Source organism: Stieleria neptunia, assembly GCF_007754155.1.
Lineage (GTDB): Bacteria > Planctomycetota > Planctomycetia > Pirellulales > Pirellulaceae > Stieleria > Stieleria neptunia.
This window is the reverse complement of the sequence record NZ_CP037423.1, coordinates 9,110,809-9,572,181: the sequence shown is the minus strand read 5'-3', so window position 1 is coordinate 9,572,181 and position 461,373 is coordinate 9,110,809. Positions and strand designations below refer to the sequence as shown.

The window sequence follows — 461,373 nt, the reverse complement described above, 5'->3', positions numbered from 1 at the left end:
GACACCAATGGATGCGACTGTTCGCTGCGTAAATCGATCCAATGAGCATTGGGAATGTTGCGTCCCTCCGGGGTCCGCTCGCCGACCGCCACGAATCGCTGGCCGTCGGGATGGAATGCGATCCGATCCGCGTTGATGCTGCGATCGGTGGGAATCGGTACCAGAGAGTCGTCGGCAATCCGCAACAACTTCATCGGGCCGTAGGGAGAACCGAATGCGAGGAGCTGACCATCGGGAGAATAGGTTGCGCTGGTGAAAAACGTGTCGTCGGCCGATGGATCGATACGCCGTGTTTCCATCAGCGTGGCGGTTTCCATGTCCCACAACTGAACGTTCCGTCCACGAGGGCTGGCGAGAATCGGCTTGTTCGGATGTACGGACGACCGGCCTCTGGCAGCTAAGAGCAATCGAAATGCTTTCAGCTCTGCCCCCGGCGCTTGCAAATTCAGTCGCCAGTTCTGTTGCCCACCCGATTGAGAAACCTCCATCGACGGAACAACCAGATCGGGTTTCGGTCGATCTGGCAGGGGCACGGCCAATGGCGAGTCGGCGACTGGAGGATTCCCCCTGGCCGGCCCAGCCGGAGTCACGCGATTCGTCGCAACGGCATCCGGTCGCATTGTTGCGACATCACCGCGGAAGTACGAACGGCACAGCGGATACGCAAAAGGAAACGCCACGAGCAAACTCACCAACACGATTAAGAGTTTCGCGGTGCGCGACATGTGGTGGTTTCCGTCGATTGTCTTTCGATGTCGAGGAATTGCGGCGCTGGTTGTCGATTGGTTCTGTCGCGACTTCCGTTACAGCCGTTTCGCTTTGAGCAACACGATGGTGTTCATCGTAACCGCTTTCGGTTCGGCCTGCTTGAATGTCTTTTGCAGGTAGGGAAGGTTCGACAGGATCGGTGTCCCCGCGACGGCGTCGGGGCGATCGGTGGACTGAAAATACGGATCGAGCAGTAGCGTTTGCTTGGGCAACAATCTTGCCGTCGCGGTCGCCTGGCGCACTTCATGGCTGGGCACCTGGATCGTCTTTTGTCCTTCGCCGACACCGTAGACGTGGTGTTGTTGAACATCGGCAACGCGTGAATGTTGGATCTTGGTCCGCACCTTCAACGCTTCGCCGTCGACCTCGCCCAAGACTGTCACGTCGGTGCCTTCGCTGAGCACTTGGATGCCGGTTTGCACTGCGACCTGGCCTTCGTGCTCGACCTCCTGCAGGTCCGACAGAAACGGACGTTGCACCTGCTGCTGCAGCGAGGCCGCTTGTCCATCGCCGGCGATGATGTTCGGTCGCGCGAGCACCTTGCTGTTCCCGCTCTCGTTTGCCAACGCGTACAACCGTTCGACTTGGTCAGGGCTGATCACGGCGGTGGAGACAATGCTGCTGGTCGTCAAGGTGTGACGGCTGCCGAGGGTCAGTTCATCATCGGCGATCATCTCGACGGACGGATCGGTCACCTGCGTGATCCGCGTCTGCACTTTCTCGTCACCCAACTCGGCGTAAATCTTGTCGCGTGTCTCGGAGTCAACCGACAGGATTTGAACCTCAAACTTGATCTGTCCCTTGGGGGCGATAAAAGACGTCTTCTGCAGCACACGCGAAGCGGCCGTCCCGCTGCCGACCGCGTGAATCACCTTGCCATCGGCGAACGGTCCTGAGCTGGTGACCGGCGGATCCGCACCCTCCGCGGTGCAAACCCCGAGGACGACGACACACGCAAAGCTAGCAATTCGGGTGAGAGACATCATTCCTTCCATGGCGAGGCGGTTGGTGGCGAAGCGACGGTAAACGAGCCCATACCAAATCGAGCGTCGATAGCGGAAGACCCGTTCCGCTTGAACGTGGGGGACGCATCCTGGTCGACATGTCCGTGGGAGCGGTCAGGTGGGTGCGTCACCGACCAAGGGTTGTTCTGAAATCGACCATGCCGCACATCAAACGTGACGGCTTCGACGCAATCCCTGCGACGAGGCGTTTGCGTTGCGCTCTCGTATCCGAGTGCGACGTCGGATCGGCATTTGACTTGCAACACATCCGGACGGAATGCTTGAGAGGACAACACGCATGAGCAACTGGATTCACGATATTCTTGATCAATTTGGTCTTGTCGGCGTCGGTCTGATGATGCTGGTCGAGAACATTTTTCCACCCATCCCGTCTGAAGTGGTCATGCCGTGGGCCGGCTACGCCGTCAGCCAAGGTGACCTGTCGTTTATGGGCGTGGTCACAGTGGGTAGCGTCGGTTCCTTTCTCGGTGCCCTGTTGTGGTACCTCTTCGCCAACTGGTTGGGGCAGGAACGATTGACCGCGTGGGTGCAGCGGCACGGCTGGTGGCTGACTCTCTCCTGTTCCGACATCGAGCGAATGGACAAGTGGTTCGAGCGATGGGGGCATTGGGCGGTGTTCAGTTGTCGAATGATCCCGGGGTTGCGAACCCTGATCAGCGTGCCGGCGGGATTTGCCGCCATGCCGATCGGGAAATTCTGTCTGTACACCGCGCTGGGAACGGTGCTCTGGACCGCGCTGCTGGCCGCATTGGGGTGGTGGTTGGCTGATCATTACGAGCAATTGGTGGCACCGTTGAGCTGGGTGAGCACTGTCGTTGTTGCCGGTCTGTTTGTTTGGTGGCTGGCCCGGTTCGTCAAAGACGGGTGGGGCCGACACGTGGCCAAGCCGTGATGAAACGCTTTGTCTGCAACCTCGCCGATCCAAAACTTTGCATCTGAAACGATTTAACCATAGGAGCTAACGAGCATGTCAAACTTAGACACGGCCAAATCAATCGAAATCATCTCCCTCGATTCTCCGCAGGTCGAGCGTATCGCTGACTTTGTCCGCGATGGCATCGACCTGGATTCGCCACCGCACACGGTCCAGTCGAGTTCGTTCTGGCAACGAATCAACGGTGCTGAAACATCGCTTTGGATCGATAGCGGAGACATCGAGTCGATCGATCGGCTCTGGAACGAACAGTTCAGTGGGCTCACGACCAACAACACGTTGTTGAACCGCGAGATTCAAAACGGAATCTATGACGACCTGATTCCGTCGGCTCAAGACGTGGTTGGCAACCTGTCCGAACAAGCGTTGGTGCGCGAGATCGCATTCATCCTGAATGTCCGTCACGCGTTGCGGTTGGTCGAGCGGTTTCGCTGCGACGTGAGTGTCGAACTTCATACCGATGTCGCCAACGACAGCGAAGCGACCTTGGCTTATGCGAGACGCTGTCATCAGATCTGTCCCGAGTTTTTTGTCGTCAAGGTGCCGCTCACACCCGCGGGCCTGATTGCGATCAAGCAACTCCGTGACGAAGACATTCGTGTCAATTGTACGCTCGGGTTCAGCGCCCGGCAGAACTACGTTGCCACCGCACTCTCGCGGCCGTCGTTCGTGAATGTGTTTCTGGGGCGATTGAACTCCTATGTCGCTGAGAATCAATTGGGCGACGGAAATCTGGTCGGAGAGAAAACGACGTTGGCCAGTCAAGGCGAAGTCGCGACGTTCACCCGCGGCTTGCCAACGACCGACACGCGACAGATCGCCGCCAGCCTCCGCGACGCTTCGCAGTTGCCGCGTCTGGCCGGTGTCGATGTGATCACGATGCCTACCAAAGTCGCTCGCCAGGCGGAGGAGGCACTGCAGGATCCGTGGCAATCTCAACTCCACGACACGTACGATGTCTATCTCGATGACAAGGTTGATCCTGAAACGGTGCAATTGGAAAAGTTGTGGGCGGTGCGAAAGATCGAGCGGTCGTTCGTGCAGAAGGCGATCCTCTCCCCTCCGACGGATGCTGCGGAGTTGAGGTTGATGGCCGCTGATTACGATCTGGAAGACTTGTTCCCGGTGATGGCGGACGAGGAGTTGAGCACGATTGCCGAAGACGGAAAGATTCCCAACCACCAACGCTGGCAAGAGCGGATCGTCCGCGGCGACATCGCGATTGACAGTCTGATGACCTTGGCGGGGCTGGCGTCGTTTGCGGACGCTCAAGCTAAACTGGATCAGCGGATTTCAGAGCACCTGCGTTGATTTGACGCACGCGTTGCCGTGTAAAACCGACCGAGCCAAGTTGCGGGAACAATTTCCATCGTCCCTTGCAATCGCTGGACATGATTTGTCCAGAGCGATCATAATAGGGGAAGCGTTCCATCGATTAGCCATCCCCAGCGAAGGAGACCCATCCATGCCAGGCCACGTCTACAAAAAGATCGAGATCACCGGGACGTCCAAAACATCCATCGAAGACGCCGTGGCAAATGCAATCGCTCAGGCGTCCAAGACCGTGCGTGAGATGCGTTGGTTTGAAGTCACCGAAACTCGCGGCGACATCATTGAAGGCAAAATCGGTCATTGGCAAGTCACCATCAAGATCGGCTTCACGCTCGAGCAGTGAACGGGGGTCCAAAAAATAGATAGCCTGTCGAGTGCGGCGCCTTCTAAAATGCTCTCCGTTTCGGGTCAGCAAGAAAGTGGCGTAAGCGTCCAGCTTGCGTTTCACGAGTGAAACGAGACGGCAAGCTGGAAGCTTACCCCACCGCTAGCCTGTCATCTCAGCATCGACCGACAATCGAGCTACAATAGGCCGCAGCCTACCAACCTCGACCCGCCGACTGTGTGACCACGATGCTGCGCCAAAGCAATTGCCTACTCGGCTGTTTTCTGTTCTTGATCGCGATTTCAACCGCTGTGGCGCAAGATCACGGTGACGCCCGCCCCGTCGTGGGACTCCGTGAAAATCCCCCGGACCGTGTGTTTTTGAAGGACGCCCGGGTTGTTGTTCAACCCGGTCAGGTCTTGGAATCCGCGTCGGTCTCGATTCAGGGTACGACGATCGTTGCGGTGGGCACCGGTCTCACCCCTCCGGACGGAGCCCACGTCATCGACTGCACCGGAAAGTCGATCTACGCCGGTCTGATCGATGGCTATGGGGAAGTGGACACGCCGGAGCCGCCGACCGGCGGTACCGGACACTGGAACGGAAACGTGCTGCCACGGCGTGCGGCCGCAACGGCGATCCAGTCGGTCTCGGATGTCGCGGCATCGCGGACGCAAGGCGTGACCATGCGGTTGATCGCGCCGCGGGGGGCGATCGTCAAGGGCTCGAGTTGTTTGGTGTTGCTCGATGGGAACAGTCGCGTCAGCCTGGTCGATGATGACGTCGCGCAGCATCTACAGCTGACCGTGCCGCGCGACAAACGCCGCGACAGCTATCCGAATTCGCCGATGGGGGCGATCGCACTGCTGCGTCAAACGCTGGCCGATGCGGATTGGTACACGCGGGCGTGGCAAGCCTACACCGCCAAACCCGAATTGCCGCGACCAACCCGCAACGACGACCTGGCCCGTCTGGCCGATGACCGAACCGATGGCCTGTTTGTCATCGATGCGCCCAATGAACGGATGGCATTGCGGGCCGAGCAGATCGCCGGCGAGTTTTCGCTGGATCTGTTGATCCGTGGTTCGGGGCGGGAGTATCGCGACTTGAACGCGATCGCCGACACCGGCCGTCCGCTGTTGATCCCCGTCGATTTCCCCGACGCACCCGATGTCAGCTCCGAAGCGGCGGCCGACGATGTGACGACGCTGGAATTGATGCACTGGCATTTCGCACCTGAAAACCCCGCCTTGCTGGCGTCGGCCGGTGTGACGTTTTGCTTGACTTCGGATGGGCTGGACGATCCCAAGTCGTTTCTGAAAAACATTCGCGCCGCCGTTGAACGTGGCTTGTCGGCCGATACCGCCTTGGCCGCGGTCACGACCACACCGGCGCGCCTTTTCGGTGTCGACGAAATCGCCGGTCGAGTCCGTGCCGGTTCGCTGGCCAACTTGATCGTGACCGAGGGAGACCTGTTCGACAAAGAGGGCAAGGTCTTGGAGACCTGGGTGGCGGGAAAACGATTCGAACACGACGCTGCGTCCAGTCCGCAGCCCGACGCGTTGGAGGGAACTTGGAAAACAAAGGTCAGGGTCGATGGAAAACGTATTCCGGTCCGATTGGAATTGAAACGGGAAAAGAAGAAGTGGTCCGGCAACGTGATCAGCGAGAACCCGCCCAAAACACAGCCCGACAAGAAGAAGGACGATTCGGACAACAAGGACAGCGACCAGGCCTCGGCCAGACTGAACAAGGTCACCCGTGCCGTCGATCGCTTGACCGCCTGGGTGGATCTGAGCGGTGCCGACAGCCGAATGCCCGCCGGACCGACGCGGATCACGATCGTCAGTGTCGCCGAAGCGGACGCGTTGAACGTGTTCTCGACTCTAACGATGCCCGATGGGACGCCGCAAACGCTGGACTGGCAACGTGCCGAGGTCGCCGAGAAAGATTCTGTGGAATCGGACGCGGACGATCAGGAAGGCGACGAAGACGAAGATTCCGACGATGAGAAATCCGACTCGGAGCAAGCCGACGATTCGCTCTTGGATGAAATCGCCATCACGTACCCGCTCGGCGGACTCGGCGTGACCGAACCCGTACCCGTTGCACCCGCCGTTCTGTTTCGCGGCGCGACCGTTTGGACGTGCAGCGATCGCGGCGTGCTTGAAAACACCGATGTGTTGGTCGTCGCGGGCAAGATCAACGCCATCGGTGTTTCGCTGAAGCCGCCCAAGGACTGCGTGATCGTCGATGCAAGCGGCAAACACCTTTCACCCGGGTTGATCGATTGCCACTCACACATGGGCACCGACGGCGGTGTCAACGAATCGGGGCAAGCGGTGACGGCGGAAGTTCGCGTCGGCGACTTCATCGACAACAGCGACATCAATGTCTACCGTCAACTCGCCGGAGGATTGACGACGTCTAACATCTTGCACGGATCGGCCAATCCGATCGGCGGGCAAAACCAAGTCATCAAGTTGCGCTGGGGCGATGGCATGCAGGCGATGAAGTTTGCCGAGGCCCCGGCGGGCATCAAGTTCGCGCTCGGGGAAAACGTCAAACGCAGCAACCGATCCGAGTCACCGACTCGCTACCCGGCCAGCCGCATGGGCGTCGAACAGTTGTTCCGCGACAGGTTTCTGGCTGCGAAAGAATACGACGAACAGCATCGGCGTTGGCGTAGCGGCCGCCGCGACGGATTGCCACCGCGGGTGGACTACGAACTCGACGTGGTGGCAGAGATCCTCCGCGGCGAACGTTGGATTCACTGCCACAGTTATCGCCAAGACGAGATCGTGGCGCTGTTGGATTTGCTGGACACATTCGACGTCACCATCGGGACGCTGCAACACATCTTGGAAGGTTACAAGGTCGCCGACCGTATGAAACAGCACGGTGCGATGGCGTCGGCGTTCTCGGACTGGTGGGCGTACAAGTTCGAAGTCTACGACGCGATTCCTTACAACGGGGCGATCATGCATGACGTCGGCATCGTCGTTTCCTTCAACAGCGACGATCGCGAACTGGCACGGCATTTAAACACCGAAGCCGCCAAGGCGGTTAAATACGGCGGCGTGCCGGCGGAGGAGGCATTGAAGTTCGTGACGCTCAATCCGGCTATGCAACTGCGGATCGACGACCATGTGGGTTCCATCGAAATCGGCAAAGACGCCGACGTTGTTTTATGGAGCGGGCCGCCATTGTCGACGCTGTCGCGCTGCGAGCAGACGTGGGTTGACGGCCGGAGGATGTTTTCACTGGAACAGGATCGCGAGCGTCATCAGCGTGATGCGCGTTGGCGCTCGTTGCTGATCGGGAAAATACTCGACAAGGGTTTTGGACGCTCCAAAGGAGGAGATGAAGAGATCGAAGAAGAAGATCGCTGGTTCAGGTACGACGAGTTTTGTCACGGGCACGACCACGACGACGAACAAGACCAACACGCCGGACACAACCACGGGGGAGTGCAACGATGAATCAACGCAACTCAACGCGCGGCGACGCCTCGCAAGACACTTTTACCTTGTTCCCAGGCTCCGCCTTGGAACACACTGTCATGGAGGCTCCCGCCTCCAGGCCGCCATCGGTGCGTGGCGGGAGCCACAACGGGCTAACGTTGCCAGGCGAATCCTGGGGACGAGTTGAAGACGATGGTTGGGAGGCGGAGCCTCCGGTGCATTGCGTTGCCAGGCGGAGCCTGGCAACGAGGACGCACGTCACGCTCTTGCCCGGAAGGGCGAGCGAAGCGAATGGAGGTCGAACCGTGAATCGCCACTCACCGATCCACCGTCTGGCGACGGTCGCTGCGATGATCCTTTGCTTCGCCGGCACCGCCGCCGCCCACGACCAGATCCCCGGCGCTCCGCAAACCAAACCGATCGCGCTGGTCGGCGGGACGATCCATCCCGTCGACGGCAAACCCATCGACAACGGCACCGTCGTCTTTGACCAAGGCAAGGTCACCGCGGTGGGGAAAAAAGTGACGTTGCCGAAGGGATGCAAGACGGTCGACGTCGCCGGCAAACACGTCTATCCCGGGTTGATGGAATCGCTGTCCAACATCGGACTGGCGGAAGTCAACGCGGTGCGTTCCACCATCGATACCGACGAGGTCGGAGACGAAAACGGAAACCTGCGGCCTTGGGTCGCGGTCAATGCCGACAGCGAATGGATCCCGGTCGCCAGGGCCGGAGGCGTGCTGCTGGCGTCGATCGCGCCCAAACGCGGGGACATCCGCGGCCAGTCGGGCGTGATTCAATTGGACGGCTGGACGTACAAGGACATGCTGATCAAGGGCGATACCGGGCTGGTGGTCGACTGGCGCGGCTACGATTCGCGCAAAAGCAACGAAGCGGATCGGGCCAAGGATCGTGATGAACGATTGAAAAGACTTTCGGATCGATTGGAGACCGCGGCTCGCTATGCGATCGCCCGGCAGGCACGCCCGGACGCGACGCCGACGGATTTGCGTCTGGAAGCGTTGGTGCCGGTGCTGGAAGGCACGACGCCGATGATCATCGACGCCGATTCGCGACGTGAAATCGAAGCGGCGGTTTCGTTTTGCGTTTCGCGCGGGATCCGACCGATCATCTATGGCGGCTATGACGCACCGCTGTGTGCCGCGATGCTGAAGCAATACGACGTGCCGGTGATCGTCCACGCGACGTATCGATTGCCACTGCGACGGTATGATCCCTATGACCACCCCTACACGCTGCCGCGTCGGTTGATGGATGCGGGGATTCGTTTCGCGATCGGTGGTGCGGGGTCGGGCAGTCCCGGTGGCGGGGCGGCGGCCAGGAATTTGCCGTACCATGCCGCCGTCGCGGTGGCGTACGGGTTGCCGGCCGATCAAGCGATTCGGGCGATCACGCTCGCGCCGGCGGAGATCATGGGCGTGGGCGATCGCGTCGGTTCGATCACGGTCGGCAAAGACGCCACGTTGATCGTCGTTGACGGCGATGTCTTGCAGACCGAGTCCCATGTCACCGCGGCCTACGTCGCCGGCGCGGAAGTCGACCTGGGCAGCAAGCACAAGACGCTGGCGGAGAAGTATCGCCGCAAGTATGAGCAGCCGTGACAAACGTGGGAGTGAACGGTAGGGCATGCTGTGCATGCCAATTGTCACGCACAGCGTGACCTACCCAGCAACTCGTTCCAAGGCTCCGCCTTGGAGCGCAATGTCGGTGTGGCTTCCGCCACACGCGGTTGGGGTTAGGAGGCAGGAGCCTCCGTTGCAGTGTGTTCCCAGGCGGAGCCCGGGAACAAGTGGAAACTCGTTCCAAGGCTCCGCCTTGGAGCGCAATGTCGGTGTGGCTTCCGCCACACGCGGTTGGGGTTAGGAGGCAGGAGCCTCCGTTGCAGTGTGTTCCCAGGCGGAGCCCGGGAACAAGTGGAATGACAGGCTGGAAGCCTATCCCACTACTTGCGCCAGGGTTCTCTTGCGTTGGCGGTGACTTCGGCGTCCAGCTCTTCCATTCGGGAACGCATCGACGCGACGAGTTCTGGTTTTTCCGCAGCCAGATTCGTTTGCTCGCCGATGTCTTGTGACAAATCGAACAACAAAATCTCCGGCGGGGGCACTTTGGCGTTGGGCCGATTGCGTGGTGGGGTTTTCTTCTTGACCAGCAGTTTCCATTTGCCTTTCCGCAGCCCTTCGATGGCGCCTCGCGAGGTGTAGTACAGGTACTCCTCACGCGGCGTTTGGTCCCAGGTTCCGGTCAACAGTCCCGAGACATCCATGCCGTCGATCTTGCGGTCTTTGGCAAGTGGCGATTCGGTGATCGCGGCGATGGTGGGCAGCAAGTCGATGGTGCCGACAAGTTCGTCGCATTCGGTTCCGGCGGGAATGCGGCCGGGCCCCCACATCACGCAGGGCACCCGTTGGCCGCCTTCGAACGTCGTGCCTTTGCCGGCCCGCAACGGTCCGGCCGAACCGCCGTGGTTTTTAAATTGCAACCAGGGGCCGTTGTCGGACGTGTAGATCACGTAGGTGTTGTCGGCCAAGTCCAGTTCGCGAATCGTGTCCATCACCCGTCCGACTTCGGCGTCGATGTGCTCGATCACGCAGGTGTACGCGTTTTGCGGATCGGGGTCATAAACATCTGCGGGGACATACAGCGGAATGTGCGGCATCGAATGCGGCAGGTACAGGAAAAACGGGGCGTCTTGATTGGTTTTGATGAAATCGACGGCTCGGTCGGTGTAGCGCCGCGTGACGGTGCGTTGATCGACCGGCAACTCGACGATCTTTTCATTTTCCATCAGCGGCGTGTTCCACAACGTGATCGCACTTTCCTGATTCTTCCACAATTCGTCCGACGGCACCCGGGGCTTGCCCTGGTTGTCCGGATGGTTCATGTCGTTGGAGTAGGGGATCCCCAAGTAGGTGTCAAACCCGTTTTGCTGGGGCAGCGTTTCGGGATGATGTCCCAGGTGCCACTTGCCGAAGCATGCCGTTGCGTAGCCTTGGGCTTTCAGGTGGTCGGCGATGGTGTGTTCGGTCGGATTGAGTCCCTTGGTCGACGCGGGAAACAAGACGTGTTGGTGCATCCCGACGCGTTTGGGGTAGCATCCGGTCAGCAGGGCGGCCCGAGACGGGGTGCAGACCGGGGAGGCGACCATGAAATTGGTGAACCGTCGGCCTTCGGCGGCCATCCGATCGATGTTCGGCGTTTTGATCTTGGTCGAGCCGAAGCAGCCCAAGTCGCCGTAGCCCTGGTCGTCGGCGAAGATGATCACAAAGTTCGGTTTGGTGTCCGCCGCATCGAGATAGCGCGGCAGGAGCAAGGCAAAGCAAATCAGCGCAAAGCGGATCGCGGAGACACGGGGCATGGTTCGTTCTTGGTGGGCGGGAGGTTCATTTTCAGCACCTGGACTTCACGGTGCGAGTGAAAGAACCCAACAGGATAGACGAAATCGCGGGCATGAGTGGGCGGTCCAGGTGCCGCCACGGGGCCTCAGCGGGCTGTTGATTGATTCGGGATCTGCTGAGTCAATGGTGAGCCGCTGGCCGTAAGGCCTCGGGCGGCCCCCAGAATGCCCGGCCGCTTACGCGTCACGGCTCACTCAATCAACAGACCGTCAACCAGTGGCGGGCGGTTGTGTTTGCTCCCCGTCACGCGCCGCTCGCTAACGCTTCCCGCTGGGATGTGCCGCTCGCTAACGCTTCCCGCTGGGATGGGGGGCTCGTCCATGACGGATCGCGTCACCAGATCTCGCTCATCGGGACCCGCACCTGGGGATCGATCGTCGGGCAGAGCGGATCCGAAACCGGCTGCATTTGGTAACCGCCTGATTGCAGGACCCACTGTTCAATCAAGTGCTCAAACGGGTCGGCGATCCAGTATTCCGTCACCCCGACTCGCTCGTAGAGTTCCTTCTTTAGCTTTCGATCGTTGTCCGAGCTCGATGGCGAAATAATCTCGACGATCAGATCCGGTATGCCCTTGATCTTGGTCGGAGTGATCATCTGGGTTTTGGCGTTAAGAATGACGACCAGATCCGGCTGGACGATGTCGTGTGCCGTCAATTGAACATCAACAGGAGCATCAAAAACGAGCCCCTTACCTGCCAGTTCGAATTGGGTGTAAAGCTGATACTGCAGTCGCTTGGAGACGGTTTGATGATACGTGCTCGGAGCAGGATTCACGTAGTGGTCTCCATCGATGATTTCATGACGGCGGCCATCATCGGGGAAACCCACGTAATGTGCATAGCCCAATTTGCCGGGTGTTTCCGTTTGAAACGACATCGAAAATTCCAGTTGTTTCGTGCTGATGATCGGAATACCGATGATCTTACTCTCGCCGAGTTGGCGTCGCAAACCAATCGGAATCCGTTGTCGCTTGGAATCTGTCGACGGTTTCGGGGCGACCCTCCCCTCGCTTCGCTCGACCCTCCCTGCCTGGGAGGGTGACTTTAAGTGGGAGCATGAGCGTAGGCTGTCAGGTATCGTTGATCCTGGATCGACAGGCTGGAAGCCTATCCCACGGTTGACAGGCTGGAAGCCTATCCCACGAACGACAGGCTGGAAGCCTATCCCACGAACGACAGGCTGGAAGCCCAGGGCTGTAAGGGTATCGCGTGACCGCGATTTTTGTGTATTCCCGTGTTTTACGCTACACGGAGGTTCGCGATGTCATCGAAAGTTTTTGATCGGTTTGTAACCAAGGCACCATTTGCTGTCATGACCAGGGCGCTCACGCAGGACTTTATCGGGAGCGATTTGCAACTGGTTTTCGATAACAATCGAGAAAAGCAGTATGAGTACCTCGCCACATTCCAGGCAGTGGCGATGACGGTCGCTGACGTGGCCTTGGATTTCAGCGAGAATTTCAATCAAGCCTACAAGGAGCACAAAGAGAATCTCGACGTTTCTCGACAGTCATTCTATGCCAAAACCAGAGGCATAGAACCAGCGGTAAGTGAGTCGCTCGTTTCGCACGCGGCAAAGCGGACTATCCAAATGCAAGACGCGATGGGGTTCACACCCTGGGAATTGCTTCCAGGTTATCGTTGCTTGAGTATTGATGGGAATGTCTTGGCGAAGTCTGACAAAAGATTGAAAGACCTTCGAGACGTCAAGGGTGCACCGTTGCCGGGTAAACTAGTCGCGAGGTTTGACCTACAGCGACAGGTGTTTGACCGCGCGTACGTGCTGCTTGACGGCCACGCGCAAGAGTCGACGTGTTGCGATCGGATCGTGGATGATATCCAGCCGAATGATGTCGTAATTGCGGACCGGCATTATTGCATCGTCCCATTCCTCAACAAACTCGCTCAATCCAAAAGCTTCTTCGTGATCCGCCAGCACGGGCGTTTGAAAGGCGTTTTACTGGGAAAACGCAAACGCATTGGCCGCAGCAGCACAGGCGTAGTCTACGAACAAGCGTTGAAACTATCTGCTGCCGAAGATGCCATGGTGGTTCGCCGAATCACTGTCATATTGGACTCGCCAACGCGAGATGGCGACGAAGAGATTCACGTGTTGACGAATCTTCCCGCCACAGTTTCGGCTAAGGACGTGGCAGAGGTTTACCGGCATCGCTGGGAAGAAGAAACCGCGTTCAATATTTTACAGATGACGCTCACTTGCGAGAAATCAGGTGTCGGTCATCCCAAAGCAGCAACGTTCCTGTTTTGTATGTCGCTGCTCGCGTTCAATCTTCGACAAACCATCTTTGCGGCTTTGTTTGCGACCCATGACGAATCAGAGGTGGAAGCGATCAGCCACTTTCACGTCTCAAAAAATGTCTCCGATAAAACCGAAGGGATGTTGATTGCGATCACCGAGGACGAGTGGGCAGAATTGATTCCGACGACAATCAAAGGCCTCGTCGCGATGCTGAAGAAGATCGCTCGGACGATCGACCTAAAGGAGTACAGAAAATCGGTCCGCGGCCCGAAGAAGAAAAAGCCGCACCGATCAAGGAATGTAGCCTCGTCTCATGTTTCGACCGCGAAACTGCTAGGATTGACCTAGCAGGATACCCTTACAGCCCTGGGCTGGAAGCCTATCCCACGAACGACAGGCTGGAAGCCTATCCCACTGTTAGTGCTTGGCGTCCGGGGACTCGACGGTCACGGCCATCACGATCGGTGCGGTGTTGTCGGGGCCTTTGACCAGTTCGATCGTTTCGATCACGTCGTGCTTCTTCGGCATGACGGCCAGATAACGAATTTGTTGTCCGCCGAGGGCAAACGCGAATTCACTCTCGGGGACATCGACGCGATGAATGTAATCGGCGAAGTGGACGCCGTTGACGAGTTCGTGGTCTTCGGTTTCACCGCCCGCATAGTGCAATCGCACGATCATCGACACCGTCTTGCGGCGATCGTAGGGGAAGCTCCAACCGCCGACTCCGCTCAGCAAATGAATCGCTTTGGCGGGGCTGTTGCACGGCAGCGAAACCGACTTGGGCATCTTCGGCGGCAAGGGGCCATTGGGGCCGTGCAGCAAGATCAGGTTCGGCTTGGTCTTACCGAGCGGATCGGTCAACAGGAAAGGAACATCTTTGAACGTCTTCGGTTTCCAGTCATCAAACACCATCCGATCCGGGCCGTTGTCCGTCATGCTGAACAGGCCCTTGGTGCTGACTGCGGTGGCGAATTTGTCCAGCGGCAGTGGAACGAATTTGCCCCGTTGGGTGAGGAATTCCAACAAATCAGTCATCGATTCGGGGGAGATCGATTTCTCGAATCCTTCGGGCATGATCGATTTGGTCGACATTCGCAACTGTTCGATGTCTTCGCGCAACACGCTCTTTTTCTTGCCTTCGGTGTCGATCAACTCGACGGCCGTCCGCGATTCGGAGGCCAGCATCCCCGTCAGCACGATTCCATCAACGCTCAGCAGGCTGTATGCCCTGAAGTTGCCTTCGACGTTGCGGCTGGGATCGAGGATGTGCGTGAGCAATTCCTTTTTGGGGTGAACCGCCATCCCGGTCAGGTTGGGGCCGATCGCGACGCCGAGGTCACCGTGGACATGGCACTTGGAACAATGTTCTTTGAAGACCGCCAGCCCCTTGTCCGCGTCACCTTGTCGCTCGGTCGTCACGAGGTATTTGTCGAGAACTTGCTGTCGATCGGCGTTGGGCAGCGAGCCGCCTTGTTCAAACAGTTTCTGGGCGCGGCGTCGAAGTTGACGGTCCGGGTGCGCCGCGAGCGATTGTTTTTGATCGAGCGCCAGTTCATCCAATGACACATCGCCCGACTCGGCGGCGTCCAACAGGGCGGCCGTCGACGACGGGCGTTTAAGCAATTGAGAGAACGTCGCTTTTTTGAGCGCCGGCGTCATGGTTGCCAAACGGTCGACCAGTTCGGCACCGATCTCATCCCAACGACTCTTTTCCAAAGCGGCGATGATTCCCAACGAGACTGATGGCGGTGTCTGGGGCGTGACTTCATCGAGCAAGTCCATCACGACGTCGCCGTCATCCTGCAAGAATTCGACCAACTGGGCTGCGGCAGCCATGCGGTCCGCTTCGGCAGCCTTCGAATCACGAACCACGTCCAACAATCCGTCAGCGATCTCTTTACCGTAGCGTGAAAAACGTTTGCTGCCCCAGCGGGTTGCCAGTCGAACCAGCAAGCCCTTGGATCCCGGCGAGACTCGATCGACCAGTTTCTCCAAGTCGGCTTCGATGGTTTCGTCGAGCGCGACCGATTGCCCGGGTTTCCAACCTTGACTGAATCCTTGCAACACCGCTTCGACGATGGCGGGATTGGCGGCGTTCAACGCGGCCAGCAATGCGGCCGCGTCCTCGTTGTCACCACCGCGGGCGTGGTGTTCGCCGACGATCGTGATCAGTTCGATGGTTTGATCGGACACCTCGGCGACGGACGCCAATGATTTCAGAAACGGACCGCTGCTGTTGGCCGCGGCGCTGGTCAGCGCATCGCGTGTCCAGCGGTCTGCCATCGAGACCGGATCGGTGGTCACCGCCGTCAGCGCCGTTGCGGCGTTGGATCGGGTCGGTAAATCAGACAGGGCCAGCAACGCGGCGACCCGCACATGGGCGTCTCGATCGGCGAGCAGGTTGGCGTCCAGGATCGCTTGGGTCGAGTCGACCGACGGGGGCAGCACGGCGACGGCGTTGCGACGAACACCGGCCGAAGGATGCCGGAGCGCGGAGACAACGGCTTGATGGGACGCTGCGTGGTCACCGTCCAGCAAGCCCAGACCGTGCATCGTCCAGAGGGCATGGATGGCGCCGACGTTCAAGCCGATCTCATCGACCTGCTGGTCACGCACCAGTCCGATCAACGCGTCGGCAACATCGCGCTGGCCGCGTTCGACCAACAACCGCTGGGCGTGTTTGCGAACCAGCATGGTCGGGTGGGTGAGCGCGGCAACGAGTCCGGCCGCATCGGCTTTAGACAGATCGGGTACGGGGGCGCCCGCAGACCCATCCGGGACGACGCGGTAAATCCGACCGTGCTTTTTGTCTCGCAGTTCGGTCTCGTACGCACGGCCCTTGCCGGTTTTAAAACCTTCCGGCGTCGGGTTGTGCTGCACGATGTAGTTGTACCAGTCGATCACCCAGACCTGGCCATCGGGGCCGACTTCGGCCATGATCGGAGCGGTCCATTCGTCGTCGCTGGCCAGCAAATTGAAGGGGCTGGTGGATTGGAAACCACTGCCCTCGCTACGGAGTACAAAGCTGCCGACCAGGTGTCCGGTCGGACCGTTGACGAAGGCGACACGGTTCCAGTATTCGCGGGGGTATTCGCGGGCGGTGTAGAGGGCGTGACCGGCCCCGGCGGTGTATCCGCCGTGATGATCGACCTGCCGCACCTTGTCGGTGATCGGTTCGAAATCATTGGTGTCGGCGATCGACTGCAGCGTCAACGACGGCGTCCAACCGCGGACGCGTTCGTAGTAGCGGTTGGGGATCGGCATGAACACGCTCGGGCAACCGTTGGCCGTCGAACCGAAAATCAATCCCTCTTCGCTGATTCCCAGCCCCCAGGTGTTGTTGTTGGTCGAACGGATGAATTCGATTTCGCTGCCGTCGGGACGCATGCGAAAGAATCCCATTCGAAACCGCTCGGTTTGGCCACCCGCGACGGGCTGGGAATTGTTGTACCCCTGCATGGCCCAAATCCAGTTGTCCAGACCGTATTGAAAGTTACTGACTCCGCCATGGGTGTCGCCGAGATCCCATCCGGAAACCAACACACGATGTTCGTCCGCCCGATCGTCACCGTCGGTGTCTTTCAGGTAAAGCGTCTCGACCGCGTTCTGGACGATCACGCCACCGCGAGAAAATGCGATGCTGGTCGGGATGCTGAGGTTTTCGGCGAACACCGTGAACGTGTCGGCCCGGCCGTCGCCGTCGCTGTCTTCGCAAATGCGGATACGATCGCGTCCCGTGCCGGGCGGTTGCAGTTCGTTGGGATAGTCCATGGTCTCAGCGACCCACAACCGTCCACGCTCATCCCAGGCCATGCAGATCGGCTTGCCACCGAGTTGCGGTTCGGCAACGAACAGTTCGACGTGAAAGCCTTCCGGGACCACCAGGTGTTGCATCGACGCTTCGGGCGTGAGCGGTTTTTGCATCAGGTTCAATGGTTTTCCCTGAACGCCCCACTGCTTCGACGGCGTGTAGTTGGGGATCTGGCCACCGACGTCGACGTATTCAAATTCTGCCGCGTCGCTGGGAATCTTCGTCATCGCGGGGACGGGAAAGGCTTGATCGGCCAGGTAGGTGCCGGCCGCCGAGGGGTCCCGTTTCGCCGCCCAGCGGATCCCGCGTTCGACCAGGTTCTGGAATCCCGGGTTCGTCCAGGTCCGCGAGTCATGTCCCCAAGCGGTATAGAAAACGCGGCCTTGTCCCTCGGTCCGAATCCAAGTCCATGGTTCGCGACCTTCGGCGTCGGTGCGGTATTCCAAGACGGTGCGGTTTTTGTCGTTGTGCAAATGATGCACGTAGGTCTCGTCCCAACTCTGGAATCCGCCGTAGCCCTTCATCAGTTCGTGGTTGGGCGCGGCGACTTGGGAGCGAAAGACGCCGGTGCCGTGACGCTGGAACTGGGCGCCCATCAAGGCGACGATTTCGGGGGCGTTGCGAAAGCAGTACGTCGCACAGTGCAGCGGCACAAATCCGCCGCCGCCGCGGACGTAATCCAAAATGGCGTCGGCCTGGTCGGCAGCGATTTCGTCGATGTTGGCGTACACCGCCAGGACGTCGTACTGATCCAACTTGGCAGGCGTCAAATCCGACATCTGGTCGGTGTATGTCATCGCGATGCCGCGCGTCCGCAAGACCGGTTCGAGTTCGCGGAATCGGACGCCGGGTTGATGGTGTCCGTTGTCACCGAGAAACAGCACCTGGATGTCGTCGCCGCAGGACGACTGTCCGGGCAAGAGCATCGCGCTGGCGATCAGGAGACTGAAAAAAGACGTCAGGGTTTTCATGGGCGGATGAGTCAACCTGCTTGGACAATTCGCAGTGACTGGATGGGGAGACGGGGAGAGAGAGGACCGTGAGGTGCCTACAGTGTACGCGTCGCCGCCGCGGAGGGTATGTATTATTGCGCACTGGCCCTGTGGTATTTTACGTTAAGAGAGAGGCCTGGAGCGAGCGCCGGACCGTCAAAAATGTTGCAGCGAGCCAGAGTGTTGGGGGAGAGGGGGATTCCAATCCATCGTGACACGTACGGGCAGAGAAGACCCGACAGCAATCACGCCTCAAAATGATCGGCGATTTAGCACGTCAATCGATGTGAAGCGTCTCAGTGCTGAGCCCCTCACCCCCAGCCCCTCTCCCCAAAACAGATCGCGGTCAACGTCACTCTGCGAACAAATGTCTTTCGCACGATCTGTTTTGGGGAGAGGGGAGCCATGTTCCAAATGATGCGTCTTCGTACATGCAAAACGGTCGATGGCGCGGGCAGCGTCGGTGAGCCGAGCGCCATCGATCGAGTTTCACGCGCGAGCGATAGTCGGGTTGCGAGTTGATTCATAGAGCTCCCAAACTCGCGCCGTGGACTCTTCTTCAATAGGCCAGGCTGGAAGGCTATCCCACGTAGTTTCCGCTGGTTGCTAACTTGTGCGTCAGGAACCTGTCTCTTCGGGATCGACCGTCAGGGCTTCGTGGGCGACGGGCAGGTCGGGCAGGTCCAGGACCTTGGGCTTGCGAATCCGCCGCGTCTTTTTGGGGATCAGGCCGCGCATCAGTTCCAATTTTCCGAAGCACAGCAGCCGATCGCCGGCCATCAGTTCGCGGTCGGAGCGTGGGTTGGGGATGACGGTCGAACCGCGGTAGAGTGTCAGCGCGTTGATGTCTTTTTCACGCAGTCCCGAGGACTGGACGGTCTTGTTGACGAACTCGGATCCTTCGGGGATATGGATTTCGGCCACACCGTAACCGCGGCTGACGGTCAGTCGTTGCCGCAAATCGATTTCGGGGAAATCGACTTGGGCGGCGATGTAGTCGATAATCGAACCGGCGATGTCCAGTTGGGTGCAGTGCTCGATCCCCTCCAGTCCCGGGGAGGAATTGACTTCCATGATCTGGGGACCGTCTTTGCCTTCGAGCATGTCGACGCCGGCGACTCTCAGGCCCATGATTTGGGTGGTTCGGATGGCGGCCTCGCGGTAGTCGTCGGCCAGATCGACCGGTTCGGTCACGCCACCCCGGTGCACATTGCTGCGAAACTCTTGGCCTTGGGCGACACGCCGCATGGCGCCGACGACTTGGTCCCCGACGACGAACGCGCGGATGTCTTTGCCCTTGCTTTCGGCAACGAACTTCTGGATCAGCACGTTTTGCTTTTGGCTTTGCAGCAGTTCCACAATCGCCTCGGCGGCCTTGACCGATTCGGCCAACAGCACCCCGATGCCCTGGGTGCCTTCCAACAGTTTGATGATGACCGGGGATCCGCCGACGCGTTCGATGGCCGGCAGGACGTCCCGTTTGTCGCGAACGAAGGTCGTTTCGGGGATCCCGATCTGGTGTCGACTGAGGATTTGGAGGCTGCGGAGTTTATCGCGGGAATTGGAGATGCCGGCGGAGGAGTTGGTGGTGAAGATGTCCATCTGTTCGAACTGCCGCACCACGGCGGTTCCGAACTGGGTGATCGAGGCACCGATGCGTGGCAGCACGGCGTCGTAATGGGACAGCTGCTTGCCGCGAAAGAACAGATCGGGTTCGGCGGGTTTCAGGTCGATCGCGAACTTCAATGTGTCCAGGACTTTCACCTGGTGACCGCGTTGGATGGCGGCCTCACGCAGTCGGCGGGTGCTGTAGCAGCGGATGCTTCGCGAGAGGATTCCGAGTTTCATGGCGATGCGGTCGGGGGTTGGGAGTCAGGGTCAGTTCGGATCGACGATTTGGATGTTGGTCGAGAGATGTTCTTGGGCGGTCCGTTGCACGTCGTCGGCTTGGGAGTGTTTTTCGACACGGCGGGCGCTTTTGGCACCGGCGAGTCGTCCGAGGTGAACGACGGGCTCGCCGGGCTGGACCGCGGGCAGGGTCGACATCCCGATCACGATCCCGTCAAAGGGCGCGATCAGTTGGTTCTGGTCTTGGTGCACCAGCGTGCTGTTGGTCGCGATCGGCTGTCCGGCGGTGACGGTGCTGCCGGGGGAGACATGCAAGTCCATGAATCCGCCGCGTTCGGCGCGAATCCACTTGGTTTGTTTGATCTTGACCTGCCCGATCGGCAGTTCGGGCTCACCCTCCATCATCTCCAGGTGTTTCAGCACGTTCAGGACGCCGCGTTTCATGCAATCGACGATCGACGGTTCGACTTTCCAGACTTCGCCACCCTCGACCACGATCGTCGGACAGTCCGCCAGGGTCGCTTCGCGGCGCAACGACCCTTTGGGGCCCTTGCCATCGAGAATCACGCCGGCGCCAAAGGCTTCGGCCAATCGCATGCAGTCGGGGTTGCGAAAGTCGGCTCGAACGTTCGGGTAGTTCGTTCGCCGCACCGCGGCGGTGTGCAGGTCGACTCCGTAGTCACAGCGGCGTACGATGGCATCAAAGATCACCTTGGCCATCCGTGTCGCCATGCTTCCGCTGGCGTTGCCGGGAAAACAACGGTTCAGATCCCGGCGGTCGGGCAAATAGCGTGAGTGTCGCTCGAACCCCAGCACGTTCAAGACCGGAATCAGGACGACCGTGCCCGCGGTGAGTTTCAGATCGTCGTCGGCGATCAGGGACCGGATGGCACCGGTGCCGTTGATTTCGTCGCCGTGGAGGGCGCCGGAGACAAACACGGTCGGGCCGTCGCCAAGGCCCCGAATCACGCGCAGGGAAATCCCAACATCGCGACTGCTGTAGCTTTCGGTGATCAACAATTCCGAGTTGACTGATTCGCCTGGGGCGACGGACTTGCCGAACCAAGATTGGCTGGAAGAATGAGATGAACCTGAGACCATTGGGGTGACGATCGCAAAGCGCGCGGCTTTCAGTGAGTAGGGGGCAAATCATCTTCTATTATAGGGCAGCGGGTGCATACTTTGCAGCGGGCGTTTCTTTCCGTCGCGGGCGGTCCACCGCTCGCCGTTGCCGCCGGATGCACGCTACAGTGATGCGAAGCTGAAACGACGAGCGACGACAAAGGCATGGCAAAACGAACTGACTACCCCATCTCCAGCGATGCCCCGCGACTTCGAGTCGGAAGCCGTTTGGGAAAATATCGGCTCAACCGACGGATCGGACAGGGAGGATTCGCCGACGTCTACGCCGCCACCGATACCCTGCTGTCGACCAAGGTGGCGCTGAAAATCCCGAATTCACGCTGGGTCACGCCCGAACTGATCGACGAGTTTCGCCGTGAGGTCAAGTTGACGATCGAGCTGGATCATCCCAACATCCTGCCGATCCGTGACGCCCGGTTCATCGAGGGGCATTTTGTCATCGTGTCGCCGCTGGCCAAACGAACGCTCAATGATCGATTGGCCAAGCGAATGCGGTTCGAGCTGGGCTTCGAATTGATGTCGCAATTGCTCGAAGCGGTCTCCTACGCCCATTCGATGGGCGTGATTCATTGCGACATCAAACCCGAAAACATCCTGCTGTTCGATGACGACTGGTTGCGGCTGGCGGATTTCGGCATCGCCAAGGTCGCCCAGCAAACGATCAACGGTTCGGGCACCGGGACGCTCGGCTACATGCCGCCGGAGCAGGCGATGGGAAAACCGTCGACCCGCAGCGATGTGTTCTCGCTCGGCTTGATCGCCTACCGCCTGTTCTCCAGCAAGTGGCCGGAGTACCCCTTCGACTGGCCGTTTCCCGGTGCGGCGACGATTCGCAAACGCGTCCATCCGGACCTGATCGGCATCATCCGCAAATCCGTGGCCGTCAAGCCGCGCGATCGGTACGCCGATGCCGGTAAAATGGCGTCGGAGTGGGAGAAATCGCGGATGAAAGCGATTCGCCACGTTCTTCGTAAACGAAAATCGAGTTAAATCGTTTCCGGACGCCTTGTTTCCACACCGCCGCCCAAGGGCTCCCGTTTGCTCCCCGACCATTCACCATCACCGACTCGGCTCTATCTCGAAAGCGAGATGGGCGAACCAGAGGTCTTCGACCACGGCCAAGGCCATGTGTTGGCGTTTGCCCGCACCTGCCCCGGCAAACAAGACCCCAATGACGACAGCGCCGCGATCATCCGCACCTTGGATGACGGATTGGTGTTGGCCGTCGCCGACGGCGTGGGCGGTTCCCCGGTGGGGCACAAGGCGTCGGCGATTGCCATGCAATGTCTGCTCGAGAGCGTCTCGTCCCAATCCGTCAGCGGTGACCTCAGACCGTTGATTCTTGACGGCATCGAGCGGGCCAATGCCGCCATTCTGGAACTCGCGATCGGGGCCGCGACCACTCTGACGGTGATCGAAGTTCAGGATCGCGTCGCCCGCGGGTACCAGGTCGGTGATTCCATGGCCCTGGTCGTCGGACAGCGTGGTTTGGTCAAGTGGAAATCGACGTCCCATTCACCGGTCGGCTATGCCGTCGAATCCGGGCTGATGGGCGAAGACGAAGCGATGCATCACGACGATCGACACTATGTCTCCAATCTGGTCGGTTCCAAGAGCATGCACATCGAAATCGGTCCGACCGTTCGTCTGGCCGCGCGCGATACCGTCTTGCTGGCAAGCGATGGGCTGTTCGATAACTTGCATCTGGATGAGGTTTGCGCGCTCGCCCGGGTCGGCCCGCCGATCAAGCGCATGCGATCGCTGGTCGATCAGGCGACCGATCGGATGCACTCCGAGCACGGCAAGCCGGATGATCTGAGTCTCGTGATGCTGACGCCCTAGCGTGGGCGATAACGACAGGCTGGAAGCCTATCCCACAATCAATCCCCGCCACTTATTCTTCCGGCGGTCCTAAATGGTGGTGATCAGCGAGAAGGATCGGGAAACAGCCGTTTGAACTGGACCTGAAATCCGATTGTTTTTTCTTGTAACAATTGACGTCGAGACGTGGGTAACTGGTGGAGACAAATTGTGCAGGACCCCAAAACACGACCGTCGTTGATCGGCCAGCTCCATGATCCGGCGTCACACGATGCCTGGGCGGAGTTTGTCGGTTTGTACCAGCCGGTCGTCTATCGGGTCGCCCGCGCGAGAGGGCTGCAACATGCCGATGCCGAAGATTTAGCGCAGGAAGTTTTCGCAACCGTCGGCCGCAAGGTTGGCGAGTTTGATTTTGGACGAGGCGGTTCGTTTCGTGGCTGGTTGTTGAAGATCACTCGCGACCAGGTCGTCAACAAACTGACTCGCGGCCCTCGTGATGTCGGCAGCGGCGATTCGGAAGTGCAAGCGATGATCGGCGAGCAACCGGCACGCAGCGAAACACTGACCCTGCTGCGGGTGGAGCACCAGCGAGCCCTCTTGGCGAGGGCCGCCGAACGGTTGCGTGGTTCGATCAGCCCACCGATTTGGGATGCGTTCTGGATGACAGCCGTCGAGGGAATCTCGATCGCGGAAGCCGCCGAGAGATTGGGGAAGACCGAAGGAGGCGTTCGCGTGGCCCGCTGCCGCGTGTTGGCAAGACTACGAAAAGAGGTACAGGATGATGATTGCCCGTTTTCATTATGACCGCAAAACGCTGACTCGCTTTTTGGACGAAGAAGCTGTCTCCGAAACGGCTGAGATCGCGTCGCACGTCGAACAGTGCGACGAGTGTCAGTCGGCGTTGGAATCGCTGATGGAAGATGGATTGACGATGGACAAGGCGGGTGAGTTGCTGCGTGGTGGCGCAAGTTTTCAGCTTGCGGAATTGGAAGACGGCAAGCCGGAAGCTTGCCCCACCTTCCTTCAATCGTCCGACGATCCCGACACCCTCGGCCGTTTCGCCCGCTACGAAATCAAACGGATTCTCGGTCGCGGTGGCATGGGCATCGTGATGCAGGCGTTCGACACTTCACTCGGGCGACACTGTGCCGTGAAAGTCCTCGCACCTGAACTGGCCAGCAGCGCGGCTGCCCGCCGGCGATTTTCACGCGAAGCAAAAAGTGCCGCCGCCGTCGTTCATCCGCACGTCGTCCCGATTCAAACGGTCGATGAATACAATGGGCTGCCGTACTTGGTGATGCCTGTCGTCGAAGGCCAAAGTCTGCAACAACGCGTCGACGCGGACGGCCCGTTGTCGATCCTCGAAACCGTCCGCATCGCTTCGCAGGTCGCCGAAGGTCTCGCCGCCGCCCATGACCAGGGCCTCGTTCACCGCGACATCAAACCCGCCAACGTGTTGCTGGAAAATGGCGTCGAACGCGTGCAAATCACCGACTTTGGTCTCGCCCGCGCCGTCGACGACGCCAGCATGACGCGGTCGGGCGTGATCGCCGGCACACCGCAATACATGTCCCCTGAACAAGCCCACGGCGACACGATCGACCACCGCAGCGATCTGTTTTCACTCGGTAGTCTTGTTTACTTCATGCTTGTCGGCCGCAGCCCCTTCCGCGCCGAGACGACGATGGGTGTGCTCAATCGGATTGGCAATGACGAACCACGCAGTATTCGGTCCATCAACGCCGACGTCCCCCAATGGTTGGAACAAACCGTGTTGCGGCTGCTTTCCAAATCGCCCGATGATCGCTTTCAAACGGCCGCCGAAGTAGCCGAGTTGCTGCAAAACTGGCACGCCCACCTGCAACAACCGAACATCATGGTCCGTCCGCCTGAGCCGACGGCGCTAGCCGCGGGCCTTTCAACTCACCCGTCGACTTTCAAAGGTAGCGCCAACGGTTCACGGGGCCGATTCACCCATTGGCTGATCGCCACCGCCGCATTCGCCTTCTTTGCAGTCCTCGCAACCGTGATCGTGCTTGAAACGAACAAAGGCACCCTTCGTATCGAAAGTAATTCGCAGGCAGACGTTCCGATTCGGATCATTCAAGGCGAAAAAATCGTCGACCAACTCAGCGTTTCTCTCGATGGTGCCACAACACGTTTAAGTGCAGGCAACTACCGCATCGAAGTCGATGGCCAAGCAACCGACGTTCATCTCTCAGGCGGTCGCGTGACGCTGAAACGCGGCGAGACTTGGTTGGCGAAGATTGATGTCCGCTTGGCACCGGACAAGGTGCGTGAATTGGATGTGTATGGCTTCGACGATCGAAATGGCCCGAATCCAAATGCCGGACCAGCACCGGTTTACCAGAGAGCAAACGCAATTGCGACCCAGCAGCATCCCCTCGCCAACTTCGTGCCAATCCCCGGCCCAACAACGCAAGGCGGCAACGCGATTGCCCTTGATCCTCCCAGCGATCAGGAAATCCTCCGCGTTCTAGAGTCGCAACGTTTTGCAAAAGGCAACATTGCATCGATCTGGAAAACGCGGCGAGAGAATGTGCGAATAACGAAAGAGAAAATCGCAGACTACATCGATCCTCCTCGCGTGTATCCTCTGATTGGTCCAGCACAACTCCACCACGCGCACTATAAATGCACGGTCTATTCCGACGAGAAACAAGAAGTCGATTATCCAATCCCCCATTCCATTGACGAACGCGATGCAATCAAAGTGGTCTACATCGACCACCATCATTTTCATTTGATCGGCGACGCAGCATCAAGACTTCATGGTGACGGCAAATTCCAAGCATTAGGTGCGCCCGCGGACCCCAGCACATTGGCTGGCAAAGTCGAAGCGTTCAATCGCAGAATGATCGCAGCCGGTGGCGACGATCACCAGCCTCCGCTCACCGTCGACGAATTGCTTTCGCTAAGCCAATGGAAACTGCAAACCGATGGCGAGCTATCCGTTGAAGTCAAGGGTTTCCTAACCAACCTCGGAATCGGACGCTATTTACCGGAGCAATGGGCAATCGCAGGGGGCGAATCGGAAGTCGTGACGGATGATGGAGAGATCAAGATTTACAGCATCGAACTGGTGAATCGCTACTCTCAATCAAGGGTTCTCGTTCGCAAACGTTACCTTGCTCCACCCGTGAACTTCCGGGCCCCCAGACTGCCCGCCGCGATTGAACGGGCAACGCCGCTGGCCGCTGCGATCACCGAATTCAATGCGATGCATCATTCGGTCGATGGCAAACGTCAGCCGCCATTGACAGTCGACGAAGTACTGGCGGCAATCGTTAATTGGAAGTCTCGCCGCCATGAAGCTTCGGTCGACAACAAAACTTTCGCAAACTTTCAAGAGATCAAAAACACTCATCAACTGCCAGTAGACTGCAAGTTGGATGTGATCGCACGTTTCGGGAGCCTAGGCGGTGACACCTTCAAGATTTGGTCGGTACGAATGGTGATGCCGCAAGTCGCGAGGCCTGGCAGCACTTATGCATTCCAAATACGTCAGCAGTACATTTCGGTCGACTCGGCGACGGACGGTGTGATTCATTCCGCTGAGGCAAACCCCGGTTTCGCAACTCCCGAATCGCTGATGACGTATTACGCCGACTGTCAGTTTCGCGACGACGTGGCGGGTTGTTTAGAATGCTATTCGGACAAGGTGATCGATCAGTTCGCGGCAAACTATCTTGTCATCGCGACGGCCATGTTGGAAATGTACCGAAAAATTCCAGATGACGAGTTGCAAGATAAGCAGCGCAGGAAGGCTGACGAACTCGAAGCGTTACTCGCTCGGTCGATGATCGACAACGTGCCGTCGATCGCCAAGGCAGGGCTGTACCAAGCTGCCGCCAGTGTTCGCGAGCGACTTCAAGGCGATGCATCTCGCGTGCCGACGCAAAAGGAGCTGATGCTGACAGCGACCACGCCTTCGATGTTGAAGAACCCTCGGCAGTTTGTCCTTGAATTCGACGCGGCGGACGAAGCCGTCCCTGACGAAGCCGAAAGGCCAAAGCGACGTAAGAAGTTCGAGATCGAAACCAACCCGAAGGGCGTTTGGGCAATTGATGCCAATGAACGCAGTCGCATGGAACTGAAAAAGATCGATGGTCGCTGGTGGATCGACGACCCCTGGGCGGAAGGCGAGGGGACAGGGTTCTGAAACTAGAAACAAGTGCTTCACTGCGTTGCCACGTCAAAGGTGTGGTTTCAGGGAATGACGCTGTGACTGATGTGCGTGGGTGTTATTCCCCGGATCCATTATCGCATAGCCTTTCCAGGTCCGTGTTGAATCAACGCTCCAACAGTTCCGCGGTTACGGCTTCAGCTTTCTTTTGTTGTCGCGCGTCCGCTGACTCAGCAGGATCATCTGCAGCTTCTGGGGATTCTTCTTGCGACGACGACGTGGCGGGGCGACTTGAGCATCGTGATGCGTAAGCGTTCTATCTGCCCGGGTGCCGCTTCGTGGCTCGGCCGGCCGGCGACTGCTTTTCACCAATCCGAAGATTCATCGGAACGGTGTGGCGAATTGGGCGCAGTGGCGGTGTCGGCGTATCAACATTTGGGGCCTGTGACCAACGCAACGACGCCGGAGACATTGATCGCCACCGCGGTCCAAAATCACGCTTTGTGTTTGTAGCCTAACCGATGCGCCGGCAGCAGCTTCAAATGTCTTCAGCACGCAGTTCATCGGCGCTGCCCCGGATACTGCGTTTTGATCTCACTGGGGTGTCCCTGAGTTCTTTTTCCGCTCGACTCCCAAGCGAACGCGCGAAGTGCGGTCAACAGATTCAGTCTTTTGCTAAAAGGAAGAACCGCTGGATCACACCTCGCATGTCACGTTGGTCAAGCGCCCTTCGATCCGCCATGTGCCACAAGAGTTCAAGACGCTGCCGCTTTTGGATCGCTGATCAACTACGGCCAGTGGATTCTCGAAGCTGGCGATAGCTTTGCTCGTCGTAGCGTCTGCCACTTGGGCTGCTCAAATGGCAGAGATCCGATCTGACGTCACCATAGAATGTCGAGATCACCATCCCCGGTTTGCTGGGCGTATTCGAGGTGGTCGCACAGGTCAGCAACCGCTTCGACATCGGAACCCGCTTTGCCTTTGACGCATACGTGACTCAGGTCGCCGATTAGCCACTGCAGCTCGACCCGAGTCATTCCCACTCGGCGAATCACTTGATCCTTCGGCCAGCGACGCAGCGACGTCTCCAAACGGCCTGAGACGTAGCCGTACTTCAGGATCAAGTCACGATGTTCGCGCGTCAGTTGGATTCGCTCGGTCAGGTTCGCCATCACGCCACCCTCGCCTCGCGGCGACGCGTTCGACGTTGTTGTGTGGTCAAGCGTCGCGCCTTCTGCTCGGCGTCGCGGTACGGACGGATCGACTCTGGGTGTTCCTTTCGCCACACGTCTGGAAGCAGGCGTTCGTAATCTGTGCTGCCACTTGCCAACTGGCGAAGACAGTCGTCCACATAGGCCCACACATCCAAGTGATGCCGTGCCGCCGAAGACACCAGGCTATACATCGTCGCCGCCACGTGCCCTCCTCGGTTCGAGCCGACAAACAGCCAGTTCTTTCGACCGATCGTCAAACGGCGAAGTTCGTTTTCAGTCGCATTGTTGTCAATCGGGATTGCACCGTCGCCGAGGAACACCGACAACTCGTCCCACTGGTTCAATGCATAACGCACCGCCTTGCCGATCGAGCTCTTCGGAAGCACACGGCGATCATCATTCATCTGCAGCAACCAGTCGTGAAGGCCGTTCATGATCGGCACGGAGTCGCTCTGGCGCAGTTCCAGGCGTTCAGCCACCGATGCTTCCCGCGCGCGATCTTCAACATTGTACAAGCCACGGTAAAACGCCAGTGCCTGCGCAGCGGCGACCGGGTCGTTCGGTCTGGCTTCGACGAACTTTCGACGTGCGTGCGCATTGCAGCACGCGGCAAAGATCTGATTCTGTGCTCCCAGATAGACTCCGTCGTTGACTCCATAAGCATCGACCACCGCGTGGCCGCGAAAATCACGAAGGAATTTGCCGGGGCCGTCGCGCCCGCGGCTTTCTGTGAAATCGAACACGTTATACGGATGATCCTCACGGCCTCGGTACAGCCAGAATCGTGCAGTCCGCATCTTGCCCGGCAAACTGTGATCCTGCAGACGAACCGACGTATCATCCACACCCAGCACATCGCCTGAGACGATTTGCGACTTCATCAGTTCCACCACCACGCCGGCCAATGCCGCGATGTTCGCAAGCATCCCAAATTGTGTGTTGCGAGGGATCAGCATCCCGGCGCGGGCGAAGATGTCTTCTCCGCGATAGAGCGGTAGATGATCGGCGAATTTATTGACGATCAGCTGCGTGTAAACACCGAAGCCATAATCGCTGCCGGGGATCGGCGTTGTCAGGCCGCAGGGTTCCTCGCCGGCAGGCACCTGAGCGATCGATTCTTTGCAATTGCAGCATGCACGTTTATGGCGATGGATCTCCCAAACGAAAAACTCTGCGGGGATAAAATCCAATCGATTGCTGATGTCGGTGCCCACAATCGGCATCTCTTCATCACAGCAAGGACAGATTCGCTGTTCGACCGGAACGTCCGCTTCGATGACCTTGCGTTTGAGATGGTCTGGCAGCTTCTCAGACTTCTTCTTGCGACGACGTCGGCGTGGCTGGTTTGCTTCATCGTCTTCGGCATCGTCGTTCTCGGCTTGCTGCTCACCTAAGTCGAACAGATGCAATTGCGAGTCATCTTCGACGTGCCTTTCGGAAGACCTGCCGAAGAACTTTCGACGATAGAGTTCCAGTTCTTCGCGGAGTTGTTGGTTGGCTTTCTGCAATCGTTCAACCGTTTCAATCAGCTCAGCGTTGACCCTCAACACGCTTTGCAAGTCGTCTTTGTTTTCCGAAGTAGCCATGCCGCTGTTATCGCCATCAAAACAAAAAACGCAAGGCTTCGATCAGCCTTGCGTTGACGCTTTTAAGAAAGATTTGCTTGACGTGGTCAGGCCGCCTGCGGCTGATCGATCGAGTAACGTTTGCGTCGTTGCGATCCTTCAATCTGCACACCGCGGAGCATCATGACCAGGCCGGCGGAATCGATTTCGAAGCTGCCTTGTTCCTCGGAGACAACCTTCTCGAAGCTTCCACTTTCGAGTCGCTTGGACCAGAGAGCCAGGCCATCACAGTCCCACATCAGAATCTTGACATAGTCGCGCCGGCGGTTGAAAAAGACGAACAGATGACCAGAGAACAAGTCGACCTGGAAATGTTCTTTGACGAGTCCGGACAAGCCATTGAAACTCTTCCTCATATCGGTCGCCTCGGTGTAGACAAAGATCCGAGTGGTGGGTGCAAGTGCGATCACGATGCCACCTCGCTGAGTGCCTCGACGACGTTCTTGATCAGTCTGCGTTGCTGCTCGTCGGTGGCGTTCTGGTCGAGGCGAGCAACGGCCCCACCAGGCAATTCAATTTCCAGGCCATTCAGTTGGGCCGCTTCCATCGCGACGGGCTGAAGCTCAACAGCGACGAACGAGGCCGGTCGATCGCTGGGGGCTGACGGATCAACGAGAACAGAGGAACGCAGCTTACGCCGCCACTGATAGAATGAGGCAACCGAATAGCCTTCCCGATCACAGAAATCGGCGACCGTTAGGTCGGATTGGGCGAACCGTTCAATACGGTCACGCCACTGCTGTGCGAGCTGCGGGTTGGGAAACTGCGGCATGGGTTTCTCCTGAGAGTGGAAAGAAACCCATCACGCTAACCAGTCGGTCAACATGGGCAGATAGAACGCTTACCTCTCGCGTGACGGAAGCATCCTGCCCGCCATGCGGTGTTGATGGGGAACCGCAAGCTGGAAGCTTACGCCACTTGGAAGCTTACGCCACGGTTCAGGCCACCAGCCGCGAGAGCAGCAGCGTGGCCAAGCCCAACACGAGGAAGAAGCCGCACATGTCCGTCACCGTGGTCAGTAACGGCCCGCTGGCGACGGCGGGGTCGAACCCGAATCGTTTCAGCACCAGCGGTACCACGCCGCCGATCGAGACCGCGACGATTGTGTTGGCGAACAACGCGACGCCGACGACCAGGCCCAGGTAGCCGTTGCCGTCAAAGATCACGGCGCAGATGGCGACCAACAACCCCAAAACCGCTCCGTTGATCAATCCCACCGAAACCTCTTTCCACCAAACGCGAAAGACTTCGGAGGGGCGTACCAAACCGAGCGACAGTTCACGCATGCTGACCGCGACCGCTTGATTGCCGCTGCAACCGCTCATGTCGCTGATGATCGGCAGAAACACGGCCAGCGCGATCACCGCTTGCAGGGTTTCTTGAAAGTAGGCGATCACCGCGGCGGCACCGATGTTCAGCAAGATGTTGATGCTCAACCAACTCAGTCGCCGGCGGGCACGAAGCCACAGCGGCATTGAACGCAGCTCCTCGCCGCCGACGATCCCCTGGCTCTTGAGATAGTCGCTTTCGGCCGCGCGGGTTTCTTCGTAATTGACCGCTTCACGGTGCAGGACGCCCTTCAGCCGTCCGTCGTGATCGACCACCGGAACGCCCAGAAAGTGATGGGCATCGAATAGTTCGATCAATTCATCCAGCGGCGTCGTGTCGGGCACCGAAATCGGTTCGGTGATCATCAGATCGCGCAGTTTGGATCCACGCCGGACGAACAACAGGTTTTGCATCGGCAGCACACCGACCAGCGAACCATCCTGTTCGCACACGTAGGCGTAACGGACATCAAAATCGCTGTAGATCTCGGCGTTGGAATTCAGCTCGGCGATGACGTCCGCGACGGTCATGTCGGGGGTAAAGCGAAGCATCTCCAGCACCATCATTCCGCCGGCGACGTCATCTTCATAGGACGCCAGTTGGCGGGCGGCGTCGGCTTCGATGACGGGCAAGACGTCCAAAATGGCCGCCGCCTGTTGGTCGTTCAAATCGCCCAGCACGTCCGCTTGTTCGTCACTGGGTAACTCGTGGACGATCGCCGCGGCGGTGTCCGGTTCCAGGGACGCGATCGCCTCGGCGGCCTGGACCTCGGGCAACGCCGCGATCAAATCCGCCGCGTCCTCGGCATCCAACCCCTCGAGCACCTGCACGCGATGGACTTCGTCCAAGCGACTCAGCGCCAGCGCCTGGTCGGTCGTCGAGAGTTCCGAGAGGAATTCTTCCAGACGCTCGGCGTCACCCTGTTCGGCCAAACGGGAGAGTTCTTCCCAAGGGCGGTCGGAAACGGCAACCTCGTCGGCAGCAGAATCGGAGGGGGCGATCGTGTCGAGAACGTCCGGTTCGTTTGGAGTGGTCAAAGTGGCAGCCTTTCATCTAAAACGGTCGAGTGGCACTCCAGTCTGACGCCGATTCGCGCCTTGGCAAGCCGCGTTGACCGCGGAGCAGAAATAGATGGCAGTTGCGTAGGGCATGCTGTGCATGCCACCCGTCACGCACAGCGTGACCTACACCGCATGAGGTTTTAGCGGCAGGGCGCAAGCCCTCCGGTTCTTCATTTCTGCCAAAACACCGGAGGGCTCGCGCCCTGCCGCTAAAAAATGCTTCATCGGGTCAGCCCACCAGGGGTTACGCATGGCCATGCACGTCAACCCCGTCCGATCCAACCCTTGCGCCAGAAGAAGATGAGCATGCCGACGGTGGTGACGGTCATCACCGCCCACAGCAGGGGGTACGAGTAGCGGTAGTGCAACTCGGGCATGTGTTCGAAATTCATGCCGTAGATTCCGGCCATGAACGTCAACGGAATGAACAAGCTGGCCATCACGGTCAGCACCTTCATGACGTCGTTGGTCCGGTTGGCGACCGATGACAAGTACGTGTTCATCAAGCCCGTCGCCATCTCGCGATACATCTCGGCGACCTCCGACGTCTGGATGCAGTGATCGTGGGTGTCACGCAGGAAGACGCGAACGTCTTCGCCGATCAGGGCGTAGTCCCCCCGGACCAAGGAGTTGACCGCTTCGCGTTGCGGCCAGACCGCGCGGCGAAGATTGATCAGTTGATTTTTCAACGTGTTCAGCTCACCCAGAACCTCCGGCGAAGGGTTGCGAATCACTTCGTCTTCCATCGCCTCCAAATCATTGCCGACTCCTTCCAGCACCGGGTAATAGCCGTCCACGATCGTGTCCGCGATCGCATAGGCAAGGTAGTCCGTCCCGCGGTGTCGAATGATGCCCTTGCCGCCCTTGATCCGTTTGCGGACCGGGTCCAGGATGTCGCCGTAGCGTTCTTGGAACGTGATCACGTAGTTCTCCGCCAGAACGATGCTGACCTGTTCCATGTCGACACGATAGCGAGACTGGTCCTCGGGGTCTTTCAAGCGGACCATGCGGACGACGATCAAAAGCTGGTCGTCGTACAATTCGGTCTTGGGCCGCTGCGGGACGTTGACGACATCTTCCAGAAGCAGCGGGTGTAATCCGAACACCGACCCGACTTTATTCATCACCGATCGGTCGCCGAATCCCTGCACGTCGATCCAGGCGATCGTCTCCTTTTTGAACGCTTCTGTTAACCGATCCAGATCCTCGATGGGCTGGTCTTCGAAACTCTCTGGATTATAGAAGATGCCGCGAACGACTGGCCGCGGTGACTGTTTCGAGATCACCAGGGTGCCGGGACGGGCGCCAATTCGGGTGTGTCGCTTCTTGAAGATCTTTTGACTCACTGACCCATTCCTGGCGTTGGATGCCGACCGCAAACGTGGTCGTTAAAAACTCTCGAGGTGCCCGCGATCAAACCGTCGTCATCTCATTCCACATCGTCCCCGAGATAGCTTTGCAATGTGTCTTCCCAGCTGGATGAGGAGGTCCAGTGAAGTAGACTTTGATTGATCGGTTCACGCAATGGACTGCCGCTGGGAAGGGCAAACGCATAGCTTTGGCGTTCGAAGGTGACCGGCAGAACGAACTGGTCGCCGGCTTCGGCTTGGAACACCAGGTGCCGAAGAATCGGGGCGTCATAGACGACCGCATCGCAGCGTCCTTCTGCGAGAGATTGCAACGCCAGTTCAACGCTCTCGTGGGACCGAAAGCGGATGTGACGCGAGCGCAAATAGCCGGCCGATGTCGAACCGGCCACCGTCGCGACCTTGACCCGCGACAGGTCCCCCGGTCCGGCGACCCGCGAACGAAGTTGGTTGACGGTCAATGCCGACGTCACCGCCGCGGTGAAACTGGCGATGATGAACAGCCCCGAAAACATCCAAATCAATCCGATCATCCGGCCCGGCAACGTCTTGGGAACCTTGTCGCCATAACCGACGGTGGTCAGTGTCACCGCCGCCCACCACAATCCCGCTCCGATTCCCCGCACGATGCCGTATTCAAAATCGCCGTCGTGATGCTTTCGTTCGAAAAAGTACACCGCGATCGCGCTGATCAACATCGCGAACATCAAACCCGCCAGGATTCGCAAAAACGTCGGTGAGAGGACCGCCTCGATGATCCCTTGCCATGCCGCGCGCCGCTGCGAGCTGCCGACGGCGATGCCGAGCCCGGATTGGAAGAACGCATGCGTGAAATCCATCCGCCGTTCACGTTCTGCGTTGACGGTGATCGCGGCGACGGCAACGTCCACCCGTCCGGCCGCGACCGCATCGAGCATCTCGTCGAGCGGATAGGATTCAAAGCGAAGCTGAATCTTATGCTTCGACGCCTCTTCCAAATCCGATTTGATCTGACGCATCAGGTCGATGCTGATGCCCTCCCAATCGCCGTCCCCGTTTTGCATCGCGAACGGCGGAACGTCCCGCGTCGCGACGACGATTTCATCGGGAACCTCCAAGCTCTCCGGCGGATCATCGGGTTGAGCCCAGCAGTGGCCACCGCCCAGGGGCAAGCAGATCAACAGCACGATCAAGGGAACGGCGCGTCGGTGGATCACTGCACGTCTCCCAAATAGCGGTACAAGAGATCGCTCCAGGCATCGGTCGCTCGATAACGCAGCAATCCCTCGTTCAGCGGTCGTCTCAAGTCGCTGCCCCGTTTCAACGCGATCGCGTACTCCTGCAGGTTGAACGAGACGGGTAAGACGTCGATCTGATCATGAAATTTTTGCATCGCCAGATGCCTCAGCAGCGCCCGGTCGTACACCGCCGCGTCCGCTTTGCCGGTTTCGACCGCACGGACCGCGTCCTCGGGTGTCGGGTAGGCGCGAAACGCAATCCGTCGATTTCGCAGATACTCGGTGCTGGTGCTCGATGCCACCGTCGCGACCTGGACATGACGCAGATCACTCGGTTGGGCGATCCCGATGTCCAATTCCCGGACCGTCAACGCCGACGCAACGACGCCCGTGATCAGGCTGATCACGGCAATGCTGGCCAACATCGAAATCGTCGCCAAGACCCTGCCCCAAATGCTGACCGGTACGACCCCCTTGTGCCCCAACAGCACCACGATCGACCACCAGACGCCCATCGAGACCCCCTGGCGCCGTCCGCTGCCGAACACCGTTTCGTTGCGTTTGCGTTCAAACAACCAGAACAACCAGCCGCACAACGCGACCACGCACGCCATGCAGACGACAAACAACACCATTCGAAAGCTGAAGATCTGTCGAATCGATGCCCAGACACTGGACCGATGGTGTCGGGCGACGGCGATCCCCAGGCCGGTGGAATAGTGTGGGTGGCAGAACTCCATCTGTTGGTGGCGTTCCGCCGTGACGCTGATCGCCGCCACGCCGGCATCGATGTCACCACGCTCCAGCCCCTGCAAGATTTGCTCGAGCGTCATCTCCCGGAATTCATATTCCAGATCCAATTCGGTGCACAGGTTCTTCCACAGTTCGATGCTGATGCCGCTCCAGGTCCCGTCGTCGTTCTTGATCGCAAACGGTGGGCTGTGCTTGGTCCCGACCACGATCGACGGCCCTGATCCCTGTGCTTCGGCTGCAGGTTGCGCGGCTGCCGGTTGCGCGGTTGCGATGTCGCCGAGGCAGCACAGTGTGCCCAGGACCAACAGTTGGATCATGCAGACGCGGCCGATGTGATTCATTCCAGTGGCCCCGTGTCATCCAGGTTCAGCGTTCGGGTTTGTTGCTTGATGATTTGTTTGGCGAGCCGCTTTCCCAGATTGCGGAGCATCACGTTGCCCAATCGTGGCAGCCGCCGCGTCAGTTTGCCGAATTCCTTGCGGCTGATCACGAGCACGCGGGACGGTTCGATGGCGACAAGCGATGCCGATGATTGAACCTCGGTCAGCAAGGACGCTTCACCAAAACAGTCCCCCGGACCGAGTTCTCCCTCGATCACATCGTCGTCGATCACGCGAAACCGACCGTCCAGGACGACAGACAGACCGGGCAGTCCGTCATCGATAGAAATCAGCTCTTTGCCGGCGGCACATTGGATAATCGTGGTGATCGAAACCAAGTGCATCAGACGACGAACCGACAGCTTTTCGCACAGGAACACACCCTGCAGGCATTCGATTTTCTTTTGGACGTCCGCGGCCGGTTGATCGGTCACCTCACCCTGCACTTCGACCACGATCGCGGTGATGTTGTCGGCACCGCCGGATTCCTTGGCGAACTCCACCAGCCTGTCGGGTTGTTCGATCAGGTCCGGTTCAGACAGGAAACCGGCGACGCACGACGTGCTTTCGAAATAGTTGCTCAGTCCGTCGGAGCACAGCAGCAGTCGGTCGCCGGGAATCAAATCGAACAGCAAGGTGTCGACGTCGACGTACTCGTGCGGGCCGATGCTGCGCGTCAGGACGTGTCGGTAGCGGCTGTTGCTGGCTTCTTCTCGGGTCAGGTCCCCGGATAGAAAGAGCTCGTTGGCCAACGTGTGATCGCTGCTGAGCTGATGGACTTCGGTTTGGCGCAGTAAATACAAACGCGAATCACCGACGTGGGCCATCACCCCTTTGTCCTCCACGACGACCAATAACGTCAACGTGGTCCCCATCCCGGCATAGTCCGGCGTGGTTCTGGCCAGCAGATTCAGCCCCTGGCTCGCCTGCTGGACGGCTTCTTCGACGACCTTCAGCACCCGAAACACCCCGTCGGGCGACTCGCCGGCCGAGTGGATCAGGTCGCGGTTCTTGGATAGGTGCTCCGACGCGAACTCGATCGCCCGCTCGGCTGCCACTTCGCCGGCCGCATGGCCGCCCATGCCGTCGCAAACGACGTACAACCCCAGGCTCTCGTCGATCAGATACTGATCTTCGTTTCCGTCGCGTTTCAATCCCTTGTCACTGATTGCCGTTGCGACGATCACCATGAGAACAGACTTGTGGTCAGCAGCTTGGGGCGGATCGGCCACGACGTGGTGAGGGCGTTGGCTCGGAAAACACCTCGCAGCGAACTTCACTATAACCGCTACCTAAGCCGTCTAACACCACCGCGCGGGCTTGTGGATCCCGAAAGGGACGTAGTCACGTAGCCGGCGGTCGAGCGCAGTGAACACGCCGGAGTCGAAACGAAGCGACAGCACAACCCGAGGACCGTCGATTGTAAATCGCGACGGATTTGATCGTAGCGGAAGCCGTCAACAGCCTGTCAAGGCTTTCGGTTTCTGGGGCGGCGGCGACTTTTGCAGCGTGGGCCCTCTCTGGCGTTTGCTTGCTGCGCAAACGCCGTCTCTCCCAGAGGGAGAGAGAATCTAAATGGGTTGCGAAAAGCTGCAGTCATACACCGCAAGCTGGAAGCTTACGCCACTCACTCTTCCGAACCCCCTACGCCGCTTCGCTGATCGACTTGGTCTGCTGCCGATCCCCCTCCAGCCCCAACGCCACCGCGGCCGGCATCGTGCGAATGTGCAGATCCCGTTGCGGGAACGCGACCTCGATTCCGGCCCGGCGAAACGCTTGATCGATCTCGGTATGCAGCTGATGAATCACTTCCAGCCGATTGTCCAGGGTCGGAAGATAGGTCCGCAACGAGAGGTTCAGTGCGTTGTCGCCGAACCCTTCAAAGGTGGCCAGCGACGGCGGGTCGTCCAGAATCAGCGGGTGGTCGTTGGCCGCTTTGAGCAGGATCTCGCGGGCCCGTTCGGTGTCGGATCCATACGCCAGTCCGACCTCGATCACGATCCGATTGACCTTGTCCGAGAGCGTCCAGTTGAGCAACCGGCCGGTGATGAATTCCTTATTGGGAACGACGTATTCCTTGCGGTCCCAGTTGGTGATCGAGGTCGCTCGGATGCGGATCCTGGAGACGACTCCGGTGACATCATCGACCGTCACCACGTCGCCGACGCGGATCGGACGCTCCAGCAAGATGATCAGACCGGCCACGAAGTTCGCAAACATCTCTTGCAAACCGAACGCCAAACCGAAGGTCAACGCCGTCGCCAGCCATTGGATTTGGGACCACTGCAGCCCGATCGTCGAACAGGTCGCGATCGTCCCGGCCAGCACGATCGCATAGCTGACCAGGGTGGTGATCGCATACCGGACCGATTGATCGACCGGCAACTGCTGCAGCACCGAGATTTCCAACAAGCCCGGTCCGTTTCTGGCCAACACAAACGTGACGAAAGCGAGCAGGATGGCCAGCGCCAAGTCCGACGCCGTGACGACATCGGTGGACTCGTCGGTCGCGTCGCCGGTCGCCGCGGAGCGATCCAAGGCTTCTTGCCCCGGGACCAATCCGACCGCCGGGGCTGCCGCCGCGGCGACGGTGGGTGTCTTCGATCCGCCCCACAGTTCGTATTTGTCCAACATCCCCAGCGCGGGCAAGACTTGCACCCAGATGCACCATAGCCCGATCACCGATGCGGCGATCAACGCGCTGTTGACCAGGCGTTGGGATTGCAGACTGTGTGTCGAAATGTCGCTTTCCGGTGTCGAGGTCACGATGCCGGCGACCGATTGACGCCCCTCGTCATCGCTGCCCGACGAAGCGGCCGCCGCGGCACGCTGACGCGATTGGGCGATGCTCAGCGAACGTCGACGCAGCATCAACATCCTCAGGAACATCGAACGCAACACGAACAAAGCGGAACCGAACAGCGCGGTCGCAAACACACGCCAAAACAGCACCTCGGCTGTGTAGTAATAACCGAACGTCGCCAACAGCCCCAGTGTCAACGGCACGCTCGCCGCCGAAATTCCCCAGACGTGACGGAGCCGGCTGGCCCATTCGGATTTGTGGGTCGCCAAGTAATCGCGCAGCACCCCGCCGGGGCTGAGGATCCGATACAGAAACACCGCCAAGACGAGCATGCCGGCGATGTAGGCCACCCGCTCGACCGAATTGCGACCGTGCGACGAATCGGTCACCGACAACATGCCGGTGACGAACATGATCGGCAACGCGAAACCCATCAGTTGACGGAGTTCACGACGCACCGTGGTCGTCACACTGCGGCTCCAGCGAAAGTGGTTTTCCGCCAACCCCAACGGCCGACAGACCTGACGCAGACTCTCCAACGCCAACCAGATCGCGGCGACGCCGATCAGCCCGCGCGAGACGCCCTTGATGAACAGGTCGTCGGCGTGGGAGACACTCAATCGCCAGCCCAGAAACAGGCACAACAGTGGCCCGGTCGCGGAAATGACGATCGTCAAGGCCAACGTCAGCACCGTCGGGACCATCGATCGGCAGTTCGCTTTGAACGCAATCTCGCCCGCATCCTTGATCCGCCCACGCATCCGTTTGCGCCGCAACATCAACACTCCGATCACCGCGGCGGCCAACAGGTACAGCGGAAACCTGTCACGTGCATCCTTGGCCAGATGAGTTCCCAGACCCAGCCAGGCTTTCGCGTCCAGCAGCCGTTTGTCGGTCGATTCGATCGCGAAATCATCGGACAGGAATCGTGCGCTGCGGATCCACAGGACACGCTCGTCAATGTAGTTTTCGTACTCGGCGGTCAACGTGATGATCTGGCGGTCTTCGAAATCGAGTTCCACCAACGCATCGAAGTACTGGTTGCTGGTTCGAATCAACGCGTCCAGGTATTCCTGTTTTCGGGCCAGCAATTCTTGGGCAGCCGACTTGAGCACGGCGGTATCGCGGCCTGTGGTTTCGCGGCCGCTGGTCGGGGGCTGGATCATCTCGGCGATGCAGGATTCGGTGTCCGCGATCGCTTGACGTTCATCATCGAATTCAAACAGTTCGTACTGGGCGTCATTGATCAACGTCTGGCGGTTGGCGACCTCGATCTTTCGCTGTCGAACGTCGGGCAAGGTGGAGCGTTGTTTGCGCAGCAAGGCGCCCACCGAGCTGGTCAAACCCACCAACTCCACTTTGGTTTTCGTCGTTTTGAATTGCTTGGCCAGTCGTTCGTGGACGTCGGTGGCGGCTTTCAAGTCTTGTTCGGCCGTCGCCAGCGAATCGGCGACCCGCTTGGCACTTTCGGCCAACTCCTGATTCTGTTGGGCGAACGCCCGCAGCGAGGGCGCCGCTTCGATCGCTTCAAGCTTTGCTTTGCGGACCGATTCGGCCGCGGCCAGTTCTCTCGCCGCCTTGATGCGAACCCCCAACGCCTCCAGGCTCTTTTCGGTAAACATCACCTGCTTGGCTGCCAAATCCGATCGCAGCTGGACGATGCCGAGCGCTTCTTCGGCGTCATACTTGGCCAGTTCCGCCTCGAGCGTCGGGATCTCGATCTCCAGAACATGCTGGCTGGTTTCGGCGCGGGCTTGCCGGGCCGTGGTCAATGGCGTGGGCTCGGCGGCGGCGTCGGGCACGCGGCTGCGTCGCGTCTCCTCGAGTTTCTGCTGCAACAGGACCAAATGTGATCGAATCTCTTTGCGACGTTGCGAACGGGTCTGCGATTCCGATTCGGCCGTCAGTCGGTTTTGTTTCTGCGTCGCCAGTTGCAGCTCGAGCTGTGCCAGTTGCTGTTCCAATTCGACCAATTTCAATTCGGAATCGATCACCGGTTGTTTGGTTTTGAGTTCCTCCAGTTTTCCGCGAATCCGTTCGGCTTTGGCACCGGCCGCTTCCGCTTCCGCGGCGAACTCTTCTCGTCGACGGGTCAAGTCTTGGGCCGTTTTCAAGTCCGCCAACGCGGCTCGATAGGATTCCGAGACGGAGTTCCGGACCTCGGGCGGGAGTGATGCGTCCTGGTCAACCGTTTGCAGCCGCTGGTTGATCTGTTCCACCGTCAGCGTGGGAGACTGCAGGCTTGGTTCGGCCTGCGCTGGACCCGCCGGGAGGGGCTCGTCGACCGCCGACACACCGACCGATGTGGCCAATCCACAGCTGAGCGTCAACGCGAAGAAGATCCGGCACTTGATCGAATGAGACAACAAAGCAGGCCTCCTGCCTGAATCGTGATGGGGAACGTGCGGCGGTCCGCCAGTACCGCAGCGTCGACACTACGACAGAAGGGCAGATCGCGGCAAGTCGTTTCAGCGATCCGACAGGGCTTTGGCGTTGTTGTTGGCATCGGTGGCTGCGGGGCCGCGGAAACCCTCCCCTCGCTGCGCTCGACCCTCCCGCACACGGGAGGGTGACTTCTGAACCTCGTTCCAAGGCTCCGCCTGGGAACGCCAGGCCGCGGTGGCTCCTGCCACGCGTTGGTGGCAGCTAGGAGGCGGGAGCCTCCATGACAGTGTGTTCCCAGGCGGGAGCCCGGGAACAAGGCAATCTCCGACCCCATCGACCTGCCCGCGTCAATGACGCACTTCGAATCCTGGACGGTCCCGCTATGATGCTCCGACCGGTCGCACGAACCGGACAAAGAATGCTGTTTTGACTCCAAGATCCCGCCATGACACCCGCCCAAATGCCGCTCGCCCGACCGATCCGTCGTCCGCATTGCTTGCAATGTTTGACCCTGCTGTGGGTGCTGGTCGCTTCAGTGGCTTGCACGGGTCAGGATGCGCCCCCTGCGCCCCCTGCGCCCCCTGCGACACCGGTTGTCGCGTCCAACGGCCCCACCGCGGATTCGATTGATGCCGATTTGGCGGCACTGGAATTGAAGACGGACCTGGACGAGGCGACCAAGGCTCGGCTGGTGGCGATGTTGCAACAAGCGAAAAAAACGTTGCAACAAGGGCAGTCGCAGCAGGAATTGGCCAAACAGTATTCGCAGATGATCGGCAGCGTGGCGGCGCGTCAGGCCGAGCTGCGGGCAAAACTGGATGCGTTGGCGGGCCAAGAACCGAAACTCGCTGCCGATCTGACGCTCGCCGATGCGACACAGAATTTGGCAACGCTGAACGCCGAGCTCGCCGCGGCCTCCAAACAGGTGACGGACCTGACGGCCGAATCGGCGCGGCGGCGGACTCGGCTGACCGAAATTCCCGGATTGCTGACCGCTGCCGAAAACGAACGCGCCGAGGTCGTCAAGCAGCAGTCTCAAGCGGCACCGGTCAATGAGTCTGCGATCGAGTCCCAGACCCGCAAGACGTTGCTGGCCACCCGCGCCGAAGAATTGTCCACCCGGATCGAGTCCCTACAAAACGAGCAATCGGCCTACACCGCGACGGTGGATTTATTGCCGCTGGAGCGAAAATTGGCCGAGGCGAACGTCGCACAATTGCGTCGCCAAACCGATCTGCTGCAGGCGGCGGTTTTGGAAATGCAAAAAGACCAGGTACGGGCGACCGCGGCGAATTTGGAACAAACGGTCAACGCCGTGCCAGTGAATCTGCGCGGATTGGCGAAGAAAAACGTCGAACTCGCCGAGCTCCAAAAGAAATTGATCGAGCAAGCGGCCGAAACGCAGCAGAACCTGTTGGGGGTGAAAGCCGCGATCGAGGACGTGAAGGCCGATCAACAATCATCCAAAGAACGGATCGACGCGGTCGGGCTGACCGACGCGTTGGGCGTAATCCTCCGTCAGCAACGCGACGAAGCCAAAGCGTTGAAAAACAAGTTTCGTCCCCGCGACGATCTGAATGCAAAGGTCGAAGAATACCAAATCAGCACGTTTCGTTTGGAAGACGAACTGTCGGATATCAACCAGGGGCTCGCTCAACGCGAAGTCCCGCAGCTCGATTCGGATGCGACGGAGTTTGCTTGGAAGGATTTGAGCCAAGACGAGGCGGAATGGGTGTTGTATCGCAAACGGCAAGAGTTGATTGAGGAAACACTGCAATCACAAAATGCGGTCTTGCAGTCGATGTTGAATAGCGACACGCAGCGGCGCGAATTGGTCCTGTTGATCGACCAATTCATCGATGCCATCGATGTGCATTTGTTTTGGACCAAGGATGCGCCGACGATCTCCCTGGGCGAATTGGCTGTCGCGCCCGAGTTGGTCCAATGGGTCAGTTCGCCGACGTCCTGGTCCAAGGCGGTCGAGCAAATGGTGTTGACGGTCACGCTCAAACCGTTGCGATCGCTGGGGCTGATCGTGGTCGCGTTTGCCGTGTTGTTCGGACGTGCTTGGGCGCGGAAACGGATCAAGCATGAGGGCGAGGAGGCGACGAAGATCAACGTCGGATTTGATTCGACCCTGCGGGCCTTGGCGGCCACCTTTGTCGTGGCGATGGTCTGGCCCGTTTGCCTGGGCACGTTTGCCTACCTGATTCTAAAAACGACTCCGGCGGATCCCTTCGTCCACGGATTCGGGGACGCCCTCGCGATGGTCGCACTGTACGTCGCATCGCGAGAACTGCTCGGCAAAGTGTGTCGTGACCAGGGCGTGGCGGAGTGCCACTTTGGATGGACCGACGGATTGCGGCGGCACCTGCGACGACACCTGCGTTGGTACACGTGGGTGGGCGGATTGATCGTCTTTCCGATGGGCCTGTTCTTTGAGCATCCCGATACCGACGTTCGGATCTTCGCGATTCGGGTTTTGTCGACGGCACTGTTCCTGGTCACCGCGGTCTTTCATCACGTGATGCTTCGCCAACGAAGTCCGCTGTATGTGCAACTCATTCTCGATCATCCCAGTTCATTGCTGTATCGCATGCGGAAGGTGCTGTGGGGCCTGGCCGTCTTACTGCCGGTCCTGTGCGCGCTGATGGCGTTGGCCGGTTATTTGGAAACGACCTTTCGGCTGGGCCACTCGCTTCAAATGACGTTCCTGTTACTCGTGGCGACGGTCCTGATGCACGGACTGCTGACCCGCTGGTTGATGCTCCGGCGGCGGGATTTGGCACGGCGGAAAGCGATGGAGTTGCGGCAGCGAAGACTCAAGGAAATGGAGGGGACCGAAGGGCAAGCGATTGCAAGTCAAGCCGGCATCGTTCTTGAGGAAGAAAACGCGGCGGATCTCGATAAACTCGACGAACAAGGCCGTCAAACGGCCGTTGTCTTTGCGTCGCTGTTGGTCCTGGTCGGGATCGGCTGGATCTGGAGTGATCTGGTTCCCGCGTTGACCTATTTCGACGACGTTTCGCTTTGGAATGTGGGGACCGGCGAAAACATCGAAACGGTCAGCTTGCTCGATGTGATGTACAGTTTGCTCGGCTTGACGTTGATGATCTATGCGACGGGAGTGGTGCCGCGCGTGTTCGAATTGATGGTCCGCGGCAGAACGTCGCTCGATGGCGGAGCACGCTATGCGATCGCCACCCTGATGCGCTACGTGATCGTTGTCGTGGGCAGCTTCATCATCTTGAGCCTATTGAGCGTTCCCTACAACCAACTCGGTTGGCTGTTGGCCGCGGCATCGGTCGGGCTCGGTTTCGGATTGCAGGAAATCGTGGCGAACTTCGTCTCCGGGATCATTCTGCTGCTCGAACGCCCCGTGCGAGTCGGCGATGTGGTCACGATCGACGGCACCACCGGGATCGTTTCGCGCATTCAAATGCGGGCCACCACGGTCACCAACTGGGACCGCAAAGAACTGGTGATTCCGAACAAGGATCTGATCACCCAAAAACTGCTCAACTGGTCGCTCACCAACGTCATCAATCGGCTGACCATCGAAATCGGCGTGGAGTATGGAAGCGATCCCGATCAGGTCCGCGAACTGCTTTACAAAGTCGTGCGGTCTCACCCGCTGGTGCTCACCGACCCCGCTCCCTTGATCAATTTCGACACCTTCGGAGACAGTTCGCTGAACTTTGCCGTTCGCTTCTTTCTGGAAAAGCTGGACAACCGAATCGAAGTGACGCACCAAATCAATACCGCGATCGCCGAGGCGCTCGAGCAGGCCGGCATCACGATCCCGTTCCCCCAACGCGATTTGCACCTGGACGTCAACGGAGACGGCACGTCGTTGCCGCTGTCGATCCGACGCGACGAGGACCGCTAGGCCGCCCGGTATCGCACACGAGGCCGGGTGGGGTGGCGTCATTGCGTCTGTCAGCCAAACGGTTTGCCAGGGACGGCCAAGACAATGGGCGAGTCGACCCGGCGGCTATTCGAAACTTTTCGAAGGCAATTGGTGATGGCCTCAGGTATGATCGGTATTCCAAACCGCCGGAATTCAGCCTCCAACTGTGAGAGTGACACGATGACCATTTGCTTCAGGGGAGTCATCGCATGTGTCTTTGCTGCGACGATCGCTGCCGTTTCGGTGAACGCGGCAGTCGTCACCAACGGGTCGTTTGAGACTCCGGATATCCCGGACGGATCGAGTTTTGCGTTTTTTAATCCGGGCGATCCCATCGGGGCGGGCTGGGTGGTCGATCCGGCGTCTGGCTCCGCCGTCTTGATCCTTAAAGAAGCGGCGGGGGTTCACCCGGCCGTGCTCGACGGGGACCAGTACGCGTTGATTGGATTGGCGCCGGACTTTGCAACGATTCGCCAGGACGTCGCGCTCGATGCTGCCATCTACCGGCTTTCGTTTCAACTGGCCGCCGCCGATACCATTTCCGATGCAGGCATCAGCGTCGATATTCTGCGAGGCGGTACCTCGGTCGTTGGCGGCCCTGCCGGCTTCTTTGTTCCAACGGGAAGTGGATTCATGGACCAGTCACTCGACTTCACGACGTCCACGGCAGACAACTACCGGATCGTCCTGACAGCAACCGCTGGCGCTGCGGCCATCGATGCCTTTCAAATCACCGCCATCCCGGAACCCTCGTCGGTGGCAGTGTTAGCCGCCATCGCGCTGCCGCTGGTGATTCGCCGTCGGCGTTGACCAGAGCACGCGACAACTGCTCGTGTCTCGGGTACGCCGTTCATCGACGACGGGTTAGAGAATCCGCTTCGGCGGAATGACCACGTTGGAAACGAGTAACCCGCCGACCAGGCTTGCGCCGACCAGCATCATTTCAAATCCGAACTGAACGCCTTCGAGCGTCTGGTGTTGCCACAGCGCCGACAGGGATCGGTAACCGAACGAACCGGGAACCAGGATCAGCATGCCCGGCGTCAGCGAAACCAGCGCCGGGATGTCGCGGATCCGGGCGTACAGATTGCTGACACATCCGACCGACAAGGCTCCGAAGAACGAACCGACTTCGATGCCGAATCGCGGTCCGATTCCCCAGCTGGCCAGCACTCCCAGGGTCGACACCAGGGAGATGATCGGCCATTGCCGCCAGCGGGCACGAAACACGATCGCAAACGCGATCGGCGCGAGCGCCAGGGCGATCCATTGCCAATAGGGCTCCGGCAACGGCCGTGGCCCCAGTTGCGGATGAAGCCGATCCAGCAGACGCCAGACCAGGAACACCCCCACGACCAACGTCGCCAACGAAACCAACGCCCCGGAAAGTCTGGCCACCCCGGCCGACAAATGCCCGACCGCCAACTCCGTCAGCGCCACCGTCAGACGCAGACCCGGGATCAAGATGATCAGACCGGCCAACGTGACCAGGCGATCATCGATCGGCACCAGGTAGGCCGCGACCAACAGGGAACAGGTTGCCGCCGCCACACCGGCCAGCGGTTCCAAGAGCCCCGATTCCCAACGCCAATGTTCGTGCAGTAATTCGATCCCCGCGACGAGCGCCCCGATCAGACCGGCCACGGCGATTTCCCAGGGCGTGCCGCCGAAGAAAACGGCGACGGCGGCACAGGCGATCGCGCAGGCGGAGATGTAAACCGGGCGGCGGTACAACGGCGTCGCTTCGTCGATCTGTTTCAGTTCCGCCATCGCCACGTCGGTGCCGATCTCCAGGCGGTCCACACGGCTGAGCAATTGGTCAAAGCGAATCAATTTGTCGACGTTCACCGGTCCACTGTCGACACGCCGGACGACGGTCATTTCGTTGCCTGATCGATCACGCAATGAAATCACCAGCGCCGTCGGGGTGTACAAGAATTCGCCGTGGATCGCCAACGCCTCGGCCACCCGACCCATCACACGTTCCAGGCGGTGCGACGGAGTGCCGTAGCGATGCAGCATGATCGCCGCTTCGATCAAAAACGCTTGTGTCGGGGGAGTTTTGGGGGAGTTTTCCATCCGCGGGGTTGTAATCCGCCGCACCCGTCGGTGTCTAGGCTCCACCGCGTACCACAGCCCTTCCGGGCGGTCGCGTGAATCACCATTGCTCCACCGCGTACGACGGCCCTTCCGGGCCGTCGCGTGAATTGCTTCGACGACCTGGAAAGGTTGTCGTCACGATCTGCTGAGTGACTTGCACTGCAATGCTGATATGTTGCGTACAATCCACCGCATGAGCAATACAACGAAACGACTTATCTGGATTCCGACGGTGTTGCTTACGAACGCCGCGGTTTGGTACGCCTTGCAAGGCTTCGCTCCGCTGGCGGTGCTCATTGCTTCGTTGTTTGCGTCGTTCGTTGCTCGTGAGATCGTTGGTACCTTCTTTCAGTTGCACCAGATCTATCACGAGACCTACTCGGATGAATACGCAAGGCTTCTGGCTCAAATTGACGATCTGAACGACGATTCTCTTGATGGAGATTCCAATCCATCGTGACGCAGACGAGCAGAGAAGACCCGAAGACGAGACTTGATACCCAGGCGGTGAAACCCGACAACAATTACGCCTCAAAATGATCGGCGATTTAGCACGTCAATCGATGTGAAGCGTCTCAATGCTGAGCCCCTCACCCCCAGCCCCTCTCCCCAAAACAGATCGCGGTCAACGTCACTCTGAGAACAACTGTCTCTCGCGCGATCTGTTTTGGGGAGAGGGGAGCCAGAATCATTAGGTGACTGTGAAACTGTCGCTCCAATTCGGGTCGCTTACGGTGGTCGCTGCAGCGTTTTTGACGGTCCAGGCTGAGGGTGAGGGGCAACACATCAGGGCCGCAATTGTATCCAGTGCAACCTCCCCGGTCGTCGGGGCGAGCCCGACGGGCGACGGCCCGGAAGGGCCGTCGTACATGCGGAAAGCAGAACGCCTGAAGGCTGGAGATTAATGGTGGCTGGATTCCCTGCGGGCACCGTGCCTGTTAGTTGGCCGACAGGAACGCCAGGAGCAACAGTCCGACGAGCAGGATTCCCAGGCCGAGCAGGACGAGGGAGAGCAGGGGCGGTTTGCCGGTGGCGGTGGACACGTTGATCGGAATCGGGGCCGACGCAGGTGACGAGGAAGCCGTCGCCGGCAGTTCGGCTGTTTCGGTCAGGCTTTGCCGCCTCGCGTTTTCCTGGTACTCGGCTTCGAGTTGCTGCTCGATTTCCGCCAGCGTCATCGCGACTTCGCGGGCCGTTTGCGGGCGTTTGGCGGGATGTTTCGCCAGCAGCCGATTGATGATTCGACCGAGCGCCGGATTCAAGTGCGGACAGACTTTCTCCACCGGCGCGAATTCGGCTTGGGTGACGTTGATCAAGGTGGACGCAGAGTCTTTGCCGCCGAAGGGCTCGTGGCCGCTGAGCAAATGGTACAGCACGCTCCCCAGGCTGAAGAGGTCGCTGCGATGGTCAACGGTTTTCGCCGTCGCTTGTTCGGGTGACATGTACTTGGGCGTCCCCAGCACCATGCCCGACTGCGTCAGCCGCATGTCTGATTCTTGAGTCCGGGCGAGCCCGAAATCCAGGATCTTGACCCGCCCCGTCTCCGCTTCCAGCCAAAGGTTTTCCGGTTTGATGTCGCGATGAATCAAACCGAGTTGATGGGCGGCGGCCAGTCCGGTCGCGACTTGACGGCCGATGTTTGCGACGATGCGTGGCTCGATTCGACCTTCGCGTTTCAGTTTCTGTCGTAGCGATTCCCCGACCAGATAACCCATCGCGATGAACGGCACGCCATCGTGCTCCCCGACCTGGTAGATCGTCACGATATTCTCGTGATCGATTCGGGCGGCGGATTCGGCTTCGCGGAGGAACCGTTTGCGGGCCATCGCGTTGGCCGCCACTTCGGGTTTCATGACCTTCAGCGCGACCGTTCGGCGCAGTCGTGCGTCTTCGGCCCGATAGACGATCCCCATCCCACCGACGCCGATCACGTCGATCAAGCGATATTCTGCCACGTGCCCCGATCCCAGCCCGTGCTGTGGGCCATTGGGTGACCTGGCAGACGCGTCCGACAAGGTTCGCGACGCATCCCCCACCGTTTCGTTCGAGGCGATCGTCAGTTCATCGTCGGGTGATGGGCCCTGACGCCCGCGGGGATCATTTTGTGTCATCCCCCCGTCCCCGACCCGATGCTATTTTGGGGCGGGCGGACAAACGGTGATTCGCAGTGATGACAGTCTGACATTTGCATCGTTCATCACTCCGCGGGCGACGGTCCCGATTCGCTTCCTGTTCGGCGGATCGCCCCGCGATGATGGCGGGGTAGAGTTCACAGCCGACGATCGACCGAATTCCTTGAATATAACATCTGCTGGGGATCATGGCCCAATGGTGCCGCAGAAGACCGAGCTTCTTCCGGGGAGGGGCATTTCGTCAGCGAATCAAGTCGTCGGTCGATCCCCATCGTGAAATGACGTTGCCGTTGGCATCCAGCGTGATTGCGGAATCGATCTGGTCCAAGACGATGGACCAATGGTGTTGACCGGCGCGGTAGAAGTGAACAGCCGAGAGCGACTCCCCGAACGCCAGCATGTCACCGTCGGCAGACCAGTCCACGCACGTGCCGCGCCGCAACTGCCGACGTTGGGAAAACTCTCCCGTAGCCCCGATGCCAAAGATCCCCAGCGGAGTGACGGCCAGTTCCTGTCCATCGCCCGCCCAACATAGCGATAGGGGTTTGACCCAGGGTGAATGCATCCCCGCCAGCTCGCTGCCACTGTCCACGTCCACGATTTTGATGTGGCGTTGTTCATCCACAACGGCGATTTGATTTTCGGTCGGGTGCCAACGGACCTTTCGGATCGCTCCGCCCCCGTCCGCGGACACGCCGTCCGCGGACACGCCGTCCGCGGACACGTCGCGCGGGGACACGACGGTAGCGAGCGTCGTGAGTGTCGGATCTGCGATCCGGAGAGTGCCGTCCTGCAGCCCCATAGCCACGTGATTTCGGTCGGGAGAGACGGCCAGGGTGCGAACAAAGCCGCCGACGTCGTGTGACGCGGAAATCGTCCCGGATCCGATGTCCCAGTGCCGGGCGACTCCCGCTTCGCCGACGGTGATCAACGTTTGCTCATTCAACCAAGCCAATGTGGTCACCGAGTTCGGGGCATCGATGGCATGCCGCAAATGCAGCGTGTCCGCGTCGGCCGAATCGAAGCTCCAAATAGAAAGACGTCGCCCTCCCCAGCCTGCGACGGCGGCCAGACGGTTGCCATCGGGAGACCATTGCAATTCTTGGAAACCACCTTTGTCGCCGCGCTGTCGGAATCGAATTTTTCCCTGCGTGTCGGCGACGGTGATGCCAACGGTTGAACAGAAGGCCAAGTGGTCCGATTGAGGGCTGATGTCGATGTCGGTCAGAATCTGCTCGGTACCGGTCAGCAACGTCGAGGGTTGGTCGGCAGAGAGGAACGGCGAAAACCGGACATCGCCACCGGCGAACAAGACTCCGGCACTGGATCGTTGTAAAAGAACGGGAGACCGGTGGTTGCGATTGTCTGGAATCGTGACGTAACGGCCTGTCTGCAGGTCGAGCCGTTTGACCTGGTCCGCCGAAACAACGATCTGCGTCGGTTGATCCCCCATCACGATGCTGTGTATCGGCCGATCGGCGATCGAGTGCACCGCAATCGTTTCAAAATCGCGATCGACGTGATGAACCTTGCCGTGTGGGTCGCCGAAGCACCATTGGCCTTGCGGAAGTGAAAGGATGCAGGTGGTTGATGTGGATCGGTCGATGATTCGTGTGTGCGACAGTTCGTCGGTGTAATGAACCAGCTTCGTCGCGGTGGTCGCAATCAAGAGGTCGGAGGTCTGGCCGGACCACGAGACGGACGTCGCCTTCAGGTCTTGCGGAAGCGACCATTCTTGCACGACCTGGCCGTCGGCATCGTAGACGCCGATCCTGCCGTCGGTATCACAGACGACCAGTCGGTCCCCCGAGGCGTTGACGTGACCGGCCAGTGCGTCCGTGAACGGGCGCGTTTCGGCCCGGAACTGTTGTTGATGCACGTCCCAAAAAAGGACGCGGTCGAACGCCGATCCTGTCACCGCGATCACACGGTCCTGGTCCATCCAATTGATCTGCGGATGATTCACGTTGGTCGACTCATAACATCGCACCAGTTGAACCAGGTTCGGTTCAGAACTGCGGACGTCATAGATGCGTAAGTTTCCGCCGGTTCCAAAACAGGCAAGGTACCGGCCGTCACGGGAAAGTTTTGCGTTGACCACCACGGGACGCGGCAGTCGGGTATCAAGCTTGGTCGAGGCACCCGTTGGCAGCAGACCGGAAGCCTGCAATCCAGGACGCTCAAACAGACGAGAGCGCGTGGGGGTATCTCGAGCGGTTTTGATCGAAGCCGCATCGGGTGATTCCCATCGCAGTGCGACGGTCGTCAGTACCACGGAAACGATCCCGATCGTCACAGCGAGCGGGATCTGCCACCGGTGTGATGATCGGGGTTTGATCATCGCCAGCCGCGCCGCGACCTGTTCGGCGGAATCGGGACGGTGCCCCGGATCCTCGTGAAGCATCTGTGACAACAGAGAACGCAATTCGTCGGGCAATGGCTTGCCGAGATGATCGCAGGTGATCATCGGAGCGTCCGGTTCAGGCGGAGCCCCGGAGAGCATGAAGACGATTGTCGCGGCGAGTCCGAAGAGATCGGTCCGGCGGTCGGTTTCTCTCGCCTGGCGTTGTTCGGGTGAAATGTAGTGGGGCGTTCCGACCGATTCTCCGGCAGCCGACAAGCCATTTTCACCGACATCGAGCGCGAGGCCGAGGTCCAACAATTTGATTTTTTGATCGCCGTCGATCATCACATTGCCCGGTTTGACGTCACGATGAATCAGTCCGGATCGATGCAAGACCGCCAGACCTTCGGCGATCGCTTGACCGATGCGGCAGGCATCACGCCAGGGGATCCCAGGCCGAATTGATTGGCCCTCGGCGGGTGCAGATTGATCTCGCACCCAGCGGGTCAGTGTGACGCCGGGAAGCTTCTCCATCACGATGAAAGGCAGGTCGCGGTCAACGCCGGCATCTAAAACGGCGACGATCGAGCGGTGGCGAAGACGTCCCATCAACTGCTGTTCGGCCAACATTCGCTGGCGGGCATCCAGCCGCATCCTTCGATCGGGCTTGATCGTCTTGATCACCACATCGCACATCAAATTCGGATGCCAAGCCTCATAGACGACGCCCATCCCCCCGACCGCTAGCTCGCGTTTGATCGGGTATTTTCCGATCCGCTCAGGCACCGCCGGCTTCCAGAAGTCGCGCGAAAGGAATTGCAATTCCGTTTCGGAAAGGGTGTCAGAGAAACAATCGGTGGTGACTTGGGCGATCGGCAGGCCCGCTTCGTTTTCCTGCAGAAGATCGACACAGCGTCGGCAGGATTCGAGATGCTCGGAAACGTCCGACAGCAGCGTCTCGTCCACCTCGCCTTGAAGGAAGCGAATGAGGATCTCGTGTGGCGGACAAATTCCTCGTTCATGAACAGCCACGTGACGTCCCTCGCACGGCATTGAAACAGACTCGGTACACCCTCTCTACGAATGCACCTTACATCGTCCACGTATGATCCGCTTGTTGCTTCCGTCTCTTCACTCACGAACTCGTATCGGATGGACTCCGCTCGGGTACGGGAAAAAACTCCAGTTCGTTGAGGGATTCACGCAACAATTTGAGGGCTCGTGATCGATTGGTGTAAACCGCTCCGAGTGAAACATTGAACTGTTGGGCGACTGCGGCGGCCGGTCGGCCATGGACCAAGACTTCGATCGCGATTTCCCTGGTCCGCCCTTCGTATCGGTCCATCAAGACTTCGATCGCACGCCGTGCAACGGCTTGGGGGATTCGGTTGCTGGTCGCCGAAGCCGGTTCGTCCATCGACCGGACGTCCATCGCGACCTCGCGGTGGAAGGCATCGTCGCGTTGACGCTTGCGAAACTGGTCGATCGCAAAGTTTTTTGTCATTCGCCACAACCAGTGACGGAACCGTCCCTGTTGCTGGTCATACGAGGCAATGTTTGAAAACAGTTTGATGAACACCTGCTGCACATTGTCGAGCGCGTCGTCGTGCCCCAGCCCCACACCTCGGCTCCACTGATAGACCAGCGGGCAATAAATTTCATAAATCTGCTCCTGCGCCAGCCGGTTTCCTTGCCGGGTTCGGTGGAGCAACGTGGAGGACGTCGATTCGTCGTGGTATAGCTGAGACATAGGGGGAAATCGACCAGGACTGTCGGGCCTCTCAGTGAGAATTGTAGTCAGTTGTTCAGTGTCTTTCCACGGTCTGTGGACACGTCCGGCAACCTCTGTCTGGGCTGTAAGGGTCGTTCGTAATCTCTGTGTGGTCCGCCCGATTCTCCCCAAGATGGTTCTCCAATGGCTCGTCGGTCTCCAGCACAGTTGCGCAAACCGTCCAAGCGGTCCCGTTTTCGCAGCCTGTTCTGCGATCCGTTGGAACCACGATTGCTGCTGGCGGCGAATTTGCACAACGAAGCATTACCGGCGGACGTCGATGGAAACGGGGCGGTGACGCCGTCGGATGCCGCAGCGGTGATCGAGTACCTGAGCGGCTCAACAGAGACGAAGGAGATTGTGGCTCATTTTGACGTCAGCGGCGATGGTTCGGTGACGCCCCGCGACGGTTTGCTGGTGGTCAATTATCTGGCGAATTCCGATCCTGAGAGCGATGGCGGGACGTTTGGCGCGGCGGCTGCCTCGGCCGGACCCGATCGGCCGGCCGTGGTCGTGCCCAACGGCCCTTCGGCGGATTGGTGGTTCGATTTGGATTCCGATCCAGACGTCGAAGCCGACCAAAGCTATGGGTTGAGCAACGATTTCGGCGCCGATTCGGTGTTTTTGGCGGCCGACTGGAACGGAGACGGCGAAGACGACTTGGTCGTGGTCCGCAAGGACTACGCCGCCGGCAAATGGCAGTGGTTCGTCAATACAAACGAAGATCCCTTTTACTTTGGATTGCTGGAAAATCCGTCGACGGGGCAGCCGGCCGACATTCCGGTCGCCGGCGACTGGGACGGTGCCGGCGGCGCCAACGCCGGCGTCGCACGACCCAACGGCGAGTTTTTGGACTGGTACATCACCACCGACGACAATGAGACCGCCGAGATCGGACCGGTGCTGTTCGGACTCAGCGGCGACATTCCCGTCACCGGCGACTGGGGCGTCCGCGACCCGGTGACGGGCGATTGGGAGGGCGACGGCCGTGATAAGATCGGCACCGCCAGGCGCGGTTCGGGGTTGCTGCAATGGTACCTGGACATCGACGGCAATGGAGGCTTCGAGGCGGCGACCGAAGGACCGTTCGAGTTCGGTCTGAGCGACCCCACCGACACGCCCGTTGTCGGCGACTGGGACAACGACGGCGCCGACGATTTAGGAGTCGCTCGCAACGTCCCGGTCGCCAATCGGATCGACTGGTACCGCAACACCGATCGCAACGATCCGTTTGCCCATCTGCCGGTCTATCAGTACGGATTGACGTCCCACACGACCGTCGTGGCCGGTCGCTGGGGAAGTAAACCCGAAATTTCGGTCACGGAGTCGGGGCATGAGATTGGGACGGGGCAGCGAGTCAATCTCGCCGAATCCGGACTCGATCCGACATCAACAACACTCTGGATCAACAACACCGGCAATCACCCACTGACGGTGACGCCCGGGCTAGTTCCAGCCGGATTTTTGATCGCGGATTTTCCGCCAAGCCCGATTGAACCCGGTCAGTCGGCTCCCTTCACCGTCGAGCTGGATGTGGCGGTTGTCGGATATCAGAGCGGTGACTTCACGATCTCAACGAACGATGAAAATGAATCGCAGTTTTTGTTGCGTTTGAATGAGTCTGCACCACGAATCAGCCTGCCGGAAGTCGTCGCCGACATGTATCCGTTTGGCACCTTCACGGTTGGCCAATCCCTTAGCCATACCTTCGAAGTCCACAACGATGGACGCGCCGATTTGGTCATTTCGAATCCCTTGATCGAAGGGGATTTCGATCTCCAACCCGACGCTTTCCCGACAACGGTTAAACCCCGCGGCAAGTATAAAACGTTCACGATCACGGCCGACACGTCATCCCCCGGCCCGAGAACGGGCACCCTGACGTTCGAAACAAACGATCCGGACGCGAATCCGTTTGTCATTGAATTCAGTGCCGACGTCGAGGTGCCCAAGCCGGATATCGAAGCGAGCGTTGCAAACGGGGAAGCGTTTCCCTTCGGAACGGTCACGCCGCTATCGGAGACACTGCTGACGCGCGTCATTCGAATCGACAATGTCGGGAACGCGCCGCTGGTGTTGAACTCGTTCACGCTTCCCGGAAATGTTTTTTCAATGGACGGATCACTGTTCCCCATCACGATCCAGCCGAAAGCCCACACCAACCTATCACCGGCATTCCATGTCGACCAGGCTGTTGAAGGTCTCAATACATCGCTGCTGACTCTGGACATCAACGACGCATCGGAAAATCCATACGTGATTCGACTGGAAGGAACATACCACTCCAACCCCGCATCCGGCGCCATGCTGGTTGTTGATCGAGCTTCCAACGGCGGAGCCTATCCGTTTCCAGACGGACAAGAATCCCAACCCAGTCGCGTGCCCTTTACGATCAGCAACTCCGGTGATGCCCCGCTAACGTTGACTGCAGCTTCGACCGCGACGGCAGACTTCAGCATTCCCGCGAGCGGGAACCCCGGCTTTCCACTTTCGATTCCCCCAGGCGATAGCGAGGTCATTTTCGTCGGAATGGACACGTCCAGTTCGGGCCCCAAGTCTGGACAGCTTCGGTTGCACCATGACGCGACCCCAGGCGTCTACACGATCAATTTAAGCGGCAACGTTTCCTCGGCACCGGTGTTCGTCAAATCAACGCACCTATTTTCTTTTGAAAAGTCCGGGGTTCGGCTCGTCAACACAACGGCCGATCGTTCGATCATCAATCCCGATCGGTCTGACATTGTTCAGTTGACGGAATTCAGCAACGGTGAGTACTCCTTCGAAATCGTGTTCACCGCTCAATCGCTGGGGCTAACCGATGTAAATGAAACCATCGATGCGTTTGCTTATCCCTACCCTGGCGGGCTGTTGTACTTATCGACTGAAGGACGGGCGACCGCCGGAAACGCTCAGAGCGGTGAAATCACCTTCGGCCCTGGCGACATCGTCAGTTACGATCCCGGCCGCGGTCGATGGTCCAACGTGTTTGACGCAGCGTCTGTTTCTTTGGACGGTAATATCGACGGAATCGACTACGTTGGAAGCAGTCAGTTCGTGGTTTCCCTTGAACAAGATGGTCAACTCGCACTAGGCGGCCAAAATCAATCGGTTTCAAGGAACGACCTTTTGACGTTGTACGTGCAGACGGGAGAGTTCAGCAAACGTCATTCGGCCAGCGACATCACGACCTCTCTGGCGAACGTCGACGCGGTTTCATCGACCGTCGGCAAACCGATCGTCTCGCTGGACAAGTTTGGGGTCGGTTTTGTTGACGGTTCGACAACCGCGGAACCTCAGGACACGGTTCGGTTATCGGAAGGTCGCTGGGAGATGTTTTTGGATGGAACTGATTTTGGGATTGAAGGGGGAAATGCAAATGTGAGTGGATACCAAGCGGTTTCGCAAGTTGGTCGGTCCAGTGCGGTGTATGGCGACTACAGCGACGCACCGCCGCGCTATCCGCAAACCTCTCACGCAACCGTTCCGGGAGCACCGTACTTCGGTGCGACCGTTGACGAGGAACCCGGTGCGCAGCCCGAAGCCAATGCCGATGGCGATGATCGAGACATTTTCTTTCTCGGCGAATCTTTCCAGGGCGGTGCCGAGAATGGTCTGATGATTCCGGCGTTGCCCGCGGGCCACGTCATGGAAATGGGGGGCCCTGTCGGTGCTGCCCCCGATGCCGAGGACGGTTTCACAATTCCGAAATTGGTCGCGGGTCAAACCATGGAAATGGGCGTCCATGTCGGCGGCGCCCCCGGAGTCGTCGACGGCTGGATCGACTTCAACGGCGACGGTGATTGGGATGACGATGGTGAACACATCCTCGATGCACTCAGCTTGCCCGTGGGAATTTCCACGGTCTCGTTCGTCGTGCCCAGCGACGCCCGGCCCCGAGACACCTTCGCGCGTTTTCGCATCGCCGAAACCGCCGTCCCCGATGCCGCCACCGATGTCGTCGGAGGCGAAGTGGAAGATTACAAGGTCAGCTTCGAACAGACCGATTTTCTGGTGACCCATACATCCGATAGCGGTGCCGGCTCGTTGCGACAAGCCATCCTGGATGCAAACGCTGCATCCGGCCCGGCGACGATTCGCTTTGAAATCCCCGATACGGACGAGGGATTGGTCGACGTTGATTCCCTGCTGCCGGGCGGCGATGCCACGCCGGATGTCTTTCGGATCGCGCCCGAAAGTGCCTTGCCGACCCTCAACAACGCATCGGGCCACCCGGTCTTCATCGACGGATCCACTCAACAAACCTTCGGCGGAGACACCAACGCATTCGGACCAGAAATCGAAATCAGCGGACTGTCAGCGGGCGGCGGAAGCCACGGGGTCGTGATCGAATCTGATTTCGCAACCCTGCACGCCTTGGTGGTCAACGATTTCGGCAATACGGGCGTCGTGATCCGAGGTGATCACGCCATTCTGACGGGCAGCTTTGTCGGCACCGATGCGATAGGAGCGACCGCCAAGCCGAATCGGGGAACGGCAGGCGTTTTCATCGACGGCGCCGAGGATGTCATCGTCGGAGGCCACAGCATCGCAGATCGAAATGTCATTTCAGGGAACACTCGAGACGGGATCGCCGTCGACTTGAGTCGCCGCGTGGACGTTTCGGGCAACTACATCGGCACGACGGCCGACGGCATGCAGCCGCTCGCCAACGATGAAAAGGGAATTGAGATCGGCCGCAGCCACCAGGTGCGCGTCGGCGGAGACCGGCGGATCGGATCGGGCAACGTCATCTCGGGCAACACGCGTCACGGGATCAGCGTCACCCTGGGAAGCTCAGAAATCGACATCAGCGGCAATTTCGTCGGCGTCGATTCACAAGGTTACAACCCACTCGGCAACGGAGAACGCGGCGTGTCGATCAGCAATTCGGTCGACGTGGCTGTCGGTGGAAACAAACTGGAAGGTCTGGGGAACGTCATCTCCGCCAACGGCAGCCACGGCGTGATCGCGGATGCGGGAAGTTCATTGATCACCATTTCGGGCAACCTGATCGGCACCGATTCGACCGGAGTGATTGATCTCGGCAACTCGGGGCGTGGCATCACTGTCACCGATGTGTCCGAAGTCTTGATCGGCGGCCCGATACCTGCCCACGGAAACGTGATCTCAGGCAACGTCACCAACGCAATCGGAAACAATTTTGGTCAGCTGATCCAAGACATCACCATCACCAGCAACATCATCGGGCTCAACGCGGCCGGCAATGCCGCGATCCCCAACGGTAGCCCCACGGGAGACTCGCAAGGGATTCGGATTAGAAACGCCTTCAATGTGACGATCGGAGCACCGGGGGCTGGCAACGTGATTTCGGGAAACGCGGGAAGTTTCGCACGCGGGATCGGGATGTCCCAAACTACCAATCTGACCATCCAGGCAAATCGGATCGGGACCGATGCGTCGGGAACCGCCATGATCGGGAACACTCGGGACGGCATTCATATTGATTCGTCGAGCGTCGTGTTGATCGGAGGAGCCGCGGAAGGCGAAGGAAATCTGATCTCTGGAAATGATCGAGATGGAGTGCTGATCGAAGACAGCATTGGAGTGGATCTGCTGGGAAACAAGATCGGAACGGATATCACCGGTATGCTGGATTTCGGCAACGGCGAAGACGGGATCAGCGTCTATGGGACCACCAACCTTCGCATCGGTGGGAATCTCGGCGCCGCATCCAACGTGGTTTCGGGCAACGATCGCACTGGAATCGATCTTTCTGGGTATGGACACAACGATGATTTTAACTCCGGCATCACCATCGCCGGCAATTTGATCGGCACCACGGCCGACGGGAACAGCCCGCTTGCCAATCGGCGTGAAGGGTTGTTGATCTCACGCACGTACCGCGCCATTGTTGAACAGAACGTGATCAGCGGAAACGGTGTCGAACCCAGCGGCGTACCCAACAGTGCCCCCGGCGTGTCGATCCAGGACGCCCGCCTGGATACGACCGTGTTTCAGTGGCCGGTCTCGGAAGGTGGAAACGACCACTATTACCTGATCGCGCCTCCGATGCTTTGGGCGGACGCCGAATCAACCGCCACGGCAGTTGGCGGACATCTGGCCAGCGTGACCTCTCAGGACGAAGCCGATTTTATCCAGGCGGCGTTTCGGTCCACCGATGCCTTTCACCGCTCCGAAGATCTCTACATCGGACTCAACGACCGCGATGTCGAGTCCGTGTTTCAATGGACGACCAACGAACCCTTCGATCCGGTCGGCTTCGCACCGTGGCGGTCAAACGAACCCCATGCCAACGGAAACAACGACGATGCGGTTTTGTTGAAGACAGACGGAACTTGGGACAACGTGCGCGACGATTCGGTGATGTTTTCTCTGTTCGAATTCGAATTCGAACCGATCTTCTCTCCGGGCACGGCAACGTTGCAGGATTCTGAAATTCGATTGATGGACAACACGATCGGTCTCGGTCTCGATCGCCTCACCCCGCTCGGCAATGGCGGATTCGGCGCATTCATTCGTCGCAGTGAAACGGTTTGGGTGCAAGGGAATTTCGTGGCGGACAATGGCGGAGCCGGGATCGAGTTTGATGACACGTCCGTCGCGATTGTGGGAGGACCGCTTTCGGACGCGAGGAACCAGATCTTTGGCAATGCTGCCGATGGGCTGAGCATCACAGGCAGCAGCGAGGGGGTTTTTGTGGGCCCCAACAGCATCTTCAACAACGGTGGTCTTGGAATCGATCTCGGCAACGACGGACCGACGCCGAACGATCCTGATGACGTCGATGCCGGGCCCAACGGGCTGCAAAACACGCCCACGATCCAGCGCGTCGCGATTTCAGAAACCAACACGGTAATCTTCGGCACGCTGCAAAGCGATCCAGATACAACGTTTTCGATCGAACTGTTTGCCAATGATGTCGCCGCTGCGGAAGAAGCCGAGGGTGAGATTTACTTGGGGACTGCGTACGCCAGCACCGGTCCAACGGGTCTGGGGACCTTTCAAATGACGGTGCCGGACGTCGTTGCCCCGGATCTGTACCTGACTGCCACCGCGGAACACCAGCTCAGGGGGACATCCGAGTTTTCTCCGGGGGTGCAGCTCAGCCAACTGGTCGTCCCGACCGTCGAGTCGATTGCCATCAATCGCGGCTCGGCCAGTCGTTCCCAAGTCACATCACTGGAGGTGATGTTCGACGATGAAGTCGATCATGCCGCGCTGGCGACGGCGTTTAGCCTTGAGAATCTCAGCACTCAAACCCAAGTGACGTCGCTGGTGGTCACGGCAGCGGTCAACGCCGATGGCAAAACATCCGTCGCGCTGACCTTCGGGGCGGGGCCGTCGGTCGATGGACGCCTCGGGGAGGGATCACTCGGGAACTCGCTTGCCGACGGGCATTACAAACTGACGATTGCTGCCGCGTCGGTGCAGTCGGCGAGCGGAGGTCCGGGCATGGTTGACGATCATGTCTTTGGTGCCGAGGAGGCCGACGGATTCTTCCGGCTCTACGGCGACACCGACGGTGATCGTGACGTCGATGGTCAGGATTACGGCCGATTCGGGCTCGCGTTCCTCAAGTCCAGCGGCCAGAGCGGCTTCGACCCCGACCTGGATCGCGATGGAGACGGTGACGTCGATGGACAGGATTATGGCAGTTTCGGGATCCGATTTCTCAAGAAACTGACATTCCCTTGATCGACGTCGAGCCGTCTGGATGGAAGGAACTTTGAAACGGGCGATCGGCTATTCTTCCGATTCCCCCGCGCCGTCCTTGTCTTCGGAGTCCTCGTCTTCGGCTTCCTTGTCTTCGGCTTCCTTGGAGGCTTCCTTGGAGGCTTCCTCCTCGTCGGCCGGATCCGGTTTGTCTTCCAGTTCGATGTCGAATTTCTGTTCCAGCTGAGCTTTGATGAAATCGCTCAAGCCGGGGCCTCGTAGTTGTCTTGCGGTGGCCAGGATTTCACCGCTGTCGCCGTCGACGAGCAGGACAAAGGGAATCCCGCTGACGTCGTGCATGTTGCCGAGCGTCGTGTCCCACATCTTCCCCTCGTAAATCTGTGGCCAGGGTTGCTCGTTTTTTTCCAGGAACGCCAGGATCTTTTCTTCCATGTCGGCGCGGTCAAAACTGATGCCGAGGATGTCGAATCCGTTTTCGTGCCAGTTCGCATAGGCTTTTTTCATGTGCGGGATTTCGCCGATACAGGGGCCGCACCAGGTGGCCCAAAAATCCAGCATCACGATCTTGCCCGCGTAGGAATCGGGGAAGTTGATCTCGTCGCCGTCCATCGTCGTCGCGGTGAACGTTAGGGCTTGCTTGCCGATTGTCAGATCCGGTGGCATCTGCATTTGCTCCAGTTCTTCGGCGGCCTCTTCCAGCGAGAGTGCTCCGTCCTTCAATTCGAAGACGTAGGTCGTGCCCGTGAAATTGAAAGGCTTGCCGACCGAAGCGGTTTCGAATCGACGGCTGATCTTTCCATTTCCGTCGCGATCGACTGGGAATCGAGTCGATTGCGAGGGCGACCCGCTGACGAACGTGCTGAACTCTTGTCCGTCCAATTCGAACGTGTATTCGTATCCGAAATCGGTGTAGAACAGGATCGTGTCTTTGAGAGATTGGCGGCGCTCGTCGTTCGGATCGAAGCGAAAGAAATTGATCGTGCCGATCTTGTCATCCCCCAAATCGATTTCTCCGCTTCCGCTGTACATCGTGTATTCACCTTGCTTGCTGGACTTCCATTCCGCTTCCGGATCATTGGTCAAGTCACCGTCGCCGTTGGTGTCGATGTAGAGTTTCGAATCGCCCTCTTCGGGCTCATCCAAAATGTAAGCCCACTTCTGGTCGCCAACTTCGAAGAATCCGTAGCGGGCGGCTTGCAGGTCTTCCGGTGCCGCCTCGACGATGTCCGCTTCCTGGTCCATCTGAGATCGTATCGGACGATAGCCGCCGATCTTTCGCGAGACGCCACTGGAAAGAAAATCTATTTTAAGCGTCTGAGCTTGGACGTCCGATTCGCCGCAGCAGAAAAGGACAGAGCAGCAAAGAAGGGCCGGCACAACAACCGCGAGACGCGGACCATGCGAAGAACTCATGAATGGGATTCCAAGAAGTCGGGATGACTGGTTTGATCAGACCGGTGCGAGTGGGGCACTCGCTTACGATCCTTGAACAATGGACTTGAACAATGGAATCGATCGCGAGTGTTTTCGTTCACCGGTCGATGAAATTGTATTCTAGCGATCTGCGGCGCCAGCGGGGCCTGCGTGGTTGGGCCGCAAACCTCGAATGTCACACACCGGCGACGTCGGACGGAGTGGGGTTGCGTCCACCACCGCAACACTCGCAAGCGGGAAGCTTACGCCACCGGGTTGATCGCCCGCCGCAGCAGATTGTGGGTGATTTGTTGGACACGATCGTCCGGCCCGTGGGGGCGACTCCAGTGCGACCAGGGGATCCAGTGCCCCGGCGGACTGGCCAGGTCTTGGCACCACCAGATCGTCGAGGCGTTGAAGACAAAGTTGCCTTTGGGGCCGGGATAGACCGTCGACGTCCACGCCTGAGGATTCACGCCGCCTTGCAGCGCCGTTCCTTTGCCGACGACCTGCAGACCGGGAATGTCCCTCGGCGGGTCGCCGTGATACTCCCAGCCGATCAAGCCGGGAATCGCTTCGCCTTGCTTCATGCCCGTGCCTTCGAAGATCCAATGGTCCGGCAGCGCACAAACCCAATCGCCGCCACCGTTGACGGGATCAACGTTTCGCGAGCCCATCAAGTAACCTTCGTCGGGGCCGCGATGCGGAAACGGCCCGTGCTGTTGCTCGCGAAGTTCCGCCCATTTGTACTCACCGCCGTACGGCCCCCCGCGAAACAGAATCCGGTTCGCACGGCCATCCATGCTGCCGCGAAAGGGGCTGACCCAGCACACCGAGTTGCCCGATAGGAACAACAAGCTGACACCTTCGTCACGCAGTTTGACGACGCTGTTGTATTGCCGGATGTCCCAGTATTCATCGTGTCCATTACTGATGAATGTCTTGCACGTTAAGCCTCGATCGGGCGTCAGCATGTCGCTGTTGGAGCAATAGGTCACATCGTAGCCATGCTTTTCCAACCAATAGGCCAACGGATACTCAAAGCACAACCACTCGCCCGATCCGATCGTTTGTGGATTCTCAAAGATCTGCGGATACATGCCGTAGGGGCGGTCAAAGCTGACGTCGGCCCAGGGACCCTGGTTGCCTTTGGGGTGCGTGTAGACGGAGTCGCGATCGGGCCATTGGTTGTACGCTTGCCAAGTGTTGTCGCTGCACTGCAGCAGGATGTCGGCGGGGCGGTCGTCCCGGACGATGAAGACGACGTAGTTTTGCCAGTAACCAAACCCGGTCGAATCGGTCAGCGTGGAAAGCCGACCCAAGTACACGCCGCTGGGCCAGTCATCGGGAATCGTCAGCGTTACCGATGGCGTCCATTGACATTCCCGAATCCGCTTGTCGCCGGCCTCCGGCACCGGTTGCACCGAACCGTCAAAGGGCCCGAGTTTGGTCATCAGCCGCGCCCCGCGACCGCCGTAATACCCGGTGCGAAAGATCTCGATCACATACGCTTGCGCCGGGTCGGTCGAGACCATGATGTCGATCGATTCGCCCGCCGCCACACTCTGCCGCGAACAATACCCCTCGATCTTCGACGCCCGAACCCCGTCGCGTGAATCCAGACGCACCCGCGTGAGTTGCCAGTCGCGCGAGCCCGGTTTGGCGTTCTCCTCGCGAATCAGTGACGAACCCGCTCGCGCAATGACGTCATCCCTGTCGTCTGCCATCGCGGTGGATGTCAACGCACCGATCGCGGGTGTCATTGACACGCTCTTGAGCAACTCGCGCCGACTGATTCTCGATCGATTAGGCTTGGTCATGGCATTTCCTTCTGGGCGGTCAAGCAGTGACTAAAGTCACCCTCCGCGACCTCCAAGGTGTGGAGTGAAAAGACCACGGATGGCAAAGCGTACCCACGGATCTTAACGCGGTTGCCAGTTCGGATGCGGCGTGTGGGCGTCGGCCATCATCGCTTCCATGCGTTCGACCATGTCGGGATGCTTGTCGGCCAGATTCTCGGTTTCGCCGATGTCTTGGCTGAGATCGAAAAGCTGTGTCTTTCCGGTTCGCATCGGGATTCGGATCGCTTTCCAGTTGCCGGCCCGCACGGCTTGTTTGCCGCCGCGTTCGTAGAATTCCCAGTACAGGTAATCATGCTTGGCCTGCTCGGTGGCGTTGCCGGTGATCGTGGGGACGAAGCTGACCGAATCGGTATTCTCGGGGCAGGGGACGCCGGCGAGTTCGGCGGCGCTGGCCATCAGGTCGCCGAAGTAGCCGATGTGGTCGGACGTGGTTCCGGCCGGCGTCGTTCCGGGCCAACGCACGATAAACGGCACGCGGATGCCGCCTTCATACAAATCGCGTTTCATGCCCCGCAGCGGTCCGGCGGGGTCAAAGCGTTCGGTGTCATGGCCGCCCTCGTCGTGCGGGCCGTTGTCGCTGGAGAACATCACCACGGTGTCTTTGGAAATCTGCAGTTCATCCAGCAGGTCCAACAGCCGGCCGACGTCACCGTCCATCCGTGTGATCATCGCCGCTTGGCCCTTGTCGTTGTCGCTCCAGTCCTTGTCCGCGTAGGGCCCGTCGTCCGGAACCTCTTGACCGTTTCCGGTGCCCCCGGTGCCTTCATTGTTGGCGTGGGGGATCGTCAGCGACAGGTACAGGAAAAAGGGTTTGTCTTTGTTTTCCGCACTCCGCTTGATGAATCCCAACGCCTCTTCGGCGATCAAGTCGTGGCTGTAGTCGACTTTCTTCGTCGCCCAGCCGCCGGTGAACCCGCCGTAGCTGCGATTGTTTCGCTGCACGACGTTGCGGAGCGGCGACTTGGTCTCGTTGCGCCACAGGAATTCGGGGTAGTAGTTGTGGGCGTGAACCTGATTCAGATAACCGTAAAAGAAATCGAAACCCTGCCGTCGCGGCAATCCCTCGCGTCCACCGAGGGCGTCATCGCCGAGTCCCCACTTGCCGCACAGTGCCGTCTGATAGCCCGCGTCTTTCAAGACCTCCGCCACCGTCACGTCCTCGCTGCGCAGCGACTGTTTCGACATGTCGGGGCCGCCGGCGTTGCCGCGGACGTGGGTGTGCCCCATGTGTTGCCCGGTCATCAAGACGCTGCGCGAGGGGGCGCAGACCGTGTTGCCGGCGTAGAAATCTGTGAACCGCATCCCTTCAGCAGCCATCTGATCCAAACGCGGCGTCTGGATCAGTTTCTGGCCATAACACCCCAGGTCGCCATAGCCCAAGTCGTCGACCAGGATGAAGACGATGTTGGGGCGAGTGGTCGGCTCGGCCCTCAAGCTCGGAGTCGCGACGGTTTGCCCGAGTAGCGTCGCAACCGCGGCAACGGCGAGTGTTGCGATGTTGCGCCATGAACGTCGTGATCGCGTCCGTTGACAATCAGGCCGCGTCGAAGCAAGTAGTTGAATCATGTTGAATTCCGCTGGAGGACGGTTTGGAACCGAATCCGGTTCCCGCCAACAGTCTCTTCGCCGACACCACGCAAGTCAAATCACGGCGTCCAGTGATCAATCAGCGACGCAAGGATAGAGATCGCCAGTCGCTTCGGTGAAATGCGAGCAATGTGAAGCGTTTCGAGAAATTTTACCAAATGAATCGACGTATCGACTTGGAGAAACCGAAAGATGTACCTGTGGTGCAGGTTTCGGCCGCTCGGCACGTCACCATCAAGTTTTTGGAGAGCATCACTCGAGACCGCTGGAGGAATGCCGATGAAGTACGATTGCTTCGATACCTACGCGACCGATCCAGACGGAACGGTGTTGCATTTTGATGCCATCGTTCCCGCAGGGACCAGCCAACGTGTTGTGCGGCGTCTGATTCACGATTACGTCGGTGGCGACGACCCCGAAATTGAAATCCAACGGAATCGCTGGAAGTCGTCGGGTCATGGGCGGATCGGCGTGGCCGCCCTCGCCGAGTTGCAGCAACATGGCTTCGCCGTCGTGCCACTGGTGAATCGTCTTTGCGACGCCGGTTGAACCGGAAGCGTCCGAGAAAGTACGACGGCCTTTCCAGGCCGTCGAAACCAGCGACAGCCTGGAAAGGCTGTCGTCCATGAGCCTGCAAAACCCCTGATGATGTGCTTGGATCTGCGGCGTTCCTGCATAGCGCCGTTCGCCAACCGCGGCCAGGGAAACTTCGAACCTCCCTCGGACACCTCTTGACGCGCCGGATTAATTCTATACCGTTTGGTGTAGATAAGGGTCGGCATGAAAATCCAACCACACTAGAAACCCACACCCATGAAAAAACTTTGGCTCGCGTTTGCGGCAGTGATGATCGTTTCCTTCCTGATCCTGGGTTGGATTGGGACGCGTATCTTCCAGGAGATGCCACCGATTCCCGACCGGTTCGTCACGACCGACGGCGTGACGCTGGTCGACAGCGGGGAGATCGGCGAAGGCCAAAATGTCTGGCAGTCGATGGGCGGCATGCAGGTCGGCAGCGTCTGGGGACACGGCAGCTATGTCGCGCCCGATTGGACGGCGGATTGGCTGCACCGCGAAGCCGTCTTCATTCTCGACAAATGGGGGACGGAGGAGTTTGGCAATCCCTTCGCGGAACTGAACGCCGAACAACAAGGGCAACTCACCGGTCGACTGGCCGAACAATTGCATGAGAACAATTACGACGCGTCCACGGGGATCGCGACCGTCTCCCCGATCCGCGCCGAGGCGTTCGCCAGCAACGTCGAACACTACAAAACGGTTTTTATCGACGGCAACGCGGACTACGCGATTCCCGCCGGTGCGATCTCCAGCGAAGAGCGATTGCGCAAGCTCTCGGCCTTTTATTTCTGGACGTCTTGGGCGGCGGTGACGACTCGGCCCGGTGACATCGCGAGCTACACAAACAATTGGCCGCACGAACCACTGGTCGGCAATCGACCCACGGGCGACAACATCGTTTGGACGGGTGTCAGCGTGATTGTGTTGTTGGCCGGAATTTCCGCGATGGCTTGGTGGTACGCTTCACGAAGAGAAGAAGAGGAAGAAGGTCACGCGCACACCTCCGATCCGCTCTCGCTATGGGAAGCGACTCCATCGCAGAAGGCAACGATCAAGTATTTCTGGGTCGTCGCTGCGTTGATCTTGGTGCAAATGACACTCGGCATTGTCGCGGCACACTACGGTGTGGAAGGGGACGGGTTCTATGGGTTCCCGCTCGCGGAGTACCTGCCGTACACGGTGGCGCGTACCTGGCACGTGCAGATCGGCTTGTTCTGGATCGCCACCGCTTGGCTGGCCGCCGGGTTGTTTATCGGGCCGCTGGTCAGTCATCACGAGCCCAAGTTTCAACGACTGGGCGTCAACGTGTTGTTCGCGGCGTTGTTGTTGGTCGTGGTCGGATCGCTGGCCGGGGAATGGTTGAGCGTGATGAACCGGATGACGGACGGACAATCGTTTTACTTTGGACATCAAGGCTACGAATACGTTGAACTGGGACGCTTTTGGCAGATCCTGCTGATGGTCGGATTGTTGCTTTGGTTGGCACTGATGATTTGCGTGCTGCTTCCGGCGCTGCGGAAGAACGGGGTTGGGAATTTGCCCGTCGCGAATCCGGATGTCGCCACGGCGGGGTCTGAATTCAGCACCAGCCATTCCCTGGCCGCTTTCAATGCCGACGGGGGCGACCGTCACGCGTTGGAAGCGAACAACCAGCGGCATCTGGTCATCCTCTTGGCGGTCGCCACCGCCGCGATCGCCCTGTTTTATGGAGCCGGTTTGACGTGGGGTCAGCATTCGCACCTGACGATGGTCGAGTACTGGCGTTGGTGGGTGGTCCATTTGTGGGTCGAAGGTTTCTTTGAAGTCTTCGCGACCACGGTGATCGCGTTTGTGTTCATGCGATTGAATCTGGTCAAACCCGGAATCGCCGCGGCGGCGGCACTGTTGGCCGCCACGATCTTCCTGTCCGGTGGCATCATCGGCACGTTGCACCACCTGTACTTCTCCGGCACGCCCACGGTCGCGCTGGCTTGGGGGTCGGTGTTCAGCGCCCTCGAGGTCGTCCCGCTGACCCTGATCGGATTTGACGCGATGGAAGATTTGCGACGCAGCAAGGCGACGCCGTGGGTGCAGCGATACAAGTGGCCGATCTATTTCTTTGTCGCCGTCGCGTTCTGGAACATGGTCGGCGCGGGATTGTTCGGGTTCATGATCAATCCGCCGATCGCGCTGTACTACATGCAGGGGCTGAACACGACGCCGCTGCACGGGCATGCGGCATTGTTCGGCGTCTACGGGATGCTGGGCATGGGATTGATGCTGATGTGCCTGCGGGTGCTGATCCCGGCGCGGCAGTGGAAGGACGGTTTGTTGCGGATCGGTTTTTGGGGCATGAACATCGGCTTGTTCGCGATGTGCGTGTTGAGCTTGCTGCCGGTCGGGTTGTTGCAAACCAAAGCGTCGGTGGAGACCGGTTACTGGTACGCCCGCAGCAGCGAGTTCATGCAGACCGATCTGATGCAAACGCTGCGTTGGATGCGAGTCCCCGGCGACACCATTTTCTTCTTCGGGGCATTGGCACTGGTCCTGTTTGTCGCAGGACTGAAAACCGGCCATTCGTTCAAGAAGACTGACGAAGCGATTTAGGAAATCGCCGAACCGCTCCGCCGGTTCGTCTTTTTTTGAATGCCGACCGGCGGAGTGGTCGGAGAACGATAGAGAAAATCGATGCAAACCGTTGATATACAAACCACCGTCGGTGAACTCGTCCGCGAACTTCCTGATCGCGCCCGCGTGTTCGAATCGCTCAAGATCGACTATTGCTGCGGCGGCAAGATTTCGCTGGCAACCGCCTGTGCCAAGCGAAAGGTCGACCCCGAGGACGTCGTTGCGCGACTGGGGCAATGCGACTCGCAGCGAGATTCAGTGCCCACCGTTGACGCCGACGCGATGACCTTGACCGAGTTGGCCGATCACATCGAATCGACCCATCACGCCTATCTGCGCGAGGAATTGCCGCGACTGGACTTCATGACCGAAAAGGTGTCGCGAGTCCACGGTGACAAGGAGCCTCGACTGGCGACGGTTCGCAAGGCGTTCGTGGCTCTCAAGAACGAACTCGAACCGCACATGATGAAGGAAGAGAAAATCCTGTTTCCCATCATTCGGCAATTGGAAGCGTCCACCGACCGACCCGAGTTCCATTGCGGCAGTGTCGCCAATCCGATCCGGCAAATGGAACACGAACACGACCAAGCCGGCGATGCATTGGCCATTTTGCGCGAGGCGACCGACGATTTTGTTCCGCCCCAGTGGGCCTGCAACACCTACCGCGCAATGCTCGACTCGCTGGAGAAGTTGGAAGCCGACATGCACCAGCACATCCACAAAGAAAATAACGTGCTTTTTGTCAAGGCGCTGGAAATCGAGTAATCTTTCATACAGACGATTCTTCGTGGATTTGAGTGGCTAATCGCTCAGGCCCCAGGTTTTTCGAGGCATTGCTGCGATGTCCGAATGGGGAGAGCGAGGACAAACGCTCGGTTCAAACGACCCTCCGCCGACACGGGGGCCGGCCGAGGGCACGAAGCACCTTCGGCGCATCGCAGACCAGGTGATTCCTTGGCGGGTTGCTCCTCAGCCGCCGCAGGCCACAAGTGACCAAATGATTCCGAGGAACTGGGTGTGAGGATTATCATGTCGGATACGCGGCGGGTCGTGGAGGCCGTTCTCTACGTGGTGCTTCGTGCCCGCTTCTCAGCCTGGTCCCGGGAGTTTGCTTGAAAATGACATTGGTGGCTCGCCTCACGGCGTTGACCCCGTTTGAGAGAATAACAGAGCCCTACTCCCGCGCCTGCCGCGTTTTTCCGTTGAAGTCACCTTTCGGAGTTCCGCCATGGCCAAGAAGAAATCCTCTGGGAAACCTAAGCGTCGATCACGTGGTGGGTTTCCGATTGACAACGCACCCGTTCCACAATCACTTGACACAATCAACTTGAACGCTGCCGGCATCGATATTGGTTCGACCCAGCACTATGTTGCCGTGCCCTCCGATCGCGACTCATCACACGTTCGCTGCTTCGGCACCTTTACATCCGATCTGGCGTCGCTCGCAGATTGGTTGGAAGAGTGCGGAATCAAAACGATTGCAATGGAGTCAACAGGGGTCTATTGGATTCCAGTTTTCGAGCTTCTCGAAGCCAGGGGGTTTGAAGTGAAGCTTGTTGAGCCTGGCAAGCTGAAGAGCGTTCCTGGCCGAAAAACGGATGTCTTGGATTGCCAGTGGATCCAGCAGCTTCACACATACGGTTTGCTGGCCGGATCGTTTCGACCGGATTCGGCAATTTGTGTTCTGCGTTCTTACATGCGGCAACGAGCCATGCTCGTCGCCAACGCGAGCGAGCATATCCAACGGATGCAGAAGGCGATGATGGAAATGAATGTCCAGCTCCATCACGTCATTTCGGACATCACCGGCACCACTGGCCTTGCCATTTTGGATGCCATTGTTGCGGGCAGTCGAGACCCTCACCTACTCGCAAAACTTCGCGATCCAAGGTGCAAAAATGACGAGTCGACGATCGCGAAAGCTCTGGAAGGCAATTGGCGTGAAGAACATGTATTTGCGTTAAAACAGGCTCTGGAACTGTACCGTTTTTACGGTTCCAAACTGTCGGAAGTCGATTCCAAGCTTGAAGAACATTTGGGTACATTTTCCGACCGAAGTGACGGTGAGATTCTGCCGAAGCTGAAGGCTCCTAAAGCTGGAAGCAATAGCCCCCGGTTCGATATGCGCAATCAGCTCTACCGGGTGCTGGGCGTCGACATGACGACCATTGATGGGATTAGCGGTCAATCCGCAATCACACTGATTTCTGAAATCGGTACCGACATGAGTAGGTGGGCAACAGAGAAGCATTTCACTTCTTGGCTTTGCCTATGTCCGGGCAGTAAGAAGACAGGTGGGAAATTGCTCAGTGGTAAAACACGTACAAGTGCGAACCGAGCCGCCGCCGCACTTCGAACAGCCGCCGCGTCCCTGGCACGATCAAACTGCGCCTTAGGAGCGTTCTTTCGCAGGATCCGTTCCCGTCTTGGTTCACCCAAAGCGATCACGGCGACGGCCCACAAGCTCGCGAAAATAGTTTATGGGATGCTGAAGTACGGGAGGGAATATGTCGATGTCGGCAACGACTATTACGAACAGCAATACAAGAAGCGAGCAATGGAAAACCTGGCGAAACGGGCAGCTGCACTCAACCTGCGAGTGGTCCCCAATGAACTAGCTGGGTAGGAAGTTCCTTGAGAGCAGAGCCCGCCTCCGCTTCACCTGGCTTCGCCGTCCTACCGAACAGAACCATCGGACATCGCAGTCATCCCTCAAAAAACCTTCCCCGAGTATTCGAGAGCACCCACTAAAATCCGCGAAGAACCCATACAGACAGGGTCGTCATCTCGGCCCATCCGCGATTGTGCCGGGTACAAAACGAAGAAAGCAATCATGATTTCAGAAGACTCAAGTGCGATTGTCGCCACCTATCGGCGCTGCATGAGCGGTGAAGGGTTCATTGACACGTTCTACCAACTGTTTCTGGCCAGTTCGGACGAAGTGAGAATCAAATTCCAGTTCACCGACATGGTGCATCAAAAACTGGTGCTTCGGGAATCGCTACTGGTGTTGATCCTGTTCAGTGAGAATCAGGATCGCAATCACGCCGAATTGCTGCAGCTTGCCGAGCGTCACGATCGCAATCATGCGGAGATCGCTCCGCATCTGTACGAACTTTGGCTCGACACACTCTGTAGCGCCGTCGCGCAACACGATCCAGAATTTACGCCCCACGTCGAACAATTATGGAGACGTGCGATGCAACCGGGGATCGACCTGATGATTTCAAAGTATTGAAGCGTGTGACACCCGATTGTGGTCGCGATGCTTGGAAAGATGGCCAAGCGTGCGTTGAGGACGAGGTTGGTGGAGGTGCGAGCGTTTTAGCGCGGCACCGGGAGTGCGGCGATGTCGAGGTGATAATCGGTGTAGGAATTCAGGGTTCCACGTGTCCACAAGATCACTCGCGTGTCTGATTCAGTCTTCGGAATGACCGGACGCAATTGATCCTGCGTCGAATCCTTCGTCAGGGCGGTCCACGTCCAGGTCTCGCCCCCGTCGCTGGTTGTTCCTGCGAACAGCTCCCAATGCCGTTGCCCGTCGGTGCGACTAACCAGCGGCATTCCGGAGACCGGATCTGCGTTGGTGGAGATGACGACGTAGTTGGGGTCTTGCGGATCCAGCGCGACCAACCCGGTGTAGTCGTCTTCGCCGGAATACAATTTGGTTCCCGCATGAGCCATTTCGTGCACGTGCCACCGCGATCCATCCCAACGGCCATAAAAATCGCGGTGATCCATCCCACCTGCACCGCGGCGGTTGCGCATCGCGGCGCCATCGACCTGGACGGAGAACGCGATGAATGGGTTGCCGAGCGCGTCGATTTCGATGTCACTGGCCCAGGCGACTCGAGCCGCCGTCCCGGTAAACACTTCGGTGAAGTCACGCGGTTTCAGCGGTTGGCCGGCTGCGGTGGGGGGTGCCAAGATCGTGCCGTCGGACGCCAGCAGGTTTCCGGCCTTGTAGTATCCATGATACAGGCTGTTGTCATACGCTCTGGGATGATCGTCGGTCGCGATGAAGTGGATTTCGTCGCGACCATTACTGGCATAACAAACATAGGGTCGCCGGCCGTCCATGCCCGTGTATCTGGGGTCATCGCTCAGGTCAGCAGACGTCCGCTGCATCAATCGCCAGCCGTACTTCCAGGTGGATCCGCCGTCATCGGAAAAGTTGCAGTTGGGATTAAAACCACGTCCGCGATGGAAATTATAAATGCGATCGTCTTCGCCGGGCAATCGGTAAACATTGGAGTACGTGTAGCCCGCCCCGGCATCAAACCGTTGTTCTTGGGTCCACTCGCTGATATCACCCGGACGAAGCGTGATCCGTGACCGTTGGAAATGATCGTTGCCATGTTTTCCATAAACGGCAAGCAATCGCCCATCAGCGAGCAGGCAGAGTCCCGCGACGGCATGGTCGTCCCGTTGAAGCGTCGCATGCAGACAGAAATGCGAGGTTTCACCGCTCGACAGATTCAGCTCGGTCACCACCAGGTCGCCGGCATTCCAGTCTCCATGGTCGTCGCCGGAAATGGACGTGAAAAAGACCTTGCCATCCGATCCGACCGCACGTTTCCCCTGGAACCAGCACCATCCGCCGTTCTCTTTCACCACGATCGGCTCTGCTGCGTGCAGGCAGCCGACCGAAAGCAACGTGAAGAGGACGGAATAGAAACCGGACGTTTTCAGACTAGAGGTCTGTTTAGTGTGCATCAAATCACTCAAAGAAAGTTTCGTCAAACAACAACGATCATCCAGACGGCAGTGACCACGGTGCCGACAACCAGCGTCCATCCGACCCGCTTGAGGTGTTTGGCTGGCGGCGGCCAGATTATCAACCATCCACTCATCGCCAACATCGGTAGAGTGACGATCGCGAGTGAACTGGATGAAGTATAACGTCCAATCACGAGCACACTAAGCGCACAGATGGCCAACCAGTGAATGGTCCGCGGGTGCCGTTTCTGGGCCGCGATCACGCCGCGAACGGCCATCGTGGTGGCGGCAAATCCGATCAGCCACGTCGTCCAGATTTCGATCGCGAGGTCGCTGGGGATCGCTCCGGCCAACAGAATTGGTACGCAGGGAACGGACAAGCCGACGATTCCCCATAATTGGCCGAGCAGCGAGCGGTGGTTCCCCGCGACGGCCAGTGCAAAGCTGGTCGTCGCGAGCCCAAGGCATCCCAGGAGCGAGATTCGTACCGGGTTGGATCCCGTCAGCAATGCGACACATCCGCAAAGGATCGTGAACCCGGTGAGAATCACCAAGCGTCGTGTTGCCGTCGGCGTCGAACGCTGCGCACGCGAACCCCGATGCCCCCAGGCAACCAGCAGCGGTTCGTGGGCCAAGAAACCGGTCACGCTGGCGATCGCCACGCAAACGCCCGGTAGGGAGATGCCCGCGATCAACAGCGAAGTCGCGATCGGAATTCCAAGGATCGCGTACGCGCCGTGCTCTTTCGGTTTCAGCTTTGCAGCAGAAGCGACGGTGTCTGGTTTTGCGTTCGACAACGTTGCAGTACTCATCGAAGCCCATCCTCGCGAGTTGTTCCAGTGGAGTTTTTTAGTTGCAGCCAAAGTGGCGTAAGCTTCCAGCTTGCGATTGCCCAGCCCTATGACATGGCAAGCAAGATGCTTACCCCACTTGCACGGGGACCGTCGAGGTTTTTCGTGTCGCGGCAACAATCCGCTCGGCGGCTTTCTGTCCGCTCTCGATGCAGCTCGGGACCCCAACGCCGCTGAGTGAGCCGCCGGCCAACGCGAGCGTCGGGAACCACTCCAGACGCTGATTGATCTTTGCGATTCGATTCCGATGGCCGACGTGATATTGTGGCATCGCATGCCGTTGTCGGGTGATGTGACGCATCAATGGTTCACCTTCAATGTCCAACAATTTTGCGACTTCCCAGTGAGCCAATTCCAGCAACTGTGTGTCGGGTAAACGCAGCAATCCGCTCTGGCAGGCACCGCCGATAAAGACTCGCATCAGCACTGTGCCATCGGGGGCGCGGCCACCGTACTTCACGCTCGAAAAGCTGCACGACAAAATGAAGTGACCTTCGATCGCCGGCACGACGAATCCAAACGAGTTCAAGTCATGGCCGATTTGTTCGCGGCGAAAGGCGAGCGACACGACCGCACAACTGGCAAATTGAATCTCGCCTAGCAGCGCCGATAATTCCCCATCGACGGTGGAGAGCATGCGTGAGGCGTGGCTGGCCGGCGCGGCAACGATCACGGCATCGGACTCTTCACGTTGCGGATCCTTTATTCCGCTGCTGATCGACCATCGCGAGCCGCTCGGGACGATGAAATTGGCTGGCGTATTGAGCCGCACGGACTCTTTTGGCAAGCTCCTTTCCAGTGCCTCGATCAATTGAGACATCCCGCCGCGCAGCGTCATGAATTGACTGTCTCGCGCTCCGCCACTTTTCTCGGTCGGTTGCCGGCTCGATCGACGTTGGTTCAACATGCCGCGGATCAGACTGCCGTATTTTTGTTCCATGTCCAGAAAACGTGGCATCGTTGCGGCAATACTCAGCCGATTGGGGTCGGCGCTGTAGATGCCGCCGACCAACGGTTGGACCAGACGTTCAAACATTTCGGTTCCGAATCGCCGGCACACGAACGATTTCAACGATTCATCGACTTGTTCTCGTTTGCGCGGCACAAAGACTTCGCATCCCGATCGCAATTTACCCTTCGGGCTCAGGATCTTGGTGGTCAGCAGCGGCCACAAACGCGAGGGGGCCATCACGTAAAAACCCTCGGGAATCTTTTCCAATTTTCCCCGGCTGAGCACCATCGCGCCGCGCTCGTTGGGATTGGTGCCGATCAATTCGTCACCCAGGCCGACGTCCTGGCAAAGCTGTATCGCGGTGGGCGACGTCGTGATGAAATTGTCCGCCGCTCCTTCGATCAAGAATCCGTCCTTGTGAGTTGTTTGGATCACGCCGCCGAGGCGCGGCCCGGATTCCAGTAAACGCACCTCGATTTCGGGCGCGATCCGGCGTAGATGGGTTGCCGCGGCGAGGCCCGAAATGCCACCGCCGATGACGGTCACGCGACGATTCATGGTGGGTTCCCTTTTACGTGGTGGCCATTGCGTCAGGAATGTAAAACACCAGCATCGGACTATGGTCAAACGACTTGCGAGACCGCAGATCGGACGGTCGAGTCGCGAACGGCTGGGAAGCAATCATGGTCGTAAAACCTGTGCACGGTCGGTCGGGGACGCTGCGATGAGACTGAGTCTAGCATATTGTGCACCTAAGTGTATAGAATTGGGCGACTAAAAACGCGACGTATTGTCGCTGAACGCCACCGCATCGCGACGAACAATGCCGATCGGTTGCAGCGGAAGACTCGATCCTGGTGGCGGTCGTGCTACTTCAGCCAGTGATCGAAGAATGAGTAGATCATTTCATTCGAGTCGGCGTTGGGGGAATGATCGGGGCGATTGGTCATCATCACACGATCGCTGTGGCCGAGGATTCGGTTGACCGCCACGGAGTGATTCAGGGCGTGCCAGCGACCGATCGGGTCTTCGCTGCCGCCGGAAACCAGAAACGGCCGGGGGGCCATCAAGGCGTGCAACTCGTGCAGGTCATGTCCTTCGGCGACCAATCGCGGATAGAGGCCGCGGGCCGGGTTGTCGTCCGTGATCAAGCCGCGCTTCCGCCAAGGTTTGACGTGATAGCCCAGGTACCAGGGTTCCCAGTAATTCACACTCGGTCGCGATTGGTCGAACACGATGCCGGGATCGGACCATGCGGCGCAGGCGAATTTGTCGAACAGACACGAGGCAAACATCGCCCACTTGCCGCCGAAGGAATGGCCGACGATGCCGATCCGCTTGGAATCCACTTCCGGACGATCGGCCAAGACATGCCAGGCGTTGGCCGCCGCGTAGCCGAGCATCGACAGCGGTTGGACCTCTGCATCGTCGATCGAGGGATGGTAGAGCGAATACGTCTTGGCCGCGGTGGCATCACTGGTGCCGATCGACAGGGTCACGAAGCCGCGCCGCGCGAGTTGCAACGCAAAGTCACGATACGGATTGCCCTCACCGATCGCGGTTTCCGGTTCGTAGTACACCGTGACCGCTGCGGGGAATGGGCCCTTGCCGTCGGGCACCAGCAGGTAGCCGGTTGTCTTTTCATTCGGCGTCCACTGAAAACGCACTTGATGCTCGGTGAAGTTCTCACGCTGCCGAGAGTCCAGCATTTCCACTTCGGGTTCGGTGATCAGCGGCGGCCACTTGCCGAGCAGGCCTTGCCAGGTCGAAAGGATTTCAGCCCGACGGCGCTGCCAATCTTCGGAGTTTCGGACCTGGGAACCGTCGGCGAACACCAGCGGCGATCGAAAGTCACCGAAGTCGTCTTGATAGGCTTTCGGAGGATCGGTGTAAGGGGGTAACTCATCGCTCGGTCGGCGATGTTCGGATGAGACGACTGCGCGATGATTGGGCTGACTCCATTTCAGCTTGGCAACAAAGATGCTGTTGTCGCTGCCGTGTTTTTCGACGCCCAACGGCTGCATCCACTCGGTCACCGTCACCCAGGTTTCATCGGCTGACACATCCACCACGCCAAAATTGCCCAGCCGCGCGCCACGCTCGGGCACCAAGATTTGTTCGCTGTCGCGAATCACGTGCAGCGTTTCCGGGTCGATACGGGCGATGAACAAGGGCGCTCGATGACGAAACACGTGGTCGTTGTCGGCACCACGTCGCGTGTAGACCAAAAACAAACCGTCGCTGTGCGTGACCCAGTGTTGCTGGGTGTTGTAGTTGCCCAGATCGCTGCCGTCGTCAAAGGTCCAAGCACGCGGCGGCCCGAAGTTCAACCCGTCATCGCTGACGCTGACGTAGCCCCGATCGTCGTTTCGCAGAGTCAGATAAAAACGACCGCCGAATCGTGTCAGCGAGGGTTCGTAGAGTCCCCGCTTGATGGGAACGGTCAGCGCGTTGCCGACTTCGATGAAGTGCAACGTTTCACCGTCGAAGCGGCAGCGGCAAACCGCGGTGGAATATTGTTTGGTCGTTGGTTCTTTGAAGTAGAACGGCACCAAGACGTCACCGCCGGGGAGATCGACACGCTGAACGCTGCCCGATCCGGCATCTTGAAACCGCGGTTCGTGGGGCAGATTGACGGTCTTCCATTTCGACCACTGTTTCGCCGGCGCGTCGTAGACGGCGTAGGCGATGCCTCGCGGGCGGACATGCATCACGCGGTTGTTGCGGTACCACACCGATTGACCGATGCCGAGCAACCGTTGGCTGGCCGCGTGCCACTGGGGTTGAAAGTCACAAACGGTGGTTTCATCGCCCGGCTGAAGTAGTTGCGGCGCGATCGAGGCGCCGGTCGGCAGCGCGTCTGACTCTCCGCCGACCCGCTCGCGGGCGAACGAGTCGATCGGCGCGAGATCTGTCCAAGTCGCGGCCGAGTCTTTCGAAGTGGTTTGATGCAGTCGATAAAAAATGTCTGAACCGGTCAGCAACAGCTTTTGCGTCGTCATCACGACCAGCGGCTGATCCGAATCGTTGCCTTTCACGCCCGCGGGAATCGCCCCGGCACGGGCATGGACCCAGCATGTCTGTCCGTCAAACCCACGCTGGGCCGTCGATCGCGCGATCGTGAAGGAGAGGTCGTTGGCGCTGGCAAGGGTGATCAGGAGCAGACTGGACAGGACGATCGATAGCGGGGATTGTGCAAGGCGGGTGAGCATGGAGTGGCAGAACGATGGGGGCAGAACGATGGGGGCAGAACGATGGGGGCAGAACGATGGGGGCAGAACGATGGGGGCAGAACGATGGGGGCAGAACGATGGGGGCAGAACGATGGGGGCAAAACGATGGGGGCAGAACGATGGGGGCAGAATGATGGGGGCAGAATGATGGGGGCAGAATGATGGGGGCAGAACGATGGGGGCAGAACGATGGGGGCAGAACGATGGGGGCAGAACGATGGGGTGGCAGAATGATGGGGTGGCAGAATGATGAGATGGCAGAATGATGGGGTGGCAGAATGATGGGGTGGCAGCCGAGGCGACACCGGTCAAGAACCCTCTCCTTGTCTCCTTGTCTCCCCACCTCGTCCCGAAGACGAGTGGCATGCCAGCTTGTCGCGCGCGGCCTGACCTGCGGTTCAGAGTTGTCCGGCCAACAGTTCGTCGGCTGCTTGTTCGGCGGCTTGCATCACCTCGGCGATCGTCACGGATTTGCCATCGCGTTTTCTGCTTTCGGCGGCGGCTTCCATGAACGCGTACAGTTCGATCGTTTCCTGCGGATCGATCGGCAGCTCGCGGGTGCGGAAGAACTTGGCGATCTGGACGACCAACGGTTTGTAACCGCCGTAGTCGCCGATCGGTGCGATGCCTTTCTCGCCGAACGCCGTTCCGCCGTAACCCGTCTTTCCCTCACGCAGGCCATGAAAAGTTCCGATGCGTCCGCCCGACCAGACGCCGACGACCAATTCGCGGCCTTCACCTGACGTCTGACTGACTGACTGGCAACCGGCTCCCATGCAGGTGTACAACGATTCGACGCCGTGAATGCCGTACCAGAACAGATCGGTATGGGACGGTTCGGTCGACGCCGGGCTGTAGGCGTTGCAGCCCAACACGGCCCCGACTTTGCCGTTGCGGATCGCCTGCGCACCGTCGCTATAGCGGAGTGATGAACTGGAAAACATCGGGACATCATAGTGTTCCGCCGCGCGATAGATCGCCACGACTTCGGCCAGATTCGATGCCACCGGTTTGTCGATGAACACGGGCTTGCCGGCTTTGAAAACTTCGAGCGCCTGTTTCAAGTGTGGTTTTCCGTCGTTGGTTTCCAACAACACACAGTCGACGCGGTCGAGAAGGGCGTCGATCGAATCGACGATCTCGATGCCCATCGACTGCATCTGCTCGGTGTACTTTGGAATCCGGCTGTAACTCGATTCGATTGTCCGGCTGCCGTAGGGATAGGCCGCGACGACACGACAGTTTTGCATTTCGGGATTCGCCGGTTCCTGGTTGAAGGATTTGGTGAATGCCGGGACGTGCGAGGTGTCCAGCCCGATCACGCCGATGCGGAGTGTTGTTTGCGCCGCTGCGGCGTCTTGGCTTGCGGCGTCTTGTGCCACGGCGGTGGACGCGATGCCCAGGCTGAATGCGAACAGGAACGCCAGGGCCTGGTGAGCGTGGCGACGGAGAGAGTTGTGATTGGTTTTCATCAGACCACCGGCTCCCATCCCTTGGCGTACTCTCGTGACCACAGTTGATTCGCGGCGTCGTTGTCTTGTGGACGGCCGTCGGTCGGGTCGGTGTGTAACACGCTGCCGGTCCGGTAGGCGATGTTGCCCAGGTGGCAGAGCAGGGTACTGCGATGGGCTTTTTCGATGTCCGCGTTGGTGCGGTGTCCGTCACGAACGGCGCTGATGAAATCGTCGAAGTGATCTTTATCGCCGCCGGCGCCGGTGCCGCTGGCGACTTCCTTGTTTCGTATGTCGTACTGGGTGTATCCCGAACCGCGGATCACGATCGATCCTTCGGTGCCGTGGAAACTGACGCCGAATCCCGAGTCGTGCGGTCCCAGTGGCGACCAACTGAGGCCTTCCCAGGTGATGGTTTTGCCGTCGGGAAAGTCATAGGTGACCATCATCGTGTCGGGGGTTTCCTGGTCATCGTCGTGGCGATACTTTCCACCGCCGGCGGTGACACGATTGGGGAATTCGACTTGCATGCCCCAGCGGGCGACATCCAAACCGTGGACGCCGTTGTTGCCCAGTTCGCCGTTGCCCCAGTGCCAATGCCAGTGCCAGTTGTAGTGGACGAGGTTGTCTTTGAAGGGACGATCCGGCGCCGGGCCTTGCCACAATCGCCAGTCCAACCAGGAGGGAACCTCGGCCGGTTTCCCGACGCCGATCGGACCGCGTCGGTTGTTGTACCAGGTCCTCGAATACAGCGTCTTTCCGATCGCCCCGCCGTGAATTTTTTCGACCGCTTCGGCGATCCCGGGCCAGCTGCGGCGCTGGGTGCCCATCTGCACGACGCGATCGTTTTTGCGCGCCGCCGCGACCGCCATCTCGCCTTCGGCCGGCGTGTAGCTGCAGGGTTTTTCGACGTACACGTGCTTGCCGGCGCCGCAGGCCATGATGGTCGCCGGGGCGTGCCAATGGTTCGGTGCGGCGCAGATCAGGGCGTCGACTGATTTGTCATCCAGGATGCGGCGAAAGTCTTTGACAGATTGAGTCTTCGTCGACTGTTTCTCGTTGACAATCTTGGTCACCCGTTCAGCCGCCCGCTCATCGACGTCACAGATATACGCGATGTCGACTTGTCCGCTGGCCATCATGCCCTTGACGATCGCGCCGCCGCGGCCGTTGACACCCATCACACCGATCGACAGCTTTTCCGACGGCGCCGCCGCGGCGGGTGTCTCTTGGGCACGCACGGTGTTCGTCAGGCCAAGGGCGGTCATCGAGGCGACGCCGGTCTTTAAAAACAGGCGACGGTCTCGTTCCAAGGTCTCGATGTCTTTCATTCAAATCGGTCCGGTGGGAGGGGAGGGAAGTGGACTGTGGGATAGGCTTCCAGCCTGTCGTTGCCGGTTTGACAGGCTGGAAGCCTATCCCACGGGGATGACAGGCTGGAAGCCTGGTGTGTGATTCTAGGCGATCAATTCGGGGATGGGTTTGCCGTGGTTGACGATCGGTGTTGGGCGTCCGTTAAAGTCTTTGATCATGACTTTGGACGCGTCGATTCCGAGGTGGTGGTAGATCGTGGACAAAAAGTCGCCGGGTCCACAGCGTCGATCGATAGCGTCTTCGCCCCGCTTGTCGGTCCCGCCGATGAAGCGACCGGTCTCGATGCCGCCGCCGGCCCAGAGGTTGGAAAAGGCGCGTGGCCAGTGATCGCGGCCGGGTTGTTTCGTCCCCGAGGGGGCGCTCGCATTTCCGGCGCCGGTGCTGGGTTGGTAGTTGATCTTGGGCGTGCGACCGAACTCGCCGGTGACCACGACCAGGACGCGTTGGTCCAATCCGCGCTCGTGGATGTCTTCGATCAATGCGGAAACCGCTTGGTCGTAAGCTTGGGCGCGAAAACGCAGCGCGTCGAAGACGTGATGGTTGACCGCGTGGTCGTCCCAGTTGTTGACGCGTCCGCACAACGGGCCTCGCAAGCTGGTCGTCAATACATCGACGCCGGCTTCGACCAGACGACGGGCGAGCAGCAATTGTTGCCCCCACGTGTTTCTGCCGTATCGGTCTCGGGTCTTGTCGTCTTCACGTGTCAGATCGAACGCTTCTTTGGTTTTCGGGTTGGTCAACAACGTCAGTGCTTGGGCTTCGAATTGATCGAGTGCCCCGAGTTCACCGTAGGTGTCAAAGGCTCGGTGCAACGTGTCGAGATTCTGCCGCAGCGTCGTGCGACGTTTCAGACGTTCGACTTCGCGTTTGTCGCTCAAGCCGATGTTGGGGACGACGAAGTTGGGCGCATTCGGATCGCCGGTCACCGAAAACGGCGAGTAAGCGTCGCCCAGGTAGGCCGGGCCGTTGTAAGTCGTCGGCGGGTTGATGCCGACATAGGCCGGCAACGGGTTGGTCCGCGGGCCTTCCAACGACCGCAGGTAGTTGGCGACCGACATCCAATCGGGCAACCGCGGTTTCGGTTTGTCACGGGTGTCGCTGTCACCGGACAGCAACTGCATCGATCCGGCGGGGTGTCCGCCGGCGCCTTGATACATGCTCCGCAACACCGTGAACTTGTCGGCGATCGCCGCTTGCCGCGGCAGCAATTCGGTGAACTGCATGCCGGGGACTTTGGTGGGGATCGTTCCGAATGGTCCGCGATACTCGCTGGTCGCTAGCGGTTTCGGATCGTAGGTATCGATGTGGGAACAACCGCCGGGCTTCCAGACCATGATCACGGCGGATCGCTGTTTCGGGTCCTGATCGACCGACTCGTTCGCGCTGGCGGCCCGCAGTCGCAGGATGCCGGGAAGGCTGATGCTGGCCATGCCGGCCAGCCCCATTCGCATGAAGCTACGTCGGCCTTGCGGTAAGCCAATCTCTTCAGACCCGCAATCGTCACAATCGTGATGGATCATTTTTTCGCCTCGGCGGGGACCACGTGAATCGAAATCGGTTCGGAAACGTAGATGTCAACGATGTCTTTGGGTTTGGCGTCACCGTAAGCGTACTTGGCAACCGCACCGCCGTAGAACGCGAGGGTGTAGTCGCCCGGCTGCGGCTTCAGCCTCGCCAGATCGAGAACCACTTCGGATTGATCTTCGGTCAGTGACAATTCAAACGCCGCGTTGCGTTCAAATCCGGCGCCGAAGGTTCGCAGCGACATCGTTTTGCCCGAGAACTCTCCGCGGCGAATCAATCGCAACGGAATCGTCAGTTTCTCTCCGGCGGTGACCTGCCAGACCTTGTCTTCGGCCGGTTCGAACGACAGTCCGGCCTGTTCGATCCCGCCGACAGAAACGGGGATCTGGTCGACCAACCTCGGGTCGGGGATTTCGCTTTTCGCGTTCGTCACGGGCCATTTCATCGAAGCCCAACGGCAGTGCCGGACGACGTCTTGTCCGTCGACGCTGGCCCGACCGAACAGGCTGGCCATCTGTAATCCGCGCGGTGCGTTGTCGGCGGCGGAGACCAGCATGATGCCACGCGTTGCTCCGGCGGCGATCTTCAGTCCCGTCGCGGTGACGCCTTCGGGAAGGTTTTCCATGAACAGGTCGATCTCGCCGTCAAAGCCGTCGCGTCGGACGACGACGATTTCGAGCGGCATCACGGCACCGCCACGCAGCGCGATCGGTTTGCTGAGCGCGTTGCGGTCGCCATTGCGGAGCCCCATGTGCAGCGCCCAGCCGACCAGTGCGAAATCCGGTGCCGCCTTGCGGACGATCATCCGATAGCGATTGGATGGATCGTTCCGTGTGCCCCCGAACAGATCGGTCACGCGGATTCGGTAGGTGCCGTCTTGCGGGACGTCGAATTTGCCCAACGCATCGGAGGAACCGGCGTTGTAGGGCGGTCCGTCATAGGAGTAGCCGTTGGAGGACCGTTTGACCGGGCTGGGCACGTCGGCCAGTTCCGCGACATCAACGACGTCACCCCCCTCGACCACACGTTGCACGACGACCGACGGATCGGTCGGGTGACCGAGACGCTCCGACGCGATCTCGACCCACCACGTTTCGCCTTTCTTGGCAGCGAACTGATAGGTGTCGACGTCCGCGGCGGGATAGAAGCTGCCGCCGATATCACAGGGCAGCGAAATTTCCATCGCGTCGTCATCGATCGCGGTTAGCGCTGTTTCTTCCGCGGCGGGGAACTCTTCCAGGCCGGTCGGCGGCCACGAGAAAGACGTGACGCTTTGGGTGGCAGGCAAACGTGACGCGATGACGTCCTCGGTCGCTTCGGTCAACGCCAGGCGAAAGAAATAATACGGTCCACCCTTGAACGTCAGATCGTGGACCTTGATCACATAGCGACCCTCGGCCGGCGCGGTGAAGTCGATGATGCCGCCGCGCCGCTCGACGATCAAATCACTGCCCGAAGCATCGGCGACGACCAACACCGGATTCATTTTCGAATCGATGCCCTTGGCGACACAATCGACAATGATCCGCTGGCCTTGTTTGGCATCGAAGGCATAGAAGTTCACCGAGCGGTCCACCAACGTGGCATTGACGATCGAGCCGACGGCGATCTCAAGTGCCGTGTCGAGCGACGTGCCGGGTTTGGTTTGCGTGACTTCGGGAACGTTGCTGACCGAAAACGCGCGTGCCGAGGAGATGCCCAGCCCCGCCATGATCCGCGCGTCATAAACGCCCGGTGCGCAGTCTGCGGCGATGCGAACGAGAAACTGATTGGCCACGACCGTGCCGTCGTCGTTCAACTTGGGCGTTGCGCTGATCGAAGGGTTCGAAAAGATCAACTGTTCGCTGCCTTCGAGTGATTGCCCGGTGATCGTGACTTCCAGTTCCGTTCCCGCTTGGCCTCCCATCGGCATCGTCGTCAGCAATCTTGGAGCCGGCAGACAAACCGATTGGGCGTGCAGGAAGGCGGGCAGCGCCGTCGAAGCGAGCAAGCACAAGCACGCGACCAGTCGGAAGGGCAGGGGAGGGGTCATGTGAAAATTCCAATCGATGGTCGTAGAAAGTGGGAGAGGCTTCCAGCCTGTCATGGGCTGGTGGGATAGGCTTCCAGCCTGTCATGGGCTGGATTTGACAGGCTGGAAGCCTATCCCACTGTTGTTCCCTAGTGGTTAAACAAAAACTCTTTGGTGTTCAGCAGAGCCCAGGTGAGATCTTGTAGGTTCTCGCGCAGCGTTTTCGTTGCATCAATCGGTTTGCCATTTCCGTCGGTGCGCGGTTCATTGATGTATTGCAACGCGGTTGCCAATTCGGCATCGCTTGGGGAGCGCGAAAAGGCGGCGAAATACAATTCGGTGACTTTTTCATCGGCGGGCGTTTTCTCGCCGACCAGTCGGTTGATGCGTCCACCGCCGGCGGCGAGCTTTGACTTGATGTCGCCGGCATTCATCAGGTGCAGGCTTTGGGCAAGGCTGCCCGATTGCACCCGCTCGCACTCGCACACGCTGGTCGCTTCGGGGCGGCCAAACACTCGCAGGAACGGCGACGCTTTGTTGTAGCTGTTGTCCGGCAGTGCCACCGCGCGGGTGCCGATCGGCAGATTGGCGAACGAGGTTTGGGTGCCGGCGACTTGATCGATCGCATCGAGCATGACTTCGGCTTGCAATCGCTTGGGATAGAAGCGTGAGTAGTTCTGTGAATCGACCAGATTATGATCGTTCGGAATCGCACTCAACTGATACGCTTTGGACGTCGTGATCACGCGAATGAGCGCTCGCAGGTCAAAGCCGCTTTCGACGAAGTGTTGTTCGAGCGCGGCGAGTAACTCGGGATTGGTCGGCGGATTGGTGTCGCGGATGTCGTCTTCCGGTTCGATCAAGCCTCGGCGAAAGAAGTGTTTCCAGTAGCGATTGACCAGCGACTTGGCAAAGAACGGATTGCCGGGACTGGCCATCCAATCGGCCAGACGCAACCGCGGGTCTTCGTCGGCCGGGATCTCGCCGACCGAATCGCCGAGCGCCGCCGGGGGCACATTTTCGCCGGTTTTCATGTTGACCGCTTGCGCGGCCCCGCGTCTGTGAAAGATCAAATCTTCGCCCGCGGTGTCGGTCGGCTTTCGTCCGATCCGACTGAAGAACGCGGCCAGCGAATAATAATCCGTTTGGCTCCAACGTTCGAAGGGATGATGGTGGCACTGGGCACACTGCAGACGGACGCCGAGGAACAATTGGGCGACGTCTTCGATTTGTTGTTTCGGTTCCTTGACACGCTTGTACCAGGCGACCGGAGGATTGGCGATCACGGTGCCGGTGGCGGCCAGTAATTCGCGCACCAATTGATCGTACGGTGTTCCGGCCAGCAGGTTGTCGCGGACCCAGGCGTGAAATGCAAAATTGGACGTGATGTCACTGGCGTCGTCACGACGGTTCTTCAACAACGCCGTCCACTTGTTGGCAAAATAATCGGCGTAATCAGGGCTTCGTAACAAGCGATCGACCGCCTTGGCACGCTTGTCGGGCGAATCGTCTGCCGCGAACGCTTGCGATTCACGTTCGGTCGGCACGCGTCCGCCGATGTCCAACGAGACGCGGCGCAGGAACGTGGCATCGTCACACAGATCCGACGGTGGGATCCCGAGCTGTTCTAAATTGGCAAAGACGAGTTCGTCGATAAAGTTGTTGGGTGTCGGAAGTGCGTCGACCGGTTGGCCCAGCGGAATCGACGCGTTGTAGACCGCGACACGATCTTGGTGACGCACCATCACGGAGACCTTTCCCGGTAAATCCATTGCCGTCACGTGACCCGATTCGCTGACCGTCGCCATGGCCGAGTCGTTGGATTCAAACAGCGATGTCGCCGTGACGTCGCGGGTTGAACCATCCGAAAACGTGGCGATCGATCGCAGCGTCAGACTCTCGCCCGGCTGGAGCGTTCCGGCCGGCGGCTCGACGCGAATCGAAACCAGTTCGGGATCGTCGTCCGATCGATAGGGTGATCCGGCTTGGATCCAGCGGAGCAGCGTGTTGTAGTTCGGGGAACCCTTTTCGATGCGAACACCGCCGCCGTGTGGCACTTCGCCGGCCGCTTTGGCAAGCAACAGGCTGCGCGCCGGATCGAGCGGAAACAGACGGCGGCCGCGGCCTTCATGGACCAGATGCTGGTAGTCCTCCAAGGGCTCGAATCCAAGCAGTGACAATTGAAATCCGTTCTGTCCGCCGCCGGCTTTGGCGTGGCAGACACCGGCATTGCAACCGGCTTTGGTCAGCACTGGCACCACATCATTGACGAAGCTGATGCCTTCGCGTGGCGTATCCGCGTCACAGGGCGTGGCGGGAGGAAGGACGCACCAGCCGAGTAGGAAGCAAAACGGCAGCAGCCATCGGTGGATTCGTTCGTGAGTGGACACGTTTGTCATGGGCCGAGCAGATGGGCCGAGCAGCGGCAGGGTGGGACAACGGCGCGTTGTCGAAGTGGGAGGGGACATCAGTTTACCGTATTCGGATCGCCGCGTCCAATTTTGATCCACGACGAGCAACGCTATGAAGCATTTTTAGCGGCAGGGCGCGAGCCCTCCGGTGTTTTGGCAAAGATGAAGAACCGAAGGGCTCGCGCCCTGCCGCTAATACCTCAAGAAACACATGGGGAAAATGCTTCACAGCGTTGCCCAACGGGGTTGCAGCCAGCAGCCGGTGGTGAGAGAAAGCGACACCTCGCGGTGCTCGCTGCAATCCCACGTCGCCATCAAGTGAAGAAGTCACCCTCCTGGCAGGAGGGTCGAGCGAAGCGAGGGGAGGTCCAATGGTGAATCGCGGCGTTCACGTCACGCTTGATGGGCCACCCCAAGCAACAACGCAAACCCTCTCCTCGCGACGCTCGACTCTCCCAGGGGATGTCAACTGAATAAATGACGGATTGGATCGTCGCGCAAGGTCGCTAAGGCTTTTGCGGCGCGAGCCCTCTCTGGCGTTTGCTTGCTGCGCAAACGCCGTCTCTCCCAGAGGGAGAGAAACTAAATGGGTTGCCAAAAGCCGCAGCAAAAGAATCGACGTCCTCCGGGATCGCGAGACGCTCGCGATCCCGCCTGTTGTCACTCACCAGCGACGAGTTCTTGCAACTGCTTTCCGGATTTGTCGACTCTTGTTGCGACGCCGTCGGCGCCGCCGACGATGAACTGCGTCCCGTCGCGGTTGGCGCCGAGAGCGTAGAGGTAACCGCCGGGAAGTTTGGCGTTGGTTTCTCGGCCGCCGTTATCGGTGCGATAGACTCGGAAGTAGCCGTCGCCAGAGGTGATGCCGATGCGGTCGTCTCGCCCCACGTAGACCAGACGCGTGATTTCCGATTTCAGTCCGCTGATCGTCCGCGTCGATTTCCCGGAATCGATGTTCCAGATCTTGACGGTCTCATCGGCTGAACCACTGGCCAGTTCACGCTGGTTGACGTTCCAGGCGAGCGCGCTGACGTGATGGGTGTGGCCTTCGAGTGACTTGATCAACGTTCCCGTCGCGACGTCCCACAATTTGATCATTCGGTCGGCGCCCCCGGTGGCCAAGGTCTTGCCATCGGGAGAGAACCGGACGCACAGCACCGTATCGCTGTGCGGCGATTCGATGCGACGGACCAGGGAGCCGTCCGAAAGATTCCAGATCATCAGCTCGCCGGTCCGCGAGGGTTCTCCGCCTCCGGTGGCCAGCCATTGTCCCGACGGATCGACGTCGACGCTCAACACACGATCGGCAAACGGACTGTCCGCGGTCGCCGAACCGATCGTTCGCTGATGCTTCCAGATCTGCTCGGACGCTTGCAGCGCGTGCAGTTGTCCGTCGGCCGCCTGGATCAACACACCGCTGTCACCGGCGGCGACCAACCGGCCACCGACCGGCAATTCGGGCAACTGCCCCAACCAGTCGCCCGCGCCGGTCCAAAGGCTCCAGGTTCCCGCTGTTTGAGATCGCGTCAGAACCCGTGTGCCTGACGCGGTCAGAGCAACGGGTTGGTCGGTCGCTGGCGATTGATCCATGCGTGTTTTCGACGCTGCCGCCTTCGCCTGTTTCGTTTCTTGTTCCGCCTTGACGTTTTCGAGAGACTGCTGGCGACGCTTCAATTCTTCGTCGAGCCGTTTCAGCCGTCGCTGGCCGCGGGCTTTCGTTTCTTCGGCCAATTGCAACGCGGTTTGTTCGTTCGAGAGTTCGCTGTTCTTCGTCGCGAGTTCTTTGGCGGCTTTGTCAGACGCTTCACTGAGCGTCTTGGTCGTGTCGGCCAGTTTCTTGGCGTCGGGCACCGCGGCGAGCTTTTGTTCGGCGTCTGCTTTTTCTTTTTTCAATGCTTCCAATTGCTCGGTCAACTTTGCAATCGACGCATCCAGTTGCTTCACCGTTGCGGTGAGTTCGGTTCTCTGTTTCTTCGCCGCTTCTTCTTCGTCGCGGGCCTGGGCCAATTTCGCTTGGGCGGTCTCCGCGGCTTTCTTCGCGTCGGCCACCGTCTTTTGTTTTTCGGCGACCGCAGTCGACTTGGCGGTGATGTCGCCGGCGATTTTTTCCAGACTCTTCTTTTCCGCTTCCACGTTGGACTGGGCCTGTTTGACCGACGCGTCGTGGGCCGCGATCAATCGTTCTCCCACCTGCGTTTCCCACTGGTCCGACGCGTGCTGCGCAGCGGCAAGGGGATCCGTTTTGGCGACTTCGATAAACGTCTTGTCCGAGAGATTAAACGTCCCCAGTGCACCGGATTCGGCCGTTACCCAAAGCAGATTGTTTGAGCCGGACAGTGCAACCGAAGCGGGTACGGCGGGAAGCTTTCCGAGTTCGACGAATTGGTTTTTCGCTGCGTCGAACTGTGCGACTTTACCCGAGCCATCGATCGCGACCAGCGGCGCGTCGTCACGTGCCGCCGAGCAAAGGAATGCGATCGGTTGATCCGAAACCGCTAACTCGCTGCTGGTCCACGCATCGTTTTCTCGCTGCCATCGATTCACCTTGCCCGACGCGTCGCCGGTGACCAGACGATCGCGATCGAGCCAGATCATGGACGTGATCGGATGGGCGGCATCCATCGTCTCCGGTTCTCTGCCATCGATGCGGACGACGCGGACTGTTTTGTCCCATACGATCGACACGCAATCGCCTTGAGGTCCGACGGCGAGGTGGACCAGCGGCGGTTGATCGGATTGGAATTCGGCCGGGACGTCAAACCCTTTCATCCATCGCCAGCGATTCATGCCGACCTCGGCCACACTCAGTTCACCCCGGGGGGACAAAGCCGCGACGTGACGTCCGCTGGGGTTCATCGCGATAGCCAGGGTTTCGTTGCGATCAATGTTTGGAATCGAAGTCGGTTCGAACGGAGCCATCTGCCAGAGTTTGACGTTTCGATAGCCGCTGGAGAGGACGCGTCTGCCATCGGAATCGAATCGCAAGTCTTGAACAAAGTCGTCGTGGGCGGGTTGGGGTTGGTTTCCGACGTGACGCTCGAGTGAGTCGATCGGTTCGGATGACTTGGATCCGAACAAACGAATCTGGTTCCCGAATCCGACGACCGACAACCGGCCGTCAGGCGTCATGCCGGATCCGTATACCGTTTGCAGGCTGCTCGGCAGCGGTTGCCATTGCCGCGGCGCCGGTGTGCCGCTCGCCTGGTCGATTTCGGCGCCCGAATCGATCCAGCGGCGCAGCAGAGCAAGTTCAACCGGATTCAGTGCCGCGGCCGAGACATCGTTGTCTTCGGGCGGCATCACCGGATCTTCGGCATGGGATGCGAGCAAGAACAAGCGGCTCTTTTGAGCGTCGCCGGGAACCAGGACATCCTCGACGTCGGATGCCTTCATCTTTTCGACCGTCTCCAAATTGACGCCGCCTTCTTCGCTGCTGGCGTTGTGACAGGCGACGCAATTTTTGGTCAGCACGGGCGCGACGTCGCGGCTGTAGACGACCTTGCGGTCTTCGGGCAGTTCTGCGATCTCGCGGGTGTTGGCCGACACGTTGGTCGACAGACCTGATGCGATGGCCAACAGGAACGTCACCGCGACGCGGCGATGCGGGCTGATTCGGGAACGGGATGGGTGAGGGATCATGGCGTGGCCGATGGGGGCGAAGCGTTGTCGGTCGAGGTGTCGTCGGTCGGTGCGGGTGGGATCGTCAACCAGACTTCAGTCAGCGTGTGGAAGGGACGCAGCGGGTAGGTTGCCTCGGTCTTCTCCTCGGTCGGTTTGCCGTCGGCGTCCAAGAACGTGCCAACGATTTGGAACGTCGCGTGACCGCCGGCAGCTTGACCGGCGGTTAACTTTAGTTTGACCGATTTCGAAGTGTCGCCCTTGGGTTCGGAAAGGACGCTTTCGACCGTCACGCCCGGGGGCAATCCGAGTGCCGTGATTTGGACGTTTTCGCTGAAGCCCGCCGTCCGCGTGACCGTGACGGGGATTTCGAGGGGTTTGTCACGCGGCAGGACAAATTGGCCGTCCGTGACGGTCAGTTGGCATTCCGGCTGACTTTCACGAACCGTTAATTGGTAGAAGTGTCGGGGGCCGAATCCATCGATCATGTCGGACACCGTCACGTCAACCAGGCCGTCTTGCTTGGCCGTGAAGTCGACGCCGGCGTCGTAGTTGCCCCGTGAGAGGTCATCGTTGCTGGCCAGCACCCCGCCTGTCTTTTGATCGCTGATCGTCAGTTTTGAATCGAGCAAAAATCCATCGGCTTTGGATCGCACTTCGGCACGGTACTTTTTGCCTTTGACCGCGGCAAACGAATAGCTGTGCGTTTCTTTGGGATCGCGGATGTGTCCGGTCAACAACGCGGGGAGCGTGACGTCAACGTCGTCGCCGTGATGGTGTGGCACCGCTTCATCGCCCCGGCCAGGGACCCAGGACCAACCGAGTCCGCCAGGCACCGTCGCGGTGGACGGGGCCACCCGGGTCGCGGGAGACAGAACGACGGGGCACGACGGGGGCAGATTGTGGCCGAAGGGCAGGGCGGTGTTGCCGCTGATGGCAAGATGGTCCAAGAACGGGCCAGTGGTCATTTCGCAGACGTAAATAAAACTGCTCGATCCGCTGAAGCCGACCGTGCTGTTGGGCGTTTCGGGAAACGCAAACAAACGCACCAGCACGTCTTGGTCGGCCTCGCATTGATAAACCAGTTGCGGGTCCAGGCCGCGGACATCGTCCACTTGCGCCAGCACGTTGCCGCGAAGATCCGTCAATTGCAAGACGGCGTCCATCGGTGATTGAAGCAGCTGATTTGCGGTGACCGAAGCGACGAGCTGTTGACCGGCTTTGAGCGAGACGCGGTAGGCATCGCTGTCACCACCCTTGGCCAATCGTCCGGCAACCACCGCCGGCAGGGTCACCCGATGGGCGTCGTCGCGTTTGTCGTTGGGTTCGGTTTCACGGGTCACGGCGATCGGCGCGATGATCAGCGGATGGAGCTGCGTGGCCGTTTGCCCGTCGTGAAGCCGGATCCAGGCCACGCCGGGCGGCGCGGTCGCCGCGATTTTGACGGTGAACTTGCCGGAGTCTTTTGCGGCGGTGATTTCGATGTCGTCTCGATCACAATCGACTGACGCCGGCCAGTTGGGAAACTTTCCTTCGGCGGTGACCTCGGATTCACTCCCCACGGCAACCGTAGGCGGGAAGATCCGATCGAGCTTGAGTTGTGCGTGAGCAGTCTGTGACGGAAGGATGCAAAGCGCAATCGTACAAGCAGCGATCACCCATCTCAGCGGGACGCGTAAGCGAGCGGCGCGTGCAAGCTTCAGGATCGGCACGTGCCACTGGCTGACGCCACGTGCCGGGGCGGTCGATTGCCGCTCGGTCTCACGCAACGTCACTACGACGACCGAGCGTGCCGGCCGAGATTGAAGCAACGACATCATCACTAACCCATCAACTCGTCGATCGGGGTGGCGTCGCTGACCAAGTGGGTCGGGCGGCCTTCCGGCGTGTACATCATTTGGCCGGGATCGATTCCGAGTTTTTGATAGATCGTCGAGACGAAGTTTTCCGGCGACAACACACGCTCGATTGCGGCGTAGCCTTGTCGATCGGTGGCTCCGACGACCTGGCCTCCGGGGGTCTGTCCGCCGGCGAACATCACGCTCATCGCGTTGGACCAGTGGTCGCGTCCGCCCCGAGCGTTGATCTTCGGCGTCCGTCCGAACTCGCCCAACACGACCACCAGGGTGCGCTCGAGCATGCCTTGTTGTTTCAGGTCCGCGATCAGGGCGGCGATCGTCGCTTCGAACGGGGGCAGTTTGGTGTCAAGGGCTTTGAAGATGTCGGTGTGGTGATCCCAACCGCCTTGATAAAGCGTCACAAAGGGAACGCCCGCACCGACCAGTCGTCTGGCCAACAAGGCTTGCTGGCCGAAGGTGTTGCGGCCATAGGCATCGCGGACTTCGTCGGATTCCTGATGGATGTCAAAGGCCGCTTGAGCCTCTTTGCTGCTGATGATCTGCATTCCCTGTCCGTAGAACTCGTCGACGGCCAAGGTCGGATCGGCGACCGAGGCATCGTTGAAGCGAAGCATCGTGTCGATCTGCTTGCGGATTTCCTGTCGCGACGCAAACCGCTCGCCGGTTAATCCGTCGGGGATGGTGACATCCCGGACGCGAAAGCCGGAACTGTTGGGGCTGTCGGGAACGACGAACGGCGCGTACTTGCTGCCCAAGAAATTGGGGCCGCCGGAGCGGGACATGCGGGGCAGCGAGAAATAGGCGGGGATGCCGTGGGGCGCGCCGATTTCTTTGGCCACCACGCTGCCCAGGCTGGGGTGGAAACTGACGAAGGCGCCACAACCGACCGGGATTCGCGGCGGTGCCCCGGTCATCATGTAGTGGTTTCCTGCACCGTGGTTGCCCTGGTCGTGGCGAATCGAGCGGACGATCGCCAGTTCGTTGCTGATCGCCGCCAGTTTCTTCATCGGCTGAGCGAATTGTACGCCGGGGGTTTGGGTCGCGATCGGCTGGTACGCACCGCGGATTTCGACCGGCGCGTCGGGCTTGGGGTCAAAGGTTTCGTAGTGGCTGGGACCACCGTCTTGCCAGACCAAGATACACGCATCGGCCTGGGCGCTCGGGCGGCTTGAATCCGCTGCCGAAGAGGCTCGAGCGCGGGCGCTCAACGCGCCCGAAAGGCCTCCGGCGATCAGCCCGCCCAGCCCCAGTTTCAACCCATCGCGGCGGGTCAGGCCTTCGCAATTCGTCCAACGTCTAGCCATGGTGGTTGATCTCAATTTTGAATAATGAATTCGGGAGCGTTCATCATCGCCCACATCAAGTCTTCGATCGCGCCGCGTCGTTGCTCGCCCGCTGCGGTGATCAGTGATTCGCAGTATCGTTGCTCTTCGGCGGTCGGCCGACGAGAAAAAATCGCCAGGTACAGTTCGGTCACGATCTCCGCCGCCGACAACTTGCTGGCGGCCAGTCGCGCGGCGCGACCGGAGTCGTTGCGAATGCGGCCGTCGAGTTCACGCGAATTCATCAGGTGCAAGGTTTGCGTGACCGACGAATCCTCGATCCGTTCGCAGGGAGGATCCTTGTTCGGATCGGGGCGGCCGAACGTGTCCAGGAAAACCGATCCGATCCGGTGCGTCCAAACTTGATTGGAACGCGACTCGGGGGCCAACGCGGAAAACGATTCGGTCGTCTCGGTGGCATTGGCAACCGCTTCGGCCAAAACTTCGGCACGCAAGCGATGCCGATAGTGACGCGAGTGATTCAGCCGATCGCCCGCGTTGGATTCGTTGGGCGTTGAGCTGGCCGAGTACACGTTGGAGAGCACAATCGTCTTGATCAGTTGTTTTTGATCGTAGCCGGACTGTTGAAAGTGTTTGCCCAATGCATCGAGCAACGCGGGGTTGCTGGGCGGATTGGTGCTGCGCAAATCATCGACCGGATCGACGAAGCCGCGTCCCATCAGTTGAGCCCAGATGCGGTTCACCTGGACTTGGGCAAAATAATCGTTTTCCGGGGAAACCATCCAATCCACCAGGGCTTCGCGCGGGTCGTCATCGGCGGCCAGGTCGACCGTTCCGAACAGCGGAGCCGGTTCGAGCACTTCTTCGGTCACCGGATGCCGGACGTCGCCCTTGGTGGAAACGTAAACGATCTCTTCACCACCGGAGATGGGCGGGGACAGCCCCGTGCCCTTGCGACCGACTTTTCCGAAAAAGGCGGCGAAGGAATAGAAGTCGTGCTGGCTCCATTTTTCAAAGGGATGATGATGGCATTTTGCGCAGTCCAACCGCACGCCCAGGAATAGCTGGCTGACCAGCGTGGCGACTTCATCGGGGCTGCGACGGTCGCGAAACAACGTGACCGCACCGTTGTGCCAGGTGCTGCCCTTGGCGGTGATCAAGCGGCGGGCAAACTCGTCATGGGAAACGTTTTCGCGGAATTGCTGGCGGATCCAATTGTCGTAATTGAGCACCGCCTTGATGCCGACCCGGTAGGGATTCGGACGTAACAGATCCGCCCATTGGTTGGCCCAGTGATCGACGTATTCGGGTTGTTCCAACAGCTGGTCGACCAGTTGCCCGCGTTTGTTGCTGTCTTGGCGATCGAGAAACTGTTCCGCTTCCGCAGCCGATGGCAAGCGGCCGATCACGTCGGTGTAGACGCGGCGCAAGAAAACGGCGTCGCTCGCCGGCTCGGAGACTCGGATTTGCAGTTGGCTCAGTTTGTCATAAACCAAGTCATCGATAAAGTTGGCGCGTGGTCGGTCGTCATAGAATCCATCCGGCAACGCTTCGGTGCGCGGGATGCTGACGTTGGCGACGCGAATGTGATTCATGTAGCGGGCCATCACCGCGGTCTCGCCCGGAACCGGACCGGCCTTCAATCGGCCCTCCGAATCGACTTGCACGATGGCGGCATCGTTGGACAAGTAACTGGTCATCTTGGTGACGTCACGCGTCGTCCCGTCACTGTAGTAAGCGACTGTCGACAGCCCGGCGGTGCCCGAGGGGGGGAGCGCAAAATCAGTCTGTTTCAGTTCGACCGATTCCAGCACGGGTTCGTCCGCCAGCCGGCGTGGTGCGCCTTGGCGGATCCAGGAAACGAGTGTGTGGTAGGCATCGGAGTCGACTTCGATTTTTCGGCCACCCCCGTGGGGCAACTCGGCCGTCGCTTTCTGGATCAATAAACTCGACTCCGGCGCGGTGATGCTCAGTCGCCGTCCCCGCGCCTGACGGGCGATCGCGTCGTGGTCGAAGTCGGAATCAAAGCCGAGCAGTGAGAGCTGGAAACCGTTTTGCCCGCGTTGCTTGCCGTGACAGGCTCCGGCGTTGCAACCGTGTGCGGCCAAGATCGGTTGCACATCGAGTTCAAAACTGACGGCGGCGTTCGCCGAGTCTTGTTTCGCCGGCAGCTCCGTGCCGGCCGCTCGGGGAGCGCACAAGGCGACCAGTATCAGCGCCGACAGAACGGCGCGACGGTTCGACAACCTCGATTCAAGGCGATCGGGCATGGCGGGACGGCGGGCAGGGAGGGGGAGGGCAGGGTAGGGGAGGGCCTCTCAGTATAACCGCTCGCCAGCTGCAGTTGGGCGTCAACTTGGGGACGGGCAGAGATGGTGGCAGAACGATGGGGCAGGAGGTCGTGCAACTATCGAAGTCACCCTCCCGTGTGCGGGAGGGTCGAGCGCAGCGAGGGGAGGGCTTCCGACATTGATGCTCCATCGTTGTTAGCAACTTTGGCTTCGCAACAACCCTCCCCGCGTCGTCGCACACTCCTCCGCGACCCTCCCGGAGGGAGGGTGACGACAACTTCGTTGATGAACGGATCGGTTAACTTGGTGCCTTTGGGGTCGAGCGACGCGAGGGGAGGTCGATCGGTCAATCGCGGCGTTCACTTCGCCGGTCGGTGTCACGTCATTTGCTTTTGCGTCGCTGGGTGATCAACGCGTGCATGACGTCGCTGCGCCGCACCACTCCCAACAATTCGTGGGGGCTGGCGCGTTGGACGACGGGGATGCAGTCGTCCGTTTCGCCTTGAAACAATTCGAACGCTCGTGCCGCCGGGTCGTCTTCGTGCAGACAGGAATCAATGTCGCTGACGAGGTCTTCGGCACGCACCAGTTTCGCGGCGCTGTGATCGAACAGGACGTCGCTGAGCAGCGGGTAGCGAATCACGCCGACGACACGCATGCGGTCGTCGACGACCGGGTAGGTGTTGTCGTGGCTGTGTTCGATATGCGCGACGACTTGGTCAAAGTCGGCGGATTGGTGGATGCCTTTGGTTTTTCGCAACAGATCGCTGACCTTGACTTTGCCGATCACCGCCGCCGCGGGGGCGGTGCCGTTGACCGCCGCACGGAACCGGTCGACGACTTCGCGCAGCTGTTCCAGCGGCGTGCGGCTGGTGTGGTGGATCGCCTGGGCCAACGGGACTTCGCCGGTTTGGATTAGCGAATGTCGGATGAACAGCGGCCCGATGATTTCGAACAAGACGACCGATCCCAGGATGATGTCTTGAATCGGTTTGCCCAATTCGGGATTGCGGTTGACGGCAATGGTGGACAGTGCGATCGCGGCGCCGGCCTGGGCGAACAGACACGAGCCGCCCCAATTGCGCACTTCCGGCGGTTGCCGGGTGGCTTTGGCGGCGACGTAGACGCCCAGCCATTTGCCGACGATCCGAAACGCGATGTAGACGATGCCCAGTTTGCCGGCGGCGATGAACGCGCCGGCATCGAGTTCGGTGCCGTGGGCGACGAAGAACAGAACCGCCAGCAAGCCGGACAAGTGATCCAGCTCGTCGACGATTTTCTGTTTGTAATCCGACGTGTTGGCAACCGTCACGCCCATCATCAGAAAGGACAGCATGTACGGAATCTCGAACGATTCGTCGACGCCCAACAGGAACGTGACGGCGGCGACCAACAACACCAGCCAGCGTTTCATGTTCAGAAACCCGCAGCCGTAGCTGACCACCAATCCGCCCACGATCCCCAGCCCCATCGATCCGCCGACGTTCAGCAACACGCTCAACATCTGGCTGCTGAAGGAAACCTGCAGTGTTCCCTGGGACCATCCGATCGCCAGGAATGCGAACTCGAACAGGATGATGCAGGCAAAATTATTCATCGCGACCATAAAGCCCGTGCTTTCGGTCACCGGGCCTTCGGAGCGGAATTCTTTCAGCACCAGGATGGTGGTCGCCGGTGCGGTCGCCACGGCCAAGCACCCCAGCAACAACGCCATGCTGCCCGAGCAGCCGAACAGGATCAAGCCGATCGAGACCAGGACGGCGGTCGCCGTGATTTCCGCGATCGAGAGCGCCATGCAATGCGCCGCGACACGCCGGACCTTGGAAAACGTGAACTCGCAGCCCAGATTGAATAGGACCAACGCCATCGCCAGTTTCAGCAACGGTTCGAACAGCTCGACGTGTTCGGTCGGGACCCAGTCCAGGGCGCTCGGGCCGACCAGCAGCCCCACCAACAGAAACGCCGTGACCTTGGGCAAATGGACGAAATCGGCCAGGACACCGGCAGCCAGACAAACCGCCAGCAACAGTCCAATCGTGCTGGTGATGTGCAGATGAAATTCACCCATGAGGATCGCCATGAAAGGTCGTCCGTGGACACAGTTGGAAAATCCACAAAGAGTGTCAAATTTGGTGCGGCGTGGGCTTGCCGGGCACCCTTTGTTTACCGAATTGATTGCTCAGGGGCCCAAGTTTAGCCGAAGAGGGCCATTGTTGTCGCGGGCGATTGGGGGGGCGCCCGTACCGAGTCCGTCGCGACGGGGATAAGAGAGCGGATTCATCCCGACGGGATGCGTAACGGCGTGTTGCATTGTTTGCGGAACGGCGCGAGCGGGCTATCGTTTTTGTGAGCCGCGCGCCGCGTCAGCGGCCGGGCACTGCGACGCTGCCCGAGGCCTTACGGCCAGCGGCTCACCATTGACTCAGCAGATCCCGACTCAATCGACAACCCGCGAGCCGTCCGGTTTCCGCGTGAAAGACCGGAGGGCTTGCGCCCTGCCGCTGACAAAAAACACCCCGCCCTTAACGTCCATGTCGATGACATGGGGCGTCAACCATCCGGGCCATCGACCACGCGGGCGACGGCGAAGATCGTGTTGTCTTGCGGAATCGATTTGGCGTTCCACTGGATCCAGCGATAGTTTCCGCCGGAATCACGGTAGCGATTGCAGAACGCCGCGATCGAATCGCCCTGGGCCAGCGTGCCGATCGCTCGGATCGTTTGCTGGACGTCGTCGGGGTGAAGGAATTCGATGAACGGTTTGGAGATCAATTCGCTATCGCTGTAGCCCAACACCCGGGAAAAGTTCGAATTGACACGTTTGAAGTATCCGTCCAAGCTGGCGATGCAGAACAGATCCATGCTGAGTTCAAAGAATCGGCAGAGGTCTCGTTCGGCACGCTCCTTGGAGGATTCCAGGTAGGTGGTGATCTGCGTGGCGATGGTTCCCGCGTCGGCGGGCCGAGCATTTTCCTCTCGGGCCAAACAGCGTTTGGCCAACGCGATGATCGCCGGATCCGCGTCGCAGGCGTCCAGGCGTTGGTACGTTTTGTCGAGGGAACCTCGTGCGGCGCGACGATAAATGCGACGAAAGCTCGATCCCTCGTAGGGCGGTTTGCCGGTCAGGATTTCGCACAGCAACGCGCCCAAGCCGAAGACGTCTGAACGCACGCTGATGTGATGGCCGCGCGCCTGTTCCGGAGCCATGTAGCTCGGCGTGCCGATGATCTTGCTGTTGGACAGGATCATCGAGAGCTGCTCGTCAGAAATGTGTTCCACCGCCGCAGGGCAGATCGGGGTCAGTTCAATCGGGGATTTTCCCAATTGACGGCTCAATCCCCAATCCATCACGTGGACTTCGCCGTACGCCCCCACCATCACATTGGACGGCTTGATGTCCAGGTGGACGGTTTGGTGCGAGTGTGCATAGGCGATCGTCTGACAGACTCGGGCGAAGACATCCAGCAGACGCGAATACTGCAGCTGGGTTTTATTTTCCGTCTTCATCAGCTCACTGAGCGTCCTGCCCTCGACCAGTTTCATCGCAAAGAAGGGCTGTCCATCGTCGCTGATCCCCATGTCGTAGACCGAGACGATTCCCGGATGCTGCAGCCGTGCGGTCGTGCGGGCTTCTTGGAAAAAACGTTGGCACGCTTCGTCTCGGCCCTGATAGTTCTTCAGCAACACCTTGATCGCCACCTCCCGATCAAAGGTGCTGTCGTAGGCGTGATAGACCAACCCCATGCCGCCCTTGCCGATCTGTTTGTCGATCGCATACCGTTCCATCTGGGCGATCGATTGCTCTTGGCAATCGTCGTGATCGAAATCTCCCGCCGCCTCGCTTTCCACACGGTCTTTCGAGATCGATGCGGTGGGCGCCGAGGAGCGGTCGGGGATCATCGATTCCGGATCCTCATGATTCGGTTCAAGGGCAACATCGCCGCAGAGTTGGATCAAGGTCATCGAATGCAAACTCTTCATGGGAGAGTTCGCGCAGCCTTGATCGATCCGTTTGCCCCACACCCGCCGTGGCCGCATCAGTCGGCAGCCCAACAGGAGATCGCCGGAGAACCTGAGTGGGGTCCGCCGATGATCAACGATTCCAATGCTGCACAAACCACCCACTGTGATGCGAGCCGCTGACGCGACCGCAGTGGAGCTGAAACGCTGTGCAATTTTTCGTGTGTCCGCTGGTCCCCATTATACCCCTTATTCCAGGGGGCGGGTAGGGAAAAGTCCCCCAGAATTTGAACGACGCTTTGATCGGTCGCGGCGGTCAGTCGGGGTGGGACTGGAGAAGCTGGTTCAGTTCGGCCAGCATGGCGCCGGCAGCGGTGTTCAGCTGAGCCAAATCGGTGACGGTGGCGGCCAAGTCGTTGTCGCGGGCTTTGGTTTCGATCCGCAGCGCCGTTTCGCGAACCGCTTCGGCGAAAAATAGGCTGGCGGACCCTTTCAAGGTGTGGGCGCTGCGGGCGACCACGACGGGATCGCCATCGGGAATGCTGTCATTGAGGACTTGCAACAGGCCCGTGCATTCGGCGATGAACACTTCGGCCAGCCGCGCAAGTCCCCGTGATCCGCCGGGGATTCGGCTGGCCGCCGCTTGCAGATCGATCGTGTGGAAGGCAACGGAGCCAGAGTCGCTGGAGCCGGTGCCATCGGCGTCACTGGCCGCCGTCGGTTGCGGGGTTGCCGGCGGCTGGCGGGGCGGATCCGTCGCCGCCGGCTCGTTTGGTCCGCCGGGGTCAGGTTTCGCAGCGGCAGCGTTCCCCGAGGCCGCGAGCACGGACGTCTCGGGGGCAAACCGGGCCATCGTTTCTTGCAGCCGCCGCTGGTGGATCGGTTTGGTCAGGTAGCCGTCCATGCCCGATTGGGCGCAGGCCTCGGCATCCTCCTTCATCGCCGCGGCGGTCAGCGCGATGATCGGGATGTGCCGACCGGTGACGCGCTCGTGCGCGCGAATCGCCTTGGTCGCGTCGATGCCGTCCATCACGGGCATGTGCATGTCCATCAAGATCATGTCAAACGGTTCGGACTCGTACCGGGCGACCGCTTCGCGTCCGTCGCTGACGACGATGGGTTGATGGCCCGAAGCGCGGAGCATTCCGACGGCGACGTGTTGATTGGCCAAGCCGTCTTCGGCGACCAGGACACGCATCGGCAGACATTCGGGCAGATTCGCACGCGGATCGATCTTCGCGGCTCGTTTCCGCTGCATGACTTGCAGGATCGTGTCCAGCAATTCTGATTGCACGGCGGGTTTGGTCAGGTAGCGGGCGATGCCGATGTCTTGGCAACGTTGCAGGGCGTCGCCGCTGGAGGACGACGACAGCATGATCAGTTTCAGTTGCTCGCTGGAGAACTGGCTGCGGAGCTGCGTGGCGAGTTCGAATCCGTCCATTTCCGGCATCATGCAATCCAGGATCGCCAGCTGAAACGGTTGGCCGCCTTGAGCCGCGTCGGCGACCGCCTGCAGCGCGCTGGCGCCACCGGCGGCCAGCGTCGGGGTCAACCGCCAGTTGGTCAGGATCTCTTTCAGGATTCGCAGGTTCGTCGCGTTGTCGTCGACGACCAGCACGGGCAGTTCGGCAAGGCTGCCCAGGTCGCCTTCTCGGTCAACGGTTTGGTCTCCGGCGAGCGGAAAGAACGCTGTGAAGTAGAACGTCGTGCCTCGGCCGGGTTGGCTTTCCAGCTGCAACTCTCCGTGCATCAACTGGACCAGTTCTTTCGAGATGGCCAGCCCCAGTCCCGTGCCGCCGAATCGGCGGGTCGTCGATTCATCGGCTTGCGTGAACGGGTCCAGGATTGACGCGTGTTTTTCTTTGGGGATTCCGATTCCGGTGTCTGTGACGCTGAACCGCAGCGGCAGGTGATTCGGCGGCGCGTCCGGGCCCGCTTCTCCGGCACAGACTTCGACCAGCACCTCGCCTTCGTCGGTGAATTTGATCGCGTTGCCGATCAGGTTGAGCATCACCTGACGCAATCGTCCGGGGTCTCCGATCCAGCGATCGGGAAGATCCGGTGCGACGCGACAGGCCAGTTCGATGGTTTTCTTGGCGGCGCGGATCGCCAAGGATTGACTGGTGCGCTGGATCAGATCACGCAACGAGAACGGGATCGATTCCAGTTTCAGTTTCCGCGATTCGATTTTCGAAAAATCCAGGATCTCGTTGAGCAACAGCAGCAGCGATTCGGCCGAATCACGCACTAGGTTGATGTAGTCGAGTTGTTCGCTGTTGAGTTTGGTTTGGGCCAGCAATTCGGACATGCCGATGATGGCGTTCATCGGGGTGCGAATTTCGTGGCTCATGTTGGCCAGGAAATCGCTCTTGGCCCGGTTGGCCGCGTCGGCTTCGTCGCGGGCTTTGCGGAGCGCTTCTTCGTACTTGATCAGTTCGGTGATGTCGCGTGAGATGCCGAAGGTGCCGATCACTCGCTCGTCGTCGTCTTCGGTCAACGGCATTTTGGTGGACATGCACCAGGTGTCGTCTCGGTCGGGCCAGGTTTCGCGTTCGACCAGATCGACGACGGGTTCGCGGGTTTGCATGATCCGCAATTCGTCTTCGCGGGCGGCGGCGGCGTGTGTTTCGGTGAAGATGTCGGCGTCGGTTTTGCCGATCACTTCGGCACTGGCCAGACCGAACTTTCGCGCCATCGCTTCGCTGATCCGAACGAACCGGCTGTCCGGATCTTTGAAGTAGATGCTGTCGGGAATGTTTTCCAACAACGCGGTGAGCAGGTAGCGTTCGTATTTCAGTTCGCTTTCGGCGAGGTGTCGATCGGTGACGTCCCAGAAGATCAGTTGGATCCCGATGACGCGTTGATGGGCATCCAGGACGGGGCTTTTGATCCGCTCGATCCATTGCCGTTGGCCGAATTTGTCGACGGACTCTTCGACGCTGTGCAGCGATTCTCCGGTGCGGATGACTTCCTGGTCGTCCTTCATGTAGGCCCGTGCGATGTCGGGCGGAAACAGTTCGTCGTCGCGTTTGCCCAGCACGTCTTCGAGCGTGCAGCCGCGGGTCTTGAGATACGTTTCGTTGGCGAATAACCGTCGGCCGTCGGTGTCCTTGATCAACAGACTCAACGGCAGCGTATTGACCAGCGACTCATACGCGGCGAGCGAGTGATTCGGGGCCAAGGAGTCAAGGACGTCGCTTCCCGAGTCATCCGGGGCCGGTTCGTCCGTCTCTATGCCGTGCAGATCTGCCATCGGACCGGTTCTAACAACACTTCTTGATCATCGTGACCTCGTTTCCGATTTCGTTAAAACTCAACTCGTCGGCAAAGCTTTTCATCAACACCAGCCCCTTGCCGGATTCGGCGGCAAACAGGTTGGCGTCGACTTTGTCAGGCACCTTGGACGTGTCAAATCCGTTTCCTTCATCGCGGATCACGATCTTGATCTCTTGCTTGCTGGCCGTGGCCTCGACGTAGACTTGGCGATCCTTGTAGGGGGCTTCCTGTTTGCGCCGTTCAATCAAATCCGAAGTCGCGTCGTCGTAAATGATCGCGTGATGGGCCGGGGTCACCGAAGGTCCCAGTTGCAGGTTGCCCCGATACATGGCGTTGATCAACGCGTGTTCGATCGCCACGCCCAGTCGATTCATTTCTGCGCCGCTGATCAATTCCATCCCCGAGACGACTTGCATCAGCAAGCCGACCAGCGGTGAAATCAAATCACTCTCGTTGGACAGTCGGAATTCGAAAACATTTTTGGTCAGCTTGGAGATCAGCTTGGCAAAGCTGGCGTCGGTTCGGATCACACCCAGCACGTCGACGATCGTGTCGTTGAGCAGCGATTGCAGGTGGTTTTTGGGCACATAGCCGGCCGCCCCTTTTTGCAACGCTTCGGCGGCTAGGTCTTCCGATCCACGCGCGGTGACCAAAATGGCCGGAATGTGCGCATAGTCGGTCCGCATCATTTCCACCAGTTCCAAACCGTTGACCTCCGGCATCTCCAGGTCGGTCACCACGATGTCCAACGGTTCTTGGTCCAAGATATCCAGCGCCAATCGCCCGTTGGCCGCATGGCGTACCTCGTGACTGCCTTCCTCCAGCAGCATCCGCATTTCGACCGCCTGAGTCGGGCTGTCTTCGACCAATAGTACCTTCGCCATGATGCCGTAATTCCGAATGGTGTGTGCTTGAACAGTGGTCCTGCGACCGAGCCACCCCCCATCCTACACGTTTTTGTCGATCAGAGATCCGAGAGAACTCACAAACTGGCAGCAGTTTGGGAACTTCCATTTTGCGGTGAGTTTTCCGGTCCTCCCGGTCGGCCGGGCTGGCCAGTTTGGCCGGGCAAATGTCTTGCCAGAAACGTAAAAAATCTAGTTTAATCGGTCCGGATCGCCTGGTCCGGACCTCCTGCCATCTTCCGATAGGCTAGGGAGACAAGGGCTCGCTGGTCGACTACACTGTGTGTGCGTTTTGACCCGCAGCACACCCCCGTGTCGCTCTGCCGTCAAGACGTCCCGCCACGACCCACCGTAATCCCACCCGCAACCCCTGCCTGCACCCATCGCACGTGCAATGTCGACGAAACCCATCATTTGATGGTCGTCGGCATACGAATTGCCCCGCAATTCAACGTGACCGCATCGCACGCGCTCGAAGGATCCGCCAAGCCTGTTTCCGACGCGATGGTCGGTCAGGGCGGTGCTCCGGAGGCCGCGGCGGGTGCATTCCGCACACCACCCACCCACCTACCTAGCCCACCTACGACGCCATGTCCCTCTGCATCGATACCCGGCCGATCTCGGCCGAACCAGCGTTTCGATCCGAACACGATCTCAACGTCGCCCAGTCCAGGCGGTGCGGCTCTGGGCAACGCGGCTCTAGGCGGCGCGGCGTGGTCCACTTGCTGCCCCTGCTGGCCGCCTTGATCGCCGTTCCGATCCTCGGCTTCTCGCTCTCGGCGTTTTTCTTCGGCAACGGCGGCCAGGTCGACGAGGACGTGCTGCTGCACACCGTCGGACGGGAACACTTGCAGGTCACCGTGATCGAACGGGGAAATCTGCAAAGTCAGTCCAACCGCGAAGTCCACTGTATGGTCGAAGATGTCCAACGCGATGGGATCAACGGCACCCCGATCCTGTGGATCATCCCCAACGGCAGCAGCGTCAAAGAAGGCGACTTGTTGGTCGAATTGGAATCCGCCCCGATGCGCGAAGCACTCGACGAGCAAATGTTGGAGACCGAAGACGCACGCTCGACGCAGATTCAGGCCGAAGCCAACTACAGCAATCAGATCGTCCAGAACGAAACCAGCAAGGCCGAGGCCGAATTGAAAGTCCAGCTCGCCAAGCTGGAACTGGAGATGTACACCGACGACGAAAGCGGGACGCTGAAGCTGGCGGTCGAGGAAATCAAGCGTTCCATCGACGAGGTCAACAACGAAATTTTGGAAGCCCAAGCGACGTTGGAACTCCGGCGCGACGATCGCCGCGGTATCGATTCGCTCTACAAACTCGGTTACGCCAACCGTAACGAGCTGCGCAAAAGCGAACTCGCGTTTCTGCAAGCCGAAGGCAAGTATGCCGCCCAGCTGAACAAGCTGGAAACCTCGCTGGCAACGCTCCGCAAGAAGGAGAACTACGAACGCGAAATGGAGCTGTTGCGTTTGCGTGGAAAGTTGCAGACCGCCGAACGAGGGCTGGAGCAGACGCTGCGGAACAACGAAGCGCGACTGGCCCAGGTGAAAGCGATTCTGCGTGCCCGAACCGAATCGCTGAAAAAGGAAGAGGAGCGGCTCGAACGTTACACCGAACAGCTCGCCGCCTGCAAGATTTTCGCGCCCGAAGCCGGGATGGTCGCCTATGCGTCGGACCGCAATGATGAGATCCGCGAAGGCATGCCGGTCCGATTTCGCCAGCACCTGATGTCGTTGCCGGCGCTCGACAAGATGCAGGTCCAAACCGCCGTTCACGAGTCGGACCTGGAACAGATTCGCGTCGGCATGAAGGCACGCATCACCGTCGATGCCTTTCCGGAGAACGAGTACGTCGGCACCGTCCAATCGATCGCCGTGTTGCCGGATCAAAACGGATGGCGCGGCAGTGAAACGAAAGTCTATGCGACGACCGTGACGATCGATCAAACCGTCGATCACCTGAAACCCGGGATGACCGCGGTCACGGAAATCATGATCGATTCGATTGACGATGCGTTGACCGTTCCGATCCAAGCGGTGATCGAACGAGACAAGCAAACTTGGGTGCTGGTTCGAGAGAACAACCAACTCGTCACCCGGGCGGTCCAGACGGGACGCCAGACCGATTCGGTCGTGCAAATCACCGACGGGATGACCGCGGGCGATCAGGTGGCTCTCAATCCACGCCAATTCATCGACGATCTACTCGGTGGCGATTCCTGATGTGGTGGGCGACACTCAAACTGGCGATCCGCAACCTGCTGCTGCACAAAATGCGCAGCTCGTTGACGTTGTTGGGCACCATCCTGGGTGTGGCCTCGGTGATCGCGATGTTGTCGATCGGCGAAGGCAGTAAGCAGGACGCGCTGGATCGCATTCGTGGGCTGGGCGCGAACAACGTTATCATCCGCACGGTCCAACCCTCGTCAGGGCCGGACGCCGGAGGCAGCAGCGGGACACAGCCCGCGATGGTCACCACCAGTCGCTACAAAGTGAATGCCTACGGTTTGACGTACGCCGACCTCCGCGCGCTCAGCCAATTGCCGACCGGGGAAAGTGTCGTGCCGGTGATGATGAAGCGACAGGAGGTTTCCCATCATCGCAATCGGATCGCCCAGGCCAAGGTTCTCGCGACCACGCCACGGCTGCGTGACGTGCGCAGCATCTCGGTCGCCCGCGGACGTTTTCTACAGTCACATGACTTGGAAACGATGTCCAATGTCGCCGTGTTGGCCGACGGCGCCGCCCGCAAGTTGTTCGGGTTCAGCGATCCGCTCGGCCAGCCGATTTTGATCGGCGGCACGGCGTTTCGAGTGGTCGGAGTGCTGACCGAACGCGACAGCGGTGTCGCCAGGGCTGGACAAGCCGAAGGCGGTGATGCGAACCAAGACATCTTCATTCCGCTCGATACGGGACGCGGCCGGTTCGGATTCTTGTCCCGCGCCGGTTCCAGGGGCAGCCGCGAATACGACCGTGTCGAACTGACCGAAATCACCCTCGCCGTTGCCAGCGGTGAAAGCGGCAAGGAAGCATCGGATCGGGTCGTTCCGACCGCCAACATGGTCCGTGGGCTGCTGGAAAAGAGCCACGCGTCAAAATCCGATTACCAGGTGCTGGTGCCGTTGGAATTGATGGCCCAGGCGGAGCACGAGAAACGGATCTGGAACATGGTGCTCGGCGCGATCGCGGGCATCTCGCTGCTGGTCGGTGGGATCGGCATCATGAACATCATGCTGGCGACGGTGACCGAGCGGACACGTGAGATCGGGATCCGCCGCGCGATCGGGGCCAAGAAACGCGACATCATTCGCCAATTCCTGCTGGAGACGACGGTCCTGTCCGCGATGGGCGGCGTTCTGGGCATCGTCCTGGGGATCGCGATCCCGATCATCGTGACGGTGTTCGCGGGAATGAAAACCGCGACCAGCGTCTCTTCGATCGGATTGGCCTTCGGCATCTCCGTCGGCATCGGGATCGTGTTCGGAGTCTATCCGGCTTACAAAGCCGCCTCGATGAACCCCATCGAAGCCCTGCGAAAGACGTAGACGTGTCAGTCACGCTGTGCCTGGCAACAGCCGAGAAAGGGGCGTAGGTCACGCTGTACGTGACAATCCGCCGAAAAAGAGTTGGCAGAACGATACGGGGCAGAATCATGACAGCCTAAAATCATTCTGCCCCGAATCATTCTGCCATCCATCTCTTCATTGTCTTGCCCCTATCGTCTTGCCCCACCGCCATGACGTCTCGCCAATCATCTCTTTTTTAATCGCGTGCGTTGCGTGTAGACATAACCGTAGTCGCTCATTGCCTTCTCCATTTCGCGGGATATCGGGCAATCTCTTTCGGTGTCGTACTCCCATCCAATCATTCCCGCCACAAAAAGGTCGCATCTCTGCCCTACCAATAATAAGGTTCCGATCAATGCTCCAATCAGGATCTTACACAGGGTAGACTGAACGTTTCAGCCTGCCATCACAATCGGATGCGTGACGAGTCGCCAAGTTGTGGTTGTTGAAGGGGAAGATCGCTCGCGGCGATTGCATGATCCGATCCTTGGGAGTCGAGTGCCTGTTGATGTGTGAAGTGCACCCCCGAGATCAAAACGTGGGCTTGTACTGGGACGCTGATGAAGGGCGTGCAAGAGGCTTCAGAAGCGGACGGTGAGGAGGGAGCGACGCTCGTAGCGAACTTGGGGCTTCGTGGATGCCCGGAGGGCAGACACAGTGTCTGCCGGTGGCGTGAGCCGCCGGGTGAAAGTCTCCACTGCCGCGACAGCCCTGGAAGGGCGACACCGTTCATGCTGTGGCGACGCGCCGGCCTTTCTGGCCTGCGCCGGATCGGCATTTGAAGACCGGGCCCTGACGGGCCCGGCAAGCACTCTGTCAGCCCGCTGGGCTTTCGGAATTCGCTGCGACCCCGTCCGGGGTCGAGGGGTGGATTCAGGGCGTGGTCCGGAGGTGGCGCTGCGCTGACCTCCGGCTACTCGCTGTGGTCACTTGGGGACGTCGATTCTTTTGCTGTAGCTTTTAGCAACCGATCTCGTCTCTCTCCCTCTGGAGGTTCTTCGTGGATTTTAGTGGCTAATCGCTCAGGACCCAGGTTTTTCGAGGCATCGCAGTCATCCCTCAAAAAACCTTCCCCGAGTATTCGAGAGCAGCCACTAAACTCGCGGAAGAACCCCCTCTGGGAGAGACGGCGTTTGCGGAGCAAGCAAACGCCAGAGAGGGCCGACGGCTTGCGAAAGTCTTGACGACTTCCGCTACGATCAACTCCGCCACTTAGACAATCGACGTCCCCCGGGATACCGTACACGACGCGGTGGGTGAAGGATTTTCGCACTCGGGACGATGGGTATTTGAAAAGTGAACAAGAAGGTGCAAAGGAATCGGAGTCCAGACCGGACCGTGCTCCAGCCACCCAGCTTGAGTTCGCCTGGGTCTGAGAAACTGGCACCGTCTGGCAGGATCCGTTCTAATCAAGTCCTGGGGCCAGCCCACCTGAGGGGCGACAATGTTTTCTCGCCCGATGGATCCCCGTTCCTTTGCGTGCGCGGAGAGAACACAATTTGTTCTGTCAGCCTTTCGATGAGATTTTTCTGCACGCTATTGCTGGTCATTGGATTCGCATTCGGATGCAATACGAAGAGAGTCGCCGTCACTTCCTCGGCGAATCCAGACTTTGATCGCGCGCTTGGTGCACTTGAAGCTTCCGCCGACTGGGATGCCGCGAATAGCCAAGCGGCATCACTTTGTGCTGGCGTGTTGCCTGCAATCGAGACCTTGCGTGGACATCTCGCAAACGATCGCGTTATCTCACGGGAACACTCCTTTACGTCTTCTGTTGGAACGATGGGAGACCATGCTTTCGGAGCCATCCGTGACGCAATCTATACTCACTTGCCCAACCGTTATCTCGCATACCATGCATTCTCAAGGAGCGACGTTGAAGATTGGCTCGATCGTCACCAAGGCAAAACACTTGTTGAGCTTCAAATCGAGGCGGCGTCCACTTCGTTGGAGCGTGCAAAACGCCAGTACGAGTTGAATGGGAATACGGATGCAGATGCCGCGATTGCAGTCTACACGGAGCTGTTGCAGGCCAGATTACTGACCCGCGCGATTCAAGATATCCTTGGTTCGGATGATGCGTTTTCTGGACTCGCCGTTATCGTAACTCGCGTGAAGACCGTCAATTTCAAGATCTACGGCACGATCCCGTCACGTTCGGACTTGGACCGATTGCATCGTCGCCTAAAAGAAGAGCTCGATACCTATCTATCGCTACACTGGGACGTGCGACTTCAGGGTTCACTCGAGACGATCGTTGGCCTGGACCGTTACGTGTACCGCGAACACCAAGAAGCATCAGAACAATGAAATGCACGTGAGAACGGGAGTCGAATGCCTTTGGGTTTTTGAAGCGCACCCATGAGATCAAAACGTGGTTTGTATTGGGACGCTGATGAAGGGCGTGCAAGAGACTTCAGAGGCGGACGGTGAGGAGGGAGCGACGCTCGTAGCGAACTCGGGGCTTCGGTGATGCCCGGAGGGCAGGCACAGTGTCTGCCGGCGGCGTGAGCCGCCGGGTGAAAGTCTCCACTGCCGCGACAGCCCTGGAAGGGCGACACAGTCCATGCTGTGGCGACGCGCCGGCCCGCACTGTGTCGGCCTATCTGGCCTGCGCCGGATCGGCATTTGAAGACCGGGCCCTGACGGGCCCGGCACGCATTCTGTCAGCCCGCTGGGCTTTCGGAATTCGCTGCGACCCCGTCCGGGGTGGAGGGGAGGATGGGGGGCGTGGTCCGGAGGTGGCGCTGCGGTGACCCCCGGCCGCTCGCTGCGATCCCTCCGGGACGTCGATTGTATAAGTGACGGATTTGATCGTAACGGTAGGCGCCAAGACTTTGCAGCGCGAGCCCTCTCTGGCGTTTGCTTGCTGCGCCAACGCCGTCTCTCCCAGACGGAGAGAAACTAAATGGGATGCCAATAGCTGCAGCAAAAGAATCGACGTCCCCAGGGATGACGTCGCCCCGGGATACTGTGGGCGCTCGGCGCGACGCGTTTGTCTCAAGTGCAGCTTCCCAGGTTGATGCTCTATGACGAGCGATGTAGCCCGGCAAAATTGGTAGCCCGCAAAGTCGACGTAGCCGATACGACTGCGAGAGCCGGGGAATCCGTCAAATCGCCGACAATCCGGTGACGATGATCCTCCCAAAGGGTCTTTCGTTCTCTCGCCGGGGTGTTTCGGTTTTGTTTCGCAATCCAATTTTCTTGTGTTTCACGCTGCTGGTCGCCGCTTCGGTTTCGGTCATCACGGGTTGCTCGCGCAAGTATTACCGGACCCAGGCGGATCGCGACGTCGCGGTGATCTATGCCGAGAAGCGGGCGGAAGAGGCGTGTACCCTGCCGCCGCTGGCGGGGATCGATGTCGATCCCCGTTCTCGATTCTTCGATCCTTCGCCGGACGATTGCCCGGCGCTACCGGTGCCCGAACCCCAACTGTTCGGCTACGCACTTCCCGAACTTGTGACCGGTGATCCTCATCTGGCACCCCGGCGATCGGATCTGGAAACGGATGACGAGGTGCAGGAGTTGCCGGCACCGGATGCCGAGAGTTTGGAGTTGGGGCCGCTGGCGGGGCTGGAGATTGAATTCGAGCCAGGGGCGGAGATCACTAAAACGAAAGCGGCGATTGTCCGTTCGACCTCCCCTCGCAGCGCTCGCCCCTCCTACCTGGAGGGCGACGTGAAAACCGCAGGACCTGCAAGCGGGAGGGTGACGACTGGGCTTGATGCAACTGATGTGAGCGACGCTCGCCCTGGCAGCCGGGAGGATGTCGATCCGACAGGCGCGATCTTATTGACGTCTGGTGAGGCGCCGGAGCCTGTCGAGGGGGCTGGTGTGGATTCGGCGACCGGCGAGATGGCGCTGGTGATGCCACGGTCTGCCGATGCGGTGACGGCGGAAGTCCGGTTGGCCGAATTGATTCGCGAAAACGAACAGGCTGACGGCGAACGGCATGGCGACGAGTTGAGCCTTGATGGTGCGGACGCAGGGGACGATCCCGATTGGGATCCGACCGAGGACAACCGCAGCGACACCGAGCAGCTTCGGATTGTCCCGATCCCCCAGCAGTTCTGGGAGCAGCTTCCCGAAACCTGCGTGCCGCGGATGTTGGAGTTCGAATCGGTTCGCGAGGAGTTTCGCAGGTCGTACCCCGAGGTCACGTCCGGCGGGATGGCGGGCATGCTCAGCGACGCGCCGCGGTTGACGTTGCCGATGATCACGGAACTTGCATCGTTGAACAATCGAGCAATCCAAACGCAAAAGGAGCGTTTGTACCGAGCCGCACTCGTGTTGTCGGCACAGCGCTATGAATATGTGATTCGTCCGAGGCGTCGCGGGAACGGATCGGCCGCGACCTACACGCACGTTCGCTTGGATAGTACGACGCGTAACGGATTGGTGGTTCCGACCGAAACGGGGGTGCAGGCGACGACGGCGATGGCCGGGCAGTTCCTGGCCAGTTTCGCCAACAGCGTGGTGTTCACGTTCAACGGACCGCAGGGCTTTGCCGCGGACATCGGGTCCGATTTGGTCTTTGATTTTCAGCAAACCATTTTTCAACGCGACGTCGTCTTTGAAGGGCTGACACGAGCCGAGCGGAACGTCATCTATGTGGCCCGCGATCTGATCCGCGCCCAGCGTGCTTTGTTTGTCGATTTGGCGACCGACTACTACCAACTGTTGCTGACCTATCGCGCGATCGAGATCAGCTCACAGGATTACTTCAGCAATCTGCGTGCGTTTTTGCAGGGCAGGGCAGAGTACTTGCAAGCCGGTCGCATCCCGCGCGTGCAAGTGGACCAGTTCGAACAAAATGCACTCGGCAGCCGCAGTTCGCTGGTCGGCGATTGCAACAGTTTGGAAAGTGCGCTCGACCGGTTGAAGTTGCGGATCGGGTTGCCGCCGGAGATGCCGCTCAATCTGAACCTGGAAGAGCTCGAATCGCTGACGACCAGCGATGAGCTTACGGTGACGCGCCAGTTGGTGATGCGGACGCGGCAAACGTTGCTCGACGCGGCGCAAACCCGACTGGGGGATCGCGATGCCGCGGTCAACGGTGCGACGGTGTTGATCAATCGTCTGCGCGAAACTCTTCGCGTCCGCCGCAAGATCGAAGGGATCACCGAGGAGTCGCAGGCCGAGCGTGAAACCGAGCAATTGGGACTGCGTCTGGCGTTGCTGGAAGCTCGGCTTCAAAGTGATCAGATGGAGTCGATTCGATCGCGCGAGCTGAAGTCGGATCTGCCGCCGGCGCCGTTGATTCAATTTGCCCGCACGATCGATCTGGTCGAGTCGAAATTGTCTCAAGCCGAGCGGGCCGCGTTGTTGCGAGAGAACCTGGACTTGGAAAACGACGTCGCCGACGCGGTGGAAGTCGATCAGTTGGACGAGCGGTTTCGAAAGCTGCGTCGCCAATGGGATTCGGCGATCGAAAGTCGGGAACTGGATCGATTGCCCGACTTGGTCGAGGCGGCCAATGAGTTGCTGGAGGTCACCAACGCCCTGACGACAAAACTGGTCGGCGACCTGTTGCCCGCCGATGGTATCGAATTCGAGAACGTGATCGTCCAGACGGTCGCCGATACCGTGGCGTTAGTGGATCGCGTGGAGACCAGTGATGTCGGCGGGCTGGATGAAGTGGAGGTCGATGAAAACAGTGCGATGCTGTTGGCGCTGTATCAACGTTATGACCTGATGAACCAGAGAGGCGAGCTTGCCGACGATCGACGTCAAATCAAACTGGCCGCGGATGATTTGAAGGCGATTTTGGATGTCCGTGCGACGCAGACGTTGTCGACGTTTCGCAGCGAAGAAGGCCTCGTCGACTTTACGGCCGACGGCGGAACGACGCGACTCGGACTGTCGCTCGACACGCCGCTGAACCGTCGCCTGGAACGCAACACCTACCGTGCCGCGCTGATCGACTACCAAGCCGGACGCCGCGCGTTGATCGAGTTGGAAGATCAAATCAAACTCGCCGTCCGCGAAGATTTGCGGCAGCTCCGTTTGCAACGTAACCAATACGAGATTTCCGTGGCTCGCGCGGCCCTCGCCTACGAACGTGTCGTCAGCACGCGTTTGCAGCTGCGGTTGGCCGTCGGCAATGTCGTCGCGCGGGACTTTCTGGAAGCCCAGCAAGCGTTCACCTCCGCACTCAACTCGGTCGCACGCGATCACATATCGTTCATCCGAGGACGTATCGAGTTGTTCTTTGACACCGAGTCGATTCGGTTGGATGCCAACGGGTACTGGTCCGGCGGGCAAGACGAATCGTTGGAGCTGCCGCCGCTGCCCGATTTCTATGACGCCAACCCGAATCCGTATGGCCGACTGCCGGCACGCGTGCGTTACAGTGACGAAGTGCGTCAGAATCACTAGTCGAGCGGAAAAGGGGGCAGGTACCAAAAACCAAATGGCCCGTAGGGTGCTTCGCATTTTTGGTACCTGACCCCTTTTCCGCGGCACTGGGTGTGATGCGGTCATCGGACCGTTGTACGACGTCCTTTCTAGGTCGTCGTCAGGAGTCCGACGGACGACAGCCCGGAAGGGCCATCGTACTCGAAAAGCCGGTCGTCCTAAGCTGGACGGTCCCTTTCGCCGCTCACCGTCGCTGCGACGCAGCGACCGGGAATCGCCTCAAGGCTAAACACCAACGGTCGCCGAATCCCGTGTAATTTATCCTTGTGCCGTTTGTACATGGCCCCCGTTTCCGCTCGATATAACTTCTGCTCCATGTCAAAATTTGTTAGCACTGATTTCCGCCTCGTGGTCGCGGTGCTGCTTTCCGTGGCGGTCGGTTGTGGCGATCGCGGGTCATCGACGTCGACGCGCGAGGCCGAACGCGAGAATGCGGCGGAAATCGATCCCGCATCGCCTGCACGCGCGGCGGAGTCTCGGCTGGCGAATCTTTCCAAAATCCGCCGCTTGATCGCCGTTGGTGATGAGGCCGGCGCGATGCAAGCGGTTCAGTCACACCTGCTGCGTTATCCCGACGACTCCAATGCGATGGTGTTGGCGTCCGGATTGTTCAACCGACTGGGGCAGGTCGACGATGCGGTCGCGATGCTGGATTCCGCCGCCGAACTTTCGGCCGATGACGGTTGGAAGTGGCGGCAGCGGGCCGCAACGATGCTGTCCCAAGCCGGGCGGTGGGGCGAAGCGATCGCGCGGTTGGAGGGGTTGCTGCAAGAGCAGCCCGAACTGGATGATGTACGTCACGCGTTGGTGGCGGTATTGAATCAACGTGGTTTTCGATTCGATGCCAACGAGCACGTTCGTCGGTTGAGTCGGACGGGAAACGCGACGCTGGATGAATTGCGTGGGCTGATCTTTCCCGCCCGATCGTTTACCGGGATGGCCGAAAAACCGAAGGTGGAGGATGTGGAACAACACCGCGTCGACGGTGAGATGAATGTGGCCCGGGCGATGTACGGTGAGGGCGATGTGCGCGACGCATCGCAGGTGTTAAGAATCAGCCGCTTGCTCGCCCAGCATCATCCCGCGGCGATGGCGTTTTACGGCCAGCTGTTGATCGAATCGCAGCAGTTCGATGCGTTCCAACAGTGGCTCGGCGACGTTGATCAGGCGTCACATCGCTATCCGGCGTATTGGTTGGCCCTGGGAGGCTGGGCGATGCGGCAGCGGCAGTTTGATCTGGCGGCCGGCCAGTTTGGCCAAGCCATTTTAAGAGAGCCGGGAGATTTGGCGGCAACCGACCGGATGGCGCAGGCGCTTTCCGCCGGCGGTCACCTTGACGATTATGAACGGTTTCGCCAGCGGGGCGTGCTGATCGATCGCTTGATGCGAGTGACGAGAAAGTTGTTGACGGGCAAAATCGATCCGGCGGCGATCGACCAGATCTCGAAATTGCTCAACGAATCCGGCCGCCCCATCGAGGCTCTCGGTTGGTATCGCATTGCCCTTCAAAACATGGGATCGCCTGCCAATGGATTGCGGCAACTCAATCAGGCGCTCGCGATGGCGGACGACGAAACGTTTCAACGCAACAACCGCGCACTGGTGTTGTGCGGTGTGGATTTGGACCGCTTTCCCAGCGACGTGGAGGGGGTGGCGTTGAAGACCGTGATGCCGAACGCAACGCCGTCACCGGCGGAACCGTCAACCGTCCAATCCCATGATCCGGTGTTTGCCAACGTCGCGTCACAGGTGGGGTTGGAGTTCACGTACTACAACGCCCCGCAGCAGCGGCCGCGTGAGCTGCGATTGTTTGAACAGTTCGGGGCCGGAGTGGCTTGCATCGATTATGACTTGGATGGGAACGTCGACTTTTATTTGGGACAGGCATCGAGCGATCCGCCGCATGGTCGCGGGACGCGCCCGAACATGTTGTCTCGCTCGCTGGGTGATCGATTCGTGGACGTGACCGCGTCGGCGCAGTGTGACGATCGAGGTTACACGTGTGGGATCACGGCGGGAGATTGGAACCAAGACGGTTTCCCGGATCTGGTCATCGCCAATCTGATGGGAAACACCTTGTTGATCAATCGAGGCGACGGAACGTTTGTCCCGCATGCCGGTGACAGCGTCTGGGACGAACCGTTGTACACGACGAGCTTGGCGATCGGAGATGTCAGCGGTGATCATTTGCCCGATCTGGTCGAGGTCAACTACGTCGACGATGCGAGCGTCTTTGATCCGATCAAGTACAAGGCCGACGGGACACCGGTTCGGCTGCCGGCTCCCTTGGATTTTCGTCCCTCGCGCGATCGTTTGTTTCTGTCCGCCGGGGACGGGACGATGGCCGGTCAATGGATCGATGAAAGCGGACAGGTCGAGCCGGGGACCGGGTTGGGGGTGATTCTGACCGATCTGGATGGTGCGCCGGGGAATGAAATCTTGATTGTCAACGATCACTTGGCCAATCATTTGTGGCAGCGAGGCGTTGCGGACGTCGGTCGATCGAATGTTTGGCACGACACCGCCGCGGCGAAGGGGCTCGCGTTTGGTGCCCGCGGCACTCCGCTGGGTTGCATGGGGGTTGCCGTCGGCGATTTCGATCAAAACGGCCGACCGGATTTGCATGTGACGAATTTTGAACGGGAATGGAACAACCAGTTCATGCAAGACCAGAGCGGGTTCTTTGATGATTTGGTAGTCGCCTTTGGTTTGGATCAACCGACCTTCAAGATGCTGGGGTTCGGCGTCCAAGCGTTCGACTATGACAACAATACGAAGGACGATTTGGTGATCGGCAACGGACACATCGACGACTACTCGGCGGAGGGGCGGGCGTTCGAGATGCCGACGCTGGTGTTCGCGCTTGATCAGTCGAGGTTTGTCTTCAAGGATGTCGGTGGCGATCCGGCGTATTGGAATGCGGGGCACCTTTCACGTGCACTTGCCAGTTGTGATTGGAACAACGACGGACGGATTGATTTTGTCGTGACCGATCTGATCGAGCCGCTGGCGTTGCTGGAAAACCGCACGCAGGCGCCGCACCATTGGGTGCAACTGCAACTGGTCGGAACCACGGCCGAACGCGATGCCATCGGCGCGACGGTCACCGTGTCGATCGGAGACCAGACGCTGACGCGGGTGGTGCAGTCGGGCGATGGCTACATGTGCCGAAATCAAGCGATCGTCAGCTTCGGGCTCGGCGAGCACGAGGCGGTGAAGCGTTTGGAGATTCGTTGGCCCGATGGTGAAGTCCAGCGGTTTGCCAATCTTGCCGCCGACCGCCGCCTGATCATCGTGCAGTCTCAAGACGATGCCTTCGAGCTGGACTGATACGGGGCAGGGGGCTCGCTTGGCATCGCAGTCGGATCGTGGGGCGAGATCCGGGGCATTCGCATCACGTTAAGCAACGCACGATCAATAAGTGTCGGTTTTCGTCGTGGACGAGGTGACGAGTCCCTCGCGATAGGACTCGTAACCTCGTCCACTACGCCTGTAATCGACCTCCCCTCGCTTCGCTCGACCCTCCTGCCAGGAGGGTGACTGTAAAATTGCACCAGCTCGCCAGGGGGGGCTTTGTTGACTGGATGCGAATGGGGTGAGAGATCGGGGGAGGTGTGCCGGTAGGGTTGCGTGACTGAAACACCTCTGGCGGGTGCGGTTGGATTTGCGGCTTTTCGTCGTGTTTGTTGGACACGCCGTTTTGGGCTTGCTATCTTGATAATGGGTCGGTAGCCGATAGTGGCTGAATCGGATCCGAAAATCACTTCTTTGTGTAGCTTAACCGTTCTTTGTACCTTTCTGTTCTTTTTTGAGAGACGACTTATGAGTCAACGTCCGAATCGACGACCGGGTTTCACGCTTGTGGAACTGCTGGTCGTCATTGCCATCATTGGCATTCTGGTGGGATTGCTCCTGCCTGCTGTCCAAGCCGCCCGGGAAGCGGCTCGGCGAATGAGTTGCAGCAACAATTTCAAGCAACTCGGATTAGCGGTCCACAATTACCACAGTGCGTTCAAGCAGTTGCCGATTCACGGTGCCGGAACGGGCAGCCCTGATGCCGGCACGGCACCTGGTGGATACGGCAGGACCGATCGAACGCGAGATTGGTGGACCAATTACAGCGATGCCAACGCATGGCGTTTAAGTTGCTTGGTCGGCTTGACCCCGTTCATGGAACAGCAAGGGTTGTGGGATGAAATCAGCAACCCGAGCACGGTCGACGCGCTGGATCCGAACGTTCCGGTGACGCCGCCATGGCCGCCGATGGGACCGACGATTCAGTTTCTTCAGTATCGCCCTTGGGTGACCGAGATCCCGATGCTGCGTTGCCCCAGCGATCCCGGCGTGGGGCTTCCCGCACAGGGACGCAGCAACTATGCGGCATGCCTCGGAGATTCGATGTGGTGGGCCGTCCGTGGTCCGACCAATGCGTTGAACGCCGGCGAGTCACCCGATGGTGAGCAAAAATTGAAGAACGCGGGCTACGCACGTCACTCGCAGGCGGCTGACCGCGGGATGTTTGTTCCTCACAAGGCCGCGAAGTTCCGCGACGCGTTGGATGGATTGTCCAACACGATCATGATGGGTGAAATGATCACCTATCTTGGCGACCGGGACAATCGCGGGGTTCAGACGAACAACTCGGAAGGCAACCCGCCCGATGACGTCCGTGATAACCCGATGTGGTGCCAGGACCAGGGTGACCAAGTCGATCCGGAGCGTCCCAAATTCTGGTTGGGGAGTCATCCGATCTCTGGCGTCAACGACGCCCGTGGCTACAAGTGGGCGGACTTCCGTCCCAACTACACCGGGATGTTCACGATTCACGGGCCGAACGCGCCGATCTGCGGTGGCAACAACGCAGGGCAAACGGGAATGTTTCCGCCGTCGAGCCAGCACCAAGGTGGTTGTCATGTCTTGATGGGCGATGGAGCGGTGGTCTTCCTGACCGATTCGATCGAAGCCGGCGACTCACGTCACCCGATGGTTTGGCTCAATGCGACCAATCCGAAAGCGGTTCCTGGTTCGCAAAGTCCCTATGGGCTTTGGGGAGCTTTGGGGACCCGAGCGAGCAGCGAAACGATCCAAGAGCAACTGAACCAGTAGGGTTCGGCAGACTCTGGTTTGAGAAAAATAAAATCTCGGCTCCGCAAGGAGTCGAGATTTTTTTGTGTCAGGTCACTCGCTGGCAGGACCAGCGGCTACTTCTTTGCAGCTTTGGGATCAAGTCCGGCTTCCATCTCACCGGCAAGTGCCGCTTGTTCCGCCGCTTCCCGGGCCTGATACTCTTCGATCGCTGACTGTTCCGCGCCGGAGATCGCATCGGACGGAGGCGCGGGGCATCCGGCCAGTGAGAGGAAGAAAACGGCAAGAAAGGATGTAGCGAGAAGGCTTTTCATTCTGGAGGTCCTCGTTAGGAGCGCGGTGGGAAATTGAACGTGATCATTGTAGCCCATCAATCCAATCGGAGTAGGCTGCCTCGCATCCTTCTGTCTTCCCACCGACACCTAACTGCTACAATCCTGGCTTCCGAAATTCTTTGACAGACGATAGGAACCTGAGATGACGATGCGACGGGCTGGATCGAAACGGCGGATCGGTTGTTGGTGTTATGCGGCGGTACTGGCGGTCGTTTGCCAGGCGGCCGGCGCCGAGGACTGGCCGCAGTGGCGCGGTGTGGGGCGTGACGCGACGATCGACGACCCGTCGTTGGTGCGGCAATTGCCTGACGGTCCGATACCGCTGCGTTGGTCGGTTCCCGTCGGGCCGGGATACAGTGGGCCGACGATCAGCGACGGCGCGGTTTTCTTGACCGACCGCCAGGGAGAAGCCCCCGAGATTCGTGAGCGGGTGCTGTGTTTTGATGCCGCCACGGGCAAACTGATTTGGCAGCGCAGTGATCCGGTCCGGTACGAGATCGGTTACGAAGCCTCGGGGCCGCGGGCCGCGGTGACGGTGCACGCGTCGAAAGCGATCGCGGTCGGTGGCATGGGGCGATTGAATTGTCTCGATGCCAAGACTGGCGCTGTCATTTGGACCCGTGATCTGGAGCGGGACTATCAGATCCGAATGCCGAATTGGGGAATCACGGCGGCACCGTTGGTGTTCGAAGACCTGGTCATCCAAGTGACCGGCGGACGGGGCGCGTGCTTGGTCGCGTTGGATCTGGCCAGCGGAAAGGAACGCTGGAGAGCCTTGGACGAGAAAGCCGGCTACAGCGCGCCGATCATGATCCGCCAGGGCGACCAGGATGTCGTCGTCTGCTGGACCGGTGAAAGTGTCAGCGGGCTTGATCCGCGCAGCGGCGAAACGTTTTGGTCGATCGAAATGAAACCACGCAACATGCCGATCGGTGTGCCCACTCCGGTGGTCAGCGGTGATCGACTGTTCGTGTCGTCGTTCTACGACGGATCCATGCTGATCAAGTTGGATCTCGATGCACCGAAGGCGACGAAGCTTTGGCATCGCATCGGCCAAGACGAAAAAAACACCGACGCGCTGCATGCGATGATCTCGGGGCCGATCATCAAGGGGGATGCGATCTATGGGGCCGACAGCTACGGCGAGTTTCGCTGTTTGGATCTGACGACCGGTGATCGGATCTGGGAAGATCGGTCGGTGGTTCCGATCAATCGCTGGGCGACCGTTCACACGATTCGCAATGGTGACGATGAAATCATGCTGAATGATCAGGGCGAATTGCTGCTGACCACTCTGTCGCGCGACGGAATCGAGATCCGATCCCGTTCCAAGTTGATCGCACCGACGCTTCAACAACTCCGGCGTCGCGGCGGCGTGGTTTGGTCGCATCCGGCGATCGCCAACGGCATGATCTATGCACGCAATGACAAGGAGCTGGTCTGTGCGTCCCTGCGGGCAGAGCGGGAGTGAGCGTTCGTTTAGTTTGCAGCTTGGTCCCTCTCTGGCGTTTGTGTTTCTAGCGAAACGCCACACCGCAGAGCGGTGCCACAACATAGCCCGGGGTCGCGGAGCGCACCCCGCGTTGTGTCGAAATGGGAACTGGAACCCCAGCGGGGTTCAACAAATGACGCGTCGCGATCCGGGGGGCAAACTGGGTGAATCCGGCAAAGCACCTTGTTCAACCCCGCTGGGTTTGGCGGCCTTATGGTGGCCGGAACTTGGGGTGCGCTAACGCGACCCCAAGCTTTGATGTGGCACGCCGCTGGCGTGAAACCGCTGCCGCGGAGGAACGAGAGACGCCCCACCGCTTTTCAGTTGCCGTCATCGGGACCGGGCACGCGCCACCGCGGTCCGTTGGGCGCTTGGAATTCTCGGAACAGTTCGTCCATGTTGAATCGTCGCATCCCCGGCGGGAACGGGTTGAGGTTGGGGTCGATTTCCATGGGGAACAGTTGTCCGTCTCTGAGTTCGAAGGCCTGTTGCGACGGGAGCATGCCGCCGTCTGGCCTGTTTTGGGCGATCCGCTGGTCGGGGTGTTCGGTCAGCGTGACGGACAGCGTGAGAGTTTGATCGCCGCGAAGGACGACGAGTTGGAGAGTCTGGCCGGCCCGCGCGTCGGCGACTGCGGCGACGACATCGGAGGCGTCGCGGATTGCCATCGCGTCGACCTGTTGGATCAAATCTCCCGGCTCGATACCGGCTTGTTCGGCGGCCGATCCCGGACTGACTTGCTGCACGAGCGGGCCGCTGCCTTCGAATTGGATGCCGATCAGGCCGCGTTTCAAATCGTGTGGTGTGGCAGCGATTGCCGCTTCAACCAGTCGGAGGACGTGTGTCGAACGGGCACAGACCAGGCCGCCGTTTCGGCTGGGCACGAGCACACCGACGACGATGCCGGTCGCATCGAGCACGGGGGCACCGGTCATCTGTCGGCCCGCACCGAAATCAATGGTCGCAGTCGTCCCCACGCCCGACCCGGTCGCCACGGGGCGTGTTGAGACCATTCCCGAATCGGTCACCAAGCCTTGATCGGCGATCCAAGCGGCGATGACCGGCATGCCCGGTTCGGTCTCCGCGGCGCTGACGATCAATCCGGATTCGGGGGCCAAGTCGGTTTGGATCGCAGCCAGTCCGGTGACATAGTCCAGCGCCACGACCGTGCCCTCGGCTTGCTCGCCGCTTGCGTTTTGGACCGTGACGGATTTCACTGCGCCGCCGACTTGCACTGCGCCGCCGACTTGCACTGCGCCGCCGACTTGCACTGGGCCGCCGACGAAAGCCAGAACGATGGAGTCACCGACGGCGAAGGCCGCACTGGTGGTCGGGGCGGGGCGTGTGTCGGCCAACCGTCTCGCTTGGCCGTCGCGGAACCGATTCAGCGGCTGGCCGTCGGGGCGAAGGATCTCAATCCGTCGGCCCCTGGGCGGCTCGGCGTCGGCCACGTCCTCGGCGGCATTGGGATCGGGGGGGGCGTCGACCGAGTCGACGATCACGGTCATCAACGACGGCTCGCTGGTGCGGACGGCGTCGCGAAAATCGACGACCGTTTGTCCGGCGGACCGGGATGCCAGGGGAAACGTCAAGAACAAAGCAATGACGACAGACATCTGTGTTCGATTCACGAGAAGGGCTCTCCGATTTGATTTCAGGGACCGGTGATGGGCGATCGAGAGGATCGCCGTGTTGCGTTTCGCAACCTTACCCATTGTCTCGCGATCGGCCGCAATGATCAAGTCAAACGGCGATCCGGATCGCGAACGCGGTGAAGCATTTTTTAGCGGTAGTCTGCAAGCCCAATGCTCTACTGTTACGACGCCAAGCGGGGTGTTTTTTGTTAGCGGCAGGGCGCGAGCCCTCCGGTCTTTCGCGGTGTTTTTGAAGCGCGACCGGACGGCTCGCGGGCTGTCGGTTTTGTCGGGATCTGCTGCGTTAATGGTGAGCCGCTGGCCGTAAGGCCTCGGGCAACGTCGCAGTGCCCGGCCGCTTACGCGTCGCGGCTCACAAAAGCGACAGCCCGCTCGCGCCGTTCCGCGAACACCTTCAGCGCCAAGGTCGATGGCATTGTGCTCGCGGCCTACTGGGGCATCGAGAAGTTTGGCGGCAGCGCGAACTTGCCGGAGGAACCTTGGTCGCCAGCAGTCGGTGCAGCAGTCGGTGCGGGGACAGACGCAGACGTCTGATTGACGCCACTGCTGGGGGCGGGCGTCTTGTACGACGCGTTCCCGAAACTGACGTTGGTGTTGGCGGTGGAGGCGGGACGAATGGCGTTTTGGAAACCGGGGACATCGGTTCCCGGCGTGAAGCCTTGAGCCGCCTGTTGGACCGCGGTGTTCGCCGGTGCATTGGCGGCCGGTGCGTTGGCGGCGGGTTGTGCCGCGGTGGCCATCGAGACTCCGGGGGTGGCTCCGGGGACGTTTCCGATCTGGGCCAGCAGTTCGCGGGATCGTTCGACGGCGCGTTTGGTGGCCGCGTCGGATGCGGCTTGGGGCTCGTAGGCGAGCGCCTGGTTGAGGTGTCGAGTCGATTCGGCTTTCTGGCCATGCTTGTAATGCAGGTAGGCCATGTTGAAGTGTGCCACGGCGGGCTTATTGTTTTGCACGAGGACTTCGAGGGCACCGGAGGGATCACCGGCTTGGAATTTCACACTGGCCAAGTTGTTGGCGTATCGCGAGGAGCCGGGCGAGAGCCGCAGCGCCTGTTCGATGGTGGCTGCCGCCGCGCTGTGGTTGCCGAGTTTGCTGAGCGTCAGTCCCAGATCGTTGTACAGACCGGCGTCGTTGGAGTTTTGTTGGATCGCCTTGCCGAAGTACTCGGCGGCTTTTTGGTGGTTTTCTTGGCGGAAATGCAGTCGCGCGATGTTGGCCAGTGCGGCCGCGTCGTCCGGTCGTTTTTCGAGCGCCTTGGCATAGCTTTCCATGGCTTTCTCGTAGTTGCCGGTCGATTCCCACAGTCGACCGTTGGCGACGAAGACTTCCGGGGTCACTTCGGCTTTGTGCGTCAGGCTGGTCGGGTCGGTGGCGTCGCCTTCGGTGACATCGGGGTTCGTTTTATCGCCGCGTCCGAACCAACTTGCGACGGTGGTACGAGATTTCGAGGCGGCGCCTTTGGCACCGCTGGCAAGCGAGGTGCTGACGTTCTTGGGGCCGCTCAACCAGTTCGATCCCGTCGCTTCGCCGCTGGGAGTGGCCGGAGCACTTGAAAACGGGTTCAGGGATGCGACTCGGGGGCCGAGGGAACTGGAGCAGCCGGTTGTCGCAGCGGCGCTGCCGATCACCAGTGAAGCCGCGAGCGCGGAGTGTAGTTGATTTCGTCGTCGATTTCGAAACGTCTTGGTTCGTTCAGTCACGTCTAAATTTCTCCCGTGACACTGGAGTCAACGAGTAGGGCGAAGCGGCGGCGGTGTCAACGCGAGTCCGATGGCACCGATTGTAGGGATCGACCGATTGTCAAACTGACTTCAACTCGGTCCGCCTTCTCACCCGGATTCGACGAAAAAAGGCGGTTTCCCTTGAGGGGAAACCGCCAGTCGGTATCGGTTGTGGCGTCAGCCGGGCTGGCAGTGGCGGCCAGAGGCCGCGCGTCTTACCAGTGCGACGCTCGGATTACTGTTGCGTGACGGCAGAAGTGCCCGCGGCGCTGCTGGAGGGCAGTTTGGGCGGAGCGAGTTCTTCCAACCAGGCGCGGTTGACTTTCGTCGCCCAGGCACCCGAAGCGGTCGGGGGCACGCGGTCGGTGACGGCGACCGTCGGTTGGGGCCCCGGGCCCTGGAACTGCGACAGGATTTCACGCACCGAGGCCACGCGTGCTTCGGTTTCGTCGGCCGTCGCCGCCCGCACGACATAGACTTGCCGTCGTGAAGCGGGAGCCTGACGCGCGATCCACGCCACGGTCTCTTGCCCCGAGGTCTTCAAGGCGCCGTCCCCATCGCGGAATTGATGCGGGCCGATGGTATTGTGCAAGACCCAGCCGTTCTGCTTCATCGCTTCGAACGGGGTGATCACGGCCATGGCATCCATTTCATTGAAGGGATCAGGCCACGCATTGTTGCGTTCGTACCCGACGCCGACTTTGTGCCAAAAACTGTTCCAGTGATCGTTCCATTTCGCGCTGACCGATGTCGTGGTCACCGACATCAGGGCAGCAACGATCAGCAAACGTCCATAAAAGCTAGTGCATCGCATAATAAGGCAGTTCCTTCCGCCGGTTGGGGAGATTGCAATTGACGGTTGGCGGTGCGTTTCCGACCGCAGGGGTTTTGATGAAGGCTCGCAATCGTTCGGGACACCGGTTCCATGACGGCCTGTTCAATGCCAGCCCGCATGCGTTAGCAAGGGGCCACGCGGCGCCCCTCGCTTACGCGTTCGGGCTGGCGTGATCGCGTTGATTTGGGAACATCGATTCAATCAACAGGCCGTTGATTCTCCGGAACGACAAACCGTTCGCTCGCTGCAATCTCATCGGCACACCGACGCGCCACTCTTTGCCTGTCGATTCGGCGACGGCATAACCGCTACAGCTCGATTGAACGTCTGCCGAACCGGTGAACGGATTTCGACGCAAAACAGGGGCCCTGGCAAAATGAAACGGCGACCCTGCATGGCGGGGCCGCCGTCGCGTCGGTTGAATCAGGTTTGGCCCAAGCAGGGCTGGTGGGTCAGTTGACTTCGGCCTTCTTTTTCTTTCCCCTGGCCTTTGCTTTCGCGTCGCCGCCACGTCGGGTCGTCATTTTGACCAGACGCTCGGGCAGTTTCGCTTTTTGGTCGTCGGTCAGCAGGGCGACGGCGTTCTTGATCAGCGAGGCACGCATGCTGTTCGACTTTTTCAGCACGGCGATTTGGTCCTTCGTCAGGCCGAGTTTCTCGTTCACCGCCGCGAAGATTTCGGCCGGATCAAGGTACTGCGAATTGCCACTTTTTCGTGGCTAATCGGTGATCACGATCGGGGCCCGCGTGCGGCGGGCCAGGATGATCAGCCCGACAAAGGTCAAGGCGATGCCGAAGGCCAGACGGGTCGTGATCGGTTCATCGAACAGGATCACGCCGGCCACGCCCGCCATGGCAACCTGCGACGCATTGATCAAGTTCACCGCCACGACCGGCAGCAACCGAAGTGCCGTGGTGATGGCGACAAAGGCCGAGAAGTTCAAACATCCCGCCGTGGCCATCAGCATCCATTGCGACGGGCTGGTCGACGTGATCGTCGCCGTGCCCAGGGTAGCAAAACAGAACCCCCACAGCGCCACGCTGCCGGTGACGCCGCTGATCAGCATCAGATTGCGAGCCGGGAGTCCGGTTTGGAGCGTCTGCCGCATCGAGACGCCGAAGAAGGCATAGGCCAATCCGGAAACCGCGGCCCAGAGCGAACCGACGACCAGATCAATCGGCCCAGGCAGGGTTGGCCCAGGCAGGGTTGGCGTCCCCGTCGGGTTCGTTTCCGCGTTCGCGGTGATCGGTTCGGTGACGGGCTGATCGGGTAAGGACAGCACCACGACGGCGACGATCAAGGTGATCATGGCGATCACTTTGCGTCGGCCGACCGGTTCTTTCAACAAGACCGCTCCGAGGATCGCCCCGCCGACGATCAACGCGCCCAGCGTGATCGGGACCGAGGCGGCCAATCCGATCCGCTCAAGCGCTTTCTGGAACCCGGCGTTGCCAAAAAACTGTGCCAGGAAGGAGGCCAGGATGAATTGTGGCAACCGGCGGAAGCCGGATCGGGAGCGGTCGGCCGACGACGGATGGGTTGCGGTCGGGCGAATCGACAGCCAGCCGACCAGCGGCCCCAAGACGAACACGGTCGGAGCCGCTTTGACGGCGGAGACGAGGTAGGCATCGACGTCGACACAATGGCGCAGCGCGATATTGGTCAGCGTGTAGAGGACGGCGGAGGCGATTCCACAGGCGGGGCCCTGCCATGAAATCCGACGGGGGGAAGGCGAAACGGCAGGCAGTTGACTGATCCTTAGCTGTCCTGGTCATTCTCGACGACGGGAAACGTCTCTTTGCAGGCGGCGTCGCCTGTGATCACCGATCCGTTGGCGGCCAATCGATTTTTGGGCGTCGGATGGGAAACCACCACGGTGATGTTATCTTCGCCGCCGCGGTCGTTGGCAAGGTCCACCAGTTCTTTGCACAGCACGGACGCATCGGGTTGCTTGCCGAGCATGGACGAGATTTGATCGCCGTCCACGTAGCGATACAGGCCGTCGCTGCAGAGCACGATAGAATCGTTTTCGCATAAATCGACGCGATGCACTTCGGCCAACAGACTTCGTTGGGCGTGGCCTCCGACGACGTTCCAAAGGATGTTGCTCCAGCGACTGGTCGCTTCGTCTTCGGGCTTCATCCCGCCGGCCTCGACCATCTGTCGCGCCAGCGTGTGGTCGGTGGTGATTTGCCGAGCGACACCGTCTCGAATCAGGTAACAGCGGCTGTCGCCGGCGTGCACCACGTACATCGCCGGCCAGTGAATGTAGGCCATGGTCAGCGTCGTTCCCATCCCGGTCGCGGCCTGGTTTTCCCGAGATTCCGCCAGGACGCGACTGTGTGCGTCGCGCAGCAGATTCCTCAGACCGTTGATAAACTCTTCTTCCGATCCGGTGTCGGATTGGAAGAACCAATGGACGCTGTTGAGCAGTCGACCGATCAAGTGCTGCAGCACGATGCTGCTGGCTTTTTCACCGGCCGCGTGCCCGCCCATCCCGTCGGCGACCAGCAACACCTGGCCTTGGATGCCGCCAAAAAAACGACCGACATCGATCTCCGCCAGACTCGACGCGGAGACGAGCATCGATTTGCTCAACTCTGCGATCAAGAACTGGTCCTGATTGACGGTGCGTTTCTTTCCGACATCGGTTAATCCGAATGTCTCGGATTGGGTGAATTCGAATTCTGAATCGAGCATCTCCAAGACCTTCGCCGAGGACGAACGTAGACATCAACCAGGATTGTAGCGAGGTTGACTCAATTGGAAGCGATTCGGCGGGCAAGAATTAAGTTTCTGTGCCCAATGCGACGATCGATCAGGCTTGTTCGCTCAGCTCGGCTTCGACGAATGCTTTCGCAAACCCAGCGTAAGCAGCCTCGAATTGTTTCGCCATCGAATCGGGGAACACATGGAACTGGTCGTCGCGGAGTGCCGCAAAAATGGCCTCAGCGACCAGGGCGGGTGATTCGGCGACGTCGGCCAGACCGACGGCCTCGGCCATCTCGGTCTTGATCGGACCCGGGTGAACGCTGACCACCGAGGTCTGCTGCAGGGCCAGCTTTTCACGCAATGCCTGGGTCAGCGAATAACTGGCCGCTTTGGAGGCGGAATAGGTGGCAAAGTCGACGAAAGATTTGATCGACACGACCGAGTTGAGTTGCACCAACGCCCCGCCTCCGTTGGATTTCAGCACCGGTGCGAACGCTTGAGCGAGATGCAGCAATCCGAGCACGTTGGTCTTGTGTTCGGCTTCATAGTCGCTGAAGGCTTGAGGTGAGAGCAGATCATTGGTCCGGGCAATCCCTGCATTGTTGATCACGATGGTGACGTCGGTCGCAACACTTGCGGCGTCCGCAATCGTTTGCGGCAGTTGCAGGTCGATGACGATCGGGACGACCTTGTCGCCGTGTTTGTCCACCAGGCCGGCGACCGAGTCGACGTTTCGCACGGCCGCATAGACTTTCTCGGCTCCCTGCTCGATCGCGGTTTCCAAGATCACTTTTCCGATGCCGCGATTGGCGCCGGTGATCAAGACGGTTTGATTTCGAACGTCGATTGACATGGGGATCTCCCAGAAAGCGGTGATTGGTTTAAAAGTCGTCTGCAATCGGCTGCCATGATCTCGCAACGATTCGTTCGGATTGCCAAGGCGATGGCCGGTCGTCGTCAACACAGGGGACTACCTGATCGTCGTGCGGGTCTTACATCGGCCGGCATGAAAAGGGCACACGTCGCGGACGTCGTCGGCTGAAAGAACGCGTACCGTGCTTGCCAGAGTGCTTGCCAGAGTGCGTGCCAGAGTGCGTGCTAGAGTTGGTTGTTGGCGTCATGATCCGCGTTATCGACCGGCAAGGTTTTTCACCGCGGCGTCGTGGTTTACGACTCACCCTGCGGCGACCAAGTCGGTATCTTATCGCGATTGGACGCGGGGGCGACGCAATCCAGTTGCCTGGTTTTTAAGCTTGTATTGGTTTGATTTGGACGAGACATGGAACTGTCAAAGAAACGACGTAAGAAACTTCAGTCGGCGGTCGATCAGGATTACGGGTATCGTCAATACGAAGACCGAGACGTGTACGTGTATGATCACGGCGGAAAACTGGGGTGTGGTGTGTTTGCATCTCGCCAATTTTTTCCCGGCGAGCTGGTGATCGAAATCAAGGGGCAATTGATCCCCGCGGATGAATACGATGGGTCGACCTACGCCATGCACTTGGAGGACGATTGGTATTTGGAACCGACCATCCCCGGAGCGTTCATCAATCACTCTTGCAGCCCCAACTGTGACCTGATTCAGGTCACCGACACGACCAACGGACTGATCGCTCGATGCAACATCGAGCCGGGCACCGAGATCTGTTTCGATTACCAGTGGGAAGCCCAGTCTTGGATTCCCCGCTGCCGATGTGGTTCGCGGGATTGTCGCGGTTGGGTCGTCGGTCAGGACGAGGTGAAGAAGATGAAGAAGTTGGCCGCGCGGAAGAAGAAGGCCAAGTAGTCGATCGGCTACAGCATGTCCATCGGGTCGATGTCGATCACGTATTGCACGTCATCTTTCTCGGGGATCTTGAAGGTCTTGGTCGCCATCCGAATCGTCGCGCCCAGTTGCAACGGGTCGAGTGATTGCAGCAGCAGGTGAAAGCGATACTTGCCGCGGAGTTTGGCGATCGGTGGAGGGGCCGGTCCGAGCAGACGGACTTCTGCGCCGAGCCGCTCGCGCGACGACTCCAGTCGCTGCAGCAAGGAGTTGGCGGTCGCTTCGGTGACGTCCTCGACGGCGCCGCGGATGATGATCCGGGCGACGCTTCCCAGCGGCGGGTAATTGAATTTTCGCCGATTGGCGATCTCGGCTTCGGCGAACTGCAAGTAATCGTGACGCGAGGCGGCTTGAATGGCCATGTGCTCGGGCGAAAAGGTTTGCACGATCACCCGTCCGCCGCGGTTGCCGCGTCCGGTTCGACCGGCGACCTGGGTCACCAATTGAAAGGTCCGCTCGCCGGCACGGAAATCGGGGAAGTGCAACGCGGCGTCGGCGTTGATCACGCCGACCAGCAGGACGTTGGGAAAGTCCAAGCCCTTGGCGATCATCTGGGTACCGAGCAACAGGTCCAGTTCGCCGCTTCGAAACGCGGAGAGGACTTTTTGATGGCTGCCCGGCCGACGCATCGTGTCGCTGTCCATCCGCGCGACGCGCGCCTCGGGGAACCGCTTTTTGACTTCGACCTCCAGTTTCTGCGTGCCCAGTCCGCCGTATCGGATACCGTCAAAACGACACTCCGGACACCAGGGCGGTGTGGCGATGGTGTAATCGCAGTAATGGCAGACCGCTTTGCCGCCATCGCGGTGATGGGTCAGCGGCATTTCACAATCGGGGCAGGCGACGACGTGTCCACACGACGGGCATTGGATCGTGGTCGCAAAGCCGCGTCGGTTGAGCAGCAGGATGACTTGCCCTTTTTCCCGCAGGGTTTCGTTGACGGCCAGGTGCAATTGTCGGCTGATCGCGCCGCCCCGAGAGCGTTCGTCCTTGATCCGCAGGTCAACCAGTTGGACGTCTGGCATGGGGCGATTGCCCACGCGGGAGGGCATGGAGATCAGTTCGGCGTGACCGGACTGGGTCGCGTACCACGATTCCAGCGAAGGGGTTGCACTGCCCAGCAGCAGCGGAATTTGCAAGGATTGGGCGCGGGCAAAGGCCACTTTGCGTGCGTGGTAACGCGGTTGGCTGTCCTGTTTGAATGATCCGTCGTGTTCTTCGTCCAAGATAATCAGTCCCAGACGCGGCAGCGGAGCGAACACGGCGCTGCGGGGGCCGACCACGACTTGGACTTCGCCGCGGCGGATGCGTTGCCATTGGAAATGGCGTTCGGCCGGCGTCATCTGACTGTGCAGCACGGCGACCGAAGCGAAACGTCGTTCGAAGCGTCCCCGCGTTTGTGGCGTCAGGCTGATTTCCGGCACCAGCACGATCGCCGCGCGGCCGAATTTGACGACGTGTTCGATCGCGCGGATGTAGACCTCCGTTTTTCCGCTGCCGGTCACGCCGTGCAACAACAGGGTTTTGGCGGCGGCCGAATCGAGCGCCGCGGTGATCCGCCCGAGCGCGTTGGATTGGTCGTCGGTCAGTTCATGCGTTTCTGTTTTTTCTCCGTCGCTGGTTTGCCAGCGGGTCGGCATCGAAGTCGTCATCTCGCGGCGCGTGTCTTCGCTGAGCAGCCCTTTCTTGCGAAGGGCGTTGATCGGCCCGGCGGTGCATTCGGCGTGGACCATCAATTGCGACGCGGTCATCGGTTTCCCCGCGGCGATCAACAATCGCAACGCCCGCTGCTGTTTGGCCGGCAGGGCGTCGACGACCGATTCGTCGGCACTGGCGGGGGCGGGAGACAGGTACGTCCGCTCGCGCGTGCCCGCGCTGGCGCGAACGCTGGAAGGGATCAACGCGTCAAACACCTGCCCGGCCGGGGATTGATAGTAGTGGCTCATCCAGGTCACCAATCGCACCAACGGCCGATCGCACAGCGGCGCATCGTCGAGCACTTCGGCAACGTCGCTGAGTGTTTTGCCGGTCTGGTTGCCGAGTTTGGTTTCGATACACCAACCGACCGTCGGCCGTTTTCGTCGGCCCAGCGGCACGTGAACCCGCATCCCGGGGTGCAAGCGATCGCGCAGTTCCGCCGGGATCCGGTAGTCGTAGGGGCCGTAGGGGGCATCGCGGAAGACGACGCTGGCGACCGCCACGTCTTCCTGGACGGTCAGTTCCCAGGGCGGGGGATCGGTTTCGAACAGTTGGCCTTGTGTCGCCTGGTCCGGGACGGGTTTGCCGTCGGGGATGGGTGAGTCGTCGTCCGCGTTCTCACAGGCATCAAAGAACCCGGGAGCCGACAGGCTGCCGGAGACTTCCGCCGCGGCGTCGTTTTCGCCGGCATCGGGCTCGGCTGGACGTGTGTCGGTCCGGGGCGTGTCGCTGGGGCGCTGGGGGGGAACGGCGGACGGCATGGGAATCGGGCCGGCGGGAATGTCGGGATGTGAAGCTTCGCCTGTCAGCATAGAGCATTCCTGGAGATTTTGGATCGTCTGATCTTTTCAAGAATCGTTCCACTCGGGCTGACACGGGTGGTCAAACGGGAATCGGAACGCGAGAATTTTTGAACCACCCCAGGCAGGTGATGGCCGCGGCCCGAGCACCCAGGCAAGGCAATGCTGAGAAGCATTTTTTAGCGGCAGGGGTTCAACATCCTGCACACAACATCCTGCACACAACGAACGTCGGCGATGATCAACCGGATTCCCCAGATGCGAATTGGAGTTTTCGGCGGCTCGTTTGATCCGGTGCACGTGGGCCATTTGTGGATCGCCGAGTCGGCGACGGAACGTTTGGACCTGGATCGGTTGCTGTGGATACCCACGGCGACCCAGCCGTTGAAACCCGGCGGGCCGGTGGCCACCAACGAGCAGCGTGTCGAGATGTTGCGGCTCGCCATCGCGGGGCGTCCGGGTCACGACGTGGACCCGCGGGAACTGCACCGTGCGGGGGTCAGCTACACCGTCGACACGATCGCCGAATTGGAGCGGGAGCATGTCGGTGCCGAATTCTTTTTGATCATCGGCAGCGACTCGCTGGCGTCGATGCGTCGCTGGCATCAGCCGGGGGAGTTGTTGTCGCGTGTGACCTTGGCGGTGGTACAGCGTGGTGGCGAAGGGGCGATCGATTTTTCCGTGTTGGACGGGCTGGTCGGTGAAGACCGGATCGATCGTTTTCGACGCTGCGTGATCGAGATGCCGTTGATCGAAATCTCGAGCAGCGAGATACGCGACCGGGCAGCGCAGGGGACCAGCATTCGTCACCGCGTGCCGCGGTCGGTCGAGGCTTACATCGAGGCCAACGGGGTTTACCGGGGGTAGGTCCCAACGGCGCTGGTGTGCAGGCTTTCGCCGCGGCTTTCGCTGCTTCGCAGCGAGCGGGGGATCGCCTGATGGGACCGTCCAACTTGGGAAAGACGCGAAACGCGAGAAGGACCAACGATCTGGTCGATTGAGTGTGATGCGGTTAGCGGGCCGTTGGACGACGTCCATTCTCGGTCGTCGGGGCGAGCCCTCCGGACGACGGCCCGGAAGGGCCGTCGTACCCGAACAAGCGGTCGTTGGGGCGAGCCCTGCGGACGACGGCCCGGAAGGGCCGTCGTACCCGAACAAGCGGTCGTCGGGGCGAGCCCTGCGGACGACGGCCCGGAAGGGCCGTCGTACCCGAACAAGCGGTCGTCGGGGCGAGCCCTGCGGACGACGGCCCGGAAGGGCCGTCGTACCCGAACAAGGGGTCGTCGGGGCGAGCCCTCCGGACGACGGTCCGGAAGGGCCGTCGTACCCCGAAGAAGCGGTCGCCTTGAGCTGGGCGGTCCCTGATGAACCTGCTACGGCGTTGTTTTGAGGGCGTCGGCCAGGTGCAGGGTTTCGGTGACGAGCAACTCGACGCGCGACTGGATGTCATCGTCGGCCAGATTGTCGCCTTCGAAGGATTCGCCGGTCGCGTAGACGAACCGGGGGACGATGTGGCAGCGGAAATCCAGCATCAGGCTGTTGGCCAGTCCCATCGCACTCATGTAGCTGCCGGCGCCACCGGCGGCCAGCATCATCGCGACGACCTTGCCGGTCCATTTTTTTCCCGTCAGCTCGACGGCGTTCTTGATCGCCGCATTGACATCGAAGTTGTACACCGGGGAGGCGATGAAGATCGCGTCGGCCGTTTCGATCAGGTGTCCCAGATCCACGACTTTGGGGTGACCGTAGGCGGCCGCACCGTCGCAGAACGGCAGCGGCGTGGCGGAGAGGTCAAACCAGGCGACGTCTCGATGAGCGGCTTCAAGTCGCTCTCGGCACGCGTTCGCGAGGATACGGCTGCGGCTGCCAGGGTTCAAGCTGGCGCTCAAGACCAAGATCATGATGGCGAAGTCCTGGGGGGCGAGGCGGATGACTTCGCGAATCGTAGTTCAGAGAGGCTGCTAGCAGCAACCCGACAAGTCGTCGCTGTCCATGCCCAGGCGGTGTTTCAGCGTGTTGAATCTGTCGAAATAGGCTTCGCTGCTGCTGTGGACATGTTCCGCTTCGGTGATGAACTTGATGTTTTCGTCGGGATAGACGTCCGACGAAATCAAGGTTTGTTCAAATTGCTCCAGCGGCCGCCCGTAGATGATCATCAGTTTGTGTTCATCCAGCTGAACCTCTTGGCGTCGTCCCGGGTTGATCACCGCGATCCCCGTGCAGCCGTCGTTGAGCAGCAGGTCTTCGTGATCGAGCAGGATGCTTTTCAGGACGGGCACGTCGATGTGCTCTCGATACAGGTCCTGTTGGTTCGGTGCAAAGTGGTGGCTGGTTTCCAGCACCACATCGACGACGGGGCCGAGTCGGTCGATCAGATCCAGGAACAGATCCATGATCCGATGCCGCGTCGCCGCGGCCATGATGACCGGCGTGCGGATTTGGCTGTTGTCGTCGACGTATTCGTCAAACCGGAATCCCTGGCGCGGCACGACTTGCAGGTCATACGAGGGGCGGATCGCATCGGTCAGGTCAAAGGCACCATAGGTGTCGATCCCCATGTGCGTTTGCAGTTCCTCCTCCGTCAATGCTTCAAAGCTGCCCGGTGTGAAGATCGACCCTGTGTCTTCGACGGTGTTGTTACGGAGGATGCGTTTCAAAAAGCCCATGTCAGGCGGTCCGGTTCTTGGCGCGGGGGGATTGTTCACGGGAATGTTGAAGATCGGGCGAAGGCAAGCTGTCGCTCGGTCTACAGCCAACGCTAGGTCATGTGATGGTCCGGGCGCATCGTTTCGCCAATCCGGAAATCCCGCCCCATGAAATCGCTGAGGCATGTTCGGATCAGGCGGATCAACCGGATCGACCCCTGCAATCGGACTCCTTCGCTAGGGTTGAAGGCGTTGTCCAAAGGCAACAGTTCAGGGCGATCGATGGGGACCCGGGGCAATCGATGTTGCGTCTGTGCCATAGCGGGCGATCGCCGGATATAGTGCAGGGCAGCGATGACTCGTCGCGATCCGTTCTTTTTCAGTGAAATCCGATGACACGTGTTTTGAATCCGCTCCGGTTGGTCTGTCTGTTCGGTTGCCTGTGCGTCACCTGTCTGTGTATCGCGTCGGGGTGCGGCGATGTGATTCCGCCGCGGCCGCCGATCGGGCAACCCGCTCCGCCGCCCGCCGAGCCGGAGGGGGCCGTTGGGTCGGATGTCGATGCGGTCGCCAGCACAGACCCATCGATGCAGGAGTCGTTCGAGGGGGAATGGGACGCGAGGTACGTCTACCGATTCGGCAGCCAGGTGGTGGGCGTGAGCGAAATCAAAGCGACACCGCGGATCGATCGCGTGCGGTTGGCCGCTGCGACCGAAGTGGAATACCGTCGCATCGAGCGTTTGATCTTTCGGACCGGCAAGGCGTCTTTTGTTCGCCGTATCGCGCTGACGAGTGTCGAGTCGGTCGAAGGGGCGCTGGAAAGTTTTCAAAGCGACGTTCACGCCGGCCCGATCTCCTCGACCGCACGCGGGACACGCGGTCCACAGAAGCTGGCGATCGAGATGTCCAGCGAGGCGGGGCAGGAAAGGCGTCAACTGGATTGGCCGGCCGAGACGCGGGGGTTGTTCGCCCTGGAACAGACGCTGCGGCGACGTGTGATCGAAGCGGGCGAAACCCGCCGGTTGCCGGTCCTGATGCCATCGTTGCAATCGATCGGGCTAATCGAATTGCATTGCACCGGTGACGCGTCGGTTCCGATGTTCGACGGCACCTATCAAACACTTCGCGAAGTGGAGGTGTCGACGTTTCAGGACGGTCAGCAGGTCGATTCGCTGGTGGTCTGGATCGATGATCAGGGCGTGATCCAAAAAACATTGCACCTCGAATTGCGGCTGGAATCGTTTCGGACCGATCGGGCGTCGGCCGACGCGTTGTTCGATCGGCCTGACGACAGACGAGTCAATTTCAGTGTGACCGGCTCGCTCCGGGCGGACGCCGATCCGACGGAAGTCGCGTTTGTGATCCGCGATGCCTCGCGATCGACATCCGCGGAGGGTTCTGGCGAAACCCGCCCGGCCGATCCGGACCCGGCCGCGATGATGACGTTGCCGGCGGTTGCCGGGCAATCGGTGCGGCACAGCGGCGATGCGGTGCAGGTGATGGTTTCGACGCAGGCGAAAACGCCGACGGGATTTGAAGCGGACCGTTCGGTCGCCGAACCGATCGATACCGCCGCGACGAAGTGGATCGATGTCAGCCATCCATCGGTGACCCGCATGGCCGGCGCGATCGGCGAGTTGCCGAAGCGAGACTTGATGGAACAGCTGGCGCGTTTGGCACAGAACAATTTGTCGTTGATCCCCCAAGCCGAGCTGCGGCCGGCGTCGGCGATCATTCGCAGCGGGCAGGGCGGTGTGATGGATCACGCCGTGTTGATTGCGGCCTTGTTGCGCGCCAGGCAAATTCCGGCACGGGTCGTGTTCGGGCTCTCGCGTTCCCACGCGGCGGAAAGTTCCGCGGAGAATCGCGTGACGATGCATCTGGCCGCCTGGGTGGTGGCGTCGATCGAGGGGCGATGGATTTCGATCGATCCGATGACGTCCCAGATCAACCGCGCCGATCAACTGTGTCTCAGCCGACCGGCCGGGGACGCGGATTTGGATGCCGAGCTTTTCGAGGTCTTCCGGCGGCTGGCCGAGATCGACGTCGAAATCCGCGGTGCCAGTTACTCAGACTGACGCAGACTTCGGGAGGCGTCGCGGGAAACAGGTACGAAGATTTCACCTCGTTCCCAGGCTCTGCCCTACGCCGTGAACGATTTATGTCCTGTGTTTGACGAGGTTTTAGCGGCAGGGCGCAAGCCCTCCGGTTCCGCTGCTTTGCCAACACACCGGAGGGCTCGCGCCCTACCGCTAAAATGTCGTTCACGGCGTAGGGCTCTGCCTGGGCTGTGCGGAATTGATTGTTGCAGCCGGTCCGAACCGAGTGAATCTTGATCCACCACGGAACCAAGAACGACCAAAGTCTTAACCGGCTTAAGCTTCGATTGTTCCGCTATTGCTGCTCCAAATGGATTGCGACGGCGTCCAGCAGCGGATCGATCGTTTGGTTTTGGATGCGGTGCGGCGGGTTCCAGGGGAACCATTGAAACCCCGGGTGTTCGGTCAGGGTCGGTGTGAACGCCGAGTCGACCCAGCCGAGCAGGTAGACGACGGTTTTGTGAAAGACCTGGTCGCCGTGGCGTTTGTATTGAACCGGATAGCTCAATTCGAAACGAAAGCCGGGATCGATCTGGATGGAGTCGGGGGAGATTCCCGTTTCTTCTTCGGTTTCGCGGATCGCCGTTTGCAGATCGGTTTCGCCGGGATCGCAATGTCCCTTGGGCAAGTCCCAGCGGTCGTGATGACGCATCAGCAGAAATTGTCTCGGCGGGGATCGCGTGATCAGCAGCATGCCGGCGGCCCGTTTGGTCGGTGATGCGAGGGGGTCAGTCATGGATTGGTTGTTTGAGTTTTCTTTGCCGCAGCGGACTTGTCGTCAGGGCGAATCGCCCTAAAAAGAACGGCGACAGGATTGGAACGAACTTGAGCGAGTGGGACATGAAAATCTATACGCGAACCGGTGACGCCGGGAGCACGGGTCTGTTCGGGGGGCCTCGGGTCTCCAAGGACGATGCCCGGATCGAGGCCTACGGGACGGTCGACGAACTCAATGCGGCGTTGGGTTGTGTGCGTTCGTTGGGCGGGGTGCGTTCATCGGGCGGTGTGCGTTCATCGGGCGGGGCAAGTGGCGTGAGTGAAGCCGTCGATGAGCAGCTGGAGCTGATTCAGCGCGAGCTGTTTTCGATCGGTGCCGAACTGGCGACTCCGAATCCCGACGAGCACGATCTGCGGGTGATCGGCACGACCCATGTCGCCCGTCTGGAAGCGTGGATCGACGAACACGAGAGCGGGTTGAGTCCCCTGAAGCAGTTTATTCTGCCAGCTGGGACCCAGGCCGCATCGATGTTGCATCTGGCCCGGGCGGTTTGCCGCCGTGCCGAACGCCGTGTGGTGACGTTGGGCGATCAGCAGGGGGTCAAGATTTCTGACGCGGTGATCGTCTACCTGAATCGGCTCAGCGACTATCTGTTTGTGCTCTCACGCGAAGTGAATTCGCAGGCGGGGATCGGCGATGTGCCCTGGCAGCGGCCGGGTTGACGATGGCCACGCATCGGGTGATGCCGGCTCTCGGGTGATACCCGCTGGATGGAGTTCGGCCGGCGAGTGTACAATAGGTTCGACAGTAGGCTGCCGGGATTCACTTGGCGGTACAAGTACGACCTCAGTTCACCCTATGGGACTGGATTTCCAGCCGCATCCTCCGAGGCATAAACGTGAAAAAAGTTGAAGGCATCGTTCGGCACTTCAAATTGGAAGATGTCAAAAACGCGTTGACGGACCAGGGCATCCACGGGATGACGGTCAGCGAGGTACGAGGATTCGGTCGGCAAAAGGGCCACACGGAGATTTATCGGGGCACGGAATACGCGATCGATTTTGTGCCCAAGGTCAAAATCGAGGTGATTTGTACGGACGAGAATCTGCAAACGGTGGTCGACACGATTTTGCAAACCGCGCAAACCGGGCAAATCGGCGACGGCAAGATCTTCGTCACCAACCTGGAGGATTCGATCCGCATCCGAACCGGCGAGCGGGGAGAAGAAGCGCTCTAACGCGGGCGCGGCCTGCCAAGCGATTCCCGCACGGTGCATTTCGGGTTCGAGCTGCCGCGGCCGGAGTCGCGGCGGCGTGTTGATGAAGCGGCGTGTTGATGGAAACGCGATCCTGTGAGGCGCACGCGTTTCAGCGTGGGGCGCCGCGGGGCTCGTTGCTGACGCATGCGGGTATGATTCAACAAGCTGGCCGGCCCAGGGGAGGACTGATTTCGATCACCCGAATCTCGGCGAACCCTCCGACGCCGGCATTCCTGGACCCTAGGCGGCGTGTTCGTGATGGCTGGTTCTTCGCTCTCGGATGTTGTGCTACGCGGCCGCGCGATGCTGCGCGAGGGACGCGAGCGATGCCGCCGTCAGCATGATGCGGGGTCACGTGGGACCCAGGTTTCCACCCTCGTCAGTGACCTCTACGACGACTTGGTGCTGGAGGTTTGGAATCAGGCCTGTGTCGAACATTTTGGTGGAGAGAATCCGGCGGGGGTTGCCTTGGTGGCCCACGGCGGATTCGGCCGTCGTGACCTGGCGCCGTACTCGGATGCCGATCTGATGCTGATCGTCCGCGGGCGTTCCACCGCGGTCGCCGAAAAACTGGCCCAGGCGCTGACGCGCGATCTGGTCGACATCGGGCTGGACGTCGGGTTCGCACTGCGGACGCCCCGCGAAGCCTGTTCGTTGTCCTGGTCCGACCCCGTCATCTTTACTTCGCTGACCGAATCGCGGTTTCTGGCCGGCAGCTTGAAGGTGTTTAAACGTTTCTTCCAATCGTTGCGACATGGAGCGGTTCGCCGAGGCGGACGTCTGGTTCGCGATCTGATCGAAGCGCGACGCGAGGAACGAAACAGGTGGGGGGACACCAACTATCTGTTGACACCCAATTTGAAGAAATCGCGCGGCGGGTTGCGCGACATTCAAATGATTCGCTGGATCGGATTCGCCAGGTACGGCGAAGTGGATTTGGAACGGCTGCTGAAACTCGGAACGCTGACCGATGAAGACTACCGAATGCTGCGTCGGGCCTATGACTTTTTGATCCGGTTGCGGAACGAATTGCATTTTCGCGAGAACCGAGCCCAGGACGTGCTGGACCGAACGACGCAAGTGGTGATCGCCAAAGCATGGGGTTACAAAGGACGTGAAGGGGTGCTGCCGGTTGAAGCGTTCATGCAGCAGTACTTTGATGTCACGCGGGACGTCCGCTATGCGGCCCGGTTCTTTGCCGATGACAACCGCAGCCGTCCGCTGATCGGTCAGATCATCGAACGGATTCGGGCCCAGCGAATCGGGACCGATGTTTTGATGGGGCCGACTCACATTTGGGTCGAGGCGTCTCAGTTGCGGGAATTCGCTTTGAGCCTGCCGCGGATCTTGCGGTTCATGAGTTTGGCCAATCACAACAATCGGCGCATCGGGCACCACACCTGGCAAACGATTCGCAAGGCCATGCAGGAACGCGAGCCGTCCACCCCGGACGCCGAATCGGTCGGCGCGTTCCTGTCGCTGCTCAGTCGTGGCGGGCGGTTGGCGCCGTTGCTTCATCGATTGCACGAGTTGCGAATCCTGGATCAGTTGATTCCGGAGTTCAAGCGAACGCGCGGGTTGTTGCAATTCAACGCCTATCACAAGTACACCGTCGACGCGCATTGCATTCGCGCCGTCGAGGCGGCGACCGATTTTGCCGATGACCCGACCGCCATGGGCCGCCGCTATCGACGATTGAAAGACAAAACGCTGTTGCACCTGGCGCTGCTGATTCACGACATCGGAAAAGGATACGAAGAGGACCATTCCATCGTCGGTGCGAGGATCGCGCGAAAGACCGGCGAGCGGTTGGATTTGGACGCCAGCAGCATTGAGATTTTGGAATGGCTGGTCTTAAAACACTTGGCGGTCAACACGGTCGCGTTTCGACACGATTTGAACGATCCCGAGATCGTCATCGCGTTCGCCAAGGAAGTCGGATCGATCCGCCGGTTGGAACTGTTGATCATTCATGCGGTCGCCGACTTGGCGGCCGTCGGCCCGGATGTTCTGACCGATTGGAAAATGAAGCTGATCGAGGATCTCTATTTACGCACCCGACGGTATTTCGAGACCGGTGACTTGGATGCGGATCAGGCGGAGATGACCGATGAGATTCGGCATCAGGTCCGCGAATACTTGGGGGACGAGAATTCCGCGGGGACCAGTTTACAGTTGCTCAAGCAGATCCCGTTGTCGATGCTGCGTCGGGAAAAGCCGGAGGATCTGGCGACGCAGCTGATCCACGTCGCCGCGGCCCTGGATGCCGGCCAACGGACACTCTGTTTCGCCCAGTACGATCCGATCGCCTCGGCGATGCGATACGTCGTCATCTTTCGCCAGGATGACACCCGGGTCGGCATCTTCGCCAGGGTCGCCGGCGCGTTCATGTCTTGCGGGATCGGCATCCTTCGCGCGGAAATCGTGAGCTTGGAAGAGGTCGTCTGGGATGAGTTCTGGGTCGCCGATCCCGAATACCCCGATCAGCCTCCGCCGAAACGCGTCAAGACGGTGTCCGCGCGGGTGACGCAGTTGCTCGATTCGCCGGAGACACCGCTGCCGGCACGCAAACGGAAGTGGTCGGTCGGCAAGAAAGACGATTCGGAGACGGTCAACGTGTTGCCGACCAAGGTCGACCTGGACAACGAGACCTTGGATCGGTTCACCATCTTGTCGCTGTTCGCCTATGACCAATCCGGTTTGCTCTACCGCGTCGCCTCGGCGCTTTCTGATCTGAATCTGGTGCTGCACTTCGCCAAAATTGATACGCACTTGGACCAGGTCGCCGACGTGTTCTACTTGACCGAAAACGACGGCCATCAAGTGGAGACCAAGGAGCGTCAAGCCGAAGTCCGGGCGGCCGTGCTCGGTGTGATCTCCGCGGATGAAAAAGATTCACACGAATGATTGAAACCGCAGTGCAATCCGCGGTTGCCCGGCCGCTTACGCGTCACGGCTCACTCAATCGACGGCCCGCTCGCGCCGTGCCGCTAACAATGCTTCACCGCGTATTCCGGGTGGGGTTCTGACGGTCCGGCAATGCCGACGCACCGTTGCTGGTTTAACGGCTGCAGAAGGCGACCGAGTCGAGGCGGTTGCAGGGCCCGAGGGGGAGGCGTTTGGCAAAGTTTTCTCGCTTGCGATTTGCGTCCGGGCCGAAGCGCGGGAAAGCTTACAGTGATAGAACCGCAAAGGCATGGATGCTGCGCCGGCGAGAGCCGCGAGCGACATGTCGTTCGTCTCCCTCTCCACCAATCACATGGATGTTTCTCATGCGTACTCGCAACCCCTTAGGACGATTGGTCCTGACCGCTCTGCTTGCCGGGTCCCTCTCGTTGGCCGGGCATGCCCAAGCAAAAAGCGACTTCGACGCGTTGTTGGCCGACGTCAATTTTGACAACGCTCCCGCCGCAGCATTGCCTGCCGCGTCACAGCCCGCGCCGATTCAAGACGCGGCGACCACCCTGGTCGACGAAACCGTGCAAGCGGTGGCCGAGGCGACGGAATTGACCACCACGCCGGCCGCCGAAGCGCTGACGATGCCGGCCGACTCGGAAGCCTTGCCGGCACCGCCGATTGCGGAGCCGATCGTGGACCAGCAAGCACCGGCCGGGTCCGCCGGGACGGTTCAGGCCTCGGCGTGCTGCCACCAATGCACCCCGAGCTGTGGCAAACACTGTCGATTGACCGGACTGAAGCACCGTGACTTTGTCCAACCCGGAGCCTGCCAGCCCTACATGCCGCCCCAAATGCCGACGTCGACGTTCTACCAATACTGGCGCTCCAACGCCTGTAACACCCACGTTTGGGATGGCTACCGAAACCAGTGCAAGCCCCACATCGATCTGTCGATCCACGGCAAGTCGCACGGCTGCAACAACGGCTGCGACAACAGCTGTGACAACGGAGGTTGTGCGGCGACGCCGACCGATTGCGGACCCCTGCCGGCCGAATGGTCCGGCGGCGGCACGAAATGATCGCAGGCCGGATTCGGCTTGCTAGCAAATCGCCTGACCTGGACAAAGAAAAAAATCGGACGACGCCGCGAAACCGCTACAGGAATCGCGGTGGACTAGCCGATACTCCAGGTACCATGGATTGGGAGGGTGGAACGATCGGTGCCATCGTTCCAGCACTGATGGGCCATGGTGAGGCAGGGAGGGCTTCACCATGGCCCTTCTCCTTTCCTCAAGAGCAATCTTGAACGGAGGAGCAATGCAGCCCAGTCACCCGACCCGCAAGCCCGACGTGTTCGCACGTCGGGCTTGTTTTTTTATAGACGGACAGTTTTTTTAGGCGAACAGGTCTTGGAGGATCGAGCCGTCGCGGACGAGGGTGATCGGACGCCCGGTAGTGCTGTCGTATTCCAACGTGGGGTCGATTCCCAGGTTGTGATAGAAGCTGGCCGCGACGTCATCGGGCGAGATGCCTTCGTGGCGGGGCCCGGAGGCGGTGTCATCGCTTTCTCCGATCACCTGGCCGCCCCGCACGCCGCCACCGGCCATCAGCATGAACATGCAGCGGGGATAGTGGTCGCGTCCGCCTTCGGCCGATCGGGTGTTGATCTTGGGGGTCCGCCCGAATTCACCGGTCACGTAGACGGCGGTCGACCCGAGCAGTCCGCGTTGTTCCAGCCCGGTCAGCAAACCGCTCAGGCCGGCATCCAGCTTGGGCAGGTTCTGGGTCTTGAGTTTGGTGAAGTTATCGGTGTGCGTGTCCCAGCCGCCCAGCTGGACGGTGACGAACCGCACACCCGATTCGACCAACCGCAGTGCGAGCATGCAGCTTTGGCCGAACGAGTCTTCGCCGAACTGGCGGGCAAAGCTTTCCGGTTCTTGGCTGATGTCAAATGCCGATCGGGCGCGTGACGAGGTGATCATCGAGTACGCTTGATCGCCGAACTGATCGAGCCCATCGAGCAGCTGGTCGTTCTTTTCCAGCGCGGCGAAGCGGCGGTCGAGTTTTTGCAGCAGCGATTGGCGGCGTTTCACTTCGTCGACGCCGATGCCACCGGGAAGCGAGATGCCACGGACGTTGAAGGGTTTTCCGAAGCTGGGCGAGGAATTGGTTTCCAGCGGCGAATAGCGGATGCCCAGGAACCCGGCACCCTGGCTGGCTTTGGGAACCGCGACGGCGCTGGGGATATCGGGATCGGCGGGTTGTTCCTTGGACATCACGGCGGCAAAGCTGGGGTATTCCAACGCGGGAATCGGTTTGCTGCCGGTGTTGACGTATTCGCGGCCCAGGCGGTGTGCGGCCAAGGTGTGGCTGACGCCGCGAAGGATGGCGAACTTGTCCATGCACTGGGCCAATTTGGGCAAGTGCTCGGAGATTTGAATGCCGGGGACGTTGGTCGAAATCGGTTTGAAGGCACCGCGATGCGTGTCCGGCGCGTCGGGTTTCAAGTCAAAGGTGTCCATGTGCGAAGGACCACCGGGCAGCTCGATGAAGATCGCTCGATCGGCATGTCCGGGGGCGACTTGTCCGGCGGCGGCCAGTTGGTTGTAACCGGCCAAGGTCAGGCCGCCGACCGACAGGGTGCCGATCTTCAGGACATCGCGTCGTCGAACGCCATCACAGGTTTTATGGAGTTTCATGTTTGGGATCCGGAGAATGATGGGAAGGATTGGGTGGCGGGGTGGGTCAGTGGCTGATGATGAATTCTTTGGTGTTCACGAGTGCCCACATCAAGCCCTCGATCCCATTGGTTTTGTTTTCCGACTCGTTGATGTAGTCGATCGCGATTTGTTGTTCGTCGTCGTCGGGATAACGACTGAGCGTTCGCAGGTAGGCCTGGCGGACGACGTTTTCGAGTGATCGGTCCGACTCGATCGCCCCGTCGGCGCCCTCGGTGGCGATCGGAGGCGTCAACTCGGTCCAACCATTCGGGTCGGCGACCAGTTCCTCCAACGGTGGCACGTGGTAGTTCTTGCGAAGCTTCTTGGCCAAGCTGTTGTATTGCTGGACCAGCCTCTTTTGGGCTTGTTCACGGCGAGCTTCGGGCAGCTTGGCGAACTGCCGGATGCGACCGATCATTTGCCGTCGCATCGAATCGGCGGCACGCTGTGCCGCAGCGGCTCGTGGGTCGGCACCGGCACGCGGCGCGGCGATACCGAGTTCCTTGCAGGCTTCGGCGACCCAGCCGTCGCGGGCGGCGATCCGACCATACATTTCCGCATCGTTTCGCAAGTAGATCGATTGCAACAGGCTCGGCGCGTCGCTGCGGTCGCAGTCGCAATTGCTTTCTCGGATCGATTGGCCGAAGACTTCGAGTGCGAAATCGGAAGCATTGCGTCGTCGGGCTTTTCCATCGGCGATCGCCATTTGGTCCAGTTCGCCGCGCAACTGATCCGCTTTTTGCGTCGACCCGGTCGCCAGGACCACCATGTCGTAGACGACTTCGGCGGGCAGGCGTCGGGGCAGATGGTGTGAAAAGTTTTTGCGGTCGGCGGCGTTGGTGGAATTGGTCGCGGAACTGCGCTGGTAGGTGTCGCTGGTGACGATCTCGCGATGCAACCATTTCAGATCGAAATCGTGGGCGATGAATTCGCTCGCCAGGTGATCCAACAGGGCGGCGTTACTGGGCGGATTGGCCAGGTTCATGTCGTCGGTCGGATCCACGATGCCGATGCCAAAGTAGTTGCTCCAGACGCGATTGACGATCGCTTTGGCGAAGTACGGATTGGATTCGTCGCGCAACCATTGCATCAGCGCCGGCCGCGGGTCTTCGTCGAGTTCAACGGCTTGCTCGACGCCGAGGATCTTTCCGGTCGCAACACGAACCGGCGGCAGCTTGCGCCCTTTTTTCTTGGCATTGGCACGTTGTTTCTTTTGAGCGTCCGTCAGGCCTCGGGCGGTGATATACAGTTCGCCGAATGGGACGACTTCACCGGATCGGGCGGCCTGTTGAATTTTGCGACGCAAGTCGCCCCCTTTTAGTTTTTCGCCCCCGGTCAGTTTTTCCATCAACTCCTCGCGAGCCTGTTTGGAATCGGGCGAGACTTGGTTGGCGTTGCCGGCTCGGACCACGCCGAACAGTGTCGAGAAGTCGTCGAAGTCTTGCTTGGACCACTGATCGAAGGGGTGTTTGTGGCATTGGGCGCACTCGATCCGAACGCCCAAGAAGGTGTAGGCGAATCCGATCGCTCGGTCTTCGGGTTTTTGAAAGTTGCGGCGTGCCCAAAACAACGGCATGTTTTCGCGCTCGGCGTATCGGTCGAAATCGCCGCCGCAGATTTCGGTCATTTCGCGGCAGTACTCGAGGTAGCTTTCGCCCTCTTCGAGCGATTCGGCGTTGACGATGCCTTCGATGATTTCATCATAGGGCATGTTGTCTTGAAGACGTTTTCGCAGCCAGCTGAACCACAGTTTGGTGCCGATGTTTTGGATCGGCAGGACATTGTTCAGTTGTTCGGCGTTGTTGCCCGTCCAGTCACTCATCCGAGTGGCCCACCAGGCGCCATAGGCCGGCGATTGCAACAATTCCTCGACCAATCGCTGGCGTTTATCGGCCGCGTCGTCGGCCAGGAAGGCTTCGACGCGTTCTCCCGAAGGCAGGACGCCGGTGATGTCCAACGCCGCCCGGCGGACGAACTCGGCGTCGGTGCAGAGGTCCGACGCAACAATCCCGAGTTTGTCCAGTTTTTGCTTGACGAGCACATCGATCGGTTGGGTCGGTTCACGCTGGGCGATCGACTGGGTGGTGTCGACCGTCGGTGAAGAAATCGGACGCAAGACCGGGACCGGCACAACCGCGTTGTCATAGTAGACGACGACGTGGGTATCGCCGGCGTCGCCGGATTGGAGGTTGCCGTCGGCGTCGATCGCCGCGATCGAATCGTCATTGCTGCTGAAACGGCACAGCGCGGTGACGTCTTCGACGGTTCCATCGGCCCAGTGGGCGATGGCGGTCAGCTGGACGGTTTCTGCGGTGTCGCCAAAACGGATTTCCGACGGTTCGATTTGCAGCTTCTTGAGTGCCTGAAAGGATTCTTTGTCGAACCGTGCACCGTCGGCGATCCAGTTCCGCAGCACGCGGTATTGCCACTGGCCTTTTTCAAAACGCTTGCCGCCTTCGTGCATGTCGGCGTCGGTCGGTTTGGCGAGGATCAGACTTTCTTCCACATCATCGACATCGACGCGACCGGTGTTTTCGGCCATCAACGCGTCGTGGTCCCCGGAGAAGTCGTAGCCGAACAACGACAACTGAAAATCGCCGCGACCTTGGAACGAACCGTGACAGGCTCGACCGTTGCATCCCAGTCGCCCCAGCAAGGGCATCACGTGTTTTTGGAAATCGGGGACTTCGTCGATATCCTCGTCAGAGAAACGGGACTGGATCGAAGCCGCCGGGATCGCAGTGGCCTCAGCGGCCTGGTCGGAACGAACGGGCGCAATCGGCTCCGCCAACGCGACGCGAAACCCGGCCACGGGAATCGCGGCGGCTGCGAGGCAGCAAACAAACAGGCGTGTTGAAAGCTGTTTCATAAGATTCAGGTCAGTCGGTGGGAGAGGGGTGGGGAGAGGTAGTGGGTTACTCTTTTCGACCGGACTTTCGCAAATAGATTTGGAAGGCCCGTTCAATGTTCTTGTCCCGTTGGGACTGTTTTTCACCGAGTCGTTGCTCGGCGGCTTGGAGTTGTTGGTGAAGCTTGTCCAGCCGCGATCGCATTTGATCGACGTCGTGTTTGGCACGCGCCAATTCGGCCAGTTCCAACCGTTTGGTCGCGTCTCGCAACGCCGCTCGATCGGCCTTGTTGTCACGGACTTTTAGTTTTGCGACCAACAGGTTGATCGCAGATTGTGCTTGGACGACTTGGACTTCCAGTTCAAAGGCGGCTTCACCGCGTTTCTTGGCCGCTTGCAACCGCCGCGAGGACTTGGCCAGGTTCATGATGGCGGCGTCATATTGCCGGGGCTCTTTTTCACGCAGTTGATCGAGCAAGACTTTGATTTCGGGCAGGTGGTCATGGACCATCTGCAACACGCCACGTTCTTGTTCTTGATCCAGTTTGCGTGGCGGCGCCTTTTTCGCGGCCTTCGATAGGGAAGGGCCATCGGCGGCGACGACGTGCCCGCTGCCGGCGGAGAAGGCGATGCAAAGAACGCCGAGCAGACCCAGCGCGGACAGGGATGAAAGTGGTCTAACCATCGTTGCGGTCTTCCTCACCGATGGCGGCTTCGAGGGCGACCACCATCCAAGCAAAGGTTTCGTCATTGACCGCTTCGCCGAACTCGGCCAGCAGGCTGTCCTCTTCGATTGGATCCGATGATGCCTCCACGTCGGCTGACCAACCGGCCGTGTCCCAGTCGACGGCCGGCTGGACCCAGGTTTTGGCCAGTTCAAACTCGAACGAAGTGGTGGGCGATGCCGGTTCCAGATTCAACGCCGTCGCACTGCGATTGATTTGATTTCCGCGGAGATGCATCGAAGCGAGGGAAATCACCAAAACGGTTGCCGCCAACGCCGCGATCACGATGGTGATTCGTTGCAGTGTCGCGGTCCCGTGTGCAGTGGCGGGGGAGGGAAGTGGAAGCGATCGTGGGGCAGGGCCGACGATGTCGCTCGTCGTGTCCCCGGTTGCATCGACTTGAGCGTGGGCGATGCGGCACAGGAGTTCGCTTTCTCGGATCAGGGCTTGGGCGACGGCGGGGGAATCCAATTCGGATTCGAAGCGGGCGGCTTGTTGCGGCGTCATCTCACCCAACAGGTAATCCGCGCAGCGTTGACGCAGCAGGGGATCATGCGGGGAGGGGGCAGTGTCGGATGTCATGGGGGATGCCCTTTGAAGTCAGGGCTGCGAGGGTCAAGGGAACTGCGTGGTCAATGGAACGGTTGGAATCAACGGGCGGCATCGTCATCAAGTTCGTTTCGCAAGTGCTGCATCGCGCGACGCATGCGTGTCAGGACGGTTCCCAGGGGTTGGTCGAGTCGATCGGCGATGGCTTGAAAGGTCATGCCTTCGGCAAGCCGCAAACGGATCACTTGCTGAGTGTGTTGGGGTAGTTTTTCGATCGCTTGATGAACGTGTCGCAGGGTCTCTTGGGTCTCAAGATCGGATGGGGGTTCGGTGTCGATGCGAAAGCTCGCATGGGCGTGCTTTTCCAGCACTCGGTCGGTCGTCGATTTGTTTCGCCACCACCGGGCGGCTTCGTTGGCGGCCACCCGATACAACCAAGCTCGTCGGGCCGCGTGGGGGATCTTGGATTCGTTGCTGAGCATCGCGACCATCACAGACTGCAGGCAGTCTTCGACGTCGGCCGCTTGCGGCAGCTTTCCGGCGAGGAAGCGTCGCAACCCCGATTCGGCTTCCCTGAACACCTCACGCCAGACGTTTTGATTCCCCCCCTCGGTCGCACCGTCACCGGGCTGCGGGCCGCCCGATGCGTCGGGCGCGGGTTCGGGGGAGGGGGCGCCATCGTCGGCGGGAAGGTTGCTCATGTTCTGCGCTTGCCGCGACTTTCATTGCGCACCGCTGTCGATTTATTTCATGGATTCGACAGGATTTTGATTTTTTCTCGGCGAATTCGCACCAAATCGGTCGATGCCGGAAAGAAAATTCGCTCGCCCTACTAACGCGATCCGTTGCGTGGTGGGAAGATGTAGCTTAGCCGAACGTAGAGAGACATGCTGGAGAGATCATGGCAGAGAAATCAAACGACATCTGGATCGGATTTGACCTTGGCGGCACCAAAATGCTGGCGATCGCCTACGACGACGGGTGGAATGCGTTGGGCCGCCGCCGCCGCAAAACGCGAGGTCGTGACGGCAGCGATAGCGGCATCGCCCGGATCGGATCGACGATCGAGCGTTTGATCGATGAAAACGATTTAAATGGCAAGCGGATTCGGGGGATCGGGATCGGGTGTCCCGGGCCGATTGATCTGGACAAGGGCCGGATTCTGACGACACCCAACTTGGGCTGGGACGACGTCGACATTGAGCAGTTCCTGCACAAGAAGTTTGATTGTCCCGTGGTCGTGCTCAACGATGTCGATGCCGGCTTGTACGGCGAGTATCAGTTTGGGGCCGCGACCGGGTCACGTTGTGCCGTGGGGATTTTTCCCGGCACCGGCGTCGGCGGCGCGTGCGTGTACGAGGGTACGATCTTGCAGGGCGCGGGGGTTAGCTGCATGGAGATCGGTCACACGCGGATCAGCAGCGGCACCCGCAGCAGCGGCTACGAATTGCCGGGGACGTTGGAAGCCGAGGCGAGTCGATTGTCGATCGCCGCCGAAGCGGCCAAGGCGGCGTTCCGCGGCGACGCGCCGGCCCTGGCCAAAAACGTGGGCACCGATCTGTCCGATATCCGCAGCGGCGCGTTAGCCGACGCCATCGAATCGGGTGACAAGGTCGTCCGGCGGCTGGTCGAAGAGGCGTCCGAGTCGATCGGCATCTCCGTCGTCAACATCATCCATCTGCTCTGCCCCGACACCATCGTGCTCGGTGGGGGAATGGTCGAGGCGATGGAAGAGCTGATCGTCGGCACGGTCGCCAAGACGGCGCGCAAGAGCGTGATGAGCGTCTACAAGGACCGCTTCAAAGTCGTCGCCGCAAAACTGGGCGACGACGCCGGAGTGAAAGGCGCCGCCGCCTGGGCTCGGCGGAAGGTTGGGGAATAGGTTTCAAGTTTCAAGTTTCAAGTTTTGAAACGCAGGTTCAATACCCGAGTTCCAGCTAAGGTTGGAACCTGAAACTCTCAAACCTAAAACTCTCAAACCTAGACGCGATCGATGTAGCGGTTGACGACGCTTTCGAGCAATTCTTGGCGTCCACTGACGTTCGGCGCGGCGTCGCCTTTTTCCAGCATGTAGGCTTCCAGGTCGGCGAAGGAGACTTCGCCGGCTTCGATCTTGGCCCCGATCCCGCTGTCGAAACTGCTGTAACGCTCGCTGATGAATCCTTCCAGTGCATTGTCGGCGCGGATGGCCGCGGCGATCTTGAGCCCCTTGGCGTAGGCGTCCATGGAGCCGACGTGGGCGTAGAACAGATCGATCGGTTCGAACGATTCGCGACGGACTTTGGCGTCAAAGTTCACGCCGCCGCTACCGAGCCCGCCGTGTTTGAGGATGTAGTACATCATCTGGGTCGTCAGGTAGTAATCGGTGGCGAACTGGTCGGTGTCCCAGCCGAGTAGCAGGTCGCCGGTGTTTGCATCGATGCTGCCCAATGCGCCTTGGGCGCCGGTGTAATCGATTTCGTGCATCATCGTGTGGCCGGCCAGCGTCGCGTGGTTGGTTTCCAGGTTCAGCTTGAAGTGGTCGGTCAGGTCATAGGCCCGCAGGAAGTTCATGCAGGCGGCCGCATCGCTGTCGTATTGATGCTTGGTCGGCTCTTTCGGTTTCGGCTCGATCAGGAATTGTCCCGTGAAGCCGATTTCTTTGGCGTAGTCGACGGCCATGTGAAAGAACTTGGCCAGATGGTCCAGTTCGCGCTTCATGTCGGTGTTGTAAAGGTTTTGGTAACCTTCGCGCCCGCCCCAGAACACGTAGTTTTCGCCACCGAGTCGATGGGTGACGTCCATCGCTTTCTTGACTTGGGCCGCGGCGTAGGCGAACACGTCGGCGTTGCAGGTCGTCGCCGCACCGTGCATGAAGCGGGGATTGGAAAACATGTTCGCGGTGCCCCACAGCAACTTCACGCCGCTGCGTTGCTGCTCTTCCTCGAGCACATCGGCGACCGCATCAAAGTTCGCATTGGTCTCCGACAGCGAGGCGCCTTCGGGGGCGACATCGCGGTCGTGAAATGCATAGTAGGGGGCCTGCAGTTTCTCGAACAATTCGAATGCCACCCGCGCCCGGTTCTGAGCGTTTTCGACCGACTCGGTGCCGTCGTCCCAGGGACGGACTGCGGTGCCGGGGCCGAACGGGTCGCTGCCGGTGCCCCGGAACGTGTGCCAGTAAACGATCGAGAACCGGAAGTGGTCCTTCATCGTCTTGCCTTCGACGACTTCTTCGGGGTTGTACCAACGAAACGCGAGAGGGTTGTCGCTCTGGGGGCCTTCGTATTGGACGGTCGAGATGTCGGGAAACGCTGGCATGACGTTGAGGGGGAAGTGGGGTGTTAGGAAAGAATCGTCAGGGAACGATCGGGAATAAGAAACGCCCAGTTTTGGAACCTTGACGCCTGCAAACAAGCCGATAAGCCGGGAAGTTGGTGCACAGGCTCAACCGGTCGGGAAAGGATCTCAATCCAGGCCGGCATTTTAGCACGCGGCGTGAGCCAGTGGGGTGGCGGATGTCAGCACGTGGCGTGAGCCAGTGGCGGAGGCAACACGTGCCGGTCGCTGACCAGCATGTCGATCGAATCGGGATCTGCGGAGTCAATGGTGAGCCGCTGGCCGTCAGGCCTCGGGCGGGCGCCGAAATGCCCGGCCGCTTACGCGTCGCGGCTCACTCAATCAACAGCGTTGCCCGCTGGGGTTAGCGATCTTTCGCTGCGCCGCTCCGCTGGTTGAGTGCGTCCTTGTATTGTTTGATCGCTTCGGTACGGGTGGCCATGAACTTGCGTTTATCCTCCTCGCTCATCGTTTGCCACTCCTCCGACGACGGCTTGCGGAGCTTTTGGGCGTACTCGGCTTTCCGCTCGGGCGTCCAGAAATCGGCGTCGGCTTTCTTTCCAAACTCCTTGCCGATCGAAAAGCCCTGTTTGGAGAATTCGGAGGCGGAGGAGGCGGTTGTTTGCGAATCCGTCTGGAACGCTGACGCCGATGACGTGAGATCCGGATCGGACGCTTCGCCGGTCAGGGACGTGGGGCTCGCATCGGGCAGTTCGGGACGATTGAGCAGTGATTCTTCGTCCGGGCGTGCGATCAGCGACCAGCGGTGCAACATGCCGAAGCGATCGCTACGGGAACAGCGGATGGTCAGCTGCCAAACGCCGTGAATCGTCTTGCCGTTGAAGGCGTTCAGGCTAGGCTGTCGTTTGGTCAAGCCTTCCGGTTGGAAGGAGCCTTCGAAGGGCGGGCGGGCCTTGACGATCGGCGTCGATGCCTGGTCGTCGAAGACGGTACGATCGAAGTGATCGTCGCGTCCGCCGATTTCGGTGAACAATTCGATCCGCGTCCCGTCGGGCCCCGTCAGGTAGCCGTCCAGGCTGGAAACGTTGGTGTGCGTCAGCGACAGTTGCAGGTTCAGGTCGGCGATCAGGAAGTTTTCGGTGATGTCGATTTCAGAAACGATGGTTTTCTTGGGTGGCAAAATTTCGGCGTCCGTGTTTTCGAACACGCCGCCCATCATCGACTTGGACGCCATCACTTCCTGAGCTGCCAGCAAACCGTCTTGATTGGTGTCCAACGCGACAAACTCCGCGACCCGGGCGTCGGTCAATTCGGTCGCGAACTCGGTCAGGTCAACCTGTTTGTCGCGGTTGAGATCTAATTCGTAGAACCATCCGGGCAGGCCTTCGACTTGATCGCCGGTTTGATCCTGCAGGTTGCTGAAGTAGGCGAACAATTCGTCGCGGGACAGTTCGCCGTTTTGATCGGCGTCGACGGCGCCGGCGGGGATACCGAGTTCGACCGTCTCTTCCATCTCCAGCCGGCCGTTGCGATTGTCGTCAAAGCGTCCCAGCACGGCAGCGGTCAGCCAAAAGCGGTCGCCGCCGGTTCTCCACCATTCGGACCGTTCACGTCGCCGACGGTCGTCATTGCTTTCTTTTTCGCTGGGGCGAACGCCGCTGCCGGTGCGCCGCCGTTGTTGGATCAGCTCGCTGGAATCGTTGCTCAACATTCGCCGCCGCGCGTACCGTTGGGCGAGTTCGAGCCGGCTGAGTTGATCGTCGTTGTTCAGGTCCATGCTGAAGGGATCGCGGTGCGTCCAGCGGGCGCGGGAGGCTTCGTAACGGTTCAGGTAACCGTCGCGGTTGCGGTCGTAGCGGTCCAGCGTTTCGTCGGCTTCTTCAAGGTCCTGATGTTGATAGGGATACTTGACTTGCGGCAGACCGAACTCGGGGACCACCGGATCTTCGTCTTGCGGCCGAAAGCTTTTGACCGCCCGATCGTCGCTGGCACGGACCCGTTCGCCCGCAACGCCATTTTTCAGCGCGTGGTAAATGCGAGCGGCTTCCTGCCAGTTTTCGATTCGATTGGGACGGTCCAGGGACATCCGTCGGGCTTCGGCGATTCGTTCCAGGTAAGGCCTGGAGAGGGTTGTGATCTCGTCGGGATCGATGTACCCGTTCTCGTTGCGGTCGAGCAGGTCCAGGGATTCCCGAAGGCCGGATTGGGCGAGTGCGGTGGTGGTCGCGAGGCCTTGAGCGGCGATCGACACGGCCAACCACACCGTGCACGCGAGCAGGCGTGAACCGGCGTTTCCGCGGCACCCTAAGTGGAAAAGTTGACGAAGCATTATTTTTTACCGTTGGCCGGGTAGGGCGAGCGGGAAGACGTCGTCCGTGTTGACGTTCGCGAACTCGATCGGGACCGGCCGTCGGACTGGCCCAAGAAAATCTCTTGCAGCACGGTTTCCAGCACTTCGCTGTTGCTCGGCGTGATGACCTGGATCATTTGTTCGCCGCGGACATCGATCGTCTTGACCAACGCTTCGACATCTTTGAACAGCGGATCCGGTGCGGTCACGATCAGTGAATTGCTGGGCTCGTGAACGGCCAGAGTCATCTTCGGCTCCAAGTCGCGAGCCTGTTGTGCCGCGGGTTTGGGGGCCTGGTTTTTGCCATCGGACTTTTTGTCTTTGCCGGATTCCTGCTGTTCATTGCGAGCCACGTCGGCTCGTGACGCACCGCCGCCGGGGGCACCGGGTGCGCCGGTGGCCGCTGCGACCCGTCCGGCGAATGCTTGCCGGATCGCCGCTTCGACCTCCACCGCTTTCGAGTTTTCCAACTCGATGATGTGAGACGTGCCGTAGGTTTCGATCGAGGTGATGCTGCTGTCTTTTTCGATGATTTGCAGGTAGTTTTCGATCAGCTCGACATCGTCCACGGTGCCTTGAACGATCAACCGATTCAGTCGTGAATCCGCGACCACCGTTGCGGTCCCAGCGATCAAGGTCATCGTGCCTTCGCGGTTGGTGACCAGGCTGCCCAGAAAGGAACTGCTGGGGGAGGAGATCGATGCGTTGACCAGCGTGTCGCTGCTGCTGGCAACGGCCTGGCCGCCATCGAGCAATTCGGCCAGCATCCGAATGGCATCTTCGGGGCGGGTGAATTTGAGGTAGAACACGACCGGCTCGGCGGGGATGGATGTACCCGGTCCGGCGAGGGTTTCCAGGTGATCTTGGAACTGGTTCAAAACGTCGATGTCGTCGCACTGGATCAACAGACCCCGCGTCGTCAGTTGGCATTCGATCGCCGCCTTGGTGACGTCCGGTGATGGGGTCTGCAGCAGTCGACCACGGTCGGACACCGACACGAACTGGGCGGGCGTTTTGCTTTCCAGGGCATCCAAAAAGTCGTCGCGCTGGTCCGCTGATGGGTCGTCGGAATCGAAGGCCACGCGTTCCCGCCGCGCACTGTCCATCGATTCATCCGATTCAAAGAACACGATCGGGTTGGGCAGTCTCCAGAATCGGGCCGCCAGCACCAGCGATTGTTTGGCGTGATCGCCGGTCAGGGGGAGCAGTCGAATGCTTTCGTTGGACGCCGTCGCGTTCTGCTTTTGATCGATGCCTTCGACGATCTGTTTGATTTCGGCGATCTGCGCGGGGCGGCCACGAACGAACAGGCGTCGGTTTTCGGGGTCGGCGTCGATTTTTGGCGGCGGCAGGGGCTTTTCGTCTCGATCCCGATCTCGGTCTCTTCGATCGCCGCTGTCGAATTCCAGTGTCAGGTCGAGCATTTGTTCGATCAGGGCGATTGCCACGTAGGGATCGACGGACTTGAGCTGGATGACTTCGAATTGGGCTTCATCGGCGGCCATCTGCTCGACCGTCATCGCGATCTCTTCTTGAATCGATGGGGGCGCCAGCGCGACGATGGTTCCGGCGGTGTCATCCTTGGAGATGCGGACATCCTTGCCGGCCAGCAGGGTTTGCAACACGTCATAGGCCAGGTCGACATTGCCGCCGGCGACGACATGCGTTTGGAACTTTGCATTCGTCTCCCCATCGGTTAGCGAAGGCGTCGGAACGTCGATCGATTCGACCAGCTTTTCGATCAGTTTGACTTTGTCTTCGATGCCGGTCACGAAGATGTTCTTGCCTTCCAGATCCGCCGACAGGCTGACGTCGATTCCGATCATTTCGCCGGTGGCCAGCCCCAGGTGGGGGCGGGCGACCAACAAGACGTCCTCCGCTTCGGCGTACTGCAGCGGAAAACTTTTGACGATCGTGCCGTTGTCCAGCTTGGAGGGTTCAAAGGAGTCCAGGATGGCTTTGACGTTCTTCAGCTTGGCGACCGTGTCGGTGACCATCAACTGATTGGTCTTTTTGAAAACCGCCGGTGTCATCATCAACTTGATCGCGCCCAGTTCTTCCACCGCCTCTTCGGCCGAAAGGGCGCCGAGCGGGAACAGGCATTTGACGACGTCATGGTTGGTTCGTTCGGGCAACTCCTCGGCGCGAATTAATTCGGCCAACGCGTCGAGCTGTTGAAGACTGCGTGGGTCGCTGAGGTTGATCACCGAGAGCAGATTTCCGCTTCGCACCAGGGTGTAACCCTGTGGCAGCAGGAACAGGTTGATGCGATCGATCGCCTGCTGATGTGTGAACGAAGAGGGGTCGCTGTAGGTGAAGCTGCCGGCGGGAACACCATCGATGTGCAGGGCCAGGTTGGCTTCTTCGGCGATCCAGTCAATCACTTCCCGCCAGGGAACACCCGTGAACGCGAATCGGACTTCCGGCTCTGGGGTGTCGACCGAGCTCGGCTGCCGATCGGTCTCCGGTTCTGTTTCCGCCAGAGGCGGTTGTGCTGCCGGCGGCTGCTGGGCGGGCAGCCGAGCCATCGAGGTAAGCGGGCCGGCCAGCAAACCGGCCATGACGAAGCGAAAGACGCGTGGGCCCGGGAGGAGCAAGCGGGCATGCCGTGATCGATTCATTCGGCAACTCGTTAGTCGTTGGAAACGCCCGTGTCTTGCGAGTCGGACGTTGTGGAGGGGGGCAGGATGCTGGCGGGGAACCGGTGGGGGCCGATCGCAGCAGCGGCGGGATAGTATAAAGGTTAGTGAAGCTGGCGACGAAGTCAATCTTGAACTGGTCGTCACCGTCTCACTCGCGGAAACAGGGGCGAGGGTCGTGATCAAATCGACACAAACTGATACAAGGGTTCAGCTTGTGAATTTGAGCAGCAGCCAGTCACCGAGTCGCGGAAAGGCGTTTCCCAGCACGATCAGAAGTCGTAGATAGCCCGGCAGAATGACATCGGTGCGCCGTTTTTGAGCGCAGGCGAGCACGGCGCGGGCAACCGTTGCCGCTGGCAGGCCCTTGACTTTGGTTCCCCCGCCGGGGGCGGAGGCACTTGCCGGTAACGTCGCGTCGGTGCGATCGCGGTAACGTGTGCCGGCATCGTCGCGGCGAATCGGGCCGGGGCTGACCAAGGCGACGTGGATCCCCTTGTCCCGCCACTCCAGACGCAATTGTTGGGTCAGTCCGGCGAGCGCGTGTTTGGCCGCGTTGTAGCCGCCCAGGTATCGGGCGCCCACTTTGCCGGCGAGCGATCCGATGTTGACGATGCTGCCGCGTGATGATTCCAACAGCGGCGCAAACGCCTGGCAGCAGAGCAGGGTGGTGACCACATTTTGATCGATCAGTTCATGCAAGCGATCCGCGGTCAGCTCGCCGGCCAGTCCGCGGTCACTGGTGCCGACGCAATTGACCAGCACATCGAGACGTCCGAATTGATCCTCGATGGTGCTCGCGATTCGATCGCAGTCCTCACGAACACCGACGTCACCGGCCAGGGTGACAATGTCTCTCCCCGGTTGCGTGTCCAGTTGTTGCTTTGCCGCATCGAGTCGTTCGCTCGATCGCCCGACCAGGACGACCCGGTATCCGGCGTCGGCAAATGTCGCCGCGATGACCTGGCCCAAACCGGCCGAGCCGCCGGTGACGAGCGCGGTCGAGACGTCAGCAGTTGGGGGTGGTTCGGGCAAGAGGGCGGGGGAGGGCAGGGAAGGGAAGGGCGGCCAGAAAGTGAGGTGATCACGACCATTCGGTGTATGGGAGCGATCGGCCCATTGTAGGCAAAGTAACGGTGATCGACAGTGACCCCGCGGCGCGCTTTCTTTGCAGATACGGCTTGGGACGCTACAAAATGTCACACTCCCGGACGGAAACGCTACTCACGCTCCAACATTGACCATGCCCAGTCCGACGCTTCATCAGTCCTGCACCAAGATCGTCGCCACCGTCGGCCCGGCCTGTGATTCGCCCGAGCAGCTTGCCGAGTTGATCACCGCCGGCGTGGATGTCTTTCGCATCAACACCGCTCACGGGGAGATCCCCGATCACGAAAAGAAGGTGGTGGCGATCCGTCAGGCGTCCGAGCAGACGGGGACTCCGGTGGGTATTCTATTGGACTTGGCCGGTCCGAAGATTCGTTTGGGGGAATTGTTCTGCGACCCCCTGCAGTGCGATGTCGGGATGGAGCTGACGTTTCTGCGCGACGGCGAGCCGACGACGGCACACGAGGTGACGGCGAGCTACCCCAAGCTGATCGACGAATTGCGTCCCGGTAATCGCGTCATGTTGGCCGACGGATTGGTGGCGTTGGAGGTGGTTTCGGTCGACCGCTCGCGCGCCGTCTGTCGCGTGACCGCGGCCGGCGAAGTCCGTAGCCGCCAGGGAATCAATTTGCCCGGTGTCAAATTGTCCGTTTCGGCACTGCAACGCAAGGACATCAAGAACGCGATCTGGGCCGCCGATCACGAGATCGACTTCATCAGCCTTTCGTTTGTGCGTACCGCCGAAGACGTCTATTCGCTCAAGAGTGTCTTGTCGGCGCATGATTGTGAGGCGCTGGTGATCGCCAAGATCGAAAAACCCGAAGCGATGGAGAACCTGGAAGAGATCGTCAACGTCGCCGACGGAATCATGGTCGCTCGCGGTGACTTGGGCGTCGAAATCGATGTCGCCGAAACGCCGATGGCGCAAAAGCGGATCATTGACGTCTGCAAGGAAAAGATCAAACCGGTGATCGTCGCAACGCAAATGTTGGAATCGATGCATCACAGTGCGCGACCGACGCGTGCCGAAGCGAGCGATGTCGCCAACGCGATTTTGGATGGTGCCGATGCTTGCATGCTGAGCGGTGAAACGGCGGTGGGGGATCATCCGGTCAAAGCCGTGCAGATGATGAGCCGCATCATGCAGTTCACCGAGAAATCACTGCGGCACGACATGTCCGATCGCACGATCACCAACCGCGTGCACCCGATCACGACAGCGGTCACGTACGCGGCGACCAATATCGCCGAAGCGATCGGTGCGGCGATGATCATCATCGCCACCAAGAGCGGCGGGACCGCCTGGGTCAAAAGTAAATCGCGGAGCCTGATTCCCACCCTGGGCGTCAGCGATTGTCCGGAAACCCTGCGGCGGATCAACCTGTTTTGGGGCATCAAACCCCGTCGGGTGTCACAGATGGAACATCCCGCGCTGATCCGCGCCGAGGTGTGTGATTGGGCGAAAGGCAAAGGCTATCTCAAGACCGGCGATCGCATCGTCTTTGTCAGCGGCAGCGGCGTGACCGAGAATGCGCACAATTCCGTTGTCGTTCATACGGTGGAATGAACGAACAGGAATTACAGTCGTTCGTCTGTCGGATGGTCCATGCCGACGGCGTGATCGCCACCGAGCCGATCCAATCGCTGTGGAGCGGGTACGGTCAAATCCTGCGGATGTCGCTCCGCGGCGACGACGTGCCGTCGTCGGTGATCGTCAAACACATCGCGCCGCCGGGCTTCGGCGTGGCCAATCCGCGGGGCTGGTCCGGTGATGTTTCGCATGCCCGTAAGTTGCGTTCCTACGAAGTCGAAACGAATTGGTATCGCGATTGGTGTCACGAGTGCAATCCGCGATGTCGCGTCCCATCCTGTCACGCGATCGAGTCGTTTGCCGGGGGCCGTGTGTTGGTGTTGGAAGATCTCGACGCGGCCGGTTTTCCCAGCCGTTGCGGGCGGCTGAGTGATCGGCAACTTCACGCCTGCATCCGCTGGTTGGCCAATTTTCACGCGACGTTTCTGGGGCGAGTCCCGACGGGGCTGTGGGAAACCGGAACGTACTGGCATCTGCAGACGCGGCCGGAGGAATGGTCAGCGATGCAAGCCGGTCCGCTCAAGAACGCCGCCGCCAAGATCGACGACCGCTTGTCGGCGTGTCGCTTCCAGACACTCGTGCACGGGGACGCCAAGGTCGCCAACTTTTGCTTCGGGGATCACCATGACGCCGTTGCCGCGGTCGACTTTCAATACGTTGGCGGCGGTTGTGGCATGAAGGACTTGGCGTACCTGATGGGCAGCTGTTTGAGCGACGAGCAATGTGACCGTCGCGAAGCGGAGTGTTTGGACGTCTATTTCGGCGAACTGCATGCGCGGCTCGATCCGTCGATCGCCGAGGACCTGGAGCGGGAATGGCGCTCGCTGTTCCCCTGGGCTTGGGCCGACTTCCACCGCTTCCTGTGCGGCTGGTGCGCGACACATCCCAAGCTGACCGACTACAGCCGACGCATGGTCGATCGCGTCTTGGGGTATTAACGATCGGATTCGTCGATCAGTTCGCCATCGGCTCGGTTTCCGAGGTAGCGGTAGACCTGTTCGTCGATGTTGTGCGTCAAGAAAACGACCGCGCCGTCGGCCATCGCGAAGTTGCCTCCGCCGGCGTGGTAGCTGTCGTAGCCGCCGACCTCCAACGCGCCGAGTTCTTGGTTGATGTGATCGTTGTAGGTCAGCTCGACGAATTCCCCGGTGTTGCGCAAGGTCGCCCGGGTTCCGGTGATCCAGCCCAACGTGTCTTTGTCGCCCAGGTGTTCGCCGATCATGATCGTGTTGGTCGACCCGTCGGTGATTTGGGCAAAGCGGAGTGAGCTGTTGAGGAAAAAGATGCCGTTGTTGTCGGCGTCGATGGGGGCTTCGACGTCGTGATAACAGCCGGCGTAGTCCGAGGTGCCGACTCGGTTTATCCCATCGCGTCCGAACGTGGTTGGGTTGGACGGGCATCGAAACGTTGGGATTTCATAGGCACGCACTTCTGCGTTTTCGGGGCTGTAGGCACTCTTGCGGAGGTCCAGTCTTGCGAACGCACCTTGTTGTTCGATGTAAGGCAAGATGCGTGCCATCCAGCCGATATGGTTGCCGGCATTCTCTTCGTTGCGGACCGGGCCTTGGTCGTCGGTCACTCCGTCGGGCAGATGTTCCATCGAGAATTCGTAATGATGGACCGAAAGAGCGATCTGCACCATGTTGTTGGAGCAGGACATGCGGCGTGCGGCTTCGCGTGCGGCTTGGACGGCCGGCAACAGCAAACCGACCAGCACGCCGATGATCGCGATCACGACCAGTAATTCAACCAGGGTAAATGCGTTTCGTTTCATTGGACTTCGCTCGATGAGTAAACGTGGGATTGGGTGGTGATGTGGGGCGCGGTGCCGAGTTTGGCGGTCACGGTCGTTTGGTCGTCGTCGACAGAGATCGTGACCGTTGCCGCGGCGTCTCGTCTGGCAAATGACAGCTGCGGTTGCCAGGTTTCGCCGCGGTAGTCGGGGTTTCGTTTCGATTGAATCGCCGCCCGCAGGATCCCCGCGTCCAGCAATCGCTGGGATTGGTGCATTTGCAACCGGATGCGGGTTTCACGCCGGGCAGACACCGCGTCTTTGGCGATCAGCCCGATCAGCGACCCGACCACGATCAGGCAAGCGAGGACGCCGATCATCAGCGTGCCACGCCGTCGGCGTTTTGGTTGGAACCTCATGATGCGATGTCTCCGTTTTGATGGCGTAACCGCAACCCGATCGACATTCGCAGCGATCGCCAAAGTGGGACTTCGGATTCGGCGAAGGGCGTGATCGATTTGACGTCCAGTTGAAGCTGGTTGTCCGCTTCTAATCGTGTCAACTTGAGCGTCCGCGGACGCTTGAATCGATAGACTTCGTTGCGAACCACCGCATCCTCGCCACGTTCGGTGCGCGTGACGGTAACACCCGTGATGGTGTAGATCACCTCGTTGCCGTTGACGGCAAGTCGCAGGGACTGGCCGGACGTGTCGCCGGAATCCAGGTCAGCCTGGTTGGCGAGGTGCAGGTCGTCGCGGAGTTGGCGGCTCAGATGAAAAAACGTCTGGTCGTCCAAGCGTCGATGTCGCGCCAGTGTCGACCAGTCAAAAGCATGGTGTACCAAGCCGACGGCAACCATCATCACCGAGCTGCCGATGGCGATCGCGACGGTCAGTTCACGGAGCGTGAATCCGCGGCGTGCTGCTCGGGTTCGGGGCAACGATTTCACTGGAGATCCTCCGGGTCGTTTTCGGCAGCTTCAGCCTCGCCAGACTCAGCACCGCCGGAGGCGGCGTCGCCGGGGCTGGGGGATTCCGCGGAGGTTGTCGGCATCGGATCGACCCAGGCGACCAGTCGGACCGGCAGCGGGTCACCGGCGCGTGTCCACTGGATTGACAACTCGATCCGTTTGCCGTGTTCGTCGTTGACGAGCGTTCCGTCGATCGTCGCGTCATGGAGGACTTCTGCGATCACCGGTGAGACGGTCAGTTCTTCCAACGCTTGCCGTCTGGGTTCCGCCGACATCGCGATCAGGCGATCCATTTGTCCCGACAGTTCATCGGCGGCGACCTGTTGGTGGCGGGTTTGTTTCCAAATCCGTGCCGAGCGGATCACCATCGGGACTGCGACCGAGAGCATGACCAGGGTGACGCCGGCGGCGATCAACGTTTCGAGCAGCACAAGCCCGTTGCGTCGGTCGCGTTTTCGTTGGTGTTGGTGTTGGTGTTGGTGGAGCATGGAAGCGGATTTTGATTAGGCGAGTGAAGTGACCAGGCTGGTCAGGGTTTGCATGACGGCGATCGTGATCCAACCGACGAACAGCCCCAGGACAAGGATCGGAACGTGTTGCAGCACGCGGGCCAGCGATTCCGCTTTTTGGGAGGCATGTCTTCGTTGTTTGACGGCCAAGGTGTTGAGGGTCCAGCCGCGTAGTGGCGGCGATTCGATTTTGTTGATCTTGTCGGCCTGGTTTCTGCTGATCAAACCTTGGTTAGCCAATTGAATCCAGATGTCCGCATCGGTCTGGGCATCGGTGCGGGCGCGGAGCAGGCGTTTTCGGGTTCGGCGGTCGGGATGGAACTGGGCCGCGGCGGTCAGCGTCGGCGCAATCGATGTGCCTTGCCGGGTGGGCACGGTCAGCAAACGCAGCAGACCGGCGGAGCGTCGCTCGGCGGTCGTCGGCATCAGTCGTCCCAGTAGGGAAAGTCGAATGCCACGCCGGACGTCCTCAAAGAGCATCAGGAAGCAGACGCCCAAGACGACCATCAGTGCGATCGGAAACACGGCCGCGAAGGTGTCGCTGAATTGGACCAGGGCTAGCATCAGCGGGGGCAGTTCCATCGCAAATTCTTCGAAGATCTGCTCGAAGGTGGGGACGATAAAAATCATCAAAAACGAAGCGACCAAGAGGGCAAAACCAAGCACCCCCAGGACGTAGCCGAGCATGCCGCGGATGATTTCACCGGCCGCGGTATGGGACGCGTCATCGCTGCGGTCCAGCAAGAACGCAAACGTTTCATCCAGCGTTTGGGTTTCAATCGCACACTGAATGGCCAACGTGTCGTCTTCATCCAAAACACCCGGCGTGTGCGTCAGTGCGGCGCTCATCGAACTGTCCGCGGCGATCCAGCGCTGAAGCAGCATCAGTTTTTTGCCGTAGCGTCCGGGATGCTCGGCCGCCAAATTCCGAATCAGCGTTTTCGGATCCAAACGTTGCGAGTGGGACAGTGCCAGAATTCGAAGCAGCGCGTTCTGTTTGCTGCGCGTCGAATTGCCGACCAGACCACTGGGAAGCATCGATTGAAGGAGTCCGGATAGAAAATTGAACATGGGAGCGATCAGGAGGAGAGAGACGAGACCAGGCTGACCATCGGCGAAAACAGCGCGAGGACGAGAAAGCCGATCATCAAACCGACACTGATGACGGTGAACTGTCCGAGGATGAAGGCGACCCAGTCCTTGCGACGCATCGACAGGTCACGATAGCTGGCGGCCAGTTCGCGAAGCATCGTCGTGTTGGGCGTGGCGGTGACGGGCTGCGCCGATGGTGCGACGGGGTGCAGTGCAAACAGAAAGTTCGGTGGAAAGATCAGGGCGGATCGCGTGCGGTGCAAGTGACTGGTGTCATGGCCGGCTTGGATCGCCAGATCGCCGATCAGGCTGCGCATCGCGAGGTCGGGATTGGATTCGGCGGCGATCTTGAGTGCCCGGTCCAATCCGATGCCTTCGTCGACCAATTCCGCCACTTGCAATGCAACCTTGGCCAGCGATTGCCTCATCATCGGGCCGTGCGCCGACGTTCCGAACAGCCTGCGTTTGATCGGGTTGTCGCCGATCCAGACCCACAAGACACCCGCCACAGCGGCCAGAAAGGTGCCGAGCAGGGTGAGGGCCAGCAGGGGATGGGCGTTGATCCCGCGGGAGAGATTGATCAACGCCTCGGTCGGCGCCGGCAGTCGCAACTCGAACTCCTGGTACATTTCATCAAACGTGGGCACCAGCAATGCGATCACCGCCATCAGCAAGGTGATCGCGATCAGCATCAGGACCACCGGATAGGCGATCGTGCGTATCTTTTTGGTGCGCAGGCTGTGTTGAAAGGCGGACTGTTCGAGCATCGCGGTCAACGCATCGGTCGTCGCCGCCGAAGACTGGAGCGTCAGCAGCCAGCAATGCTCTGGGAATCGGGCGACAAGCTGTGCGGGAGTCGCGTTGTCTTTCAGGGCGGCGGCGAGTTGGCGAAGCGTATTACGCGTCCAAGCACTCGGGATCTCTTGGGCGATGTTTTGCAGTTGCGCCGGCAAGTCCTTCCGCGCCGCTTTCACCTGTTCGATACGATCGTACAGCGACTTCATCGGGATCAGTGTCGGTTCGCCGCGCGAGTCGTCGCCTTGGGATTCAATCCTCATCGGTTCAAGGCCTCCGTGACGCCGCCACTTTGCAGGATCGCGATCCAGGGCAGAAACGTGGCCAGGCCGTAGCCGAGCACGATCAGGCCGGCGAACAACAAACCGAGAAATGCGGGCACTTTTGCAAAGAGGGTCTGACGGCGGTCACCGGCCAGGAAATGGTAAAACCCTGCCAGACGGGTCAACGCTCGCGATCGCGTCTGTGGGGCTCCGCTGCGCACGATGCTTTCGGCGATCGGTCGGATCGGGACACGTGGAGAAACACCGGAACTGGCCAGCGAGAGAGCCGTTTCTTGTTCGACACCCGATGCGATCAGCACCGCCAAGTGCCGCGATTGTGATTCGGCAGCCAGCAGACGCGAGTACGCGTTGCCGCCCGGAAAGAGTGCCAACAGCGGGCCGTTGGCCAGTTGACGCCAGATCCACCAGCCCGCGATCAGTAGGACCGGAACGCCGATGATCCAATACGGCATCGCCCCACGGATCGCAATCAACCATTGCGTCACACCGCTGGGGGACAACCCCTGTTGGGTGTATTGGGTTTCGATCGACGGAACCGAGAACGTGCAAAAGAGGATCATTCCCAGGTAGGCGAGCCCGGCGACGAGCAGGGGTTCTTTGATCGCTTGGCGGAGCGGGGTGGCTGCCGCGTCGCGATCAAGCTCTTGGATCGCGATCGACTCGAACACCGGAACGGGATCGTCGGACGCCAGCAGCATCCGTGCGATCGCCCGATACCGCTCCGGCAGGTCATGCTTTTCCAGCAACGCCTCGGGCGAAAGGTCTCGCCCCGCGTCGGCGAGCAACCGCTCGTTGATGTCACGAAGCCGTTCGGCCGTCTCGCTGCCGAGTCCGAAGTCCAACGGGATGTTCAGGCCAAGAATTGCGATCGCTTGCTGGTTGAGAGAGAGCAGTCGCGCAGCGGTGGTGTCGGACATGAAAATGCTTGCCGGCGGCGGAAGAGATCATCAGGGCAAAAGGCTGATGCGCCGGCGTCGCGAATTTGTCTGATCGATTAAAAATTAATCGTGAATGCCGCCAGAGGCGGGCACGATTTTTTGGCGGCAGGGTGTAGGTCACGCTGTGCGTGACGAATGGCATGCACAGCATGCCCTACTGACTGCCGAACTCGCCGGCGGAGCCGGCGGGGATGGCAAGCAGGATGCTTACCCCACTTTGTCCTTGGAACGCATTGTCCTCTACTGGACCGGAACCAGTCGGCTGGTCTTGCCGAGCAATCCGTTGGCGGCCGACGCACTGTGATCGAGCAGGAACGGTCCGACGGTGCGATCAAAGTGGTGCAACAGCACGGTCGACGCGTCGGGCTCGTGGCGTTTGACTGGCGTGAAGTCGTCACCGTAGCGGACTCCCGTCGACAATCGAAACTCGTCCAATTGGCCCACAAACGATCGCGTCGGATTTCCACCCTGATCGGGATCGGCACCGAGAAACAACGGCAACCGATTGGGTTTGCGTTTCCCCTTGGCGGGCTTGGATGCAACCCGTTTGCCGTTGATGTACAAGACCACGTTGTTTCCGTCGTAGACGCCGGCCAGGTGCGACCACTGGTTCAACGGCAACGCGTCGGGGCTGATCGCCGACACGTAGCGGCCGCCCAGGTGCACGTCGAACTGGACGATTCCGTGGTCGGAGAAAAACGCGTAGTCCGAGCTTTGTGTTTTCGCAATGATCGCGTCAAAGCCATCTTGCCGTGTCGGTTTGATCCAAGTTTCGATCGTGAACGGACCGGCGGGCAACTCGAACGCGTCGTCGCGGATCGCGATCGCGGACGATTCGTCGCTGACGACGAGCGATCGATTGGTCGACGGATCGAAAAAGTCAGCCGGCACCTCGCTCAATTGCAGCCCGATCGGATACTCCGTCTCGGGCAAGTCGACCGCGACGTTCTCGCCGAGGTAGCGTTTGGCGAGGGTGACCGCCGGGGTGCTGTTTCCGACGTCGGTGTTCGAGCCACGGCGGAGCAGGAATTCCACGGTTTTCGTTTCACCCGACTGCAGCGTCACGTGTTGGTGATCGAGCGTCGATGACCACTGGCTCTCCAACGATTCGCGGGACAGCAGCATGGTCAACTCGACGGGGTGCCCGGCGGAATTTTTTAATTCCAGTTTGACTTCACCCGTCGCCGAACCGTCGAAGGAGAGCATCACATCTTCGGAACGTTGTTTCGGTCGAATCGATTGGGTCAATTCAATCTCTTTCAAAAACTCGGGCGTGAATTGTTTGGGGTCAAACACCGCGCCGACCGGCAGGGACGAGACGGTGATGCGTTTGGGACGCACGGTGACCACGTTGAAGTGATGCAGATGGCCGGCACCGGGGATCGGCGTATCGCCGGGGATGTGTCCGCCGGTGGTCGCCAAGGCGTAATATTCGATGCCGTCCTTGACGCCGTCGTAACGCATTTTGTGAATGTGCCCGGCGAAGACTGCGGAAACATTGCCCGCGTCGGCCAAGCGTTGGTGGACGGTGTTCCAGTTGGATCCGGTGTAGCCGCCGCCGATCCAGCGGGGATGGTGCAAGAACACGAACACATGATCTTGCCCGGACAGATCCTTCAACGCTTGGTCGAGGAAGTCGAGTTGTCGCTGGCTCATCTGTTGCAATGCGCCGGCGTTGAAGGCTTTCAGGTTGGTCGTCGGGTCGCCTTCGTCGCTGTACAGGACGATGAACCCGGCGTTCTTGTGGCGGAAGGAATACCAGAGCGGACCGAAATGGTTTTCGTAGTTGGATTCGTGGTGTCCCGGCGGCGCGGGGGTTTTGCCGCGCCAGTAGATGTCGTGGTTTCCCGCCACCGGGAACCACCGCATCTTCAGACGATTCATGATCTGTTTGTACTCGTCGGCTTGCTCCAGCCATTCGGGGCTTTCGTTGTAGCCTTGAATCAGATCGCCGACGGTCATGACCAGATCGGGGTCTAGCAAATTGGTATCGGCGACGGCCTGTTCGAGCACCTTTAAACCGGCGGGAACGCCCCCGGTTCGATCGCCGTAGACGATGAACTGAAATCCGTCTTCGGCGACCGTCGGCGCGATGACTTTTGCCGCCGACCGCGTCGTCAAGACGCTTGGCGGGGTGTCGTGGTCGTGCGGGTGATCGCCGCCGGTTTCATGCGCCGATGCGATCACGGATGTGAACAGCGCGGTGGCAACGAACAGTGAGACACGCATAGCAAGATTCATGGAAGCGATGGGAGAGAGGGTGGGAGAGAAATGGGAGTGAAACCGATTCCGATCGATGTTTCAATCGACACGGTCATTAGAACGCCGCGATGAAACCGGGAAACGTCTGTTGGGAAAACTAAACGGAACCTTCATTCCCGTCCGGGGGTGCTTCATCGGGTCCGTTGAGCACTTGAAAGACGTCGCCCAAGGGAATGGAAAGACCCGGGATCACGTCTTCGCCGTCGAGCGATTGCGTTTCATCGAGCACGCGGTAGTCGGTCATCGATCGCCACACCGCGACGCTGCGTTGATCCGGATCGACCATCCAGATCAACTTCACGCCACGCGCGAAATAGTCTCGTCGCTTGTTGGTCATTTCGGTTCGCGTGTTGCCCGCGCTGACCACTTCAACGACCAGGTCGGGGATCACGGCGGGATAGGCTTCGGCGGGAACCTTGCGGTCGGGAAGACGATCCCAGGAGGTGAACGCGACGTCGGGGCCGCGGATCAGCGAGGGGGACAAGCGGAAGAATCCGTCGGCGCCCGAGACGACACCGAGCTTGTTTGTCCGTACGATCTGGTTGAGCAGTTCGATGAAAACGGCCGCAATCAATGACTCGCGATACCCCATCGCACGCTCCACCAAGTAGCCATCAATCAATTCACACAAGTTGCCTTGCCGGTGCGCCGCGAGTAGTTCGTCGGGGCCGGCGGGTTCGGCGAGTCGCGAGTGCAGGCGATCGGCGGCAATGCCGCCCAAATCCGTCAGCACGTCCGCCACGCGATCGGAGACGGAAAGGTTCCGCGGCGGGTGGGCAGGGGGCGAATCGGCCGGCGGCGATTTCCCCGCCAGCGGATCGGTGACCGCCGGGGTGATCGGCGGCGAGGCATCGGGGTTGGGGACGGTGCTCATCCCACCAGTTTAATCCGGCCGGCCGCCGCGCGGCAAACGACGGCTATTGCTGTCGAGCGGAAAAGGGGTCAGGTACCAAAAACCAAATGGCCCGCAGGGTGCTTCGCATTTTTGGTACCTGACCCCTTTTCCGCGGCACCCTCGGTTGAACATTTGACGCACCACTATTCCAATTCGATCGTGTCCATGACTTGATAGGTCGGTCCGGTCTTGTCAAGAAAACTGGCCATCAGGTGGACTTCGTCGACCACCATTTCGCCCAGTCCGATGTCGGCCAGATCCTGCATCGCGTCGACCAGCGCATCGCCGCCCCGCCGGGAATTGCTGCGGGTGCGTCCGAGGGTCAGGTGCGGGGTGTAGTCGCGTGGTTCGGGTTTGAAACCCAGATCGGCGAGTTGCTTTTCCAGGCCGGCGACCAGTTGGACCAGGTTTCCGGTGGGGTCGTCGACCCCGATAAAGACGACACGCGGTTTCTCGGCGTTGGGAAAACCGCCGATCCCGGCAAACCCTAATTCGAAGGGTTCGATGTCGTCGGTCACGCGGCGAATCGCTTTGCAAACCGCGGGGACCTCGACGTTGTCGACTTCGCCGAGAAACTTCAACGTTAAATGAAAGTTGTCGATCGGCACCCATTTGAAGCTGTCGTCGAGCGGTTTGAGTCGTTTCATGATCTTTCCGGCGGCCGAGGTGACGGCGGGGGGGACCGGAATGGAGATGAAGGATCGGATCGTTTGCATGAATCCAACGCGTTTCTTTACACTGACCGGGAAATGAAAAACTTTGTGCCCCCGCCGTTTAAGCCCGACCTGTTGATCCGCGGCGGGCATTTGCAAACGCTCGCATCGCTTCGGGCACCCGGGCAACAGATCGCCCCTGACGCAAACCACGTGGTGGAGTTGCCCGACGGGGATGCCATTGTGCTGCATGAGAACGCTGCGGTCGATGGTGGGGCGGTCGATGCTGGGGCGAGACGCTCGGTGGTGCTGTTCCACGGGCTCAGCGGTTGTCACGGTTCGCCGTACATGATTCGTCTGGCCGGCCGGTTCGTGCAGTTGGGCTGGACGGTTTACCGCGTGGACATGCGAGGTTGCGGTGCGGCCCGGGATTTGTCGCGGGGTTTGAGTCACGCCGGCCGCAGCGAAGACGTGTTGGCGGCGTTGGATTTTGTCGCGCGGCGGGATCCGAGTGCGCAGTTGGCCGCGGCGGGCGTGTCCTTGGGGGGCAACCAGTTGCTGCGTCTGGCCGGTCGGATCGGTGCGGGGTTGGATGCCAGACCGGAGTGGTTTGATCGGCTGGAGCGAATTGCGGTGGTCGCCCCGCCCATCGATCTGGTCCGCTGCAGCGAAAACATGGAGCGGCTCTCGAGAAGGTTGTACAACTACTACTTCATCCGCACCCTGTTTGAACGCATCGCGCCGGCGGTCCGCGAGCGTGAGCCATTTCAAAAAATCGCGTCGCTCGGTCGCCCCAAAACGCTGCTCGAGCTGGACGATCGGCTGACCGCCCCGTTGAGCGGTTTCGAGGGGGCTTTGGCGTATTACCGACAGTGTGGGGCGACCCACGTCACCGCGTCCAACCCCGTCAAAACCTTGGTTCTGGCGGCAAAGGACGATCCGATTGTCCCGGCGGACTGCTTCACCAATGCGCACTGGCCCGAGCAAACCCGGGTGCTGTTGACCGCAACCGGGGGGCACGCAGGTTTTGTCGGCCGGCGGCGATCGCATTGGATGGATGATTGTTTGATCGCTTGGCTGAATCGACTTTGATTGTGCCGCCGTTCTTCGTGTAAGCTACTGACTGAATCAATTGAGTTTCGGGTCGTTTGGGACTGAGGCATAGCAATGGCTGGTGATTACCACGGCTGGGACCAGGAGGGCGACCGATGGCGTTTCGCGGATACCGTGGGACGTCCCAAGAATGAGTCGGTGTTCGTGATCGAAGATTTCGGGGAACCGACCTCTGCCCGTCAGGCTTTGTCCGCGATCATGTCTGCCATGGCTCAATTTAAAAACCGTGTTCAAGTGGTCCAGACCGACAGAAACGATCGATTGATTCGGAAACTCAAGGAAGCATCGCTGTTGAGAGTGGCCGATATCAAGGTTGGCGAGACGCAACAGTGGGGCGTGTTAGGCGTGCAACCCAAGCGACCGACTCCCAAACGGTCCAAGTGGAAATTCTGGGCATCGTAAGCACGTCGTCCGAGACGCTGCGGGCCGGCTTCGAAACGGGGGAGATGAAACATTGGTTCGGCCACGATCAGAAACGGCAGATCAGATGCTTCCCCGCCACACGCCCCTGAAGGTGCCGTTGACGGTCGCCACCGCGGTTGCGTTGATCACGCTGGGCGTCACGCTTCAGCCCCAGGCGGAGCCACTGACATCACGGGCAGCGCCGCAAACGATGCCGCAGCGGTCGGCTTCGGTTCAGGATTCCGAGACGCAGCGGCGTGTCGCGCGGGCGCGGTTTTATGACGCCGAAGTGATCCCGTTGATCACCGAAGTCGATGCATTGAACCGGTCGGCCGCCGATCGATGTCTGCAACGAATCGATCGAACCTTGCAGCGCTACCACGCGGGGGTCGAACCGTTTGTCGCAGACATGACCAGCCTGTCCACGCGATTGGGCGTGCTGAAACGCATGCCCGGCGGCTGGTGGACCAGCGATGGCCGCGTCGAAGCGTACGTGCAGGAGAAGTTTGAATCGCATTTGTTCTCCGAAGCAACGCTGCTCGATGACATCTCCACCGCGCTGCTGCAATTTCGTCGCGACGTCGACGCGAATCAGACCTTGATGCTGACGCGCGTCCAGGCCGCTCTGACGACGTCCGACTTGCCGGGCGTGCAATTGGAACAACACGACGCCTTTTTTCGAGAATTATCGACCGACCTGGGCCGTTACGCGGCCGGTCAGGGAACGACCAGTGTGGAAAACATGCTCGGCGCGTTGGTGCTCGGCGAAGTCGGCGCGTTTGCCGCACGATCGGTGGTTGCCGGCTTGCTGGTCCGCTTTGCACCCTCGGTGGCGATCAGCTCGGCGGCCGGTGCGAGCGCGACGGTGGGGGCTTCGGCGACCGGTGCCGGCGGCGGATCGGTCGGGGGGCCGGTCGGTGCGGTTGTCGGTTTCGGGGCGGGATTGGCGATCGGTCTGGTGATCGACTGGTGGATGACCGAACGGTTTGAAACGGAATTAACCGGGCAAATGCACGTCTACCTGAACGATCTGGAGGCGACCTTGATTTCGGGTGGGGCGTCGCCAGTCGACGCGACGACAAACGAAGCAACGGGTGTCGCCGCGCGGCCGCGGATCGGTCTTCAGGATGCCTTGCCCAACCTGTGCGGCCAATTGCGTGACGCCTATCGTGATCGTTTCTATCAGCAAATTGTCGACGGAGAATCGTTGTGATGATGAATGCCAGTCGCCGTTTGACACTCGCGTTGATCGGAATCCTAGTCGCCCTGGCCACGATCGGTCCCAGGCCTGTCGCCCGCGCGGGCGCACCGTTGGGGGTGCTGTCGGGAACGTCGGTCGCCCGCGCGATCCTGAAGTATTTTGGTAAAGAAGGCACCGAGGAGGCGACCGAGTTTTTGGCTCGCCAGGGCGGACGCGAAATGGCCGAGCGGGTCGGCGCCGCGGCCGTCCGCGAAGGCGGCCAGGAGGCGGCCGAACAGGTCGGTCGGCTGGCCAGCAAGTATGGGCCCGAAGCACTCACGGCGCTGGACAACGCCCCCGAGTTGGCACCGCTGTTGGCCGCATTGGATGAATTGCCCGAGTCCCAAGTTCGCGCGGCACTGGCACGTCTGTCGGCCGGGCCCGCCGGACGCGAACTGGCACAAACCGTCGGACGCGTGGGCGTTTCGGCGCTGCGAAGCGAGTTGAAACATCCGGGCGTGGGAGGGATGCTCGCCCGCGTGCTGGGCGATGACGGGGCGGAGCTGGCGACCAAACTGACCAGCGATCAAGCCATCGCCGTCGGCCGGCACGCCGATGATCTGGCGGCGCTGCCGACCACGCCACGCAACGGCGTGTTGTCGCTGTTACGCAATGATGCCGAGCGGATGGTCGGCTTCATGGGCCGGTTCGCCGCCGACAATCCCGGCAAGACGCTGTTCACCGCCGCGACGACCACGATCATCCTGACCGAGTCGGAACGCATTCTCGGCGGTGATGAAATCGTTTTCGACGCCGACGGAAACCCGATCGTGGTCAGCAAGGCCGGCATCGCCGGGCGGACGATGAAGGCCGGCGGTGAAGCCATCGCGCACGTCTCGGTCAATTACCTGCAGCCACTGTTTCTGACCGTGATCGCGTTCGTCGTCACCTTCGCCACCCTGTTTCTGTCGCTGAAACTGTGGCACACCCATCAACGAGAAAAACAATTGACCGCCACGATGTTGAAGCAGCCGGAGACGATCGAGGGCTCGGTGGTGGGGAAGGAGTGAGCGGGTGCGGCAAGACGATGGGGCAAGACGATGGGGGCAAGACGATGGGGGCAAGACGATGGGGGCAAGACGATGGGGGCAAGACGATGGGGGCAAGACGATGGGGGCAAGACGATGGGGGGCAAGACGATGGGGGGCAAGACGATGGGGGGCAAGACGATGGGGGGCAAGACGATGGGGGGCAAGACGATGGGGCGGCAGAATGATGGGGCGGCAGAATGATGGGGCGGCAGAATGATGGGGCGGCAGAATGATGGGGCGGCAGAATGATGGGGCGGCAGAATGATGGGGCGGCAGGTGGTGTCGTCCTGGGTGGCTTGACATTGTATTGCCTCCATCGTTTTGCCACGTCCCGCACTGTTCCAATCGCGTCCCACGCGACTCTCCTACGCCTTCACCTGACCTCACGGAATTCCCCGTTGCTGGGTTCGCTTAGGTTTCTCAAGAACGTCGCCATCAGCGGTTCGACGGCGATCGCGATCGTGTTGATCGTCACATTGTGGACTTCATTGCGGCGCAGGATGTCCAGCAAGATCGCCGACGGGTTGACGACTTGTCCGTACGTCGGCTCGCCGTCGGTCAACAGGAAGACGGCTTCGAGTTGTGGGTCAAAGTTGAGCGATCGACGCAGCGCGGCGTAGGTGTTGGTACTCCGACCGGCGGACAAGTACTCGACAAATCGGATCGCATTGCGTTTGTTCGTCTCGTTGGCTTCGACCAACTCTTCGCGCCAGGCACGCACATCGTTGTCGAACACCAGGATGCCGAACTGGCACTGTTCGTCCAGGCCGTTGATCGCGGTGATCAATTCCATTTTGGCGCGTTGGATTCTGGCATGGCCGCCCACCACCGTCTTCATGCTGCCGCTGCGATCGATCACGAACAGCAATCGCTTGGCATAGATATTGATTCCGTAATAGTGCGACGGCTTCAATCGTTTTTCGCGTGCGTACGAGGCGGCGGATTTGGCCGGCTGCAATCCCATCCGCTGCGGTAGCGGCAGTTCCGGTTTGCCGTCTTGGCGAAGGATCTCGGCGGCCTTGTCCAAGGCATCCGGCGAGGGAGACTTCGCTGCGGGTGTCAATCCGACCAGACCTCGCCAGGCCTGGAAGCGTTCCTCATCGCCCTCGAAATCTTCGCTCGTGACGCGTTGGAATTCCTGGTCCAGTCGGTGTGCCAGTTGTCCATCGACGCGCTCGAAGAGTTTGGCCAGGCCTTCCCACGCGTCGGGATGTTTCATCTCCGTCAGTCCGCGTGCGAGCGTGAACCGGAATCCATAGCTGGCCTCAAAGGCTTCGGAATCGATCAGGCCGATGACGTCCTCGATGGCGGTGTGGTGTTGGTGTTTGCAGAGGGTTTGGATCGAGGCCATCGCCCAGGTCAGACGACCGCAGTCGAGTAAGTCGACGAGTGACGCGGTCGCCTCGGGGCGATCGATCGTGCCGATGAAATCAATCATCAATCGCACGCCTCCGGGCAGTTCTGGCTGGCCCTGTTTCATCGCCCGGTCGAAACGGGCGTCTTCGCAAAGCGTTTCCAAGGCGTCGGCGACGATCGGCAACGCGTACAATCGGCTTTGGAAGTCGCTCGGGACCGACCGCAGCGCCGCGACACGGGCTTCGTCATGACGACCGGTCAGCAAGCGACGAAAGCGGGCTTCGTTGCGATCGGCCGCGGCGGATGGATGCGGAATCGACGCAGCAATCACCGCCAGGCAAACCGCGATGGTCATCGGCCAGACGACGGACCGACACCTGACCCGACAGGAGACGCGACACACGGCGAGGCGAATCGGTGTCGCTGGACCGGGTGGCATGGCGAGGTTCTCCGCTGAAAAGGATTACCAAAAGCAAAACGATGGACACGCTACGAACGTGTCCATCGTAACGCCCCGATCACCCCACGGCAAAGCGGTCGGGTTGGACCGCATCCCCCGAGTGCTTTCCGCGGCTAAGCAACGCACGGAAAATAAGTGGGATAGGCTTCCAGCCTGTCGACGCTGGAATGACAGGCTGGAAGCCTATCCCACTCACAGGATCCGACACTTATTTTCCGTTCGATCCTAGGAATCAACCGATTCGATCTCCAGCGTCACCGCGCCGTCGAGTGCCGCGGGCGACGATTCACTCGATTTCAGCGTGATGGCCAATTGATTGGACGTCTGCAGATCCGCGGTGATGTTGACGCGGATCGGCTCGCCGGCGGTCGATCGGCTGATCAGCGTGTCATTGATTCGGACTTCGATCGCGTCCGCCGCGTAATGCGAAATCGACAGCCAGACCCCATCGGTCGGCGTCAACCCGGTGGGACGGTTGAAGGCGCGCCGATACGTCACCCGATCGCCTCCGGTCGCAGCCAGCGGTGCGGTGTCGGGGACATCCACCTTGTCGGGCGGGGATTGCGGATCGATGGAACGCAACCAAGGACGGCGGAGGCGAATGGTGTGCACGGTGGGTGATGGCGGAAACGTCGGGGGCAGGAAAAGGGAATCCCGGAGGGACACGGAACCACAAAAAAACCGCTGGTGAATTGTCACCAGCGGTTTCGTTTTACGAAAGGTGTCGGGGCGTCGGATCAGAAGCCTGACGCCATCGCACGGTCGATCGCATTGCGATAATCGTCGAATTCTTCTTGGACCAAGTCTTCGCTGGTTTCGACGAAATCGAAGTCGTTCACCGAGCCGAAGAATCGCACGCCTTTTCCGTCGCTGGTGACGACGAATTGGTCCAGTGTCAATCGCGCGGACTTCACTTTGCCGTCAGCCGAATCGATGATCGTCAGCAGGGCTGCGTCGCGGGCTTCGTTGAGCACGAGTTCGGCGAATTCCGGGTCGAAGCCTTCACCGGCGACCAACATCTGCATGCTGCCGTCGGCGTTGAGTTGGACCGATCCACCGGCAAGGCCTTCGGGCAAGTTGCTGGTGTCGATGATGCCGGCATCGATGTAGGACTTGGCCAGCAAGTCCAAACGTTGTTGAACACCGATCAAGCCGGTCGCATTGAGGGCGGGGCCGGATGCCGCTTCACCGCCGGCTTCGCTGATCACGACTTGGCCACGGGTGCTGCCGCTGTGATGAACCGAGTCGGGGATATCGTATTCAACGATGTAGGTTCCCGGCAGCACGCCGGTGAACGAGTACGCACCCTGCATGTCGGTCAGTACCGATGCGATTTGCATTTCGCCCGACGAAGTGACTTCGATCAGTCGAATGGTGACACCGGTGAGGGCTTTTTCGTCGTCATCTTTGACCCCGTTGTAAATCGGTGAGGCACCGCCACGGACGGCGTCGCGGTTTTCGAGGTGGTCGATGAACAGCTGGCCGGAGATCGACGAGGGGACGAGCGTCTGGCCGATGATCGTCACCGTCGCCACACGCGGGGCCGAGTTGCCGTTGTCATCGCTGACGCGGTAGTCGACGATGATGACTTCGGTTTCGCCGTCTTCCAGATCCGCATAGGCGGACGGATCCACCACCAATCGATTGTTCGCCGCGTCGATGGTCACGCCACTCGCGTCACCGCTACGGATGCTGGCTTCGATGACGGACAGCGGGTCGTTGTTGGGGTCCGTCGAACCCTGGAGGAGATCGACGAATTGGCTGGGGTCGTTTTCATCAAGCTCGATGCTGATGTCTGGACCGGGGATCGGGATGTCGGCACCGCCGGTGATCGTGACGGTCGCCGTTTGGTTGACGGTCGCGGTTCCGTCGGTGACCTCGTAGGTGAACACGATTTGGACCGATTCGCCTTCTTCCAGGCTATCGTAGGCGGCGGTGTTGATGCTCAGGTCGGCACCGGTTCGCGTGATGCCGCTGTCGTCGCCGGTCACGGAGACGTTCTCAACGGTCAGCACGTCATTGGTGTCCGCGTCGCTGGCGCCGAGCAACAGCGAGAGCGCCTGGGTGCCGGCATCTTCGGAGAACGTCTCGTCGATTGCCCCGGAGACGACCGGTGCGTCGTTGACTCCGGTGACCGTGACCGTGACGGTTTGGGCGGCGGTGCCACCGTTGCCGTCGGCGACGTCGTAATTGACGATGACTTCAGCGTCTTCGGTCGCACCGAGTCCGTTGAAGAAGTTGGGGTCAAACGTCAGTGTGTTGTCGTTGACCAGGGTGAACGCGGACGCATCCCTGCTGAAGGACAGGCTTTCGGCGATCAGGGTGTCGTTGGTGTCGGGGTCGGTCGCACCGCTGAGCAGATCGATGGACTGTGCCGCGTCGTCTTCGCTGACGGTCAGGGTGAGCGGTTGACCGACCGAGGGTGCGTCGTTGACACCGGTGATGGTGATCGTCGCCGACTGGGAGATCGTGCCACCATTGCCATCGGTCAGGTTGTAGTCGTAGATGATGACTTCTGATTCGCCCGCCGCCAGGCTGTTGTAGGCGGAGGGATCGATCGTCAATCCGCTGGTACCGTTGGCCGAGATGCCGCTGTCATCACCGGATTGGCGGACCAGGGAACCGTTTTCGACCGAGACGGTGTCGCCGTTGTCGGGATCGGAAGCCCCGTCGAGCAGGTCGACGTCGGTGCTGGCGTCGTCTTCGGTGACCGTCGAGGTGACCGCGGCGGTGACCACGGGGGCATCGTTGGCTCCGGCAATGGTGATCGTTGCGGTCTGCTCCACGCTGCCGCCTTCACCGTCGATGACGTCATAGGTGTAGGTCACCACCTCGGTGTCCGTGGCGGCCAGCGAGTTGTACGCGGAGGGGGTGATGTTCAGGAAGTTGCCGTTGACGGTGATTCCCGATGTGTCGCCGGTCGTCACGATGGTCGCGGCGTCGACGGACAGCGTGTCTTCGGGGTCTTGGTCGGTGACGTTGGTTCGCAGGTCCAGCGAGGTATCGGCGTCGTCTTCGGAAACCGCCAAGTTCACCGGCCCGCTGGCGACCGGAGCCCGGTTGGGCGTGTCGCCGTTGATGGTGACGGCCACCGTCGCCGTGTCGGTCCCGCCGTTGCCGTCGGAGACTTCGAATTGATACGTCACGGTGACGCTTTCGCCCTGCTCAAGATAGGCGTAGGCTGCCGGGTTGACGGTGATTTGGTTGTTGGCCTGGTCGGGGGTGACGCCGGAGGTGTCATCGCTGCCGACTTGAGTGATGCTGGAAATGCTGAGCGTGTCGCCGTCGGGGTCCGAAGCGTTCTGCAGCAGATCGATGTCGAACTGGGGATCAAACTCGTCGTTGGTCGCCGTGAGATCCGCCCCGGCATCCGGCGCGTCGTTGGCCCCGTTGATCGTCAAGGACAGTGTTTGCCCGACGCTTCCGCCGTTGCCGTCGATGATGTTGTAGGTCGCCGTGACCACCTCCGATGCGTTCACCATCAAGCTGTTGTAGCTCGACGGCGTGATCGAGATGGTGTTTCCGACGAGCGTGACTCCCGTTTGATCCCCACCGGTGAAGGTGAAGCCACTGACCGACAACGTGTCACCGTCGACATCACTGGCACCGGTCAACAGACTCGGCGACGAGTTGGAGTCGTCTTCGGACACCGTGATTTCCAAGGGAACCGGTGAAACGGTGGGCGGGTTGTTGATCGCAACGGCACCGGTGCTGATCGTCACGCGGGCGTCATCATCGATCAAAATCAAGTCTTCGGTGACGACGTCGTTGCTGCCGTAGAGTGTCAGCGGGTCGACGCCTTCACCCGGATTGACATCGATGATCAAGGGGCCGGAATCGGACAGTTCCGTATCCAGGAAGACCTCGATCCGGAACACATCGACGACGTCCGGCATCGTTCCACCGGTGGCCGCTCGCACTCCATCGGTGAAAACGCCACCGCCACCACCGATGTCGGTGAAGCCGACCGCCTCATCAAACGAGCCGCGATTGATGAAGTTGTAAAACTCTTGGTTGTTGGGCAGCGTTCGGCTTCGCAAGTCCAGATTGAAGCGGACCGCGGAGGAATTCGGGGTGACGCCGTCGGCCTCAAACGGTGCGAATTCGCGGAAGGTAAATGGGACCGTGTTGTCAAAGTTGGGGGTGAACGTCAGGTCGGCAATGTCGACGTTGCCGAAGGCGTCTGCTTTGTAAAAGATCTCGAAACCCAGGTCCTGTCCGTTTTCGCCCTTGAGCGCGGTCGGTTCGCTGATTTCAAAATCGTCGGCGGTCAACCCGAAGGTGTTGACCAACGCGCCCGCCAGTGCCGTGGAAAAGCCGCCTTGGATGTCACCAATGCTGATGTCAACGGTGTCGGTGGTGCCTTCACGGCCGATGGTCACCGAGCCGGAGACTGTCGAACGGATTTCTTCGCCGATGATGATCTGTTGCGTTTCACGCAACACCGGTTGCAAGATGCCGCCTTGGCTGACGCCTAGATCGGGAAAGACCGTGAACGCCCCTTTGTCATCACCGAAGGTTCGCAGGTCGTCGTAGGCGACTTCCAAGTAGAACGAATTGTCGATCCCGACGCCGGGCGCTTGGACGACGCCGTTGCTGGTCGGCAACAAGTTGTCGTCCTCGTCGCGGGCGCTCAACAAGAATTCGACCAACTCACCCAACTGCTCGCCGCGAGCCAACGCGTTGATCACGCTCAACGCGTCGCTGGGGGTCACGTTGCCGTCGGCGTTGACGTCCACTTTCCGGCCGGCAAATTCTTCTACCGTGCCGCCCCCCACCTGCTCGCCGTTGGCTTGCGAGGTCGCCAAGTAGTTGATCACGCTCAACGCATCGCTGGGCGAGATCTGAAGGTCCTGGTTGACGTCGTAGCCGTTCCAATAGTTGTGGGCGACTTGCAAGTCACCTGCGAGTAGCTGACGCTGTTCCAGGGTTTGAGTGCTCAGCCGTCGTGTCATTTCGCCGCCGTGTTGATGCTTGGTGGCTCGACGCTTCTGGGGGCGTTCCACACTGGAGGAGTGCAAACGGCGGCGGAGCAACTGACGCAGGCTTTTCATCTGGGGTTCCGGAAAGATGAAGTAGAACGTGGTTTGCCGGTGACTTGGGGTCTGTCAAGTGGCGAATCGGAGGAGTTGGATTCTGCAGGCGCAGAGCCCAAATATTGGAAGACTAGAGGGGTTAAAAGCTCTCTAGGCTGAATATTGGCCCTATCTTATCTCCCCTTCCTGCTTTATCAACGTTTCGATCGGATGGGAATTGGGCCAATCCGCTCGGCGTTTTAGACCGCGACCACGCCGCAAAGTTCCAGTAATTCCGATCAAAACAGTTGTTCCGATGAAGGGGGTCCCGCGAAACCACTCTCAATCTCGCCGTCGCGAAGCAAAAAACCCATCAATGGACGCTCAAAACCCGTGTTTGCCCGGGTTTCAACGGGCCACTGAACATCTGCCCCGGTGGGTCTATCGGATCGCGCGTCGCTGAGACTTTGGTCGGATGTCCGTTGGCCCGCACAGTTCAACATTTCCGGATCTTCACGATTTAGACTGTTGTCCTGGTGGGACGCGAGCTGCGGATTTTCGGGGCTGAAAACCTGGTCCACGGCGGGTGCAGAGAGCGGTTGGGCGGGTCGAGGTGATGGGGTTGCGACGGCGGTTTGGTTTGCAGCGGATATCGAGGCTGGGGATGCCGAGTTTTCAGAAAATGATTCACCCTCACTGAAAACGGCCCGTTCGAGCAGATTGATCACGCGTAACGCATCGATCGCGGAGACACGTCCGTCGTTGTTGACGTCGATGTGAAAGCCGGAGGTTTCGTCGGCGGCGAGGACTCGATTTCCCAGTCGTTCCAGGTCGTTGATGACCGCCAGCGCGTCGCGCGCGGTGATCTGTTGATCGCCATTGACGTCGCCCGGCAGCGAGTGGTTGTAGCGTGGGCTGTCGACGCGCTGGGCGGCGATGGCTAGGGGGGCGACTGTTCCGGCGTTGATTTCAAAGACGACCGGTTCAGAGGGGAACTGATAAATCAGGTTCGGCGTGGCCAGTTCGACGGAGTAGTGGCCGTCGGGTAAACCGTCCACGGAGAAGGCACCGTTGTCGTCGGCCGAGACCAGTGCGGCTTGGCCGATCTGGATGCCGGAAATCAAGATTTCGGTTTCCGCGTGTCCGTACACGACGACTCGCGAGATCCGGCCTAGGGAGTCTTCGATGACGAGTGTGTCCCTGGTGCCGGCCGGCACCAGGGGGCTGGTGACCCGATCGATGCGATTGCCTTGGGAGTCGTAGGCCTCGACACGCGCGTAGCTGCCGCTTTCGAGTCCATAGGTGCCGGTGTCCAGGGCGGTGAAATCGATTTCAACCCGCCCGGTCGAGCCCGAGAAGGCGACTTGCAGTCGTTGGTCGGAGTTCCAGGTGTCGCTCCATTGGTCGGACTGGGTCTCGTAGTGGTGGAGGACGCGGCCGGCCTGTTCGTCGCTGATCGCTGCCAAGGTCGCCACACGGCCGTCGACCTGGCTGCCCAAACTGGACAGCGTCAACTCGCCGGCGGGTGTGACCACCCCATCGGGCGAGTTCGCCGCCTGGAACGAGCGGGTGAACAGATCGCTGCCATCGTCGCGACGCACCGTGAACTGGGTGCCATCGACCAGCGGCTCGTCGAAGTCGCGTTGTCCGTTTTGGTTTTGATCAAGGTAGGCAAAACCGCCGCCGATCCCGGACCAGACCGGCGTCAGCAGGTCACCGCCGAGCACGTCGCTGGTGATCCCGGTCTGGGTATCGATGGCCCGCCAGGAGATCTGGTTGAAGGGGCTGGAAAGCTCGATTTCCAAATCAAATTCGGCGTGGGTCGCATCGGGTGCGAGGGCGGTTTGCCAAGGGCCGTCGTCGAGTCGGTATTGCAATTCGCTGACGCGGGCGAGCGTGATGTCGCTCTGCGTGCCTGCGGAGTTTTGGTTGGCCAGGGTGTCGACGGTCGCCGATCCGCGGATCGAATAGACCCCCGACTGGACATCAAAGGAGCCGACCGCGTCCAACACAAGCGGCACGTCGGCGAGATCAAAGATGCCGTCCCCGTCGCTGTCGCGCCAGCCGATCATGGCCAGGGTGGATGCCGGGGAAACCAGGTTGTCATACGCCCGCGTGGTGACCACGCCGCCGCGCATGATGCTGTCTTGCTGGACAAATCCCGGTGTCGGATTGTCCGATGCGTTCAGATTCTGTGCGTTGTAGTAGCCCCGCTGGTCGGTCCAACTGCCGGCCCCCGGGTATTCGTCTCGGGCCCAGAAAATGTGTCCCATTTCGTGGGAGAACGTGGAAACCGGACGCCCCGAGGGGACCACCATGAACAGCCCGCCGGGGTAGGCGAACGCGCCGATGAAGCCGCCGTTTTCGAACAATCCGTTTTCATCGTCGGACGAATCGACGACAAACATCGTGAAGGCCCAATCGGTTTGGTGGGTTTGCCGCTGGGAGTCGTTGAACAGCGACACGGCCCGTTCGATCGAGGGGGCATCACCGTAGCCCAGATCGGTCAGCCAGTTGCCGACGTAGCGTTTGAAGACGTTGCTGTCGTTGTCGATCGGTTCGTAACCGGTTTCGACGGGATCGCGGGCGTAGCGGTCGTCGATGACGAAATCCAGCGTGTGGACCGACGTCTGCGTGGCCAGTAAATCGCTCCACCAGTCCACGCTGTCGCGAATCTTGGCCAGCGTCTCGTCGATTTCTGATTCGGTCCAATTCTGGGTTTCGGCATCGATCGACCCGTCGCTTTCAAAAAAAACGGGGGTCACGGTGACGGTGCCGAGCAGAAATTCGCCGTTATCGATTGGGGTGGCACCGAAGGGCAAGTCGCCGGCCAGCAACCGACGGTCTTCCACGGTTTGGAAAGCGAGGCGCCGGCGGCGGGATCGTCTCGTCGTAACTCGGTTCATCGGCGATTGAAAACTCGCTCCGGGGGCGCCTGGCTCCGGATTCTTGTTTGGACGGTGGGGTGGGGTGCCCCGCGTTGGAGCGCCGGATTGCGAAAACCGTGTCAAAGACAGGCAGCGCAACCACAAAACGAACCGCAGTGGATTTCGAACCCATCCTAGTTGGCGGTCCCGCGTCTTGCGGGGACGCTCTCCATCGTCGGTCGACTTGTCCGCGGATCCACTCGCGGGCTGACCGTTGTATCGGCTGGCAGGGCTGCAACGCGCCCGTGAAAGTTGTGGATTCGGAGCTGCCAGCCCCGGGGTTGGCAGCTCCACACTCTCCTTGCACCGACGGTTGGACGTCTTCGGGGGACGAAAAGTTCAACTCAATCAGAGCGAAGCGAAGAAAAGGTCGAGGCCGTTTTCGTCTCCCGAGGTTTCATCGCCCGATTGGATCCGATCGGCAACCAGGTCATCGACGATCGAGTCGAGTTCGATCGAGGCCGGGGAATCGAAGACGCTGGTCTTGCTGGGCTGCTCGGCGACGGTTGCCACTTCGGCGGGCGCGGGTTCCGCGTCGGACTCGGATTTCTCGGGCTGCACGTCGGCGGTGACGCTTTGGTGAATCAGCAGATCGCCCACTGCGGTCGGTCCGCTGGCCAGCACACCGGGTGCGGCGGCCACATAACTCATCGCCGTCGCCTCGCCTTCGCCACCGATTCCGGCGACGATTCGACCGAGTTCGGTGATCACGGCATTGGCGTCCGAGGGGGACAACAGCCCGTCTCCGTTGACGTCGGGGAACTGGGGATTCGTCACCGGGGTGGTTTGCAGATCCACAAATCCGGTGGCGGCGGCGAGGCGGCCGATCGCATTGATGATGTTCAACGCATCCAGCGGGGTGACTTCACCGCTGTTGTTGACGTCATAGCGTCCGACCGGGTTCTGGTACGGATTGGTGGTCACGAAGATGGCGTAATCTTCGACTTCACCGCTGGTCGCGTTTCCGGTCGGTCCAGTCGTCGGCGACTCGCTGATTCGGAATCGGACGTACGTTTGCCCGGTCGCCGCATCGGCGGGGACATCGATCGCGACCGTGGTCAAGACGTTGTTGAAGACCGGGGTCAGGTTCGTGCCCGGCGTTCCGAATCGATGTCGCTCTTGGACTTCGAACTGGCCATCTTGGTCCCAATCGAACCAGGCGTCCACGTAGACCGGATTGTCGCTCAACAGTCCGGCGTCGGTGTTGCGGACGAACAGGCTGATGTTGCTTTCGAATCCGGATTGGAAGGCCGACGGCAGGGTGACGCCATCGTCGCCGGCATCGGCGTTGGGCAATTCGGCATCCGAATCGGCGGTGTTGAGCTGTCCCAGGCTGAGCGTGGGATCGACACGGTGGCGGGGGCCGCCATCGGCCATCGTGCTGGTGTACGGTGCCGGCGCGTCACCGTAATCGAATCCGGTTCCGACAAAGATGGTCAGTTCGGTGCGTCCGTCGGCCTGGTTGCTTTGCAGCAGGTTGCCGACTTGGTCTTGGACCACGACGACGTCGACGGCGCCGAAGCCGGACACTCCGCCGGTGCCCTCCAGGAACACGCGGACGTCGACCAGCGAGGTGCTGATGCCGGCCAGGTTCTCCGCGTCGATCGCGGCTTGGATGATTTTGACGATCTCTTCGGCGGGCTGATCGATCGGGATATTGATCGGAACCGTTGCGGCATCACCGGGCAAGCCGATTTGGGTGGCGCTGGAGTTCGTCAAGTCGATCGAGTAGTTGCTGTCGCCGCCCAGGAAGATCCGTCCGAATCCGGCGTTGGTCGGTGCCAGACCGAGTCCCGAACCGCCGATCGCGATCACCAAAGCGTTGATGACCTGGTCCAGCGTTGCGTTGCTGGCCAGGGGGACCGCCGTGGCGTTGGGATCGTTGAGCAATCCGTTGTTGTCGAATTCAAACACCACTTCGTTGACCGCACCCAGGCGGACGGTGATCGATTGACCATCGACGGCATCGGCGACGGTGCTGTTGTTGATCGGCGGGATTTGGAACCCGAAGCCGGTCGCGGTGCCGATCCGGCCTGCGATTTGGACAAAGCCGCTGGTGCTGGTCGCGGTCGACAACGGGGTGCCGCCGACCAGTTGGACGGTTTCGCCGGAGGCGCGGGCGGTGAAGCTGAGCAGCGTGTCGGCGTTGATCGCCGCGGCCAGGGCGGTGGCGAAGTCGGCGGTATCGCCGGCGGCCGGGATCGTCACGGCGGTCGAAATCGGGCTCGATGCGCCGTTGACGTCCAGCTCGAAGGATCGCGTGACCGAGCCGTCGTAAACCGTCACCGTCAAGCCGTCCGCGGCGGTCGGCGTCAAGCCGGGCAGCAGGTCGATGATGATCCCGGAATCATATTCAAAGACGGTTCGTTGATTCAGTTCGTCGATAACCGTAACGGTTTCGCCGTCGGGATACACGACGCCATCGGCGGCTTGGATGATCGCATCGCTGCTGTCGATCATGCGAATCACGTACGTCGAATCGTCTTCCCAAACACCGGCGATCGGTGTCAGACGAATGATGTTGGTGCTGGGGTTGTAGGCGAATCGATAATCGGTGCCTTCGACCAACGCCACGCCGTCTTTGAGCAGCACCAGGGAACTGGTGGAGATCGATCGATCGTCGATCCCGGTGCCGGGAACAATGTCCGCCGGCGAGATGCCATCGATGAGCTGGATTTCGAACGCTTGCGGGGCGGCGCCGAGCACCGTCACGCGTCCGGCGTCGAGTCCGATTCCGGGGGCCAGCGGCGACAGCAGGGTCACGCGGGGACCTTCCAAATCGCCGCGGTCGAATCCGCCACGATCCTTGAACACGTTCTCGCCCAGTCCGCTCGGGGGCTCCACCGTCGGATCGTCCACGCGGAACTGTCCGTTGACGTCCAATCGCGGCGCGAGCACCGGTGACGGATCGATGCCGATCGCGTTGCGGACGGTCGTCAAACTGAATCGATCGGGCAGCGAGTCAATCGAGCTGTCGATGATACGCGAGCCCGAAGCCGGGGAGAACGAGAAGTTGCCCGGATCGACGAAGACCGATTCGCTGTTTGTCAAAACCTGGGCCAAAGTGCCCAGCGTGACATTCGTTCCGGTGTTGTTCGTGTTCTGATAGTACGAGTTTCCACCAGACACCAAGCCGTCATTGCCACCGGTCAACTCGATGCCGGTTTCCGAGTTGGCGATCACATTGTTGAGCACCGTCGGTGACGAACCGCCGACGATGTTGATCCCGATCCCGCCTGGGGTGAAGGAGTCCACCGGAACCGAACTGATGGCGCCGACGGCATCGATGTCCGCTCCGAGCGCGCTGCCGGTGTCGCCGCCTTGACGCAGATCGGTCAGACGGACGAAGGCGAATCGGTCGTTGGGACCGAATCCGTACCGGTCGATGTCCAATTGGTTGGTCAAGCCACCGACGATGCCGACGTCGACGAAATCGATGCCATCGCGGCTGATCTCGACGAGAACGGATTCGATCTCGCCGGTTTCAAAGACGACCAAATCGTTGGTCGCATCGCCGCTGCCGGTCAGGAAGTTGTCGACGAATTGCAGCGTCAGGGTGCCGCCGAGACCGAGCGAGACGGCAAATTGACCGTCGGCCGGTTCCAGTCCGCGGCCGCTGCCGTCCGGGGCGCCCAACGCGGTGTTGGGCGTCTGGTGGGTCAGCGTCGGAGCGCCGTTGCCCGCGTCGGGGGAGTAATCCACCACGGCGTCGGCAAACGAGATCTGGCCTTGGTCGAACAGGATCCCCGCGAACGTTTCCGAGGGGGCACTGACGCCGGGCGTGATCGTTCCGCCGATGATCGTGTTGTTGACGATCCGTTCAATGGCGACCGGATCCAACGAGGTCTCGTCCAGGGTGTTGTCGATGCCTTGCAGATTGATGCCGCCGACGGTGTTGAAGGCGATGATGTTGCTCTGCACGACGACACCGGGAACCAGATGCTCGGAGTTCAGCTCGATCAGGTTTCTCGGGTAGCGGACGATCGAATCGGTATCGTTGCCCGCGACCGTTGCCGAGAGGTCATGCTGGATGTTGATGCCGTATTCTTCGTTGAACAAGAAACGGCTGTTCTCGATCATGATCACGCCTTGAGCGTCGCGTTCACGGTTGCTGTCGCCACGCAGTTCGGATCGGTCCACCGCGGCGAGTGCACGCGTGGGATCGGACACGACGACGTCACCGACCAGATTGATCCGCGGATCGATTCGGGAGATCTGTTTGATGCCCGGCAGGGCGACCACTTCATTTTCAAATCCGCTGCTGGGGACCGCTTGCACGTCCAACACGCTGCGGACATCCGAGCGATTGATCGCCGCGATCAGCGACTTGGCCACTTCGGTCGCCGTTTGTGGACGGTCCACCCCGGTGTCTTCATCGGGGACGTTCATCGAGAACGGGACTCGCACGCGTCCCGGCGTGACCGTGTTGTCCGAATCGAACTCGAACTCGACGACTGCGCGGCCGTCGGTGATCGTGAACATTTGCCCGTCCACAATGTCGGTCGCGCTTTTGGCGGTGATCGAGATCGCCGAACCCAAGCGGTCGTTGCTGTTGAAGGTGCGGAACTGGGTGGACGTCGCCGATTCGATGTACTCGCTGGCGTCACGGATTTCGACCTGGTAGGAACCGGTGTCCAGGTTGCTGCGCGGGTCATCGGGTTCGGGGAATGCGAAACGCGTGTCGGTCACAAACGCGGTATCCAAGGGCGCGTTGACGCCGCGTGGATCGGTGACCTGTTCCCCGCGTTCGGCCAAACCGATGACGAAGTCGTCCAGGTAGATGCCTTCAAAATCGTTGTCACGCGATCCGTCGACGGGCGAGCCGCCGAATTGGTCGGCGTATCGCTGCGCCGTGTTGGCGAACGGCCCGGCATCGGACACGCTGAACCCGGGCAAGGTGACGATCGCGTTGGAGGTCGGGATGTAGTTGGGGCCGGCCGCACCGACCGCGTCGGGCACGAACCGCTCCAGGATCGCGGATTGAACCGCCACCGCGACTTCGCCGGCCGACATCGCCGCGCGGACGTTGATCAAGTTCGCCCCGCCGGCCGAGGTGTTGCGGACCGTGAACAGCGTGGAACTGGAACTCAAGTCGACCGCTTCACCAAACTCGACCGAGTTGTTGTCGACCACAAAGTCGTACAGATTGAAGGTCGCCGGCGGCGTCGCCGTGACGGCCGCTTCGATCAAGGCGCCGATTTGCGACGGCGTCAGATCGGCAACCGTCGCCGTGCCCGTCAGTCCGGCGGTCAGATCGATCGAGATTTCATTGGGCGCCGAATTGGGATTGTTGGGATCCGACGGCGACGTGTCGACCGTGCGGGTGCCGTCGTTGAGCACGTAGGTTTGGCCATCGAGCACAAACGTCGCGCGGGTATTCGGATCGGCCACGTAGGCGACGGCCACTTGCGACCCCGCCGGGGCGATCAGCGTCGGTGGGAAATTGATGGTGAAGGTTTCACCGCTGACACGAATCGTTTCGCCTTCGACCAGATCGGAGGCGTCGACGGTGCGGATCGAGGTCGATCCGGTATCCAATCGGCCCGCGGTCGCGAACTCGATCCGCAGACTCAAGCCGGCCTGTCCGGCGAACTCGGCCAGCGGCACGCGAGCCTGCCGCCAGGTCGACGTGTTGTCAAAGAGTTGTTGCTTGTCAACATCGATCACGTCGTTGTAGGGGGCAACGGGATCGGGGTCGTCGAATTCGTCGTTCGCACCCGGGATCGCGTTGCGGGCCGTGGTGTTGAGCGCCACGGCGTGCTCGGTCCCGTCGGGCTGGACGACGTAGACCCGCAGTGCGTCGGTGCTTCCGCCGCCGTCGGCTTCGATCAGGTAGTTGAAGTACAGGACCGGGACATCGCTCGGCGAGTAGTTTTCCAACGAGAACGGCTTGCTTTGAACCTGTCCCTTGGCACCGCCGGGGAAGTTGTAGGTGCCGTTGACACTTTGGCCATCAATCCGCGCGGTGTTGGTCGGGTATTCCGCCTGACTGGAGTAGTTGCTTTGGAACGACGTTTCGTAGGTGAACGCCAGCGAGGTGCCGCCGTCGTGCCCGGCGTCACCGCTTCGCGAACCGGTGTAGTGCCAGAGGTTGTAATCCAGGGTGCTGAAATCCAGGCCTTCGGCGTTGGCGATTCCGGTCGAGATGCTCGAACGTCCGCCGGCGAAGTAGGGCAGGAATTCACCGGCCGTGTTGAAGGCGTAGATGTCGCCGTTGCCCGTGATCCCGAACAACACATCGGCGAAGGCGCCGCCGTCGACACTGTTGGGACCGGCGCGAAGGCCGGTGAAGCCGCCGGGGACGCGCAGCAGGTCGGTTGCGGTTTCGACGTAGGTTCCGATTTGGCGGTTGCCGTTGAGGAACTGGTTGCCGCCGCCGGTCAGTTCCGCGTCGGTGACTCGGAACAATCCGCCGGCGTCGGTGACGGCGTACATGTCGTTGCCGACGATTTCGACGCCGGTGATGGTCCCGCCTTGCGGCACGCCGCCGGCGACCAGATTTCCGCTGGCCCCGCCGATGAATCCGCCGCTGATGGTGACGCTGCGGTTTTCCGCGACCGCACTCGCGTTACCGCCCAGAGTGTTGATCGCATCGGCGACCTTTTGAGCGACGTCGGCGGCGGTATCGGAGAGTTCCAGTTGGATCGCCGTGCGACCGACTTGCACGCCGGGGCTGCCGCCGCTGACGAGGGCTTGGGAATTGACGCTGATCGAGGTCGCGCCGGGGACGGAGAACGATTGGCCGACGACGGTGTGGGCGATGCCGTTGGCGGTCAAGACATCGACGATGGCGTTGAGCACCTCGGTCGCACCGAAGGACTCGTCCACCGGGATCGCGATGTTGCCGGCCGCCACGCCGTTGGCGCCGACGATCGACATGCCGGCCCCGTCGAACGTGAAGGTTGCGTTGTCCAAGGCAAGATCGGTGTTCAACACGGTGGTCGTCACGCCGCTCAGGTTGCCCTGGATCGCGAGTGCCAGGTCATTGTTGATTTGACCGGTCGTGCGGGCTTGCCCGCTGGCCAGACGGATCGTGATCGGGATATTTCCCGCCGACGGCGTGTCGCCTTGGTTGACGAACTCAAACGTCGCGCTGACGTTGCTGGCATCGGTCACCGTGAATGTTTGTCCGACGTCCAGTCCGCCGTTGGCCGAGACGCCCGCCAGTCGCAGACGCGGGCCGGCGTCAAATTCAAACACGCTCGATCCGATCGTCATCGTGTCGCCGTCCAGAACCGGCGATCCGGTCACGGCCACGTTGCCGGCGATGTTGAATTCGAAGGACGTCGTCGTGGTGCCGCTGATCAGCGTGAACGTATCACCGTCGAAGAGCTGTTGTTGCAGCAGACCGCTGCCGACCACTTCGACCACGTCGGGAACACCCAACTGAGTCGAAAACGCCGTCGCGGGGGCGGTCGTGTCGATCTGGCCGATTTCGCGTGGGATCGTTCCCGCACCGGAGTTGAACAGGAAACGGTTGAACGAGGGGCCGACCGCCAGACCTGTTTGCGGGCTGAACTCCCACAGCACGTTGTCGCGGTATTCCAATCCCGACGCACCGTTGAACGTCGGGCGGCTGCCGACGAACAAACCGCGTTCGACGTTCTTGTACTCGCGGATCGAGATGGCTTCGACAAAGATCCCTTCGTCGGAAACACCATCCAGAATCTGTTGTGAATTGACCTCGAACAGGATGTCGCCGTAGGTCGTGATGCCCGCCCCGGTGCTGATTTGGTTCAGCGCCGCGGTTCCCGTGTCGATTTGCACATAGAACCAGGTGTTGTCGCTGCGGACCCGGTTGGCGAATCCGGTGTAGGCGAACAGTTCGCCGTTGCTGCGGAACGCCACGTCGTAGATGTCTTCGCTGCCGAAGCTGCCGACCAGACCGTAGTCTTGTCCGGTGAAGGGGTTGACGACGTGCAATCCGGAATTCGTGTTGACGTACAGAACGACGTCGTCGAGCGAGTACGGGACGATCGAGGTTTCGTCGAACAGCACGCGGTCGTTCATGTCGTCTTCGGCAATCCGATCGATCGCATCGATCGGCGCCAATCGGACCAGCGGGTTGTTGCTGGCCGGATTGAAGAACTGATCCAGCGCGATCGGGACTTGCGTCTGATTGGAGATCGCGACGTAGTAGGTGCCTTCGATCAACTCGACGCTGCCCAAGAACGGATCCTGGACTCCGGCACCGCCACGGCTGAGGTCATCGCTGCTGTTGTTGGAGCTGGAGGCCGGCAGGTCATTGGCGACGTTGCTGTCGGTGGCGGTGTAGATCAAATCGCCCAGTGCGTTGAACACGTACAGCGCCATGTCGCTGCGGGCAAAGTTGGACGCGTAGTCCAGGTCGATCACCGTCGACAGATACAGCGGGTCGTCGTCGCGGGTCAGGTTTTCGTATTGGATGTCGAACGAATACCAGTCCACGTCGGTTGCCGAATCGATGACGCCGGCAAAGGATTTGGCCAGTCGATCGCTCTGCAGCGGCCCGGCTTCGATTCCCACATCGGCCGTGGTGCCGTAATAACCCAGTCGCTGTGCTTCGGAGGCGGTTTCGTTGCTGGCCGTCGTCTCGGCGTCTTCGCCGGTCAACGGCGAGTGCAACGGTTGGCCGATGACTTGCACCCCGTTGGTCGCGTAACGGACGTCGGTCAATCGGATCTGCGTGCCGGGGCTTTCGTCGGTTTCGCCCAGGCGGATTTGCATCGAGTAGCGGCCCTGTGTCAGTCCGCCGAGGACGTTTCCGTTGACCAGGGTGTCCAGGTCACTGCCGTCACGCGTGTTGCTGCTCCGGACCCGCACGTGATACTGGTTCAACGTGCCGGATTCACCCGGCAGGCGAATCCGCATGCCGGCGTCTTTGGCGTTGTAGGAATACGTGTCTTGGAGGACCGAATCCAAAACGTCGGTTTCAAAAACGAGACTTCCGATCGCCGGGAAAATCGGGTTGGCGGTCCCAATGATCTCGGGGACTTCCAGGGCCGTGAAGAAGGCGGCGTCGAAACGGACTTCGATGACGAAGTCGCCGGTTTCACCTCGCGAGAGCAACTGCGTGGTGACGAATCCGAGCTCGCTTTGGAAGGCGCCGTTGAGCGCCGCGGCGATCGACCCGGCGGGATTGGCGATGAAGTCCGCCGCGTCGACGTCGACGGTCGTTCCCGGAACACTCGCCAGCCCAAACGTCAGGTTCCCGCTGGTGGCGTTGACGATTTCGTAATCGACCGTGATACGTTGGACCGGAATCCGCTCTTCGTTGACCGTCAACGGTTGGGCGGCATCGCTGTCCAGCCGTGGCGAAACATAAATGCCGGTCGCGACGTCCCGTTCGGCCAGCAGCGAGTCGTTCGAGGAGGCCAGGATGTCGCCGTTGAAATCGATCAGCTCGATCACCGTATCGAGCCCGCTGCTGGTGCGGTCGATGTCCAACCAGACTTCCGTGTTGCTTTCGGCGATGAAGGTGTAAACATCGACGTCATTCCGCGTCGTGATCGCACCGTCGACGATGAATCCGAGTCGTCGGTTTTCGTCGCCCGACTGCTCATCGGGGGCCAGTTCACCCAGGAACTGAGCTTGTCCCGGGAAGGAATTGGTGTCGAACACGGTCGTTCGCACCGGTTCTTGTTCGGCCACCGCGGCGACGTTGCGGTCATTGGCCGCTTCGCGGATCGTGACGCCGTTCCACTGGCCGGCTTGGACCAACGTGCCTGGGGTCTGGACGGTCGTGTCGGAGGCCAGCAGTTCCAAGAAACTGGTCACCCGGGCGCTCGATGCGTTGGAATCGACGACCCAGGAGTGGGCCGTGGTGATGTCGTTGGGGCCGAAGGTTGTGCCGAAGATCGGGTCGTTGCCTTGTGGCAAGTCATTCAGGTCGATCACGCCGGGAATCGAGTAGGTTTGGGTGCCGGCGGTGATTTGGGCCAACAGTTCGGAGTATTGGTCGGCCGCCCAGCCTTCGTAGGTGGCGCCCAACTGATTGACGCCGTCGTTGGTGTAGAAGCCGGCGTGGGAGAAACCGATCCGCAGCGGACCATCGATGGTGTAGACTCGGAAATCCGCTTGACCGGGCGTCCCCACGGTGTACAGCAAATCGTCCGAAATCCCTTGCACGTCCTCGTCCAAGTAGCTGACCACTCGGATGTCACCCAGTGTTGAGCTCGATTGCAGGTCCAGCGTGGAGAACAACGTCGGCAGTCCGTTGATGAAGTAGCTGGTCGCGATCCAGTTGACGTCTCCATTGGGACCGGTGTAGGTGCCGCGGCTTTCCACTCGGTCATCCGCGATCAGGGTCGCGGCTTGAGTGATCGTCGTCGCACCGAGGGCGGTGGTGTTGCCGCCGCTGGTCAGGAAGGTGCTGTACTGAAAGACGAAGTCTTGGTTGAGCAACTGTTGGGCGGTCGGCGTTTCGACGGTGGTGGCACTGGTCAGCACTTCGTTGGCGTCACCGATCGTCGCGGTGAACGACCCGGTGATGGTCGCCGCGACGTCGTTGTCGATCGTGTTGCCCAAGTTGACTTCGGGGCCGGTCGGCAGCGTTCCGACGAATTGGCCGCCCGTGCCGGTGTCGGTGTCATCGTCGTCCCCGGTGATGACGCCGCTGATCACGCCGTCGTTGTCGGTGTCGACTTGTGCGAAGCCGTCGATGGTGAATCCGGCGCCGGAGAAATCATCGGATAGCGCGGTCATGATCACGGGGAAATCGGGGTGGCCGATCAATTGCAACGACCCGCCGATGCGATCGGCGATGTCGGTGAATTCATCCGCCGCGGTGAGCAGTGATCCGCCGACCACGATCCCGGCCGGGTTCGTGTCTTCTTCGCCCTCCTGGGTCTGCAACTTGACGACCAGCGATCCGCGGGCATCGCTGATCAGCCGCAAACCGCCATAGATGTGTTGGTTGGGGATCTCGATCATGTCGGTGACGACGTGCACGATGTCGACGTCATCCCACACCCCTTCGGTGACCAGTTCGCCGCCGCGCACGGCCAGGCCGTTGATCGCGTTGCGTGTGATCGAGTTGTCTTCGATCAGCGGCCCGCTGTTGCCGATGACGTCAAACTTTTCGATCGAACCGGTCGATCGCCCGCCGTCAAAGACCTCTTGCGAGTTGAGCGAGTTGATGTCGATCGAGATCGCCGCGGCTTCGTTGTCGATGAAGTCGTTGTCGACGATGATCGGGGTTGCCGCACGCACGAACACGGCGCCCGATGCGTTGTCGCTGCGTCCCACGCGGGTACCGTTCAGCGAGCCGCGGCCGTCGGCGCTCTGCTCGATGCGGCTGTTGGTCAGACGCAACTCGCCCTGATGGACTTCGATCGCGTTGAAGGATGCAAAGCCGCCTTCGATCCGGGTCGTTCCGCCGCCGCCGGCGATCACGGCATTGTCGATGCTGGCCGAAGAGCCATGGCCGATGTACAGTCCGCCCCAATCGCCGGGCGCAATTTCAGCGGCGTTGCCGCGGTCGTTGGTGTCAAAGGTGCCGCCGGCGCCGTACCGCTGGTCTTCCAAGCTGGTGATCACCACGGGGTTGCCGGAGGTGCCTTCGACAATCAGGTTGGCGCCAAAACGGGCCTCGATTCGCGCCGAGTCGATTTTCACGACGGTCGACGGATCGATCACCAAACTGGCGTCCAGGCGGCTGCGCAGCGGGCTGGCGGTGAGCTGCATTTCCGCGCCACCGTCGGCCAACCGGTCGGTGAACGACGTGCTGCTGGCGTTGAGCTCGGCGACCAGTTCGAACGGGCCGGGGACGCCGCCCACGACGGTCGCACGGTACAGGCGTCGGGCGACGGTCGCGCTGCCGGGTTCGACCGTCGGCAGCTGTTGCAAAAGGATGCCGCCGGTGCCGGTCGTCGTGATCGACACCGTCGCGTCGCTGGCGGCCGACTCCAAATTGGCGTCGGTGACGTTGGTCAATCGGTAAACGTAGGTGCCCGCCGGGACGGCACCATCGGTCGGCCGGGCCGACAATCGGACCAGAAACGATGAGGGGGCATCGGACTGCAAGATCGGACCGCCCGGGGTGCCGGCGACCACCAGGTTTTCGGTCAGCACGTGCGTGATGTCGCTGTCGTCAAAACGCGTGCTGGTGGTGACCGATTCGAGGGTCGAACCGCTTCGCGTTTGCAGTCGAACGAACAAGCCGTTGATGCTGTTGTCGATCACGGTGTTGCCGTGGATCTCCGGTCCGACACGGGTGTAGTCGGGAGTGAAGTGTCCGGATTGCTGATACTTCGGGTCGGTGAACCGATCTTCGCGGAACGTGTCCGGGGTCGCAGCGATCGCCGCGTCGGCGCTATTGCTGATCGTCGAGTTGATAATCGTCGGTCGCGTGATCGCCATGTCGATCGGCGAGACGACGACATTGCGGCCACCGATCGGCACGGCGCTGCCGCCGTATCGAATGTCCGCATATTGGATATGGTTGTTGAAGATGCCTTGGTCTTCCGGATTGACCCGCAACTCGTCGGCGGTGTCGAGATCACCGCGGAAATCGATGCCGCCCCAATCGCCGGGTTTGGCCGCCGGCAACACGCCGATCTGGTTGCCGGTACCGATCGAATCATCGTTGACGCTGGTGAAAAAGACGCTGCCCGGGACGATCCCGCCGGACTCATCGCGGGCCGGCAAACCCGTGGCGGTGACCAGCGTCGGCGTGCCGAGCACTTGCAGGTTGGCACCGCTCAAATCGATCGTCGGCGCGATGCTGCCGACGCCCAGACGCGTGTTGCTGAACTTCAGGATCGCGCCGGCATCGACCATCATTTGGACGCCCGCGGGAAGGGTCAATCCGGCGCCGTCTTCCAGCGGCAAGCCGTTGTTGTTGACGCCGATGTTGTAGCTGAAGTTGTCGCCCGCGGTGTGCACCAATCCGTCACGACCACCGTTGCCGAGCACGCGGATGGTCAGGTCCAATTCGGACAGGTAGCGGGTGATCGAGTCGGCCCGCTGGATGTCGTTCAGATTGCCCGACAGTCGCAACTGATTCAGTTCGGTCAGGGTGCCGTTGAAGGCCTTTTGTTTGAGGATGGACATTCGATTGGCGTCGGCAAGCGCCAGGTCGATTTCATCGTAAGCGTTGTTGACATAGCCGATCGTCCGCGTCTGGAAGGCTTCGATGAAGGCCAGGTCACCCAGGCCCGACGGCAGGAACCCGCCGGCCTGACGCAGCGTCACGTTGCCCTTGTCGACGTAAAGTGTCTCGGAGGGATCGGACGGTTTGAACCAGTAGTTGAACGTTCCGCCCGGTGTTCCGTCGGCGTCGCCGTCGAGCGGGATGCCGGTGCCGTCGACCATCGTGCTGACCGCCGACGGTGTGAAATCCACGCGCAGCTCGTAGCTGCCTTGGCTGAGACCGCCAAAGCCGGTGCCCGGAATCACGGGATCGTAGGTGTCATTGCCCTTGGCGCTGACACCGATCATGTAGTTGCCGGGGTTCACGTTGTCGATTCGGATCAACGAATCGTTGCTGAAGTAGTCGTCATTCTGCGCGATCTCGACGAACTGCCCGTTGGCGTCTTCGACGTACAGGCGAAGCTGGGTGTCCAACAGGCTCGGGGTGCCCAGCCGTTCGGCGATGGTTTCGATCGCGATCGATCCGGTCTGGTCGACCTGGAAGCGATACATGTCGATGTCGGTGCTGTCCGGCCGATACAGATACTGGCCGTGGACGATGTCCGCGTAACTGGGATAGGCCGGCTCGTTGTCGGTCCCCGGTTGAAAAATGAAATCGGTGCTTTGCGTGACCGGTTGCGGCAGGTCATCGGCATAGCCGTAGCCGAGCAATTGGCCGACGCCGAACATCGCCCCGCGGAAGAACTCGCCGCCGAATTGATCATCGATCGACTCGTCGAAGTCTTGGAAGTCCATCACGACCAAGTCATCGACGCCGTCGCCGTCGCGATCACGCGTGACCACGGCCAAACCGCCTTGGGCGCTCGCCTCGCGTTCATCTCCCCCGTACAAGTCGCCGACGACGATTGAAAAACCACCGATGTCGGCGGGGTCGCGATCGGAAACTTCGACGAACGCGACACCCAAGTACTCGCTGAACAGCGACATCACTTCGCGAACACGCTGTTTCTGTTCTTCGCTGATGATGTTGAAATAATTGGTGTCCGCGGTGATCCCGGGACGATTGGGATCATCGCCCAACCAACTGGCGACGAAGTCGTATTCGATCGTCGTGATCCCATCGACCGTGTCGGCGAATTGACGGACGTAATCCAACGGCACGACGCGATCGAGCCGTGACGGGTCTTCCGACCGGATGTCTCGCGTGCCCGGGACGTCGGGGCCGGGAAGATCCAATTCGAACGGCGTCTCGTTGCGGATCTCGCTGACCAGCGTCGCCGAACGGGTCGTCGTCGCTCCGCTCAAACTCCACGTCGTGTTCAAATCGTACGCGGTCAGGAAACTGTCGCCGGCACCGTCGGGGGCGTCCGGCGTGCCGACCGGCAAGGCGATCTCCTGCGGCTCGATCGGCAAATCTTCCGCCGTCCCGATTCGCAGCCGCGCGTTTCCGGTCAGCAGTTGTCCGGGGTTGTCCGGATCGGGGATGCGGGACAGGGCCCGCTTGTAATCCAGCGTGGCGATGTTCGTGATGTTGCTGTAGGTCACGCTGCCCGGATCAAGCCGAACGATCACGTCGTCGGTGTTGTCGACCGTGTCTCGGGTGAAGATCAGCTGATAGAAATCGGGGTTGGTGGCCGCCGACTGCAACAGATCGTCGTCGTTGAAGTGGACTTCGATCTTGCCGGATTCGGTGCTCAGCGTTCCGTTGGGTTGGCGACGGACCGGTTCGGGGACGACCGCGACCACCTGGGGGCCCAAGTTGATGTTGAACACCCGTGTCAAATCGGTGCCGTCTTGGAACGCTTCGCCGTCTTCGCCACGCAGCGCGAATGTTCCGCTGCCCAACACGTCGATTTGGTAGATGTCGTCCGGCAGCGGTTCGGAAAATCGAAAGATCACCTCGCGCGAGGAATCGCCCAGCCCGACAAAGCCGGGCTCGACCACCACGTCGCTGACACCACTCAAGTTGATCGGTGAATAGTTGACCGTTCGCTGTCCGATCGGGGTCGCCCCGTTGCCTTCCTGAATGGTCGCCTGGACCAGGGCCGAGGCTTGCGGGTTGGAATTGAGCGCGGTGACAAACTCGTCGGCCGTCGTCGGGTCAGCGGCGAAGCTGTTGACCTGGACGCGAATCGTTTGGTCGCTGACGACGACGACCGGATTGGCCGGGCCGCCGAAGTTCCGCTGTTCGACGACCAGGTTGGTGCCGCGGCCGTCCAGACCGGGAAGCTGCGAAATCAATCGCACACGGACCGCGCCGTTGGTCCCAAAGTCGGTCACCGCTTGCGCGGCGTTGGCCCCGTCGAGCACCAGCGTTTTGTCTTGCACGCTGGCGGACGAAGCGATGCGTTGCCCCGATGGACCGCTGATCTGGATCGCTTCGATCAGATCGCCGGCCAGTTCCGGGTCACTGGTGCTGGTTCTCAGATTACCGTTGATCGCCGAAACCAAATCACGTGCCAGCGTCCGCTGCAACGGGTTGGTGTTGATGTCGATCGTGATCGTGCGTCCGTCGGTCGTGATGATCGGAGCCGACGTGTCGACCCGATTGGTCTCGGTAAACTCCACCGTGATGCCGTTGCCCAGGCTGCCCGATTGACGGGCGCGGAATTCAAACAACGCCGTCCCGCCGGTCCCCAAGTCGCTCGTCACCGACGCCGATTCAAACGTCCGATCCTCGCCCGCTCGCGTGATCCGAATCGCATCCAACGTGCTCTCGTCGATCCGCGTGTTGTCGTCGAATCGGAACACCAATTCCTTGGGCGAAAAATTCAACGTGTCGCCGTTGAACAACAAATCGCCCTCGTTGGGCTGGATCCCGATCAGCTCGGGGCCGGCCAACAATTGGCGCGTCTCCAAGCTCTCCATGAGCGACCGGCGTTTCTCGTCACGGCGCTTCACGCTGCGGCGGTTGCGGCCGGCACGCGGAGTGGCGGCCGGCGGCGTCGTACCATCGGAGTGCAACCCGGAGTTGCGGCTGAGATGTGTGCGAAGGGAATGCGATGGTTTGCGGAAGGTCATCCAGAGGCCTCGTCATTATGCCCGGGTTGCGGGCAGTCAGTCTGTTGGGGCAGCACTTGTGGGGTTGAGTCCGGCAACAACACTTCGGTTGTCGGAGTTGACCCGTCTTAGGTCAAAAGTTGCAAAATCGATAAGCTAGGGGATCTGCGCTGTTGCGCGGCGGTACCTGGCACGAAGTGTAATTAGGTCGTGTGGAACCGCAATGAAAAAGGCGTTTTTCACGGGGTTTGGGCTGTCTCCCATGATTGGTACGACCGTCCTAATCCGTGCAGATTGGCATTGCGAGCTCACGCGTGCCCCGTTCGACGTGGTTTGCGGCACGAAAGTTCCTCTCTTGCGTGGTTTCGGCGCGTGTTGATAGGGTTCCCCTGCACAATGCGACGCTCTTCGGACCGCGATGCCTCCGGCGGGTCTGAGTAGATCCCCCCTGAAGGTGCGGTCGTAACATGTCAGGATGGCAGTTAAATGACTTTTCAATCTGAACAGAAAGCCACCCATCAAGGCGGCGGCTCCTGCTCCGGATGTCGATTTTTCACCCGTCGGCGCGCAGCGATTCTTTTGCTGGCGCTGTTGCCAGTCCTTTCATCGGCCGGATGCAGCTGGACCGCGAGTGGAAAAAACGTCTTGGGTGCCCAGCTTCACCAGCAGGGGCAGTACACCGCGGCGCTGCAGCAATTTCAGCAGGTGGTGGCGGAGGATCCGAGCAATCCAGACGGTTATTACAACTTGGCCGCCACGACGCATCGGCTGGCCAGCCAGCGGAATGACGAGACGTTGTTTCGCAATGCCGAAGCGCTTTACAACCAATGTCTCGATCACGACCCCAACCATATTGAGTGCCATCGAGGGTTGGCCGTGCTGCTGATGGACACCGGCCGTCCGGACCGTGCGTTCGCGTTGGTCAAAAATTGGGCGTCCAATCATCCGACGGCGTCGGAACCGCGGGTGGAATTGGCGCGGTTGTACGAGGAGGCCGGCGAGTCTCAGACGGCACTGAAGTATCTGGAAGACGCGGTTCAGCTGGACGCCAATAACTCCCGAGCCTGGTTGGCGCTGGCGCGGTTGCGGGAAACCGATGGCGATCTGCCCCAGGCGCTGCAGAATTACCAGCGGGCCTTGGCGCTCAACAACACCCAACCGATGATCGCCGAACGCGTCGCGGCGCTCAGCCGCCAAATCAACTCCAATTTGGACGCCGCCCGCACCAACGCGAACAGCCAGATCGCCACCCCGCTGCCTTATCCGACCACCTCGCGGTACTAGGGCGTCCGCCGGACGTTCTGCCGATCAACGTCTGAAACGTCGCCAGGGTTCCGATCCCCAAGTGGGCGGATTCAGCGCACCGGCCCCGACGTCCGGACTCGGCAACTTGGCGGGTGGGTCAAAAAATGGGTGGCTGAGAGGGAGGCCCCCTGTCGGCGATCGGTAACGTCGGCGTCTTCTGCTCTTACGTCGCGGGTGCTTAGCGGCACATTCCGAACCCTCGCGCCGCCCAATTGGATTGAAACCCGCGGGCGACCGATCTATTGAATCTCCGTGGCCTAGCTTTTTAAGCACCGTGAGCGCCGCGTGATGAGAACGGCGTGGGTGAGTTTTCGGGCTTGATCGAAGGCATCCTTGATTGAAGGCATCCCTGGATTCCGTTCGAGTCTGCCGATTTCCAACACAATGCGGAACTGGGGGCTGATTCAGTGGACTACGAAGGTTTTCCCGTCCTGGAGGCTGACGAGGTGGCCGGCCTGATCCCCGACGGGGCGATGGTGGCATTCAGCGGTTTCACTCCGGCGGGGGCGGCCAAAGCCGTGCCGGAGGCGCTGGCCCGTCGCGCGCGACAGGACCACTCCGCCGGGCTGCCGTATGCGCTGCGAGTGCTGACGGGGGCTTCGACCGGCCGCAGTCTTGACGAAACGCTCGCCCAGGCCGAGGCGATCCGCTGGCGCGCGCCCTATCAATCTTCACGCACGCTTCGCGACCAAATCAATCGGGGCGACGTGGACTTCGTCGACATGCACCTGTCGGACGTTCCCCAGTTCACCCTGTTCGGTTTTTTCGGAAAGATCGATTTTGCGGTGATCGAAGCGTCCGAGATCACCGCCGACGGACGCGTCTATCTGACCAATTCCATCGGTGCCTCCCCCGCGTTTTTGCATTCCGCCGAACACGTCATCATCGAACTCAATCGCGGGCAGTCTCGGCGGATCGCGGAGATGTCCGATATCGTCATCCCCAAGACCCCCCCGTATCGCCCCGCCATCGATCTGGATCATCCCCTGCAGCGGATCGGCAAACCCTACGCACGCGTCGACCCCGACAAAGTGATCGGGATCGTCGAAACGAACGAGCCGGATGAAGCGACGGCTTTTACCGAAGCCAATGACGTCAACAAGGCCATCGCCCGTCATGTCGCCGAATTCTTTGCCGCTGAAATCGCTTGCGGCCGGATCCCCCGCGAATTCCTGCCGATTCAAAGCGGGGTGGGAAACGTTGCCAACGCCGTTCTGGAAGCGATCGGCGAGCACCCGGATCTGCCCGATTTCACCATGTACACGGAAGTCCTGCAGTCCTCGGCGTTCGAATTGATGTTGCAAGGTCGGCTGAAAGGGGCCAGCACCTGTGCGTTGGTGCTCTCGCCGAAACAGATGCAACAGCTCGACGAGCAGCACGACTTTTTCTCCTCGCGGCTGGTGCTCCGCCCGCAAGACATTTCCAACAATCCCGCGGCGGTGCGACAGCTCGGGATCATTTCGATGAACACCGCGCTGGAAGTCGATATCTTTGCGCACGTCAATTCAACCCATGTCTGCGGCAAGCGGATCATGAACGGAATCGGCGGCAGTGGCGACTTCACGCGCAATGCGTACACGTCGATCTTCATGTGCCCGTCGGTCGCCAAGGGCGGAAGCATTTCGGCGATCGTCCCGATGTGCACCCACATCGACCACAGCGAACACTCCGTTCAAGTGATCGTCACCGAGCAGGGGCTGGCCGACCTGCGTGGTCTGGCTCCGAAACAACGCGCCTTGAAGATCATCGAACGTTGTGCCCATCCCGACTATCGCGATTATCTGTATCGCTATTTGTGCGATTCGGGGGCCAGCCATATTCAGCATGATCTGACACGCTGTTTCAAGCTGCACCAGAATTTTCTGCAATACGGTTCGATGCTTCACGAAGACGGGCCCGCGTCGGAAATCGACCGGATCTTTTCGGCCTCATTCTGAATGTTGCCCCGCAGGTGGCATTGGAAAGGGGCAAGGGCGTGCCGACGCGTCCCACCGCGATTCATTGACGCTCAAGCTGGTCGCTGCGGGGGCTGGTCAAAAAATGGGCTGGTCAAAAAATGGGGGCAGAGCGGCCACGGCCTGAGCGGGGCCAATCGAATCTGCGGCGCCGCGGCAGACGTTTCGCTGACTGACCTTGCTCTCATTTTTTGACCCCTCCATTTTTTGACCCTTTTTCGGCTCAGACCCCACCAAAACCGCTCGGCGGGGGCGAAGCTGACCTCCCGCAAGTCACGCATTGCACGTACATTCTCCCAATTCGAGTCCTTTCCCCCCCTTTCCACCAACGTTTCGATCCTTCCGACCATGAAATCGATGGACAAAATCGTGTCGCTGTGCAAGCGACGTGGCTTCCTCTTCCAATCCAGCGAAATATATGGCGGTGTCCAGGGGTTTTGGGACTACGGTCCGCTGGGGGTGGAACTGAAACGCAATTTGAAGGAAGCGTGGTGGCAGGACATGATCCGCGGCCACAACGATTTGGTGACGCCGCCGGGCGCTCCGGCATCCTTTGAAATGGTCGGGCTGGATTGCACGATCATCATGCACCCCCAAGTTTGGAAGTGCAGCGGCCACTACGATTTGTTCCACGATCACATGGTCGATTGTCGCGAATCAAAAAAACGATATCGATTCGACCAGGTCCGTGGACGCTGGTGCGAACGGGGCGACCGAAAGATTTTCGTGTCCACGTTGGCCGAAGTCGAGCAGGAATTCGATGAGGTCCGTCGCCGTGCGATGAAGTTTTTCAAGCTGCGTGCCAAGAACGCGGACGAGCTGACGATTTCCGATGAATCGTTGACGTTGGACAAACTCGACGACACCGATTCGGTGCTGGCCCCCGATGCGAAAACGCTCGGCACGCTGACCGAGCCGCGAGAGTTCAATTTGATGTTCAAGACGACCCTGGGCGCGCTCGGTGGCGAGGACGACACCACGTTCCTGCGGCCGGAGACCGCTCAAGGTATTTTCGTCAATTTCAAGAACGTGCTGGATTCCTCTCGCGTCAAAGTGCCGTTCGGCATCGGCCAGATCGGAAAGAGTTTTCGCAACGAAATCACGCCGCGGAATTTCACGTTCCGATCGCGTGAGTTTGAACAGATGGAGATCGAGTTTTTCTGTCCGCCGGATCAGTCGCAAGCCTGGTACCGTTATTGGCGCGACCGCCGGATGGCCTGGTACACCGAACTGGGACTGTCGAGCGATTCGTTGATCATGCGTGAGCACGAGCCGGCGGAACTGGCGCACTACAGCGTCGGGACGGCCGACATCGAATACGCGTTTCCGTTCTTGCCGCCGGGTGAATACGGTGAATTGGAAGGCATCGCCCACCGTGGCGATTTCGACTTGCGAAGCCACATGGAAGGCAAGTTGAATCCCAATTCACCCGCAGGCGAGCCGATGCAGGTTGAACTGAACGAACACGGCAAGCCCAAGTATCGTGGCAGCGGCAAAGACCTGTCGTACCGCGACGAAGCGACCAACGAAAAATTCATCCCGCACGTGGTCGAACCGTCCGCCGGTGCCGATCGCGGCGTGTTGGCGTTCCTCTGTGAAGCCTACACCGAAGATCAAGCGCCCGACGACAAGGGGCAGATGCAGACACGCACGGTGATGAAACTGCATCCGCGTTTGGCCCCCATCAAAGCCGCGATTTTTCCGCTGGTCAAAAAAGACGGCATGCCCGAAGTCGCGCAAGAGATTTACGGCGAACTGAAACAGCACATGAATGTGTTCTACGACGACAAGGGCGCCGTCGGCCGACGTTACCGACGACAGGATGAAGCCGGCACCCCGTTCTGTATCACCGTCGATGGCGAATCCCTGAGCGACAAGACCGTCACGATTCGCGATCGAGACACATTGGAGCAGACACGGGTCAAGATCGATGAGTTGTCGACCGCACTGATCGAGCGGCTGGGTTGAGCCGGATCGCGACGGCGTGGATGCCCCGAGATTGACGACGTGTTCGCGGAACGGCGCGAGCGGGCTGTCGATTTTGTGAGCCGCGACGCGTAAGCGGCCGGGCACTGCGACGCTGCCCGAGGCCTTACGGCCAGCGGCTCACCATTGACTCAGCAGATCCCGACAAAACCGACAGCCCGCAAGCCGTCCGGTCGCGCATCAACAACACCGTGAACGACCGGAGGGCTCGCGCCCTGCCGCTAAAAACTGCTTCACCGCGTTGCCCGTCATTCCGGTCCTGACGATTGCTCCGACGGCCTCTTGAACCTCTTACGCCGTCCACCGCTGGGGCGGTTGCGATGTCCATCCCGACCTGCGATTGCTGAGCTACGGTTTTCGACCTGACGTGGAAATCCGTCCGTAATCACATGCCGGCAATCGCAACCATGGAAACCATCAGCGTAGAACAATTCTTAGCACTCGGAGCAATCAGCCTCGCGGTGATTGCAGGGATCTTGCTGACAACGGTTGTGTTGGCGGCCGGCTCTCTGAAACTTTCGATCCATTGGATTGGCAACGCTTCGCCGGGATTCTTGGCTTGCTGCGGATGGTTGGTAGCGATGTATTTCGTCAATGGCTTCATTGCTGTCGCGGTACAGGACATGCTCGGGCAGCTCGGCGCCTTGATCGCGATCCCACTGACCTTTTTCGTGACGCTTTACATGATTGCGCATGTCGCAAACTGCGGGCTGTTCCGCGCCTTCGGGATCTGGATCGTCAATTTCATCCTGAACGTGATCGGATCGTTCGTGGTCGTTATCTTTGCGATCATTCCTCTGTTGGCGATGGTTCCGGACCCCGACAAGGGCTCCCAAGCTGAAATTCACAGCGTCGATGAGATGCTGGCGGAGATGGAACAACAGATGCAAGAACTCGATTCGCAGATTGAAACGTTGGATCAGACGAAGATCCCTGAAATCAAAGAGGTCCAGTTTGAATCGGAGCAGGCGGTGACCGAAACGCGGAATTCCGAATCCACCGTCACGCCGCAGTCGTTTGCCAAGCCGAAACAGCTCGCTCCGGTTGCACCGTCTAATGAGCAAACCAAAACGCCCCGTCGCGCCGCCGATGGCAGCATGGTGAACCCGTTTTTCCAAGACTGATCGCCGGCCCGTGGACGTGCGATCGATCCGAAACCAGGAAAGCTGATGTCCAGCGTCGTCTTGCGCACGGTTGACTCGGAGGTGTGTCGCATCCGCTGCGGCCCGCCGTTGCAGGCGTTTGCGATGCGTTGGAACTATGTCGTTCGCCAACGGCATCGTTGGGCCGACGACCCGGCGGCCCGGCAGCGACAGACGGTTCGGCTGCAGCGTGAGCTTCGCGGGTTGGGAGTGACCGCCAAACACCTGCGGCGATTAAACGGGATCGTGGAGGTTTCCGTTCCCGATTCCCCGGTGGATGAATTCTGGGAGGCCAGGATTCTGCCCTGGGAATACGTGCTGGCCGCGGCCACCAAACCGTATCGCGACAACGAAGCCATTTTGGTTGTGCGGCATCTGAAAACGGGGCGTCGCAAACGCAAGCGGACGCCCAAACGTTTGGTCGTGATCGAGACGGCGCCGGGGGAGCTCGCGCGGCACTTTAATTTTTCGGCCCAGCGTCAATTGGTCACCGGAGGGTTGCGGGCGTTAAGTCCGGAGACGACCGGGGTGCTGGAGAATCCGACCGAAAGACAACTCGGTGAGGAAATCGAATCCGTGTCGCCGGACGTCGTTCACGTCACCGGCTTTGACAATCGGAGCGGCCGGGAACGACTCGGCGGCAATTTGTCAGGACTCCGCGATGGGCTTTATTTGGCCGATCCATCCGCGGAGGCGAAGGAGTATCGTGCCGAAGTCATCGCGCGGTTGCTCAACCGGGGTTCACCCAATCCGTTGCTGGTCGGTTTTCATTGCTGGGACTCGGCGGCGCGATTGGCCCCGATGACGATCCACGCCGGCGCCCGCGCCGCGATCGGGTTTCAACACACGTTTGATGAAGCCGTTGCGGAGATCTTCTTTCTGCATTTCTATCGTGCTTACGCCGATTCCCAGTGGAATCTGCTGGCGGCGTTTTGCAGCGGATGGGAATCGATCGCCGCCTATCGGCCACGGATTCGTGGCAGCAGCATCGTGTTGTGGTCGGCCGATTCGCTCGTCTCGAAAGCCACGGGGGAAACCGGGCAGAACCGCTTGAGCATCGGGGCGACCACCACGCGACCGTTGACTCGGTATTCCGCCAGGCCGCGTGCGGCTGATCCGCGGCGCGTTTGCATTCGCGACCTGGTCCAGGTTTCTGTCCGACCCAAGCAGCAGATCAACTACTCCTCGCTGCACAACGGCCAAAGCGTCTTTGAGCAACTGACGCTGCGGCTGCATCCGGACCACTCCGAATCGGAAGCGATCACGCAGATCGATGATCTGGAATTGGAAGTCCAATTGCATGTCGGCGTCGACTCATATCCCTTTCGGTCGCGGCTGAGATTAGACATGGAAGCTTATCGCTATGACTTGGCCGACCGCGTGACGCTGCCGTTGACCGGTGAATTGTTTCGCGCGATCAACGAGCGGATCCAGACCAGTTTGTTCGTCGATCTGCGCTGGCACGATCAAGTGCTCTACCGCCACACGCATGCGGTTTGGTTGGCGCCGATCGACCAGTGGACCTTGGACGATTCTCAACTCGGTTGGCTACCATCGTTCGTGCAACCGCGTGATCCGGCGGTCGCGCGAACGATTGATGTGGCCCAGGGTTATTTACAGTGTTTGCAAGATCAGGTCGGTGCCGGCTTTGACGGCTATCAAAGCTACGACGGGTTCGCTTCGGGGCTCGAGTGCTGGGCGGGCGTGGATCGACAAGTGCGATCAATTTGGGCGGCGTTGTTGCTGGGCAGCACGCTGCGTTACATCAATCCGCCGCCCTCTTACGCCGAATTCACTCAGCGGTTGCGGACGCCCGGGGAAACCATCGGCGGCGGCTTCGGAACTTGTGTCGACTTGGCGATTGTGATGGCGTCGTGTTTGGAGTGGATCGAAGTTCATCCCGTTTTGTTTTTGTTGCACGGCCATGTGTTCGTCGGCTATTGGAAGGATTTTCAGGCGCATCAACGATTTTTGGACGTTGCCACCGACGACATACCGGCGCGGTCGCCCGACGGCGAGATGCCGCGTGACGATGCGTTGCAGCGATGGGTGTCGGGGCCGAAGACCTATGCCGAGATCAAAGGGTTTGTCGATCGGGGCGAATTGGTGCCGATCGAGACGGTGGCGTTGACGCGTGGAAAAGGCTTTGCAGCTGCGATTGACGAGGGCCGCGCGCACTTCTACAAAAAACGCAGTCGTGCCTTTCGGGCCATGATCGATTTGGTCAGCGCCCGCGCCGACGACGGTGTCACACCGCTGCCGCTGCGCTTTTCCGAGTCTCACGTCGACTGACAGGTCAAAACAATGGACGGCAAATTTCTGGAAATCGCGCGCTCGGCAACCGCCGGCAGCAGTCAGGTCCGGCCGCTGGTCCAGCGGCCCGATCGGACGCGGATTCGGACCAAAGCGGCGGCACCCTCCGGGCCGCTGCCGCCGCGGGTTCGCCTGCAATTGGTCGACGACGACGGCATCCTGGACTGGGAAGACGTGACCGCGCTGCCGCCCGATCTCGGTCGATTTCGCGGCGCGCCGACGATCAAGAGCCGCGAAGCGTTCGAAACCTTGGAGTTGGAATTCGAGCGTTTGCCGCCATCAAAGATCACGCAGTTTCTCAGCAGCCGCGACGAGAAACTGACGCCGTATCGAGGTCTGCGGCGTTTGGACAGTGAAACCAAGACGCTTCAGCCGGCGAGTTTTCCGGCCACGGGCGACGTGTTGATCTTCGTCCACGGGACGTTCAGCAACAGTGACAACATGATCGCCGGATTGCTCGACAAAGAGAACGAACACGGCGGCGAGTTTCTCGATCAAGCCCTTCGCCGTTACAGCGGCAATGTCTTCACCTTCGATCATCCGACGCTCTCGGTCGGGCCGATCTTGAACGCCTGGGATCTGCAGCGTGTGATCGGCGAGAGTGACGCCAAAATCCACTTGGTCAGTCACAGCCGCGGCGGTCTGGTTTCGCGTTGGTGGTGTGAAACGTTTGACCCGCAGGGCCGGCAATGCGACAAGTCGATTTTTGTCGGGTCGCCGTTGGCGGGAACGGGGCTGGCCGCACCGCCGAATATTCGTGAGACGATTCACTTGTTGACTCAGTTCTCCAGGGCCTTGCAAGCCGCCGCGGGTTTGACCGCGCTGGCCATGCCTGTCTTTTCGGTCGTCGAAGCGATGTTGCGGGTGGTCACGTCGATCACCAATCTGGCCGCACGAACGCCGGTGGCCGATGCGGCGATGGCCATGGTCCCGGGTTTGTTCGGCATGTCTCGGGTCGGCAACAATCCCGAATTGCTTCGCTTGCTGGAAACCCCGTCGCCGCAAACCGATCGCTACTATGCCGTTCGATCCGATTTCCAACCCAGCGATCCGGCGTGGAAGTTTTGGCGGATGTTTCGCAAAGAACGCCTGGTGGACGCGGCGGCGGATGTGTTGTTCGACGGTGCCAACGATCTGGTCGTCGATACACCCTCGATGATCGATTTGGCCGCGGATGTGAAGATTCCCGACTCGCGGGTGATGGATTTCGGCCAGTCAAAAACGGTGCACCATCTGAACTACTTTTACCAGGGCGACACGGCCAAGTTCTTGGGCGACACGCTGTTGTAGGGGGCTAATGGGCGGGGCAATTCTTTGTTCGTCGCGATGCGATGGGCAAGAAGATTGGTCAAAGTCGTCCAACGGGCGTATTGCATTAAATGTGGTGGCGTTCAGCGAAAAGTGTCAAAAATCGGAATTGGTTAGACAAATCCGCCGCCGAAGCGCATCATGGGCAGTGTCATGCCGAACGATGCCCCCTTTAACGCCAAGATTCGCCAAACGGCCCGCGAGATCGCCGGGGGGCGAGAATCGTCTGCCGAGACGCTGGCGATGGCCCAATTGTATGACCTGACGGCGGATCGTTTGGTCCGGTTTGCCGCATCGATCACGCGGCGTCAGCATGACGCCGAAGACGCGGTCAGCACCACGATGGTGAAAGTCGCTTCCCGCCCCAAGTTGCTCGTCGGCGCCGATCAGCCCTGGCACTATTTACTCCGCATGGTCCGCAACGAGTCGTTGGTGATCCTGCGTGCGCGGAGCCGCTGGTCGGCAATCGGTTCGATCGCAGAACGCTTGATCGGTCGAACGTCGGACGTCGTCGAACGCGATGATGAGAACCGTTTGGTTTGGGAGGCGCTGGCCAGTCTGCCGCCGTCGCAAAGTGAAGTTGTGGTGTTGAAAATCTGGGAACAGCTGACGTTCGCCGAGATCGCCGAAGTGCTGCAGATCACGCCCTCGACGGCCGCCAGCCGCTATCGCTACGCGCTCGAAAAACTGGCCGGAAAACTATCACGCGCGTCGAATTCCTCTCCTGCCGATGTCGCCGCATCGTCTGACTCGGTTGTGGAGCTGGGCCGATGACGATGCACCACGATGGCAAACGAGGGCGTCCATTCCGTGACGACCATGCGGCGATCGAACGCCAGATCGCTGCGCTGGGCGGGTCGATTTTGCCCGGACGTCGACATCGCGATCAACTGCTTGAACACACCTCCGACTCGGCGGGACGGGCGCGCACTCAACTGCGAACCGCACGGGTCACGATCGTGTTGTCGTTGCTGTTGGTCGTCGTCTCTCCGCTGATCAGCGCCCTGACTCGCGTCCAAGCACCGTCGCCGCAGACGGCGGACCAGACCAACGCCGCGGCCCTTCGCCACGCCGAAGCGAATCGCATGAGCTTTGACTGGGCGCTGGTTGATCTGTTTCGCCAGTTCCGTGAAAGCAAACGGCCGGCACGCTAACGCTCTGTCCAAATTTGAAGTTGGGGTTGCGATTGTCGAGCGGAAAAGGGGTCAGGTACCAAAAACCAAATGGCCCAACGGGTGCTTCGCATTTTTGGTACCTGACCCCTTTTCCGCGGCACCCTATCGGCTCGTGTCACGTTAACGGATTTCGAACGGAATGCTCGATTGCCCGTACTTCTTTCCGACGATGTCTTCGATCGTCAATTGCAATCGATAGGTCCCCGGCGGCAATCCTTTCGGCAGGTTCATTTGATAGGCGACGAAATAGTCACGCAGGCGATTGCGCGATTGTTGTTGGTCGACCGGTAACAGTTGGCTGATGACCTTGGTCCCGTTGGTGCTGTAGATGTCATAGCTTCCCTGCAATTGCGTTTGGAAGTACCCGTTCAGATCCTCGGCGGCAAAGTTTTCGATCTCGCAGTACAGAATCACTTGTTGGCCGGCGACGAATCGGTTGCCTTCGAACGGTTTGATCTGGCCGTAGGATTCGATCTCGGTGCAGAACTCCAGGCTGCTAAGAGTCAGCGAATCCGTGGCGGTCGCCATCAGACGCGTCGCTTCGCGGAACTTCGGCAACGCTTCGGTGATCCGCCGGCCGGAGGACGGATGGCCTTCGGGATCAATCATCGTCCACAACCCCATCAGCTGATTCTTCAAATACAGTTGTTCGGTCGGGTTCAACCCTTGTGTGGATTCGAGCGCGCTTTCGGGGTCACCGGCGAGCACCATCAGGTGACGCATCACGAATTCGCGTCGCTCGCGCTGAGTCGGGCTTTCGCCGTCCGGTGGCTGAGACATTCGGTCAAGCAGTGCCCGATAAAGTTCCGCTTCGCTTAGCTGTTGCATCACAACGGTCGTCGGAATCGATTCAATCCCCGACGCGTGACGGTTGCCGGCGATTTCCAAGTGGTCCTCGCCTTCGTCACCGGCGTGCGACACCGGCAGCACCTGGTTCGCGTTCATCACCACGCTGGGGTCCTCGTCGGCGGCGAGCATCGGCCCGGTGGGCGGCGAGCGTTTCGGTTCCAGCGTTTCGGCAACCGGCTGCGTCGTCTCCGTCGACCGAGTCGTTTCCGGCAGCGGTTCGGTGGGCACGGGTGGTGAAGCCTTCGCGACCAGGTCGCCGACGTGGGGTGCCGCCGCTGGTTCGGCGGCTGGGGGTGGTGACGGATCGTTTTGCTGGGCCAGTTGGACCATGCCGGTGCCGAGCCGCACGGGGGCTAAGTCGTTGGCCGCGACGCGTGAATCGGGTAACGCGGGCAGCCGGGCAAGCGATTGCTCGATCGCTGCGGTCACGTCGTTGGGCAGGTCGGTCTGATTGAAGGGTTGTCGTCGGGCGCGGGGCGGCTGGGGGGCGGAAGCATTGACCAGTGTCTTGGTCGCCGCGGTCGACTCGCTGGTGGCAGCCGGCGGCGCGGCCTTGGCGACCGGTTCATCCGTGATCGGCTTGTTGGCTTGTTGGGTCGCGCTCAGATCGGTCAGGGAAGCCGAAACGAGTCCGGCCGGTGAGACGTCGACGTTGGTCGCGTCGGCGTTGTCGTTCTGTTTGGAGGGAGCTTGGGGCGCTGACGACTTGGGCTCGGGGTTCGCCGCGGCGATCGATCGTTTGGGCGGCTGGGCGGGTGGCCCGGCAGCCGTGCGGTCGGTTCGGGATGCATCCGACAGGCTCATTCGGGTCGTCGCACCGGCCGCCGTGGTGTTGGGGGACGGTTTTGACGCCGTCGGCTTGGGTTGGCTGGTCGCCCCGCTGGTCGTCGCACTGGCGAGTTCCGTTTTCGTCGTCGTTCCCCGATCAACCTTGACCAGCCCCCGTTCTTTGCCGGTCGTCGATGTGGCCAACCGCTGTTCCGGTGGCGGTAGTTTGGCCACGACCGCCGTCGGATCCTCGGTCACCTGGACCATGGAACCGGTGGGGCGTCCGCTTCGGCAACCCAGTAGGGACAAACCGATCGCTGCGACCACGAAAACGCGGGCGGCAGCAACCACTGACGCACGAACGGAGGTAAGTTGGGGATCGTTTAAGTGTCTCGCCGAGTGCATCCGTGCCTCGCAGGTCCAATTCGTTAGGTGTTGCCGCCTTCGGTGACGTCCGATCGACGTCTCACGCTGCGGCTTTAGCGCAATTCAGAACTTCCAATACAAAACATTGCCACCGACCGGCAATGTCAAACCACGGGGCATGAATCTTTGCTAGCAACCTATGGCCGACAGGACGTCGACTGAATGGTCGCATCGTCCAACTCCGATTGACGTTCAACATCTTTTTTTCCGACGAGATCATGTCTGACCAGAATCCGTACGAGTCCTCGCAATCGGGCACCGCCGAATCAGAGGTCAAGCCGTCGTCGATGCTTTGGTCAATTGGTATTGTGTTCGTCGCGTCAGGGATCGGCGGTGTGTTTGGCTTGGCGATCGGTGCTGCCCTCGGCTCGCTGCTGCCCGGCTACTATCGATCGGTGTTCTCCGGCGGGGATTCACCGAACTTTGATCCGTTGGCCGTTGGGATCGGGCAAGGCATCACGCAAGGTGTCGTCTTTGGCGCGGTGGTGGGGTTGGCGGTTGTGGCGCTGTTCTATTGGCGTCAGAGGTTGAACCGTCCTTCGTCGTCGGACCAGTAGCTCAAGACGCCAAGAGTTTTGTAGCGCCGGCCCTCTCTGGCGTTTGCTTGCTGCGCAAACGCCGTCTCTCCCAGAGGGAGAGAATCTAAATCGGTTGCCAGATCTTGCAGCAAAAGAATCGACGTCCCGATGGGCAACGCTGTGAAGGATTTTTCCCATGTGTTGCTTGAGGTTTTAGCGGCAGGGCGCGAGCCCTCCGGTTCTTCATCTCTGCCAAAACACCGGAGGGCTCGCGCCCTGCCGCTAAACAACGCTTCACAGCGTTGCCCAAAGGGATAGCCGCAAGCTGGAAGCTTACGCCACGTTAGGCGATGATTTCGCGTTTGTTTTGGACGTAGTCCCAGAGCACGAAGCGATCCAGGTTGTTGCCGCTGGTGAAGAACACGCGTCCGGAAGTGGATTGTGCCATCCGGTTGGCGAATCGGATGTCTTCTTCGGATTGCGACCAACTGGGGACCAGAAAAATGTTGATCGTGATTCCTTCCTTGGAGCACAAGGCGGCTTCACGCATCGTGGCCTGTTCGGTCCGCGGATCCGGCGGGTACAGCATGTACAGCCATTCGTCTTCGCAGTGCGCCGTCGGCAACCCGTCGGTGATCAACACGATCTGGCGGTTCGGCGTGTCGCAATGGACCAGATTTTGACGAGCCAGTTGCAACGAGCGTTGGATGTTGGTGAAGTGCGGATGGATTTGTGCTTCGCTGACATTCTGGTCACTGAGGTCCGCTTTCAGCCGCACCCAAGGATCGTGGATGGTGACCGGTTTGGGCATCAGGTTGATGATTTCGCCGGGGGCGCGCAGTTTGGCGAACGTGTACATCTCGATGAACCGCAAGAAATCACCGGGGTACTCCGACTGGATCAATCCCTGCAGCGCCAGCGCCATGCGTTTGACGTTCATGTATTGGCCGTCGTAGCGCATCGAACCGCTCATGTCCATGATCACGCACGTGGCACACTTGGGGTGATTGCGTGTTTTGTGGATTTCGATGTCATCGCCACGCAGCCGCAACGGCCGCTCATCGCCTTGGCGGAGCAGGGCGTTGATGACCGTTTGTGGGATGTCCATGTTGGCGACCGAATCGCCGAACTCGTAGGGTTTGGTTTGCTGCAATTCCACCGCGCCTTCACCGACGACGTTTCCGTGATGGCGTCCGGACCGCGACGGGGCCAACTCGCTGAAGATCCGTTCCAGCAGCCGGCCTTGAAAGATCTTGTAGGCGTGGGGCGTCAGACGAAACTGTCCCGTCGAATCACGTTGTAGCCCCTGACGTTCGGCTTCTTCGCGGATCAGGTTCTCGACCTGACGTCGCATCTCTTCCAGCTGTTCCATGTCGCCCGGTTGAGCGAACTCGCTGAGCATGTCCATGTCGATCAGCCCGATCTGGGCCGACTTGGCAGCCTCTTCGAGTTGCTTGAGCAGCTCGTCGATTTTTTCGAGTTCTTCCTTGATCTCGAGTGCCTTGGGAACCGACATCGACTCGTTGCCGGTGAACTCATACTTGCTGGCGAGTTCTTCGATGTTGTGTTTGTCGCCCATCCGTGCGGCGACCTTCAACAGGTCCGTCGACAGTGATCCGCCGTGATCTTCGGCGCGATACCAGAGCGATTCGAGCAGGTAGGGCTGCTCGCGGTTGATCGCTTGTCGGTAGGTTTCGGCCAGCTTTTTGGGGATCCGTACGTCCTTGGCCGCCGAGTGAAACGCTTTGCGGGCTTTCTTTTGGACCGACCGCGATTCGTAGGTTTCGAGAATCTTTCGTTTGCGTTCTTCGAGCATCGCTTTGAGAAAGTCGATACTCGGGCCCAGTCCTTGGATCTGGCTGGGATCCAGACGCACCGCACGGGCGAGTTCTTCTTCGCTCAATTCGCGAAACTCACCATACATCAGCGCTTGTTCAAAGGCCGGCGTCACGAGGTCCGGCGGCGGTTCGCTCGGTGGCGGAAACGAGGCCGGATCGTACTTTTGGTACGCGTGAATGATGCCGCCGAGTCGTTTGTTCATGCGATTAAACTTCGTATTCGATTTTGCCGTGACGTTGGGCTCGGCTGATCCGGTCCATGCTATACAGGCCCGCCAAGACAAACTCCACGCAACTGGCCCGAACCGCCTCGTTTTCGCTGGCGTTGACCTCGAACGCCAGGTCCCAGGCCGGCGGGACACTTTGCAAACGTTCGGCGTAATCGCTGCTCGGTAACAAGTCTCCCACTTCGACGCGGACGCCGCTGCGAAAGATTTCGGCGATCTCACCGAGTCCATGTTTTTCGACGTATTCACCGAAGATGACTTGGACCGCTTTGGCGACGACCGCGTCGAGCACCTGTTTTTCACTCATCTGATGGGTGCCCATCAGATCCAGTTCCAGCTTGCCGAGCGAACTGGAGTACAGATGTCCCAAGTCGCTGATTCGTGGGACGGCCGGTTTTTCGTTGTGCAGGATGCCACGCTGGCGTGCCGAGGCGACCATCGTTCGGAAGTTGGCCAGTGAAAAGCGTGCCGACACACCCGACGCTTGATCGATGAACTTGCTCCGCCGCGCCTGTTCGGTGATCTCTTCGACCAATTGGAACATGAAGTACGGCACTTGGACCGGATACTCCCCCTCCAGGTCCGTGCCGATTTCTTGCCGCAGGATGTCGATTCCCTGATCACGTTCGGTGGGATAGTGCGTTTGCACGATCGTCCCGATGCGGTCTTTCAACTGGGGAATCACCTTACCGCTGCGGTTGTACGTCGACGGGTTGGCGGAGAACAGAATCATGATGTCCAAATCAAATCGGATCGGAAAGCCGCGGATTTGCACATCCCGTTCTTCGAGAATATTGAACAAGCCGACTTGAACCAGGTCGTCCAGTTCCGGCAATTCGTTCATGGCAAAGATGCCGCGATGCATTCGGGGGATCAGCCCGAACGACAATGCTTCTTCCGCACTCATGCTGACGCCGCCGGTCAGTTTGGCCGGGTCGATTTCGCCGATGATGTCGGCGAACTTGGTGCCCGGTGACAATCGTTCCGAATAGCGATGGTCGCGATGCCACCAGGCGATCTTGATGTCTTCCGGATCAAGCGTTTCGACCAGTTTTCGGCCGAGTGACGTGACCGGGTGGGTCGGGTCTTCGTGGACGGGCAACTCGGGATGGTCGATGTAGGGGATCCACTCGTCCAAGAAACGGGTCAGCATCCGCATGATGCGGCTTTTGGCCTGGCCCTTTTCGCCCAGGAACAGCATGTCGTGCCCGGCCAGCAGGGCCAAGTTGATTTCCGGGATCACGGTGTCGTCATAGCCGACGATTCCCGGAAACAGTTCCTCGCCGCTGGCCAGCATCTGCGTGAAGTTATCGCGGATCTCTCGCTTGACCGTTTTCGATTCCCATCCGCTGTCGATCAACTCTTTCAAAGTCGTTGCGGTCGGAGCTGCCGTCGCGACGTTCATTCACAATCATCCGTACGTGGTTAAGAAACGAGCTTTCGTCGTGACCGATTGTAGTCTCCTGCAAACCCGGGGAAGGGGCCGATCAACGACTGTTCGCCACCGGCAGCGGTCGCTCGGGCACTGCGTTTCGATGGTGCCCCCAGTTCCACACCGCTCCGGCGGTCAACAGCAGGGTGACGATCATCGTCAGGATCAGGCTGGGACGAGTGGCAATGCGTCGCAGGTGAGCGAACCAGCCGCGCGGTCCATCGATCGGCCGATCGACCGGCGAATCGATCAGGTTGCGGTCGCGTTGCAGCGTCATGGTTGGCTTTGCCGTCGCCGGTCGGACGTCTTGGAACGTCGACACATCCGAGGCAAACGCTCGCCCCTGGCAAACTTCGTCGACGTGATGGGTCGTGACCGAGGACTCGGACGCGTCGCAGGATTGGATCAGAATCTGACCATCGGCGAATTCTGCTCGGCCGGCCCGATACAGGGCGGCGGGACGAATGCGACCGACGTGGGCCCGGGAGTGACGATCCATTCGCTGTCGCGGGTCCAACAGCCGATACGTCGAAACGGCGATTCGCGAGAGCTGTTGTTCGGTCAACGGGTTGGGGGCGCTCAGCTGTCGCCTGGCCAGCGATTTGGCGGCGCGGCTGGCCGCGTGACGGATCACTGCCAGTCGCGTTTCAGTGGGCTGGATGCCGATCCGCTGAAAATCGTCCGGTCCCAGGGTGACGACATCCTCCACCACGTCCGCGTCGCCGACGGGTGGGGCAAGAAATTCGAATTCAGCCGGTTTGGACAAAATGCAAGTCGCAGGATGGGGAATTCAGTTCGCCGCACAGGCCACTTGATGGGCCGATCGAAGGTGGGGGACTGAAGGGACGGTGGGAATCTGACGTCGGCAAGCGTTTTTCGGCAGCTTGGGTTTTCAACGCCTGACTAATGGGAGCCCAACAACCTCGTAACGGTTCGCGGCCAAACTTGGACCTTTTTTCTTGGGCGCCATTCGACAGATTTAGTGCCATATTGTCGGTGGCGGGAATAGGTTCGTCCAGTTTTTTTAGTGCCCCGCGACCCGTCTCGCCGTCAGGACACCGGCACGGTGCAAATCGGGACCCTAGTGCTTTGCCAGCTTTTAATTTTCGAGCCTGCGTTTGTCGAGCGGAAAAGGGGTCAGGTACCAAAAACCAAATGGCCCGCAGGGTGCTTCGCATTTTTGGTACCTGCCCCCTTTTCCGCGGTACCCTAAGTATAAAAGTTGACGAAGCACTCGGTCAGTCATTCATGGGCACTCGGATCCTGGCCCAAAAGGGGCGTTTGCGGTCGGCTCGCCGCCGTGTGTCTTCCAGCAGGGGTTCCAGTTCACCATCAAATCGGTAGTAGTCCGGCACCCGATCGCGCGCTCGCCGAATCACGATTTGCTCGTTCAGATCGACCCCCATATCGGGGCGAAGGCACAGCATGTAGGTGTCGGAGGGGCCGTTGACGCGGATTTGGTTTCCGCCAAGGACCGCCGAGTCGATTTTGCCGGATCGCTTGCGTTCGGCTTGCTCCCAGAGCACCGGATTGATCTCCACCAGCGGTTTGAGCGGCCCCAATTCCAGCCACCAAAAGTACTGGTCCCCCTTTCGCATCGTGACGGTGTTGAGTTCCTGGGGGATGGGTTTACGCACGTGCGTGGAAACGTTCAACCATTCAAACAGTTTGGGGATTTCTTCGTAAAAATCTTCTCGTCCTCGACCGCGATACATCACCACGGTCGCGTCGTTTCTCGCATTCATGTAGTCATCTAGCACCGCGCCCATACGGATCAGTGGCGGCTTGGGGCCGGAGGCTTCCCCCATCACAAAGTACAGCGGGATGTGTTCCGCGTTGGGAAAGTAGTGCTGAATCGTCTTGTCGGGTTCTCCGTTGATGCTGATCAGGCCCGCCCAATGATCGGGATGAGACAGTGCGATGTCCCATGCGGCCGTCGCGCCGTCGCCGTGTCCGGCCAGGAAGACGCGATCGGCATCGATCGACGCACGACGCATCGCGTGCCGGAGCGACGAGAGCACGGCGTGGTGTTCACGCGGCGTGTACTCATACGTCCGCTGCGTCGCCCGTCCCCACTGGGGCGCGACGACGATGTAACCGTTGCGGGTCGCATGTCCGATCCGTGTGCCTTGGGAGGGATCGAAATCACCCGCCCACCAGGCCAGTTCCAATTCCGGTGACGCTCCCGGAGGCGCCAACACGACCAGGCACGGATACTCGCGATGCGGATCGTATTCCGGTGGCAGTTGAACCAAGTATCGGGGCTGGTCGATCAGCGATTGCTGCTCTTGCTCGGCACCCGCAACGTTTCCGACACGAAACATTCCGGGGATGGTCGGATCCTCTGAACCGTCCGGCCACTCCTTGACAGGCAGAAGTTGTGGCAGCAATCGTGCGACATACTCGATCTGAGAACCTTCGATTCCCCGCAGTTCCTCAAGAATCTGTGGCCGACGCGCCAGATCCGCCGGCCCCAGGTACTCGGCGACCAGGTCACGGACTTGGACCAGGGACGATGCGACGACCAGGTTCTGTTCACCCGAGCCCGGGCCCATCAACCAACCGGCAACCGCCAGGGCGACGCGTTCTTCCAGCGTCACGGTTTCGGAGGCTCGCAACCGCGAGTAGTCGTTCAAGCGGGGCAGGGTTGCCGAGCTGAGACCGTTTTCAATTTCGCCGAACACCTCTTGCAAGGAATCCCGCTGGCCTTCGGGAAGTTTTGCCAGATCGGCACGCAACGCTTCGACCAGGTCTTTGACTTGTTGATCGGTTTCGGCCAGTTTCTCCGACGCGATTTTGACTTTCTCACGCGTGATCCTGCCGACGGCGTTCATCGGAAATCGTTGATAGACCGTGCGGGCATAGTTTTCTTGCCCCACGCTTGCCCGCAGCGCGGCCTCGTCGATCAATTGATTGGCTTGTCGATTGACGATGCCGATCAACTGGGTTTTCATGTCCTTCAGTTCGGGAAAGGCGCGAATCGTCCGCGTTAATTCTTCTTCGGCGGCGCGAAATCGTTCGGCTTCGATGAAGAAGCGGACCACGGTCAGACGTTCATTGACGTCGGTTTGGTCGATGCGTTGGCGAAAGATGCGTTGCAGGGTTTCGGACATGATCGAACTGGTCGCGACGCGCATGTCCCAGATGTAGGAGGGTTTGGCCTTGAGCGCCTCGACCTTTGCATACCGCGAGTTCAATTCGGTGATGCCTTGAACGATATCGATCGCCGCGCCTGTCGGTCCACGGACTGTAATCGTCCGACGTCCGTATTCATTGAAGTCCGAAACGCCCAGGATGTCGCCGATGCCCTGGATGTCGCTACCGCCGAGCGGAAGGGATTGTTTGAATTCGATGGTGCGTTCGATGCCGCGGACATCTTGCGGCGGACCGGCGACCATGCCGCGCTCGTGGATGTAAACGCGGCGCAGGCCGTCATCGACTAACAGGATGGGGCGAGACTTGGGTTGCCCCTGCCCGCCGACATAAAACGGATCTTGGTTCAGCGACGCGATTTCGGCGAACAGACCTTCCAGCGCGATTCCGCTTTTGAGCACGATCCGTTGATCGGCGCTTGCAAACGGGCCCAGCACCATGATCGCAATCACGGCGCCGGCGAGCGAGGAGAGTCGGAATCGTCGCAGTCGCATCATCATTCGATTGCCCTGTTCGTCCACCTGAGAGTCATCGGTGACGCTGTGCGTCAGACCATGGCCAGTGACGCACAGCGTCACCTACCCCCGTTACCCCCCCGATTATACCAGCGACGCGAAATCGATGTCTGGATCGAAGGTGGAGGTCTGTTCTTGGAAGGGTTCCGGCTGGATGGTCGGCGTCAGGTTCGATGCGTCGATCCTAGTCGCATCGGACTGGATCATCAGAATCGCGATCGCCTGTTTCATCGAACGACCGATCGGTGCGACTCCGATTCGAACGGAGTTAACGGCTGGAAGGGTGTGGTGCACCCAGGGTTCGTCCGAGACCACACTCCACCACTGGCTGGTCGGCAAACTGATCGCCGCGGTCGGCAGTCGCGAGGGTTGGCCGAGGGAGGGATCTGGGGCACTCTTGACGGCGCCGGGGGGGGCCGGGGTTTGGTGCGCGAGGGTTCCGTCGGTGACCACCGATGCGATCGCGGAAGATTCGGATTTGTCCGTCAAGGAATCACCGGATAGCCAGCGACCGGCAATCGCCACGCACACCAGGACGGCGGCGGCGGTCGCCCAGGTTCGGGTCGCCCACGCCCCGGTCGTTGCGATCGGGACGGAGCCTGGAGCGGACTTTGGCGGTCCAGCGCAAACCGGCGAAACGGGTTCCTGCGGCGAAACGAAATCATCGATCGCGGACCAGATCTGCAGACTGTCGCGACAGGTTTGGCAATGGCTGGCATGGTCGCACAGCAAGCGGTCTCGGCCGACATCCTGTCGCGCGTCCAAGAGCTGATCCAACCGATCGTGAAACTGGTCGCATCTCATTTCAAAGCTCCTTTGTGCTGCGGCGCGGTGCCGGCCGAGTCGCCCGGCACGACGTCTCGTTGCCTGAGTTGTTCGATCAGGGAGAGTCGGGCGCGATGCACGAGCGTTTTGACGGTGCCGATCGGGCATTGCATCTGACGAGCGATCTGGACGTAAGACAGCGATTGCTCGTGGAAGAGTTCAAAGGCGGCGCGTTGCCTGTCGGGAAGATTTCCGAGGGCCAGCGTGATCTCTTCGCGCATCGCATCGGCGGCGTGTTGCTGACGTGTCGCCAGTGTTTGCGGTTCGTCGTCGGCGGTCAGCGGCGCGAAGACTTTGCGGCGGGCGAGATGGCTGCGGGAACGATTGCCGGCGACGGTGGCGAGCCAGGGTTCGAGCGGCCGTCGGGGATCCCAGCGGTCGAGGTACTTGGCGACTCGGCTAAAGGTGTCTTGCGTCGCGTCTTCGGCGTCTTGGCGATGACGCAGGATGGCGAAACAGATGCGGAAGACAAAATCGTGGTAGCGTTCGACCAGGAGGGCAAAGGCGCCACTTTCCTGGGCCATGATCCGCCGCGCCAGCGAGGCGTTGGATTCGAGGGTTGCACCGCCGGAACCGTCCATCGATGGCGTCGCGTCGGCGGGCTCCGATCGGCCACGCATCCGAAGGTTCTGGCGTGGGGACACGGTTTAACGTCCGCTGAAGAATCGTTTCAGTGCGTCGTCGGCGGCGGCCTTGGAGCTATCCGTCATCGACTTCTTGAGTCCTTCGGGCAGTTTACCCTTCTTGGTTTTTCTCTGCTCACGCAATCGATCCAGCAGGGAACTGTCGTTGGCCGAAAGCTCCGTGCTATCGCTGGAGGGATCCTTGGAGGACGAATCGTCGTCGTCCTCCGCCTCCAGTTCGGCTTTCTTTAAATCATCGATGCGAAACTGACGGGTGTCGGGATCGGAGAGTTTTCGGACACGGTCGATTTGGTCTGCTTCGTCCAGCCAGCCGGTCACATCCACTTCTTCGAATCGGCTGTCGCTGTCTTGGACGGTTCGCGCGGCGGCTTCGCCGACATCGGCGACTTGCGGTTTCTTGGCACCCTTCAATCCGTGTTCGATGACGACTTCAAAGAGCAGTTTGCCGATCTTGAGCGCATCGCCGGCGGAGAGGATTTTTGCACGATCGCTCGGTAAACGTTTTTCGTTGACGTAGGTTCCGTTGCGACTTTTCAAGTCCTGAATCAACAACCGACCGTCACGGATCACCAAGATGCAATGTTTCCGGCTGATCGAATCACTTTTGGGGCGCAGTTGACAGGACTCACTGCGGCCGATCAAAAATTTATCCCCGCTGATCGGGATCTCCGTCCCCTCGTGGCTCCCCGTCATGACCCTCAGCTTTACTTGCATACGGCACCTGTTCCTATCTTGACTTCCGCTGAATCACGGTTTGCGCAACTTGACTTGTCAGCAGCTGATCTGCGATGGGGCCACGGGAAAGCACGTGGCTGGGGCCGACAAGGGTGGTGGTATTGTAGACGGTTGCAGAGGTGGGGAAAATGCCGTAATTGCTGTTTTGCGCTCACCCGCAGCTTTCTCGATACCCGCCCGCAAAAGGGGGTTGGCGTAAACGCGCACTGGAACATCTTGCTCGGCTCACCCTCGGTCGCACCCTGAGTCTCTCTTTCCGGCGGTCAGGATATCGTATTCTGGGCGCCCGTGTGCGGTTGGTGAGCCGACTCACTCAATCTTAACGACGGGCCCACCAATCGGATCGACCGAATCGGCTGGCCACGATCTCGTCGGCCCGGGTCGCTTCGGCTGCTGACAAGACGTCGGACTGGAACGCGACGCCCGACAACGCTTCAAATTCTTCACTGATTCGCGTCAAAAACGTCTCGGGGTTGAGAGCGATCGAGGTCAGGTCGACAAGGCCCGGTAATTCGCTGGCGTACTCACTGGCACGCAATAGCAGGCTTCCGTGTTGCAACAGCGAGCGTTTGAACCGCCGTTGGGCGCTGCCGAGCACCTTGTACCCGCTGACGATCAGGTCTTCGTCGGTCCGCCGTTGAAAGCAGAGGAAGGGATCCTCGTCGACCGCGAGCGTTGGGGCCGCGCGAGGAGGGGCCGCGGGGGTTTTGTTCAGGTAATGGGGTCTCGCGTCGATCCCCTGACGGTGCAGTGCATTGATGATCGCGGCGTGGACGCCGCGGTATAAATCCGTTCGTGCCCCGTGTTCACCCGCTGAGCTGGGCACGGTCAAACTGTATGTCAGTTCGTGGTGATGCAAGATCGCACCGCCGCCCGTGCTGCGGCGAACCCGCTTGGTCGTGTCAAAGCGTGGCGACGCATCGCCGCTGGATTGAAAGTACCCCAGCGAGAGCGTCGGTGCGGCCCAGGTGTAGAACCGCAGCGTGTACGGCCGAGCCGATCCGGACTGGGCGTCGCCGCTGACGGATTCGGCGATCGCTTGGTCCACCGCCATGTTCCAGGCCGATTCGCCATCGCGATGAAACAGCAGTCGTCCGGCGTGTGGATCAGCCATGGGATCAACCGGATTCGGCGCACTGCTTTTCGTAGGCCGCGAAATCCATCAGCTTTTCCAATGCGGATTCATCATCGATTTTCAGTTTGACGATCCAGCCGAAGTCATAGGGATCGTCGTTGAGTTGATCCAGATTGTCCGGCAGTTCGGCATGGACTTCGATCACTTCGCCGCCGACGGGGCTGTACAGCGGGCTGACCGCTTTGACGGATTCCACTTCACCGAATTCTTCGCCGGCATCGATCGTCTTGCCGACTTCGGGAAGTTCCATGTAGACCAGATCGTTGAGTTGCTCGATCGCGAAGCCCGAGATTCCGATCGTCGCGATCTTTTGACCGCCTTCGTCGGCAACGTCGACCCACTCATGGGTCTCGGCGTACAGAAGTTTGCTCTTGTCGCGTGACACTTTGGCTGGTTCCCTTTGCAGTGGTTTGGAATGGTGGGTTGTCAAACGGGTCGGCTGAGCGTCGCCGCCGGCCGGTGGATTGATTATGGCAGACGCCGCTACGATTTGGCACGCCGGTAAAAGGGTAACTTTGTTCGGGTCGCCGGGGAACGTTTGCCTCGAATGTCGATCTCAAACTCCGGCGCGGTCGCGTGCTCGGCGTCGACCATCGCCATCGCGATTGGGTGACCGAGCGTCGGGGAAGGGCCGCCGCTGGTGATCTTGCCGATGACCTGCCCGTCCGCCGACAGCACGTCGCATCCCTCGCGGGCCGGCCGACGTCCGCCCGGCAGCAGTCCGATGCGAACCCGCCGGGGGCCGGCGGATTTGACCGCCGCGATCGCATCGCGGCCGATGAAGTCTCGGTCTTCCAAATTACAGGCGAAATTCAAACCGGCAGAAACCGGATCAACCGTTTCGTCCAGCTCATGCCCGTACAGCGGCATCGCGGCTTCCATCCGCAGCGTGTCGCGGGCACCCAGTCCGGCGGGGGCGAATCCCGCGTCGCGACCGGCCAGCAAGACGTTCTCCCAAACTCGGGTCGCCTCTTCGGCCCGTACCACCAGCTCGAATCCGTCTTCGCCGGTGTAGCCGGTGCGGCTGACGATGACGGGTTTGGAGAACTGGTCGGTGATCCGCGCCTGGTAATACTTCAATCGACTCGGGTCGAAGGTAAACAGCCGCTTACAGGTCTCCATCGCCAGCGGGCCCTGGACCGCGATCATCGCCGTCAGTTCGGTGCGATCGGAAAACGTGACCTTGGGGAAATCGTCGAGGTGGGGTTTGATCCACTCCACGATTTTCGCCCGGTTGGACGCGTTGACGACCAACAGGTGGTAGCGCGATTCGCTGGGCGTTTTCAGGTGGGAGACCAACACGTCGTCCAGAATCCCGCCGTCTTGGTTGCAGATCATGCCGTAGCGAACGCCGCCGATCGGCAGGTCCGTCACCCGCCGTGTCAGCAACCGGTCCAGCAACGCTTCGCTGCCATCCCCGTCGAAACGCAGCCGTCCCATGTGGGAGACGTCAAACAGGGCCGCGGCGTTGCGACAGGCCTGGTGTTCGCTGACGATCGATTCGTATTGAATCGGCATCTCGTATCCGGCGAACGGAACCATCTTGGCCCCCGCCGAGCGATGCCAGCCGTCGAGCGGCGTTTGCGAGTACGTTTGGGATGAAGGGTCGGCCTGACTCATGCGTCACTCTAAAAGTGGGTGATGGCGTGGTCGCTCAGAAAGCGGGGCAAAGATGTCAATGATCGGCTGGGGGGCGGAGCGAAAAACACGCCGCGAAAGCTTCCGCGGTGTCCGCCTGACGAAAAGTGTACCGAATTCACAACGCCGTTCCAGGGTCGGCAAGGCCGGAAAGGGGGGGGAAGTTGTGCAGTCGGTCCTGTCACCCTCCCTGTCAGCATTAGCGTCGTTTGCGTTTGCCCTTTTGGCGACGTTCCTTTTTGCGTTTGTCTTTGTGCTTCGACTTGCCGCCGCCGGAATTGGCGGCTTTCACGCCTCGGTCGTTGGGGTTGCTGTTGCCGACCGAGTGATTCTTGACCGGTTCCAGGAACAGTTCCCGTTGGATCAGGTCGACGCGGCTGATTTTGACCGTCAATTGATCGCCCAGCCGATAGCGATGATGCGCTTTGAATCCGACCAGCATCTGACCGCGACGTTCGAATCGATATTGATCCGACGGCAGCTGGTCGACGCTGACGTAGCCGTCGACGGGAAGTTTGATACAGCGTGCCAGAAAGCCGTCGGCGAAGACCCGGCTGATGACGGCGGTCATCGTGTCGCCGAGGTGTTTCTTTAAGTAATGAAGTAGCTTCAGTTCGGTCAGTTCACGCTCGGCTTGCGCCGCGTTGCGTTCCATGTCGCTGCAATGGTGCCCCAGTTGCAACAACGCACCGACCGAATCATCCGGGGTCTTTTCACCGGCGTGAAGTCGGTCGATCAGACGATGCACGGTTAAATCCGGGTAACGCCGGATCGGACTGGTGAAGTGGCAATAGTGCTGCATGTCGAGCGCATAATGCCCGTCGGTCTGGGGGCCGTAGACCGCTTTGTTCATGCTTTTGAGCACCGCGAAATTCACCGCGTCTTCCAGCGGTGTGCCGGCGACGCGGTCGAGCACGTTTTGAATTTCGAAACGGCTTTCGACCGAGTCGATTCCCAATCGCAGGTCGCGAACGAAATGGGACAGCTGGCGCAGTTTGCGTCGTTCCGGCGGCGGGTGGATGCGGTGCAGGAATTTCAGCCCGGCGTCGTCCAGCCACGTCGCGACGGCTTGATTGGCCGCCAACATGAACTCTTCGATCAACTGGTGGCTTTCGGTGTTCTCCGTCCGGTACGCGCCTTTGACTTTGCCGCTACGGTCCAGTTCCAGTTTGACGTCGGGCATGTCCATCGAGATCGCACCGCGTTTGAAACGACGCTTGCGGATCGTCATCGCCAGGGAGTGCATGTCGCGGAGCATGTCACAAATCGCATCGCCCCACTTCTCGCGATACTTGTCCGGGGCTTCCAGGAATTGATCGACCAGGCGGTAGTGCAACCGCATGTCACTGCGGATCACAGTGTTGTGAACTTCGCTGTGAATCACGGTGCCGTCGTCGGTCATTTCGATCTCGACCGATTTGGCCAGCCGGACTTTTTCTGGCTGCAGGCTGGCCAAGTGATTGCTGATGATTTCCGGCACCATGGGAATCACGCGGTCGGGCAGGTAGACGCTGGTCGCCCGCTGGCGCGCTTCCTGGTCGAGTTGGCCGCCGGGATGGATGAAGTAGCCGACGTCGGCGATGTGCACCCACAACCGCCAGCGGCCTTCGTCTTCGCGAACCAGCGAAATGGCGTCGTCAAAGTCACGCGCGTCGTAGGGATCGATCGTCAGCGTCAGCTGTCCAGTCAGATCGAGCCGATCGGCGGGAGGGTTGTCTTCGTCAAATTCGTCGGCGCGTTGCCGTGCTTCGGCGATCACCGCTTCGGGGAACTCATCGGGCAAGGCGTATTGCCGCATGATGGTCAACGTGTCGATCCCGGGGTTGGTGGAACTGCCCAGTCGTTCCAGCAGAACCGCTTCGCCGCCCTTGCCGTTTTCGCCGGGAAACGTCACCACTTCGACAAACACCTTGTCGTCTTTCTCGATCGGCAAGCCTTGGATGTCGCCGATGAAGACCGGTGCGTCGTGTGGTGTGCCGTCCAAATAAACGGCCGGGCGGCCATCGACCATGTTGAACGTGCCGGTGAATTGGCGGCGCGATCGCTCGATGATTCGGCTCACGCTGCCTTCGCTTCCGCCGCGACGGCTCGGCCGGACTTTGACTTCGACCAAGTCACCTTCGAACGCCCCGCCGGTCTGTCCCGGCGGAATGAACAGGTCTTCGCTGACCGCTCCGTCGCCGGAGTCGCCCGGCCGGACGAAACCGAATTGGCCGCCGGCCGCCATCCGAAAGACGCCGCGAATCCGGTCCAGGGGGCCGCCGATCGCCCCGGTGCTGATGATCAAATGATTCGACGCATAGATCAGACGCCCTTCCAAGACCAGTTGCTTGATCGTGCGCCGCAGTTCCCGGTAATCGTCCGCGTCCAGATTTAACGTCGCGGCGATCTGCTTGGGTTTGCTCGGCCGGTATTCCGGCGAGACGACCAACCGCATCACGCGGTCGGCGAGTTCTTGTGAGATTTCCATATCAGGAAGGTAACGTTGTAAGTTGTTTGTTGTAAGTTGCGGGTTTCAAGTTCCAGGCGTTTGGGTTTCAAGTTGCGGGTTTCAAGTTTCAAGTTCCAGGCGTTTGGGTTTCAAGTTGCGCGTTTCAAGTTTCAAGTTCCAGGCACTACGTCAAATCCCAAACTTGGAACTTGAAACTTGAAACTTGAAACTTCAGTTCCGAAGCGTGACCCATTTCCAGGTCGTGAAGTCTTCGATCCCCGTCTCCATGCCTTCGCGGCCGAAGCCCGCTTGCCCGTCGCCTCCGAACGGGACTTCGGGTTCTTGCTGGATCGTCATGTCGTTGACGTGAACCATCGCAGTGCCCAAAGAATCTGCGAACGTCATCACCGCATCGAGATCCGAGGTGAAGACGGCTGCGGCGAGCATGCCGGGGGAGGCATTGGCGAGTTGCAATGCGTGCTGGCGGTCCTGGGCAGTCTCGATCGAGACGACCGGCCCGAAGGTTTCTTCGCGAAACAGCTTCATGGCAGACGTGACACCGGAAACGATCGTGGGGTTCACTCGATTGTTTGTCCACCGATTTCCGCACAAGAGGTTTGCCCCGCCAGCGACCGCATCGGCCAGATGATCGCGTATCCGTTGGCGGGCTTTCGCCGTGATGATCGGTCCGATCATCGTTTTCGGATCCGTCAACGCTCCCATGCCCAGTGACCCTGACGCGGCGACAAAACGCTCCGTGAACGCCTGTGCCAGGGATTGGTCGACGATCACGCGGCTGGATGCCATGCAGATCTGGCCCTGGTAAATGAACCCGCCGCGCACCGCCGCAGCGACCGCGGCGTCCAGGTTCGCGTCGTCGAGCACGATCAGCGGGTTCTTGCCACCGAGTTCCAACGTGACCCGTTTTCCGTGACGGCCGCACAGCGATTGCACCCGCCGTCCGACGGCCGCCGAGCCGGTGAAACTGACCGCGTCGATCCGCGGGGCGCTGACCAAGTCGTCCCCGATCTCTGCGCCGATCCCCAGCACCATGTTCAACGCCCCGGCGGGCAGCCCCGCGTCGTGGTACAGCTGGGCGATCGCGGCGGCGATCATCGGCGTCTGTTCCGATGGCAGCCAGACGACGGTGTTGCCCGTCGCCAACGGCATGCTGCTGTGTTTGATGCCCTTGATCAGCGGGACGTTGAACGGGGTGATCGAGGCGACGACGCCGAGCGGTTTTCGAAACCCCAGACTCCAGCGGCCCGGAACGTCACTCGAATACGTGCGCCCGGTCATCCGTCGGGCCATCGCCGCGTTGGCTTTTAACACTCGGGTCGCGATCCCGATTTCCATCGACGCTTTGCCCAAGGGCGATCCGATTTCGCGAATCAATAAATCGCGAAAGTCTGCCGATCGCTGTTCCAACAGGTCCGCCGCCCGCAGCAAGATGGCTTCACGCTGCGACGGCCCCAGCTCTTGAAAACGCTCGAACGCCTTGGCGGCTGAATCGACCGCCAACGCGACATCGCCGGCGTCGCCACGGGGTGCCGTCGCGATCACCGAGTCGTCTTCGGGGTTGAGCGATTGGAAACTGCGGGCGGACGACGCGGCGTGGTGCTGGCCGTCGATCCAGTGGTGCAGGGTAGGGTGGTTCAATGGGCTTTCGGTGCGGTGATGGCGGCAAGTTTTCCCCAAGTCGTCTTCCAGGATTCGATCTCGAAGTGCCGCTGGAACGTTTCGCGGATCACGTCGGGCATCCCCAGCCATTGTTCGTACGTCACGCGTTCTCGCTCGGTCATGATCGCCAACGCGTCGCCTTTGGCATACAGCTTTCGCATCAACGACAGCTCGGTGACGGCGTGGGCGAACACCAGGAACGGCGTCTTCCACGGTTCGATGACGTAAAACTTTCCCGAAGGTTTTAGGATTCGATGCACTCCCGCGAGCGATCGATCCAAATCCGTCGGCATGTCCGGCAAGTGGTGCAGACCGCCCTGGACGATCACCACATCATAGCGGTCCGATTCCAGCGGCAGGTCCAGGCAATCGGCCAAGTGCAGTTGGGCCGGCCCGCGATACTCTTCCAACAGGCTATCGCTCAGATCGACGCCTTCGAGATTTCGGAACCCCATACGCTGCAGTGCAACGAGCCCGTTGCCACGGCCGCAAAAGATTTCGACGATGCGGCTGTCGCGGTTCAGTGTTTCGAAACCGAATCGCCGCAGCCGTTTGATGAACTTTGCGATCTCCTGTTCCGGCGTCTCAAACCGCTTGTACGCGGCTTCCCAGACGGGGTCACAGCACAATTGCCCCGCGGCGACGTGGCGGATGATGTCGGGGCTGGCCGAATCGCTCATGACGGGGTCTCCTCCGCCGGGGCGGTGTTTGTCGGGTGATCGTCGCGTGTTCCCGCGACCGGGCGATCGAGCCGGCGGGAACGTTGCATCATCAACACGCCGCTCATCAGTGATGCCATGGCGGTTTGGAAACCGATCGCGACCAGTGTCACGCCCGGTACGACCCAACGCATTGTGAACGGATAATTCAACGCCCCGAAATCCTGTTGCCACCATCGCCAAACCACGAAGCCGATCATCGCCACGCCGCCGATCCCGGCCGCAATCCCGAACGCCAGTCCGCGTTCGACGGTGACGTGTTCCAGTTTTTCGTGGGGCGGCATCATGCCTTCACGGCCGGTGAAAATCCTCGCCAGCGTCGCCAGCAACACGCACTGCCATCCCATCAACACCAACAGGCTGGCGACCAACAGCGTGTGGACGTCCAACGCCGCGCCGAACACTTTGACTTGCGGCAGCGCCAAGGCGTAACCGACCAGCCCGACCATCAACAGAACCATGCCGGGGCGGAAGAACGTCCACGTGGGGCTGAAGGCCAAGAACAAACGCAGCGTTCGCCAGCCGTCGCGAAAGGTCCGTAAATGCGGCGGATGCGCCTGGCGGCCGTCGGGGTGAAGCGTGATCGGAACCTGGCTCCAAGACGTGCCATGGGAATCACGATGCAGTCCGCTCTTGATGATCATCTCCGTCGCAAACTCCATCCCCGGCGAACGAAGGTCGAGCTGGTCGTAGTGTTTCCGCGTGAAGCCGCGCATCCCACAATAGATGTCGTTGATCGGGATGCGAAACATCAATCGGACGAGCCAGCTGAGCACGGGGTTGCCGAACCAACGATGCAAAAACGGCATCGCACCGGGTAAGACTTTGCCGCCACCGCGGGGCAGTCGGCAGCCTTGGACCAAGTCGTGTCCCTGACGCAGTGAGTCGATGAATTTGGGGATTTCCAGAAAGTCGTAGCTGTCATCGGCGTCGCCCATCAGCACGTACTTGCCTCGGCTGGCTTCGATGCCGTGCATCAACGCCGCGCCGTATCCTCGCTGGGGAACGTCGACGATCCGCGCTCCTTGTTCAATCGCCAACTCCTGTGACCCGTCGGTGCTGCCGTTATCGGCGACGACGACTTCGCCCACGATGCCCGCTTCCTTCATCGCCCGGACGGCTTTTTCGACACACGTTGCCACCGTATCGGCTTCGTTCAGACAGGGCATGACGACCGACAGCTCGATCCGCTTGGTTTCATCACTCGGCCTGCTTTCTCCTGAACTGCTCATTCGGATTGGGTCGCTTCGGTAGGATCGTCGTTGGGGAACAATGGGTCAAAAGATGAGTGGGTCAAAAGATGAGTGGGTTAGAGTTTGATGAGATTTCTTCCTCGTTCTCTCTTATTTTTTGACCAATAAATTTTTTGACCAAACACCCCGCCAAACTTTCAACCCCCCATCGCAAGCCGAAATCGAGACGATTGCCAGCACGATCACCAGCAGGACAACCGGCTCGACGATCATCCGGTAGCGGTACGCGGGAATCTCCAGTACCGCGGTCACCGTGGCAAAATAGCCGAGGATCGCTCCCAGCCACAGGCCGGCGGCGCGTGTGGGACGCCGCCAGATCAGCAGCATCGTTGCAGCGAGCGTCGCCAACATCAACAACGTGTTGCCGGCCAGCCAATTGCTCCATCGATGGCGGAGGGCTGTATCGACAGGTGGGACTTTAACGCCCCAGACCGGCTGTCCGACATAAAACTCCTGTGACAACGTTTCACGCGTCACGGTTTCGTCCGCTGCCAGATCCGCCAGTTGAGCCGGGATCTGTGTCGCCCGTGTGCGCCAAAAGTTGATCAGCCGACGCAGTGTTTTTATTCCGAACGGCAACGGTGACTCCGCGATCGCCTCGGTCGCCACGCGTTTCATCAATCGGTCTGCCGAGGGGTCGTCCATCCCCGACGTGGTCAGTGCGTTGGAGACGGTCCAGGTATGTCGCCAACTCTGGTCGACCGACAGATTGCCCCACACGTCGTCTCCCAACTGTGTCTTCAGCCGCGCAGCACCGGCGGATTCGGGCAACCCCAATCCGGCGCCGCTGCCGTCCTGGAAGGTGACGATCCAGAGGTTGCGTCCGACGAATTCGGTCAGCATTGCTTTGCCGAACAGGGCGTGATTGCGGGCCAGCCAGGGACTGACACAGCCGACCGTGACGATTCCCGCCAACAGGACACCGATCCAACCACGCCGATGGCACAGGTGCTGCGTCGCCGGATTGGCAATCCAGTACCAACTGGTGATGACATAAATCAGGTCGGCGATCCACACCAACATCGCCACCGGACGCGTCAGGATTGCCAACCCGAGTGTCAATCCGACCATCAACCCGCCCGCCACCGTCGGCCGGCGGGTGAACCGAGCGACCGACCATAGATGCAGGACGATCGAAAAAACGAACAGCGTTTCGGTCAGCACCGTCGTGACATACACGGCCGAGCAGAGCATCGGGATCGCCAGGGCCACGACGACCCACACGACACGCCGGTCTCGCGAAATCTCCGACGCAAGCGCCGCGATCAATCCGATCGTGGCCATCCAGAGCACACCTTGGAAGACAACCAGGGCGAACAGCGGATCGCTGGAAACGGCGCGGAACAAACCGATCAGCCACGGGTAGGCCGGTGTTCGGTAAGCGATCGGGCGTTGCATCAACAGCCAATCGCCGTCGGCGACCAAGCCGCCCAATTCCCAATAGAACCCGGCGTCAAGCACCATCGGACTGGGGCCGCGCATCACAACACCGACCACTTTGGCGATCAGCAATCCGATGAGCAAGAAGAGCCCGATTTTGCGCGGCAAAGACAATTTGGTCGATTCGGTAAAGGTGCTCGGTAAAGGTGCCTGGTGTACCTGTCTCGCGACTGCTACGCCGGTCGCTGGCAGAAAGTTCTTGATCGCGGGCGGATTCGGCGGCGATTCCGGGCTGGCGGTTGCACACACCGCGTGGGCATTGTCTTATCTTTTGCACTGCCCCTAGCTCCGTCGCTCCCATTCTTGCTGCGTCCATGAAATCACTGTTGCCGGTCATCAACGCCGGTCTGCCTACCAATCTTGTCCAGCCGTTCGCCGCCCGGGTCGCCCGCGAAGCCTCGCCGCTGCGGCGAATCGCGGTGGAACAATTGCAAATCAACCTCGGTAAACTGTGCAACCAGACCTGCACGCACTGTCATGTCGACGCCGGGCCGACGAAAACGCGTGAGAACATGGACGCCAAGACGGCGGCCCGTGTCGTCGAACTGTCACGCGATTGTCGCTCCCTCCGAACCGTCGATCTGACCGGCGGCGCGCCGGAGATGAATCCGAGTTTCTGTGACCTGGTCCGTGAGTTTCGCGGTCGCGGAATTCGGGTCATCGATCGATGCAATCTGACCATCCTGCAACAACCGGGCTATGAATGGGCCGCGCCCTTTTTGGCAAACCACGGCGTCGATGTCGTCGCTTCGCTGCCGTGCTATTTGGAACAAAATGTCGACGGCCAACGCGGCGACGGAGTGTTTCGACAAAGTCTCGATGCGCTGCGCCAGTTGAATGACCTCGGCTACGGTGACGATTCCACCCGACTGCGGCTGGATCTGGTGTTCAACCCCACCGGTCCGTCTCTGCCCCCGGACCAAGCGAGTCTACAAGCCGACTACAAACGCGAACTCCATGCACGCTATGGCATTCGATTCAACCAGCTGCTGACGATCACGAACATTCCGATCAAACGCTACGCGATGTTCCTGGCCAAAAAACAACGCCTCGAGCAGTACATGCATCTGCTGGAGGAAAATTTTAATTCCGATGCGGCAGAGGAGGTGATGTGCCGATCGCTGCTGTCGATCGCCTGGGACGGTGCGATTTATGATTGTGACTTCAATCAAATGATCGAGTTGCCCGCCTCCAGTTCCGCCGTTGGATCCGGTTCGTCCGCGCCGCCGACGATTTGGAACACCGATTCGCTGCACCAGTTTGCCAACCGCCGCATCGCAACCGCAGACCACTGCTACGGGTGTACCGCCGGTGCGGGCAGCAGTTGCAGCGGCGCGTTGTTGTAGTTGTTGTAACACGACCCTTTTCCTGACCGACCAACCTTCGTCCGCCATGTCAGCATTGAATACCGAATCTGCCGTTCGTCAACGTTATTCCTCGGCCGCCGAGACGCGTGAACCCGAACTGTGTTGCCCGGTCGACTACGACCGACGCTACCTGGAAGTCATTCCGCAAGAAGTGATCGATCGCGATTACGGATGCGGTGACCCATCGAAGTATGTCCGACAAGGCGAGACGGTGTTGGACTTGGGCAGCGGTGGCGGAAAGATCTGTTTCATCGCCGCACAAGTCGTCGGTCAGTCCGGCGCCGTGATCGGTGTGGATATGAACGACGACATGCTCGCGTTGGCCAGAAAAAGCCAACACGTCGTCGCCGAACGAATCGGCTACGACAACGTCCGGTTCTGCAAGGGCAAGATCCAAGACCTGCAGATCGATCGAGATCGCGTGGATGAGTACCTGGTCCAAAACCCCGTCAACAGCGAAGCCGCGTTGCAGCGGTTTGAAGCGTTCGTCGCGGACATGCGATCGCAACAACCGATGATCCCCGACAACTCCGTCGATGTCGTGGTCAGCAATTGCGTGTTGAACTTGGTCGACGCGGCGGAGAAGGAGAAACTGTTCGCGGAGATCTTTCGCGTCTTGCGGCCCGGCGGCAGAGCCGTGATCAGTGACATCGTCAGCGATGAACCGGTCCCGGTGCACATGCAGCAGGATGGTCGTCTGTGGAGTGGCTGCATCAGCGGATCGCTGCAAGAAAAAGCGTTCATCGACGCGTTCACTCACGCGGGGTTTCAAGCCGCCCAGATGCCGGCCTATCAAAACGAACCGTGGCAAATCGTCGAGGGGATCGAATTTAGATCCGTCACGGTCATCGCCTACAAGTACCCCGACACGCTCTGCTATGAACACAACGAAGCGGTGATGTATCGGGGGCCCTACGCCAGTGTGAAAGACGACGACGGCCACGAATTCACTCGCGGTGTCCGAGCCGCCGTCTGCCGCAAAACGTTCGAGAAAATGCAGAGCGAACCCTACACGCAAGACTTCGTCGGTCTCTCACCGGCAACGGAAATCCTGCCACAAGACGCGGCGCACTACGACTGCACCGGCGGCCGGGTCGAACGCTCGCCGAAGGTCACCAAAGCCGGCGGGAAATCGGTGCAACTGCCGATCGGGGATTGCTGCGGAGAGGGAGGGTGTTGCTGAGGGGAGGTTGGTCAAAAAATGGGTTGGTCAAAAAATGGGTTGGTCAAAAAATGGGTTGGTCAAAAAATGGGTTGGTCAAAAAATGGGTTGGTCAAAAAATGGGTTGGTCAAAAAATGAGTTGGTCAAAAAATGAGTTGGTCAAAAAATGAGTTGGTCAAAAAATGAGTTGGTCAAAAAATGGGCGAGTGATTTTCCATGAACGTACTGCCCTGTTCTTTCTTATTTTTTGACCACTAAATTTTTTGACCAAACCTCTCCACCAAACCTCTCCACCAAACCTCTCCACCAAACCTCTCCACCAAACCTCTCCACCAAACCTCTCCACCAAACCTTCAAACCACCGTCACAAACCGAACCTCTTTAAGCGAAATATTGATCCAGTGAATCGCCTCGAACGGACTATGGCGAAGTAGCTTACGCAAATTCTGTTCGTACTGGCGATGACCGTTCAGCAACGCCGTCACCTCAAACGCCGACCGATTGCTCAGGACATGGAACCGTTGCCTTCCCAGTGGCAATCCATCGCGATTCATTGGAACCTGTTTCACCACACGCTCTTCACCGCCGAGCAAATGTGTCAACGCCTGGTAGTACAAGGGCAGGCTCAGGCCGGTCCCCCAATCTCGGAGAATGTCGATACACAGGCGTCTCAACGGTGATTCGTCGCACCAGCGAATTCCATCGATAGCGAAGCTCTGACGTTGTGATCGAGTCGTCCCCGAATTGACAAATTGACATTCCACTCGATCTGTCCTGAAGTTGATGAGTTTCCCGCGTTCAATATCCAGCAGGTAGAGATAGTTCAGCAGTTGCATTTCGTGCTCCGGCGTCAAGGCACGTGCCACTTTGAGTTCATAGACACCACATTTCCCGACGACCGCGTCTAGGACGTAGCGTTTTTCAAAGGTGTCGAAGGTCACGTAGACCGGAACCTCGATCTGCGTGTCCAGTCCGGATTCGCGTAGTCTGGCGGCAAAGTCGGCTTTGTAGACGAATTCGTCCGCCAGAGGGCCGAGGCAATTGTGGGTGCAGAATGCTTGGGGCATCACCTTGCAGTAGTCCAAGGCTTTGAATTCTTGATAAGACGGGCTGCGAATCGCCAAGGGGCATGAAATGGGCATGATCGATCCTTTGGATGAGCAGAAGAGGATTGGATTTTATAGAATTCTCGTGCCCGTTTGATCTCCTTTGCCCAAGAGTCGTTCGATGAAATTTGGTTACACGCTGCTTTATGTTGCCGATGTAGAGCAGTCCCTGGCGTTCTATGAGTCCGCGTTCGGCTTTGCTCGCAAATCCATGCACAAGGACGGTGACCAGGAATATGGCGAACTGGACAGCGGTGCCGTCACGCTCGGGTTTGTCTCCCATGCCTTGGCCGGGTCACACGGGTTGGACTATGCCGAAACGCGTCCCGATGGCCCATCGGCCGCGTTTGAAATCGCGTTCACAACCCCAGACGTCCAGGCGGGCTATGACCGCGCGATCGAAAACGGTGCCGTCGCCGTGTCACCGCCGAAGACAAAGCCGTGGGGGCAAACCGTTTCCTATGTTCGCGACAACAACGGTTTCTTGATCGAGATCTGTTCGCCGATGGGCGGCTAAGAGTCGTCGCCGCCGCGACTGGTGGGGGGCCCCGGATTGGAGCCAATTGGCGTACACTCGCTGAGGCAGATAAACTCAGGGGCATCCGGCCGCTATTCCTTCTAACCTCCAAATTCGCATGAGTTCCGCGCCTCGATACCGTCCGGCTTACACCGTGGAGGATTACGCGCGATGGGAAGGCGAATGGGAACTTTGGGATGGGATGCCCGTTTCGATGAGCCCCAGTCCCTTTGGTCGGCACTCTCAGCTGCTCGTTCGCATCGCAACCCAACTGGAGCTTGCGGTCGAGTTAAGCGGATGCCGTGCCGCGGTGCTCGCCGAGATTGATTGGATCATTTCGAACGATACGGTCGTGCGCCCCGATGTGTCGGTGGTTTGTGGAGACGCCCCGGTCAGGCATGTCGAACAGCCGCCCGCGCTCGTCGCGGAAGTTCTTTCGGATGCGACCCGCAGTCGAGACGTCGGAGAAAAGAAAGACCTCTATCGCGACCAAGGCGTCCGTTGGTATCTGGTCATCGACCCCGAGGCGAACAGCCTCTCGGCGTGGTCGCTCGATGCCGGCGGGCGCTTTCAGTCGGTTCCCGCAACCGAATCTCTCGCTATTGACATTTGTGGTGATTGCCGATTGTCTCTCGATTTGAAACGCATGCTGCGTTAGCGGATTACAGCTGCCCAATCGAAAACACCAGTCGGTGAAGTCGTCGACGTTGCGACTGGTGGGCGGAACGATTCGTCGGTCCCATCGGGCAAAACAATGGGGGCAAAACGATGAGTTCGCAGAACGATGGCCTTCCGACTCCCTCGTTAACGCGACTCTGTGGTCAAAAGAAGCCACCCAAAAACTTTTACGGCTGAAGGTGACCCGCAGGTCGCTCACAATCCATGGACGCTGCCAGTCCGGCGAACGGTCGACGAAAATCAAACCATTTGCAATCGTCATCGCAGCAGGTCGCACCCTCTGCTGCAGTGTACTGCGTGTTCCGTGGATCAGTTAGAGTGACCTGGCGTCGTGGTCGCGACGTTGCACGTGACAATGGTTGCAGTGAAAACGTTGGGGGCCTCGTAGTCTCCGGCGGCCGACTGGTCGTCCGAACCGACCGACACTCCGTCCTTGGGTTGCACCGTGATCAATCCGGGTGAGGGCAGCGTCGTCGCCGTCCCGCCGTTGATCGACAGGCTGATCGATTGGCCATCGAGCGTTGCGACCAGGCGACTTTGCCCACTGACTTTGATGTTCGATTTCAGCCGCGTGACGTTCCCGGATCGGCGGACATCAAAGACCGGTTCTCCGTCGATCACGTGCAACGCATAGCCGTGTTCGCGTCCACCTTGCGCCACGACCACACCGTGCGGTTTGGGGCCTTTGATCGTCGCTTTGATCTCCAAGTTTCGGTTGGCGATCGGCGGCGTCTTCAGGACCGGGAGGTTTTTTTGCGAAGATCGCGATGGCACGCGGCGGTTCCTTGGGACCGCTTCGGGATAGCCGGCGAGAATCGCTTTCAAGTCTGCCAGGAGGTCCGGTTTTTCATTCGCCAGATTCTGTGTTTCACTCGGGTCGGCTTCATAGTCGTACAGTTCGTACTCGGCATCGGTCGAGTCTACACCGGGTGTTTTCCATTCGACCAACCGGTAACGTTCGGTGCGAATCGCTCGCCCCATCTTGCGTTTGGGGTAGGCGTGAAAGGCGTGTCCCCGCACGCGAACGCTGGGATCTTTCAGCACCGGTACCAGGCTGACGCCGTCGATCGATTGGGGGCCGGTGGGCTCGGGCAGTCCAGCCAACTCGGCCAGCGTGAGATAAATGTCGACGCTCTCGGCGGGCTGGCCGGTGGATTGATTCGGCTTCGTCGTCCCCGGCGCGATGATGAAGATCGGGATCCGATTGGCTTGTTCGTAGTTGGTGTGCTTGGTCCAGATCCCCAGATCGCCGAGGTGGAACCCGTGGTCGCCCCAAAGCACGATGATGGTGTCATCGGACAGTTTCAGTTCATCGAGTGCGTCGATGACCTTGCCGATTTGTGCGTCGACGTAACTGGTGCTGGCATAATAGCCGTGAATCAGGCTGCGTTTCAGCTGGTCGGAATACTCGGCATCGCGATCTTCGGGGACGGGTTTGTAATTGGTGATTTCACCGCCGCGTTTGTGCGCGACGGTCGGCGAGTCTTTGGGCAGGTCTTCGTTGTCCGGCATCGGCAACTCGTCCGGATCAAACAGGTCCCAGTATCGCTTGGGTGCGGAGAAGGGCAGGTGGGGGCGGGCGAACCCGGCGGCGATCAAGAACGGCGTTCCATCGGCGTCGCGCCGTTGTTTGGCCGCGCGCAGGCGACGCATCGTTTCGGCGGCGACACGTCCGTCGGCATAGGCTTCGTCGTCGGCGACGGGCGATTCGTAGGCCGCTCCGCGCGGCAGCGACTTGATGCGGTCGAGCTGTTGGTTGGTGAAGTACGCTTCTTCACGCGTCAGCTGTCCTCCGCCGGTGCTTTCCGGATCGACGTACTCAATCACTTTTTCTTTGAAGTGCTCAATGGAAAACGATTCCGGATCGCCATGGTTGCCGTGGCCGATGTGAAAGATCTTGCCGAGCGATTCGGTGCGATAGCCGTGCTCGGCAAAGTGTTGCGGCAGCGTGACCGCGTCGGGCATCACTTGCCGCAGTTCGCTGCCCAGCCCATACAGCCCCGTCGACGTGGAGTGTGAGCCGAGCATCAGGGTGAACCGTGAGGGAGCACAGACGGCTTGGTTGCAATAAGCGGCATCGAATCGCATGCCCCGCGCGGCGAGTGCGTCCAAATTCGGCGTCTTGGCGATCGGGTCGCCGTAGCATCCCAGCGCCGGTTTCAAGTCGTCGACCAGAATCATCAGGACGTTGGGCCGCTCGGCTGATACGTTCGTCGTGGCCGACCAAAGGACGAGCAGACAACAGAGTTGTAGGGACAGGAAACGGGGGCGGGTATTCATCGGTGCCGTGTGGGGAGGGGGCGGTCGGGAGCGAGACGCTCTATTACAGCCTGTCATCGTCGCCCGTGCCATGTAATCAGGCGTTTTGTTGCTTTGAAATCTTGTCAGGCGGTGGGAGGAGATTGTTGGTCAAAAAATGGGGTGGTCAAAAAATGGCGGGGAAAGGACCACGGATCGCAAAGCGTACCCACGGATTTCAGGGGACGAGAACTCCGCTGGCACGATTTCTGATATTTTTTGACCCACCCATTTTTTGACCACCGCTCCGGATACCATGGGTTGAAACCAAACCTTCCCAAGACGCGAAATTCCCCAGACCGATGCATCGCCTCCGATCGATTTCCGCCCTCTTCGTCTTCATCGCAGCTGCAGCCACGCTCGGCGCCGAACGCCCCAATGTCCTGTTGATCTGCGTCGATGATCTCCGTCCGGAACTGAATTGTTTCGGGAAATCGTATATCCAATCGCCGAACATCGATGCGCTTGCGGCGTCTGGTCGTGCGTTTCAGCGGCATTACGTCCAGGCACCGACGTGCGGTGCGTCTCGCTACACCTTGCTGACGGGGCTCTACGGTCCGGCCAGCAACGGGGCGCTGTTTGCACGCGCGAAACAAATGCAAAACGATTCCGCCGCGGTTCCGCCCAGCATGCCGGCTTGGTTTCGCAAGCATGGTTATCGGACCGTTTCGGTCGGCAAGGTCTCACATCATCCCGGTGGACGTGGCGGTTCGGACTGGGACGACGAAGCGATGCCCGAGATGCCGAACGCCTGGGACCGACATTTGCTGCCGGCCGGCGACTGGCAGCACCCGCGCGGTTGGATGCACGGGCTGGCTCACGGCGAGATCCGCAAGAATGCCAAAGAGATGGACGTGTTCCAGTCGGCCGAGGGTGATGATTCGATTTATCCCGACGGAATCTCGGTCGACGAAGCACTGCGTCAGCTGGATCAATTGACCGCCGCCGACGAGCCGCCGTTCTTTCTGGCCGTCGGAATCCTGCGTCCCCATTTGCCGTTCGGTGCGCCGGCCAAGTACATGAAGCCCTACATCGATGTGGAATTGCCGCCGATCCCGCATCCCGAAAAGCCGCAGGGAAAAACGACCTGGCATTCGTCCGGCGAATTCATGAAGTACAACCGCTGGGGACGCAACCCCAACGATGACGATGCGTTCGCCACCGACGTCCGCCGACACTACGCCGCTTGCGTCACGTATGCCGACGCGCAGGTCGGTCGAGTGCTCAATCGCTTGGAGGAAACGGGGCAAGCCGACAACACAATCGTGGTGTTGTGGGGAGACCACGGTTGGAATCTCGGCGAGCACGCGATCTGGGGCAAACATTGTCTGTTCGAAGAATCGTTGCGGTCGCCGTTGATCATCCGCTACCCCAAGATGAGACAGGTCGGAAAGCCGGCCGATGGAATCGTCGAAACCCTCGACGTCTTCCCCACTCTCTGCGACCTGGCGGGGGTGCGGATTCCAGCGTTCGCTGCAGGCCGATCGCTTCGGCCGTTGTTGGAAAACGAAGACGCTGAGGGGCATTCGGCGATCGCCTATCGCAACAACGCCAAAACGATTCGCACCGACACACATCGATTGATCGTGCACAAGGACGGATTTGTGGAATTGTACGATCATCGAAATCCGGATGCCGAAACGGTCAACCTGGCGGCGTCGGACGATCGCCCCGAGGAGCTGATCGAGGAGCTGCTTGAACGGATCGAACAGCGGTTGCCCGAATCTCGTTGAGACCATGATCAGAGAGGTGGGATAGGCTTCCAGCCTGTCGGCTGGAAGCCTGTTCCACGGGATCGCAAGCTGGAAGCTTACGCCACGTTAGGCTGGAAGCCTGTTCCGCGGGGTCGCAAGCTGGAAGCTTACGCCACGTTAGGGCAGGAAGCCTGTTCCATGGGGTCGCAAGCTGGAAGCTTACGCCACGTTAGGCTGGAAGCCTGTTCCATGGGGTCGCAAGCTGGAAGCTTACGCCACGTTAGGGCAGGTTGGGGTTGGTGAAGATGGCCAGACCGAAGCCGGCTTGCCAGTCATCGGCATCGCGGCCTTCGGTGGTGACCATGTATCGCCCGTAGCTGGTCAAGCGGATTCGGGGTGTCCACCAAAAATGGGCGCCGACTTCGGGATAGATCGCCGCCAGGGAGCCCGAGAAGCGTTCCTTGTCTTCGCCGCGTTCGTCGATGAACCCGTCGTCGTCGTTGTCGATCCAGTCATCGTCGGCGGAGACCACTTCTTTGGCGTATCCCGCATAGACGCCCGCGCCGACGAAGGGTGCCAGTCGGCTGGGCGTTTGCAGTCGCAACCCCGCGTCCACGCCGGTGAACCAGTCATCGCCGTTGCCCATGCCCATCAAGGAGGCCCGCGCCGTCATGAAGCTGGTCGCATACATTTCCGCTCCGATGTCGACCGTGAATAGGCCGTCGTCGGCATCGCTTCGTTTGGTGACGCCGCTGGAGACGAACATGCCGCTGGCGTCTTCTTGGAATCTCGCGTCGGAGGCCTGCTTGAGCTTGCCCAGCACGTCGCTCTTTTCCGCACCGTCACAGTATTTTTCGGCGTACTCGGGATCGTCCATCGCCCAGCGGGAACGCAGGATCCCGGTCGGCAGCGCGCAGCCGAGTTGCGTCAGCGCGGCGACCGTCATCGCTAGCATCAGGGCGGACGCTCGGTTGGGGATCACGATGAACTCTCATTGACGATTTGCGGGGGCACGGTTCAGCGATCATCCCTAGCAAAACGGGTGGGGCAAGGTCAATGGATGCCTCGCTGACGCGTCGCGCCGCCAACTTGAGGTTTTAGCGGCAGGGCGCGAGCCCTCCGGTGGTTTGGCAAAGATGAGCAACCGGAGGGCTCGCGCCCTGCCGCTAACCAATGCTTTACAGCGCGTCCCGCTGGGGTGCCGGTCGTCGATCACGGCAATTCGCTCAGCCGCTGTCTTAATTTGCGCAAAACCCGTGATTTGGATTGATACACACTGGCGACGGACAACCCGGTGGTCTCGGCGACCAAGGCTGCGGGTTGGCTCTCGATCGTCGACAACCAGAAGGCGTCCCAGGTCGCCGGTTCGAATTCCACCTTGACGGACTTCAAGACCTGACGCACCAGCGGGCTGCTGATCGAGTCACCGTCGATGGATTCATCCAGCGAGTCGGCTTTCTGTTGCAGCCGTCTCAACGCCTCCGTGCCGCCTTCGGCCGGTTGTCTGCCGGCGAGCTTTCGAAAGTGATCCCTGACGCGGTTGCGTGTGATCGTCGCCAGCCAACTGCGAAAGCTGCCGGACTCCTTCTGGCGTTCGAAACCGCAGATGCCCCGAGCGACCGACGCAAAGATTTCTTGCACCACGTCGGGCGCGTCACTTTCGGCGACGCCGGAGGTGCGGCACCAGCGGTACACGATCGGACCAAACGTTTCCACCAGCCGGCTCCACTGGGCGGGGTCGTTCTGCTGGACGCCTTCAAGAAACGGGTGGGACAGCGTCGGGTGCTCGGGGCGTCGCCGGTCATCGGGATGGGCATTCATAGGGAAAAGTGTAACCGAATCTTTTTTCGGAATTTGGTGTCAGACGTCTGCGTTCATCCAAGTGGCAAGACGCCCACCAGCACGTGGCGTGAGCCAGTGGCGGGTGACGGCTGTGTTTTCACTGCACGCCGCTCGCTGACCAGCTTGTCGATTGAACTGGGATCTGCGGAGTCAATGGTGAGCCGCTGGCCGTAAGGCCTCGGGCGGGCGCCGAAATGCCCGGCCGCTTACGCGTCGCGGCTCACTCAATCGACAGGCCGTGACGCTTCCGGCTGGGATGACAGGCTGGAAGCCTATCCCACTTTGATGCTTGAACCTGAACCGAAACATGAGGAGAATGCGATGATGACAGCGACCCAGTGCCCGACGGCGGAACGATTGAGAGCTTATTCGCTCGGGCGGCTGCCCGAGGCCGAGAATGACGAGCTTTTCGAACACCTTCGTTCCTGTACCTCGTGTCAGGCCGAACTCGAAACGGTCGACGACGCCGAAGATTCGTTGATCGGCGAACTGCGGGCGACGGATCAATTCGCGAGCCTGGCCGAGGAGCCCGATTGCAAGCTGGCGATGGTCAAAGCCTTGGGGGCGCTGGCGACGGCCGATGCACCGTCCGACACCGGGCTGCACAACGTCCCTCGAACGATCGGCGAGTACGAAATCGTCCGCTTGCTCGGCCGTGGCGGGATGGGCAAAGTCTTCTTGGCGCGGCACAACAAACTCGGCCGCCACGTCGCCGTGAAATTGCTCTCGGGACACCGACACGCCGACCAACGCACCCGCGATCGCTTTGATTCCGAAATGCGTGCCGTCGGCCAGTTGAGCCACCCCAATATCGTGACCGCGCACGATGCCCGCGAAGTGGACGGGGCGGCGGTTTTGGTGACCGAGTACATCGACGGGTTGGACCTGGGCGAGCTGGTGGCAAAGCACGGTCCGGTCGCCGTCGCTGACGCCTGTGAGATCATTCGCAAAGTCGCCGCGGCACTGCAGTACACCAGCGATCAAGGGTTTGTACATCGCGATGTCAAACCGTCCAACATCATGATCAGCCGCAACGGTGAAGTGAAGTTGTTGGATCTGGGCCTGGCACGCTACCAGAGCGGCCGGGAACATGAGCTGACGGCGGCGGGTCAGGCGATCGGGACGGCGGACTATATTTCGCCGGAACAGGTGACCGATGGTCGCGAGGTGGATTGCCGGTCGGATATTTATTCGCTCGGATGCACCCTCTTTAAACTGCTCTCGGGCAATGCACCCTTTGCCGATCAGACGCACCAGACGGTGTTCGCCAAAATGACCGCCCAGGTCTCCGAAATTCCGCCCAGTCTGGCCGATCGGGTTCAGGATTGTCCACCTGCTTTGGTACGTCTGGTCGATTCGATGTTGGCCAAGGATCCGGCCCGACGCCCGCAAACACCGGCCCACGTCGCGGCGTCGTTGGCGACATGGGCCGCTGGGCATGACTTGGTTCGACTGGTGGAAACGGCGTCCGCTGCCGAAACGCGGACACAAACGTTACCGCATTCGACGACCGCGCAGATACAGCCGTGGTATCGACGGACGGTTCCGTTGACCACTGCGATCGCTGCGGGACTGCTCGGCGTTTTGCTCGGACTACTGATGGGATTGTTCATCAAGATCACGTTCCCCGACGGGACGGTGTTTCAGGCGCCGCTCGATGGAGCCACCATCGAAGTCGTGAAGGAACCCGATGACGACACAGGGGATGCAAAAGCGGCTGACGTCGTTCGGCCGGCCGCCGAGGAAAAACTGGCCCAGCGGGCAGCGACGCGGCACAACGACGTGCTTGAAAAACTCTCGGGGATCTGGCTGTTGGTCGGATACAAACAACCCAACAGCGTCCTGCCCGAAGGCATGCTGCTGGCCATCGATCAAACCGAATTCTATGCCGTGACCAAACAAAACTCGCAGGCGGACCTCCAAGTCTCCGCCGGTCAGTTCACCAGGTTCCAGCAGGATCATCAGGGGCTGAAGATGCTGGCGGTCGACGAAGTGACGGGGAATCAAATCCCGGTCGGCTGTCAGTTCCCCGATGAATCCTCCATGGTGTTTCAATTTGATCCCTTCCTGGACACCGCGGAGATGCCGTTTCAGGGCCGGCTGAGAAACCAAGGGAAGGGGCACCTGTATCGATTCAAAAAGCTGGGTGCATTTTCCGAGATCAATCAAATCCCGCCGACAGGTCCCGATTCAGATGAAGCCAAAGCGCTGGCGACGATTCGGCAACTGAAAACGCTGGGAGTCGATCAGTATCTCAAACAACATGGTGACCCGACCGGCGCGGCGGTACTGCAACAGAATTCGGTAAACAACTTGAAGCAGATCGGACTCGCCTTTCACAACTTCCACTCGGTCTATCGCAAGTTCCCCGGTTCGGTCAACGTGCAGGAAGGGGCCGTGGGAGCGGGAAAGAAAAAGATCTACCCGTTCAGCTGGCGCGTCGCGATCCTGCCGTTCGTGGAGGGAGCGTTGTTGTACGAACAGTACAGGTTTGACGAGCCCTGGAACAGCGAGAACAATCTCAAACTGCTCGATCAAATGCCGGAAGTCTATCGCAGTCCAAACGCGGCCGATGATCAACCGAGCGGCCACACGAACTACTTGGGCTTTGCGACCGGAAACAGCGCACTGGGAACCGAAGGCGGAATCGGACTACGTGATTTCCTCGATGGCACCAGCAATACACTGCTATTGATCGAAACCAAAAACAGCGTGCCGTGGACCAAGCCGGAGGATCTGATCTGGAATGGCGAGACAGAGTTCTTTGATCCGGTGACTTACCTGATGGCCGACGGCAGCGTTCGGAGGACGGAGAAACTCGATCCGGAGGTGCTCAAGAAACTGATCACCCGCGACGGCGGCGAAGTGATTCCTCGTTGAGGAAGGGACGCGGGGTTGGCAGAAAAATGGGGGGCAGGAAAATCGGTGGGGAAGGAAAGACAAGAAAATGGGTGACAAGAAAATGGTGCCGGTGATTTATTTTCTTGTCACCGATTTTCTTGTCTCCGTCTCTTCATTTTTCTGCCCACTATTTTTCTGCCATCCGACTCCCGACTCCCCGGCACGCCTACCCGCAGAAATTATCAACCACGCCGATGCCCACGACGCCTTGGCGGCGGAGCTGGGCGGCGGCAGAGGCGACTTCGGAGGGGCTGGTTCGGCGGGCGTCACGGACGATCAAGCTGGAGTCGACCGCGGCGGCAATTTGAGGCGTCGCCCAGGCGCCCGCAACGGGGCCGTCGAACAATAGCAGATCGAAACAGCCGTCGAGTTGTTCCAGCAGTTGGTCGATTTCTGTCGGAGTGATCGGCAAGCCTCGGTGACCGGAAAGCACCAGCGGCAGCAGTGTCACACCGTCTTCGATCGATGCGATCGCGGCATCCTCGATGCGTTCGCCTTGACGAATCGCGGTCACCCAATCGGTTTCGACTTCCAAACGCAACAGTTCCGATTGGCTGGGCGTGTCCAGATCGATGTCGATCAGGGCCACGCGCACGCCGGTGGCTGCCGCGGCAATGGCAGTGCCGATCGCAACGGTCGAGCGTCCTTCGCCCGCACTCAAACTGGTCACCAGGACGCTGCGCAGGCCTTCTCGCACGGATTGGCCGAGGTGTTCGGCGATCGAGCGAAAAAACGTTTCGTCAAAGAACAGGTCTGCGACGGTGGAGGGGAGATCGAACGCGTCGACTTCCCAAGTCGCACCGGCCCAGCGTGGGGCGGTTGAATCGATGTCGTCCGCTGGCGGATCGACGGCGGGGGCCGTCGCGCTGTCGACGAATGCGGGTTCGGCGATGGTGTTCGGCTTCTGGGGAGCCTGATCGTCAGCTTTCGCGTCGCTTAAAAACTCCTCGTTCGCTTGCTGCTCCACCACATCGACCAACGCGTCGAGCTCTCGGGTGATCGTCTCCCCGTCGCGAACGTCGGCCGCGTGCTGGGTCGGGGCTGCAGCCGCAGTCGATTCCGTCTGCTCGGCGGACTCGGCGCAGGCAGCCGGTTCGGCCGGAGCAGGCGGCTGGACTTGAGCAGTTGGCTGAGCTTGAACAGGTGGCTGAGCTTGAGCAGTTGGCTGAGCTTGAGCAGTTGGCTGAGCTTGAGCAGTTGGCTGAGCTTGAGCTGTTGGCTGAGCTTGAGCTGTTGGCTGAGCTTGAGCAGGTGGCTGAGCTTGAGCAGTCGGCTGAGCTTGAGCAGTCGGCTGAGCTTGAGCAGTCGGCTGAGCTTGAGCAGTCGCTGAGCGGTGGCTGAGCTTGAGCAGTCGGTTGAGCTTGAGCAGTCGGTTGGGCTTGAGCAGTCGGTTGGGCTTGAGCAGTCGGTTGGGCTTGAGCAGTCGGTTGAGCTTGAGCAGTCGGTTGAGCTTGAACAGTCGGTTGAGCTTGAGCAGTCGGTTGAGCTTGAGCAGTCGGTTGGGCTTGAGCAGTCGGTTGGGCTTGAGCAGTCGGTTGGGCTTGAACAGTTGGCTGAGCTTGAACAGTCGGCTGGGCTTGAGCAGTCGGCTGGGCTTGAGCAGTCGGCTGGGCTTGAGCAGTCGGCTGGGCCGACGCGACGGTTGGGACAGGTTCGATCGGTTCCGGGGCGGGGGCCGGTGTCGGCGGACGATCAATCCGCATCACCTGGCCTGCGGGCTGATCGATCCAGATTTCACTGGCTGCGACGAAGGTGTCGGACACGGAAATCGATTGACTGAGCAGTTTTTCGAGGGTCTCGGTTTCATCGATCGCTGCCGCTGCCGGTGCAGGCGCCGATGTCGGGGGCAGATGGGAGGCAGGGGGGGACGCGTGCGGCTGCTCGACGACTTGGCTGGCAAGCTCTGGGGCGACCTCCTCGGGGACGATCGCCTCGGCGGGCTCGATTGCCGTGGGCTCGATTGCCGTGGGGGCGTCGTTGGGATGCAAGCCTGTGCGACGACGGTTGCGTGTGTAGGCGCCGATGAACGTCTGGTTGGTCTTCATGGTTTGGTTCGTTTTCAATCGGGTGACAGGCTTGTCGCTGCTGCAGGTGCTGCACGGTCAGATTGGCTGTTCGGCTGCGTCGGACGACGGAGCGTTGAGGCCTACTGCTGTTCGGAGTCTTCCCAGGCTTTCAGGATTTCCAGAAAGTTGCCGATCGCATACGGCGTGTCGCTGTAACGCAGTCCATCTTCCAGTCGCAGGCGGTCTTCCATCCCGGCGGGCAGGTTTCCGGCGGGCAGGTTTCCGGCGGGCAGTAGATCGGAATCGACATCGGTGGCGGCGGTCGGTGGAACGTTCGGCGTCTCGCCGCTACGGAACCCGACGACCGACTGATTGGATTCGAAGCTCGGCGGAATGTTGGGGATTTCGCTTGCCGCCGAGGCGGACGAGATCGCTTGGTTGGCCAAGTCGAATTCCGCGGGCAGGATCGCCGAGGGCTCGCCAAGCATGCCCGCTGGTGCAGGTCCGTCGGCGATATAGCTGGGTGGGGCATCCAGTGCCGTGCCATCGACGGTCTCGGTGGGAACGTCAGCGGTGGGGGACTCTTGTGCGATCTGCGCGGACCGGTCGTCCGGGATGATGGCCTGCGGCGCTTCGGCGGCGGCCGCATCATCCATCAACTGGATGTCTTCGGTGATCATGACGACGGTTTCTTCAACGTCTTCGGCGTCGACATCGGTCAAGCGAGCCGGATCTTCGGTCGTTCCGGTCCTGTTCAGTCCGCGTCCGGAGAAGAAAGCCAGGGTGACCATCAGCAACACCAGCATCACAATGGCCGAACGTGTCGCCCAGGATGCTTTGGCGGTGGCCCAGTTCATCGATTCGTCGTGGTAGGCCGCAACGCGTGCTTCGTCGGGTGATTCACTTGCGTCCAGCGGTGACCCGACGCGGGACGGATCCGAATCGGAACGCCGGTCGACGCCAGCGGGCATCGCAGATCCACCGGGCATTGCGGAATCCGAGTGGTCCGGTGAGAGCGGACCGGAGTGGCTGAGATGGCTGTGGTTTCCCGACGGCGGGTCGACGTGGCTGGCCGGAGGTCCGCTGTGGGCGCCGTGGATCGAAACGCGTCCGGCGTCGCGCTTTCGCTGCAACCCTTCGGGGGTTCGATCGGGCAATTCAAACAGCGTGGGCAAGGGTTCAGCCGCCGAGTCCACTCGGGCGGACGTCGGATCGGAGATTTCCTGGAAGTCCCCCCTGTAGGAAGGGGCGGGCGTTTCCGGCGCGTCGCCCGGACGCACAACTTTCGGCGATTTCTCAGCCCGAAAGCGTCCCGGTCGCGAACGTTTGGCGTTATTCGTCGTGTCTCGTTCCTGATCCATCAGTGATTTTCCGCAGCGAGTTTCCACGCCTGTTCGGCACAAGAAAGTCAGAAATTCCCCGAAATCGGCCCATCCGTGGAACCGTTTCATCTGGGGAGCACCGACCGGCCCTGGTAAGGCTTCATCGGTGTTTATCTGTGTCTGTCTTCAGGCTTTTGCGGAATAGTCAAACTTGGGCGGTTACGGCAAGGCTGAATGTCGTCTTCTCGCCGACTTTCCCGGTTCACCTTGTGATTTTCTGCCGGACCACGAGAATACGGGCTCGAAGAGTCCACACTCATTAGTGATTTTTATGATGCTGCAAGCCAATTCGACCGCCGATCTCCTGTCCGAACTCGTTCGGGACCGCATTCTGCTCCTGGATGGGGCGATGGGGACCATGATCCAGCGTTTGGGGCTGGATGAAGCGGGAGTGCGTGGGGATCGGTTCGCCGATCACCACAAAGATCTGAAGAATTTTTCCGACATCCTGTGCCTGACCCACCCCGAAAAGATCACGGACATCCACCGGGCCTACTACGAGGCCGGGTCGGACATCGTCGAAACCAACTCCTTCGGTGCCTCGCCGGTGGGCATGGTCGAGTTTGATCTGCCGCTGGAACTGGTCGACGAAATCAACAGAGCCGCGGTCGCCTGCGCCCGGAAAGCGGCCGACGAGTGGACCGAGCGAACGCCCGACAAGCCGCGTTTTGTCGCCGGTTCGATCGGTCCGACGACGATGCAGCTGGCGATCAGCACGAAGGTGGACGATCCGGCCTTTCGACCCACGACCTTCGAAGCGATGCGTGCCAGCTACCGCGCCCAGGTCGAATCGCTGGTGGCTGCCGGAGTCGACATCCTGCTGCCGGAAACGGCGATCGACACGTTGAACTTGAAATCCTGTTTGTTCGCGATCCAAGATTTTTTCAACGCCGGTGGACGCCGCGTCCCCGTGATGGTCAGCGGCACGTTTGACAAGGGCGGCCGAACCTTCGTCAGCGGTCAGTCGGTCGAAGCGTTCTTCACGGCGTTGGAGCATTTTCCGCTGCTGTCGGTCGGCATGAACTGTGCCCTCGGCCCCGACGTGATGCGCCCCCACATCGAAGCCCTGTCCCACGTCGCGGGCATCCCGATCAGTTGCCACCCCAACGCCGGATTGCCCAACGAAATGGGCCAGTTCGATCTCGGTCCCAAAGCGATGGCGGACATCGTCGGCGAATTTGCCGACAACGGTTGGATCAACATCTTGGGCGGATGTTGTGGCACCACGCCCGACCACATCCGTGCGATGGCGGAGCGGGTGGCCAAACTGAAACCCAAACAGGAAACCCCCGGGCCGGTCTACACCCGGCTGTCCGGTTTGCTGCCGATGGTGATGCGGCCCGAAGTTCCCTTCACGATGGTCGGCGAGCGAACCAATGTCACCGGCAGCCGCAAATTTGCCCGGCTGATCCGCGACGAAGACTACGACACCGCGGTCGAAGTTGCCCGCGAGCAAGTCGAGAACGGTGCGACGATCATCGACATCAACTTCGACGACGCGCTGCTGGACGGTGCCGAAGCGATGGTCCGTTTTTTGAGGTTGATCTCCGGTGACGACGTGACCGCGTCGGTGCCCGTGATGATCGACAGTAGCAAGTGGGAAGTCATCGAAGCGGGGCTGCAAAACGTCCAGGGCAAAGCGATCGTCAATTCGATCTCGCTCAAGGACGGCGAAGAAAAGTTCATCGAACGGGCTAAATTGGTTCGCCAATACGGTGCCGCGGCGGTCGTGATGGCGTTTGACGAAAAAGGCCAAGCGGCGACCGAGGACGAGAAGGTGCGGATTTGCAAACGCGCCTACCAAATCTTGGTCGATCAGGTCAACTTTCCGCCCGAAGACATCATCTTTGACCCCAACATCCTGACCGTCGCCACCGGGATCTCCGAGCACGATAACTACGCGGTCGACTTCATCAATGCAATTCGCCGGATCAAACAGGAATGCCCGGGGGCGAAAACCAGCGGCGGCGTGAGCAACATCAGTTTCTCGTTCCGAGGCAACGATCGCGTCCGCGAGGCGATGCACAGCGCGTTTTTGTACCACGCCATCGAAGCCGGTTTGGACATGGGCATCGTCAATGCCGGCCAACTGGAAGTCTATGAAGAGATCCCCAAGGACCTGCTCGAACACGTCGAAGACGTCCTGCTCAATCGCCGCAGCGATGCGACCGATCGATTGCTGGAACTGGCCGAAACCTTCAAGGGAACCGGCATGAAGAAGGCCGGCGAGGACTTGGCTTGGCGTGACGCGCCCGTGGCCGAGCGGATGAAGCACGCCTTGATCAAGGGCATCGATAAATTCATTGAAGAAGACGCCGAAGAGGCCCGTCAGAGTTTCGATCGCTGTTTGCAAGTCATCGAAGGCCCGTTGATGGACGGCATGCAAGTCGTCGGCGACCTGTTCGGCGAAGGCAAGATGTTCCTGCCCCAAGTCGTCAAATCGGCGCGGGTGATGAAGAAGGCGGTCGCCTACTTGGAACCCTTCATGGAAGAAGAGAAACTCGCCGCGGGACTGGAGAACGCCTCGGCGCGGGGCAAGTTCTTGATCGCCACGGTCAAGGGTGACGTCCACGACATCGGCAAGAACATCGTCGGCGTGGTGTTGCAGTGCAACAACTTTGAAGTCATCGACCTGGGGGTGATGGTCAGCGCCGACGCGATCCTGGACGAAGCCGCCAAGCACAACGCCGACATCATCGGGCTGTCCGGGCTGATCACACCCAGCCTGGATGAAATGATCAGCGTCGCACGCGAGATGAAACGCCGCAAGATGAACGTTCCGCTGTTGATCGGCGGGGCGACGACCAGCGCCAAACACACGGCGGTCAAGATTGCACCGGTCTATGAATCGCCGGTCGTGCACGTCGTCGATGCCAGCCGTAGTGTCGGCGTCGTCGAACGCTTGCTCAGCGACGAACACCGCGACGCCTTCATCGCCAAGAACGCCGAAGAACAGGTCAAGGCGGTGGCGAGTTTCAAAGAGCGAAAGCAAAAACTGGTGCCCTACACCGAAGCGCTGGAAAAACGATTTGCCACCGATTGGGAAAACGTCCGCATCGACGAGCCGTCGTTCACCGGAACACGTGTCTTAAAGGATGTCCCGCTGGCCGAGATTCGCGACTACATCGACTGGTCGCCGTTCTTCATGACCTGGGAACTGAAAGGCAAGTATCCCAAGATTTTTGAAGACAAGGTGGTCGGCGAAGAGGCGAAAAAGATCTTTGACGATGCCAACAAACTGTTGGACCAAATCATCGCCGACGGCAGCGTGAAGGCTCGCGCGGCGTACGGTTTCTGGCCCGCGGCAAGTGACGGTGATGATGTGATCCTGTACAGCGACGAGTCTCGTCAGACCGAGCTGACGCGTTTTCACTTTTTAAGACAGCAGTGGGAGCGAAAGGGGCAAAAGGATTTCCGCAGCCTGGCCGACTACGTGGCCCCGGTCGACAGCGGCCGCAAGGATTACATCGGCGGTTTCGTCGTCACGGCGGGAATCGGAGCCGCCGAGCTGGCGGCAAGTTTCAAGGCCAAGCACGACGACTACAACGCCATCATGGTCCAAGCGGTCGCGGATCGTTGTGCCGAGGCGCTCGCGGAAATGCTGCACCAGCGGGCGCGCCGCGATTGGTCCTATGGTGCCGAAGAAACGTTGTCCACCGAGCAGTTGATCGACGAAGCGTATCGCGGCATCCGTCCCGCCGCCGGCTATCCGGCCTGTCCCGACCACACCGAGAAGCGAACGTTGTTCGATCTGCTCGACGCGGAAGCCAACACGACGGTCGAGCTGACCAGTTCCTACGCGATGACACCGGGTGCGGCCGTCAGCGGATTGTACTTCGCCCACCCCGATGCCCGTTATTTCGCCGTCGACCGAGTCACCAAGGACCAGATCGAAGACTACGCCAGCCGCAAAGGCAAGCCGATCGCCGAGATCGAAAAGTGGCTGACACCCAACCTGGCCTACGAGCCGGAGTAGGGTTGGAGGTGAACGGTACACCGGCGCCGTTGGTGTCTCGCCTTCAGAGACCATCCAGTTTAGGGCTAGCGCGAAACGCGACAAATCCGAACGATCTGACCGAATGGGTAAGAGGTGGTCGGCGGAGGAGTGTACGACGTCCTTTCTAGGTCGTCGCGCAGAGCCCCACGGGCGACGGCCCGGAAGGGCCATCGTACATCAGAAAAGCGACCGTCTTAAGCTGGACGGTCTCTTCAGGCGATTCCCGATCGCTGCGCTCGCAGCGACGGATTGCGCCAACATCCATCCATCAGCCCTGAATACAACCGGTGGACGCTTGTTTCTTTTCACGCGAATGATGTTCTTGGCGTGAACTTTTCTTTCAGCTTTGCAACAGGGGTGTTCGATGCCCCGCTATACTCCTTCAGCGTCGAAGCAAGCCATCTCAGAAAGCTGCGGTGGCGTTCCATGAAACGTGATTGGTTGCCAGGGGGTAAGAATAGTGATCGCTGTTAAGAAACGTCACAAAAGCGACGCTCGTCCGTCGCTTCAACGCGGGTTTACGCTCGTTGAATTATTGGTCGTGATCGCGATCATCGGAATTCTGGTGGGGCTGTTATTGCCCGCCGTCCAGGCGGCGCGCGAGGCGGCTCGCCGGATGAGTTGCAGCAACAATTTCAAACAAATCGGGATCGGGCTGCACAACTACCACTCGGCTTTCAAACGATTGCCGAAACATGGCACGGGAACGCCCAGCGGAAACGGGGGAAACCCAGAGGCGCCCAACCCGGGCGCCGCACCGCGCTCCAGCAATCGTTTGGAGGTGAGTTGGTTGGTTTCGATGTTGCCATATGTCGAGCAGCAGGGGTTGTGGGATCAAATCGGTAATCCGCTGACCGACGCGAGCACCGGAGCGCTGTTTCCGCCGATGGGACCCTGTCCGCGCCGTTCACTTGCCCAACATGCCAACGCCCGATACGAACCGTGGCTGACGGAAATCCCAATGTTCCGATGCCCGAGCGATCCAGGCGTCGGATTGCCGGCCCAGGGACGCAGCAACTACATGGCTTGTGTCGGCGATTCGATGAGAAGTTGGCATGGAGGTCGCTCAGACAGCGGGGCGGATTTTGGTGGTGCGGCGGGACCGCTCCATCGCCAGGCATCCTGCCGCGGCGTGTTCATTCATCGTTACGACTCCAAGTTTCGCGACATTCTTGACGGGTTGTCCAATACCATTGCCGCCGGCGAGATCGCCAGCAGCCTGGGCGACAATGACGTGCGGACGCGTGCCGCGCTTGCCCCGAGCGGTCGAGACACCATCTGGCTGCCCGGAGGTGTTCAGCAATGCGACGTCTACATCGATCCGGAGCGCCCACGATTTTGGTTGTCGACCGCCACGTTTACCAACCCCCATGGGCCGGGCGGTCACGCAGAGCAGAAACGCGGGTATCGCTGGGCGCACAGCCGATCGCTGTGGGGGATGTGCACGACGATCTCGCCCCCGAACTCCCCGCTCTGCACAGACTGGAATAATTTTAACGCGGGAATCTTGCCGCCCAGCAGCCGACACCAGGGCGGCTGTCACATCCTGTTGGCCGATGGTTCGATCCGATTCATCACGGATTCCATCGAGGCGGGGGATCAGACCAGCGCTCAGGTCGGCAGGGACACGGACATGGTGCCGCCGGGCAGCAAAAGCCCCTTCGGTCTGTGGGGAGCGTTGGGGACGCGAGCGTCGAACGAAGTCATTTCCGCCGATTTTTAATTCGAATCGGCGCGCCGGACCCGCGTTCGTTTCACGTTCATTGGATTGACGAATCAGAGTCTCTCTTTTTTTCCTGTCGAGGATTGCGATGAAGAAATGGTTTTGCTGTGCGATGGTTTTGGTTTCGTGCGTCCCGATGCTCGGCGGCTGTGGAGGCTCTGCCGATAGCGTGGAGACGACCGCCGAGCACGATGAATTGGCTCAGTGGGTCGATGAAAATCCCGAGCCCGAAGAAGTCGATCCGGATGCCCAGTAGGTTTCGACCGGGTTGAGGACCGCTTCGCGAGAGTCGCGTCACCGCACGCGGTTGTCCGTCGATTCGCGGTAGGCGATGGCCATGATGTCGTTGGTCGCCATGCCGATCTCCCCGGTCACCGTCGGCGGGCGGCCCGAAACGATCGCGTCGGTGAAGTCGCTGATCAGCGGGGCGTGCAGGTTGGCGTGCGGCGGGTGCGACTCGGTGCGGCGTCCTTGGGCGGTGATGATCGTCAAGTCGCCGCCGTTGAGGTCTTCGGTGGTCGCCCGACCGTCGGTGCCGATCACTTCCAAACGGTCGGGGGTGTCGACGGTCCCAAAGTAGCACTGCAGCATCCCGTGGCACCGGTTTTCGAATTCGATCAACAACGATGCCATGTCTTCGGTGTCATGTTCCGGCGACGGCGCGCAGGTCGCTTGGACGTGTCGCGGTCGTCCGAAGAGTTGCAGGAACAAGTCCAAGCGGTGGCTACCGATGTCCATCAGCGGACCGCCACCGCCCAGGGCTTTCACCACCCGCCAGTCTTCGGTGGGGAATCGTGTCGAATTGCCCGTCGTCGCCAGGATCGAAAGCGGACGCCCCAGGGTGCCGTCGGCGATCAATTCGGCCAAGCGTAAGACGACGGGATAAAACCGCCGGTAATAGGCCACGCCCAAGATCACTTTGGACGTGGAACAGGCGGCGATCATCCGTTGGCATTCCGCGGGGGAGTAGGCCATCGGTTTCTCGACCAGCACGTGTTTGCCGGCTTCGGCGGCGGCGATCGTTTGGGCGCAATGCCGATAGACCGGCGTGGCGATGTAGATGGCATCCAAGTCTTCGCGGGCAAATAATTCCTTCGCAGACGTCGTCAACGTGGGGATGTTGAATCGTTCTCCGAACGCCTGGAGCAGGTGCTCGGTCCGCCGGCAAGCGGCCGCCAATTCGGAGCGTTCATCGGCGACGATCGCGTCGGCAACCCGTTTGCTGGCGATGTCGCCACATCCCAGCAATCCCCAGCGTATCGTCATGATGCGTTTTTCGTTTGCGAGGAAGTCATTGGCGGCGTGTGACACTAGTGAGCGGGTGGACGAACAGTGGGATAGGCTTCCAGGCTCGTCGATCCAGGAATGACAGGCTGGAAGCCTATCCCACTCCAAACATGACGTCTTGCGGACCGTTGGGACTAGACTCTCAGCGACACCCTCAGCTCTTCATCGCTCTTTGGGTGGGACCTGTCAAGTGTGTTGATTCTCAGCCGCAGCTCAGAATCGGAAAAAGTTCCCTGCACCCAACCGCTGGGTTGCTTTGAATCAAACACGTAGGCGACGGCTGATTCGGTGTTTCATGGAGCGATGCTGATTCGGGTGATTCATAATGTTCGTGTTGGCATTGATTGTAAACGATTGGTCACGTGCCGCTCGCTAACCGGGTTGTCGATTGAACCGAGATCTGCTGAGTCAATGGTGAGCCGCTGGCCGTAAGGCCTCGGGCGGGCGCCTGGATGCCCGGCCGCTTACGCGCCTGCGGCTCACTCAATCAACAGGCCGCTTGCGCATCCCGCTGGGGTTAGCTGCGTAGACTCGTGATCAGGTACTCGATCAGGTCGGCCATCGCTTGCGGCGGGATCGCTTTTTCGAAACCTTCGGGCATGATCGATTGATTGGTGTTTCGCAATAATTCGATGTCCTGTCGCAAAATGGTGTCGGACACATTTTCGGCGCGGCGCAGGGTGATGCTGTTGGCGTTTTCCGAGGCGATCATCCCGGCGATCGTTCTGCCGTCGGTAGTCAACACCACGTAGTTGACGTACTGCGGATTGACTTCACGGTTGGGGTCCAACACGTTGGTCAAAATCGATTCGCCGCCCCGCGTTGCCGCCGCAGCCAAGCTGGGGCCGATCGCGTGTCCGACGTCGCCCGCTTGATGGCAGCCGGCACACTGCTGTTTAAAGACTTCCGCCCCGCGCCGGGCATCACCGGTCAACTGAAACGTTTCCTGGTACCGCTCGATGACCGCCTCCCGTGACGGACCCTTGGTCGTCGCCAGGTAGTCTGCGGCGCGCTTTTGCAGTTCCGGATCGCGACTCGATGCGAGTGCATTCCAACGTGCCAGCGAAATGTCCGCCGCGTCGATCGAGCCGGCATCGATGGCGTCGAGCACGGCGGTCGAGCGAATGGCGGTCGAAAACAGAACGTCACCGGCGGCACTGCGAAGCCGTGGACTCCAGGTCGGCCAGGGTTCCAACAGGATCTCGACCAGTTCGGGCGAATCGCTGCGGGCCATCGCACGAATGACGGCGATCTGTAACTCCGACGACGTGTGCTGACGGAGGACATCGACGAGCGTGGGGAACACGTCTTCGATCGCCGCGTTGCCCAGCCAGCCGATCGCGCGAGTGCGTTCGGCGTCGGAACGCTTCGCGTCGGAAACTTGCTCCAGTGCCATCGGGATCAGACTGGCGGCAAGCGATTCGGCGCGTTTGTAGAGTTCGTCGCCGATGGAAGCTCGTCGACCGGAGCGATTCAAACGTCCGATCGCCGGCAACAGACTGGGGTGATGCACCGCGCCGACCAGCGCAGACAACGAGCGACGTCGCTGGTCGTTCTGATCGCCGCGATCGATTTGCTTGGCCAGTTGCAGCAGGAAGGGGGCCAGCGGTTCGACGGAACCGGATTTCAACAGGGCGGCGAACAAGTGATCCGGTTGGCCGCCGGTGGAGCTTGAGACGGCGGTCTGGATCCACCGATCGGTGGGATTCTGCAGGGCCAGTTCGGCGAGCCACTCCGGCTTGGCCTGGAACGAAAATTCACCGAGCGAAAACGCCAATTGATAACGGACGTCGATGGAGGCATGACGAACCAGCGGCTTGAGGTCATGGATGATGTTCTCGTCGGCGGTAAATGGCTCGGCCAATCGAATCGCGTGGCGGACGACTTGGGGATGATGATCGTCGAAACGCGCCGCCACGTCTTCGGGCTTGAGCAAACCGAGTCCGTGGAGTGCGTAGAGCGAATGCAGGCGTCCTGCGGCGGACTTGCTCTGTCTGGATTGTCGCCGTAGCGTCTCGGCGATCGCATGGTCCTGACGCTGGTAGATCAATCGGGCCGCGGTTTCACGGTGCCACGCGTTGGGGTGTTGCAACAGCTTCGCCAAGGACTCGATGTCGAACGTGTTCAATTTGGGTGTCGGGCGATGAAGAAAGCGGTCGGGGACGACGCGATAGATTCGGCCCCGATTGCGGCCCGATGTCAGGTCCACGTGTTGCTTGATCTCCGGCGGAAGACTTTTGGGGTGTTCGATGACTTCGCGGTAGACGTCGACGACCGACAGCGCACCGTCGGGGCCGCAGGCGAACTGGGCCGGCCGAAACCAGTTGTCTTTGGAGGCAACAAATTCCGATTCGGTATCGATTCGTTCTCCGATCAGCTGCACGCCTGCAGGCCGGAGACGTTTGCGATGGATCAGATTGCTGCCGACATCACCAACGATCGCCAGCGAGTGATCGTCTTTGGGCCAGGCGTCGCCGCGAAAGATCGTCACGCCGGTCGCGCCGGTGAAGTAGCCCGCCGCGCGGCCGCCGCCTTCGATCGGGCCGCCAACCAGTCCCGCGACACGCAATCGCGTTCGAACGACACGCCAGGGTTCGACCGGGCTGATCCGGAATACTTCGGCTTGCGGTCCATCGGCGGCGATCGATTGGCGAGCCGACGGGGCGACCAGCAACGGGTTTCGTTTGATGTAGCGATCTTCGTACATCACTTGTTGCAGGTGATCGCTATTGGAGGAAACAAATTTGCGTCCCCAGTCGTCGAAACACATTCCGTGTTGGGCGCCGCCGCTGGTCAAGCTGAACGCATAGGTTTTCGGATCAAACGCCATGTCATGTCCGCGGACTTCTACGGCCGCCGATTCGTCTTCGTCCGCTCGTCGCACCTTGCCGCCGACGGTTCCACAGGCCAGGTGGATGCGGTTGTCCAAACCCCAGCGAAACGAGTTCAGTAGACCCTGGACGTTTCCGATCGAGAATCCGGTGAACACGACTTGCTTTGAATCGGCGACGCCATCACCGTCGGTGTCTTTCAGGTAAAAGATGTCCGGCGCGTCGGCGACAAACAGGCCTCCGTCGTACGGGAACAGTGCCGTCGGCCAGAGCAAGTGGTCGGCGTAAACGGTGTGACGATCGAAGACGCCGTCGTCATCGGTGTCGATCAGTCGCGTGATGCGTGAGAGCTTGTCGTCGCGGTCTTCGCTGTAACCACGCATTTCACAAACAAACAGCGCGCCCTCGGCATCCCATTCGATCGCCACGGGACTGTTGACCAGTGGTTCGGCGGCGACGAGTTGGATTTGGTAGCCGTCGGCGACCCGGAAGCCGTCGAGCGTGTCGCCGGGTTCGGTCGGTGCGATTCGCGGCAATTGATCGGCAAAGTCGGCCGCAGGGGTGGGGGTGAGAGAGAGGAGGGCGGCCAGGCAGGGGAGAAATAAACGGTAGGACAGACGAATCATGATGCGTCGGGTTGGGATGGGTTGGGATGGGCAGGGCAGAGGAGTGGGCCCACGGATGGCAAGGCGTACCCACGGATGTCATGGGGAGTGATCGATTGGTGTGGCTTTCAACTCGGTGAGGTGTGTTTCATCCGTGGGGACGCTTTGCCATCGGTGGGATTCCATTTCCTATTCTTTCGAACCGAGCAACTTCGCGATGTTGTCCATCAGGACTTGTTCGCAACTCTTGTCGACGCGTGACGCTCGTTCGCTGGTTTCGTAACCGCCTTGTCCGTAGGCGATCTCGGTGCCGATGTAGCCGGGGCCGTAATCGCCATAGGCCGCCATCGCGACGTGCAGGTCGTCGCGCATCTTCTTCGCGGCCAGTTGGTATTCGACGAACAACTCCCCGGGCATGTGCAGGATGCGAACGTCACCGACGGCCAGACACGTCAGGTCGATCTTGTGACCGGATTGGCAGCGACCGAGCCAAGCCAAGTTGGCCGCCGCGGATTGAGCTTCGGGTGACGACGGATTCTCCAGTGCCGCTTGCAACGGGTCTCGGTCCAAATGCGGGGCGGGCGGCAAAGCGACCGGGGCGACCGACCAGGCAATCGAATCCGCAGTGATCGGGAATCGCTCGGCAGAATCGAATGCGCGTTTCATCGCGTCGGCGACGCGCGCGGCCAGAATCAAACGGTTCGCCTTGTCGCCGTCGTTGTATTTGCCAGCGCCGATGTTTCCACCGGCCCCGTTGAAATGAATGTGCATCGTTTCGGGGACGTCTTGGCCGCGGATGATGCGTGCGATGCCGGGGAAGTCGGGACTGGGGACACCGGTGCGATAGTAGCTCTGCGGATGACAGGCATAGTAGGTCATCGACGCAATCGCCTTGTCGCCGTTGTAGAACACCAGGCAATTCAGTTCCGGGTCGATCGTTCCTTCCGGTTCAGCTCGCAGGTCCGGATCGCGGCAGGTGGTGTAACGGGTCGCTTTGACGTTTCCGTCGGGGCCGAGCAGACGTCGGTTCGATGCCACGTCTTCGACGGTGGCGGTGCCGAAACCGGCGTGCGTGATCGTCTGGGCATGGGGCCGGGCCGCGGTGACCGCTTGACCGAGTTGCTGCAGCACCTCGCGTTGGAAGGAACTTTCGAAGCTACCGAGATCCGTCGCGCCGGCGTGGTGCAGGATCTGTTCGGCGGTGAAGTCGCAACGCGGCGCGTCGTGTTGATGCAGGCAGTGCACCGCGACGCGATCGGGAGTCGTTTCGGCGGCGGCGGCCAGGGCGTCGCGGAACGCGTCATGGGCGCCGTTGGCGATCCCGATCCAATCGACGGCGCACAACACGATCGGCTGGTCGGCGCCACGAATGACCAGACCGCGACATCGCAGCCCCAATTCATCGCTGCGGCGAACCGGGTCGTACGCCATCATCGAACCGACCGGCGGCGTGACATCTAAATCAAAGGTCGCGATTTGGACGGCATCGCTCTCGGCGGCATGGCCGCGGGCACTTAATCCAGGAAGCCAACACATCGCGAGGCAGGCGAGAAATGCGACGGAGTTGGGGCGGGGGCGATGAATCTTGTTCGACATGCAATCGTCTCGGCGGGAATTCAGTTAGAATCGGGGCCGTCCATGATAGCCGGTCACGGCACCGGAAACACGGTTGACGCGATCCATCCCTCGGGCAACTTTTACAGAGCAAAAGCCGACGATGACGCGTTCGGATGAATTACAATTTCAGCTCCTGCCCGATGGTCCCACCTACCTGAAAGAGTTTTCGATGATGCGTTTTTTCAAAATTTCCGCCTGCGTGTTGTTGTCGATCGTTGCCGCCGAAGCGATGGCGATTGACGTCGGTGACAAGGCGCCGTCCTTTGAAGCGGTCGATGACACCGATGCGACTTGGAAGTCGGCCGACCACGTCGGTAAAAAAATCCTTGTCGTTTACTTTTATCCGGCCGACATGACGGGCGGATGCACGGCCCAGGCCTGCGGTTATCGTGACAAGATGGAATCGTTTACCGCCGACGGTGTGGAAGTGATCGGGGTCAGCGGTGACTCGGCCAAGAATCATCGCGTCTTCAAGAAGGCCCACCAGTTGAATTTTGCGCTGTTGGCCGACACCCAGGGCAAGGTTGCCAAAGCGTTCGGCGTTCCCGTCACCCTGGGTGAAAAAACGGTGACGAAGATCATCGATGGCACCGAGACCGATCTGTTGCGAACGGCCACGGCAAAACGATGGACCTTCGTGATCGGTCTGGACGGCAAGATCGCCTACAAGGATTCCGCGGTCAACGCCAAGCAAGACCCGGAGAAGATCGAGGACGTGATCGAGTCGTTGAAGTAGGGCATGCTGTGCCTGCCATTCGTCTCTGGTAGGGCTTGCTGTGCATGCCCTTCAGTCACGCACAGCGTGACCTACGCGAACAAGCTTTGTTGTTTCGCGTGATCGCTTTGGTACGCCGGTCGGTCGATCGTGTAGCGGCGGAGCAGCGTGCCGGCCAGGGCGATGCCGCTGAGATAAGCCGCCTCGACTCGGCTGCCGCCGCACCAATCACCGCAGGCACCGATTCCGGTCGTGGCGTCAAACAAGCATTCCTGATCGAGCGGTTTTTCGGGCACGGCGTATCGCCAGCGGTGCGCGGTCGCGTAAAGCGGCTGCGTGATCGTTTCGCCCAACAGCGACTCGAAGGCTTGTTGCAAGGTTTGCAGGACACAAGCAGGGTCATCATCGACATGGGCCTCCGACCAGTCCGCCGACGCATGGATGACCCACGAGGCGGGTGCGGTTCGGCCGGGCTTCTTGTCGTTCCTTGCGATCCACGCGATCGGGCTGTTGTCGACAAAGGCACCGTCATAGGGGACATCCGACAGCGACGGGTCGGTGATCATCAGCGCCCAACACGGACGCATGTGGACCGAACGCACCATCTCGGCCAGTTCGGTATGGCCGCCGATCAACGCGAGCGTTTGAGTCGGCGGACAGTTGCACAACACCACGTCGAACGGTCCGTGTTTTTCACCTTCCGTCGTTTCGATCTGCCATTGCCCTGCTGACTCGGTCAAACGCGAAATCGTTTTCCCCAACCGCAACGTCAATCCTTTGGCAAGATGTTTGGCAACGGCGTTCATGCCCGGTATGCCGAGGTAGCGGGGCGTGTCGTTCTTTTCGCCGAGGATCTGTCCCCGGCCATCTAGGTGCACGATTCGGCCCGTCCAGGGTTCGACCAATCCGTCGTGAATCCAGCTGTTGACCGGTCGACAGAACCGCGCGTCGCGGGCCGTGAAGTACTGGGCGCCGTGATCGAACTGTAGCTCGCCTGGTCCGTCTTGGTGCGGCGTGCGGCGGGTGGCGGTCCGTCCGCCGACGCCACGTGATTTATCGAATACCGTGACATCGATACCGTGGTCGGCCAGTGTCCGCGCGGCCGTCAGTCCGCCGATGCCGGCACCGATGACCGCTACGCGGGGAAGCGTTGCGGCGATGGGGCGATCGACATGTCGGCGAAAACGTTGCAGATCAATTTGATTTGCGTGGTCATCGACGCCGCGTGGACGGAGTTTGCCGATCACCGGTTGCTCGGGCGTGAAGGGGCGATCGAATTGACCGTAACACCACAGCACGCCGCCGTAGGAAGCGGGGTTGCGTCCGTCCAGCGAGTAGCGGTGGTTCAAGTCCATCGTCAACTGTAGGGCGCGGGAGGGAGATTCCAGCCAGGGCAGGAACGCTTTTCCCCACGTCATCCGGACGTTGTTGTGCAGTTCGCCATGTTTGAGCAGGCTCCGCTGGGCCGCGTCCCAAAGCGGACGCCCCGTGTTCGCCCGCGCCAGTGTTTCCCAACTGCAATCGGCTTCGCGCGGATCCCCCGCGTGCCGGCACAGCGATTCCTGGGCCCAATCCGGCACAGCATCCAAGCTGTCAATGGTCTCGCGGTTGTGAAAGCAATAGTGGAACGCCATCTCACGCCAGGTCAGCAACTCGTCAAGAAACTTTTCCGCGTTCTGCTGTGAAGCTTCCCGAGCGATTCGGAACGGGCTGACCATGCCGTAGTGCAGGTACGCGCTCATTCGGCTGGCACCTTCGGTCCGCAGCGGGTCGTGGCGAGCGTGCTGATACGTTGCCAGGCCGTGTGCTTTGAACGCATTCCAACGCGCATAGCCGGCGCGGGTTCCGCCGGGTGTTTCGGCGACCGGCGCGATCGAATGATCGATCCGGCACTGGCCGATCAAGGACGCCAGGTCCGCGTCTTGCAACGAGATCGGTTGCAGACCCAGCGACGGGGCAAGCCCTTCGACGTCACACATCGGGACATCGACCTTTTGTTCCGGATAGCTCGCGGCGACGCGCTCGTCGTAGAGCGGTTTGGCGTGGCGGCGAAATTCAGCGGCGGACGTGAACGCTTGATCGAACAAGGTGACCGGAGCGACACAGGAGCAATCGACGGTGGCGACCGGTGTCTTGCAGGTCGCGACCAAGCGTTCCATCCAGCCGACGAGTGGTTGCACCGGCATTTCTTCGGTGATCAGACAGGCGGCCGCACGCGTCAGGTTCCGCAGGTACGGTCCACGTTGTCCTTGACGCTGCAAATGAAACACGGCCACGATGCCCCGGTCGGCCAATTCGCGTTGCACATCACGATGCCCCTGCAACATGAACGCGTGCAGTCGATCCGACGCATACGGGTACTCTTCGCTGAGCCCGTGATAAACTAGCAGTGGCAGTCCGTTTTGGCGTGCCAGACAAATCGCGGCATCGAGCGCCGGGTTCTCGTGAGCACGGAGCGCGTTGTGCATCCAGTACAGCACAAATTGCCCCGGTTCGTACGCCCCACCATCGGGCGACGCCATCCAACGAAGACGCTCGGCAATGTGTTCGGGAAGTGCGGTGTCCAAGAGTTCCGGTCTCGGTCGGAGAAAAGACGGTCCTGCGTCACATCGTAGGACCGTGGCAAACATTCAGTCCCGACGGATCAACCAGCGGGCCAGGCGTCCGGGGGGCAAGCCGGGGCAAAGCAAGCGGTTTGGCGGGGCGAAATCCCAACCGGAATCGCTTCCAAGCTGCTCGGCGACCGCCTCTGCCGCCAACCGACCGCTGATCACGGCGCCTTCCATCGTGGCCGGCCAGCCCGTCTGTGTCCAATCCCCCGCCAGGTGAAGCCAGGGCAGTTGCGTGGTTGCCGCCGGACGCAGCGCATCGACTTCCGGACGCAATGAAAACACGCTCTTGGGGTCGGTGACCAGACGGTGCCGCAGCAGCGTTGCACTGCGGGCCGCCGGAAAGGCGTGTCGCAGTTCGGCCAACACGGTGTCGACAAGTGCCTGTTTGGAACCCGAGATGGTTTCTTTGGAGGCGCTGATCACCACCTGATAATAATGTTGCTTCGCCGCACCGGATGTTCCCGCGGCCGGTGTTCCCGCGGCTGGCTCGTGACGCGATGCAAACGGGTCACGGAACAGCCACTGTGCGGTGGTGCCCACCATCACCGCATGATCCAACGCCGTGATGGGTGAATCAAACCAGAGGTGCAGCCCCGTGATGGGAGAGGACGGGATTTTCGAAATCGCGTCCAGGTTCGGCAACCGACTTCGCTGTGCGTCAGGCCAGCGGTCGAACAGTTTGTCGATCTGGTGCCAGGGGACGGCACCGATCACGGCGTCTGCCTCCAGGTCTCCCGCCGGGGTGATCACGCGAGCTTCGGGGGTGATCTGTTGAACGGGGTGCCCGGTTCGAATCTCCACGCCTCGCCCGGCCAAGACACCCGAGAGCAGACGTCCAAACAGGTCGGCCAGCGGGACGGTGGGGATCAGCACATCACTGGCACCGCGGGCGATCGCGAATCCGTCGATCAGCACCTTGCGGGCGGCGGCCATCGAGACGTGGCCGGTCGATTCTCCCAGGGCGCTGACCAGGATCACGTCCCAGAAATTTCGCACGGTGTCGTCGCTTTGATCAGCCCGGGCCAGCCACTCGCGGGCACGACAATCACCCAACGCACGCGGCGGCGTCCGCATCAGCCGCCACAGCCCGGAAAGGAGTTCGCATTTCTGGCGGGCGGAAAGGTAACGCTGCGCCAAAACGGTACCGAGCAGGTGCAGCGGCGGCGGCAACCAACGGTTCGGCGCGAAGCGGCTCGGCGGATGCTCGGGGTGCAAGAACGTCAGCGATCGGTCGCGGCGGAAGTGGTGTTGCAAACCACAGCGATCGAGCATCTCGATCAAGTTGGTGCAGCAACCCATCGCCGCGTGCTGGCAATAATCGACTTCCGTGCCCGTTTCGGGATCGACGTACGATCCGGCGCGGCCGCCGGCGATCCGCTTGGATTCCAACAGTGTGATTTCGAACGCGGGATGTCGGCGTTGGGGGGGGACACGTGAGAGCGCTTCGGCGGCGGCCATTCCGGCCAGCCCGCCGCCGACGATCACGACGCGATGGCGGGTCACGCGCCGGCCTCGGTGACTTCGATCGGTGGCACGGGCAGACGATGAAAGATCGGTTTGAGGAAATGTTGGGAAACGAGGCCGATCTTTTCACCGGTGCTCAGTTCGACGCGCCGGGTCGCGACCGCGCGGGGGTTTTCTGCGATGCGATCGAGCAGTCGCCGGTAGGTCCGCCACATCATCGAAAACATCGGGCGGCCATCGGGGCCGAGTGAATCCCAGACCTGCCAACCGCTGACATAGAGTGCCTTGGCGCGACGGATTTCGTCTTCGACCAGACAGACCAAGCGATCGTCCGGGCGCGGTTCCAGCAGATCATCTTCGCACAATCCGTGTTGGGCAAAGTGCTGGCGGGGCAAGTAGATTCGGCCCCGCTGTGCGTCTTCGGAAATGTCGCGGAGGATGTTGGTCAGTTGAAACGCCAGTCCGCAGTCGACGGCCGCACGCATCGGCAACGGGGCGTCGAATTCCCAGATGTGCAGACAGGCCAACCCGACGGCCGACGCGACCAGGTAACAATAATGTTCCAGTTGTTCGTAAGTGTCGAAGCGTGTTTTTTGTTGGTCGGCCAGGACGCCGTCGATGATTTCCAACAGATAGCGAGTGGGGATCTGAAAACGTCGCGTCGTGTCGCGCAACGCCGGCATGATCTCTTTGGCGCGACGGAACAGATCGATCGGCCAATCCGAGGTGTCGTCGGCCAATCCCGGGGACAGCGGCACATGGTCCACCGGGGTGTCGCTGATCAGGTTCAGTGCCGTGGTTTGCCGCCACCAATCCAGCCAGCGGGTCCGCAGTGCCGCCGGTTCGTTGCAATCGCCGATGTCGTCGGTGATCCGGGCGAAGGCGTAGAGCGCGCACATCGCATTGCGTTTTTCGCGCGGCAACAGCCAAAACGAGCGATAAAAGTTGCTGCCGCTGCGGCGCGAAATGCGTCGCACCCGTCGGTAGCTGTCGGTCGTGATGGGGGCGGATCGCATGATTACAGTTTGCCGAGGGTCGCGCGGGCGACGAGCAACCCTTGTTTGATTTTCCCAACCTTGGGCCGGACACGCAGGACATCGAAGTCGATTGCTCGGATCGCATCGAGCGTCGCCAAGCCGCCATGGGCGAACAGTTTGATGTCGCCGCGGAGCCAGGCGGGGACATGATCGGCCAATGGCAATCCGCGACGGAAATGATTTTCGGCTTGGTCGCACAGAAACGCGAGTGATTCACGCAGGGCAGGGGGCGTGGACGGTTCGGCGAGCATCGACACGCTGACGCCGAACCGCTCGCGAACGTCTGCGGGCAGGTAAACCCGGCCGATCGCGTGGTCTCGCGAAACGTCTTGCCAAAAATTGGCCAATTGCAGCCCCGTGCAAATCTGGTCCGACAAGGCGGCCGTCGTCGGGTCGAGCGAATCGGCCAATTGCAACACCAGACGCCCCACCGGATTGGCCGATCGCGAACAGTAATCGATCAATTGCGGCGTCGTTTCGTACTGTTTGATCCGTTGGTCTTGCCGAAACGCCGACAACAGGTCATCAAAGGGCTGTTTGTCCAGACGAAAGGTCGCGACGGTGTCGGCCAAGGCGGGGAACAGTCCCGCTGTCGGGGTCGGGCTGTCCGCCTGGGGCTGGTGATCTGCCGTCGTCTGGAGGGCAAACAGCCGGTCGATCTGGGTTTGCAAACGGTCCAGGCCATCCAGGGCGGTGCGTGCGTCGGCCGATTCGTCGGCGATGTCGTCGGCGGTACGACAAAACGCGTAAATGTTGTAAAACGGTTGTCGCATTCGCCGCGGCAGTAGAATAGAAGCGACGAGGAAGTTTTCGTAGTGGGACGTGGCGAGCTGACGGCAATACCGCTGGCTTTTTTTTAACTCGATCGGCGGCGTGGTTCCGGACGACATTCAGGATTGATTCGATGAAAATTGTGCTGGCCGCCCCCCGGGGATTTTGTGCGGGGGTCAACATGGCTGTCGACTCGTTGGATTTGACGCTCCAACATTTTGGCGCTCCGGTCTACGTGTACCACGAGATCGTACACAATCAGTACGTGGTCGACACGTTTAAGCAAAAAGGAGCCGTGTTTGTCGATTCGGTGGAGGAGGTGCCCGAAGGGAGCGTGCTGATGTTTTCCGCACACGGGGTGTCGCCGGAAATCCGCGCCGCCGCCGCCGCTCGCAATCTGACCGCTCTGGACGCGACCTGTCCGCTGGTCACCAAGGTTCACTTGGAAGCGATCAAGTACGCCAAACGCGGCTACACGATCGTCTTGATCGGGCACCAAGGCCACGATGAAGTGATCGGCACGATGGGGGAAGCCCCCGAGGCGATTGTGTTGGTCGAAGACGAACAGGATGTGCAGGAGTTGGAGGTCGCCGACGAATCAAAGCTGGCCCTGCTGACGCAAACCACGCTCAGCGTGGATGACGCCAACCGGATCATCACCAAGCTGCGCGAGCGGTTCCCGATGATCCAAAGCCCACCCAAAGGCGATATCTGTTACGCCACCCAAAACCGACAAGATGCAGTCAAAATACTGTCCGATGATGCCGACGTCGTCGTCGTACTCGGCAGCCAGAACAGCAGCAACAGCGCCCGCTTGCGTGAACTGGCCGCCGACCGCGGGAAACGCGCGTTCTTAGTCGACGGACCGGGCGATTTGAAACGGGACGATTTTCGTGATTCCGACACGGTGCTGATCACCGCCGGAGCCAGTGCGCCGGAGTCCGTCGTGCAAGAGATGATCGAGTGGTTGCAACGTGAATTCGATGCCAGCGTGGAAACGGCGACCGTGCGGGAGGAATCCGTTGAGTTTCCGCTGCCGAAACCGCTACGGGCGATCTCGGTGGCGAAGTGACGTCGGACGATGGGGGCAAGACGATGGGGGCAAGACGATGGGGGCAAGACGATGGGGGCAAGACGATGGGGGCAAAACGATGGGGGCAAAACGATGGGGGCAAAACGATGGGGGCAAAACGATGGGGGCAAAACGATAAGAAGGCAGAATGATGGGGTGGCAGAATGATGGGGTGGCAGAATGATGGGGTGGCAGAATGATGGGGTGGCAGAATGATGGGGTGGCAGCAGCAACCCCGCAGTTCTTATTCCACTCGATCGCGCGACCCACTCTCCTTGTCTCCTTGTCTCCTTGTCTCCTTGTCTCCTTGTCTCCTTGTCTCCTTGTCTCCTTGTCTCCCCCTCCCCTTGTCTATTCCAGTTCAGCGATTTGCAAGTTGCGGAACAGCACGTCGGTGTTGGGATCGTGTCCTTGGATCATGATCGTTCCCGCGGACGTCCGTTTGCCCTTGCGAGGGTTTTCGTGTGCTTCGCGGGTGTCTTCCCAGTCGCTGACTTGCACCCCGCCGACCCAGGCGGCGATTCTGTTGCCGCTGGCGTGCAGCAGCACCGTCGACCACTGCCCGTTTTCTCCGGCGATCACGCGGGCGTCTTGGCGGCGAAAGATTCCACCCGTGCCACAATCCAAGGGCGTCAATCGGTTGCCGTCTTTGAATCCGTTGTTGACCTGGCATTCATAGCCCATCATTTCATCGCCGGGGATACAGCGGAAGAAGATCCCTGAGTTCATTTCGGGGTCATCGATCTTGTACTCGGCGAGCATGAAGAAGTCGCCGTAGCTTTGTCGGGTTTCCAGTTGTGTCTTGCCGCCGAGCACATGCAGGTCGCCGTCGTCGTTGATCGTGAAGGTCCCTTCCATCTCCGGATATTTTTTCCATTGGGACAATTCCGCATCGAGCATCGGTTGCATGCCCAGCGGACGGATTTTGATGTCCTTGAATTCGACGCGTCCGGAGTTGTGTTGCAGCCCGATGCGGCGTGCTGCCAAATCGACCGGATCGGTGTAGCGGCAGACGACGTTGCCATCCAGGGACACGGTGACATCCTTGCCATCGGCGATGACGGACATGGTTCGCCACTGCGTCGGCGTTTGCGGTCCCGCCGCTTCGCCGTCGACCTTTTGCCGCTGGACGATGCTGCCGGTCGGGAACGGGTTGTCGTCCGGGGCGATGTTGATTTCGTAGCAATCCGAGGTCACGTTTTCCGGTTTCAGCGGTGTGCGAACAAACACGCCACTGTTGGTTTCTTGATCGGCTTTGAATTCGAACGTCAATTCAAAGTCGCCCCAGCTGGTCGAGGTGCACATCAAGCATTGGTCGCCCTGGTCGACCACGATCGCGCCGTCTTCGATGCGAAAGTTTGCGTTGCCGGTGATTTCCCAGCCGAACAGCGTGTGCCCGTCGAACAGACGGACCCAGCCCGCGGCCGATTCTTCGTCCGGCAGTCTGGCGGCCAGCAGGTCGTCGGCGCTGGCCGAGTAGGTTTGCGGTTCAGGTGAAGCGGGCGCGGATGCCGTCGAAGCGGGGGTCTGTTCGCTGGTCACCGGGGCGGCGGCGGTGGGCGGTTCCGCAGTGGGTGTTTCGGAATCCTTGCGGGCACAACCGATCAGTGACGTCGACAGGACGATCATCACAGCGCAGGCGAGGGCGGACGTTGTCTGCCGCCGGCATAGGCCACGCCCAGCGATGCGGCATGCAGTGGAATGGCAACGCGATTCGTTCAGACGCGAGTTCATGTGATCAGTAGCCATAGGTTTCAAAGTAGTGTTTCCAAGCGGAGCGAATGGTCGCTTCGTCTTGGGGGGACAATTGGTGCCGGTTGGTTTGATAGGAACGGTGTTCGCTGGCGGCCCAGGATTCGATCACCGGGCGGACCGAATCGAAATCGCTAAGTTTGAGCGAGCGATAGATCGTTTCCAGCATCGCGACCGGGTCGGCCACCAGGTCTTCGTAGCGGATATCCACGATGCGGTTGGAGTCGATGGTCGGGCGATCGCGGAGGAAGGCGTCGTACATTCGCCGCAGGCAATCGACCACGTATTGTTTGTCGGCCGACAGCGGCGGGGCGTCACCGTCGTTCGGTGGGCCCGTTGACGCGTCGTCGTCGGGGCGCCGGGCCACTTGCATCCCCTGGGCTTCGGCCAGCCCGGCCCACAACCGGCAGGTCGAGGGGAACAGGGCGCGTGGGTCGCGGGTGACGTGGATGAACCTGGCGTCGGGAAACTCCTTGGCCAGTGCGGCGATGCGGCCGGTGTGGGTGGGGCTTTTGATGACCAAGGGGCGTCCGGTCACGGTGCTGACCCCCAGCAAAAAACGCCTCAACGTGTCCAGCCAATGGCGCAGGGCCGACGGGGAGACGTCTTGAAAGTCCAGGTAATTCAAATCCACGGGGGCTTCACAGGGAAACGCGATGTGGCGATAGGGAGACGGCAGCCCCAGGTTCATCAACGCGAATTCGTCTTCTTGGGGCCGTTCCCAGCCAGCCGCCATGTTGTCCATGGGGCGTTTTCCCGGCAGCAGCCAGCCGAAAAATTTCTGAAAAATCCATTCGGTGACCAGAAAGTGATGGGGCGCAAAGCACTGGAACGTCGTCGGGCTGCTGTAACGTTCGTCCAGCACCAACAGTTCGTGCAACAAGGTGGTGCCGCTCCGCCAATGTCCGATGATGAAGACGGGGGGGCCATGCAATTCGGCCGCTGCAAGCCGATTTCGGAAAATCAGTTGCTGGAGACCTGCCAAGACCGTGTTCCAGGGCGTCGCCAGCGAAACGCCCAGCAGATTCGGCAGCCGGCTCGGGTGGATTTTGAACCGCCCCTGACGCAGCAGGCCCCACCAGGTCAGCGGCCGCATCCCGTGCCAAAACCGCGGCGCATAAAACGGGTAGCGGTGGAATTCGGCCGGCGGTTTTCCCGCGGCTTTATCATCGGGGGCGGCCATCCGGCGGTGCTCAGAATCAGTCAACGAACGTCGCTGCGGGGTTAAAAGAGAGAGCGAAAGGCAGGTTTTCGAAAACGATCGTGCAGACGGGCGGAAGCAAACGCCCCGGGGGCACTGAACCAAACGGTCGCAAACGCTGTACGGATGGCTAAACCCTAATCTAACTCAGCCCACCCCGATCGCGAAAGCGCCACGCACGCGCTACAATCTGCCAGCATGAGTGATTCTACTGAATTATCGTTTGCGGATCTTCAGCGGCACATTCGTCAGATGTACCACGAGAAGGACGTGGCCAGGGGGGTGGAAGGCACGTTCATGTGGCTGATGGAAGAGGTCGGCGAGCTTTCGTCGGCCTTGCGGGGCGACGATCGAGCCAATCTGGCCGAAGAGTTTGCCGACGTGATCGCTTGGCTGACCACGATTGCCAACGTCGCCGAAATCGATCTCAACGCCGCCTTGGTCGCCAAGTATGGCGGGGGATGTCCGGGGTGTGGCAAACTGGTGTGCGAATGCCCCGATTCAGAGAAGCCATGACAGACCACGTCCAGTCCGCGGTCATCGCCGCGCTCGTCTCGCTGTTTCTGCTGTCGTCGACCACCGTTGGAGTGGCACAGCAGCAGACGGCGGTTGCGGAAACCACTGCGGAAACCACTGCGGACGCCGTGGTCGTCGGCATCAACGGGCACTACCGCGTCGGCCGGCCGACCGCGATCCGCCTGGCCGAAGCGATCGGTGCCACGATGCGAACCGAGGCTGGGACGCCTTCGCCGTTCACGTTGGAGACGCTCGACGGAGACGGCGTGCGGGTGCGTTATGGAATGTATCCCAACGCCACAGAGGATTCCGACGCGATCGAGCTGGGTTACGTGGTGCCGGGCTCCGAGGCGGCCCCGCTGACGATTGAGCGGACGACCGAAGCGGGCACGGAAGTGATCGTCCAGACACGGTTTCCTGCTGCCGGCCGACCGGCGAGCGGACCGTCGATGATCCCCGCCGGGATGCCTTGGATCGTCTCGGTCGGCGATCCGCTGGGCGTGGACCAGATCGGCGCGTCCAACGTGTTGCTGGACAAGGCCGCTCGCATCGCCGTGACCCGGATCGATTCGGCCGATCGTCTGCCCTTTCAATCGCTCGGCTATGACGGCGTCGACATGGTGATGGTCAACGCCAGCGGCGTGCCCGTGCTGCAGGCGATGGTCGGGGAACAGACCGATGCGTTGGTGTCCTGGCTGCGGCGCGGCGGTCACTTGTTTGTCTGTCTGGGCGAGGCCACCGAGCGCACCCTGCAAGCGGCACCGTGGCTGGCATCGCTGTTGCCGGTCGAGGACGTCACGCTTTCACGTTATGACCCCGCGGCCTTTGAAACCTTTACGTCCAGCCAGACGCCGCTGGATGTTTTTCAAGGCATCAAGCTGCCGCGACGCGAGGGACGCGTGTTGATCTCCGGCCGCACGACGCGACGCGTCTCCGCCGTGCTGGGGGCCGATTACGTGATCGGGCTGGGGCACGCAACGGTCGTCACGGCCGACTTGGATGCACCCCGGTTTGCCCAGTGGCCCGAACGTCTGGATCTGGTCAAACAGGTCGTCGGCGACCTGCTCGAGGAACAGACCGGAGAACGCGACGGTCGGACCGGTTCGACATCGTTCTCGGATTTGGCCGGCCAGATGCGAGGCGTGTTGGACCAGTTTGCGATCAAGCCACGCTTCAGTTTTTCGGTCGTCTCGGTCGTCGTGATGTTGCTGATCGCCTTGATCGGGCCGCTGGATTACCTGTTGATCAATCGCGTCTGGGGAAAGCCACTGTTGGGATGGGTGTCGTTTCCGCTGATGGCGATCGCGCTGTCGGTGTTGCTGGTCATCCAGGCCGCGCCCCAAACCGTCGCCGACGCGGCAGGCACAGGCTCGGCAAATCCAGACGCGGCAGGCGCGGCTTCGGCGACGTCCGCGCTGTTGCGGGCGAATCAATTTCAGGTCACCGACATCGATCTGGTCGACGGGGCCGGGCGCGGGTTCGCGTGGTGCTCGCTGTATTCGCATGATCCGGCCCGAGTGGATGTGCGATATGGGGCCAGGGAAGCCTTCGAACTGCTTGAACCCCAACCGCTCGGGCAACCCGGTTCGACCGCTTCTCGCTCCTTTGTGTTTCCCATGGGGTATCCCGGCCGCGCGTTCGGCGGCATTCAGCTGGCCGGGGAGAACACGGTGTTTGACGAGTATTCGGTGGTGCCGTCAACGATCGATTCCGATGTCGGTCGGGGCGTGAAAACAGAACTCAACGGGTTGACAATTGCCCCGCGCAGCAGCAAGTCGATTGCCGCGCGGTGCTCCTTCGCCGCCGACACGGACAGGGCCGTTTCCGTGATCCGTCGCCCGGGAAGCGAGTTGTTGCGGGGCGCGTTGGTCAACCCCTTGCCCTATGACCTTCTCGACGGCGTCCTGATCTATGGGAACTGGGTGTATCTGTTGCCGACGCGTGTCCCCGCCGGGTCGAGTGTGGCGGAGTTAAGTGAATTGCGCCAGAAGAACTTTCGTTGGCGTTTGACGCGACAACAGTCCGCCGACCAAAGCACGACGGCGACGACGCCGTGGTCGCCGAGTGATTTTTCAGACGCCAAGCGGGTCGCCGAAATGATCCTGTTCCATCGCGCCGCCGGAGGAGAACTCTTCACCGGGCTCGGGCACCATGTGCTCGGCGATCTGGATCTCTCGGAACTGTTGGTCGAGGACCGATGTCTGTTGATGGGGCGGACAGAGAAACCGCTGTTCGAATTGGAAGTGAAAGAAACGATGGATGGTTCCGCGGGATTCATCCAGCCCGGTGGTCAGGTGCTGTCGATGGTGCGCGTGGTCGTGCCGGTTCGTTCGACTCGCCTGAACTGATTCGCCAGAACTGAACGAGAAAAGACTCCCGTGATCAAGACAGTCGATTTGACAAAAAAGTATGGCGATGCCTTTGCGATTCGCAGCATCGACCTGGATCTGAAGGCAGGCGATCTGTTCGGGTTCATCGGACCCAACGGGGCGGGCAAGACCACGACGATGCGGATCATCGCCACCTTGCTCGAACCGAGTTGGGGCGAGGCGTACGTCTGCGATCACTCGGTCCACACCGCCCCCAAAGAGATCCGCCGGCTGGTCGGTTACATGCCCGACTTCTTCGGCGTTTACGACGACATGACCGTGGTCGAGTACTTGGAGTTCTTCGCCGCGGCGTACCGAATCAACGGCCAGCAACGACGCGAACGCGTCAATGAAATGCTGGAAATCGTCGACCTGGAATTCAAACGCGATGCCTTTGCCAATACCTTGTCGCGGGGACAGACCCAGCGACTCGGGCTGGCCCGAACGCTGCTGCACGACCCCCAAGTCCTGCTGTTGGACGAGCCCCTGTCGGGACTCGACCCCAGGGCACGGATCGAGATGCGTAACCTGTTGCGCAAGTTGGGGGAGATGGGGAAAACAATCATCGTCAGCAGCCACATTCTGCCCGAGCTGGCCGACGTCTGTAATAAGGTCGGCATCATCGATCGCGGTGAACTGAAGCAAAATGCCGAAGTCACCGAAGTCATTCGGATGGTCCGTGAACACGTCGTGCTGGTGATCCAACCGAACCGCCCGGACCAGTTGAATGCGATCATCGACTTGCTCGCCCAGCACGAGAAGGTCCAGAATTGCGAACTCGGTGATGCCTCGATCCGTGTCGTGTTGAAGCCCGACGTCGAAGAGTACAGCGACCTGCCGAAGCTGTTGATCGAAAACAACATCGATCTGAAGCGTTTCTCGGAGGAAGAGTTGGACTTGGAGTCAGCCTTTATGGCTCTGACGAAGGGGACCAGTACCCGCATGTAGGTGTTTCACCGCTGCGGTTGCTGTTGCATCAAGCACTGAAATTGACAGACTGTTCATCACAACCCGGCTGATCGGGTGATGAATCGTCCGGGCCGGGATCGACGTGCTAGGATCATGGTGGGTGGCGCGTTCACACGCGATCCTCGCTTTTCCAAGATGCCGAAATCACTCTGTTGCCCCTACCATGCTGATGCCAGACCCGGTGACGCCAGACCAGTGGTACATCAAGACCAAAAATGGAAAACGTGGTCCGTACTCGGTCCAGCAGTTGCAACGCTACGTGGACGCCGGAGCCATTGTGCCCAATTCTGGCGTGGGAAATGGACAAGGTCCGTGGGTCGCCGCCGCAACCGTCCCGGGATTGAATTTTTCAGCCGATTCCGTCACGCAAGTGTGTGCGGCCAACCAGGCCACCCCATCATCGATCACGACTGGCAACGCTGCCGCAGCGACGCTGAAGCAGCGGGCGGCGGAGCTGCAGGCGCGCGAACAGGCGTTGCAGGATCGGTCCGAAAAGTTGGACGCCCGTGGCAATGAGCTGGACGCCCGTGGCGATGAGTTGGACGCTCTGGCGATTGAGTTGGAGCGACGCGGTCGGGAGCTGGACCAGCGAGCGGAGGACATCGACCAGCGAGCGGAGGACATCGACCAGCGTGAATCGCAGTGCGACCAACAGCAGCAGGAGGTTCTGTCCCGATCGGAAGCGTTGCAGCAACGTGAAACGGAGCTGCAACGGCAGCAGGAACAGCTCGATGCCAGAGCCGAGGAGTTGGACGCGCTGGCCGCGGAGCTGGAGCAACAACGGGAACGTCAAGCGGCACGGATCGCCGAGACGCAGCAGTTGGAAACGCAACGGGAGGCCGAACAGGCGGCGCTTCAACGGCGCCGCGAAGAACTCGATGAACGCGAACAGGCGTTGGCCGACCGTGAGCAGGCGGCGCGTCAATTGGAACAGTCGCTGCAGGAGGAGCAGCAGCAGCTTGCCGACGCCGCGCCGGACGCTTCGGCCACGCCGCCGCCTGTGGTGACGTCCGACGAGGTCCCCGACGTGTCGGCCGAATCGATTCTGGAGGAAAAGAAGCGACTGTTGCAAGAGTTTGCCGATCGCCAAGAGTCCTTGTCGCGCCGCGAAGCGGAATTGATACGGCGTGAAAACGAATTGACCCGTCGCGAATTGGACATCGTCGTGACCCCTGATGCTTCGACAGAGCCCGGTTGGGAACTGGAACCCGAATCCGAAGCCACACCCGAACCGGTGGAGGCTGCGACGCCGGTCCACGATCCGACGCCCGAGCCGCCGGCGGAATCTGTTGCCGAAGAGTCTGGTTCGACGGACAGTCCGCCCGCGTCTTGGCAGGATGTGCTGGGGCGTGTCCAGGAACAGCCTGCTGATTTTGAACTGGCCGAGTACGACGAAGTTTCCGCCGCAGCCGTGGCAACGGCCGGTGACGTGGGCGTCGCCCCGACCCGAGCGACGGAGGCCCGGGCGACGGAGGACCAGCAAGCCGTTGTCGCTGCGGCCCAGACGGGATTGAGTGAACTGCGGCGACTCGCTTATGAAGAACGGTTCGGACCGCGCAGTCGCTATGACGTTGATGATGACCCTGCGATGCGAGTCGACGTCTCGGTCCATCTCCCCGAAGCCGCCCGCGATTTCACGACGCTGGTGACCAGCGGAATGAGTGACTATCCGATCCCGATGCCGAACGGCCAACGGAGCGTGCGGGCTGAACTGTTGCTGTATGTCACCCATCTGGACGAATTGGCGATCCAGGTTCTACGCGGCGCGGCCAAGCTTCCGTTTCGAAAAAAGAAGGGGCTTTCGATCGGGACGACGGAATCGCTCGATGGGCTGCACGATCCGTTGTCCGGCAGTCAGCAACAGGACTGTGTGTACATGTTGCCGGTGGTCGAATCGGATTCCAAACCGATCCAGGCGAAGGAGGTGATCGGTGGAGTGGTTCAATTGTTCTGGTTGGTGACGATCACCGAAGCGGAACGCAAACTGATTGACACCGGCGGCATTCACAAGTTTCTTTCACTGCTGGAGAAGAACAATCACGCGGTGTTCTTCGATTTGATGCGTGATTGTTATGTGAAGCGCAAGGGCTGGTTCCGGCGCTAGGACCGCTCAGGTTGCGCTGGCCAGTCGCATCACAAATTGCTCCAGCATGAACCGGTCGCGGCCGTCGGCGCTGTGCGTCCCTTTCAGCCTCAGGTCGGCATCGAGCAGCCATGCCAACAACTGGACCGCCTTTTCACGTTTCATGCGTTTCATGTCGGCGATCGCCCGCGAGATTTCGGCGGGACGATGGATGCCGGCTTGGGCCAACGAGTCTTCCAGCGTCTGGCGTTTGCCGGCGCGTTCGGCGGCCACGTGGGCCGAGGCAGCCAGCCCCAGTCGCCGCAAGGACCAGGCGATTTGGGGCAGCAGTGCGATTGCCGGTTGTCCGCCCGAAATCAATTTGTCGAGTTGCTTGATCGCTTCGGCAGCGTTGCCCGACGAGATCGCTTCGGTGATCTGCCATATCGTCTTGCCCTGCCAGCCGGCGACCACGTCTCGGACCAGTGGTTCGTCGATCGTTTCGCCGGGCGGCAGGTAGAGCGCGAGCTTGGCGATCTCGGTGTCTAAGAAACCGATGTCGTCGCCGAGCATTTCGACCAGGGCATCGGCCGCGCCGCCACTGAGTTTGGTTTGGTGGCGAGCGGCAATGTATTGGGTCAAGAACTTGCGCCGTGACGCCGCCGTGGCACCCGTCTTCTGGCCCGTTTCGCCGCTGCAGCAGACCAGTACATGCGACTTGTCGAGCGCCTTGTAGACTTTGGTGTTCGACGCCAGGGATTCGAATTGCAACACCAGACGGGCCGCCGATCCGGGCTTGGCCAGGTAGTGCTCGATTTCGGGGCGATTGGCCGAAACGAATTTGTCGGCATCGCGGATGACCACCGATCGCTTTTCGCCCATGTCAAACAACGACGCGGTCGACAATTCGTCGTTGATGTCGGCCCAACGTGCCGTCGTGCCTTCGACATCGGTGACGTCCGCCGCGCCGGTCAAGACCGACGTCGTCCAGGACGCCAACGTGTGGTCGCCGCCAAACACCGCCGCGACCGCAAAGTCGACCGGAGCGGCAGAAGAATGGCTGGTCAGAAATTCAAACGCATGTGTTTTGGGCATCCGCGTAGTCTAGCAAGTGCAAAGGCAGCGCCGAAGCAGGGGCAAGACGATGGGGGCAAGACGATGGGGGCAAGACGATGGGGGCAAGACGATGGGGGCAAGACGATGGGGGCAAGACGATGGGGGCAAGACGATGGGGGCAAGACGATGGGGGCAAGACGATGGGGGCAAGACGATGGCCCAGGGGGTGTCGCTATACTTCTTGTGTGTTGTTGTTTTGCCCCAACGTTTTGCCACCTTCCAACTCTCAACGAGAGGTGTCGTCATGCCCATCAAGGTTGACTCAGAAATTCAGGTTCTTGACCGCGACGAGTTCCAGTCATTCGCATACCGAGTCATGGGAATCATCTACTCCGCTCACAATGATTTCAGTCGTCTGATCGACGAGACTCCATTCAAAAATATCATTCGTCGGCGTTGTGAACTTGCAGGCGTAGTGCCCGCTAGGAGAGAAGTCGAAATCAAAGTGTCACACAAACACTTCTGTAAGTCGTACTATATGGATCTGCTTCTGGGCCACGCGCTGATGGTGGAAGCAAAAACCGTTGATTGTCTGACGCCTGCTCACGACGCTCAAGCAATCAACTATTTGCTTCTCTCGGGAATGAAACATGGATTGTTGGTGAATTTGCGAACGCCTCGTGTCCAAAAGCGTTTCATCTCGACCAATCTTGATTCAGCAGCTCGACACCGATTTGCGATCGATACCAAACGATGGCGAGGCGTCAATGATGCGAGCGTTAGATTACGAGAGGTATTGGAAGATCTTTTGAATGATTGGGGCGTATTCTTAACCGCATCTCTCTATCGTGAAGCCACCTTATTTCTGCTCAATGGATTCCAGGGTGCATCGAGCCGCGTTCCGATCTTTGACGGGAACTTCCAAGCTGGCATGCACGACGTGTTTTTAATCGACACTGACACAGCAATGGCCATCACAATGCTAACCGAGGGCGATGCAGAGATGGAGACGCAGTTAAAAAGACTGCTGTGTCATACAAGCCTTCGTTGTATCCAGTGGACGAATCTAAACCATCACGATGTGCGAATGACAACACTTGAATGATGACTTCGGTTGTTGCCCAATTGTCTTTCCTATTGTTTTGCCCCCATCGTTTTGCCTTGCCCGGCACCCGCCATTGCCTACTTCTTCGATCTCCGGCGTCGGTCGAGCCAGGTTTTGTATTCCCAGCGGTCTTTCCATTGCTCCAGGTGGGGTTGGTAGTCGGGGCGGTCGACCCAGAACATCGGTTGGGGATGATCCGCTGCGACGCGGCCTTCGGGGTAATCCCGGCCTGCTTCGCTGGCGTCGGTCGACGCGAGCCAGTCGCGGAGTTGCTGCCGGAGCGATTGGAAACGCTGGGGATGTTGCTCGGCGATGTTTGTGGATTCCGCCACATCGCTGGCCAGGTCGTACAGTTCAAAGGCATCCTTCTTGAAGTCTTTGGTCAGCAGTTTCCAGTTTCCGTCGACCACCGCGGCGGCGGATTTGTAGCGAAAGAAAATCGGCTCGGGGCGATCCGGCTGATCATCCGATGGACCGTCAAACAAAGGCGTCAAACTGATGCCGTCGCGGGGACGCTGCGGGGCCGGATGTGCTTGGCCGGCGAGTTCCAGGATCGTGGGCATCATGTCCATCACGCTGGCCGGATAATCGGTTTGTCGCGGTGTAACGGTTCCGGGCCATTCGATGATGCCCGGCACCCGCAAGCCGCCTTCGAAAATCGTGCCTTTGTTCCCGCGCAGTCCACCGGTCGTCGTCGGCATGATCTTGGGCAACCCGCCGTTGTCGCTGCAGTACCAGAACAGCGTTTGCTTTTCGATGCCCAGCTTGCGCAACCCGGAACGCAGCGCGCCGATGCTGCGGTCCAGCGCGACCAGTTCACCGTAGTGATGCATCGATGTTTCGTTCAGATCCGAAAACGGTGCGTTGTCTTCGGCAGACGCTTTAAAGGGAGAGTGGGGCGTGCCGTACCAGATGACCGTGAAGAACGGTTGGTCGGATGCGGATTGACGTTCGATGTGCCGAAGCGCTTGCTCCATGATCACGTCCGACGAATCGCCCCGGTGATCTTCAAACTCTCCGCCGCGGCTGAGCAAGGGATCGCGATCGAAGAAGTTGGTCACCGACAGCCAATGGTCAAAGCCGAACGTGCCGGGATGGAATTTGTCGCCGCGCAGGATCGGTGCACCGGGGCCACGCAATCCGTTGAGGTGCCATTTGCCGAAGTGGGCGGTCTGGTAACCCGCTTGGGAGAGCACCTGTGGCAACGTGATTTCTTGGTGACGCAAGGCATAGCCGTGTTCGGGGACGCCGACTCGGTAACAGGACCGGCCGGTCAACACGGCGGCGCGGGTCGGCGAGCAGACCGGGGCACCGGCGTAAAACCGATTGAACCGCAGCCCGGACTCGCTCATCGCGTCCAAGTTCGGTGTTTGCAGCCGCGGGTGATCGTTGTAACTGGTTTCGCCCCAGCCTTGATCGTCGGCCATCACCAAGATGATGTTCGGTCGGGCGGCTTGGGCCGCAACGGGAAGCAACGCCAGGATCAACAACAGGTAACGCATCACGGGCTCCGGGGCAGGGAAGGGCAGGGGGGAGCCGTAGTTTAACCGCTAGTGCTGCGTTGCAACTTATCTCTTCGGGTGGCGCGTTTGATCGGAAACGGGGTCAGGAACCAAAAATGCGAAGCACCCTTCGGGCCATTTGGTTTTTGGTTCCTGACCCCCTTTCCGTGGACAATCCTAAGAATCAGCCGCAACGCAGCACTAGCGTGATCGGAAGCCGAGGATTCGGGCCCGCGGGGCGAGCCCGCCGGTGGCGATCGGTTGGTCCAACAAGTAGCTGCCCGTGTTGCCGGCCTGGTCGGTGGCGTCGACACGCAGATAGATTTCATGGGGCAACTTCGGATCGGCCGGCCAGACGTACAGCCCGTCGTTGCGAAGCCCCGCGGCGATGGTCGTCCACGGCCCGTCGATCGAATCACTGAACGCGATCGCGACCGGGCGGTTCATCAGGTTTTCATCGCTGCACTCATAGCGAATGATCAACGACCCCGTCCGATCGCCTTCGCCGTAACGGGCCGACGTGATTTTGATCTTGGGCAGCGTCTGGTCCACGATCACCGCGATGTCGGGTTGATCACCGGGCAACGGGCGCGGGCTAGCCAAACCGTTGTTGCCGAGCACGACGATGCGAAACGCAAAGACGCCTTCGCCCTTGGTTTCGATGTCAAAGGGGCTGGTCCGATCCGGGTCGGCGCCCCATCGTTTCCAAGTCCGCCCGGCATCAAGACTGCCGTACAACTCGACCGCTTCGGTCCCCGAGGCCCCGACGGCTTCGAGTTCGTATTCCAAACTGAAGCGATTGGAGTTGCTCCAGCGAAAGGGAACCGTGCGGGCCAGTTGGGCTCGATCGTAGCGTTGTTGTTGCTCGCGGCTGAGTTGTTCGGCTCGCTCGGCCCGGTCGCGCCGTTGATCCTCCGGCGTGCTGCTCGGAGCGGGCGTCGGAATCGGTTCCGCGGCGGGGCCGGGCGACGGCCGATTCGGCGTCGTCTGGGATCGCGGGGTGATCGGCCGCAAGGCTTCTTCGAGTGTCCGAGACCGTTGGGGCGTGGATTCGCCGTCCGCATCGGCTTTCGCATCGGCTTTCGGCCGTGGGATCGACTCGGTGATCGGGGCGCCGGGCGATTTCGGCGGGGCCAGGTTCAGCGTCGGCGCGTCGGCGGATTCCGGCTTCGGTGTCGGCAACGTTTCCGGCGTCGCCGCGGGCGTCGTTGCAGGTGCCGGCGGCGGCTCTGCGGGTGCGGATTCGGGTTGCGGTGCCGGCAGCACCTCGATGCCTTCGGGCGTCAGCTTGGCGGTCAGCCCCGACGCGGGCAACGTCATCGGACGCGACGGCGTGCCGGGCAATCGGGCCGCGGGTGAAGGGGGCGCGGGCGTCGTTGCCGTGCCTGCGGGGGCGGGTTCGATCGGTTTGGTCCGCGGTCGAGTGGTGGGGCCGAACGCCGAACCGAAAGACTGCAGCGAACGTCCCGTGGCCGGTGTGGTGGCCGGGGCGGTGCCGCGGACGGGGGGGCTCGCGTTGCCGGTCGATCGCAGCGGACCCGAACCCGGCGACTGCAATGCGGCGCCACTCGCGGGCGATGGCGGGGATGTCGTCGCGGGGGTCGGCGTTGTTGTCGGCGGTGACGTCGGGTTGTCGGCCGTCGGGCCGAGCCGATAGCTGGGCGGATCGCTCGGGCCGGCGACGGTTTGGATCCGCAACTGGTTGGGCGACGCGGCCATCCGTGGCCGTTGGGTTGCCGCCACGCGGGGACGGCGGAACGTTTTCGCCTGGACCGATGCGTTGCCGATCGAGTCGGTGGCCGTGACATGCACGGACATCTGTTGCCAATCGTCGGCGGGCCGAATCGAGAACCGGCCTTCCTGATCAATGGACGCGTTGGGGACCGTGACCCATTGGCGTCCGACGTCGGTCGCATACAGCACGCGGAGCGTGGCGACTTGGTGCGGATCGGTCAGTGTCAACTGGGCCGAAAGGTTGCCGCCGACGTCGGCGCCGGCTTGCAGATCGATCGCCGGCCCGGTCGTGTCGATAAAGATCTTGCGTTCCGGTGAGAGCTTTTCGGTCGGTCGGGGGGGCGTGTCCAAATCGGTCGCGTGGGTGAACCAGTAGTCCCCATCGGCGGTCGCTTCGAAGTGGAATTGCTGGATCGGCAGGGGCTGCTCGGCCGCCTTGTCCCAGGTTTGTCCGCGGTCGGAGGAGACGTAGAGCCGCACCGTCGTCGCTCCGCTGTCCCGTTCCATCTGAAATGGGATATCAAAAACCCGAGATGTGAGGACAATGGCGTCCGGGTCGACCGCCAACGCCGGAACGGCGAAGATGGCGAACAGGGCCCCCATCGCGATCGACAGTCCGACGGAATGGTCTTCCGGTCGGCGTACCGCAGGTCTTCGGCGGGGTGCCGTCGGGATGAACGGGGGGCGATGACTGATCGCCCGGACGAATTGGCGGAAAACGCCCATCGGATGTACCGGAGTCGAAAGAAACGGGTGTACCTCATCTTCCGGTTCGGCAAAATGAAGGGCCATTCTTGATGGGGAAGCAGGAAAAAGTGTTGCATCGAGTGTTTCTCCGCGGCCGGTGAGGTCCCCGGCGGTGGTGCCAAGGCAAATGAGTAAGAGTTCATGATTCAGTATCAATACGATGTCGTGGTGATCGGGGCAGGCCATGCCGGGACCGAGGCGGCTGCCGCGGCGGCTCGGTTGGGCGCGCGGACGGCGCTGCTGACGACCAATCTGGATACCGTCGGGCAGATGTCCTGCAATCCGGCGATCGGTGGCGTCGCCAAAGGCCAGATCGTCCGCGAAGTCGATGCGCTCGGCGGGTTGATGGGGCATGCGATTGACGCGACCGGCATTCAGTTTCGACTGCTCAATTGCCGCAAGGGGCCGGCGATGCACAGCCCCCGGGCACAAGCCGACAAGAAGGCGTATCAGCAATACATCAAGCACGCGATCGAATTGCAGAGCGACTTGGATCTGCGTCAAGAAACCGTCGAAGACCTGTTGACCGAAACCACCGCCGAGGGCGAGCGGATCGTCGGGGTCCGCGTCCGCGGCCAAGCCGAGTATCGCGCCGCGGTGGTGGTGTTGACCACCGGCACGTTTTTGTCAGCGATCATGCACACCGGCGAATCCAAGACCGCCGGCGGCCGTGCCGGAGAGGGAACGACGACGGGGATCAGCGGCGCGCTGAATCGATTGGGATTCCAAATCGATCGATTCAAGACGGGCACACCGGCGCGATTGAACCGCCGCACGATCGACTACGCCAGCTTGGACGAACAGCCCGGCGATGAGGTGCCCCAACCGTTTTCGTTTCTCAACGATTCCTTGTCGATCGATCAGGTGCCCTGTCACATCGCGATGACCAATGAAGCCGTGCACGATCTGATTCGCGCCAATCTTCATCGCGCGCCGATGTACAGCGGACAAATCAACACACGCGGGCCGCGCTACTGTCCTTCGATCGAAGACAAGGTCGTTCGCTTTGCCGATAAAAACAGCCACCAGTTGTTCCTTGAACCGGAAGGCCATCACACCGAAGAGGTTTACGTCAACGGGATCTCGACCAGTCTGCCACGCGACGTCCAGGACGGGATGTTCCGGCTGATTCCCGGATTGGAACGGGCAACCATCATGCGTTACGGTTACGCCGTGGAGTATGACTATTGTCCGCCCACGCAGCTCTGGCCGCACCTGGAATCCAAACGCGTGTCGGGGTTGTATCTCGCCGGCCAAATCAACGGCACGACCGGGTACGAAGAGGCGGCCGGACAAGGTTTGATCGCCGGTCTCAATGCGGCGCGGCAAGTCGCCGGTCAATCCACTTGGGTCCCGACTCGCGATCAAGCTTACATCGGTGTGTTGGTCGACGATCTGGTCACCAGCGGCACCGACGAACCCTATCGAATGTTTACCAGCCGGGCGGAATATCGACTGCTGCTGCGGCAAGACAACGCCGATCGCCGATTGACCCCCGATGCCGATGCGTTGGGATTGATCGATGACCAGCGACGCCAGACGTTTGCATCCAAACTTGCCGACATCGACCGAGCGATCGAGTTGCTCGGGTCGGTGCGGATCAACACGCCCAAGGGAGACGTCAAGGGCGACGTTTATCTTCGTCGGCCCGAAGTCGATTGGGCGAAAATGTGCGAGTTCATTCCCCAGCTTGCGACCATCGGCAACCAGGCCGCACAGCAAGTCGTTTACGACATCAAATACGAAGGCTATGTCAGTCGGCAACGCGACGAAGTTGCCCGTCAGCAGCGGATGCTGAAAAAGAAAATTCCCGGCGGATTCGATTACGCCGCGATCACCGCGATGCGCAACGAAGCCAAAGAGAAACTCAGTCACATTCGGCCGGTCTCGCTCGACCAGGCGCAGCGGATCAGCGGAATCACGCCGGCGGATATCGCGTTATTGCTGGCCTATCTCGAAGCCCCGTCGTCAAGGTGATGCAATTGCCTTTGAATCGACTGGGCTGATCGAACGCCAGAGCGGGCCGGCGGCTCGCGAAAGTCTTGACGGGCTGTCGATTTAGTTGGGATCTGCTGAGTCTATGGTGAGCCGCTGGCCGTAAGGCCTCGGGCAGCGTCGCAGTGCCCGGCCGCTTACGCGTCGCGGCTCACCAAAACGACAGCCCGTTGACGACTTCCGCTACGATCAACGCCGCCACTTTTACAATCAACGTCCCGCACTGATCGTTGGCTGTTCAAAGTTCGCCGGTAACCTATCTTGACCTATTCTGGGGATTCGGTAAGATTCGTTGGTCGGGCAAGATCGGCAAGCTTGAGGGTTTCGGAGTTTGCTGTTACTTACGTTTTTGACGCAAATTGGCAATGAAATGCTCTTGTGCGGAAGCGTGGGGGTTTTGCTAAAAGAAGCCTGTCGTGCTGGTTTGGTGACCGGCACAAGAGTGCCGGCGAATGCTAGCACGGAAAGACATGGAACAGGGTGAAGCTTCCACGAAGCTTCACTCGCGACAAACGCACAGGTTGGGAAACGGCTCGTCCTGCAGGGAGGATGGTTTCTGCGATGACCACGAAGACGGTCTTTACGACAGGCGAAGCGGCTAAAATCTGCAAAGTCAGCCAGCAGACGATCATTCGTTGCTTTGACAATGGTTCGCTGAAGGGCTTCCGGGTGCCGGGAAGCAAATTTCGACGTATTCCACGTGAACAGCTCTACCTGTTCATGAAGGACAACGGGATACCGACAGACGCCCTGGAGAGCGGCAAGAAGAAGTTGTTGATTGTCGATGACGACCAGGATCTGGTCGAATTGATGAAGGACGGCTTTGAACGCGACGGGCGATTCGACATCCGCACGGCCAACAACGGCTTTGATGCCGGCATGGGCGTGAAGGAATTTCGACCGGATTTGGTCGTGTTGGACGTGATGTTGCCCGACATCAACGGCAAAGAAGTCTGCCAGCGGGTCCGCAGCGATCCGGCCTTGGACATGGTCAAGATTCTTTGCATTTCCGGGATGGTGGAGCACAACAAGGTTGACGCGCTGCGTGCCGCCGGTGCGAACGACTTCATGCAGAAGCCGTTTGCGATCGACGACTTGGTGTTGCGATCTTGCGATCTGCTGGAAATGGAACGCAAAGTCCCGAATTAGATGAATGCGGTGACGAGTCTCCGCGACCAGTCGAACGAATTCCCGTTTCCGGGCTCGGTATTGGAGCTCGGCTGGTGGGGCGTTCTGCCGCCCATCTCGCGCGACGGCAAACGCTGGTGGTTGCCACTATCGGACACCGCCATGGTCGCAATTTCGACGGCGATTTCCGGGTCCGATGCCGGCTGGCGGGACGTCAATCCGCTGGTCGTCAGCCGGGTGACATCCGCGTTTCTCGAAGACCCGCCGTTGTTGTTGTACGCCCTGCTGCGCTGGCCGGGTGATGAATTTGTATCGGCGACGGAGCTGGCGGAGTGGTTCATCGGTGCGGCACCGGGTGAATTCGCCGACGGTGAGTGGATTCTTGTGGCGCCGGAGGTCACCAACGCGCACCAGCATCGTTGGTCCCGTTTGTTGGCCCGCAGCCGAACGACCGAGCCGAACGAATGGTTGGCCGCAGCGGCGGAGTGGCTGCAGGTCTTAGGGCCGGCGATCGATTCGGATTGGATCGAGCATTTGCCGGCGGTGATTTGGGACTGTATCGCCGAGCCGAAACGCAAACTCGAAGGCAGTCGTTTGCTGCAGCAATGGGCGCGGGCTCGGGAGCGGGAGTTGGTGGCCGAGTCCAGCCTGTCCGCGCTGGCCGAGAAACGCAAGCTGGCTGCCGCGAAGCAGTTGGCTTATGGATTGAGCCACGAAATCAACAATCCGTTGGCGAATATTTCCGCCCGAGCGCAACAGCTCGCCCGCGAGGAAGCCGATCCACAGCGTCAGCAATCGCTTCAGCAAATCGTCCAACAGGTCTATCGCGCCCATGAGATGATTGCGGGTTTGATGTTTTTCGCCAATCCGCCGGACGTCGATCGGGAACGCGTCGATTTGAACGCGCTGGTCGAGGCGGCCGGAGAGGAATTCGACGCGATCGCTGCGGAATTCGATATCCGGTTGTTGGCCGAAACGCTGCCGGAGCCGGCGATGGTGACGGTGGATCGAGCGATGATCCTGGAAGCGATTCGAATCTTGCTGCGAAATTCGATCGAGGCGATCGGCAGCGGCGGGACCGTCGTGCTGTCGATGGAGCGTGTGGAGGGCCCGTCGCGGGATCCGCAGTGGTTGATCCACGTCGCCGACAGCGGACCGGGGCTGAGCGTCGAAGCCTCCAAGCATGCCTTTGATCCGTTTTACAGTGGCCGGGAGGCCGGCCGCGGGTTGGGGCTGGGGCTTTGCCGAGCCTACCGTGTCGCCCAATTGCACGACGCCACCATTCGACTCTCCGGCGGCTTGGCCGGTTGCGTCGCCACGATCGCGATCCCGGATTGATCTGCGAGTGTTGGTGTGCAGGCTTCAGCCGCCCGCTGTCGCTGCTCCGCAGCGAGCGGGGAATCGCCTAAAGAGACCGTCCAGCTTAGGGCTAGCGCGAAACGCGACAAATCTGAATGATCAGACCGAATGGGTGAGAGGTGGTCGGCGGAGGGGTGTGCGACGTCCTTTCTAGGTCGTCGCGCAGAGCCCCACGGGCGACGGCCCGGAAGGGCCATCGTACATCCGAAAAGCGATCGACTTAAGCTGGACGGTCTCTAAAGGCTGGATACCAACGTGCCCTCGATTCCCCCCTTGATGCCCGGTGGTCGATCGGCGGGTGATGGTCGATAATTCGTAGCTGTCATCCATTTGGTCGAAACGAGTCACCCCCTTCATGCTTGATTCTGCTTTGGAAGTGCTGCGATTGCAGGCCGCTGGCGAGGCGTCGGCGGTTGAAATCGCCGAGCGCGCCCTGGACGCGATCGAGGCGTCTCAGTCGACGCACAACGCTTACACCCACGTCGATCGCGAGTCGGCGGTCGCGGCCGCCAAATCCGTCGATGCCAAGCGTGCCGCCGGACAACCGCTCGGGGCGCTGGCCGGTGTGCCGATCGCCGTCAAAGACGTGTTGTGCACGTCGGACATGCCGACGACCTGTTCGTCAGAAATGCTGCGTGGCTTTCGTCCGCCCTACGATGCGACCGTCGTCGGAAAGCTCCGCGCCGCCGACGCCGTGATCGTCGGCAAGACGAATATGGATGAGTTCGCGATGGGGGCGAGTACCGAAACGAGTGCATTCGGGATCACCAAGAACCCCTGGGACACGTCTCGCACACCCGGCGGCAGCAGCGGTGGGGCGGCCGCGGCGGTGGCCGCCGGGACCGTTCCGCTGAGTCTGGGCACCGACACCGGAGGCTCCATCCGTCAGCCCGCGGCGTTTTGTGGCGTGACGGGATTGAAGCCGACCTATGGTCGGGTCAGCCGATACGGGTTGGTGGCCTTTGCCAGCAGTTTGGACCAGATCGGTCCGATGGCCTGGTCGGCCGACGAGTGTGCCTTGTTGATGAATGTGATCGCGGGGTTTGAGCCGCGGGATTCGACGTCGCTGGACCAAGCCGTTCCCGATTTCACGTTGGCGACCGAATCCAATGACCTTCGCGGTGTGCGAATCGGGGTGTTGCGTGAATCGGCGCAAGCCGAAGGCATCGACGAATCGATTCGAAACGCGGTCAAGCATGCGATCGGCGTGTTTGCGGAATTGGGCGCCGAGATCGTCGATGTCGATCTGCCGCACCGTGAGTATTGGGTGCCGACCTATTACGTGATCGCGCCCAGCGAGGCGAGCAGCAATTTGTCTCGTTATGACGGGGCGCACTATGGACATCGCGCCGGCGCCGAGGCGAAGGATCTGGTGTCGATGTATTGCCGCAGTCGTGCCGAGGGGTTTGGCGCGGAAGTCAAACGCCGCATCATGATCGGGACCTACGCACTCAGTGAAGGGTACGCGGACGAGTACTACAACAAAGCGCTTAAGGTACGGCGATTGATTCGGGGCGACTATGACGCCGCGTTCTCACAAGTCGATCTGATGTTGGGGCCGGTTACACCGACGCCGGCGTTTCCGCTGGGCGACAAGATTGACGATCCGATCCAGATGTATCTGTGTGACCTGTTCACCGTCGGCGCGAACCTGGCTGGCGTTCCCGCGATTTCGTTGCCGGGCGGATTCGATCCGTCGGGGTTGCCGATCGGGATTCAATTGCAGGCCCCGACGTTGGAGGAAAGTCGCTTGCTGTTTGCGGCATCCGCCTTCCAGTCGGCGACCGATTATCACACCCAACGACCGAATCAATAAACGATGTCACAGCTACCGACCACGACGATCATCGGACTGGAAGTCCACGTTCAACTGAAGACGGCAACCAAGTTGTTTTGCGGTTGCAGCACCAAGTTTGGCAGTCCCCCCAACACCCAGGTCTGTCCCGTCTGTTTGGGCCTGCCCGGCGCCTTGCCCGTGATCAACGAGCACGCGATCGAGTTGGCGATCCGGGCCGGATTGGCGATCAATTGTGACATCCCGCCGCTGACCAAATGGGATCGCAAACAGTACTTCTATCCCGATTTGCCCAAGGGGTACCAGATCAGCCAGTTTGATCTGCCGATCTGTGCCGATGGGTGTTTGGAAATCGTCGACCCGGCCGACGCCGACGCCACCCGCAGGATCGGGATCACCCGCGCCCACTTGGAAGAGGACGCCGGCAAGAGCATGCACGACGAGGCGGCCGGCCGGGCCGACAGCCGCATCGATCTGAATCGTTGTGGGACACCGCTGTTGGAGATCGTTAGCGAGCCGGATTTGCGAACGGCCGAAGAGGCGCTGGCGTATCTGACCAAGCTGAAAGAGATCATGACGCACTTGGGCGTCTCGGATTGTGAGATGCAAGAAGGCAGTCTGCGCGTGGACGCCAACGTCAACTTGCACATCGACAAACATGGCCAGCGGATTGCCACGCCGATCGTCGAAGTCAAAAACATGAACAGCTTTCGCAACGTCGTCGCGGCGCTGCACTTTGAAGTCGATCGACAGTATGCCGAGTGGGAAGAAACCGGCCACACGATCGAGACCCACGGCAAGCGCACGTTCGGTTGGGACGACGTCAAGGGCGTGACGTATCCGCAGCGCGAGAAAGAAGAATCCGCCGACTATCGCTATTTCCCCTGTCCGGACTTGTTGCCGATTCGCATCCCCAGCGAACGCGTCGAAGAGATCCGCGGGTCACTCGGGGAGACACCCGAAGAAACCCGCGAACGATTGCAGTCTCAGTACGGCATCAAAGCCTACGACGCCGACGTGATCGTTTCCCAAGGCCGCGCGATGGTCGAGTACTTCGATGCCGTCGCGATGGCCAGCGGCGAGGGGAAACGGGCCAGCAGCTGGATCCAGCAGGACGTGATGCGAACCTTGAAAGAGCAGGGCGGGGACATCGAATCGTTCGGCGTGACGGCCGAACAGCTCGCCCAACTGTTGTCCAAAGTCAGCAGCGGAGAACTGACCAACGACCGCGCCCGCGACGTGTTCAAACACCTTAGCGAAAACGGCGGCGACGTCGACCAGGCGATCAAGGCGTTGGGGATCGAAGCGGTCGACGATTCGGAAATGGAAACGCTGGTCAAGGAGTTGCTCACGGCCAACCCCAAGGTCGTCGACGATGTCAAAAACGGCAATCAAAAAGCCGTCGGTTCGCTGATCGGCCAAGCCCGCGGCAAAAACCCCAACGCCAATCCGCAAAAGGTTCGCGAGATCGCGCTGCGGTTGATCGAACAGGCGTGAGTCGTTCACGGCATAGGCCGGATCCTGGGGACAAGTCTGGTATCATCAATGGCAGTGACTGATCGATCGACCAGCGTGTCCTGCTGGTATCCCCTTCCAAGGCAATCAGTGTGATGAGCAGCATTCCCGCAAGGCCATTCGTGTCGATCGAGGATTACCTGAGCGGCGAAGTTGAGTCGGAAGTCAAGCATGAATATCTGGCCGGACATGTTTACGCCATGGTCGGTGCGACCAATGCACACAACTTGATCGCCAGCAATGTGCTGGGGCTTTTACACGCGCAACTTGCGGGGCGCGGTTGCCGCGTCTTCAACTCCGATACAAAGGTCCGCCTGCGACGTGAACACGGAACGTATTTCTACTATCCAGATGTGATGGTGGCGTGCACGTTGAATCCGCTTGAGGAGACCTTTCAAGATTCTCCCGTTGTCATCATCGAAGTGCTCTCCGACAGCACTGGACGTACCGATGAGGGAGAGAAACGCGAGGCGTATCTTTCGATTCAGACGCTTGAAGCGTATGTGCTGATGGAACAAGCCTTGAAATCGGCAGTGGTTTACACCCGCGGGGATTCAGGCTTCCTTCGTCAGGAGTACGGTGCAGGAGAGCGGTTCGAATTGCCGATTGAAAATCTGAGTCTGGAGCTTGATCGGGCGTATGAGGGTTTAGCGATTTAAACGATCAGGCAGGTTGCGTCAAAGTTGCTTGAGAGGATGGCATGGACACCGAAACTCGCCGACCGCGTCGCGATCCGCTGTTCGTGCTGATCCTCTTTGGGGTTTGTGTGGTGACGGTTTGGTTGTTGCTGATGCCGTTTTATCCGGCGATCGCCCGTGTGACGATGAAGCGTTTTCATCTGTCGACCGAGTCGTTTGCGTGTTGGGCCATCCAGGCTCCGGTTCCGGCGATGTACAACTTTGGCAATCAATATGAGATCCGTGATTTACCGGAAGGCTTGATCACGCCGGTGCTCGATTCGAGTCGAGCCCGCTACATCAATCACTTTCCGACTCGGGTGCTGACGTTTGCCAACGGACGCTTTTCGTTGCTCAGTCCCGGCCAGGATCGCTGGGTGACGATCAGGTCGTCTTACCGCGGCGAGACGTTGGAAACCAAAATCCATGCCAAGCCGATCGGCGGAGGCAGATTCGAGTGGATTGGCGAGTCTTCTGAAATCATCTCGCCCCGAGGTGCCCGGTGATGTTTAGCGGGGAAACGGCGAACGGGAGTGGGGAGGAAGTCGAGGTCGAGGCGCCTTTCTCGGGGCGGGTGTTGTGGGCCTACTTGATCGTGCAGCTGGGCGTGTTCGGGGGTCTGGCGTGGAAGTACGAATTCTTTCTGCTGGCCGACCAGGTCTATCATCGACTGCCGTTGTCGGATCCGTTCTTTCCCGCCTGGCTGCAATCGGCCGAGGTCATTCGTTGGGCCTATCTCGGATCACTCGCTGCGATCATCTTGGGCGTGGTCGGCATGTTGCCGTGGATCCGCTGTCTTTGTGCGTTGGCACAGGTCGGTTGCCTGGGAGTCATGCTGATCCACCAGGGCAGTCACAACGACATGACGTTTGCGACCAGTTTGTGGGTTTCGATTTGGGTGTTTTGGTTTGCGACACGGATGGACCGGGACGAGCCATCGGAGTTGCTTCGTCGCGGAGCGTTTCTGGCCCGCGCGATCGCGTCGATGATTCTGCTCGGCGGTGCGGTCGGCAAGTGGACGGCGGAGTACTGGTCGGGTGAAGTGTTTTACGACATCTATTTTCGCGAACGCGATTTCTGGGTGTTCAACTATTTGCGCGAGAGCTACGACGCCGAGACGCTGCGTGGCATCGCGACCTGGTACAGCCGCAAGGTGATTGTGGTGGAGACGCTGTTCGGATTCGGGTTGTGGTTGCTGCCGCCGAAGTGGGCGGCTGCGACGGGCGTGGCGATCTTCTTTTCGATCGCGTTCTTTTCCAACTACCTTTTGTTTTCGGTGCTGTTGTCGATGATCGGATTATCGGCGGTCGGTTTTTTTGTGCCGAAAACGATGAACGACGCTTCGACCCGTGGCACCGGCTGACGCGGCGTGCCACATCAACCGTGTGGGCTCGCGTGAACACAACCCAAGATCCCGCGCGTTGAGTGTCGATCCTGGATCGATTTGACAGCGGTCTTGGATCTCCATAGAGTGGTTCAGCTGCCCCTTTCTGTTCCACCTTTGCACGGCCGAGTTGACGATGAACCAGGAACTGCCTCCCGGACAGGAATCCGATGAGATTCAAGGCCTAGCGGAGGTCGTGGCGAAAAGTTTGTCCGAGGGTGAAGACCCGCAATCGATCGCACAAAAGTTAGTCGACAGCGGATGGGATCCGGAGGAAGCGGCCAGCTTCGTCGGTTCCATCGAGCATCACATGATGCACGCTCAGCATGCCGGGGGCGGATCGGAAGTCCAGGGGTGGATGCTTTGGGGCGGCGGGTTGATCGTGATCAACTTGCTCAGCTGGATGTTCAATTGGGGATTCTGGATCTACTAGGCTCTGTCCCTAGACGACGTTCACCGCCAGTAAACCGCGAAAACGGGGTCAGGAGTCAATAGCCGGAACGGCCCTACGGGTGCTTCGCACTATTGACTCCTGCCCCCCCCTTTTCGCTCGCAGAACTTTAGGGACAGAGCCTAGTGCCTCCGCCGCCGCGTCTTGTCGACATCGCGATCGGCGTTTCGATCCTGGGTTGGGCCAACGCCGCGACCTGGTCGAACTTGGGGCAGCGTCCGTTGGCGATTTTGATCGCGACGTCGCTGTTGCATTTGATCGTGGGCGTGCTTTTTCTGCTGCGGCGTGGTGTGGAACGGTCGGGGGATTGGGCAACCTGTTTGATGGCCATCCCGGCGGTGCTTGTCGGTGGCTGGGTCTTTGGTTGGTCGCCTAGGGACTGGAATGTTGCCGCGCAGATTCTGTTCGTTTGCGGCAGCGGTTTGGCGATCGTGAGTTTCGCGTTCCTCGGTCGCTGTTTCGCGATCTTGCCGGCGATTCGCGGCACGGTCGTGAACGGTCCGTTTTCGATCATTCGGCATCCCGCCTATCTCGGTGAACTGGCGATGGTGGTCGCCTGTTTCGTCGCCGTCGGACTGGACTGGAAGCAACTGGTGATCTTACCGATCATCGCCGCGCTGTTCGCGATCCGGATCCGTGTTGAAGAACGGCTGTTATTGAGCGATGTTGAGTATCAACGCTACTGCCGGAAAGTGCGTTGGCGGCTGATTCCGCTGATATGGTAGCCGATTTAGATTCTCTCCCTCTGGGGGTTCTTCGTGGATTTTAATGGCTAATCACTCAGGACCCAGGTTTTTTGAGGCATTGCTGCGATGTCCGAATGGGTGTTGGACGACAACCGCTCGGCTCAAACGCCCCTCCGGCGGCGCGGGCCGGTGGAGGGCACGAAGCACCTTCGCCGCATCGCAGACCAGGTGATTCCTAGGCGGGTTGCTCCTCCGCAGAGCCCGTCTCCGCTACAGCTGGCTTCGCCATCAGACCGAACAGAACCATCGGACATCGCAGTCATCCCTCAAAAAACCTTCTCCGAGTATCCGAGAGCAGCCACTAAAATCCGCGAAGAACCCCCTCTGGGAGAGACGGCGTTTGCGCGGCAAGCAAACGCCAGAGAGGGCCGACGGCTCGCGAAAGTCTTGACGACTTCCGCTACGATCAACTCCGCCGCTTCTACAATCGACGTCCCTCGCAGCGACAGAGGAAATTCAAAGCGGACAGAGCCTCGACTATTTCATCATGTCGTTGAGCGTCTGGAGGTCTTTTTTGATCGCGGCGAGGTGTTGGGGGACCAGTTCGGCGGGGCGGTGGTCCAGATATTCTTCGTGCAGTGAAATCGGGCCGGTGAAGTCGGTGTCGGCGAGCATTTTGAAAAACGAGGGGTCGACCCGGCCTTCGCCCAGCGGCACGTTTTTCATCTTCGACCCTTCCCAGACAAAGTCTTTGATGTAGACGGTGTCGATGTGGTCGCGGATCATGCGGAAGGTGGTCGGCCAGCTTGTGCCTCCCTCGACGGTGGCATGCCGGATGTCATAGGCCATGCCGATGTCGGTCGCCGCGATGCCGTCCAGGACGCGATCGAGATCCCAAATCGCCGCGCCCATGTATTTGTTGCCGGCGTGGTTTTGGTACAGTCCGGTGATGCCGAAGTCGTGATTGAGCGCCGCCAGATCGACGAATTGGTCGTGCCAGTTGGCGAGTTGGTCGTCGATCGCCAGATCCGGGGCATAGTGGACATATTTCATGCGGTAGCGCTTGATCCCCAGGGTCGCGGCGGTTCGCAGCACCCGCTCGGTCAGCGGGTCGTCCGGGTCATTGATGTCGGAGGTCATGACGGTGATTTCCAGGTCGCATTTGGCGAGTGCTTCGACCAGTTTGGGCAGTTCATCGGCAGCTTTTTCCGGTTCGATGTGTCCGCCGCGTCGAATCGGGGCTTCGATCCCGTCGTATCCAATTTCCGCGATCTTTTCGGCCAGTTCGTCAAAGGTCAGCGAGTTAAACGGTTTGGTGAAGACACAGATGGTATTCTTAACAGATGCGGTGGCGTCGTTTCCGAGCGCCGATTGAATCGGGGCGGCGGCGAAGCTTGCGGCGACACTGGCTGCGGATGCGGCAAGAAATTGGCGGCGGCTGGTGGTCATGAACGAGTATGGGGTTGGCGGGGTATTCTTGGAATCAGCGTCCAGGCCCTACGAACGCAAGGGACGACAGGCTGGAAGCCGCTTCCACGGTTCGGCGCCGTGATGGGTGCCGATCAGGTGAGCATCGAGGGACTGTAACCATGATAACTCAAACGCACTGGTACACGGAAACAGACGACGGGCGAATTCTGTGTCAGCTTTGCCCGCGGGCGTGCCGGATGAAAGACGGTGACCGGGGCTTCTGTTTTGTTCGCAAGAACGTCGCCGGTCAGATGGTGTTGGACACCTATGGCAAGAGCACCGGGTTTTGCATCGACCCGATCGAAAAGAAACCGCTGAATCATTTTTTGCCCGGCACCCCGGTGCTCAGTTTTGGGACGGCCGGTTGCAACCTGGGGTGCAAGTTCTGTCAGAACTGGGACATTTCCAAGAGTCGCGAAGTGGCTCGGTTGAGCGATCGAGCGATGCCGAACGAAATCGCTTTGGCGGCCCAGCGATCGGGTTGTCGAAGCGTCGCGTACACGTACAACGATCCCGTGATTTGGGCCGAGTATGCGATCGACACGGCGCTGGCCTGCCGCGAAATCGGAATCAAGTCGGTCGCGGTGACCGCCGGCTACATCACCCCGCAGGCGCGCGGTGAGTTTTTCGGCGCGATGGATGCCGCCAACATCGACCTGAAAGCCTTTTCCGAAGACTTTTATTACAAGGTCACCAGTTCGCACCTGCAACCGGTTTTGGATACGATCGAATTCGTCTGCAATGAAACCGATTGTTGGGTCGAACTGACCAATTTGATCATTCCCGACGCGAACGATTCCGCCGACGAGATTCGGCGGATGTGCACGTGGGTGATGGATCATGTGGGGCCGAACGTGCCGATTCACTTCACGGCCTTTCATCCCGATTTCAGGATGACCGACCGCAACGGGACCGATGGCGCGACGCTGATCATGGCCTATGACATCGCCAAACGCTGTGGATTGAATTACGTGTACGTCGGCAACGTGCATGACATCGCCAGACAGAGTACGTACTGTCACGGCTGCGGGGCGTTGTTGATCGAACGGGACTGGCATCAGCTGGGGCGGTACACCATGTCGGAGAATCGCTGTGCCAAGTGTGGCGAGACGATTCCGGGCGTGTTTGAGGATGTTCCCGGGGAATGGGGTGGGCGACGGCAACGTGTCCGAATCGAGCCGATCGAGCAACCGCCGCAGCCCGCTGCGCCGCAGCAACGGCTCGTGCAGATCGAAAAAACGGGATCAGGGGCGGACGAAACCAAACGGCAACCAGCAGTGGAGGAGAAAGCGATGGCGACGACACAACGGAACGATCTGACGAAGTTGACGGACGATCAAAAGTCGACGGTTTTAAAAGCGGCCTCGGCGATGGTGCAGGCCGCGGTCGGTGGACTGGATCAGTCCGTCGCGATCGAATCGCTCGGTGAGCTGGCCGAGCTGCCGATCGACGGGGTTTTTGTGACGGTCAAACGTGGCGAGACGCTCCGCGGCTGTTGCGGCCGTCAGGGCGGGTTGATGAAACTCGGGGAAGCGATGGCGGATTCGGCGGCGCGGACGGCCCGCGATCCGCGCATGGCGCCGTTGTCGATGAGCGAATTGCCGTACTTGGATCTGTCGGTTTCGCTGCTGGGACCGTTGCGACCGATCGGCGTTCAGGGCGAACAGCGGGAGCAGGCCGTCCACGTGGGGACGCATGGGTTGCGGATCCAGTTCGGACACAACAGCGGTTTGCTGTTGCCGCAGGTTGCGACCGAGCAGGGCTGGAATGCGCGGCAGTTTTTGGATGCCGTCTGTCGCAAGGCGGGATTGCCGGCCGGGGTCTGGTTGCGCGACGATGCCCAAGTGATGTTGTTCGATGGCGTTCATTTCGGTTGCAAGTTTGAAACCGATCCGTCGCGTTTGCGGCATGAGAAGCAATTGCTGACCGGGCATGAATTGTCACTCTGCCGCGACTGGGTGCGGAGCAATTTGATCGCCCTGCAGATCGGCGCCACCCCGATGTATTACGCGATGGGCGTCAGCGATTTAGAGGTCTTGGGGCTGATCCTTTCGGTTCGGCATCCCAGTCACGGTTCGCACCAGTGGTTGCAGCTGAGCATCAAAGACACTCGCCCGATGCAAACGTCGCTGTATCAGATGACCGAACAAGCGTCGCTGTGGTTGGATGAACGCGTGTTTTCGGCAAACGAGTGCGACGTCGAGTTGGCGGTCTTGAGCGATTGTGTGCATCACGGCCCCGTCGAGGATGCGGACATGCGGGGAACCGATGGCGGGACGCGCGCGATGGTGCTGACCGATGGTCGGCGTTGGGCGATTCAATACGCACAGGCACAGCAGCCGCAGGCCTTGATCGAAGCGGCACGGTCGATGGAAACGTTCCGCGGCGGCGAGCAGTTGTATTCGATGCACTGTGATTGTTCTTGCGATGCGATCTCGGTGTCGCTCGGTCCCAGGGCCGACGCCGATTTCACGGTCCGGCGGCCCGCGGTGGCCGGGGCGTTTTACCCGGCCGAGGATGCCGCGCGCGAAGCGGAAGTCGATCAGTTGCTGGAGGGATTGCCGGATTGCGACAAACGCAAGGCCTTTGCCGTGATGGTGCCACACGCGGGGCTTCGATTCAGCGGTCGGGTGGCGGCGGAAATCTGGCGGCGGGTCGATGTCCCCGATCGCGTCTTGATCATCGGACCCAAGCACACCGCCGAAGGGGTCGATTGGGCGGTCGCGCCGCATCATCACTGGCAGTTGAGCGCGTCGGTCCAGATCGCGGGCGATGAAGAGTTGGCCCGCGAGATGGCCGAACAGATTCCCGGGATGGAGCTGGATTCGCGTGCGCATGCGCGAGAGCACGGGATCGAAGTTCAATTGCCCTTGATGAATCGCTTGTGCCCCGATGCCCGCTTGGCCGCGATCGCGATGCACGGCGGAGACCTGCAGACCTTGGAATCCGCCGCGTCGGCCTTGGCCGAGTGGATCAAGGAGCAAGACGAACCCCCGCTGTTGGTGATCAGCAGTGACATGAATCATTTTGCCGACGACGAAGAAAATCGTCGCCGCGACCGATTGGCACTCGACGCCTTGGCCACCGGCGACGGCGCCGAATTGTTGCGGGTTTGCGGCGAAGAAAGCATCAGCATGTGTGGCCAAATCCCCGCGGCACTCGTGTTGATGGTGATGCGAAACCTGGGCAAAACGGCCAAAGCCGAGGAAATTGCGTATGCGACGAGCGCCGATTACGGTGGTGGGAAAGACCGCGTGGTGGGGTATGCGGGGGTGATTTGGGAGGATGCCTGATTTCGCTGCTGTGAAAATCCGACGGCGATGAGCCTTGCGGGCAAGGCCAGATTTTCGGTATGGCGTAAGGTTTCACCAGAAGATCAGCCACGAAAAGGATTTTGTGCCGATGCGATTGTCTCGTTTTCATTCCTCGGGCAAGGGGACCCGCTTGGTCGCAAGCCTCGGCTTGACCGCGGTCGCTTGCATTCTTGTTTCCACTCAAGCCGGCTGTCTCGGACTGCTGTCCAACCTGATTCACGCTTCCGGTGCGGACAAGGTGCCGGCGGCCTACGAGGGGTTGGAGGAGTCGCGCGTGGCGGTCGTCACGTTGACCGAAAACAGCCAATTCAGCGACGACGTGTCGGCGCGGATCCTGGGCCGCAATGTGATGCAATGGCTGTCCAAGGAGGTGGACGACATCGAACTGGTTCGCGAAGACAAGATCGCCAACTGGCGCGACACGCACGGCTGGGATCAAGTCGAATTCGCGGAAATCGGCCGCGGTGTCGATGCAGAGAAAGTACTGGCGATCGAAGTGATGAATCTGAAACTTCGCGATGGAGCCACGTTGTATCGCGGCCGCGCCGATGTTCACTTGACCGTGATCGATGCCAAGACCGGTGAAGAATTATTCAGCCGCGACATTGAGGACTTTACCTATCCCAGTACCGCCGGGGTTTACACCAACGATACGACGGAATCCCAATTCCGTAAAATGTACTTGGGCATTCTCGGCAAACGCATCGCACGACAGTTCTTTCCGTACGACGCACACGAAGATTTTGCACTCGATTCGATCATCGCCCGCTAAAGCACGCCCTTGGTGCTGGGGACGCTGTCGCTGCGCGGGTCGGATTCGGCGGCCATTCGAATCGCCCGGGCGACCGACTTGAACACACACTCGGCGATGTGGTGTGCGTTGCGTCCGTGATGCAGCACGACATGCAGATTGCAATTCGCATTGGCGGCAAAGGATTGCCAAAAGTGTTCGACCAGTTCGCTGTCAAAGGTGCCGATCTTTGAAGCCGCAATCGGGGCGTTGTATTCGAACGCGTAGCGCCCCCCCATGTCGACCGCCGCGGTGACCAGGCATTCATCCATCGGCAGCGTGAAGTGGCCATAGCGACGAATTCCGGCGCGGTTGTCGAGCGCTTGATCGATCGCCTGTCCCAGCGCGATCCCGATGTCTTCGGCGGTGTGATGGTCGTCGACGTGCAGGTCGCCCTTGGCCGCGACGTCCAAATCGATCAACGCGTGTTTGGCCAGCAGATCAAGCATGTGATCCAGAAACCCGATCCCCGAGCTGCGTGTCCCCGAACCGTCCCCGTCCAGATTGATCGACAGGCGGATCTCGGTTTCACCGGTGGTGCGATGGATTTGTGCGGTGCGTGGCATGGTGGAGGCGAGGTGATGGGGTTGGGGATGTCCGATGGTTGGCAGAATATAGCGACCGAATAGGACCAATGGGACAGATGGGACCCATATGTCGTATTTGTCCCATTGGTCCTATTTCCCCGGCAGCTGACCCATGAGACCCATCCAAGCCACCTTCACAAAATCGACCATTCGGGGTCCACTTCGTCGATGGTTTCTGAGGGGACGCTGATTTGGTGGCGCTCGATCTGGGTGGTGGCTTTTTGGCCGGTAGCGGGCAGTTTGGCTTCGACTTGCATCAGCCCGTTGCGGTTGTACCGAAAGGTGACGTCGACGGGGGTCCCGGCGGGCAGGTTTGCGGGCAGATGACCGAGGACACATTTGCCGATGTGTGTCCCGTATCGGCCGCGTGAGTCTCCGCCTTCGACGATCTCCACCGCGACGCTGCGTTGGTCGTCACGGAGGGTTTGGAAACGCGTGGTTTGTTTGGCCGGGATGGGCGTGTTCCGCTCGATCATCACGTAGTTGCATGACAGACGGGTCTGCAGATCGATGCCGAGCACACCGAGGTTGTGGGCGTTGACATCCGAAATGACGAGTCGGCCGGTTTCAGGTTCGCCGGATTTTTTTGCCGCGTTGCGTGACTGAATCGTCGACGCGTAGAGGGCCGCGCCATGGGCGATCGCTTCATCGGCCGAGATCGACAGGTTGGGTTCCATGCCCGAGAGGGCCGTGATCATTTCGGCGACTTGGGGCAACCGTGTCGAGCCTCCGACCAAGATCACTTGGTCGATGTGGTCCCAAGTGGTGCCGCTGTCCTTCATCAGTTTCCGGACGGTGAACCGTGTGCGGTCGAGCAAATGTGCGGTCAGGTCTTCAAAGCCGGATCGTGTGATCGTGGTGATCAGCGTCGAGGATTGAAAGGTCAACCGGACTTTGACTTCGGTTCGCGAGGTCAGGGCATGTTTTAATTCGGTCGCTTCTTGCATCAGCCAGGCGGGGCCGGTTTCCGTTTCGGACGGACGGAATTTGCACGCTTTGGCGAACTGATCATCGAGCCATCTGACCAGGCATCGGTCCCAGTCGATACCACCGAGCATGGCGTTGCCGTCGGTCGCCACGACGGTGATATCGGAATGGTCGACTTTGACCATGGAGACATCGAAGGTGCCGCCGCCGAGGTCATAGATCAAGACGGTTTGCGGCCCCAGGATCTCGCTGTGTTTTTCGATTCCGTAGGCGATGGCGGCGGCGGTCGGTTCGTTGATGATCGCCAGCACGTCCAGTCCGGCCAGTTTGGCGGCGCGAATGGTCGAGCGTCGTTTGGGTTCGTTGAAGTAGGCGGGCACGGTGATCACGGCTTGGGTGATCGGCCGTCCGAGTTTGGTTTCGGCGTCACGTTTCAGCCGCCCCAAAATCAGGGATTCAATGAATTCGGGGGCGACACGGTGGCCGTCGACGGGGTGCGAGAGGGCCGGTTTACCGATGTCGCGCTTGGCGAAGATGGCGACGTTGCCCGGCAGCGTGATTTGAGCTTTGAGCGCCAGTTTGCCGATCGTGACTTCTTCGTTTTCGATCAGTGCCGCCGAGGGGGTCGTCAGATCGCCTTCGCTGTTGATGATCGTGTGGGGCTGGCCACGGTCGTCGACGTAGGCGATGGCGCTGTACGTGGTTCCCAAGTCGATGCCCACGACCACCGGCTTGTGGGGCTTGGACGTCGGCGTTTTGGACCCTTGAATGCTCAATCGTTTACTCTGAATCGAGAGGGATGGATCTTGGCTGCCACGCGAGAGTCGCCGTCAACATGCGATTCATGCCTGAATTTTGCATGTAGACGGAGAACCAACACCTGCCGTCCCAATTGCCGGGCGCCCATTTTTCTAGATCGAGTGTGTACTGGGGGCTGACAGGCAGAAAATCACGGTCGTCGGGCGCCTTGCCGGTTCCCCAGGGCGGATTGGAATAAAAGTAGTTGGGGGTGTTGGTGCCGAAGTTCAGGAACACCCGCTTGGTGTAACGGGAACCGGTGTGGTAATCGATGACGAAGCCGATTTTCGAGGTGGCCGAGGAGCTGACCATGGTGGCGTGGGAGGGGGCACCTTGCACGCTGATCGTTCCGACGTTGTCGAATTCGATTCCGGCTGCGGCTTCGCCCGTTCCCGACGACGTGTTGCCCATTCCGATGACGAGCGTGTTGCCGCGGATGCGGGCAAAATCCGTGGAGGCGGTTGAATCGTAGGTGCGGGTCTGGATGACTTTGGCTTGGGCGGCCAACGCGCGGTGCTTGGCATCCAGTTTGGCCTGGGCCGCCGCCTCGCGTTGTTCGGCGCGAATTCGCGTGGCGCTGAGCGGGCCGGGCGTTCCCAACGCATTGAGAACGATCAGGCGTTGATCGATTTTTCGAATTTCCAAGCCGGCGGTCTTGAGTCTGGCTGCTTGATAAAAGGTTTTGGCGTGATCGGCCAAGGACCGTTTTTCAAAACTCGATTCAGAGCTGTTGATGACCTTGAACCAACCGTCGGCGACCATCAGTTGCGTCATCTCTGCATCGGCGAGCGTCAATTCGTTGGAAGCGGCTTCACGGTAGAGCGGATCGGAACCGGCGGCGAGTCGCGGCAGGCCATCGTTCCAGCGGTTTTCGACGAGGCACAGGTACTTGCCGACGGCCGATTGGGCGTCGGCGTCGTCGGGATTCGATTCCAACGTCGTCAGACTGCGTTGGTAAACAGTGAGCAGCGTTTGCGCGTCGGCGAGTTGTTGTTGAAGATCCTTCAAGTGCGCCAATTGAGGCGTCGGGATCCGTTTGGCCGTCTCCTGCAGTGTCTTGCAGATTGCGATGCCGTCATCAAGTCGGCCGACGTGCAGACATTCTTCGGCAACCTCGATCGCTGCGTCGGAAAACTCGGTCGCGGGCACGCCTTGGCTCGGCACACTTTCCATGATGTCACGTTTCAGACGAATCACATCGATCGCTTGGAAGGATTGGTCGAGCAGATCGACGATTTCAAACGCGGACGCAAAGTCACTTTCCCCGATGTAGATCTCGCGGGCGACGCGGTACAGGGCGAATCGGCCTTCGGGATCGTTCCTCGTTTCGTCGGCCGTTTCACGCATTTGGTCGGCGACGGCGATCCGCTGCTCGCGCTGCTTGGCCTGCAAATATTCCGCTTGGTACAAGTCCCTGACCGTCTGCATCTTGGCGGTGATGGAGTCGGCCGAGGGAATCGGGTGTTTTCCCGCCGGCGTCACGTACTCGGCCAGGCTGGGTGAAACGGGCGGGGTGACCGCCGGGGTGAACATGCCCGGCGGAGGTGCGGCGGTTGGCAAAGAGGACGTGGGGGACGTCGGGTTGGGCGAAGCATCGGACGGACGTGGTGCGGGTGCGGGGGAAACCGCGGCGATGGCGTGGTCCGATTCGGGCGGGGCGGGCCGCACGGACGCGGTGGCTTTCGTCGCTGCAGCAGATGCATCCGCTGTCTCCGCGGTCGCGGGCGACGCGTCCGCTTCCGCGGGGCCGCCGGCGTCACCGGAAAACTTGGCCGCTTGATCGGCGGAGAGCCCCAGCTGTTGCAACTTGTTCGGATCCAGATGCAGATTGCCGGTTGAGATCGAAACGATCAGGTATCCGAGCACGATCAGAGCGGGGAAGATGCCGATTGCCCAGAGCAGGCTGAGGCGTTTTCGGCGGGGCGTCTTGCCGATCGGTCGCGCGTGGACCCGCGGCGTCGCCGGTGCTGCGGGGCTTGGCGTTTGAGCGGCCGGGGTGGTGGTCGGGACTGGGGTTGAAGCGACTGGAACGGTCGGCGAAATCCCCAAGACGGACGAGGCGTTGTGCGTTGCCGCGACCTGCTCGGATGTTTCAGCCGCGATGTTTTTCGGCGTGCCGAGAGCATCGATGACCGAATCGATGTCGATTTCGCCCTCGTCCAGCAGTTCACGCAACTGGTTGTCATAGACCGCTTTTTTTTCGACGTTGAGCAACCGCAGGCGTGCCGCCGAAATCCGATTGGAAAGCTCTTCGGCGAGGTCGCCGTGTTCCCCGTTGGTCAGGTCATGCAGAAACGTCAGCTCTCGATCGGCGGCCATGTCGATGACGTCCGGGTCGTCTTCAAAATTGGCCAGCCCCAGCAGCCGATAGTCATTCGGCGGCTGTTCCGAGGGCGGGATTCCCAGCCACTTGTGAAGCGGGTCAAACATGGCGCGTTGGGGGGCGGCGGCAGGTGCGGTTCTAGAGCGACTGAAGAAACCGCTCGATCATCATCATACACGCATCGGATTGTTGGTCTGTGCCCACCGAAATGCGCAAACCATCGCCCCAGTCGGGGAAGTCCATGTAGCGGATCAGGACTTGTTGCTTTTTCAGGAACTGGTGCAGGTCGGCATGTCGACCGCTGGGGTGTTGGCACCAGACAAAATTCGCGTGCGAGGGTGTCACGTTGAATCCCATGTCGGTCAATTGAGACTGCATCCGGGACCGGGTGGCGTTCATTTTCGTCACCACGTCCTTGAGCCAGTCTTGCGAGCGGATGGCCGCCGTCGCCGCGACGGTTGCCAAGTAGTCGCAGTTGTAGCTGTCTTTGATGTTCGACAATTTGGCGACCAACGACGGTTGGGCGACCAGAAACCCGAAACGGATGCCCGCCAAGCCGTACGATTTGCTGAGCGTTCGCGTGACCAGGATGTTGTCGTGCCGTCGGACCAGATCCAGGCAATTGAAGTCGGCAAAATCGACGTAGGCTTCGTCGACGACCAGCGGACAGGGCAACGTGGCGGCGAGTTGCTCGATCTGTTCGGCCGGCACCACGGTTCCGCTGGGGCTGTTCGGATTGGGCAACAGCACCAGACGCAAGTCGTTGCCGCCTTCGCCAAACATCGCCGGCAGGTGCCAACCGTCCAGAAACGGAATCTGTTCCCACGACGCGCCTTGGATGTCCGCCAGTGTCCGGTACAGGATGTAACTGGGGTAAGGCAGACGCAGCTTTTGGCCTTCGCCGACAAATCCCCGCACCAGGATGGTCAGGATTTCATCGCTTCCGTTGCCGGCCAGAATCCAATCGGGACCGGGCAGGCCGAGCACCTCCGCGGCGGCGCGGCGAAACAGGCTGGCGGTCGGGTCGGGGTAGCGGTTGAGCGGTCCCGAGGCGGCATCTCGGATCGCCGAAACGACCGACGGCGGGGGCGGGTAGGGGTTTTCGTTGGTGTTCAGCTTGATGAATTTGCCCGGCGGCGGTTGCTCGCCCGGCGTGTAGGGCAACATCCGCGAAAGGGCAGGGCGGAGGTCGGTTTTTGACATGGGGGAGATGGCAGAAAAATGAAGGGCAGAAAAATGGAAGACCGGAAAATGAACCTGAAACTTGAAACTTGAAACTTGAAACTTGAAACTTGAAACTTGAAACTTGAAACTTGAAACTTGAAACGTGAAAAAAACTATCTCCGGATCGAGACGCTGCGGGCGTGCGCGGTCAGGCCTTCTTTTTCGGCCAGACGCTCGACGTCGGGGGCGATCTGGTTCATCGCCGATTCGTCGAATTCGGTGATGCTGCCGCTGCGCAGAAAGCTGTTGCTGCACAGTCCCGCGGCCCAGGTGCAGGTGCCTCCGGTCGGCAGCACGTGGCTGGGGCCGGCGGCGTAGTCGCCCAGCGCGACGGGCGTGTGGTGGCCCAGGAAGGCGGCGCCGCTGTTCTTGATTTTGGCGATCTGGTCACGCGGGTTGGCCGTTTCGATGTGCAGGTGTTCGGGGGCGAAGGAGTCGGTCAGTTCACAGGCCTGGGCCTCGTCGCGGACCAGGATCAGCGCGCCGAAGGCTTCCAAGCTGTCCAGCGTCAACTCGGCCCGTTCGAGCAGCGCGAGTTGCTTGGCCACTTCCCCGCTGACCGCGTCGATCAACGCTTCGTCCCACGTGATCAGGATGGCGCTGCCGGGGGAATGTTCCGCCTGGGCCAACAGATCGGCGGCAATGAATTCGGGGCGGGCGGTTTGATCGGCGATCACGATGACTTCGCTGGGGCCGGCAAAGGAATCGATGTCGACGGTGCCATAGACGTGTTTTTTGGCCAAGGCGACGAACAGGTTTCCCGGGCCGACGATCTTGTTGACCGCCGGGACGATGTCGGTCCCGTAGGCCAGTGCCGCGACGGCTTGGGCGCCGCCCATGCGATAGACTTCGGTCACGCCGAGTTCGTGACACGTGGCTAACATGTCTTGATTGTACGCCCCGAACGCTGTCGGCGGTGCGACCACGGCGATTTCTTGAACGCCGGCGACTTGGGCCGGGACCACGGTCATCAACACGGTCGACGGATAGGCCGCCGCGCCGCCGGGGACGCAGACACCGACGCGCCGCAGCGGCACGTAACGCTGGGTCAGCGTGACCCCCGGCTTGGGCTCGATCGTGACGTCGCGATGCAGAATCGCTTGCTGGAACGTGGCCACATTGTCCCGGATGCGTTGAATCGATGCGATCAGTTCCGGATCTGCCGCGGCATGTGCGGCGGCCAGGTCTGCCGCGGGAACACGGAGCTGGTCGGCGGTCAGGTCGGCCTTGTCGAGTTGTCGATTGAACTTCAAGAGCGCTTCGGTGCCGGCGTTCTGAACCTCCGCGCAGATCCGCTGGACCACTTCGACGGGAGTCAGCGGGGCTCCGAAGACCTCTTCGGTCAGTGCCCGTCCGCGGGGAGAAACGACGTCGCCTTGGGGGCTGAGCTTGTCGCGGAGCTGTTGCAGGATTTCGGCAGACCCGACGCGTGCATCGACGCGTTGCAGGTTCAATGTGGGGATTTCGGGAGCGGACATCACGATGTTCTTTCGATTCGATGGGAAGACGCTGTGCCTTTCACGGGAATGCCTGTCGGGGGGATGACGGCCGACGGGGGCATGGCGATTCGGGCAGAGTCCCTATGATAGCGCCGATGCCCAGTCGTAGCCATGTGGCGGAACGACACGAGGCGGTGCGGGGGGCGAGCATCGGAAAGGCCGTCCGAGCTAGAAAAAACTGTGAATGGAGAGTCGATGAGTGATTCAATGGAGCAACGTTCGGGAGGGATCGACCCGCGCGCGACGTGCTTGGCCGTCGTTGCCGTGGTGTCGCTCGCGCTGGCGTTCCGGTTGCCGTCGTGTCAGGAGAGTTTTTGGCTCGATGAACTGCATTCGGCGTGGGTGGTCGCGGATGAGTTTTCCGAGGTGGCACCCCGCGCGGCCGCGGGGAATCAAACCACCGGCTACTTTCACTTCTTGTGGCTCTGGTCGGCTCTGGTCGGGGCCGGCGAATTGCCGATGCGGCTCAGCAGCGTGCTGGCGAGCGCGTTGGCGTCGGCGTTGCTGGTGGTGGGGGTCGCTTATCGAACCGGAAAAGTCTCCGCCGGAGTGGTCGCGGGAGGACTGCTGGCGATCGATCCCAACGGCGTGTTTTTCGGTTGCGAGCTGAGGGCTTACGCCTTCGTCATGCTGTACGCCGTCCTGGCCGTTTGGTCGATGATGGCCTGGCTGGGAAAGGCCCCGGCAGCGACCGCCGCAACGGTGCAGTCGGAAACGCGTCGCTTGGGCCGAACCCACAGTCACGGCGGTGCGCGGTGGCGTTTGTCGATGTTGTTTTGGATTTGTGTCGCTGCGCTTGTGCACCCGACGTCGTTGGGGGTGTTGGCGTTGCTGATCCCCTGCGCCGTGTGGGTTGCATGGAGACGGCGGCGATTGCGTTGGTGGCGAGCCGACGCGATCGCGGGCGTCGTCGTGGTAGCAACCCTTGCCGCGCTGGCGATGTCGTCGCTGCCGGATTCATGGCAGCGGCGCGAGTTATGGAAAGCCTTCGGGCAGGCGACGTCTTGGTGGCAACTCTGGTACGCCTGGGCTTGGTTGCCGATGCTGCTGCTGCCATTGGGCGGCGCGGCGGTCACGTCGATGGCAAGCCGCCTGGTGAAGCGGTTTCGGTCCGGTCGGGACGCCGCCGTTGGGGAGCCGGCCGATCGCGTGGATTGGGTCGGGGCGATACCGGGTTTGGTGGCCGTGACAGGGACGATGCTGTTCTTTTGCGCGTCGTATTTCGAGTGGGTGCCGTTGTGGCATCGCCGCTACTACGTCGCCGCGCTGCCGCTGTTGGCCTGGACCGCGGGTGAGATGGTCGCGATCTGTGGATCTGAAATCGTTCGGATCGTGCGGGGGTTCGGCAGCGTTGGTGCGGAGCGCAAATCGTCGCCGTGGTGGGGCCGGGGTTGCGGAATCTCGCTCGCGGTCGTGTTGCTCGGTTTCACGCTTTGGTACCAGGGGACGTGGTGGACGTTGGCCGCCGGTCGATGGCCGGTGCAGCTCCGCGGTGAGCAATGGCGTGGGGCGGTGGCGGCGGTCCGCGGCGAAATCGCGGCGGGCGATGTGGTCTGGTTGGACAGCCAGCTGATCGAAGCCAGTTTTCTGCGGCGGCCGATCTCCGAGGCCGAATCCGTCGGCGAGGACCAGTGGGACTACTTGGCGTTTCCGCTCCGCGGCCCGTATTCGCTGGCCCCCGTCGTGGTCGTCGGCGCGCTGGAGCACGAAAGTTGGGTCCGGCATCACGTGGAAAACCTGCCGCAGGCCCAGGCGAGGGTCTGGTTGGTCTCGCGTTCGGGCGCGCAATCGACCCAGCGATTCGTCGACCGGTTGGTACGTTTTCGGCCCGTTTCGTCGGTGAAAACGTTTCCCGGCCGGCCGGTGGTGTTTCGATTGGATTTCGGCGAACGAGTGAATTGATTTGCGGTCATGCGGTTGATGGCGCAGACTACAAGGTCTGCCGCCAGTCGGGGCTGGGCGGATTCGTACGATTGAACAACGTTGGTACCCAGGCTTTCGCCGCATGCTCGGTGCCCAACGCGAGCCTGAAGGCTCTCTGCGGAGCGCCTCAAGGCTGGACACCAACGAAGCCTGTCTCCTTCGTCGTTCCCCAACTTTTTTTGCAACCTCAAACAACTGATGAAACCGTCTTTCATTGCCGTTTGGATCGTCGCGTTCGGGATCGGCACGTTCGGGATCGGCACGGGGGGCCTGTTTCCGGCGAGCGTTGCTGCCGCTGAACCGGATGCGGCCGCGCGGGGCTATCGGTTCTTGACCGAGACGGCGGTGTTGCCGAGCGATTTCCGTCAATCGACGTTTGACCGCCTGTGGACGGTGTGGCCGGAACCGCTGCGGAGCGAAGCGGAGAACGCATCGCTGCAGCGGCGTCGCGAGCTGGCGTTTCAGCGGTACGGTCTGACGACCCGCCCGGGCGATGATTCGGGCAAACCGCTTCAGTATGTCGTCAACGCCGAGGGCGATTGGACGATGAACTGTTTTTCGTGCCACGGCGGGACGGTTTACGGCAACCTGACGCCGGGGGCCCCCAACAACCGGTTCGCGCTGCAAACGCTGACCGAGGAGATCGGAAAGGCGAAACTCGGTTTGGGTTTGTTGCCCGGACGCATGGAGCTCGGTGCGATGTTCATTCCGCTGGGGACGACCAACGGGACGACCAACGCGGTCGTGTTCGGAATGGGATTGATGAATGGCCGCGACGAGCAGTTGAATCTTGTCGTCCGGCGACCGAGATTTTTTACGCACCACGACATGGACGCACCGCCCTGGTGGCACTTTCACAAGCGGCCCAACATCTATATCGACGGCTTTGCCGCCAAGGGGCATCGGGGGCTGATGCAGTTCACGCTGGTGCCTGAGAATGGCCCCGATTTTTATCGCGAGCACGAGCAGGATTTTGAAGACGTGTTCGCCTACCTGAGTTCGCTGCGGGCTCCGGTTTATGAAGGATCGGTTGATCGGGAATTGGCGGAGCAGGGCAGGGCGGTCTTTCACGCCAATTGCGCCGAGTGTCATGGAACCTACGGGGCCGAGTCCGACTATCCCAATCGTCGTGTGCCGATCGACGAACTCGGCACCGACCCTGTCCGATTGAACGCGTTGACCGTCGAAGGCCGCCGGAAATACGCCCGCAGTTGGTTTGCCCATGCCGGCGAGCCTGATCAGCAGGAAACGGTGATCGATCCCGACGGCTACGTCGCACCGCCGTTGGACGGCGTTTGGGCCAGTGCGCCGTATTTCCACAACGGAAGCGTGCCGACGCTGTGGGACGTGTTGAATCCCGACCAGCGGCCGACGGTTTGGCGGCCCATCGCGACCGACATGGACCCCCAGAAAATCGGGCTGACCGTGGAGGTGGTTTCGGGGGTGCCCGAAGACGAGACCGACATGGCCGTCAAACGCAGCTATTTCGACACAAGAAAATTCGGCAAGAGCAATCGTGGGCACGATTTTCCCGATGTGCTCAGCGAGTCCGAAAAACGCCAGGTGCTGGAGTACCTGAAAACGCTGTAGGAGCTTGCGTCACCGATCGCAAGCTGGAAGCTTACGCCACGGAACGCAAGCTGGAAGCTTACGCCACGGGGGATCTACTCTGAATCGTGGTTCGGGCGTATAACAGGGCCTCCAATTCAGAGCTTTTCACCGCGCGTGCGCGGGACAATCGGAGTAAATCGATGAGCAAAACGCAGATTTTGGCGGCGCAGGCAGGTGAGATCACTCCGGAGATGGAGTTTTGCGCAAAACGCGAAGATCTGGCGGTCGAATTGATTCGCGACGAGGTGGCTGCCGGTCGCATGGTCATTCCGGCCAACAAGGTTCATGCCGCCGGCGCGCTCGAGCCGATGTGCATCGGTGTCGCGGCGAAGTGCAAAATCAACGCCAACATCGGCAACAGCGCCGTGACCAGCAACGCCGGCGAAGAGTTGGAAAAACTTCACACGGCCGTTCACTTCGGTGCCGACACCGTGATGGATTTGTCCACCGGCAAGGACATCGACAACATCCGCCGGCAGATCATCGAAAAGAGCCCGGTGCCGATCGGAACGGTGCCGATCTATCAAATGCTCGAAGAACTGGGCGGCAACATCGAAGACATGAATGCCCAGCACTTCTTGGACATGGTCGAGCACCAGGCCAAGCAGGGTGTCGACTACATGACGATTCACTGTGGCGTGAAGCTGGAGCATTTGCACCTGAGCATCAATCGGGTGACCGGCATCGTCAGTCGTGGCGGTTCCTTGATCGCCAAATGGATGATGTCGCACAACAAACAAAACCCGCTTTACGATGCCTTTGATGATCTGTGTGACATCATGCGTGAGTATGACGTCACGTGGTCCTTGGGGGATGGATTGCGACCCGGTTCGATCGCCGATGCGTCCGATGATGCCCAGTTCGCGGAACTGGAAGTGCTGGGTGAGCTGACCAAACGCGGTAAAAAGAACGGCACGCAAGTGATGGTCGAAGGACCGGGGCACGTGCCGATGCATCAGATTCAAATGAACATGGAAAAACAGGCGGAGCTTTGTGAAGGCGCGCCGTTCTATGTGTTGGGGCCGTTGGTGACCGACATCGCACCCGGCTACGACCACATCACCAGCGCGATCGGTGCTGCGATGGCGGGTTGGCACGGGGCGGCGATGTTGTGCTATGTGACGCCCAAGGAACACCTCGGGTTGCCCAACGAAGAAGACGTCAAACAGGGCGTGATCGCCTACAAAATCTCCGCCCATGCCGCCGACGTGGCACGCGGCCGCAAAGGGGCGCAAGATCGTGACGATGCGTTGAGCAAGGCGCGCTTCGAATTCGATTGGAATGAACAATTCCGCCTTTCGCTGGACCCCGAAACGGCGCAGCGGTACCACGACGAAACGCTGCCGCAAGACACCTTCAAAAGCGCTCACTTTTGCAGCATGTGCGGACCCAAGTATTGCTCGATGAAGATCACCGAGGACATTCGCAAGATGGCCAAGGACAAGCAATTGGTCGGGCTTCCGGTCGCCGAGTGAGTGAATTACCGGTCGTCGATTGCGAAGGTTGCGGCGTGTGCTGTTTGCACATGGGGTTTCCCGCATTCAATTTGACGGTGCATCAACTGGCCGACGTTCAGGCCATTGATGTGGCGTCTTTGTCACAGGTCGCGCGGGCCGATTTGGCGCGTTGGGTCGCCATGCCGTCACCGTTGCGTGATGAAATCTTGCAGCAAATGACCGAGCATGTCGCGCCGACCGATGGGGCGCTCGACGGGCCGTGCACCTGGTTGGACCTGGAAACCAAGCAGTGTCGCCATCATCAGCATCGGCCACAGGTTTGTCGCGATTTTGCCGTCGGCAGCGTCGGCTGTCTGCAGTGGCGGGCGGCCTACGATGAGGTACTTCAGTTGCCGTAGGGCATGCTGTGCATGCCAGGTGTCACGCACAGCGTGACCTACCGGGCAGACGTCACGCACAGCGTGACCTACCGCGCAGGTGTCACGCACAGCGTGACCTACCGCGCAGACGTCACGCACAGCGTGACCTACCGGGCTAACCGTCCGGTTGATCGTTCGGTTTGGATCCGATCAGGATGCCGGTGCCGCGCAGCTTCCAGAGGAAGAACAGCGAGCCGGCGAGCATCAGGCCGCTGGAGACGTAGAACATGCGTTGGGGGCGATTGTTGAACGCCGGCGTCGACATGACGGCCCAGTACAGCAAGCCCGCGACCGTCATGAAGGCGAAGGAGACGGCGTTGGCGGTCCCCAGGAATTGACCGCGTTCATCATCCGGTGAAAGTTTCTGCAGCAGGGCCTGGAGCGGGATGATGTAAAACCCGGCGAAGAAGCCGGCAAAGAAGATGAAGAACGCAACGTTGCTGAGCGCGACGCGGATCATCGGGCGCGCGTCGGGCATCCAGGGCGGGACGGCGGCCAGCAAGAAAAAGAAGATCACCAGGCCTGCGGCGCCGATCGTTGTCAGTCGGGGTTCGATCCGGTCGCCGGAGATGAATCCCGCGATGGCACAGCCAAGACCGATCGCAATGCCCAGCACGCCCATCAGCACGCTGGCTTCGTCGTCGCCCACGCTGAGGACTTCGGGATAGCGAAACAATGTCGACAGGGCCAATCCGGCGAGTAGGTAAAAGTAGCCCCAGGCCATCATCACGGTCAGCAACCGTGTGCGGCCCATCTTTTTGATCGTATCGACGTAGATCACAAACGGGTTGTAGTTGATGTTCAGGTCACGCTGCCCGGGTTGCAGACGGGTGATCAGCAAGCTGGCGACGAATCCGAGGATCGCGGTGCCGACAAACAACGCACCGGGGAGCCAGGCGACGCGTGCCACGTCTTCCGCACCGTGATAGCGAACGCTGGCCGAGCCGGCGATCACGGTGCCAAGGATCACGGCGATGTTGGTCATCATGTTGATCGAACCGTTGGCCCGACTGAGGTTCTTGTCGCTGACCAACTCGGGGATCATGCCGTACTTTGCCGGGCCGAAGAAGGAGCTTTGGCAGGTCAGCGCCACCAGCGCCAGGAGCGCCAGGTAAAGGTTTTCGAAGTAGAACCCGATGCCGGCCAGCAGGGCGATCGGGATCTCGGCGATCTTGACCCACAATGTGACCGTGCGTTTGGAATAACGATCGGCGATTTGGCCTGCGAACCCCGACAGCAGCAAAAACGGCAAGGTAAAGCAGACGCTGACGATGCCTTCGCCGCCGTCGCCCAGTCGGCCTTCCCAAACGCCGCGAACGACGGCGAACGCCAAGATGACTTTTAGCAAGTTGTCATTCATCGCCCCGAAGAACTGCGCCACCATCAAACCCAGGAAACCGGCATTGAACAGCTTGTCGGAGGGTTCTTTCACGGCGGGTGTTCAAAGGGGTTGGGCGAGGCGTCGAGCGGGTTCGGGCCGATTCTAGCATCCGATCGATGCCAGGATCAGGCCGGTTTTTCGCCTGGTGATCACGCGCCGCTCGCTGACGCGTCCCGCTGGGCAACGCAGTGAAGCATTGCTTTCTTGTGTTCTACAGGGTTTTAGCGGCAGGGCGCACGCCCGATGTCACTTACTTTGGCTTCAAAGGAGTTAGCGGAACGGCGCGAGCGGGCTGTCGTTTTTGTGAGCCGCGACGCGTAAGCGGCCGGGCACTGCGACGCTGCCCGGGGCCTTACGGCCAGCGGCTCACCATTGATTCAGCAGATCCCGACTAAAACGCCAGCCCGCGAACCGTCCGGTTGCGTTTCAAAAACACCGTGAAAGACCGGAGGGCTCGCGCCCTACCGCTAACAAATGCTTCACCGCGCGTCCGGCCGGGGCGGTTGGGCTGGCGCATCAAAAACCCTGCCCGACGTGCATCGGGCAGGGTGGATGGAAATTGGGCTCGCCGGGAGCCGATCCCGCGTTACTGGTTGAGGGATTCGGCGATGACCTCTTTGCCGGAGCGTGTGCCGAGGGCGCCCCACAAGCCGTAGGGGCTTTCCAGGCCGGGGGTGGGTTGCGGGGCGTTGGCGTTGCCCGATTCGACCGAGTCGGTGATGAAGACGACGGCACCGTCACCGGTCAGCATGTGGCAGCCACCGGGGTGCCGGCTGCTCGGCGGCGCGATCGCTTCATTTTCCGCAAACGAGTTGGTGCACAGTCCCTTGTTCGGGGGCAGGATGCAGTTGACTTCTTGATAGATCGGTCGGGCGTCGCACCAGCGAAAGCCTCGGCCTTCACCGAAGCCGGCCGCCCGCGGTTGGTCACCCGGAAAATTTCCGGAGATGACTCCGTCGGCGTCCAGCCAGAACGTGGGGTTTTCGGGGTCGATGAAGTTTTCTTCACAGTAGTTGGGGTTCATTGCGATCGAGCCCGAAAGCGTGATCGCGGGGGTGGTTCGTTTGTCACCGTCTTTCAGGTCGGTGGCGATTTCGCCCATCGCCATGGTGTTGGACAGTCCGTCGAGCACGTCGCGGAAGCGGGTGAATTCGCGCGGCACGAAGAAGCCCCGGTTGACCTTGCTGTTTTGGTCATCGAGTGAATTGATGATCGTCAGCCCAGGGTCCTTTGCTCCAAACGACAGACTGCGGTTGTCACCGCATTGCGGGCCGTAATTGGAACGCCCCATCGCGGGCCGTCCTTCGCCGGGGTCGCTGGGGCAGCGGAACGCGGGCACGTCGGTCCACCACGGGTCGTAGCCGTTCCGCGCCGGGTCGGCCCCGGTACCGGGGGTCGGGGTCGGGCCCATTGCCGGAAAGGTGAACGCGACCGGGGTGGTGATGGGGAAGGGTTGGCTGATCGATTCCCAGAGCGCTTGCTGTTCCATGTAGGGCGTCAGCGGAACCAGGATGCTGAGCAGTTCGTGGTTGCCGAAGTTGTTGCTTTCCCACCAGCTCGTCACGGCGCCGGGGCCGTTGGCCAGCGGTGCGACCGGCGTGGTGCCGCCGTAGTTCATCGGTAGCCGTTGATAGGCGGAGTGGTAGTTGTGAAGTGCCAGACCGATTTGCTTGAAGTTGTTGCTGCAACTCATCCGTCGCGCCGCTTCGCGCGCCGCTTGGACGGCCGGCAGCAGCAGTCCGACAAGGATGCCGATGATGGCGATCACCACCAGCAGTTCGACCAGCGTGAAGCCGGCACGTGTCGAATACCTTCGCATTGAAAACTCCAAGGTTACCGAGACAGAAGAATAAGATCTCTATTAGACGAGCAAATGGCTCTCGTCGCTCCAACTAATTTTCCATTTGCTTCGCCATTTCTTGATCGTATTCCGCCTTTTGGGCGTCCGACATCGCATCGTAACCCGATGCGATCGTGTCGGACTCGCTGGGTTTGTCGATCGTTGACGATCTGCCGCATCCCGCGATCGCGGACGTACCAAGGATCAAGGCAAGCAGAAGGATCGCTGGTCGCGTCATGATGTATCCGGTGAGCAGACGAGTCTGGCGAGGTGCCGTCGCGAGACTGGGATGAGGCAGAAAGCGGAGAAGATTGATCGAAGCACGTGCCAGAAAACAACCGCAATGCACGTGATTCCCTTCTGGATAGACTACACCTTGCCAGGTCGATGTACAAGGTTTGCCGTCGGCGAAGCAGCGCCGTCTCGGCGGGGCAGAATGGGCACTCGACGGTGTCGCTGTTTCGATACCAGGTCAACGAGGGTGATGTCGCCCTCCCAGGGGGCATTGGTATCTATCCGTCCAACATCACCCTCTCCGGCAGAGGTGGTGCAGTTTGAAAGTCACCCTCCTGGCAGGAGGGTCGAGCGCAGCGAGGGGCATAGGCACCAAGTTAAGCGATCCGTTCATCAACGAAGTTGTAGTCACCCTCCCTCTGGGAGGGTCGCGGAGGAGTGTGCGACGACGCGGGGAGGGTTGTTGCGAAGCCAAAGTTGCTAACAACGATGGAGCATCAATGTCGGAAACCCTCCCCTCGCTTCGCTCGACCCTCCCGCACACGGGAGGGTGACTTCTTAACTTGGTGCCTATGGGGTCGAGCGCAGCGAGGGGAGGTCGAACGGTCGATCCCGGCGTTCACTTCACTCTTGATGGGCGCCCCCAAGCAACAACGCAATCCCTCTCCTCGCTACGCTCGACTCTCCCAGGGGGAGAGTGATGAAAATCCTTGACGATCAAAGTCTCAAAAACTGTACGACCTCTTTGCGAGGGGGCCCGAATCAGTTTTTGCCCGTGAAGTTGCGGTTGCCTGACGCGTCGCTTTCGGTGGGGCGCGGAAACCGTTTCTCAGCTCGGTTCTACTCCGATCGGTAGGTTTCGATGGCCTCGGGCAGAGGGTACTGGGTCAGGTCTCGGTCGCCGGGCCAGTGGTTGATTTCGTGCAACCGTCGGAAGCCACGTGTGACCAAATCGCGGCGCTCGGCGACGAAATCGGGGTCCAGGTTGGCCAGTCCCATCGGTCCGTCGACGACCAGCGGTTCAAATCGCGGGTCGTCGATGAACTGGGCCAAGACCGGATTGCAGCGGAGGTGACGTTCGGCGGTCGTGTGCAGGGTTTCGGGGTCGAGCTGGCCGATAACATACCGCAAGTACAAGTCGCTGTCGACGATGGAGGTCACGTCTTGGCCACAGACGTCACATCGATAACCCTCGTCACACTTCATTACATCTCCAGCACGTCGAACATGTCGTACATGCCCTCCGGTTTGTCGTTCAGCCATTTGGCGGCGGCCAGGGCACCGGCGGCGTAGCAATCGCGGCTGCTGGCGGCCACGTTCAACTCGATCCGTTCGCCCAGCATGCCGAACACGATGGTGTGTTCACCGGGATTGTCGCCGACGCGGACGGCGTGGTAGCCGATTTCATTGCGGGTGCGCTGGCCGGTGTGGCCTTCGCGTCCGTGCACGTGTTTGGTGTCGTCGCCCAGCTTTTCCGCGATCAGGTCACCGAATTTGAGTGCCGTTCCGCTCGGGGCGTCGGCCTTGTAACGGTGGTGGCGTTCGATGATCTCGATGTCCAGACCGCCAGGGACATCGAGCAGTTTTTCGGTGATTTGCTGAGCGAGTTTCATCGACAGGTTGACGGCCAACGACATGCTGGGGGCCCACACGATCGGAATGTTCTCGGACGCTTCATTGAGCCGTTCGACTTGCGCGTCGGTCATTCCGGTGGTGGCGACGACCAGCGCGGTTTCGTGCAGTTCGCATTTTTCGATGCAGCGATCGATCGCTTCGGGCAGAGAAAAATCGATCACCACGTCGGCATCGTTGGGCCACTTGGACGACAGCGGGACGTCCAGGGTTTCCACGCCCGCCAGATCACCAGCGTCTTGGCCCAGCAACGGGTGCTGGTCATTTTCGATCGCGGCAACGAGCTGGAGCGTTTTGTCTTCCGACGCCAACGCGACGACTCGGCGACCCATGCGACCGGCAGCTCCGTGGACGGCAATTTTCAGTGGAGTGGACATGATGGAGGCGTGGATCTCAAAAGGAAGACGGCTGCGATGGGGACACGGCAACAATGTAACCCCTGGGGCAGCCGCGTGGCAGGGATGACGCATCTCCGCACGCGGCGTCAGCGGGTTGTCGATTGAGTGAGCCGCGACGCGTAAGCGGCCGGGCATTTCAGCGCCTGCCCGAGGCCTTACGGCCAGCGGCTCACCATTGATTCGGCAGATCCCGGTTAATTCGACAAGCTGGTCAGCCAGTGGCGCGTCGCCCGCCGGGGTGAACCCGTGGCGGTCGCTGACGCGTCCCGCTGGGATTGCGGCGGCGGTTCGCGCAGGTTGACCTGGGCAAGCCGGGCAAACGATTCTACCGTGTAGGCGCGCCCCGCACTCCCACGCGACCTCTCCCACGCACCGATCGCTGGCGGCCACCCGCCGGGCCAGCAGAACGACGATGAATCAAGCAGAATCGACCATGGAACCCTCGGAAACCGGGCTTTCCGGCGATGTGACACCCGCCAGCCGGTCGCTGGTCGGCCGATTTGGCCTGTTTCTCTCGATCGCAGTGGTCGGCGGGGGGCTGGATCTGTGGAGCAAAGCCGCGGTGTTTCGCTGGCGAGGCCTGCCGACCCAGAGTGACATCTGGTGGGTCTGGGAGCCGTACTTTGGGATCGAGACGGCCGTCAATATCGGCGCGGTGTTCGGCGTCGGGGCAGGGCAGGGCACCTTTTTTGCCGGCATGAGCGTCGTCGCGGCGATCGGCATCGTGGTCTGGTTGTTCTGGTTCCGCGCCGCCGAGTCGCTGTGGTTGACCGTGGCGTTGGGGATGGTCGGCGGCGGGATCATCGGCAATCTTTACGATCGCCTGGGGTTTTGGTGGCAAACCGGCTACCCCGACCAATGGCGCAGCGGTGTCCGCGATTGGATCCTGTGGCGAATCAACGAACAGTGGACTTGGCCGAATTTCAACATCGCCGATTCGCTGTTGGTCGTCGGAGCCGGGATGCTGCTGTACCAAAGTTTCTTTCCCGGGCAATTTGCCGGTCCCGCGGTCGGCGATGACGGGCAAGCTGACCAACAGACAACCTGACCTCGTAGACAATCTGACCCAGTAGGCAACGACAAACCGATGACGGATTCAAACATGGAATCGACGGAATTGACTGGACCGGACGCCTGGTCGTCGCTGGAATCGGGTCGGCTTTCGGCCATGGTTTCGATCGCACGCGCCGCCGGAACGCACACGTTGCAGTACTTCGGCACGAGGGATCTGCGTGTCGATGCCAAGAAAGACGACTCGCCGGTGACGATCGCCGATCGGGAAGCCGAACAGCTCGTCCGCGACAAGATCGCCGAGGCGTTTCCTGAGGACACGGTGCAGGGAGAAGAATTCGCCGAGACCGTCGGCCAGTCCCGGTATCGCTGGGTGGTCGACCCGATCGACGGCACCAAGTCGTTTGTGTGTGGCGTGCCGTTGTACTCGACGTTGCTGGCCTTGGAAAAAGATGGCCAGCCGATCGGCGGGGTGATCTTCATTCCCGCACTCGGTGAAATGGTGGTCGCGGCGCTCGGACACGGATGCTGGCACCAGCGGCGATCGATCGATGGAACCCTGCAGGGTTGGACGCAGGCTCGGGTTTCCGGGCGGACCGAGTTGTCTCAAGCGGTGTTTGTGACCAGCCAAGTGGACTCCTTCGACGCCCGCGACGAAACCGCCAGCTATAAACGGATTGAACGGGAGTGCTGGATCACCCGCACGTGGGGTGACGGTTACGGGTACCTGTTGGTCGCGACGGGGCGGGCCGACGTGATGATCGATCCGGAGTGCAATGCCTGGGATGTGGCCGCGATCCTGCCGGTGATGGTGGAATCGGGAGGCCGATTCACCGATTGGAAGGGCGTCGCGACGGTCCGCGGGGGCGATGGGTTGGGCACCAACGGTTCGCTTCACGACGCCGTGCGGCAGATTCTGGGTTGCGAGTGATGCCGGCGGATTGGTAAGCACGGCGGATGAACGAATCTATTTTAGGAGACTGCAAGGATGCATTGGCGAATCGGATTGCTGGGATTGGGTCTGCTGGCCGCCTTAGTCGTCGGCGGCGTTGCCGACCAGCCATCGCCTTATGGGATGCCGGAAAACGCGGGGGGCGGTGGTGATGAAACCGGGCTGCCCCCCGGACAGGCGGTGCGCGGCTTGGGGGCCTCGACGATGCAGCCCGCCGCCAGCGAAATCGGGCCGCAAGTCGCTGCGGCGGGGGAGTTGATCGGGTTTAACGGATTTGACGGCTCGGGAAGTCAAACAATTACGCTGGTTCATACCGGAAAAATGCAAATCGCCGTGTATCATATCGATAGGTCGGGCCAGATCCGCTTGGTCAGCAGCCGCCCGATCGATGCCGACTTTTCCTTGTCGCTCAACCTGACGAAGCCACTTCCCGGTCAAATCCGACTTCTTGGCAGTCCAGTCAAGTAGCGTTTGCCGGTGATCCGAGCGATAGGGAAACGGGGCATCCTTTGGACCCAATATTTCTCCCCCCGCTCGAATCAATCTTCGCCCATGTCTTATCTGTCACTTGAAGAAGCTGCTGCAAAACTAGGGATCAGCACCGATCGCCTCGTTGAACTTCGCAGCCAAGGCCAAGTCCGCGGTTTTCGTGACGGTTCCAGTTGGAAGTTCCCCGACACCGAAATCGACCGTTTGGCAGACGAATTGGCGGACGGATTCGGGTCCGGGATTTTGGTCGACGAGTCGGGCGCGGGATCGGGCAGCGTGATCGGCGGTGATGCGGCGGCCGATGGTGACGGCAGCGATTTGGGCATCGGTTCGGAGACGCCCGGCGAAGGCAGCGACGTGAACTTGGTGACGGGTTCCAAAGAAGACGGCAGCGACGTCGCCTTGGTGGCCTCGGACAGTGGCAAACTGGGCGACGAGCTGGAGCAGGATTCGCTGTTTGAGAGTGACGAAAACGCGTTGCAGGAAATCGATTCGGCGGAATTAAAACTGAACGATCCGGCGTTGATGGACGACAGCATCGATTCGATCGACGTCGCCATTGATCCCAAAGAAGGCAGCACCGGGCCGGTCGCCAAGGCCGAGATCCAAGCCGAGGCCGACAAGATCTCGATCAGTGACGTCGACGTCACCGATGACGCCAGTTCGGACGATGAATTTGCCTTCGCCGGCTCGTTGTCCGAAGACGACAGCGATGATTTGATGCTGGGCGAAGATTCGGACAGCTTGGATTTGGATTCGTTGTCCGAGGATGAACTGCAGGTCAAGGCGGCCGGGGCGAGCAGTCTGGAGCTGATGAATGAACTCGATTCGCCGGATTCTGGGGAACAACTCAAATCGTCCGGTGCCGACGTCTTGAGCGAATTGGATCTGCTCGGCGCCGAACAGTCCGGCAGCGGCAGCGGTCTGATTTCGGGCGACAGCGAAAATCTGTTGACGTCGTCGGGTTTGGGCAGCGGGCTCGGGTCCAGCGTGATCAACGAGATGGACGACGCCTTGGATGAAGACGATGACTTGGTGATCGCCGATGACGATGCCGATTTGATGCTCGATAGCGTCAGTGATATTTCGGTCGCCGGCGACAGCGGAATCAACCTGATGAGCCCCAGCGACAGCGGATTGTCACTCGAGAGCGAGCCCCTGGATCTGGCCGGCAGCAGTTTGTCGGCGCTGGATCTGGGTGCCGAGCTGACCGACGGCAGCGGGATTTCTGGATCCAGCGGCAAGAACGCCGGAGGCAGCGGGGCGGGATCGGACGAGGAATTCCAGCTTTCGCCATCCGGAGTCGGATTGGACGCGGATTTGGAAAGCAGTTCACAGGTCATCGAAGTCGAAGATTCGGAACTGGTCGGCGAGGCCGTCGATTTTCAAGATGACTTCGCCGACGACGCGGGATTTGCCGATGCAGGTTTCAGCGATGCGGAACCGCTGGGGGCTGACGCGTTTGAAGAATCGCCCGCCGGGATGGAAGGGGAAGCCCTCGGTGGGGAAGCGATCGAGCTGGACGAGGTCGACGAATCGCCTGCCGTCGGCGCCGCGGTCGGCATGGGGGGCTACGAAGTTCCCTTTTCGCTGCTGCAGTGCCTCTCGCTGATGTTCATCATCTTGACGCTCTCCCTGGGCGGCATGCTGATGACCGATCTGGTTCGCAACATGTGGACCTACAACGATATCTCCTCGCCGGTCAGCGCCCTGACCGATTCGCTGATCGGATTGATGGGCTGGGATTCCTGACCGAGGCTGGGATTCCTGACCGAGGCTGGGATTCCTAACCGAGGCTGGGATTCCTGACTCGCATTTTGGCCCTGGCGGGTACGAAGAAGGGTGGTGGCGCGTCTATACTAACCAGGTACGGATGCCACATTCCCACCTGAGACGGACTTCACCCTCCCGCCCGCCCCCGCTATGAACGCGCCCATGATTCCGGATCTGAGAGAGAAAGTACGCCACGAGGGTGGCGGGATCCGAAGACGGCTTGCCGTTCTGCCGGTGCGGATGTCCGCGGCGTTGCTGCTAGCGACGCTGATGCTGGCGACCCTGATGATCGGGGGCTGCGAACAACCGGAGGGAATCGTCACCTACAAGATTCCCAAGAAGGTCCCCGAGCAGTTGTTGCCGGGCAAGGATCGGTTGCTGGCGGTGATGGTCCCCCGCGGCGAAAAAGTCTGGTTCTTTAAAATCCTCGGCCCCGAAGACGCGGTGTCGCTGATCGACGAAGAATTTCAATCGTTTGTCAAAAGTGTCCAATTCGATTCGCGCGACGAACCCGTGCTGGAAGCGCTGCCCGAGGGCTGGCGTCGCGGCGGAAAAAAGCCGATGCGATTCGCAACGATTGATATCAACACGCCCAAGAAGCAATTGGATTTGAGCATTTCCAACCTGTCGGCTCCCGGCACAATGGATGAGACGGCGTGGAACGACTATGTCCAGCAGAACGTGAACCGTTGGCGCGGCCAAGTCGGCTTGGACCCGTCTACCGAGACATGGTCCGGCGGCGAACCGATTGAGGTGGCCGCCGCTCAGGGCGAAGCCGTCTGGGTGGATCTGGTGGGTCAGCCCGGCGCCGCCACGGCCGCTCCGATGGGCATGGTGCCTGGCGCCGGCCCGATGGGCATGCCGCCGGCCGCTCGACCTCCCATCAACGCGTCGACCGGCAACGCGCCGCAGGGCACGCCGGCACCAACGTCGCTCCAATCGGAGACGCCCGAGGGTTGGCAGCGATTGGACGTCCGGCCCGGCGGGATGCGTGAAGCGGCGTTCAAAGTCGGCGAGTCAGAAATCACGGTGATCACGGCCGGCGGCGACCTGCGTAGTAACGTCGCACGCTGGATGGGGCAGGTCGCCGGAGGAACGCCCGAGGAGGCCGCGGTCGATGAAATGATGGCCGGCGCCGAGAAATTCGACGTTTCCGGTCGTCCGGCACAGCGGTTTATCATCGCGGGTGATGCCGAAAAAGGCCAGAAATCGATCGATGCGACAATTGTTGAAATGGAAAGTGGACGCAGCAAGTTCATTAAAATGACGGGTGATCCGAAAACCGTCGCCGAGCAATCCGATGCGATGCGAGCGTTCTTGGATTCGCTGTCGTTCTAGAAATTCGTTCCCGGGCTCCGCCTGGGAACGCGATGGAAGGTGAGGCTCAGCCTCACGCGGTGGACGGAGGCGGAGCCTCCGGCGCAGTGCGTTCCAAGGCAGAGCCATTGGAACGAGTAGCAGGACCTCGTTCCCAGGCTCCGCCTGGGAACGCGATTGGAAGGTGAGGCTCAGCCTCACGCGGTGGACGGAGGCGGAGCCTCCGGCGCAGTGCGTTCCAAGGCAGAGCCATTGGAACGAGTAGCAGGACCTCGTTCCCAGGCTCCGCCTGGGAACGCGATTGAGGTGAGGCTCAGCCTCACGCGGTGGACGGAGGCGGAGCCTCCGGCGCAGTGCGTTCCAAGGCAGAGCCTTGGAACGAGTAGCAGGACCTCGTTCCCAGGCTCCGCCTGGGAACGCGATTGGAAGGTGAGGCTCAGCCTCACGCGGTGGACGGAGGCGGAGCCTCCGGCGCAGTGCGTTCCAAGGCAGAGCCTTGGAACGAGTAGCAGGACCTCGTTCCCAGGCTCCGCCTGGGAACGCGATTGAGGTGAGGCTCAGCCTCACGCGGTGGACGGAGGCGGAGCCTCCGGCGCAGTGCGTTCCAAGGCAGAGCCATTGGAACGAGTAGCAGGACCTCGTTCCCAGGCTCCGCCTGGGAACGCGATTGGAAGGTGAGGCTCAGCCTCACGCGGTGGACGGAGGCGGAGCCTCCGGCGCAGTGCGTTCCAAGGCAGAGCCTTGGAACGAGGGCTTCATTCAGCTGAATCAAAACAAACAGAAGTAAGCAAATGGCGACCATTCCCAATCCGACCGGCCAGTTCCCTGATGAGCGTGAAGAGTCGACCGTGATCTCGTCGGCCGACGTGCTTGCGGCGCTCGGTTCGCTCAAGCTGACCGTCGGGCTATTCGCCGCCTCGTTGATCATCGTCTTGGTCGGCACGCTGGCCCAGGACGAGATGAACATGCAAGACGTCAAGGAACGGTACTTCGTTTCTTGGATCGCTTGGATGCACTTTGACGATTTCTTTCCCCAAGCGTTTTTCCCACACGCCAACCCGATCCGCGGCATCATTCCGTTTCCCGGCGGTGCGTTGATCGGCGTGTTGCTGATGATGAACTTGATCGCGTCCAAAGCGACGCGGTTCCGGGTGTCGGCGTCGGGCGGACGTCTGGCCGCGGGGATCGTGTTCATCCTGGCCGGATTTGTCGTCGCCGGTTTGATCATCGCCAGTGGGCACAGCAGCGATGGATTGCAGGGCGCGCCGCCGATCTCGTATGAATCCCTTTGGACGGTCGTGCAGGGCATCGGGGTCGCCGCTGCGATCGGTTTGACCGCCGTGTCGACCAATGTCAAACATCGTTCGCTACGCGTCACCGGTTACATCACCGCGGCGCTGGTGGCAGGCGTCATCGCGTACACGTTCTTCAGCGGCGCGCGGATCGGTGATCCGGGCTTGCGGATCGTTTGGCAATTGACCAAGGGGCTCGGTGCCGGTGTCATCTTGCTGGTCGGGTGTTTGTTGATCTTCGGACGCCAGGGCGGAAACCTGTTGCTGCACTTCGGCGTCGGGCTGTTGATGTTCGGACAATTCGCTTTCGGTGACCGGCAATTGGAACAGCGGATCAGTCTGGTCGAAGGCGAATCGACCAACGCGCTGATCAACCTGGACAAGGTGGAATTGACCTTCATCGTGCCCGGCGAAGAAGAAGACATGGTGACGGCCATTCCCGGGCCGCAAATCAACCAGGCGTTGTCCACCGGCGAACTGATCCGCAACGATGCGTTGCCGGCCGATGTCAAGGTGGTCGCGTTCTATCAAAACTCCGACCTGATCAATCCCAAGCCGACCGGCAATCCGGCAACCAAGGGCGTCGGGTTAGAAGTCCAGGCCGTCGAAGCCCGCAAGCGTGGCGGAACGGATGGGGAAGTCAACGTGGCGGCGGGCTACATCGAATTGATCGACAAGGAGACCGGCGAGTCGTTGGGCACCCATCTGGTCAGCCAGATGTTGTCCGATCGAGAAACCTTGATTCCGGGCGGAACGGCCAAGGATGTTTATGACGAAGTCACGATCAACGAGACGGAGTATCAGATCGGGCTGAAGTACCACCGCGAGGTGAAGCCGTATTGGGTTCACTTGGAAGACGTGCAACGTCGCAACTACAGCGGCACCGAAACGCCACGCGACTACAGTTCCTACATTCGCATCATCGACCCCGAAACCGGCGAAGATCGTCGCGAGCGGGTTTGGATGAACAACCCGCTTCGTTACCGTGGCGAAACGTTCTTCCAGTCCAGTTACACGCCACTGCCCGGCGGAAAAGAACTGACGGGACTGCAAGTGGTGCGCAACAGCGGTTGGCTGATTCCCTATGTCGCCTGCAGCATCATGGCGCTCGGCATGCTGGCCCACTTTACCGGAACCCTCAAACGATTCGTCGGACGTCGGGAACGGGAACGGGCCAAGGAGATGGCCGAGATGAGCCAAGAGGATCGACAAGTGCTGACCTCCTCGCGACCGGCCGTGATCGCGTTCAACATCGCCGCCGTGCTGGCTTTGATGATGTTGGTCCCGTGGTCGGCGGCGATGACGTCGCTGAAACCCGATTCGCGTGACAAGGGCTATGACTTCTACACTGCCGGCAAAATCCCCGCGCAGTTCGGCGGCCGGGTCTTGCCGCTGGATGCCTTTGCCCGCCAGACGCTCAAGGCGATCAGCAACAAAGAATCGCTGCCGATGGAAAACGCTCCCGGGGCCATCAAGAGCCGCGTCGACAAGAAATCCATGCCCGCGATCCAGTGGTTGATGGAAGTCGCGATCGACGATCCGGCGCTGAAGTATTTGCCGATGTTCCGTGTCGATGCGGAAGAGGTGCGGAGCCAATTGAAATTGGATCGCCGAGAGAGTCGTCTGTATTCGCTCGATGAACTGTTGGCCGAGTGGCCCAAGGCCGACGCGCTGATCAAGGCGGCCCGCGGCAAAGACGAAGCGGCGTTGTCGTTCAAGGAAAAGAAGCTGCTTGAGCTGGATCGTCGAACACGTCAATACATGTTGACCGCCGAGGCATTCCAGTTGCCGCGTCCGCCGGAAATTCCGACCGACAACTTGCCCGAACGGATCACCGAAGAGATGGTGCGACGATTCGCAATCGATGAATTGCAGCGGCGGATGGCGTCGATCCAGAGTATGCCGACCGCACGAATCGTTCCCCCGACAAAGGACGAGGCGACCGACGCCGTCAGCGATCCCGATTGGTCAGCCTTCGCACCCGCCTTCTTCGCCGATGCCGCCAAGGGCCCTTCGGATGACTCCGATCGCAAACTGGCTTCGGATCCGTTCAGCCGGATGATCGAGTCCTACAGCGACGAGAAGAAAGATTACGAAGCGTTCAATCAAGCGGTCGATGACCAGCTGGCGCTCTCGGCCGCGTATCCGATTCCCGGACTGACTGCCAAGAAAGTCGCCCTGGAACGTTGGATGGAATCCAATTCACCGGAGGTCCGCTCGACCATCTTGTATATCGGCGGAATGATCATGGCGTTGCTGTTCTTGGCGATCGGCGACCACCGCTTGAGGAACGCGACGTGGGGCGTGTTACTGGTCGCGGCACTGATTCACTCGGTCGCGATCCTGAGCCGGATCTATATCACCGGTCGGGCGCCGGTCATTAACATTTACTCCTCCGCCGTGTTCATCGGTTGGGCCGCCGTCTTGGGCGGTCTGGTGATCGATCGAATCTTCCGATTGGGATTCGGGAACCTGGTCGCCGCGACCGCCGGAACACTTTCCCTGTTGGTCGCCAGAGGACTCAGCAGTGGCGACACGATGCCTGTCTTGCAAGCCGTGTTGGATACCCAGTTTTGGTTGGCGACCCACGTGATCAGCGTTTCGCTGGGCTACGTCGCCACGATGGTGGCGGGCATGCTGGGGATCGGCTATCTGATCAGTAACTGGATCGGCGCCGAAGAACGCGCCGGGCGTTCGCTGTACCGCATGATCTATGGCGCGGCGTGCTTCGGGATTCTGTTCAGCACCGTCGGAACCATCCTCGGCGGGTTGTGGGCCGATGACAGTTGGGGCCGGTTCTGGGGCTGGGACCCAAAAGAAAACGGCGCATTGCTGATCGTGATTTGGAACGCGTTGATGCTGCACGCCCGCTGGGACGGCATGGTCAAGGCGCGTGGCTTTGCGATCCTCTCCATCGGCGGGAACATCGTCACCGCGTGGAGCTGGTTCGGGACCAACGAACTGGGGATCGGATTGCACAGCTACGGCTTCACCCAGGGTGTGCTGATGTGGCTGACGATCTTCATGGCGACGCAGTTCGCGTTTTTGATCGCGGGTTTGTTTGCATGGCGCAAAGTGGGGTAAGCATCCTGCTTGCCATCCAGAGTGCGTCAGCACTCTGTTTGCCAGGTAGTCCCATCGCAAGCTGGAAGCTTACGCCACGGATCGCAAGCTGGAAGCTTACGCCACCGGTTGTCGGCGGCCGAGGTTGCCGTAGCGGTGGTAGTCGTGGGAGATCGATTGTTCGTTGAGGTAACGCAGCATCTCAATCTCCGCATCATCGACCACCGTTTCCGCGAGGATGCTGATGAATGCCTGTCGGCAGGCGTCGTGCACGAGTGACGGCAGTTGCTTCGTCGCGGTCAACAAGCGGAGACGATCGACGCGGCCGTCGGAGATTTCTTCCGCCAACGCCTCATCGGATTCTTGCACCCATTCGCATCGCCACGGCGTGACGGCGTTCTCGATCAGGTGTTCGGAAATGGTTTCCAAGGTTGGGACCAAATCGGAGGATTCGTCGCACAGCGAGTAGGTCACCGGACAATTCGCCGCCGCCGCGGCCAGCATGGAAACGGCCAAGTCGTCTGCGGTTGCGTCTCCCTGCAGCCGGACGCGAAGTTGTCCCACCGGTAGATAACGCCGCCAATTGTCTTGGCCGACCAATCGCACGTGATCGTGCATCGCTCCGGTCAACTGCCCGGCGACCCGTTTGGCGGACGTTGCGAATCGCGTCACACGGTCGATGTCGGTCACGCCTGCATCGGGCGCGGCGATCGCATTGAAAGCGTCGTCGACCGACGTGGTTTCGGAAGCCATCGTCGGCTTCGCGTCGTCGTGCTGATCCTCGCTTGGCGGTGTGGAGTCGGTGTTTTCGAATCGCATCAGCGGCAGCACGTAGTGCGGGCCACCGGCTTTGGCGCCGGGGCCATAACCGCTGCTGCCGATTCCGCCGAAGGGTTGTCGCAAGACGATGGCGCCCGTCGTGGGACGGTTGATGTACAAGTTGCCGGCGCGGATGTTGTCTCGCCAAAGCCGTTGCTCACGGTCGTCCAAACTCTCCAGCCCGCTGGTCAGACCGTAGCCGGTCGCATTGACCATCTCGATCGCTTCTTCAAGTCGGGTGAAGGACATCACGCCCAGCACGGGACCGAACAATTCGGTGCGATGCGTAAAACTTCCACGCCGCACGTTCCATTTGATTCCCGGTCGATATAACTGGCGGTTGTCGCCGACCCGGCGTGGCATCACCAGCCACTCTTCACCGGATTCCAATTCCTTGATGCCTTGTTCCAGCACGCCGCTGGGTGGGCGAATCAAGGGACCGACACGTGAGGACAGGTCCCAGGCCGAACCGACCGGCAAGCTTTCGGCGGCATCGGCCAGCGTGTTTCGAAAGTCGGCATCGTTGTAGAGTTCTTGATCGAGCAACAGCAACGACGTCGCGCTGCATTTTTGACCCGAGTGACTGAAGGCGCTGTGCAAGAGATGTTTGATTGCCAGGTCGCGATCCGACAGCGAGGTCACGATCGTCGCGTTCTTGCCGCCGGTCTCCGCGATCAGCTGCAATTCGGGCCGCTGACGCAGCATCGTTTGCGCCGTCTCGGTGCCGCCGGTCAGGATCACCGCGTCGATTCGCGGATCGTCGACCAACCGTTTGCCCGCACCGGAGCCGCTACACGGGACCAGTTGCAGCGCGGTTTCGGGAACACCGGCGTCCCAAAAACACTTCGCCAGTCGGTAAGCCGGCAAAACGGTATTGCTGGCGGGTTTTAATATCACGGTGTTGCCCGCTGCGAGTGCCGCAACGACGCCGCCACAGGGGATTGCCAGTGGGAAATTCCAAGGACTGATCACGGCGACGGTCCCGCGCGGCGAGGCCGAAAACGGGCTGCTTTGTTGTCCGGCGCGCTGGAGGTAAGGCCGGACGGTCAACGGGTAAAATTCGGTGAAATCGATCGCCTCGCTGACTTCCGGATCGGCTTCGGAGATTAATTTTCCGCCATCGATCATCATTGCGCCGATCAGTTCACCGCGCCGCGCTCGCATGTTCTGCGCGGCCTTGCGAAACAGTTCGTAGCGAGCGTCCCAAGACATCTGTCGCCAATCGGCCGGATCGTCGCTGGCGCAGCCGATCGCATCGTCGACATCTTGCGCCGTCGCTTCGGTAAACCGGCAGGCCACGTGACCGGGTCGCGACGGGTCCATGGATTCGCGCAGCACACGACCGTGGGGAGCGTCGGTTGAACCGGGCGTTGCATCTGGCGCGCGGGTCTGGCCGGCCACGCGGAGCGGGACGTGTTCGGCGGCATCGTCGCAGCGCGGCTTCCATTGGTCCACGATCGATTCGGCCCACTCGCTGTGCTGGGTCAGCGCCCAATCGGTGTCCGGTTCGTTGACGTAGGACCTCCAATTCGACGCGGCCGCCGGTTGGCCGGGGGGCGTTCGTCGGTCTTGGGTCCGACGAGGAACCTTCGCAACGCTGTCGATCATTGCCAGTGATTCGCGAAAGCCTTCGGCAAGCCGGTTCCAAGTGTCGGAGTCGGGTGAAAGCCGGAACGAATAACGCAAGAAGTTGTCGTTGCCTGTGTTCTCATCCAAACGGCGGATCAGGTAGCCGATCGCGTTGATGAAATCTTCGCGGCGACAGGCAGGGGCATAAAGCAGCATTCGGGGAGCGGATTCAAACAGGGCGCGGCGCTGATGATTGGCCATCCCTTCGAGCATTTCGAATTGCATCCGGTCCAACACCGTCGCTTGCAACGCGTGGTTTGTCTCGACACCGCGTCGTTTGGTGCGGTAACCCCAGCGCATCGCCAGGGCAATGTCGAACAGGTTGTGCGAGGCGACACCGATGATCAGATGGCCTTCGGCGGCGGCTCGGATCATCGAGCGCAGCATGCGTTTAAAGTTCGCGTCGGTCTGCGTCTTCTGCGTGTAAGGGGTCTGTGGCCATCCGCCCACGGACGCTTCGACGCGTTCCATTTCCATGTTGGCACCCTTGACCAGTCGCACGGTAATCGGAACGCCACCACTGCGAACCCGTTCGGCCGACCACTCGATCAGGTTGGTCAGCACGTTGAAGGAATCGGGGATGTAGGCTTGCAGGGCGATGCCGGCACGCACCTGTTCCAGCCCCGGGCGGGCGAGTGTTTCGGTGAACGCGTCGGCGGTCAGATGCAGGTCGCGGTATTCCTCCATGTCCAGATAGACGAACTTGGAACTGACGGTTCCGTCGGCGCGGGTGAATCGTTCCCGCGCCGCGGCGCGATACAGCAACTCCAGTCGATCCGACACGACCGCGACGGTGTGGCGACGTGCGATCGTCGAAATTTGGCTCAACAGGGTCGAGAGTTTGACGCTGATGCAAGCGATCTCGGGGATCTGCAACGCGCGCAGATAGTTTTGCAGCCTGGCGTTGGCGTCGTCTTCCCCCAACAACGACTCACCCAAAAAATTGACGTTCATCAGCACGCCGGAATCCTGACGCGCGGCCAAGTGCTCGCGCAGCGGTTGCTCCTCCGCCGGCAGGATCACGTTGGCCGTTTCCTGCCGCATCTTGTCCTTGACCAGCGGCACCGCGACGCCGGGCAGATAGCCGCCGAAGGTTTGGAACCCGCGGAGCATGGTTTGTTCCAGCGGACTGAAAAAACGCGGCACACCCTGGACGTCCAAGATGTGGGTCAACTGATCGGCCACACGTGCGGGGCTGTGCGTGCGAAACGCCTGGTCGGTCATCTCGACCAGCGTTGCTTTGTCACCGGGGCGACTGATCATCCGATCCAATTCGGCTTGTTGATGACGTTCCTGAGGGGTTTGTAGGGCACGCGATCGCTGCAGCAGCGCCTTGGCGATCTCAATCGCCGCATCGGCATCGTCGTCGAAGTGGTCGTCTGCGATCGCCAGCAGCGAGGCAAGGTCCAGCGGGGTGTCACTCATCGCACAAGGTTCCCAGCGTGAAGGTCGAGAGAGTGGATTCGTTTTATAGCAGCAAACGAATGGGTGTCGCCCCGTCGCGCATTCGAACGGGCGATGTCGGTCGGTGATCGGCCGCTCTCCGGGATCCTACGGCGCAGGGATGACCGTACGATGGGGGCAAGCGGGAGGCTCAAGTGCGAACGCAACCTGGTGGTCCGCGACCCGGAAAACGAGTTGCAGCGCGCCATGCGTGATAGCGGGATGACAGAATGGTTTGAAGTGGCAGAATGATACGGGGCGACAATGATGTCCCGGCCGCTCCGATCGTAGACCCAGGATCAGACGGCTACTCCATCATTCTGCCCCTGATCGTGCTGCCATCCCCGTCTCAGGTTCGGGCTCGTGCCACCCACTGCATGCCTCCGCAATCGATGGGCAAGGCGGCTGCTATCTAATCAGTGGGAGGCACTCAATTGACTTGCGATGTCTTGCAGGCCCGGAGGGCCGGTAGAGTGTCTGCCGGTGGTGTCAGCCCAATGCCATCTACTTTGACGCCAAGCGGGGTGTTTTTGTTAGCGGTAGGGCGCGAGCCCTCCGGTCTTTCACGGTATTTTTGAAGCGCAACCGGAGGGCTCGCGGGCTGTCGATTTTGTGAGCCGCGACGCGTAAGCGGCCGGGCATTGCGACGCTGCCCGAGGCCTTACGGCCAGCGGCTCACCATTGACTCAGCAGATCCCGACTAAATCGACAGCCCGCTCGTGCCGTTCCGCTAACACCTTTAGAGCGAAAGCCATCCGGAGGTGGCGCTGCGCTGACCTCCGGCTACTCGCTGTGATCCCTCCGGGATGTCAATTGTAGACGTGGCGGATTTGATCGTCGCGGAAGGCGCCCAGACGCTCGCGGCGTGGGCCCTCTCTGGCATTTGCTTGCTGCGCAAACGCCGTCTCTCCCAGAGGGAGAGAATCTAGATCGGTTGCCAAAGGCTGCCGGCACAATCGAGATCCCCAGAGATACCGTGGACGCCGGGCGTCTCTACCGCTGACGGATCGAGGCGTCGCCGTCGAGGTTTCGGACGTTGCGAAACGCCGCCGAGGGGAGGCCGTCGGAGGCGGCGGCCGGTGAGGACGGTAACAGGACCGAGTTCCAGGCCGCCATCCAGCGACTCGGCGGTGCCAGCATCGCAGTGATCCGGGCGGCATCGATCCGCTGGGCCGGCGGCGCGGCGATCGGGCGGCCTCGCGAATACAGCACGACGTTGTCTCCGATGCCGGTCAGCGTCATCGTTTCATCGCGAATGTCGAAATCGAGCGCCAGCTCGCATTCGATGCCGTTCGGATTGGGAACTAACTCTCGCTCGTCGACCGCCATCGCCAAGTGGTCCCGCATTGCCGTCAGCAGCGGGGTTTTGATCCGCAGGTTTGCGGGCTTGGTCGATTTCAACGTGCCGTTCAGATTCACCGATTCGCCCGGGTGGATCACGCAACGACGGAAATGCAATTCCGCTTGGCCGATCACCCGGTGCGGAAGATGGTCGGTCAAGTCGTTCAGGCTGAGCTTTGTCAATGAAGACGAACCCAGGTCATACGACCAGCCATGGGCTGTTTGCCGGCAGGCGATCACGCCGCTGAATTCTGCCGTCGGACCGAGGTGCTCGATCGCCGGCGCGTACTCGGCCAGCGCCGAGCAGGGCAGGGCGGTACCGTCGGTCGACAGTACCAATTCGGTCGCCGGAACCTCGCGGTCACGATCGCGAAACAGTTCGACCCGGATTCGCGGGCCGATCTTGCGGGCGGAATTCTCCGCCCGGGCGATCAGCCGCACGCTCTCGCCTTCCGGGGTGATCGTTGCCGAAACGTCCATCGGCGGCATCGATCCGGCGCGGCTGAGAATGCTGACGTCCGTCGCGTCGATCCGAATCGGTAGCACCGTCTGCGCCGGACGGCTGATCAGACGGTCATGCAGCATCGTCCAAGCATGGCCCAGACCGGCCGACTGAAATTCCGGTTGATGCAGCCACATCGACACGCGATCGCTGCCGTGAAAGTAATCGATCAATCGAACCGTCACGACATGTTGACGCGTATCCGGATCGCTGACCCGCACGTTCTCCAACACATACTTGCCCGGGGCGATCCGCTGGCAACGGTCGACTTGAAACACCAATCCCGTTTGCAAGCCAAGGTGGTGAGTCAACTCGGCCAACTTGCGGGACTGGTACCACGACGTCCAGGTCACCAGGATCGAGAGGAAGACGATCGGACGGGACCGCGCAGCAGAAAACGAACAACAACCGAGCAACGGCTCGCTGGGTCCGTTCATGCATCCATGCAATCCCCTTTGGTGGCGACAGTTCACCCGAGATTCTAGGTGTCGGGCCGGGGACAGGGGTAGATCGGTTCGACGAACCGCAGCGATTCAAGCAAAGAGAGTTTTGCTAGCAAAGAGGAGGAGAGGACGGGGCGGGAGATGGCAGGAAAAAGGGGGGGAAGAAAAATGGCCGTGGGGAAAGAGCAGACAAGAAAATGGGTGACAGGAAAATGTGGAGCATGAGGCGGGTGGCGGCTCCAATCTCCAATCTCAAACCTGGAACCTGGAACCTGGAACCTGGAACCTCAAACCTCAAACCTCAAACCTCAAACCTCAAACCTGGAACCTGGAACCTGGAACCTGGAACCTGGAACCTGGAACCTGGAACCTGGAACCTGGAACCTGGAACCTCACGAGCTGCCACTCACTCCACCACCGTCTCGTAGCTCCAGACAACGGTTTCGATGCCTTGGTTTTTCAGCCAGGCGTGGACGGTGGCGTAAGCGGCGGCGGCGTCGCGGGTGGGGGTGAGTTGCAGGTAGACGCGTGATCGGCCGTCCTGTTCCAGGGGAAAGGTCTCGGCGAACGCGGTGTCTGCGGCGTCCGGGGTCCATTGGTACGCGTCGACGTTGACGCTGGTCGCGCGGAGCGGATGGTTGGGGTGCAGGTACCCGAGTTCGGGCAGGAGCGGCATGAGGTAGTCCGGCAGCGTCGGCGGCGGTCCCTTTTGCTCGTAGGGACGTTCGTCTTGTCGCCATGCTGTGGACTCGGATTCGAAGTCCAGGAACGCGTTGTAGAGTTGGCGTGTCGTTCCCTCGCTGGATTCAGCTTGCTCGCCGATCCAGTCGAGACGATTCCGTTGGATCTGTTCAAAGCGTTCGGCGGACTGCCGCATCTGGTTGCGAAAGCCCATCGTTTCGTCTTCGTCTGTGGAGTCATCCCGGTCGGGCGGCGGAGCGTGTTCCCACGGCAGCGGATCGGATTTGCCTTGCAGGACGAGGAGTTTGGCCTGCAGTTGTCGTTGAGCTTCGGTCGCCTGGATCTTGGGCGTCCAGGGTGCGATCGCCACGGAGTCTCCGATGTTGTAGGGGATGCTTTCGGTCGCCCGGATCAGGTCGTTCGCCTGTTCGGCGGAGACGACGACGATCAATTGCGGTTGTGTTCCGAAGAACGACCGTCGCCAGCGGGCGCCCCGCAGCAGGTCGAGTCGTGGATCGTTTTCGGCAAACGTTTCGAAGTCCTCGCCGAAGTCGCCATCGATGACTTCCACTTCTGCCGAGTCGACCACCGTGCTGGTGAAAACGAAGTCGCCGAGTCGCGCGACGGAGTCATCGGTTGTTTCGACCAGTTCGTCATAGGCCAGTGTGGCCGTGTCGACGTCGGCGAACCGCCAAGCCAGCAAGTCGAGTTTCGTTTTCTTGGGGTCCGCGTTCGGTTTGCCGAGCCGAAACTGCCCGTCTTCGGTTTCGACGCGTTCGTAGTGCGTTTCGAACTCGGGAAAGTCGTCGAACATTCCGCCGCCGACGGTGGCCAACGTGATCGCGAACATGCCGATCACACCGACGAACAGGCCTGCGAAATACAACGCCCAGATCCCCACGGTCGCCGGCCAACTCGGGGGCCGGGCGATCACGTTTTCGTAAACCGACAGCGTCAACTTGGCGAGCGTCGAGGTGCTTTGGGTCGGCAGGTTGGCGCGCTGGATCTCATCGGCGATCACGCGGATCGCTTCCTCGGGCATCCGGTCGTTGTCGGGCTCGGGCAGGTCACGTCGGCGAATCGATTCGGTGACCGTCATCGTCCGCCAAACCGTCGGCAAACCGAGTGCCATCGCGATTCCGATCCCGAACAGCAGCTTGGCCTCCAGCAACCATGCGACCAGCATCAAGATCGTGATGGTGCCGATCCGGAACAGCAGATCGATGACTTTGGAACGAGAGAACAGCGTCACGTGGGCGACTTGGCCGCCGTCGAGGGGCAGAAACGGTGCCAGGTTCAACACATTCAGAATCAACGTGATCACCGCACCCTTGGCGCACCATTCGTTTTCGAACCAAAAACCGACGCCGCCGAGCACCAAGCCCAACACGATGCTCGGGAGCGGACCGGCCAAGGCGACGATCGACTTTTTCCAACCGCTGACGCGATAGTGACGACCACTGACTGCGGCGCCCAACAACGGAATGAAGAACATGTGGATGTTCTTGTATCCGAACGCTTTCATCGCCACGTAATGTCCCAGTTCGTGCACCAGCAGGATCGGGACCAAGATCAACACGAGTTCCAGTTCCCATTGCCAGGCACCGAGTCCGATAAACAATCCGATCGAAACGGCCAAGATCAACAGTTTGGTGAGCCAGCCGGATTGCTTCGTTTCCTGTTTGCGGACCGCTTCAATGATCGGCAGCGTTTCATCGACAGGGGGCGTTTGTACGGCCGCGTCGTCGCCGTCGACAAACTCCTCGACGCGTTCGGCTTCCTCGACCAACTCGGCGACCACCACATCGTCTTCGGCGGAGCTCGCAATCGTCGTGGCGGCCATGTCAGAAGACACGGCGTGGGGCGTCACGCTGCTGGGCGTCGTGCTGCTGGGCGTCGCTCGAACGAACACGCCGCGATCGAGTTGGAATTCGACGAATTCGCGATGCGTGTGTTCGAGTAAATCGAAGGCGGATTCGGTGTCGCCGGCGATCATCGGCCGGGCGCTTCCCAGCACGCGGCGGACGTGTTGCTGGTGCAGATCACGCAGCTGATTCGCGTCGACTTTGGGATGGTATTCGACGTGCCAGTCGGGCGGATCGAGCAGGTCGCGTGTCGCGGCGGTCGTCAGGATGATTTCGCCGGCCGGGCCGAGTGAAGTCAACGCCAGGCGTGCATACTTATTGCGCCGTTCCAGGTTGGGCCAGAGTCGATAGCGGATCCAGGCGACCGAGTCGCCGTCGGCCGAGCGGTAGGCCGCACCTCCGTAACGCGTGTTGTTTTGTCGGTCGTTGATACCGATCAGATCGATGCGGGTGAATCCCAGTTCGTGGACTTGCAGGTCCAAATCCGTGATCGCTTTGAGGATCTCCGGGTCGACCTTTTCCGCCGGCACGCGAAACGGTTGCAGCGATTCGACGGCCGGGATGTCGGTGGAGCCGGGGATCGGGATCCGCAACAGTTTGACAATCACCGCGATCAGCAACACGATCGGCATCGTGATCACGTTGCCTTCGTACATGTATTCGCGAATCGAAACGTGCGGCGCGCTCAGTTTGAAGAACATGATCACTAGGTCCGGCCGGAGAATAGGGCGGCTTCTTCCAGCGTGATCATGCCTTGAAAGGCTTTGCTGAGCGCACTGACGCGCAGCGTTCGCATGCCTTCCTTGATCGCTTGTTTGCGGAGTGCTTCGACCGATGCATTTTCAAAGATCATGTCGCGAAGTTTCGAGGACAGTGTCAGCATTTCAAAGATGGCGACACGACCGCGACAGCCTGATCCGTTGCATTTGACGCAGCCCCGTCCGCGATGGAAGCTCGCCTTGGCGGCTTGTTCTTCGCTGATGCCGAGCGATTTGAGTTGGGCGGCAGAGATCGTGACGGGGGCTTTGCAGTGTTGGCAAATCCGTCGCACCAGCCGCTGTGCGACGATGACGTTCAAGCCGGCGGTGATCAAGAACGGTTCGATTTCCATGTCACGCAGACGTGCGATGGCCGAAACGGTGTCGTTGGTGTGCAGCGTCGACAGCACCATGTGGCCGGTCATCGCCGCTTGAAACGACGTCTTGGCGGTTTCGGTGTCACGGATTTCGCCGACCAGAATCACATCCGGGTCTTGCCGCAACAGCAACCGCAGGACTTGGGCGAAGTCCATGTTCAGTTCGCGTTTGACGTTGATCTGGGTGATGCCGAACACGTCAAATTCGACCGGGTCTTCGATCGTCGAGATGTTGCGGTCCATCTGGTTCAGGCGATTGAGCGCCGAGTAGAGCGTCGTGGTTTTTCCGCTGCCGGTCGGTCCGGTGACCAGGCACATGCCGTACTGTTGGCCCGTCGCCTGGGCCATCAACTGGGCTTCTTTGGGGTTCATGCCCAGCTTGGTCAGGTCGGCTTTCAGCCCGGTGGCGTCGACGATCCGCAAGACGATTTTTTCGCCAAATCGGGTGGGGACCGACGACACCCGATAGTCGATGCTGCGATTATCGATGACCAATTTCAATCGGCCTTCCTGGGGCCGTCGCCGTTCGGCGATGTCCAGTTCTGACAGGACTTTGACGCGTGAGGAGAGTTGGGGGTATTCGGCGGCGGGGCCGGCTGCGATCTGGGACAGCACGCCGTCGACTCGCATGCGGACGCGGAACGCTTGCTCGAACGGTTCGAAGTGAATGTCCGACGCGCCCGCTTTGAACGCCTTGGCAAAGATCGAGTCGCAAAACGCAATGTTCTCGCTGCCTGTCTTGTCGCTCTGCAAGGCGTCTTTGATCGGTGGGGGCGAAGCCGACACCTTTGGAGTGATTTGCGGGGGCTGGTTCATGGAGAAAAGCGGGGGTCGGGTTCCGGAACGCTGCGTCTTGTGCGATTCTTTGGCGATGAACGCGAACGATTTTGAACGATACGAAGGCTTGATTTTTGACTGCGACGGCACGCTGGCCGACTCGATGCCGGTCCATTATGTCGCTTGGCGCGACACGCTGATGCGGCACGGGATCGAATTCAAGGAAGACCGATTCTATTCGATGGGAGGGATGCCGAGTGCCAAGATTGTCGCCCTGTTGGCCAAAGAACGCGGTCTGCGGGTGGATGCCGAGGCGGTCGCGGCTGAAAAAGAATCGCATTTTCAGGGTTTGATCGATCAGGTCCGGCCGATGCACGCGGTTTGCCAGATCGCGGCGGCGTTTCGGGGGAAAAAACCGATGGCGGTGGCCAGCGGCAGCGGCCGAGTCGTCGTCGCCAAGCAATTGGTCGCCCTGCAAATCGACGATTGGTTTCCCGTCGTCGTCACGTCCGAAGACACCGAGCGCCACAAGCCCGAGCCGGACGTTTTTCTGGAGGCGGCGCGACGAATTCAGGTGGCTCCGGAAAACTGTGTCGTTTTTGAGGATTCTCCGCTCGGATTCCAAGCCGCCGCGGCTGCCGGGATGGATTGGGTCGATGTCCGATAGACCGCTTCCGGCGTGCTATCCTTTGTGTGTCGCTCTGCGTACCCGGACGGCTACGCTGTGAAGCATTTTTTTAGCGGCAGGGCGCAAGCCCTCCGGTGTTTTGGCAGAGAGGAAGAACCGGAGGGCTCGCGCCCTGCCGCTAAAACCTCAAGAAACACATGGGAAAAATGCTTCACAGCGTTACCCGGACGGGCGGCATTGCTTGCGCCCGGATTGCCCTGTTTTCACGCCTGAGCCGAGATGACTCGCCACGACGTCAACCGTTCTGAATTCTCGACGCTTGACGCGGGCAAGCTGCTGCCGGGGTGCTCGCTCCCGATCTCCGCTGCCGCGACCGAAGACCGTCACGCGGTCCACGCGTTTCGCCAATTCGAACCCTTGCCGATCGATGGGCTAACGCAAACGGCCCAGCGTTCGTTGGCGGATTCCTGGGTCGACGTCGCCCGATCGCTCAAGACGATGCATGATGCCGGGCTGTGCTACGGCCGGATCACGTCGACGGCGTTTCACAATCGCGGATCGGAAACCGAGCCGGTCGCCACGCTGTGGATCGATCCCTCGCGTGCCATCGAAACCGATGCCGTCCATCACGGTGACCCCGAATCGATGTACTGGACCGCCGCTCGACTGCAATCGGGCAAGCCGCCGCAACCGGCCGACGATTGGTACGCGCTGGGAATCGTGCTCGCCGAAATCTCGCTCTCGTCCGCGTCGGTGCACAAAATCTGGGAACTCAGTCGCCAGGACGGGAAGTTCGTCGAAAGTCTGATCAAGAACCTGAAACGCGCTCGCAGCGATCGACGACTTCGCAAGCTCGCGATCGCACTGATCCGCCAGGGGGCGACGGGCAAAGTCGATGATGCCACGATCGACAAACTGACGACGCGTCCCGCGACCGGCCATCGCACCTCGACGTTCGTCTCCGTCGCCGTCTTGTTGTTGGCCCTGGTCGCTGTTGGTGTGACGCTGTATCGCAACATGAATGCACGGCACGATCGCCAGATTGCGATGCTGGCCGGCCAGGTCGACGAGCTGCAGCGACGGGCCGAAGCCATGGAAAACGCCACGCCGTCGTCGATTGCGCCACCCGTGGCTGACTCGCAGTCCGTGGCCGTCCCCCAGTCCGTGGCCGTCGCCGTCCCGGAACCGGCGGTCGTGCGACCCGATGATCGCGGGCGCTGGACGACGGAGTTGGCCGGTCGGTCGTTGGAGCAAGCGATCGAGGCGTCTGTCGATTTCCAACCCAGTCAGTGGCGCGATCGATTGATCGGCCTGCAGCAACTGCCCGGTCAGAAACAATGGCGGACCGCCAATGTAACACTGCGACGACTGATCCAGCAGGCGGTCGATAAACCTTGGGATGATGATGCCATCCAAGACGCTCAAGATCGCATCGCATCGCTCGGCCGAGCCCATGCTCGCTGGACCGAATGGGCACGCAGCAATCGCAGCGTCGATGAAATCAGGACGCAACATGATCTGATGCCGTCGGGTTTGGTGAAAGAGTTTTTGGGACAATGGCTCGGTGAGGCACTGGAACTGCGGTCCTTTGATCTCAGGACCCGCGTGGTCAAGGCCGACGAGGGCAATACGTTCCTGGCACACGTCATCGGATTCGAGACGCCGTCGGATTCTGAATCGGTTGATTGGGCCTGGGAATCGACCGACGGCGGTGACGCTTCGATTGCCATGCAGATCGATGACTACCGTGCCGGTCAGGCGTTGTCGTACTGGCTAAAAAAAGATAGTTCGATCCCGTATTGGGATAAAACGGTGATCGAGCACACGTTCGACAGCCCCTTGTTGGCCTGGCAATTGGCCAAGGGGTTGAGATTGGAAAATAGCGAAAGCGGCTACGCCGTGCTGCTGTCGACCAACGCCCGTTTCGGGCCGCCGGTGAAACTGGAGACGTCGTCGGTCGCGGTGGTGGAAGCGGAGAAACGGAAAGTGGTGGACCCGATGGATGATTTGCCGTTCGGGTTGGATTGATGGGGAGGGATGAATGATGGGGGCAAGACGATGGGGACAAGACGATGGGGTGGCAGAATGATGGGGTGGGAAAAGAGGAGACAAGATGAGGAGACAAGAAAATGGGTGACAGGAAAATGTGGAGAATGAGGCGGGAGGCTTCTGAAATCTGAAATCTGAAATCTGAAATCTGAAATCTGAACCCTGAACCCTGAACCCTGAACCCTGAACCCTGAACCCTGAACCCTGAACCCTGAACCCTGAACCCTGAACCCTGAACCCTGAACCCTGAACCCTGAACCCTGAACCCTGAAACCTGAAACCTGAAACCTGAAACCTGAAACCTGAAACCTGAAACCTGAAACCTGAAACCTGAAACCTGAAACCTGAAACCTGAAACCTGAAACCTGAAACCTGAAACCTGAAACCTGAAACCTGAAACCCCCGCTTAACTTCCGAGATTGCTTGGAGAACACACGTATGCGTTATTTGCTTTGTTTCGTAATTGCCTTTGCCGCGGCGTCGTCATCGCCGGCGATCGATCCGGGCGATTGGCTGTCGTTGGGCGCGGAGAAGTCATCGGCGCCCAAGCGTGCGAAAATTGACACGCGTGAATTGTTGCGTCGCTACCCGGTCGGCAAGTCGTGGGCGGCGTCGAAGGTGCTGCGGATTCGCGGGTTGGCGGTCAATGAAAACTGGGGCATCGAAGGCCGCACGAATGTGGTTTACACGAATCGCTATTCCAGCAAGACCCGTGTGGTGTCCAACCAATTCGGTGACGTCACCTTCGAGATCAACGTCTTGGAGGCGTCACAGCAGCGGATCACGAGTGAGAAACGGCTGCGCGTGGCCGACTTTAGCGAAGCCTCTCCGATTCTAAAAATCGGCTTGGAACAATTACTCGACGTCACCCGCACGGCCCTGCCGCCGGCCGACGTCGCCTACAAGTTGCTGATCACCTATGGCAAGGTCGACCCGAGGTACGAGCGAGCGTTGACGCGGTTGGCCGAAGTCAGCGGATTTGATGTGGAACGTTTGACGCAGATTGATGAAGCGCAACTCGTCGAGGACCCCGCACAGTATTCCGGATGCACGTTTGAAGTCGTCTGGTCCAATGGGCTCGGCGTAACACGCGTCCGGCAAACCGACGGTCCCGTGACCGTCAAACTCGATGACATTCGACGTTGGGCCGAAGCCGCCGATCCGCTGCTGGACTACTACGTGATGGAAAACGTCGATCGTCCCGTGGGCGATACTTGGGACGTCGATGCGAAAGACGCCAGCGGCATGATGGTGCACCAGCAGGGCGGGCAATCCGACGGTTCGCTGAAACTCAAGTACCTGCGTGATGAAACCTATGACGGCCAGACCTGTCGCCAGTTGGCGATTCAACGCGGCGAGTTGACGATGTCGCTCGACCAGAACGCCAAAAAGTATGACGCCCGCGTGCGGGGGATTCAGGGGCGCGTGTTCTACGGAAAGAACGATTATCTGGTGTTGCAGGCCAACGGGACCTGTGACATTCAGGCCAACGTGCGGAGCAAGAACCACTTGTTGTTCGGAACCAAATGGCAACGCGATGTGAAAACGGATTTTCGGTACGAGGCGAAGTTGTTGGGCAAGGGACAGTGAACGGGTGAATGAGTGGGCGGGAGAGTGGGTCAAAACATTGAGTGGTCAAAAAATGGAGGACGAGATCGGCGAGGCGTGTCCGCATTGTGGGATCGATGGCGGGGCAGGGCAGATCGCCGGGGCAGGGCAGATCGCCGGGGCAGGGCAGATCGCCGGGGCAGGGCAGATCGCCGGGGCAGGGCAGATCGCCGGGGCAGGGCAGGGGAGTTGTTCGCGATGCGGGTTCCCGATGGCCGTCTACCGGACGCTGAATGTTGCGCCGAAAGAGAATAGACCGACCGCGACTCGGTCATCGATTGAATTTCAGAACGCGGGCGCGTTGATTCGGTTGGCCGATCATGACGGGGTGATCGTGGGCCGCGGCGATCGGGCGATGGATGGATGGGATGTCCAAACGTTTCGCCATCGCGAACTGCAAGAGCGGCATGTCGCTTTCTTATCCGGCGACTCCGATTCGATCTGGTTGGTCGATCTTTGTGCGGACCAGGCAAGCGTGTTTGTCGATGGTCGATCAACGCATCTGTGTCAGCTGGTCGACGGCGCGGTGGTTCAAATCGGTCCGCTGGCGTGGAAGTTCAACCAGACCAAACGCATGTTGGCGCCGGTCACGCCGATCGCCGGATTCGATCTGGCCGTGGATGCGGAAGTCGAAGGCCGTCTGACGGCGACCAAGCTGCACCTTTCGCGTGGCCAAATGACGGCGTTGGTCGGACCGAGTGGTTGTGGCAAGTCGACGTTGTTGGAAACGATTCGCGACGGCAGCGGATTGGCCGACGGCGTTGAAACGGGCGGGCGTGTGTTCTTTGTGCCGCAGCGTGATTTGGTGCACCAGGATTTAAGGATTGGCGATGCGTTGCAGGCGATCGCGGGTTTTTATCAACGCGAATTGCTGCCGTTTGAGATCGACGCGGCACTCGATTCGGTGGGGCTGCCGACGTCGGCCAAGGAGAAGTTTCCGGCGGAACTCAGCGGCGGACAATTGCGTCGGTTTCGGATCGCCGGCGCGCTGTTGTCCGGAGCCGGAGTGATTGTGCTGGACGAGCCCGACAGTGGGTTGGACCATGAAACGGCCGGCGAAGTGATCGCGTTGTTGCACTCGTTGGCCGTCCGCGGTGCGACCATCGTTGCCGTCACCCACCACCGCCATGTGCTGGAGACGTTTGATCGCGTGATCACGATGCGGCCGACGCCGGAGGGAGGTGCGGTCGAAGACAGTGCGGTCGAAGACAGTGGCGCCACCGTTGCACCTGCGGCGGATGAGTCGGGGGCGATGGGCGAGGAGGACGACGTTTCTTCCGCGCTGTACCGGCTTGCAAGTCGGATGGCGATTCTGCTTCGTCGCGAACGGCAAAAACTGACCTCGCCCAAGTTGTCGCGTCTCGCTCTGGGGCCGATCCGCATCCCGCACTTCGTGATCGGCATGCTGTTGGTCCCGTTCTTGTTTGCCGTGGCGATCGCGATCAGCGTGCCGACGGATCCCGATCGGGACGTCGCCGATGGGTTGTATGGCGAGATGGCACCGATCAACCGATTGGGGTTCTTGGCGGTGGTGTCGGTGATTTGGATGTCGGCCAGCGGCAGCCATCTGTCGATCACCCGCGATCGGGAACTTTACGACTACGAACGTTCTTACGGTTTGACCTGGGGGCAAGTGCTGGCGGCCAAGTCACTGGTGCTCTCGCTTGCCGGGCTGTTGCAAACCCTGGTCTTTGCGGGATTGCTGTACGTGATTCGGGACCGGTGGCTGGCGCGTTCGTTTTTCGTGGACGAGCGGGTGACGCAATTGCCGGGCGTCGTCGTCGTGTTGTTGGGCGTCTCGGTCGCCGCCACGATGCTGGGATTATTGATCTCGGCCCTGGCCGGCCGGGCGCCGTTGGTGGCGACCGCAATCTTGCCGGTCGTGATGATGTTTCAGATCCTATTTAGCGCGCCGTTTGCGATTTCGGATCCCGACGGCTACGAGCCGCTGGCCGACTATGATTCGTTGACGGTGTTTCCGGCTGAATCGGACGTCGCGGACGAAGACGATTGGGAAGAGGAGTGGGAGGACGATTGGGTGGAAGAACAACGACCGCTGTGGGCCACGTCTCTGTTTTCGTATGCGACGTTGTCCCGTTACGGTGACCAGTGGTTGCGTTCGTTCGCGGTGACCACCGAGCCGCCCGAGCAAGCACGCTCGTTCCAGTGGGCGTCGGCCGCCGCGCTGGCATTGATCTCCGGGCTGTGTTTTGTGGCGTCGTGGATCGTGTTGTGGATGCAATCGACGCGGCTGGGCATCCGTCGCGTCCGTGCTGCGGCGACGCTGGTTGCCGCCCTGGTGCTGGCCGTCACGCCGAACGCGGCGTCCTGCCAACAGCCCACCCCGCAACCCGACCAGCCGGCATCGACCACGATTCGGTTGGCGTTGGTCGACGGGCGTTATGACGAAACCAAATTGCGCCGCACCTTGGGCGGGCGAGCCGGTGACGCGCCGCGGTGGCGGGAGCTTGGCAATCAAGATCGGATCGGATTGGTCGCCTTGGAGCTGGTCGGCAAGATCGAGTTCACGCTCAATGACCGCGAGTTGGTGATCGAGTTGAAGCAGACGCCCAAGTGGGAACTGATGAAACAATTGGCGCCGCCGCGGCTGATCGGGCGGGAGGATGTCGATGATTCCGGCGACGTTGTGGTGTTCGTGCACGGATTGGAGGGCAGCGAGTCCACGTTTGACCGTGCGGCCGAGGCGTTGGCCGAGCGTGGGATTGCGTCGATGCGGTTTGAGTACCCCAACGACGGGCCCCCGGACGAAATCGGTCATCGGCTGGCCGAGCAGTTGATCGAATTCGGGCGGGAGCATCCCGGAGTGCGCGTCCATTTGGTGGCCCATTCACTCGGCGGTCTCGTGTCGACTTGGGCGGTCACCGAGCCTGATTTCCCGTCGCGAATCGTTCCCAACGTGGTGACGCTGGGGACTCCGTTTCGCGGCTCGGCCCTGGCGGCGTTTCACGACGAGCTGGAGTTGTTCGACGTGGCGTTTCGGTTGATCACCGGGACTCCGGGGGCGCTCAACACGATTGCCGACGGGCGGGGGGAGGCGGCCGAAGCGTTGGATCCGGAGAGCGAGTTTTTGGCGCGTTTGCATCGGCGGGACCGACCGGCGGGGATTCGGTTCCACTTGGCGGCGGGGACGAAGAGTTTTCTGACCGCGTCACGGCGCGAGCGATTGGCGGCACGCCTGCCCGGTGAACTCGCGCGTCTGGCGGTTTCTCCGGCCTATGCCGCCCGCATCGAGAAGCTGACGCAGGCCGAGGAGCTGTTTGAGGGGGTGGGTGATGGTGCGGTGACGGTAGAAAGTGCGTTGGGCTTGCCGAATCCGGCGAGCAGGAAGACTTTTTCGCTGACTCACACCGGTTTGGTGTCTGCGGATGATCCACTAGAGTGGGTGTTGTCGGTCACCGGGTTGGCCGAACCGGAGAAACCGCTGGCAAAGTAGGGGCTTTCTCCATTTACAAAACGGCACTGCCCCTCGTACACTGCCGGGCTTTCCCGCGCCCGCTATCGGTGCGCCCGTTGGGTGCTTCGGAGGGTGCATGATGCTTTGTTTCCTCGAAATTTTCCTGTTTCAGCGTGTTTGATTCCCTTTCAGACGGATTGCAATCGGCATTTAAGAGCTTGCGTGGCAAAGGCAAGCTGACCGAGGGCAATATGCGCGAGGGGTTGGACATCGTTCAGCGGTCTCTGCTGGAAGCGGATGTCAGTTATCAGGTGGTTCAGGAGTTCATGGGGCACGTGACCGAGCGGGCGCTCGGCAAAAAGGTGCTGCTGAGCCTGCGGCCGGAGCAAGAGCTGGTTCGCATCGTCCACGACGAGCTGGTTTCGATTTTGGGGCCGGTCGATCCGTCGATCCATCTGAAGAAAGATGGTGCGACGATCATCATGTTGTGCGGGTTGCAGGGGAGCGGAAAGACGACGACCTGCGGCAAGCTGGCGCAGTTGTTGATCGAGCAAAAAATCAAGCCGACGTTGGTGGCCGCAGACCTTCAGCGACCCGCGGCGATCGAACAATTGAAGGTGATCGGCGAGCAATTGGGCGTGCCGGTCTACAGCGAGCCGGACAACAAAAATCCCGTTCAAGTCTGCAAGAACGGTGTCGCCAAGGCCGAAGCGGACGGATCGCGGGTCGTGATTTTGGACACCGCCGGGCGTCTGGCCATCGACGAGGAGTTGATGGCGGAATTGGCGCGGATCGACAAAAAGGTCAGCCCGGATCAGGTCTACCTGGTGGTCGACGGGATGACCGGCCAGGATGCCGTCAACAGTGCCGACGCGTTCAACAAGTCGCTCGAGCTGGACGGGGTCGTGATGACCAAGTTGGACGGCGATGCCCGTGGCGGGGCGTTGTTGTCGGTCAAGCACGTCACCGGCGTGCCGATCAAATTTATCGGAACCGGCGAGCATTTTGACGCACTGGAGCCGTTTCGTCCCGAGGGGATGGCCGGCCGAATTTTGCAGATGGGCGACATCGTGGCCGCCGCCGCGGAAGCCCATCGGATCGTCGACGAGAAGGAACGCGAGGAGTTGGAGGCCAAAATGGCTTCCGGCGACTTCACGTTAGACGATTTTAAGAACATGATGGAGAAAGTCAGCAAGCCTGGCTTGATGGGCCGCATGATGGGCTTGATGCCCGGCATGGGGCAGTTCAAGGACGCTTTGGAAAGCGAAGAGGCGGCCGGGGGCATTCGGCAAACGATCGGCGCGATCAATGCCATGACCGCGGCCGAACGCCGGAATCCCAAAATCATCGACGCCTCGCGTCGGACGCGGATTGCCAAGGGTGCCGGCGTGCAAACGCCGGTGATCAGCCAGTTGGTCAAGCAGTTCGACATCATGAAACCGTTGATGCAGGGCATGGCCGGCGGCTCGATGATGGATCGGGCAAAGATGATGCAGCAGCTGCAGGGGGCGATGGCCAGTGGCAATGGCAGCCTGGACGGCATGCGTGTCAAAAAAGGCACCGGCAAGCGATTGTCAAACGCCGAACGCGCCAAGTTGCGAAAGCAGCGTGACAAGTTGAAGCGTCAAAAGCGACGAAACAAGAGATAGCAGTTCACCAACACAATTTGTTTTTTCCTGGAGTGAGTTTGAAATGTCAGTTCGAATCCGTCTGAAAAAGATGGGTCGCACCCACCGACCTTTCTTCCGAGTTTGCGCGATGGACCAGCGGTCGCCGCGCGACGGTCGGGTGATCGAAGAGTTGGGCTATTACGACCCGATGTGCCCCGAAACCGATGCCCGCGTTCAACTCAAAAGCGATCGCGTCGACCACTGGTTGAGCGTCGGCGCGCAGCCGAGTGAAAAGGTCGCCGTGCTGATCAAAAAGTACGGCACCGAGGGGACGCACCTGGACGCCCAAAAAGAAGCGCTTGAGCGACTCGGCAAGCGAAAGGAATACACGCCGGCACCCGCCGAAGCACCCAAGCCGGTCGCCAAAGAAGAGCCGGCCGCCGAAGCAGCGCCGGCCGAAGAAGCTGCCGCGGAAGGTGAGTCGGTTGCCGAAGCCGAAGCGACCGCCGAGTGATTCCGGACGGCTGATTCGTTCCCTTTTAGACGGCAACCAGGATCGCGGGAGAGAGACGAGTGCGATTTGACATCGTCACGCTGTTCCCGGCGATCTTCGACGGCTACCTGACGCAGAGTTTGTTGGAAAAAGCGATCGCCAAAGGGCTGGTCGAAATCCACCGACATGATCTGCGTGACTGGGCCGCCGACACGCCGCACCGAAAAGTGGATGATCGGCCCTTCGGCGGAGGCCCGGGCATGCTGTTGCAAGTCGATGTCACGGTGCCTTGTGTGGAAGACATCGAGCGGATGGCGGAGACGCCGTCGCGGAAGATCATGCTGACGCCGCAAGGCGAGCGATTTGACCAACGCATGGCAGAGGACTTGGCACTCAGCGACCGAGTCATGCTGCTGTGCGGACGTTACGAAGGGTTCGACCAACGAGTGGTCGACATCTTGGAACCAGAGGAAGTCAGTGTCGGCGATTTCGTCTTGAACGGAGGCGAGGTCGCGGCGATGACGATCATCGACGGCGTCGTGCGGTTGTTGCCCGGCGTGTTGGGTGATCAAAACAGTCATGTGGATGATTCCTTCAGCCGCGGAAATCGGTTGCTGGAGTTTCCGCAGTACACGCGACCGCGAGACTTTCGGGGGCATCACGTTCCCGAGGTCTTACTCGGCGGCAACCACGAAGCGATCGCCGCGTGGCGGGCCGAGCAAAGTCGAATCAGAACGAAACAACGTCGAGCGGATTTGCTCGATGAAGAAGAGTAGACAGCACCAGACAGCCGGATTCGCCAGTTTCCGGGAACTTGAATTCCACGCCCGAAGTCTGGCGACTTCGGCGATCAGTCAGACGAAGAGAGTAGTACGATGAGCCAAGCCATTCTGGACAAGGTCGAGCAGACCGCGATCAAAGAGAACCCGCCGAAGTTTGAAATCGGTGACACCGTTGATGTTCACCTGCGAATTCTGGAAGGCAACAAGGAGCGGATCCAGGTCTTCACCGGAGTCGTGATCGCCCTCTCCGGCAGCGGGTCCAAAGAGATGTTCACCGTCCGACGCATCGTCGCCGGTGAGGGGGTGGAGCGAAAATTCCCGCTGCACAGCCCCCGCATCGAAAAGGTCGAAGTCAAGCGGAGCGGTGTCGTGCGTCGCGCGAAACTGTACTTCCTGCGTGGCCGAGTCGGCAAAGCCGTGCGTCTGAAAGAACGCCGCCGATCCTAGGCCGCTCGTCAACATGGCGACAGCCGTAGGGCATGCTGTGCATGCCAGCGGGCAGTCAGGCACAGCCTGACCTACGAACCTGACTGCGGAGTTTTCGCTGTAACCAATCGGGAGCAGCGAACGTGGGATAGGCTTCCAGCCTGTTATCTCAGGCTCGACAGTCCGGAAGCCTATCCCACTCGTGTTTGCCCATGACACGTCCAACGCCCCCGCGATTCATCCAGCATCTCTGGGATCGCTATTCCCAGTGGCGTTTCGGGCGGATCGATCCCGAGGCCCCGATCGGCCGTCGGGGCGAGCAAGCCGCCGCGCGGTTGCTGCGCCAAAAGGGATTCGTGGTGGTCGCCGAAAGTGAATCCGACCGCGGCGGCGAAATCGATTTGATTGCCGCCGACAAGAAGTCCCGCGCGGTGATCTTCGTCGAAGTCAAAACGCTGCAGACGACCCGCCCGGGCCATCCGGCCGATCGGGTCGATGAAAACAAGCAGGCGCGGATCACCCGCGCCGCGTTGCGATTTCTCAAACGTCGCAAACTTCTCGGCACGCCATGCCGTTTCGATGTGATCGCCATCTGGTGGCCCAAGGGCGAATCGTTGCCGGTCAAGATCGAGCATTACGAACACGCCTTCGAAGCCGCCGGCGATTTCCAATTGTGGTCCTGAAGCGAGCGCGCGCCCAATGCCACCTACTTTGACGCCAAGCGGGGTGTTTTTGTTAGCGGTAGGGCGCGAGCCCTCCGGTCTTTCACGGTGTTTTTGAAGCGCGACCGGACGGCTCGCGCCGTTCCGCTAACACCTTTAAAGCCAAAGTAAGTGACATTGAGCGTGCGGTGCCAAGATTTTCGATCGCGATGCGAATCAATTGCCAAAGGTCTTGTCCGGGTCGTCGATCAACTAGACTTGAAAGGGCGTTGATCACACTCCTGTCTCTCGCCCCGCAGTCGAATGAAGATGCTTGTCAAAATGCTGGTCCTGATTGGCGTTTTGGCTGGTATTGGTACAGTCGGATACAAACCGGCGATGACCTATTGGGAAGAACGTCATCGGATGAAGTGGGAAACCGCCGCGATCGTCCGCGGGGATGTGACGCGGTATGTCAATTCCACCGGTTCGGTACGGCCGGTCCAATCGGTGCTGGTCGGTTCGGTCGTCTCGGGGCCGATCGAGGAGCTGAACGTCGATTTCAATGACGAGGTCAAAAAGGGTGACGTGTTGGCGACGATCGACCCGCGGCTTTTCAAAGCCGACGTCGCCAGGGACGAAGCGACCCTGGCCACGCGAAAGGCGGAACTGGAACGGATCGAAGCGGAGTTGATCCAGGCCAACAACAGCTACGATCGCGGTCAGAAGTTGTACACCAAGAGCGTCGGCTTCCTCTCCGACAGCGAAATGGACGCGCTCGTGTTCGAAGTGAAGTCGTTGGAAGCGCAGTTAAAAGTCGCGCACGCGATGATTCAGCAGGCCGAGGCGTCGCTGGAAAATTCACGGGCGAACCTGAATTACTGTGAGATCACGGCTCCGGTCGACGGCATGATCATCGACCGAAAGATCGACCCCGGACAAACACTTGCCGCCTCGTTTCAGACGCCGGAACTGTTCATCGTCGCCCCGGATCTGCGTGACCAGGTTCACGTGTTCGCCTCCGTTGACGAAGCGGACATCGGGCTGGTTCAAAAGGCTCAAGCTGAATCGCGGCCGGTGACGTTCACCGTCGACGCCCACCCCGACGAGTTGTTCACCGGCGAGATCGAGCAGATTCGCGTCAGCAGCGTCGCCAACCAGAACGTGGTCACCTATCCCGTCGTCATCGTGACCAGCAATCCCGACTTGAAACTGTTGCCCGGAATGACAGCCAGCATCTCGTTCGAAGTCGATTCGATCAGCGATGTGCCGAAATTGCCCAACGCCGCACTCCGTTTCTTTCCCGAAGAGATCGAGTGGGTGCGCGAGTCCGACCGGCACCTGATCGATGGGTCGACGTGGAAAGCGAAGCGCGATCGGGATGACCAGGAGCAGCAACTGCCGGCGGCGGAGAAAGCGAAGAAGCGAAGGGTGCGGAACAAGCGCCACGTCTGGGTCGTCGATGGAAAGTTGCTGCGCGCCGTGGAGATCGAAACCGGATTGAGCGAAAGCGGATTCACCGAGCTGAAGTCGGGAGCGCTTTCGGTCGGTGATTCATTGGTGACCGGCCAGGAAGTGAAAAAGTAATCACCCATGTCGTTCTTGGATACCATTCGGATCGCGCTGAGAGCCTTGTTGAAAAACAAGATGCGCGCGGTGTTGACGGTCATCGGCGTGGTGATCGGGATTGCCGCGGTGACCACCATCGTGTCGATCGGTCAGGGCGCGAACCGACTGGTGCAAGGTGAATTGGAAAACCTGGGCACCAACGTAATCTTTGTAATCCCGGGGCAAACCACCGACGGCGGCGTTCGCCAGAACGATGCGCCGTCGTTGACCGCTGCGGATGCCGATGCGATCAGCACGGAATGTCCGGCGGTCTTGGCCGCTTCACCATTGGTGTTCACCGGCGGGCAGGTGATTTACGGCAACGAAAATTGGAGCCCCAAGGAGATGTTGGGTGTCGGCACGGACTTCTTGCTGGTCCGCAATTGGGGGCTTCAGGCCGGGTCGTTTTTCAGCGAAGCCGACGTCGAGTCCAAGGCCAAGGTGTGCGTGATCGGCCAAACTTTGATACCGAAGTTGTTTCGCACCACCAATCCGCTCGGCGAGACGCTGCGCGTCAACAACGTGCCCATTCGCGTGATCGGAATCCTGTCCAAGAAAGGCGCCAACATGGTTGGTGATGACCAGGACAATCTGTTGTTGATGCCGCAGACGACGGTGCGCAAGCGGTTGCTCGGATCACCGATGGATAACATTCATGCGATCATGGTTTCGGCGCGCAGCACCAACCAGATGAGTACGGCGACGCGTCAGATTCGCAATTTGTTGCTCGAGCGACATGACATCGCACCGGGGGAGGAAGACGATTTCGACATCACGGACATGGAAGAGGTTGCCGGAACGTTGGGGATGATCACCGGAACGCTGACGTTGATGTTGTCGGCGATCGCGGGGATTTCGTTGGTCGTCGGAGGCGTCGGCATCATGAACATCATGTTGGTTTCAGTGACCGAACGGACGCGTGAGATCGGCATCCGGATGGCGCTCGGGGCGCGGGGCCGCGATATTTTGTGGCAGTTCTTGATCGAGTCGGTGGTGTTGTCGAGCATCGGCGGGGTGATCGGATTGGCGCTCGGAACCGGCATGTCGATGGCCGCGACGATGTTGATCAACGCCTACAAACCGGGGACGGATTGGCCGATGGTGGTGTCGTTCCCCGCGGCGCTCGTTGCGATGGGGTTTGCCGCGGCGGTCGGCGTGTTTTTCGGTTTCTATCCCGCTCGGCGCGCCAGCAAGTTGGACCCGATCGACGCGCTCAGGTACGAGTAACCCATTGTGGCATTGATCGAGCTTCGAGATGTCAGACGCGTGTATGACTTGGGCGAAGTCCAAGTGCACGCGCTCCGTACGGTCAGTTTGCAGATCCAGCGGGGGGAATACATCGCGTTGGTCGGTCCGTCGGGCAGCGGCAAGTCGACGTTGATGAACACGCTCGGTTGTCTGGACCGGCCGTCCCACGGCAGCTACTTGCTCGACGGCCAGGAGATCGTCTCGATGAACCGTGACCAGCGGGCTCGGATTCGAAACAAGCAGCTCGGGTTCGTGTTCCAGAACTTTAATTTGCTCAACCGGACCTCGGCGCTGGAGAACGTCGAGTTGCCGCTGATGTACGGCCCACGTCTGTCCGCCCGCCAGCGGCATGATCGGGCGCGCGAGGTGTTGGATCAGGTCGGGTTGGGGGATCGCTACCATCATCATCCCAGCCAGCTCTCCGGCGGTCAGCAGCAACGTGTGGCGATCGCCAGGGCACTGGTCAATCGTCCGTCGATCTTGATGGGGGATGAGCCGACCGGCAACCTGGACTCCCAGACCAGCCGCGAGGTGATTGCGTTGTTCCAAGAGCTGAATGAGAAACAAGGGATCACGGTGATTCTGGTCACGCACGACCCCAACATCGCGCGCAATTCCAAGCGGACGATCGTGCTCCGCGACGGCGAGGTCGTCGAAGACACGACCGATTTTGCCAAAGCCAAAGCCGCACTCGATGCCGAGGGGGACCAGTAGCGAGGATTGTGGCTTCCTGTCTGGCCATCATTCTGCCCCGTATCGTTCTGCCATCTCTCTTTTCCGGTACGGCAAATTGGCAGAATGATTCGGGGCAGAATGATATTGTTTGGACGAGCGGTTAAACTGGCTTGCCGTACGCTATCCCGTTGTCTCTCAATCCATGCATTCGATGTTACGTTCCCTTGCCACCTCACTCGCGTTTTTCGCCGTCCTGTTTGTCTCCACGGCCAGCGCCGAATCCAAGCCCAATGTGATCTTCATCCTGCTCGACGACATGGGCTGGGGGGACTTTGGGGTGCTGCATCAAAATGATTCGACGCATTCCAAACGGCATCAGACGCCGATGTTGGATCGGATGGCCGCCGAAGGGATGCAGTTGCGCGATCATTATTGTCCGGCGCCGGTTTGTGCCCCCAGCCGTTCGTCACTGTTGACGGGCGTGCATCAGGGCCACGCGGTGGTGCGAGACAATCAGTTTGACAAGGCGCTCGAAGACAATCACACGCTGGCGACGGTGATGAAGGCGGCGGGGTACAAGACCTGGTTGGTCGGCAAGTATGGATTGCAGGGCGCGACCAACGGCCAGGACGACGATTGGACGCCGGCCGATTGGCCCGCCTATCCGACCAAGCGTGGGTTCGATGAGTTCTACGGCTATGTCCGCCACCGCGATGGTCACGTTCATTATCCGGCCGAAAACTGGAACCTGGGCGACAACGAAGTGCATCGCACGCCCAAACAGATTTGGCACAACGACCAGGAGGTCAGCAAGGATTTGGCCAAGTGCTACACGACGGACCTGTTCGCCGCCCGCAGCAAAGACTGGATCGCCAAGCATGTGAAAAGCGGTTCCGAGCAGCCCTTCTTTCTGTACCTCGCCTATGACACGCCCCACGCGGCGCTTCAATTGCCTTCGGTCGAGTTCCCCGAAGGCTATGGTTTGGACGGCGGACTGCAATGGCTCGGCAAGCCGGGGGCGATGATCAACACGGCGGTCGGAACGGTGGACGGATACCGGCATCCCGACTACACCGGCAAGGGCTGGTCGGACGTCGAAGAGCGTTTTGCAACGATGGTCCGCCGAATCGACCACAGCGTCGGCGATTTGTTGCAGACGTTGCGCGACCTATCGATCGACAAGAACACGCTGGTCGTCCTGAGTTGCGATAACGGTCCGCACCACGAGTCGTACTTGCGCGACGCACAAGACAATCGCGTCAACTACACGCCACAGTCGTTCCAGTCCTACGGTCCGTTTGACGGAACCAAACGAGACGTCTGGGAGGGCGGGATCCGGGTCGGCACGTTGGCCTGGTGGCCCGGGCAGGTGGCGCCCGGATCGATCGATCGTTCGCCCTCGCAGTTCCACGATTGGATGCCGACGTTCGCGCGGGCCGGCGGGATCGCGCCCCCGGCAAGGACCGACGGGGTTTCGCTGTTGCCGACGTTGACGGGGCAGGGGACACAGCGGCAAAGTCAGGTTTACATCGAGTATTTCAACGGCGGCAGGACGCCCACGTACGGCGATTTTCAAGCGTCAAAGCGGAACCAACGACGCAGGCAAATGCAGGTCGTGTTTGTCGATGGCTACAAAGGCGTGCGGGTCGACATCCAGGATCACCGCCAACCGTTTGCGATTTATGACCTGAAAAACGATCCCAAAGAGCTTCACGATCTCGCCGGCACGGGCGAAAAATTTGCGAAGTTGCAGAAGAAGATGCATGACCGTGTGCTGCAGCTGCGCCGCGCCAATCCGACGGCGCCGCGGCCCTATGACAAGGTTGCGATTCCCGCGGTGGCCATCAGCCAGCAGGAAGGTTGGACGTATGACGTTTATTCGGGGACGTTTCCCTACGTGCCCGAGGTCGACGAATTACAGCCGACGATGTCGGGGCGGTTGGACGAGATGTCTGTGGCAGGTGCCAAGGGAGCCGTTCGGTTTCGCGGCGTGTTTGTCGCCCCCGAAACCGGACTGTATCAAGTCACGCTTTCGACTGAGTCACCGACGTTCGCACGGATTCATGACGCGGAGTTGATCGATGCCGATTTCGGTTTCGATCCCGCTGAAACCTATTCGACCGAGATTCGACTCGAGCAAGGCATGCATCCGGTGACCGTCACGACGCTGGCTGATGGCGACGTGACGATCGGTTTGCAGTGGAAACGGAAGTGACCCGATTGCCTGCCGATGAGATGGCAGAAAAACACGGGGCAGAAAAATGGCGTCGTGCAAATGGGTGACGGAACTTACCAGTGGGATAGGCTTCCAGCCTGTCGTTTTCGCCATGACAGGCTGGAAGCCTATCCCACGTATTCTTCCGACGGTCCTTAGCGGCGGAAAACCCGTAGCGTCAGCATCAGTTGATCCGAGTCGAGGTCGACATTCAGATTGCCTGCGGCGGCACCACCGCCAGTCGTCAGATTCGTGTTGGCATTGCCGAGATCCAGGCGTCGGTAACCGAAATCCAATTCCACATTGGACAGCAGCTTGCACGTCAGTCCGATGCCGAATTGGTAGGCCAAGTCGTCGTCGTCTTTGACGCTGGAGACGACGCCGTCGGATGCGGCAAATTCGAAGTGCGACCAGCCGATGCCTCCACCTGCATAAACCTCAAGATTCTCGCTGATCGGTTTGTCTATCCACAGGTTCGACAGTCCGGCAAAGCGTTCGGTGAACGCACCGCGGTAAAAGAACGTGTAGGGGCCCGGAGGTCCGGGAAAGCTGTTGAGCGTGAACTGCGAGTCGTCAAAAAACATGTACTGGGATTCCATGCGAATTTGGTAGTCGCAGTGATCGAATTCACGTCCGTATGCGAATCCATACCCTTCGTTCGTCTCGTTTTCGATTCCCGAGGCGTCGAAATTTCCGTTGGTGTTGCGTCCGGAACCTTTCATGGTCAGGAAATCGCCGGAAAAGGAACCCGCGAGATAGCAGTTCGTGAAATCAAAGCTCGTGAAATCAAAACACTGGGCCGAAGCGGAGTTCATGCCCGCAATCGACATGACGAGCGCGAGGAGAAGTTGCTGTCCGAAACGCATGTTCGAATCCTTTCGGTTTTGGTGGGGACGCATTGGTCGCCGATGGTGCAGAACGTCGAAAGCATCCCTGGCTCCCGCGCTATAACAGTATTCGGGCCTTGTCCCCTCTCGGGTTGGGGAAAACGGTTGTTCCCGTCGCGACGCGAAAGACCGTGCTGTTTTGACCAATCGTTACGGTCGACCGGCGTCGGGTGCCCGGGTGAGCCACTGGTTCCTGTCATGCGTCTGATTTCCGATCGACGAACACGATCTGCGGGTTTGCCCCCAGACGGTTTGGGTTACACTAGCCCGATTCGAATCTTACGCAACGCGATCGTCGTCTTAGGTCAATGTCTGGACAAGTTGAAGCAGCACAGGTGAAAGGCTCGCCGGATAAAACGGCCCAGGTTCAGACGGCCCAGGGTGATCTGTCCGGCGACGATGTCAACGCGATCGATCGTTTGCAGCAGGCCTATGCCGATTTGCGCCGCGAGCTGTCCCGCGTCATCGTCGGCCAATCCGAAGCGATCGAGCAACTGGCGATCTGTTTTTTCGCACGCCGCAATTCGCTACTGGTCGGCGTGCCCGGGTTGGCCAAAACGCTGCTGGTCGGAAAATTCGCCGAGACGCTCTCGCTGAGTTTCAGTCGGATTCAGTTCACGCCGGATCTGATGCCGATGGACATCACCGGGACCGACATCCTGCAAGACACGGCCGAGGGGCGGCGTGAATTTCAGTTCGTCCGCGGACCCGTGTTTGCAAACGTCGTGCTGGCCGACGAAATCAATCGGGCCCCGCCGAAAACTCAGGCGGCACTGTTGGAAGCGATGCAAGAAGGCAACGTGACCGTGCTCGGCAAAGAGTTTGCCCTGCCATCACCCTTCATGGTCTTGGCGACACAGAATCCCGTGGAACAGGAGGGGACGTATCCGTTGCCGGAAGCGCAACTGGATCGTTTCATGTCCCTGATCGAACTGGGCTATCCCAGCGAGGCGGAAGAAATTCAGATCGCCCGGATGACCACCGGCGAGCGTCAGCCGGTCTTGGATTCGCTGTTGTCGGTCGAACAAATCTTGAGCCACCAAGAGGTGGTGCGCCGCGTCCCGGTGCCGGATCACCTGTACGAATTTGCCGCCAAGCTGGTCCGTCAGACGCGGCCCGATGGCGGCACGGCGCCGGATTGGTTGATCCCCTTGGTCGCCTGGGGTGCCGGACCACGCGCGGTGCAGAGTTTGATTCTGGGCGCGAAGAGCCGGGCGGCGCTCTACGGCAGCTACATGGTTCGCCAGGAAGACATCCTGGCCGTCGCATCGCCCGTGCTTTCCCACCGGCTGGTGTTGACCTTCGCCGCACAAGCCGAACGGATCACCGCCCGCGAGATCATCGCGAAGTTGATTTGAGATTCAAGTTTCAAGTTTCAAGTTTCAAGTTTCAAGTTTCAAGTTTCAAGTTTCAAGTTTCAAGTTTCAAGTTTCAAGTTTTGAGTTTTGAGTTTTGAGTTTTGAGTTTTGAGTTTTGAGTTTTGAGTTTTGAGTTTTGAGTTTTGAGTTTTGAGTTTTGAGTTTTGAGTTTTGAGTTTTGAGTTTTGAGTTTTGAGTTTTGAGTTTTGAGAAGCCGCCCGCCTGCCTCCCCACATTTTCCTGTCACCCATTTTCTTGTCTCCTCTCTCCCACGCCCATTTTTCTGCCCTCCATTTTTCTGCCACCTCCCACCTGCCAGCACTTCCTCTTTCACCACGCGCATGATCGAACCTGGTTCTGACCCCGACGCCGTGACGGAATCGTTTTTCGATCCCGTGCTTGCGGAGCGTTTGTCGGCGATTGCGTTGACGACGCGGCGGCCGATGTTGGGCACCGTATCGGGACGGCACCAGAGTCCGCATCGCGGATCGAGCGTTGAGTTTGCCGAGTACCGTCGCTATCAACCCGGCGATGATCTGAGACGATTGGATTGGCGTGCCTACGGACGCAGCGACCGCTATTACGTCAAGGAGTTCGAAGCCGACACCAACCTGCGTCTGGTCTTGGTCCTCGACGGCAGCGGGTCGATGGGATTCGGTGACAAGCTGCACGCGGCGCGGCAGATCGCCGCCACGCTCGCCTACATCGCGATTCGGCAAGGCGATGCCGCGGGATTGATCTGTGCCAGCGACGCGGGATCGGAATTGTTGCCGCCACGGCGGATTGCCGGGCAGGTGTCCGTGTTGTTCGAGCGGCTGCGAAACCTGCAGGCCGCCGGAGTGACGACACTGGAAGAAACCCTTCATCAGTTGGCCGAAACGATTCGTGAACGCGCGTTGATCGTCGTGATCTCCGACCTGTTGCTGGAACCGCCGACACTCCGCAGCGCGGTCGAGCATTTGGCGTTTCGCAAACACGATGTCGCGATGTTTCATTTGATGGATCCCGTCGAGTTACAACCCGATTGGGATCGACCAATTCGGTTGAACGACATGGAAGGGGATGAATCGATTCTGGTCGATCCCGATGAGATTGCCGCCGGTTATGCCGACGCCGTCCAGGACTTCCTCGAGGAGGTGGAACGGATCAGCCGCGAAACCGCAGTCGACTACCACCGTGTGATGTTGGACCGGCCGATCGAAGAGTCGCTGATGGGGTTTTTGGCCGGGCGAGGACGAGATTCGGCTGTATGAGCTTTTTGAGACTCGGAGCGCTGTGGGCTCTTCCGCTTGTGCTGATCCCGATTGTGATTCATCTGATTCACCGTCGCCGGCATCCCACCGCGCCGTGGGCGGCGATGATGTTTCTCCGCCGCGCCACCCAGGCACGTCGTGGTCCGGCAAAGCTGAGGCGGTGGTTGATCCTTGCGGTGCGAACCTTGGTCGTTGCGGCCGTCGTGTTCGCGCTGGCGCGTCCACTTTCCAGTGGCATGTTCGGCGTGGCGGCCAGCCGTGTCGTTTCCGGGGCACCGTCGGTGGTGGTCTTGGACCGGTCTGCCAGCATGCAGCGTCGAACCGAATCCGGATTGACCCACCAGGCGGCCGCACTCCGCCGCGTTGCGGAGACGCTGCGGACGCTGGGCACCGGGCGCGTGGTGCTGATCGACAGCGTCAGTGTCGCACCGATCGAGTTGGCGGATGTCGACGCATTGACCGATCCACAGTGGACCGGTGGGGCGGCATCTGCGGCGGACGTGCCGACGATGTTGCGCGTCGCGATGCAGTACTTGATGGACCATGATCATCCGGTCGCCGACGTTTGGGTCTGCAGCGATGGTCAAGCAAACGATTGGCGTCCGGATGCCGAGTCGTGGAGCCAAGTTGCTGAGGCGGCCGAGTCGTTGGGCGACGGCGTTCGTCTGCACCTGGTGGACGTCGCAGAGGACCCGCGCGTCAACACGTCGGTGGTGGTAACCCGCCAACGCGTCGTCGACACCGGTTCAGACAGTGATCCCGGTTCAGACAAGCAGCTGACGGTTTCGGCGGTCGTCCAGCGACAGGACGATGCCTCGGTCGTCGTTCCGCTGCGAGTCTTGGTCGGAGGCGTGACCAAAACCTTCGACGTCCGGGTCGACGGGGGACGGGGGGAATTGATCGATGCGCGTGTTCCGGTGCCGGACGACCAGGACACCCTTTACGGCCGGGTTTCGATACCGGCGGACGTGAACGCCGCGGATGATGATTGGTTTTTCGTCGCGTCCGCCGATCGGGATCGACCCATCGGGTTGGTTACCCAGTCGCCGTGTTTGGCCTTGGAAGTGGCCGCGGACGTTCTGGGCAACGTGGTTGTTGCCGAGGACTCGCCGGGCGGGGCAGAGCAGGGGAGTCGTTTGCAGCGACCGGGGCAGCTGACCGGTGGTGTGGCGTGTTTGATTTGGCAGGGACAGTTGCCCGTCGGCGACGACGCCGCGGCGGTCACGCGGTTTCTCGAGAGCGGCGGCAGCGTCGTCTTCTTTCCGCCGTCGGACGTCGACCGCGCGAACGAGTTCCAGGCGGTCCGCTGGGAACAATGGACTCGGGGCACCGTTCGGCAAGCCAGATTTGACCAGTGGGAATTGCCGATCGCCGCGTCGTGTTGCCTCGACGGCCAGATGGTGCGGTTGGCGGAGATCGGTGCGGGGGAGCTTTGGATCGGAAAGGTACGCGTCGGCAGCGGAGCGGCTTGGTTTTGCGGAGCCGATGTGATCGATCCCGACAGCTTGTTCGTCAGGGATGGATTGGTGCTGTATGGATTGTTGTCCGAAGCGATCGAGGCAAGCCCGCTGCAGATTGCCGGTGATGGCGGAATCGTGGCGGGCACCGACGACCGACGTTTGCAAACCGTGCAAACGGGGGCGGGGGCATTCAATGAAACGGCAGGCATTGAAACGCTGCTTGCCAGCGACAACGAAGCCGTCGGCATACCACTGGGACATGGCGCCGGCGTGTTTGCACAGCGACACTCCGCGGAAGGCCCGCCGCGCGTGTTGGCGATCAATCGTCCGGCGGCGGAATCCGATCCCCAGACGATCTCCGATTCGCAGCTCCAGGGGTTGCTCGGCGATGGACGCTGGAACCACGTCGTCCTGCGCGGTCCCCAAGCCGACTCCGGCGGCGGTCTGGTGCACGAGATCTGGGGGGTGATCTGGGTGATGATGATCGTCGGGATGTTGTGTGAAGCCTGGTTGACGTTGCCGCCGCGCACGCGAGGTGAATCGCGATGGTCGTGATCTCTGCCGCTGCGATCATCGCCGTGATTTGGTTCGCATGGATCGCCTGGCGACGAAGCGGTCGCCGGTGGCGTGTCGCCGTGGTCGAGAGTCTGCGTGTCGTCTTGGTGACCGTCGCGATCGGTTTGTTGTGGCAACCCGAGACGACGTACCAGATCGATTCGGAACGCAAGGGAGAGGTCGTCTTGTTGATCGATCGCTCGGCGAGCATGCAGACACGTGATGTTCAATCGGGGCTTCAATCGGCCAGTCGTCAAGAGATCGCCGACCGCATCCGAGGAGACGCGGCGTGGACGCGGTTGGACAATCGATTCAAAAAAGTGGACCTCGCGCTCGACGAATCCAGCGACGAATCCAACGATGATTCGGGCGACGGGGGCAGCGATTTGGGCGGCGCGTTGGATCGGGCGGCCGAGCGTCACGAATCGGCGGTCGCGTTCGTGTTGGTGTCCGATGGCGATTTCAATCGCGGGCGTTCACCCGTTCAGGCGGCGGCGGAAATCGCCGCCCGCAGCGGTGGTCGCGCACGCGTGAATTCGATTCCGATTGGCAGCCCCGATCGCTTGCCCGACATCGAACTCGTTTCCGCCGACGTGCCGACCTTCGGTGTCGTCGCGAAACCCGTCCAGATTCCCTTCACGATTCGAAACTGGTTTGGCGAGATCCGCGAAGTGACCGTGTCGTTGCGCGAAGTCGATCGCGTCGCGGACACCCAGACCCTTTCAATCCGCCCGGGCGCTCGCTTCGATGGGGCGTTCTTGTGGCAATCCGACCAGGCAGGGACTTATGCCTTGACCATCCAGTCGCCCGTGATCGAATCGGAAACCAATCCGGAGAACAATCGGTTGAGCAAGACGATCGAAATTCGCGAAGAGAAATTGCGTGTCTTGGTCATCGAAGGGACGCCCAGATGGGAGTATCGCTATTTGCGGAATGCGTTGTTGCGTGATCCGGGGATCGACGTTTCCTGTTTGCTCTATCATCCCGAGTTGCCCGGGGTCGGGGGCGGCGGCGAAGACTACTTGGCGTCGCTGCCGGAGGATCCCGCGGAGCTGGCGTCGTACGATGTGATCTTCTTGGGCGATGTCGGCGTCGCGGAAGGGCAATTGACTGTTGAGCAGTGTCGTCAGATCCGCGGCTTGGTCGAGCAGCAGGCGGTGGGGCTGGTGTTGATGCCGGGGCCGCGCGGGCGGCAGGCGTCGTTGTTTGCCAGTGAGCTGGGAGAGTTGATTCCCGTCGTGATTGATCGGGCCAGGCCGCTCGGGGTTGGAAACGGCGTGCCGGCATCGTTTGCGTTGACGGGGGCGGGGCGACGCAGCCTGTTGACGGCGCTGGACGATGACCCGCAGACCAACTGGGCGGTCTGGGAATCGCTGCCGGGGTTTTATTGGTACGCCGCGGTCACCCGCGCCAAAGCGGGCAGCGAGGTGTTGGCGGTGCACGCCGAGGCAAGCAATCAATCTGGGCGCGTGCCGTTGCTGGTCACACGCCCGGCCGCTGCCGGCAAGGTCCTGTTCATGGGCAGCGATTCCGTCTGGCGTTGGCGGATGGGCGTCGAGGACAAATACCACTATCGGTTTTGGGGCCAAGTGATTCGTTGGATGGCCTATCAACGTAACATGGCGGTCGGAGAAACCATGCGGCTGTCCTATCGACCCGATCAACCGGAGATCGGAGAAACCGTGACCTTGCGAGCCAGCGTCATGACCAGCGGCGGGATGCCCTCGCAAGCCGACGCGGCGACCGTGGAAATCGTTTCGCCCACCGGTTCGAGCCGTTCGCTGCGACTGCAACGCGAAGATTCGCAGTGGGGCGTGTTCACCGCGCAGACCCAGTTGGACCAGTACGGCGTGCATGCATTGACGCTCCGGCACCCTTCGGAAGAATCCACCGTCCGGGCGCGCGTCGCGGTGCAGGGCAGGGGGGAGGAACAGGTCGGCCGGCCGGCGCGGCGTGATATCATGCGTGAGGTCGCCAAGGTCGGTCGAGGCCAGACGTTCGCGGCCGATCAAGTCGGCCAGCTCGTCGATCAACTCAATCGCCTGCCCCCCGACCCGTCCACCATGCGACGCATCCAGTGGTGGAATCACCCCGCGGTGCTGTCGGCCATCATCGCCGGACTGGCGTTGTTTTGGGTCGCGCGGAAATGGGCCGGAGGCGTTTGAGGGTTGGTTTTAACTTTGAAGTTTCGATTGCTAGGCTGTCTTTTCTTTTCCATTTTTCTGCCCTCCATTTTTCTGCCACCTCCCACCCCATGACCACCCGGCAATCCCATCACATCTCGATTCCCGCCCGTTTGCTCGACAAACTGGCCGAGTTTCGTCGTGCGCTGGTGTGGAGGGTGGGGCGTGATCATCTGCTTCGTTTTCTGTTGATCGCCATGACCGTGTTTGGGGTGTTGCTGATCGCCGACCGATTCGGCGACACACCCGTCTGGATTCGTTGTGGTCTATTGGCGGTGATGGTCGCGGCGATGGGCATCGCGGTGATGCGTCTGTGGCAAACCCTTTGGGATTGCCGGTCACCGTTGCGTGTTGCCGAGGTGATCCGGCGGCGCGACCCTGTGTTTGGCGATCACTTGGTCGGTGCGTTGGAATTGGCGGACTGTGAATCGGAGCAGGCTCGTTCGGTGACGCTGTGTGTGGCGGCGCTTGAGCAAGTGGCCGACGAAGCGGTAACGCGCGAGTTTCATCAGGCGCTTCCGGAATCGCGTCTACACGTCATGGTCCGTGGATTGGCCGCGTTGCTAGCGTCGGCCGTCTTGGTGTTTGTGCTTGCCCCGCATGCGGTTGGGAACGCGGCGACACGGCTGTTCGCTCCCTTGGCTGCGATCGATCGTTTTACGTTTGTGACCCTGCAACCGTTTCCGCCCGAACGGGTCGTGCCGCGCGACGAGTCGTCTGGATGGACGGTGGCGTTGGATCCCCAAAGTCGCTGGACGCCGCGTGAAGCGACTCTTCGGATCGGAACACGGCGATCCACGGCTCGTGTGACTCGATCCGACGACTCTGTTCCGGCGAGCTACTCGTTCGAATTGCCACGGTTGTTCGAGCCATCGATCGCGGACGTCCGAGTGGGTGATGCACGCCGCCGGGTTCGATTGATCCCCAAGCTTCGGCCAGAATTGACGAACGTCATTGCAACGGTTCAGTTGCCGGACTATTTGGCCGGGCGAATCGACGGCGGCACGCTGCAGACGGATTACGACGCCGGTGTGATTCGCATCGTCGAAGGCGCCGCGGCGAAGCTGCGGCTGACCGTTTCGTCTGCCTTGGCCGATGCGACGGTCGACGGAACACCGGTCGCCGTTCAGGGCAATCAATTCGCGGCGGACTTGGGGACCTCGGTCGAAAGCGTCCGACTGCACTGGACCGATCGAGACGGATTGGCGGCGGCCGAGCCGATGATCGTGACGGTGCAGCGAGTTCCCGATCGGCGGCCGACACTGTTGGTCGAAAACGAATCGATTCCACCGCGGGTGTTGGACAGTCAAGCGTTGCGTTTTACGGTGACGGCGGACGACGATTTTGCCGTCCGCCGAGTCGGCATGCAGTGGGCCGCCGATTCCACTTCAGAGTCGGGCGAACGGGTGTTGGGATCCGGCGACGGGGCGAGTTCGTTGGCCGCGGTGTTCCAGGCGACGTCGTTGTCCGTTCCGCCGGGTGAAGTGAGTTTGCGGTTTTGGGCCGAAGACGATTTTCCGGGACGCCAGCGGGTGTATTCCGATCCGCTGCCGATCCACGTGCTGACGGCCGACGAGCACGCCGTCTGGATCGCCGACCAGTTCGCTCGCTGGCGTCAGGCCGCGATGGATGTGCGAGATCGAGAATTGAATCTGTTTTCTCGCAATCGCGAATTGGCCAAAGTCGCCGCGGCCGATCGCGATGATCAATGGCGTGCCGCGGTGGCCGAGCAGGCACGGGCCGAAGCGTTCAACGGCCGCCAACTGGAATCGTTGACCGGCGAAGGGGAGGCGTTGTTGCGGCAGGCGGCACGCAACGATCAAGTCGACGTCGACTATGTTGAAAAACTCGCCGCCACGCTCCAGACGCTGCAACAGATGTCCGATGATCGCATGCCGCGCGTCGCCGAATTGCTGCAGCGAGCGTCGGAGCAAGGCGAAGAAGAATCGAAGTTCGCGGAACTAGCCGGACAGGAAAGCTCGCAAGGGACATTGGCCGAGCCAAGCGATGGCGATGCCGCCGAAGAATCGACCCAAGACCCCGACGCGGAATCATCCGAGCGAATCAGTTTGGCCGGAACCACGATTGTCGACACGTCCAAACGGAAGCCGAAAAGTGAAACCGAGAAATCGGAAGAAGACAGTTTGTCGATCGCCATCGAAGATCAAACCGATCTGGTCGCGGAATTCGACGCCGTGGCCGAAGAACTCAAACAGCTGATGGGGAACATGGAAGGCAGCACGCTGGTCAAACGTTTGAAATCGGTCAGCCGGTTGCAGGATCGGGTCGCGATGCAGTTGGCACGAAGCATCGAATCTACCTTCGGCCAAGCCCCCGAATCGAACGATCAGACGTTGCAGTCGGTCGTCGCCGATGTGATCGAGTCGGCCGCGCGGGTTCGAACGGTGCTGGATGACTTGGAAGCGTTTTGCCAGCGACGCGAGATCGAACACTTTCAATCCGTGCTGGATGAAATGAACCAGGCCCGTGTCTTGGAACAACTGAAAACGTTGCAGGATCGGGTCCCGTTGCGGCCCGGCGTTTCGATTGCCGCGGCCGAGTTTTGGTCGGACAACTTGGATCGGTGGGCCGATGACTTGGTGGACCCGGGATCCGAACAATCCGAATCGGGGCCTCAGAACAAGAAGTCGCTTTCGCCGGCGGTGATCGTGGAAGTGTTGAGGATCTTGGAGGCCGAAGTGACGTTGCGCGAACAGACGCGCGTCGCCGATCAGGGACGCCAGGCGATGCAGCAAGCGGATTACGTCAGCGAAGCGATCCGGTTGAGTGAGTCACAGGATTTGTTGCGTGATCGTTTGGACGCGGTCGTCGACGGGATCGAGGCCTTGCCGGACGGGATGTTGAATTTTGGAGAAGAGATCGAAGTGTTGAAGTTGGCCAGTGCCGCGATGGTGGATGCGTCCAAGACGTTGATCACGCCGGAAACCGGGCCGGTCGCGATCGCGGCGCAAACCGAAGCGATCGAGTTGCTGTTGCGGAGTAACAAGATCAGCCCCGAGGGCGGCGGCGGTGGCGGGGGCAGCGCCGGGGGAGGGCAGGGCGGTGAGACCGATCAGGCGGCGATCGCGTTGCTCGGTAAAGGTCTCAATCAACTTGCGACCACGCGTCAATCGGAAACACAGTTGTCCGTCGGACGAGACCGTGGCGAGGTCCCGGAACGATGGCGAGCGGGATTGGATCAGTACTTTGATCGGCTGGAACAGCGACGATCCTCCGCGGCGGTGGAGGCGGGGCAATGAGCAACCGGATGCGCATGAAGAGATCTCACAGCCCTCTGGCTCGGGCATCGTCCGACGTTTCATCACCGTCCATACCGGCCTTGGCAACGACAACGCTCGCAAGAGTCGAAGTCACCCTCCCTGCCAGGGAGGGTCGCGGAGGAGTTTACGACGACGCGGGGAGGGTTTCTCTCGCTCGGAATCGCTCAGCGACGACCGCTCGACCCTCCCCTCGCTGCGCTCGACCCTCCCTGCCAGGGAGGGTGACTTTAGATGAGACGACACCAATGCCTTTTCGACAGGGCGATTTCACTTCGCGGATCAATCCAAGCATGAACTCGATGAATCTGTGTTGGTTCAAGAACACTCGTCATATCATCACACTGCTCTGCTTGGTTTTCGGGGCCATGTTTGGCTTGGCGATGTCGGCCAACGCCCAGGTCAACCGGTCGCCGGATCCATCGTCGGCCACCATCGGCGAGCTGGTCTCGCGTGACGTGCATGAAATCTACGCCAAGGGGTTAGAGTTTCTGGCGCAGACCCAGGACGATCGGGGGACGTGGCCGGCCGGTGAGGGCGTCGGTCCGGGGACGACGGGACTGGCCGTGCTGGCTTTTTTGGCTTCCGGTGAAGACCCCAATTTTGGCCCGCATCGCGACGTGATTCGCAAGGGATTGCGGCACATCATCGCCGGCCAGTCCGCGGTGACCGGCTACATTTCGCCCAGCATGTATCATCACGGGTTCGGGATGTTGGCACTTTGTGAAGCCTACGGTGTGGTCGACGATTCGGATCTGTATCCACCCGGCGAGCAGGAATCCCGACGCAGTCTCGCTGACGCGGTGGAGTTGGCGGTCCGTGCGGCGTTGACGGCACAAAAGAACAATCGTCGGGGCGGGTGGCGTTACGCGCCCAACGCCAGCGACGCCGATACCTCCGTCTCGGGCGCCGTCGTGATGGGCTTGCTGGCGGCACGCAATGCGGGAATCGAGGTGCCGGATCAGTCGATTGATCGGGCGATCGATTACTTCGTCTCCATGACGGCCGACGACGGTTCGGTCGGCTACACCAGTGCCAGCGAAGGTGGTGGTGGCGAATCGGTTGCCCGCAGTAGTATCGTCAACCTGGTGCTCGCCATCGCCGGACGAAAGGAGTTGCCGGCCTATCCGTCGACGTTGCGATACCTCGTTGCCAATCGCGACGCCGAGCCGATGTGGCCCGAATACGCCCGCTATTATCAAGCCCAGGCGTACTTCCAATCCGACGTCGCGGTTTGGAAACAGTGGAACGATCGGCTGATTCAACGACTCAAACGCGACCAGAAGCCGAATGGAAGTTTTGACGGGGATCTCGGGGTGACCAACAGCACGTCGATGTCCTTGTTGGCGCTGGCCGTGAACTACCGCTTTTTGCCGATCTATGAACGATAACCTTCCAGACGTCCGGTTGCGATCACGTGGAGGCGGGCCCGTCGGCTTGCGTCTAATAACACTAAATCGTGAAGCGAAAATGGAACACCATGGCTCCCCTCTCCCCCAAACAAGCCTCTACCCATCGCAAGGTTTTCGCTTACTACAATCAGTTGGCGCGCATAGGCAATCCGAATCGACCAAGAGGCTTGTTCGGGGGAGAGGGGAGCCATCTTTGGGAAAGTCGCTTCTCGATTTAGCGGTATTGGGCTCCCGTCAGACGGCTGATCGTCGTTTGACCTCCGCCGCCTACCGGCTCGTGGGCGGCGTCTTGTTCCTGTTGATCGGTTCGCTGGCAAATGCGTCCGCTGACGATCCCGACATGCGTTTTTTGCTCGTCGATGGCAGTGCAATCGACGGCACGTTGTCCGCCGCCGAGGAGCCGGGGACGCTGCGAATCAACAGCACACGGTTCGCCCAGCCGATCGAAATCTCGACCGAAAATCTGTTGGAGGCTCGTCGCAATCCTTCCGACTCTGGCAGCGTTGAAGATGATGGTCCTGGTACTCTGACCCACACGTTTGCGTTTCTGTTGGACGACCGCAGCCGATATGTCGGCAAGGTCGTCTCCTGGCTCGACGATCTGATCACGCTCGATACCGCAGACCTCGGGCGGGTCTCCTTTGCGGCCCAACGCGTCGTCCGCATCGTCGACCAGGCGAGCATGCCGCGTCAGATCTTGGCCTTGTCCGACGCGCGGTATCGGTTTCGTCGTGAAACGGGTTGGGGCTTCACCGAGCAGGGCATGGTTTGCACGGTCCCCGAATCGGCGGCGGTCGCAGCGATTGATCTGCCGAATCGATTTCGAATTCGCATCGAAGTGGCTTGCGAGGGCATGGCCGATTTTGAATTGTCGCTCGGTGATCGGTCGTCGGGCGGGGCAGGGCAGGGCGGTGCGCGGGTGGATCGGCGGGGTGGGTCGATTTCACGTTTGCCGACCGAGCGTTTCGTCACCCGAGTGGAGTGGTTCGGCGAAAGTGTTTCGGTGGTCCGCAGCAACGCGAGTGTTTCCGATGCCGACGTGTTTGACGTGGCCGATTCGGCGGGGCGGTTGGAGTTGGATTTGTATGCTGACCAGGTGGCCGGGCGACTGCTGGCCTACCGCGACGGCATGCTGCGAGCCGACGTCTCGCTCGTCGATGACGAGCCCGTGCTGCGGCGCGAGTTGACGTTGATCAATCGTGGGGATCCGGTCGAAGTGACCGGTTTCGAATTGTTTCGGTGGGATGGCCAGCCGCCGCCGTCACAGTTCTTGCCGGATCGATTCACCTTGTTTCGCGACGGATCAATCGTCGACCAGGTTGCCGAGCAATGGGATGCGGATCGGTTTCGTGTCGACGGCGCGTGGCACGCGATCGGCGATCTCGCTCGGATGGAGTTTGCCGTGGCGACGCACGTTTCGCCGGCGTGTGATGTGACTCTGTCGGACGGCAATCGCGTTCGCGGACGCGTCGATGGACGAGATGCCGACGGTGCGATCCTGGTGCGCGAGACGACGGGAACACGTTTGGCCGTTGCACCATCACGCGTCACGCGTTGGGTGGGGCGATCGGAGGACGTGACGGCGCCGGCCGGCGAGGCGTCCCGATTCCAGGCAGACGGCGTGTCTCTGTGGGGACATTTGCTAGACGGACAAGACGTCGGAGCCACGTTCGGATGGCGATCCCTGGCCGGCGAGAATGACGTCGGGATCGCGGCGACCGACGGCGTGACGATTCGGTTTGCGTCGGCGGCAGGTTCGGATGCGACGTCCGGACGCCAGCGCGGCATGCTGGAGCTTCGTCACGGCGATCGCTTGCCCGGTCAATTGATTTCGATCCAGCCCAATGGTGTCCGATTTCAAAACGACTGGTTTGGCGAGGTGCTTGTGCCGTCAGACCAGGTCAGCCGAATTCGATCGGGGCCGGCGGTCACGCGGGGTGAAACCGATGCGCCATCGCTGATGCGTCTGCCACGACGGCAGGCCGATTCGCCGCCGACACACTTGTTGGTTGCGCCGACCGGCGACGTGTTGCGGGGGCGTTTGTTGTCGATCGACGACGACACCGCTCGCATCGAAATCCGCGGCAGAACGCGGTTGATCCAACGTTCGAGCGTAGCGGAGGTGATTTGGCTCGGGCAATCCGACGAAGAACCGGCAGCGTGCCGGTACATCATCACGACCCGCGACGGAGCGCAGTTGGGATTGCAGACGGCCGAGTTTGACGGTCGCGAGTTACGCGGCACGCATGCTGAATTGGGGAGCGGTCGCGTCCCCGTTGCGACGCTGGAGAGTCTTCGTATTGGAACGAGAGAAACGTCGCCACGAGAGACCTGGGATCTGGTTCCGGTGAAGGAACCGAAGACGTTTGAGTGAGCGACGTGGGATAGGCTTCCAGCCTATCCCACTCTCTCTCTCAGCCCGCGGGGTCTTGCAAGTTGTTTTCCTTAAACCCTTTTTGCCGCAACAGGCAGGCGTCGCAGTGGCCACAGGGTTTTCCGCCGGGGCCGGGATCATAGCAGGACAGCGTCATCGCATAGTCGACGCCCAGGCCGAGTCCCGTTTGAATGATTTCGCCCTTGGTCAGATGGATCAGCGGTGTGTGGATCGTCAGCTTGCGTCCGCTGGTTCCGCTCTGGGTCGCCAGGTTGGCCATCGTTTCAAACGCGGCGATGTACTCCGGGCGGCAATCGGGATAGCCGCTGTAGTCGAGCGAGTTGACGCCGATGAACAGATCGACCGAGCCGATGGTCTCGGCAAAGGCCAATGCCAGGGACAGGAACACGGTGTTGCGTGCCGGCACATAGGTGACGGGGATTTCTGCGCCGATCTGTTCGACGGAATCGGATTTCGGAACCACGATCGATTGATCGGTCAGCGCCGAACCGCCAAATTGAGACAGGTTGATTTCGACGATCCGGTGCGATGCGACGTCGAATTGTTGGGCCAACGCGGCGGCCCGCTCGAGTTCGTATTCGTGTCGTTGGCCGTAGCGGAAACTGATCGCATGGATGGCAAAGTTTGCTTCGCGTGCGATCGCTAGACAGGTCGCGCTATCGAGTCCGCCGGAGAGCAAGACGACGGCGGGGGGGCGATTTTCGGTCACTGCTTTTTCCATAGCTTGCGTCCGATCGAGGGATGGTAATTGGTCCAGTGTTCGTTGTTGGTCAGATCCGATTCGATCAGACTGGTAAAGGAAGTGATTTTGGCGTCCAGGTTGTCGATGTGATGCAACGCGATCGCTTCCAGCGTGGCCGGCAAACGGGGGCTGCCGAATTCAAGTTGCCCGTGGTGGGAAACGATCAGGTGTTCCAGTTGCAACCGCAGGTCGTTGGGGAAATCCTCGTCGGCGTCTTCTTCAAAGGTCGCGATCGTGTCGCCGAGCATCTGGACGCCGATGACGATGTGGCCGACCAGTTGGCCGCGGTCGGTATAACTGAGTTCGCCGCTGGCAGAGATCTCTTCGATCTTGCCCAGGTCATGCAGGAACGCGCCAAACATCAACAGTTCGGTGTCCACGCCGGGATAGCGAGGTCCGAGAAACTGGCAGACTTCCATCAGGTCCACGGTGTGTCGCAGCAGCCCGCCGGGGTAGGCGTGGTGATTGGAGACGGCGGCGGTGGCCAGGCGAAGTTTGGCGACGAAAGCCTCGTCGGACAGGAACGCGTTTCCCAGTCCGCGCAGGTAGACGTTGTGCAGGTTTCCGAGCAAGTCCCGCAAGGTCGCCAGGGCCTGGTCGGCGGCGCCGGCGTCGAACTGATCAAAATCACTCGGATCGACTTCGGTTTCGGCCAGGTCATCGATCGCGGTCAAGATGACTTGCAACGCACCCTGGTGAACTTGTGTGCGGCCGATGCAATGCACGTAGCCGCCGCGACGGATCTTTTCATAATCCGAGTCATCGGCGTTCCACATCATCGCGACAATCGTCCCGCTGCGGTCGGCCAGTTTTAGCAACAGGTACTTGCCGCCCTGCCGGTTGACGCGGATTTGTTTGTCGGCCAAGCGGAAGGATTGGTCCAGAGATTGGCCGTCGGTCAGTTCGGTGACAAGCGTACGAGGCACGGCAGATTCCCTTTGGCGGGGCGTAAAATGATAAGTCGATGCAAAGGATGCGTGCGATGGCCGCCGATGGCAAGGTGTGGAGGCGGGGGATCCCCTGCAAGGCGACCGGCAACGGGACGAATTCTCGCAAAGTGCTTCGTTTATGGTGGGGGAGTGTTATACTGTTCGACATGTCGACTCAGATCTCTTCTTCCGGCAAAACACGATCCTCGGTCAACTTGGTTCGGTCCTCGCACTCGTGGACCGAAGCCGAGAGTGCGGCCGGTTTTGTCTTGCGTTACCTGTCGCCGATGCGAAAACAGTTGACCGCCGTGATGGGGTCGACCGAAGAAGCCGATCAGGCGCTGCGGATCCTGTTGACGCACCTGGTTTCGGCGGGGTTCGGCGAGCATCGCAGGGGGCGGCTACGCGATTTTCTGGCCCGGGCGGTGAAATCCTGTGCCAAGGCGCGGTTGGCCGAACAGGCCGGTGCAGAGCAGGCCAGTGCAGAGCAGGGCGGCACGGAATCGGACCCGGAAAAATCGGCCTCGGTCACGCTGGATTCCAAGCAATGGCTGGTGTTGTGGCGGAATTGTCTGCTCGAGCGGGCCTGGCGGGCGCTGGAACGCATGCAGCATCAAGAGGCCAACCGCCCGCTGTACAGCGTCTTGTGGGCCAGCACGATTCACCCCAAGGCCAGCTTGGAAGAGATCGCCGCCGAGGTCGAAAAGGCGTCCTCGGTCAAGCTGGACCAGGTTCAGTTGCAGCAGTTGAAATTGGAAGCCAAAGCGGCCTTTGCCCAGTTGTTGGCCGACGAAGTGGTCGAAACGCTGGAAAACCCCGACAAAGCAGCCGTCAAAAAGGAAATCCAGTCGCTCGGAATCGGCAGCGCGTTCAGCGGATTGACGGTTTAAGGACCGAGCGGAATCGATGTGTCGGATCTCTTGAAGTGGGATAGGCTTCCAGCCTGTCATTTCAGCATCGACGAGCCTGGAAGCCTGTCCCACTTATTTTCCGTGCGTTGCTACGTGTGACGAAGCACGAGTGATTGGAACCGGGGCCGTCGTGTGTCATAATGGGGGCGTGTCCGCTGTTATCGCCCTTGCGCAATCTCGGATTCACCGGCCGGTCTTGATCGCCATTCGGGGTTGCCCCAGGCACCGCCGCATCGCACCACGTATCACGCCGGCCGGCCGGTCCCGCCTCCCCCTACCACCCGCTTTTTCCGACAACGACCACCGTTTCGCTCCCGCACTTTCACGTCGCCCGGAACTCGGCGCCATCCGCACCCTTGGGGCGGAGACGGCGCACGTGTTCAGCAGGACGGAAATGGCGGGGCATTGGGTGCCGTTCTCGTTTTGGAGAAACAAACGCGATGTCCATATTCATGCGTTTCCCGATCCGCCTCGTTCTAGCTGCGTGCAGTGTGGCGATCCTTGTCGACGTCAGCTCCCTGAAGGCTCAGGAACGCACCGCGGTGGACGAGGAAGGACGGATCGTCAACTTCCAACGCGACATCGTTCCGATCTTGCGGGCGAGGTGTTTGGAGTGCCACAACGAAGACGAAGCCAAGGGCGATTTTCGCGTCGATGACGCCGAGACGTTTTTGTCGTACGTCGAACCGGAGGACGCCGAGTACAGCACGGTGCTGGCCGATTACATGCTTTCGGATGATCCCGACATGCTGATGCCGCCCCCGTCCAAGGGAGGCCCGATGTCGCCGCACGAGTTGTCGATGATTCGCGTCTGGATCGACGAAGGTGCCCACTGGCCCGAAGACGTCGCGATCGTCGAGGTGTCTGCGGAGGAGGAGGGCGAACAAGCGATCGCCGAGCCGATCGCCGAAATGCCCAAGTCGCTGATCGATCGCGTCTGGGCATTCCAAGGATTCTTGCATCCGGCCACCGTTCACTTCCCGATCGCGCTGTTGCTGTTCGGTGCCTTGTTCGTCGTGTTAGGATGGAAGTGGCCGAGCCTGGGGCAGCAGATCCCTTTGGCGTGTCTGTTGTTGGGATCGTTGATGGCGATCGCGTCAACCGCGATGGGATGGTCGTTCGCGATCGAGAAGGGCTACGGATCGTGGACCAAAGTCGACATGGACAGCGAAGTCTTCTGGCATCGTTGGAGCGGTGTGATCGTGGCGGTCACCTCGGGCGTGTTGGCGATCATCGCGCTGCGCGGTCTGGCGTCGAAAAATAGCAAGCTGGAACGTACCTGGAAGATCGGACTGTTGGTCGTCGCGGGAATGGTTGGCGCGGTTGGGCACCAGGGCGGTGAGATGACCTATGGCAAGGATTTCTATCCCAAGGCCTTCCGGATCCTGTTGGGAACCGAAGGTGAACCTGTCGAAGAACAGTTGGCGGAAGAACCCGCGGCATCGGCCGACGGTGAAGTGGTCACGGCGACGGTGACAACGGCATCGTCCAACTGACGCGTGCTGTCGCGTCGATGGTGACAATCCTAAGCGACTGAGTCCGTCATCGCGTTGATCGGGCAACCGATTTCGTTTCTCTCCCCCTGGGTACTTCCGCGAGTTTAGTGGCTGCTCTCGAATACTCGGGGAAGGTTTTTTGAGGGATGACTGCGATGTCCGATGGTTCTGTTCGGTAGGATGGCGAAGCCAGGTGAAGCGGAGGCGGGCTCTGTTGAGGAGCAACCCGCCAAGGAATCACCTGGTCTGCGATGCGCCGAAGGTGCTTCGAGCGCTCCGCCGGCCCCCGTGTCGGCGGAGGGGCGTTTGAACCGAGCGTTTGTCCTCGCTCTCCCCATTCGGACATCGCAGCAATGCCTCGAAAAACCTCGGTCCTGAGCGGTTAGCCACTAAAATCCGCGAAGAACCCCCTCTGGGAGAGAGGGCGTTTGCGCAGCGAGCAAACGCCAGAGAGGGCAGTCGCTGTAAAAGTCGAAGCGTCTTGCGCTACGATCAACTCCGCCATTTAGCAACGCACGGAAAAGAAGTGGGATAGGCTTCCAGCCTGTCGACGCTGGAATGACAGGCTGGAAGCCTATCCCACTCGCTCGATCCGACACTGATGTTCCGTCTGGATTGATCACCTCTCGCGAGGAATGGAACTGGGGCTCATTAGTTCGTTCGGCACGAAACGTGCGTAACGCACCCAACGCTTGCGACCCGTCGGACGGACGCCGGGGATGAAGGACTGCAAGCGATTCTGCAGGGAGGGGTGGCCGGAGAAGAAAGCAACAGCAGTGAGAGTGCAGATCGTGGGCGTAATCAATCAAGTGGAAAGCCAGTGCAGCGCAAACAGCGAACGGAATCGCACAGCGGCGGGTGTCTTGCCCGCGTCAACTCCGCCGCACGTGTCTCGCGCGCCAGCTACGCCGACAAACCGTTCCTGCGGGCGGGCAACAGCGGCTCTGACGCTCGAAGCTTCCATTCAGCTGCGACTCGCCATCCGCGGTGTCATCGCTGTGTTATGTGTGGCGGCGGTGTTCCTGTTTCTTTTTCTGCCTGACTTTTCGGGATACGCAACCCTCTCTCTGCCGATGTTGGTGGTCGCGTTTATGGGGCTGCGTTTGTTTGGCAGGTTGACTCGTGCGTTGGGGGCTGCCGGAGGTCGATTTTCGCGCAATAGGCGTGGGCGTTTGGCGACCGCAGTGGTCAGTTCTGCGTCAAGTTTTGTGCTCAAAGGCTTGATCGGATTCTTGTTGGCGGGCGTGGCAGTGGTCGGATCCACCTACCATCTCCCGTACGTCGGTCTCGCAGCGGTGATCCTGCTGTTGGGGGCCGTTTTGTCGAGCTATCCGGGACGCGGGCTGTTTCCCGGTATGACGTCTGTTGAACGTCGCGAGCGGCTTCGGCGACAATCGCAGGAAGCATTGGCGTCCGCTTCGCTGGGCACTCAGGCGGTGCCACGGGAATCGCTCCGTCGCGTCGACGGCAAGCACCTCCGTGTAACCGGAATCAGCGCGGATTCGAGGAATCCTGCGGAAGGCCCAGGCGATGGTATCGACATCGAATATGACGACGTGGAAATTGATGAAGATGAATTCTACGACGGCGATTTCTACAGCGACGCTCCACCGCAGTTGCACGTGATTGCCGAGTGATCGGTGACGGGACGCGATCGACCTCGTATTTTCGCCGCGGGTGATTTCTGGTGATCCTCTGATCGCGTATTCTGGGGTGGGGACGTTCCCAGCACGATCAACGCAATCATGGACACGGGAAAACGAGTGGCGAAAAGCGAAAAGAAGAGAAAACCGAGGTCCAAAACCGCCTCGCGCAAAGCACTGATCGATCGTCCGCTGCCGGAGGATCGTTTTCTCAACCGCGAACTCAGCTGGCTGGCGTTCAATCAACGCGTCTTGGCCCAGGCGGCCGACGGCAAACTGCCGATTCTCGAACGCGCCAAGTTCCTGGCCATCACCAGTTCCAACCTGGACGAATTCATGATGGTCCGCGTCGGCGGGCTGAAAATCTTGCACCAACGCAACCCCACCCAGCGGGATCCCGCCGGTATGGTGGCGGTGGAACAGTTGCAAGCGGTCGCCAAAAAGGGGCACGAGATCGTCGCGCGGCAGTACCAATTGCTGCGCGAGGAGGTGCAGCCCAAATTGGAGTCCGCCGGAATTGCGGAAGTCGATTTGACGCAAGCCAGTGAGTCCGAACACGGCTCGGCGACGGCCCGCTTTTGGCGCGATGTCTTTCCCGTGCTTTCGCCCCAAGCGGTGTCGGCGGACAGCTTTCCGCTGCTGCAAGGTCTGGGGTTGCACTTGTTCATCCGCCTGAAACGGGATCCCGAAACGCGACTCGGCAAGGCGAGCGACGGACCGGAGTCGGCTGACGGCGCGGACTCGGCGGAAACGTCGGAATACGCGTTGATTCCGATGGGCCGATCGCTGCAACGCGTGTTGCCGATCTCGGGCGACAAACGGCACGGCTATGTGTTGTTGGAGAGCTTGGCGGCACACTTTGTCGACGAGTTCTTTCCCGGCCGCGAAGTGCTCGAGTGCGTCCCCTTTCGCCTGACCCGCAACGCCGACATCGAGTTCCGCGAAGACGCCGCCAGCGATCTGCTGGGCGGGATGGAAGAGATCTTGGAGAACCGGCGTTATGCCAGGCCCGTTCGTCTGGAATATGGAGCGTCGGCCAGTGCGGAGGCGGTCGAGTTTTTGCAGAAGGTCCACCAGTTGCACCCCGAAGACCTGTACGCGATCGACGGTCCGATCGATCTGAGTTTCCTGTTCACGCTGCACGGGGAAGAGGGTTTCGATCACCTCCGCGATGAGGTCTGGCCGGCCAAGCCGCATCCGCGGATCGATCCGGAAGAGTCGATGTTCGCGACGATCGTGGCGGGCGATGTGCTGATGGTCCATCCCTACGATCGATTCGACTCCGTGGTGCGGTTGATCGAGGAGGCCGCGGCGGATCCGGATGTGTTGGCGATCAAACAGGTGTTGTATCGGACCAGTAAAAACAGCCCGGTCGTTGCGGCCCTGGAACGCGCCGCCGAACGCGGCAAGTATGTCACCGCGATCGTGGAGTTGAAAGCCCGGTTCGACGAGGCTCGCAATATCGAATGGGCCAAAGAAATGGAACGCGCCGGCGTCCAGGTCATCTATGGAATCCACGGGCTGAAGACGCATGCCAAGGTGTGCATCATCGTCCGCCGTGAACCTCAAGGCATCGTCCGCTACATGCACTTCGGCACCGGCAATTACAACGAGGCCACGGCGAAGCTGTACAGTGACATTTCGTTGCTGACTTGTGACGAGGTGTTGGGCCGCGACGCGACGAACTTTTTTAATGCGATCACCGGCGCCAGCCAGCCCAGGGCGTTGGAAGAGCTGGCCGCCGCACCGACCACGATGCGTCGCCGGTTTCTGGATTTGATCGAAGAAGAAACGCAGCGCAGTCTGCAAGGTGGCCGCGGGCAAATCACCGCCAAACTCAACGCCCTGGTCGACCCCGAGGTGATCGATGCGCTGTATCGCGCCAGCCGCGCGGGGGTGAAGATCCGCTTGAACGTCCGTGGTCAGTGTTGTTTGCGCCCAGGCGTGAAAAACCTGAGCGAAACGATCGAAGTGATTTCGATCATCGACCGGTTCCTGGAGCACGCGCGGATTTTCTGTTTCCACCAGGACGGCGACGAGAAACTGTTGATCGGCAGTGCCGACTGGATGACGCGTAACTTGGATCGCCGTGTCGAGTTGTTGGTACCCGTGGCGGATCGAAAATGCTGCGATCGGTTGAAGGAGGTGTTGGAAACCTATTTCGACGACAACACAAACTGCTGGCAGATGATGCCCGACGGGGAGTATTGTTTGCAGGACCGGGGCGACGAGCCTCCGCTGCGCTCCCAGCGCGTGTTGTACGACCGCGTGGTCAACACGTGGAAGAAGGCCGAATCAAGCCGCCGAGCGACATTCCGCCCGATCAGCGCGGGCAGTTGAGATGGCGCCAGCGGCGTTTCAAGTTCGCCGACGCCAGCATCATCGACGTCTGTCGTCTGCTTGCCTGATGAGCAATGGTCCCAACTGTTGCTCATGCTAAGCGACGCCGCTCAACGGCGTTTCGCCGACGCGACCAACTCAGCGCCGTCTGTGCAACTTGACTCCCTCTGTAGAGTGCCGTAGAATCGGGTGGCGGGAGATATTCCGCAGTCCAACCGAGGAATATGTGCTTTTTACCTCGGTCGGACCACCAATAATTAATCGTTCTGCTTGTCGATGAGAATGAGGATTTAGCCGTTGCCCAGGAACAGAGGAAAAGACCTGGTTCTCGTTTGCCAGGAGTGCAATACGATCCAACCTGACGACGATCCACCGCCTCTCTGTATCAATTGCGATCACCATAGCTTTACTGTCCTTTATCGCTACGAAGCAGAGGCGTCGACCAATGACGCCGATACAAGTTTCGTGCGACGTGAGGTCCCCACTGGCAACGACCGCAAATACAAGCAATTTGACTTGGACTCGGAACCGGAGCTCTATCGCCAACTCAAAAAACGGGTAACTACGACACCGCCTCGGTGCATTTCCAATCTAAGGGCATCGATCACATCCGTTGACGTTCAATCCAATGGCGACACCGCCATATACTCCGTTTCCTGCCCTTGCGGTTCTGATCACGGAGTCGTGTTGGGGCACTACCTTCGAGACTTTTCTGACACCGAAGAAAACTGCATGCTATCTCCGCTGGCTTGGCGTTGTGTAGCATGCCAAAAAAGACTCGAGTTTCTGGATACAGATTTACATGGCTATCATGCCGCTAACGGATTTGGTCCTGGGCGTCACGCAAAAGGAAGCGGCAGGCGCAAACAGTTGCGATGCCCGAACTGCGATGGTCGGCGAATGAAACTTTTCCTCGGCTTCTCATATTGGGACTTTGATATCTTCTTGGATGCCGCCGAGCTTGGTTACGACGACCCATCATCGCTGCATCTGTTCGATAATCCCGAGGACTATTTCCACGAGATTATCACACTGGCTTCCTGTTCAAACTGCAGTGAGTTGATTCGTTTCACAGACTTTGGGAAACTGTGAGGAGCCAAGCAGAACAATGAAATGCACGCGAGGACGGGAGTCGCGGTATTTGGTCTGCTTGCACGTCTTTCGCCCGTCCCGCGTGATTTCTAGCGTTCACGCTCCTGAATCGTACTCGTACTTCGGCGTCAGCCGGTACTCGTACTCGATAGAATGGCAAACAGACCAACATCGGTCGGCCACGGTGCTGAACGTTGTGGCTGAACTCGGCCCATCTGATTTCACCAGACCTCTGTTTCCTAAGATTCGCATTTGATGTCACGGTTCGATAGGTGCGCGGTCGACTCGGCTGATGAAGACAAACCAATGCCTGTCGATTCGAGTAGGAGTACGAGTACCGCGTTGCTGAGTACGAGGACGGCTTTCAGGCCCGGAGGGCCGGTAGAGTGTCTGCCGGTGGCGTCAGCCACCGGGGGAGGATTCAAAGGAATACCCAGGGCCCAGCGGGCCGACACAATGCCCGGGCTTGGAGTGGACCGGGAGACCCATTGTGCCGGCCTTCCAGGCCTCAGCAAATTCGTACTTTCGATACCGGTGGCTGACACCACCGGCAAGCATTGTGCCAGCCCTCCGGGCTTCATCCCGAACCCAAAAAGAAATCGGTACAGCAAGGGGAGTGAAATTTCCCTCGGCGCTTCCGATGGAGTACATTGGCACAGAGCGACGATGGCTCAAGCCGTCGTCGAGGCCGGACGCGTGAACTAAGTGGTGCACCGCAGTCGGCGAGTTGAGTTTGTTTTCGAGTTCAGGTCCATCGCGCCGACGCGGTGACCACCACCGTTACGACTCAAAGGGACACATTCTCGATGCCATCCGGCGATGCCCAACGAGCTTGGTTTCCGGAAATGCTCGCCGAACTGGAACGCTTTTGGTCCAACAATCCAAACTGGAGCGAAGTCATCACGTTCTGTGAGCGGATGACGTCCCTCCGATCAGACATTCGAGACCAACGAGACATTCGATCGCCGATGATGACGTGTCGATCCTGCGGCAAGAAACACGCAATGACGTTGCCGCCAATTTCGCCTCGCTCGCTTCTTTTCGCACTGCAAAAGATTGACGCCATCGCCGACGAAGAACTAAAGCGACTGGACAAAGAATGGATGCGGTATCGTAAGACCGAGAACCTGGATGCACGGGGGCACCGGAATGCGGACGGCGCGGACAACAAAACTCATGCGTCCGCATGCCATCGAGCCGAACAAGAATCGTCGTAACCACGTGGTGCACCGCAGTCGGCGAGTTGAGTTTGTTTTTGAGATCAGGTCGATCGCGCCGACGCGGTGACCACCGCCGTTACGCCGCAGTGGAGCATACGTTTGTTCGGTTGGTTTAAGCGAATGATTGCAACCATCTGCAGTGACAGCTACGTGGAATGGGACTTCGACACACACCTCGTTGACGCGGTCGGCCAACTAATTTCCATTGCTCGCGATGAGGATGATGATCTGACGCAGCCACGATCTGTGATCCATCAGCTGACTTTTCCATCAATCGACATGGCTTCCGCATTCCGCAATCGTGTGCCGATCAGATGGTCGACGAACGTCAAGCAACGTGACGACGGCGACGGATGGCAATGTGAGTGCACTCGCGATATGATCCCTGATCACGAGAAGCTCACCGAACATGCCAGACTGCTGTGGGGAATTGCCCTGTCAATTCATCCAACGCTTTGGGCATACTTGGGAATGCCCGACCACCGCGAAGAACAATTCTGGTTCGTCGCTCCACCGATGCTCTACTATGAGAAGGTGGCGTAACCACGCGATGCACGACGAGCGGCGAAGTCAAGTTGCATGAAGTGGTAAATCACCCGTCGCCGCCGCGTGATCGCAACCGTTCTGGCAAGCGTAGTCGCGGTCTCACATTGATCCCCCCGTGTCATCACTTTGAAACTCCTATAATCACCGATTCATGTGTTGCCCGCAGGATTGGGTTAGAGACCTTCTTTGGCGCACGGTATGCGTGACCACGATCTGACTGCAGCATTTTCCCCAATCCCAAGCGGAGTCTTTCATGAAACGGTCAGCCTACTTTGTAATCGCTCTCGTTTTTGTTTTGGTCACATGGTTTGGAATTGCCCAGCAACCAAGCCGCGCTCAGAACGCCAATCCTCGACAAGTTCCCGCGTGGGAGTATCAAGAACTTGAGGTTCATGGCGGTGGTTTCGACCGAGCGAAAGCTAACAAGCTTGGTGCCAGCGGATGGGAGCTTGTAGCCACCTTTACGCCTACGAACCGAGATGCGGTCTCGGTATGTATCTTCAAACGCCGAAAGTAGATCGTCGCGGACAGGCAAGCCAGAACCATCGGATGCACGTGAGTCGCCGAGTTGAGTTTATCGAAATGGTGAGTCGTTCGCGGCGACCACGTGATCCGTACCGTTCTCCGACTGATTGACGCAACGCTGACAACTAGATTCAATCGGCATATGGACTACGTATTGGCCATCCTCGCTCTGCTCGCATTCGGTTTGGCGTTGCCCGTATATGCGATTGCCTGTGTCGTATGGCTGTTTGGTGACACATGGAACTGGCGGCATCTCGCGGTTTCGATTCCAATCGTACTGGCCTGCATCAACGCTCCTGCTTACTCCGCTGCGGCAACTGGACTGCTAACGTGGAACTCTGCCTTCGCAATGCACGTCTTCGCAATTGTTCTTTTCGGCATCGGGACGGCAATAAACGGCGGCAATCCAACAGAAGGCTATGCATTGGCTCTCGTGATTCTTACTCTGTCGGTATCCATTTCTGTCGTTCGACGTGCTTGGCGTGACGATGTTGAAATGCGAGGCGCATCGGTGACCGAAGCGGCGGAGAACCATGCCGTGAACCGGAGAACGGCTTGCAGGGTTTTATAAATGGAAAGTCAACTGTCCGTTCCCGGTTACGGCTACCGTTCACGCTCCCAAATCGTACTCGTACTCAGGCGTCAGCCGGTACTCGTACTCCTACTCGACCGGATGGCAAACAAACCGATGCCGGTCGCCCACGTTGCAGAACGTTGTGGCTGAACTCGGCCCACCTGAATTCATCGGACCTCAATTTCCTGGGATTCGCATTTGATGTCATCGTTCGATCGGTGCGCGGTCGACTCGGCTGACGAAGACCAACCGACGCCTGACAATTTCAACGCTGACGACCGACGCCTGACATGCCGGCTGCAGATTGGGACGCCGGAATTTCCCTTGGCAATTCGAATGGAGTACATTGGCAAACCGCGACGATGTTCCAAATCGGCGTGCCGACCCACGCTACGAACCCGGCGATGCACCCCAGCACACTCGTTGCCGCGAGACACAAACTTCCACCCCGTTTCGATCATCACGCTCACGCCAACTCAATCGTAGAGGTCCGCGTGCGAGGTGATCGCTGATGTTCACGCTGCTAACCGACGCCTGACGACAGCGCCCACTTCTTCTTTTGCGTCTTCTTGCGTTCTTTTGTGGCAATTGATTCGCTGTCGTTTGATCGTGACCCCAAGATCGCCCACCGGATGTCATCGAACCTCCGTTTCCTGGGATTCGCATTTGATGTCACGGTTCGTTAGGTGCGCGGTCGTCTCGGCCGAAGAAGACAAACCGACGCCTGTCGATGCCAACGCTGACAACCGACGTCTGAAGTGCCGGCCGGTTGATTCGGACTCGCGATTTCCCACGGTGATTCCGATCGACTACATTGGCAAACAGCGGCGACGGCTTGGGCTGTCGTCGTGGCCGACCGCGCGAACTATGTGGTGCACCGCAGTCGGCGAGTCGAGTTTGTTTTTGAGTTCAGGTCCATCGCGCCGACGCGGTGACCACCGCCGTTCGCCGGCAGAACGAGTTGGTCGCCAATCGTCGACAGGACGTGTGCGTCCTGCTAAAATGGCTCGCGTGAGAGGACTTCCGATGAACATTGAGTCATTTATCGACACACTTAGCGCTGAACAGCAACAGGCCGCTTTTGACTTGCTTTGGCAACGACTTTCGGCCGATCCGCAGAATCTAGCTTCCCCTCCATGGCACGGAGAAGTGCTCGCGTATCGTGAGGCCAATCCAAGTGACAAGCCGAAAATGTCGGTCACCGATGCAAAAAATGAAGTGAAACGGATGATCGATGAACGTCGAAGTTCTCGATGAGGCCCGATTGGATATTGCTGAAGGCGTGGCGTTTTACGACCACCAAAGCGATGGAGCGGGTGACTATTTTTTTGAGCGGATTTTCGATGACATTGACGCATTGAAAGACACCGCCGGGATTCACGAAACCCATTTCGGATTTCATCGTAAAATTGCTTCTCGCCATCCATATTTGATCTACTACCGTATCATCGGAACCGGCGTGGAGGTCGTTGCTGTTCTCGATGGTCGAGGGCGTCCCTCCGACATAGAGGTGGTCTTGCGACGGCGATGATGCGGCGAACCAGCGAATGCACATGAGCGACGGAGTTGGCTTTGGTCCTGTGGTCACGTCGTTCGCCGTCGCCATGTGATTCGTATCGTTGAACTGGCCTTCGGGTTGAGCTGCAAGCATTGATTGCGAGGTGCCGATGGCCATCACGCTTCAACAGATTTTCGGACGCTATTTCGACTCCTTCGCCTCGCGTTTTCACGTCTCGCGGGAGATGCTTCGCGCCGCATGGTGCATCCAACACTGTCGCACTCGGACGCTCGGTGGGCACGTCGACAGTTGCCCCGAAGGTCACTACCACAGCATCGCCTACAACTCCTGTCGGCATCGGTGCTGCCCCCAGTGCGCCTGGGTGGCCCGAGAGCAGTGGCTGGCCAAATGTAAGCAACGCTTGCTGCCCTGCCCGCATCATCACATCGTCTTCACACTCCCGAGCGAACTGAATCGAATCTGGCGGTTCAACAAGGCTGCCTATGCCGAGACCCTCTTCAACGCCGCGAAGGAAACACTCCAGCAACTGCTCAAGGACCCCAAGTACCTCGGTGCGAAGCCTGGGATCCTGGCGGCGCTGCACACCTGGAACCAGACCCTGTTGCCGCACGTGCACTTGCATTGCATCGTCACCGCCGGCGGGCTGGCTGGTGATGGGACGTGGCGCCGTCCCCAAAAAGATTGTTTGCTGCCCCGCAAAGTGTTGATGCTCAAGTTCCGCGGCAAATTCAAGGCGATGCTTCAGCAGAAGGTTCAATCAGGCAAGATCCAATTGCCCGACTCGATGAGCGCGTCCGACTTTCAGAAGCTGTTGGCCAAGCTCAGCGACAAACCGTGGAACGTCAAAATATTTGACGCCTATCGTGATGGCTCCGGTGTGGCGACCTATTTGGCTCGGTACATCAAGGGCGGCCCGATCGGCAAGTCACGGTTACTGGACGTTCAAGATGACAAGGTCGTGTTTCGCTATCGGATTGGAACGCAGGACGGTGGGGACGGGAAACGTCAGGGGGTGACCGCGTTGCCGATCGATCAGTTTCTCGGCCGCTGGCTGGAGCACGTGCCGCCGCGGCGATTTCAGACGGTTCGCGGCTACGGTCTGTACAGCGGCAACCAATACTCCCAGCTCGATGAGGCCCGTGCCGCGCTCGGCGTGGAGCCGCCAGAGTCCGACTCGCTTGAACAGTTGACTTGGCAACAATGGTGCGAGTCGGCCGGGCTTCTTGATGCTTGCACGTGTCCGGTGTGTGGTAAACGGTTGGTCTCGCATCACGAATTTTCCGCCGGGCGGGATCCTCCCTCTGATGCGTATTCTTGGCGTGAGAAACAAGGGCAAGCCGCATGATGCCGCTGGAGAATTTCACAAGGGACAGCCATTGCCACCGACGGTACCGAAGGTGCGCGCCCGATGAGATCCATTCGTTGGGGACAGCTGCTAGAATCCCTCACGACGGGTCGTTCGATCGGGTAAACTCCTAAACATCGGTCGAGCCGGTCCCACGACATCGGGGCCGAACGAAGGCCTCGTTCAACCAAACGTTGCACCGAACTTAGCATCAGGGGCAACGAAGTGCCAATCAGCCCACTCACCCGCCAGCGTTTACCGCCGCTAACTCGGTGAACGTAGACGTTGAACGTAGACGTTGAACGTAGACGTTGAACGTAGACGTTGAACGTAGACGTTGAACGTAGACGTTGAACGTAGACGTTGAACGTAGACGTTCTGTGCATAGGTAGATGCAGATGGAGAAGCTACACTTACGATTGCAACGACCAGTACCTGGTGTCGATCATCTACACGCGGTTGACCCTGAGCAGTTCGCCAGTTTTCATCCGCACTGGGACACCATTGCGGCGAATCTAGACGTAGACCAGATCAATGACTTTTACGTTTATGAAGGCGAATACGGCAACGCTTCTACTCACTGGCATAGTTCGGCGAAGGGACTACAAGCTGCACGAGCAGTTCTGGAGCATCTTCGGGACAACCCTGGCGCATTGGACGAGCAGACGCACGCTTCGTATATTGAGCTGATGGAAACAGTTGAGTCAGTGCTCGATGACGCTGATTTAAGGGACACGCCGTTTTGCTTTGTGGGAAACTATTGAGCACAGAACAATCGCGTGCACCCGAGTACGCGAGTCAGGCGGTTTTGAAGTGGAGAATCTTTCGCGCGTACCGGGTGACGCGTGACGTTCGCGCTGCTGACCGGCGCCTGACGACAGCGCCCACTTCTTCTTTTGCGTCTTCTCGCGTTCTTTTGTGGCAATTGATTTGCTGTCGTTTGATCGTGACCCGAAGGACGCCCACCGGAATTCGTCGAACCTCCGTTTCCTGGGTTTCGCATTTGATGCCATCGTTCGATAGGTGCGCGGTCGACTCGGCCGAGGAAGACAAACCGTCGCCTGTCGATTCGAGTACGATTGGAGACAAACCGACGCCTGAAATGCCGAACGCTGGTTGTGACGCTGAATTTCCCTTTGCCATTCCGATCGAGTACATTGGCCATCAGCGGCGATGGCTCATGCCGTCGTCGTGGCCGACCGCGTGAACCACGTGGTGCACCGCAGTCGGCGAGTTGAGTTTGTTTTTGAGTTCAGGTCGATCGCGCCGACGCGGTGACCACCGCCGTTCGCCGAATGAGCGCACTGAGCAAACGATGATCCCGACCTCAATGTTTGACGACATGCAGGGTGCCTTTCTGAATCTGCTGGGTCTCCGACCGCTAGATGAAATCGCGTTCAATAGTGATTGCACTGGCGTTTGCCGACTCTTATCGCTGCCCCCATTTGAGCCGTTTCGTGCAGTTACATTGGAATTCACTACTGATCAGGTAAACGCACATTTGACTATTTCCGATGATGATGCTTGGGAACGAATCGCGACCGGGAATATCGTGGATTCCGCCGTGCGAATCGAGAAGGAGACAGCCCTGACAGGCCCAGCATTACCGGCCCCTCTTTCCAACTGGGCTGCATTGGTAGATTCGTTAAGGACGGTCAGCGACTGCATGTCGTCGAACGAGAGTATTGGGCCGCATATACACTTCGCGTTTGGCGCGTTAGAGGATTCCCGATATTCCTGGTTCAATCCAGATCGCACCAGCAACACACAGGAGTGCAAACTCATTGATGCATACAATCAGATTTCCGATGCAATTGAATGACATCAATGAAAAACTGGTCGGGTAACAATGCGATGCACGACGAGCGGCGAAGTCAAGATATTTGAAGTGGTTGATCGCTCGTCGCCGCCGCGTGATCGCCGACGTTACCCGACGCTGGTCGCGATCAACTTCGCTGCCACGAACGCATGATACGAAAACGTTCCAACCCCTGCGAAGCTTCGAGGTCCGCCGCAAGCGAACCTGAGAATGTTCTGCCTGAATCAATTGACGGCTACATGATTGCCTGCGTTCTTGTTGGCGGATTTGGGGTACTGATACTCGGACTTGCTGTCGGTGTTGTCGCAACCAATTTTCGGCTTCAAAGGTCCGCAGACTTACTGCACTTGGCATTTCTGACGTCAATTGGCCTCTGCTGGACAACGTCGGGGATATTCTACTATCGATTGGACCGTCGACGCGCACAGGCTTGCCTTGTTGGTGGTCTGCTGATGCTCGCAGGGATGCACATGTTGCCTTTGTTTTGATAAACAACTGTGTCGCACTTCAGGCTTTCAAACCGCACCGGGTAAGACGGGTAACCATCGCATGCAACCGAGGACGGGTGGTCCGTTTTGTCGTCTGCTTGCAAGTCGTTCGCCCGTCCCGGCTGATGCGTGACGTTCACGCTGCTAACCAACGCCTGACCACAGCTCCCAATTCTCTTTTTTGTGCCTTCTCGTGGTTTTTGTGGCAGTTGATTCTCCGCCGTTTGATCTTGACCCGAACGGCGCCCATCGGATGTCATCAGGCCTCCGTTGCCTGGTATTCGCATTTGATGTCATCGTTTGATAGGTGCGCGGTCGACTCGGCCGATGAACACAAACCGGCGCCTGTCGATTCGAGTAGGAGTACGAGTACCGCGGTGCTGAGTACGAGTACGATCCAAGACATACCGACGTCTGACGTACCGACCGCTGATTGGGATGCCGAATTTCCCTTCGCAATTCCGATCGAGTACATTGGCCGCGAGCGACGATGGCTCGGGCTGTCGTCGTGGCCGGACGCGTGAACCTAGTGGTGCACCGCAGTCGGCGAGCTGAGTTTATTTTTGAGTTCAGGTCACTCGCGCCGACGCGGTGACCACCGCCGTTGAACTTAATCGAATTGCTTTCCGCTGCGGCGGTTGATGTGCGGTTGCGGTGGGCTGAGGCCAGCGTGGGGCTCCGGCCCGTAGGCTGACGCCAGATTCTTGAATCCTCTGGCCTTAGGTCGTCAGCCTTTTGGTGCGATAGCCGTCCTGATCTCCTGTGGCCCACCCGAGTGATCCACCGGCGCATGACTCCCCCGCCACTCGCGTCGTGTGGTCCGAGCGTGTTTATCTTTGACTAAGAGACGAATCCGATCGAACACACGACGCGCCGATCCTTTGGAGTCGAGCGTCTTCGAGTTTCTGAATTGCGCCCATGAGATCAAAACGTGGTCAGCACCGCGACGCTGATGAACTGCGTGCAAGTGATTGGTGAAGCGGACGGCCTGCGGGGGAGCTCACCGGTCGGGGTGACCCGACGCCGTTGGACTGTGATTCCGGGTTGGTCTGCGAGCACTGCGGCAGCGAATCGTTGACGCTTGTCGATGAGATCGACAAGCCGTCGTGGGCGGATCTCTTTCGGCCAAGCAATAAAGCTTGTTCGGACTGGTACCGCGAGTCATTGGCTCTTGATGATCGTCGCTTTTGGGACGCTGCGATGGGTGAAGGTTTTTCGCACTTGGTGCGACTGGTACCTAAAAAGTGAAGAAGAAAGTGCAAAGGCGGTAGTGGCCGAAGCGGACCGGCCTGCCGCCGCCCAGTTCGAGTTCGCCTGGGACTAAAACGCTGGCATCCACCGCCAAGATCCGCTCTAATCGAGACCCATCACCGGCCCACGTGAAGGCCGACAAAGTTCTGGCGCACGATCTATCCCCGTTCCTCCGCATGCGCGGATAGATCGCAATTCGTTAGGCTTTCCAAATGGAAACCATCGGTTGCGGGTACTGCAACTTAAACTGCCGCAAAATACTCAAGATCTTTCATGACTAGCTCCACGATACTCTCTACTTGCCTAGCCTTTTTCCTTGCAATTCCGATGGTGAATGCACAGGACTTGTATTTCCCAACGGTGGAAGGCTCGAGGCGGGTCCTTCAGAGAACTTTGGGGGACCGCATCACTACCGTCACTGAAACGATTACGAAAGTCGAACGTGTGGATGGTGAGCACGTCGTCACTTTGTCGCGAGAAAACTCTGCATACGGACACGACTCCGGAAAGCGTTTCAATGAGTATATGTGTGCGGTTTCGCCCAGCGGTTTGTTCTTGGTGCGAAACATCGAAGGCAAATCTGAGAACCGGAAACCATTGCTGAAGTTACCAGCAAAAGCGGGTGTCACGTGGATAAACAAAAGCCGTGACGAAGAGCAAGACCTTGATGAAACTGCATCCTTCACCATCGGAAAGGAGGAGCTTGTATCGGTGCCAGCCGGTCAGTATTTGGCGATCCCAGTGGTGGCCGAATATACTTTTCAACGCCAGGGAAGAACCCTAACCACATCGAAATCCAAATTGTGGTACGCCGCCGGAGTCGGAGTTGTGAAGAGTGTGTACTACCGCGACGGCACCGATGATCTAGTGAGTGAGTTGAAGGAATTCGTTCTCGGCAAAGCGAAATGAAGTTTAGCTGTCACCGACAGTGGCGTTAAGCAGTCAGCCTAACCAGGCGATGGACCCGAAGTCGCGAATCCGATCGTTGGGGCATCGCAAGCTCCTTCGTCGCGACTCGGTCATCGCGATCATTCACGCTGCTGAATCGTGCTCGTGCTCAGTGAAACGGTGCTCGTGCTCGCAATTGATTGGGCCGCAACAAAACCAACGCCTGACATTCCGGCCGCGACTGGTGCGTTCGAGCGACGCCCACCTGATCTCATCAAACCTCCGTTTCCTGGGATTCGCTCCTGATGCCATCGTTCGATTGGTACGCGGTCGACTCGGCTGGCGAAGGCAAGCCAACGCCTGACGATTTCAACGCTGACGACCGACGCCTGACATGCCGACTGCAGATTGGGACGCTGAAATTCCCCTTGGCGATTCTGATCGAGTACATTGGCTAGCCGCGACGATGGTTCCAAACCGGCGTGCCGACCGACGCCACGAACCCGGCGATGCACCCCAGCTCGCTCGTTGTCGCGATACACAAACTCTTACCCCGTTTCGATCATCACGCTCACGCCATCTCAATCGTAGAGGTCTGCGTGCGAGGTGATCGCTGATGTTCTGCTACTGAATGGAGCCGTCTTTGAGATTCATTGCCATTGCATTGCTGGTTGGTTCGTTGGCTGGTTGCCGTTCGATTTCGCAATCGCGGATCCGCGCAGAGAGCCAGGGCGAGATGCTGACGGCCGTTCGAGCGATCGTGCCAATTGGAACGTCACTTGAGGACGCTAAAGCACGCATGGTGCAATCCGGGTTTGAGTGCAAGGTCATCAGGAATGGTTCGTTTTCAGAAGATCCTGGGTTCATTGGTAGCGACCGCGAGTATCGCAGCGTGGACAACGCGAACTATCTTAGATGTCAGCGTGATGAGAGCGCCGGTCTGTTGGTCAGTCACCTTTGGAGCGTGGCGATCGTGTACGATGATACTGACACGGTCGAGGATGTGCTGGTGCTACATCGTATGGAAGGGCCTTAGCGATCGTGAAAACGCAGAACAATCGCGTGTACCCGAGTACGCGAGTCAGCGTTATTGAAGTTGAAAATCTTTCGTGCGTACCGGGTGACGCGTAGCGTTCACGCTGCTAGCCGGCGTCTGACGACAGCGTCCACTTCTTCTTTTGTGTTCTCTCGCGTTCTTTTGTGGCAATTGATTTGCTGTCGTTTAATCGTGACCCGAAGGGCGCCCACCGGAATTCGTCGAACCTCCGTTTCCTGGGATTCGCATTTGATGTCACGGTTCGATAGGTGCGCGGTCGACTCCGCCGAAGAAGACAAGCCGACGCCTGTCGATCGATTACGAGCACGATCCAAGACAAACCAGCGTCTGAAGTGCCGACCGCTGATTGGGATACCGAATTTCCCACGGCGATTCCGATCGAGTACATTGGCTGTCGACGACGATGGCGCGTGCCGTCGTTGTGGCCGGACGCGTGAACCATGTGGTGCACCGCAGTCGGCGAGTCGAGTTTGTTTTTGAGTTCAGGTCATTCGCGCCGACGCGGTGACCACCGCCGTTCGCGCTCCCAAATCGTACTCGTACTCAGGCGTCAGCCGGTACTCCTACTCGTACTCGACTGGAAGGCAAACAAACCGATGCCGGTCGCCCACGCTGCTGAACGTTGTGACTGAACTCGGCCCACCTGATGTCATCGGACCTCCATTTCCTAAGATTCGCATTTGATGTCACGGTTCGATAGATGCGCGGTCGACCAAGACAAACCGACGCCTGTCGATTCGAGTAGGAGTACGAGTACCGCGATGCTGAGTACGAGTACGATCCAAGACAAACCGGCGCCTGAAATGCCGACCGCAGATTAGGACGCTCGATTTCCCACGGCGATTCGGATTGAGTACATTGGCAAACAGCGGCGATGGCTCGGGCTGTCGCCATGGCCGACCGCGTGAACCAAGTGGTGCACCGCAGTCGGCGAGTTGAGTTTGTTTTTGAGTTCAGGTCGATCGCGCCGACGCGGTGACCACCGCCGTTCACGCTGGTAACCCACGCCTGACGACAGCGCCCACTTCTTCTTTTGCGTCTTCTCGCGTTCTTTTGTGGCAATTGATTCGCCGTCGTTGGATCGTGACCCATAGGACGCCCATCTGATTTCATCGAGCTTCTGTTTCCTGAGATTCGCATTTGATGTCATCGTTCGACAGGTGCGCGGTCGACTCGGCCGAGGAAGACAAACCGACGCCTGTTGATTCGGGTACGAGCACGAGTACCGCGGTGCTGAGTACGAGGGCGGCTTTCAGGCCCGGAGGGCCGGTAGAGTGTCTGCCGGTGGCGTGAGCCACCGGGGGTGGATTCAAAGGCACGCCCTAGGCCCAGCGGGTCGACACAATATCCGGGCTTGGAGTGGACCCGGAGCCACATTGTGCCGGCCTTCCAGGCCTCCGCAAATCCGTTCTTTCGATACCGGTGGCTGACACCACCGGCAAGCATTGTGCCAGCCCTCCGGGCTTCATCCCGACTCCACATAGAAATCGGTTCAGCGAGGGGAGTGAAAGTTTCCACGGCGATTTCGATGGAGTACATTGGCAAGCAGCGGCGATGGCTCGGGCTGTCGTCGTGGCCGGACGCGTGAACCACGTGGTGCACCGCAGTCGGCGAGTTGAGTTTGTTTTTGAGATCAGGTCGATCGCGCCGACGCGGTGACCACCGCCGTTATCGCAAAGATGGCCCACAGTTGCGACAAACGTTGGTACTGCTTACCAGTTACATTCTCACCGCATACACTGCTACTCGTCAATTTCCAACAATGCACCAGAACCTATGGGCGCTCCAGAGAAACAACCGTCGGCGACCCCATCCCTAATTTGGGGAGCAATCTGGATTGTCGGCCCACTTACTTCCCTTCTACTCCTGATGAATAATCTAGTGCCCAAACCGTCAAACTCGGCATACGTGTTCGGAAGTCTTCTTGGCATCCCGTTGGGTGGAGGCGTTTTGTTGAGAGGGATCAGATTGCAACGTGAGAACGCGAAACGTGAAGGGAGCAGCTGATTGATGACTATATCCAACCGGATTTAGCGTGGTCTCTACTCGTTGCAATATCCCCGACTTTCTTGCGGCACCGACCATGTGCTCGTTTCTTGGCTATAGTTGCGCGTAGCGTCTGAACGAAGTCGTGTGCTTCGGTTAGACATGCGATAACAATCGGATGCACGACGAGTCGGCGAGTCGGGTTTCATTGAAGTGGATGATCGCTCGCGCCGACCGCGTGATTTCCGCCGTTCGCGCTGCTGACCGGCGCCTGACGACAGCGCCCACTTCTTCTTTTGCGTCTTCTCGCGTTCTTTTGTGGCAATTGATTTACGGTCGTTTGATCGTGACCCGAAGTTCGCCCACCGGATGTCATCGAACCTCTGTTTCCTGGGATTCGCATTTGATGTCACCGTTCGATAGGTGCGCGGTCGACTCGGCCGAGGAAGACAGACCGACGCCTGTTGATACCAACGCTGACAACCGACGCCTGACGTGCCGGCTGCTGATTGGGGTACCGAATTTCCCACGACGATTCCGATCGAGTACATTGGCAATTAGCGTCGATGGCACGGGCTGTCGCCGATGCCCGACGCGCGAACCATCCGCCCGCACACGCAGGCACGGGGTCGTCGTCAATTGAAAACACAATGTCGTTCGCCGTGCCGCGGTGAACGGTGGACGTTATCATTAATTGAATCCAAGTTTGGTTACACCTCTATGGCATCAGTCGATCCAAGCGGAGATATCGTTCAATGGCAACGCATCTTGCATCAGGAGCTCGTTTCTCATCTGAAAGACTTGAGAAGCGACCCGGCCGTTTGCGGTTTTGCGCTTGAACTACCTTCCGATTTCTCAAACGACGGTATCATTTCGCGAATCGCCAAGAATCCGAAAGTCCCCTCGGAGCTAGACAACATCCCGAGCCTAGATGGATGGGAATATGTTCCCAATGGGAGGACGTTTGGCTTAAGCTGTGAGGGCCTGGAAACGATGTACCGCAAGTATGACGAGCCGCTCGAAGACGAGCAGTTCTATAGCAAGTTTGGGAATGCGATCTATGACGCATGCTTAAGTGTCATGCACGAATGCGTCGCCTCGTCTGAGTTTGGTGACATTCTGGTACGCCTGCTGACCTTGTCTGATGATGAGCATCCGATACTTGGCAAGGCAGTCGAAATACTAAATGCGCCGTCATCGCAGCCAATCGCAAAGAAAGTACTCCTGGGATGATAACCCCAGTTCACTCATTGCTGCGATCGACGAATCTTTCCACCGTGACGACACTCACTCCAATTTCGACGCCAACCCGTTGGTCCGTGAACGGGGTGATCGTCACCGTTGAACTTAATCGAATTGCTTTCCGCTTCAACGGTTGACGTGCGGTCGCAATGGGCTGAGGCCAGCGTGGGACTTCGGGCCGTAGGCTGAGGTCGGCGTCTCAAATCCTCTGGCCGTAGGTCGTCGGCGTCTTCGCCAGCTTTCTCAACGTGAAGAGGAGCGGGGGGCTGATGATGAAGCGCGGATGAAGCATCGGCTGGAGATGGAGGTAGGAAAATTTTGGGTAGGAAAAGAGAGCAGGGGGTGTCGTTTTTCGGGCATCCGTTTTCCTACCCGAAATTTTCCTACCTTCTTTCTGCATCTGGCTGATTGGGAAAACGACTTGCGCCCAGTGTGTCGATGCCGAGTTTCCGGTCGGTCTTTGGGGGTGCCATTGAGCGAGAGGCTGAGCACGGCGGGCATCGAGGTTTGCTGCGACCCCGTCCGGGGTCGAGGGGCGGAATCGGCGCGTTGCCCGGAGGTGGCGCTGCGCTGACCTCCGGCTAATCGCTGTGATCCCTCCGGGATAGTTCGGACGCCGCGATGGGTGACGAGTTTTCGCACTTGGTACGACTGGTAGTACGAAAAGTGAACAAGAAAGTGCAAGGAGGCCGGAGTCCGAAGCGGACCGTCCTCCCGTCACCCAGCTCGAGTTCTACTGGGCCTGAGAAACTGGCAACATCTGGCAGGATCCGTTCTAATCCAGTGCTGTGACCGGCCCACCAGAGGAGCGACAACGTTCTGGCGGACGATGGATCCCCGTTCCTCCGCATGCGCGGATAGATCGCAATTCGTTATCGCACAAATCACCTAACACAATCGAGTGTCCAACATGGAAACCCGTGATCGCGATTCGACGTATTTATTGCTGGCGACTTCGGCGACCTTCGCGCTGTCCCTTCTTGGACTGTCAGCACCTTGGGATGCGCTCGGCTGGAATAGCAGTACAGCGATCTTCTTCGTGCCGGTGTTTCTTGCGTCCGTGTACTCTGGTTTGCATTGGTTCGACGTGAACACATCCTCATCTCTTTTCGGAGTCACGCCTCGTGTCTGGTGGTTAGCTGCTGGTGTTATGTTGTCGGCGATATTCGAACCAGGCATCCTTGTGCTCGCCTGCGTGCTAGCTATCGGTTGGTGGTTTCGGCGACAGTTTCAGCGTGCCGAAGAGATCGCAGAAGCAAAAACGCCAGTCAGGCGATAACCACGCCGTGCACGCACGCGAAGGACGGCTTGCGCGGTTTTTGAAGTAGAAAATAGATCGTCCGTCCTCGGTGACGGCTACCGTTTGCGCTGCTAGCCGACGCCTGACGACAGCGCCCACTTCTTCTTTTGTGTGTATTCGCGTTTTTTTTGTGGCAATTGATTCGCCGTCGTTTGATCGTGACCCGACGGGCGCCCACCGGATTTCGTCAGACCTCTGTTTCCCAGGATTCGGATTTGACGTCATCGTTGGATCGGTGCGCGGTCGACTCGACCGACGAAGACAAACCGTCGCCTGTCGATCGAGTGCGAGCGCGAGTACCGCGATGCTGAATACGAGTACGATTCACGGCAGACGGACGCCTGAAATGCCGACTGCTGATTGGGCCACGGAATTTCCCATGGCGATTCCGATCGAGTACATTGGCAGCGAGCGATGATCGCACGTGCCTTCGTCGTGGCCGGACGCGCGGACCATCCGCCCGCACACGCAGGCACGGAGTCGGCGTCACCTGAAAACACCATGTCGTTCGCCGTGCCGCGTGAACGGTGCCGCGTGACGTTCGCCCAATCGAATGAAAATCATCCTGCTCGCGATTGCCGTTTTCTCCTGTTTTGTTGGGGTTGGTCGCTCGCAAGAAACTGACTCTTGGGGCGAGTGCGGGGCGTACGCGAAGTGGATGCGTTACCCGTACGAAATCGACTCCAACTACAAATACGTCAAAACGCTCCCCACCCTGCAGCGGTTTCCTGAACTGCTCGAACTTGCAATTGATCCGCGATTCAAAGGCAAGCCCGGAGTTGCTGGCGACCGCGTGATAATCGTCAGTCAACTTCGCACAATCTCGCGATGTAAGTTTGACCAACTTCTGTATGCGGACTCTGATGTCGAAGGGGAACATCGGTCGGCGATTGCGAAGTGGCGACAATGGTGGGATGTATACGGGAAACGCTACGCGGCGGAGTATCGAAAAAAAGGCAAACGGTATCCCGACGCGTGGAAGAAAATCCCCGGAGCCAAGAATTTGCCCTGCCCTAGCTATCCATTGCTGTTGCCGGATTCATGGTCAACGAAGCTCAAGTTCCGCTCGGGGGATTACGGTGGAATTGTTGAAGAAGAGATCGAATTACACGCCTCTCCTCAGGCGTGCAAACTGAAACGTCGATACAGGATCGGTCATGGTTGGCCCGGCGGTACAGATTGGATCAATGAAGAATGGAACGACCTGACCTACGCGAAGACGCAAGAATTCTTGGCGGCACTGACGTACGCCGTTGATAATCCGTGGCTGTTTTTGGGTGACCAGTTTGCCAATGTTGACACAGACAGTCGGCGGCGGATTGGGTCGGTTCGCGGTAGACCGAACGAATGGTCAAACTATTACCCTGGCGTTGAATGGTCCGGGATTTTGGACCGGAAAGGCAACGTGATCATGAACGACGACCCTTGGAGCTGGAACACGAATGACATTGACGGTTTCGGCAGGACAATGTTTGATGATTCGATAGGGATTGCGTTTCGGGTGTTTCGAGATGCATTTCCAGACCCCACCTATCGACCCAAAGAGAGCCGCTGGACTACTTCCAACAAGGGCGAACCAGCCGATGCACCAACGGACCGGGCGTCGTTAATTGGAAATGGAAAATCAACCGCCGGTCCTCGGTGATCGGTAACGTTGAACTTAGTCGAATTGCATTCCGCTTCGACGGTTGACGTGCGGTTCCGGTGCGGCGTGGCCAGCGTGGGACTTCGGGCCGTAGGCTGACGCCAGCTTCTCAAATCCTCTGGCCGTAGGTCGTCGGCGTCTTCGCCAGCTTTCTCAACGCGAAGAGGAGCGGGGGTTCTGATGATGAAGCGCGGATGAAGCATCGGCTGGAGATGGAGGTAGGAAAATTTTGGGTAGGAAAAGAGAGCTGGGTGTTTGTCGGGTGTGTCGTATTTCGGGCATCCGTTTTCCTACCCGAAATTTTCCTACCTTCTCTCTGCATCCGGCTGATTGGGAAATCGACTTGCGCCCAGTGTGTCGCTTCCGAGTTTCCGGTCGGTCTTTGGGGGGGCATTTGGTCGGCGGTTGCATCCGGCGGGTGTCGGGTTTTGCTGCGACCCCGTCCGGGGTCGATGGGCAGATTTGGGGGCGTGGTCCGGAGGTGGCGCTGCGCTGGCCTCCGGCTAATCGCTGTGATCCCTCCGGGATAGTTCGGACGCCGCGATGGGTGAAGGTTTTTACTGGTAGTGCGAAACGTGAACAAGGAAGTGCAAAGGAGCCGAAGCCTGCCTCACCTCCCAGTTCGAGTTTGCCTGGGTCTGAGAAACTGGCACCGTCTGACGGGATCCGTTCTAATCAACTTTTCCGACCGGCCTACCTGAGGAGCGACAAAGTTCTAACGCCCAATCGATCCCCGTTCCTTCGCATGCGCGGATCGATATGCGCGGATCGATTGCAATTCGTTATCCGACTGAGTCTTTCCGACTCAAAACTCTATGGCAACCACCTTCGCAATTCACGTCACGTCCGGGCACATCGTCGCAATCGACCCCTTGTTCATTGATTACGCCGTCAATCCGTGTGGCGATGCTGTTTCGGTGGTTGACCTGCCCGATTTCCAATCTGCGACTGGCATCGACAAGCTAATTCGACTCGAAATGGCCGCATTGGGAAGCACGCGGCTCCGCGATATCCTGAAGACGATCGGATACATCGACCTCGCTCCGTGTGATGTAGGCACGTATCAATTCTCGCTCAAAGACATCCGGAGAGTGAACGACGCCCCCGACGCTGACCCAACTTCCCATTTTTTACTCGATACTGGCCAATTTGTAGTCTTCGACATCGACTATCTTGATGGTGTTTTAGCCTACTTTGATTGGAAGAACGCTTACGCAGGCAGCAGCGTGAATCGAAAACTTGAACGCCAAAACAGCCAATTAATTGCCAATCGCGATAACGTCTACACACAGATTCAGTCACCCGGTGTGAACCGTGGGTTTGAATTTGTTGGTGATGGCGAATACACGATTGATCCGGCGTCGTTCAAGCTGGTTTCTGACGATGCACAAAGCGGATAGCAATGCTGTGCCCGATGATCGCTGATGGTACGACTTGGAGAGAATGAGGGCGAATGCAATGTTGATTCCAATTCGAATGGGCCTCTCCTTTTCACTAAGACCATGACATCCGACAGTGATCGATCTGGGCGTGCATTTGCTTGTTCCGCGTGATCTTCACCGTTCGCCTACTGAAATCGCATCTACCTCATCGACTCGAAGGATCAACATGTCGCGTTTGCAATCGTACCTGGATCGGTTGCCATCCATCGCGATGATTTCGGCAACCATGGTGATCGTGTTTATGGTGGCCGGATGTGGAGGATTGCGACCCGAACCCGAGTATCCGGCTCACCAATGGGGAGGAACCGATGATGTTCAGTACTTTCCCGCCGGGCCTGAATTTAAATTGCCACGAGAGGAGGCTGCACTTCGGGCGGAACGCGCTGCAGAGAAGGCGCGTGCGAACTCTGTAGAGGACTCTCAGCGATGAAAAAGGTGAACCGCGGATGAAGCATCGGCTGGAGATGGAGGTAGGAAAATTTTGGGTAGGAACAGAGAGCCGGGTGTTTGCCGGGTGTGTCGTTTTTCGGGCATCCGTTTTCCTACCCGAAATTTTCCTACCTTCCTGCTGAGTTCTGTGGGGCGGAAAAACGGCTTGCCGACAGTGAGCGCTACCGCTTTTCCGGTCGGTCTTTGAGGGGGCCATTGAGCGAGAGGCTGAACACGGCGGGGTGTCGGGATTTGCTGCGACCCCGTCCGGGGTCGACGGGCGGATCGGTGGCGTGGTCCGGAGGTGGCGCTGCGCTGACCTCCGGCTACTTGCTGTGATCCCTTCGGGATAGCTGGGACGGCGTGATGGGTGGAGGTTCTTCGCACTTGGTACGACTGGTCGTGCGAAAAGTGAACAAGAAAGTGCAAGGGAGGCCGCGGCCGAATCGGACCGGGCACCCGCCATCCAGCTCGATTTCGCTTGGGCCTGAGAAAGTGGCACCGTCTGGCCGGATCCGTTCTAATCAGGTCCTGTGACCGGACCACCTGAGGGGCGGCAACGTTCTGGCGCCCGATCGATCCGTGTTCCTCCGCACGCGCGGATCGAGTGCAAATTCGTTCTGTTGAATCGTCGTCCCAAGGGTGAACGTTCTGTGTGACAACTCGTTGGGCCGCAAGTCTGTCTCGAGCCAATCTCCATGACGCATCAACCCCGCAATGATGAGCTTGTCGAGGCCGCAAATGCCGGTGACCTCGAAACCGTCAAACGCCTGATTGAGGACGGGGCGGATCCCAATAGCGTCGACAAGCATGGGATGGGGCCGCTTTTGAACTTCCATCCGGACGTGACGCGACTTCTGTTGGAACAGGGGGCTGATCCCGACTTACAGCGCAATGAGAATATTGCGCCGGTGCTTGTCGGAGTTTGTGGCAATTTCCAGTGCTTGCGGTTGATGGTTGAGGCTGGGGCGAACGTCAACCGCGCAAGCGAACATAACGGGGAGACGGCGCTACATTGGGTTGTCGACGGCAGCGAAATCCGCTCGGTACAGTTGCTGCTGGATCATGGTGCGAATCCCAACGCTCAAACAAAGCCCGGAATGAAGACATACGGCCTGTGGCGTGACGCGCGCGTGCGGGGGGAAACTCCACTGCACAGAGCCGCAGCGTGGGGGAGTTCGGAAATCATTCAGTTGCTGTTGGACGCCGGTGCTGATCCGACGATCCGTGACGCCAACCGAGATACGCCGTTGAGCTGGGCCAGTTGGTACCGCCGCGAAAAATCGATCATCGATCAACTGTCGTATGAGGGCTCTGGTGTCGGGCCTGACTTTCCGCCAGATGCAAGCTCCAGCAGATGAACACACGGAATAAGGACCGTCGGAAGAATAAGTGGGATAGGCTTCCAGCCTGTCATTGCGAAAACGACAGGCTGGAAGCCTATCCCACAATCAATCCCCGCCACTTATTCTTCCGACTGTCCTCAGTGGCGTTGTCTACATCGATATGTTTTGGTGAGCCGTGGGTGAAGGGCGTGTGGGATCGGTAGCGAGTGACCAGCAGAGAATCATAGGATGCAAGGGAGATCACTTTGTCGCGTTTGCCAATGGATGGTCAGCGGGGCGATCCCCATCATTTCTGACGTTATTTGGATCAAAATGAAGCCACTGCCTCCGAACAGCTATGACGAATGGCTCTTAATGCCTGAGTCCGATCAGGATCATTTGAAATTTCAGGTTTGGGACGCTTATGAACGAGACCGCGTTGACATACCGTACACAGCACTCGCTCGGCTGATTGCGTCTACCGAGCGAACGGTGGTCGAGGGTGCGGTCGGCACTTACCACTGTGGTGAGTATTTACTTCATGTGCATGTTCCGAAGTCCGAAATCGACCTTTGTCCACGTCCACTCGCCCAAAGGTTTGAAGGGTTTCGTGTCTACTGGATGTACCATCCGGCCTCAGATTACGGGACAAACTGGGATTTTGAATTGAAGGAGGTGTTGTTGGATGTGCTGGGCAATCAGCTTTTCCTTAATGCAAAACGGCGAGACTATCGGTTGTCCGTTGAGGTTCTCGATAGTGCTGGCACGCCGTTGGTTGTTTCATGTGCCGGCCCCTACGACAATGGGTTTGTGTTCAATCTTGCGGATCTTCATCCGGATCTTGATACCACGCATCGATTGATGCCAACCAAGTCCGGGGAATGGCAGCATGAGTACACTGTGTACCGTGTATTGCGCTAAGGAATCGATTCACACGGAGTTGCGGAGTTGATGTCTTTTGGGGTTTAGTTTTAACTCCCGCTGCAACCTGGTGATTCTCGCCGTTGAATTGAGCGGACGGTTTGCGAAGGGCAGGGGGGCGACGTGAACTGGCGCCGTGAAGCCCGTCCTTGCGAGAGGTTGCGTTGCATGCTTGCCGACTTCCTCAACGCGAAGAGGAGCGGGTAGATTGATGACGACCGGCGGGCGATGCATCGGTTGGAGAGGGAGGTAGGAAAATTGAGGGTAGGAAAAGAGTGCACGGTGTTTGCCGGCTGTCGCGTCTTTCAGCCACCCGTTTTTCTACCCTCAATTTTCCTACCTTTCCGACTGCGTTCTGTGGGTTGAGAGAACGGTTTGCCCGCAGTGATCGCTCCCGATGTTGCGGTTGGCCTCTGGGATTTCCGTGCAGCAGGCCATGTCGCTCGGCGGCGTGCCGGGATTTGCTGCGACCCCATCCGGGGTCGAGGGGAGGTTTGGGGGCGGTGGCCCGGAGGTGGCGCTGCGCTGACCTCCGGCTACTCGCTGTGATCCCTCCGGGATACGGTGGACACTGCGCCGGCGGCGTCGGTAAAATCTTGCGTGTCCGTTGGGCAAACGAGGTCGACAAAGGTCTGTTGTTTGACAAGCGTTGGTTTCCAGTCACTCGTCCGTCTCGTTAGTCCAGTGAGTGATTTGAATCGGAGCCACCGGAGGTTGACCGCGAAGCGATTCGCCACTCCGTTGCCACGATCCACAAACTTTCACCCCATTGCGACTGTCTCGCTCACGCCGTCGTAGAGATACGTGTGCGACGTGATCGCTGATAGGTTGCGACTGATCTCTCCAAAAAAACTGGTATAGCGTTAGCCATCGAGACGCATCCTCATGTCCGTGAAGATTGTCGTCCGCGATGGCGAGACGATACAAGAGGCCGTTCGTCGATTCCGTACCGTTTGCCGACGCTCTGGATTGCTCACCGGTCGCTATGTCCGAATGGCCGACCGAAATCGTCAGCGCTACTACTATGAATCGAAGGGCGTAAAACAACGCCGCAATCGTCATATCAGGGCTATGCGTCGTCGTTGAACTTCCTCGATTGCTTTACGCGTCGATGGTTGACGTGCGCCTGTGAGATCTAAACGAGGTTTTGATCGTAGCGGTAGGCGCTAAGACTTTTGTAGCGCCGGCCCTCTCTGGCGTTTGCTTGCTGCGCAAACGCCGTCTCTCCCAGAGGGAGAGAGACTCAATCGGTTGTCAAAGGCTGCCGTTGTTCAATCGGTGTTCCTTCGGGAGAAGAACGAAGCACGCACAAAAGCTGTCTTGCTGTCGTTGGCACATTCTCCCGCGTTAGACCGTGACTTCCACGCTCAGCGATTCCTGATCGGCGTAGCGGCTGCGGATCGGTTTGATCTCTTGTTCGATGAACTCGTCGACTTGTTCGGGGGCGCGTCCGACGAAATCGAGCGGGTTGATTTCGGTGTCGAAGGAGACGGCGGAGAAGGCGTCGTCGTTTTTCAGTCGCTCGATCATGTCGTTCGGTTTGCCTTCGGCGTTGACGCGTTGGGCGACTTCGCGGCTGTGGATCCGAATCCGCTCGTGAAGGTCTTGGCGATCGCCGCCGGCTTCGACGGCCCGCATCATGATGTTTTCGGTTTCCATGTAGGGCAGTTCCTTGGCCAGGTTGTGCTCGATCGTCTTGGGATAGACGACGAACCCGCTGGCGATGTTTTGCATCAGCACCAAGGACGCGTCGATCGCCAAGAAGGCTTGGGGAATCACCAGGCGGCGGTTGGCGCTGTCGTCGAGCGTTCGTTCCATCCATTGCGTGGCGGCCGTCATCGCCGGGCTGCTTTGAAGACTCATCACGAACCGCGTCAGGGCACAAATCCGCTCGCTCCGCATCGGGTTGCGTTTGTAGGGCATCGCCGACGAACCGATTTGTTGTTTTTCGATCGGCTCTTCGATTTCTTTGCGGTTGGCCAACAGCCGGATGTCGGTCGCCGTCTTGTGCAGGCTTTGGGCGATCCCGCTGAGTGCGTCCAGCAATTGCGCGTCGACTTTGCGAGGATAGGTTTGCCCGGTGACGGCGTAGGTTTTGTCGAACCCGATTTTCTCGGCGATGCGGCGTTCCAGCTGGCGGACTTTTTCGTGATCGCCGCCGAACAATTGCAGGAAGCTGGCTTGGGTGCCGGTGGTTCCCTTGGCGCTGCGGGCGCAGAGCGTGTCGAGGCGGTGTTCGATTTCGAGCAGGTCCAGGACCAGATCATAGGTCCACAGGCAGCACCGTTTGCCGATCGTGGTCGGCTGGGCGGGTTGCAGGTGGGTGAAGCCGAGGCAGGGCAGGGCACGGTGCTGGGCGGCAAAGGTGGCCATCGTGTCGATGGTGGCGGCCAGACGCCGGGCGACCAATCGCAAGGCGTCGCGGATCAAAATGACGTCGGCGTTGTCGGTGATAAAACAGCTGGTGGCGCCCAGGTGGATGATTTTTTTGGCGTCGGGGCACTGGTCCCCGTAGGCCTCGACATGGGCCATCACATCGTGGCGTCGAATCCGCTCGTATTCCCGGGCCACGTCCAGATTTAGATTGGACTCGAACGCGCGGAGTTGGTCCAATTGCGTGTCAGAAATATCGATTCCGAGCTCTTTTTCGCTTTCTGCCAGGGCAATCCAGAGGCGTCGCCAGGTCTGAAAACGTCGGTTGGGGCCCCAAAGCGTCGCCATTTCTCGAGACGAATAGCGTTCGATCAGTGGGTTTTGGTACGTTGATTCGGCGGGATTGGACGAGGATTGAGTCATTTCGCTGGTATTGGGACGTCGGAATCGAAGGCGTTTCGTGGTTCAATCGAGTGCGATAACATACTGGGCTTGCGATGTCTGACAATTCGTCGATCGATGAACGCCACTCGTTGCGAGTAGGTCTCGCTCCTCCCCCGAGATTCACAAGCCGCTGAGTCCAACATGCATTTGAGCCATTCTGAGCTATTCTCCGCCCGGGCATTTTTGCGAATCAGCGGATTTTTTCACAACATAATGGCAGCTCAGTGTGGGCGTTTGCCGAAAGATAATTTTATGAGAGTTGGTCTTCCTTTGATCCGATCGTCGGCGGCAGTCCTGTGTGGCGTCGCCCTGTTGTCCCTGGCCCATTTGGCTTGTGCTGCGCAACCGGTGCAGCTCGAGCAGGAGGCGGAATCGCCCCAGGTCGAAGTCGAGCAGGGAGACGAGCAGGGAGACGGGCAGGGGCAGGCGATCGCAGGCGACTATTTGCCCGCGGTTGATCTGTTGCCCGAATCCACCGCCGGTATCGTCCGAATTCCCGAGCTGCCGTCGTTTTGCGACGCCTGGGAGCGGACGCAGATCGGACTGCTGTTTGCCTCGGCGGAGATGCAGCCGTTTCTCGATGACCAACGGGAACGCGCCCGGTCGTACTTTGATTCGCTGAATCGAAAGATCGGATTGAAGCCCGATGATCTGTACGAGATCGCATCGGGGGAAGTCACGCTGGCGTGGTTGTCGTTCACCGATGACAAGCGTCGGCCTTATGCACTGTGCGTCGTTGCCGACATCCGCGACCGAAAAGAGGAAGCCGATCAGGCGGCGGAAAAGATCGATGCCGAATTGAAAGCCGGGGGCGCGGTACGGACCGACGTCAAATACGGTGACGAAACGATTCGCGTCTATCGCACCAAGCCCAAGCCCGGGCAATTGAAAATTGTCGAGATCGCGCTGACTTGGAACGACGAGCGTTTCATCGCGGCCGATCGCGAGAGTGTGGTTCAAGGGGTGTTGGACGTGGTTGCCGGAAAATCGCCCGCCAAAGCATTCTCCGACCGAGCGTCTTACCAGCAAGTGCTGACCGATTCGACCGCCGCGGTTGACTCGGCCAACGAGAAACAAGCGACCGTCTGTTGGCAGTGGTATGCCGAGCCGTTTGCGATGGGGCGGATTTTGCGTGAGGTCGTCGAGTACGATCGCCGCGATGATCTGGACGTGATCGAGCTGCTCGAGCGACAGGGCTTTGGCGTGATCGAGGCGGTCGGTGGCGTCGGTGTCGTGGCCGGCGAGCGATTCGATGTGCTGCACTGCGGCGTCGTGTTGGCCCCCGGAAAGTTGACCAAGGCCGCCCGGATGTTACAGGCCAAGAATTCGATCCGGCTGCCCATTCCCGCGTGGCCGACCGAAGACTCCGGCGCGTTCTTTCGATTCAATTGGGAATTGGAATCGGCCTTTTGGGCTGCCGAGTCGTTGGTCAACGATGCGTTGGGCGAAGATCTGTTTCGGCCGATGATCGAAGGGATCCGCGATGATCCGGAAGGCCCGCAAATCGATATCGCGAGAGACTTTTTGCCCAACCTGGAAAACGAGGTGATTTTGATCACCGACAACACCATGCCGGCCGGTCCGGAATCGGATCGGATGTTGGTCGCGCTGCGGATCAAGAACGCAGACGTCGTCGCCAAGGTCGTGCAGAAAGCGATGGAAGTCGAACCGGACGCGATCAAGCTGGAGGTGCCCGAGTTTGATGTTTGGCGCGTCGAACGTGGCAAGAATGACAGTGACGATATCGATGCCCAGTTGGCGGCTTTGGGGTTTGACGAAAACATCGATGACGAAGATACCGCGCCGCTACTGAACCATTGGGCGATCGCGGTCGTCACCGGCCAGCAGCCCGACGATGGGGACTACCTGATGTTTTCCAGCCACTCCGAATTGCTGGTCAAGCTTGGCAAGCGAGTTCGGTCCGGTGCGGAGGGAGACCGTTTGGGGGCGACCGAAAACACCAAAACGATCGTCACGGCGATCGACGATTTGAACCAGGGCAACGAGGTCACCTACGACAGCGTCGTCCACCCCAGCATCGCGCTGCGGGCACGCTATGAACTGCTGCGAAACGGAGAGCTGAAGGACAGCGACTCGCTGATCGCCAATCTGCTCCGTCGGATCGTCGAGAATGACCAGGATGGCGAGCCGGATCCGATTCAAGCCGGCAAGTTGCCGCCGTTTGAAACGATCAAGCAATTCTTCACCAGTGCCGGAGCGTTCTGGGAAAAGACCGACAGCGGTTGGACGATGACCGGATTCTTGATGGCGGAGTAACGGTGGGCCGAGCGGGCGGTGGGATAGGCTTCCAGCCTGTCATTGCCGGACTGACAGGCTGGAAGCCCAGGGCTGTAAGGGTATCCTGCTAGGTCAATCCTAGCAGTTTCGCGGTCGAAACATGAGACGAGGCTACATTCCTTGATCGGTGCGGCTTTTTCTTCTTCGGGCCGCGGACCGATTTTCTGTACTCCTTTAGGTCGATCGTCCGAGCGATCTTCTTCAGCATCGCGACGAGGCCTTTGATTGTCGTCGGAATCAATTCTGCCCACTCGTCCTCGGTGATCGCAATCAACATCCCTTCGGTTTTATCGGAGACATTTTTTGAGACGTGAAAGTGGCTGATCGCTTCCACCTCTGATTCGTCATGGGTCGCAAACAAAGCCGCAAAGATGGTTTGTCGAAGATTGAACGCGAGCAGCGACATACAAAACAGGAACGTTGCTGCTTTGGGATGACCGACACCTGATTTCTCGCAAGTGAGCGTCATCTGTAAAATATTGAACGCGGTTTCTTCTTCCCAGCGATGCCGGTAAACCTCTGCCACGTCCTTAGCCGAAACTGTGGCGGGAAGATTCGTCAACACGTGAATCTCTTCGTCGCCATCTCGCGTTGGCGAGTCCAATATGACAGTGATTCGGCGAACCACCATGGCATCTTCGGCAGCAGATAGTTTCAACGCTTGTTCGTAGACTACGCCTGTGCTGCTGCGGCCAATGCGTTTGCGTTTTCCCAGTAAAACGCCTTTCAAACGCCCGTGCTGGCGGATCACGAAGAAGCTTTTGGATTGAGCGAGTTTGTTGAGGAATGGGACGATGCAATAATGCCGGTCCGCAATTACGACATCATTCGGCTGGATATCATCCACGATCCGATCGCAACACGTCGACTCTTGCGCGTGGCCGTCAAGCAGCACGTACGCGCGGTCAAACACCTGTCGCTGTAGGTCAAACCTCGCGACTAGTTTACCCGGCAACGGTGCACCCTTGACGTCTCGAAGGTCTTTCAATCTTTTGTCAGACTTCGCCAAGACATTCCCATCAATACTCAAGCAACGATAACCTGGAAGCAATTCCCAGGGTGTGAACCCCATCGCGTCTTGCATTTGGATAGTCCGCTTTGCCGCGTGCGAAACGAGCGACTCACTTACCGCTGGTTCTAAGCACGTGAGCATGTGTAGTTCATGGAAATTGGCAAGGCTTTTGCAGGTTTGTCACGATGGGCGCGGTTCGTTCTTTTGCTAGCTAATTGTCCGGTCGTCGGACGGGCCTGGCAAGGTCGGTGCCTCCCGACAATCACGGGAGACTTACCATGGCAAGACCTGCAACCGTTTTCGCGAAAATCACGAACCAGCAGCAACGTGACCGTCTGATTGAGCTTTGGAAACAGCATCCAAACCATTACACACGAATACGGGCACACGCGATTCTTCTGAGCGATGCTCAATACGAAATTGAGCAGATCGTCGATATTCTTAGTGTCAGTAGAGACAGCGTGCGAGCTTGGATCAAACACTTTGAACAAGACGGACCAGACGCCCTGCTGGACGAAAAGCGACCAGGCGGACCGAGGAAGCTCAATGAACAGGAAGAGCAAATCCTCAAAGATTTGTTGCGGCAATTTCCCTCCCGGCCTGCCACAGTCCTGTCGCGTTTGCGAACACGGACCGGCAAATCGATCAGCCGACATTCGCTGCGTCGTTACGCCCGACGATTCAATTTGAGCTGGAAGCGGTTTCGGCGCAGCCTGCGGAAAAAACGAGACGAAAAGGCTTTCCGGTTGGCTCAAGAGGAACTCGCCGAGTTGCTCAATGAACCTGAACTGGATGTCGTATACTTTGACGAAGCGGGATTTTCGCTTAAGGGCGTGGTGCCATACGGATGGCTTCCCATCGGCGAACGGACCGATGTGCCAGTCACCGGCGCCCATGGGGCGACGGTTCAGGCACTTGGCTTTGAGCATCAAGATGGAACCACCCATACCTATCTTCACAAAGGGTACGTCAACACGCAAACGGTCATTGAAATCATGGATGATTTTTGTGAGACGATTGACCAAACAACGGTGGTCATCCTCGACAATGCATCTTGCCACACCAGCGGAGCTTTTGAAGCATCGATCGAACGCTGGGCAGAGCGTGGGCTGCTGGTTTATCATCTTCCGCCGTATAGTCCCGAACTGAATTCGATCGAGCGACTATGGAGGCAACTAAAGTATCAACAAATGCCCGCCACGGCCTGGGAACGATTCAAAACCTTGTTACAAACGCTGACGACGAAGCTATGCGAAATCGGTGAGGTAACCTACATGCCATCACTTGAAAGTTATGCCGAATAACTCGTGCTGACGTGCTTATGCCTCTGGTTTTGGCATAGAATGACTGTCGAGAAACGTCGAGATTCTCTTTGTGCTCCTTGTAGGCTTGATTGAAATTCTCGCTGAAATTCAAGGCCACGTCAGCGACCGTCATCGCCACTGCCTGGAATGTGGCGAGGTACTCATACTGCTTTTCTCGATTGTTATCGAAAACCAGTTGCAAATCGCTCCCGATAAAGTCCTGCGTGAGCGCCCTGGTCATGACAGCAAATGGTGCCTTGGTTACAAACCGATCAAAAACTTTCGATGACATCGCGAACCTCCGTGTAGCGTAAAACACGGGAATACACAAAAATCGCGGTCACGCGATACCCTTACAGCCCTGGGCTGGAAGCCTATCCCACATGTTTAAAGCACCTTTTTCAGTGCCTCGATCATCACCGGCAAGACCCGGGCTTGGACGTCGCTGAGCGTGCCTTCTTGGAATGCTCCCGCGGCCGCCTTGTGTCCGCCGCCGCCGAACTGTTGGGCGATCTCGTTGACCGCAAGATCGCAACGGCTGCGGAACGAGATTTTAAATCCGCCGCGTCGCTGGCCGACAAAGATCACGGCGGCCTTGGTGTTTTCGACCGCCAGGGTCAGGTTGATCGAATCTTCGGTGTCGCTCGGTAACGCCCCGACCGCTTCAAAGTCGCGGGTTTCGACGTGGGTGTGCATCAGCGCGCCGTCGAGTTCGCTTTGCGTCCGCGAGAGGATCAGGCCGCGCAATTTCAGTCGAGCCAACGTGTCGCGTTCGTACAGGTCGCTGTAGACTTCGGCCGGGACCACGCCGGCGTCCACCAGCCGCGCGATCACGCGGTAGGTTTCCGCGGTCACGCTGCCGAAACGGAACCAGCCGGTGTCGGTGGCGATCGCGGCAAACAGCGGCTGGGCCATCGGGCGGGTGATGGGAACGCCCAACGCATCGGCCGCTTGCACGACCAGGGTTCCACAAGCCTCGGCCTGGTAATCCTTGTACATCGTTGCGCCCAAGTCGTCTTCACCGACGTGGTGATCGAGCACCATTTTATCGCACGACGCGGTGCGGACGACGTCGGCCATGTCGCCCAGTTGCACCCACGCGCTGGTGTCCAGGATCATGATGCAATCGGCCGAAATGTCTTCCGGCTCGACATCGTCACCGAGGATTTCGATGTTGCCGGCGGGGTCGAGAAATTGCAGCGACGGCGGGACGCGGTGGGCGTTGATGATGCGGACGTCTTTGCCGATCTGGCGAAGGACATGCGCCATGCCGAGTTCGCTGCCCAAGGCGTCGCAATCCGGCCGCACGTGGCTGACCAGGACAAAGGATTGGTAGTGGCTGATTTGATCGACAAATCGTTTCCAGTGGACGCTCATCGGGGATCGGTCGCGTTAGGATGGTTCCAGCAATTGCTGGGCGGATTGGATGTCTTTTCGAAGTTGGTCGGCAATCGCCGCAACGGAGTCAAAGCGAACGACGCCACGGACGCGATCGACCAGCTCGACGGAGATCGTTTGCCCGTACAGGTCGCCGCTGAATCCGATCAGATGGACTTCCACCTTCGTCGGATCGCCTGATTGGAATGTCGGGCTTTCGCCGATGTGGATCGCGGCCGGGTGGCGGGCGGCTGCGACCGTTGCGAACCCGGCATAGACGCCGCCGGTGGGGATGACCACGTCGATCTGTTCCAGGTTGGCGGTCGGGAAACCGAGCGTGCGGCCCCGCCGGTCTCCCTGGGCGACGACGCCGCAAATCAAATGTGGCGTGGCCATCATCGCGGCGGCGTCGCGGACGTTGCCTGCGGCGAGCAGGTCGCGAATCCGTGTGCTGCTGATCATCGCGCCGTCGGCCGATTCCATTTGGGCGACGCGGAATTCGATGCCCTGGTCGCGACACAGCGTTCGCAGCAGGTCGACATCGCCGCGGCGGTCTTTTCCGAAACAAAAATTCTCGCCCTCGACCACGCCGCGGCATTTCAAATGGTCTCGGACCAGGGCGTCGAAGAACCGTTCGGCCGACAGATTCAATAGGTCCGGTGACGTTTGGCAAACGACCAAAAAGTCGATGCCGAGCTTCGTCATCCGGCGGGCCCGTTCCTCGACCGAGGTCAACCGCTTGGGGGCCAGCTCGGGACGCAGGATTGCGATCGGATGGGGGTCAAACAAGCACGCGATGGCGGGGCCGCCCAGACGGTCGGCCAGTTGCCGGGTCTGCCCCAGCAAGCCGGCGTGGCCGAGGTGCACGCCGTCGAAGTTTCCGATGCTGACGACACCGCCTTGCAGCGCAGCATCGACCGCGGGCAGGGTGATGTCGGGAATCGAAACGATTTCGGTCACGAGCTGCGAAAGGGCAGGGGGGGGCGGCAGCCGCAGAGGCTGCGCTGTGAAGGGAGCCAAAACGCGTAGTTTGGCCGATTGTCTACGATCGGGCGAGTGGGGGCGGAAATCTCCTCCGATCGTTCCCAGGCCTCTGGCTTGGAACGCAAGGTCGGTGTGGCCGCTTGCCACACGCGGTCGGCGGGTAGGAGGCGGGAGCCTCCAAGACAGTGTGTTCCCAGGCGGAGCCCGGGAACAAGGGGATGACAGGCTGGAAGCCTATCCCACTCTTGCCTCGTTCCAAGGCTCCGGCTTGGAACGCAAGGTCTCGGTGTGGCTCTCGCCACGCGCGGTCGGCGGGTAGGAGGCGGGAGCCTCCAAGACATTTTGTTCCCAGGCGGAGCCCGGGAACAAGGGGATGGACTCATTGCGTCCTCACCGCAACCGGTCGAACAGCCACTTGGGGGCTCCATTGCGCAGGCCGTCGATCAGCACCGCGATGATGATGATCACCCCGATGATGATGTGGGTGTAGGTGTTCGGGATCGACAGCATCGTGCATCCGCTGCTGATCGTTTTGATGATCAGCGCGCCGATGATCGTCCCCAGCACCGATCCGCGTCCGCCGCTCAAGCTGCCCCCGCCCAGCACCACCGCGGCGATGATTTCCAGTTCTTTGCCCGTGCCGTCGGACGGGTTGCCGTTTTTGACGTTGGCGAAATAGAGCAGGGCACCGACGGCGACAAAGACACCGGCCAGGGCGTACACCAGCGCAGTGGTCACGCCGACCCGGATTCCACACAGCCGCGCCGTCGACGCGTTCGATCCGATCGCGATCACGTTGCGGCCGAATACGGTGAAATGCATCACCGCGGCGACCATGAGTCCCAAAACAATCGCGATCAAGGCGCTGGACGGGACATGCAAGAAACCCAACCAATAGTGATCCGAATTGCTGCCGGTGTAACACAGATACCGCAGCCAATCGGGCAGGTGTCCCGACTCGGGGTACACGGTCGATTCATCGGCGATGACTTGGCCCAGTCCCAGGAAGATGGTCATCGTGCCGAGCGTGACGATGAACGGCACCATCTCGGTCAAACTGATGATCAGGCCGTTGATCAAACCGCACAGGATGCCGACGCCCAGTCCGAGGGCGAGTGCGGCGGCGATCCACGTCGCGGCGCCGGCCTGGTCGGCCGGAATCGTGTAGTCGCGAAACGCGATCGCCAGCGCGGTCCCGCTGAGTGTCAGCGCGGTACCGGCGGACAGGTCGATGCCGCCGGCGATGATGATCATCGTCATCCCGAGAGCGGGGACGGCGATCAGGGCGGCGGAATTGACGATCACGCGGGCGTTGCGCGGCGAAAAGAATCGGCCGCTGCCGTATTGCCAGTCCAGCAGCGCGAATAGTGCGATGATCGCTAATAAAGCCAACGTCGGTCCATGCCGAAACGAAGCCAGCCAATGAAGTTTACTCGGTCGTGTTTGTTTTTCGGTCATCGTTCTTCAACAGCGGCCAGCGCCGCCACCATCAATTCCTCTTCGTCCCATTGGTCTGCATCACGCGTTTCGGCAAGCCGTCCACGCGTCATCACGCCGACTCGATCGCAGACCGCCAACAATTCCGGCAGATACGAGCTGACAAAAATGACCGTTTTACCGTTGGCCGCCAACTCGCCCATCATGCGATAAATTTCCGCTTTGGTGCCGACGTCGATGCCCTTGGTCGGTTCATCCAGCAGGTAGATCTCTGCGTCTTGGGCGAGCAATCTGGCGATCGCGACTTTTTGTTGATTGCCGCCGGACAGTTCGGACACCGACTGGCCGGGATCTTGGGCTTTGATTTCGACTTTCTTGATCCAGGCTCTGGCGTCGCGAAGACGTGCATTCAGATTGATCCAACCGGCGGTGGTGTAACGATCGTGATTGCCCATCGCCAGGTTTTCAACGATCGAGAGGTTTTGCGCCAGGCCTTCGTTCTTGCGGTCTTCGCTGAGCAGTCCGAACCCGGCTTTGCGGCGCCCGCGAACGTTGTGCGGCAGGCGTCGCCCGTCCAGTCGCACATGGCCGGCATAGGTCGGTTCCAAGGCGAACAGGCAACGCAGCAATTCGGTTCGCCCGGCGCCGACCAGTCCGGCGACGCCAAAGATTTCTCCCCGGCGGAGTGCGAGCGAAACGTTTTTGGGCATCGGCGCGGCACCCAGGTCTTCGACTTCCAATCGTACTTCGCCGATCTCGTGGGGCACCGAGGGGAACAGGTCGTCGACGTCGCGGCCCACCATCAGCGAGATGATTTGGTCATCGGTGATCGATGCGAGTTGGCCGCTGCCGACGGAGTTGCCGTCGCGAAGGACCGCGTAGTCATCGGCGACCCGGCGGACTTCTTCCAGAAAGTGGCTGATGTAGATGATCGCCAGTCCGCGGCCGCGAAGGTTGTCGATGATTTCAAACAAACGGTCCACGTCGGCCGCCGGCAGCGAGCTGGTCGGTTCGTCAAACAGGATAATCTTGGCGTCGCTGATCAGCGCTCGGGCGACTTCGATCAACTGTTGCGTCGCGACGGATTGGTCACCGGTGCGGGCTTTGGGGGAAACATGATTCAGTCCGACGCGATGCAGTGCCTCGGCGACTGCGGCGCGTTGGTTGGATCGAAACAGCGTCCCCGCGCCGGTGCCGGTGCGTCCCAGCATCACGTTGTCTTCGATGCTCAAGTCGGGCGCCAGGGTCAGTTCCTGGTACACGATCGCGACACCGCTATCGCGCGCATCGATGGGGCTAGATGGGCGGTAGGGCCGGCCATCGAGCGACATCGTTCCGGCGTCGGCACGATGGGCGCCGCTGAGTGTTTTCAGCAGCGTGCTCTTTCCCGCGCCGTTCTCGCCGATCAACGCCAGCACACGACCGGCGCAGGCTGACAACGAGACGTTCTCGAGTGCGATGGTAGGGCCGAATCGTTTGCTGATTCCGGAGACTTCGAGCAACGGATTCACTACATCGTTTCGGGTTGGAGCAGTTTTTGATACGTCTCTTCGTCCATGTTCTCCGGCGTCGCCAGGTATTCGCCGGTGCTTTGAAACGCTTCGGCGGATTGACCGTTGAGTGAATCGACGAGCGTGATGACGGATTGGTAACCCATCTGGACGGGATCCTGCAGCACGATGCCGTGGCAATGGCCATCTTTCATCGCTTGGATCAAGGCGTCGCTGGGGTCAAAGGCGATGAATTTCACCTTGCCCGCCATGCCGGCGTTCTTGATCGCTTCCAGGGTTCCGTTTGCGTTGGGTTCGCAAACGGCAAAGATCCCCGCCAGCGACTCGCCGTGCAGTTGCAACAGTTGATCGGCCTTTTCTTTGGCGCTGGTCGCGTTGTCTCCGGCGTATTGGTCGGAGGAGACGACGGTGATGCCCGGATACTTCTTGAGTGCGTCCAGGTAGCCGTTTTCGCGTTGTTCGGTGCTTTCGCTGCCGGCGATGTAACGCAACAAGATGACGTTGCCTTTTTCACCGATCGCCTTGGCCATCGCGTCGCCGGCCATTTGACCGCCCTTGAAGTTGTCGGTCGCGACATAGCTGACGATCTCCGGGCCCTCGTCCAATCCGCTGTCGAAGATCACGACCGGGATGCCTTCGCCAATTGTCTCTTCGACCGCATCGACCAGGCCGCCTTTCTGGTTCGGTGCCAAGGCGATGCCGTCGACGCCGATCGTGATCATGTCTTTGACGACTTCGATTTGGCTGCCGGTGTCGCTTTCGACCACCGGTCCACGCCAAATGATTTCGACGTTGCCAATTTCTTTGGCGGCTTTCTCTGCGCCGAAATGCACCGATCGCCAGAACTCATGACTGGTGCCCTTGGGGATCACCGCGATGCGGAGTGGCTTGCCGTCGGCGGCGGAGTCAGACGTGGAGGAGTTGTCGGAGGAAGACTTGCAGCCGGCCACCATCAAGGCGACGGCCAGCAGCGAGGCGAGGGACACGGTGGAACGTTTCATGGAAGACATAGCAGGGATCGGGAAGAGTAGGGGAGGGAAGCCGCAATGATAGCCGATTTTGGTGGCGCCGATGGGGAAGAAGGCGGATCGCGTTTCCCGCCGGGATGCCGCATGTCAGCACGTGGCGTGAGCGGGCGGTTGATTGAATCGATATCTGCTGAGTCCATGGTGAGCCGCTGGCCGTCAGGCCTCGGGCGACGCCGGGATGCCCGGCCGCTTACGCGCCCGCGGCGCACTCAATCAACAGTCGCTGACGCGTCCCGCTGGGGTGCCGATCACTCGATCAATCCGATCGCGGCGGGGAGGGCTTGCAGCAACTCCACGCAGGTCATCCCGGGCTGGGAGTGATGCGCGGCGGCGGTGTCACCGGCCAGGCCGTGCACAAACACGCCCAACCGTGCGGCGTCCCAAGGCGAGAGCCGTTGGCCCAACAATGAGGTGATGACGCCGGTCAAGACGTCACCGCTGCCGGCGCTGGCCATGCCCGGGTTCCCGGTGTTGTTGACCGACCGCACCGCGTTGCCGTCGTCTGCATCGCAACCGACCACGACGGTTGGCCCGCCTTTGACGACGATCGTCAGGCCGTGTTTTTCGACCAGGGATTCCGCCGCGGCCAGTTGGCCGGGGCGATCGCCGGCGGACACTCCGGTCAATCGCGCCAGTTCGCCCGGGTGCGGCGTCAGGACCAGCGTGGATTGATCGCGGGGCAGGGCAGGGGAGTCCAATAGTTGGTGCTCGGAGATCAGGTTGATCGCGTCGGCGTCCATCACGCGCAGGCATTCGTTTTTTTGCAACAGCGATTCGACGATCCGCAGCGACCCAGGACCGGTCCGCATGCCCGGACCACAGCCGACGGCATCAAACGAATCGAACGCTGGCAGTGTCGCCGACAAATGGAACTGACCGTCATCGGTATCGGCCAGCGGGATCGTCATGATGCCGGGATGAAAGCCTGCGACCGTGTCCAGACAGCGATCCGGGATGGCCGTCGAAACCAGTCCCGAACCGGTTTTCAGTGCCGCCATCGATGACAGCGCGATCGAGCCCGCCATGCCGCGCGAACCGCCGATCAGCAGCACGCGTCCGAAGTCGCCTTTGTGGGCATCGGTCGCGCGGTCGGGGAAGGGCAGGGGAGGCGCGGGGTGCGACATGTTGGGAGAGGGTTACCGAGGGAGGGCTGAGAGTTGTCGGTTCGGTGGATCGATCGGGCTCCGACCCATCATACAAGGCCACGCACTGTCATGGAGATTCCGCCTCCTGGCCGCGAACGGCGTGTGGCAGAGCCACCGAGACATTGCGTTCCAAGGCGGAGCCTTGGAACGAGTCAAGAGTGGGATAGGCTTCCAGCCTGTCATCCCCTTGTTCCCAGGCTCCGCCTCGGGACACGCTGTCTTGGAGGCTCCGCCTCCTGGCCGTGAACGGTGTGTGGCGGAGCCACCGAGGTATTGCGTTCCAAGGCGGAGCCTTGGAACGAGTTAAGAGTGGGATAGGCTTCCAGCGTGTCATCCCCTTGTTCCCGGGCTCCGCCTGGGGACACGCTGTCTTGGAGGGGCCGCCTCCTGGCCGTGAACAATGTGTGGCAGAGCCACCGAGACATTGCGTTCCAAGGCGGAGCCTTGGAACGAGGAGTCGAGGAGTGGAGACCGGAGGGCTGGCGCCCTGCCGCTCAAACTTCGTCAAGCCCAGGCCATCCATGCTTCACCGCGTTCCGCTACGGGGAGCGTTGAAGTTGCCGGACGACCAATCCGGATAAGTAGGCGGCTTTGAACCCCGCATCGATGTTGACGACGGCGACGTTGGACGCACAGGAGCTGAGCATCCCCAGCATCGCGGTCAGCCCGCCGAGGGTCGCTCCGTAACCGACGCTGGTCGGGACGGCAAACACGGGCACACTCAGATGACCGCCGACGGCGGCCGGGAGGGCGCCTTCCATGCCCGCGATCACGACCACCGCGGCGGCTTGGCGCAAGTGCGGCACCGCGGCCAGCAGCCGGGCCGGGCCGGCCACGCCGATGTCGTCGAATGACCGAAACGGGATGCCCATCCAGTGCAACGTCTCGATCGCTTCTTCGGCCACCGGGGCATCGGTGCTGCCGGCGGTGACGACGGCGACGTGCGCGATCGGTGCGGCGTCCGGATCTGCGGCCGCAGCCGACCGACTGGGCAGTGGACTGGGCAGTGGAGTCGGCAGTGGAGTCGGCAGTGGCGGCTCGGAGATTCCCGCGGTCAGCGTTCTTGCGATCGGGTTGAACCGCACGTCGGGGATTTGGGCTCGGACTTGTTCGGCGACCGCCGCGGCGACGCGGGTGGCGAAGGACGGCTGGCCGGCGTCTTGTTGGGCCCGGATGATGGCGGCGATCATCTCGGCCGGTTTGCCGTCGCCGTAGATCACTTCGGGAAACCCGCAGCGTCGCTGGCGATCCAGGTCCAGCGTGACGCGGTCGGCCGCCGGGGCGTCGGCAGCGTTAGGGGGGACGCCGAATGACGCGGCGGTCAGGGTCGCCAAGGCGTCCGACGCGCTGATGCGGCCGGTCGCCACCTCGGTCAGCAGGCGGGCCAGGTCTTTCGGATTCGGATTGCGAGGCGGATGGGGAGGCGGATGGGGAGGCAAGGATCGGCCGTGAAAAGTCGGGGAGCGGGACGGGTCGGGGCAGGGCAGGGGAGTCTTGACCAAAGCGGGGTTCGCAACTCGACGATGCGCTGGTCCAATGTGCTGCAGTTTCCATGTTATCCAATCAAGGTCGCCCCAGCGAAGCCGATGTCGCGAGCGTAGAATAGGTCCCCCAATTCCGGCGGGCCAACTCCGGCGCGTCCGGCGACCCCAACCCTTCACTAGACAGCATCAGCAAAGGCATTTGTTCATGTCGACCAAAAAATGCGTATTGGCGTACTCCGGCGGTCTGGATACCTCCGTGATCCTGGGATGGTTGCAGGACCAAGGTTACGAAGTCCATGCCGTGTATGTCGATTTAGGACAGCCCTGTGAGGATCGCGAGGCGATCATGCAAAAGGCGCGGGACTGCGGTGCGGCGTCGGCGAAATTGATCGACGTTCGCGAAGAATTGTGCCGCGACTTTGCATTCCCCGTGCTCGCCTGGCAGGCCAAGTATGAACAGATCTATCTGCTGGGAACCTCGATCGCGCGGCCGTTGATCAGCAAGGTTTGTCTGCAAGTGGCTCGCGAAGTGGGGGCGGTCGCGTACGCCCACGGTGCGACCGGCAAGGGCAACGATCAGTGTCGTTTTCAGCTGGCCGCCGAAGCACTCGATCCCAAGGTCGAGATGATCGCACCTTGGAGAATCAAGGAGTTCCGTGACGCGTTCCCCGGCCGAACCGAATTGATCGCCTACTGTGCCGAGAAGAACATTCCGGTCAAAGCGTCGACCGCCAAGCCGTACAGCAGCGACGAAAACGTGTTGCACATCAGTTACGAGGCTGGCGAGTTAGAAGAGTTGGACGTCAACGGCGTTGAACTGGTCGATTTCGGGATGGGGGTCAGTCCCCAAGAAGCACCCGACGAAAGCGAGTCGGTGACGATCGGGTTCGAATCGGGAGTCCCCACGACGCTCAACGGCCAGGCCGTCAATGCGTTGGAAATGGTCGAGCGGCTCAATGATATCGGCGGTCGCAACGGCATCGGTCGAATCGATATGATCGAGAACCGTTTCGTCGGGATGAAAAGCCGCGGCGTCTATGAGTCGCCCGGGATGACGATCCTGTACGATGCGTTGATGTATGTCGAGCAATTGACGATGGACCGCGATCTGATGCACCTCCGCGATCGGTTGGCACCGGAAGTCGCCGAGATGGTCTATTACGGTTTCTGGTACACGCCCAAGATGGACGCATTGATGTCGTTCATCAAGCAAGCCCAAGCGATCGTGACCGGTGAAGTCACGCTGAAACTCTACAAGGGCAACATCTCGGTGGACTCGCGAAGCAGTCCGAACAGCTTGTACGACGCCGAGATCGCGACCATGGAAGGCGGCGGGTCCTACAACCAAGATGACGCCGAAGGCTTCTTGAGGATTCAAGGCTTGCCCAGCCGCGTCCAAGGCACCGTGACGCCGCGGAAGTATTAGGGGGCGAGGCGGCTGTGCCTTGTTAAGGTCGCGCCGGGTTGAAAGTCACCCTCCCAGAGGCTGGACCGTCAAAAATGAATCCACGCCGCGAGGATCGGCGCTAGATAAATCAACTCGCAACCCGACTAACGCTCGGTCGTGAAACTCGATCGATGGCGCTCGGCGCGCCGGCGTTGTCCGCTCCATCGACCGTCTTGCATTGACGAAGGCACATCATTTGGGACATGGCTCCCCTCTCCCCAAAACAGATCGCGCGAAGAACATTTGTTCGCAGAGTGACGTTGACCGCGATCTGTTTTGGGGAGTAGGGGCTGGGGGTGAGGGGCTCAGCATTGAGACGCTTCCCATCGATTGACGTGCTAAATCGCCGATTATTTTGAGGCGTGATCGTTGTCGGGTTTCACCGCTTGGGTATCAAATCTCGCCTTCGGGTCTTCTCTGCTCACATGCATCACGATGGATTGGATTCCCCCCCTCACCCCCAGCCCCTCTCCCCCAACACTCTGGCTCGCTGGGGCTCGCCAGAGTGTTGGGGGAGAGGGGAGCCAGAATCAATACTTGACTGTGAAACTGCTGCTTCAGTTCGGGTAGCTTTCGGTGGTCGCTGCAACGTTTTTGACGGTCCACCCATGGGGAAGGCGTCGAACCCCCTTTGTTTTCAGCATCTTTGGTGTGTGGGGGTCTGCTTCTGCACTCCCCCCCCAATCCGAGTCTTCTGATTGACCTGAGTGGTTGCGTGGCTTAGCTTGCTTCTCGCGAATGTTGCGATTGTCGGGAAAATCCGGCACGGGTTGTCGCCGTTCGCGCCTCCCAAGCGTTCAAGAACGCGAATGGGTCTATTCCAAATGGCTCGCGACATCGTGGCTGATCAGTTGATGGTCGGTCAGGTCGCCGGGCCGAATCCTTTTCAAGGTGAGAGCGATGCCGTTGCGGACAGGTGCTTGGATCCGGTGGATGGTGTGCGTGTTTACTGTCGGTGTGTTTGCAACCGCCGTCGATGCAGGCACCTTTGAGGTCGATTCGCGGAGAGGCGTCGCAGTCATCAAACGCAAGATCCGCGCCGCCCAGTTCCTCTCGCGCGCGACCTTCGGTCCCAACCTTGAGCAGATCGAAGCGCTGGCCGATCGGATGGCCCAGATCGGGACGCGGCGTGCCTGCGAAGAATGGATCGATCAGCAGATGGCGATGCCGGCGGCGTATCACCATCCCTTGGCGCTGGACATGATCGCCCGCGATGGGCTGAACTCAACGCAAGGCGACGCCTACATCCAGCGTTACCGCTACCACGCCTGGTGGCACTGTGCGTTGGCCGGTGAAGATCAGCTTCGTCAACGTGTGGCGTGGGCGCTGATCCAGATTCTGGTGACCAGCCAGGACGGCGCTGGGTTCAACGATCAAAACCCGGGGCATTACAGCGGGGAAGGGCGGTGGCTCGGTCCGACACACTACTACGACTTGATGGTCAGGCATGCCTTCGGCAACTATCGGGAATTGTTGGAGGACGTGACCTATCACCCGGTCATGGGCGTCTACTTGAGTCACATGCGAAACCGAAAGACGGATGAATCCGCCAATCGATTCCCCGACGAAAACTATGCCCGCGAGATCATGCAACTGTTTACGATCGGGCTGTACGAACTGCATCAAGACGGCCGGCTGAAGACTGACGAATCGGGCAATCTGATTCCGACCTACGACAATGAAACGATCAAGGAGTTCGCCAAGGTCTTTACGGGGTTGGCCTTCAAGCCGCATCCCAACGCGAACGGGACGGGGCGGTTTTGGTGGGGCAACGAATTTGAAGAACCGATGGAGATGTTCGATTTCGAGCACGAGCCCGGTTTAAAAACGCTGCTCGGCGGGGAAGTGATCGGAAGTGAAACGAGCGTGGATGGGGACGCCGATATCGCCGCGGCGCTGGACAACTTGCTGGCCCACGACAACGTGGCGCCCTTCATTTCCCGGCGTCTGATACAGCGGTTGGTCAAAAGCAATCCGTCTCGCGGCTACATTCGACGTGTCGCTCGCAAGTTCAATAACAACGGGCAGGGCGTCAAGGGTGACTTGGCCGCCGTCGTCAAGGCGGTGCTGCTGGATCCGGAAGCTTGGAGCGGTCAGCGGTTGCTCGGACGCAGTCGGCCCAACCGTGTCGAAGTCATCGCCCGGGGGACGGATTATTCGACGCTCTCCGAACCGGTGATTCGATACACGCGATTATTGCGGGGCGTGAATGCGACCAGCAATCACCACAGCGGGCGCGCGATGTTGATGTCGCAGAACTACAACTGGACTCAAGAACCGTACCTGTCGCCGACGGTCTTCAATTTCTATCTGCCCGATTATCAGCCGCCCGGCAAGCTGCTCGGGTACACGCCGTCACGTCGCATCCCGAACGGATTCTTGGCCGCCCCGGAGTTTCAAATCAAGACGCCCGTCACCTCGAATCGGTTGGCCGGACGATACATCTGGGACATCTCCAATCAAATGTCACAACAGCGTTGGTCCAACAGCACCAGCGGCGTTTCTCACAACAGCGACATGATTTTTCATCTGGAAGAGGAGGAATCGCTGTGCACCGAAGATGGTGACATGCACCAGTTGATGGATCACTTCGATTTGGTGTTCTGCTATGGATCGATGCCGCAAGACTACAAGGACAGGGTGGTCGAGGTCACGACGGCGGAGACCGAGTGGATGAAGACCAACTCGACTTGGCGTCCAAGGATGGAAGAGTTTCGCGTCAACGCGGCACTGATGGCGACCGTGTTGTCGCCGTTCGCCGCCGTCACTCAATAGCTCGCCGCGGAATCCGACCGCGTTTCTCCTCCTTTCCCTTCTCCCGCTTCCGGACCGATTGTCATGAGACCCACGCATCGCATCCACCGCGAGCCGCTTCGTCGAGATGTCCTGAAACTGGCCGGCGGTTGTGCGGCGCTGACGAACACGTCGCTGCTGTCGACGTTGTTCAGTCTGTCGGCCACCAACGCTGCCGTCGCCGCGAATGACTTGAGCGGCTACAAGGCGCTCGTCTGTGTGTTCATGTACGGCGGCAACGATTCGTTCAACATGCTGACGCCGTTGGATACCGCCGAGCGGGCCGACTACTTGACCGCACGTGGAGGTGTTTATCAGCCGGGTAACGGTGCGCTCGGGTTGCCCGAAAATGAACTGCATCCGATCACCGACAATGCCACCGGGCGAACCTTCGGTGTTCACCCGGGGATGGGTGACGTGCAACAGATTTACCAGGCCGGTGATCTGACGTTTCTGTGCAACATCGGCAGCCTGGTCGAGCCGACGACGATGGCCCAGTACCAGGCCCAATCCAATCTGCCGCTGGGGTTGTTTTCCCATGCCGACCTGCAACGGCACTGGATGACTTCGGTTCCGCAAACCCGTTCACAAGTGACCGGTTGGGCCGGGCGAATGGCCGACCTGATCACCAGTCAAGTCAATTCGAACGACAACATCTCGATGAACATCGCGCTCAATTCGGTCAACATGATGCAGACCGGTGGCTCGGTGATTCCCTACATCGTGACCAATTCGGGCGCCAGCGAAGTGGGCTGGTATGGCCAAACCTGGACGCAGGCCAAGATTTTCACGCAATTGACCGATGACGTTCTGTCGCGATCCTACGGGAACCTGGTCGAGCAGACATTCGCCAACGCCAACCGCAACGCACTCGACTCGGCGATCGCGTTCAACGAGGCGGCCAATGCGGTCAACTTAAACACGACCTTCCGGACCGACAACAACAGTCTGTCCAGCCAGCTGCAGATGGTCGCCAAAACGATCGGCGCACGCGATGCGATCGGGCACTCGCGACAGATCTTCTTCGTCAATATCGGTGGCTGGGACAACCACGATGAACTGATCAACAACCAGCAAACCAATCTGACGCGTGTCAGCGAAGCGCTGAAAGATTTCTATGATGCGATGACGGAGTTGGGCGTTCAGAACGATGTCGTGACCTTTACCGCCAGCGACTTTGCGCGGACGCTCAATAGCAATGGCCGCGGCAGCGATCACGCCTGGGGCGGCAACCAGATTATCATGGGCGGGCCGGTCAGGGGAAATCAATTGTGCGGCACGTATCCGGATTCGTTGGCGCCCGGCAACCCGCTGGACCTCGGCCGCGGTCGGCTGTTGCCCACGACGTCGGTCGACGAAATGTGGTGCGAGTTGGCGATGTGGTACGGTCTGGAAAATGACAACCAAATGGAAAGCATTCTGCCCAACATCCGCAACTTCGTTAACCAAGGCGAGACGGCTTATCCACTCGGGTTCTTGGCATAGAAACGGGGGGGCAAGTGGGATAGGCTTCCAGCCTGTCATCTTCGACAGGCTGGAAGCCTATCCCACGATCTATGACAGGCTGGAAGCCTATCCCACTTGTTCAATCGAGGGTGTCGTCGGGCAGCGGTTCGTTGCCGTTGGGGGTGACCAGCGCGGCGAAGGTTCTTGGCGAGAGGTCATTGCGGAGAAAGTGGCCGCGGCCATCGACCGTCGCCATCGTCGCACCGCTGGCCATTCTGCCGCCCGGTTCAATGCCGACCGTTCCGTTGATCACGCCTTGCATCGCCGTGTAATCAAGATCGACCGGTTCGGCCCAGCCCCCGATCGCTCGGTTGACCGGCGGGGCGCCGGCAATCACCAGGATGGTCTGAGAAGCATTGTCTTGGATTTTGTCTGGAGACAAGGGGCCTGAGGGAGGGAAAAGCGTTCCCGGGCCCGTGATCAAATAGTATCCCGACTGGGTTCCGGCGCGGTTGCTGTCGCTGGGGTGCACGTACACCGAGGGCATCGAGTAGCTCGCTTGCAGGTTCAGCTCATGGTCCCAGGGCTTGCTGAGATCAAACTGGTCGTACGTTTCCTGTTCCCCGAGGTAAGGCAGGATCAGGACACGCCACGAATGCATCGGGATTCCGCCGCTGTCGCGAAGGGTCGCCGGTGGGTACGTTCCATAGTCGGCCGCGTACGCATTGAGTGCAGCGGCGATACTTTCGAGATTCTTGATCGAAGCGTTTTGGACGCGGATCTCGGCGAGTCGTGAAACGCTGTCGCCGCCAAAACGGATGGCGGCAAACGCGATGCAAACCAACATGGTCAAGACAACGCCCGCGGAAATCAAAACCCCTAACGGGCGTTTGCTCACTTGGCGGGATTGGGAAGTCGTCGAAGCGTCGAAGTCGGGCAGTTGGATCGGTGCGCCGCACGAAAAACACTCACCGGATTTTCCGCTGTACTGATCTTCGACCTGAGTTTGCGCGTTGCAGTGCGGGCAGGTGAACAGGTAGGGCATGAATGGTCAAACGACTTGCGAGACGGAGGGCACATGATGATGATTGACAACGCGCCCGAGAGCGCGAGCGGTTCATTCTAGAGGACAATAAGTTGAAAGTGGTGTTACAACGGGTCAGTCAAGCGAGTGTTTCGGTCGAAGGCGAAGTCGTCGGACAAATCGAAGCAGGGTTTTTGGCCTTGGTCGGAATCGGCCACGCCGATGATGAAGCGGTGGTCAGCTGGATGGCAGACAAGACTGCCGTGCTCCGCGTGTTCGAAGACGATGCCGGAAAAATGAATCGGTCGGTGATCGATATCGGCGGCAGCGTCTTGGCCGTCAGCCAATTCACACTGTACGGTGATTGTCGCAAGGGGCGACGTCCGGCATTCACCGACGCCGCCGATCCGGCGATCGCCGAACGGTTGTACGAACTGTATGTCGAGAAGCTGAAAGGGCAGGGGATTGGTGTCGAAACCGGCGTCTTCGCCGCGGACATGAAAGTGTCGTTGGTCAACGACGGTCCGGTCACGATGTTGCTGGAACGGTGAAGGAGGGAGTTTCAAGTTTCAAGTTTCAAGTTTCAAGTTTCAAGTTTCAAGTTTCAAGTTTTCGAGGAACTGGGTACTCTCGACTCCCCTTCTCTCCTTGTCTCCTTGTCTCCTTGTCTCCTTGTCTCCTTGTCTCCTTGTCTCCTTGTCTCCTTGTCTCCCCCTCTACTTCCGTTCCGCGGAAGGAAGCGAGGCGTTGAAGCCGAAGTCGGGGATCTGCCACTGGGGCGCGGTCCATTCCGTCGGCGGAGATGTCGGCGTGTATTGCCAGCCGGGTTGTGTGAGATCGTACTTGGCGCGTTCGCGCAGCCGCGCCGCGATCTTGTTGTCGCTCCACGCGGTGTAGCAAAGTCCGAACAGCAGCGCGTACACGAACACGTTGGCCATCGCGTCGGTGCCAAAGAACTTGAGTGCGGTTCCGAACGACTTCTTCGTGCGCAGGCGTGCCACGCCGACTTCGACCGCCCAGATCTCGTCCAAGATCAAGTGGACCATGAATCCGACCACGACCGCCACGGCTTTGTATGCCCGTTCGGCATCGCTGGTGGTCGGCATCGCCAGGTAGGCGATTAATCCCGACACCGCCGCGGCGGGCAAGCTGTGCCACATGCCACGGTGCACGGTAAAACGTTTGAAGAACTCAAAGGCACCGAAGCGGATCACGACATAGATCAGCATCGCCGCCAATGCCATCGACTCGTGGGACAGGTCGTAATCGCGAAAGCGGTTGAGCATCATCATCGGGGCGACCGCCGCGGTGAACATGCTGATCTCGCGCAACGGAATGCCGCCGTCGCTATCCAGGTCCGGCAGCATCCCGCTGACCGAACACAGACCGCCGGCCAAGATCCCATTTTCCAGCGTCATCGATTGCGAGGTCACGCCCCAGTAACCGTAGGCGATCCCGACAAGCGTGCTGGCGCTGATGTGGGTTTTGAAATCTGCCACGCTAGCAAATGGGTGAGGGGCAGGGGAGGGCGGTCGAGAAAATGGGGAACTGGGGTCATACCGGTTTTTGTGGTCCGCTGCCAAGACTGGATTGCGATTGGTCTTCGCTTGCGGTGGATGGATTGCGTATAAGTCACCGCGACGCCGCCCTGCCCTCGGTTCCGTCGGATCGCCGCAATCGTGGGCCGCGTGCAATGTCAACGACGTTAGCGCAGAACGTGTTAGCGGAACGGCGCGAGCGGGCTGTCGGTTTTGTGAGCCGCGACGCGTAAGCGGCCGGGCACTGCGACGTTGCCCGAGGCCTTACGGCCAGCGGCTCACCATTAACGCAGCAGATCCCGACTAAATCGACAGCCCGCGAGCCGTCCGGTTTCGGCGTGAAAGACCGGAGGGCTCGCGCCCTGCCGCTAGCAAAAGACATTCCGCTCGGCGTCAAAGCTGCAGGCGTCGGGCAGCTGTGGTGCGAGTGATTGGCGAGATGGAAGTTCAAGGACAGAGTTGCGAGGACAACGGCTTGTGGAGACCTACGACATCTTGATGCTGATCGTGCTTGTCGCCGCCGGCGTGTTCGGCGCGGTCAAGGGCTTCGCATGGCAGTTGGCGTCGATCGCGTCGATCGTGGTCAGCTATTTCGTGGCCTATCGATTCCGCGAACCGCTCAGCCATTCGATCGTCGCCGAGCCTCCCTGGAACCGCTTTCTGGCGATGTTGATTCTGTTCGTCGGGACCTCGCTGGTCGTCTGGGTTGGCTTCAACATGGTCCGCCGGACGATCGACCGAATGAAACTGAAGGAATTTGATCGCCAGATCGGAGCGTTGTTCGGGCTGCTCAAGGGTGGGCTGTACTGCACGCTGATCACGCTGTTTGCCGTCACTCTGATGGGGGACGGGATTCGTCAAAAGATTGTTGCTAGCAAAAGTGGTCGATTCATCGCCCGGCATCTCGACCGCAGCGAGTCGGTGATCCCGCCGGAGATCCATCAATTTTTGCATCCCTATTTGGAGCGATTCGACGCCGAATTTGAGAACGCCCAAACGCAGACCGACGCCGGGTTGGCCGGCCGGTTGATCGACGGACCGGAGGGCGTCGAGGGCGTTTTGGTGGACGAGATCCGAGACCGGTTGCCGCCCGTGTTTACACCCGAGCAGGGCAACGCAATCGCACGCCCGGCCGCCTGGCGCCCGTGATCATCGAAGTGGGATAGGCTTCCAGCCTGTCGATTCGATCATAGGCCGACAGGCTGGAAGCCTATCCCACAGCAGCCGACAGGCTGGAAGCCTATCCCACGATCGCCGAAATCGCTCAAACACGGGGTTTTTTGCAGTCGCAATACAACATAAGAGTGATTATCGGACGTTGCAGGGGCGGTGTTATCTGCCCTGTGCTGGGTCTTGAGTCTTGAGTCTTGAGTCTTGAGTCTTGAGTCTTGAGTCTTGAGTCTTGAGTCTTGAGTCTTGGGTCTTGGGTCTTGGGTCTTGGGTCTTGGGTCTTGGGTCTTGGGTCTTGGGTCTTGGGTCTTGGGTACTGAGTACTGAGTACTGAGTACTGAGTACTGAGTACTGAGTACTGAGTACTGAGTACTGAGTACTGAGTACTGAGTACTGAGTACTGAGTGCTGAGTGCTGAGTGCTGAGTATTCAGTGCTGCGTACTGACTCTGTCGGTGGCCGTTTGCTTGGTTGTCGACAACCATGCAGATGAGGATCGCTTGGTTGTCGACAACCAATGCCGAACCGTCGGATCGATTAACAACAGCGGAAGGAATCTGAGGCACGGCGCGAGCGGTCTGTCGCTATTGTGAGCCGCGGGCGCGTAAGCGGCCGGGCATTCCTTCGCTCGCCCGAGGCCTTACGGCCCAACGGCTCACCATTGACTCAGCCGATCACAACCAACCACCCGTCAGACCAAAACAAAACCCAGAGGGCGCGTGGGCTGGCCCTCTGGGTTGCGTTGGCTGTCGGCGGCCAGAAAAAATTTCCAACCGCCCTGCTCTTCTTCGTGCTTAGCGTCGTCGTCGACGCGATCGCAACAAGCCGGCCGAGCAAACCAGCGACAGTGCCAGCGCGCTGGACGGTTCTGGGATCGCGGTCACTTGGCTGCTCAGCGTCAACGCCCGACCGAAGAACCCACCACCGGAATTGGCGGCGGCCGATTCGAGTCCGAAGCCGACGGTTTGGAACGTCGTGAAGTCGCCGTCGACGGCGGAACCGTCGGACAGGACAAAGCGGGTTTCTCCGAGCGTCGGTGCACGCAGCGTGACCGTTCCCAGCGACGCTTCGAAGATGCCGTTTCCGCGATCGATCGAGGTGCGTCCGGGTTGGCCGAAGCCGGGACCGAAGGCGGCAAAGGTCAACGTCGACGCGCCCGATCCGGCGTCAAAGCCACCGTCGCCGTTGAGTGTCAGCGATTCGAACAGTCCATCGCTGCCGATGCTTTCCAGTGTCAGATTGAATGCGTTCAGGTTCGCTGTGCCGATCAAGGTGCTGTCGGATCCGGTGACGGTTTCACGCAGAATAACTTCCGCGTTGAGTGCTTCACCGGCCGTGGTTGCAATCGCGCTGTCCATGCCGTCGCCACGGTTGGTCCGCAGCAACAGGTCGTAGGTGAGTTCGGCTTGGGCCGAGGAAAGCATCGACAAGAGGACAATCGCAAAAGTGGCTATTCGCAAATTCATTTCGTAGTCTCGAGATGGTAGTCGTAGGAAGTAGTGTGAAAGGTTGAATTGAATGAAACGTAAGTTCGCGCCCCGTGGGGCGCGAACGTCAAAGGGCTGTTGGACGTTGGACCTACTGGCGTGGCGATCCGAAGATGGTCGGGATCAAGTCGTTCAGGTCGATGCCGTTGATCGATCCATCGCCGTTGGTGTCCAAGTCGAATCGATATTCATTGGGGTTGAACAGCGACGGAATGATCGAGTTCAAATCGATCCCGTTACGGAACCCGTCACCGTTGGCGTCACCGAGCAGACGGAAGAAATCGTCATTGGGTGCTCCCGCCGCGTCTTGGCCACCGAACGCATAGTCAACGGCCATCGCGGCTGATCCGGCGGTCGCTTGGACTTGAGTCCCCGCGATGTCGAGTCGGTAATTTCCATCGGCGAGCGAATTGCCTTGCAGACCGGAACCGTTTCGCGTCACGACGCTTGCTCCCGCGGCGAAGGAAAGTACGGCAATCGTTTTCCCTCCGCTGTTGTTTGCGGCGATGTCCAGTCCGGTGACTTGCGTCGACGTGTCGATGTTGGTCAACGTGAACGCCGATTGCAGCGCGGCGTGGTCCACTTCGGTGTCGAACGTCACGGTCACGGATGTGATCTGCGATCGCGACGCTGATCCGTCGTTGATCACGACCGATTCGACTTGGGGAGTCGCCGACGTCGAACCGATCGAGTACACACGCAAGGTGTTGCTGACTTCATTGCTGACGACCAGCAACGGCGAACCACTCGGGCTGTCGCTGGAAGAGATGAAGGTCAGTCCTTCGGGGCTGACGTCCGCGGTGTCGTTGAGCACTTGCGACAGCGTGACGTTGGTCGGGTCGGTGACGTCGAACACCGTGATGGCGTTGGCGCGTTCGAGCCCGACAAACGCGTAGGTGCGTCCGTCGATTTGTCCGATCGTGACACCTTCGGGTTCGGTCCCCTTGTTGTCGCTTCGTCCGTCGTCGTAGAGCCCCAGCAGATCGGTGGCTCGTGCGAGCACATCGCCGCTGTCAAACACCATGTCACCCGCTTCGTTCCAGATCGAGAACGATCGGGCACCGAAGGAATACAGGGCGTCGAAGTCACCGTCGCCATCGGGGTCACCGATGATGCCAGTGAGTTCCAGTTCACCTGCCGACGCTGCGGCTTGCAGTGCCGCGGCGTTGGGGAACATTGTCGGATCCAGCGTGACGCTTTGGACGTCCGTTTCTTCCGCGTCGCGTGCATCGCCTTCGTTGGCGGTCACATAGTAGGTCACACCGTCCACTTCGTAGCTGGCGATCGCATCGGGTTGGAACAGGCCACGAACCGGGATGCTTCCCAGCGTCAACGCGTCGGGAGAATCGTTGGTCGGGTCGATTTGAGCATTCGCCGCGTTGTGGTCTTTGTAGCCCAACGGAAGAATCTGGGTGACGGTCGCGGTCGCGATGTCGACTTCGGCCAACGCGTTGTTTTCCTGAAGCGTGACGAAGGCGGTGCTGCCATCGGGGGAGATGGCGATGTATTCCGGTTCGACGTCTTCGGAAACACTCTTGCCGGGGCTCAGTTTGACGCCCGCGTCTCGCAGTGCTTGTTCGCTTCCGTCAAAGGATTCGAAGCCGGCGGTTTGCACGGTCGCGGTTGCGACACCGGTCGAGAGATCGACGATGCTGACCGACCCGACCGGATCTGTCGTTCCGTCCGACGAAGGTTCGCCTTCATTGGCGACCAACAGTCGGCTGCCGTCGGGGGTGAACGTCAGTTGGTCCGGCAGGGCTCCGACGGTCACGCTGCCCAAGAACAAGGCGTCGGCGGCATTGTAGAAGAACACGCTGCCGGGAGCTTGGGGATCGGATCCGGGAACGGCGACTGCGACGACGCCCGTGTTGCTGACCGCGACACTGGTGATCGCATTGTCGCTGGCACCCTCCGCGGTCGGCTGGATGGTTGACAACAAAACCGGGTTGGCGGGGTCAGCCAGATCGACGACCTGCAGCCCGGCATCGGACGTCACGAACAGGCGATCGCTGCCGGGGTCGAAGGCGGAGATCTCAGCACCTGAAAGGCCGCTCGAAATACCGCCGATCGCTGTGAAGGATGTTGACCCGTCCGGTGTCGCCGACAGCGCCGGGAATCCGACGCCGTTGCCTTGGATGGCGAACCGATACACTCCTTCGTCCGCGTCGTCACTGGTGATCACCACGGTGGCATCGTGCAGTCCCAGCTTGGACGGATCGAAGACCACATCGAAGGAGAACGATCCGCCGGGGATGACGGTCGCGACCGGTTGGTTCGTAAAGGCGAACGCACCGGATTCGGCTCCGATGATTTCGGCAGCCGAGATATTCAGCGCCGCGGCGCCGGTGTTTTCGATGGTAAAGGTCTTGGTGACCGTTCCGCCGGTTACGTCGGCGCTACCGAAGTCCGTTCCGGCCAAGGGCGAGACGTTGGTGGTTCCGGCAGCGACCGCTTGGCCGTTGTCACCGGTGATGTTGATTTCCGGGTCGATGGCGGTCGTGAACACGACTTCCAGTCGTGGCCGTTCCAGTTCATTGGCCGCTTCGGAGCTTTGGAAACCCCAGCCGTCGGTACCGCTTTCCCAGTGTTCCATCAGCCAGCCGAAGTTGGTCAGGTCGCCGTTGACCCAGGCTTGCACGTCTTGGGTAACATCCCAATCGTGGAACCCACCTTGGACGTCGGGGGTGCGGCTGGCATTGCCGGCGGAGGCGGTGAATTCCGTCGCCGCTTCCACGCCGTCGATGCTGACGCCGTCAATCAGGCTGTTGAACGTGTCGGTCTCGCTCCAATCCGTCAGCATCGGGAAGAACCGTGCCCCGTCGCCTTGCGCATTGCTGGTGGTCGAAGCGGTACGAAGCCGTGCGGTGACGATCTTCGAGCCCGCGGGGATTTGTCCGGCCAGGTCTCCGATGATGTCGTCGAATCGGATCAGCGCTCGGCTGGTCGGTGAATCGATAAACAACGTTTCGGCGGCCGACAAATCATCATCCGCAGTGGTGCTGTCGATTTCGGTGTCCACCGTCGACGAATAGCCGTCGACGCCTTCACGGAAGCTGACGACATTCGCACCGGCGGGAACCCATTCGATTTCCAGCTTCGGGCGGGCCGTCGGCGTTTCGTCTTCGGCACTGCTAAAGAACCAGCCGTCGGTGCGGTTTTCCCAACCCTGAATCAGCCAACCGTTGTTGGTTTCGCCATCGGCCCAGGCTTGAATGTCCGGCAGCACGCTGAAGCTCAGCACGCCCGTCCCCGTACTGCCGGCTCCACTGGCGGTCCCGATTGCAGATTCAAAGACGCTGGCGGCTTCTCCCGCATCCGGTTGGATCCCGTTGCCGAATGCATTCCAGGTGGCGGTGGCATCGTCCCAGTCGATCGACATGCGGTGCAGCGTTCCGCCATCGCCCGGCGCGTTGGAGGTGTTGGGATTGGTTTCAACGACCAGGTTTGCCGACGTGATGACGGAACCGAGCGGGATTTGCCCCGGCCCGTCACCGAACAGGTCGGCGTAACGCAGCAGCACTTGCGATGCGTTTCCGGCGCTGTCGAAATCGACCAACAAGTCAGTGGTCGGCACGATCACCGAATCAGGATCGCTTTCACGGATCTGGGCATCCGAGGTTCCCTGATAGGTGCCATAGCCGTTGTTGACGCCCTGTTGCAGTTCCCGTCGATAGACCAATCCGAGCTGCAGTGGTTTGGTGACCGAGTCACTTGCCTGGCCGTTGCCGTCGACAAACGAGAACGTTGCCACTCGGCCGCCACCGGTCACGACGGGGTCCGAGGTGAAGTAGGTCACCGATTGCAGGATTCGTTCAACGGCCATCTCGGTTGCTGCCGCGTTGAACGTCAGCGTCAGCGGGGATGTTCCGGATCCGGCGGTGAACGTTGCCACCACGACCCCGTCATAGATGACGTCGGTTCCCGAGATACCGACCTGCCCTGCCCCGTTGCCTTCGTCGCGAATGGACACGGAATCCGATGCGATTTGGCCGCTGGTCAGTTCCACCGTCGCGACGGCGCCGTCGAAGAATGGTACGCCGACGGGAGCCAGGCTGAACTGCCCGGCGATGCTGACCGGTTCATCGCCCACGCCGTAGTAGGTCGCACCGGACGAGGTTTGTAGCACGGGTGCGGCGCCGAAGCCGTCGATGTTCACGGTGACGGTTGCCGTCGAGGTTCCACCGAAACCATCGGTCATGGTGTAGGTGAACGTATCGGTCGCCACATCGCCGTCATAAAGCGAATCCAGAACCGTTCCCGGGTCGTAGCTGATCGTACCGTCTGCGTTGGCCGTCAGCGTCACGCCCAAGCTGGAGGTCGGGTCGACGCTGTCGATCGACAACAGGCCAGGCACGGGGCGCGCGGCGGGTTGACCGATCGAATCGAACGGAATGAATGTGAACGTAAACGATTGGTCTTGGCGACCGAGTCCCGGCATGTCGTGCGATCGGATCACAAAGCTTCCCGATCCATCGTCTTGGTAGCTCAGGAAGTTGTCTTCGATACTGCTGTTGTTTTGGTTGGTCAGCACCAACATGCCGGTGTCCGGAGACTGTCCGGGGATCGTCACTTTCCACTCGTGACCACCGTTGGTGACGTCCATCCGTTCGACGCTGAATTCGCCGATCGCGGCGCTGACGGCATTGGGGCGGGAATTGAACGGATCGATCGTTCCGGTGACCAAGTTTTGCGCGTTGCGTGGGACAAACACGAACGAGAATCCGCCGTCTTCGCCGTTGCCGAAATCTTGTTGGTTGTCGCGAACGGCGACTTCGTAGATGGACGAACCAGGAACGGCCCTGGCCTGGGCAACGTTGTCGGCGTTTTCATTGCCGATGACGAACAGGAATCCGTCCAGTGCCGCGTCGGTCACGCCGGGGATGGTGACTTCGTAACGGCCGACGTCGGTTCGAACCACTTCGGCATCGGTCAATCCGTTGCCGTGGGTCAAGGTGCCGCCGCTGCTGACGTGGCCGCCGACCCAGTTGTCGGCAAACGGGAAGAACGCGACCGAGACGTCGGCGTCGGCTGCCGCGTCGGTACCGAACTGTTGCAAGGCGAGCGAAGTGCCGCTGCCGTTGTCGAACGATTGGACCAAGCGATAGTTGGTGTTGGCGCCGTCGAAGTTTTCGCGGATCGTTGCCAGCACGACGCCGTCGGCTTGGTTGATCGCGTTTCCGTTTTGCAGGATTTCGACCGTCCCCGTCGCTGCCGCACCGACCGTCAAATTCAGCGGTGCGGTACCGGTTTGAGAGACCGACCAGACGCTCGAAGCATCGACCGACAGGTTGGCCGACGGGATCCCGGTCGGCGTTCCCAGCAGCGACTCGACATCGGGGTCGATGTCATTTCCAAGCACGCTAATCAATGCGCCTTGGGCGTTCAATTCATTCAAGTTGACGACATCGTCGTTGGCCGTCGGGGCTTGGTTTTCACCTTGCACGGTCAAGGAGACGGTTGCGGTCGAAGTCCCGCCACGGCCGTCGCGGATCGTGTAGGTGAACGTATCGGTGGTCGATTCACCGTTGCCCAGATCGGCGATCGCTGCGCCCGCTCCCGATGGATCATAAGTAAACGTTCCATCGGACTCGAGCGTGACAGAGGCTCCCAAGGCACTGACGCTGTCAAACCCGTCGATGCCGAAATCCAAGCCGTCGATCTTTTCCAGCGGGCTGTCGTAGGGCAGGAAGATGAACTGGAACTCGGGGAAGTTTCCGGTCGGCGTGAAGGTCTCGGATTGAAGAATGTCAATTCGGAACGCATTGCCTTGGGGCGTTGCCATGACGGCTTGGTTGGCGGGGATCAAGGTCGACACTCCGTTGACATCGGCAAAGTCATAGGAGGTTGCGACGGCGATCAGGGCGCCATCGGCCGGCGTGTATCCGTCGATCGTGACCAGCGGTGCCTGGTCGGTGTCGGAGCTGAGCGAGACGTTGCCGTAACGCTGTCGCAAGGCGTACTGGCCTTCTTCCGACGCGGCGCGACCGCCGATCAATCCGGTGACCGAACCGGGGAGGTAGACGAAGCTGATCGCGTCGCTTTCGAATCCGGTCGCATCCGAATCGCTGTCCATTTGACGGACGAGCCATGTGTTGTTGTAGCCTTGCGGATAGACCGACACGATGTTGTCGTCGTTGCTACCGCTGACGGCGAACAGCAAGCCGTCGTCGGTGAATCTGGCTTCGGGGATGGTGATTTCGAACAGCCCCGGTTGAAGCAGCGTCACGTTGGCCTGCGAGATGCCGACGCCTCCGAGTACGGTTCCGTCGGCCGCGATGTGTCCGGAGGTCCATTGATCACCGAAGGGAAAGAACGCGGCGCTCAGTGCGGTGTTCCGTTCGCCGCCGCCGATGCCTCGGTCGGTGGCGAATCCGTAGCTGCCGAAGGCGGCGTAGGTGTTGACGGTCGGGAACGGACTGGTGTTGTCACGCCCGGTGCCCAAGAAAACGCCGTCGGCCAGCGACAGATCGAGGCCGCCGCGGCCGACCGCGACGTCACCCAAGTTGCCGGGGCTTTGGATGGTCAAATCGTTGGGAGCCGCGGTTGTGTTGATGACGCTAAATACGGAGCCTTCATTGCTGGTCGCTGCCGGGTCACCGTATATCTCAGCCGCAGAGACCGAGAATTCGGTCGTGTCGGGATGGAAGTCGTTGCCGAGCACGTCGATACTGGCGGGGGTGAACTTGTCCGTCACCGTGCCGTCGTCATCGACCGCCTGCACGTCGTCGTCTTGGGGGATGACCGAAATGTCCAGCGTGACCGTCGCGGTTTCACCGTTCGGGTCCGTCGCCGACAAGGAGATTTGCACGTAACCGAATTGGTTCAGGGCGGGAGTGATCGAGGCATTGGTGCCGACGATTTCACCGGTGATCAGTCCACCGACTCCGGTGTCGATGTCGTACGTCAGCACGTCGTTGGCATCGACGTCGTTGAAGACCGTGGTCAGGTCGATCAGGGTTGTCGGACTGTCTTCGTCGAGAATCAGCTCTGCCGGTGCGGTGATGACTTCGGGGGCGTCGTTCACGCCGACCCAATTGATCGTCGCAGTGGCTTCGGTGCTTTCGGTGGTTCCATCGGTGGCCCGATAGACGAAGGAGTCCGTATCGGTTTCGCCGGCACCGAGTGCACGGATCGCGCCCGAGGTGGCGTAGTTGACCGTTCCGTCAGCGTTCAGTGTCAGTGGCAGTCCCTTGGCGGACAAACCATTGTTGTTCTCACCGAGTGAGGAGACCGTCAGGTCGGTGGTCGGGCTAAGCGTGTTTTCGAAGGGGACGAAGAAGAACACGAAGTCCGAGTTCAGCGGCGTTTCCGTGTTTCCGTTCCAGGCAAATTGGCGAATGATGATGTCGCCACTGCCGTCACCAGCATCGTCATAGCTGAAATAGGTGTTTCGCGGCTGACTGACCGACAGGTCATAGTTTTCGACGATCAGGGCGCCCGAGGTGATGTCGTGCCCTGGAATGCTGACCCGGTAGAATCCGTCGGACTGGCGCGAAACGCTGAAGTCGCCGAAGGACTGCCGCATCGGGCTGACGCCGTCGAAGCCGCCGTCGACGACACCGCCGATCAGACCTTGAGCACTTCTGGGAATATAAAGCACGCTGATCGGATCGGTGTCCGTTGACCCGATCTCCTGGCTATTGTCGCGAACCTGGATTGCCCATTGGTTTCCCCCAATCGGCCGAGCCCGAGAGTAGTTGTCGGAGTTGTCGCCGGCGATCGAGAACAGGAAGCCGTCCTCAAACGAATCGGTCACCCCGGCGACTTCGACCACGAAGTTTCTGCCGTCTCCGGTGGCAGTGATGTCGGTGCTACCGAAGACCCTGACCCCACCTTCGTCGATGGTTGCCCCCGCCCATCCCGCATCGTAGGGGAAGAAAGTATTCGAGATCGGAACGGAATTTTCCCCATTGTTCTCCGGGGCGGCGGCCATCGCGATCCAGGTGTTCGCGGAGTCGACCACATACTGGAGAACGCCCAAGTTGGTTTGTGTGCTGTCAACCGGTTGGTTGTCGCGAAGCACCGGCAGGCTGATTCCTTCGCCCGCCGTCAGGGGTGCCAGATCGGTATCGTTGGACGGGTCAGCATCGTTGTCGCGATGCAGGTCCAGGTCGCCTTTATTACCGGTGATCGAAGTCACCGCGCCCGGGATCAACGAGCGTTGGGGAACACCCGGCTGTCCCGGGCGATCGGGGATGAACCAATCGGTGGCGTTGACGGCCGGGTCATACGTTTCGCGATCAAAGTCGACCTGAAACGCCGAGACCGATTGCACTTCGCTTCCGGACGTGTCGTTGGTCAGAACGTTGATCGAGCTGTCGGCTGCCAACGTCAACGAGTCGTTGACGACATTCGCCGCAAGCAGTTGACGCGCTTCAAGGGATTCCAGTTTGAGGTTTTTCTTGGTGGGGCGACGACGCTTTGATCGTGAACTTGAATCCTTCGTACGACGCTTGTTCATTCTTGATTTCACGGTGAATGTTTCTGTGGTGAATGGTTGTATGTGGAGCGACGCGGCAACGTGTTTGTAGTGGTGCGTCTTGTTAATCGGTCTGGGCCGACGCGGCGGAGAATAGCGATCGCAAAAACTTGATCAATGCGACGTTGCCGTTATTCACACAGTTCACACAGTTACTCGATGGAACATTCACCAGAGCTTCATGCAGCGGTGTGCAGGTCGGTTTGAGATTCAACCGATGTTTGCGACCACGCATGTCTGGGCGCGTTCGCTGTTGTTTCAGTCCTGCACTCGGTTGACCGTCGCATGCGTCAGCAGGTGGGCTTCTTCGCCCCCGGCATGCGGTCTCGTGATTGTTAGAAACTGGCGAAGACTTTGACGTGGTTTGGATGAATATGCCACAAGAGTTTTGAACTCGTCTTTTGAATCGAGATCAGGTCGCTACCGTATCGCACCAGACCAAGCAAGCTCTCTCGATGAACCCTCTTCTTCTCGAATGCTTCGGCGCCTGTCGGCCGAGCTTCATCTTGTTCATCACAACGATTGGTCCGTTTGAGTGAACCACGTTGCCATCAACGGCACGAGAATCGATTTACCCTTAAAACAATTTTGAATCACCACAGTTATCACTTACAGGAGACAACAATGTGGTCAGGTAGTTACATTCGATCGAACACAACAACGCGAGCGCGCGGTTCGAAGCGAATGGCATCCGGCGGTTTTACGCTGGTTGAGTTGCTGGTCGTTATCGCGATCATCGGAATCTTGGTCGGGCTGCTGTTGCCGGCAGTGCAAGCTGCCCGTGAAGCGGCTCGCAGAATGCAGTGCAGCAACAACATGAAGCAAATTGCACTCGCGACTCTGAACTACGAAAGTACGTACAAGCAATTGCCGCCCGGGCCCTGGGACGGAGATCCCGGCACCAGCAACCCGTCCGGTCGGACGTCCGACGCGTGCTGCCGAGCGGCGAACCGCGCGGGATGGTCGGCACAGTGGCGGATTCTGCCGTTCCTGGAGCAGGCCGCCGTCTACGACTTGGCGACCAATGATCCGCCTTGGTGGCCGAATCGTCCGAACAATTCGCGCGAAGACGACGTCGCCCAAGTGCTGATCCCCGTCTACTACTGTCCCACCCGGCGGGCGCCGACCGGATATGGCAGTGCGAAATTTGGTCGGGTGGATTACGCCGGAAACGGCGGTTTCTACCACGGCCGACCCGACACGGCCGTCAACTTCATTCCCGAAGCTCCGCTCGGTGCACCCGCGGTTTCGACCCGCAGTCGATCCAACGGAGGCCTGATCAAGAAACGCGCCGGTGCCATCATCTGGGCCAAAGACGGTGACAAACGTCGCCTGGCTGATATCCGTGACGGCCTGACCCACAGCATCGTGTTCGCCGAAAAGTCACTGCCCTATACCGAGCATGGACTTGACGGTGGAGACAACGAACGCTGGAACAACGCGGGTTGGGATACCGATACGATCCGTTGGCACTTTCCGCCCAAATCGGACAACGATGCGTATGCTCCCGATCGCGATGCCGGCGGATCGACCAACTGGAATCATTACTTCGGCGCCGCGCACGTCGGTGTTCACGCCGCCCTCTGCGACGGATCGGTGCAGTTCTACAACTTCAACGTCGATGCAACGATTTGGAAGAATCTGTGCGTCGTTGACGATGGAGAGTCTCTTGAAGAAAACCACGTCAATTAATACTGTCCAACACCCTGAAAGGATTGATCCTATGTTCTACAACGTTCCTCTTCAATCAGGACGTACCCGTCTTGCGTTGATCGTATTCATCGCGTGTTTGGTGATGCCGATGATCGGCTGCGGCGGCCCTGCCCCGCCCGAGATTGACACCGACGTCGCCGCAGAGATTCAGGCGGAAGATGAAGCCATCATCGACGCCGAAAGCGAACTCTAACTTTTTGATTGTTTCGTTTTGCTACTTGGAATTGCATCTTGAAGATCATGGAAATGTTGCCCCCGACAGCTCGGCTGTCGGGGGCCGGTCTGTTGCTCGCTCTCGCCCTGGTCGGTTGCTCATCGGAGTCCGATTTCGGTGCCTCGACCCGACAGCGCGCCAACTCTCCCGCCGTTGCCGATCCCTACCGCGGGCCGTCGGTTCGTGATTTCACGATCTGGCGTCCTTACGTGGCGGTCAACGAAATTCAAATCGATCCCGACGTGATTCTCGCGACCGCGTTTGCGGTCCACTTGGAGCCCGGTGATGCTCCGGTCATGATCATGCCGCTGCATCCGGCGCTTCAGCAATCCGATCCCGTCGTCAACCGTGACGCAGCCGACGCCGCTCGCAGTGGCGTCACAAAGATCATGGTCAGCGAAGCGTTCGGTGCCGCCGATGCGATGCGACAGCTGAGGGAGATCATTGAGTTCGAAGACGCCGACGCATCGGATGACGACCGCTGGGCGCGTGATCTGGTCGCCGTCTCGACGGGCGCCTTGGCTCGGGGGATTCGACCCTTGCCACTGGCAACCGAGGCTCCCCAAGTCGGCGACACCGTTTGGATGGCGACGGCGGTCTACGCGGGGGCCTCGCCGAGCCGGGTGGCTCATCAAGCAACGGTGACCGAGGTGGATGGTGATGGCCGAATCGCGTACCGGTTTGCCAACTCCAGGCTCTCTCTGCAGGCGACTCCCGGCGCTCCGCTGCTGGACGACAAGGGGCATGTCGTCGGCGTTCACCTGGGATCGCCTGCCGAGGAAGGCGGCGCAGACGACGATCCGAAGGCTGGTGTCTTCGGCTTCGGAGTTTCGACGACCGAGATCTTGCGGGCTTGGGGGATCGAGACGGCGTCTGGCGGTGAGGACGAAACCGCCGTGGAATAAACGTCGTGTTGCCGGTCGGCCGGAGCGAAGCGGATGGTCGATGAATGACGTTACGGTAGACTCGGGATATCGATTGTATAACGGCAGCTTTTGGCAACCAAATAGATTCTCTCCCTCGGGACGCCGATTCGTTTTCTGCAGGATTTTGTAACCGATTTAGATTCTCTCCCTCTGGGAGAGACGGCGTTTGCGCAGCAAGCAAACGCCAGAGAGGGCGGGCGCTGCGAAAGGCTTAGCGACTTCCGCGACGGTCAAATCCGCCACTTTTACAATCGCCGTCCTTTGGGAGGGGCGCGGAGGAGTGTGCGCTCGGAGCGGGGAGGGTCTAAGTGGCTCGGAATCGCTCAGCGACGACCGGTCGACCCTCCCCTCGCTGCGCTCGACCCTCCCTGGCAGGGAGGGTGACTCCTTTCGCAGGGCGCTCGGGCTCTGGGTGTCGCTTGCGGGCGTCGATTTTTCGACCGGCGATCAGGAGGCCTCTTCGAGGAAGACTCCGATGCGTCGGAATTTGTCGTAGCGTGATTCGAGCAGCTGATCGACGGACTTGGTTTCCAGCTCGCCGAGCGTTTTGGAGAGGTAGGTTTTGAGTCGCGTGGCCATTTGGTGATGATCCCGGTGGGCTCCACCAAGCGGTTCATCGAGCACGTCATCGACCACGCCGAGGCGTTTGAGGTGATCGCTGGTGAAGCGGAGTGCGGCGGCGGCTTTGGGCGCGTGTTCGTGGCTTTTCCAGAGGATGCCGGCGCAACCTTCGGGGCTGATCACGCTGTAGTAGGCGTGTTGCATCACGGCAATCCGGTCTCCGACACCGATTCCCAATGCGCCTCCGGATCCGCCTTCACCGATCACGATGCAGATGATCGGCGTTTTCAGCTGGCTCATTTTGAACATGCTTTCGGCGATCACTTGCGCCTGGCCGCGTTCTTCGGCACCGATGCCGGGATAGGCGCCGGGTGTATCGATGAAGCAGATCAGTGGCAGTTTGTATTTCTCCGCCAGACGCATTTTGACCATCGCCTTGCGATAGCCTTCGGGGTGGGCGCAGCCGAAGTGGCAGGCGGCGCGTTCTTTGTAGGTGCGTCCTTTTTGGTGGCCGAGCACCATGACTTTGAAGCGATCCAATTTGGCGAATCCGGCCAGCATCGCCCGGTCATCGCCGAAGTGTTTGTCGCCATGGAGTTCGACAAAATCGTCGAACGCCAGGTTCAGGTAGTCCTTGGTGTAGGGGCGGTTCTTGTGTCGGGCGACTTGAACGGTTTGCCACGGATCGAGCGAGGAGTAGACGTCGCGCAATTGTTTGGCAAGGTCCGTCCGCAGCGACCGCAATTCGCCTTCGGCGGCTTCGCTGCGTTCGGTCTGTCGCTGAAGCGTGCTGATACGGGTTTCAAGTTCGGCGATTTCGATTTCAAAATCGAGTCCGGGTCCGGCCATCGATTGTCAATCCTCTTCTTCGTCGTTTAGGTCTGCAGCCGATGGTTTGCGAAGCATGTCATCGGCGCCACGGATACCGGGCATGCTGTCGAAGACGCTAATTTCCGGCTTGCGTGGGCGTTTGTTCCAGAGTTGGATCGAGCGGATCTCTTTCAAGAAGTCCCACATCGAACCCGGCCTGGCGGATGCCGATTTGGCCATCATGCGTTTGATCAGATCGGCGAATTCTTTCGTGACGTTGTTGTTGTAGGCGATCGCACTGGGGATCGAGGCGTTTAGGTGTTTGTTGAGCAAATCGTTCGGGGTGTCGCCGGTAAAGGGAGGCTTGCCGGTGGCCATTTCAAACAGGACGCAGCCGAAGGAATAGATGTCGGTTCGTTCGTCACAGACCTTGCGTCGGATCTGCTCGGGTGCCATGTAGCTGCGGGTTCCCTTGGCCAGGGTTTTGCGATGGAAGATCTTGCTCAGCCCGGTCTTTTTCTTTTCGGTGATCGTGAAGTCGATCAGTTTGGTTTCGCCGTCGCGGCTGACCAGGAAGTTGTCGGGTTTCAGGTCCAGGTGGATCCAGTTGCGGGTGTGCATGTAATAAATGCCCTCGCCGGCCTGTTCGATGATCTTGTCGAGCATGAAGGCGAGCGAGTCGGGGCCGCGTCGAAGTGCCTGTTTGATGTTCAGTTCGCTGAACAGTTCCAGGACCAGGAACGGCCGATCGTTGGCGATCGAATAATCCAGGATTTTGATGATCCGGGGGCTGTTTTGCAGGTCCTTGCCGACGTTGAATTCGTGCTTGAGCAGATTGACTTCGTTTTTGTCCTTGGCCATCTGCCCTTTCAGGATCTTGAGCGCGAAACGTTCCTGGTCGTGTTCGTGGATCGCTTCCCAGACCTCCGCGGTCGAGCCGGAGCGAATCAGACGGGTCAATCGGTACGGGCCGTAGTAATCTCGGGTCTTGGTCATCGGTTACCGATCGGACAAATGGCAGTGTGTCGGAGTTCCAGCGGGCCCCGCGATCGTCTCATCGGGGGGGCTGTCGGGGCCGGCAGAGTTTACCAGACCCTGCCGGCTGGCATCATAGTTGACGTCGTGGCAATCGCGAAAGCCGGGGAATTGGCCGCCGGCTGGCCGTGAGCGACCGATTCAGGTCACGCGGTGACGCAAACCACCGGAGGGCTTGCGCCCCCTGCCGTCGACTTTGACGCCAAACGCGGTGTTTTTGAAACGCGACCGGACGGTTCGCGGGTTGTCGGTTGGGGCGGGATCTGCTGAGTCAATGGTGAGCCGCTGGCCGTAAGGCCTCGGGCAGCGTCGCAGTGCCCGGCCGCTTACGCGGCGCGCGGCTCACAAAAATGACGGCCCGCTCGCCCCGTTCCGCGAACACCGTTAGAGCCAAAGTGTCACCGGGAGGTGATTCAGGGTGATCGGCGGTCCAAAACGCGTTGGTAGATGCCGCGAACCTGCTGCGTCATCGTCTCGTGGCGGAACTGCTCGGTGAATCGCCTCTGCCCTTCCCCGCCCAACGTTTTGCGAAGTGGGGCATTTTCGACCAGGCGGATCAACGCATCCGCCAATCTGGCGGTGTCGCGTGGCGGGATCAGGAAACCGGTTTCGTCGCTGATCACGACCTCGCGAGCCCCATCGACGTCGTAGCTGACCGCGGGCTTTCCGGCGATCAACGCTTGGGGCAATGCTCGGGCCAGGCCTTCACGCAGCGAGGTGTGCACGAGCACGTCCATCGCACCGATCAGCGGGGGGACGTCGGCGGGGGAAACCAGTCCGGTGAACACGAAATGCTCGGCCAGGCCGAGCGATTCGATTCGTCGGGTCAGGGGGGCGCGTAAGATGCCGTCGCCGACCAACAGGAACAGGGCCTGGGGGCATCGGGCGATCACCTCGACCGCGGCGGTGATCAGGTCGTCGTGGCCTTTGAGGTGAAACAGTCGCGCGAGTTTGCCGATCACGACGCGATCGGGCGCGATCTGGTATTTTTCGCGCACCGATTGTCGCTGCTCGTCGGCGCGGAGGAACGGGTCGACGTCCATCCCGCTGTAGATGGTCGTGAATTTTTCTCGCGGTGCGACGCCGGCTTGGACCATCAGTTCTGTCATTGCATCGGCCACGGAAATCAAGTGGTGGCAGCGGGTCGCGGCGAAGCGTTCGCAGCGTCGGAAGAATTCGCGCGCCAGTCGGGGCTGGAAATCGTGAAAGGGCGCTCCGTGAACGGTATGGATCACGGCCGGCACGCCGAGCGACCAGGCGGCCTTGCGTCCCAGCAGTCCGCCTTTGGCACTGTGCGTGTGCACGACGTCGGGACGGAAGTTTTGGATGGTTTTTCGGATCGCCCGGGAGGCGGCCCAATCGCGTCGCGGATGGATGTTGCGACGAAACATCGGCAACAGTTCGATCTGCAACTCCCCTGCCCTGCCCCGCAGTTTGCTTCGATCTGCGAAGAAACCGGCGCGGTGCAGCAAGTCGCCTTCGGGCCCCAGCGACGGCCCGGTGATCAGCATCACTTCGTCGTCATGATGCTCGATCAAGTCCAGGCAATTGAAAAGCGTGTTTTCCTGGGCGCCGCCGATGATCATGCGAGTGATGATGTGGGCGACGCGCACGCGGTTGACTCAATTGCAAAACGGAGGACACGTCGGCGAAGTCGGCGGGACTTCGCACGGACTGGAGCAGCGTCACGCCGTGCCAAACTCGACTCGTCGCATTCCCAGTTGGGTTTGCAAACGGTTGACGATGGAGGTGTGCATCTGGCTGACCCGCGACTCGGACAAATCCAGTGTCGCACCGATCTCTTTCATCGTCAATTCTTCGTAGTAATAAAGAATGATGATCAAGCGTTCGTTGCGATTGAGTCCCTTGGTGACCAAACGCATCAGATCGTTTTTCTGGACACGTCGGGTCGGGTCTTCGCCTTTCTTGTCTTCCAGGATGTCGATTTCGCGCACGTCCTTGTAGCTGTCGGTCTCGTACCACTTTTTGTTGAGCGAGACGACGCCGACGGCATTGGCGTCCGATTCCATCTTTTCGACTTCGGCGATCGAAAGCTCCATGTGTTCGGACAATTCCTGCACCGTCGCAGGACGTCCGTACCTGGTTTCCAATTGCTTCTTGGCGACGGCCAGCTTGCTGGCCTTGCTGCGAACCAACCGGGGGACCCAGTCCATGGTGCGTAGTTCGTCCAGCATGGCGCCTCGGATTCGCGGCACGCAATAGGTTTCGAACTTGACGCCGCGGTCCATGTCATAGGCATCGATCGCGTCCATCAGGCCGAAGATTCCGGCGCTGATCAGGTCATCGAGTTCGACGCCATCGGGCAAACGTTGCCAAATGCGTTCACCGTTGTATCGAACCAAGGGCATGTACCGCTCGACGAGGCGATTGCGTAGAGGTTCGTATTCGTCCGCATCCTTCTCGGTCTGTTTGAATCGTTTCCAAACCTCTAGGATTTCATCGTCTGTTGAAACTGCGGCTGGCATCCAATCCTCCGTGATCTTCAATTCGACTGCCGACGACATCATGTCGCCGAGGTCATGTTTGGGGTTCGCTTTCGCTTTCGCTGTTGCCGACGATCCGAGTTGCATTGCTGCGAACAAAATCATCGGCGCCACTCAGGGTCGGTTCTCTGCACGGGCACGACCAATCGACCAGACAATCCTTGTCCAGCTTTCTTGTCCGTGTGTGCCGGGGTCGACCCAGTCGCCGAAGGTGGTCTCTCAAAAAAAAATCTCAAGTCGTCTTTTGAGTTCCCAGCCCTCGGCTTTTTCTCTATCGGTTGTTTCTCATGGTGAGTTGAGTTTTATTGTTCGTTTCTTTCAGGCGGCTTCGAACTGCCGCACGCCGGTGGGCGCGGGAATCAAACGTTCGGTCAGCCGCTGGGCGGTCGCGACGGCGATGTCATCGGGGACATGCTGGCCGTTGGTGACGTAGCTGATCGGCAGCCCGAGGCGGTCGCGTGAGGACGTCAGCGCCGACAGCACGCCCGCGGTGTAAGGGGTTTCGTCCAGTTTGGAGAGGATCGCGGCGGTCGGCCTGGCGGCGGCGAATCCGTCGAGTGCGGATTGGACCACCGCGGCGGTGCTCGTCGCGCTGATGACCAAGTGGGTTTCGTCCGGTTGGGCGGTGCGCAACAACTCGGCCAGCCCGGCGATGCTCATGTCCCCCTTGGGACTCCGCCCGGCGGTGTCGATCAAGATCAAATCGACATCGCCCAGTTGGTCAATCGCACCGCGCATCTGGTCGGTCGATTCGACCACGCTCATCGGCAAGTCCATGATTTGCGCGTAGGCTTGGAGCTGTTGGACGGCGGCGATTCGGAACGTATCGATCGTCAACAGACCGACGCGTCGTTTGGATTGAATGCGGAACCCGGCAGCAAGCTTCGCCACCGTCGTGGTTTTTCCGACGCCGGTCGGCCCGATCAGTGCCACGATGCGGCGTTCGCCGGGATTGAGCTGGATCGCACCGCTGAGACGGATCTCTCGGGCCACGCTGCGTTGCAACTGTTCCAACCAAGACGGTTCCACCGGGTCGCCCAGGTTGGCCACAAAGCCGCTGGTCGAACGGATCCAGCGGTCGGCCACGGCTTCGGAGACGCCCAGCGAGATCAGGCCCGTGCGATAGTCGGCGGTGGGGTCGGAGTACCGGGAATGGTTCAGACCGGTCCCGCCGGTCGGCCGGGTAGGGCTCGTCGAGCCGGTGGGGCTGATCGGCATCCGGCCGACGACCGACAGCGTTTGTCGCGAGTCGATCGGAAGTGTGTTGGGAGAAGGTTGAATCCCCGCCAGGCGTTCCAGGGAGCGATGCGTGTCTTCGGACATCATGCCGGCCGCGTCGCGCGGCTGGTCGCCGCTGCTGGCGGTCACTTCGACATAGCTTCGGCCCAGCCAACCCATCCATCCGTCACGGCACTGTCGCGTTCGCAGAACGGATGCATTCGGCCCGAGCTGTTCCCGGATCTCCTCCAGGGCAGCTTGCAAATTTGCGGCTCGGAAAATTTTGACTTGCATCAAGTGGGCTGTAAAAAGGCGGGGCGGAGGATCGTCAGGACTAAGCGGCGGCGGAGGATGTGGGGCGGCCGACCGTCGAGGAAATTTCCAGCTGAGTGTCGGTGGTGATTTCGTTGGTGGACAATACGTGCGTCCAGATTCCGGCTTCTTCGGTCACCTGTTTCACGCGGCGTCGAAGGTGTGGGCCGACCAACAGGACCGGCGGGTAACCTTCACTGGATAGGTTCTTAACGGCTTGACGAATCGCGTCGCAAGTGACGTCTTGTGTTTTGTTGTGCCGGATTTCCAATTGAGACGTCGCGCCGGTGCCGCCCTGGCCATCCGCCCAGATCTCGCCCTGCCCCGCCGGCCCGTTGAGCGGTTGCAGCGGTTCCGCGGCGGACGATTCGAGCGTGACGACTCGCAGCGTGCGTTGTTCGTCACGGAGTTGGGAGCACAGTGTTCTGGCCAAACGTCGGCGGACGCTTTCGATCTGTTCGGACGCGTCACTGGAACGCGCCGCGGCGTCACCGAGCGCTTCCAAGATGATGCCCAATTGCCGAATCGGGATCGCTTCACGCAGCAGGCCCTGCAAGACTTTTTGAACGTCATTGATCGACAGCCGGGCCGGGACCAAATCGTCCACCAGCGCCGGAGCCACCTGCCGCAATTCATCCAACAGGTGTTTGGTGGCGTCGTGCGAGAGCAGTTCGTCGGCGTGGGCGCGGGCGACTTGTTCCAAGTGATCGGCCAGCACGCCCGGTGCCGTCCGTGTCTTGAATCCGTAGATCATCGCTTGTTCGCGGCCCGCCGGATCAATCCAGATCGACGTCGTGCCGCCGAATTCATGCACCGTTTCTCCGTCCAGTTTTCCGGTCGTTCTGCCGTCACCGCTGGCGAGCAGTCGGTCCACACGCAACTCGCCGCGGGCGACGAAGTCACCGAACAATCGGATTTCGTATTCCTGTTGGCCGAGCGTCGCGTCGTCGCGTACCCGCACCTTGGGCAACACGATGCCGATCTCCGCGGCCATCTGATTTCGCAGACTGGCGATGCGTTGCATCAGATCGCCGCCGCGAATCGGGTCGGCCAGCGGTAGCAGCCCCAATCCGATCGCCACTTCCAGCGGGTCCACCGTCAAGAAGTCTTCGACGCGTTTTTGGGTCGGCGTGGCCGCTTGGGCTTCGGTTTCACGCTCACGCTGCGCCTGGGCCGCCTGTTGTTTCGCGTTGCGGTCAAGCGTGGTGGCGATCAACACACAACCGCTGCCCAACAAAATCAAAGGGATCGGCGGCAGTCCCGTGATGACCAGCACCAATAAAAAACCGCCCGCGATCACCAGGGCTTTGGAGTTTCCCAACAATTGTGTCACGAAGTTGTCGGACAAATTCGTTCGCCGGGCGCCGCGGGTGACCAGCACGCCCGCCGACAACGAAATCAACAGCGATGGGATTTGGCTGACCAACCCGTCGCCGATGGTCAGTTTGGTGAACACGGAGGCGGCATCGGCCAGTCCCATGCCCGAGACGACGATGCCCAGATACAGGCCGCCGATGATGTTGATTGCGGTGATCACCAGCCCGGCAACCGCATCGCCGCGGACAAATTTTCCGGCACCGTCCATCGCGGCGTAAAAGTCGGCTTCGGCGATCAAGTCGTCGCGTTTGCCCGCCGCCGTCGCCGCGTCAATGTTTCCCGCATTCAAGTCGGCGTCGATTGCCGATTGGCGTCCCGGCATGCCGTCGAGCGCAAATCGTGCGGCGACTTCGCTGATCCGTGTCGCGCCCTTGGTGATCACCACAAACTGGACCACCACCAAGATCAAAAACAGCACCAAACCGACTTCGATCTGATTGCCGGCGACGAATTGACCGAAGGTGCGAATCACGCCCCCCGCGGCGTCTTCGCCGGCCGTGGGCGCGTCGGACAAGATCAGCCGAGTCGTTGCAATGTTCAGCACCAAACGGGACAGCGTTGTCGCCAGCAGCAGCGTCGGAAACACGCTGAACTCCAGCGGCGTCGCCACGTGAATCGTCGTCAACAGAATCACCACCGCCAACGCGATGTTGCCGGCCAACAAAAAATCCATGATCACCGTCGGCAACGGCATCAGAATCACGACCAGACAGGCCATCACTCCGATCGGCAGCAACCAAGGGCGAATTCGTTGGATCGGGGACAATGCAAGACCTGTCGCACGCAGGGGGACGATGGAAACACTTTCCTGGCGACAGTAGTGAATCCGCGAGCGCGGGGTCTAGGCGATTCTGCGGGGGACGGTGTGAAACAGGGTGTGAAACAGGGGGCGGGGAATGGCAGAAAAATGGAAGACAGGAAAATGATTTGAGTGCTGAGTGCTCATTGTTCTGCCCTCCATTTTTCTGCCAACTCCCCTGCCCTGCTCCGCTGAGATTTCAATTCGCCGGATTCTCGTACCAGATGATGCCTAGGTTTCGGCGTTCTTCACAGGTCATCACGTCCAGGTCGCCGTCGCCATCGAGATCGATCAATTCCATCCGATCGAATTTCACTCGCGTCGTCGGATCGATCGCGGACCAGTTTCCCGAAACGTCGCGGATCCAGATTCCGGGCCGGTCGGGATCGGAACTGGCATGCGTGTTGGCCGTCAGCACGAGTTGACCGTCGGGAAAGCTTTCGATCGCTTTGCCCATGCTGATTTGTGGCGGGTTGGGCAGCGGCGTCACGATCCAGCCGTTGTCGCTCCGTCGACCATCCAGCGAAACGCCCTCTCGCGTGCTGATCAAACAACGCTCGGCGGTGGCGGTCAGGAACATCACTTCCCTGCCCTGCCCCGCGATCTCATGTTCGGTCCACGTCTGATCGGGATCGTCGGGTTGTTCCAGCCAGGCCGCCACACGACGGTCGCCCTTACGGTCGGAAAAGACGATGTCTTGGTCCCCATCGCGATCCATGTCGACGGCGCGCAGCGACATGATCCAGCCCGCATCACGCAGCCGAATGGTGGTCCAGGATGACAGATCGCGTGGGTTGGTCGCGGGCCCGAGCAACAGCGTGATCGTGGCCTTGGGGCCCTTGGCCCCGGCGACCAGTGCGATCCGCGAGTCGATCGTGCCCAGCGGCAGGGCGAACATCCACATCACGCCGTCGAGTTGTTTGAAACGATCGGTCGTCCAGTTCTGTTGTCGGAGCAACTGTGATGAATTCGAGTGCGGCTCGGGCGTGTTATTCCAATGAACCAGCAGTTGGCGTTGTTTGCCTTCGTGGCAACTGACGATGTCCAGTCGCCCGTCACCGTCGAGATCCATCGGGACGGCGTCCTCGGGCGATTTGGCTTTGGCGATCGTTGCCATCGGCCAGGGGGCGCCCGCGCTCGTCGTGCCGGGATGAAGGTACAGCCGGACCAATCCCGATTCTTCCCAGCCCGTGACGACGTCCATCAGCCCGTCGCCGTTGAAATCGCCCAGTCGCACCCCATCGGCACCGCGCCGGGTGTCGTCGATCGTATGCCGTTTCCAGGGTGGTGCCGCGGATGAATGGAACGGCAGAATGGTCGATGAAATCAAGGTGACCAACGGAATGCCGATGGTCCGGATGATGGTTTTGTGCACGCGTGATTTCCTGGCTCAAGTGGGAGACGCAGGAATCAGTTTACGCCGTTTTCGGGTACTGGATCTTGTGAAAGATCCTTTGGGTTGGCATCTTTCACAAGATCCGCCATGCCCTGCTCGAAGCAGCAGTTGCAGCCGACCACTCGCAGTTTGGGTCGTTTGCTCTTAAAGGGCTTGCGGTTTCGGCGCGGGGGAGGCTGTGGCGGACGGTTGGTGGGCATGCGGAGCATGCCCGAATCGCAAGCTGGAAGCTTACGCCACTTTCGCAAGCTGGAAGCTTACGCCACCTTATTTGGCGGGCAGGTGGCGGACGGCGAGCACGCCGTCGATGTCTCGCAGGGCTTGCAGCGACGCCTCTTCGATGTTGCCATCTAAGTCGATGATGGTGTACGCCAAATCGCCGCGTGACTTGTTCAACAGGTCGGCGATGTTCAATCCCGCGTTGGCGAGAATCGTTGAGATCTGGCCGACCATGTTGGGCACATTGGCGTTGGCGATCGTGACGCGACACCCGCTGCCTTCGCGAGGCATCACGGCTTCGGGGAAATTGACGGAGTTGGTCACCGTGCCGTCTTCCAGGAAATCGCGGACTTGATCGGCGACCATGACCGCACAGTTTTCCTCCGCCTCTTCGGTCGACGCACCCAGGTGCGGGAACGAAATGACTTTGGGGTGCTTGATCAACTGGCCGGTGGGGAAATCGATCACATAGGCGCTCAGTTTGCCGGAGTCCAGCGCGGCGATCACGGCGTCGTCATCACAGATGCCGCCGCGGGCGAGGTTGACGATGATACCGCCGTCATTCATCGACTCGATGCGCGCCTTGTTGACCAGTCCTTTCGTCACATCCAGCAGCGGGACGTGAACGCTGACGGCGTCGCATTGCGAGAACAGGTGGTCCAGGTTGATCGCCTGTTTGACGTTGCGGGAAAGTCGCCAGGCGTTTTCGACCGAGATCTGCGGGTCGTAGCCGACGACCTTCATGCCCAGCGCGCTGGCGGCGTTGGCGACGCGGCGTCCGATCGCGCCCAGGCCGATCACGCCGAAGGTCTTGGAGTGCAATTCGCAACCGACAAAGTTCTTCTTGCCGGATTCGACCGCGGTGGAAATCTCCGCATCGGTCCCTTCCAGCGACGACGCGAATTGCATCGCCGGGTAGATGTTGCGAGATGCCATCAGCAACCCGGCAAGCACCAGTTCCTTGACGGCGTTGGCGTTGGCGCCTGGGGCATTGAACACCGGCACGCCGCGCTTGGTCATCTTGTCGATCGGAATGTTGTTCACGCCGGCACCGGCACGGCCGATGGCCGCGACCGATTCGGGGATCTCCATGTCGTGCATCTTGAAGGAACGAAGCAGAATCGCATCCGGCTGACTCGACTCGGACGAGATTTCGTATTCGTCGCGTGGCAGGCGTGAGAGTCCTTTGACGGAGATGTTATTGAGCGTCAGGATCTTGTACATCTCTGGCGTTGCTGTGGTTGGAGGAAAGGAAAGATCGGGGAGAGTGCGAGGACCTTGCGGGGCTCGCCGAAGGCAGCCGCCGCGTCGGTCCGGCGAAGATCACGCGTTTTTGGATGCGAAATCGGTCATGAAGCTTGCCAGCGATTGCACGCCTTCGATCGGCATCGCGTTGTAGATGCTGGCACGGATTCCGCCCACGCTACGGTGCCCTTTCAGGTTGACCAAGTCACGCTCGGCCGCTTGGGCAAGAAACGCCGACTGCAGATCATCGTTGGGCAGCGTGAAGGTCGCGTTCATCAGCGAGCGGCACTCCGGTTTGGCGTGTCCGGTGTAATAGCCGCCCGACTGGTCGATCGCGTCGTAGAGCAGCGATGCTTTTTTGCGGTTCAGCGTTTCCATCGCCGCCAGCCCGCCGATGTCGTTTTGCAGCCACTTGGCGACTTTGCCCAGCACCCAGATGGCGAACGTCGGCGGCGTGTTCCATTCGGAGTCCGCGTCGGCGTGGTTCTTGTAATTCAAGTAACCCGGAAGCGAAACGCTGCCGCGGTCGATCAGGTCGCGGCGGATGACCACCACGGTCACACCGGCCGGGCCGGCGTTCTTTTGGGCACAAGCATACAACAAGCCGTATTTGTTGATGTCGACCGGGCGATACAGAAAATCGCTCGATGCGTCGCAAACCAGCGGCACGCCGGAGGGGCATTCGGGTTCGGTGGGGAATTGAACACCCTGGATCGTTTCGTTGTTGCAGTAATACAGGTAGGCCGCGTCGTCGGCGACGCTGTAGTCCTGCGGGCCGGGGACATGGTTGAAATTCGACGCCGAGGCGTCGTAGACGACCTCGACCGGCCCTTCTTTCTTGGCTTCCGCGATCGCTTTCTTGCCCCAGGTGCCCGTTTGAATGTAGGCCGCCGATTTACCCGAATCGCGAAGCAGGTTGGCGGGGATCATCGAGAACTGAAGCGCCGCACCGCCTTGCAGAAACAGCACGGCGTAGTCGTCGCTGATGTTCAGCAGCGATCGCAGGCTGTTTTCGGCGTCGTGCAGGATGTCGACAAAGGTTTTGTCACGGTGGCTCATTTCGAGCAATGAACTGCGTGCACCGGGCAGGCAAACCAGTTCGTCGCGTACTTCCTCAAGTACCGAGACGGGCAAGACGGCGGGGCCGGCGGAAAAGTTATAAGCTCGTTGGGCGGTCGCGGTGGCTGTCATCGAACGAATCGGTGTAACGTTGGGGGGGTGGGGCCGCCGACGGCACGCCTGCGTCGGCAATCTGAGCCGGGATTCTATGTCGAGCCGGTCGAGTGCGGAAGGAGCATCGCGTCGCAGGCGGGTTGCCCGGGGCTTGCCAGGCCGATTAATCCGGATCAAAACCGAATTCCCGCATCCACTGCTCCACCTCCGAAGGGTCCTGGATACGGGGTTTCTTGGCCGCCGCCGCGTTTTTTTCCGGGTCTGCCGGCGGCCGACCGCCCTGCCCTGCCCCGCCGGATTTCGCCACCACGTCGATCGCCAAATGGATTTTTCCGTCTGTCAGGTCGTCCATCCAGGGTTCGCTGTCGAAATGCGCGGCGCCGCGGCGCCGCGCCGCGATCTGGATTCGGTGGTCCGAGGAGACGACCATCAGCCGTTTGGGCGTGTGATGTGCCCGAATGATTTCTTCCAATAAATCGTCTGCGGACAGGTAATCGACCGCAAAACGGACGCTCATCCCGTGGTGAACGAACTCGCTGGGACGATCACGTGGCGGATTGGCGGCATCGAAGACGACACAGGTTTTTCGACGAACCGGCTCGCTGAGTTGATTCGTCAGCTCGCGCAGCAGCACATTGCGATCCCGCTGCAACCAACGCGGGTCGGGATTGCGAGTCGGCGCGATCGGCTGGGTGATGTTGTAGCCGTCAAGGAGCAGCAAAAGTGACATGGTCCGCGTAGCGTACCATGCATCAATCCAGATTTTGCCGGATTTCGATGTCCGCCGGTCCGCCGAACTGATAGAGCTGGTAGCCCAACACGCCGAGGGTCAGGGCGACCAGGGCGACGGTGCCGAGCAGTTTCCAGTCGACGCCGTCGGCCGAGCGGATTGAGAAGCTTGGCAGGTTGAACGACCGCTTCGCGGCCCGCTTGTATTGCTTGTGGTCGATCTTCTGTCGTGGCGGTCGTTTTTTCGGCACCGAATCCAATTCGATGTCCTTTGCGACTTCTTCGTCTTCGTCTTCGAAGTCGTCTGAGAAGTCTCCGATGAACGTGTCGTGGGGTTTGCCGGAGCGAATCGCGCTATCGGAGAGCACGTCGGCATGGTCGGCCTCGGCGGCCGCGATGGCGTCGGAGTCGAGACCGGATCGGGCCGATCGACGCGGCGCCGATGGCAGGTCGTCCTGCTCATCAAATTCCGCCTGGTCCTCCTCTTCCAAGAATTCCGCGACGTCTTGGTTGTTCCATGAAGGCGGAGGCTCGCTGAAGGTCGCGTCCGTGTGCCCTGGCCCCTCGGCGGCATGGCCGGCCGTGGCGAGGACGGGTTGCTTGACCGAGACCTTGAAGACGACTTTACCGAATCGCAATTCGTCGCCGTCGGCAAGCACTCGCCACTGGTGCGGCTGAAGTCGCGTTCCGTTGACGTAGGTGCCGCGTGTGCTTTTTAAATCGAGCGCTCCGAATCCGTCATCGTTGTGCAGCAACAAGCAGTGCCGCCGGCTGACCGATCGGCTTTTCGGCCGGATTTGGCATTCTTTCAGCCGGCCGACCAAGTAGTAGCCAGGGTGGATCGATGCCGCCGTGCCGGCGTTGCTTCCCTGTGTGATGATCAATTCAACGGACATGCTACTCTTCGATGACAATGACATTTCCTTTGCCGCCTTCGGTGGTTTTCAGCCGTGTGAGGGGCTTTTCGTCTTTCGTCATTTGGTAAAACGTGACGCTGACGACAGCCAGTAAGGCGACAATGGACAGTGCCAGCCCGGCGCCGAGCAAGACGCTCTGATTGGAATCCGTTTCGTTGGATGAGCCGCGTCGCTGCGCCGGCTTGCTCGGCGACCCCGCAGCGTTTGGGGGCGTCGCCAGGGGCGAAACGTGAACAGCGGCCGGGGGCAGGGTCGCCAGGTCGATCGGCGGCAGGCTGCCGAAATCAATCTCGGCGATTTCCGCCATCGCTCCCTGTGAGGCTTCGCCAAGTGGTCCGCTGTCGTCGAGCGACGCAAAACTGGAGGAGTCGTCCTGGGGCACCGTCCGCTGTTCCGATCGGGGCCGGTTGGCCAGTTCCCGACCGGCCAATTTCGATCCCGCAATCCGCCGCAGTTGGGTCAACAGTTCCGCCGCCGAGGCGGGGCGGTCGACCGGGCGTTTGGACATCATGCGTTGGATCAACAAACTGATCGCCGGCGGACAGTCCGAGCGGGTGTCGCTCACCAAGGGGACTTTGGCGGTCTGGTGCTTGGCCAATCGCTGGGCGACGCTGGTTCCCGGGAACGGCGGTTTCCCCACCAGCAGAAAGTACCACGTGCATCCCAGGGAATAGATGTCCGCGCGGGCGTCGACCGACTGGGAATCGATGGCCTGTTCGGGGGCGATGAAGTCGGCCGTGCCGGTCAAGCGATTGGGGGCGTCGGTTCCGGCGGTGTATCCGATCCGGGCAAGCCCCATGTCGCTGACTTTGATCACTCCGTCATTGCGCAACAATAAATTCGACGGCTTGATGTCGCGGTGAACGATGCCACGTTGGTGTGCGTGGGCCAGCGCATCGGTCGTCTGGATCATCGCGTCGAGCGCTTCGGTGGGCGACATCACTCCGTCGCGGGCCACCGCGCGGTGCAAGTCGACGCCTTCGATGTATTCCATCACGATGAACAGTTTGCCATCGGATTCGGAGAAATCGAACGCTTGAACGATGTTGGGGTGTTCCAGTTTTGCCGAGGCCCGGGCCTCCTCTTTGAAACGTTCGATGCGGCGGGAATCCTTCGATGCTTCCGAAGGCAGGATCTTGAGGGCCATCAATCGATTCATGACCGCATGTCGGGCCAGAAAGACGACGCCCATGCCGCCGCGTCCCAGGGGTTGAAGCAAGCGATAATTGCCCAGATGGAATCCACGTGCTTTTCCGGCCAACAGCTTGCGGGCTTGCCAAGGCGTCAGCAGGTCCGCGCCGACCAGACCTTGTGCCAGTCGCTCGGGCGTGAACACCAGGTCTTCGGTCATCAGCGAAACGACGACCTTTTTGACGTCGGCCAGTTCGACCAGTCCGGCTTGCATGGACCGGCGAACGAAGTCGCGGGTTGCCTGGTCCAAGACCGGTTCGGCGGCGGTGGTTTCAACCGACATTGAGCGATGCGTCTCTACTCCGAGAACTTCCCCAGTCACGACCGCACGGTCGCGCTACCTGTGAGAGTCACCATTATTGAGCATCGGGCTGACCAGCCGGTTAAGAATACGTTAAGGGATTGTGTCGATCCGGTGAGGGTTGGCGGTGGTGGTCCTGACCGGCGGAGGGAGGGGTTTTATGGGGCTTGCGGCGACGTTAAACAGGTTCAAATCCGGGCCGGTAATAAACTTCTTTCAGGAACAGCCCCTGGGGCGGTGCCGCTTGGCCGGCATAGATGCGATTTTTCTGTCCCAGCACCTCATCGATCCATTCCGGCGGCTGTTTGCCGTATCCGACTTCGACCAGTGTACCGACGATGTTGCGGACCATGTTGTAGAGAAAGCCGTTGGCTTCGACTTCGATCGCCAGGTGCCCGCTGGTTTCGTAATCCGCCGCCGGCAAGACTTGGCAATCTCGCACGTCGCGGACCGATGACTTGCGTCGGGCGCCGGCCGATTCAAAGCTGGAAAAATCGCGATGCCCGATGATCTTGGCCGCGGCAGACTGCATCGCCGCGACATCGACCGCTCGGCGGAGTCGCCAGCGGTAACGATGTTCGAACGGGTCACGCTGATGGCGGACTTGGATTTGATAACGATAGCGTTTTCCGATCGCGTCACGAATGGCGTGAAAATCCGAAGGTGCCTGGTGGACTTCGGTCACCACGATCGTCTCGGGCAATCGTGAATTGATCGCCTTGGACAGCGCGTCGGTCGAAGCGGTCCAAGTCGGAAAGCGGCAGCTGGCGACTTGGCCGAGCGCGTGGACACCGGCGTCGGTGCGTCCGCTGCCGGTGACGTTGACGTCCAGTTTGGTCGACCGCTTGATGGCGTGCTGCAGCGTTCCTTGGATCGTTGCCTGGCCCGGTTGGACCTGCCAGCCGGCGAAGTCCGTTCCGTCATAGGCGATCGTGATCGCAAACGTTCGCGTCACCGATCAGCCGGCCGAGGCGACGGACTGCTGCAGCAATTCGGCGATCTGGACGGCGTTGGTCGCCGCGCCTTTTCTGAGATTGTCGCTGACGCACCAGAATGCGATCCCATGGCCGTCGCCGCTGATGTCGCGTCGAATCCGGCCGACGAAAACGTCGTCTTTGCCGTCGCAGTCGCGCGGCATCGGATACTGGTGGTTGGCCAAGTCGTCGACGACGGTGATGCCCGCCGCGGCGCGGAACAATTCGGTCGCTTCGGCCACCGTCAGCGGTTTTTCCGTTTCTACCAGGATCGATTCGCTGTGCCCGATCGTGACCGGAACGCGAACGGCCGTGGGGCAGACTTGGATGTCGTCGTCGCCCATGATTTTCCGGGTCTCGTACACCATCTTCATTTCTTCGCTGGTGTAACCCTCGAATTTCTCGCCGCCGATCTGCGGGATCAGGTTGAAACCGATCGGGTGTTGAAACGTTTCGTGGCCGGGGGTTTGCCCGTCCAGGATCTGTCGCACGCTGGATTCCAGTTCGGCGTTGCCGGCCAAACCCGCGCCGCTGGTCGCTTGGTAGGTGCTCACGACGACTCGTTTGACCTTGGCGGCTTGGTGGAGCGGTGCGAGCGCGACGACCATTTGCGTGGTGCTGCAATTCGGGCTGGCGATGATGCCTTGATGGTCGGCGATCGCATCCGGATTGACTTCGGGGATGATCAGCGGCACCTTGGGGTCCATCCGCCAATAACCGCTTTCGTCGACGACGATGGCGCCTTCTTTGACGGCGTAGGGGGCGAATTCGGCGGACACCTCATCGGGTGTGCTGGCGATCACGATGTCGACGTCTTCGAACGCACCGGGGGCCAGCAATTCAACCGTGATCGTTTCGTCTTTGAAGCGAACCTGCTGACCCGCCGAACGCTGCGAGGCCAGCAGTTTCAGCCGCTTGTAGGGAAAGTTGCGAGCCTCGAGTTGCTCAAGAACGATTCGTCCGACCGCACCGGTGGCGCCGACGACAGCTAAGGTTTCGTACACGGGATTCAAAAAAGGTTGGAGTGAAGTGGCGTAAGCTTCCGGCTTGCGACGTGTAGATTTGAGCTTTGCTTTATTTGATCTCTTCGATCGCCTTGGGCAAATCTTTGTCGATCACGCCCATGCCGCCACGTCCGCCATCCATTCGAGACTCGACATCCAGCACGGTGTCTTCGGCTTGGGCTTCCCAGAACTTGGTGATCGTTGCTTTGGGGAGCGGTTTGTAGGATCGGAAGATGCGGAATCCGACGCCGCGCGAGGGATCACTGGTGTGCCACCAGGGGCTACGGGGAAAGTTCGGGTCTTCCGACTTCCATTCTTCGTCGTCCGAAGCCATGCGGGCGGCGCTGCGGACGTCTTCGGCGTCCGATTCCCAGGTTCCGCCGCGAACCACACACGGCGAGGGGACTTCAGGCCATTTGACCAGGTCGGTCGCGTTGATGCCTTGCTTGTCCGCGAAGTCGACATAGCCGTCTTCGGTGTATTGGTTGACGGTCCATTCGCCGACGTTGCCGTGCATGTCGTAGAGGCCGAAGGGGTTGGGTTTCTTCGATGCCACGGCGACTTGTCCGTCGTCGGCGTTGTCAAAATACCAAGCGTAGTCATCGATGTCGTCGGCGCTGTCGCCCCACGAGTAAGCCGTCGTCGTGCCGGCCCGGGCGGCGTATTCCCATTCCGCTTCGGTCGGCAATCGGAACTGTTGGCCGGACACCAGGCTGATCCATTTGGTGAACTGTTGGGCCGAATACTGGGTCATCGTGACCGCCGGTTGGTCCTCGTCGTCGCCGTACTCGTAGGTAAACGTGGGGTCGTAGAGTTCGGTCGGTGCGGTGATCGAATCGACTTTGTTGTCGTCGTTGACCACTCGGATTCCGCTCGATTCAAACTCTTTGAAGATGCCATACAGGTCCATGAACTCCTGGTACAAGCCCCAGGTGACCTCGGTCTTGGCGACCCACATCGGATCGACGGTGACCTTGATCTGCGGGCCTTCGTCTTCGCCGCGATCCGCTTCATCCTCGGGGCTGCCGAACATGAATTCGCCACCCGGGACCGGGATCATTTCGACTTCTTCGTCGGTGCCGGGCACACGAAAGGTGTAGGGAACCATGTAACCTTCGTCGACCTTGACCGAAGGGCCTTCGGCGGGTTTTTCCGCCGCGATCCCCGGGGTTGCGTCGTCAGCGGACGCCGGGAATGCGAAAGAAACGAGTGCTGTAGAAAGGGAAAAAC

Annotated in this window: 305 protein-coding genes (2 of these 305 cut by a window edge); 145 read left to right on the top strand and 160 right to left on the bottom strand. The window is 60.0% G+C overall.

The features are described 5' to 3' along the window. A protein-coding gene (locus tag Enr13x_RS33340) for a WD40 repeat domain-containing protein (RefSeq protein WP_197455543.1) crosses the window boundary here: on the bottom strand, nt 1-317 show its 5' portion. Its footprint begins 1,426 nt before the window's first position; the window shows 317 of its 1,743 coding nt (coding positions 1-317); its start codon is at nt 315-317; the stop codon falls past the left edge of the window. A 486-nt stretch (nt 318-803) separates the two neighbouring features. Beyond that, nucleotides 804-1,754 (bottom strand): hypothetical protein, encoded by a 951-nt coding sequence (locus tag Enr13x_RS33335; protein ID WP_197455542.1) that lies wholly within the window; start codon nt 1,752-1,754, stop codon nt 804-806. A 316-nt stretch (nt 1,755-2,070) separates the two neighbouring features. On the opposite strand from Enr13x_RS33335, the gene Enr13x_RS33330 reads away from it, so the two are divergent. The 5 genes from Enr13x_RS33330 (at nt 2,071) to Enr13x_RS33310 (ending at nt 9,470) form a co-directional block, all read left to right on the top strand. Further along, complete coding sequence (locus Enr13x_RS33330; protein ID WP_145391187.1) at nt 2,071-2,685, top strand: DedA family protein; 615 nt, start codon at nt 2,071-2,073, stop codon at nt 2,683-2,685. Nucleotides 2,686-2,760: 75 nt separating this feature from the next. Then, a complete protein-coding gene (locus tag Enr13x_RS33325; protein WP_145391186.1) occupies nt 2,761-4,038 on the top strand; it encodes a transaldolase family protein in 1,278 nt (425 codons plus the stop codon). A 154-nt stretch (nt 4,039-4,192) separates the two neighbouring features. Continuing rightward, the gene (locus Enr13x_RS33320; RefSeq protein WP_145391185.1) at nt 4,193-4,402 is read left to right on the top strand and encodes a dodecin; all 210 of its coding nucleotides are present in this window, start codon (nt 4,193-4,195) and stop codon (nt 4,400-4,402) included. Nucleotides 4,403-4,632: 230 nt separating this feature from the next. Beyond that, nucleotides 4,633-7,866: an amidohydrolase family protein gene (locus Enr13x_RS33315; RefSeq protein WP_231743931.1), complete on the top strand. Its 3,234-nt coding sequence runs from the start codon at nt 4,633-4,635 to the stop codon at nt 7,864-7,866. A 287-nt stretch (nt 7,867-8,153) separates the two neighbouring features. Continuing rightward, nucleotides 8,154-9,470, top strand: coding sequence for an amidohydrolase family protein (locus Enr13x_RS33310; RefSeq protein WP_197455541.1), 1,317 nt, complete (start codon nt 8,154-8,156; stop codon nt 9,468-9,470). Nucleotides 9,471-9,811: 341 nt separating this feature from the next. Here the strand turns inward: Enr13x_RS33310 and Enr13x_RS33305 are convergent, their stop codons facing one another. Continuing rightward, nucleotides 9,812-11,224: a sulfatase family protein gene (locus Enr13x_RS33305; protein WP_145391182.1), complete on the bottom strand. Its 1,413-nt coding sequence runs from the start codon at nt 11,222-11,224 to the stop codon at nt 9,812-9,814. 373 nt (nt 11,225-11,597) lie between these two features. Next, nucleotides 11,598-12,143, bottom strand: a complete 546-nt coding sequence (locus tag Enr13x_RS33300; protein ID WP_145391181.1) for a Uma2 family endonuclease — start codon at nt 12,141-12,143, stop codon at nt 11,598-11,600. Between the two features lie 435 nt (nt 12,144-12,578). Between Enr13x_RS33300 and Enr13x_RS33295 the strand changes: the two genes are divergently transcribed. Then, nucleotides 12,579-13,874, top strand: coding sequence for a transposase (locus tag Enr13x_RS33295; RefSeq protein ID WP_197455540.1), 1,296 nt, complete (start codon nt 12,579-12,581; stop codon nt 13,872-13,874). Between the two features lie 69 nt (nt 13,875-13,943). Here Enr13x_RS33295 and Enr13x_RS33290 read toward each other — a convergent pair whose 3' ends face one another. The 3 genes from Enr13x_RS33290 to Enr13x_RS33280 all read right to left on the bottom strand — a co-directional run bounded on the left by Enr13x_RS33290 (nt 13,944) and on the right by Enr13x_RS33280 (nt 21,281). Then, a complete protein-coding gene (locus Enr13x_RS33290) occupies nt 13,944-18,266 on the bottom strand; it encodes a PVC-type heme-binding CxxCH protein (RefSeq protein WP_449337458.1) in 4,323 nt (1,440 codons plus the stop codon). 684 nt (nt 18,267-18,950) lie between these two features. Next, complete coding sequence (rimK, locus tag Enr13x_RS33285; protein ID WP_145391179.1) at nt 18,951-20,180, bottom strand: 30S ribosomal protein S6--L-glutamate ligase; 1,230 nt, start codon at nt 20,178-20,180, stop codon at nt 18,951-18,953. Nucleotides 20,181-20,210: 30 nt separating this feature from the next. Continuing rightward, on the bottom strand, nt 20,211-21,281 hold the full coding sequence (locus Enr13x_RS33280; RefSeq protein ID WP_145391178.1) for a succinylglutamate desuccinylase/aspartoacylase family protein: 1,071 nt from the start codon (nt 21,279-21,281) through the stop codon (nt 20,211-20,213). 186 nt (nt 21,282-21,467) lie between these two features. Between Enr13x_RS33280 and Enr13x_RS33275 the strand changes: the two genes are divergently transcribed. The 4 genes from Enr13x_RS33275 to Enr13x_RS39220 all read left to right on the top strand — a co-directional run bounded on the left by Enr13x_RS33275 (nt 21,468) and on the right by Enr13x_RS39220 (nt 27,327). Further along, the gene (locus Enr13x_RS33275; RefSeq protein WP_145391177.1) at nt 21,468-22,313 is read left to right on the top strand and encodes a serine/threonine-protein kinase; all 846 of its coding nucleotides are present in this window, start codon (nt 21,468-21,470) and stop codon (nt 22,311-22,313) included. Nucleotides 22,314-22,412: 99 nt separating this feature from the next. Further along, nucleotides 22,413-23,165 (top strand): PP2C family protein-serine/threonine phosphatase, encoded by a 753-nt coding sequence (locus tag Enr13x_RS33270; RefSeq protein ID WP_145391176.1) that lies wholly within the window; start codon nt 22,413-22,415, stop codon nt 23,163-23,165. Between the two features lie 189 nt (nt 23,166-23,354). Beyond that, nucleotides 23,355-23,948: an RNA polymerase sigma factor gene (locus Enr13x_RS33265; RefSeq protein WP_231743930.1), complete on the top strand. Its 594-nt coding sequence runs from the start codon at nt 23,355-23,357 to the stop codon at nt 23,946-23,948. Further along, entirely contained in the window at nt 23,923-27,327 is a 3,405-nt protein-coding gene (locus Enr13x_RS39220; RefSeq protein WP_231743929.1) for a serine/threonine-protein kinase, read from the top strand. Before Enr13x_RS33265 ends, Enr13x_RS39220 begins: the two co-directional genes overlap by 26 nt. Before the next feature lie 845 nt (nt 27,328-28,172). Here Enr13x_RS39220 and Enr13x_RS33255 read toward each other — a convergent pair. From Enr13x_RS33255 to Enr13x_RS33210, 10 genes are all read right to left on the bottom strand, one after another. Next, nucleotides 28,173-28,463 carry a hypothetical protein gene (locus tag Enr13x_RS33255; protein WP_145384500.1) on the bottom strand — a complete coding sequence of 97 codons (291 nt, stop codon included), beginning with the start codon at nt 28,461-28,463 and terminating at the stop codon, nt 28,173-28,175. Then, the gene (tnpC, locus tag Enr13x_RS33250; RefSeq protein ID WP_145384501.1) at nt 28,463-30,091 is read right to left on the bottom strand and encodes an IS66 family transposase; all 1,629 of its coding nucleotides are present in this window, start codon (nt 30,089-30,091) and stop codon (nt 28,463-28,465) included. The genes Enr13x_RS33255 and tnpC overlap by 1 nt, the downstream gene beginning before the upstream one ends. Nucleotides 30,092-30,177: 86 nt before the next feature. Next, complete coding sequence (tnpB, locus tag Enr13x_RS33245; RefSeq protein ID WP_145384502.1) at nt 30,178-30,540, bottom strand: IS66 family insertion sequence element accessory protein TnpB; 363 nt, start codon at nt 30,538-30,540, stop codon at nt 30,178-30,180. Continuing rightward, nucleotides 30,537-30,902, bottom strand: coding sequence for an IS66 family insertion sequence element accessory protein TnpA (gene tnpA / locus Enr13x_RS33240; RefSeq protein ID WP_145384503.1), 366 nt, complete (start codon nt 30,900-30,902; stop codon nt 30,537-30,539). Before tnpA ends, tnpB begins: the two co-directional genes overlap by 4 nt. A gap of 166 nt (nt 30,903-31,068) precedes the next feature. Beyond that, nucleotides 31,069-32,496 (bottom strand): magnesium transporter, encoded by a 1,428-nt coding sequence (gene mgtE / locus Enr13x_RS33235; RefSeq protein WP_197455539.1) that lies wholly within the window; start codon nt 32,494-32,496, stop codon nt 31,069-31,071. Nucleotides 32,497-32,783: 287 nt separating this feature from the next. Then, entirely contained in the window at nt 32,784-33,866 is a 1,083-nt protein-coding gene (corA, locus tag Enr13x_RS33230; protein WP_231743928.1) for a magnesium/cobalt transporter CorA, read from the bottom strand. Nucleotides 33,867-33,949: 83 nt separating this feature from the next. Then, nucleotides 33,950-35,083, bottom strand: coding sequence for a transporter substrate-binding domain-containing protein (locus Enr13x_RS33225; protein ID WP_145391175.1), 1,134 nt, complete (start codon nt 35,081-35,083; stop codon nt 33,950-33,952). After that, nucleotides 35,080-36,198, bottom strand: a complete 1,119-nt coding sequence (locus Enr13x_RS33220) for a transporter substrate-binding domain-containing protein (protein ID WP_145391174.1) — start codon at nt 36,196-36,198, stop codon at nt 35,080-35,082. The genes Enr13x_RS33225 and Enr13x_RS33220 overlap by 4 nt, the downstream gene beginning before the upstream one ends. Continuing rightward, nucleotides 36,195-37,427, bottom strand: a complete 1,233-nt coding sequence (locus tag Enr13x_RS33215; RefSeq protein ID WP_145391173.1) for a protein phosphatase 2C domain-containing protein — start codon at nt 37,425-37,427, stop codon at nt 36,195-36,197. The genes Enr13x_RS33220 and Enr13x_RS33215 overlap by 4 nt, the downstream gene beginning before the upstream one ends. Before the next feature lie 454 nt (nt 37,428-37,881). Next, the gene (locus Enr13x_RS33210; RefSeq protein WP_145391172.1) at nt 37,882-41,409 is read right to left on the bottom strand and encodes a mechanosensitive ion channel domain-containing protein; all 3,528 of its coding nucleotides are present in this window, start codon (nt 41,407-41,409) and stop codon (nt 37,882-37,884) included. 461 nt (nt 41,410-41,870) lie between these two features. Here Enr13x_RS33210 and Enr13x_RS33205 point away from each other — a divergent pair, with 461 nt between their 5' ends. Both Enr13x_RS33205 and Enr13x_RS33200 read left to right on the top strand, forming a co-directional pair. Continuing rightward, a complete protein-coding gene (locus Enr13x_RS33205) occupies nt 41,871-45,314 on the top strand; it encodes a mechanosensitive ion channel domain-containing protein (protein ID WP_145391171.1) in 3,444 nt (1,147 codons plus the stop codon). A 201-nt stretch (nt 45,315-45,515) separates the two neighbouring features. Next, nucleotides 45,516-46,145 (top strand): carbohydrate binding domain-containing protein, encoded by a 630-nt coding sequence (locus Enr13x_RS33200; protein ID WP_145391170.1) that lies wholly within the window; start codon nt 45,516-45,518, stop codon nt 46,143-46,145. 54 nt (nt 46,146-46,199) lie between these two features. Here Enr13x_RS33200 and Enr13x_RS33195 read toward each other — a convergent pair whose 3' ends face one another. Next, the gene (locus tag Enr13x_RS33195; RefSeq protein WP_145391169.1) at nt 46,200-47,414 is read right to left on the bottom strand and encodes a threonine/serine exporter family protein; all 1,215 of its coding nucleotides are present in this window, start codon (nt 47,412-47,414) and stop codon (nt 46,200-46,202) included. 214 nt (nt 47,415-47,628) lie between these two features. On the opposite strand from Enr13x_RS33195, the gene Enr13x_RS33190 reads away from it, so the two are divergent. Continuing rightward, nucleotides 47,629-47,895: a hypothetical protein gene (locus Enr13x_RS33190; protein ID WP_145391168.1), complete on the top strand. Its 267-nt coding sequence runs from the start codon at nt 47,629-47,631 to the stop codon at nt 47,893-47,895. Between the two features lie 478 nt (nt 47,896-48,373). Here Enr13x_RS33190 and Enr13x_RS33185 read toward each other — a convergent pair whose 3' ends face one another. The 3 genes from Enr13x_RS33185 to Enr13x_RS33175 all read right to left on the bottom strand — a co-directional run bounded on the left by Enr13x_RS33185 (nt 48,374) and on the right by Enr13x_RS33175 (nt 53,661). After that, entirely contained in the window at nt 48,374-49,546 is a 1,173-nt protein-coding gene (locus Enr13x_RS33185) for a serine/threonine-protein kinase (RefSeq protein ID WP_145391167.1), read from the bottom strand. A gap of 262 nt (nt 49,547-49,808) precedes the next feature. Beyond that, nucleotides 49,809-52,943, bottom strand: a complete 3,135-nt coding sequence (locus Enr13x_RS33180; protein WP_197455537.1) for a WD40 repeat domain-containing serine/threonine protein kinase — start codon at nt 52,941-52,943, stop codon at nt 49,809-49,811. A gap of 103 nt (nt 52,944-53,046) precedes the next feature. Further along, a complete protein-coding gene (locus Enr13x_RS33175) occupies nt 53,047-53,661 on the bottom strand; it encodes an RNA polymerase sigma factor (RefSeq protein WP_145391165.1) in 615 nt (204 codons plus the stop codon). A gap of 165 nt (nt 53,662-53,826) precedes the next feature. Here Enr13x_RS33175 and Enr13x_RS33170 point away from each other — a divergent pair, with 165 nt between their 5' ends. Next, nucleotides 53,827-61,359 carry a choice-of-anchor D domain-containing protein gene (locus Enr13x_RS33170; protein WP_145391164.1) on the top strand — a complete coding sequence of 2,511 codons (7,533 nt, stop codon included), beginning with the start codon at nt 53,827-53,829 and terminating at the stop codon, nt 61,357-61,359. A 48-nt stretch (nt 61,360-61,407) separates the two neighbouring features. On the opposite strand, the gene Enr13x_RS33165 is transcribed toward Enr13x_RS33170, so the two are convergent. The 3 genes from Enr13x_RS33165 to Enr13x_RS33155 form a co-directional block, all read right to left on the bottom strand. Continuing rightward, nucleotides 61,408-62,580 (bottom strand): TlpA family protein disulfide reductase, encoded by a 1,173-nt coding sequence (locus tag Enr13x_RS33165; protein ID WP_197455536.1) that lies wholly within the window; start codon nt 62,578-62,580, stop codon nt 61,408-61,410. A 434-nt stretch (nt 62,581-63,014) separates the two neighbouring features. Next, entirely contained in the window at nt 63,015-64,571 is a 1,557-nt protein-coding gene (locus Enr13x_RS33160; protein WP_145391162.1) for a N,N-dimethylformamidase beta subunit family domain-containing protein, read from the bottom strand. 102 nt (nt 64,572-64,673) lie between these two features. Next, the gene (locus tag Enr13x_RS33155) at nt 64,674-66,179 is read right to left on the bottom strand and encodes an arylsulfatase (RefSeq protein ID WP_145391161.1); all 1,506 of its coding nucleotides are present in this window, start codon (nt 66,177-66,179) and stop codon (nt 64,674-64,676) included. Nucleotides 66,180-66,479: 300 nt separating this feature from the next. On the opposite strand from Enr13x_RS33155, the gene Enr13x_RS33150 reads away from it, so the two are divergent. The 5 genes from Enr13x_RS33150 (at nt 66,480) to Enr13x_RS33130 (ending at nt 72,624) form a co-directional block, all read left to right on the top strand. Continuing rightward, entirely contained in the window at nt 66,480-66,749 is a 270-nt protein-coding gene (locus Enr13x_RS33150; RefSeq protein ID WP_197455535.1) for a DUF2024 family protein, read from the top strand. Between the two features lie 264 nt (nt 66,750-67,013). Continuing rightward, complete coding sequence (locus Enr13x_RS33145) at nt 67,014-69,365, top strand: nitric-oxide reductase large subunit (RefSeq protein ID WP_145391159.1); 2,352 nt, start codon at nt 67,014-67,016, stop codon at nt 69,363-69,365. A gap of 81 nt (nt 69,366-69,446) precedes the next feature. Then, complete coding sequence (ric, locus tag Enr13x_RS33140; RefSeq protein ID WP_145391158.1) at nt 69,447-70,151, top strand: iron-sulfur cluster repair di-iron protein; 705 nt, start codon at nt 69,447-69,449, stop codon at nt 70,149-70,151. A gap of 520 nt (nt 70,152-70,671) precedes the next feature. Then, complete coding sequence (locus Enr13x_RS33135; protein ID WP_145392203.1) at nt 70,672-72,012, top strand: IS110 family RNA-guided transposase; 1,341 nt, start codon at nt 70,672-70,674, stop codon at nt 72,010-72,012. A gap of 207 nt (nt 72,013-72,219) precedes the next feature. Then, nucleotides 72,220-72,624 carry a globin gene (locus tag Enr13x_RS33130; RefSeq protein WP_145391157.1) on the top strand — a complete coding sequence of 135 codons (405 nt, stop codon included), beginning with the start codon at nt 72,220-72,222 and terminating at the stop codon, nt 72,622-72,624. A gap of 86 nt (nt 72,625-72,710) precedes the next feature. Here Enr13x_RS33130 and Enr13x_RS33125 read toward each other — a convergent pair whose 3' ends face one another. From Enr13x_RS33125 to Enr13x_RS33045, 17 genes are all read right to left on the bottom strand, one after another. Next, nucleotides 72,711-74,102, bottom strand: a complete 1,392-nt coding sequence (locus Enr13x_RS33125) for a BNR-4 repeat-containing protein (protein ID WP_197455534.1) — start codon at nt 74,100-74,102, stop codon at nt 72,711-72,713. Between the two features lie 23 nt (nt 74,103-74,125). Further along, entirely contained in the window at nt 74,126-74,917 is a 792-nt protein-coding gene (locus Enr13x_RS33120; RefSeq protein ID WP_145391155.1) for a YwiC-like family protein, read from the bottom strand. Between the two features lie 109 nt (nt 74,918-75,026). Continuing rightward, a complete protein-coding gene (gene hemG, locus Enr13x_RS33115) occupies nt 75,027-76,466 on the bottom strand; it encodes a protoporphyrinogen oxidase (protein ID WP_145391154.1) in 1,440 nt (479 codons plus the stop codon). A 311-nt stretch (nt 76,467-76,777) separates the two neighbouring features. Next, the gene (locus tag Enr13x_RS33110; RefSeq protein ID WP_231743927.1) at nt 76,778-79,120 is read right to left on the bottom strand and encodes a S9 family peptidase; all 2,343 of its coding nucleotides are present in this window, start codon (nt 79,118-79,120) and stop codon (nt 76,778-76,780) included. Between the two features lie 419 nt (nt 79,121-79,539). After that, nucleotides 79,540-80,613, bottom strand: coding sequence for a Gfo/Idh/MocA family protein (locus Enr13x_RS33105; RefSeq protein WP_145391152.1), 1,074 nt, complete (start codon nt 80,611-80,613; stop codon nt 79,540-79,542). Further along, nucleotides 80,613-81,923 (bottom strand): Gfo/Idh/MocA family protein, encoded by a 1,311-nt coding sequence (locus tag Enr13x_RS33100; protein WP_145391151.1) that lies wholly within the window; start codon nt 81,921-81,923, stop codon nt 80,613-80,615. The genes Enr13x_RS33105 and Enr13x_RS33100 overlap by 1 nt, the downstream gene beginning before the upstream one ends. Before the next feature lie 126 nt (nt 81,924-82,049). After that, nucleotides 82,050-83,486, bottom strand: coding sequence for a DUF1501 domain-containing protein (locus Enr13x_RS33095; RefSeq protein WP_231743926.1), 1,437 nt, complete (start codon nt 83,484-83,486; stop codon nt 82,050-82,052). After that, nucleotides 83,483-85,522 carry a PPC domain-containing protein gene (locus Enr13x_RS33090; RefSeq protein WP_145391150.1) on the bottom strand — a complete coding sequence of 680 codons (2,040 nt, stop codon included), beginning with the start codon at nt 85,520-85,522 and terminating at the stop codon, nt 83,483-83,485. Before Enr13x_RS33090 ends, Enr13x_RS33095 begins: the two co-directional genes overlap by 4 nt. A gap of 128 nt (nt 85,523-85,650) precedes the next feature. Then, nucleotides 85,651-87,900 (bottom strand): DUF1549 domain-containing protein, encoded by a 2,250-nt coding sequence (locus Enr13x_RS33085; RefSeq protein WP_145391149.1) that lies wholly within the window; start codon nt 87,898-87,900, stop codon nt 85,651-85,653. 672 nt (nt 87,901-88,572) lie between these two features. After that, nucleotides 88,573-91,551 carry a c-type cytochrome domain-containing protein gene (locus Enr13x_RS33080; protein ID WP_145391148.1) on the bottom strand — a complete coding sequence of 993 codons (2,979 nt, stop codon included), beginning with the start codon at nt 91,549-91,551 and terminating at the stop codon, nt 88,573-88,575. Further along, complete coding sequence (locus tag Enr13x_RS33075) at nt 91,548-93,350, bottom strand: serine protease (RefSeq protein ID WP_231743925.1); 1,803 nt, start codon at nt 93,348-93,350, stop codon at nt 91,548-91,550. The genes Enr13x_RS33080 and Enr13x_RS33075 overlap by 4 nt, the downstream gene beginning before the upstream one ends. A 2-nt stretch (nt 93,351-93,352) precedes the next feature. Beyond that, the gene (locus Enr13x_RS33070) at nt 93,353-94,693 is read right to left on the bottom strand and encodes a DUF1501 domain-containing protein (RefSeq protein ID WP_145391147.1); all 1,341 of its coding nucleotides are present in this window, start codon (nt 94,691-94,693) and stop codon (nt 93,353-93,355) included. An 11-nt stretch (nt 94,694-94,704) separates the two neighbouring features. Continuing rightward, nucleotides 94,705-96,942 carry a DUF1549 and DUF1553 domain-containing protein gene (locus Enr13x_RS33065; RefSeq protein WP_145391146.1) on the bottom strand — a complete coding sequence of 746 codons (2,238 nt, stop codon included), beginning with the start codon at nt 96,940-96,942 and terminating at the stop codon, nt 94,705-94,707. Nucleotides 96,943-97,345: 403 nt separating this feature from the next. Then, nucleotides 97,346-99,043: a cation:proton antiporter domain-containing protein gene (locus Enr13x_RS33060; RefSeq protein WP_145391145.1), complete on the bottom strand. Its 1,698-nt coding sequence runs from the start codon at nt 99,041-99,043 to the stop codon at nt 97,346-97,348. Between the two features lie 470 nt (nt 99,044-99,513). Beyond that, nucleotides 99,514-100,944, bottom strand: a complete 1,431-nt coding sequence (locus Enr13x_RS33055) for a protein kinase domain-containing protein (protein ID WP_197455533.1) — start codon at nt 100,942-100,944, stop codon at nt 99,514-99,516. A gap of 295 nt (nt 100,945-101,239) precedes the next feature. Next, complete coding sequence (locus tag Enr13x_RS33050; protein ID WP_145391143.1) at nt 101,240-104,176, bottom strand: hybrid sensor histidine kinase/response regulator; 2,937 nt, start codon at nt 104,174-104,176, stop codon at nt 101,240-101,242. A 10-nt stretch (nt 104,177-104,186) separates the two neighbouring features. After that, a complete protein-coding gene (locus Enr13x_RS33045) occupies nt 104,187-105,083 on the bottom strand; it encodes an ATP-binding response regulator (protein ID WP_145391142.1) in 897 nt (298 codons plus the stop codon). Nucleotides 105,084-105,817: 734 nt separating this feature from the next. On the opposite strand from Enr13x_RS33045, the gene Enr13x_RS33040 reads away from it, so the two are divergent. The 6 genes from Enr13x_RS33040 (at nt 105,818) to Enr13x_RS33015 (ending at nt 120,207) form a co-directional block, all read left to right on the top strand. Continuing rightward, complete coding sequence (locus Enr13x_RS33040; protein WP_197455532.1) at nt 105,818-107,341, top strand: efflux RND transporter periplasmic adaptor subunit; 1,524 nt, start codon at nt 105,818-105,820, stop codon at nt 107,339-107,341. After that, the gene (locus Enr13x_RS33035) at nt 107,341-108,663 is read left to right on the top strand and encodes an ABC transporter permease (RefSeq protein WP_145391140.1); all 1,323 of its coding nucleotides are present in this window, start codon (nt 107,341-107,343) and stop codon (nt 108,661-108,663) included. Before Enr13x_RS33040 ends, Enr13x_RS33035 begins: the two co-directional genes overlap by 1 nt. Nucleotides 108,664-110,202: 1,539 nt before the next feature. After that, complete coding sequence (locus Enr13x_RS33030) at nt 110,203-110,994, top strand: hypothetical protein (RefSeq protein WP_145391139.1); 792 nt, start codon at nt 110,203-110,205, stop codon at nt 110,992-110,994. 873 nt (nt 110,995-111,867) lie between these two features. Next, on the top strand, nt 111,868-115,062 hold the full coding sequence (locus tag Enr13x_RS33025) for a TolC family protein (protein ID WP_197455531.1): 3,195 nt from the start codon (nt 111,868-111,870) through the stop codon (nt 115,060-115,062). A gap of 354 nt (nt 115,063-115,416) precedes the next feature. After that, nucleotides 115,417-118,431, top strand: coding sequence for an ASPIC/UnbV domain-containing protein (locus Enr13x_RS33020; protein WP_197455530.1), 3,015 nt, complete (start codon nt 115,417-115,419; stop codon nt 118,429-118,431). A 492-nt stretch (nt 118,432-118,923) separates the two neighbouring features. After that, the gene (locus Enr13x_RS33015; protein WP_145391136.1) at nt 118,924-120,207 is read left to right on the top strand and encodes a DUF1559 domain-containing protein; all 1,284 of its coding nucleotides are present in this window, start codon (nt 118,924-118,926) and stop codon (nt 120,205-120,207) included. Nucleotides 120,208-120,302: 95 nt separating this feature from the next. Here Enr13x_RS33015 and Enr13x_RS33010 read toward each other — a convergent pair whose 3' ends face one another. After that, complete coding sequence (locus tag Enr13x_RS33010; RefSeq protein WP_145391135.1) at nt 120,303-120,500, bottom strand: hypothetical protein; 198 nt, start codon at nt 120,498-120,500, stop codon at nt 120,303-120,305. 163 nt (nt 120,501-120,663) lie between these two features. Here Enr13x_RS33010 and Enr13x_RS33005 point away from each other — a divergent pair, with 163 nt between their 5' ends. Then, nucleotides 120,664-121,992, top strand: a complete 1,329-nt coding sequence (locus tag Enr13x_RS33005) for a PQQ-binding-like beta-propeller repeat protein (protein WP_231743924.1) — start codon at nt 120,664-120,666, stop codon at nt 121,990-121,992. Nucleotides 121,993-122,333: 341 nt separating this feature from the next. Here Enr13x_RS33005 and Enr13x_RS33000 read toward each other — a convergent pair whose 3' ends face one another. The 7 genes from Enr13x_RS33000 to Enr13x_RS32970 all read right to left on the bottom strand — a co-directional run bounded on the left by Enr13x_RS33000 (nt 122,334) and on the right by Enr13x_RS32970 (nt 129,790). Beyond that, nucleotides 122,334-123,629, bottom strand: a complete 1,296-nt coding sequence (locus tag Enr13x_RS33000) for a S1C family serine protease (protein ID WP_197455529.1) — start codon at nt 123,627-123,629, stop codon at nt 122,334-122,336. Nucleotides 123,630-124,096: 467 nt separating this feature from the next. After that, nucleotides 124,097-125,368, bottom strand: coding sequence for a tetratricopeptide repeat protein (locus tag Enr13x_RS32995; protein WP_145391133.1), 1,272 nt, complete (start codon nt 125,366-125,368; stop codon nt 124,097-124,099). A gap of 256 nt (nt 125,369-125,624) precedes the next feature. Then, nucleotides 125,625-126,203 (bottom strand): hypothetical protein, encoded by a 579-nt coding sequence (locus tag Enr13x_RS32990; RefSeq protein ID WP_145391132.1) that lies wholly within the window; start codon nt 126,201-126,203, stop codon nt 125,625-125,627. Between the two features lie 473 nt (nt 126,204-126,676). Then, nucleotides 126,677-126,889 carry a hypothetical protein gene (locus Enr13x_RS32985; protein ID WP_145391131.1) on the bottom strand — a complete coding sequence of 71 codons (213 nt, stop codon included), beginning with the start codon at nt 126,887-126,889 and terminating at the stop codon, nt 126,677-126,679. A 54-nt stretch (nt 126,890-126,943) separates the two neighbouring features. Then, the gene (locus Enr13x_RS32980; RefSeq protein WP_145391130.1) at nt 126,944-127,816 is read right to left on the bottom strand and encodes a DMT family transporter; all 873 of its coding nucleotides are present in this window, start codon (nt 127,814-127,816) and stop codon (nt 126,944-126,946) included. Nucleotides 127,817-127,983: 167 nt separating this feature from the next. Beyond that, nucleotides 127,984-128,925 carry a PP2C family protein-serine/threonine phosphatase gene (locus tag Enr13x_RS32975; RefSeq protein WP_145391129.1) on the bottom strand — a complete coding sequence of 314 codons (942 nt, stop codon included), beginning with the start codon at nt 128,923-128,925 and terminating at the stop codon, nt 127,984-127,986. 118 nt (nt 128,926-129,043) lie between these two features. Next, nucleotides 129,044-129,790, bottom strand: a complete 747-nt coding sequence (locus Enr13x_RS32970; protein ID WP_145391128.1) for an SDR family oxidoreductase — start codon at nt 129,788-129,790, stop codon at nt 129,044-129,046. Nucleotides 129,791-130,216: 426 nt separating this feature from the next. Here Enr13x_RS32970 and Enr13x_RS32965 point away from each other — a divergent pair, with 426 nt between their 5' ends. Continuing rightward, complete coding sequence (locus Enr13x_RS32965) at nt 130,217-130,726, top strand: SET domain-containing protein (RefSeq protein WP_145391127.1); 510 nt, start codon at nt 130,217-130,219, stop codon at nt 130,724-130,726. An 8-nt stretch (nt 130,727-130,734) separates the two neighbouring features. On the opposite strand, the gene priA is transcribed toward Enr13x_RS32965, so the two are convergent. Further along, the gene (priA, locus tag Enr13x_RS32960) at nt 130,735-133,275 is read right to left on the bottom strand and encodes a replication restart helicase PriA (protein ID WP_231743923.1); all 2,541 of its coding nucleotides are present in this window, start codon (nt 133,273-133,275) and stop codon (nt 130,735-130,737) included. A 246-nt stretch (nt 133,276-133,521) separates the two neighbouring features. Between priA and nadD the strand changes: the two genes are divergently transcribed. After that, complete coding sequence (nadD, locus tag Enr13x_RS32955) at nt 133,522-134,130, top strand: nicotinate (nicotinamide) nucleotide adenylyltransferase (protein ID WP_231743922.1); 609 nt, start codon at nt 133,522-133,524, stop codon at nt 134,128-134,130. Between the two features lie 506 nt (nt 134,131-134,636). On the opposite strand, the gene Enr13x_RS32950 is transcribed toward nadD, so the two are convergent. Together Enr13x_RS32950 and Enr13x_RS32945 are read right to left on the bottom strand one after the other, a co-directional pair. Beyond that, nucleotides 134,637-135,164, bottom strand: coding sequence for an NADPH-dependent FMN reductase (locus tag Enr13x_RS32950; protein ID WP_145391125.1), 528 nt, complete (start codon nt 135,162-135,164; stop codon nt 134,637-134,639). Between the two features lie 60 nt (nt 135,165-135,224). Further along, nucleotides 135,225-135,929, bottom strand: coding sequence for a hypothetical protein (locus Enr13x_RS32945; RefSeq protein ID WP_145391124.1), 705 nt, complete (start codon nt 135,927-135,929; stop codon nt 135,225-135,227). Between the two features lie 371 nt (nt 135,930-136,300). Between Enr13x_RS32945 and Enr13x_RS32940 the strand changes: the two genes are divergently transcribed. Beyond that, the gene (locus Enr13x_RS32940) at nt 136,301-137,986 is read left to right on the top strand and encodes a transglutaminase-like domain-containing protein (protein ID WP_145391123.1); all 1,686 of its coding nucleotides are present in this window, start codon (nt 136,301-136,303) and stop codon (nt 137,984-137,986) included. 316 nt (nt 137,987-138,302) lie between these two features. Here Enr13x_RS32940 and Enr13x_RS32935 read toward each other — a convergent pair whose 3' ends face one another. Next, nucleotides 138,303-138,743: a bis(5'-nucleosyl)-tetraphosphatase gene (locus Enr13x_RS32935; protein ID WP_145391122.1), complete on the bottom strand. Its 441-nt coding sequence runs from the start codon at nt 138,741-138,743 to the stop codon at nt 138,303-138,305. A 104-nt stretch (nt 138,744-138,847) separates the two neighbouring features. Between Enr13x_RS32935 and Enr13x_RS32930 the strand changes: the two genes are divergently transcribed. The 4 genes from Enr13x_RS32930 to Enr13x_RS32915 all read left to right on the top strand — a co-directional run bounded on the left by Enr13x_RS32930 (nt 138,848) and on the right by Enr13x_RS32915 (nt 143,960). Next, nucleotides 138,848-139,447: a cob(I)yrinic acid a,c-diamide adenosyltransferase gene (locus Enr13x_RS32930; protein WP_145391121.1), complete on the top strand. Its 600-nt coding sequence runs from the start codon at nt 138,848-138,850 to the stop codon at nt 139,445-139,447. 176 nt (nt 139,448-139,623) lie between these two features. Beyond that, complete coding sequence (locus Enr13x_RS32925; RefSeq protein WP_145391120.1) at nt 139,624-139,962, top strand: P-II family nitrogen regulator; 339 nt, start codon at nt 139,624-139,626, stop codon at nt 139,960-139,962. 279 nt (nt 139,963-140,241) lie between these two features. Continuing rightward, complete coding sequence (gene glnD / locus Enr13x_RS32920; RefSeq protein WP_197455527.1) at nt 140,242-142,890, top strand: [protein-PII] uridylyltransferase; 2,649 nt, start codon at nt 140,242-140,244, stop codon at nt 142,888-142,890. A 365-nt stretch (nt 142,891-143,255) separates the two neighbouring features. Next, nucleotides 143,256-143,960, top strand: a complete 705-nt coding sequence (locus Enr13x_RS32915; RefSeq protein WP_145391118.1) for a hypothetical protein — start codon at nt 143,256-143,258, stop codon at nt 143,958-143,960. A 315-nt stretch (nt 143,961-144,275) separates the two neighbouring features. On the opposite strand, the gene Enr13x_RS32910 is transcribed toward Enr13x_RS32915, so the two are convergent. From Enr13x_RS32910 to Enr13x_RS32890, 5 genes are all read right to left on the bottom strand, one after another. Continuing rightward, nucleotides 144,276-145,580, bottom strand: a complete 1,305-nt coding sequence (locus Enr13x_RS32910) for a DUF1501 domain-containing protein (RefSeq protein ID WP_145391117.1) — start codon at nt 145,578-145,580, stop codon at nt 144,276-144,278. Between the two features lie 46 nt (nt 145,581-145,626). Next, on the bottom strand, nt 145,627-148,470 hold the full coding sequence (locus Enr13x_RS32905; protein WP_197455526.1) for a DUF1549 and DUF1553 domain-containing protein: 2,844 nt from the start codon (nt 148,468-148,470) through the stop codon (nt 145,627-145,629). A 46-nt stretch (nt 148,471-148,516) separates the two neighbouring features. Further along, nucleotides 148,517-149,134, bottom strand: a complete 618-nt coding sequence (locus Enr13x_RS32900; protein WP_145391116.1) for a hypothetical protein — start codon at nt 149,132-149,134, stop codon at nt 148,517-148,519. Beyond that, nucleotides 149,127-149,756 carry a hypothetical protein gene (locus tag Enr13x_RS32895; RefSeq protein ID WP_145391115.1) on the bottom strand — a complete coding sequence of 210 codons (630 nt, stop codon included), beginning with the start codon at nt 149,754-149,756 and terminating at the stop codon, nt 149,127-149,129. Before Enr13x_RS32895 ends, Enr13x_RS32900 begins: the two co-directional genes overlap by 8 nt. A gap of 68 nt (nt 149,757-149,824) precedes the next feature. Then, nucleotides 149,825-150,424: an RNA polymerase sigma factor gene (locus Enr13x_RS32890; RefSeq protein ID WP_145391114.1), complete on the bottom strand. Its 600-nt coding sequence runs from the start codon at nt 150,422-150,424 to the stop codon at nt 149,825-149,827. A gap of 200 nt (nt 150,425-150,624) precedes the next feature. Here Enr13x_RS32890 and Enr13x_RS32885 point away from each other — a divergent pair, with 200 nt between their 5' ends. Next, complete coding sequence (locus Enr13x_RS32885; RefSeq protein ID WP_145391113.1) at nt 150,625-151,605, top strand: ROK family protein; 981 nt, start codon at nt 150,625-150,627, stop codon at nt 151,603-151,605. A 98-nt stretch (nt 151,606-151,703) separates the two neighbouring features. Here Enr13x_RS32885 and xylA read toward each other — a convergent pair whose 3' ends face one another. From xylA to Enr13x_RS32865, 4 genes are all read right to left on the bottom strand, one after another. Next, a complete protein-coding gene (gene xylA / locus Enr13x_RS32880) occupies nt 151,704-153,023 on the bottom strand; it encodes a xylose isomerase (protein ID WP_145391112.1) in 1,320 nt (439 codons plus the stop codon). A 382-nt stretch (nt 153,024-153,405) separates the two neighbouring features. Next, nucleotides 153,406-155,331: a proprotein convertase P-domain-containing protein gene (locus Enr13x_RS32875; RefSeq protein ID WP_145391111.1), complete on the bottom strand. Its 1,926-nt coding sequence runs from the start codon at nt 155,329-155,331 to the stop codon at nt 153,406-153,408. Further along, the gene (locus Enr13x_RS32870; RefSeq protein WP_231743921.1) at nt 155,331-157,973 is read right to left on the bottom strand and encodes a secretin N-terminal domain-containing protein; all 2,643 of its coding nucleotides are present in this window, start codon (nt 157,971-157,973) and stop codon (nt 155,331-155,333) included. The genes Enr13x_RS32875 and Enr13x_RS32870 overlap by 1 nt, the downstream gene beginning before the upstream one ends. A 228-nt stretch (nt 157,974-158,201) precedes the next feature. Then, nucleotides 158,202-159,026: an SDR family NAD(P)-dependent oxidoreductase gene (locus Enr13x_RS32865; protein ID WP_197455525.1), complete on the bottom strand. Its 825-nt coding sequence runs from the start codon at nt 159,024-159,026 to the stop codon at nt 158,202-158,204. Nucleotides 159,027-159,234: 208 nt separating this feature from the next. Here Enr13x_RS32865 and pyk point away from each other — a divergent pair, with 208 nt between their 5' ends. After that, complete coding sequence (pyk, locus tag Enr13x_RS32860; RefSeq protein WP_145391109.1) at nt 159,235-160,665, top strand: pyruvate kinase; 1,431 nt, start codon at nt 159,235-159,237, stop codon at nt 160,663-160,665. Further along, a complete protein-coding gene (locus tag Enr13x_RS32855) occupies nt 160,662-161,627 on the top strand; it encodes a phosphotransferase (protein ID WP_145391108.1) in 966 nt (321 codons plus the stop codon). Before pyk ends, Enr13x_RS32855 begins: the two co-directional genes overlap by 4 nt. On the opposite strand, the gene Enr13x_RS32850 is transcribed toward Enr13x_RS32855, so the two are convergent. From Enr13x_RS32850 to thpR, 10 genes are all read right to left on the bottom strand, one after another. Further along, on the bottom strand, nt 161,624-162,463 hold the full coding sequence (locus Enr13x_RS32850) for a DUF1559 domain-containing protein (RefSeq protein ID WP_145391107.1): 840 nt from the start codon (nt 162,461-162,463) through the stop codon (nt 161,624-161,626). The genes Enr13x_RS32855 and Enr13x_RS32850 overlap by 4 nt on opposite strands. Next, nucleotides 162,460-162,840, bottom strand: coding sequence for a hypothetical protein (locus tag Enr13x_RS32845; protein WP_145391106.1), 381 nt, complete (start codon nt 162,838-162,840; stop codon nt 162,460-162,462). The genes Enr13x_RS32850 and Enr13x_RS32845 overlap by 4 nt, the downstream gene beginning before the upstream one ends. Then, nucleotides 162,837-163,370 (bottom strand): PulJ/GspJ family protein, encoded by a 534-nt coding sequence (locus tag Enr13x_RS32840; RefSeq protein ID WP_145391105.1) that lies wholly within the window; start codon nt 163,368-163,370, stop codon nt 162,837-162,839. Before Enr13x_RS32840 ends, Enr13x_RS32845 begins: the two co-directional genes overlap by 4 nt. Next, the gene (locus Enr13x_RS32835) at nt 163,367-163,879 is read right to left on the bottom strand and encodes a hypothetical protein (protein ID WP_145391104.1); all 513 of its coding nucleotides are present in this window, start codon (nt 163,877-163,879) and stop codon (nt 163,367-163,369) included. Before Enr13x_RS32835 ends, Enr13x_RS32840 begins: the two co-directional genes overlap by 4 nt. Nucleotides 163,880-163,894: 15 nt before the next feature. Next, a complete protein-coding gene (locus tag Enr13x_RS32830; RefSeq protein WP_145391103.1) occupies nt 163,895-164,971 on the bottom strand; it encodes a type II secretion system F family protein in 1,077 nt (358 codons plus the stop codon). An 8-nt stretch (nt 164,972-164,979) separates the two neighbouring features. Further along, nucleotides 164,980-166,050: a type II secretion system F family protein gene (locus tag Enr13x_RS32825; protein ID WP_145391102.1), complete on the bottom strand. Its 1,071-nt coding sequence runs from the start codon at nt 166,048-166,050 to the stop codon at nt 164,980-164,982. Beyond that, a complete protein-coding gene (locus tag Enr13x_RS32820) occupies nt 166,047-166,988 on the bottom strand; it encodes a type II secretion system F family protein (protein ID WP_145391101.1) in 942 nt (313 codons plus the stop codon). Before Enr13x_RS32820 ends, Enr13x_RS32825 begins: the two co-directional genes overlap by 4 nt. Before the next feature lie 261 nt (nt 166,989-167,249). After that, a complete protein-coding gene (locus tag Enr13x_RS32815) occupies nt 167,250-169,250 on the bottom strand; it encodes a LamG-like jellyroll fold domain-containing protein (RefSeq protein ID WP_231743920.1) in 2,001 nt (666 codons plus the stop codon). Between the two features lie 118 nt (nt 169,251-169,368). Next, a complete protein-coding gene (locus tag Enr13x_RS32810; protein ID WP_145391100.1) occupies nt 169,369-170,145 on the bottom strand; it encodes a Uma2 family endonuclease in 777 nt (258 codons plus the stop codon). Nucleotides 170,146-170,309: 164 nt separating this feature from the next. Then, a complete protein-coding gene (gene thpR, locus Enr13x_RS32805) occupies nt 170,310-170,882 on the bottom strand; it encodes an RNA 2',3'-cyclic phosphodiesterase (protein WP_145391099.1) in 573 nt (190 codons plus the stop codon). 33 nt (nt 170,883-170,915) lie between these two features. On the opposite strand from thpR, the gene Enr13x_RS32800 reads away from it, so the two are divergent. From Enr13x_RS32800 to Enr13x_RS38550, 5 genes are all read left to right on the top strand, one after another. After that, entirely contained in the window at nt 170,916-171,911 is a 996-nt protein-coding gene (locus Enr13x_RS32800) for a YheT family hydrolase (RefSeq protein WP_145391098.1), read from the top strand. A 75-nt stretch (nt 171,912-171,986) separates the two neighbouring features. Further along, nucleotides 171,987-172,334: a hypothetical protein gene (locus tag Enr13x_RS32795; protein ID WP_145391097.1), complete on the top strand. Its 348-nt coding sequence runs from the start codon at nt 171,987-171,989 to the stop codon at nt 172,332-172,334. Nucleotides 172,335-172,419: 85 nt separating this feature from the next. Beyond that, nucleotides 172,420-173,547, top strand: coding sequence for a hypothetical protein (locus Enr13x_RS32790; RefSeq protein ID WP_145391096.1), 1,128 nt, complete (start codon nt 172,420-172,422; stop codon nt 173,545-173,547). Next, nucleotides 173,547-174,584, top strand: a complete 1,038-nt coding sequence (locus tag Enr13x_RS32785) for a hypothetical protein (protein ID WP_145391095.1) — start codon at nt 173,547-173,549, stop codon at nt 174,582-174,584. The genes Enr13x_RS32790 and Enr13x_RS32785 overlap by 1 nt, the downstream gene beginning before the upstream one ends. A 17-nt stretch (nt 174,585-174,601) precedes the next feature. After that, nucleotides 174,602-174,790, top strand: a complete 189-nt coding sequence (locus Enr13x_RS38550) for a hypothetical protein (protein WP_197455524.1) — start codon at nt 174,602-174,604, stop codon at nt 174,788-174,790. 188 nt (nt 174,791-174,978) lie between these two features. On the opposite strand, the gene Enr13x_RS32775 is transcribed toward Enr13x_RS38550, so the two are convergent. From Enr13x_RS32775 to Enr13x_RS32755, 5 genes are all read right to left on the bottom strand, one after another. Next, nucleotides 174,979-176,400, bottom strand: a complete 1,422-nt coding sequence (locus Enr13x_RS32775) for a VWA domain-containing protein (protein WP_145391094.1) — start codon at nt 176,398-176,400, stop codon at nt 174,979-174,981. A 246-nt stretch (nt 176,401-176,646) separates the two neighbouring features. Further along, nucleotides 176,647-177,033 carry a hypothetical protein gene (locus tag Enr13x_RS32770; protein WP_145391093.1) on the bottom strand — a complete coding sequence of 129 codons (387 nt, stop codon included), beginning with the start codon at nt 177,031-177,033 and terminating at the stop codon, nt 176,647-176,649. 125 nt (nt 177,034-177,158) lie between these two features. After that, nucleotides 177,159-181,475: a cadherin-like domain-containing protein gene (locus Enr13x_RS32765; protein ID WP_145391092.1), complete on the bottom strand. Its 4,317-nt coding sequence runs from the start codon at nt 181,473-181,475 to the stop codon at nt 177,159-177,161. Between the two features lie 260 nt (nt 181,476-181,735). Further along, nucleotides 181,736-184,288 carry a dockerin type I domain-containing protein gene (locus Enr13x_RS32760; protein WP_197455523.1) on the bottom strand — a complete coding sequence of 851 codons (2,553 nt, stop codon included), beginning with the start codon at nt 184,286-184,288 and terminating at the stop codon, nt 181,736-181,738. A gap of 423 nt (nt 184,289-184,711) precedes the next feature. Beyond that, the gene (locus Enr13x_RS32755; RefSeq protein WP_145391090.1) at nt 184,712-200,455 is read right to left on the bottom strand and encodes a GEVED domain-containing protein; all 15,744 of its coding nucleotides are present in this window, start codon (nt 200,453-200,455) and stop codon (nt 184,712-184,714) included. Between the two features lie 465 nt (nt 200,456-200,920). Here Enr13x_RS32755 and Enr13x_RS32750 point away from each other — a divergent pair, with 465 nt between their 5' ends. The 3 genes from Enr13x_RS32750 (at nt 200,921) to Enr13x_RS32740 (ending at nt 205,662) form a co-directional block, all read left to right on the top strand. After that, nucleotides 200,921-201,718 carry a tetratricopeptide repeat protein gene (locus tag Enr13x_RS32750; RefSeq protein ID WP_145391089.1) on the top strand — a complete coding sequence of 266 codons (798 nt, stop codon included), beginning with the start codon at nt 200,921-200,923 and terminating at the stop codon, nt 201,716-201,718. A 428-nt stretch (nt 201,719-202,146) separates the two neighbouring features. Next, nucleotides 202,147-203,676 (top strand): succinate CoA transferase, encoded by a 1,530-nt coding sequence (locus tag Enr13x_RS32745; RefSeq protein WP_231743919.1) that lies wholly within the window; start codon nt 202,147-202,149, stop codon nt 203,674-203,676. Between the two features lie 375 nt (nt 203,677-204,051). Further along, complete coding sequence (locus Enr13x_RS32740) at nt 204,052-205,662, top strand: glycine--tRNA ligase (RefSeq protein WP_145392825.1); 1,611 nt, start codon at nt 204,052-204,054, stop codon at nt 205,660-205,662. Between the two features lie 403 nt (nt 205,663-206,065). On the opposite strand, the gene Enr13x_RS39215 is transcribed toward Enr13x_RS32740, so the two are convergent. Further along, on the bottom strand, nt 206,066-206,275 hold the full coding sequence (locus Enr13x_RS39215) for a hypothetical protein (protein WP_231743918.1): 210 nt from the start codon (nt 206,273-206,275) through the stop codon (nt 206,066-206,068). Here Enr13x_RS39215 and Enr13x_RS32735 point away from each other — a divergent pair. From Enr13x_RS32735 to Enr13x_RS32715, 5 genes are all read left to right on the top strand, one after another. Then, nucleotides 206,262-206,804, top strand: coding sequence for a hypothetical protein (locus Enr13x_RS32735; RefSeq protein WP_231743917.1), 543 nt, complete (start codon nt 206,262-206,264; stop codon nt 206,802-206,804). The genes Enr13x_RS39215 and Enr13x_RS32735 overlap by 14 nt on opposite strands. 45 nt (nt 206,805-206,849) lie before the next feature. Next, nucleotides 206,850-209,114 carry a hypothetical protein gene (locus Enr13x_RS32730; RefSeq protein ID WP_145391087.1) on the top strand — a complete coding sequence of 755 codons (2,265 nt, stop codon included), beginning with the start codon at nt 206,850-206,852 and terminating at the stop codon, nt 209,112-209,114. Between the two features lie 12 nt (nt 209,115-209,126). Beyond that, nucleotides 209,127-210,425: an esterase/lipase family protein gene (locus Enr13x_RS32725; protein ID WP_145391086.1), complete on the top strand. Its 1,299-nt coding sequence runs from the start codon at nt 209,127-209,129 to the stop codon at nt 210,423-210,425. Nucleotides 210,426-210,596: 171 nt separating this feature from the next. After that, nucleotides 210,597-211,217, top strand: coding sequence for an RNA polymerase sigma factor (locus Enr13x_RS32720; protein WP_145391085.1), 621 nt, complete (start codon nt 210,597-210,599; stop codon nt 211,215-211,217). Then, the gene (locus Enr13x_RS32715) at nt 211,214-211,597 is read left to right on the top strand and encodes a hypothetical protein (protein ID WP_145391084.1); all 384 of its coding nucleotides are present in this window, start codon (nt 211,214-211,216) and stop codon (nt 211,595-211,597) included. Before Enr13x_RS32720 ends, Enr13x_RS32715 begins: the two co-directional genes overlap by 4 nt. A 141-nt stretch (nt 211,598-211,738) precedes the next feature. Here the strand turns inward: Enr13x_RS32715 and Enr13x_RS32710 are convergent, their stop codons facing one another. Further along, nucleotides 211,739-213,502: a hypothetical protein gene (locus Enr13x_RS32710; protein ID WP_145391083.1), complete on the bottom strand. Its 1,764-nt coding sequence runs from the start codon at nt 213,500-213,502 to the stop codon at nt 211,739-211,741. Between the two features lie 377 nt (nt 213,503-213,879). Between Enr13x_RS32710 and Enr13x_RS32705 the strand changes: the two genes are divergently transcribed. After that, nucleotides 213,880-214,218 carry a hypothetical protein gene (locus Enr13x_RS32705; RefSeq protein ID WP_145391082.1) on the top strand — a complete coding sequence of 113 codons (339 nt, stop codon included), beginning with the start codon at nt 213,880-213,882 and terminating at the stop codon, nt 214,216-214,218. Between the two features lie 304 nt (nt 214,219-214,522). Here the strand turns inward: Enr13x_RS32705 and Enr13x_RS32700 are convergent, their stop codons facing one another. From Enr13x_RS32700 to Enr13x_RS32630, 15 genes are all read right to left on the bottom strand, one after another. Next, on the bottom strand, nt 214,523-216,220 hold the full coding sequence (locus Enr13x_RS32700; protein WP_145391081.1) for a vWA domain-containing protein: 1,698 nt from the start codon (nt 216,218-216,220) through the stop codon (nt 214,523-214,525). 4 nt (nt 216,221-216,224) lie between these two features. Beyond that, nucleotides 216,225-217,649: a P-loop NTPase family protein gene (locus Enr13x_RS32695; RefSeq protein WP_145391080.1), complete on the bottom strand. Its 1,425-nt coding sequence runs from the start codon at nt 217,647-217,649 to the stop codon at nt 216,225-216,227. Between the two features lie 82 nt (nt 217,650-217,731). Beyond that, nucleotides 217,732-218,442, bottom strand: coding sequence for a hypothetical protein (locus tag Enr13x_RS32690; protein WP_145391079.1), 711 nt, complete (start codon nt 218,440-218,442; stop codon nt 217,732-217,734). A 472-nt stretch (nt 218,443-218,914) separates the two neighbouring features. After that, entirely contained in the window at nt 218,915-221,329 is a 2,415-nt protein-coding gene (locus Enr13x_RS32685) for a carboxylesterase family protein (RefSeq protein ID WP_231743916.1), read from the bottom strand. Nucleotides 221,330-221,428: 99 nt separating this feature from the next. Further along, on the bottom strand, nt 221,429-222,148 hold the full coding sequence (locus tag Enr13x_RS32680) for a hypothetical protein (RefSeq protein WP_145391078.1): 720 nt from the start codon (nt 222,146-222,148) through the stop codon (nt 221,429-221,431). Beyond that, nucleotides 222,145-222,789, bottom strand: coding sequence for an RNA polymerase sigma factor (locus tag Enr13x_RS32675; RefSeq protein WP_145391077.1), 645 nt, complete (start codon nt 222,787-222,789; stop codon nt 222,145-222,147). Before Enr13x_RS32675 ends, Enr13x_RS32680 begins: the two co-directional genes overlap by 4 nt. Nucleotides 222,790-222,816: 27 nt before the next feature. Then, nucleotides 222,817-223,527, bottom strand: coding sequence for an FHA domain-containing protein (locus Enr13x_RS32670; protein ID WP_145391076.1), 711 nt, complete (start codon nt 223,525-223,527; stop codon nt 222,817-222,819). A gap of 340 nt (nt 223,528-223,867) precedes the next feature. Continuing rightward, nucleotides 223,868-224,662: a lipoate--protein ligase family protein gene (locus Enr13x_RS32665; RefSeq protein ID WP_145391075.1), complete on the bottom strand. Its 795-nt coding sequence runs from the start codon at nt 224,660-224,662 to the stop codon at nt 223,868-223,870. A gap of 4 nt (nt 224,663-224,666) precedes the next feature. After that, entirely contained in the window at nt 224,667-225,068 is a 402-nt protein-coding gene (gene gcvH / locus Enr13x_RS32660; RefSeq protein ID WP_145391074.1) for a glycine cleavage system protein GcvH, read from the bottom strand. A 98-nt stretch (nt 225,069-225,166) separates the two neighbouring features. Then, nucleotides 225,167-226,303, bottom strand: coding sequence for a glycine cleavage system aminomethyltransferase GcvT (gcvT, locus tag Enr13x_RS32655; RefSeq protein WP_145391073.1), 1,137 nt, complete (start codon nt 226,301-226,303; stop codon nt 225,167-225,169). Nucleotides 226,304-226,520: 217 nt separating this feature from the next. Then, complete coding sequence (locus tag Enr13x_RS32650) at nt 226,521-228,791, bottom strand: ribonuclease R family protein (protein ID WP_145391072.1); 2,271 nt, start codon at nt 228,789-228,791, stop codon at nt 226,521-226,523. Between the two features lie 192 nt (nt 228,792-228,983). Next, a complete protein-coding gene (locus tag Enr13x_RS32645; protein WP_197455522.1) occupies nt 228,984-230,411 on the bottom strand; it encodes an aldehyde dehydrogenase family protein in 1,428 nt (475 codons plus the stop codon). Further along, on the bottom strand, nt 230,408-231,112 hold the full coding sequence (locus Enr13x_RS32640) for a class I SAM-dependent methyltransferase (RefSeq protein ID WP_145391070.1): 705 nt from the start codon (nt 231,110-231,112) through the stop codon (nt 230,408-230,410). Before Enr13x_RS32640 ends, Enr13x_RS32645 begins: the two co-directional genes overlap by 4 nt. After that, on the bottom strand, nt 231,109-232,383 hold the full coding sequence (locus Enr13x_RS32635; protein WP_145391069.1) for a glycosyltransferase family 2 protein: 1,275 nt from the start codon (nt 232,381-232,383) through the stop codon (nt 231,109-231,111). Before Enr13x_RS32635 ends, Enr13x_RS32640 begins: the two co-directional genes overlap by 4 nt. 111 nt (nt 232,384-232,494) lie before the next feature. Next, the gene (locus tag Enr13x_RS32630) at nt 232,495-233,928 is read right to left on the bottom strand and encodes an ArnT family glycosyltransferase (RefSeq protein ID WP_145391068.1); all 1,434 of its coding nucleotides are present in this window, start codon (nt 233,926-233,928) and stop codon (nt 232,495-232,497) included. Between Enr13x_RS32630 and Enr13x_RS32625 the strand changes: the two genes are divergently transcribed. From Enr13x_RS32625 to Enr13x_RS32615, 3 genes are read left to right on the top strand one after another with little or no spacing between them, the layout of a single operon-like run. After that, complete coding sequence (locus Enr13x_RS32625; RefSeq protein WP_145391067.1) at nt 233,921-234,130, top strand: hypothetical protein; 210 nt, start codon at nt 233,921-233,923, stop codon at nt 234,128-234,130. The genes Enr13x_RS32630 and Enr13x_RS32625 overlap by 8 nt on opposite strands. A 28-nt stretch (nt 234,131-234,158) precedes the next feature. Next, entirely contained in the window at nt 234,159-235,190 is a 1,032-nt protein-coding gene (arsS, locus tag Enr13x_RS32620; protein WP_145391066.1) for an arsenosugar biosynthesis radical SAM (seleno)protein ArsS, read from the top strand. A gap of 46 nt (nt 235,191-235,236) precedes the next feature. Further along, entirely contained in the window at nt 235,237-236,394 is a 1,158-nt protein-coding gene (locus Enr13x_RS32615; protein ID WP_197455521.1) for a methyltransferase domain-containing protein, read from the top strand. A gap of 333 nt (nt 236,395-236,727) precedes the next feature. On the opposite strand, the gene Enr13x_RS32610 is transcribed toward Enr13x_RS32615, so the two are convergent. Then, nucleotides 236,728-237,516 carry a GxxExxY protein gene (locus Enr13x_RS32610; protein ID WP_145391065.1) on the bottom strand — a complete coding sequence of 263 codons (789 nt, stop codon included), beginning with the start codon at nt 237,514-237,516 and terminating at the stop codon, nt 236,728-236,730. A gap of 85 nt (nt 237,517-237,601) precedes the next feature. Here Enr13x_RS32610 and Enr13x_RS32605 point away from each other — a divergent pair, with 85 nt between their 5' ends. Next, the gene (locus tag Enr13x_RS32605; RefSeq protein WP_145391064.1) at nt 237,602-237,997 is read left to right on the top strand and encodes a VOC family protein; all 396 of its coding nucleotides are present in this window, start codon (nt 237,602-237,604) and stop codon (nt 237,995-237,997) included. 118 nt (nt 237,998-238,115) lie between these two features. Then, nucleotides 238,116-238,655 (top strand): Uma2 family endonuclease, encoded by a 540-nt coding sequence (locus Enr13x_RS32600; protein ID WP_145391063.1) that lies wholly within the window; start codon nt 238,116-238,118, stop codon nt 238,653-238,655. Nucleotides 238,656-238,984: 329 nt separating this feature from the next. Here the strand turns inward: Enr13x_RS32600 and Enr13x_RS32595 are convergent, their stop codons facing one another. After that, nucleotides 238,985-240,955 (bottom strand): sulfatase-like hydrolase/transferase, encoded by a 1,971-nt coding sequence (locus Enr13x_RS32595; RefSeq protein ID WP_145391062.1) that lies wholly within the window; start codon nt 240,953-240,955, stop codon nt 238,985-238,987. Nucleotides 240,956-241,275: 320 nt separating this feature from the next. On the opposite strand from Enr13x_RS32595, the gene Enr13x_RS32590 reads away from it, so the two are divergent. Further along, the gene (locus Enr13x_RS32590) at nt 241,276-242,706 is read left to right on the top strand and encodes a sulfatase (RefSeq protein ID WP_145391061.1); all 1,431 of its coding nucleotides are present in this window, start codon (nt 241,276-241,278) and stop codon (nt 242,704-242,706) included. 241 nt (nt 242,707-242,947) lie between these two features. On the opposite strand, the gene Enr13x_RS32585 is transcribed toward Enr13x_RS32590, so the two are convergent. Further along, nucleotides 242,948-243,649, bottom strand: coding sequence for a hypothetical protein (locus tag Enr13x_RS32585; protein WP_231743914.1), 702 nt, complete (start codon nt 243,647-243,649; stop codon nt 242,948-242,950). Nucleotides 243,650-243,879: 230 nt separating this feature from the next. Further along, nucleotides 243,880-244,488, bottom strand: a complete 609-nt coding sequence (locus tag Enr13x_RS32580; RefSeq protein ID WP_145391060.1) for an RNA polymerase sigma factor — start codon at nt 244,486-244,488, stop codon at nt 243,880-243,882. Nucleotides 244,489-244,830: 342 nt separating this feature from the next. Between Enr13x_RS32580 and Enr13x_RS38545 the strand changes: the two genes are divergently transcribed. Further along, nucleotides 244,831-247,389, top strand: coding sequence for a protein kinase domain-containing protein (locus tag Enr13x_RS38545; protein WP_197455520.1), 2,559 nt, complete (start codon nt 244,831-244,833; stop codon nt 247,387-247,389). A gap of 187 nt (nt 247,390-247,576) precedes the next feature. Here Enr13x_RS38545 and Enr13x_RS32570 read toward each other — a convergent pair whose 3' ends face one another. Further along, a complete protein-coding gene (locus tag Enr13x_RS32570; protein WP_145391059.1) occupies nt 247,577-249,106 on the bottom strand; it encodes a P-loop NTPase in 1,530 nt (509 codons plus the stop codon). 450 nt (nt 249,107-249,556) lie between these two features. After that, nucleotides 249,557-250,777 (bottom strand): hypothetical protein, encoded by a 1,221-nt coding sequence (locus tag Enr13x_RS32565; RefSeq protein ID WP_145391058.1) that lies wholly within the window; start codon nt 250,775-250,777, stop codon nt 249,557-249,559. A gap of 295 nt (nt 250,778-251,072) precedes the next feature. Between Enr13x_RS32565 and metH the strand changes: the two genes are divergently transcribed. From metH to Enr13x_RS38540, 3 genes are all read left to right on the top strand, one after another. Further along, nucleotides 251,073-254,774, top strand: a complete 3,702-nt coding sequence (metH, locus tag Enr13x_RS32560) for a methionine synthase (RefSeq protein WP_145392820.1) — start codon at nt 251,073-251,075, stop codon at nt 254,772-254,774. Between the two features lie 481 nt (nt 254,775-255,255). Further along, nucleotides 255,256-256,518: a DUF1559 family PulG-like putative transporter gene (locus Enr13x_RS32555; protein ID WP_231743913.1), complete on the top strand. Its 1,263-nt coding sequence runs from the start codon at nt 255,256-255,258 to the stop codon at nt 256,516-256,518. A gap of 88 nt (nt 256,519-256,606) precedes the next feature. Beyond that, nucleotides 256,607-256,774, top strand: coding sequence for a hypothetical protein (locus Enr13x_RS38540; RefSeq protein ID WP_197455519.1), 168 nt, complete (start codon nt 256,607-256,609; stop codon nt 256,772-256,774). Between the two features lie 38 nt (nt 256,775-256,812). On the opposite strand, the gene Enr13x_RS32550 is transcribed toward Enr13x_RS38540, so the two are convergent. The 3 genes from Enr13x_RS32550 to Enr13x_RS32540 all read right to left on the bottom strand — a co-directional run bounded on the left by Enr13x_RS32550 (nt 256,813) and on the right by Enr13x_RS32540 (nt 262,837). Then, entirely contained in the window at nt 256,813-257,784 is a 972-nt protein-coding gene (locus Enr13x_RS32550) for a Gfo/Idh/MocA family protein (protein ID WP_145391057.1), read from the bottom strand. Between the two features lie 538 nt (nt 257,785-258,322). Next, the gene (locus tag Enr13x_RS32545) at nt 258,323-261,262 is read right to left on the bottom strand and encodes a PVC-type heme-binding CxxCH protein (protein ID WP_145391056.1); all 2,940 of its coding nucleotides are present in this window, start codon (nt 261,260-261,262) and stop codon (nt 258,323-258,325) included. Nucleotides 261,263-261,430: 168 nt separating this feature from the next. Further along, nucleotides 261,431-262,837 (bottom strand): hypothetical protein, encoded by a 1,407-nt coding sequence (locus Enr13x_RS32540; protein WP_197455518.1) that lies wholly within the window; start codon nt 262,835-262,837, stop codon nt 261,431-261,433. A gap of 121 nt (nt 262,838-262,958) precedes the next feature. On the opposite strand from Enr13x_RS32540, the gene Enr13x_RS32535 reads away from it, so the two are divergent. After that, on the top strand, nt 262,959-263,594 hold the full coding sequence (locus tag Enr13x_RS32535) for a peroxiredoxin (protein WP_231743912.1): 636 nt from the start codon (nt 262,959-262,961) through the stop codon (nt 263,592-263,594). A 71-nt stretch (nt 263,595-263,665) separates the two neighbouring features. Here the strand turns inward: Enr13x_RS32535 and Enr13x_RS32530 are convergent, their stop codons facing one another. The 4 genes from Enr13x_RS32530 to hpnC form a co-directional block, all read right to left on the bottom strand. Further along, a complete protein-coding gene (locus tag Enr13x_RS32530; RefSeq protein ID WP_145391055.1) occupies nt 263,666-266,140 on the bottom strand; it encodes an FAD-dependent oxidoreductase in 2,475 nt (824 codons plus the stop codon). A gap of 63 nt (nt 266,141-266,203) precedes the next feature. Next, a complete protein-coding gene (gene hpnE / locus Enr13x_RS32525; protein ID WP_231743911.1) occupies nt 266,204-267,688 on the bottom strand; it encodes a hydroxysqualene dehydroxylase HpnE in 1,485 nt (494 codons plus the stop codon). Next, nucleotides 267,685-268,665 carry a phytoene/squalene synthase family protein gene (locus Enr13x_RS32520; RefSeq protein ID WP_145391054.1) on the bottom strand — a complete coding sequence of 327 codons (981 nt, stop codon included), beginning with the start codon at nt 268,663-268,665 and terminating at the stop codon, nt 267,685-267,687. Before Enr13x_RS32520 ends, hpnE begins: the two co-directional genes overlap by 4 nt. 2 nt (nt 268,666-268,667) lie before the next feature. Next, nucleotides 268,668-269,576 (bottom strand): squalene synthase HpnC, encoded by a 909-nt coding sequence (gene hpnC / locus Enr13x_RS32515; RefSeq protein WP_145391053.1) that lies wholly within the window; start codon nt 269,574-269,576, stop codon nt 268,668-268,670. A gap of 14 nt (nt 269,577-269,590) precedes the next feature. Here hpnC and ispH point away from each other — a divergent pair, with 14 nt between their 5' ends. Further along, complete coding sequence (ispH, locus tag Enr13x_RS32510) at nt 269,591-270,529, top strand: 4-hydroxy-3-methylbut-2-enyl diphosphate reductase (RefSeq protein ID WP_145391052.1); 939 nt, start codon at nt 269,591-269,593, stop codon at nt 270,527-270,529. A gap of 351 nt (nt 270,530-270,880) precedes the next feature. Here ispH and Enr13x_RS32505 read toward each other — a convergent pair whose 3' ends face one another. Then, nucleotides 270,881-272,158, bottom strand: a complete 1,278-nt coding sequence (locus tag Enr13x_RS32505; RefSeq protein ID WP_145391051.1) for a 3-keto-disaccharide hydrolase — start codon at nt 272,156-272,158, stop codon at nt 270,881-270,883. Between the two features lie 109 nt (nt 272,159-272,267). After that, nucleotides 272,268-273,488 (bottom strand): sulfotransferase family protein, encoded by a 1,221-nt coding sequence (locus Enr13x_RS32500; RefSeq protein WP_231743910.1) that lies wholly within the window; start codon nt 273,486-273,488, stop codon nt 272,268-272,270. A 192-nt stretch (nt 273,489-273,680) separates the two neighbouring features. Here Enr13x_RS32500 and Enr13x_RS32495 point away from each other — a divergent pair, with 192 nt between their 5' ends. The 4 genes from Enr13x_RS32495 to Enr13x_RS32480 all read left to right on the top strand — a co-directional run bounded on the left by Enr13x_RS32495 (nt 273,681) and on the right by Enr13x_RS32480 (nt 279,440). Then, nucleotides 273,681-273,998 carry a MazG nucleotide pyrophosphohydrolase domain-containing protein gene (locus Enr13x_RS32495; RefSeq protein WP_095737597.1) on the top strand — a complete coding sequence of 106 codons (318 nt, stop codon included), beginning with the start codon at nt 273,681-273,683 and terminating at the stop codon, nt 273,996-273,998. Beyond that, entirely contained in the window at nt 273,995-276,346 is a 2,352-nt protein-coding gene (locus tag Enr13x_RS32490; RefSeq protein WP_145391050.1) for a hypothetical protein, read from the top strand. Before Enr13x_RS32495 ends, Enr13x_RS32490 begins: the two co-directional genes overlap by 4 nt. 30 nt (nt 276,347-276,376) lie before the next feature. Beyond that, nucleotides 276,377-277,315 carry an ABC transporter ATP-binding protein gene (locus Enr13x_RS32485; protein ID WP_145391049.1) on the top strand — a complete coding sequence of 313 codons (939 nt, stop codon included), beginning with the start codon at nt 276,377-276,379 and terminating at the stop codon, nt 277,313-277,315. A gap of 184 nt (nt 277,316-277,499) precedes the next feature. Then, on the top strand, nt 277,500-279,440 hold the full coding sequence (locus tag Enr13x_RS32480; protein ID WP_145391048.1) for a suppressor of fused domain protein: 1,941 nt from the start codon (nt 277,500-277,502) through the stop codon (nt 279,438-279,440). A gap of 6 nt (nt 279,441-279,446) precedes the next feature. Here Enr13x_RS32480 and holA read toward each other — a convergent pair whose 3' ends face one another. Next, the gene (gene holA, locus Enr13x_RS32475) at nt 279,447-280,493 is read right to left on the bottom strand and encodes a DNA polymerase III subunit delta (protein WP_145391047.1); all 1,047 of its coding nucleotides are present in this window, start codon (nt 280,491-280,493) and stop codon (nt 279,447-279,449) included. A 265-nt stretch (nt 280,494-280,758) separates the two neighbouring features. On the opposite strand from holA, the gene Enr13x_RS32470 reads away from it, so the two are divergent. Further along, on the top strand, nt 280,759-281,559 hold the full coding sequence (locus tag Enr13x_RS32470; protein WP_197455517.1) for a GxxExxY protein: 801 nt from the start codon (nt 280,759-280,761) through the stop codon (nt 281,557-281,559). Between the two features lie 77 nt (nt 281,560-281,636). Here the strand turns inward: Enr13x_RS32470 and Enr13x_RS32465 are convergent, their stop codons facing one another. Further along, nucleotides 281,637-283,061 (bottom strand): sulfatase family protein, encoded by a 1,425-nt coding sequence (locus tag Enr13x_RS32465; RefSeq protein ID WP_145391045.1) that lies wholly within the window; start codon nt 283,059-283,061, stop codon nt 281,637-281,639. A 201-nt stretch (nt 283,062-283,262) separates the two neighbouring features. Continuing rightward, nucleotides 283,263-285,587: a hypothetical protein gene (locus Enr13x_RS32460; protein ID WP_197455516.1), complete on the bottom strand. Its 2,325-nt coding sequence runs from the start codon at nt 285,585-285,587 to the stop codon at nt 283,263-283,265. 96 nt (nt 285,588-285,683) lie between these two features. Here Enr13x_RS32460 and mnmG point away from each other — a divergent pair, with 96 nt between their 5' ends. From mnmG to Enr13x_RS32410, 10 genes are all read left to right on the top strand, one after another. Further along, nucleotides 285,684-287,519, top strand: a complete 1,836-nt coding sequence (gene mnmG, locus Enr13x_RS32455; RefSeq protein ID WP_145391043.1) for a tRNA uridine-5-carboxymethylaminomethyl(34) synthesis enzyme MnmG — start codon at nt 285,684-285,686, stop codon at nt 287,517-287,519. Nucleotides 287,520-288,098: 579 nt separating this feature from the next. After that, nucleotides 288,099-288,686, top strand: a complete 588-nt coding sequence (locus Enr13x_RS32450; RefSeq protein ID WP_182866292.1) for a response regulator — start codon at nt 288,099-288,101, stop codon at nt 288,684-288,686. Continuing rightward, a complete protein-coding gene (locus tag Enr13x_RS32445; RefSeq protein WP_145391042.1) occupies nt 288,687-290,003 on the top strand; it encodes a sensor histidine kinase in 1,317 nt (438 codons plus the stop codon). A gap of 376 nt (nt 290,004-290,379) precedes the next feature. Further along, entirely contained in the window at nt 290,380-291,840 is a 1,461-nt protein-coding gene (gene gatA / locus Enr13x_RS32440) for an Asp-tRNA(Asn)/Glu-tRNA(Gln) amidotransferase subunit GatA (protein ID WP_145391041.1), read from the top strand. Nucleotides 291,841-291,843: 3 nt separating this feature from the next. Further along, entirely contained in the window at nt 291,844-293,316 is a 1,473-nt protein-coding gene (gene gatB / locus Enr13x_RS32435) for an Asp-tRNA(Asn)/Glu-tRNA(Gln) amidotransferase subunit GatB (RefSeq protein ID WP_145391040.1), read from the top strand. Between the two features lie 113 nt (nt 293,317-293,429). Further along, nucleotides 293,430-293,993 (top strand): Uma2 family endonuclease, encoded by a 564-nt coding sequence (locus Enr13x_RS32430; RefSeq protein WP_145391039.1) that lies wholly within the window; start codon nt 293,430-293,432, stop codon nt 293,991-293,993. Between the two features lie 41 nt (nt 293,994-294,034). Beyond that, a complete protein-coding gene (locus Enr13x_RS32425; protein WP_145391038.1) occupies nt 294,035-294,517 on the top strand; it encodes a hypothetical protein in 483 nt (160 codons plus the stop codon). Beyond that, nucleotides 294,514-295,374 carry a hypothetical protein gene (locus Enr13x_RS32420; protein ID WP_145391037.1) on the top strand — a complete coding sequence of 287 codons (861 nt, stop codon included), beginning with the start codon at nt 294,514-294,516 and terminating at the stop codon, nt 295,372-295,374. The genes Enr13x_RS32425 and Enr13x_RS32420 overlap by 4 nt, the downstream gene beginning before the upstream one ends. Before the next feature lie 157 nt (nt 295,375-295,531). Then, entirely contained in the window at nt 295,532-295,828 is a 297-nt protein-coding gene (locus tag Enr13x_RS32415) for a hypothetical protein (RefSeq protein WP_145391036.1), read from the top strand. Nucleotides 295,829-295,971: 143 nt separating this feature from the next. Then, complete coding sequence (locus Enr13x_RS32410) at nt 295,972-296,571, top strand: methyltransferase family protein (protein ID WP_145391035.1); 600 nt, start codon at nt 295,972-295,974, stop codon at nt 296,569-296,571. A 498-nt stretch (nt 296,572-297,069) separates the two neighbouring features. On the opposite strand, the gene Enr13x_RS32405 is transcribed toward Enr13x_RS32410, so the two are convergent. Then, nucleotides 297,070-297,981 carry a sugar phosphate isomerase/epimerase family protein gene (locus Enr13x_RS32405; protein ID WP_145391034.1) on the bottom strand — a complete coding sequence of 304 codons (912 nt, stop codon included), beginning with the start codon at nt 297,979-297,981 and terminating at the stop codon, nt 297,070-297,072. Nucleotides 297,982-298,121: 140 nt separating this feature from the next. Here Enr13x_RS32405 and amrS point away from each other — a divergent pair, with 140 nt between their 5' ends. Next, nucleotides 298,122-301,295, top strand: a complete 3,174-nt coding sequence (amrS, locus tag Enr13x_RS32400; protein ID WP_145391033.1) for an AmmeMemoRadiSam system radical SAM enzyme — start codon at nt 298,122-298,124, stop codon at nt 301,293-301,295. A 109-nt stretch (nt 301,296-301,404) separates the two neighbouring features. Then, complete coding sequence (locus tag Enr13x_RS32395) at nt 301,405-302,088, top strand: hypothetical protein (RefSeq protein ID WP_145391032.1); 684 nt, start codon at nt 301,405-301,407, stop codon at nt 302,086-302,088. On the opposite strand, the gene hisB is transcribed toward Enr13x_RS32395, so the two are convergent. The 5 genes from hisB to hisD all read right to left on the bottom strand — a co-directional run bounded on the left by hisB (nt 302,085) and on the right by hisD (nt 309,443). Then, the gene (gene hisB, locus Enr13x_RS32390) at nt 302,085-302,672 is read right to left on the bottom strand and encodes an imidazoleglycerol-phosphate dehydratase HisB (protein WP_145391031.1); all 588 of its coding nucleotides are present in this window, start codon (nt 302,670-302,672) and stop codon (nt 302,085-302,087) included. The genes Enr13x_RS32395 and hisB overlap by 4 nt on opposite strands. 155 nt (nt 302,673-302,827) lie before the next feature. Then, nucleotides 302,828-304,396, bottom strand: a complete 1,569-nt coding sequence (locus Enr13x_RS32385; RefSeq protein ID WP_197455515.1) for an Hsp70 family protein — start codon at nt 304,394-304,396, stop codon at nt 302,828-302,830. A gap of 4 nt (nt 304,397-304,400) precedes the next feature. Further along, entirely contained in the window at nt 304,401-306,848 is a 2,448-nt protein-coding gene (locus Enr13x_RS32380) for a hypothetical protein (protein WP_145391029.1), read from the bottom strand. Between the two features lie 31 nt (nt 306,849-306,879). Continuing rightward, entirely contained in the window at nt 306,880-307,944 is a 1,065-nt protein-coding gene (gene hisC / locus Enr13x_RS32375) for a histidinol-phosphate transaminase (protein WP_145391028.1), read from the bottom strand. A 134-nt stretch (nt 307,945-308,078) separates the two neighbouring features. Then, complete coding sequence (gene hisD / locus Enr13x_RS32370; RefSeq protein WP_145391027.1) at nt 308,079-309,443, bottom strand: histidinol dehydrogenase; 1,365 nt, start codon at nt 309,441-309,443, stop codon at nt 308,079-308,081. Nucleotides 309,444-309,659: 216 nt separating this feature from the next. Between hisD and Enr13x_RS32365 the strand changes: the two genes are divergently transcribed. From Enr13x_RS32365 to Enr13x_RS32350, 4 genes are all read left to right on the top strand, one after another. Beyond that, nucleotides 309,660-311,366: a glycosyltransferase family 39 protein gene (locus Enr13x_RS32365; RefSeq protein WP_145391026.1), complete on the top strand. Its 1,707-nt coding sequence runs from the start codon at nt 309,660-309,662 to the stop codon at nt 311,364-311,366. A 219-nt stretch (nt 311,367-311,585) separates the two neighbouring features. After that, entirely contained in the window at nt 311,586-312,977 is a 1,392-nt protein-coding gene (locus tag Enr13x_RS32360) for a c-type cytochrome (RefSeq protein ID WP_231743909.1), read from the top strand. A gap of 86 nt (nt 312,978-313,063) precedes the next feature. After that, nucleotides 313,064-314,473, top strand: coding sequence for a phosphomethylpyrimidine synthase ThiC (thiC, locus tag Enr13x_RS32355; protein WP_261344161.1), 1,410 nt, complete (start codon nt 313,064-313,066; stop codon nt 314,471-314,473). Beyond that, complete coding sequence (locus tag Enr13x_RS32350) at nt 314,470-314,853, top strand: YkgJ family cysteine cluster protein (protein WP_145391024.1); 384 nt, start codon at nt 314,470-314,472, stop codon at nt 314,851-314,853. Before thiC ends, Enr13x_RS32350 begins: the two co-directional genes overlap by 4 nt. Nucleotides 314,854-314,989: 136 nt before the next feature. Here the strand turns inward: Enr13x_RS32350 and Enr13x_RS32345 are convergent, their stop codons facing one another. The 5 genes from Enr13x_RS32345 to dapB all read right to left on the bottom strand — a co-directional run bounded on the left by Enr13x_RS32345 (nt 314,990) and on the right by dapB (nt 320,338). Further along, nucleotides 314,990-316,306 carry an MFS transporter gene (locus Enr13x_RS32345; RefSeq protein ID WP_145391023.1) on the bottom strand — a complete coding sequence of 439 codons (1,317 nt, stop codon included), beginning with the start codon at nt 316,304-316,306 and terminating at the stop codon, nt 314,990-314,992. Nucleotides 316,307-316,841: 535 nt separating this feature from the next. Then, entirely contained in the window at nt 316,842-318,074 is a 1,233-nt protein-coding gene (locus Enr13x_RS32340; RefSeq protein ID WP_145391022.1) for a DUF1559 domain-containing protein, read from the bottom strand. A gap of 73 nt (nt 318,075-318,147) precedes the next feature. After that, on the bottom strand, nt 318,148-318,333 hold the full coding sequence (locus tag Enr13x_RS32335; protein ID WP_145391021.1) for a hypothetical protein: 186 nt from the start codon (nt 318,331-318,333) through the stop codon (nt 318,148-318,150). Nucleotides 318,334-319,169: 836 nt separating this feature from the next. Further along, nucleotides 319,170-319,535 carry a hypothetical protein gene (locus Enr13x_RS32330; protein WP_145391020.1) on the bottom strand — a complete coding sequence of 122 codons (366 nt, stop codon included), beginning with the start codon at nt 319,533-319,535 and terminating at the stop codon, nt 319,170-319,172. Beyond that, nucleotides 319,535-320,338: a 4-hydroxy-tetrahydrodipicolinate reductase gene (gene dapB / locus Enr13x_RS32325; protein ID WP_145391019.1), complete on the bottom strand. Its 804-nt coding sequence runs from the start codon at nt 320,336-320,338 to the stop codon at nt 319,535-319,537. The genes Enr13x_RS32330 and dapB overlap by 1 nt, the downstream gene beginning before the upstream one ends. Before the next feature lie 433 nt (nt 320,339-320,771). Here dapB and Enr13x_RS32320 point away from each other — a divergent pair, with 433 nt between their 5' ends. The 6 genes from Enr13x_RS32320 (at nt 320,772) to ccsA (ending at nt 330,277) form a co-directional block, all read left to right on the top strand. Further along, nucleotides 320,772-321,407: a signal peptidase II gene (locus tag Enr13x_RS32320; RefSeq protein ID WP_145391018.1), complete on the top strand. Its 636-nt coding sequence runs from the start codon at nt 320,772-320,774 to the stop codon at nt 321,405-321,407. 39 nt (nt 321,408-321,446) lie between these two features. Beyond that, nucleotides 321,447-322,301, top strand: coding sequence for a histidinol-phosphatase (gene hisN, locus Enr13x_RS32315; protein WP_390621050.1), 855 nt, complete (start codon nt 321,447-321,449; stop codon nt 322,299-322,301). A 57-nt stretch (nt 322,302-322,358) separates the two neighbouring features. After that, nucleotides 322,359-322,790 carry a hypothetical protein gene (locus Enr13x_RS32310; RefSeq protein ID WP_145391017.1) on the top strand — a complete coding sequence of 144 codons (432 nt, stop codon included), beginning with the start codon at nt 322,359-322,361 and terminating at the stop codon, nt 322,788-322,790. A gap of 84 nt (nt 322,791-322,874) precedes the next feature. Next, on the top strand, nt 322,875-324,563 hold the full coding sequence (locus tag Enr13x_RS32305; RefSeq protein WP_145391016.1) for a helix-turn-helix domain-containing protein: 1,689 nt from the start codon (nt 322,875-322,877) through the stop codon (nt 324,561-324,563). 171 nt (nt 324,564-324,734) lie between these two features. Beyond that, on the top strand, nt 324,735-325,922 hold the full coding sequence (locus Enr13x_RS32300) for a hypothetical protein (protein ID WP_231743908.1): 1,188 nt from the start codon (nt 324,735-324,737) through the stop codon (nt 325,920-325,922). 770 nt (nt 325,923-326,692) lie between these two features. After that, entirely contained in the window at nt 326,693-330,277 is a 3,585-nt protein-coding gene (gene ccsA / locus Enr13x_RS32295) for a cytochrome c biogenesis protein (RefSeq protein WP_145391015.1), read from the top strand. A gap of 96 nt (nt 330,278-330,373) precedes the next feature. Here the strand turns inward: ccsA and Enr13x_RS32290 are convergent, their stop codons facing one another. The 4 genes from Enr13x_RS32290 to Enr13x_RS32270 form a co-directional block, all read right to left on the bottom strand. After that, a complete protein-coding gene (locus Enr13x_RS32290; RefSeq protein ID WP_145391014.1) occupies nt 330,374-334,129 on the bottom strand; it encodes a bifunctional proline dehydrogenase/L-glutamate gamma-semialdehyde dehydrogenase in 3,756 nt (1,251 codons plus the stop codon). Between the two features lie 1,011 nt (nt 334,130-335,140). Then, entirely contained in the window at nt 335,141-336,427 is a 1,287-nt protein-coding gene (locus Enr13x_RS32285; RefSeq protein ID WP_145391013.1) for a hypothetical protein, read from the bottom strand. A 412-nt stretch (nt 336,428-336,839) separates the two neighbouring features. Further along, entirely contained in the window at nt 336,840-339,680 is a 2,841-nt protein-coding gene (locus Enr13x_RS32275) for a site-2 protease family protein (RefSeq protein ID WP_145391012.1), read from the bottom strand. A 5-nt stretch (nt 339,681-339,685) separates the two neighbouring features. Beyond that, on the bottom strand, nt 339,686-340,930 hold the full coding sequence (locus Enr13x_RS32270; protein ID WP_145391011.1) for a GspE/PulE family protein: 1,245 nt from the start codon (nt 340,928-340,930) through the stop codon (nt 339,686-339,688). A 55-nt stretch (nt 340,931-340,985) separates the two neighbouring features. Between Enr13x_RS32270 and Enr13x_RS32265 the strand changes: the two genes are divergently transcribed. The 13 genes from Enr13x_RS32265 to Enr13x_RS32200 all read left to right on the top strand — a co-directional run bounded on the left by Enr13x_RS32265 (nt 340,986) and on the right by Enr13x_RS32200 (nt 358,289). Next, a complete protein-coding gene (locus tag Enr13x_RS32265; protein WP_145391010.1) occupies nt 340,986-341,558 on the top strand; it encodes an HAD family hydrolase in 573 nt (190 codons plus the stop codon). Nucleotides 341,559-341,798: 240 nt separating this feature from the next. Continuing rightward, the gene (locus Enr13x_RS32260) at nt 341,799-343,547 is read left to right on the top strand and encodes a hypothetical protein (RefSeq protein ID WP_145391009.1); all 1,749 of its coding nucleotides are present in this window, start codon (nt 341,799-341,801) and stop codon (nt 343,545-343,547) included. 459 nt (nt 343,548-344,006) lie between these two features. Continuing rightward, nucleotides 344,007-345,158 carry a hypothetical protein gene (locus Enr13x_RS32255; protein WP_145391008.1) on the top strand — a complete coding sequence of 384 codons (1,152 nt, stop codon included), beginning with the start codon at nt 344,007-344,009 and terminating at the stop codon, nt 345,156-345,158. 37 nt (nt 345,159-345,195) lie between these two features. Then, nucleotides 345,196-348,630 carry an alpha/beta fold hydrolase gene (locus Enr13x_RS32245; RefSeq protein WP_197455514.1) on the top strand — a complete coding sequence of 1,145 codons (3,435 nt, stop codon included), beginning with the start codon at nt 345,196-345,198 and terminating at the stop codon, nt 348,628-348,630. A 134-nt stretch (nt 348,631-348,764) separates the two neighbouring features. Continuing rightward, nucleotides 348,765-350,240 carry a signal recognition particle protein gene (ffh, locus tag Enr13x_RS32240; RefSeq protein WP_145391005.1) on the top strand — a complete coding sequence of 492 codons (1,476 nt, stop codon included), beginning with the start codon at nt 348,765-348,767 and terminating at the stop codon, nt 350,238-350,240. Nucleotides 350,241-350,349: 109 nt separating this feature from the next. Further along, entirely contained in the window at nt 350,350-350,715 is a 366-nt protein-coding gene (gene rpsP / locus Enr13x_RS39505) for a 30S ribosomal protein S16 (protein WP_390621121.1), read from the top strand. 59 nt (nt 350,716-350,774) lie between these two features. After that, nucleotides 350,775-351,470 (top strand): tRNA (guanosine(37)-N1)-methyltransferase TrmD, encoded by a 696-nt coding sequence (gene trmD, locus Enr13x_RS32230; protein ID WP_145391003.1) that lies wholly within the window; start codon nt 350,775-350,777, stop codon nt 351,468-351,470. 99 nt (nt 351,471-351,569) lie between these two features. Next, the gene (rplS, locus tag Enr13x_RS32225; protein WP_145391002.1) at nt 351,570-351,923 is read left to right on the top strand and encodes a 50S ribosomal protein L19; all 354 of its coding nucleotides are present in this window, start codon (nt 351,570-351,572) and stop codon (nt 351,921-351,923) included. Between the two features lie 191 nt (nt 351,924-352,114). Further along, nucleotides 352,115-352,585 (top strand): YraN family protein, encoded by a 471-nt coding sequence (locus Enr13x_RS32220; RefSeq protein WP_145391001.1) that lies wholly within the window; start codon nt 352,115-352,117, stop codon nt 352,583-352,585. 282 nt (nt 352,586-352,867) lie between these two features. Further along, nucleotides 352,868-354,130, top strand: a complete 1,263-nt coding sequence (locus tag Enr13x_RS32215; protein ID WP_145391000.1) for an efflux RND transporter periplasmic adaptor subunit — start codon at nt 352,868-352,870, stop codon at nt 354,128-354,130. A 6-nt stretch (nt 354,131-354,136) separates the two neighbouring features. Beyond that, on the top strand, nt 354,137-355,378 hold the full coding sequence (locus Enr13x_RS32210; RefSeq protein ID WP_145390999.1) for an ABC transporter permease: 1,242 nt from the start codon (nt 354,137-354,139) through the stop codon (nt 355,376-355,378). 6 nt (nt 355,379-355,384) lie between these two features. Further along, a complete protein-coding gene (locus tag Enr13x_RS32205; protein WP_145390998.1) occupies nt 355,385-356,113 on the top strand; it encodes an ABC transporter ATP-binding protein in 729 nt (242 codons plus the stop codon). Between the two features lie 172 nt (nt 356,114-356,285). Then, nucleotides 356,286-358,289 carry an arylsulfatase gene (locus tag Enr13x_RS32200; protein ID WP_145390997.1) on the top strand — a complete coding sequence of 668 codons (2,004 nt, stop codon included), beginning with the start codon at nt 356,286-356,288 and terminating at the stop codon, nt 358,287-358,289. 155 nt (nt 358,290-358,444) lie between these two features. Here the strand turns inward: Enr13x_RS32200 and Enr13x_RS32195 are convergent, their stop codons facing one another. Beyond that, a complete protein-coding gene (locus Enr13x_RS32195) occupies nt 358,445-359,155 on the bottom strand; it encodes an outer membrane protein (RefSeq protein WP_197455512.1) in 711 nt (236 codons plus the stop codon). Nucleotides 359,156-359,484: 329 nt separating this feature from the next. Here Enr13x_RS32195 and Enr13x_RS32190 point away from each other — a divergent pair, with 329 nt between their 5' ends. After that, on the top strand, nt 359,485-360,534 hold the full coding sequence (locus tag Enr13x_RS32190; protein WP_145390995.1) for an AAA family ATPase: 1,050 nt from the start codon (nt 359,485-359,487) through the stop codon (nt 360,532-360,534). Between the two features lie 73 nt (nt 360,535-360,607). Here the strand turns inward: Enr13x_RS32190 and Enr13x_RS38535 are convergent, their stop codons facing one another. Further along, entirely contained in the window at nt 360,608-360,877 is a 270-nt protein-coding gene (locus tag Enr13x_RS38535; RefSeq protein WP_197455511.1) for a hypothetical protein, read from the bottom strand. Between Enr13x_RS38535 and Enr13x_RS32185 the strand changes: the two genes are divergently transcribed. The 6 genes from Enr13x_RS32185 to Enr13x_RS32160 all read left to right on the top strand — a co-directional run bounded on the left by Enr13x_RS32185 (nt 360,876) and on the right by Enr13x_RS32160 (nt 373,049). Further along, nucleotides 360,876-361,787, top strand: coding sequence for a DUF58 domain-containing protein (locus Enr13x_RS32185; protein ID WP_145390994.1), 912 nt, complete (start codon nt 360,876-360,878; stop codon nt 361,785-361,787). The two genes, Enr13x_RS38535 and Enr13x_RS32185, sit on opposite strands and share 2 nt — an antisense overlap. Then, nucleotides 361,784-363,802: a BatA domain-containing protein gene (locus tag Enr13x_RS32180; protein ID WP_145390993.1), complete on the top strand. Its 2,019-nt coding sequence runs from the start codon at nt 361,784-361,786 to the stop codon at nt 363,800-363,802. The genes Enr13x_RS32185 and Enr13x_RS32180 overlap by 4 nt, the downstream gene beginning before the upstream one ends. Continuing rightward, nucleotides 363,793-365,967, top strand: a complete 2,175-nt coding sequence (locus Enr13x_RS32175; RefSeq protein WP_145390992.1) for a hypothetical protein — start codon at nt 363,793-363,795, stop codon at nt 365,965-365,967. Before Enr13x_RS32180 ends, Enr13x_RS32175 begins: the two co-directional genes overlap by 10 nt. 89 nt (nt 365,968-366,056) lie before the next feature. Next, nucleotides 366,057-369,245 (top strand): hypothetical protein, encoded by a 3,189-nt coding sequence (locus tag Enr13x_RS32170; RefSeq protein WP_145390991.1) that lies wholly within the window; start codon nt 366,057-366,059, stop codon nt 369,243-369,245. Between the two features lie 266 nt (nt 369,246-369,511). Continuing rightward, nucleotides 369,512-370,654 carry a prenyltransferase/squalene oxidase repeat-containing protein gene (locus tag Enr13x_RS32165; RefSeq protein ID WP_231743907.1) on the top strand — a complete coding sequence of 381 codons (1,143 nt, stop codon included), beginning with the start codon at nt 369,512-369,514 and terminating at the stop codon, nt 370,652-370,654. 214 nt (nt 370,655-370,868) lie between these two features. Further along, nucleotides 370,869-373,049 (top strand): hypothetical protein, encoded by a 2,181-nt coding sequence (locus Enr13x_RS32160; RefSeq protein WP_145390990.1) that lies wholly within the window; start codon nt 370,869-370,871, stop codon nt 373,047-373,049. Nucleotides 373,050-373,089: 40 nt separating this feature from the next. On the opposite strand, the gene queC is transcribed toward Enr13x_RS32160, so the two are convergent. Together queC and Enr13x_RS32150 are read right to left on the bottom strand one after the other, a co-directional pair. Then, nucleotides 373,090-373,791 (bottom strand): 7-cyano-7-deazaguanine synthase QueC, encoded by a 702-nt coding sequence (queC, locus tag Enr13x_RS32155; RefSeq protein WP_145390989.1) that lies wholly within the window; start codon nt 373,789-373,791, stop codon nt 373,090-373,092. Further along, a complete protein-coding gene (locus Enr13x_RS32150) occupies nt 373,776-374,738 on the bottom strand; it encodes a 3'-5' exoribonuclease YhaM family protein (RefSeq protein WP_145390988.1) in 963 nt (320 codons plus the stop codon). Before Enr13x_RS32150 ends, queC begins: the two co-directional genes overlap by 16 nt. Nucleotides 374,739-374,908: 170 nt before the next feature. On the opposite strand from Enr13x_RS32150, the gene Enr13x_RS32145 reads away from it, so the two are divergent. The 25 genes from Enr13x_RS32145 (at nt 374,909) to Enr13x_RS32030 (ending at nt 403,745) form a co-directional block, all read left to right on the top strand. Beyond that, the gene (locus Enr13x_RS32145) at nt 374,909-375,631 is read left to right on the top strand and encodes a hypothetical protein (protein WP_145390987.1); all 723 of its coding nucleotides are present in this window, start codon (nt 374,909-374,911) and stop codon (nt 375,629-375,631) included. Between the two features lie 461 nt (nt 375,632-376,092). After that, on the top strand, nt 376,093-377,148 hold the full coding sequence (locus Enr13x_RS32140; RefSeq protein ID WP_145390986.1) for a c-type cytochrome domain-containing protein: 1,056 nt from the start codon (nt 376,093-376,095) through the stop codon (nt 377,146-377,148). Between the two features lie 1,184 nt (nt 377,149-378,332). After that, entirely contained in the window at nt 378,333-378,785 is a 453-nt protein-coding gene (locus Enr13x_RS32135) for a hypothetical protein (RefSeq protein WP_145390985.1), read from the top strand. Between the two features lie 108 nt (nt 378,786-378,893). Continuing rightward, nucleotides 378,894-381,131, top strand: a complete 2,238-nt coding sequence (gene ppk1, locus Enr13x_RS32130) for a polyphosphate kinase 1 (protein WP_145390984.1) — start codon at nt 378,894-378,896, stop codon at nt 381,129-381,131. 297 nt (nt 381,132-381,428) lie between these two features. Continuing rightward, nucleotides 381,429-382,223, top strand: a complete 795-nt coding sequence (locus Enr13x_RS38530) for a hypothetical protein (protein ID WP_197455510.1) — start codon at nt 381,429-381,431, stop codon at nt 382,221-382,223. A gap of 806 nt (nt 382,224-383,029) precedes the next feature. Then, entirely contained in the window at nt 383,030-383,440 is a 411-nt protein-coding gene (locus Enr13x_RS32120; RefSeq protein WP_145390982.1) for a hypothetical protein, read from the top strand. Nucleotides 383,441-383,563: 123 nt separating this feature from the next. Then, the gene (locus Enr13x_RS32115; RefSeq protein WP_145390981.1) at nt 383,564-383,986 is read left to right on the top strand and encodes a ribonuclease E inhibitor RraB; all 423 of its coding nucleotides are present in this window, start codon (nt 383,564-383,566) and stop codon (nt 383,984-383,986) included. A 670-nt stretch (nt 383,987-384,656) separates the two neighbouring features. Continuing rightward, nucleotides 384,657-385,085 carry a hypothetical protein gene (locus Enr13x_RS32105; protein ID WP_145390980.1) on the top strand — a complete coding sequence of 143 codons (429 nt, stop codon included), beginning with the start codon at nt 384,657-384,659 and terminating at the stop codon, nt 385,083-385,085. Nucleotides 385,086-386,114: 1,029 nt separating this feature from the next. After that, nucleotides 386,115-386,345, top strand: coding sequence for a hypothetical protein (locus tag Enr13x_RS32100; RefSeq protein WP_145390979.1), 231 nt, complete (start codon nt 386,115-386,117; stop codon nt 386,343-386,345). Next, nucleotides 386,323-386,619: a type II toxin-antitoxin system RelE/ParE family toxin gene (locus Enr13x_RS32095; RefSeq protein WP_145390978.1), complete on the top strand. Its 297-nt coding sequence runs from the start codon at nt 386,323-386,325 to the stop codon at nt 386,617-386,619. The genes Enr13x_RS32100 and Enr13x_RS32095 overlap by 23 nt, the downstream gene beginning before the upstream one ends. A 136-nt stretch (nt 386,620-386,755) precedes the next feature. Beyond that, a complete protein-coding gene (locus Enr13x_RS32090) occupies nt 386,756-387,952 on the top strand; it encodes an IS91 family transposase (RefSeq protein WP_145390977.1) in 1,197 nt (398 codons plus the stop codon). A gap of 392 nt (nt 387,953-388,344) precedes the next feature. After that, on the top strand, nt 388,345-388,716 hold the full coding sequence (locus Enr13x_RS32085) for a hypothetical protein (protein WP_145390976.1): 372 nt from the start codon (nt 388,345-388,347) through the stop codon (nt 388,714-388,716). A gap of 551 nt (nt 388,717-389,267) precedes the next feature. Next, nucleotides 389,268-389,774: a hypothetical protein gene (locus Enr13x_RS32080; RefSeq protein WP_145390975.1), complete on the top strand. Its 507-nt coding sequence runs from the start codon at nt 389,268-389,270 to the stop codon at nt 389,772-389,774. Between the two features lie 775 nt (nt 389,775-390,549). After that, nucleotides 390,550-390,783 carry a hypothetical protein gene (locus Enr13x_RS32075; protein WP_145390974.1) on the top strand — a complete coding sequence of 78 codons (234 nt, stop codon included), beginning with the start codon at nt 390,550-390,552 and terminating at the stop codon, nt 390,781-390,783. A gap of 1,054 nt (nt 390,784-391,837) precedes the next feature. Then, on the top strand, nt 391,838-392,419 hold the full coding sequence (locus Enr13x_RS32070; RefSeq protein WP_145390973.1) for a TapB family protein: 582 nt from the start codon (nt 391,838-391,840) through the stop codon (nt 392,417-392,419). Nucleotides 392,420-392,703: 284 nt separating this feature from the next. Next, nucleotides 392,704-392,856, top strand: coding sequence for a hypothetical protein (locus Enr13x_RS38520; RefSeq protein WP_197455508.1), 153 nt, complete (start codon nt 392,704-392,706; stop codon nt 392,854-392,856). A 185-nt stretch (nt 392,857-393,041) separates the two neighbouring features. Beyond that, nucleotides 393,042-393,434 carry a hypothetical protein gene (locus Enr13x_RS32065; protein WP_145390972.1) on the top strand — a complete coding sequence of 131 codons (393 nt, stop codon included), beginning with the start codon at nt 393,042-393,044 and terminating at the stop codon, nt 393,432-393,434. A gap of 704 nt (nt 393,435-394,138) precedes the next feature. Then, nucleotides 394,139-394,276 carry a hypothetical protein gene (locus Enr13x_RS38515; protein ID WP_197455507.1) on the top strand — a complete coding sequence of 46 codons (138 nt, stop codon included), beginning with the start codon at nt 394,139-394,141 and terminating at the stop codon, nt 394,274-394,276. Nucleotides 394,277-396,026: 1,750 nt separating this feature from the next. Further along, nucleotides 396,027-396,674 (top strand): hypothetical protein, encoded by a 648-nt coding sequence (locus tag Enr13x_RS32060; RefSeq protein ID WP_231743905.1) that lies wholly within the window; start codon nt 396,027-396,029, stop codon nt 396,672-396,674. Between the two features lie 919 nt (nt 396,675-397,593). Beyond that, complete coding sequence (locus Enr13x_RS32055; RefSeq protein ID WP_145390971.1) at nt 397,594-397,962, top strand: hypothetical protein; 369 nt, start codon at nt 397,594-397,596, stop codon at nt 397,960-397,962. Between the two features lie 574 nt (nt 397,963-398,536). Beyond that, entirely contained in the window at nt 398,537-399,628 is a 1,092-nt protein-coding gene (locus Enr13x_RS32050; protein WP_145390970.1) for a hypothetical protein, read from the top strand. An 815-nt stretch (nt 399,629-400,443) separates the two neighbouring features. Continuing rightward, nucleotides 400,444-401,028 carry a hypothetical protein gene (locus tag Enr13x_RS32045; protein ID WP_145390969.1) on the top strand — a complete coding sequence of 195 codons (585 nt, stop codon included), beginning with the start codon at nt 400,444-400,446 and terminating at the stop codon, nt 401,026-401,028. 208 nt (nt 401,029-401,236) lie between these two features. Continuing rightward, nucleotides 401,237-401,500, top strand: coding sequence for a hypothetical protein (locus Enr13x_RS32040; RefSeq protein ID WP_145390968.1), 264 nt, complete (start codon nt 401,237-401,239; stop codon nt 401,498-401,500). Between the two features lie 697 nt (nt 401,501-402,197). Further along, nucleotides 402,198-402,860 (top strand): ankyrin repeat domain-containing protein, encoded by a 663-nt coding sequence (locus tag Enr13x_RS32035; RefSeq protein ID WP_145390967.1) that lies wholly within the window; start codon nt 402,198-402,200, stop codon nt 402,858-402,860. Nucleotides 402,861-403,157: 297 nt separating this feature from the next. After that, the gene (locus Enr13x_RS32030) at nt 403,158-403,745 is read left to right on the top strand and encodes a hypothetical protein (RefSeq protein ID WP_145390966.1); all 588 of its coding nucleotides are present in this window, start codon (nt 403,158-403,160) and stop codon (nt 403,743-403,745) included. A 1,347-nt stretch (nt 403,746-405,092) separates the two neighbouring features. Here Enr13x_RS32030 and purB read toward each other — a convergent pair. Beyond that, nucleotides 405,093-406,541, bottom strand: a complete 1,449-nt coding sequence (purB, locus tag Enr13x_RS32020; protein ID WP_145390964.1) for an adenylosuccinate lyase — start codon at nt 406,539-406,541, stop codon at nt 405,093-405,095. Between the two features lie 273 nt (nt 406,542-406,814). Between purB and Enr13x_RS32015 the strand changes: the two genes are divergently transcribed. Continuing rightward, nucleotides 406,815-408,839: a membrane or secreted protein gene (locus tag Enr13x_RS32015; protein WP_145390963.1), complete on the top strand. Its 2,025-nt coding sequence runs from the start codon at nt 406,815-406,817 to the stop codon at nt 408,837-408,839. Nucleotides 408,840-408,927: 88 nt separating this feature from the next. Here the strand turns inward: Enr13x_RS32015 and Enr13x_RS32010 are convergent, their stop codons facing one another. Further along, a complete protein-coding gene (locus Enr13x_RS32010) occupies nt 408,928-409,944 on the bottom strand; it encodes a transposase (protein ID WP_197455506.1) in 1,017 nt (338 codons plus the stop codon). 206 nt (nt 409,945-410,150) lie between these two features. Between Enr13x_RS32010 and Enr13x_RS32005 the strand changes: the two genes are divergently transcribed. Further along, entirely contained in the window at nt 410,151-411,176 is a 1,026-nt protein-coding gene (locus Enr13x_RS32005; RefSeq protein WP_145385672.1) for an IS630 family transposase, read from the top strand. Nucleotides 411,177-411,261: 85 nt separating this feature from the next. Next, nucleotides 411,262-411,465: a hypothetical protein gene (locus Enr13x_RS32000; protein ID WP_145390961.1), complete on the top strand. Its 204-nt coding sequence runs from the start codon at nt 411,262-411,264 to the stop codon at nt 411,463-411,465. Nucleotides 411,466-411,563: 98 nt separating this feature from the next. Here Enr13x_RS32000 and Enr13x_RS31995 read toward each other — a convergent pair whose 3' ends face one another. From Enr13x_RS31995 to Enr13x_RS31965, 7 genes are all read right to left on the bottom strand, one after another. Beyond that, the gene (locus Enr13x_RS31995; RefSeq protein WP_145390960.1) at nt 411,564-412,553 is read right to left on the bottom strand and encodes a DHH family phosphoesterase; all 990 of its coding nucleotides are present in this window, start codon (nt 412,551-412,553) and stop codon (nt 411,564-411,566) included. Nucleotides 412,554-412,568: 15 nt separating this feature from the next. Next, nucleotides 412,569-413,513 (bottom strand): bifunctional riboflavin kinase/FAD synthetase, encoded by a 945-nt coding sequence (locus Enr13x_RS31990; protein ID WP_197455505.1) that lies wholly within the window; start codon nt 413,511-413,513, stop codon nt 412,569-412,571. Nucleotides 413,514-413,927: 414 nt separating this feature from the next. Continuing rightward, on the bottom strand, nt 413,928-414,995 hold the full coding sequence (locus Enr13x_RS31985; RefSeq protein ID WP_145390958.1) for an ABC transporter permease: 1,068 nt from the start codon (nt 414,993-414,995) through the stop codon (nt 413,928-413,930). Next, entirely contained in the window at nt 414,992-416,485 is a 1,494-nt protein-coding gene (locus Enr13x_RS31980; RefSeq protein WP_231743904.1) for a sugar ABC transporter ATP-binding protein, read from the bottom strand. Before Enr13x_RS31980 ends, Enr13x_RS31985 begins: the two co-directional genes overlap by 4 nt. Further along, nucleotides 416,485-417,486: an ABC transporter substrate-binding protein gene (locus Enr13x_RS31975; protein ID WP_231743903.1), complete on the bottom strand. Its 1,002-nt coding sequence runs from the start codon at nt 417,484-417,486 to the stop codon at nt 416,485-416,487. The genes Enr13x_RS31980 and Enr13x_RS31975 overlap by 1 nt, the downstream gene beginning before the upstream one ends. 275 nt (nt 417,487-417,761) lie before the next feature. Next, entirely contained in the window at nt 417,762-418,637 is an 876-nt protein-coding gene (locus Enr13x_RS31970; protein ID WP_145390957.1) for an NAD(P)H-hydrate dehydratase, read from the bottom strand. A 560-nt stretch (nt 418,638-419,197) separates the two neighbouring features. Next, nucleotides 419,198-420,097, bottom strand: a complete 900-nt coding sequence (locus tag Enr13x_RS31965; protein WP_231743902.1) for an AIR carboxylase family protein — start codon at nt 420,095-420,097, stop codon at nt 419,198-419,200. A gap of 250 nt (nt 420,098-420,347) precedes the next feature. On the opposite strand from Enr13x_RS31965, the gene Enr13x_RS31960 reads away from it, so the two are divergent. From Enr13x_RS31960 to Enr13x_RS31950, 3 genes are all read left to right on the top strand, one after another. Further along, complete coding sequence (locus tag Enr13x_RS31960) at nt 420,348-421,568, top strand: argininosuccinate synthase (RefSeq protein ID WP_145390956.1); 1,221 nt, start codon at nt 420,348-420,350, stop codon at nt 421,566-421,568. 921 nt (nt 421,569-422,489) lie between these two features. Beyond that, a complete protein-coding gene (locus Enr13x_RS31955; protein ID WP_145390955.1) occupies nt 422,490-424,364 on the top strand; it encodes a DUF1800 domain-containing protein in 1,875 nt (624 codons plus the stop codon). 63 nt (nt 424,365-424,427) lie between these two features. Continuing rightward, on the top strand, nt 424,428-425,867 hold the full coding sequence (locus Enr13x_RS31950) for a DUF1501 domain-containing protein (protein ID WP_145390954.1): 1,440 nt from the start codon (nt 424,428-424,430) through the stop codon (nt 425,865-425,867). Nucleotides 425,868-425,967: 100 nt separating this feature from the next. On the opposite strand, the gene Enr13x_RS31945 is transcribed toward Enr13x_RS31950, so the two are convergent. Further along, on the bottom strand, nt 425,968-426,873 hold the full coding sequence (locus tag Enr13x_RS31945; RefSeq protein ID WP_145390953.1) for a DUF1559 family PulG-like putative transporter: 906 nt from the start codon (nt 426,871-426,873) through the stop codon (nt 425,968-425,970). 98 nt (nt 426,874-426,971) lie between these two features. Between Enr13x_RS31945 and dtd the strand changes: the two genes are divergently transcribed. Further along, complete coding sequence (gene dtd, locus Enr13x_RS31940; RefSeq protein WP_315857117.1) at nt 426,972-427,403, top strand: D-aminoacyl-tRNA deacylase; 432 nt, start codon at nt 426,972-426,974, stop codon at nt 427,401-427,403. A 165-nt stretch (nt 427,404-427,568) separates the two neighbouring features. On the opposite strand, the gene Enr13x_RS31935 is transcribed toward dtd, so the two are convergent. After that, nucleotides 427,569-428,351, bottom strand: coding sequence for a metal-dependent hydrolase (locus Enr13x_RS31935; protein ID WP_197455504.1), 783 nt, complete (start codon nt 428,349-428,351; stop codon nt 427,569-427,571). A 537-nt stretch (nt 428,352-428,888) separates the two neighbouring features. Here Enr13x_RS31935 and Enr13x_RS31930 point away from each other — a divergent pair. Further along, on the top strand, nt 428,889-429,539 hold the full coding sequence (locus tag Enr13x_RS31930; RefSeq protein ID WP_231743901.1) for a CvpA family protein: 651 nt from the start codon (nt 428,889-428,891) through the stop codon (nt 429,537-429,539). Nucleotides 429,540-430,353: 814 nt separating this feature from the next. Here Enr13x_RS31930 and Enr13x_RS31920 read toward each other — a convergent pair. The 3 genes from Enr13x_RS31920 to Enr13x_RS38510 all read right to left on the bottom strand — a co-directional run bounded on the left by Enr13x_RS31920 (nt 430,354) and on the right by Enr13x_RS38510 (nt 439,760). Beyond that, complete coding sequence (locus tag Enr13x_RS31920) at nt 430,354-431,025, bottom strand: PEP-CTERM sorting domain-containing protein (RefSeq protein WP_145390950.1); 672 nt, start codon at nt 431,023-431,025, stop codon at nt 430,354-430,356. 112 nt (nt 431,026-431,137) lie between these two features. Continuing rightward, nucleotides 431,138-439,507 (bottom strand): choice-of-anchor I family protein, encoded by an 8,370-nt coding sequence (locus tag Enr13x_RS31915; protein WP_145390949.1) that lies wholly within the window; start codon nt 439,505-439,507, stop codon nt 431,138-431,140. A gap of 82 nt (nt 439,508-439,589) precedes the next feature. Continuing rightward, nucleotides 439,590-439,760 (bottom strand): hypothetical protein, encoded by a 171-nt coding sequence (locus Enr13x_RS38510; RefSeq protein WP_197455503.1) that lies wholly within the window; start codon nt 439,758-439,760, stop codon nt 439,590-439,592. Nucleotides 439,761-440,209: 449 nt separating this feature from the next. Between Enr13x_RS38510 and Enr13x_RS31910 the strand changes: the two genes are divergently transcribed. Genes Enr13x_RS31910 through Enr13x_RS31900 form a run of 3 tightly spaced genes read left to right on the top strand, consistent with a single transcriptional unit; the run spans nt 440,210 to nt 442,357 of the window. Next, nucleotides 440,210-441,217 carry a DUF1559 family PulG-like putative transporter gene (locus Enr13x_RS31910; RefSeq protein ID WP_145392805.1) on the top strand — a complete coding sequence of 336 codons (1,008 nt, stop codon included), beginning with the start codon at nt 440,210-440,212 and terminating at the stop codon, nt 441,215-441,217. Further along, on the top strand, nt 441,195-441,431 hold the full coding sequence (locus Enr13x_RS31905; RefSeq protein WP_145390948.1) for a hypothetical protein: 237 nt from the start codon (nt 441,195-441,197) through the stop codon (nt 441,429-441,431). Before Enr13x_RS31910 ends, Enr13x_RS31905 begins: the two co-directional genes overlap by 23 nt. Before the next feature lie 38 nt (nt 441,432-441,469). After that, nucleotides 441,470-442,357, top strand: a complete 888-nt coding sequence (locus Enr13x_RS31900) for a serine protease family protein (protein ID WP_145390947.1) — start codon at nt 441,470-441,472, stop codon at nt 442,355-442,357. Nucleotides 442,358-442,825: 468 nt separating this feature from the next. On the opposite strand, the gene Enr13x_RS31895 is transcribed toward Enr13x_RS31900, so the two are convergent. The 15 genes from Enr13x_RS31895 to Enr13x_RS31825 form a co-directional block, all read right to left on the bottom strand. Continuing rightward, complete coding sequence (locus Enr13x_RS31895; protein ID WP_145390946.1) at nt 442,826-443,788, bottom strand: acetyl-CoA carboxylase carboxyltransferase subunit alpha; 963 nt, start codon at nt 443,786-443,788, stop codon at nt 442,826-442,828. A 6-nt stretch (nt 443,789-443,794) separates the two neighbouring features. Beyond that, the gene (locus tag Enr13x_RS31890; protein WP_145390945.1) at nt 443,795-444,745 is read right to left on the bottom strand and encodes a serine/threonine protein kinase; all 951 of its coding nucleotides are present in this window, start codon (nt 444,743-444,745) and stop codon (nt 443,795-443,797) included. Nucleotides 444,746-445,197: 452 nt separating this feature from the next. Continuing rightward, nucleotides 445,198-446,397, bottom strand: coding sequence for a glycosyltransferase family 4 protein (locus Enr13x_RS31885; protein WP_145390944.1), 1,200 nt, complete (start codon nt 446,395-446,397; stop codon nt 445,198-445,200). A 72-nt stretch (nt 446,398-446,469) separates the two neighbouring features. Continuing rightward, on the bottom strand, nt 446,470-447,291 hold the full coding sequence (locus Enr13x_RS31880) for a FliA/WhiG family RNA polymerase sigma factor (protein ID WP_095739298.1): 822 nt from the start codon (nt 447,289-447,291) through the stop codon (nt 446,470-446,472). Nucleotides 447,292-447,606: 315 nt separating this feature from the next. After that, the gene (locus Enr13x_RS31875) at nt 447,607-448,800 is read right to left on the bottom strand and encodes a flagellar biosynthesis protein FlhF (protein ID WP_145390943.1); all 1,194 of its coding nucleotides are present in this window, start codon (nt 448,798-448,800) and stop codon (nt 447,607-447,609) included. A gap of 40 nt (nt 448,801-448,840) precedes the next feature. Further along, nucleotides 448,841-450,961, bottom strand: a complete 2,121-nt coding sequence (locus tag Enr13x_RS31870) for a flagellar biosynthesis protein FlhA (RefSeq protein ID WP_145390942.1) — start codon at nt 450,959-450,961, stop codon at nt 448,841-448,843. 232 nt (nt 450,962-451,193) lie between these two features. After that, nucleotides 451,194-452,369, bottom strand: coding sequence for an FG-GAP repeat domain-containing protein (locus tag Enr13x_RS31865; protein ID WP_145390941.1), 1,176 nt, complete (start codon nt 452,367-452,369; stop codon nt 451,194-451,196). A gap of 288 nt (nt 452,370-452,657) precedes the next feature. Next, nucleotides 452,658-453,833 carry a phosphoglycerate dehydrogenase gene (locus Enr13x_RS31860; RefSeq protein WP_145390940.1) on the bottom strand — a complete coding sequence of 392 codons (1,176 nt, stop codon included), beginning with the start codon at nt 453,831-453,833 and terminating at the stop codon, nt 452,658-452,660. A gap of 99 nt (nt 453,834-453,932) precedes the next feature. Continuing rightward, nucleotides 453,933-455,045, bottom strand: coding sequence for a 3-phosphoserine/phosphohydroxythreonine transaminase (serC, locus tag Enr13x_RS31855; protein ID WP_145390939.1), 1,113 nt, complete (start codon nt 455,043-455,045; stop codon nt 453,933-453,935). Between the two features lie 145 nt (nt 455,046-455,190). Beyond that, a complete protein-coding gene (locus Enr13x_RS31850; protein ID WP_145390938.1) occupies nt 455,191-455,757 on the bottom strand; it encodes an NYN domain-containing protein in 567 nt (188 codons plus the stop codon). Nucleotides 455,758-455,779: 22 nt separating this feature from the next. Further along, nucleotides 455,780-456,652 (bottom strand): FHA domain-containing protein, encoded by an 873-nt coding sequence (locus Enr13x_RS31845; protein ID WP_197455501.1) that lies wholly within the window; start codon nt 456,650-456,652, stop codon nt 455,780-455,782. 1 nt (nt 456,653) lies between these two features. Then, entirely contained in the window at nt 456,654-458,147 is a 1,494-nt protein-coding gene (locus Enr13x_RS31840) for a serine/threonine-protein kinase (protein WP_145390936.1), read from the bottom strand. A 196-nt stretch (nt 458,148-458,343) separates the two neighbouring features. Further along, a complete protein-coding gene (truA, locus tag Enr13x_RS31835; protein ID WP_145390935.1) occupies nt 458,344-459,120 on the bottom strand; it encodes a tRNA pseudouridine(38-40) synthase TruA in 777 nt (258 codons plus the stop codon). Between the two features lie 3 nt (nt 459,121-459,123). Beyond that, nucleotides 459,124-460,143, bottom strand: a complete 1,020-nt coding sequence (locus Enr13x_RS31830; protein ID WP_145390934.1) for an aspartate-semialdehyde dehydrogenase — start codon at nt 460,141-460,143, stop codon at nt 459,124-459,126. A gap of 70 nt (nt 460,144-460,213) precedes the next feature. After that, nucleotides 460,214-461,373 carry the 3' portion of a formylglycine-generating enzyme family protein gene (locus tag Enr13x_RS31825; RefSeq protein WP_231744464.1) on the bottom strand. It continues 25 nt past the right edge of the window, so the window shows 1,160 of its 1,185 coding nt (coding positions 26-1,185); its start codon lies off the right edge, out of view; the stop codon is at nt 460,214-460,216.

Excerpts from the sequence above, each read along its gene's own strand:
- Enr13x_RS33100 (WP_145391151.1), bottom strand. The coding sequence starts at position 81,923 with ATGAAAGACATCGAGACCTTGGAACGAGACCGTCGCCTGTTTTTAAAG.
- Enr13x_RS38520 (WP_197455508.1), top strand. The coding sequence starts at position 392,704 with ATGCCATCGTTCGATTGGTACGCGGTCGACTCGGCTGGCGAAGGCAAG.
- Enr13x_RS32490 (WP_145391050.1), top strand. The coding sequence starts at position 273,995 with ATGACAGACCACGTCCAGTCCGCGGTCATCGCCGCGCTCGTCTCGCTG.
- Enr13x_RS32270 (WP_145391011.1), bottom strand. The coding sequence starts at position 340,930 with ATGAACCAGCCCCCGCAAATCACTCCAAAGGTGTCGGCTTCGCCCCCA.
- Enr13x_RS33065 (WP_145391146.1), bottom strand. The coding sequence starts at position 96,942 with ATGCCCGATCGCCTTGAATCGAGGTTGTCGAACCGTCGCGCCGTTCTG.
- Enr13x_RS32965 (WP_145391127.1), top strand. The coding sequence starts at position 130,217 with ATGGAACTGTCAAAGAAACGACGTAAGAAACTTCAGTCGGCGGTCGAT.
- Enr13x_RS31930 (WP_231743901.1), top strand. The coding sequence starts at position 428,889 with ATGCTGATCGTGCTTGTCGCCGCCGGCGTGTTCGGCGCGGTCAAGGGC.
- Enr13x_RS32310 (WP_145391017.1), top strand. The coding sequence starts at position 322,359 with ATGCATTGGCGAATCGGATTGCTGGGATTGGGTCTGCTGGCCGCCTTA.
- Enr13x_RS32120 (WP_145390982.1), top strand. The coding sequence starts at position 383,030 with ATGCCATCCGGCGATGCCCAACGAGCTTGGTTTCCGGAAATGCTCGCC.
- Enr13x_RS33125 (WP_197455534.1), bottom strand. The coding sequence starts at position 74,102 with ATGCACACTAAACAGACCTCTAGTCTGAAAACGTCCGGTTTCTATTCC.
- Enr13x_RS32290 (WP_145391014.1), bottom strand. The coding sequence starts at position 334,129 with ATGAGTGACACCCCGCTGGACCTTGCCTCGCTGCTGGCGATCGCAGAC.
- ric (WP_145391158.1), top strand. The coding sequence starts at position 69,447 with ATGCAAACCGTTGATATACAAACCACCGTCGGTGAACTCGTCCGCGAA.
- Enr13x_RS32935 (WP_145391122.1), bottom strand. The coding sequence starts at position 138,743 with ATGACTGACCCCCTCGCATCACCGACCAAACGGGCCGCCGGCATGCTG.
- hemG (WP_145391154.1), bottom strand. The coding sequence starts at position 76,466 with ATGAATCGTCGCGTGACCGTCATCGGCGGTGGCATTTCGGGCCTCGCC.
- Enr13x_RS32725 (WP_145391086.1), top strand. The coding sequence starts at position 209,127 with ATGGACGGCAAATTTCTGGAAATCGCGCGCTCGGCAACCGCCGGCAGC.
- Enr13x_RS33060 (WP_145391145.1), bottom strand. The coding sequence starts at position 99,043 with ATGGCGATCCTCATGGGTGAATTTCATCTGCACATCACCAGCACGATT.
- tnpC (WP_145384501.1), bottom strand. The coding sequence starts at position 30,091 with ATGGCTACTTCGGAAAACAAAGACGACTTGCAAAGCGTGTTGAGGGTC.
- Enr13x_RS33075 (WP_231743925.1), bottom strand. The coding sequence starts at position 93,350 with ATGATGTCGTTGCTTCAATCTCGGCCGGCACGCTCGGTCGTCGTAGTG.
- Enr13x_RS32870 (WP_231743921.1), bottom strand. The coding sequence starts at position 157,973 with ATGAATCGATCACGGCATGCCCGCTTGCTCCTCCCGGGCCCACGCGTC.
- Enr13x_RS33145 (WP_145391159.1), top strand. The coding sequence starts at position 67,014 with ATGAAAAAACTTTGGCTCGCGTTTGCGGCAGTGATGATCGTTTCCTTC.
- Enr13x_RS31950 (WP_145390954.1), top strand. The coding sequence starts at position 424,428 with ATGAGACCCACGCATCGCATCCACCGCGAGCCGCTTCGTCGAGATGTC.
- Enr13x_RS32720 (WP_145391085.1), top strand. The coding sequence starts at position 210,597 with ATGCCGAACGATGCCCCCTTTAACGCCAAGATTCGCCAAACGGCCCGC.
- Enr13x_RS31955 (WP_145390955.1), top strand. The coding sequence starts at position 422,490 with ATGCCGTTGCGGACAGGTGCTTGGATCCGGTGGATGGTGTGCGTGTTT.
- Enr13x_RS32480 (WP_145391048.1), top strand. The coding sequence starts at position 277,500 with ATGCTGATGCCAGACCCGGTGACGCCAGACCAGTGGTACATCAAGACC.
- Enr13x_RS33170 (WP_145391164.1), top strand. The coding sequence starts at position 53,827 with ATGGCTCGTCGGTCTCCAGCACAGTTGCGCAAACCGTCCAAGCGGTCC.
- Enr13x_RS32785 (WP_145391095.1), top strand. The coding sequence starts at position 173,547 with ATGATGAATGCCAGTCGCCGTTTGACACTCGCGTTGATCGGAATCCTA.
- Enr13x_RS32395 (WP_145391032.1), top strand. The coding sequence starts at position 301,405 with ATGCGATTGTCTCGTTTTCATTCCTCGGGCAAGGGGACCCGCTTGGTC.
- Enr13x_RS32460 (WP_197455516.1), bottom strand. The coding sequence starts at position 285,587 with ATGGCCCTTCATTTTGCCGAACCGGAAGATGAGGTACACCCGTTTCTT.
- Enr13x_RS31960 (WP_145390956.1), top strand. The coding sequence starts at position 420,348 with ATGTCGACCAAAAAATGCGTATTGGCGTACTCCGGCGGTCTGGATACC.
- Enr13x_RS33205 (WP_145391171.1), top strand. The coding sequence starts at position 41,871 with ATGACACCCGCCCAAATGCCGCTCGCCCGACCGATCCGTCGTCCGCAT.
- Enr13x_RS32915 (WP_145391118.1), top strand. The coding sequence starts at position 143,256 with ATGCGTACTCGCAACCCCTTAGGACGATTGGTCCTGACCGCTCTGCTT.
- Enr13x_RS32140 (WP_145390986.1), top strand. The coding sequence starts at position 376,093 with ATGTCCATATTCATGCGTTTCCCGATCCGCCTCGTTCTAGCTGCGTGC.
- hisC (WP_145391028.1), bottom strand. The coding sequence starts at position 307,944 with ATGTCAAAAACCGACCTCCGCCCTGCCCTTTCGCGGATGTTGCCCTAC.
- Enr13x_RS32975 (WP_145391129.1), bottom strand. The coding sequence starts at position 128,925 with ATGCTCGATTCAGAATTCGAATTCACCCAATCCGAGACATTCGGATTA.
- arsS (WP_145391066.1), top strand. The coding sequence starts at position 234,159 with ATGAAATCACTGTTGCCGGTCATCAACGCCGGTCTGCCTACCAATCTT.
- Enr13x_RS32795 (WP_145391097.1), top strand. The coding sequence starts at position 171,987 with ATGGCTGGTGATTACCACGGCTGGGACCAGGAGGGCGACCGATGGCGT.
- Enr13x_RS32170 (WP_145390991.1), top strand. The coding sequence starts at position 366,057 with ATGACCACCCGGCAATCCCATCACATCTCGATTCCCGCCCGTTTGCTC.
- Enr13x_RS32700 (WP_145391081.1), bottom strand. The coding sequence starts at position 216,220 with ATGAACAAACGACTCGGCGGCATCATTCACGCGTACCAAAAGTACGAT.
- Enr13x_RS32365 (WP_145391026.1), top strand. The coding sequence starts at position 309,660 with ATGAGTGATTCAATGGAGCAACGTTCGGGAGGGATCGACCCGCGCGCG.
- Enr13x_RS32895 (WP_145391115.1), bottom strand. The coding sequence starts at position 149,756 with ATGACATCCGACACTGCCCCCTCCCCGCATGATCCCCTGCTGCGTCAA.
- Enr13x_RS31910 (WP_145392805.1), top strand. The coding sequence starts at position 440,210 with ATGGCATCCGGCGGTTTTACGCTGGTTGAGTTGCTGGTCGTTATCGCG.
- Enr13x_RS32665 (WP_145391075.1), bottom strand. The coding sequence starts at position 224,662 with ATGGCTGATCCACACGCCGGACGACTGCTGTTTCATCGCGATGGCGAA.
- Enr13x_RS32875 (WP_145391111.1), bottom strand. The coding sequence starts at position 155,331 with ATGCTTCGTCAACTTTTCCACTTAGGGTGCCGCGGAAACGCCGGTTCA.
- Enr13x_RS32430 (WP_145391039.1), top strand. The coding sequence starts at position 293,430 with ATGAGCAGCATTCCCGCAAGGCCATTCGTGTCGATCGAGGATTACCTG.
- Enr13x_RS32950 (WP_145391125.1), bottom strand. The coding sequence starts at position 135,164 with ATGATCTTGGTCTTGAGCGCCAGCTTGAACCCTGGCAGCCGCAGCCGT.
- Enr13x_RS32330 (WP_145391020.1), bottom strand. The coding sequence starts at position 319,535 with ATGAAGTGTGACGAGGGTTATCGATGTGACGTCTGTGGCCAAGACGTG.
- Enr13x_RS32945 (WP_145391124.1), bottom strand. The coding sequence starts at position 135,929 with ATGGGCTTTTTGAAACGCATCCTCCGTAACAACACCGTCGAAGACACA.
- Enr13x_RS32175 (WP_145390992.1), top strand. The coding sequence starts at position 363,793 with ATGGTCGTGATCTCTGCCGCTGCGATCATCGCCGTGATTTGGTTCGCA.
- Enr13x_RS32010 (WP_197455506.1), bottom strand. The coding sequence starts at position 409,944 with ATGCAAGACGCGATGGGGTTCACACCCTGGGAATTGCTTCCAGGTTAT.
- Enr13x_RS32825 (WP_145391102.1), bottom strand. The coding sequence starts at position 166,050 with ATGAGGATTGAATCCCAAGGCGACGACTCGCGCGGCGAACCGACACTG.
- Enr13x_RS32705 (WP_145391082.1), top strand. The coding sequence starts at position 213,880 with ATGTCTGACCAGAATCCGTACGAGTCCTCGCAATCGGGCACCGCCGAA.
- Enr13x_RS33110 (WP_231743927.1), bottom strand. The coding sequence starts at position 79,120 with ATGCTCACCCGCCTTGCACAATCCCCGCTATCGATCGTCCTGTCCAGT.
- Enr13x_RS32940 (WP_145391123.1), top strand. The coding sequence starts at position 136,301 with ATGACACGTGTTTTGAATCCGCTCCGGTTGGTCTGTCTGTTCGGTTGC.
- Enr13x_RS33030 (WP_145391139.1), top strand. The coding sequence starts at position 110,203 with ATGAGATTTTTCTGCACGCTATTGCTGGTCATTGGATTCGCATTCGGA.
- Enr13x_RS31895 (WP_145390946.1), bottom strand. The coding sequence starts at position 443,788 with ATGGCCGGACCCGGACTCGATTTTGAAATCGAAATCGCCGAACTTGAA.
- Enr13x_RS31995 (WP_145390960.1), bottom strand. The coding sequence starts at position 412,553 with ATGAGCGTCCACTGGAAACGATTTGTCGATCAAATCAGCCACTACCAA.
- Enr13x_RS33175 (WP_145391165.1), bottom strand. The coding sequence starts at position 53,661 with ATGTCTCAGCTATACCACGACGAATCGACGTCCTCCACGTTGCTCCAC.
- Enr13x_RS32075 (WP_145390974.1), top strand. The coding sequence starts at position 390,550 with ATGTCATCGTTTGATAGGTGCGCGGTCGACTCGGCCGATGAACACAAA.
- Enr13x_RS33155 (WP_145391161.1), bottom strand. The coding sequence starts at position 66,179 with ATGATTCAACTACTTGCTTCGACGCGGCCTGATTGTCAACGGACGCGA.
- hpnC (WP_145391053.1), bottom strand. The coding sequence starts at position 269,576 with ATGTCGTCCGGAACCACGCCGCCGATCGAGTTAAAAAAAAGCCAGCGG.
- gatA (WP_145391041.1), top strand. The coding sequence starts at position 290,380 with ATGCTTGATTCTGCTTTGGAAGTGCTGCGATTGCAGGCCGCTGGCGAG.
- Enr13x_RS38545 (WP_197455520.1), top strand. The coding sequence starts at position 244,831 with ATGATGACAGCGACCCAGTGCCCGACGGCGGAACGATTGAGAGCTTAT.
- Enr13x_RS33045 (WP_145391142.1), bottom strand. The coding sequence starts at position 105,083 with ATGGCGAAGGTACTATTGGTCGAAGACAGCCCGACTCAGGCGGTCGAA.
- Enr13x_RS33330 (WP_145391187.1), top strand. The coding sequence starts at position 2,071 with ATGAGCAACTGGATTCACGATATTCTTGATCAATTTGGTCTTGTCGGC.
- Enr13x_RS33085 (WP_145391149.1), bottom strand. The coding sequence starts at position 87,900 with ATGACAAACGTGTCCACTCACGAACGAATCCACCGATGGCTGCTGCCG.
- Enr13x_RS32035 (WP_145390967.1), top strand. The coding sequence starts at position 402,198 with ATGACGCATCAACCCCGCAATGATGAGCTTGTCGAGGCCGCAAATGCC.
- Enr13x_RS32765 (WP_145391092.1), bottom strand. The coding sequence starts at position 181,475 with ATGAAAAGCCTGCGTCAGTTGCTCCGCCGCCGTTTGCACTCCTCCAGT.
- holA (WP_145391047.1), bottom strand. The coding sequence starts at position 280,493 with ATGCCCAAAACACATGCGTTTGAATTTCTGACCAGCCATTCTTCTGCC.
- Enr13x_RS33000 (WP_197455529.1), bottom strand. The coding sequence starts at position 123,629 with ATGTCTGTCGTCATTGCTTTGTTCTTGACGTTTCCCCTGGCATCCCGG.
- Enr13x_RS32090 (WP_145390977.1), top strand. The coding sequence starts at position 386,756 with ATGGCCATCACGCTTCAACAGATTTTCGGACGCTATTTCGACTCCTTC.
- Enr13x_RS32115 (WP_145390981.1), top strand. The coding sequence starts at position 383,564 with ATGATTGCAACCATCTGCAGTGACAGCTACGTGGAATGGGACTTCGAC.
- Enr13x_RS32820 (WP_145391101.1), bottom strand. The coding sequence starts at position 166,988 with ATGTCCGACACCACCGCTGCGCGACTGCTCTCTCTCAACCAGCAAGCG.
- Enr13x_RS31975 (WP_231743903.1), bottom strand. The coding sequence starts at position 417,486 with ATGAAACGTTCCACCGTGTCCCTCGCCTCGCTGCTGGCCGTCGCCTTG.
- Enr13x_RS32545 (WP_145391056.1), bottom strand. The coding sequence starts at position 261,262 with ATGATTCGTCTGTCCTACCGTTTATTTCTCCCCTGCCTGGCCGCCCTC.
- Enr13x_RS38550 (WP_197455524.1), top strand. The coding sequence starts at position 174,602 with ATGGGGCAAGACGATGGGGGCAAGACGATGGGGGCAAGACGATGGGGG.
- Enr13x_RS32565 (WP_145391058.1), bottom strand. The coding sequence starts at position 250,777 with ATGGATCAGGAACGAGACACGACGAATAACGCCAAACGTTCGCGACCG.
- Enr13x_RS33165 (WP_197455536.1), bottom strand. The coding sequence starts at position 62,580 with ATGGACCAGGAAGCGGACATCGTCGAGGCGGCACCGGAAGACCTGCAA.
- Enr13x_RS32535 (WP_231743912.1), top strand. The coding sequence starts at position 262,959 with ATGACGCGTTCGGATGAATTACAATTTCAGCTCCTGCCCGATGGTCCC.
- Enr13x_RS32605 (WP_145391064.1), top strand. The coding sequence starts at position 237,602 with ATGAAATTTGGTTACACGCTGCTTTATGTTGCCGATGTAGAGCAGTCC.
- Enr13x_RS32520 (WP_145391054.1), bottom strand. The coding sequence starts at position 268,665 with ATGCGATCCGCCCCCATCACGACCGACAGCTACCGACGGGTGCGACGC.
- Enr13x_RS32615 (WP_197455521.1), top strand. The coding sequence starts at position 235,237 with ATGTCAGCATTGAATACCGAATCTGCCGTTCGTCAACGTTATTCCTCG.
- Enr13x_RS32775 (WP_145391094.1), bottom strand. The coding sequence starts at position 176,400 with ATGCCACCCGGTCCAGCGACACCGATTCGCCTCGCCGTGTGTCGCGTC.
- Enr13x_RS31840 (WP_145390936.1), bottom strand. The coding sequence starts at position 458,147 with ATGTCGGTTGAAACCACCGCCGCCGAACCGGTCTTGGACCAGGCAACC.
- Enr13x_RS38540 (WP_197455519.1), top strand. The coding sequence starts at position 256,607 with ATGAAGAAATGGTTTTGCTGTGCGATGGTTTTGGTTTCGTGCGTCCCG.
- Enr13x_RS33160 (WP_145391162.1), bottom strand. The coding sequence starts at position 64,571 with ATGACCAAGCCTAATCGATCGAGAATCAGTCGGCGCGAGTTGCTCAAG.
- Enr13x_RS32200 (WP_145390997.1), top strand. The coding sequence starts at position 356,286 with ATGTTACGTTCCCTTGCCACCTCACTCGCGTTTTTCGCCGTCCTGTTT.
- Enr13x_RS33270 (WP_145391176.1), top strand. The coding sequence starts at position 22,413 with ATGGGCGAACCAGAGGTCTTCGACCACGGCCAAGGCCATGTGTTGGCG.
- Enr13x_RS32540 (WP_197455518.1), bottom strand. The coding sequence starts at position 262,837 with ATGTCGAACAAGATTCATCGCCCCCGCCCCAACTCCGTCGCATTTCTC.
- Enr13x_RS33335 (WP_197455542.1), bottom strand. The coding sequence starts at position 1,754 with ATGATGTCTCTCACCCGAATTGCTAGCTTTGCGTGTGTCGTCGTCCTC.
- Enr13x_RS32835 (WP_145391104.1), bottom strand. The coding sequence starts at position 163,879 with ATGCTCCACCAACACCAACACCAACACCAACGAAAACGCGACCGACGC.
- Enr13x_RS32970 (WP_145391128.1), bottom strand. The coding sequence starts at position 129,790 with ATGTCAATCGACGTTCGAAATCAAACCGTCTTGATCACCGGCGCCAAT.
- Enr13x_RS31945 (WP_145390953.1), bottom strand. The coding sequence starts at position 426,873 with ATGCCCTACCTGTTCACCTGCCCGCACTGCAACGCGCAAACTCAGGTC.
- Enr13x_RS32600 (WP_145391063.1), top strand. The coding sequence starts at position 238,116 with ATGAGTTCCGCGCCTCGATACCGTCCGGCTTACACCGTGGAGGATTAC.
- Enr13x_RS33035 (WP_145391140.1), top strand. The coding sequence starts at position 107,341 with ATGTGGTGGGCGACACTCAAACTGGCGATCCGCAACCTGCTGCTGCAC.
- Enr13x_RS32495 (WP_095737597.1), top strand. The coding sequence starts at position 273,681 with ATGAGTGATTCTACTGAATTATCGTTTGCGGATCTTCAGCGGCACATT.
- Enr13x_RS32710 (WP_145391083.1), bottom strand. The coding sequence starts at position 213,502 with ATGGTCCAGGTGACCGAGGATCCGACGGCGGTCGTGGCCAAACTACCG.
- Enr13x_RS32610 (WP_145391065.1), bottom strand. The coding sequence starts at position 237,516 with ATGCCCATTTCATGCCCCTTGGCGATTCGCAGCCCGTCTTATCAAGAA.
- Enr13x_RS31860 (WP_145390940.1), bottom strand. The coding sequence starts at position 453,833 with ATGTACAAGATCCTGACGCTCAATAACATCTCCGTCAAAGGACTCTCA.
- Enr13x_RS31970 (WP_145390957.1), bottom strand. The coding sequence starts at position 418,637 with ATGTCGCACCCCGCGCCTCCCCTGCCCTTCCCCGACCGCGCGACCGAT.
- Enr13x_RS32845 (WP_145391106.1), bottom strand. The coding sequence starts at position 162,840 with ATGAGGTTCCAACCAAAACGCCGACGGCGTGGCACGCTGATGATCGGC.
- Enr13x_RS33315 (WP_231743931.1), top strand. The coding sequence starts at position 4,633 with ATGCTGCGCCAAAGCAATTGCCTACTCGGCTGTTTTCTGTTCTTGATC.
- Enr13x_RS32285 (WP_145391013.1), bottom strand. The coding sequence starts at position 336,427 with ATGAACGGACCCAGCGAGCCGTTGCTCGGTTGTTGTTCGTTTTCTGCT.
- Enr13x_RS33305 (WP_145391182.1), bottom strand. The coding sequence starts at position 11,224 with ATGCCCCGTGTCTCCGCGATCCGCTTTGCGCTGATTTGCTTTGCCTTG.
- Enr13x_RS32680 (WP_145391078.1), bottom strand. The coding sequence starts at position 222,148 with ATGAGATGCGACCAGTTTCACGATCGGTTGGATCAGCTCTTGGACGCG.
- Enr13x_RS32050 (WP_145390970.1), top strand. The coding sequence starts at position 398,537 with ATGAAAATCATCCTGCTCGCGATTGCCGTTTTCTCCTGTTTTGTTGGG.
- Enr13x_RS32425 (WP_145391038.1), top strand. The coding sequence starts at position 294,035 with ATGGACACCGAAACTCGCCGACCGCGTCGCGATCCGCTGTTCGTGCTG.
- Enr13x_RS33055 (WP_197455533.1), bottom strand. The coding sequence starts at position 100,944 with ATGAAGAGTTTGCATTCGATGACCTTGATCCAACTCTGCGGCGATGTT.
- Enr13x_RS32100 (WP_145390979.1), top strand. The coding sequence starts at position 386,115 with ATGAACATTGAGTCATTTATCGACACACTTAGCGCTGAACAGCAACAG.
- Enr13x_RS32735 (WP_231743917.1), top strand. The coding sequence starts at position 206,262 with ATGTATTTCGTCAATGGCTTCATTGCTGTCGCGGTACAGGACATGCTC.
- Enr13x_RS32810 (WP_145391100.1), bottom strand. The coding sequence starts at position 170,145 with ATGAGCACCGTCCCCAACCCCGATGCCTCGCCGCCGATCACCCCGGCG.
- Enr13x_RS39220 (WP_231743929.1), top strand. The coding sequence starts at position 23,923 with ATGATGATTGCCCGTTTTCATTATGACCGCAAAACGCTGACTCGCTTT.
- Enr13x_RS32850 (WP_145391107.1), bottom strand. The coding sequence starts at position 162,463 with ATGAAACGAAACGCATTTACCCTGGTTGAATTACTGGTCGTGATCGCG.
- Enr13x_RS32265 (WP_145391010.1), top strand. The coding sequence starts at position 340,986 with ATGAACGCGAACGATTTTGAACGATACGAAGGCTTGATTTTTGACTGC.
- Enr13x_RS31915 (WP_145390949.1), bottom strand. The coding sequence starts at position 439,507 with ATGAACAAGCGTCGTACGAAGGATTCAAGTTCACGATCAAAGCGTCGT.
- Enr13x_RS33325 (WP_145391186.1), top strand. The coding sequence starts at position 2,761 with ATGTCAAACTTAGACACGGCCAAATCAATCGAAATCATCTCCCTCGAT.
- Enr13x_RS32145 (WP_145390987.1), top strand. The coding sequence starts at position 374,909 with ATGTCGACTCAGATCTCTTCTTCCGGCAAAACACGATCCTCGGTCAAC.
- Enr13x_RS33255 (WP_145384500.1), bottom strand. The coding sequence starts at position 28,463 with ATGGCGAACCTGACCGAGCGAATCCAACTGACGCGCGAACATCGTGAC.
- Enr13x_RS32255 (WP_145391008.1), top strand. The coding sequence starts at position 344,007 with ATGCGTTATTTGCTTTGTTTCGTAATTGCCTTTGCCGCGGCGTCGTCA.
- Enr13x_RS32855 (WP_145391108.1), top strand. The coding sequence starts at position 160,662 with ATGAACGAACAGGAATTACAGTCGTTCGTCTGTCGGATGGTCCATGCC.
- Enr13x_RS32190 (WP_145390995.1), top strand. The coding sequence starts at position 359,485 with ATGTCTGGACAAGTTGAAGCAGCACAGGTGAAAGGCTCGCCGGATAAA.
- Enr13x_RS32165 (WP_231743907.1), top strand. The coding sequence starts at position 369,512 with ATGCCTTTTCGACAGGGCGATTTCACTTCGCGGATCAATCCAAGCATG.
- Enr13x_RS32445 (WP_145391042.1), top strand. The coding sequence starts at position 288,687 with ATGAATGCGGTGACGAGTCTCCGCGACCAGTCGAACGAATTCCCGTTT.
- Enr13x_RS33005 (WP_231743924.1), top strand. The coding sequence starts at position 120,664 with ATGACGATGCGACGGGCTGGATCGAAACGGCGGATCGGTTGTTGGTGT.
- Enr13x_RS33105 (WP_145391152.1), bottom strand. The coding sequence starts at position 80,613 with ATGAAAACCAATCACAACTCTCTCCGTCGCCACGCTCACCAGGCCCTG.
- Enr13x_RS33275 (WP_145391177.1), top strand. The coding sequence starts at position 21,468 with ATGGCAAAACGAACTGACTACCCCATCTCCAGCGATGCCCCGCGACTT.
- xylA (WP_145391112.1), bottom strand. The coding sequence starts at position 153,023 with ATGCCAGCGTTTCCCGACATCTCGACCGTCCAATACGAAGGCCCCCAG.
- Enr13x_RS32210 (WP_145390999.1), top strand. The coding sequence starts at position 354,137 with ATGTCGTTCTTGGATACCATTCGGATCGCGCTGAGAGCCTTGTTGAAA.
- Enr13x_RS32405 (WP_145391034.1), bottom strand. The coding sequence starts at position 297,981 with ATGACCACCAGCCGCCGCCAATTTCTTGCCGCATCCGCAGCCAGTGTC.
- Enr13x_RS33320 (WP_145391185.1), top strand. The coding sequence starts at position 4,193 with ATGCCAGGCCACGTCTACAAAAAGATCGAGATCACCGGGACGTCCAAA.
- Enr13x_RS32815 (WP_231743920.1), bottom strand. The coding sequence starts at position 169,250 with ATGAATCTTGCTATGCGTGTCTCACTGTTCGTTGCCACCGCGCTGTTC.
- Enr13x_RS33130 (WP_145391157.1), top strand. The coding sequence starts at position 72,220 with ATGATTTCAGAAGACTCAAGTGCGATTGTCGCCACCTATCGGCGCTGC.
- Enr13x_RS32730 (WP_145391087.1), top strand. The coding sequence starts at position 206,850 with ATGTCCAGCGTCGTCTTGCGCACGGTTGACTCGGAGGTGTGTCGCATC.
- Enr13x_RS32105 (WP_145390980.1), top strand. The coding sequence starts at position 384,657 with ATGGACTACGTATTGGCCATCCTCGCTCTGCTCGCATTCGGTTTGGCG.
- Enr13x_RS32045 (WP_145390969.1), top strand. The coding sequence starts at position 400,444 with ATGGCAACCACCTTCGCAATTCACGTCACGTCCGGGCACATCGTCGCA.
- Enr13x_RS33020 (WP_197455530.1), top strand. The coding sequence starts at position 115,417 with ATGTCAAAATTTGTTAGCACTGATTTCCGCCTCGTGGTCGCGGTGCTG.
- glnD (WP_197455527.1), top strand. The coding sequence starts at position 140,242 with ATGGCTGGTTCTTCGCTCTCGGATGTTGTGCTACGCGGCCGCGCGATG.
- Enr13x_RS33050 (WP_145391143.1), bottom strand. The coding sequence starts at position 104,176 with ATGGCAGATCTGCACGGCATAGAGACGGACGAACCGGCCCCGGATGAC.
- Enr13x_RS32260 (WP_145391009.1), top strand. The coding sequence starts at position 341,799 with ATGACTCGCCACGACGTCAACCGTTCTGAATTCTCGACGCTTGACGCG.
- serC (WP_145390939.1), bottom strand. The coding sequence starts at position 455,045 with ATGACAGCCACCGCGACCGCCCAACGAGCTTATAACTTTTCCGCCGGC.
- Enr13x_RS33120 (WP_145391155.1), bottom strand. The coding sequence starts at position 74,917 with ATGAGTACTGCAACGTTGTCGAACGCAAAACCAGACACCGTCGCTTCT.
- rplS (WP_145391002.1), top strand. The coding sequence starts at position 351,570 with ATGAGCCAAGCCATTCTGGACAAGGTCGAGCAGACCGCGATCAAAGAG.
- Enr13x_RS32005 (WP_145385672.1), top strand. The coding sequence starts at position 410,151 with ATGGCAAGACCTGCAACCGTTTTCGCGAAAATCACGAACCAGCAGCAA.
- mnmG (WP_145391043.1), top strand. The coding sequence starts at position 285,684 with ATGATTCAGTATCAATACGATGTCGTGGTGATCGGGGCAGGCCATGCC.
- Enr13x_RS33195 (WP_145391169.1), bottom strand. The coding sequence starts at position 47,414 with ATGGAAAACTCCCCCAAAACTCCCCCGACACAAGCGTTTTTGATCGAA.
- Enr13x_RS32470 (WP_197455517.1), top strand. The coding sequence starts at position 280,759 with ATGCCCATCAAGGTTGACTCAGAAATTCAGGTTCTTGACCGCGACGAG.
- Enr13x_RS32740 (WP_145392825.1), top strand. The coding sequence starts at position 204,052 with ATGGACAAAATCGTGTCGCTGTGCAAGCGACGTGGCTTCCTCTTCCAA.
- hisB (WP_145391031.1), bottom strand. The coding sequence starts at position 302,672 with ATGCCACGCACCGCACAAATCCATCGCACCACCGGTGAAACCGAGATC.
- Enr13x_RS32990 (WP_145391132.1), bottom strand. The coding sequence starts at position 126,203 with ATGCGATGCACTAGCTTTTATGGACGTTTGCTGATCGTTGCTGCCCTG.
- Enr13x_RS32750 (WP_145391089.1), top strand. The coding sequence starts at position 200,921 with ATGACTTTTCAATCTGAACAGAAAGCCACCCATCAAGGCGGCGGCTCC.
- Enr13x_RS32595 (WP_145391062.1), bottom strand. The coding sequence starts at position 240,955 with ATGAATACCCGCCCCCGTTTCCTGTCCCTACAACTCTGTTGTCTGCTC.
- Enr13x_RS32910 (WP_145391117.1), bottom strand. The coding sequence starts at position 145,580 with ATGAAACTCCATAAAACCTGTGATGGCGTTCGACGACGCGATGTCCTG.
- Enr13x_RS32015 (WP_145390963.1), top strand. The coding sequence starts at position 406,815 with ATGAGAGTTGGTCTTCCTTTGATCCGATCGTCGGCGGCAGTCCTGTGT.
- Enr13x_RS38535 (WP_197455511.1), bottom strand. The coding sequence starts at position 360,877 with ATGCGCGTGGTGAAAGAGGAAGTGCTGGCAGGTGGGAGGTGGCAGAAA.
- tnpA (WP_145384503.1), bottom strand. The coding sequence starts at position 30,902 with ATGCCGCAGTTTCCCAACCCGCAGCTCGCACAGCAGTGGCGTGACCGT.
- Enr13x_RS32830 (WP_145391103.1), bottom strand. The coding sequence starts at position 164,971 with ATGTTCAATTTTCTATCCGGACTCCTTCAATCGATGCTTCCCAGTGGT.
- Enr13x_RS32030 (WP_145390966.1), top strand. The coding sequence starts at position 403,158 with ATGAAGCCACTGCCTCCGAACAGCTATGACGAATGGCTCTTAATGCCT.
- Enr13x_RS32085 (WP_145390976.1), top strand. The coding sequence starts at position 388,345 with ATGCAGATGGAGAAGCTACACTTACGATTGCAACGACCAGTACCTGGT.
- Enr13x_RS32635 (WP_145391069.1), bottom strand. The coding sequence starts at position 232,383 with ATGAGCAGTTCAGGAGAAAGCAGGCCGAGTGATGAAACCAAGCGGATC.
- Enr13x_RS32080 (WP_145390975.1), top strand. The coding sequence starts at position 389,268 with ATGATCCCGACCTCAATGTTTGACGACATGCAGGGTGCCTTTCTGAAT.
- Enr13x_RS33090 (WP_145391150.1), bottom strand. The coding sequence starts at position 85,522 with ATGACCCCTCCCCTGCCCTTCCGACTGGTCGCGTGCTTGTGCTTGCTC.
- Enr13x_RS33070 (WP_145391147.1), bottom strand. The coding sequence starts at position 94,693 with ATGGCTAGACGTTGGACGAATTGCGAAGGCCTGACCCGCCGCGATGGG.
- Enr13x_RS32695 (WP_145391080.1), bottom strand. The coding sequence starts at position 217,649 with ATGAACGTCGCGACGGCAGCTCCGACCGCAACGACTTTGAAAGAGTTG.
- Enr13x_RS32625 (WP_145391067.1), top strand. The coding sequence starts at position 233,921 with ATGAGCAAGAAGAGCCCGATTTTGCGCGGCAAAGACAATTTGGTCGAT.
- Enr13x_RS32220 (WP_145391001.1), top strand. The coding sequence starts at position 352,115 with ATGACACGTCCAACGCCCCCGCGATTCATCCAGCATCTCTGGGATCGC.
- Enr13x_RS31920 (WP_145390950.1), bottom strand. The coding sequence starts at position 431,025 with ATGAATTTGCGAATAGCCACTTTTGCGATTGTCCTCTTGTCGATGCTT.
- Enr13x_RS32465 (WP_145391045.1), bottom strand. The coding sequence starts at position 283,061 with ATGCGTTACCTGTTGTTGATCCTGGCGTTGCTTCCCGTTGCGGCCCAA.
- Enr13x_RS32800 (WP_145391098.1), top strand. The coding sequence starts at position 170,916 with ATGAAAAACTTTGTGCCCCCGCCGTTTAAGCCCGACCTGTTGATCCGC.
- Enr13x_RS33010 (WP_145391135.1), bottom strand. The coding sequence starts at position 120,500 with ATGAAAAGCCTTCTCGCTACATCCTTTCTTGCCGTTTTCTTCCTCTCA.
- hisD (WP_145391027.1), bottom strand. The coding sequence starts at position 309,443 with ATGTCCGCTCCCGAAATCCCCACATTGAACCTGCAACGCGTCGATGCA.
- queC (WP_145390989.1), bottom strand. The coding sequence starts at position 373,791 with ATGGAAAAAGCAGTGACCGAAAATCGCCCCCCCGCCGTCGTCTTGCTC.
- Enr13x_RS32275 (WP_145391012.1), bottom strand. The coding sequence starts at position 339,680 with ATGTTCTTCAAACTGAGCGCGCCGCACGTTTCGATTCGCGAATACATG.
- Enr13x_RS32040 (WP_145390968.1), top strand. The coding sequence starts at position 401,237 with ATGTCGCGTTTGCAATCGTACCTGGATCGGTTGCCATCCATCGCGATG.
- metH (WP_145392820.1), top strand. The coding sequence starts at position 251,073 with ATGCTGCAAGCCAATTCGACCGCCGATCTCCTGTCCGAACTCGTTCGG.
- Enr13x_RS32505 (WP_145391051.1), bottom strand. The coding sequence starts at position 272,158 with ATGATCGTCCTGTCGACGTCACTGATCGGTTGTGCCCGCAAGGATTCC.
- Enr13x_RS33220 (WP_145391174.1), bottom strand. The coding sequence starts at position 36,198 with ATGAATCACATCGGCCGCGTCTGCATGATCCAACTGTTGGTCCTGGGC.
- Enr13x_RS32095 (WP_145390978.1), top strand. The coding sequence starts at position 386,323 with ATGAACGTCGAAGTTCTCGATGAGGCCCGATTGGATATTGCTGAAGGC.
- Enr13x_RS33080 (WP_145391148.1), bottom strand. The coding sequence starts at position 91,551 with ATGATCCCTCACCCATCCCGTTCCCGAATCAGCCCGCATCGCCGCGTC.
- Enr13x_RS33290 (WP_449337458.1), bottom strand. The coding sequence starts at position 18,266 with ATGCTCTTGCCCGGACAGTCGTCCTGCGGCGACGACATCCAGGTGCTG.
- Enr13x_RS33095 (WP_231743926.1), bottom strand. The coding sequence starts at position 83,486 with ATGATCCATCACGATTGTGACGATTGCGGGTCTGAAGAGATTGGCTTA.
- Enr13x_RS33295 (WP_197455540.1), top strand. The coding sequence starts at position 12,579 with ATGACCAGGGCGCTCACGCAGGACTTTATCGGGAGCGATTTGCAACTG.
- gcvT (WP_145391073.1), bottom strand. The coding sequence starts at position 226,303 with ATGAGTCAGGCCGACCCTTCATCCCAAACGTACTCGCAAACGCCGCTC.
- Enr13x_RS33215 (WP_145391173.1), bottom strand. The coding sequence starts at position 37,427 with ATGGTGATCGTCGCAACGGCAATCAGTGACAAGGGATTGAAACGCGAC.
- Enr13x_RS32415 (WP_145391036.1), top strand. The coding sequence starts at position 295,532 with ATGAACCAGGAACTGCCTCCCGGACAGGAATCCGATGAGATTCAAGGC.
- hisN (WP_390621050.1), top strand. The coding sequence starts at position 321,447 with ATGACGGATTCAAACATGGAATCGACGGAATTGACTGGACCGGACGCC.
- Enr13x_RS32320 (WP_145391018.1), top strand. The coding sequence starts at position 320,772 with ATGAATCAAGCAGAATCGACCATGGAACCCTCGGAAACCGGGCTTTCC.
- Enr13x_RS32380 (WP_145391029.1), bottom strand. The coding sequence starts at position 306,848 with ATGTTTGACCCGCTTCACAAGTGGCTGGGAATCCCGCCCTCGGAACAG.
- Enr13x_RS32340 (WP_145391022.1), bottom strand. The coding sequence starts at position 318,074 with ATGCGAAGGTATTCGACACGTGCCGGCTTCACGCTGGTCGAACTGCTG.
- Enr13x_RS32715 (WP_145391084.1), top strand. The coding sequence starts at position 211,214 with ATGACGATGCACCACGATGGCAAACGAGGGCGTCCATTCCGTGACGAC.
- Enr13x_RS31875 (WP_145390943.1), bottom strand. The coding sequence starts at position 448,800 with ATGCAAGTCAAAATTTTCCGAGCCGCAAATTTGCAAGCTGCCCTGGAG.
- Enr13x_RS32055 (WP_145390971.1), top strand. The coding sequence starts at position 397,594 with ATGGAAACCCGTGATCGCGATTCGACGTATTTATTGCTGGCGACTTCG.
- Enr13x_RS32900 (WP_145391116.1), bottom strand. The coding sequence starts at position 149,134 with ATGGTTAGACCACTTTCATCCCTGTCCGCGCTGGGTCTGCTCGGCGTT.
- Enr13x_RS38515 (WP_197455507.1), top strand. The coding sequence starts at position 394,139 with ATGTCACGGTTCGATAGATGCGCGGTCGACCAAGACAAACCGACGCCT.
- Enr13x_RS32930 (WP_145391121.1), top strand. The coding sequence starts at position 138,848 with ATGAAAATCTATACGCGAACCGGTGACGCCGGGAGCACGGGTCTGTTC.
- Enr13x_RS32335 (WP_145391021.1), bottom strand. The coding sequence starts at position 318,333 with ATGACGCGACCAGCGATCCTTCTGCTTGCCTTGATCCTTGGTACGTCC.
- Enr13x_RS32185 (WP_145390994.1), top strand. The coding sequence starts at position 360,876 with ATGATCGAACCTGGTTCTGACCCCGACGCCGTGACGGAATCGTTTTTC.
- Enr13x_RS33300 (WP_145391181.1), bottom strand. The coding sequence starts at position 12,143 with ATGTCGTTTCAAACGGAAACACCCGGCAAATTGGGCTATGCACATTAC.
- Enr13x_RS33185 (WP_145391167.1), bottom strand. The coding sequence starts at position 49,546 with ATGACACAAAATGATCCCCGCGGGCGTCAGGGCCCATCACCCGACGAT.
- Enr13x_RS32670 (WP_145391076.1), bottom strand. The coding sequence starts at position 223,527 with ATGCAAGTAAAGCTGAGGGTCATGACGGGGAGCCACGAGGGGACGGAG.
- Enr13x_RS33200 (WP_145391170.1), top strand. The coding sequence starts at position 45,516 with ATGACCATTTGCTTCAGGGGAGTCATCGCATGTGTCTTTGCTGCGACG.
- Enr13x_RS31890 (WP_145390945.1), bottom strand. The coding sequence starts at position 444,745 with ATGACCAAGACCCGAGATTACTACGGCCCGTACCGATTGACCCGTCTG.
- thpR (WP_145391099.1), bottom strand. The coding sequence starts at position 170,882 with ATGCAAACGATCCGATCCTTCATCTCCATTCCGGTCCCCCCCGCCGTC.
- Enr13x_RS31985 (WP_145390958.1), bottom strand. The coding sequence starts at position 414,995 with ATGACCGAAAAACAAACACGACCGAGTAAACTTCATTGGCTGGCTTCG.
- Enr13x_RS33280 (WP_145391178.1), bottom strand. The coding sequence starts at position 21,281 with ATGGTCTCAGGTTCATCTCATTCTTCCAGCCAATCTTGGTTCGGCAAG.
- Enr13x_RS32305 (WP_145391016.1), top strand. The coding sequence starts at position 322,875 with ATGTCTTATCTGTCACTTGAAGAAGCTGCTGCAAAACTAGGGATCAGC.
- priA (WP_231743923.1), bottom strand. The coding sequence starts at position 133,275 with ATGCTGACAGGCGAAGCTTCACATCCCGACATTCCCGCCGGCCCGATT.
- Enr13x_RS32590 (WP_145391061.1), top strand. The coding sequence starts at position 241,276 with ATGCATCGCCTCCGATCGATTTCCGCCCTCTTCGTCTTCATCGCAGCT.
- rpsP (WP_390621121.1), top strand. The coding sequence starts at position 350,350 with ATGGACCAGCGGTCGCCGCGCGACGGTCGGGTGATCGAAGAGTTGGGC.
- Enr13x_RS32300 (WP_231743908.1), top strand. The coding sequence starts at position 324,735 with ATGAACGCGCCCATGATTCCGGATCTGAGAGAGAAAGTACGCCACGAG.
- Enr13x_RS32885 (WP_145391113.1), top strand. The coding sequence starts at position 150,625 with ATGGCAGAGAAATCAAACGACATCTGGATCGGATTTGACCTTGGCGGC.
- nadD (WP_231743922.1), top strand. The coding sequence starts at position 133,522 with ATGCGAATTGGAGTTTTCGGCGGCTCGTTTGATCCGGTGCACGTGGGC.
- Enr13x_RS32640 (WP_145391070.1), bottom strand. The coding sequence starts at position 231,112 with ATGAGCGATTCGGCCAGCCCCGACATCATCCGCCACGTCGCCGCGGGG.
- Enr13x_RS38510 (WP_197455503.1), bottom strand. The coding sequence starts at position 439,760 with ATGCGTGGTCGCAAACATCGGTTGAATCTCAAACCGACCTGCACACCG.
- Enr13x_RS32215 (WP_145391000.1), top strand. The coding sequence starts at position 352,868 with ATGAAGATGCTTGTCAAAATGCTGGTCCTGATTGGCGTTTTGGCTGGT.
- Enr13x_RS32890 (WP_145391114.1), bottom strand. The coding sequence starts at position 150,424 with ATGAGCAACCTTCCCGCCGACGATGGCGCCCCCTCCCCCGAACCCGCG.
- Enr13x_RS32195 (WP_197455512.1), bottom strand. The coding sequence starts at position 359,155 with ATGCGTTTCGGACAGCAACTTCTCCTCGCGCTCGTCATGTCGATTGCG.
- Enr13x_RS33015 (WP_145391136.1), top strand. The coding sequence starts at position 118,924 with ATGAGTCAACGTCCGAATCGACGACCGGGTTTCACGCTTGTGGAACTG.
- ccsA (WP_145391015.1), top strand. The coding sequence starts at position 326,693 with ATGGCGACCATTCCCAATCCGACCGGCCAGTTCCCTGATGAGCGTGAA.
- Enr13x_RS32580 (WP_145391060.1), bottom strand. The coding sequence starts at position 244,488 with ATGAATGCCCATCCCGATGACCGGCGACGCCCCGAGCACCCGACGCTG.
- Enr13x_RS32905 (WP_197455526.1), bottom strand. The coding sequence starts at position 148,470 with ATGAAACAGCTTTCAACACGCCTGTTTGTTTGCTGCCTCGCAGCCGCC.
- pyk (WP_145391109.1), top strand. The coding sequence starts at position 159,235 with ATGCCCAGTCCGACGCTTCATCAGTCCTGCACCAAGATCGTCGCCACC.
- Enr13x_RS32650 (WP_145391072.1), bottom strand. The coding sequence starts at position 228,791 with ATGGAAATCTCACAAGAACTCGCCGACCGCGTGATGCGGTTGGTCGTC.
- Enr13x_RS32755 (WP_145391090.1), bottom strand. The coding sequence starts at position 200,455 with ATGACCTTCCGCAAACCATCGCATTCCCTTCGCACACATCTCAGCCGC.
- rimK (WP_145391179.1), bottom strand. The coding sequence starts at position 20,180 with ATGAAACTCGGAATCCTCTCGCGAAGCATCCGCTGCTACAGCACCCGC.
- Enr13x_RS32060 (WP_231743905.1), top strand. The coding sequence starts at position 396,027 with ATGCCCGACGCGCGAACCATCCGCCCGCACACGCAGGCACGGGGTCGT.
- Enr13x_RS31850 (WP_145390938.1), bottom strand. The coding sequence starts at position 455,757 with ATGTCACTTTTGCTGCTCCTTGACGGCTACAACATCACCCAGCCGATC.
- dapB (WP_145391019.1), bottom strand. The coding sequence starts at position 320,338 with ATGTCCACTCCACTGAAAATTGCCGTCCACGGAGCTGCCGGTCGCATG.
- Enr13x_RS32790 (WP_145391096.1), top strand. The coding sequence starts at position 172,420 with ATGCTTCCCCGCCACACGCCCCTGAAGGTGCCGTTGACGGTCGCCACC.
- Enr13x_RS32450 (WP_182866292.1), top strand. The coding sequence starts at position 288,099 with ATGACCACGAAGACGGTCTTTACGACAGGCGAAGCGGCTAAAATCTGC.
- Enr13x_RS32685 (WP_231743916.1), bottom strand. The coding sequence starts at position 221,329 with ATGATGATGCGACTGCGACGATTCCGACTCTCCTCGCTCGCCGGCGCC.
- amrS (WP_145391033.1), top strand. The coding sequence starts at position 298,122 with ATGATAACTCAAACGCACTGGTACACGGAAACAGACGACGGGCGAATT.
- gatB (WP_145391040.1), top strand. The coding sequence starts at position 291,844 with ATGTCACAGCTACCGACCACGACGATCATCGGACTGGAAGTCCACGTT.
- ppk1 (WP_145390984.1), top strand. The coding sequence starts at position 378,894 with ATGGACACGGGAAAACGAGTGGCGAAAAGCGAAAAGAAGAGAAAACCG.
- Enr13x_RS33190 (WP_145391168.1), top strand. The coding sequence starts at position 47,629 with ATGAGCAATACAACGAAACGACTTATCTGGATTCCGACGGTGTTGCTT.
- Enr13x_RS32180 (WP_145390993.1), top strand. The coding sequence starts at position 361,784 with ATGAGCTTTTTGAGACTCGGAGCGCTGTGGGCTCTTCCGCTTGTGCTG.
- Enr13x_RS32070 (WP_145390973.1), top strand. The coding sequence starts at position 391,838 with ATGGTGAATGCACAGGACTTGTATTTCCCAACGGTGGAAGGCTCGAGG.
- Enr13x_RS33150 (WP_197455535.1), top strand. The coding sequence starts at position 66,480 with ATGAAGTACGATTGCTTCGATACCTACGCGACCGATCCAGACGGAACG.
- Enr13x_RS31845 (WP_197455501.1), bottom strand. The coding sequence starts at position 456,652 with ATGTCCGTTGAATTGATCATCACACAGGGAAGCAACGCCGGCACGGCG.
- ispH (WP_145391052.1), top strand. The coding sequence starts at position 269,591 with ATGAAAATTGTGCTGGCCGCCCCCCGGGGATTTTGTGCGGGGGTCAAC.
- purB (WP_145390964.1), bottom strand. The coding sequence starts at position 406,541 with ATGACTCAATCCTCGTCCAATCCCGCCGAATCAACGTACCAAAACCCA.
- Enr13x_RS32550 (WP_145391057.1), bottom strand. The coding sequence starts at position 257,784 with ATGACGATACGCTGGGGATTGCTGGGATGTGGCGACATCGCCAGCAAA.
- Enr13x_RS32675 (WP_145391077.1), bottom strand. The coding sequence starts at position 222,789 with ATGCGTGGCCGATCGGAGCCCGCCGACGCGACGCCATCGATGGACGGT.
- Enr13x_RS32360 (WP_231743909.1), top strand. The coding sequence starts at position 311,586 with ATGAAACCGTCTTTCATTGCCGTTTGGATCGTCGCGTTCGGGATCGGC.